This window comes from Cardiobacterium sp. Marseille-Q4385 (assembly GCF_916618745.1).
In the GTDB taxonomy this organism is placed as follows: Bacteria; Pseudomonadota; Gammaproteobacteria; order Cardiobacteriales; family Cardiobacteriaceae; genus Cardiobacterium.
Window position 1 is genome coordinate 512,790 of sequence record NZ_OU745373.1, and the last position, 362,211, is coordinate 875,000.

Consider the following 362,211-nt stretch of genomic DNA (forward strand, 5'->3'; position numbering starts at 1 on the left):
AGGGCTTTGGCGGTGTCGCGCCAGGTCACGTTCACTTCTTCGAGTAGCGCTGCTTCGGGGAAGTCGCTGATGGGGGCACCGCTGGCAAGGTAGGCGTTGGCGAGGCGGATGCCGGCCGGGGTGAGGTAGTGTTCGGGCAGGTAGGGCGCGCGTTCGCTGTTGCCTTCGCGGTATTGTTGCAGGTCGCGGCGGTATTCTTTGAGCAGGCTGTTGTGGTCGTATTCGGGGTGGCCCTGGAAGTAGATTTGCCGGAAGCCGTCCGGCGAGCTGGCCATCGCCACGCCGCTTTCTTCGCCGGCGACGAGGACGGGCAGGCCGCAGGCGGCAAAGGATTCGGCGCCGACGTCGTTCCAGCGGGAATGCGGCATGTCGAAGCGGGTGTTGATGTTGGTGAGCATGGGGTGGCTGCGGTCCAGGACGCGGTGGCTGTACACGCCGAAGAGTTTGTTGGCGCGGCGCAGACGCGGGATGCCGTAGAAGTGGCGCAGGGCGAGGTGCGAGGCGAGGCAGGAGCAGAGGACGGAGGTGACGTTTTTGTCCGCCCAGTCGAAGACGCGCTGGACATGCGGCCAGTAGTCTTCTTGGGCAAGGTCGGCGTGGACGGGGTTGGTGCCGGTGAAGATGATGGCGTCGAGTCCTTCGGCGGCGAGGTCGTCGAAGTTTTCGTAGTGGGTGTCGATGTAGGCCTGGATGTCGGCGCTGCGCGGTACGCCAGGGACGGTGAAGATGTGGACGTAGAACTGGGCGATGCGGTTCGAGTTGCCAATCAGGCGCAGGAATTGGCGCTCGGTGGCTTTGAGCGCGCCGTCGGGCATGATGTTCAGCAGGCCGATGTGCAGTTCGCGGATGTCCTGGCGGTGGGCGCGTTCGACGTCGAGGATTTCTTGTCCTTCGGCGCGCAGGCGATCCAGGGCTGCGAGGGGGCGGTGGGCAACGAGCGGCATGGGTCAGTTCCTTTGTGCGGCGTTGAGCAGGTCGTGGAAGTCGGCGGCGTCGCGCAGTTGCCAGATGTCGCGCGCGTTCAGGATGATGCCGCCGTATTGGGCGATGAGTTCGCGGTAGCGTTCGCGGCGGTGCGCCATCATGCGCGGGGTGACGTAGCGGATGAAGTCGTCGGATTCGAAGCGGTCGGGGGTCAGGCCGCCTTTCATCAGGCCGTATTCGCCGATCATTTGTTGCAGGAAGTGCGGGTGGTAGCAGATGGGTTTGGGGTAGGCAATGGCGCGCGCTTCGAGTTCGGCGTAGTGGGCTTCGTCGGTGTCGATGTAGATGTAGCAGGTGTGCGCGGCCAGCGTCTGGAACATGGCGGGGTCGTCGAGTTCGCAGATGCTGCCGCCAGCGTCGTTGATGAAGGCTTTGTAGCCGTAGAGGCGTTCGGCGCGTTCGATGAAGGCGGGTACGTCCTGCATCGCCGCTTGTTCGGCGGCGCGAAAGAGGTGCTGCCGCTCGATGAAGGTAGTGGCGTCGTAGCCGTCGCGCCCCAGTTTGCCGATGTAGGCGGAGAGGATGTGCAGCCGCTCGATGCTGACTTTGCCCTGCACGCTCACGGCGTCATCGCGCAAGAGGGAAGCGAGGGTCGGCTCGCGACGGGCGAGTTCGGTCAGCCAGTCGCTGATGGGTTCGTTCAGGTAGCGGGTGGCGATGCGGTAGTCGCCGGAGTAGTGAAACCAGCCGGCGGCAGCAAGCATGGTCGCCAGGGTAGTTTTGCCGACGCCTGAGGTGCCCATCAGGGTGATGCGGGATATTGGGGTCATTTCATCATCCGTTTGCACAAAAACGCGCGCTATATTACACCAGCCAGCTAAAATGGATTTTTCCCTACGGTAGCGCCGCTTATGAACGTCATCCGCACCCAGATTTATCCCTCCCCTCTCGGCGATTTGCTGCTCGGCGACTGGCGCGGCGCGCTAGTCCTCTGCGATTGGCTGTTGACCCGCAACGGCTACGCCAGCGACAGCCGCGTGCCGCATCATTTGCGGGCGGTTATGCAGGAAGCGGTCACGGATCTTCTCCGCGAAGCGGCGGTGCAGTTGAACGCGTATTTCGTTGGCCGTCTGCGCACGTTCAACTTGCCGCTGCACGGCGCGGGCACGCCCTTCCAGCAAAGTGTCTGGCTGGCGCTCAGGGAAATTCCATACGGCGTGACGCGCAGTTATCAGGACATCGCCCAAGCCATCGGTAATCCGCGCGGCACACGGGCGGTCGCGGGCGCTATCCGTCACAATCCGCTGTCCGTGATCGTCCCCTGCCACCGCGTCATCGGCAAGAACGGCCAACTCACCGGCTACAACGGCGGCACCGACGCGCTCTATATCAAGGAACGGCTGCTGGCGCTGGAACAACGTGTCGCCGCAAGCGCGGCACCAAAAAACTGACAAAACCGTTATAATCGCCGCCATCCCGCTAACCACCTGAACCCGCATGAATTCCTTTCCTCGCCTGCTTGGCTTCATCCTGCTGCTAAGTGCCATCTTCTTCCCCGCCTGCATGGGAATCTTCCGCTGATGACCCGCGACCACAAAGCCATCGTCAAGCAACAATACCTCGGCATCCGGGGCATGGCGCTGTACCTCGTGCAACTGCCGCTGTGGCTGAGCATCCCGATCAACCTGATCTTTTTCAAGCCGCTGAATATCATGAGTGCAGGCGTTGCCAGTGCCCTGCTCTGCTACGCCGCTTACCTTACCCAGCGCCACTACCGCTCGCGCCGCGACAACTACGTCAAAACCGGGCAAGACCACGCCGACGAAGACAACCGCCTCTACGCCCTCGGCTTCACCGCGCTGGCTGCCGCCGTCCTCGCCTTCACCGCCCGTCCGCAGCCGCTCTTTGGCCTGATAAACGCGCTGATTGCTGCTGGCGGTTACTACCTCAGCTACCTCTATAGCGACACCCCGACTGCCGACGTGCGCCCGCCGCGCGACATCCCCTCCGCCCTGAACGACACCCTGCGCGACATGCTTTCAGGGGGTTACGACGCTGTCGAACAACTCGAACACTACGCGCAACGCCTGCAACTGCTTGCCGAAGAACGCGGCATCGCCGCCCAGCTCGACAAAATCGCCGCCCAGGCGCGAGCCATCATTAAACACATCGGGTCGAATGCCGAACGCATCCGCGCCGCGCGCAGCTTCCTGATCGTCCACCTTGGCGAACTGCGCCGCATCAGCGAACAATACATCGCCGACATCGGCAACCCCGGCCATAGCGCACAACAAACCCGTTTCCTCACCCTGCTGCACGACAGCGAACAATCTTTCACCGCGCAACACCTGCAACTGACGAGCCAGCAGCAAATCCAGCTCGACACGCAAATGCAAGTCCTGCGCGAACAACTCAACCCGAGCAAATCCCATGACCAACACTGAACTCACCACGACGACTACGACGACCACTACCGCCCCGGCCCATCTGGACGACGTGCGCGTCAAACAACTCGCGCAAACCCTTAACATCACCGATACCAACAGCATCCTCAGCTTCGGTGCCGCCGCGCAAAAACAGCTGACCGCCGTCGCCGACACCATGCTCACCGACATCAAAAGCGAAGACGCGGGCAAAGCAGGACAACTGCTTTCCAACATGGTTTCGCTGCTGCGCGGCTTCCAGGGCGCAGAACTAAAAATGCAGGAAAAGCCCTCGCTTCTTACCCGCCTCTTTAACAAAGCCAAGCCGCTGCAAACCTTCCTGCAAAAATTCGACACCATCAGCGAACAAATTGACCAAATCAGCAACGCCCTCGAAAGCCACAAACAAAAACTGCTGGTGGACATCAAATCGCTGGACAAACTCTACGACGCCAACCTCGACTACTACCGCGAACTCGAATACCACATCGCCGCCGCTGAAGACGTGCTGGCCACGACCGACGCCGAAGTTCTGCCCGCGCTCGCCAAAGCCGCTGAAGACGGCGAAATGGAAAGCGCGCAACGCCTGCGCGACCGGCAAATGCAGCGCGACGAACTTGACCGCCGTCTGCACGACCTGCGCCTGACCAAACAAGTCTCGATGCAAGCCCTGCCGAGCATCCGCATGGTGCAGGAAAACAACAAAGGCCTCGTCAACAAAATCAACACCACCCTCGTCAATACCGTGCCGTTGTGGCGGCAACAACTCGCCCAGTCCATCGCCATCTACCGTTCCGGCGAAGCGGCGATTGCCCTCAAACAAAGCAGCGATCTCACCAACGAACTGCTCACCGCCAACGCCGAAAACCTGAAAATCGCCAACCGCGAAAGCCGCACCCAGCTCGAACGCGGCGTTTTCGACATTGCCTCCGTCGAAAAAGCCAACCAAATGCTCATCGAAACCATCGAAGAAAGCATCCAGATTCACGAAACCGGCCGCAAACAACGCCAGGAAGCCGCCGAAAAACTGCTCGCCGCCGAAGAAGCCCTCAAACAAAGCCTGAAATCGGCCGCGCAAATCACCCAGGAAACCCCGCATGAAAGGACTGTTTGACACCCTGCTCAACAAAATCCGGCCCATTGTCAGTGCGCGGCCACGCGTCCTTGCCGCGCACTTCCCGCCGGACGGCCTGCTCTACCATTACAGCCAGTACAACCTGCTCGAAAGCAGCACCCTGCACATCGACGCGGGGCAAGTCGCCTACCTCATCATCAACGAACAATACACTCCCGCCTACCGCGAAGGCGAATACCCGCTTGACCCGGATAACATCCCGCAGACCGAAACCGCCGACATCCTCTTCCTCAACACCGTCGCCATCGCCAACCGCCTCTGGCAAAGCGCCTACCAGCCCTCGCAGCGTCCGCTGGACCAGCCGCTTTCCGGCACATACAGCGTCAGCATCCATGATGCCGATGCCGTCTGCCGCACTGTCATCGAACATCAGGCCATCAACCTGGATGACGACCTCATCGACCAATGGGTGAGCTACACCATCGATCACACCCTCATCAACGAACACATCAGCGCGGACGACATCGAAAACCAGGCCGAAGCCCTGCAAAACTTCCTCAAAGCCCGCCTGCGCACCCAGCTCAACGCCCAGGGACTCACCCTGCACGACCTGCGTATTGGCCGCCGACCACCCGCCGCCAAAGCCGAGCGCGAACGCCGCGCTGCCTACACAGAAACGCCCGTCTTTGCCCCGGCGCGCGAAAACGCCGCCCCCGCTGCAACCATCGCCGCTGCCAACAGTGCCACCGTCAGCGATACCCCGCGCAGCCCGCTGTCCGAAGACAAAATCTACTACCGCGTCCACCACGGCCAGCAAATCGGCCCATTGAGCGCGCTCGACATCCAGAAACTCATCGACGAAGGCCAAATCCTCGCGCGTGACCTACTCTGGCAAAAAGGCATGACCGCCTGGCTGCCCGCCCAGGCATTCAGCCACTTCAACTGGAACTGATCCCACATGGAAAAAACCTATAACAAGGCCGGAAGCCTCGCCCTGTGCATCCTGCTCGCCCTCAACCACCCCACTGCCCACGCTCAGGATGCCACCGCCGGCCTTTACATCTGCACCGGCACCGACGGCATGAACAACATCACCAGCCAGCCAAGCGGCGGAAACTGCCGCCCCTACCAAAAAGGCGCCATCGGCGGCGATAGCGCGCCAGCGCCCGCTGCGCCCGCAATGCCCGTCGCCCAACCGACCCCGCAACCCGCACCCATGCCGCTTGCTGCCCCGCCTGCCAGTGACGACGGCACTTTCACCTGGGACGACGGCGAAGCCCCTGTCGCCGCCCCGCAACCTGCCAAAACCCCAACACGGAAAACCCCCGCTGCCAGACCAGCCCCACAAGCCGCTGCTGCCCCCGTTGCCCCGCAAAGCGAAAACAACGACGCCGGCGGCTTTACCGGGGACGACGGCGACGCTCCGGCCAAACCTGCCACCCCCGCCAAAGCGGACAAAAAAGTAGCTGGCAAAAAAGACAAGCCTGCCGCCAAACCCACAGAAACCGCCGATAAAACACCGCCTGCCGCCCCCCAGCCACCGGCAGCGCCCACACCACCGGCCAACAACAACCCCCTCTTCCCGCCAGCGCCCGGCTACACCAGCAGCCCGCAAGGCAGCGGCAAATACTACCAACACATCGCGCGCGGCACGGGCAAAGCCCCCGCCCAGCCCGCTGCCCCCGCCGCCGAACAAGAAGAAAAAACCATCGCCACCGTCACCCCGCAGGGCACACAAATCTGGATGTGCCCACAACTCGACGGCACCCCGACCATCGTTGAAACCGCCAACCCGCCGCAAGGCAACTGCCAGCCGCTCGGCCGCAAAGGCGGCAGCGGTGACGTATCCGCCCCTGCCCCGCCCGCACCGAACCGGGGCAAACCGCTGGTTGGCGAAAGCACCCCGCAAGAAACCCCGGCACAAGACATCTACAAATGCTTCGACAACGACGGCAAACCCAACTTCGTTCCTGCCGACAAACGCGACAAATACAAAGGCTGCACCTTCTTCTCGCGCTCATACAGCGGCGTCAAACAACAATTCATCCAGCAGGCCAACCAGACCCAGTCGCTGGAAGCCCTTGCCAGCGCCGGCGTCCAGAAAAACAAAGACGGCAAAATCACGGGCGGCCCCGGCCTGCAATGCACCGGAGCCGGTGCCGTTACCTTCAATGGCGAAACCCGCGAATTCAACTGCGCCACCCGCTCCTTCGACTACACCCCGGGTACCAGCGGCGGCGAAGCGCGACTTGGCAACCGCCAGACCAGCGTCGCCGCGCATAACCTCGACTACCTCAACACCCAGGGCAGCTGCGGCGGCACCGTCACCAGCGAGAACGGCCGCGTCTTCCACCTCGAACCGACCAAAGACTGCCCGCAAAGCTACATCATCGAAGCCGAGCGCATCGCCGCGCAAGTACGCAAAGAACTCAACATCAACGTCAGCGGCGCCTTCCGCGAACGCCAACGCAACCTCAGCGCACAAATCAACCAGATTGCGCGCGAAGTTGGCGTCGAGCCGCACTTCGTCCACGCCATCATCTCGGCCGAATCCGCCTACAAACCCAGCGCCAAATCCCACGCTGGCGCGATGGGCCTGATGCAGCTCATGCCAGGTACCGCCCGCCGCTTCGGCGTCACCGAACCCTACAACACCGGACAAAACGTCCGGGGCGGTGCAACCTACCTCAAATGGCTGCTCAACGAATTCGGCGGCGACATGCAACTGGCGGCAGCGGGTTACAACGCGGGCGAAGGCAACGTGCGCAAATACGGCCGGAAAATCCCGCCCTTCATCGAAACCCGCGCCTACGTGCCGAAAGTCATGGAATACTACCGCCGCTACAAAAACAACCCGAGCGAGATCGGCCTATGACGCGGCATGACTACCTGCCTGCGCGGCTCCCAAACCGCGCAGTTGCCCCGCTTGACCACCTAAAAATGCCCCAAATTGCCCTCCCCCGTCTGGCGGGCATCCTCCTCGCTTGCGCCCTCATCCAGAGCGCACAGGCCGCCACCTGTGGCACCGTCGTGTACCAAGGCAAAAAAACCAACATCTCCTGTCGCGTTGCCCTGCCCGGCGGCAAAAAACCGTCAAAACCCGCACAACCCGCCGCCGCGCCTGCCAGCACCACCGGCAACGCGACCGCCCAGCCCGCATTACTCAACAACAGCCCGGCGGCAGCGGCCAAACCCGCCGCTCCCGCCTACGGCACGGGCTACTGCACCCGCACCGGCACCTTCAACGGCAGAAAAATCAAAATCCGCCAACACTGCCCGCTCCTGCCGCTCAGCCCGCTTGCCGCCCCCAACGTGCGCGAACCCAGCGGCGACTTCAAAACCCGCCAGACACAGCACAAACAACTCATCAACCAGCTGGCTGCCAAATACCAAATAGACCCCGCGCTCGTCCACGCCGTCATCAGCGTCGAATCCGGCTACCAAAGTAACGCCCGCTCCCACGCCGGCGCCATCGGCATGATGCAGCTCATGCCCAGCACCGCCGGCGAACTTAACGTCGCTGACCCCTACGACCCCGCGCACAACATCGAAGGCGGCATCAAATACCTCAGCCAACAACTGCAACGCTACCAAAACACCGAACTCGCGCTGGCCGCCTACAATGCCGGCCCGCAAAGCATCCTGCGCTACGGTGGGCAAATCCCGCCGTACAACGAAACCCGCGCCTACGTCAAACGCGTCATGCACTACAAAGAACGCTACCAGAACGACTGGCAACAACACATCAAATAAGGCACACCATGCACAAAGTCCTGCTTACCCTCGTCCTCAGCCTCGGCAGCCTCACCGACAGCAACGCCGAAAACATCCTTGACGCCGAAAACGCCATCAAAAACGGTGCCCCGCTTGCGGCCTACCAGCACCTCGCGCCGCACCCGCTCTACCCCTACCTGCAAGCGCGCGCCTACCGCGACGACCCCGCCACCCCAGTTGAGACCATCGTCGCCTTCCTCAAACAATACCCGGCCGACCCCTTCTCCACCCAGCTTGCCAAACAAAAATTCCCGTTGTGGCTCGCCAGCGGCAACAACGACGCCATCATCGCCGCCTACAGCGCCGACTACGCCGATGCCGGCATCGAATGCGACTACCGCCTGGCCCAACTCAACAAAAACCACACCCGCGCCGCCACCCAAAAACTCGACGAACTCTGGGAACAGGACAAAAACCTCGACGCCGAATGCAACACCCTCTTTGACCGCCTTGCCCACAGCGGCCATATCAGCGAAACCCAGACCGCCGCGCGCTTCCGCCAGGCGATGGAACAAAACAACCGCCTGATCGCCAGCTACCTTGCCGGCGCCCTGCATGGAGCCGCTGCCCAGGCCGCGCAAACCTGGCTCGACATCGACCAGGGCAACCTGCCGCTGGATGCCGCCTACAACCTTGCCCCCGACTGGCGCAGCGCCCTGCTCGCACAACAACTCGGCAAACGCCTGAAAAAAGACCCGGGAGCCATCGCCCAAGCTGCAAACGCCGCTGCCTTCGGCTACCTTTCGAACCCCAAAGACGCGGGCAAACTCTACAACCCGCTCCTGCGCAAACTCGCCGACAACGACGACCCGCACACCCTCACCATCTGGAACGCTATCCCTGCCGGCGAACACGAAGACAACACCATCTACGACCTCATCGCCTACGACCTGCGCCGCAGCGACTGGCGCGGCCTCGCCTCACACCTCGGCAAACTCGGCCCCGAAGCGCAAGACAAAGCCGAAATCCAATACTGGCTCGGCAAAGCCCTCGAAAAAAACGGTGACCGCGCCGGTGCCGACACACACTACCGCCGTGCCGCCGGCAAACGCGACTTCTACGGCTTCCTCGCCGCCGAAAAGCTCGGCGAAACCTTCCGCCTGAACGACCGCCCCGTGCGCCGTGACCAGCACTACACCACCATTGTCGGCCGTCCCGCCGCCTACCGCGCCCGCATCTTCCGTAACCTCGGCGACGACGCCCGCGCCAGCCAAGAATGGCAGGCACTCACCAAAAACCTCAGCCCTGCCGAAAACGCCCAGGCCGCCCTCTACGCCAGCGAAATCGGCTGGAACATCCAGGCCATCACCACCCTCGGCAAAGGCAAAAACTGGGACGCCCTCGAACTGCGCTTCCCCGTCGCCTACGAAAACCAGGTACGCCAACTCGCCAGCCGCCACGGCATCAGCCCGGCACAAATACTGGCCATCATCCGCAAAGAAAGCATCTTCCAGCCGGGCATCGCCTCCAAAGCGGGCGCCATCGGCCTCATGCAAGTCATGCCTGCGACCGCCAGCCACACCGCCCAAAAAAACGGCATCCCGTACAGCGGCAAATGGCAGCTGACCGAACCGGACACCAACCTCGAAATCGGCAGCCAGTACCTCGCCGACCGCCTGAACGAATTTGGCCACCTTGCCTACGCGGCGGCGGCCTACAACGCCGGGCCCGCACGCGTGCGCCAATGGCAGGCACAATTCGCCGGCCTGCCGCTAGACGAATGGATCGCACAAATCCCGTTCAACGAAACCCGCGACTACGTCAAACGCGTCCTCGAATACGAAAAAGTGTACGAATACCGCCTCGGCCTGCCGCACACCTCCTACAACAACGGCGCCGTCCGCCTGTGGTAAAGGAACAGCCATGAACAACAAACAACTCGCCCCCGCCCTCATTCTCTCCCTGCTGCTCACCGCCTGCGGCAGCGGCAACCCAACCCCGCCGCACATCACCCTGGAAAGCGAAACGCCGGACGAGGTGCCCGAATACCGGCACACGCCCCGCCAGCTCGACCTGCCCATCACCAACCAGTGGGACAACTGGCACTGCAACGAAGGCGACCTCACCGTGCGCTACGCCGACAGCAGCAAAACGCGCCTGCAAGTGCGCTACGCAGGCGGCGAACAAACCCTGGAAGCGCGCCCCGGCAATAACCCTGCCACCTTTGAAAACGGCCAGCTCGCCTTCCACTGCGACGGCAAACAGGCCGTCCTCGCCCGCCCGGCCTCCGCCGACATTCTCATGAGCGGTTGCCACCCCTGACACATCGCCAGATAAAAAACCGCTGACCGTGCAGCGGTTTTTTTATGCGACAAGCGGGGTAACCACATCGTTCTTTACCACCGCTTGGCTATAATCCTGCCGTCCCCACCACCATTGCGCACCCATGAGCGAAAAACGCCGCATCGTCGTCATCAGCTTTCTCGGCACCGTCCTCGACAGCGGTCAGGGCGAGGGCCGCTGGCAGAAATGGCGGCCAAACGTCGCCCTCAACCAGCGTCAGGACCTCAGCGTGGACCGCATCGAGCTCTTCTGCGCCGAAAAATTCCACGATCTCGCCGAACACGTCCGCGCCGACATCCGCCATGTCGCGCCGCATACCGCCGTCAACCTCGTGCCGATGGAACTGGAAAACCCCTGGGATTTCAGCGAAGTCTATACCCGCTTGCACGACTGGGCAGCGGATTACCCCTTTGACAGCGAGCAGGAAGAATACTGGGTGCACATCACGACCGGCACCCACGTCGCGCAAATCTGCCTTTTCCTCCTCGTTGAATCGCGGCAAATTCCCGGCATCCTCCTGCAAACCGCGCCGCCGAAGAACCAGAAACGGCAAATGATGCGCGGCGAAGTCGGCAGCGTCGAGCTGATTGACCTGGATCTCGCCCGCTACGATGCCCTGGCCGCCCGTCTTGCCGCCGTGCGCGATGACGCCGTGCGTTACCTGAAAAGCGGCATCGCCACGCGCAACGCCGCCTTCAACCGCATGATTGCCGAAATCGAGCAAGTCGCGCTGAACAGCCCCTCGCCGATTCTCCTCAACGGCCCGACCGGCGCGGGCAAATCCATGCTGGCACGGCGCATCTACGAGCTCAAAAAAGCGCGGCATCAGGTACGCGGTGCCTTCATTGACGTCAACTGCGCCACCCTGCGTGGCGACGGCGCGGCATCCGCCCTTTTCGGCCACAAAAAAGGTGCCTTCACCGGCGCGGTGGAAAAGCGCGACGGCTACCTGAAAAGTGCCGACGGCGGCGTCCTTTTTCTCGACGAAATCGGCGAACTCGGTCTGGACGAACAGGCCATGCTGCTGAAAGCACTGGAAGAAAAACACTACTATCCCGTCGGCAGCGACACGGAAATCACCAGCAACTTCCAGCTCATCAGCGGCACCAACCGCGACTTGCGCGACGACGTGCGCGCGGGCCGCTTCCGCGAAGACCTCTACGCACGCATCAACATCTGGAATTACCCGCTGCCCGCATTGGCCGACAGACGCGAGGACATCGAGCCCAACATCGCCCACCAGCTCGCCCTCGCCTCACAAGAGCTTGGCCGCACCACCCGCTTCAACAAAGAAGCGCGCGCCGCCTACCTCGGTTTTGCCCTCTCGCCGGAGGCACCGTGGCGCGGCAATTTCCGCGATCTCGCCGCCAGCATCATGCGTCTCGCCACTCTCGCGCCACAGGGACGGATCACCACCGAACTGGTGCAGGCGGAAATCGCCCGCCTGCGCTGGCTGTGGCAGGACACGAGCGCCCCTGCCGCGAGCCTCATCCCCGCCAAAGCAAATCCCGACGGCCTTGACCTTTTCGACCGCCTGCAACTGGAAAACGTCATCACCGTCTGCCGTCAGCATAAAACCCTCGCCGCCGCCGGCCGCGCCCTCTACCACATCTCGCGCGAACAGCGCGCCACCGCCAACGACAGCGACCGCCTGCGCAAATACCTGCACAAATTTGGATTGACGTGGGCGGATATCACGGCGTCTTCATAAAATTGCCGCTATTTGCGCCCCCATCGCGCATCGCTGATAATCGCTTGGGGCATTTACTAACAGCCCCGCTCATTCCATCACAAAGGAGACCCACATCATGACCGAAACCGTCAAAGCCTACGCCGCCCAATCTGCTACCAGCCCACTTACCCCTTTCACCTTCGAATACCGCACGCCGCGCGCCGACGACGTCGTTATCGACATCCTCTACACCGGCGTCTGCCACAGCGACCTGCACACCGCCCGTAACGACTGGGGCGGCACGATATACCCCGTAGTGCCGGGTCATGAAATCGTCGGTCGCGTACGCAGCGTCGGCGCGAAGGTCAGCAAGTTCAAGGCCGGCGACCTCGTCGGCGTTGGCTGCCTCGTCGATAGCTGCCGCCACTGCGAACCCTGCAAACACGATCTCGAGCAATACTGCGAAAACGGCTTCGTCGCGACTTACAGCAGCATCGACAAACACGATGGCCAGCCCACCTACGGCGGCTATGCCAAAACCATCACCGTCAGCGACGCCTTCGTGCTGAAAGTGCCGGAAAACCTCAATACCAAAGCCGTGCCGCCCATCCTCTGCGCCGGCATCACCACCTGGTCGCCGCTGCGCCACTGGAACATCGGTAAAGGCAGCAAAGTCGCGGTTATCGGCCTCGGCGGCCTCGGTCATATGGCGATTAAACTCGCTCACGCCCTCGGCGCAGAAGTCACCCTGTTCTCGCGCAGCCCCGGCAAAACGGCTGACGCCAAACGCCTCGGCGCGCACAACGTAGTGATTTCCACCGATGCCGCGCAGATGCAAAGCGTGGCGAACCAGTTTGAGCTCATCATCGACACCGTGCCCTATGCGCACGACGTCAACCCCTACATCCCGACGCTGAAACTCGACGGCACGCTGGTGTACGTCGGCCTGCTGGGCGAAGTCACCCCGCCGCTGAATACCGTGCCGATGATCCTTGGCCGCCGCACGGTCGCTGGTTCCCTTATCGGCGGCATCAAAGAAACGCAAGAGCTGCTGGATTTCTGCGGTGAGCACAACATCACCGCCGACGTGGAAATGATCAACATGGCCGACATCAACGCCGCCTACGAGCGGATGCTGAAAAGCGACGTCAAATACCGCTTCGTGATCGACATCGCCACGCTGTAAAGCGTTTTACCCCTACGAGAAAAGCCCGCGCAAGCGGGCTTTTTAGCAAGCAGAAAGCCACCAAGCGGGATAAACGCTGGGTTTGTGGGTAGCCGCCAAGCGGGGTAAACGCTGGTTTTGTATTCCCCCCTTCCGGCCTGCGGCCACCTTCCCCCGCAAGCGGGGGAAGGGATTTTCCCATGCACGATTCGGGATTGGATGCGTGCCAGGCGGGGCGAACACTGGCCTCGCGAACAGCACCAAGCTGGATAAATCCTGGTTTTGTATTCCCCCTTCCGGCCTGCGGCCACCTTCCCGGGTACCCATGAAAAAAATGCGAGCATTTTTTTTTCATGGGAGCCCCGTCCCCCGCAAGCGGGGGAAGGGATTTTCCCATGCACGATTCGGGATTGGGTGCGCGCTAGGCGGGGCGAACACTAGCCTCGCGAACAGCACCAAGCTGGATAAATGCTAGGTTTGCGGGCGGCTGCTAAGCGGGATAAACGCTGGTTTTGTATTCCCCCCTTCCGGTCTGCGGCCACCTTACCCCGCAAGCGGGGGAAGGGATTTTCCCATGCACGATTCGGGATTGGGTGCGCGCTAGGCGGGGCGAACACTAGCCTCGCGAACAGCACCAAGCTGGATAAATGCTAGGTTTGCGGGCGGCTGCTAAGCGGGATAAACGCTGGTTTTGTATTCCCCCCTTCCGGTCTGCGGCCACCTTACCCCGCAAGCGGGGGAAGGGATTTTCCCATGCACGATTCGGGATTGGGTGCGCGCCAAGCGGGACAAATACTGGGCTTGTGAGTGACCGCCAAGCGGGATAAATACGGGGTTTGTGAGCGGTCGCCAAGCGGGATGAATACTGAGTTTGTGAGTGGCCGCCAAGCGGGATAAATACGGGGTTTGTGGACGCCCGCCAAGTGGGATAAATCCTGGTTTTGTATTCCCCCCTTCCAGCCTGCGGCCACCTTCCCGGGTACCCATGAAAAAAATGCGAGCATTTTTTTCATGGGAGCCCCGTCCCCCGCAAGCGGGGGAAGGAATTTTCCCATGCACGATTCGGGATTGGGTGCACGCTAGGCGGGCGGGGCGAACACTGGCCTCACGCGCGGGATGGACTTTTGCGCACCGAGCAAGTGCCGACTGCTTCCGGCGTTCTTTGCAAGAACACTGCCAAGCGGGCAGGATAGGCACACGCAAGATGGCTATTTTATTTTCTAGATAACGATTTATCTGGATAGTTTCCTTACGATTTCTGGATAAACTTCTTGCTACATGCTATTCAATTTATCTATTTATTATCAGTGTGTTGTGAAAGTTTTTTGCCGCCTTTCGCGATTTGGCACATTTTCGGCAATAGGGTAGGTGCAGATAAATGCTGAAGGAACTACATTGGAGGGGAGAGTCCTCAACGCACTCATCACCTCAGCGTGCTAATAACACGACTGTTTTCTTCATCCCTCGTTATCTGTACGCGCCGAATGCGCGGGGAACTACAGGAAAACAAGGTCGCGGGTTCGAGTCCCGCCCCGTTGGCCCGCCAACGGGTAGTTCAGTTGGATAGAACATGTCGCGTTTCCCGCTACCTCGTCGGCGCGGCGCTATGCCCTTGCGGTGTAGCGCAGGGCAGTCAAATGCCGAAGGAATTACAGCCTCCAACGCTCGTGGTCGTGGGTTCGAATCCCGCCCCTGCCGCCATCAATGCCAATCCCAGAATCAAGCTGGGAAGGCGGCGCGCCGCAGACAGTATCTTTGAATACGGCAAGGCGCGCCAACACCGCCAGATGATTTCTGGGATTGGCATTTGGCAGGGTAGCTCAGAGGTAGAGCACGTAAAAATTTCTTCCCCCCTCGTTGACTGTCCTGCGCTGCGTCGCGCGCTGTAGCGCAGAGCGGACAAATGCCGAAGGAATTACAGCATTCCCGGGTCGTGGCGCGGGTTCGAATCCCGCCCCTGCTGCACGATGGCAGGGTAGTTTAGCGGTAGAACATGACCGTCTGTTTCTTCACTCTTGTTGTCCGCTCTGCGTTGCGCCGCTGTGGCGCGGCGGGTTGCATAACCGTTTTGTTTGCCGGATGTCCGCTGTGGGCATCCGGGCAACCCGCCGCGACACGCTGCCGTGCAGCACGGCGCATCTGGCGAATGCCGGCAGGACTACATCTCGAAAATGACGTCCTGTCACCACTTGTCGCCATCACAAATTCATATAAGAAGGACAAAAATCATGGCTAATTTCAAACTGTTCCCATCGCGCAAACAAAAACAGACTGCCACCGACACCTACAACGAAGCGGGCGGCCGCGCCTACACGCAAACCCCGGCACAACAACTGGCGCAGCTTGCCGCCACCGGTTGCCTGAACAGCACCTACTACGCAAGCGCGGAAATCCAACTGACGCAAGTGCTCAAACTCGCCCGGCAGGTTTCCCCCGAATTTCTCGCCAAGACTGCGATTTACGCCCGCGAACGCGGCTACATGAAAGACATGCCCGCGCTGCTGTTGGCGGTGCTGGCGGTGCGCGACGTAGCGCTGTGCGCGGCGGTGTTTGACCGCGTCATGGATAGCGGCAAGATGCTGCGCAACTTCGTGCAAATCGTGCGCAGCGGCGTGGTTGGGCGCAAGTCCTTCGGTACCCGCCCGAAAAAACTCATTCAGCACTGGCTGAACACCGCGACGGAAACGCAGCTGCTTAATGCCGCCATCGGCAAAAACCCGTCGCTGGCGGACGTGGTGAAAATGGTGCACCCGCAGCCGCGCGAAGCATGGCGCGCCGCCTGGTTTGCCTGGCTCATCGGCAAGCCGTACGAATACGCCGCCCTGCCGCCTTTGACTGCTGCCTTTGAAACCTACAAACGCAAAAAAAACAAACCGCGTGGCGCGCTGCCGCCTGTCCCCTTCCAGATGCTGACCGCGCTCGACCTGGGCGGCGATGCCTGGGCGCAAATCGCAAAGAACGGCTCGTGGCAGCAAGTGCGGCAGAACCTCAACACCTTCGCGCGCCACGGCGTTTTTGATAAAGACAAACACAACAAAGACAGGCACATCCGCAGCGTCGCCGCCAAACTGCGCGACCCGGCTGCCATCGCCCGTGCCCGCGCCATGCCGTACCAACTGCTGACCACCTGGCAGGCCGCCGGTGATGCCATACCGGGCGCCATCCGCGACGCCTTGCAGGATGCGATGGAAATCGCGGTGCAAAACGTGCCGCAGCTACCGGGCAACATCGTCGTCTGTCCGGACGTCTCCGGCTCGATGCAAAGCCCCGTCACCGGCTATCGCGCAGGTGCAACCAGCAAAACCCGCTGTATTGACGTTGCCGCGCTCATCAGCGCCGCCGTGCTGCGCCATAACCCGCAGGCGCGGGTCATCCCGTTCGAAATGGTCACAGTGAACGTGCGCCTCAACCCGCGCGACAGCATCATGACCAACGCCGAAAAACTGGCGGACATCGGCGGGGGCGGCACCGCATGCAGCGCGCCGCTGCGCCTGCTCAATCGCGAAAAAGCGCGCGTTGACATGGTCATCATCGTCTCGGACAACGAATCGTGGGCGGATCGGATGCACGGCCACAAAAGTGCCCTGCTCGCCGAATGGGATACCCTGAAACGGCGCTGCCCGCAGGCCAAACTCGTCTGCATCGACATCCAGCCGTATGTGACGACGCCCGCGAAAAACCGCGCGGACATCCTCAACATCGGCGGTTTCAGCGACCACGTCTTCACCCTGCTCGGCGACTTCGCGACGCACGACAACGGCGACGACCACTGGGTACGCAGCATCGAAGCCATCGAACTGCTGCGCGAAGCGGCGTAACGCCCAATCCCTTCCTCCGCTTGCGGGGGAAGGGAGATGCGAGAACGCATTGCCCAGGCAAGTAGGACAACATAAAGTAGCCGTACATCACCGGAAAAAGGAAAACACCATGCACCAAAGCCACTACACATTCAGCGTCGACGATGCCCTGCAACAAGCCTTTAACCGTGCTGCCCGGCAACACAACCACGACGCGGCGGAATTACTGCGCGGCTTCATGCGCGCCTACATCGCCCAGCCCGACAAGACCGACGACGACACGTTACAAAGCTGGATACAAGCCCTTGGCGGCTACCATCCCGCCGCAGAAATAGAAATCGAATTCGAGCGTGACAAATCATTACCTCGCACTATTGAGTTTGATTAATGTACTTGCTGGACACCAATATCGTTTCCGAATTGCGGAAACTGGAAACAGGAAAAATACATCCACAAGTTTATCGCTGGATAAAAAGCAACGGATTTACCCATACCTATATCAGTGCCGTCACTCTGGCAGAAATACAAACGGGCATACTTTCCCTTGCCCGCAAAGACAAAGCACAGGCGGCATCGCTGGATAACTGGTTCGCCAACCGCCTGTTGCCTGCCTACCGCACAAAAACATTACCTGTTGATACCAAGGTTGCTCTAATTTATGCGCAATTAAACGTACCAAACAAACGACCAATTAATGATGCCTACATTGCAGCAACCGCAATAGCGCATAAACTCAAATTGGTAACCCGTAATATTCAGGATTTCCAAGGTATGCCGATAACTCTGGAAAACCCATTTGAATAAAAAGGAACAACAACCATGAAACTTGCCCAAGCCCTTATCGAACGCGCCGACCTGCAACGCAAACTGGCGCAACTCGGCGCCCGCCTGCAACAAAACGCCCAATACCAGGAAGGTGAAGCGCCTGCCGAAGACCCGCAGGACCTGCTCACCGACTACCGCCGCAGTGCGGCGGCGCTGACCCGTCTTATCGTTGCCATCAACCGCGCCAACCACAACGTGACCCTCGCCGACGGCACCACCATGCTGGCGGCACTGGCCGAGCGCGACCGCTTGAAAGCCGAACACGCCATGCTCGGCAAAGTCGCCGACGCCGCTATGGCCGACCAGTCCCGCTACAGCCGCAGCGAAATCCGCACCCTCGCCGCCGTGGACATCCGTGCCCTGCGGGTTGAGGCGGACAACGTCGCCAAACGCTGCCGCGAACTGGACATCCAAATCCAGCAGGCGAACTGGGAAAACGACATTGCGGAAGAGGAGGCCAGCTAAGGCATAAAATCATGGCGTTAATGGAAAAAACATTCCTCATAACCCTTACGCCATGCAGCAAAAAGGACCATAAAACCCAAGCGGCATAACCGTTTCAGTAGTTACTTCAAGATGTGGATGTCAAACCCTTAAAAGCAATTGCAGCTGGTAGCGGGCTACCGTTAAACCGAACAACGACCGCCCAACATCGCTCATCCAACAGCGCAACAGCAACCCACACAACGAACCCATACAACCAGATATCGGCTTGAAATAACGAGGGAGGGTGGCGCGGGAAACCGTTATGCCGCACAAACATCATCAAGCGGGCTCGCCCCCAGACAAATACAAAGCCCCGCTTGCCGGGGAATCCCGGATGGTCGCCAAAGACCAGAAGGGGAGAAAAAACAGGCACGCTTGATGCCAACCCACAACCGGAAACCCATCATGAGCCATTACAGCGCCATCGGCTTCGACAGCCAAAACGACGACGCCTTCGAACACCTCATCCACCGCTGCATTGACCACATCAGTGCCACATACGAAGGCAAAACCATGGAATACCACCGCTATGACGACGAAAGCGGCGCACAACTGTGGCTCAATACCGACAAACACGGCAACATCCGCGCCGTCGAACCCGCCTACCACGCCACGACCGTGCAACACGTCGCCATTCAGGGCATCTCGCGCGTTGACGACGACGGCACGGCGGAAATCCACCTGTGGCTGAATGGCCGCACCTTCGACGGCGACGAATGCAGCGACGGCGATTACCCGCTCATCGTCTCCGTCCCGAACGGCCAGCTGCTGCCGCGCAAACTGCCCGGCAAAACCACAACCGCGCGCCTCATCGCCATCGCTGACGACGACATCAGCACCTACGCTGATGCCGCCGCCTACGCCGCGACACAAACCGGCGAAGGCAGCATCGCCGCGAACGCCATCATCCCCGCCGGCATGTTCACCAACAGCGGCCTGCCGCGCCCGACCGCCATGATCAACGGCACCGTCCTCGCGACTGCCTGCAAAACCAACGCCCTCACCGGCCAAACCTACTACTGGTGCCGCCTCGCCACCTACGGCATGGAAATCGAAGCCGTCTATCCGGCAAAAGCCTTCACCACGCCGCCACAAGCGGGCAACATCATCAGCGGCCTCTACTGGATGACCGGCAGCATCGACACCCCCGCGCAAACCTAAAACAGTTCAGCCCGCCAAGCGGGATAAACACAGGCTTTGCGCGCAGCGCAGCATCCCTTCCCCGCTGACCCGTCACGCAATGACAGAAAAAAAACGCTGGGCGACTCCGCCAAGCGGGAAAAAACCTGGGCGCTTGACCCCCATCAAACAAAACCCCTATCACCCGACAGCCATGAAAACCCTGCCGCCAACCGGCCTAATCATCGAGGAAAACCCTGCCATTGCCGCCGCTATCCGCGACTACCAACGCTGCGGCGGCGTCCTGGACATCAGAACCTGCACCAGCGCCGACAGCGCGCCAAACTATTGGCAACACCTGCGCGTAGCGACATACACCCTGCACAGCGTCATCGCCGCCCGCAGCGCAGAACGGCAGCAACTCGCCGCCCGTGCCGGGGCGGACACCCTGCCCGACGCCTATCGGCAATATTTCCCGTTGACAGAACAACATGGCAGACGCATCAGTGCCGCCGATTTTTGGGGGCCGACATACGAACCGGCGCGACAACGCCTGCTCATCCGCGCGCAAGAAAACCGCTACTACCGCCATGACGCCGCCATTACCCCGGACAACGCCGTCATCCTGCGGGAAAACACCCCCGCCTTCTGCCACGCCTTCCTGGAGCCGCCCTATCCGGCTACCTTCGGGCGCAGCATCCGCGAGAGCGGCCAATACTTCCTCGACTTCTGCACCCTGCTGTTCGGCACAGCGCACGACATCGAAGCCTACGCCTGGGACACCGCTTGCAGCGACTACTTCGATGCCGGCAAAGAATGGTGGGGCGCCCACTTCTGGACCGTGTACAGCCCGCACAATGGCCGCTACACCGGCATCATCGCCTCGGCGACGGATTAAGCGGCATGACAGGCAAATGCAATATTCCTCCCGCCTGCGGCAATTTCGGCCTGCAATAACCCAAAATCAACAGGACAATTAATGGACACAGGATTCAAAAAGTTTTACGCCAAATCTCTGGAATTTCGCGAAGCATTACACCGAAAAATCAAAGAAGTGCCCTATACCGAAAAAACGGAAAAGCGCATATTGGAAGCACTAACTTTGTTGGATATAGCGACAGAACATGGCGAAAGTATTCATCTATTAGCCGCCAATAACTTCTATATCTCGGCAACCAGCCTGCTACGCCTGCAATATGAAGCCACACTCAAAGCGGCATGGATATACTGGGTAGCAAAAGACCATATTATTGATAAATGGCACCAATCCCTGAATGAAACAAACATCAAGCGCGTCGATAACAGTACACCAACGCTTACCGAAATCCTGCAAGAATTATCCATAGGGGTAGAAAAAGGCATTGTGCCTAATAAAGCATTTACATTGCTCAAAGAATTTAGGCAACAGAATAAGATGTCGAACTCCTATGTTCATAGCAGTATGCTGGCATTTAGCAGGAAGAAAGAAGGCTACCCTACCGGATCCATGATTCAAATTATGCAAAACTCTAATGGATTAGAAGCACTATGTTGCATGCTAGTTGGCGATATGATGCGAGATGGGAAAATCATGCAATATCTCTTAAATATCCAATTACTTTATCTGGATTGTCTACCCATGCAACTACCTGACATCATCAATACTTTCTATAAAAACTGAAAACCAATAAGGAAACCCCATGCAACAATTCATCCTCCTGCGCGGCCACCAAGGATCGGGCAAAACCACCTTCGCCCACGCCCAAATCGCCGCCTTCCAAAAACAATACCCGGACGCGCACATCGTCCACATCGAAAACGACCTGCTCCTGACCGATGAAAACGGCGCATACCGCTTCTCCGGCCCAGCGGTGGACGCCGCACAACGACAAGGCCTCGCCATGATGCAGAAAGCCTGCGAACGCGGCCGCGCCAACCCGCACGAACACATCCTCATCATCAACTCCAACACCAACCAAAAATCCGCCGCCTGCATCCACCTGCTGCGACTCGCGCGCAAACACAAATTCGCCGAAAAAATCTACCGCCTGCACAACTTCTATCCGAACGTGCACGGCGTGCGCGAAGCCGAAGTGCTCGCCGCCTACGTCCGCCTGAACCACAACCGCCTGCGTGACGAAGAAGACGTGCCGCCGACAAAACCGATGGACGCTGCCACCGCCGCCCTCATCGCCGAAATGGAAGCGCACCAAAGCCGCAAACCCGAATACGACACGGCCCGCCACACCTACATCACCGCCGCTTACCTGCGCGGCGGCCACCGCGACTACATCGCGAAAAAATCCGTGCGCTACCCCGCCCTGCGCGTCCTCAAATACGCGCGCAGCGTCTTCTACGAAAACCGCTTCGACGACGCCCTGTTGGAAATGCGCGGCATCATCCTGGATGACGACGACAACATCATCGTCCGCCCCTTCAAAAAAGTCTTCAATTACAGCGAACGCACCGCCAAAAACAGCCGTTACCCGCTGCACCTTGCCGACGACCACCCCGTCGAAGCCGTACAAAAAATCAACGGCTTCCTCGGCTGCTGCACCTACGTTGCGCGCGCGGACGACGCGGCAAACCACAACCACCAAGTGCTCTACTCCACCACCGGCTCGCTGGACAGCCGCTTTGCCGACCTGACGCGCGCGCATTGCCAACCATACGAAGACCTCTTCCGCGCCTACCCCAACCACACCTTCCTCTTTGAAATCACCGACGCCGACGACGTGCACATCATCAAAGAAAGACTGGGCGAAACCCTGATCGGCCTCATCGACGTGGCGACGGGCCGCCAATACAGCGAACGCGAACTGAACGACATCGCCGCCGCCTACAACGCGACGCACGCCAACCCGCTGCACCGCCCGCCGCTCCTGGAAAACCTGACCTTCGGCGAACTCAAAGAAAAACTGAAAAGCGTCGAACACGAAGGCTATATGGTCTTTGATGGCGAAAACAAAAAAATGCTCTTTAAACTCAAATCGCCGTATTACCTCATCTCTAAATTCCTGGGACGCAGCAACGAAAAAAACCTCAACAACAAACTGGATAAAAAACACGTGGACGAAGAATACTACCCGCTCATTGACCACCTCAAAGAAAACCGCGAGGCCTTCAAGGCGATGACCGAACTGGAGAAAATCGCCTATATCCAGGAATACCTGCGCAACAGCATCTGAATAAACCATAGAGCGGACTTCATCTGGAAAACAACAAAGCCCAGTAACGACGCCGCTTGACGGCCACCCAGAGCGTAGGGTGCCGGGCAGTAGCCTGCATTCCTGCACAGATTTCCGTCAAGCGGGCCAATCACGAACCCTGCACAAAGCAAAAACCCAAAGGACAACCCATGGACACCGGATTCAAAAAGTTTTACGCCAAATCGCTGGAGTTCCGCGAAGCACTACACCGCAAAATCCCAGAAGTACCTTATACCGAAGAGACAGAAAAACGCATATTGGCAGCGCTGACTTTACTGGATATAGCGACAGAACATGGCGAAAGCATCCATCTATTAGCCGTTAATTACTGCTATATCTCGGCAACCAGCCTGCTGCGCCTGCAATACGAAGCCACACTAAAAGCAGCATGGATATACTGGATTGCGAAAGACCACATTATTGACAAATGGCATCAATCTCTGAATGAAGAAAATGTCAATCGTGTCAATAACAGTACACCAACCGTTACTGATATTCTGCAAGAACTGTCTATAGGGGTGGAAAAAGGTATCGTACCTAATGCATTACTTGAAAAACTTCGAGAATTCAGACAACTGAATAAAATGTCGAACTCTTATGTTCATAGTGGAATGTTGGCATTTAACAGAAAAAAAGAAGGCTATCCCATAATGGGCATGATTCAAATTATGCAAAACTCTAATGGCTTAGAAGCACTATGTTGCATGATGGCTGGCAATATGGCGCAGAATAGGGAAACTATGCAATACCTCTTGAATATCCAATTACTTTATCTGGAATGCTTACCTATGCAAATACCCGACATCGCCAATACCTTCTATAAAAACTGAAAAACAACAAAGAGCCTCCATGCAAAAATTCATCCTCGCGAAACTCATTTAAATGGCGGACTGAAGCCCGCCCTACGCAGCTCCCCCTTACGACGAAACCTCCGGAAACACCATGCCCACGACCTACTTCACCTCCGACCTGCACTTCGCGCACAAAAACATCATGAAATTCTGCCCGCAGTTCCGTTCCTATGCCTCCATCAAAGAAATGGACGCGGCGCTGATTGCCCAATGGAACGCGACTGTTGCGCCAGAAGACACCGTCTATAACCTCGGCGACATCTCCTTCGTCCGCGACGCCGCCAGCATCGCCCGCGTCCTGCATCAGCTCAACGGCGAACACCACCTCATCCTCGGCAACCACGACGAAGTCATCGCCAAAAACCGCGACTACTTCCTCCACACCACGAAAGCCGACGGCAAGCCTCTGCTCGCCTCCATCAAAAACTACCGCCAGGTGGTATGCGATGGTTGCAGCCAGCCGCTGGTGCTCTTCCACTACCCGATCCAGGAATGGGACGGCTGCGGCAAAGGCCGCTACCACCTCTACGGCCACGTGCACGACCGCCTCGCGCCACTGCCCGGCCGCCTGCTCAACGTCGGCTACGACCTGCATGGCCGCCTGCTCAAAGCGCACGACATCGAAAACTACCTGCGCGACCTGCCGGCCCTCGTCCACCACGACGGGCAAAACACCCTCCGCCCGACAGACACAAACGACGCCCGCATACAAATCGCCGCCGCCCTGCGCCGCCTGAACGAGTGAAAAACGTCGCGAGCCCAGAATTTATCCCGCTTGGCGTTTTTTATTCTGCGGACGCACCCCACCCTGCCCTCCCCCACTAAAAGCCGAGGGGTTTTTATGCTCGTTTCGTGATTATGTACGCAAATCAGGTAGTGCCTTGCCAAGCAGGCTGAAGCTACTGCATAAGAATCCGCCCTTATTCCGCCCGCTAGCCATTCCGCCCATAAAAAATCCCGCCGCAGCGGGATTTTTTATGGGCCATAGCGGTTATACGTCCACCGTCGCCGCTACTGCGTTGTAGTCCTCAATTTCGTTGAAATTGAGATAGCGGTACACCTTGCCGTCCGTCGGGTCGATGGCACTGATGGCAGCGCGGTATTCTGCCACCGTCGGCAGGCGGCCCAGGCGGGCGCTGATGGCCGCCAGTTCTGCCGAAGCGAGGTACACGTTCGCATCTTTGCCGAGGCGGTTCGGGAAGTTGCGGGTCGAGGTGGAGACGACGGTTGTGCCCGCGCGCACTTGTGCCTGGTTGCCCATGCACAGTGAGCAGCCCGGCGGTTCTATACGCGCACCGGCACGGCCAAAGGTGTTGTAGTGCCCTTCTTCACTGAGTTCACGTGCGTCCATTTTTGTCGGCGGCGCCAGCCACAGCCGCACTGGTAGGTCGCTCTGTCCGGCGAGCAGGGTGGCGGCGGCGCGGAAGTGGCCGATGTTAGTCATGCACGAGCCGATGAAGACTTCGTCGATCGGCGTCCCGGCGCGCTCGGAGAGGAGGCAGACGTCATCCGGGTCGTTCGGGCAGGCGATGATGGGTTCCTGGATGTCGTCCATGTTGATGTCGATGACGGCAGCGTATTCGGCGTTGGCATCTGCTTCCAGGAGTTGCGGGTCGGCCAGCCACGCTTCCATTGCCTTGATGCGGCGTTCGAGGGCGCGTTTATCTTCGTAGCCGTCGGCAATCATGTTTTTCATCAGCACGATGTTGGATTGCAGGTATTCGATGACCGGCGCTTGGTTCAGTTTGACGGTGCAACCGGCGGCGGAGCGCTCGGCAGAGGCGTCGGTCAGCTCGAAGGCCTGTTCCATTTTCAAATCGGGCAGGCCTTCGATTTCGAGGATACGACCAGAGAAGATGTTTTTCTTGCCCGCTTTGGCGACGGTGAGCAGACCCTGTTTGATGGCGTAGAGCGGGATGGCATTGACGAGATCACGCAGGGTGATGCCCGCTTGCAAGGTGCCGCTGAAACGCACCAGCACGGATTCCGGCATGTCCAGCGGCATCACTCCGGTCGCGGCGGCAAAGGCGACAAGGCCGGAGCCAGCGGGGAAGGAAACGCCGATGGGGAAGCGGGTGTGCGAGTCGCCGCCGGTGCCGACGGTATCGGGCAGAAGCAGGCGGTTCAGCCAGGAGTGGATGACGCCGTCGCCGGGGCGCAGCGCGACGCCGCCGCGTGTGGCGATAAAGGGCGGCAGTTCTTTGTGCAGTTTGACATCGATCGCTTTCGGATAGGCGCTGGTGTGGCAGAAGGACTGCATCACCATATCGGCGGAGAAACCGAGGCAGGCGAGGTCTTTCAGTTCGTCGCGGGTCATGGTGCCGGTGGTGTCCTGCGAGCCGACGGTAGTCATGCGTGGCTCGCAATATGTGCCGGGGCGTATGCCCTGCCCTTCCGGCAGTCCGCAGGCGCGGCCAACGATTTTTTGCGCGAGGGTAAAGCCCGCGTTACTGGCGGCAGGTGCTTGCGGCAGGCGGAACACGGTGGACGGTGGCAGCTCCAGCGCGGCGCGCGCCTTCGCGGTCAGGCCACGGCCAATAATCAGGTTGATGCGCCCGCCTGCCTGTACTTCGTCCAGCAGTACCGGCGAGCGCAGGGTAAATTCGGCGACCGTTACGCCATCTTTCACAATCTTGCCCGCATAGGGCTGGATTTCGATGACATCGCCGGTGGCGAGCGCCGACACATCCACTTCTATCGGCAGCGCGCCGGAATCTTCCTGGGTATTGAAGAAAATCGGCGCAATCTTGCCGCCGAGGGTAATGCCGCCGCTACGCTTGTTCGGCACGAAAGGCACATCCGCACCGAAATGCCAAATCAGCGAATTGGTGGCGGATTTGCGCGATGAGCCCGTGCCGACCACATCGCCGACGAAAGCGACGGGATGCCCCTGCGCTTTGAGGCGCTCAAACAGGCGGATTGGGCCGACTTCACCGGGTTTATCCGGCACGACATCCACGCGCGCATTCTTGAACATCGCCAGCGCGTGCAGCGGAATATCGGAGCGGCACCAGGCATCGGGAGCGGGTGAGAGGTCGTCCGTCGTAATCTCGCCCGCCACCTTGAACACCGTCGCCGTGATGCTTTCCGGCACTTTCGCCCGCGTGGTGAACCATTCCGCGTCTGCCCAAGATTGCAGCACCGCACGCGCAAAGGCATTGCCCTGCCCGGCTTTTTCCTGCACATCGTGGAAAGCGTCAAACACCAGCAGCGTGTGCTTCAGCCCCTGCGCGGCAATCGGTGCCAGCGTAGCGTCATCAAGCAAATCGATCAGCGGTTTGACGTTATAACCGCCCTGCATCGTGCCCAACAACTCGGCAGCGCGCTCACGCGTGAGCAGCGGACTGTGCACACTGCCCTCGGCGACGGCAGCCAAGAAAGACGCCTTCACCCTGGAGGCATCATCAACGCCGGGCGGCACACGGTTGGTGAGCAAATCGAGCAAAAACGCAGGATCTTCATCCGCCGGCGGACTGATGAGCAACTCGACCAGCGCAGCGGTCTCTTGGGCGGTAAGCGGTAACGGGGGGATGCCGAGGGCGGCACGTGCGGCGGCGGCTTGACGATAAGCGACGAGCATTGGGGGATTCCTCATGTTGATTATGGTGATGACTGCACTGGCAGTGGCGAAATCATAAACAAATAGGTCTATTTTTGCTATGAAGTGCCGCCGCAAAAAAATCCCGCCGGAGCGGGATTTTTTAGGAGGAAATCGCGGTATTCACTCATCCACTTTCGCAGGCGGTGCTTTGGGCAGGAAAATGGACAAAATCAGGGCAGAGAATATCGGGTAGGGGGCAAAGTCACGCCACACCCAGAGAACGTCCCAGAGTTTGATGAATTCCTCCCAGTTAGAGGGGGTGAACAGGAAAAGTGGCAGACCAACAAAATAGATGGCAATAGTGATGACGACAGAGAGGCTGATACCCGCCACGTTACGCCGCAGCCGCAAACGGCTTACGATAAATCCTGCAATGCAGCTTGCCGCAAGGAGAGGCATGCCGAAAAGAAAATAGTGGAAAAGTAACAAAGCCCATCCGTCAAATGTGTGACCAGACGACCATACGTTTTTCCCCGTAACGGAAAACGCGCATGCCAGTACAGACATCAGCCCGCCCAGCAGGTCTTGCATACGGACGTAAGGATTATATTCGGGTGAACGGCGCAGAAAGCTGAGGTTCATGACATTGTCCATGTCGAAGGGGGAAACCCATTGTACGCGCCGCTGCCCACAAAAAAATCCCGCCGAAACGGGATTTTTCAGGCAACCGCAAAGGCATCACACCGCAGCCACCGTGAAATGCTGATGCAGATGCGCCTTGCGCTCAACGTCATCGGCAATCGCCACCGCCAAGTCGGCCAGGCCGATACCCGCCGGGCCGTCATTGGCCAGCAGCAGCGTATCCGTGCCCAGACGATAACGGCCTGTGCGGGCGGGACGGGCGGCGCGGTCTTCGCCAAAACGCAGCGGTGGGGCGAGAAAAGCCCAATTCACTTCACGCTTCCCGCACAAATCGAGCCACAGATTGCGCTCCGCATCAGCGACGGCAAACAGCTGTAGCGGGAAATCGGGCGTATCGACCAGCGCCACACCATCCACCAGCAAACTGCCCGCACCGCCGATAACTAACAAATAAGGCACTTGTGCCGTCTGCACGGCAGCCACAATTGCCGCATAAGCCGCCGTGAACTCGCGGGCAAAATGCGGATTATCCCAGCCGGGGCTGAACGCGCTGACTACGGCATCGAAGCCCGCCAATTGCGCGGCAAAATCTGCATCGTGCACATCGGCCCTGACCGCCTGCACATTCGGCGCGGCGAAGACCTTATCTGTGTGGCGCGCGAAGGCGGCGACTGCATGACCACGCGCGGCGAGTTCGCGCACCACGGCATCGCCGACATAACCGGTGCCACCAATAACTGCGTATTTCATAAACACCTCGTTGCATGATTAAGTGAAGGAGTGCTTATTGTAGGCAGGGCTGATACGCCTGATAATACCGCTTGCGCTTCACCCATTATCAAGCAGGACTAAATAATGCACGAAAGAACCCTCTACCTCGGCTGCGACAGCATCGAACACCGTCCCGGCAATAAATGCGTCCTCGAATCCTGGTTTGAAGAGACGCCTTACGGCATCGTCTTTGAAGATGACGGCAATACCGGCTACTTCTACGCTGCCCATACGGAGCAAGGCATTCTTGACGCTTTGCACATTTACGACGTCGAAGACGTAACCGACCGCGATACTCCCTCAACCATTAGCCTCCTTTGGGACGAAACCTTCGACCTCGCCGCACTGGAAATCAACGGCTACATCCATGCCGTCTTCGACTTCATCGTCCACGCGGGCTACTGCCGCAACGCCTTCCCCGAAGCCTATGGCGACTGGCTGCGCGAGCCAAACCGCCTTCTTGACGATGCCCTGCTCACCCGTCTGCTGACCCTACACTGATGGACGATCTACGCCCCCTGCTTGCCTTCGCCGCCGTCCTCGAACATGGCAGCATGAACGCCGCCGCGCAGGCGCTGGGCATGAGTCCATCCGCCGTCAGCCAGCACATCAGCCGTCTCGAAAAACTGCACGGCGTCAAATTGCTGCACCGCAGCACACGGTACCTCGCCCCGACCGACGCGGGCAGCGCACTGGGTGAACACTGCCGCCGCCTGCTCGCCAGCGTGCAGGACGCCCGCCTGACGCTGACCAATCTGAAAATCGACATCGCTGGCGAGGTGCGCCTTGCCGCGCCGACCGGCATGGCCGACGCTGCCGCCTTCCAGCAGGCCTTGCGACGCATCCGCCGCGAACATCCGGCGATACGCCTTGCCCTCTACTTTGACGAGGCGCTGGCCGACCTGCGCGACGGCAGTATCGACATTGCCCTGCGCGGCGGCGCACATGCGCTGGATGCGCCCGACCTCGTCGCCCGTCACCTTGCCGACTGGCGCTGGCATATCTACGCCGCGCCTGCCTACCTGCACGACGCGCCTGCAATCACCCACCCCGCCGACCTTGCCGCACACACCTGGATTTATCACGAACTGCCGCGCGGCGAACTGCGCCGCGACGGTGAACACCATCTGCTCAACATCGAAAGCGGCCTCTACTGCAACCGTCTCGCCGCTGTGCGCCGCCTGTGTGCGGCGGGCTTGGGGCTGGCGCTGCTGGCCGACGGTGAAGCGGCAGATGCGGTGGCTGATAGTAGCTTGCGCGTCGTCCTGCCTGACTGGACGCTGCCGCCGTTCGCCATCTACGCCGTTACCCCGCACCGCGTGCAAGCGGGCCGCGTCGCGGCAGTGCTGCATATCCTGCGCGAGAGCTTTGCCTCCGATACGGTTCATCATCCCCTGGTAGCCGATAAGGTGACGAAAAAGGCACAAACCTGACGTAAAACGCGTGATACACGATGACAACGCCGTCATTTTCCATTAGGATTGCCGCAACACACGTCCACCCTCACACTCATTCCAAAGAATATGAAAAAAATCATCCTGATCGCCTGTCTGCTGGTCTGGCAAGGCGTGGTGGCGGCACCGGCAAAACCCGCCGCCCATACCGGTAAACCCGCCGCCAGCGCGAGCAAAAAAACGGCAGCTAAACCGGCCACTGCTGCAGAAAAGAGCAAAGAAAAAGTTAAAACAGCCGCTAAAACGGCGGAAAAGAGTAAAGAAAAAGCCAAACCTGCCGCCAAAGCCGCCGCAGAAAAGAAGACTGTAGCCAAAACGGCAAAACCTGCTGCAAAGCCCAAAGCGGAACAGAAGAAGACCGTCGCCAAACACGATAAAGCGACCGACAAGAGCAAAAAAGCACATACATCCCTGGCCAAAGTGGACAAACCCGGCAAAGCCAAAACGGCATCGCTCAGTGGTAACGCCAAGACCCGCCACACCGTCCTGCTGAAAGGCAAGAAATACATCGGCACCCCCTATCTGTGGGGCGGCACGACTCCCAAAGGCTTCGACTGCTCCGGCCTTATCCATTACCTCTATCATCAAGAAGGCGTGAATATTCCGCGTAACAGCCGCGAACAGTTTTCCCGCCTGCAAGCCACCAGCGAGCCGCAACCCGGCGATCTCGTTTTCTTCCGCAAAAAAGGCGTTATCAATCACGTCGGCCTCTACCTCGGCGGCGGACGCATGCTGCACGCCCCGCAAACCGGCATGCGCGTGCGTGTCGAGAATATCAAGCGTGGCAAATGGCCGGGCCGTTACGCCGGGGCGCGCAAAGCGGTGAAAGACAAATCCGCCTTCATCCTCGCCGCTAACGGCAAGAGTAAAAAAGCGGCGGCAAGTGGCAAACTCCTCGCAAAGAACAACAAGACGGCGCGTAAAGCGGCGGATAACAAAGCTAAACTCGCCCGACGCCAAGCCATCGCGGCCAGCAACAAACGGCTTGCCAAAGAAAGCAGAACCATCCACAGCAAAGGCCGCATCGTTAGTGCCCGCTGAATCCTGCGCCCGCTTCACCATCGCCCGCCGTTGCGGGCGATTTTTTATTGCCGTCGCGGACTTCTTAATCTTTACAGACAGCCATAGACAACTATCCATAAAATTGCGACGGCCATATATCGCCATCACTTATTATCGCGTTGGCTTACAAGATAATCGCCTGTTTATTATTGTCTTTTTTCAACAGCAATCCACACTGCCGTGCGACAAACATGCAGCCGTGCTACAATCCAGGCGGCTAGTGCACCGGAGCACGACTATTTGCGTATTTTTTCGGAGTAAACACCAAGATGAAAAAAGACATTGACCCCCAAGAGACCAGGGAATGGCTGGCATCGCTTGCCAGCGTATTGCGCGAAGAGGGCGAAGAGCGCGCCCACTTCATTATTGAGACGTTGCTGGAGCAGGCTTCACGCGATGGCCTGGGCTTCACCAGCGGCTTTACCACCCCTTATTACAATACGATTCCGGCCGAGCGCCAGCCCGCCTATCCGGGCGATCTCGCGCTGGAAAAACGCATCGAGGCTTTCGTGCGCTGGAATGCATTGGCGATGGTCATCCGCGCCGGCAAACACACGAATGTCGGCGGTCATATCGCCAGTTTTTCGTCTTCAGCCGTGATGTATGAGGTCGGGCAAAACCACTTTTGGCATGGCCAAGATGGCGATCAGGGCGGCGATCTGGTTTTCTTCCAGGGTCACTGTGCGCCGGGAATGTACGCCCGTGCTTTCCTTGAAGGCCGCCTGACGGAAGAACAACTCGACAACTACCGGCAGGAAGTCGGCGGTGACGGTCTTTCTTCGTATCCGCACCCGTGGCTGATGCCGCATTTCTGGCAGTTCCCGACGGTTTCCATGGGCTTGGGCCCAATGATGGCGCTGTATCAGGCGCGTTTCATGCGTTATCTGGAAAGCCGCAACCTGATTGAGGCGAAAGGCCGCAAGGTATGGGCTTTCCTCGGCGATGGCGAAATGGACGAGCCGGAATCACGCGGGCAAATTGGTCTCGCTGCACGCGAAAAGCTCAACAATCTGGTTTTCGTCGTCAACTGTAACTTGCAGCGCCTGGACGGCCCGGTACGCGGCAACGGCAAAATCGTGCAAGAGCTGGAAGGTGAATTCCGTGGCGCCGGCTGGGATGTCATCAAGGTGCTGTGGGACAGCAACTGGGACAAAATCCTCGCCCGCGATGTGGACGGCGTATTGCGCAAGCGCATGATGGAAGTTGTCGACGGCGATTATCAGACGTATAAATCCAAAAACGGTGCCTATGTCCGCGAGCATTTCTTCAATTCGCTCGAATTGAAGGCGCTGGTATCCGACATGACTGACGATGAAATCTGGGCGCTGCAACGCGGCGGTCATGATCCGCTCAAAGTCTATGCGGCGTACAAGGCGGCACAGGAAAGCGGCAAACCGACACTGATTCTGATGCACACGGTCAAGGGTTGGGCGATGGGCGGTTCGGCCGAATCGCAAAACGTCGCACACCAATCCAAGAAGATGGATTTGCAACAGCTGCTCGCTTTCCGCGATCGCTTCCACCTGCCGCTGACTGATGAGCAAGTCGAAAAGGTTGAGTATTTGAAATTCGCCGACGGCTCGCCGGAGCAGGAATATCTGCTCGCCCGCCGTCGCGCATTGGAAGGCTTCGTGCCGTCACGCAATGACCGTGCACCGTCCCTGCCCGTGCCGGCGATGGATCTATTCTCTTCCATCACCGCCGCGACCAAGGAAGGACGTGAAATTTCCACCACGATGGCATTTGTCCGTGTGCTGGGCGCACTGATGAAAGACAAGGCCCTGGGCAAGCACATCGTGCCGATCGTGCCGGACGAATTCCGCACCTTCGGTATGGAAGGCATGTTCCGCCAATACGGCATCTGGAACCCGCTCGGCCAGCAATATACGCCGTCCGATGCCGACCAGTTGATGTACTACAAGGAATCCGCCAACGGACAAATCCTGCAAGAAGGGATTAACGAAGGCGGCGCGATGTGTGACTGGATCGCGGCTGGTACCGCATACAGCGTGCACGGTGTGCCGATGATTCCGTTCCTTGTCTATTATTCGATGTTCGGCTTCCAGCGCTTCGGTGACTTCGCCTGGGCAGCGGGTGACCAGCGTGCGCGCGGCTTCCTGCTTGGCGGTACTGCTGGCCGCACCACCCTGAACGGTGAAGGCTTGCAACACGAAGACGGTCACAGCCATATGCATGCGGCGCTGATTCCGAACTGTATCCCTTATGACCCGACTTTCGCCTATGAAGTCGCCGTTATCGTGCGTGACGGCATCCGCCGCATGTACGCCGAGCATGAGGATGTGTACTACTACCTGACCCTGCTCAACGAAAACTACCCGCATCCGGAAATGCCGCAAGGCAGCACGGAAGGCATCCTCAAAGGCCTGCATCCCGTCGCCGCCCACAAAGGCAGCAAGGGACACGTACAGCTGATGGGTTCCGGTTCCATCCTGATAGAAGTGCTGGAAGGCGCCAAATTGCTGGCGGATGAATGGGGTATTGGTTCCGATGTATGGAGTGCTACCTCCTTCACCCTGCTCGCGCGCGAGGCCGCCGATGTTGAACGCTACAACCGCCTGCATCCGGAGAGCAAACCACGCACCGCCTATCTGAACGAAGTGATGCATGGCAAAGAAGGTCCGATTATCGTCTCGACCGACTACATCCGCGCCTATCCGGATCAAATCCGCGCTTACTTGCCGAAAGGCCGCGAAATGCTGGTACTTGGCACCGATGGCTACGGCCGTTCCGATACCCGCGAAGCCCTGCGCCGCCACTTTGAAGTGAACCGCTACCATGTTGTCGTGGCTGCATTGAAATCACTGGCCGATCAAGGCAAGGCGACTGCTGCCGACGTGAAGAAAGCGATCGACAAATACGGCATCGACACCGAAGACAAATACCCCTTGTACCGTTAATTCCAGAATAGAAACAGGATATTAAAATGAGCAATGAAATTCGCATCCCCGACATTGGCGATTTTGACGCCGTTGATGTCATCGAAGTATTGATCAAAGCCGGTGATACCGTCGAAGTCGGCCAATCCGTGCTGGTACTGGAATCCGACAAAGCCTCCATGGAAGTACCAACGGAAATCGCCGGTAAAGTGGACCGCGTTGCCATCAGAGTCGGCGATAAAGTCAAACAGGGCGATCTGGTCGCCACCGTTAGTGGCGGTGCCGCTGCTGCGCCAGCCGCAGCACCTGCGGCAGAAGCACCACAAGCAGCACCTGCTGCCCCGGTAGAAGCGCCCAAATCGGCGCCCGCTCCTGCGCCAGCCCCAGCGGCTGTTGCTGCTCCGGCCGCTGCCAATACCAAAATTGACGAAGCCGCCTTCGCCACCGCTCACGCCAGCCCCTCCATGCGTAAATTCGCCCGCGAAATGAACGTGGATCTCGGCAAAGTCCAAGGTACGGGACCGCGTGGCCGCATCCTCGAAAGCGACATCAAGGCTTACGTCAAAGGTCTTTTGGTTGATGGTGCCCCCGTTGCCGCCGCTGTCAGCGGAGGGAGCGGCATCCCGCCGGTACCTGCCGTGGATTTCTCGCAATTTGGCGAAATCGAAGAACAGGCACTGTCGCGCATCAACGTGCTGACTGGTGCCGCGATGATCCGTTGCTGGCTGAACATCCCGCATGTCACCCAGCACGATTATGCCGACATCACCGAACTGGAAGCCTTCCGCGTCTCGCTCAAAGCTGAAGCGGAAAAGCGCGGTGTGCGTGTCACCATGCTGGCCTTCCTGATGAAAGCCCTGGTCAGCGCACTGAAAGAACTGCCGCGTTTCAACTCCTCGTTGTCACCAGATGGCAAGACACTGATTCTGAAGAAGTATTACAACATCGGCATTGCCGTTGACACGCCGAATGGCTTGGTCGTGCCGGTCATCCGTGATGTGGATAAAAAAGGCATCTTCGAACTGTCCAGCGATCTCGCTGCCATCAGCAAAAAAGCGCGCGATGGCAAGCTGACCCCGAAAGACATGTCCGGCGCATCCATGACCATCTCCAGCCTGGGTGGTATCGGTGGAACGTTCTTTACCCCGATCGTCAATTCACCCGAAGTTGCGATCCTCGGCGTCTCCCGCTCGGCCATGCAGCCGGTGTGGAACGGCAAAGATTTCACCCCGCGCTTGATGCTGCCCATGTCCCTGTCATATGATCATCGTGTAATAGATGGAGCGTTGGGGGCGAGAATGACGACATTACTCGCACAAATCCTCGGCGATATGAAGCGAACCTTGCTATAACAGGATGACATGAAACGGCTTATCCGGATTGCTACCGTCACTGCTTTTGTGGCGGTAGCTTGTTCATTTTGGGCGAGCGGCAGAAACCTGCCGCAGATCCTGCGTGCGGCGGTGACCAAAGACCCACAAATCGTCGAAGCGCAGGCCAATCAGCGCGTGGCGCAAAGCACCCTGGAACAAACGGAAGCCGAACTGTGGCCCAAAGTACGGGCTGGCGTGAACCAGCCTGTACTTAATAGCGGCGGCAAATACAAATTCACCCCCGGCGTTGAAGCCGAATGGCGTCTTTACGATTTCGGTGCTACCCGAGCGGGTATTGAGCGTGATCGCGTCAAAACCCAATACTACAAACACAAAACCAGCGAGACCGCAGAAGAACTCGCCTTTCAAATCGCATCCGATTACCTCGAAGCCTTGCAGGCGCGTGAATCGCTGCGTGTCGCCAAAGAAAACCTGGCGCGGCACGAACATATCGTCAAGCAGCTGCGCATTATTCTTGAATATGACCCCGGTCGCCGCTCCGAATTTACCCAAGCCGAAGCACGGCAAATACAAGTACAAGAAACCATCATCAGTTATGAACGCTCCTTGGGGCTGGCACTACGCCGCCTGGCGCGCTATGTTGACCCGCCCGTGACCGAAGGCGAGCTGGCCGACCCATTTGCCGAAATGCCGATTACCGACATCCTCAATAAATACAAAGTCAGCGAAGAAGATGCGTTGGCGCACCCCAGCTACCGCGCGCAGGCACGTGAACTGGAAAGTATCCAGGCGGCATTGAAAGCGGCGGAACGCTCGCGTTATCCAGCGGTTGGTCTGAAAGGCGAAGCCAATACCAACGATTCCTCCGTGTATCTCACCATGTCGGTAGACGTCTTCAACAAGGCGACAACGCCGACTATCGAATTACAACGCCATCAGGCACAAGCGGCGCAGGCCAAACTGGATCAAATCCACGACAGCTTGGTGCAACGCGCCGAAGTCGCCGCGCTGCAAATGCGTGAAGACCAATCGCGTATCGAAATCAGCGAATCGCAGGCGCGCGCGCTGGAACAAGTCGTGGTGGACTACGAAGACCAATTCAAGATAGCTACCCGCACCCTGCTGGATGTGGTGAACGCATACAGCGAACTGGCCAGCGTCAAACAATTGCGCGTGCAGGCACAATACGATCTGATGAAAGCCAAACTTGACTACCTCTCTGCCACCGGTAATTTGGCGCAATGGGCAAAAATTCCGGACGTCAGCAAAGCGGGAGATCCAGAGGCAGATCAAGAAAATGATAAAGACAAGAAAAAAGGCGGCAAAGATAAAGCTGAACAGCCGCTAAAACTGACTTCGCTGGATGGTGAGGCTGATGATGCCGCCGCCCCTCTTGATCTCGAATCCTATAACGACGACGAAGACGAAGGTGAACCCTATACCGGTCCGGAACAAGTCTTTGTCCACGTCAGCGACTCCGGCGAGCTCATCATGGAAACCGGTAACCTCGACATCCGAACAAAAGCCAAACCGCAGCCGGCAACTAGAGCATCTGGCAAAGCCGTTGCCCAGAATGCCAAACCCGCGCCGAAGAAAAAGAGCAAAAGCACCACACTAGCAGCGGACAATGGCAAAAAAGCCGACAAAAAAAGCAAGACCATGACTAACCCACGGCGACGCCGCTAACCACAAATAACCAAAAGGAAAAGGCATTCCATGCAAGCCCTGCTCGAACATATCAGCCTGCTCACCCGCCTCATGGGAACCCCGTTGGCCAGCGTGACATTGGCGACCCTGACCCCGCGCGACCAAGTCGGCGATTTTGATTTCCGCGAACTGTCCGAAGTGTTGAAATACCAGGGCTTTGACAACTATCTGCAAGAGCGTCCGCTGCGCAAAATCCCCAACCTGGCTCTGCCTGCCGTCATCATGCTACGCGACAACGAAGCCGCCGTGCTGAAAAAAATCGAGGGGGAAGAAGCGCTAGTGGAATTTGCCGGTATGGGCGAACGGCGCATTGCCCTTGCTGACCTGCAAAGCCAATACCTTGGCTACACCTGGTTCATCAAACCCAAAGCCGAAAAAGACGTGCGCTCCGAACTGCCCGAATACGAACTACCGAAAGGCTGGTTTTGGCGCGTCATCTGGCGTTTCCGCCGCTACTACTACCAAGTCATCGTTGCCACCTTCATCATTAACTTCCTGGCACTGGTCAGCTCGCTGTACGTCATGAACGTGTATGACCGCGTCATCCCGAACAAATCCATGGAAACCCTGTGGGTGCTGAGTATCGGCGTGACACTCGCCATCACCTTTGAATTTATCGCCAAACTCATCCGCGGCCACCTGACCGATATTGCCGGCAAAAAAGCCGACCTCATCATCTCTTCCGCGCTGTTCCGCCGCGTCATGCAGCTACGCATGGCGGACAAACCCGCCTCCTCCGGTTCCTACGCCAACAACTTGCGCGATTTCGAATCCGTGCGCGACTTCATGACCAGCGCCAGCCTGCTTGCCTTCGTGGACATGCCGTTCTTCCTGCTCTTCATCTCGGTGATGCACATGGTAGCCGGGCGACTTGCCATCGTACCGCTCACCATCATCCCGGTGGTCATCCTTGCCGGCGTAATCGCGCAAGTGCCACTGTCGCGTTCCATCAACGAATCCATGCGCGAGTCCTCGCAGCGGCAGGGGCTCGCAGTTGAAGCCATAGAAGGCATCGAAACCCTGAAAGCCAACAACGCTTTCAGTTGGGCGCAGCGCCGCTGGGATGCCTACACTGCCAAAACCTCGGCATCAAGCATCAAAACCCGCGACATCAGCAACTTCGTCACCAGCTTCTCTGCCGCTGTGCAGCAACTTAATACCGTCATCCTCGTCGTTTACGGTACCTATCTCATCCATGCCGACAACCCGCACGACCGCATCACCATGGGCGCCCTCATCGCCTGCGTTATCCTTTCCGGCCGTGCTCTCGGCCCCGTTGCCCAAATTGCCGGACTGGCCGTACGCTTCCAGCAGGCGCGTCTCGCCTTACAAGGCGTGAACAACATCACCAACCGCCCGATAGAGCGCCACGCTGACCGCCAATACATCACCCTCGACCACCCGCAAGGCAAAATCACCTTCGAAAACGTCAACTTCGCCTACGGCAAAGAAGGCAAGCGCGTACTCGATAATCTTACCGTCCACATCCGTCCCGGCGAAAAAGTCGCCATCCTCGGCCGCATCGGTAGCGGCAAATCCACCCTGCTCAAACTCGCCTCCGGCCTGTACGAACCACAAAAAGGCCTAGTCGCGCTGGACGACGTGGACGAGCGGCAAATCGATCCCTACTACCTGCGCAACACCATCGCCTTCCTGGCCCAATCGCCGCGCCTCTTCCTTGGCAGCCTGCGCGACAACCTTGACCTCGCCCGCGCCGACAGCTTTTACAGCGACGAAATCCTTTTGAATGCCCTGAAACGCTTCGGCCTCGAACGCCTCATCCAGTCGCATCCGCATGGCCTAGACATGCAGCTCGGCGAAAACGGTGCTGGCCTCTCCGGCGGACAACAACAAATCGTCAACCTTGCCCGCCTCACCTTGCGTAACCCGCGCGTCGTCCTGCTCGACGAACCGACCAGCGGCCTCGACCAGAATACCGAACAACAAGTCCTGCACGCGCTCGCCGACTGGGTACGCGACCGTACCATGATCGTCGTGACCCACCGCCCGCAAATCCTCATGCTGGTGGATCGCATCATCGTCATGGAGCAAGGACAAATCGTGATGGATGGTCCGAAACAAGCCGTACTTGACCGCTTGAGCGGCAAACCGGCCAGCCCGCCGCCACCGGCACAAACAAGCAGCCAAACCATCATTGCCGGCCACGGCAAACAAGAAAACATCTGAGGCGCACATGGCACTTAGAAAAAAACAAAAACTGTCGCAAAAAGACCTGAAACTCGTCAGCGATCTCAGCGCCGCCCTGCAAGAAGAAAAACATCGCGGCCTGTGGTGGAGCATCTTCTTTCTCGCCACCTTTCTCACCGCTTTTGTCGTCTGGGCCTACAACAACGAGCTCGAAGAAGTCACTCGCGGGCAGGGATCCATCATCCCCAGCAGCCGCCTGCAAGTCATCCAGAGCCTCGACCCCGGCATCCTCGCCGAACTGCACGTTAAAGAAGGCGACCAGGTCGAAGCGGGCGACGTCCTCGTCACCATCGACGATACCCGCAGCTCCGCCGTCCTGCGTGAAAGCGAAGCCAAAGTCGTCAATCTCGAAGCCATGCTGGCGCGCTACCGCAGCGAAGCCTACGACAAACCGCTCAAATTCCCCGACATTGTCTCCAAAGAACTGCGCGACCGCGAAACCAGCGCCTACAAAGCTCGACGCAAAGCGCTGGATGAAGCCGTCACCGGCCTGCAACAAAGCAAACGCATCCTTGACGAACAAATCCGCCGCACCGCCGCCATGGTCAAACGTGGCGTCTCCTCTGAAATCGAACTCCTGCGCATGCAGCGCGAATCTGCTGACCTCGCCCTGCAAATCAACGAGCGCCGCAACCAGTACAAAACCGAAGCCAACAACGAACTCGTCCGCACCGAAGCCGAACTCGCCCAGGCACGCGAAAACCTCGCCATGCATGCTGACCCGGTCGAACGCTCAAAAATCCGCTCACCAGTGCGCGGCATCGTCAACAACATCAAAGTCACCACCGTCGGCGGCGTTATCAGTGCTGGGCAGGACATCATGGAAATCGTGCCGATGGACGACAACCTCCTGGTGCAAGCCTACATCCGCCCGCAGGACGTCGCCTTCGTCCGCCCCGGACTACCTGCCGTCGTCAAACTCTCCGCTTACGACTATGCCATCTATGGCGGCTTGGACGGCACCGTTACCCTCATCAGCCCAGATACCCTGAGCGACGAACGCCGCCGTAGCGAACTCAACCTCGATGCCAACCAGTCCTACTACCGTGTCCTCGTCGAAACCAAAAATAGCCACCTCACCGACAAAAACGGCAAAGAACTGCGCGTCATCCCCGGCATGGTCGCAACTGTGGACATCAAAACCGGTAAAAAAACCGTCTTCCAGTACCTCATCAAACCGATTACCCGGATGAAGCAGGCACTGCAAGAACGCTGATACGACAAGAGCCGCCCGCTTGGGCGGCTTTATCATCGCGACACCCGCGCAGAAAACCCCCACCGGGCGGCAGAAAAATCCCATGAAGCGGCGTCTTTCCCTCTCCTTTCTCATCCTTATCTGCACTGCCGCCGCCGCCATCACCATCGAACTCGACATTGGCAGCGGCAAAATCGGCGGCGTGCCGGTGAACAACCTGCACCTGCGCGCCGAAAGCGCAGACGGCAGCGACTGGCGCATCAGCGGCGACCTGCCCGCAACCCGCCTTGCCGGCAGCCCGCTGAAAAACACCCGTCTCGACGCCCGCCTGCGCCGTGCGCACGACACCCTCACCCTTGAAACCCTCCACCTGCGCGGCACACTTGGCCGCACCGCGCTACACCTGCATAGCGACCGCCTCATCCTCGCGAACATCTTGCGCGGTGAACTGCACCTCCCGCCGCATAGCCGCCTCACCCTGGAAGCGGGCAAACACCGCCTGCACACCACACTTGCCTATGCGGATAACACCGCCGCTATTGACGCCGAACTGCCGCTTGCCCTGCTCGAACCCCTGCTCAAAGCGCAGCAACTCGGCGGCGAAATACGCCCCAAGCTCACAATCCGCCGCGACCACACGGGTTACCACGCAAACGGCAACATCACCCTGCACGACGTCCGCTACAACAGTGCCGACAGCCTGCAAGCGGCAGAACACCTGCGCGGCAGCATCCAGCTCGACCTGCATGGCAGCGGCGATCGCTGGCAGGGCGATATCGCCCTCACCCTGAGCGCGGGCGAAATCCTCCTTACCCCCTACTACTACCGGCACGAAGGCGCGCCGCTTACCGTCCGCGCCCACATCGATTACCGCCCCGACCGACTGCAAATCCGCAACCTCAACCTCGATGACGCCCACGCCAGCGCCCGTGCCGACCTTGAGTGGAACCGACGCACAAACCGCCTCACCGCTCTCACCCTGCACCAACTCACGGGCGACGCCGATCACCTCTACCGCCGCTACCTCAAGCCCTACCTCGGCGACGGTCTCTTTGGCGACGCCACGCTCAAAGGCAGCCTCTACCTGCGCGGGACTTACCGCGACGGCCACCTGACCGACCTCGCCGCCGTCTTCCACCACATCCACATCGAAGACCAACAAGACCGTTACCAACTGCGCGACCTCGACGGACAGACTGGCAATAACGGCACGCCCTCGCGCCTCACCCTCGCCGGCGGCCGCTGGCGCAAACTGCCTATTGGCGCCATCCGTGCCGACTACCGCTGGGACGCACGCGGCATCACCCTCGCAAAACCCCTGCACATCCCCATCCTCGATGGCGGCATCACCGTGCACCGCCTCGAACCGCAGCGGGAAGCCTACAAAATCAGCGCCCGCATCGAGCCCATCAGCCTCAGCCAACTCGGTGCAGCGCTTGACACCATCCGCTTCCCCGGCACCCTCGGTGGCACCCTGCCGGATATCCGTCTCAACCGCGACGGCCTGCAACTACAACAGCCGGTTAACCTCCATACCTTCGGCGGCACCATCCATATCGACCACCTGCACATCAGCCGCTTCTTCAGCGACGCCCCCTATGCCGGCTTTGCCCTGCGCCTGCGCGACCTTGACCTGCAACCGCTGACCCAGGCTTTCGGCATCGGTGAAATCGAAGGGCGCATCGAAGGCGAGGCAACAGACGTCATCCTCACCAACTGGAAACCGCAGCACTTCCGCGCCGCGCTGCACACGGCGCATCACAACCCGGGGCGCCGCCGCATCAGCCACGAAGCCGTGGCCTACCTGGCCCGCGCCGGCGGCGGCAACGTCATGCTCAACCAGTTTATCCGCGTTCTGAACCGCTTCCCCTACGACCGCCTCGGCTTCACCGCCCATCTTGAAAACGGCGTGCTGACCCTGGATGGCATCGCCCCTGCAAAAGACGGCAGCGACGGCTACTTCCTTGTGAAAGGACGCGGCATGCCACACCTCGACATCATCGGCCACACCCGCGAAATCGATTGGCAGGAACTGCTCAACCGCCTGAAAAGCGCGGGCGAGAGCGAAGGCGCGCAAGTGGAAAGCAAGCTGGGGCGATGACCTGAATCACCCGCCCACAAATTCAGGTTTTATCCCGCTTGGCAGCGATTCGGAAACTCAGCATTTATCCCGCTTGACGGCAGTTCAGGAGCCCAGCATTTATCCCGCTTGGCGGCAATTCAGAAACCCAGCATTTATCCCGCTTGGCAGCCACCCCAGAACCCAGTGACCATCCCGCTTGGCGGCAGTTCGGGAACCCAGCATTTATAGCTAAGATGTTTATTTTTTCATACAGGAGAATGATTATGGCCTACTCTCCCGACTTTCGTAAAAAAGTCCTGGAAACATTAAGTCGTGGATTATCGGTTCGAACTACTGCTGCACTATTTGGGATCCATTTCACGACCATTCAAAATTGGAAGAAACATCCTGAAAAAGCTAAAACACCACAAAAACGACCACCGAAAAAGATCCGCACAGAAGAACTCCTGGCTGATATTGAGATGTATCCAACAGATTATCTAAGCGAACGTGCCAAACGATTCAAATGCACACCCGCTGCTATCAGAAAGGCTATGCTACGCAATAAATTTAGTAAAAAAAGACGATACTGAAACACCCCAAGGCTTGTCCGATTAAACGGAATTGGTTCCAACGTTTTCAGACCTGCTTCCGTAAGCGCAATCTACCTTTGGTATATATTGACGAGAGTGGCTTCCGCAAAGACTGGATCAGGCGATATGGTTATTCACTTAGAGGACAGCGTTGTTACGCTGAGCATGATTGGCATGGTAAAAATCAAGTTAATGCTATAGGTGCGGTATATGAGAACAAGCTATTTGCTGTTGCTTGTTCGAGCATAGCATTAATACTGATATTTTTAAGGCGTGGGTGGAGCAAACCTTGTTACCTGAACTGCCAAAGAACAGTGTAGTTGTGATGGATAATGCAGCTTTTCATAAAAGCAGCGAGATAGCTGATTTATTAAAGAAGAATGGGCATAGGATATTATGGCTTCCACCTTATAGCCCTAACTTAAACCCAATCGAGCATAAATGGGCATGGATTAAATCTATTCGCAATAAACTTCGATTAAATAATATTGACCTATTATTTAACATCTGTATGAATAATTAAGTACATTAGCCATATCCAGGAACGAACCCAGCAAGCCGCTTTTGCCATCGCAGATAATGCTTTGTATCACAACGCCTCTTTCTTGCAGCGCTGCGACCTCTTGTCGGTAGTGCTCAATCGTCTCATTCTTGACTTCGAGCACCGACAGCGCTCGCTTGCTGATCGCGTCATACAGCACCATGACACCCCATTTTCGACCGAAATAGGTGGTGTCCATGATGAGGTTAACAGGTGCTTGTGGCAGCGTGCATTCGGCCTGTGTAGCGGCTTTGGCGAGGTGGCGACGGATGGTTTTGATGCTGCATCCGTACTGCGCGGCAAGCTGTGCGGCGCTTTGCTTGCCTTCGCTGTAGCACTGCCAAAGGGTGTTGGGATTAAGGCGTGGGCCCCCTATGAATTGGCGCTTACAGGAGCCGCAATGGTATTGCTGTTTCCCGTTATCACGATGCCCGTTTTTCTTGACCTGTTTGGAGCCGCAGAAAAAGCATTTTTTGTGTTCAAAGGTTTTGACCTCGCGTAAAGCCTTGCAGCGTAAGGGCTACAGCGATTTTTAGCATGAAATTTGTCCATTACGCCCTAAAATAACCGCGTCTGAACAACCCGTTACCCCCTATGAGCCTCAACACCTTCGTCAAAACCATCCAAAACATCATGCGCTCTGACGCCGGCATCAACGGCGACGCACAGCGCATCGAGCAGATGACCTGGCTACTCTTCCTCAAAATCTACGGCAACAAAGAAGAAAACTGGGCGCTAGTCGAAGAAAACTACCAATCCATCATCCCGCCCGCCTACCAGTGGCAAAACTGGGCGACCGACCACAAAGACGGCAACACCCTCACCGGCGACGACCTGCTGCACTTCATCGATGCCGAGCTGATGCCCGCCCTAAAAAACCTGCGCATCAACGAACAAACCCCGCTGCGCCAGCGCATCGTGCGCGACGTCTTTGCGGATGCCAAAAACTTCATGAAAGACGGCGTGCAACTGCGCAAAGTCATCAACGAAATCGACGCCATCGATTTTGACAGCAGCAAAGAGCGCCACGCCTTCGGCGAAATCTACGAAACCATCCTCAAAAGCCTGCAAAGCGCGGGCAACGCCGGCGAGTTCTACACCCCGCGCGCCGTTACCGACTTCATGGTGCAAATGATGGCGCCCGTCCTCGGCGAAAGCGTGGCGGATTTCGCCTGCGGCACCGGCGGCTTTCTCGTCTCCGCGCTAAACCACATCGAACCGCAAGTCAAAACCGTACAAGACCGCGCCACCCTGAACCAAAGCCTCTACGGCGTAGAAAAAAAACCGCTGCCGCACCTCTTGGCCATCACCAACCTGATATTGCACGACATCGACAGCCCGCGCATCCGCCACGGCAACGCGCTCGAACAAAACGTGCGCGACTACCGCGACGCCGACCGCCACGACATCATCCTCATGAACCCGCCCTACGGCGGCAGCGAGCAGGACATCATCAAGCACAACTTCCCCGCCGAACTGCGCAGCAGCGAAACCGCCGACCTCTTTATCGCCCTTGCCATGTACCGCCTGAAAACGCACGGCCGCGCCGCCATCATCATCCCGGACGGCTTCCTCTTCGGCAACGACGGTGCCAAAACCGCCCTCAAAACCCGCCTGCTCACAGACTACAACCTGCACACCATCATCCGCCTGCCGAAAAGCGTCTTTGCGCCCTACACCTCAATCACCACCAACATCCTCTACTTCGACAAACCCGCCGCCGGCGAAGCGCCGAGCAAGCAGCTCTGGTACTACCGCGTGGACATCCCCGCCGACCGCAAAGCCTTTTCCAAAACCAAACCGATGCAGCTGGAGCATTTCGCCGACTGCATCGCCTGGTGGCACAACCGCACAGAAATCCGTGATGAACAAGAAGGCAGCTACAAAGCCCGCGCCTACCACAAAGCCGAACTGCTGGCAGGCGGCGCAAACCTCGACCTCTGCGGCTACCCCAACGAAGAAGCCGAAATCCTAAGCCCCTTTGACACCATCCGCGACTACCAGCAAACCCGCGACCGCCTGAACGAACGCATAGACACACAACTGGCGACCATCCGCGCCCTGATAGGCATCGACCTGACAGCGGAGGACGAATAAATGCGCACCCCACAACTGGCGGATAACCTGCGCCGCGCCGTCTTGCAGGCAGCGATAGCAGGCAAACTCAACGACAGGACGAGCGAAGACGCCCGCGACCTGCTCGCTGCCATCCAGACAGAAAAAACCGCACAACAAAAAACCGGCAAACAGAAAAAAAACAAACCGCTTGCCGCCATTAAAGAAGAAGAAATCCCCTTTGCCATCCCGGAAAATTGGGTGTGGGTGAGGTTGGGGGAAGTTTTAGAGCTAATAAATGGTCGCGCCTATAAACAAAATGAGCTACTTGCAGAGGGAAAATACAAAGTTCTTAGGGTTGGTAACTTCTTTTCTAACGGAAGTTGGTATTTTTCAGATTTAGAACTTCCCTCAGAGAAATATTGTGATAAAGGCGATTTGCTTTATGCTTGGTCAGCATCTTTCGGCCCCAAAATATGGGATGGTGAAAGAATTATCTTCCATTACCATATATGGAATGTTAAATATGGGATGCTAAATCGGGATTTTGTCTATTATTTTTTAATGGCGGATACGTTCAATATTCATAATGATTTGAATGGCACGACAATGAAGCATTTGTCTATGGAAAATATGATTCAGAGAATAATCCCCCTTCCACCCCTCACCGAACAACAACAAATCGTCGCAAAACTAAACCAACTCCTAACCGAAATAGACGAACTGAAAGCCCAAGAACAAGCGCTACTTGCGACACAAAACGCCTTCCCGAAAAAACTGCGCGCGGCAATACTACAAGCAGCGATGCAGGGCGAACTCAACGAAAGAACAAACGAAAACGCCCGCGACCTGCTCGCCGCCATTCAGGCAGAAAAAGCCGCCTTACAAAAAACAGGCAAACTGAAAAAAGACAAACCGCTTGCCGCCATTAAAGAAGAAGAAATCCCCTTCGCCATACCAGAAAACTGGGTTTGGGTGAGGTTGGGGGATGTTGCAGAAATTAATCCACGAAATAAAGCTCAAGACGAAACAGAGGCAGGATTTATGCCGATGAATCTATTAAATGGCGGTTTTCAAAACTCGTTTGCTTTTGAAAATCGCAGTTGGGAGAAAATTAAAAAGAGTTTTACCCATTTTTCAGATGGCGATGTAGTTATCGCTAAAATTACGCCTTGTTTTCAAAATAGGAAATCCGCTGTGATAAGTGGTTTGCCAAATAAAATTGGAGCGGGCACAACAGAGTTACATGTTTTGCGTCCTTATGCGGCAAAAGTTTTGCCCGAATATCTCTTATTGATCGCAAAAACCACCGCTTTTATAAACGGAGGTGTGGCGAACTTTACAGGCACAGCAGGACAACAACGAGTAAGTTCCGATTTTATTAAAAATTATCCAATTCCCCTCCCACCCCTCACCGAACAACAACAAATCGTCACCAAACTCGAAGCACTATTGGCAGAAATCGACACATTGGAGAACGCCGCATGAAGCAGCCCATATTCAGCGAAGAAGACATTAAAAATCGCCATATTACCCCCGCCATTGAAGCGGCAGGCTGGGCAAAAGAACAGATTTTTATGGAATATTGCTTTACCGACGGCAGAGTTAGCGTGCGCGGCAAAACCGCCCGCCGAGGCAAAAAGAAACAAGCCGACTATATCCTGACCGCGCCCAACGGGCGCACGCCGCTGGCGATTGTCGAAGCCAAGCGCGGCGATAAGATGTTGGGCGACGGCATGCAGCAGGCGCTGGAATATGCCGAGATTTTGGATATTCCTTTTGCCTACACCAGCAATGGCAAAGGCTTTTTGGAGCATGACCGCTTGACTGGCACAGAGCGCGAATTGGCAATGGATGAATTTCCCGCTTATGCGGCGTTATGGGCACGATTTTCCGGCGAAAGCGCACTTTCTGCCACGCAGCAAACCGCCCTGCTTTCCGATTATTACTTTGACGGCGACCGGCAAATCGCGCCGCGCTATTACCAGCGCATCGCCATTGACCGCACTGTTGCCGCAATCAGCGGCGGGCAGCAGCGCGTTTTATTGGTCATGGCGACCGGCACGGGCAAAACCTACACTGCCTTTCAGATTATCTGGCGGCTGATAAAAAACAAATTGAAAAAGCGCGTTCTCTATCTCGCTGACCGCAATATTTTGATTGACCAGACCATGCAAAACGATTTCCGCCCGTTCAAAAAAATCATCACCAAGGTGGAAAATAAAACGCTGGACAGCTCTTATGAAATTTATATGAGCCTCTATCAGCAATTGGCGGGCGAGGAAGGCAGTGAGCCGTTCCGCCAATTCCAGCCCGGTTTTTTTGATTTAATTGTAGTGGATGAATGTCATCGCGGCAGCGCGCGCGAAGAATCCCAATGGCGGCGGATTTTGGATTACTTTAGCCAGGCCACCCATTTGGGTCTGACCGCCACACCAAAAGAAAGCGATGAGGTGAGCAATATTGGCTATTTCGGCGAACCGGTTTACATCTATTCCCTAAAACAAGGCATCGAAGACGGCTTTCTCGCCCCCTATAAAGTGATTCGCGTCGGTTTGGATAAAGATTTGGAAGGCTGGCGCCCACCCAAAGGTAAAACCGATATAGATGGCAATGAAATCGAAGACCGCCTTTATCTGCGCGAAGAGTTTGAGAAATATATCGTCATTGATGAACGCACGCGAGCGGTTGCCCGCCGCATTACCCGCTGGCTCAATGAAAATGATCCTTTTGCCAAAACCATTGTTTTTTGCGTCGATATTGACCACGCCGAGCGGATGCGCCAAGCGCTCGTTAATGAAAACCGCGAGCAGGTAAAAATCAATCCAAAATATATCATGCGCATTACTGGAGACAATGCCGAGGGCAAAGCGCAGCTCGATAATTTCATCGACCCAAATGAGCAATACCCGGCAATTGTAACCACTTCCAAATTGATGACCACCGGCGTCGATTGCAAAACCTGCAAGCTGATTGTGCTCGATAATGAAATCAAGTCGATGACCGAATTTAAGCAAATTATCGGGCGCGGCACACGCATTAACGACGCCTACGACAAGCGCTTTTTTACCATTATGGATTTCCGCAATGTTACCAATCTCTTTGCCGACCCTGAATTTGACGGCATGCCCGTTTCCATAATCGATGATGACGAAGAATTTGTCATTGATGGCGATAATTGGCTGCCGGATGAAAAGGATGAAAAAACGCCAGACAATGGCGATATTGACGGCAATGGAAACGGCGGGGAATTTGCACCGCCCAGCGAAGGCGAGGTAAGGAAAAAAATCCGCGTGCGCGGCGTGGATGTCTGCGTATTAAGCGAGCGGGTGGAAATTTTGGACGAAAACGGCAAGCTCATCGTGGAAAGCCTCACCGATTACAGCAAACGCAATATCCTGCACGAATACGCCACGCTCGATGTGTTCTTGCAGGCATGGAACGCCGCCGACAGAAAGCGGGCGGTACTTGACGCGCTGGCAGAACAAGGTCTGCCGCTGGACGTGTTGCAGGAAGCCTACGGCGAGGCGGAAGACATCGACCCCTTCGATATGATTCTGCACCTCGCCTACAACCGCCCCGCCATGACCCGCAAAGAGCGCGCCCGCCGCCTGGAAAAAGACGGCTTTTTGCAGGCATACAGCGCAGAGTGCCGCGAAGTATTGAGCGCGTTACTTGACAAATATATGAACGAAGGCATCGCGCTGGACGAGCCCGCAATCTTGAGCAACGCGCCGTTCAAAAGCATCGGCTCGCCGAAGAAAATCATCGGCCTATTCGGCGGCAATGCGCAATATCAAGCCGCCATCCGTGATTTACAGCGGCATTTATATGCGAGCCGCTAGCGTGCTGACAATTGAAACATCCCCCTCCTCCGCAGGGCGAAGCCCGCAGCGGGGGAGGGTCGGGGTGGGGGTGAGCGGTGTTGTTTATGAACAGATGTCTGCATTTTTCGGCGTATAGGACAAAAAAGGAGCCAAGAATCGCTGTAAGCCTTATGCTGCGAGGGTTTAAGCGGGGTCAAAGGCTTTGAACACAAAAAAAGCTTTTTCTGCGGCTCAAAGCAGATCAAAAAAGATGGCTGGCAAAATGGCAAGCAACGATATAAATGCAAGGCTTGCGGCAAACGTTTTGACGGCGGCAAGCGCCTTCAAAACGACGAGCTTTGGACAGCTTATAGCGCAGGCAAACAAACGGCCGCGCAGCTTGCCAAGCAGTATGGATGCAGCAGCAAAACCATCTATCGCCGCCTTCGCAGTGTGCAAATCAGGGAGCGCTACCCGCTGCCCGAAAAAGCCAACATCATCATGGATACCACATACTTCGGGCGCAGTTTCGGCGTGATGGTGCTGATGGACAGCATCAGCCAACAGGCTCTGTCCGTCGATGAAGTCAAATACGAAACCAACGCCCTGTATGCCGCGGCGCTGAACGAGCTTCGGGAAAAAGGCGTTGAGATACAAAGTATTGTCTGCGACGGGCGAAAGGGATTACTACAGATGTTTCCCGAGATTCCCGCGCGGCTATGCCAGTTTCACCAGGTCAAAACCGTCAGCCGTTATCTGACACGTAACCCGAAAACGGCGGCAGGCAAGGCGCTGTGGCGACTGACGCTCACCCTGAAGGACAGCGGCAAGACAGCGTTTCAAGGCGCGCTGCAGGCATGGTTTGGGCAGCATGAGGGCTTCCTCAACGAACGAACGGTCAACGAGGAAACCGGCAGTTCGCACTAAACGCACAAGACGCTGAGAAGCGCGTATTTGAGCCTGAAACGGAACTTGGACTACCTGTTTACCTTTGAAGCGTATCCCGTTTTGGGCATGTGCAACACCACCAATTTGCTGGATGGGCGCTTTGCCGACTTAAAGTGCAAATTGGGGTGTCATCACGGGATGAAAAGAGAGAATAAAGTCAAGTTTATAAAGGATTATTTCGCCATGCCTGACGATAGATAGCTCCTTTTTTGTCCTATAGACACAAGGTCCTCCAAGATAGCTCCTTTTTTGTCCTATACGCCAGCATTGCGATAGATAGGAGCCTATGAACAAGCGGAAGCAAACCAGCATTTGCAAGAAGGGCAGGGCAGGTGCCAAGCGGGATAAATGCTGGGTTTATGAGAAGGGTAGGGGCAAGTGGGAAGCGGCAGTTCAGGAGTCCAGTATTTATCCCGCTTGGCGACAGTTCAGGAGTCCAGTGTTTATCCCGCTTGGCGACAGTTCAGGAGTCCAGTGTTTATCCCGCTTGGCGGCCGTTCGGGAACCCAGCATTTATCCCGCTTGGCGGCGGTTCGGAAGCCCAGTGTTTATCCCGCTTGGCAGCGATTCGGGAGACCAGCATTTATCCCGCTTGGCGGCAATTCAGAAACCCAGCATTTATCCCGCTTGGCAGCCACCCCAGAACCCAGCGACCATCCCGCTTGGCGGCAGTTCAGGAGCCCAGCATTTATCCCGCTTGGCAGCGGTTCGGAAGCCCAGTGTTTATCCCGCTTGGCAGCGATTCGGGAGCCCAGTGTTTATCCCGCTTGGCGGCGATTCGGGAGACCAGCGTTTATCCCGCTTGGCGGCTGCGCGAAGGGTTTATTTGCCGATGCAGAAGGTGGAGAAGATGTGGCCGAGCAGGTCGTCGCTGCTGGTTGCGCCGGTGATGCTGCCGAGGGCGTCGTGGGCGAGGCGCAAGTCTTCCGCCAGTAGTTCGCCGTTGCGGGCGCCATGCAGTTGGGCGAGGGCGTCGCGGTGGTGTTGCGCGGCCTGTTTGAGGGCGCGCAGGTGGCGTTCGCGCGCGATGTAGGGGGTTTCTTCGCGTTCGTCACGACCAACGGCGGCGGCAATGGCGTGGCGCAGGTCGTCGATACCGTCGCCGGTTTTTGCTGATAGCCACAGGCCTTCGCGGTGGTTTGCCTGGATGTCCGCCGGGGTTTGGTCGGCTTTGTTGTAGGCGAGCAGGCGCGGGGTGGTAGCACTTTCCGGCGGCAGGTCGGCGGCGGGGTCGTCGCCGCTCGCGAGGGTGCTGCCGTCCACCAGCAGCAGGATGAGGTCGGCACTGGCAAGCGCCTGTTTGGTGCGGCGGATGCCTTCTTGTTCGATGTGATCGGCGGCGTCGCGCAGACCGGCAGTGTCGAGGATGTTGACCGGGACGCCGGCAATGTTGAGGGTTTCGCGCACGATGTCGCGGGTGGTACCTGCCTGGGCAGTGACGATGGCACGCTCTTCGCCAACGAGGGCGTTGAGCAGGCTGGATTTGCCGGCGTTCGGTTTGCCGGCGATGACAAGGTTGATGCCGTCGTTCATCAGGCGGCCCTGGGTGCTTTGTGCAAGCAGGCGGGCGAGGCGTTCGCCCCAGTGGTGCAGACGCGCTTCGAGATCGCCTTCGCTGAGGTAGTCGTTTTCTTCTTCAGGGAAGTCCAGCGCGGCTTCGATGTAGGCGCGCAGGGCGAGCAGTTCGGCGGCAAGCGCGTTCACTTCCTGGGAGAAGGCGCCTTGTAGTGAACGTGTGGCAGCTTTGACGGCAGCGGCGGTGCGGGCGTTGATGAGGTCAGCGATGGCTTCGGCCTGGGCAAGGTCGATTTTGCCGTTCTGGTAGGCGCGACGGCTGTATTCGCCGGGTTCGGCCAGACGGGCGCCGGCGTTCAGGACGGCGGCGAGGACGGTTTGGCTGACGGCGATGCCGCCGTGGCCGTGGATTTCGAGGGTGTCTTCGCCGGTGTAGGAATGGGGCGCGGGGAAGTAGAGCAGCAGGCCCTGGTCGATGAGGCTGCCGTCCGCGTCGTGTAATGCGGCGAGGGTGGCGCGGCGCGGCGCCGGGGTTTTGCCGCTAAGGCGGGTGCCGATGGCGAGGGCGTCGTGGCCGCTGATACGGATTATGGCAACGCCGCCCGTTCCGGGCGGCGTTGCGAGGGCGGCTATGGTGTCGTGTGCCGTCATTTTTTGTTGGGTGCTTTGTTGTGTTTTTTGCCGTGGGCGTCGTGCGGCGGGTGCTTACGGTCGCCGTAGCGTTTGTTCATGATGTATTGCTGAACGATGCCGAAGGCGTTACTGACGGTCCAGTAAAGGACAAGGCCGGACGGGAACCACATGAACATGAAGCCGAAGACGAGCGGCAGCATCATCATGACTTTGGCCTGGGTCGGGTCGGGCGGCGGCGGGTTGAGTTTTTGTTGCAGGAACATCAGCGCGGCGTTGATGATCGGCAGGATAAAGTAGGGATCCATCGCCGAGAGGTCGTGTATCCAGCCGAGCCACGGCGCATGGCGCAGTTCGACGGATTCGATGAGGACCCAGTAGAAGGCGATGAAGAAGGGAATTTGCAGCAGCATCGGCAGGCAGCCGCTGGCCGGGTTCACTTTTTCGTCTTTGTAGAGTTTCATCATCGCCATGCTCGCGGCCTGACGATCGTCGCCGTATTGTTCTTTGATGCGCTGCATTTCCGGCCCCAAACGGCGCATTTTCGCCATAGATTTGTAGGCCCAGGCGGATGGGGTGAAGAAGAGCACTTTGATGAGCAGGGTCATGAGGATGAGCGCCCAGCCCCAGTTGCCGACGATGCCGTGGATGAAGTGCAGGACGTAGTACATCGGCTGGCCGATCATGAATAGGAAGCCGTAATCGACGGTTTTGTCGAGGTTGGGGGCGACGGCTTTGAGGTCTTTCTGGATTTTCGGGCCAATGTAGATGTTGTTGGTAAAGCTGGCGCTTTGGCCTGCGGCGATTTGTTGTACGCCGCTGCTCACGCCAATGAAGTGATCGCCGCTGGTAGCGTTGGTGTTGGTGTAAAACTCCTGCGTTTGTCCTTGCGGCGGGACGATGGCACCCACGAAGTAGTGCTGGATCATCGCCACCCAGCCTTTTTCGGTTTTGGCGTTGAATTGGGTGCCCAGTTTGATTTTTTCGTAAGGATCGCTGTCGTAGGACACAACACCACCAGTGTAGGTGCCGACTTGTCCCATACCGCCGGATGGTAGCGGTTGGCCGAATACCCATTGTTGGTAGGCGTTGCCCGACCAGGTTTTGTCGCTGTCGTTCTGGACTTTTTGTTCAAGGGTAAAGTCGTAGGCACCGCGTTTGAAGGTGTAGGTTTTGGTGACGGTGATGCCGTTTTCTTGCCAGGTAAGCGGCACGCTCAGGCTGTCCTGACCGTCGGCCAGGGTATATTCGCTGGCGGGCGCAGTGAAGGTGGCGTGGTGGGTCGGTGCTTTGTCGCCATTGCCTGAGGTCAGGCCGCTTTGCAGCAGGAAGCGCGCGGGGTTGTCAGGATGGAGCAAGGCCAGCGGCTGATCGCTGTTCTTGTTCGCGGCGTAACGCAGCAGGTCGGCATGGACGATGGAGCCGCCTTTTGTAGCGATTTGCAGGGTGAATACGTCGGTTTTGACACGGATGGTGGCGCCGGTTTCTGTGTGCGTCGCCGGGATGTCACCACTGGTGGCGGTGGTCGGGATATCGCTGCCAGCTGTTGCCTGAGGCACATCCGCTCCGGTATTACTCGGGGTAACGGCCGCAGGGGTCGCCGCAGTCTGCGTCGGCGCGGGCGGCAGGTTGGCGATTTGCCATTTTTGCCACAGCAAAAACGCCAGGATGGCGGCACTGATGTAGAGAAGTAATTTAGGGTTGTTTTTCATGCTTCACCAAGAATGTGTCAGGTACGGGGTCATAGCCACCTTTGCACCACGGACCGCAGCGCAGGATGCGCCAGAGGGTCAATAATGTGCCGCGCCATGCGCCGTGTTTTGCAATGGCTTCTTCACCGTAGTGTGAGCAGGTCGGCTCGAAGCGGCATTGTTGCCCGATGAAGGGACTAAGGGTGCGGCGATAGAGGCGGATAAGGACGATAAGCAGCCGTTTCATGGAATGATCCGCTGAAAGTGACGGTGTAATGTGCGAAATAAGGCAGCGTTGTCGGTATCCTGCGCCGCCGCCCGCGCGATGACGACGATATCCAGCGCAGCCTCTTCACGTTGCGGTAGTTGGCGGAAGGCCTCCCGCACCAGCCGCTTGACGCGGTTGCGCTCGTGGGCGCGGCGGATTTGCCGTTTGGCGACGACCAAGCCGAGGCGGGTCGGCTCGCCCTGTAAACGAGAACGCCCCAAAACGGTAAAACAGCGGTCGCTGCTTTTTCGTTCGGGGGCTTGAAAAACGTGGTCGTATTCGCGGCGCTGTGTCAGCCTTGCCGTGTGGGGAAAAGATGCGTTCACGGCGCGACGACCCGCGTTATCAGACGGTCAAACGGTGGCGTCCTTTGGCACGACGGCGGCTCAGGATTTTACGACCGTTTTTGGTAGCCATACGGGCACGGAAACCGTGTGTACGCTTGCGGGAAATATTGCTCGGTTGGAACGTTCTTTTTGACATTTCGGTAACTCCATCGGGGAAAATTCAAAGCGCGCAATCATACGGACGCCCCTATATAAAGTCAACGGCAGGGCTACCGTGCACGGTCGGATTACGTTACATTACCACTTTCTCACAAACCACCGCCAAGACCCATGCGCAAACTCTCTTACCTCGTCATGATGCTGCTTGCTATCGCCGCCCGCGCCGAAGAACGCAATCTATGGCAACAACTCTTTACCCCCAAGGAAGGCGTGATTCTGGAAACTCCGGAAGTCACCATCGAAAAGCCGAAAGAACCGCTGGTCGAACGCGTACCGGAACATATCCTGAACGGCAGCGACCGCTTCCTCACCCTCAATATTGAAAACGACAAATTCGGCAGCGGCTACGATCGTGACTACACCAACGGCCTGCGTATCACCTGGTTTAACGTGGGTGCCGAACAGCCCTTCTATGCCGACTGGATCGACCGCCTCGTGCCAACTTTCGACGCCAACAAAACCACCAGCACTTACCTCTCCTTCGGCCATAACCTCTACACCCCCAGCGACATCGATCGCAGCACCCTCGATGTGCGCGACCGTCCCTATGCTGCTTTCCTCTACGGCTCAGCAGGCATCAGCACTATCACCGACCGCCACATGGACGACGTCGAACTCACCCTCGGCTGGATCGGCCCCTCCGCGCAGGGCGAATTTATCCAGGACAAATTCCACCGCCTCATCCACGCCGACTACCAGCCGCACGGCTGGAAGTACCAACTGCGCGACGAACCCGGCGTTATCCTCTCCTGGGAACGCTCCTGGCCGGGCTGGTACACCGCCGATATTGGCAAAAACCTGCACGCCCGCTTCGCCCCGCATGGCGGCGTAACCCTCGGCAACGTCTACACCTACGCCAACGCCGGTTTCACCATCGACTTCACCCCCAGCAACCTGCGCTGGCAGACCCAGCCGGTGCGCGTCCGTCCCGCCATTCCCGGCAGTGGTTACTTTGAATACACCGACGGCCACGGCTGGATGACCTACCTCGGCTACGACGCCCGCCTCATGGCGCACAACATCTTCCTTGACGGTAACACCTGGAAAGACAGCCATCACGTCAAACGCCGCCCCTTCGTGCACGACCTTGCCCTCGGTGCCGCCTACAACCACAAAAACTTCCGCATCAGCTACACCGTCAACTGGCGCAGCCGCGAATTCAAAAGCCCGCTGGCGAAAAGCTCCAGCTTTGGCGCGATCTCCGTCGGCTACCGCTTCTGAACCATGTGTCGCCTGCTTGCCACACTCACGTTAACCGCCGCCTGCATCGCCCATTCTGCCGTCTATCGCGGCAACGATGCGGGGCGCATCCTCGTCCTCGACAGCGACACCCTGACTCATCACTACGAAGACGAGCGCCTGCCGTTCCCGCTGGCACCAGGCGATAACTGCCCGGCAGAGACCCGCTGCTACCGCACCATTGCCGGCAGCTACCTCGAACAACGCAGCGATAACTGGCGCATCCGTGGCGGCACGACGCTCACGCCCTACACCCCGCCTGTCCACGATCCTGCCAACTGCCTCTTCGCCACCGAACTGCCCTACGAAGCGGCGCTGCTGGATGATCTCACCTTCACGCCGAGCCAAACCACTGCTCACAACGACAACGCCATCAAGCTGCAATACTGGCGTGAACCCGCCAGTGGTCTCGAACACTTCCTCATCAGCAGCGGCTACGACGACAACCGCGACACCATCAACCCTTACCTGCGCGCCCAGGCACTCACCACCCTCTACGCACGCCGCCAATGCCTTGCCGCCCTACCGGCGGACAAACGCGCCGCGCTTGACTACCGCGTTAACACGGAACCAACCTACCTCAGCCCGCGCTACATCAGCGCCCATATCCACGAACAAACCCCCTGCGGCTTTGGCGGCCACTATGGCATCACCTATGACATTGAGCAGGCGCGCGGCCTCGAACTCGAAGACCTGCTCTGGATTGGCGATGGCGCACCGTACCTCCTCGCCGATGACATTCCCGCCGACCAAACCCTACGCGAAACCCGCGCCGCCTGGCTGCTGGATGCGCTGCAAGCGGCGGCACCACAAAGCATGCACCGCTATCCCTACCGCGCCCAGGATTACCAATACCCCTACTTCTACCTCACCCCGCGCGGTCTCTACATCGGCCCGCTGTTGCCGCCCAGCAAAGCCGCCCACGCCCATCCCGAAGATACCATCCTGCCCTACGACCTCATCAGAAAGCATCCCGGCATCCTCGGCGTGAATGCCATCCCCTGAACCTGCCGGGTGACACGCCACAATCTCCACCGCATCACCCTGACAGCCGCCTCTTATTGCTCCGCACAACCCCATACCAGCACAACATATAGTGCTCCAACCGTTAATTACACCCCATATTTTGCGTTTAACAAAAATCTCCGCCATTTCAGCCGACTAAGTTGCCCCGCATTTTGTCAAGACTAGGCACCTCCAAAATCCTCCCTAAAATGCCACCTCATAGGCTCTAGTCAGCCACCCTCATTTCACCGGACGGAAACCCTATGAAACCCCGCAACCTCTTCGAAAAACGCCTGGAAATCAAACCCTACGAATACCCGGAACTGCTCGAATTCAAAGACGCCATCCGCCATTCCTACTGGCTGCACACCGAATTCAACTTCACCGGCGACATCCAGGACTACCGCACTGTTATTAACGAGCGCGAGCGCAGCGTCCTCACCCGCGCCATGCTGGCCATCTCGCAAGTCGAAGTCAGCGTCAAACGCTTCTGGGGCGACCTCTACCGCTACTTCCCCAAACCCGAAATCGACGACGTCGGCGGCACCTTTGCCGAAAGCGAAGTGCGCCACAAAGACGCCTACTCCTTCCTCCTCGAAAAACTCGGCATGAACGAAATGTTCACCCAGATCAAGCAGATCCCCGCCCTGATGCGGCGCATCGAATACATGGAAGACTTCATGCGCGACAAAGACATCGGCCGCGAGCGCTTCGTCCTCTCGCTGGTGATGTTCTCGCTCTTCGTTGAGCACATCTCGCTCTTCGGGCAGTTCCTCGTCATCATGTCGTTCAACAAACACCGCAACCTCTTCAAGGGCATCTCCAACGCCGTCGAAGCCACCTCCAAAGAAGAAGAAATCCATGGCCGCTTCGGCATCGCCCTCTACGGCATCATCAAAGAAGAACACCCGCGCCTCTTCACCCCCGACTTCTACGACGAACTGAAAACACTGGCCGATCAGGCGCTTGAAGCCGAACGCGGCATCCTTGACTGGATGTTTGAAGAAGGCGACCTCAGCTTCATCACCCGCGACACCGTGGAAAACTACATCGTCAACCGCTACAACAACTCGCTCAGCATCCTCGGCATCAACGCACCCTACCTCGTGGATGCGCGCAAACTGCGCGAAACCGAGTGGTTCGACATCGAAATCCTCTCCGGCAAAGAAAGCGACTTCTTCTACAAACGCAGCACCGATTACAGCAAGAAGACCAAACAAATCACCGCCGACGACCTTTTCTAACCCCCACACAGCAACACCAACAAGCGGGCGGGAAAGCCCGCCTTGCCATTGCGCCCACACACAAGGAAACACCATGACCGCAACCAACAGCACCGCTGCCTCCCGCCCCGACTTCGCCTGGCTGAACGAAGACAGCCGCCTCTTTCTAGAACGCGGCTACCTGCTCGACGGCACCACGCCCGAAGACCGCATCCGCGCCATCGCCAACCACGCCGGCAAAATCCTCAATGACCCCACCTTTGTCGACCGCTTCCACCACTACATGGCGCGCGGCTACTACTCCCTCTCCTCGCCGGTGTGGTCAAACTTCGGCCTCAGCCGCGGTCTGCCCATCTCCTGCTTCGGCAGCTACATCGGCGACTCCATCTACGACATCATGCGCACCACCGCCGAAGTCGGCATGATGAGCAAAATCGGCGGCGGCACCAGCGCCTACTTCGGCGACATCCGCCCGCGCGGCAGCGCCATCAGCAACAACGGCAAATCCGACGGCTCCTTCAACTTCAGCAAACTCTTCGACACCATCATCGACGTCATCTCGCAAGGCACCTCACGCAAAGGCCAGTTCGCGGGCTACATCGACATCGACCACGGCGACATCGACGAATGGCTGGACATCCACACCGAAGGCAACCCCATCCAGCTCATGTACTACGGCGTCTGCATCAGCAACCAGTGGCTCGAAGACATGAAAGCGGGCGATGCCAACAAACGCCGCATCTGGGCGAAAGTCCTGCAACGCAAAGCCGAAACCGGCATCCCCTACCTCTTCTTCAAAGACAACGCCAATGCCGGCCGCCCCGACGTCTATCAGGCGCTAGACCTGCCCATCTACGCCTCCAACCTCTGCACCGAAATCATGCTGCCGGCCAGCGACGAAGAAAGCTTCGTCTGCTGCCTCTCCTCCATGAACCTGCTGCACTACGAAGAATGGAAAAACACCGACGCCGTCGAAACCCTCACCTGCTTCCTCGACGCCGTGATGAGCGAATTCATCACCAAAAGCGCGGACATCCCCTTCCTTGACCGCGCGCACCGCTTCGCCAAACGCCACCGCGCCCTCGGCCTCGGTGTCCTCGGCTGGCACAGCTACCTGCAATCGCAGCGCATCGCCTTCGACAGCTTTGCCGCCATGCAGAAAAACAACGAAATCTTCCGTCTGCTGCAAGAAAAAACCCTCGCCGCCTCGAAAAAACTTGCCGCCGAATTCGGCGAACCGGAAATCCTCACCGGCTATGGCCGCCGCAACACCACCCTGATGAGCATCGCCCCGACCAAATCGAGCAGCTTCATCCTCGGCAGCGTCTCGCCCTCCGTCGAACCCTTCAAATCCAACTACCACGTCAAAGACCTCGCCAAAATCAAAACCACCTACAAAAACCCCTTCCTCGTCGAACTCCTCGAAGAAAAAGGCCTGAACACCGAAAAAACCTGGGAAAGCATCCTGCTGAACGACGGCTCCGTGCAACACCTCGCGGCACTCACTGACGAAGAAAAAGAAATCTACAAAACCTTCTCCGAAATCAGCCAACTGGCGGTCATCCAGCAAGCGGCACAGCGGCAGAAATACATCGACCAGGGGCAAAGCATCAACGTCATGATCCACCCCGACACCCCGACCCGCGACATCAACCAACTCTACCTCACCGCCGCCGAACTCGGCCTCAAATCCATCTACTACCAGCACAGCATCAGTGCGGCACAACGCTTTAACCGCAATTTGCTGAATTGCAGCAGTTGTGAGGGATGAATTTTTCGAATACAAACTAGCTAACTTATAAAGGAAATGAAGAATGAATTTTAATTTTAACATCAAGACTTTTCGGGATTTACTTGGGACCAATTTTAACCAGCTGGTAATTCCTAGATTTCAACGAGATTATTCTTGGGAAAAAGAACATATATCAGAATTTCTTGATGATTTAGTATTCGGCTTAAATGCTGAAGAAACTTCTAATAAATCTCCATACTTTTTCGGTACCATTTTAGTTGTTGGAGATATAACTGGCTCAAAAGGAAAACTAGAGGTTATAGATGGTCAGCAAAGAATAACAACAGCAACCATTTTGTTATCAGTAATTGGAAAATTGCTGGATATGAATGGAGAGAATAGTTTAGCAATTCGCGTTTGGGAGTATATTGTTAAAACAACGGACAATGATGAAAAAATTACAATCTTGCAGAATGATACTTTAGATGACTTCTTTAAAGATAATGTTCAAGATAGAAAGCAAGAATTATCTGATATTTTGAAGAAAGGAGCTGATATACCAGATGATGAAACAAGAAGAATATTTGAAGCTATAAAATATTTTTTCCAAAAATTAAAAAAGGAACAGATAAAAAAGTTAGTTAAGAAAGAAGATGAAAGCTACATAGAGTCTTTAAAAAGAATTAGAGATGCTCTACTAGAGAGTCAAGTGATTTGTATATCTACGGTAGATAAAGGTAATGCAAATTTAATATTTGAAATATTAAACTCAAAAGGAAAGAAATTAGAAGATATTGATTTAATTAAAAATGAAATATTTAGATACTTAAATAATATAGAACCAAAAGACAATGCAAACAGTAAATGGAAGAAAATAAAGATACAATTAGCAGAACGCGAGAAGATAGAAATTTCTACATTTTATAGACACTTTTGGTCTTCTAGATACAGTATAAATAAAAGATTAGCTCTTTATGAGCAATTTAAGGCTCAAGTGTCGAAAGAAAAATATGAAGATTTCTTAAATGACCTACAAAAGGCGGCAGAAAACTATAAAAAAATAATATCACCATATTTATCTGATTATGATAAGAAAGATAAGTATATGGTAGATTCATTAAATTATTTAGGCGCGTTTAACATAAAACAATGTAGACCATTGCTATTATCTTTGTTAAGAGCAAAAGAAAAAGGTATATTAACACCAAAAAATTGTAAAAAAATATTAACATTTCTTCCCAGATTCCATTTTGCTTATAATGCTCTATGCAAGAAAAATCCTAACGCTATAGAAACTAAGTACACAGATTTTTCAGTACTAGTATCTAAAAGCAATAATTCAAACGACTTAGGAATAATTATTGATGATATCATAAGGACTTTTAAAGACAAATTGCCTACGAAAAATGAGTTTTTAGAGAAATTTATAAAACTATCTTACTCAAGCAATGAAGAATACGATAGTAATATATTATCTAAATTTGCCATTTCTGAGATTGAAAAAAAAATGTCAAATAGAGTCTGTATCCCAGATAATTATACTATTGAGCATATTGTTTCTGAAAAAGATACCAGATATAGACATTATTCTCTAAATATAGGCAATCTTATTTATTTAGAAGATAACCTGAATCAAAAATGCGGAAATAGCACCCTAGAAGTTAAAGTTGAAATTTATAAAAAATCAAACTCAAAATCTACTGAAGATTTCTTGAAAACATTATCTGACAAAAAATTTTTTGAGGAAGAAGAGATTGAAGAAAGATCCAAGTATTTAGCAAATTGTTTTTATGAACTGTTTGAATAATTGGTCGTAGTGTCCCCTTCCTCTAGCTAGGTAGAGAGGAGGGGATTGGTACAGCGCGCGTCAGAGAGTACAGCAGACAATCCCCGCAGAACAAATCCGAAAATACCGCCAAGCGGCTCAACCACGCCGTTGTCCATTCCATCCAACCCCCAAAAACCATGACCTCCCGCGAAACCTTCCTTCACGCCTGCACGCAAATCGCCGCGCAACTGGACGGCTTCCGCCTCCTGCAAAAAGGGCAGGTGTTGAAAAAAGACCTGTCCGACCGCGACACCGTCTGCGAAATCCGCTTTCAGGGCAGCCGCAACAACGGTGCGCATAACATCACCATGCTGGTGCACATCGTGCTCTCCTCCAGGCAATTCAAACAATGGGTGCAGAGCCAATCCCTGCCGAACGGTGACGTCAGCGGTGTTTTCTATGCCAACCAGCTTGGTTACCTGACCCCTAGAAAAGACTGGCGCCACTGGCAACTGGCGGGCGCCAGCCTGCCGCACAGCGTGCGCGGCATCGTCGCTGATTTGCAACAATACGTCCTGCCCCTGTGCGACCTATTTACCGACAAAGCCGTCGCCGTTGCCTACCTGCGCCAGCACGGCAGCGCTTTGAGTCCCTGGCTGGATAATAAAAACCTGCACACCGGCCTCTTTTATTACGCCTTCTGTTGCGGCGGCAGCGAGGCGGCGCACGATTTCCTCAGCCACCATATCCGCGCCTGCGGCTACCGGAGGCGCTATGCCGATCTTTACGCCGCCTTAGCCAGCGGCCAGACAGATGCCAGCATCAACAGCGACTTTATCGGCGCAGACGAACTGCGTTTTGCTTATGCGCAAGGCATCCGCTTCGATTTCTAGCCGACACCAAGTAAGGCTAAAATCCGCACCAAGCGAACACCTACCGGAGAACCCTATGCCCATCAACATCTACCGCTTCAAAATATCGCTCATCGAATACCACGCTGTGCCGGCCAACAAACTGCACCGCATCCTCGACATCGCCGGCAATGCCACCTTTGAAGACCTGCACGACCTTATCTTCACCGCCTTTGACCGCTACGACCCGCACCTCTACCAATTCATCCTCACCCGCGAAGAAGCAAAAAGCGACCACGCCTTATACGATTGCAAAGAGCGGGTTCTTGACCCGTACAGCATGGAAGATGCCGACATGATGATGGATGAAGGCGATATCGCCCACAACGCCGCGACCTTCACCCTCGACGACGCGAAGCTGCAAGAAAAAGATTTCATCTACTACCGTTTCGACTTCGGCGACGACTGGATGCACCGCTTGTGCCTGGAAAAAATCTACCCGCTGGAAGCGGCAGCCATTGGCGACGAACCCTGTGCCGTCATCGTGAAAAAAGTCGGCGAATCCCCCGCGCAATACGAAGACGAAGATGACGAGGAAGACGACACATAAAGCGACATGCCCCGCCACGGCGGGGCTTCTTCTTTTGTCGCCCGCATTCCGTTCGGACGCAAGCGCAGGCATCACACCAAGCAAGACAACCGCATACGTTCCCAACTGCCTGTACAATCTGCCGCCCATTCACTATTCCCCCTCCCCCATGTCGCAACACTCTTCCATGATGCAGCGCATCATTAAATTCTGGCTGCCCCTCGCCGTTGTCTTTCTCGGCATCGCCTGGTTCTCACAGTGGCATTATGACCCTGACAAAGAAGCGAAAGCGGGGCTGGAGCGCCTCAACCACTGGCGGGCACAGGCGGGAATACAGGAATTGCGCCCCAATCCCGCGTTGACCCAAGCGGCGCAGAACCACGCCGCCTATCTCGGCAAGGACGCGCATGGCCACAAGGAAAACAACCGCCGTAACCCGCACTACACCGGCGCCGACCCGCAGGTGCGCGCCACCGCCGCCGGTTATCCCGCCCCGGTGGTGGAAAATCTCACCGCCGGCAACTTCGCACGCAGCGGCATCCGCAGCACCGACGGCCTGATGACCGCCCTTTATCACCGCCTCGCCCTGCTCGACCCCGACCACGATGAAGCGGGTGTCGCCTGGGTCCGCAGCCGCCACGCCGCCTTCGTCATCGTGCAGGGCAGCAGCCGCGAACGCGAGTTTTGCGCGCAGGCGGGCAGTCAAGCGAGCAAACGCTACGTTCTCACCATGGAATGCAACGGCCAGACGGTGAAAATCCCGCTTGATGCCGCACCGCGCCGCTACATCGGCGCAGTCAAATACCCCGCCGGCAGCAATATCGAACCCGCCTACGACGGCAAGGAAATCCCCAACCCCATGCCCAGCACAAAAGCCGTCGGCAATCCGGTCAGCATCGCCTTTTATGGCACGACTGCCCCCGTGGAAATGCGCACTTTCACCCTGCGTTCCGACAAAGGCGAAATCCGCAACCCGATCATCCTCACCGCCGCGAACGACCGCCACCGCCTGATGCAGGCGAACGAATTTGCCCTGTTCGCCCCCGCCCCGCTTGATTACGACACCGAATACACCGCCGAATTTCACTACACCCAGGGCGGCAAGGAACAAACGGAACGCTGGACTTTCCGCACCCGCAAACGCAGAACCCTGGAGTGGTAACAGGGCGTCAAGAATAGACTGTCAATTTATAGCACAACGATCAATAAAACCTGACCGTAGGGTGGGCCTTGGCCCACCATCTAAATCATATAAATAATGGATAAAAACCACCCTACGTTATTATCGTTCTTTACTAATCTAACCGTATTGTCAATTTACAGGAGCACATCGTGAGCGAATGGGAATTTCTTTATGAAATGCGGGATGCCGGGTATAGCGCCGATGAAATTGCAGAAGCCGCTGCCAATGGCTATGCCCCGTGGGAATATTTTGATGAGGACGTATTGAATGATGCCGCTATTCCTTTAGGCAATACCAATCCCTATCCCAACTCCGGAGCCATTTTGCCCAAAAGAGAAATTTTGGCAGATTTACTGCAATCAGCCGAAGCATATTTCGAACTGACCGGGCGATACTTACAAATCTGGGGTGAATTGGGGGAACTCTATGCCGAAACAGAATTCGGACTGATACGACATCAAAATCCCCATCAAGCAGGGTCGGATGGTTTTATCGGAAAGAAATTGACAGAGGTTAAAACCATCTCGCCCGAGAATGACAGCAAACAAGTAAAGGTTAAAATGCAAGGCAATTTCCAGCAATTGCTCATCATTAAAATTGACGGGGATTTTAACTTTTCCGGGAAGTTGATTGACCGCGATAAATTGCAGAAATTATCCGGTGCCTATCTTGGCGGGAAAATATAAATATCGCTGCCATACTCCGCTATTACGGCAATATCGCCATCTCGCTCGCCAGCGCAATGCCCGCCGCATCAAGGGTGACATCCATCTCCCGTCCGCTCGGCTGGCGCACGGTACCAGCCCCGCAAACCGCAGCAGCGGCAATGGAGCCGCTGCCGCAGGATGATTCGTAAAAGAAGCTGTCCACTTCCCGCACCCACACCACCGGATGAATGGCGACACGCCCATGCGCGCGTTCGCACCAGACTACACCGACGGCAGGACGCGCCGCCAAATCCAGCTGCGCACACAGCGCACGATGGCGGGCGCGAAACGCCTCCGCTGCGGCGGGGAACGCCGCTTCCAGCACGACATGGACGATGCCGCCCAAATCCACCAGCGCCGCCGCACTACCGTCATCCAAGCGGACAGCTCGCGCCACCGCCTGCATCCCGGGGAAGCGGCAGTGCACCCAAAAATCCGCCGCACGGCGCACCACCTCCGCCTGCACCCGTCCGGCAAAACCGGACATCGAAAACGACACCGCGCCTCCCTGCGGCGCCAGCAGCAACGCAGCGGCACGGGCGGCATTGCCGCAGAATTCGCCACCTGCCATCTCAAAATGGGCAGCGTTTGCCGTCCGGATTAAAAATCCTGCCTGCTCCACGCCTTGCGCGGAGTAGGCGGCGACCAGCGCCTGTCCACGCGCGGCATAAGCGGCTCGCGTTAGCGGGGCGGCAAGTGTGTCAATGGCGGTGGCATTGCCACCGGCGGCGGTGATGATGGTGGTCATGACGGGCTCCTCTGGTTGAACAAGGCGAGCATAGCCGTTGGACGGATTGCCGTGGATTTTTTCTGCGCCCGTCATTACGTGTATGACGAAACTGCCTTCTGCATACCGGGGATGATTCCCCCCTTTCTCGCTCCGTGAGCCATTCCAGCCCCACGGGTTGAGGAGATTTTCGTGCGAGATTTCCGTTTGCGTATGCGTCAAGCGGGATAGACACCGGTTTTACCGAGATGTGACGAAGCACACTGACTGCGCCTGCTTGCTGGGTCAAGCGCCACCTTACTTTTGCCTGCTCCTGTTCCCGAGCATTTCCTTCACAAGCCCAGATTACCCTGCCTGATCAAAGCCGATACTCGCGCTGATAGGCGATGAGCGCCGCCTTGTATGTGCGCCAGTCGGGTTGAGCGGCGTCCATCAGGGCATAAAAGGCGGCGCTGTGGTTGTGCTCTTGCAGGTGGCAGAGTTCGTGGATGATGACGTGGCGGATTTGTGCCGGCGGGTACTGAATCAGCGCGGTGTTGAAAGTGATGATGCCGTCCCTGCTGCAATTGCCCCAGCTGCGGCGCATATGGCGGTAGCGCAGCGGCGGCATCGCGGCAACCCACGGGCAATGTGGCAGGGCAGCGGCGACGAGGGCGGGGATGTGCGCCAGGCTTTGCACGCGATGGAAGGCGCGGAAGCGGGCGGCAAGGGTGGCATCATCCGCCGGAGTGGTGGTGAGAATATCGCCAGCAAGCCGGATGCGGGCGGTGGCGTCCGCGCGCAGGGCGAGGCGGTAAGTGGCGCCGAGCAGTTGCTGCGGGCTGCCATCAGCGTAGGGGGCGGGTGGCCGCATTTCTTGCGGATGGGCGTGAGCGGCGATCCAGTCAAGATTGCTGCGGATGAAATGTTCGATGTCGGCACGGCGGCTGCGCGGCGGATGCGAGAGGTAGAGGGTGCCGCTGCCATCCACGCTGAGGCGCAGGCGGCGGTTGTTGCGGCGCGGCGGGCGCAGGTGGATGCGGTAGGTGTGGCCGTGGTAGGGGATGTCGAGGGTGTGCATGGAGGTTCAAAGGGTGGCGACGGTCTCGCCGTCATCAAAGACAAGCGTTTTTTCCGGCCAGCGCAAAGCGGCGAGGCGGTAAGCGGAGCGTTGCGGCGCAATGCCTGCCTTGCGGTCGCGCCAGCGCGCGCCGACGGCGTAGTCGCAGCAGAAAACGTTGTGCCGGGCGCCGAACCAGTGCTGTGGCGGGCAGGGAAAGAGCGAATGATCGCCACGCCAGCGGCGCCAGTAGTGGCCGATGACAACGGCAGGCGCATCACGATAATCCTGCCACCACGGCGTGCGTTCGACGAAGCGCCAACGCCCGCCGGCGTAATGCGGCGCGGTGGCAGGGCTTTCGCTGCCGCAAGTCAGGGCGCGGACAGGATTGCCCCGGCTGTAGTAGCTGTCACGCGCGGCGGTCGCGGGGCGGTAGGCGGGCGCATGGCCGGGGTCGTGCAGATCGCCGTCGCGCGCCTCCTCCGCCTGCCAGGCGGGATACCACGGCTGTTGCCCCGCTTCTTCGGCAAGCGCTTTTTCCCAGCGACGGTGGTTAGCGACGAGACCGTCGTCCGGCGCGGCGCGCAGACGGGCGATGGCGGCAGGCAGCCAGGCGGCGTGAACGATGCGCAGGTCGTCCCGCTCCAGCACGAGCGGTTGTGCGGCGAGAAAGCGGTGCAGCGTCGCTTTGCCGGCGGCAGGGTAATGCTGCCACGGGGCGAAATCAGCGGCATCCTTGTCGGCACGCTGCGCGAAATACCAGCCGGAACCCGGCTTGGCATCGCCCAGCAGCAGGTTGATTTCATGATTGCCAAGCACCATTTGCGCATACCCGGCGGCGTGAGCCCGCATGAACCAGTCCAGCACGGCGGGAACATCGTTGCCGCGATCAACGAGGTCGCCGACGAAGACGAGGCGCCGCCCCTGTGGATGACTGCCATCCGGGCGGTAACCGAGGTGGCCGAGCAGTTGTTGCAGGGCGGCGTATTCGCCGTGGATGTCGCCGATGATGTCGAGAGCTCCGGCGGGCAGCGTATCAATATGGGGCATGGGGTGAATAAGGTCGTGTTGCAAATAGGGCTGGGACAAGGCGGCGAGCCAAAGATGGTGCAGATAGTACAACGAGACTGGGGCGAGCCAACACCGCATCCGACTTCCCCTTGCCCTACCCCATCGGAAACCGGGAGAGCATTTTATGCGGGCTTTCGGTTTGAACACGCGCCAAGCGGCGTAAATGCTGGCTCCGTCAAGCGGCGTAATTACTGGGCCCGCCAAGCGCTGTAAATACTGACCCCGCTAAGCGGCATCAATGCTGGCCCCGCCAAGCGGCATCAATACTGGCCCCGCCAAGCGGCGTAAATGCTGGCCCCGCCAAGCGGCATCAATGCTGGCCCCGCCAAGCGGCTTCAATGCTGGCCCCGCCAAGCGGCGTCAATGCTGCCCCCGCCAAGCGGCGTAAATACTGACCCCGCGAAGCGGCGTCAATGCTGGGCCCATCAAGCAGCGTAAATACTGGGCCCCGCCAAGCGGCGTCAATACTGGGCCCGCCAAGCGGCGTAAATACTGGTCCCGCCAAGCGACGTAAATGCTGACCCCACCAAGCGGCGTAAATACTGGCCCCACCAAGCGGCGTAATTACTGGGCCCGTCAGCCGTTCGTGATGAGGACGTATTGTTTGCGGAATTCGCTGCCTGTGCCCGGCCAGGTTGCGGCGTAGGCTCGCAGGGCGTCTATGCCCGGCGTGTAGTCTTCGCCGTTGACGCGGCAATCGGCATCGGTGCTGCCGTCATCGTTGCGCGCGGCGAAGAAGCGCAGGGCGTAGTTGTCCTGCGCTTCCAGGAGCGGTTGGTAGGCGTCCATGCTGTTGGTGAAGAGGCAGCAGGGGCAGAAGGGATGATGGGCGTCATCGTCTTCACTGTCTGCCGGGACGGGCGCCGGGTTTTCCTGCCAGTATTGCGGTGCGCCGAAGTGGACGCGGCGCGAGCCACCGTCGGAGAAGGTCATGGTCATGCCGGTGTGGTCTTTGTCATCGTGGGTGGCGACGGCGTGCAGCAGTTGCCAATCGCTGGATAGCCACAGTTCGAAGCCGTAGCGGATGGCCTCTTCCGCGCTTTCGCCAAAGCTGTGCTGGTATTCGAAAATGCCCTGCGGGAAGAGGTCGGGGTGGTGGATTTGGATGGTGGTGGTGCTTCGCACGCGTTCGCCGAGGTCCAGCGCGGCGATTTGCACCAGCAGCGCGTAGCCACTGGCCGCGTGATGGAGCCAGTCGCCGTGGCGCGTGGTGGGGTAGCCTTCGGCATCGAGTACGTCGGCGAGCAGGGCGGGCAGGTCCCAGTTATCGGCGCTGCCGTCGTCGTAATTGACGCTGAACTGGGCGCTGATGCCGGGGTTGGCGTCAAGTGGGGTGTAGTTGGGGATCATGGGGTTCTCCGTGTTTCAAAGCAGGCCGTTGCTCACCAGCAAGGCTTCTTTGCCGTAATGGCACAGGGCTTGTTGTATTTCTTTGGCTGATTTTCTGCCCACAGGTACTGAGAGGATAAGGTTTATGGTGATGAAGGCTATAACCGCATAGACTTTACTGACAAACATTATGAATATAATAAAGGCAGGAATGATAAGGATCAGGTTGACATCAATATGATCACCATTTATTTCAGCAATGTTAATGTCAATAATTTTGCTGTTTTTCTTGATGATCCGCATGGTGCCAATATCTTTTCCTATTGTCCCTCTATGCGAGAGATACTTACGGGTAAGCGTTATTTTTAATATTTCATCCCATGCTATTTTTTCTTGCTGCGTAGCGCGGCAATAGATAATGCCATGGTGATTGATTTCTATAAATTCTGGCTGTCGAAAGGATGCTATCCAGCTTCGCAATCCAATGTGATAGGCACCGTAAGCAATAGCAAGCATCAGCGTAATGAAGAGAATCCCAAACAATAAATTGCCCCATGAGTATTGGTTATGGATGACATAGACCATGTAACGATAACCTCCTGTTACGCCAAATATGATAAAGACGAGCATCATGCTCAGGTAGCTGAAGAGGTATTTTTGCCGGAATTGCCAGCGATAGTGTCTTTTGGTTTGCATGGGCGTTCTTGTTTTGCATTGGGGTGATTATAGGACGCGTCGGCTCCCTGTGTTTTTCCCGCTTGTTTATCTTTCGGGAATCCAGTATTTGCCCCGCTTGGCGGTGTTTGGCGCAACCGGCTTTGTTGTTGGGCTCTGTGCTCAGGCGGTCGCTTTCGCGCAGAGTTCGGCAACGTAGTCCCAGTTCACGATTTGCCACCAGGCGTCGAGGTAGTCGGGGCGTTTATTCTGGTAGTGAAGGTAGTAGACGTGTTCCCACACATCGCAGCCGAGGATGGGCGTACCCTGGACGGTGGCGGTGCCCATCAGCGGTTTGTCCTGGTCCGGGGTGCTGGTGATGGCGAGTTTGCCGTCTTTGCAGGCGTCCACGCTGCCGTCGTCGTAGTTGACGCTGAACTGGGCGCTGAGGCCGGGGTTGGCGTCAAGTGGGGTGTAGTTGGGGTGCATGGGGTTCCTTGGCTTGGGTTAATCCGCGTGGTTGTCCCGCTTGGCGGCAGCTCGGCGGTGTTTTTCATGCGCTTGTTCGACGGCTGCTTTCCAGGTAATTCCTGCCCGCGAGAGCGGCACGATGTAGAGATGCAGCAGGGCGTAGCTGATCCAGGCGAACAGGCCAAGGAGGATCACCGCTGCCGGCTCACGCAACCAACCCGTACCGATGGCGAGCACAATCAGTGCCACAGGCAGCATCGCCGCTACAGCGGGCAGTGGCGAGACTGTGATTTTCAGGCCACAGTATTGGCAGGGCACGGCACGACCCCAGCCGAGGACAAGTTTGCGCCAAACGGTGATGCCTCGCTGGCCGCAGTGGGGGCAGGTAAAAGCTGTCATGGTTTCCTTTTATGGTTGATGTAGTGGCAGATTATATGGCTGCGCCCGCCAGCTGGGAAAAAGGCGTTAGTGGCGGAGGATGTCCCAGACTTTAATAGCTTGGTTTTTAATGGGTTTTGTGTGCCCGACACATGGCTTTATGCCAAAAAGCTATTATCAGTATCGCAGCAACGATAATAATGCCGTAAGGAATTGCCCCATTGTTATTTTCGTAAGCGGAACGCCCACCTGGAAATCCTGTTCGTGCGGTATTGGCAACGGTATGACACATAATCAGTACAAATACTGAACCACCGCTCCCGTTGTATAACCAGACATATATTATGCGTACTGCTATTGTCCCAGCCAGTCCCCAAGCAATGAGTTCGGCATTCTGTCCTATCGCTATCATTGACGGCAAATGCCACAATGCCCAAGGCACTCCAATGATCAGTGCTGTAGCAAGTGGCGTAAAATATCGTTGTAAACTTTCTGTCGCGTAGGCGGCATAACCTAATTCTTCGGCAATGGCGGCAATAAAGAACATGATAAAGGCTCCCAACAGAGAGATCTGTAATGGAATATGTGCCGGTATACTTTGCCCTGTTTGACGTATTGCCAGATAAGTGAATAAATAGAGCGTGGGAAATAAGAGTATTGCAGTCCATAAGTAAGCCACTCGTTTTATCCGCCGATAATCCAATATTCGCAAGAATAATTGACGCACTGCTGTCATTCCCCCTTCTCGATAACGCAGCAAGGCGGCGGCGATTGTAGGGGTAAGTGCCGCGCCAATATCCGTAAGCGGAAGGTTATCAGGCAAAGCGCTATGCTGAATGAATAAAGACAGTAACCAAAACGGAGCACTTAAGAGATATACCAACAGAAAATACTGCCATGGATGGGAATAATGTATTCCCAAATGGTTTGGATTCTGGTCTTTCATGTATTACCCCTTTATTCATTAGGCATCTCTGTTTGCCAGTTCCCGCCCGCAAGCCATGTTTGCCGCAAAAGGATGACTGGCTTTTTCTCCCGTCTGGCAATTCACCAAACGGCGTCATGGTATCAATGGTTTCTTTCCAGGAGCAGCGGAAAAGATGACGAATGCGCAAAGGCAGGTTGTTCTATTCCTCGCACGCTCCTGCTGACGCGGGCTGTTCTGGTTTCAATAGCAGTCGCGCAAACCCAGTGTTTATCCCGCTTGGCGCCTCTTGGCATGAAAAAAGCCGGACTTAGTCCGGCTTTGTTGTGAGCGGTGTGCTCAGGCGGTCGCTTTTGCGTAGAGTTCGGCGACGTAGTCCCAGTTCACGATTTGCCACCAGGCGTCGAGGTAGTCGGGGCGTTTGTTCTGGTAGTGGAGATAGTAGGCGTGTTCCCACACGTCGCAGCCGAGGATAGGCGTGCCCTGGACGGCGGCGGTGTCCATCAGCGGGTTGTCCTGGTTCGGGGTGCTGGTGATGGCGAGTTTGCCGTCTTTACCGACGATCAGCCAAGCCCAGCCGGAGCCGAATTGTTTGATGCCGGCGTCTTTGAAGGCGGCTTTGCAGGCGTCCACGCTGCCGAAGGTGCTGTTGATGGCATCCAGCAGGGCGCCGCTTGGCGCGTTGCTGCCGTTCGGGCGCATGACGTTCCAGTAGTGGTTGTGGTTGTAGTAACCGCCAGCGTTGTTGCGCAGTGCCGCGCTTTCTTTGCTGATGTGGGCGAAGATGGTTTCCAGCGGCTGGCCGTTCAGCGGGTTGTCTTTGATGGCGGCAAGGAAGTTGTCGTAATAGGCTTTGTGGTGGCGGCCATGGTGGATTTGCATGGTGGTCGCATCGATGACGGGTTCGAGGGCGTCGTAGGCGTAAGGCAAATCGGCAAAGGTGTAGGTTGTCATGGTTGTTCCTGTGTTTTTAGGGTGGGTGGCTATTATGCCGCTGCTTGTTGGCGGGTTTTTCTTATTGTTTTCCGTTTTTGGTTTGGTTTTGTTTATCGTCGCGCGGTTTGAAGATGTGCGCGCGGTAGTGGCGCAGTTCGGCGATGGATTCGCGGATGTCGGCAAGGGCTTCGTGGCTGCCTTTTTTCGGGTAGGTGTGAGCGGGATACCAGCGGCGCACGAGTTCTTTCAGGGTGGAGACGTCGAGGTTGCGGTAATGGAAGTAGTGTTCGAGGGTCGGCATGAGGCGCGCCATGAAGCGGCGGTCCTGGCAGATGCTGTTGCCGCAGAGCGGTGATGTTTGCGGCGGGACGTATTCCCGGATGAAGGCGAGTGTTTGCGCTTCGGCGGCGGCGGTGTCGATGGTGCTCGCGCGGCAGCGGTCAAGTAGGCCGCTGGCGCCGTGGTGTGTGCGGTTCCAGTCGTCAAGGTGGTCGAGGATGCTGTCCGGCTGGTGGATGGCGATGACGGGGCCTTCGGCGAGGGTGTTCAGTTCGGCGTCGGTGATGAGGGTGGCGATTTCGAGGATGTGGTCGTGCTGGCTGTCGAGCCCGGTCATTTCGAGGTCGATCCAGATGAGGTTGTCGGGGTGTTGCATGAGCGTTCCTGTGCGTTTTTGGCTGCGCGGCATTGTACGCGCTGCCGCCCGCTTCTGCGGTATAGTCGTTTCAAATAGGGCTGAGACAAGGCGGCGAGCCGAAGGCAGTACAGAATAGTACGACAAGGCGAGCCAACACCGTATCGGTCCTATTTGGGGCGACTATATTGTTGGTATGATATTCGCCCGGCTTTAAGCCGGTTCTTTGTTTTTTGTTTTAGTGAGGATGAGTTGATGAATATTGGTATTCCGAAGGAATCTCTCGCCGGTGAAACCCGCGTCGCTTGTACGCCCGCGACGGTTACGCAGTTGCAGAAACTGGGTTTTGCCGTGGTGGTCGAGCGTGGCGCGGGCGCCGGGGCATCTTTGGCCGATGAGGCGTATGCCGCTGCCGGGGCGTCGCTGGCTGATGCTGCCGAGGTATGGCAGTGCCCGCTGATTTATAAGGTCAACGCGCCCTCGGATGCGGAAGTTTCCCGCTTGTCCGCCGGGCAGACACTGGTGAGTTTCCTTTGGCCGGCGCAAAATCCTGATTTGGTGAAGAAGCTGGCTGACAAGAAGGTCAATGTGCTGGCCATGGATATGGTGCCGCGTATTTCCCGCGCGCAGGCGCTGGACGCGCTTTCTTCAATGGCCAATATCAGCGGTTATCGCGCCGTGATTGAGGCGGCGAATGCGTTTGGCCGTTTCTTCACCGGGCAAATTACCGCCGCCGGTAAGGTCCCGCCCGCACAGGTGTTGATTATCGGTGCAGGTGTCGCCGGTCTCGCCGCGATTGGCACGGCCAATTCGCTGGGCGCAATCGTCAAGGCGTTTGATACGCGTCTGGAAGTCGCCGAGCAGATTGAATCCATGGGCGGCAAGTTCCTGAAACTCGATTTCCCGCAGGAATCCGGCGGCAGCGGCGATGGCTACGCCAAGGTGATGAGCGACGAGTTCATCGCCGCCGAGATGAAGCTCTTTACCGAGCAGGCGAAGGAAGTGGACATCATCATCACCACTGCCGCCATTCCGGGCAAACCCGCGCCGAAATTGATTACGAAAGAGATGGTCGCCAGCATGAAGCCGGGTTCGGTCATCGTTGATTTGGCAGCCGCAACCGGCGGCAACTGCGAGGTCACCAAGCCGGGCGAGCTGTTCATCACCGATAATGGTGTGAAAGTCATCGGCTTCACCGATATGGCAAACCGTCTCGCCGGCCAGTCTTCACAGCTTTACGCCACCAACCTCGTCAACCTCGCCAAATTGCTCTCACCGAACAAGGACGGCGAAATCACCCTCGACTTTGACGACGTCATCATCCGCAACATGACCGTCAGCAAAGACGGCAGCATCACCTTCCCACCGCCGCCGATTCAGGTTTCGGCCGCGCCGCAGCAAGCGAAAGCTGCCGCACCGGTGCAGGAAGAAGCGAAACCGACGCCGTTCTGGAAGAAACTCGCGCCCGCCGTCATCGGTGCCGCGCTGATCCTCTGGGTGGGTGCCGTCGCGCCTGCCGCCTTCCTCAACCACTTCATTGTCTTCGTCCTCGCCTGCGTCATCGGTTACTACGTCGTCTGGAACGTCAGCCACTCGCTGCACACCCCGCTGATGTCGGTCACCAACGCCATCTCCGGCATCATCGTCGTCGGCGCGCTGCTGCAAATTGGCCAGGGCAACGGCTTCGTCTCAACACTCGCGTTCATCGCGGTGCTGATTGCCAGCATCAACATCTTCGGCGGCTTCTACGTCACCCGCCGTATGCTCAACATGTTCCGTAAAGGCTGAAAATAAAGGGAAAATACATGAAAGTCCTGATTATCAATGCACACCCCGACCCGCATTCCGCCACATCTGCGACCAACCGTGTAGTAAAACACCTGCTCGACAAACTGCCCGTAGGCAGCGCAGAAGTCGTCAATTTGGCAGAAACTGACATTCAGCCGCTTAACAAAACCGCTCTTGACGGATTTGCTGCTGCCATGAATCAGCAGCAACCTACGGCTGAGCAAAGCGCGTCATTGGCTCGCTTGAGCGCAACTGTAGCCCAGCTTAAATCTGCGCCACGCTTGGTGCTCGCCTATCCGTTTTACAACTTCAGTATTCCTGCCCGCTTGAAAGACTGGCTGGATAATATCGTCATCCCTGGTGAAACCTTCAAATACGATGAAAACGGCAATCCACACGGTCTGATGGGTACACATAAGGCGCTGATCTTGCAAGGCAGTGGCAGTGTGTACAGCAGCGGACCAATGGCATCTATGGAACATAGTGTCCCTTATCTGAAAACCCTGCTTGGCGGTTTTCTGGGCTTTGCTGACGTGGATGTCGTCCGTGCCGAAGGTACACAGCAACAAATTATCGGGCTGGAAGCAGCAGTACAAAAAGCCTGTGCCGATATTGATGCCAAAATTGATGGCTTCATGAAGGCATAAACGCTGTTTCAGAACGGCTCAACACCCAACATCGAGGTACAACAAATGTCCCACGGACTCGTCACAGCGGCCTACATCGTCGCCGCCATCTTCTTCATCTTCTCGCTCGCGGGTCTGTCCCGTCAGGAAAGCGCGAAAAACGGCAACGTCTTCGGCATCATCGGCATGGCCATCGCGCTCATCGCCACCATCTATGCCGACGGCACCAAAGGCTTCAGCTACATCATCGTCGCCATGCTCATCGGCGCCGCCATCGGCATCCAGAAAGCGCGCAAAGTCGAAATGACGCAAATGCCGGAACTCATCGCGCTGCTGCACAGCTTCGTCGGCCTCGCTGCCGTGCTGGTTGGCATCAGCAGCTTCGCCGCCCCGGGTGAAGTCGCACCGGATATGCACACCATCCACCTCATCGAGGTTTTCGTCGGCATCTTCATCGGCGCCGTCACCTTCACCGGTTCGCTCGTTGCCTTCGGCAAGCTGAACGGCAAAATCAGCAGCAAACCGCTGCAACTGCCGCACAAACACAAGCTGAACCTCGCCGCCCTCGTCGTCTCGCTCATCCTGCTCTTCGTCTTCCTGAGCAGCAGCCACGCGCCTGCGACCGAAACCCTCTACCGCATGGTGGACGGCCAACCTGTCGCCGCGCTGGTGCGCCCGGTCAGCAGCCAGGGGATCATGATCTTCGCCCTCGCCGCCATGACCCTCATCGCCTTTGCCTTCGGCTGGCACCTCGTCGCCTCCATCGGCGGTGCGGACATGCCGGTGGTCGTCTCCATGCTGAACTCCTACTCCGGCTGGGCGGCAGCAGCGGCGGGCTTCATGCTCTCGAACGACCTGCTCATCGTCACCGGCGCGCTGGTCGGCTCCAGCGGTGCCATCCTCTCCTACATCATGTGTAAAGCGATGAACCGCTCCTTCATCTCCGTCATCGCCGGCGGCTTCGGCACTGACGGCTCGGCAGCGGCAGATAGCGGTGAAGTCGGTGAATACCGCGAACTGCAACCGGCAGATGTCGCTGATATGCTGAAAAACGCGCACAGCGTCATCATCACCCCCGGCTACGGCATGGCCGTCGCACAAGCGCAATATCCGGTGGCGGAAATCACCGAACTGCTGCGCAAACAGGGCGTGAACGTGCGCTTCGGCATCCACCCCGTCGCAGGCCGCCTGCCGGGGCACATGAACGTGCTACTCGCCGAAGCGAAAGTGCCTTACGACATCGTGCTGGAAATGGACGAAATCAACGACGACTTCCCAGATACCGACGTCGTCCTCGTCATCGGCGCGAACGACACCGTCAACCCCGCTGCGCAAACCGACCCGCACAGTCCGATCGCCGGTATGCCCGTGCTCGAAGTGTGGAAAGCGGCCAACGTCATCGTCTTCAAACGCTCGATGAATACCGGCTATGCCGGCGTGCAAAACCCGCTGTTCTTCAACGAAAACAGCTATATGTGCTTCGGCGACGCCAAAGCAACCGTGGACGCTATCCTCGCTGCCCTGCGCGGTTGAGCGGCATCCGTCCTGCTTCCCCCTGCCGCCCGGCAGGGGGAATTTCTTTACCTGTCACCGAGAGATGCCGCGCCTGCGTAAACCACTAAATACACCAAGAGAAAACCCATGACCTACCAAGGCACCATCATCCGCTGGAACGACGAGCGCGGTTTTGGCTTCATCCGCGAAGAATCCTCTACCGCAGAAATCTTCGCGCACATTTCCTTTTTTGCACAGCGCGCCCCGCGTCCACAAACAGGCGAGCGCGTCAACTTCACCCTTATCGATAACGCCAAAGGACGTAAAGAAGCAAAAAACATTCGCTATCTTGACCGCCCTGCCCCACCCAGACCATCGCGCCCCCGGCAGCACACACCATCCAGTAATCTAAAGCTCCTCTTCGTCACCGTCTGCTTTATCATCGTCGCTGCCTTCGCCTACCGCTCATACCGAGCTTGGCGGCAAGACAACCATTCGGCTCCGCTAGTTGCCCACGAAACATCCGCTCCGGCAAACTTCACCTGCGACGGCAGAAAATACTGTTCGCAGATGACCTCATGCGCCGAGGCCAAAAACTATCTGAAATACTGCCCCGGCGTCGAAATGGATGGCGACCACGACGGCATCCCCTGCGAATCGCAGTGGTGTCAATAAAGCCCGTGAGCCCTAAAACAGGCAAAATCTGCATAAAAACTCAAAAGGAACCCGCATGAGCGCACTCCTCACTGCCAGCCAACTCAGCAAAACCTTCGGCAACTTCACCGCCGTAAACAAGGTGGACATCCACATCAACGCCGGCGAAATGATCGCCCTCGCCGGACATAACGGGGCCGGCAAATCTACCCTGATGAAAATGCTGCTCGGCCTGCTCACGCCGACAAGCGGCAACATCAGCATCAACGGCCACAGCGCAACCAGCCTCGCCGCGCGGCAGCTTATCGGCTACCTGCCGGAAACCGTCGCCCTTTATCCAAACATGACAGGCTTTGAAACGCTGGTTTTCTTCGCCGACCTCAAACACGTCAGCCACGAGCGCAACCGCGAACTGCTCACCCGCGTCGGCATTATCGAGGCGGCGAAAAAACGCGTCGGCACCTATTCCAAGGGGATGCGGCAGCGCCTCGCCCTCGCGCAAGCCCTGCTCGGTCAGCCGAAAATCCTGCTGCTGGACGAACCGACTACCGGCCTTGACCCCGCCTCACGGGCCGATTTCTACCGCATCCTCGACGAACTGCGCGCACAAGGCACCGCTATCCTCCTTTCCTCGCATGCCCTTGCCGAACTTGCCGACCAGGCCGACCGTATCGTCATCATGAAAAGCGGCGTGAAAACCGCCGATGGCGACCTGCACGCCCTACGCCGCGACGCTGGCCTGCCGACGCGCCTGCGCGCCTGGTTTGCCGATGCCATCAACCTGCCCGCACCGTGGCAACCAGAAGGCGACGGTTGGATCTGCGCCAGCAGCGAAGCGGACAAAGTCGCGCGTCTCGGTGAACTGTGGCAAGCGGGACAGCCGACAAACATCGACATCCTCCCGCCCGCACTGGATGACCTCTACGCCCACTTCCTGCGCCGCGAAGAAAACACACCTGCCGCCGAAACAGACCAAGGAAACCCATGAAAACACTCCTCACCCTCGCCCGCAAAGAAATCAAAGATGGCCTGCGTAACCGTTGGGTGCTGGCTATCGCCCTGCTACTCGCCGCCTTTGCCTTGACGCTTGCCTTCCTCGGCAGCGCCCCGGCGGGCGAAACCAAAGCCAGCCCGCTTGCCATCACCGTGGTCAGCCTCGCCACACTGAACATCTACCTCATCCCGCTCATCGCCCTGCTCCTTTCCTACGACGCCATCATCGGCGAAATCGAGCGCGGCACCATGGCACTCGTCCTCACCTACCCGCTGGCGCGCTGGCATATCGTTATCGGCAAATTCCTCGGCCAAAGCACCATCCTCGCTATCGCTATCGCCATCGGTTACAGCATCGCGGGGCTGGCTGTCGCCCTGCTGCACAAAAAAACTGGCTTCAGCTGGGCGGTGTGGCAACCTTTTATCAAAATGACGGTCACCACCCTGCTGCTCGGCGCTGTCTTCCTTGCTATCGGTTACGTCCTCTCAGCGCTGGCTAAACAGCGCGGCAGCGCCGCAGGCATGGCCATCGGCGTGTGGCTCTTCTTCGTGTTGCTCTATGACTTCGCCCTGCTCGGCGCACTTATTGCCGACAAAGGCCAGCACATCAGCGCCAATATCTTGAACGCGCTTCTGCTCGCTAATCCCACCGACACCTACCGCCTCTACAACCTGAGCGGTAACGTGGCAAGCGGCCTTGGCGCACAAAACGGTATCGCCAGCGGCGTACTGCTTACCACTCTGCTGTTGTGGATCGCCGCCCCGCTGGGCCTGGGTATCATGCTGTTCCGGCGGAAAACGTTGTAATACCAATCTTGGGAAATAATCTGGGAGTGTTGGTGCAGCCAACCGGGCATCCACAAGAAACATGCAGCGATTTTTGTAGAGAAACCTGCGCCGTAACGTGTAATGTCTGCGGTACGCCGCCTTCCCAGCTTAATTTCTGGGGCCGATATAACCATGCGGAAATCAGTAGCCGTGTAGAAAATTTCAGACGAGTATCGACAACGAGACGCAGCCCTCCCCCATGATCTTTATATAGTTAAACATCTAAAAAATCGTAGCGGTGTTGCGCCACCTGACCGGGCCCCATAAAAATCGCTACACGATTTTTATGGGGCCCACCGTACTACCTGTACTGTCTGCGGCGGCGCGCCTTGTTATGCTTTTTTATCTATTCAACTATCTTTCACGGGGAAGGGCTGCGCATATAGTCATTTCAAATAGAACTGATACGGTATTGGCTCGCCTCGCCGTACTATCTGAACGTTCTTCGGCTCGCCACTTTTCCCATGCCTATTTGCAACGACTATAAAATCCGGGCATAAAAAAACTACCGTTACGGTAGCTATCATGAATGCGATGCTTGGCGGAATGGACGGGACTCGAACCCGCGACCCCCTGCGTGACAGGCAGGTATTCTAACCAACTGAACTACCACTCCGCGTGGCTATGGATAAACAAAATTAAAAAAGAAAAAGATGGCGGAATGGACGGGACTCGAACCCGCGACCCCCTGCGTGACAGGCAGGTATTCTAACCAACTGAACTACCACTCCGCGTATTGGTGGGTACTATAGGACTCGAACCTATAACCCTCGCCTTGTAAGGGCGATGCTCTACCAATTGAGCTAAGCACCCGCTATGTGAAGGCGCGCATTATAGTGTTTTTTAAGTTTGGGGCAAGCGTTTTTTCATGATTTTTTGTTCCGGCATTTATTGCGCCGTTGCCGTGCTGTTCTGCCGACTGCCGGGCAGCGGCAGGGTGACGGTTTGCATCCCTTCTTCGTCTTCGTGATCAGGGTAGCGGGTGAAGGTCAGGGTGTTGTTTTCGATGTGATAGCCTGCCGGTGGGGGATCCGTGGGGTGGCGTAGGTAGTCCAGCGCGGTAAGGTAGCGGTTGACGTTGAGCAGGCGCGCTTGGTAGCGGGTGTAGTCCAACCCTTCTATGGCGATGCAGATGCCGTTGTATGGGCTGCAATATTGCGCTTTGGCCTCAATGCTCGCGCTAAGGTCGGGCAACTCGCCACGTGCGACGGCAGCTTTAGCCTCCGCTGTACAGGCACGCGCGACTTTATGCAAGGCGTAGGCGAGGGTTTGTTGCCGAAAACTAGCAGCGATGATGTGGGTTGAGGGATCTATGCCGGATTCTTTGTAGAGTTTTTCGTCGTTTTTCTTCAACTCCTCTTCTTGCAGGGCATTCTGTAACCGTTCAGACATGCCGCGCCATTCGCCGTACATACGCGGACACAGGGACAGGTTTTCCGCAGGCTGCACTTTGACTTCGTCGCAGGCAGCGGGCAGACGGGTGCCTGCCGGGCTTTCCGCCAGCATTTCAGCAAGCAGGGGCACGTCTCGACCGATCATGGATGCTCCGATGATGCCATCCAATATTTGGCTGTGTGCGGTGTTGATAAAGTGCAACCCGAGTGCGGCATCGGTGCAAACGCTTTGCATCGCCGCTTCTTTTTCTCCATCCACAAAGCGGTAAGTAGCACGGAAGCGTTCGCTAATCATGCGCCCGTAAGGCGGTGCATCCAAATTGGCAAGGTAGCGGAAGTGTCCATATTGCAGCAGAGCAGCAATGGCGTTTTCCTGTTTCTGCCAGGCTTTTTGGTGTTGTTTGGCTTCTTTGTGGTAGGTAGCGAGGTTCTGCCTCGCTTTAGCAAGACAATCGGTACTGTCTGTCTGACATTGAAGTACCGGTACCGTAGGAACCTTGGGCAGGGCAAAAAGGGCATCTGCGCCGTTTTTGCCGACGGTAGCAGGGCGTTCTTGTTCGAGTTGCGCGATCAGTGCCGGATCGGGTTCGACTTGCGGAGTGGTTGCGATAGTGCTGAGTGCACTGAGTAGCACATTGGCAATGAACGGAGTCATGTTTTTCCCTTCTGTTTTAGTCAGTTATTGTGCTTTTGGGTTGTTATACCGGCTGCCGGGCAGCGGCAGGGTGACGGTTTGCATCCCTTCTTCGTTTCTGCGTATCGGGTAGCGGGTGAAGGTTAGGGTATTGTTTTCGATGTGATAGCCCGCGGGTGGGGTGTCTGTGGGATGGCGCAGGTAGTCGAGCGCGGTGAGGTAGCGGTTGACGTTGAGCAGCCGCGCTTGGAAGGGAGTGTAATCCTGTGCCCAAGCGATGCAGAGAAAATTATACGGGCTGCAATATTGCGCTCTGGCATTGGGATCGGGATTGAGATCGGGCAGTTCGCCACGCGCGACGGCAGCTTTGTTTTCGGCGCTGCAAAAACGAGTAGATTCATGCACGACATAGGCTTGTGCCTGCTTGAACATACTGGTGAAGGCTTTCCGGGGCGCGGGGGTTGTAACGCCGTTTTGCCGCGCTTCTTCTTCCATATCTTTTAAGCCGTCAAGGATTTCTTGCAAGGATTTGTCCAGTTCTGCGGATTGATACTCCCATTCTGCCGCCAGGTACGCGCACAGGGACAGGTTTTCCGCAGGTTGTACTTTGATTTCATCGCAGATGGCGGGCAGATGGGTGTCGACCGGGCTTTCGGCCAGCATTTCTGCCAGCATGGTCGTGTTTGCTCCAATCAGCCTTGCTGCTATCGCGCTGGTGAACAGGCCATTTTGGTCGTTGTTGAGGAGGTGCAAACCCACTGCCGTCGTGGTGCAGAGGCTTTCGATGGCAGCTGTTTTTTCGCCATCGGCAAAGCGGTAAGCGGCGAGGATGCGCTGCCGGAAAATCCGGTTATAGGGCGGTAGCGGGCCTTCGAGGGTTGTGGTGTAGCGGAAATGGTCGTATTGCCGCAGGGCAGCGATGGCTTTTTCTTGCACCTGCCAAGCTTTTTTGTGCTGTTGGGCGGCTGCGTGGTAGGCGATGAGGTTTTGCCGCGCAGCGTCAAGGCAGTCGGCCTGGTCGACATTGCAAAATAGGGTAAGTTCGCCTGTCGGGGCTTGGGGAATGGCATAAAGGGCATCCGCGCCGTTTTTGCCGACAGCAGCGGGGCGTTCTTGTTCGAGCTGCGCAATCAGTGCCGGATCAGGTTCGACTTGCGGAGTTCCCAGGATAGTGCCGAGAGCGCTGACGTAAACGCTAAAGAGGTATTGGAGGATGGTCATGTTGTTTTCTTGGTTTCAGGGTTTGATAGCTACCCACGCCGGGGCGTGGTCGGAAGGGCGTTCCCAGTAGCGTGGTTCGGTGTCGATGCCGGCATCATGCAGGGCGAGGTTGTCGCTGCACAGGGTCAGGTCGATGCGCATGCCGATGTTGCGGCGCAGGCCGCCCATGCGGTAGTCCCACCAGCTGTATTGCACGGTGTCGGGGTGCAGGTTGCGGTAGGCGTCGCGGTAGCCGAGGGCGAGGATGTCGGCAAGCGCCTGTCTTTCCGATGCCGAGCAGAGGATTTTGTCGCGCCAGGCGTCCGGGTCGTGTACGTCGAGGTCAGCCGGGGTGATGTTGAAGTCGCCGATGATGATGGTTTTGTCGTGTGCGCGTTTGAGGTCGTCGATGTAGGCGGTAACGGCGTCCAGCCAGCGCAGTTTGTAGTGGTATTTTTCGTCGCCGACCGCTTTGCCGTTTGGGACGTAGAGGTTGAGGACGCGCACGTCGCCAACGGTCGCCGCAATCGCCCGCGCCTGTTCGTCGGCAAAACCGGGGATGCCACAGACGACGTCCGTGAGCGGTTCACGCGCGAGCAGGGCGACGCCGTTGTAGGTTTTTTGGCCAAAGATGGCGCTGTGATAGCCCGCCTGGGCGAGGGCTTCGCTGTTCACGGCGTCAGTGGTTTGTTTGAGTTCTTGCAGGCCGAGCACGTCCGGCGCGGCTTCTTTGAGGTATTGCAGGACGTGCGGCAAGCGCACGTTCAGCGAGTTCACGTTCCAACTGGTAATTTTCATGTGGTGTCAATTTTTGTCAGTGGGGGTAAAATGGATAAGTCATTAAATCACGGATATTTTTCATCCTCAACGGAAGCTGTATGCGGGAAATTCGGGTGTTTTCGGCGCTGGTTCTTCATGCCGGAATGGAGATTGAGCTGGACGATAATGCGCATCGTCATGTTGCCCGTGTCCTGCGTTTGGCCGCAGGCGACGCGCTGACGCTCTTCAATGGCGACGGTTTTGATTATGCCGGCGAGATTTGTTTCTGCGACCGCCGCGCGACCCGTGTCCGCATCCTCGGTCAGGAGAATCCGGGCAATGAATCACCGCTGCATCTCACGTTGTTTGCTGCCCTGCTTAAAGGCGAGGCCATGGATCGTGTGATGCAGAAGGCTGTCGAGCTCGGCATCAGCCGCATTGTCCCCGTCGCCGCCGCGCGCAGCGAGGCACTACCAGCGGGCGAGCGGCGCGACAAGAAGCTGGCGCACTGGCAAGGTGTTATTGTCGCCAGCGCCATGCAGTGCGGGCGGGCGGTGCTGCCGGCGCTGGATGAGATCACGCCGCTTGCTGCGGTGCTGAATGCTGCCGATGGTCTGCGCTGGATTTTTTCCCCGCATCATGCCCCAACCGCCGATGCCCCCACCTCTGCCGACCGCCTCAGTCTGCTGATTGGCCCCGAAGGCGGTTTTACGCCAGATGAGGTCGCATCAGCCCAGTCTGCCGGCTGGTTCATCCAACATCTTGGCCCGCGTATCCTGCGCGCCGATACTGCCGCCACCGTCGCCATCGCCCGCGCCCAGTCGCGCTATGGTGATTTATCCCGCTGAACCCGCTTTTCCCCATGCTTGCCCTGAAAAAGAACGAAGACCTGCAAATCCCGCTCCACGACCCCGGCCGCATCATCAAGATTACCGGCGAGGAAAGCATGCACTATCGCGCCGCCATGCTGCGCGTTTTCAATGTTGTGCGCATCGTCACGGCGCTCCTTTTCATGCTTGGCTTTATTTTGAGCGATCAGGCAGCGCGTTCACCGCTGCACGGTATCGGCTTCGGCGGCACCAGCTGGTTTGTGCTGCTTGTTCTCATCTACATCACCGTCCTCGGCGTGCACTGGTTCGTGTCCCTGCATGACCCCGTAAGCGACGGGCTGTTGCTCAGTAACGCCCTGTTTGATCTCCTGCTGATGGCCGCTCTCATCATCCAGCTGGGCGCATTCAGCAATACCAGCCTGCTGATGATGACTATCCTCAGCACCGTCCTCCTCTCCGCCCTCACCCTGACCCTGCGGCAAAGCATCTTCTACGGCATCAGCATCATCCTCCTTTGGACCGGCGTCGGCGGCTGCCTGCTTATCCTGCCGCAAATCCCCTGGCAACAGCTCAGGGCGCTCAATGCCTACGACCGCTTGAACACCATCGCCACCGCCCTCGGCCAAAATACCCACCTCTACCATGAACCGGCGCTGATTGCTTTCGGCACCGCTTTCCTCGCTGTCCTCGTCAGTTACCTCTCCACCCAGGGGCGTGACAACCGCATCAACGCCGAACTCAACCGCAGCTACACCCGGCAACTGCGCAAAATGAACGACTCCATCATTGAGGATATGCAAAACGGCCTTATCGTCGTCAGCGGCGACAGCGCCATCCTCACCCTGAACCGCCAGGCACGTACCATCTTCGGCCTCAGCGAACAGGGCAAAGTGCCGCGCACCCTCGGTGAACTATTGCCAGAAATGGCGCGGCGCTTCGGCCGCTGGCAACACATGCGCTACAACGACAGCCGCACCATCGACATTGGCAAAGGCAGCTACAGCCTCAGCTTCAATGCCCTGCGCAGCGACGAAGACATGCAGCTCACCCTGCTCATGCTGGAAAGTATTGACGAAAGCTACCAGCGCGTGCGCGAAACCCGCCTTGCCTCGCTGGGGCGCTTGACCGCCGGGATTGCCCACGAAATCAGGAACCCGCTCAGTTCCGTGCAAAGTGCCGCCGATCTCCTGGAAGAAATGAGCGACGATCCGAAAATCCACTTCCTCACCGGCAAAATCAGAAACAACACCCAGCGGATGAACACCATCATCAGCGACATCCTGAACCTCTTTTCCGACAAACCGCGCAATACCCAGCTCATCCGCTTAAACCCCTTCCTGCAACGCATCATCCAGGAAGCACAGACCAACAACGAAACCGGCGCGACTACCATCCTCGCCGACATTGCCGCGACGCAGGACTACGCCGTCTTCTTCGACATCGGCCACCTCGAACAAATCCTGCACAACCTCATGCTGAATGCGGCCAAACACGCACGGCGGGACAACGTGGAAATCACCGTGCGCACCCGCTTGGGCGACGTTGGCCGCTTCCTCTACATCGACATCCAGGACAACGGTTGCGGCGTCGCCGCCGAAGACGAAGAACGCATCTTCGAACCCTTCTTCAGCAAACGGCACGGCACCGGCCTTGGCCTCTACCTCGTGCGCGAAATGTGCGTGGCAAACCAGGCACAAATCGTTTACGTGCGTCGGGAAAGCGGCGCCTGCTTCCGCCTGACCATGGAACGCTACCTCGCGAGTGACAACAACGAGGACGACTACACCTGAACACCGCCGAGCGGGACAACCGCGCGGCCGAACCCTAAATTACCCAGACACCCAACCGGAACCCACAACCATGACCAAAGCCCTCATCATCGACGACGAACGCGACATCTGCGAACTCATAGAAATGAGCCTCATGGGACAGGACATCACCTGCACCAGCGCCTACAGCGTCAAGGCCGCCATCAAGGCTCTGAAAGAAGAGCAGTTCAACTTCGTCATCTCCGACATCAAACTCCCCGACGGTGACGGCCTCGACCTCCTTGCCCACATCCAGAAACACTATCCCGGCCTGCCTGTGTGCATGATCACCGCACATGGCAACATGGACACCGCCATCCGCGCCCTCAAACTCGGCGCCTTTGACTTCGTCAACAAACCCTTTGACCTCAAACAACTACGCAGCATCTGCAAAGCCGCCCTCAAAGAAAACCCCGGCACGGACGGCGGCGCGGGTAACACCAAACCGACCGCTACCACCGGTGGCGGCCGCTCCACCAATAAAGTCGAACTTATCGGCGACGCTGACATCATGCAGCGCGTACGCGACATGATCGCCCGCGTCGCCCGTTCCCAGGCCCCCGTCTTCATCCACGGCGAATCCGGCACCGGGAAAGAAGTTGCGGCCCGCTCCATCCACCATCAGAGCAACCGTGGCGAAGGTGCCTTCATCGCCGTCAACTGCGGCGCCATCCCGGAAAACCTCGTCGAAAGCGAATTCTTCGGCTACAAAAAAGGCGCCTTCACCGGTGCCAACCAAGATCAGGACGGCCTTTTCGTCGCTGCCAACGGCGGAACCCTCTTCCTTGACGAAGTCGCCGACCTGCCTCTATCCATGCAAGTCAAACTCCTGCGCGCCATCCAGGAACGCGCCGTGCGCCCCATCGGCGGCGACCGCGAAGAAGCTGTGGACGTGCGCATCATCTCAGCCACCCACCACGACCTCGCCAAGCGCGTCAGCGAAGGCAAATTCCGCGAAGACCTTTACTACCGCTTAAACGTCATCGAACTCACCATGCCGCCCCTGCGCGAACGCGACGGCGACATCGCCATCCTCTCGCGCCATTTGCTTGCCAAACTCGCGCGCGACTCCGGCTACCCCCAAGCCCAGCTTACCCCCAAAGCCCTGCGCAAACTGGAGAACTACGACTTCCCCGGCAACGTGCGCGAACTCGAAAACATCCTCGAACGCGCGCTCACCTTCGTCGAAGGCAACATGATCGAAGCTGAAGACATCCACGTGAACGAAAACCGCCTGCCCGCGCACAACGAACCCGCCACCGCGCCGCAACCCGTCCACGCCTACCAACCGCCGCCGCAGCCCTACCCCTATCCGCCGCAACAGCCTGCCTACACGCCGCCACCCCACTACCCCCATCAACACAGCCGCGACGAAGACAGCGCACCCTACCCGCAAGAAGCGGCCACTTACCCCCCGCCGACACGCAGCGCCGCCCAACTGCCGGACGACCTCGAAGACTACATGCAGACCATGGAAAAAAACCTGCTGCTCAAAGCCCTCGAAGACTGCAACTACAACAAGACCAAAGCCGCCGAAAAACTCGGCATCAGCTTCCGCGCCATGCGCTACAAACTCAAAAAACTCGGCATCGACTGACCACGATGGTGGGCTTTGCCCCACCATCGCTTGCATCCACTACCGTCCATGCACCCCGCCAAAGTCCGCCGCGACCACCTGCACCAACTCACCGACCTGCCCAACATCGGCCCGGCCAGTGCCGCAGACCTACGCCGCCTAGGCATCCACCATCCCAAAGACCTCATCGGCAAAAACGCCGATACCCTCTACCACACCCTCTGCGCCCTCGATGGTATCCACCACGACCCCTGCGTCCACGACATCCTGCAATCCGTCGTCGATTACATGCACGGCAGCGAAGCCTTAGCGTGGTGGACATACAGCGCCAAGCGCAAACAAAAAGAACCCGGAAACACCTCATGACCCTCGCCCACGAACCCCGTCTGCAACCCGAACTCTACTTCCTCGAAGGCTACTACACCGCGCCACCGCCTATTGACCCCGCCGCCTGGCAAACCCGCCTTGCCGCCTACCTCGGCCACGTCGAAGCCATCGGCGATGGCGACACCCCAATGTTCGCCCTGCACGACTACCGCTGCGACTACGCCGACCGACCGGGAGCGCCAACCATGATCACCCTGCTTGCCGCTCCGGCTGAAGCACCTGATGCCGACGCCCTGCAACAAAGCTGGGGTTGGATGGAGGCCGCCGACATCGTCCCGCAATGCCCATACCGCCTCATCATCAACGAATTCCTCGGCCGCCTGCTTGACCCCAACCAGCGCCTGCACATCATCCGCAGCATCAGCCGTGTCCTCATCGAACTCACCGCGCCGCAAGCCGTGCGCCCGCTAGCCACCAACCGTTACTACCACCCGCAAAGCTGGCTGGACGCAGGTGATGAACAGCCTTACTACGGCCTCATCAACGTCCGTTACTACACCATCAGCAACCATCCCGGTGACAGCATCATGGACACACGCGGCCTCAGCGTCTTTGGCGTCCCCGATCTGCAATGCCACTACCGCGACCTCGAACCCGATGCCGTCGCCCAACAGCTCTACAACACCGCCATCTACCTCCTCGAACACGGTGACATCATTGCCGACGGCCACACCCTCACCGGCAGCAACGGTGAACCCTGGCGCTGCCGCCACGAAGACAGCCTGCTCGAACCCAGCCGCCTCGTCCTCGACATCTGCCCCAATGCCCCATACGCCGCTGGAAACCGCGACGACTAACCCGTTTCAGACCATGCAAACCGAATACCACGCCGACCTTGCCCCGCGCCACACCCTCGCCTGCCTCGCCACCGCGCGCGAACTCATCCACATCGACCACCCCGACGAATGGCGCATTACCGCACCCGGCGACCGCATCCTCGGCGGCGGCAGCAACATCATCTTCCGCACGGAAGTACGCGAACGCCTGCTCTGCCCGCGTTACACCGGGCGGCAAATCACCGGCGAAGACCCAGAACATCTCTACCTGCGCGTAGCCGCCGGCGAACGCTGGGACGACCTCGTCGCTTGGACAGCAGCGCAAAACTGGTACGGCATCGAAAACCTTGCCGCCATTCCCGGCAGCGTCGGTGCCGCGCCCGTGCAGAACATCGGCGCCTATGGCCGCGAAATCGCCGATGCCGTCCACATCATCCACGCCTACAACCGCGACACCGGGCAAAGCGAAGACATCCCCGCCGCTGCCTGCGGCTTCGCCTACCGGCAAAGCCACTACAAACAACACTGGCGCAGACGCTACATCATCAGCGCCATCACCCTGCGCCTTGCCAAACGCGGTCAGCCGGACACCGCCTACCCCGGCCTTCGCGAACAGGCAGCAACCATCCACAACGCTCAGGACGCCTACACCGCCATCTGCCGCCTGCGTGCCACCCGCCTGCCCGACCCCAAAACCGAGCCCAACGCGGGCAGCTTCTTCCACAACCCCATTACCGACCGTGCCACTTTCAGCAATCTGCAACAGCGCTACCCTGACATCCCGCACTACCCAACGGCGGATGGCCGCGTGAAAATCCCCGCTGCCTGGTGCATCGAACAAAGCGGCTACAAAGGCCTGCGCGACGGCAAAGTCGGTATCAGCGACAAACACGCCCTGGTCCTCACCAACCACGGCGGTACCGCAGCGGAAATTCTTGCCTTCGCCGCCCGCATCCAGGCGGACGTTCACGCCCGCTACGGTCTGAGCCTCGCCATTGAGCCGGATATCATCGGCGAAGACTGAACTGAATGCCACCGATAAAAAACCCCGCCGTAGCGGGGTTTTTTATCGGTGCTTAATGGGCGTCGCGGCGCAAATCCACCTCGGTGAGCGGGATCTTGCGCGTTTTGTAGCGCAGCTTGTGATAGAAGTAGAAGGTGAAGAAAACAGGCAGCCCCATGTAGGTAATCAGCAGACGCTGCCAGTCCAGATGAGCGTTCAGCACCAGCTCGGTGTCCTGACCGATGATGACGAGGATACACAGGCCGAGCGCGAGCAGCGGACCGAAGGGGAACCATTTGGCGCGGTAGGTGAGGGCTTCGAGCGGTTTGCCTTGCGCGATGTAGGCGCGGCGGAAGCGGTAGTGGCTGATGGCGATGCCGAGCCAGGCGATGAAGCCGGTCAGCCCCGAAGCGGCGAGGATGTATTCGTACATATGCTTGCCGACGCGGTCATCCAGTTGCAGCAGGAAGATGGCGAGGATGACGAGGGCGGTGGCGAAGACCGCGTTGTGCGGCACGCCGCTGCGGCGGCCAGTGCGGGCGAAAAGCGGCCAGGCAAGGCCGTCTTTGCCCATGGCGTAGAGCATCCGTGTTGAGGCATACATGCCGGAGTTGCCCGCCGAGAGGATAGAGCTGAGGATGACGGCGTTCATGAGCGCGGCAGCAAAGGCCAGTCCTGCCCGTTCGAAGACGAGGGTGAAGGGCGATTTGGCGATTTCGTCCACGTCCGCGCCGAGTAGTTGCGGGCTGGTGTAGGGGATGAGCAGGCCGATGACGAGGATGGCGAGGATGTAGAAGATGAGGATGCGCCAGAAGATTTGCTTGACCGCGCGCGGGATGCTTTGTTCCGGATTTTCCGACTCGCCGGCGGTAATGCCGATGAGCTCCGTGCCCTGGAAGGAGAAGCCGGCGATGAGGAAGACGCCGAGAATGGCGAGGAATTTGTTGCCGATGCCATCGCCGAGGAAGGGGGCGTCGCCGACGGTAAAGTTGGTGAAGCCGACGTATGCGCCGCCAAGGATGCCGAAGATGGTCAGGGTACCGATGGCAAGGAAAACGATGACGGTGAGGACTTTGATGAGGGCGAACCAGTATTCCGTCTCACCGTAGGCTTTCACCGAGAAGAGGTTGAGCGCGGTGATGAGAGTGAAGAAGACGATGCTCCAGCCCCAAGCGGGCAGGAAGCGTAGCGGCTCCCAGTAGGTGACGACGATGGCGGCGATGGCAATGTCCACCGCCACGGTGATGACCCAGTTGAACCAGTAGTTCCAGCCGAGGGCGAAACCGAGCGAGGGATCAACGAAGCGGGAAGCGTAGGTCGCGAACGAGCCGGAGGTGGGCAGGTAGGTCGCCATTTCGCCGAGCGAGGTCATGAGGAAATAGACCATCAGGCCGATGGCGGCGTAGGCGAGCAGTGCGCCGCCGGGGCCGGCATCATGAATGGCGCTGCCGCTGGCCATGAAAAGGCCGGTGCCGATGCAGCCGCCAATAGCAATCATCGAGATATGGCGGGTTTTGAGGTGGCGTTTCACCTCGGTGTTGGGGGCATTTTCTGTCATGGGTTTACAAGTTAGTCATGTTGAAGGCGTGCATGATAGCGGATTTATCTGCCGCCGACGCTTGCAAGTAGCGAAGTTGCCGCCTACGTTGCCGTTTTTATTCGCGCGGTGGTTCTTCCTGTTTGAGATAGCCGCGCAGCAGGTAGATTTGCGCGGCCATGAACAGGAATGTCCCGCCCAGTGAACCCCATAGCTTGAAGCCGACCCAGAAACTTTCGGAAAAGTTATAGGCCACAATCAGGTTAAGTATCGCCATAAAGACAAAAAACAGCGCCCAGGCGGTGTTGAGACGGCGCCACAGGCCATCCGGCATATCAAAAGCGCTGCCAAGCATTTCCCGGATAGGGTTGATTTTGCCGAGCCATTGCGCGCCCAGCAGGCCGCAGGCAAAGACGAGGTAGGTAATGCTGACTTTCCATTTAATGATCATGGGGTTCTTGACGACCAGCGTAATGCTGCCGAAGACCAGGATGAGCAGCGCCGTCAGCCAGTGTTTTTTCTCAATTTTATGGCGGCGCAAACGCATCCAGGTGAGTTGCAGGATCACGCCGATCATGGCGGCTGCGGTCGCCCAGTAGATGGCCTGAGCGCCATAGCCGCTCCTGCCGGCAATAAAGTAGGCCGCGACAAAAGCGAAAGCGGGGAAAAATTCTTGCATGGTGTTCCGTGTAATCTGGGTGTTAAGAAGTACCGCGATGAGCGGCGGCGATGGCGAGGGCGACGACATCCTGCACGCCTGCTGTTCGCAGGGCTCGCGCTGCTTCATGCAGGGTGGCGCCGGAGGTCACGACGTCATCCACAAGCAGGAGACGCGCGGGTAAGGTATCGCGCACGGCAAATGCGCCACGAATGTTGCGCCGCCGCGCGGCATGGGTGGGCAGCAGCGACTGCGGTGCGCGTCCTTCTTTATAGAAGACGCCTTCGGCAACAAGCGGCACGCCGAGCAGGCGCGCTGCCGCACGGGCGGGAAAGAGAGTCTGGTTAAAGCCGCGCTGGTGCAGGCGACGGTTGGCAATCGGCATGGCAAGTACGGCATCAACCTGCACAGGATGGGCATGCAGCAGGCGGCGGGTTTCGTCTTCCAGCACACGCAACGCGCAGCGGTCGGCATAAAACTTGCCACGCAGGATGGTACTGCGCACCACATCACGAAACTGCCAGCGCACCAGCAAGCGGCTGTAAGCGGGCGGGCGGCGCAGGCAGGTACCGCAGGCAAAACGGGCATCGGCGACACCATTGGCACAGGTGGGGCAATGGATGCCAAGATGCGGCAGGCGTACCGCGCAATCGTCACACAGGCCGACCACTGCCGCTCTGCCGCAGCCGATACAGCGCGGTTGCAGGAAGCGGGTCAGCCAGCGGGCAATCATGCGGCGGCAGCAAGACGTGTCAGCAGGATTTTGTGCAGGTAGATATTGCCGGCGACGATTTCACCGCGTTCGAGCATATCCTGCCCCCCACTGAAATCGCTGGCTATAGCGCCCGCCTCCTGGGCAATCAGCATCCCGGCGCAGATGTCCCACGGCTTGATGCCCATCTCGAAATAGCCATCGAGACGGTTCGCAGCGACGAAGCACAAATCCAGCGCCGCCGAACCGAGGCGGCGCACATCGGCGATTTCCTGCAACACCGATGCCAGCAGCGCATACTGACGCGTTAACAAATCGGGATCGCGGAAGGGGAAACCGGTCGCGGCGATAGCGCGGCCACCGTCACGCAGACCGCTGACCCGCAGGCGACGACCATTCAGTTGTGCGCCTTCGCCACGGGCAGCGGTGAACCATTCCTCGCTGACCGGGTTGTACACCACGCCGAGTTCCGGTTTGCCACGCTTGAGCAGACCGATAGAAACGGCGAACTGTGGCAGGCCATGCAGATAATTCGTTGTGCCGTCGAGTGGGTCAATCACCCAGCAATATTCACTTTCTTCGGCTGATGCGCGCGTTTCGCCCGATTCTTCGCCAAGAAAATCATGCTGCGGATACTTGTCCAGCAACACGTTTTTAATCACTTCCTCAGCGCGGCGATCAACCACACTGACCAAATCACCGCGCCCTTTTTCCTCAATCTGGATCTGATCAAGCTGACGCTGCCCCAGTTGCAGTATCTTTCCCGCCTCCTCGGCGGCACGACGGGCAATCGTAAGCATCGGATTCATCGCCATAACACTAAACCTCACTAGAAAAAAACGGCGTGCATTGTAACAGCACGCCCTTGTCACACGGCAAAACCCCAATTATCGGCAGGGCAAAAAAAACCCCGCAACAAAGCGGGGCAATAATCATCATGAGGCAATGTGACAGTTAGCATGAGCTGTTCCGTCGGAGATAATAATAAATGTTCCTATTACCCCAATCAAGACACATTCAGTACTTTTTCCAAAAAATATACAAGCTACTGAAAATTCAGATTATAAAAACAATCACCGCTGACGAACCTCCGTACAATAACGCACTTTTTCATCCTGGAACCATCTGTGAGCTCCTATCCCGCCAGCGATCATTACAACCCGCATACCCGCCGCTTCCACGCTGCTGAACCACCGCGCCCGCTGCAACACGGCCTTGCCGCCTTATCGAAAATGATCATTCACAGCCGCCACACCTACCCACCCGCGCCGCTGCCGAGTCTGCGCCCTGACTGGGCCACGTTCCTCGCCCCTGCTGCCAAAAGTCGCTTCATCTGGTTTGGCCATTCCACCCTGCTGATGCGTATCGGTGGACAAACCCTTATCACCGACCCTGTTTTTGGTGGTAACGTCTCGCCCGTGCCCTTTACCATGCGACGCTTCCAGCCGCCTGCCGCGACCGTCACCGAATTACCGCCGCTGGATGTCGTCCTCATCTCACACAATCATTACGACCACCTCGAACGTGCTACGCACAAGCGCCTGGCACACGGCCACGCACATTACCTCGTCCCGCTTGGTGTCGGCGTGCAATTGCAACGCTGGGGTATTCCCGCCGCGCGTATCAGCGAGATGGACTGGTGGCAAAGTATTGAGCGCAACGGCATCCGCTACACCGCCCTGCCCGCGCGTCATTACAGCGGACGCGGAATGTTCGATCACAACCGCAGCCTATGGGCGGGTTATCTCATCGAATACGATAACGAACGCTACTACTTTCACGGCGATTCCGCCTGGGGACAACACTTTGACGCCATTGCCGCCCGCATCGGCCGCATTGACATTGCCTTCATCGAAAACGGTCAATACAGCGAACACTGGCCGGACAACCATCTTTTTCCTGAAGAAACTGCCGCTGTTGCCGCCAAACTTGCCCCCTCGCGCTTTATGCCCATCCATTGGGGTGCCTATCCGATGGCGCTGCATCGCTGGAATGATCCCGTATTGCGCAGCATCCCCGCTGCCCGTGCCTACGGCGTCAATCCGCTCACCCCGTTGCTCGGCCAGATTTTTGACATGGACACGGCATGCGATGATTGGTATCACCATGTGCCATAAGAACGTGTCCATAGTCTCTGCTGTAACCTATCGGTATGAACAGAAAAGCCTACCCAATCGATATATGGCTAATATACTTAATTATTCATACAGATATTAAATAATAGGTCAATATTATTTAATCGAAGTTTATTGCGAATAGATTTAATCCATACCTATTTATGCTCGATTGGGTTTAAGTCAGGGCTATAAGGTGGAAGCCATAATATCCTATGCCCATTCTTCTTTAATAAATCAGCTATCTCGCTGCTTTTATGAAAAGCTGCATTATCCATCACAACTACACTGTTTTTTGGCAGTTCAGGTAACAAGGTTTGCTCCACCCACGCCTTAAAAATATCAGTATTAATGCTATGCTCGAACAAGCCAACAGCAAATAGCTTGTTCTCATATACCGCACCTATAGCATTAACTTGATTTTTACCATGCCAATCATGCTCAGCGTAACAACGCTGTCCTCTAAGTGAATAACCATATCGCCTGATCCAGTCTTTGCCGAAGCCACTCTCGTCAATATATACCAAAGGTAGTTTGCGCTTACGGAAGCAGGTCTGAAAACGTTGGAACCAATTCCGTTTAATCGGACAAGCCTTGGGGTGTTTCAGTATCGTCTTTTTTTACTAAATTTATTGCGTAGCATAGTCTTTCTGATAGCAGCGGGTGTGCATTTGAATCGTTTGGCACGTTCGCTTAGATAATCTGTTGGATACATCTCAATATCAGCCAGGAGTTCTTCTGTGCGGATCTTTTTCGGTGGTCGTTTTTGTGGTGTTTTGGCTTTTTCAGGATGTTTCTTCCAATTTTGAATGGTCGTGAAATGGATCCCAAATAGTGCAGCAGTAGTTCGAACTGATAATCCACGACTTAATGTTTCCAGGACTTTTTTACGAAAGTCGGGAGAGTAGGCCATAATCATTCTCCTGTATGAAAAAATAAGAATTTTAGCTATAGTTAAACAGCTAAAAACCGGACCTTGCCAAGCGGCGTAAATACTGGAATCGTCAAGCGACGTAAACACAGGGTTTATGGGTGTTCACCGGGCAAAAAAACTCCCCCAGCGGGGGAGTTTTTTGTGGTAGCGAGCCGAAGCCCGTTTTTCGCCGCTTGGCGCTGTTTACAGGATGCTCACCGCCGCCAGCACTTCTTCCTGCGTCAGCGCGTGACCGTCGTGCGCGTTCACCGTGATGCTGTTGTGGTAGCTGCGGTTTTCGCTGTCGTGCAGGGTGTAGCTGAGGAGGCGGCTGTCGGCGTCGTATTGCAGGTCGCTGATGGTTTCGCCTTTGCCTGCGACGAGGCGGATGCGGTCTTCCCCGCTGTTGAGGTCGAGGATTTGATTCAGCGCCGGGCTGTCCCCGTCTTTTGGCTGGGTGATGAAGATGAACTGGTCCGTACCTTCGCCGCCTTTGAGGGTGTTCGCGCCGCCGACCGCGACAAGGTTGTCGTTGCCGTCCGTGCCGGTGAGGGTGTGCGGGGTTTCGCTGGCGTCGAAGGTGAAGGCGTCACTGCCGCGTTCGCCGAGGCGGTCAAGGATTTCTGCGCTGCTCTTGTCTGCCAGTTCGGCGTGATCCGCGGCGTTGAGGGGCGCGCTGAGGTGGATGGGGGCATCGCTATCGCCCAGGGTCTGCGCGGCGTTGTTTGCGGCGCCGTCGTGCTGCGCGTGGTCAGTGGCGGTATGGGTATCGCCGCTTTCCGCGTGGTTTGCCGCTGCGCCGTGGCCGTCGCTGTTTTGACCGCTGTGGTTAGGGCTGTCTGCGCTGTCGGCGTCGTGTTTGTGCAGGGCATCAGCCGCCTCGGTGGCGCTGTGGATATCCACAGGTTCAGGCGGCACGTTGTTGCCGCTGGGCGGGTAGTTCGGATCGTCTTCGACGTGCAGGGTGAAGGTTTTGCGCATGGTCATGCCGCCGCTGTTGCTGACGGTCACGCTGACGGCGACGGTTTGTTCCTGGTCGTAGTTGATTTTCTGCCCGGTTTTGAGTTTGAGGGTGCCGTCCACGATTTCGAAACGCGGGTCGCTGACGTGGTAGGTGTAGTCTTTGCCGACGCTGCGGTCGCGCAGGGTGAGTTTGCCGACGCTGGCGCCATCCTGGCCTTCCATCAGTTTGTTGGCGGACAGGGTGAGGTCGTAGTAGTCGAAGCCGGGCATCCCTTTCGGCGCGCGGATGTAGGCGGTGAAGGTTTTGCTGACACTCGCCCCCATCTGGTCAGTCGCGGTGACGGTGAGGGTGACGCTGTTCACTTTGTCGTAGTCGAGGCTTTGTCCTTTTTTCAGGCGCAGCATGTCGCCGTTGATTTCGAAACGCTCGTCATTGACGGTGTAGGTGAAGCGGTCACCCTTGTCCGCGTCAATGGCTTTGAGGGTGCCAACTTCGGCCTGGTCTTCGTTGCCGTAGATGACGAGTGGATCGAGGGTGATGTCGGTCGGCGCGTGGTTTTCGTAGCCGACTTTCATGTCGGTCGAAGCGGTCGCGATTTCTTCCTGCCCGGCGGTGTCGGTATAGGCGATTTTGACGGTGATTTTCTTGCCTTTTTCTGCCTCGGTCAGGGTGTAGGTGGATTCGTGTGCCCCTTCGATTTCCACGCCATCGGCATACCAGCGGTAGCTGGTCACGGATTTGGCTGGCACTTTAATGCTGATGTGGCGGTACAGTTCGCCGTAATCACCGTCATAGACTTCGGCAGTGAGGGTTTGTCCCGGCTGGGCAATCCCCTTGATGTACACGGCGCTCTTGAAGTGGTTGGTGCCGATGGTGTTGCCGCTGGTCTGGCGGTCGATAACGTTGCCGCCGTAGAGGTCGTTATCGCTGACGGTAACGCCGGTGGTCGGATGCACGGCCCCGTTGCGCAGTTCTATGCCGTACTGGTGGTGATAGGGGTATTTCTCGGGCATATCGTGTTTTTGACGCACGGTGTTGTGGCGGATGGTGCCACCTTCGACGCCGACGTAAAGGATGCCAACGTGGTTATCCTCGACGATGTTGTCTTCGAAGGTAATATTTTTCACCGCCGTGCTACCGCCGTGCATGTGGTTCGAGGCAACGATACCGTAGCGGTTGCCAGAGAAGGTGTTGCCGCGCAATTCCACGTCGCTGACTTGCTCGTTTTTGTTCGGTTCGATGTCGATGCCGGCGCGCGGGTCGGTGCCGTCGGTGTCCTTGAAAATGGAATTGAGGACTTTGATCCCCTTGCCGTGGGTAATGGAGATGCCCTGGCGGCGGTTGTGATCGGCGTTCACCTGATAGAAGGTGATGTTTTGGGTCTCGATGTCGCTGCCGCCGCGCTTGCCGACGTAGAAGCCGTCACCCCAGTTTTCTTTTGAGGTGACTTTCTCGATGACGACGTTGGTGGAATTGGTGATGCGCACACCGTGACCCCATTCGCCGTATTCGCCAGTGTGGATGCTGCGGTCGCCTACTACCGTGCCGCCGTACATATGGGCGTTGTCGGCGTCTTTGATGGTGATGACGGAGGCGAACTGGGAGTCGTTCGGCAACGATTTGAGCACGGTGCCATCGGCCATGCGCAGGATGACGTTACTCTTCAGGACGAGGCCGCTGGTTTCGTAGGACGAGGTTTCCTGGCGCATGGCGTCAATCAGATAGGTGCCGTTCGGAATATCGACGATACCGCCGCCTTTTTCCGCGACCGCATCAATGGCTTTCTGGATGGCAGCCGTGTCATCCGTTTGTCCGTCGCCCTTGGCGCCGTATGCGGCATCTTTGACGTTGGCAATAAAGTCGGTGGTCGGCTTCGGTACATATTCGCCGACTTTGCCAGACGGCGGCGGCATGGGAATGTCCGTCCCGTCACTGGTCGGGTTTTCATCATGTCCGGCATTGTCCTGATAGGTGGCGCGCACCGTGATTTTATGCCCGGCGTCGTCTTGGGTCAGGGTGTAGGTGCTGCTGTTGGCACTATCAATAGGATTGCCGTCGCGCAGCCATTGGTATTGCACTTTATCAGCGGCGAAATCGTCGCCGTCGCTGACAGTAGCGGTGAGGGTGCTACCCACTTTGGCATCGCCGCTGATGGCAATGCTACCCGGCTGATTCGGCGGCGGTGCAGGGATGTCGGTCACATCACTCGTCGGGTTTTCATCATGCCCTGCGTTGTCCTTGTAGGTGGCACGCACGGTGATTTTGTGTCCGGCGTCGTCTTGGGTCAGGGTGTAAGTCTTGCCGTTCGCCTGATCAATAGGCTGACCGTCGCGTAGCCATTGGTAGGTCACGCCCGTATCCGGCACACCGTCTGCGTCGCTGATGTTGGCGGTGAGTTCGCTGCCGACTTTGCCTTCGCCCGTGATGCTTACCGTGCCTTCGTTGTTGGGCTGCGGCTGCGGCGGGGTTGGGTTGTTTTCCACATCCAGCGCGGCACTGGTCGGTTTTTCTGCCGTGCCTTTGTTGTCGGTGTACTCGACGTGCACGCTGATTTTGTGTCCGGCATCGTCCGGGGTCAGGGTATAGGTTTTGCCGTTTGCTTGGGTGATCGGTTGTCCGTCACGCTGCCATTGGTAGGTCACGCCCGTATCCGGTACGCCGTCGGCATCGCTGATGTTGGCGGTGAGTTCGCTGCCGACTTTGCCCTCGCCCGTGATCTTCACCGTGCCTTCGTGATTCGGCGGGGTTGGGGTGCTTTCCACCTCCAGCGCGGCACTGGTCGGTTTTTCTGTTGTGCCCTTGTTATCGGTGTATTCGACATGCACGCTGATTTTGTGTCCGGCATCGTCCGGGGTCAGGGTGTAGGTCTTGCCGTTCGCCTGGGCGATCGGTTGCCCGTCGCGCTGCCATTGGTAGGTGACGCCCGTATCCGGCACGCCATCGGCATCGCTGATGTTGGCGGTGAGTTCGCTGCCGACTTTGCCCTCGCCCGTGATGCTCACCGTGCCTTCGTGGTTCGGCGGGGTTGGGTTGTTTTCCACCTCCAGCGCGGCGCTGGTCGGTTTTTCTGCCGTGCCCTTGTTGTCGGTGTATTCGACATGCACACTGATTTTGTGCCCGGCGTCGTCTGGGGTCAGGGTATAGGTCTTGCCGTTCGCCTGGGCGATCGGTTGCCCATCACGCTGCCATTGGTAGGTCACGCCTGTATCCGGCACACCGTCTGCATCGCTGATGTTGGCGGTGAGTTCGCTGCCGACTTTGCCCTCGCCCGTGATGCTCACCGTGCCTTCGTTATTCGGCTGGGGCGGGGTGTTTTCCACCTCCAGCGCGGCGCTGGTCGGTTTTTCTACCGTGCCCTTGTTGTCGGTGTATTCGACGTGCACGCTGATTTTGTGTCCGGCGTCGTCTTGGGTCAGGGTGTAGGTCTTGCCGTTCGCTTGGGCGATCGGTTGTCCGTCACGCTGCCATTGGTAGGTCACGCCGCTATCCGGTACGCCATCGGCATCGCTGATGTTAGCGCTGAGTTCGCTGCCGACTTTGCCTTCACCTGTGATGCTCACCGTGCCTTCGTTGTTGGGCTGCGGCTGTGGCGGGGTTGGGACGTTCTCTACATCCAGCGCGGCGCTGGTCGGTTTTTCTGTCGTGCCCTTGTTGTCGGTGTATTCGACATGCACGCTGATTTTGTGTCCAGCGTCGTCGCGGGTGAGGGTGTAGGTCTTGCCGTTCGCTTGGGCGATCGGTTGGCCATCGCGCTGCCATTGGTAGGTCACGCCTGTATCCGGCACACCGTCTGCATCGCTGATGTTGGCGGTGAGTTCGCTGCCGACTTTGCCCTCGCCCGTGATGCTCACCGTGCCTTCGTTATTCGGCTGGGGCGGGGTGTTTTCCACCTCCAGCGCGGCGCTGGTCGGTTTTTCTACCGTGCCCTTGTTGTCGGTGTATTCGACATGCACGCTGATTTTGTGTCCGGCGTCGTTCGGGGTCAGGGTGTAGGTCTTGCCGTTCGCCTGGGCGATCGGTTGTCCATCGCGCTGCCATTGGTAGGTCACGCCGCTATCCGGCACACCGTCTGCGTCGCTGATGCTGGCGGTGAGTTCGCTGCCGACTTTGCCCTCGCCCGTGATGCTCACCGTGCCTTCGTTGTTGGGCTGCGGCTGCGGCGGGGGTGGGTTGTTTTCCACCTCCAGCGCGGCGCTGGTCGGGTTTTCTGCCGTGCCCTTGTTGTCGGTGTATTCGACATGCACGCTGATTTTGTGTCCAGCGTCGTCCGGGGTCAGGGTGTAGGGCTTGCCGTTTGCTTGGGGGATCGGTTGGCCATCGCGCTGCCCTTGGTAGGTCACGCCCGTATCCGGCACGCCGTCGGCATCGCTGATGTTGGCGGTGCGTTCGCTGCCGACTCTGCCCTCGCCCGTGATGTTCACCGTGCCTTCGTGGTTCGGCTGCGGTGGGGCGCTTTCCACATCCAGCGCTGCGCTGGTCGGTTTTTCTGCCGTGCCCTTGTTGTCGGTGTATTCGACCTGCACGCTGTTTTTGTGCCCGGCGTCGTCTGGGGTCAGGGGGTGGGCCTTGCCGTTCGCCTGGGCGATCGGTTGCCCAGCACGCTGCCATTGGTAGGTCGCGCCGCTATCCGGCACGCCGTCGGCATCGCTGCTGTTGGCGGTCCGTTCGCTGCCCACTTTGCTCTCGCCCGTGATGCTCACCGTGCCTTCGTTGTTGGGCTGCGGCTGTGGCGGGGTTGGGCTGTTTTCTACATCCAGCGCTGCGCTGGTCGGTTTTTCTGCCGTGCCCTTGTTGTCGGTGTATTCGACGTGCACGCTGATTTTGTGTCCGGCGTCGTCTTGGGTCAGGGTGTAGGTCTTGCCGTTCGCTTGGGCGATCGGTTGTCCGTCACGCTGCCATTGGTAGGTCACGCCGCTATCCGGTACGCCATCGGCATCGCTGATGTTAGCGCTGAGTTCGCTGCCGACTTTGCCTTCACCTGTGATGCTCACCGTGCCTTCGTTGTTGGGCTGCGGCTGTGGCGGGGTTGGGCTGTTTTCTACATCCAGCGCTGCGCTGGTCGGTTTTTCTGCCGTGCCCTTGTTGTCGGTGTATTCGACATGCACGCTGATTTTGTGTCCAGCGTCGTCGCTGGTGAGGGTGTAGGTCTTGCCGTTCGCTTGGGCGATCGGTTGGCCATCGCGCTGCCATTGGTAGGTCACACCGCTATCCGGCACGCCATCGGTATCGCTGATGTTGGCCGTCAGTTCGCTGCCGACTTTGCCCTCGCCCGTGATGCTCACCGTGCCTTCGTTATTCGGCTGGGGCGGGGTGTTTTCCACCTCCAGCGCGGCGCTGGTCGGTTTTTCTGCCGTGCCCTTGTTGTCGGTGTATTCGACGTGCACGCTGGTTTTGGGTCCGGCGTCGTCGGGGGTCTGGGTGTAGGTCTTGCCGTTCGCCTGGGCGATCGGTTGTCCATCGCGCTGCCATTGGTAGGTCACGCCGCTATCCGGCACACCGTCTGCGTCGCTGATGCTGGCGGTGAGTTCGCTGCCGACTTTGCCCTCGCCCGTGATGCTTACCGTGCCTTCGTTGTTGGGCTGCGGCTGCGGCGGGGGTGGGTTGTTTTCCACCTCCAGCGCGGCGCTGGTCGGGTTTTCTGCCGTGCCCTTGTTGTCGGTGTATTCGACATGCACGCTGATTTTGTGTCCAGCGTCGTCCGGGGTCAGGGTGTAGGTCTTGCCGTTCGCTTGGGCGATCGGTTGGCCATCGCGCTGCCATTGGTAGGTCACGCCCGTATCCGGCACGCCGTCGGCATCGCTGATGTTGGCGGTGAGTTCGCTGCCGACTTTGCCCTCGCCCGTGATCTTCACCGTGCCTTCGTGGTTCGGTTGCGGTGGGGCGCTTTCCACATCCAGCGCTGCGCTGGTCGGTTTTTCTGCCGTGCCCTTGTTGTCGGTGTATTCGACGTGCACGCTGATTTTGTGTCCGGCGTCGTCTGGGGTCAGGGTATAGGTCTTGCCGTTCGCCTGGGCGATCGGTTGCCCATCACGCTGCCATTGGTAGGTCACGCCCGTATCCGGCACACCGTCGGCATCGCTGATGGTGGCGGTGAGTTCGCTGCCAACTTTGCCCTCGCCCGTGATGTTCACCGTGCCTTCGTGGTTCGGCTGTGGCGGGGTTGGGTTGTTTTCCACCTCCAGCGCGGCGCTGGTCGGTTTTTCTGCCGTGCCCTTGTTATCGGTGTATTCGACATGCACGGTGATTTTGTGTCCGGCGTCGTCTTGGGTCAGGGTGTAGGTCTTGCCGTTCGCCTGGGCGATCGGTTGGCCATCGCGCTGCCATTGGTAGGTCACGCCGCTATCCGGCACGCCATCGGCATCGCTGATGTTGGCGGTGAGTTCGCTGCCGACTTTGCCCTCGCCCGTGATCTTCACCGTGCCTTCGTGGTTCGGTTGCGGTGGGGCGCTTTCCACATCCAGCGCTGCGCTGGTCGGTTTTTCTGCCGTGCCCTTGTTGTCGGTGTATTCGACATGCACACTGATTTTGTGCCCGGCGTCGTCTGGGGTCAGGGTATAGGTCTTGCCGTTCGCCTGGGCGATCGGTTGCCCATCACGCTGCCATTGGTAGGTCACGCCCGTATCCGGCACACCGTCGGCATCGCTGATGGTGGCGGTGAGTTCGCTGCCAACTTTGCCCTCGCCCGTGATGTTCACCGTGCCTTCGTGGTTCGGCTGTGGCGGGGTTGGGTTGTTTTCCACCTCCAGCGCTGCGCTGGTCGGTTTTTCTGCCGTGCCCTTGTTGTCGGTGTATTCGACGTGCACGCTGATTTTGTGTCCGGCGTCGTCTTGGGTCAGGGTGTAGGTCTTGCCGTTCGCTTGGGCGATCGGTTGTCCGTCACGCTGCCATTGGTAGGTCACGCCGCTATCCGGTACGCCATCGGCATCGCTGATGTTAGCGCTGAGTTCGCTGCCGACTTTGCCTTCACCTGTGATGCTCACCGTGCCTTCGTTGTTGGGCTGCGGCTGTGGCGGGGTTGGGGCGTTCTCTACATCCAGCGCGGCACTGGTCGGTTTTTCTGTCGTGCCCTTGTTGTCGGTGTATTCGACATGCACGCTGATTTTGTGTCCAGCGTCGTCGCTGGTGAGGGTGTAGGTCTTGCCGTTCGCTTGGGCGATCGGTTGGCCATCGCGCTGCCATTGGTAGGTCACACCGCTATCCGGCACGCCATCGGTATCACTGATGTTGGCCGTCAGTTCGCTGCCGACTTTGCCCTCGCCCGTGATGCTCACCGTGCCTTCGTGGTTCGGCGGGGTTGGGGTGCTTTCTACATCCAGCGCGGCACTGGTCGGTTTTTCTGTCGTGCCCTTGTTGTCGGTGTATTCGACGTGGACGCTGATTTTGTGTCCGGCGTCGTCGCTTGTGAGGGTGTAGGTTTTGCCGTTAGCTTGGGCGATCGGTTGGCCGTCGCGCTGCCATTGGTAGGTCACACCGCTATCCGGCACGCCATCGGCATCACTGATGTTGGCGGTAAGTTCGGTACCGACTTTGCCCTCGCCCGTGATGTTCACCGTACCTTCGTTGTTCGGCTGCGGCGGCGGATTCGGCGCCGGGGTATCGGCGACGGTAGCGGTAGCCTCGCTTAGTGGATTTTCGTTGTGTCCGGCGTTGTCTTTGTAGGTAGCACGCACGCTGATTTTGTGTCCCGCGTCGTCGCGGGTGAGCGTGTAGCTGCTGCCCGTCTGTCCGCTGATGGGCTGACCGTCACGCAGCCATTGGTATTGCACGTTGTTGGGTACGCCGTCGTCATCGCTAACGGCAGCGGTCAGTGTTTGTCCGACTTTCGCTTCACCGCTGATGCTGATTTTGCCTTCGTGATTCGGTTGCGGCGGCGGATTCGGCGCAGGGGTATCAGCGACGGTAGCGGTAGCCTCGCTTAGTGGATTTTCGTCGTGTCCGGCGTTGTCTTTGTAGGTCGCGCGCACGGTGATTTTGTGCCCTGCGTCGTCGCGGGTGAGGGTGTAGGTGCTGCCTGTTTGTCCGCTGATCGGCTGGCCGTCACGCAGCCACTGGTATTGCACGTTAGCGGGCGCGCCGTCGTCGTCGCTAACGGCAGCGGTCAGCGTCTGCCCAACTTTGGCCTCGCCGATGATGCTGATTTTGCCTTCGTGATTCGGTTGTGGCGGCGGATTCGGCGCAGGGGTATCGGCGACGGTAGCGGTAGCCTCGCTTAGCGGGTTTTCGTTGTGTCCGGCGTTGTCTTTGTAGACCGCACGCACGGTGATTTTGTGTCCCGCGTCGTCGCGGGTGAGCGTGTAGCTGCTGCCCGTCTGTCCGCTGATGGGCTGACCGTCACGCAGCCATTGGTATTGCACGTTATTGGGGACGCCGTCGTCATCGTTAACGGTAGCGGTCAGCGTTTGTCCAACTTTGGCCTCACCGCTGATGCTGATTTTTCCTGCGTGATTGGGCTGCGGCGGCGGATTCGGCGCAGGGGTATCGGCGACGGTAGCGGTAGCCTCGCTTAGCGGGTTTTCGTTGTGTCCGGCGTTGTCTTTGTAGACCGCACGCACGGTGATTTTGTGTCCCGCATCGTCTTTGGTGAGCGTGTAGCTGCTGCCCGTTTGTCCGCTAATCGGCTGGCCGTCACGTAGCCACTGGTATTGCACGTTAGCGGGTACGCCGTCGTCATCGTTAACGGCAGCGGTCAGCGTTTGCCCGACTTTGGCCTCGCCGCTGATGCTGATTTTGCCTACATGGTTAGGTTGCGGCTGCGGCTGCGGATTTGGATTGGGTTGTGGGTTTGGGTTAGGTTGTGGTTCGGGTTGCGGCTGTGGTGCCACGTTATCATCGTGATGATGTTTGTCGTGGTTGTGTGCAGCAATGGCAATGCCGCCCGCCGTCAGCGCTACACCGCCGATGATGCCGGCGATCGCTGCCGGTGGCAGGCTGCTGCCTGTTGCCGTCCCTGCACCGATTTCGCTTGCCAGGATGTGTTCCGGGGCGTTATCCACCACCGGGTAGATGTACGGCGTGCCATCGGCCTGCATGCCGACTAGCGCCCCCTGGCCGTTGGTAAAGTAATCTTTGATGATCAGGCGGTTATTGTTGTCAATGCTCACCACGAGGTCATCACCGCTGCGCGTACCGCTGAGTGCCGCCGGGCCGCGTCCGCCAGCTTCGGCAAATTCGTAATAGACGTTGTTCACCGCTTCGATTTGTAGCGGCGCACCGCTGCTATCAAGCGTGTAGGTGGCAAGGATGTCGCCGGCGGGATTTTTCAGGGTCAGGGTGATACGGGCCATGACGGGTCTCCTGGTTAAGCGGTTGTTTTCCCGGCCCTTTCATACCTTGTAAATAGACCGGTAATGTGACGGTAATATTTTGCCACGAAACGGTAGGTTGCGGGGCTCTGGTAGGTGTCATTCTTCTTTAATCTGATAGCAGCAACCATGCCATCACTGCGGTTTTTAGCGGACGGTTATGAAAGGGCGAAGTCCAGGTCGAGATAACGGGCGATGTATTGCCAATGAGCATCAGGGGTGGCGTGCAGGTTAAGCGCTTCGCCACTCCACGGATGGGGAAATTGCAGGCGGGTGGCATGTAGCATCAGGCGCAGGCCGGGACCCATCATTACCGTGGTATAGCGCGGATCGCCGAGGTGGCTGCCGAGAACGCGATTTTGGCGGTTGTCGCCATGGCTGGTATCACCGAGGATGGGATGGAAGATGTGTTTCAGGTGGCGGCGCAGTTGGTGTTTGCGACCGTGCAGCGGATTGAGCGCGACCAGGCTGTAGCGCGAGGTGGGATGGCGGCCATCGCTCGCCAGCGGGATTTCGCTGCGATGCAGGCAGCGGTAGTGGGTCAGCGCTGCTTGTGGTGCTTTGTCACGGCTGCGGTCACGATCGGCGATTTTGTCCGGCAGGTAGCTGAGTGGGTAGTCAATGTCGCCCGCATCCGCCAGCCAGCCGCGCACGATGGCGTGATAGGTTTTCTGCAGACGGTTCGCTGCGATGTGGGCGCCGCACAGGCGCGCGGTTTCGGGATCGAGCGCGAAGAGCAGGACACCGCTGGTCGGGCGGTCAAGACGGTGGACGGGATAGGGTTTGCAGCTTATTTGTTGTTGCAGTTGTTCAACGACGCTGCTCGTGGCATGTCGGTCGAGCGGGCTGGGATGGACGAGGAGGCCGGCCGGTTTGTTGACGGCCAGCAGACGGTCATCGCGGTAAAGGATGGCAAGTGGCGGGAGCATAGCGGTTTGTCATGCGAACGAAAAAGCCCGCCGGAGCGGGCTTTGTGCGGTGTGTATTACCAGCTGTTACCGCCGAAGTTACCGCCGCCAAAGCGGTCGCGGCGCGGACGTTCTTCGCGCGGGCGTGCTTCGTTGATTTTGAGCGGTCTGCCGCCGACTTCTTTGCCATTCAGGGCTTCGATGGCACGCAGGCCTTCGCTGTTGTCGTGCATTTCGACGAAGCCGAAGCCTTTGCTGCGACCGCTGCCGCGCTCGGTAATGATGCTGGCGTTGCTGACGCTGCCGTAAGGCGCGAAGAGGTCGCGCAGTTCTTGTTCGGTGGCCCGGTAGGAGAGGTTGCCGACGTAGATGTTGATCATAGAGATGGGTTCCTTTTTTTCATGCGTTATCAATGTGCAACTCCCGGAATCTAACGCATGATTTCGACAGTGTTTTGCCGGATTGGCAAGATTTGGGTTTGTGGTCCGTTATGACGCGGCGGCAACGGCTTTTTCGATGCGTGTCAATGCTTCTTCAAGCATGTCGCGCGGGCAGCCGAAGTTAAGGCGGACGAAACCGGGGGCGCCGAAGTCCGCACCGTCGTTCATACCGACGCCGTGTTCTTCGAAATAGCGCTGCGGGTTGTCCACGCTGAGGCCGCGCGCATCGATCCAGGCGAGGAAGGTTGCCTCGACCGGTGTCATGTGCAGTTTGCCGGTGGCGTTGATGCGTTTTTCGGCAAGTTGGGCATTTTCGCGCAGGTAGGTAATCATTTTCCGCCGCCATTTTTCGCCGTGTTCAAGGGCAGCGATGCTTGCGGTCATGCCGAGGATGTTCACATCGCCGGTCATGCCCGCGCTGACGCGGCGGTATTCCTGACGCAAGGTGGCGTTCGGAATGATGGCAAAGGCACAGGAGAGCCCGGCGATGTTGTAGGTTTTGCTCATCGCCATCAGGGTGATGGTGCGGTCGCGCGCATCGTCATCCAGGCTGGCAAAGGGGCGGTGGCGGGTGCCGTTGAGGACGATGTCGCAGTGGATTTCATCCGAGCAGACGAGCAGGTCGTATTTTTTGGCGATGTCGTGGTAACGGGCGAGTTCGGTATCGGTATAGGTGCGGCCAATGGGGTTATGCGGGTTGCAAAGGAGCAGCAGGCCGGTCTCGTCGTTGATGTTGGCTTCAAGCGCATCAAAGTCGGGCACCCAGCGGCCGTTTTCGAGTATGCAGGGTGAACCGGCATTCTCGTAGCCGGGCAGGATAGCCGAGGTTTTACGCAGGTGCGGATAGACGGGTTCTACGGTTACAGCGCGTTTTTTACCGCGCAGGTAGGCGATGGCGCGGCTGAAGTTGAGGCCGGGGACGCAACCGGTGAGCGGGATAATCCAGTCGGCATCCACATGCCAGTCGTATTGGCTGCGGCAGTGATGGATGATGCCGTTGATGAAGCGCGGCTGGGTGTAACCATAGCCGAAGACGCCATGCTCAATGCGCGATTGCAGGGCGTCGTTGATAGCGGGCGCGGCGAGGAATTCGGTGTCGGCAATCCACATCGGCAGGATGTTGGTGCCGCTGTATTTGTGCCATTTGTCTGAGTCGCTGTGGGCGCGGCTGTCACTGCTTTGTAACATGATGGGTTCCTTGTTTGGGGTATTCAGTTAACGCTGGTTTTTTTCAGCCATTGCCACAGGCCGGTCGCGGCCATGAGGCTGAGGACGGTATGCTGGGCGGCGCCCTGCGGCTGGGCGGTGAGCCACAGGGTAACGGCGGCAATCAGCAGCAAGGTGCCGGCGATAAGGCGAGGGTTGCCGCTTGCGCCTCTGGTGCGCGGGCTGGGCGGCTGGTCGAGTTGTTGTTGCAGGACACGGCTTGCGAGCAGCGGCAGTTGCGGCAGGGCTTTGGCGTATTCGTGGGCGTGGTAGCGCATTTGTTTGATGACGGCGCGCGGGCCGATCTGGGTTTTCATCCAGGCTTCGAGGACCGGTTTGGCGGTCGTCCACAGATCAAGTTCGGGGTAGAGGCGGCGGCCCAGGCCTTCGACGTTGAAGAAGGTTTTTTGCAGGAGGACGAGCTGCGGCTGGATGTGCATGTTGAAGCGGCGCGCGGTCTGGAAGAGGCTGATGAGGAAGGTGCCGAAGGAGATTTCTTTGATGGGTTTGCCGAAGATGGGTTCGCTGACTTTGCGGATGGCGGCTTCGAAGTCGGTCACGCGGGTATCGCCTGGCACCCAGCCGGACTCGACGTGCAGTTCCGCGACGCGGCGGTAGTCGCGGTTGAAGAAGGCGAGGAAGTTTTCGGCGAGGTAGTGCTGGTCTTCGGGGGTGAGCGAACCCATGATGCCGAAGTCGATGGCGCAGTAGCGCGGCGTTTCGGGGTTAGTGGTGTCCACGAAGATGTTGCCGGGGTGCATGTCGGCGTGGAAGAAGCTGTCGCGGAAGACTTGGGTAAAGAAGATTTCCACGCCGCGCTCGGCGAGGACTTTCATGTTGGTGTGGGCGGCGTGGATGGCTTCCTGGTCGGCAATATTGGTGGCGTAGATGCGTTCCATCGTCAGGATGTTTTTGCGGCAGTAGCGCCAGTGGATTTCCGGGACGTAGAGCAGCGGTGAGTCGGTGAAGTTGGCGCGCAGCTGGCTGGCGTTGGCCGCTTCAAACATGAGGTCAAGCTCGTTCGCCATGGTGTTTTCGAATTCGCGCACGACTTCGACCGGACGCAGGCGGCGGCCTTCGCCGGTGCAGCTGGCAAGCCGCGCCAGTTGGTACATCAGCGCAATATCGGCAGCGACGGCTTTTTCCACGCCGGGGCGCAGCACTTTGATGATGACGTTTTCGCCACTGTGCAGGGTGGCGGTGTGGACTTGCGCGACGGAAGCGGAGGCGAGCGCGGTTTCGTCGAAGTCGGCGAAGTGGTTTTCCAGCGGCTCACCCAGGGCGGTTTCGATGATGCGGCGCGCTTCATCGCCAGGGAAGGGCGGAACCTGGTCTTGCAGTTTGCTCAGTTCTTCGAGCAGGTCGGGACTGAGCAGGTCGGGGCGGGTGGAGAGGGTCTGGCCGAGTTTGACGAAGATGGGGCCGAGGTCTTGCAGGGCGAGACGCAGGCGTTTGCCGAGGGTGGCGTGTTCGGCGGCATCGCGGTAATAAGCAGGATGCAGACGGGCAGCAAGACGCAGCCAGCGGAAGATGCCTTCGTCCGGCAGGTATTCGTGCAGGCGGTAGCGGATGAGGACACGGGCGATGTGGTAGCTGCGGCGGGCGGATGCGAGCATCAGCGGGTTTCCTTGGCGAGACGGGTTTCGAGGCGGTCGATACGGCTGATGAGCGCGGCGAGGCGGTCAGCGAAAGCGGCGGCATCGGTGCGTGTGGCGCAGCCGTGATTTTCGAGGTAGTCACGCAATTTTGCTTCGCAGGCGGCTTTGGCGCTTGTCCCCATGCTTTGCAGGCGGCGCAGGGCGTCGGCAAGCAGGCTGCCGAAGTCGTCGCCGAAGCGGGCGCGCAGTACGGCGGCGTAGTCGGGGGCAAGTTCGCCCATGACGCGCTGGAACTGTTGCGCGGTGTGAAGGTCGCCTTCGATATGCAGTTTGCCGCGCGGGGTGTCGCTGGGCGTGTGTTTGAAGAGTTGCAGATAGCCGGCGAGGTCGCCGCTGAGGCGCACGTCGCAGAGGGTGGCGTGGTCGTCGGAAAGGCGGACGGCACCGTCTTCGATTTCGGCAATCCACGGGGTATCTCGGCCGTTCAGGTCGATGCTGATGCGGCGACCATTCAGCGCCGCCAGTTTGTCGCGCGCCGCCGGATCAAGGCGCAGCGCGCCGTTGATGAGTTGTTCGACCAAAAGGCGCGCGTCGAGGTAGTTTTCAAGCATGGGGTTTTTTGCCTTTGTGGATGGCGACGATGCCGTTGCTGAGATTCTGGTATTCGCAGTTTTCGAGGCCTGCTGCCGCAAACATTGCTTTCAGTTCTTCTTGCGGCGGGTGCATGCGGATGGATTCGGCGAGGTACTGGTAGCTGTCGCGGTCACGGGCGATGAGTTCGCCCATTTTTGGCAGGAAGGTGAAGCTGTACCAGTCGTAGAAGCGGCTGACGACGGGGTTCTTTGGCCGCGAGAATTCGAGGACGAGGACGCGACCGCCCGGTTTGAGCACGCGCGCGATTTCCGATAAGGCTTTGTCCTGATGGGTGACGTTGCGCAGGCCGAAGGACATGGTGATGAGGTCGAAGCTGTTATCCGGGAAGGGCAGCGCTTCGACGTTGGCGATGACAAATTCGAGGTTTTTCAGCCAGCCCTTGTTGGTCAGGCGTTCTTCGCCGATTTTCAGCATGGAGGCGTTGATGTCGGATGACACCAGCCGTCCTTCGATGTCGCCGTCTTTACCGCGCATCCGTTTCGCGAGACGCAGGGTGATGTCGCCGGTACCGGCAGCGAGGTCGAGGACGTGTTCGCCCGGCTTGACTTCGGTCTGCCAGATGTACCAGTTCTTCCACATACGGTGGACGCCGGCGCTCATCACGTCGTTCATCAAATCGTATTTGGTGGCGACGGAATCGAACACGTCGGCGACGCGGCCTTCCTTTTCCTCGCTGTTGATGGTTTCGTAGCCGAAGTGGGTTTGCTCTTTCTCTGTCATCGTGTATCTCGTGTTTTGCCTTGAGCGGCAAGCGCCTGTTCATAGCGCTGCCAGTAATCATCTGCGTTGACCGCAAGGTCGTGTAACGTGTCCCAGGTGTAAATGCCGCTGAAATGGCCGTCGCTGAAATACAGGCGCACGGCATAACTGCCAACCGGTTCGACGCGGCGGATCAGCACATTGCGCCGCCCGGCAACCAGCGTCCACGCACCACCGTGCCCGCGCACCTCGGCAGACGGCGAGCAGACGCGCAAAAATTCGGCGGAAAGCGGGTAAGCGGTGCCGGCAAAGGAGACGGTCAACGTCGCGCCGCCTTTGGCCAGTCGCAATTCATCGGGAACCATATTCATCAAACAAACGCAGGACTTCATCGTGGTGGCGGATGGTGCGCCAGGCGCGCGCCGCCAAATCGGGGCTTATCATACCGTAACCCGGCAGAATCAGGGTAAGACAGCCTGCCGTGGTCGCGGCTTCCACGCCCGGCGGCGAGTCCTCGACCACCAGCAGATTGGCGGGATCAACGCCTAACGCTTCCGCCGCACGCACATACGGCTCCGGGTCAGGTTTCGGGTTCACCACATCCTCATAAGTAATGACGTGAGTAAAACAGGCGAACAACTCAGGACGACTGCTGCGGGCAAAATCGCGCTCGACATTGCGGCGGAAATCGCCTGTGACCAACGCCAGCGGCACACCGCGCGCGTGCAGAGCAGCAATCAGCGTATCCACGCCCGGCATGAACGGCGCGCCCTCGTCGGCAAAAATCTCATCGCGCAGCGCGAACCAGTGTGCGATGAAATCATCGAGCGACATCGCCTGCCCCAGCGCCTCGTTCAGCACCTGCAAATACACCTGCGGCGGCTTGCCGACCAATTCCTCAAACAGTTCCGGCCGGATCGGCAGGCGCTCGCGCACAATCAGCTCACGGAAAGCACGATAAATCAGGCGTTCCGTGTCGAAAATGACGCCATCCTTATCCAGCGCGATCGCCTTAATCACCGGCTTCATGACAAAAACTCCCACACCTCATCGTGATGACGGATCACGCGCAACACCGCCTGCGCCGTCGCAGCAGGCGGGGCAGCATCAGCGGCGAACAGCAGCGTCGGGCACCCCGCTGCCAGCGCCGCCTGCACACCCACCGCCGAATCCTCTACCGCCAACATCCGCGCCGTATCCACGCCCAAATAAGCAGCGGCGCGCAAATACGGCTCGGCATCCGGCTTGGTCTTCGCGACATTACCAGCGGTGATGACCACCGAAAAACACTGCAACAATTCCGGCTTGGCACTGCGCTGAAAATCGGCCAGCACATTCTCCTCATCATCCGCCGACACCAGCGCCAGCGGATAACCCTCGGCATAAAGCCGCTCAATTAATGCATCCGCACCAGGCATAAAGGGCACACCGTGCGCCTCAATGATGGCGTCACGTCGCGCAAACCAATCGGCAAAAAACACCTTCATATCCACCGTATCGCCCAGCGCCGCCTGCAAAATTGCGGCCGTCGCGGTGCTGCTCTCGCCGCTGCACCGTGCCGCCAGCGCTTCCGGTTCGGGATACGGCTTGGACAGGGCACGCAACGTCGAGAGTAACGCGTCGGCATAAATGCGCTCAGAATCGAAAGTAACGCCGTCCTTGTCGAGGGCAACGGCAGCGATAGGCAAAGCAGACATTGAAGGCTCCGGGTGGTGGATGAAGACAGGCATTGTAGCGCGCGACGGGGCTGATTTTCTGCCGCTTGGCAGCGAACCGCATCGCGTCAAATACAAGCACATTCAATAACGCATGTCACAAAAAAGCCCCGTAAGGGGGCTTTTCTTATGTATGGCAACTTTTAATCTGTTACGGCTCTATTGCTTTTTCAGTTCTTTCAAACTGCCATCCAAATTAAACAGAGCACGGTATTGAGCGCGCGGACTGTCTATATCTGGAGTAATCCATTGCAATTCCTGATTATCGACCAACAGTTTGAAGAGGATAAAATCAGGTTCGGTTTTTTTCGCCTCCACTTCTTTGGCTTTATCGTGCCAATTTTGGGCAACAATAGCCACGGTGGCGAATTTGATTTTATCCAGCGGGAAAACATTGTCTTTCATATTGCCACCGCCCGTAATTTGCACCGGCTGCGGCTCGCCCCATTGACCATTTTGATAAATATAGTGGTCTATATTGTCGGGCTTTTCGGGGTCTTGTATATCGACTTCAATTTTTGGGTGTCCGCCACCGTGAAATTCTATGCTTTGAAAAATATTGAGTGGTTTTCCGCCAAATTGGGGCAGGGATTTGAGAGTATCTTCCGCAGCTTGCAAAGCTTGGGTATCGCTTAAAAAGTTGTTTTGACTTTCAGTCTGCTGCTTGCTGTCGGTTGCCGCGATGGCGTTCTGATTTTGCGCCTGCTCTTCTTTTTTCGGCGCAGGTGCTTTGCTACCACCATCGCAGGCACTCAACCCGAACGCTGCCGACAGACACAGCAACCACAATACGGAATGTTTTGAATTCATATCGAACTCCTTGGTTGGAAAAACATAAAGATGAGGACAGGAATGGTAAATGATTTTTTAAAAACGGTAAATAAAGTAAACGAAATGTCGCCTGAACAACATGGGGGGAATATTTAAAGCGGACTTTCAGCCCGTCGCAAACCCAAAAACCATCCTGCTTGGCGACGTGTCCTGTGGTTTCGCCGCTTGGCGACGTGTCCTGTGGTTTCGCCGCTTGGCGACGTGTCCTGTGGTTTCGCCGCTTGGCGACGTGTCCTGTGGTTTCGCCGCTTGGCGACGTGTCCTGTGGTTTCGCCGCTTGGCGACGTGTCCTGTGGTTTCGCCGCTTGGCGACGTGTCCTGTGGTTTCGCCGCTTGGCGACGTGTCCTGTGGTTTCGCCGCTTGGCGACGTGTCCTGTGGTTTCGCCGCTTGGCGACGTGTCCTGTGGTTTCGCCGCTTGGCGACGTGTCCTGTGGTTTCGCCGCTTGGCGACGTGTCCTGTGGTTTCGCCGCTTGGCGACGTGTCCTGTGGTTTCGCCGCTTGGCGACGTGTCCTGTGGTTTCGCCGCTTGGCGACGTGTCCTGTGGTTTCGCCGCTTGGCGACGTGTCCTGTGGTTTCGCCGCTTGGCGACGTGTCCTGTGGTTTCGCCGCTTGGCGACGTGTCCTGTGGTTTCGCCGCTTGGCGACGTGTCCTGTGGTTTCGCCGCGTGGCGACGTGTCCTGTGGTTTCGCCGCTTGGCGGCGTGTCCTGTGGTTTCGCCGCTTGGCGACGTGTCCTGTGGTTCCGCCGCTTGGCGACGTGTCCTGTGGTTTCGCCGCTTGGCGACGTGTCCTGTGGTTTCGCCGCTTGGCGACGTGTCCTGTGGTTTCGCCGCTTGGCGACGTGTCCTGTGGTTTCGCCGCTTGGCGACGTGTCCTGTGGTTTCGCCGCTTGGCGACGTGTCCTGTGGTTTCGCCGCTTGGCGACGTGTCCTGTGGTTTCGCCGCTTGGCGACGTGTCCTGTGGTTTCGCCGCTTGGCGACGTGTCCTGTGGTTTCGCCGCTTGGCGACGTGTCCTGTGGTTTCGCCGCTTGGCGACGTGTCCTGTGGTTTCGCCGCTTGGCGACGTGTCCTGTGGTTTCGCCGCTTGGCGACGTGTCCTGTGGTTTCGCCGCTTGGCGACGTGTCCTGTGGTTTCGCCGCTTGGCGACGTGTCCTGTGGTTTCGCCAAAAAATCCGGCGCTCACGCGCCGGATTTTTTGTATCTGCCATCAAACGGCAGATACCACCTTGCAATGGCGGTCCTTTTTTCGGGGTTCGGTATCAGATGGGTAAATCGCGGCGTTCTGTGCGGCGCGGTTGTGCTGCGCGGGCAGCGAGGTAGGCGGCAAGGTATTCGTCCATGTTCTGGCTGGTTTCTACGGCAGCGCGGAAGGTCAGGCGGGCGGCAACGGCGTTCAGGTCGAAGTACCAGTACAGCGGCATCAGCGGGTTGATGAATTGTTCGCTGCCACGGGTGCGTGCGCTGCTGTGGTGGTCACCGAAGGCGCCACGCATGGCGCTGGCGATGGCGTTGTTGATGATGCTTTTGTGGCTCGGCAGGCGTTCGTTGAGGGTGTGGATGAGGTCAAGGTAGGCGGCGCCTTCGGGCATTTCCGCGCTCAGGCTGTGGCTGCCGAGGTAAGCGCCAAGCGCGGTGAGGTCGGCAATGTTGTGCAGCAGTGGGTAGTGATCCAGGCCTTGTTCGATGCCGAAGGCGTTGACGCTGAGGTAAGCAGCCGGGTAGTCCGCGCCTGCGGCGGCAATGACGGACAGGGAGTCTTCGACAAGGGTACCGACACCGGTTTCGTCGCCGCGCATGAGGCTGTCCGTGCCGCCGTCCACGAGGATGAGGGTATCCAGCCGGTGTTCTTCGCGCAGGTAGCGGTAGGCGGCACGCAGCGGCTGTACGCCGAGGCGGTTGCTGTAGGCGTAAATCTGCGGTGCAGTTTCGCCTTGTTGTTTAAGCCAGTCGTAGAGGTGTTTTTCGGGAAAGTACGGCATCGGCGCGGGGGTGTCGTCGATGCGGTAGCAGCCTGGGCTGGGTTGGGCGCAGTCGGTAAAGTCAAGTTGGGTGAAGGACAGGTTGGCAAAGACGACGGCCTTTCCTTGCGCGCGCAGGTAGTGCCAGAGCGGAATGGCACTGGCGACGTCGTATCCGCCACCGCAGCCGGCAAGCAGGACACTGCGGCTGTGAGCAAGGCGGCTGAAGATGGGAAGTTGCATTTGTATTCAGGGCGGGGTGTTGCCCCGCCCTGCCCTCGTCTGTGGTGTTATCGCTTCGCTTTTTTCCGATCGTTTTCGGTGAGCAGTTTTTTGCGGATGCGCACGGATTTGGGCGTAACTTCGACGAGTTCGTCGTCGTCGATAAATTCCAGCGCCTGTTCGAGGGTGTTGCGGATCGGCGGGGTGAGGATGAGGTTTTCGTCCGAGCCCGCCGCGCGGATGTTGGTCAGTTGTTTGGCTTTGAGCGGGTTGACGGTGAGGTCGTTGTCGCGGCTGTGGATGCCGATCACCATGCCTTCGTACACTTCGTCGCCGTGGCCGATGAAGAGGCGGCCACGGTCTTGCAGGTTAAAGAGCGCGTAGGCCAGCGCTTTGCCGGTCGCCATCGAGATGAGTACGCCGTTGTGCCGTGTTTTGCCCAGGCCTTCTTTTTTTGGCGCGTAGTGGTCGAAGGTCTGGAATTTGAGGCCGCTGCCGGAGGTGAGGGTCATGAATTCGGTCTGGAAGCCGATGAGGCCACGCGTCGGGATGAGGTATTCGAGGCGGATGCGGCCTTTGCCGTCCGGCACCATGTTGCGCAGTTCACCTTTGCGCTCGCCCATGCGCTCCATCACCGCGCCCTGGTGTTGTTCGTCAAGGTCAAGGACGACGAATTCGTAGGGTTCGTGGGTTTCGCCGTCGATTTCTTTGTAGATGACTTCGGGACGCGAGACGCCGAGTTCGTAGCCTTCGCGGCGCATGGTTTCGATGAGCACGGAGAGGTGCAGCTCGCCCCGGCCGCTGACTTTGAATTTGTCGGGGTCGTCCATTTCTTCGACGCGCAGGGCGACGTTGTGGATGAGTTCGCGCTCCAGGCGTTCTTTGATTTGCCGGCTGGTGACGAATTTGCCTTCGCGTCCGGCGAAGGGGGAGTTGTTGACCTGGAAGGTCATGCTCATGGTCGGTTCGTCCACGGAGAGGTGCGGCAGGGCTTCAACGTGGTTCGGGTCGCAGAGGGTGTCGGAGATGTAGAGCGGGTCAATGCCGGTAAAGGAGATGATGTCGCCGGCGGCGGCGCTGTCGACTTCGACTTTTTCCAGGCCGAGGAATTTGTAGATTTGCAGGACGCGGCCGTTACGCACGTCGCCATCGCGACCGATGATTTTGACCTGGGTGTTGCCGCTGATGCTGCCGCGCTCGATGCGGCCGATGCCGATGACGCCGGTGTAGCTGGAGTAGTCGAGTGAGGAGACTTGCATGCGGAAGGGTTTGTCGCGTTCGACTTGCGGCGGTTTGACGTGGTTGACGATGGCTTCGAAGAGCGGCGTCATGTCGCCGCTGCGGATGTCAGGGTTGTCGCCGGCGTAGCCGTTCAGGCCGGAGGCGTAGATGATAGGGAAGTCGAGTTGTTCGTCGGTGGCGCCGAGGCGGTCGAAGAGGTCGAAGGTTTCGTTCAGCACCCAGTCGGCCCGCGCGCCGGGGCGGTCGATTTTGTTGATGACGACGATGGGGTTCAGCCCCATGTCGAAGGCTTTTTGGGTGACGAAACGGGTTTGCGGCATAGGGCCGTCCATGGCGTCCACCAGGAGGAGGACGCTGTCCACCATGGAGAGGACGCGTTCGACTTCGCCGCCGAAGTCGGCGTGTCCGGGGGTATCTACGATGTTGATTTGGTAGTCTTTCCAGCGGATAGCGGTGTTTTTCGCCATGATGGTGATGCCACGTTCGCGTTCGAGGTCCATGGAGTCCATCATGCGTTCGTAGACTTCGGCGCGCTCGGCAAGGGTGTCGGATTGGCGGAAGAGTTGGTCAACGAGGGTGGTTTTGCCGTGGTCAACGTGGGCGACGATGGCGATGTTGCGGATTTTGTTTACGTCTTGGATATCAGTCACGGGGTTCTCGGTTGGTTTGTGTTTTTGTTGCATAAAGAACGCCGCTGGTGCGGCGTCTTCTTGGGTTGGCAATTATAGCGCTTCATGGTAAGCATGGGTTGTCCCGCTTGCCGTCAGGCTTTGAGTTTTTCTTGCAGCAGGGCGTTGACGGTTTTCGGATTCGCCTGTCCCTGCGAGCGTTTCAGCACTTGTCCGGTGAGGAAGCCGAGCATTTTGCCCTGTCCAGCGCGGTAGGCAGCGACTTGTTCAGGGTGCGCGGCGATGACTTCGTCCACCCAGGCAGCGATTTGTCCGTCGTCATTCACTTGGCGCAGGCCTTGCGCGTCAATCAGTTCGTCCGCCGTGGCATCACCCGCCCACAGTTGCGGCAGCAGTTTTTTCGCAGCAGAGGCGGAGATGGTGTTGTCCTGTACGCGTTGCAACAGGCCGGCGAAGCGTTCAACGGTAAGCGGGATATCTTTGATGCTGCCCGCGAGTTCGTTGTACAGCCGCGCGAACTCGCCCTGCATCCAGTTCGCCGCCAGCTTGCCGTCACCACAGGCAGCGCTCAGCGTATCGTAATAATCGGCCATGTCGCGCGTTTGCAGGATGAACTGGATGGCGTCCGCATCCAGGCCGTAATCCTTCTGGTAGCGCGCCGCCCGCGCCTGCGGCAGCTCCGGCAGCATGGCGCGCGTTTCTTCAATCCACTCCGGTGTAAGGTCCAGCGGCAGCAGGTCGGGATCGGGGAAGTAGCGGTAGTCATTGGCTTCCTCTTTGCTGCGCATGGTGCGGGTTTCCATGCGATCGGGATCGAACAGGCGGGTTTCCTGCTCGACGGTTTTGCCGCTGTCCATAAGATCGCTCTGCCGCTCGATTTCCAGGTTAATCGCCTGCTCAACGAAGCGGAAGGAGTTGATGTTTTTCAGCTCAACGCGCGGATTGAGGTCATTGCTGCCCGCGACGCGGATGGATACGTTGGCATCACAACGGAAAGATCCTTCCTGCATGTTGCCGTCGCTGATGCCGAGATAACGCACGAGGTGGTGTAGCTGGCGCATATAAGCCACTGCTTCCGCCGCCGAACGCAAATCCGGCTCGGAAACCAGCTCAATCAACGGCACGCCGGCGCGGTTAAGGTCGATACCGGTGCGGTCGGAAAAGGCATCGTGTACAGACTTACCCGCGTCTTCTTCCAGCTGGCCGCGATTGATGCGCACTTTGCGTACGCCGTCTGCTGTTTCCACCGTCACCACACCGCCACGAATGATGGCGTCATCTAACTGGCTGATTTGATAGCCTTTCGGCAGGTCAGGGTAAAAATAATTCTTGCGCATGAAGAAGGCGTGCGGATTGATTTCCGCGCCAATTGCCAACCCGAACAGTGTCGCAAAACGCACCGCCTGCGCGTTCAAGACCGGCAGCACGCCCGGATAACCCAGATCGATTTCATTGACGTGAGCATTGGGCTCCGCACCGAATGCGGCGGAAGAAGGAGAAAAGAGCTTGCTGGCAGTCGCCAATTGAATATGCAATTCCAGACCAATCACGGGTTCATAGCGCATGGATATATCCTCAAAAGAAAGCCCCACCTAGGTGGGGCGAAGTGGTATGGAAAGTGTAAATGCCGCTTATCTATTTGGCAAGTTGGAGAACTTGTCGTTATCCACCAAGCGCTTATCAACAATACGCGGGGTAACGAAGATCAGCATTTCGCTCTTGTTGAAGGTGCGTGAGTTTTTCTTGAAGGCATTACCAATGACTGGGATATCACCCAAAAGCGGAACTTTATCGGTAGAAGCTTTTTGCGTTTGTTTATAAACACCGCCCAAGACTATCGTCTCACCGTTATCCACCAAGACATTGGTTTTCACGCCACTTATATTCTTGGAAAATTGAGTTTGTCCCGCAACGGAAACGTTATTACCCAGCTCATCATTGTTGATGTTCAATTCCATATCGACCATGTTATTCGGCGCGATACGTGGGGTAACATTCAGACGTAGAGAAGCTGATACAGTTTCCAAGTTATTAGTACCATCTTCATCTTTAGTGATGATCGGCACTTCAGTACCAGACCATACTTCGGCAACAGCACCATCTTGGGTGACAACGCGCGGGCTGGAGAGGATTTCTACACGCCCTTCAGTTTGCAGCGCAGAGAGTTCCAAATCCACCAAGAAATCGCCACTTAGAATGGAAAGACCATAGCTAGCAGGGTTTCCTGAACCTGCGGTCACCGGCATATTGACACCCAAGCGGTTAGACAAATCCGGTATAGTTCTCGGTGTAGTTCCATTTATCGTATCAACAGCAAATTGTGTCGTCGCCTCGTTTTTACCACTACCCACAACCAAACTGTTGCTATTAGGGTTAACGAAGGACACACCGAAGCGAGCGCCCAAATCACGGGCATAGTTATCTTCAGTAAGCACAATCCGGGAATCAATCAACACCTGTTTAACCGGTTTATCCAATTCAGCAACGAGCTCACGTACGGCTTGGATTTTTTCCGGAATATCATTAACAATAAGGGTATTAGTCCTTTCATCCACTGATACTGAACCACGATCAGAGAGAATAGAATCTACCGTATTATTATATGAGGTTCCACTCGTAGAAGAACCTGTATTTTTCTTAGCTTCTTCTATGAGTTTCTTAAGATCTACAGCACGCGCGAATTGCACTTGGATGCGATCAATACGCGTAGGCGTCAAATCCCTTTTCTCTTTGAGCGTTGAGAGAACTTTCAGCTCAGAATCTCTTAATTCGTCCAAGGTAGCAACATAGATGACACCACCACTTTCGCGTTTATCCAGTCCTTTGGTTTTCAGAATAATATCCAGCGCTTGATCCCAAGGTACATTATCCAAACGCAAAGTGATATTGCCAGTCACACCGTCACTCACCACAATATTGTTTTTGGTGAATTCCGAGATAATTTGTAAGACAGCACGCACTTCAATGTCCTGGAAGTTCAGGGATAACGGCTCGCCTCGATATTGCTTACCACTGCCAAAGCCCAGTAGTTCCTGCACTTTACGATCTTGGGCACTTTGCGCCGGTTTTCTGATTTCAATCGTATAAGCCGTGCCGCTTTGGTAGTTTACGAATTCATAGGCGTTACCGCCCATATCCAAGGTGATCTTGGCGCCACGACCGGCTCTTTGAATCGTTGCCGTATTGACAGGCGTGCTGTAATCGCGAACATCCAGTTGCTTTTGTTCATTATTAGCTATGCTGATACCCGGAATCTCAGCAACAACACGATTGCCATCTTTACGAAGATTAACAACTGTATCGGGAGAAGGAAGATTGAATGTAAACTGGGCACCGTTACCATTCCCCAACTTATTGAATTTAGGAGCAAGTGCAGTAACCGTATTAACCCCTCGGCCAACAGTCGCCGTGCCAGCACCAACCTGTCTATTAACAGCTCCTCGGAATCCACCGGTAGCATTATTATTGGCAGGTTTTGCTACCCGCCCGGTATTGGCAGCCACACTGACGACAACATCCTGCCCTTGCAGGCTAACGTTATACGTTGTCGGTGCGGACAGATTAATAACGGCACGCGTACGTCCTTGTCCCGGTATAACTTCAACGTTATAAATACCATTTTGCGCAACATCGACACCACGAGTTCTCATACTAGAAGTCGTATTAGGAAAATCCAGCACAATAGAGGAATCTGTATTAAAGGCTTGTGGTTTAACGCCGGCATTTTTGAATATTACCTGATATCCACCAGCACCGCTACCATGTTCTACGCCGCTAATGCTAGCTGCATACAGACTTGAGGAAAGCAACAATAAGCTACCGGTAAAAATGTGTTTCATATCCATAACCTCTAAAAATCAATAAGTAAATAATTCTAAAATGGCAATTCTATTCTGCCAACCACGCGGAATTCTATGTTTCTCACGTACTACAACTTGATCGGGCTTGATCGAGATAATCAGGCCATTATTTTTGCCCATGTATTCGCCTTGCACGACATTAACCACACCGGCATCCGGCGTTTGGATCAAAGCTGCACGCCGTTGATTCTTCTTAAGGACAGTACCCACCATCCATAATTGATTTAACTCGTAATTTTCAAGAAAATATTTTTCATGGGGCGTGGGGGCACCGTCACCACAGTCATCATCGGCACAAGCATTAGTACTGCCATCTGCCGGCACACTTGCATCAACTACAAACGACTTTAGTGCAAATGGATCAGCATCTTCCGCGCTATAGACATAAGGATGATACTCCTGGTTCACCGGCAATGGGCCCAAATCCAAATTAGCACTTGGTTTGACGGTATTCTGAGTATCTTGAATAAATTGAGTCGCCTCAGTCTCTGGATTACTTCCGATGAAACCTGTAGCAAAACAGATAGCGAATGGCAATACCGCAAGCTGATACAATATTGACTTATTGGCCATTTGCATTTTCCCCTCCACTATTCTTGAGCTGATTTATATCCTGTTTGAGGAATTCATCCAAATTTTGATTATAGACATAAGTCTGCAACTGACTTTTAATAGCCAATTTATTTGGATCTTTTTCATCAATCTTAATTGACATATCAGAGACATTCAAGATGCGCTGCAAGGCAGATATTCTACTAGTAAATTGAGAAAAGTTCGCATATTTAGTATCTGCATCCAAATCAATAGGCTTAACATCATAGAAGCTCAACTTCACATCAGCTTTTGGCTGGAACTGATTAAAGATAATGTTATTATCAATTCCTGATTCATATACATTATCAATCAAATCAGGCATTTCATCCTGTGAAGGCAGAAATTCCAGTAACGATTTTAGAATAGCAACCAGTTCCGCTGAACGCTCCTGATACTTTGGTAAATCCTGTGTATATTGATATAGCTGCTTATATTTTGCCTTTAAGGAATCAATTTCAACTTGGTTTGCACTCTGTTGCTCCATCAAAGGTTCTCGAACAAATTTATTGTAAACAAAGGCACCAAAACCAATAAGGGCTACCCATAATATGATCTTATAATATATTGGCCAAGTCCCAGGGTTACTGGTATCTAACTGGCCCGGCGATACAAATTTCATCCTTGACCTCCTTCTGTCTTAGTAGGTTCACGCTTTACTTTCACATGAATGACGAATTCTTTTACTTCGCTATTTGGGGGTACGGTAAAACTCTTTTCATCACCAACGGTACCCGTAATTCTTTCCACATCAGCCGGTGGCGAGAAATAGGAAAATTTTTCCATATTACGGATAAATTGTGCTACCGCACTGTCGTTCATTGCAATACCCTTAATTGCAACGCTTCCATCCTTACCAATTTCACCAGCTTGGTAATCTACGGATCGTAAAAAGATAGTTTCTGGTGTGTTTTTTGCAATATAATCAAGCATTTCAGTAACCAAGCCGCGCTGTGCCTGTAATCCTTGAATAACCTCAATCTGCAAATTGACTTGTCTGTTCAATTCCGTCAATCGCTCAACTTCACTTTTAGCTTTAGACAGTTTTGCGGTTTCGCTCTTTATCTGCTCCTTAGCCACTTCCTGTTGTTCTATATAGTTGGTTTCGTACCAATAATTAGCAGCTAATGCAAGCGCACAGGCAATAACTATTGCTATCGTTGCATAGGTGAAGGTTTTTCTTTGCTCTTCGCGGCGTTGTGCCCGCCACGGTTGCAGGTTAAATTTTCTAGCCATTAGTTTGTGCCTTCCATCGCTAAGCCTATTGCCAAGGCATGATTGATACCAGACTGCAAGGTTTCATCTGATCGTTGTGAACCAGACAGTTTGACGTACGGTGCCAGATTCAACAATCTGATGTTATGGGAAACATTTGCAGCCCCCAGTGCTTCTACAAAGCCACTCAGTCGTGAACCACCGCCGGTTAGATAGATAGCCCGGATTGGATCAGCACTCTCGCTGACATTATTGGCTTCGTAGAAATCCATCGCCAAATGCAGCTGTTCTGTGAAGGTCTGCACATAAGGGGTCAGGACTAAATCTCTGTATTCATCGCCAAAGCTGCGGCCAATTTTGCGGTTCTCCGCTGATTCGGCATCAATATCGAAAACGTCCATGATGATTTCATTCACGGTATTACCGCCAATTTGCTGTTCGCGACTGAACAACAGTTCGCCACCTTTGCAAACATAGAAACGGCTGCGGTTAAAACCGATATCAATCAGCATCACGCGCCCTCCCTTACCAACAGCGCTATCGTTTCTGGCGACATAATTCAGAACGCGATTGAAGGCGAAAGCATCAACATCCACATGGGGCGCAGTAAAGGTCTTTGGCAGATTGTTGAGCAGTGCAGTTTTTTCGTCGGCAACGTCACGACGCACAGCAACTACGAGACGGGTACCTCTTTTATTAGGGACTTCGTCGAAGTCAAAATAGACTTGGTCCATGCCGAAAGGGATAGCGTCGTTCAATTCAAGCTCAATAGCACCTTCCAGTTCGTTACCGCGTAGACCCGCATCCACGGTGACTTCCCGCATAATGGCATCACCGGTATTGATATGCAGCACTGGCAATCCTTTGGAAAGCTTTTGTTTTTTCAGGGCACCTGCAACGATTCTGCCCAAGGTAACGCGATCCCGCTGCTGGCGTACATCCGGCGGTATCACTTCGTAAGCGAGGTGATTCGCGGTAAAACTTTTACCGGACTGTTTGACCCGGGCAATTTTGATGCTGTATTGCCCGATATCTACCCCGATAATCTCAGGTTTTCCCAACATATGTCATAACTCCTTTTAAGTCTGCCGCAAGGATGAAACGATTTGAAGGACAATGCGAGGCGTCGTTCTGCCAAGTTCGTTCCCGTTACCGGGTTTCATCGTTACAACAGTCTTGAAACGTTCTTATCAAATCCCAAGCTCAATTTAGCCACTTTCTGAACAAAAATCAATATTCGGTTAGTCTTTTATTAAGCATTTTGCAATGTTTCAGTTCATGCTTATGAAAGGTAAGGGAAATTTTTTCGTGTCCGGAAAACAACAAATTTTGCATGGGCGTATTGTAACATAAATTTCATGTTTGTCTGCACGCCCTTCTCTTGCAATCTTGCGTAGAACCTGCAAGGCGCATAACAACAAATACCCCAAGTTAACGGGGTGTCATATTGTAGAAAGTGTTTGGGATGCGGCGGTTTTCCGACCTCCGCCAAGCGGGATGTTTACTGGCCTCGCCAAGCGGGATGTTTACTGACCTCGCCAAGCGGGATGTTTACTGGCCTCGCCAAGCGGGATGTTTACTGGCCTCGCTAAACGGGATATGTACTGACCCCGCCAAGCGGGATGTTTACTGGCCTCGCTAAACGGGATATGTACTGACCCCGCCAAGCGGGATGTTTACTGGCCTCGCCAAGCGGGATATTTACTAGCCCCGCCAAGCGGGATATTTACTAGCCCCGCCAAGCGGGATATTTACTAGCCCCGCTAAACGGGATATGTACTGACCCCGCCAAGCGGGATGTTTACTGGCCTCGCCAAGCGGGATATTTACTGGCCCCGCCAAGCGGGATATTTACTAGCCCCGCCAAGCGGGATATTTACTAGCCCCGCCAAGCGGGATATTTATTAGCCCCGCCAAGCGGGATATTTACTGGCCCCGCCAAGCGGAATGTTTACTGGCCTCACCAAGCGGGATGTTTATCGGATCAGGTATTTCCACAGGTCTTTAAGGACGACAAAAGCCATCAGCGCATACACCAGTGAGCCGCCGAAGCGCAGTGCCCATTTCATGGTACGTGCGGACAGCGGTTTGCCGCGTATGGTTTCCAGGGCGTAAAAGAGCATATGGCCGCCGTCCAGCAGCGGTACCGGTAGCAAGTTAATGGCCGCCAGCGACAGACTGACCACGCCAAGGAAGTTCAGGAAGATGTCCCAGCCGTAGGTCAGCGTCCGTCCAGCGGCGTCACCGATGGTGATGGGGCCGCCAATGTTATCCAGCGAGACTTTGCCCGCGAACATTCTGCCGAACATGTTATAGGTCAGGCGGGTGTAATAGACGACTTTGCCCCAGCCGTGTTGCAGGGCTTGCCACAGGCCGTAACGTTCGACGGCAACGTAGGCGGATACGTCCGCGCGTTGCCATCGGGTGCCGAGGTAGCCCCGCTGTTTTTCTTTGTCATCGGGACGCACACCGAGGGTGCCATGCAGGATGTGTTCACTGCCATCGCGGATAACGGTTACGCGCACGGCATCGCCCGGTTTGCCGGCGGCGATACTGCGACCAATGCGGATCAGGTCGATGGCTTTGTCGTTAAGCGCGATGATGCGGTCGCCTTTTTTGATACCCATTGCGGCAGCCGGGCTGTCCGGCATGACTTCCGCCACGGTCGCGGGCAACCATTCATCTACGAGGTACAGACCCGTCGCTTCGTCCATTTTCAGCTCGTCACCTTTTTGCAGCCCGCTCAGGTCAAGGCGCAGGACTTCTTCTTGTCCGCCCCGTTCGATGACGATGGTTACGTCATCGCGGCGGGGTGCGCCAACCAGGGCGACGTGAGTTTCGCCGCCGAGTTTGACGTTCTTGCCTTCCACGGCACGAATCAGGTCGCCTACTTGTAATCCGGCGCGGGCAGCGAGGCTGTCCGGCGCGACGTAGGCGACTTCCGGACGCAGTCCCTGTACGCCAAAGAGGTAGAGGGCGGCAAAAACAAGCACGGCGAAAAGCAGGTTGACCGCCGGTCCGGCGAAAGCGATCAGGAAGCGTTGCCAGGCTTTTTTCGCAGCGAAGGTACGGCATTTTTCTGCATCATTGACCGCTTCGCCGTCGCTTTCACCGAGCATTTGCACGTAACCGCCAAGCGGTATCCAGGCGAGGGTGTAGAGGGTGCCGTCTTTTTTGCCGCGCCATTTCAGCAGCGGACGGCCAAAGCCAAGCGAGAAGCGGAGGATTTTGACGTCGAAGCAACGCGCCATCTGGAAGTGGCCCCATTCGTGGATGGTGACGAGGATACCGATGGTGATGGCGAAACCGATGATGCCCCAGAGGATGGGTAAGAGGGAGGTCATAAGGGTACAGGATGTTTGTCAGTAAAGACCGGCGTAAAGAAAACCCGCTGCCCACAGCACCATCGCCGATAGCCAGCTGTCGATGCGGTCAAGGATGCCGCCGTGACCAGGCAGGATGTTGCTGCTGTCCTTGATACCGGCGCGACGTTTCAGCACGCTTTCCCACAGGTCGCCGATGACGGCGTAGATAACGACCAGCACGGTCAGCGACAGGAAGTGGGGCAGCGATAGCGGTAATGACACACACAGCGCCAGCACCACGGCAGCCAGCATCGCCGCAACAAAGCCGCCAATGAAGCCTTCCACGGTTTTTTTCGGACTGATATGTTCTGCCAGTTTGCGTTTACCGTAGTAACGACCGGCGAAGTAGGCACCGATGTCGCTGCACCAGACGATGATGAACAGTCCCAGCAGGCCACCGCCATGAATCTGCTGCCGGATGGCAACGGTTGCCCAGACGAAGGCAAGCAGCATCACGGAACCGATGACGCTGAGGATGCTATCCGAGAGATTGAGGCGCTGATCGCGGCTGTAGCGATAGAGCGCATAGGGCACGATAAACAGCCACAGCAGGCTGGCGATAATCAGGAACCAGAACAACAGGGTCGTGTGTTGCACCTTGCATCCGGCTTCCACCACCAGCAGGCCGAGGAAGGCAAAGGCGGCATTCAACAGGGCAAATTTCCACTGCCGCACCCTGTCCCAGCGCAGCAGATTGCCCCATTCGCGGGCGGCGAGTGCCACCAGCGCCAGCCAGAAGGCATTGAACCAGAAGGTATTGGCGTAGAGGTTGACCCAAAAGAATAGCGGGGCGATGACCAGCACGGTCAGAATTCGATAGAGCAGCATAATAAATAGTCTCAGGAATGCGACAGGGCGCCAAAGCGGCGGTCGCGGTGATGATAGGCGGCGAATGCCGCGTCGAGTTGTGCCTCGCCGAAATCCGGCCAGAGCACATCGGTGAACCATAATTCGGCGTAAGCGAGTTCCCACAAGTGGAAATTGCTCAGGCGCATCTCGCCGCTACTGCGAATCAGCAGATCAACGGGCGGCAAATCAGGCATGGGGCGGTAAGTGGCAAAAGTTTGTTCATCCAGCATGGCGGGGGCGATTTCCCCGGCGGCAGCGGCTTGCGCCAAGCGGCGCGCAGTTTCGATCAACGCCCACTGGCCGCTGTAATTGATGGCCAGCACCACATCCATACACGAACACGCGGCGGTAAGGGTTTCCGCCGCGTCAATCGCGTCACGCAATGAACCGGATAACGGCAGGCGGTCGCCCAGCACGCGCAAGCGGATGTCGTTGCGCTGCATCTTCGCTGCTTCCTCGCGCAGTGCCGCTTCAATCAATTCCATCAGCACCTTCACTTCATGCGGCGGCCGCCGCCAGTTTTCCGTGCTAAATGCGTACAAACTGAGCGTTTTCACCCCGCGCTGCGCGCAAGCGGTGACGACACGATCCACCGCCAGTCGCCCGGCCTTGTGCCCAAACGCCCGCGGACGCAGATGTTGCTGCGCCCAGCGGCCATTGCCATCCATGATGATGGCAACATGGGCAGGCGGGGGAGGCGTGGCGGCCATCAGACCTCCATCAGTTCCTTTTCCTTTTCCGACAACACCTTATCCACCTGCTCGACATATTTATCTGTCAGCTTCTGGATTTCCGTTTCCGCGCGGCGTTCATCGTCCTCGGACGCCTGCTTGTCATTCACCAACTGTTTGACGCTTTGAATGGCATCACGGCGCACATTGCGGATAGCGACCTTGGCCTGCTCGCCCTCGCCACGCACGATCTTCACCAGGTCTTTACGGCGTTCCTCGGTGAGCGGCGGCAGATTAATATGAATCGTCTGCCCGGCGGTGTTCGGGGTCAGGCCTAAATCCGAATTGATGATGGCTTTCTCAATGACGGCAATCATATTGCGCTCCCAGACCTGAATGCTCAGACTGCGGTGATCGGTGACGGAAACATTCGCCGCCTGCGATAACGGCACCATTGAGCCATAATACTCAACCTGCACATGGTCCAGCAGACTCGTATTGGCACGGCCGGTGCGGATTTTGCTCAATTCATGTTCCAGCGACTTGACGGATTTCTCCATGCGGGCGCCGGCGTCCTTAAAAATATCTTGCAACATAAAAACTCCATTAAGCGTGGATAACAGTGCCGACGCCGTCATCAAACACGGCGCGGACAATCTCATCGGGTTTGGTCATATTAAATACCACCAGCGGCATGTCATTGTCGCGGCACATCACCACGGAAGTCGCGTCCATCACATTCAAATTGTCAGCAAGTACCTGACGATAGCTGAGGTCATCGTATTTTACCGCATCATCAAAACGTTTAGGGTCCTTGGAATAGACGCCATCGACCTTCGTCGCCTTGAACATCGCGTCCACTTCCAGCTCGACCGCGCGCAAACTGGCGGCGCTGTCAGTGGTGAAAAACGGATTGCCGGTGCCAGCGGCGCAAATCACCACCCTGCCCTTTTCCAAGTGACGAATGGCTCGGCGACGGATGAACGGCTCGCAGACCTGGTCGATAATCAGCGCCGACATCACCCGCACCGGTACCTCAATCTGCTCCAGGGCATCCTGAATGGCGAGCGCATTCATCAGGGTAGCGAGCATCCCCATGTGGTCGCCCGTCACCCGTTCCATGCCAAGCGCGGCAAGCTGCGCGCCCCGGAACAAATTGCCACCGCCGACGACAATGGCAACCTCTACGCCTGCCTCGGCGAGTTGGCGGATTTCTCCGGCGATACGGCGCACCACATTGGCATCCAGCCCGAAGGCCTGCTCGCCCATCAGCGCCTCGCCGCTCATTTTCAGCAAAATTCTTTTATATTTAGGGGACTTATTGATAGACATGTGAGTTCTCCGACGTTAAAAATCGCCGTGCATTATAGACGCGGCAGTAATACGGGCGACAAAAACCACTTGCCACCCTGCCTTTTACCTCGTTTACCGCACAAAAAAACCGCCGATGGGCGGCGGTTTTGCAGACAAGCGCTGGGCAGATTTATACGCCTTTGGCCTGTGCCATGACTTCGGCGACGAAGTCGGATTCTTCTTTTTCGATGCCTTCGCCCAGTTCGTAGCGGGTGAAACGCACGACTTCCGCGCCTTTTTCTTTCAACAGTTGCTCAACGGTGATGTCGCCGTTCTTGACGAAGCTCTGCCCTTTCAGGGTGACTTCGCTGAACAGTTTTTTCATGGCGCCTTCAACCATTTTTTCGATGATGTTGGCCGGTTTGCCGCTTTGTTCGGCTTTGGCCTGGGCAATTTCGCGCTCTTTGGCGATGAATTCCGGCGACAACGAGGCAGCATCAAGAGCAAGCGGGTTGCTGGCGGCGACGTGCATGGCGATGTCTTTGGCGAGTTCGATGTCGCTGGTGCTGATTTCCACCAGTACACCGATTTTTTTGCCGTGCAGGTAGGAACCAACCACACCGTTACCAGCGTTGTAGGTTTCAAAGCGGCGGATATTCATGTTTTCGCCAATTTTGGCGACGAGTTCGCGGCGGCGTTCGTCAGCAGTGACGCCCGGGGCAAATTCGGCAGCGTTCAACGCATCTACATCGGCGAGATTTTGGCTGCGGGCGATATCAGCGAGGCGCTCGGCAAAGCTGCGGAATTCGTCGCCCATGGCAACAAAGTCGGTTTCGCAGTTAGCTTCGAGGATGGTGACGTGTTTATTGTCGTCACTGGTGGATACGACCAGTACGCCTTCAGCGGCAACGCGGCCCGCTTTCTTGTCGGCTTTGGCGAGGCCGGTTTTGCGCATGTGCTCAATGGCTGCTTCGATGTCGCCCTTCATTTCGACGAGGGCTTTTTTGCATTCCATCATGCCTGCGCCGGTGCGTTCGCGCAGTTCTTTGACCAGTTTGGCGGATATTTCTGACATGGGTACTCCTGAAATAGGGACGGCTGCGGTTGTTATACCGCAGCCTTTTATTCACAGATGGGGATTGAAGAAATGGCGCGCTTTATTCGGCAGCCGGCGTTTCTTCGACAATGACGACTTCTTCTTCGGCCACGACGACAGCTTCTTCCAGCGCTTTTTCAGCGTTTTCACCACCGCCGGTGGTAACAGATGCTTTTGCTTCCTGGATGGTGTCGGCAACAGCGTTCACGTAGAGGTTGATGGCGCGGACGGAGTCGTCGTTACCCGGAATGATGTAATCGACGCCTTCGAGCTGGTTGTTGGTATCAACGATACCGACGACCGGGATGCCGAGTTTTTTCGCTTCCTGGATAGCGATGTGTTCATGGCCCACGTCAATGACGAACAGAACGTCAGGCAGGCGGCGCATGTGGCGGATACCGGTGAGAGAGCGGGCGAGTTTGTCGCGTTCGCGGCCGAGTACGATGACTTCTTTTTTCACCAGTTTCTGGAAGGTGCCGTCTTCGCCCATGCGTTCAATGGCTTCAAGACGGTTGACGGACTGGCGGATAGTTTTGAAGTTGGTCATCATCCCGCCGAGCCAGCGGAAGTTGACGTACGGCATACCGCAACGGGCAGCAGCGGTGCCAACAGCTTCGGAGGCGCTGCGTTTGGTGCCGACGAACATGACGGTGCCGCCACTGGCGACGACGGTGCTGACGAAATTCAGCGCGTCGTTGAGCATCGGCACAGTTTTTTCGAGGTTGATGATGTGAATGTCGCCCCGTTTGCCGTAGATATACGGCGCCATTTTCGGGTTCCAGAAACGGGTGCGGTGTCCAAAGTGCGCGCCTGCTTCGAACAGCTCGCGCATACTGACTTTACTCATTTGATTCTCCATTAAAGGGTTAAGCCTCCAAACGCGTGATCACCCCAACCGTTAAGGCACCCGGGGCGTCAATTACCGCGTTTGTGTGTTTTAGTTGCCAGAAAGGCGCGCGCTTTATACCATAGCCGCCCTTGATTACCAAACAGAAAATTCCATGACCATCACCCTGAAAAGCGACGCAGATTTGGCAAAAATGCGCGTCGCGGGACGCCTTGCCGCCGATGTCCTCGACATGATCGAGCCTTACGTCGTCCCCGGCGTCACCACCGCTGAACTTAACCGCCGCTGCCACGATTACATGGTCAACGAGCAACACACCATCCCCGCCTGCCTCAACTACGGCAGCCCGCCGTTTCCCGCGTCCACCTGCATCTCGGTCAACCACGTCATCTGCCACGGCATCCCGTCCGACAAGACCCTGAAAAACGGTGACATCGTCAATATTGACGTCACTGTCATCAAAGACGGCTGGCACGGCGACACCAACCGCACCTTCCTCGTCGGCGAGACCGGCGTCCTCGCCCAGCGCCTGGTGGACATCACCTACGAAGCCATGTGGCGCGGTATCCGCTGCGTCCGCCCCGGCGCGACCCTCGGCGACATCGGCCACGCCATCCAGCAATTTGCCGAAAACGAACGCTTCAGCATCGTGCGCGAATTCTGCGGTCACGGCATCGGACGCGGCTTCCACGAAGACCCGCAAGTCCTGCACTTTGGTCAGCCGGGTAAAGGCACCGTCCTCGAAGCGGGCATGACCTTCACCATCGAGCCGATGATCAACGCCGGCAAGCGCGACCTGAAAATCCTCAATGACGGCTGGACCGTCGTCACCCGCGACCGCTCACTGTCCGCACAATGGGAACACACCCTGGCGGTGACTGCTGACGGCTACGAAATCTTCACCCTGAGCGCCGCTGAACGCGCACGCGGCATCAGCCCCACCGGCACCGTCCCACCCGCCGACTGACCATGCAGACCTACGACGACTACACCGCCTACCTCAACGCGCGCCTCGCCCGCTACACCCGCCAGCAAAGCGCCACCTTTGCCCGTCGCGTCGCCCGCGCGCTTGCTGCCGACCTGCCCGACCCGACCTTTGCCACCGTATACCCCTACCTGCGCCCGCACCTGTGTGCCCTCTACGAAGAAATCAGCGAAGGCAGCTGGCGCCTTACCCACATCGGTGACGCCCTGAACGCGCTGGCGGAAGAAGGCGGCGTGCCAGATGGCAACATCCTCGCCTTCCACAACGCCCTCGAATACTGGTACAACATCCACGACCCAGCCAGCGACCACCGCGCCGAAGCCGCCGCCTGTGCCGACCAATACATGGCCCAGGCCGACCTCAACATCAGCGGCGACCCGCCCGACGACGCCCACTGGCTCACCCACCCCGCCATCAACGCCGCCTTCCGCCGCCTGCAACAATGGCTCCCCCCCGACAAACCCTGACCCTGCTGCCTGACTGGCAACCGGCAGAACCGCCCGCCCCGCCTGACACCGAAGCCCGCCGCGCGCGCGACTACCTGCGCGGCCTGCGCCCCGCCCTCGCCGCGCACATCAAAGGCCGCGACTACGACGTGCACCGCCTCGTCGCCCACTACACCGCACAAATCGACCACATCCTCACCGCCCTCTACCGACAAACCATCACCAACCCCGCCATCCGCCTCTACGCCATCGGCGGCTACGGACGGGGCGAACACTTCCCCGCCTCCGACACCGACATCCTCATCCTCGCGCCGGATAACAGCACCGTCGCCGACCACGCACAAATCGAAACCTACATCGCCCACCTCTGGCAACTCGGCCTCAACATCTCCCAACACGTCCACCACGACCGCGACCTCAACGCCGCTGCCAGCGCCGATACCGACCTGCTCACCGCCTTGCTCGAAAACCGCCAGCTTGCCGGCGCACCGCGCCCCATCGACCCCGCCCGCCCGCCGCTCATCGCCCGCACCGCCTACATCCGTGCCAAACAACAAGAACAACGCGCGCGCGACCACAAAGAAGAAGAAGAACACGGCCAACTCGAACCCGACCTCAAAAACGGCTGCGGCGGCCTGCGCGACCTGCACATGATCCGCTGGCTCAGTGCCTACTGCTACCATGACCACAGCTACACCACCCTCATCGCCAAAAACCTGCTCACCGCCAACGAAGCCGCCGCGCTGGACGAAAGCCGCGACACCCTCTGGCGCATCCGCTTCGCCCTGCACAGCGGCAGCGCGCACCGCAAAAACACCCTCGACTTCGGCCAACAACAACACCTCGCGGCGACCTTCGCCTACCACGACCAGCGCAACTACCCGGCCATCGAACAACTCATGCAGCACTACTACCGCCACACCATGCGCATCCGCCGCATCAACCAGCGCGTCGTCAGCCTCATCGAAGCCGACCACCAGCCGCCGCAGCCCGCCATCCCGCTAAACAGCGACTACGCCGCCAAAAACAACAAACTCATCCTGCGCCACCCCGAAAACCTCAACAACAAACCGCACCAACTGTGGGACATCTTCCACTACCTACAACAAAACCCCACCATCAACGACCTGCACCCCGACCTCGTCCGGCAAATCCGCCGCTCACGCGACCGCCTCACCGACATCGCCACCCGCCGTGACGCCGACGACCGCCGCTGCTTCCTCGCCCTGCTTGCCCAGCCCGGCAACGTCTACCCCCAACTCAAACGCATCCACCAATACGGCCTGCTCTACCGCTACATCCCCGCCTTCGCCTACATCACCGGCCGCATGCAATACGACCTCTTCCACCAGCACACCGTGGACCAGCACACCCTCAACCTCATCAACACCCTCGACCAACTCGTCCGCCCCGACCCCGCCTACCCAGAAGCCGCCGACACCCTGCGCCGCCTCAAACACCCTGCCATCCTCTACCTCGCCGCCCTCTTCCACGACATCGGCAAAGGCTACGACGGCGACCACAGCGACATCGGTGCTCAAATCGCTGACCTCTACGCCCGCGAAAACGACGCCATCAGCCCGGCCGAACGCGACCTCCTCGTCTACCTCGTCAAACACCACCTCGACCACAGCCACACCGCGCAAAAAAAAGACCTCGCCGACCCGGCCACCATCGCCGAATACGCCGCCCGCTTCCCGCAGCGCGACTACCTCGACTACCTCTACCTGCTCACCATCGCCGACATCCGCGCCACCAACCGCAACCTCTGGAACAACTGGCGCGCCAGCCTCATCCACAACCTCTACCGCCAGACCCGCCACCTGCTCGAACACCAAGAACACAGCCTGCATACCCGTCACCAGGCCGAACGCGAACGCGCCAAAACCCTCATCAAAAACGCCCAACCCGCCGCCATCGACGCGCTATGGGCCAACCTGCCGGACGCCTACTACCTCGGCGAAAGCGCCGAACACATCGCCGCCAAAACCGAACACCTGCTCGCGCGCGGCGACGCCCACGCCGTCAGCCTGAGTGCTGACTACCCGCCGCGCCTCATCATCAGCAGCCCGCATCCGGCGGACATCCTCTTCGCCCGCGTGACCCACTACCTCGAAAAACACAACCACAACATCCACGAAGCGCGCCTGTACAGCACCCACGACCACCGCCTCACCATCCAGCAATACACCCTGGACGACACCCCGCCGCCCGCACCTGACCTTGCCGCCGACCTCGAACACCACATCGCGGACGACCGCCCGCCGCCGCCACTTGGCGCACGCCTGCCCAAACCCGCCTACCGCCACATGACCGTGCCCGCCCACGTCAATATCACCCACGACCCCGACCACGAGCGCACCACCCTCGAACTCGCCTGCAAAGACCGGCACGGCCTGCTCTCACACATCAGCCGCATCCTGCTTGCGCATCACATCCACATCAGCCACGCCAAAATCGGCACCTACGGCGAAAAAGTCGAAGACACCTTCCACCTCACCGACAGCGAACACCGCCCGCTGACCGACCCCGCCACCATCGCCGCCCTGCAACAAGACCTCATGCAGGCACTGCAATAGCGCCAACCCCGCAACTCCCCGCTTGGCGACTGCCCAGAATCCAGGGTTTATCCCGCTTGGCGCCCTACCCTTCCCACGAACCCAGGTTTTATCCCGCTTGGCGCGCGCAAAATCCCGAACCTTGTACGGAAAGAATCCCTTCCCCCGCTTGCGGGGGACGGGGCTCCCATGAAAAAAATGCTCGCATTTTTTTTCATGGGTACCCGGGAAGGTGGCCGCAGGCCGGAAGGGGGGAATACAAAACCAGCATTTATCCCGCTTGGCGGTTTCCACTAGCACGATGACGCTACGCAGAAAGGAAAACGTAGAGACGTTGCCTGCAACGTCTCAAAAAACAAGAAGCCCGTGGTTATCCCGCTTGGCGGCCACTCACAAACCCAGGTTTTATTCCGCTTGGCAGCCGCCCGCAAACCCAGCGTTTATCCCGCTTGGCGACCAGCTCAGTCTTTTTCGAATTCGTAGAGGAAGTCGATGGCGTTACCGCCGCTTTTGCCGCCCGCGCCGGCGCTCGCTTCCACGCTGAAGCGTTTGTTGATTTGGTAGCGGGCGATGAATTCGGTCACGCCGGTGAAGAAGTTGCTTTTCATACCGACGTAGATGTCCGAGGTGAGGTATTTGCCCGCTTTGAGGCCGCTGACGCCGAGGTCGAATACGTCCAGTCCGGTTTGTTTGCCGATGTCGCCGCCGGGCAGGACGCCGCCCAGCGACAGGCTGGCAGCGGTTTGCAGCAGTGCTTCGTTGTCCATGGTGCCGTCCGGTGATTTGCCGAAGAGGAGGTAGGAAAGGATGGCGGAGTCCGGCATTTTCGGGGTGGAGGTGAGTTTGAGGCGCAGGCGGTCTGCGGGGCCGGTCACGGAGGCACCGACTTTGATGTCTTTGTTGTCGATGTTGCGCAGGGCGAGGACGTCGATGGTGGGGTTGGCGATGCTGCCGCCGCTGTAAGTGGCGCGGCCATGTTTGATGTCGAGTTCCTGGCCGTAGAGTTGGTAGATACCGCTCGCGACTTCGATGGTGCCTTTGGCGGTGAGCGGGCGTTTCGGGCGCTCAATGATGGTGATGCCGCCTTTGAGGCGGATGTTCACGTCTTTGTTTTTGAAGTAAACCTTGTCCCCCAGGGTAACGGCGATGTCAGCTTTGAAGGGCACGGGGGGCGGTGCCGCCAGGCGCTTTTTTGCGGCTTCTTCTTTGCTTTCGCCTTCGCCAAGGACGACCACGTCTTTGGAGATGTCCACGCCGCCGCTGGTGTCGGGGATGGAGATGTTAGCTTTGGGGACGTGGATTTTGCCTTGTACGTCGATGCCGTCTGTGGGGTCGATGCGGATTTTGAAGTCCGGGCTGATGGTGATTTGCATTTTTTTGCTGTTCGCAATCAGCATGTTGCGCCCGTTCAGGCGCAGGTCGAGGCGGGTGGGGGCGAGGTTGAGGGTGCCTGTGGTGTCGAGGTTGCCATCCGGGGTGCCGATGTTGCCGTTGATGTCGATTTGTCCGCTGCGCGCGGCGCTGAGTTTGAGGCGGATGTTGTTGAGTTCGGTGGCGTATTCGGGGATTTTCAGGCTGCCGCCTTCGAGTTGCAGGCTGCCGCTCGCGACCGGGGCTCTGATGGTGCCGCCGAGGTTGAGGGTGCCGTTGATGCGGCCTTTGAGTTCGCTCGCTTTGGGGATGAAGTTGCGGTATTTGCCGATGTCGGGCAGGTTGAGGCTGATGTCGCCGCTCAGGTTTTGCCGGTGGTAGTCGCTGATGCGGGCGTGGCCGTTGATGTGGCCGTTGTCGCCCATGTCGATGGTGAGGGTGCTCTCGGCCTGTTTGTCGGTGAAGCGGGTGGCAAGGCGCGCGGTTTTGAGCGTCAGGTTGAGCGGCGGCTGGCCTTTGGCGCGGATGGTGATGTTGCCGGGTTTGAGTTGCAGGTCGGCATCGCCCCGGATTTGGCCACTGGCGCTGCGGGTGAGGTTGCCGTTGCCGGTGAGGGCGGTGTTGAGCGAGACGCTGGCCGGCAGGTGTTTGCCGAGGCTTTTCGGGTTGATTTCGCGGATGCGATAGGCGAGTTCGGTTTGTTTGTCGTGTTTGAGGTCGAGGCAGAGGCTGCTGTATTGGTCGGCGAGGCAGAGGTCGCGCACGGCGAGGTTTTTCGCGCCGAGTTGCAGGGCGGCGCGGTGTTGCAGGCGCAGGGTGTTGTCGTAGGCGGCGAGTTCGAGGGTGTTGAGGTCGCCGCGCCATTGGTCGGCGGCGCTGAAGCCGCCCTGCATGGCGAGTTTGAGGTTGGCTTCGCCGCCGGTGGTCGTGAGGTTGAGGCGGTGGTTTTGGTAGGTGCCGTCGGTGGTGAGCTGGATGTTCTGCCAGCGCTGGCCGCCCGTTTGTACGCCGCCGAGCTGGATGCGGTTGTGGTAGGCGCCGTTTTTTTGGTGCGCGGTGTTGATATCGGCTTGCAGGCTGGCGATTTTGTGCGCGCCCCAGGCGAGGTTTTGTCCGCTGAGTTGGCTTTGGATAGCGGGGTTCGTGAGTTTGCCGCTGAGTTTGCCTTTGCCGCGCAGGTTGCCGCCAAGGCCGGGGTAGAGGGCGGCGAGTTGTTTGCCGTCGGCGGTGTAGTTGAGATCGAGGTCGCTGCCGTGCAGTTTGCCGCTGGCGGTGAGGTGGTTGTCGCCGAGGCGCAGGTCGAGGGTGTCCAGGTCGAGGTTTGCCCCATCCAGTTTGATGGCGGCGTTGCCACTGAGCGGCTGTTTGCGCCAGTTGCCGCGCAGTTTGTTGATGCTGGCGGTGAGGGTGGTTTTGTCGTCACGGTAGCCGCCTTTGCTCGCAAGTTCGGCGCTCAGGCTGCTGTTTTGCAGTGTTTTGAGCAGTGGCCAGTCGCCGGGGTGCAGGTTTTCGGCGGTGGCGCGGGCGTCCCAGGCGACGTGCGGCAGGTAGTCGCTGCTGCCGGTGAGGTGGATTTTTCCTTGCAGGCTGCGGATGTCGAAGTCGATGTTTTCGACGCGGTGCAGCGGGTCGAGGGTGGCGGTGCCTTTGAGGGTGAGTGGCGGGTAGTGTCTGCCGCGTGCGTCGCCGTTCACGGTTACAGCGAGGCGGTTAAACGGGCCTTCGGCGTGGGCGCTGCCTTGTTTTGAGTAGGTGATGGGGTTTTGTTTGTCGCCAACGGTGAGGTTGCGCCAGTTGAGGTCGCCGTTGATGGTCGGGGCGAGCAGGTTGCCGCCGAGGTGGACGCGCGCCTGGATGTCGCCAGCCACGATGGGGACGAGTCGTTCGAGGGCAGGCACGGTGAGGTTGAGGTCGAGGTCGGCGCGCTCCGGTGCGGCGCTGCCGTTGGCACGGACGCTGTTGCCGGCGAGGGCGAGTTGCAGGTCGCGCGCGGTGAGGGTGTTGCCGTCGTAGGCTAGACTGCCGCTGCCGCTGACGGGGTGGTTCTGCCAGCGGCCTTTGAGGCTTTCGATGGTGAGGGCGGCGTGGCCGTCGCCGCCGTGGGTGCGGATGTCGCCGTCGAGTTGCAGGTCGAGGGCGGTGTTGTATTTTTTGCTGTCGATGTCGCGGATGGTGAGGGTGCCGTTCCAGGCGGGGCTGCCGCTGAAGTCGGCGTCGCCGCTGTATTCGACGCGGCCACCGAGGGCGGCGAGGTTGAGGCGGGTGTTTTTCAGGGCAGCGCCGTGGATGTCGGTGTTGAGGGTGAGGTGGGCTGGTGGGCTGTCGGGGTGGCTGTAGTCGGCGTCGAGGGTGGCGCTGAGGGTATCAAAGGCGCCGTTGAGGTCGAGGCTGCCGTGGCTACGGTGTTCTTCGTAAGCGAGGTTGTGCCAGGCGAGGGTGCCTTGTAGTTGGCGCCCGGCGAGGTCTATGTTGGCGTCGAGGTCGATGCCGCCGCTCGCCATGCCGCCAAGGGCGAAGCTGAGGCGGGGCTTGAGCAGGCTTTGTTGCCAGTCGAGGGTGAGGGTTTGCGGCGGGGTGGTGAGCGGGGTGTCACCGCTGAGTTTGAGGGTGAGCGGGTAGTCGTCGCGGGTGGTGAGGCTGGCGTCAAGGTTGAAGCTGCCTTTGTCGGTATGGGCGTTGCCGCGTGTGGTGAGGGTGCTGTCGTGGTAGGCAGCGGCGAGGTCAGCGTTTTCGATGTGCAGGATGGGTTTTTGTTGTTGCTTCAGGGTGATGTTGGCGAGGCGAAGTTGGCCGATATTGAGGTCAACGGGCAGGTCTATGGCAGGCAGTTGCGTGGGGATGGTCGCGGGTTCGCCGGTGCTGGCGGGTTTGGGGGCGTCGCTGCCAGACGGCAGGGTGATGGTGGCGTCGCTCAGGGCGACTTCTGCCAGGTGAATGTCGCCGTGCAGCAGTTCGCCCGCGCGCAGGTCGAGGTGCAGGTCGGCGGCGTGGATGTCGAGGCCGCCGCCGCTGAGGTGCAGGTTCTGCCAGTGCTGGCTGCCGAGCAGGGCGCCGTCAAGCTGGTCGTAGGTGAGGGTGTAGGGGGTGAGACGATTGATGAGTTTGGGCAGTTGGCGGTAACCGCTGGCGGTACCCAGCAGCCAGTAGGCGAGCGCAAGTATAAGCAGGAGGAGGGTGATGAGGGTCAGTAGGATGCGCTTGACAAGGCGGCGCCAACGGCGGGGGCGGCGCGGGGCGGGGACGGGGGCTTGGTCGGCAGTGGTCGGGGTGGTCATGGGAGGCTGGGTTCGTGTGGGTTATGTATGGGCTGGAGATGGGGAATAGTCTATCAGGCTTCGTGCAGGTCAATACCGGCAGGCGGGGCATACCAATATAATCAGATTTTTTCGGGGTAATGGAATTCGGGGTAATGGAGAAAGGCTGCGGGGATTCCGGGAGTTAAAAACCGAAGCTGTGCGACGCCTACTGCTGGCTAAAACGACATATGCCGTGGCTATTTATCTTTGAAGGTTTCTCCTCATTAATTTTGTCCATTACCTCTTGGTCGCCAAAATGGAGGTATGCAGCCAGGCAGTGTCGTCGATCAGCCAGCTTTACCGCCGAGTTTGGCAGCAGCACACGCGTTTGGCACGAATATCGGCAGGGGGCATGGAGAAACGAAGTCGTCGCCGGGTGGTTTAGGGTTCGTCAAGCCGCATGAATTTTTGTTCTTCGGGATAGCTTTGTCGTGGTGCTCTGTGTCTAACCGTTGTTCACTGCGCGTAAAGCCAGAGTTGATTCCGCTTGGCAGAGCTTCTGCCGCCACACGCACGGCAATAAAAATCCCCGCTGGAGCGGGGATTCGGGTTAGTCGTTAAGGAAGCTTTTCAGCAGTTCCGAGCGGTTCGGGTGGCGCAGTTTGCGCAGTGCTTTGGCTTCGATCTGTCGGATGCGTTCGCGGGTAACATCAAACTGGCGACCGACTTCTTCCAGAGTGTGATCGGTGTTCATATCAATGCCGAAGCGCATACGCAGTACGCGTTCTTCGCGCGGGGTAAGCGAAGCCAGCACTTCGTTGGTCGCCTCACTCAGACCGCGCGTGGTTGCGGCTTCGAGCGGCGACATGACGTTCGAGTCTTCGATGAAGTCGCCAAGATGCGAGTCTTCGTCGTCGCCAATCGGGGTTTCCATCGAGATCGGCTCTTTGGCGATTTTCAGCACTTTGCGGATTTTTTCTTCCGGCATGTCCATCGCTTCGGCCAGTTCTTCCGGGGTGGGGTCGCGGCCGTTTTTTTGCACCAAGGTACGCGAAATGCGGTTCAGTTTGTTGATAGTTTCTATCATGTGTACCGGAATACGGATGGTGCGTGCTTGGTCAGCAATGGAACGGGTGATGGCCTGACGGATCCACCAGGTGGCATAAGTCGAGAATTTGAAGCCGCGCCGGTATTCGAATTTGTCCACCGCTTTCATCAGGCCGATGTTGCCTTCCTGGATGAGGTCGAGGAATTGCAGGCCGCGATTGGTGTATTTTTTCGCAATGGAGATGACGAGGCGCAGGTTCGCTTCAACCATTTCTTCTTTGGCGCGCTTGGCTTGCGCTTTGCCGATGGAGAGACGCTTGTGGATGTCTTTGAGCTGGACGATGCTCATGCGGTAGCGCTTTTCGATGTCGAGGTATTTTTCTTGTTCGACCTGGATTTCGGTGATAAGCGGTTTGAGTTTTTCCGCGTATTTACGCCGTTGTTTGCTTTGCGCGACGATCCAGTCGGGATTGGTTTCGTTGCCCGGGAATTCTTGCACGAAGGTTTTACGTGGCATGCCAGCGCGTTCGATGATGAGGCGCATCAAGCGGCGTTCGACGGCACGGATTTCTTCGTTCGGGATGTTGAGCTGCGCTTCCATCAGGTCGATGGTTTTTTGCGGGAAGGAGAAGGCCGCGATGTGTTCTTTGATTTCGCCGTGCAGTTTCTGGTTTTTTTTGTCGTCCAGGGATTTGCCCTTGCTGAGCGCAGTCATGAGTTTTTTGTGCATGGCGGTGAGTTCGACGAGTTTTTCCCGCGCTTCGTTGAGGGTGTCCTGGTTGCCAGCAGCCTCTTCCGGCGGGTTACCGTCGTCATCCACGTCTTCGTCGTCATCGCTGCCGCCGCTGATGCTATCGTCTTCGCTGTCTTCGTCGCCGCTACCAGCGGCGAGGATTTCTTCGGTTTTGTCGGCATAGGGGTCGCCGTAGCCGTTGACGAGGTCGCTCAGGCGGCTTTCACCCGCTTCGGTTTTGGCAAATTCTTCGAGCAGGGCTGTGATCGCCAGCGGGAATTCGGCCAGGGTTTGCTGCACGGTGTTGAGCCCCGCCTCGATACGCTTGGCAATAGCGATTTCGCCTTCGCGGGTGAGCAGGTCAACGGCCCCCATTTCGCGCATGTACATACGCACCGGGTCGGTGGTGCGGCCAATTTCGGCTTCGTTGAGCGAGGCGGCGCTGGGAACTTCTTCTTCGTCGTTACTGGCGATAACGTTGTCGTCTTCCTGGGCGCTTTCGACGACGTCAATGCCCATTTCAACGATGAGCGCGATCATTTCGTCGTATTTATCGCCTTCGAGCGCGTGTTCCGGCAGGGCTTCGTGGATTTCTTCGTAGGTCAGGAAGCCTTGTTCGCGTCCACGGGCAAGCAGTTCTTTGACTTCGTCCTGGACGTCATATTCTTCGTGTTCTTGTTCTTGCTCAAATTCGCTCATGGTTTATCCCGTTGTTGTGGAAGTAGAAATCAGCCCTGTTTTATGTGGGCGGCAGTGAATTTTTCAAGGCGCGTCTGCTGACGGGCGTGGTTGTCGCGAATGCTCGCCAGCATGGCGGCAAATTCGTCACGCTGCTGTTCGCCGCTGAGACGACCAAGCAGTTGCGCGGCGGAGGTGACGCTGTCATAGACACCGTGTGTGCGCAGGAAGGTAGCGACCCGCGCCTCGCTTGCGCCATCGCTTTGCAGGGCGTAGCACAGCAACCAGAAGAGTTGCAGTTCGCCGTCTTGCGGCGGGTATTCCCAGCGGCGCAGCGGCAGGGCGTTTTGTGGTTGCAGCAGCAGATGAGCCATCAGGCGGATGCCTTTGTCTTTGGGTTTGGTGATGACGGTTTCGCGGGTAGGGTGGTAGGCAGATGCACCGCGCTGTGCGCTGTAAGCGGGGTGGTTGACTGCGCTACCAAGGGTAAGTACCGGCAGGTCAAAGCGTTTCTTCACCTGGTCGCGCAGAATTTCGCGGTAGTCGCCAGCAGGTAACAGGTTGAGCCAGCGTTGCGCTTCGCCTGCCAGTTCGGCCTGCGCTTCGGCGCTGCGTTGTACACCTGCGCCGTCGTCCAGCACTTGCATCAGGTAGGTGGAAGCGGGCAGGCTGGCGTCCATCAGCTGGCGGAAGGCCTGCACACCCGATCTTTCTACCAGCGAATCGGGGTCCTCGCCCGCCGGCATGAACATGAAGCGCCATTCGTGCTGTTTGTCGTGCTGGGCGAAGACGGCTTCCAGCGCTTTACGCGCGGCCTTTTGTCCAGCGGTGTCCCCGTCGAAGGAAAAGTAGGTTTTGTCAGCGCGTTTTTTCAGCTGGCTGATGTGAGTGTCACCAATAGCAGTGCCAAGGGCAGCGACGGCATTAGTGACACCGTGCTGCCACAGTTTGATGACGTCCATATAGCCTTCGGTGACGAGCAAGGTGCGTTCACGTGCCTGCATCGCCTGATACAGACCATAGAGTTCAAAACGTTTGTTAAACCAGGTAGTTTCCGGTGAGTTAAGGTATTTCGGCTGGGCGTCACCCATTGCACGGGCACCGAAAGCGATGATTTTTCCTTTGCTGTTGTGGATGGGGAAGATGACACGCTCACGGAACCAGTCGTAATAGTGGTCATCTTTTTTGCCGATCAGGCCGACATCCTGCAACAGCTGCTGCGGGTATTTGCTGCCAAGGTAGGTCAAGAGGGCATTGTTGGCCGGAGCATAGCCGAGCATGAAGGCATCAACCGTCTGTTTTTTCAGATGTCGCTGGCGCAGGTAATCACGCGCAGCCTTGCCGACATCGCTGTAAAAGGCTTCGTGAAAGAACGCCGCCGCATCGGCGAGGCATTCCAGGCCGAGGTCGTAGTGGTCTTTTTCCTGCGCATCATAGTGGCGTCCATCATCTTCGTAGGGCACATCCAGCCCGTTAAAGGCAGCAAGTTGTTCGACTGCTTCGGGGAAGGGCAGGTTGTCGTAATCCATCAGAAAACGGATAGCATCGCCACTGACGCCACAGCCAAAGCAGTGATAGAAACCTTTTTGGGTGTTGACGCTGAACGAGGGTGTCTTTTCTTGATGAAACGGGCAGCAAGCCCAATGGTTGCTGCCCGATTTGCGGGTAAAGTTAATCCGCGTAGATAGCAGCGCAAGTAAATCGGTACGCGCTGCCAGTTCGTCAATAAAGGGTTTGGGGATGCGTTTTGCCATCGGCAGCCGCCGGGCGGCCTCCGGCTCAGGATTGTAATAATGTGCGCAGGTATTGGCTGACAAAAGCCATATCTGCACGACCTTCCAGTTTGGGTTTAAGCTCCGCCATCAGCGGTTTCATGGACGCCATTGTGCGTGGCAATCCGGACGCGGTTAGCACGGCGTCCACTTCGGCACGCACTTCGTCTTCGCTGAGTGCTTGCGGCAAGAATTGCTGGATGATGACGATTTCCGCCTCTTCATGCTCAGCAAGATCAAGGCGGGCAGCATCACGGTATTGTTTCGCTGCATCCTGGCGCTGTTTGACCTGACGCACCAACTCGCGCAGGGCGATGTCATCAGTAATCTCAACGCGCTGATCAACTTCAATTTGCTTAAACGCCGCGCTTATCAGGCGCAGCGTTTGCAGGGTAACTTTGTCCTTGTTGACCATCGCCGTCTTGATAGCGGCATTGACGTTTTCCCGGATGCTCATCGTGCTAGGGTACGCTTAGTAGAGGCGTTCGAAGCGACCGCGTTCTTTTCTCAGGCGACGGGCGTTGCGTTTGACGGCGGCGGCGAGCTTGCGTTTACGTTCTTGGGTCGGTTTTTCGTAGAACTCACGGCTGCGGACTTCGGCAAGCACTCCGGCTTTTTCTACGGAACGTTTGAAACGGCGCAGGGCGATGTCGAACGGTTCATTGTCGCGTACTTTTACACTTGGCATTAGTTTCCTCGATTAGATGAAAAAATTTACATAAGAAAGGCGCGCATTATAGTGTCACCATCTTAAAAATCAACGCACTTTTCCCGCCCGGCGCGCGGCTTTACGCGCCTTGCGGCGGCTGCCGTCGTAGTTGTGCATAATCGTGCCGATTTGCAAAGAAATCGCGCAAAAGCAAATAGCCGCGCCCCACCACGGCTGTCCCCACAGCCAAATCACCCCGCCAAAAAAGAGATGCAGCGGCGCAAAAAGGGCGAGGACCGCGAACGCTTTGCCCTGCCGCCGCCAGACGAACGGCAGCCAGTACACGAGCGGCAGTAACGTCAGCAACACGCCGAGGAACATCTGCAATACGTTTGTGGTACGGAAAAGCAGCAGTGCCGCCGCATAAATCCCGATCAGCGTCACAAGCGACGCCAGCGTCAAGTAAAACCCTTTTTTCTGCCGCGACATCGCTGTTTCCTCCGCCAACACAAGGCGGCGCATTATGGCACAAGCGACTATAATCCGCGTCTCGACCGCCTTGTCCTCCTTATGCTTACCGCTCACGCCCCTGCCGGTTACATCGCTGCCCGTCTGCTTATCCGCCTCAAACCGCCGCATCTGCCCGCCTGGCAATGGTCGCTTATCGGCATCATCGGCGGTCTGCTACCCGACGTAGATATGCTCTGGTTCTATTTCATCGACCACGGCCACGTGCACCACCACCGCTACCCGACACACTGGCCCGTACTCTGGCTAACCTTGCTCCTTATTACCATCTGTTACCACCATTATCGCCGTAATACCGCTGCCGCTATCCTGCTGCTTACCGCCGTGAACGGCTGCGTCCATATCTGCCTGGATAGCATCGTCGGCGACATCTACTGGCTGCTGCCGTGGCACGACAGCGCTTACTCACTTTTCACCGTCACCGCACGCTTCCAGCCGTGGTGGCTGAACTTCATCCTGCACTGGACCTTCCTGCTCGAACTCGGCCTGTGGCTGTGGGCAGGCATCCTTTACAACCGTACCCGCCGTTTATGACCGATAACATCATCCGCGTCCGCATTCTCGCCGCTGACGCCTCCACCGTACAAATCGTCCCCGTGAATGACATCCGCGAATGCAAACGCTGCGCCGAAGGCAATGGCTGCGGCGGACTTCCGTGGTTTCGCGGCTTTGCCCGGGGCCAAGCTATCACCCTGGCAAACACTGCCGCCTGGCGCAGCGGCGACACCGCCGAACTGCACCTCAGCTCCGCCGGTCTCAACCTCAGCGCCGCGCTCACCTACGGCTTGCCATTGCTTGTCTTTCTCGTGACACTTGCCTGCACACAGACCTGGCACGAAAGCCAGCAGCTGCTCGCAGCCATTACCGCCGTCCTCGTCACCCCCATCCTTACCCGCCCACTGCGCCACCGCATTATCGCCCGTTGCCTGCGCCTCGAACGCACCAGTGGCAGCGCCCGCCCCTGCCGTTACGACGCCGCACACGAAAGCCCCACCCTGCGCGGGCGGCAGCGATAAAATAGCGCCCCCTCGTGGCAACTCCGCCAAGCGGGATAACTACGCGCCCACGCGCCGCGTCTCCAAACACACAACCGGAACCCCCATGCTCGACAAAATCTTCCAGCTCAAAGCACACGACACTACCGCCCGCACCGAAACCATCGCCGGCATTACCACCTTTCTGACGATGGCCTACATCATCTTCGTCAACCCCAACGTCCTCGCCAAAGCCGGCATGGATCACGGCGCTGTCTTCGTCGCCACCTGTCTCGCTGCCGCTATCGGCTGCTTCATCATGGGCTTTCTCGCCAACCTGCCGGTTGCTCTCGCGCCGGGCATGGGGCTCAACGCCTTCTTCACCTACACCGTCGTCCTGCAACTTGGCCATAGCTGGCAGACGGCGCTGGCCTGCGTTTTCCTCTCCGGCGTCCTCTTCATCCTCATCAGCCTGTTCCGCATCCGCGAATGGCTCATCAACGCCATCCCCAATGCATTGAAAAAAGCCATTGCAGCGGGCATCGGCGGGTTCCTCGCCTTCATCGCCCTGCAAAGTGCGGGCATCATCGTGGATGCTGACGGCGTCCTCGTCAAAATGGGCAGCATCATCAGCTTCGCACCGCTCATGACCGCGCTCTGCCTCCTGCTGATTATCGCCTTCATCCATTACCGCGTACCGGGCAGCGTCATGCTCGCCATCCTGATTGTCTCCGCCCTCGGTGTCCTCTTTCACAACCAGCCCCTGCCGCCAAGCCTTATTGCCACCCCGCCTTCGCTGGCGCCGACCTTCATGCAGATGGACTTCCGTAGCGCGCTGGATCCCGCCATGTACAGCATCATCTTTGCCTTCTTCTTCGTGGACCTCTTCGATACCGCTGGCACCCTCATTGGCGTGACAGAACGCGGCGGCCTTGTCCGTGACGGCAAAATCCCGAACCTGAAAAAAGCGCTGCTGGCCGATAGCAGCGCGACCGTCATCGGCGCTGTCCTCGGCACCTCCAACACCACCAGCTTCATCGAAAGCGCTTCCGGCGTCGCCGTCGGTGGCCGTACCGGATTAATGGCGGTCGTCGTCGGTATCCTCTTCCTCCTTGCCACCTTCCTCTCGCCGCTCGCACAAATGGTACCGGGCTACGCCACCGCCGGCGCCATCCTCTACGTCTCCGTACTGATGATGTACACCGTGGGCGAAATTGACTGGCACGACCTCACCGAAGCTGCGCCCGTCGCCATCACCTTCCTCACCATCCCGCTGACCTACTCCATCGCCGACGGCATCACCCTCGGCTTCATTAGCTACGCCATCATCAAACTCGTCTGCGGCCGTTACCGCGAACTCAACATCGGTGTCCTCACTCTCGCCGCTATCCTGCTCTTCCGCCTCATCTGGGTACACGGCTGAACCTGAGCAAAAATGGCGGGCACAGCCCGCCATTTTTTTCGTCCGGCGGCACTATCATCCCGCCTGCCAAGAGCCATTTATAAGGAAGACACATGGAACAGGAACTCGTCACCCTCACCCAACCTACCGCTTACGACATCCCGCTCTTGGCAGGCGGTCACCTGAGAATCGCCCACACCACCAATACCGCGCACGATATCCACTACAGCGTGCGCACCATCCGCAACTCAAATGACGACCTGCAAGACATCATCCCCAACATCCTGCACCACTCGCTGACACCGGTGCATAGCACCTTGCCGCAGCCATTCATCGCGGCCAAGTCACGCTACCGCGATGCCCCGCGCCACATATGGCAAACCATCCGCCTCAACACCACAGAATGCAGCGATACCCAACTCCCGGAACCGGATAACCGCTTCCCGGCGGAAGAAAATGCCGCTGACATCATCGCCACACTACGGCGCACACAAAACATCACTCGCGCAGACGACACCCGCCGTAGCCCTATCAACATCCGCTATCTCTGCCGCGTCGAAAATGCCAAAGAAAACCGCACCTGCGACCTGCCCCACGACCATTTTGCGACGAAGCTTGGCATCGTCAGCACGCATTACCCCATCGAGGCATGGGCAGATACAGACGATGACATCTTTGCCAATGAAGAAAACACCGTGCATGACACGGCAGCTACCCCCACATTTCTGCCTGGCGGAGAACGTACGGGCGACAAATCCCCAGATACCCTGCCGGAAAGCAGCAGCCGGGACAAACGCATCAGCAGCAGGGACGATGCCCTTCTTTACGGAAACGAAAATACCACTGACCTCGCCATTGATATTCTCCCAAGCAGTCTCGACGATAGGCGAGAAAAGTACCATTTCACCGCCCGTGGCAAATTCAGGAAATACCAACATGAATAATGCGCCCAATATCTGGCAAAAAATTGCAGAACATATTGACTACTACTATTGGAACCCGCCGCCCGGTTATCCACCGCGCTGGTTGAACGTTCTGATATTCACCATCTCGCTCTTCTTGTGGCTAGTTGCCTGGACGCCCATTAATGTAAAAACTGCTGAAGTCATGCCACTATCGCCGGATAATGGTGATGAAGTCTATATCATAGAACGCACCGGATTTGGCGCGACTTCGCATGGTATGCAATACTCGGAATGGGTCAGATTTAAAATTAATGATAAAAAATACTGGTGTATATGTGATTCGAACTTTTGTCCTCTTACGAGGAGAGGACTATTTGCTCGTGATCAAAGAGAGATAATAAACCGGGGCAATATCTCCGAGGTTATTATAATTAATAATAAGCATTGTCTAGTTACAAAGCGAATTCAAAAACATCCACTTACTGGCAAGATAGAAGGTGTTTTTTCATTATCGCCGAAAGCTATAAAGATTAGTCTTAAATTTTTTGTCTTTTATTGGCAGATAGTCTGGCAAATGTCATTATGGTTTACCTTTATGTTTTTCTATATACGTCATGTTTATAGCAGAAAAACAGAAGAGATCCAATAATCTGTATTTTCAAATCAAGGGTTATTTATGAGTGTTTTCCCTATTCTGGCACGCAATCCCGGTGCAACAGTAACGGATATCAATTACCCCGTTCTTTTTATAAAACATGCGCAGGATGAATACAACTTATTGCCCACGCAGATAAAAAGATATAAGAATTGAGAATTTGCAATGAATAGCACCACCTCAAATATCTTCCGGAAAATAGCAGATCATATTGACTACTACTATTGGAGTCCTCAACCAGGACATTCTCCTCGCTGGGTTAATATTCTTATTTTTATAATTTCAATATTTCTTTGGTTTGGCATTTGGGCTCCTATCAAAGTAAAAACTATCGAAGAACGTCCATTATCAGTAGAAAATGGTGATGATGCCTATGTAGCTAGACGAACAGGTTTCTCATTTGAAACCTTTAAACATAAAAGCATAATATTATACTCGACTTGGATGCAAATTAATATCAATAATAAATTATATTGGTGTATTTGCGAACTTGAATCATGCCCTAGAATTAGGAGTGCATCAAAACTAGCGCAAAAAGAAGACCGTTTTCAAAGAAATAAAATTGATAATATATTGATCATAAATAAAAGATATTGCATAGTAAAATCCATGTTTGATTATCAAAATAAGAGAGAATCTTTATCTTCTGACAGGATTAATTATCTAATTAAACATTTTGGACCAATGGAGAAATATTTATGGTTTAAGATATTCTTGTTATTTTTTTGATGATTTATCTACAATCTCAAGTGTATAAAAAGGTTGCTTGATTTTAGATTTTTATGGAGATTAAATATGGTTATATTAACCCTTTTCCTTATATCCGATAACAGACAATACTCTTTTTCCTATGGTTCAATAATAGCCTAGCAACTTTGTAAAGCCTAAGTAGTATAATGTAGGTAATTTATTGCTCGCACAGACAAGAAAAATCATACAAATTTGAGGACTATAATGAACAATGCCTCTTCAAGCATTTTCCAGAAAATAGCAAGCCATATTGACTACTATTATTGGAATCCTCAACCAGGACATTCTCCTCGCTGGGTTAATATTCTTATTTTTATAATTTCAATATTTCTTTGGTTTGGTGTTTGGATCCCCATCAAAGTAAAAACTATCGAAGAGCGTCCATTATCAGTAGAAAATGGTGATGATGTCTATGTGGCTAGGCGTACAGGATTCTCTTTTAAGAGTTTTAAAGAAAAAAGCATGACTTACTACTCAACCTGGATGCAAATAAATATAAATAATAAATTGTATTGGTGTATCTGTGAAATTAAACCATGTCCTAGACTTAGAAGCGCATCACTAAATGAAAAGAAAGATTATTCTAGAAGAAATAGAATTAATAATATTTTGATTATAAGTAATAATTATTGCATAGTTAAATCTATGCTTAACTATCGCAATGAAGAAGCAATTCTATCTCCTGATAGAATTACTTATCTAATTAAACATTTTGGGCCAATGGAGAGATATTTATGGTTTAAGATATTCTTGTTATTTTTTTTAGTGATTTATCTACAATCTCAAGTGTATAACAAGGTTACTTGATTTTAGATTTTATGGAGATTAAGACATGGCTACTACATTCACCTTTTTCCTCAGACCCGATACCAAACAGGGAGCTTTTCTATCCGGTGTTAATAATGGTCTGGCAGCTGGACAAAGCTTCGGGCTTATTAATGAAGGTACTGAAGATAAAGTACTGGGAACCGTGCAAACGGTACAGTCTGTGACTGATTTTGCTAAACCAAGCAAACTAGGAACTGATGTAAGCAATGTTCTTATATCTGGTGTTTCGATGGAAAAATTAGATACAGAAGCCTTAAATAAATATGCTGGATGGTTAGCAGTTACGGTGGTAGTAAGGAATCAAGTTACTGGTGGAGACTTGACTAATGTTACGGCTGCTAATGTAACAACTGTTATGGGAACAGTCTTGGGCGCAGTAGGTGCGGCTTTTGCGTCACCTGCGCTCTTGATATGGCTAATGTACTTAATTATTCACACATATATTAAATAATAGGTCAATATTATTTAATCGAAGTTTATTGCGAATAGATTTAATCCATGCCCATTTATGCTCGATTGGGTTTAAGTTAGGGCTATAAGGTGGAAGCCATAATATCCTATGCCCATTCTTCTTTAATAAATCAGCTATCTCGCTGCTTTTATGAAAAGCTGCATTATCCATCACAACTACACTGTTTTTTGGCAGTTCAGGTAACAAGGTTTGCTCCACCCACGCCTTAAAAATATCAGTATTAATGCTATGCTCGAACAAGCCAACAGCAAATAGCTTGTTCTCATATACCGCACCTATAGCATTAACTTGATTTTTACCATGCCAATCATGCTCAGCGTAACAACGCTGTCCTCTAAGTGAATAACCATATCGCCTGATCCAGTCTTTGCGGAAGCCACTCTCGTCAATATATACCAAAGGTAGTTTGCGCTTACGGAAGCAGGTCTGAAAACGTTGGAACCAATTCCGTTTAATCGGACAAGCCTTGGGGTGTTTCAGTATCGTCTTTTTTTACTAAATTTATTGCGTAGCATAGCCTTTCTGATAGCAGCGGGTGTGCATTTGAATCGTTTGGCACGTTCGCTTAGATAATCTGTTGGATACATCTCAATATCAGCCAGGAGTTCTTCTGTGCGGATCTTTTTCGGTGGTCGTTTTTGTGGTGTTTTGGCTTTTTCAGGATGTTTCTTCCAATTTTGAATGGTCGTGAAATGGATCCCAAATAGTGCAGCAGTAGTTCGAACCGATAATCCACGACTTAATGTTTCCAGGACTTTTTTACGAAAGTCGGGAGAGTAGGCCATAATCATTCTCTTGTATGAAAAAATAAGCATCTTAGCTATAGTAGCAGGAGTTTCAACTGTTGCCGACATATTTATGGGGCTGTACTAGGGTCTGTTGGCATTACCGCAAGGCAATAATGTCAACAGACCCTAGTACAGCCCCGAATTTTTTATACGTTTTGGGCTGGATACATGTTACTACGGAGGATGGGCTTTCCCGCTTGACGACCGCCCTGCTCTACCCTGCAAACCCGGCATTTACGCCGCTTGGTCGCATTCACAGGATGCTCACTACCCCCAGCACTTCTTCTTGGGTCAGGGCGTGGCCGTCGTGGGCGCGCAGGGTGATGCTGTTGTGGTAGGTGTGGTTCGCACTGTCGTCGAGGTCGTAGTCGAGGGTGTGTTTGTCCGCGTTGTAGTGCAGGTTTTTGATGGTCTCGCCTTTGCCGGCGACGAGGCGGATGCGGTCTTCTCCGGTGTTGAGATCGAGGATTTGGTTCAGCGCCGGGCTGTCCGCGCTTTTCAGCGGGTTGGTGATGAAGACGAATTGGTCCGCGCCTTTTCTGCCCACGAGGCGGTCTGCGCCGCTTGCTGCTATCAGCACGTCATCGCCCAGGGTGCCGATGAGGTTGTGCTGGGTCTCGGCGGTGTCGAAGGTGAAGGCGTCGCCGCCGCGTTCGCCGAGGGTGTCGAGGATGTCCGCACTGCTTTTGCCTATCAGTTGGGCGTAGTCGGCGTCTTTGATGTTCGGGGTGATGATGGTCGCGCGCGCGCCGCTGCCGACGGGGATGAGGCTGTCGTTGAGTTCGGCGCCGTTGTGGGTGTTGTTGTGGGCGTGGATGGCGGCATCTGCGCCGTTTTTTTGTCCGCTTTCGATCCAGTTAGCGGGGATGTTTTGTCCGTCGTCGGTGGTGATGTGGTTTCCTGCAACGGCGAGGCTGGGTTTGGCCGTGTCGCCGTAGCCGTAGATGCCGATGATGGGTTTGTCGATGTTGCCGTGGATGTTGAAGGTGTTGTCGCGCACGTCGTAGTGTTCGGCATTGCCCAGCACTTGCAGGATTTCGGCGACGCCGTCGCTGCTATCGCGGATGGTGATGCGGTTGTCGGCGATGGTGACGCCGCCGCGCAGTTTGCCGTCGCTGTTGCTCTCCTGGATGTAGATGGGCATGGTGCCGGGGGCGATACGGCCGATGTCGGCGGTGTTACCGCTGATGTTGATGGTGCCGCTGCCCGCGCCCTTGCCACTTTGTCGTCCGGTATCGTTGATGATGCCGATGAGGTATTTGCTGCTGTCGCCGCTGATGTGGTTGTTGGTGATGTTCAGGGTGTAATCCATGTCGCGTTCGTGGTTTCTGTATTCGATGGCGTAGGTGTGGATGTTGTCCTGATAGACGGCGAGGTTTTTGATGGTGTTGCCGCTGATGGTGTATTGGCCGTTTTGGCTGCCGAGGTTGCGGAACTGGGTGTTGGTCTGGATTTGGATGCCGGTGTAGCCGTGGTAGGTGACTTTGCCGCTGTAATCGCCGTCGTCTTCGGCCAGGCGGAAGTTGGGGTCGGCGCTGACGGTGTTGTTGCGGATGGTGACGTCGGTCATGCTGAAGCGGCGGTTATAGACGGCGATGCCGTTCAAGCGGTCGCCGTCGCTCCGGTTGTTTTCGATGTGGATGTGTTCGCCGTCGTGGATGTCGAGGCCTTTGCGGTAGTTGTGGTCAGTGTGGTTGTTCCGGTAGGTAACGCCGATGTTGTAACTGCCCGCCATGCTGGCCGCGCCGTAGCCGGTGCCGCCGTCGGCTTCGTGCCCGTTGTAGGCGAGTTCGTTCCCTGCGACGGTGAAGTTTTTTTGATAGGCAAAGAGGACGCCGGCGACGCGGTTGTGGTGCAGGTGGCTGTTGATGACCTGGTTGTCGCTGCCGCCCGGTGCGCTGTGTTCGTCAAGTTCGCCGCGCGCGAAGCGGTCGTGCGCGTTTTCGGCGACGGCTTTGGTTGAGGTGAAGTGGATGCCGGCGCGGTTGGCGCCACTGACTTCGACGCTGTCGATTTTGGTGCGGCTGGCGTCGTTGACGAGGATGCCGTTCACTTTGCCGAAGTAGCTGTCGGCGGGGCGGTAGAAGTCGCGCCCGCTTTGGTGTTCGTAGCGCAGGCTGAAATGGGCCAGCGTTTTGCCGCTCTGGCCGTCCACGAGAATGCCCGCCTCGCTGCGCACGTCGTCGAGGTTGGTATTCCAGTTGAAGTCTTTGCCTTTTTGTTGCCAGTTGTAGGTGACGGTGGTTTTGCCCATGCCGTCGCCGAAGATACCGGTGACTTTGTCGTGCGCGGCGTCAATGGCGAGTTGTTCGCTGATTTTCAGGGTGCCTTTGCCAAGATAGAGCGCTGCCCCTTCTTTTTGCGCGGCGCTCAGCGCGGCTTTGAGCGCGGCGGTGCTGTCGGTCGCGCCTGTCGGGTCAACGCCGAATTCGCCCGCATCAATGTATTTGCCGTAGGTCGCGTGCTGGTGGATGCCGTATTGCACGGTGTCGCTGTGGTTTTCCGGCGCTTCCGCATGGCCGCCGTGGTCGGTGTAGCTGGCTTTGACGGTGATGGTGTGACCGAGATCGGCGGCGGTGAGGGTATAGGTTTTGCCGCTGGCGTCTTTGATGGCGACGCCGTCCCGCTGCCATTGGTACTGTACGTTATCAGCGGTGAAACCGTCGCTGTCCTCAATGGTCGCCGTCAGAGTGTTGCCGACGCGCGCCTCGCCCGTGATGCTGACTTTGCCCGGATGGTTCGGCTGCGGGTTATCGGTGATCGAAGCTGTCGGCGTGCTGGTCGGGGCTTCATCGTGTCCGGCGTTGTCTTTGTAGCTGGCTTTGACGCTGATGTTGTGTCCCACGTCGTCGCGGGTGAGCTGGTAGGTTGCGCCTGTTTGTCCGCTGATCGGCTGGCCGTCACGCAGCCACTGGTATTGCACGTTGTTGGGGATGCCGTCGTCATCGTTAACGGCAGCGGTCAGTGTTTGTCCGACTTTCGCCTCACCGCTGATGCTGATTTTGCCTGCGTGGTTGGGTTGCGGCGGCGGATTTGGTGCAGGGGTATCGGTAACAGTAGCGGTGACCTCGCTCAACGGGTTTTCATCGTGTCCGGCGTTGTCTTTGTAGCTGGCTTTGACGCTGATGTTGTGTCCCGCGTCGGCGCGGGTGAGCTGGTAGGTTGCCCCTGTTTGTCCGCTAATCGGCTGGCCGTCACGCAGCCATTGGTATTGCACGTTAGCGGGGACGCCGTCGTCGTCGCTAACGGCAGCGGTCAGCGTTTGCCCGACTTTCGCCTCACCGCTGATGCTGATTTTGCCATCGTGGTTGGGTTGTGGTGGTGGATTCGGTGCAGGGGTATCAGCGACGGTAGCGGTGGCCTCGCTTAGCGGGTTTTCGTTGTGTCCGGCGTTGTCTTTGTAGCTGGCTCTGACGCTGATTTTGTGCCCGGCATCGTCCGGGGTCAGGGTGTAGGTCTTGCCGTTGGCCTGGGCGATCGGCTGACCGTCGCGCTGCCATTGGTAGGTGACGCCCGTATCCGGCACGCCATCGGCGTCGGTAATGGTCGCCGTCAGTTCGCTGCCGACTTTGCCCTCGCCCGTGATGTTCACCGTGCCTTCGTGGTTCGGCTGGGGCGGCGGATTTGGTGCCGGGGTATCGGTAACGGTAGCGGTGGCCTCGCTCAGCGGGGTTTCATTGTGTCCGGCGTTGTCTTTATAGACCGCACGCACGGTGATTTTGTGTCCGGCGTCGTCCGGGGTCAGGGTGTAGGTCTTGCCGTTGACTTGGGCGATCGGTTGGCCATCGCGCAGCCATTGGTATTGCACGTTATTGGGCACGCCGTCGTCATCGCTAACGGCAGCGGTCAGTGTTTGTCCGACTTTGGCCTCGCCACTGATGCTGATTTTGCCTTCGTGGTTCGGCTGCGGCGGCGGATTTGGAGTAGGAGTATCAGCGACGGTAGCGGTGGCCTCACTCAGCGGGTTTTCGTCATGTCCGTCGTTGTCTTTGTAGGTGGCGCGCACGCTGATTTTGTGTCCCGCGTCGTCGCGGGTGAGGGTGTAGGTGCTGCCTGTTTGTCCGCTGATGGGCTGGCCGTCGCGTAGCCATTGGTATTGCACGTTAGCGGGGACGCCGTCCTCATCGCTAACGGCAGCGGTCAGGGTTTGTCCGACTTTTGCTTCACCACTGATGCTGATTTTGCCTTCGTGGTTGGGTTGTGGTGGTGGATTTGGTGCCAGGGTATCGGCGACGGTAGCGGTGGCCTCGCTCAGCGGGTTTTCGTTGTGTCCGGCGTTGTCTTTGTAGGTGGCGCGCACGGTGATTTTGTGTCCGGCATCGTCTTTGGTGAGCGTGTAGCTGCTGCCTGTTTGTCCGCTGATCGGCTGGCCGTCACGCAGCCATTGGTATTGCACGTTATTGGGAACGCCGTCGTCATCGTTAACGGCTGCGGTCAGCGTTTGTCCGACTTTCGCTTCGCCGCTGATGCTGATTTTTCCTTCGTGATTCGGTTGCGGCTGTGGATTCGGGTTCGGTTGTGGGTTCGGGTTCGGTTGTGGATCCGGAATCGGCTGCGGGTTTGGCTGTGGATCCGGAATCGGCTGCGGGTTCGGCTGTGGATCCGGAATCGGCTGCGGGTTTGGCTGTGGATCCGGAATCGGCTGCGGGTTCGGCTGTGGATCCGGAATCGGCTGCGGGTTCGGCTGCGGATTCGGGTTGGGTTGTGGTTCGGGTTGCGGCTGCGGTGCTACGTTGTTGTCGTGATGGTGTTTGTCGTGGTTATGCGCAGCAATGGCAATGCCGCCGCCCACCAGGGCGAGTCCACCGAGGGCAGCCAGTCCGGCCTTATCCACCGTGTTCGGCGCAAACGCTTGTGCTGTCGCAACTTCTGCTGCGAGTTCGTGTTCGCTAAGGACGGCGACGGGGTAATTGTGCAGCCCGCCGTTTGCCTGGGTGCCAACCAGCGCGCCCTGTCCCTGGCTGAAGTAGTGGTCAATGATCAGGTCGGTGCCGTCATCAAAGGCGATGTAGAGGTCATCCCCCTTGCGCTCGGTGATCAGCTGCTCTGGCCCGTTCCCGCTCGCGGCGTCCGTAAACTGGTAGTAAGCGCCGTGCATGGCCTCAATATGCTGCGGCGCTCCGCTGGTATCCAGCGCGTGGGTAGCAAGGGTGTCGCCGGCGGGGTTTTTTAGGGTCAGGGTGATGCGGGCCATGTCAGGTTTCCTGGTGATTTTTCTGTATGGTTAGAGCATTTTTAATGCCAATGGGCAAATGGTAATGTGATTGTAATATTGTGCCACAACGTCATGTTTTTAGGTGAAAAATGTGCTTTTCCGTTTGGTACCAAGCGGCGTAAATACTGACCTCGCCAAGCGGGATAAACATAGGATTTTTGGAGATCGTCAGGCAAAAAAACTCCCCCAGCGGGGGAGTTTTTTTGCGACGGCAGGCCGAAGCCCGCCTTGCGCTACTTGGCGGTATTTACAGGATGCTTACTACCCCCAGCACTTCTTCCTGCGTCAGCTTGTGACCATCGTGCGCATGCACGGTGATGCTGTTGTGGTAGCGGTGATTGGCGCTATCGTGCAGGGTGTAGCTGAGAAGGTGGCTGTCGGCGTCGTATTGCAGGTCGCTGATGGTTTCATCTTTGCCTGCAACGAGGCGGATGCTGTCTTCTCCGGTCTCTAGATCGAGGATTTGGTTCAGCGCCGGATTGCTCCCGTCTTTTAGCGGGTTGGTGATGAAGACGAACTGGTCTGCGCCGTTACCGCCTGTGAGGATGTCCGCACCGCTGGCGGCGACGAGGATGTCGTTGCCCTCTGTACCGGTGAGGGTGTGCAGGGTCTCACCCGCGTCAAAGGTGAAGGCGTCACCGCCGTGTTCGCCGAGGTATTCAAGGATGTCGGCGCTGCTCTTGTCCGCCAGTTCGGCTTGCGCGGCGTCTTTGAGGTTCGCGCTGATGTGGATGGGGGCTTCTTCATCACCCAGGGTGAGCGGAGCGTCGTTTGTGTCCACCTGGTTGTGAGCGCTGTCCACGGTTTCGCTGGATGCAGCGCTGTTCGTATCGGCTATGTTGGCGTTAATGTGTTGTCCGGCGTCATCGGCGGTGAGCTGATAGCTGTCGCTTTCCGCGCTGTCTATGTCGTGACCGTCGCGTTGCCCTTGGTATTGCCCGCTGTCGTGGGCGCGTTCGTCATTCTCCACGGTCTTCGCCTTCTGGATGCCGTCCTCTTTGTCCTCGCTACGCATGATGACGGGCTCAGGCGGGACGTACTTGGCCCTATGCACCTTCGCCGGGTAGTTTGGATCGTCCTGAACGTGCAGGGTGAAGGTTTTGCGCATGGTCATACCACCGCTATTGCTGGCAGTAATGGCGATAGCGATGGTTTTTTCCAGGGCATAATCGATTTTATGCCCGGCTTTGAGTTTGAGGACGCCGTTCACAATTTCGAAGCGTTTGTCGCTCACAGAGTAGGTGTGTGTCTTGCCGATGCTGCGATCGCGCAGGTTGATTCTGCCGACGGTTGCGCCTGCTTTGTTTTCCATCAGTTTGTTGGCGGAGAGGGTAAGGTCGTAGTAGTCGAAGCCGGGCATACTCCTCGGTGCACGCACGTAAACAGTGAAGGTTTTTTTATAGCTCGCTCCCATTTGGTCAGTCGCGGTGACGGTGAGGTTAAAAGAGTTCACTTTGTTATAGTCAATGCGTTGGCCCTTTTTCAGACGCAGCATGTCGCCGTTGATTTCAAAGCGGTTATCACTCACGGTGTAGGTGAAGCGGTCTTTATGATCAGGATCAATGGCTTTGAGGACGCCAACTTCAGCCTGATCTTCGTTGCCGTAGATGACGCGGGGCGAGAGGGTGATATTGGTCGGCGCGTGATTTTTGTAGCCGACCTTCATGGTGGCGGCGCTGGTGGCGCTTTCACTGTGCCCGGCAGCATCGGTGAAGGTGACTTTGACGGTGATGGCTTTGCCTCTTTCCGCCTCCGTCAGTTTGTAGGTGGATTCGTGCGCGCCCTTGATTTCCACACCGTCGGCGTACCAGCGGTAGCTGCTGATGAATCTGGACGGCACTTTGACGCTTACGTGGCGGTACAGTTCGCCGTAGTCGCCGTCATAGACTTCGGCAGTGAGGATTTTGCCCGGCTGGGCGGTGCCGTGGAGGTACACGGCGGATTTGAAGTGGTTGTTGGTGATGGTGTTGCCTTTGGTGTGGCGGTCGATGATGTTGCCACCGTAAAGGTCGTTGTCCTTCACCGTGATGCCGGACACTGAATGGACAGCGCCATTGCGCAGTTCGATGCCGTACTGGTGGTGGTAGGGGTACTTGCCGGGCATATCGTGCTTCTGATGGACGGTGTTGTGGCGGATGGTGCCGCCTTCGACGCCGACGTAGAGGATGCCGACGTGGTTGTCCGCAACGGTGTTGTTTTCAAAGATGATGTTTTTCACCGAGGTGCTGCCGCCATGCATATGGTTCGAGGCGACGAGGCCGTAGCGGTTGCCGGTGAAGGTGTTGCCGCGCAATTCCACGTCGCTGACTTGTTCGTTTTTGTTCGGCTCAATGTCGATACCGGCACGCGGATCAGTGCCATCGGAGTCTTTGAAGACGGAGTTGAGGACTTTGATACGCTTGCCGTGGGTGATGGACATCCCCTGACGGCGGTTATGCTCGGCGCGTACCTGCTCAAAGATGATGTTTTCGTTGTTGATGTTGCTGCTGGCGCGTTTGCCGACGTAGAAGCCGTCACCCCAGCATTCTTTGGCGGTCACGTTTTTCACCGTCACATTGGTGGAATTGAGGATGCTCACACCGTGAGCCCATTCTCCGTATTCTCCGGTATGGGTGCTGCGGTCGCCTTCGATGGTGCCGCCGATGAGGTGGACGTTGTTGGCGTCCTTGATGGTGATGATGGCGGCGAATTGGGAGTCGTTGGGCATCGCTTTGAGCAGGGTTGTGCTCGTCATGCGCAGGGTGACATTGCTCTTCATGACGAGGCCGCTGGTTTCGAAGGATGAGGTTTCATGCCGCATGGCATCAAGCAGATAGGTCCCGCTTGGGATATCGACGATACCGCCACCTTTGGCGGCGACGGCGTCAATGGCTTTCTGGATGGCGGCGGTGTCATCCGTTTTGCCGTCACCTTTGGCGCCGAAAGCGGGATTCTTGACGTTAACCACAGTGTTGGCCGCTGCTTTCACCGCATATTCGCTATACGGGCCGGATGACGGTGATGCGGGAATGTCCCGTATATCGCTGGTCTGATCTTCATCATGTCCGGCCTTGTCTTTGTACGCTGCCTGCACGCTGATTTGATGGTCAGCGTCGTCAGGCGTGAGGATGTAAGTCTTGCCGTTGGCCTGGTCGATGGCCTGTCCGTCACGTAGCCATTGGTAGGTGACACCGGTATCCGGCACACCGTCGGCGTCGCTGATATTAGCGGTGAGTGTGCTGCCGACTTTGTCTCCGCCGGTGATGCTGACCGTGCCTTCGTGATTGGCCACCGGGGTTTGGGTGATGTTTTCCACATCCAGCGCCGTGCTTGTCGGTTTTTCTGCCGTGCCCTTGGCGTCGGTGTATTCGGCGTGCACGCTGATTTTGTGCCCGGCATCGTCGCTGGAGAGACGGTAGGTCGCGCCGGTTTCCCCGCTGATGGGCTCGCCGTCGCGCAGCCATTGGTATTGCACGTTATCCGGTGTGCCGTCACCGTCGCTGACTTGTGCGGCGAGGGTTTGCCCGACTTTCATCTCGCCGCTGATGGCGATTTTGCCCGCGTGATTGGCCTGCGGATTTGAGCCTGGCTGTGGTTCGGGTTGCGGCTGTGGTGCAACGTTATCATCGTGATGATCTTTATCGTGGTCACGTGCGGCAATGGCAATACCACCACCAACCAGGGCAAGCCCGCCGAGGACAGCCAGTCCGGCCTTGCCCGCCGTATCAGGCGCGGAAGCGGCTGGCGCTGCTGCGACTTCCGCCGCCAGTTCGTGTTCACCAAGGGCGGCAACGGGATAGTTGCGCAGCCCGCCGTTCGCCTGCTGTCCGACCAGCGCACCCTGCCCCTGGCTGAAGTAGTGGTCAATGATCAGGTCGGTGCCGTCATCGAAAGTAATGTAAAGGTCATCACCCTGACGCTTGGTGATCAATCCTTCCGGTGCCAAGCCGCTTACGGCATCCGTGAACTGGTAGTACGCCCCATTCATTGCCGCTATGTGCTGCGGCGCGCCGGTGGTATCCAGCGCGTGGGTGGCAAGGGTGTCGCCGGTGGGGGTCTTCAAAGCAAGGGTAATGTGAGCCATGTTGGGTTTCCTGATTCAATGATTGTTCTCCCGGTTTTTTCTGCGACAGAATCAACCGGTCGTGTGGCGGCGGCATTGTGCCATGAAGTGGGTGAAGAATTGGCGGAAAAGCGTGTTTATTTGTCCGGCGCCAAGCGGGGTAAACACTGGGTTTGCGGACGACCGCCAAGCGGGATAAATGCTGGGTTCTTGGGCTGCCGCCAAGCGGGATAAAACCTGGGTTCCTGGGCAGCCGCCAAGCGGGATAAACACTGGGCTCGTGGCATCAGGTCTGCGCAAACTAAAAAGTCCGGCTTTCGCCGGACTTTGGGTGCGCAAGCGCGTCATCACATGATGGTCACGGCTTTCATGATTTCTTCTACGCCGAAGAGGTGGCCGTCGTGTGACTGGATGTGGATGGCGTTTATGTAGGCCTCTGAGCCTTTGTAAACTTTGTATTGCAGGCGCTGGACGTGTGCGTCTGCCACAAAATCGACTTTGTCGAATTGTAGTGTCCAGCCGTCGCCGCGCGTCAGCACGATGCGGTCGCCTTCTGCCGGGTTGAAGTCCAGGATTTGGTCGTTGTTCTGGTACGGGAAGCTGTTTTTCCCGTCCATGATGTACACGAAGGTGTCCGCTCCTTTGCCGCCGGCGAGGTGGTCCACGCCGTAGCCGCTGACCAGGATGTCGTCGCCATCGCCGCCGCGCAGTACCGGCGACGGGGTCGGGTTCTGCACGTTTTGCAGGATGTTGTGGCCGTGCTGGTCGATGTAGTCGATCAGTTCCTGTCCGTCGAGGCTCACCAGTTTCGCCAGTTCGTCGGGGTTGACGTTCGGGCTGATCAGGACGCCGTTGCCGTGGGTGCTGTCGGCTATCGGGTTTGGCGCATCGTTGACTTGTCCTGTGCCTGCACTGCTGTCCAGCAGGTTGCCGTTCGCGTCATGCAGCGCGGCGTTCAGGGTGACGCTGTCGGTCTGCTCGAAGTTGTTGTGGGTCAGGGTCGGTACGTTGATGTGTACTTCGGTTGCGCCTGCCGGCAGGGTGATTTCGCCGCCCGTGATGGGGACTTCCTGGCCGTTGATGCTGGCGGTGGGCTGGGTGTTGCTGTACACGCCCGCGTCTTGTCCTTTGTCGTTCCAGCCGACGGGCGCCCATTCGACGAGTTCCCACGGGAAGTCGTTGATGTTCATGTTGCCGCCGACTTTTTGCGCGATTTCCCCGCCTTCGCGCCACGGGTCTTCTTTGCCGCGCGCGAGGTAGTTGTGCGCGCTTTCGGCGTTGAAGGCGAAGTTGTTGAGGTTTTTGTCCGCGCCGTAGCCGCCGTAGGTCTGGACGGCTTTGGCAATCATTTTGGTCAGTTCGCCGAGCGGTTTGCCGCCCCGGGTGTAGGTGTCGAGGTCAACGCCCGGTTTGATGCGGAACCATTGGCCTTCGGCCGGGGCGTTCGGGTTTTCATCGGTGCCGTCGCTGTCCTGGGCGGGGAAGGAGATGACGCCTTTTTTGGCATTCGGCAGGGTGACGGAGACGGCGTGGTTGATGCGCCCGGCCAGGATTTCCGAGATGCCTATCTGGCTGAGAGGGTTGAGCATGCGGACGACGGCGGAGCCTCCGTGTTCGTGCTGCATCCAGTAGTTTTTCACGCCGAGGTCATCCAGCCCCGCCTGCCCCTGGAAGTATCCGGCAGCGCTGACTTTCCAGCTGCCGTCCGGCTGTTTTACGGCGTAGAAGTATTCGCGCATCAGCCCGGTCGCTTTGTCGTACACGGCGAAGGATCTGTCGCCGCCGCCGGCAGGGGTAGCGTATTCCGGCAGCGGGATTTTGCCGGTGGTGTGGGCTTTGATGTCCGCCGAGGCGTTCACCCGCGCGTCATCAGAGGTGATGGTGGCGTAGTGTTGTTTCGGGTCGGATGAATCCACGATGTAGATGGGGATGTTGTAGCTCTTGTGGTTCAGTCCGGTGACGACGCCGTAGTTGTTTTTGGCCATGCTCGGCGCGTATTGGGTGATTGCCGCGCTGTTATCCGCCAGCGGCATGTTGGCGACGCTGCGGGTGAAGACGGTGCCGTTGCCGAGGTATTCGCCCGGCTGGAAGGGGTCGGCCGTCTGTGCCAGTTTGTCTGCTTCCACGGCGCTGTTATGGTGGCTCGCGCTGATTTTCAGGGTTTGGCCTGCCTGCGCCGGAGCATCGAGCTTGATGGTGTAGTGCAGGCTGTTGCCTTCGCTGACGGCAGCGGCGTTGCTGACCTGGATTTTGTTCGTCGCCGCTGGTTCTGTGGTGATGCTGTCCTGCGGGTTTTCGTCGTGCCCGGCGTTGTCTTTGTACGTCGCTTGCACGGTGATTTTGTGCCCGGCGTCGTCTTTGCTGAGCGTGTAGGTGCTGCCGTTGGCTTTGTCGATGGGCTGGCCGTCGCGTAGCCATTGGTATTGGACTTTGTCGGCGGTGAAGCCGTCGCCGTCGCTTACGGTCGCGGTCAGGGTGCTGCCCACTTTGGCGTCCCCCGTGATGCTGATGCTGCCCGGTTGATTCGGCGGCGGCGCGGGGATATCCGTTACCTCGCTCGTCAGGTTTTCGTCGTGCCCGGCGTTGTCTTTGTACGTCGCCTGCACGGTGATCTTGTGCCCGGCATCGTCTTTACTGAGCGTATAGGTGCTGCCGTTGGCCTTGTCGATGGGTTGCCCGTCGCGCAGCCATTGGTATTGCACGTTAGCGGCGTCGAATTTATCGGCATCGGTCACGGTAGCAGTCAGTTCACTACCCATTTTCGCCTCACCGCTGATGGTAACGGAACCCGGCTGATTGGCGGACTGTGCTGCGACATCAAGACTGTCGCTGTCGTGGGCTTCATCATGCAGACCGTTATCACGGTATTCGACATGGACGCTGACTTTTTTGCCTGCGTCTTCAGGGCGCAGGGTGTAGGTTTTTTGTGTCGCCCCCTGCACAGCTACGCCGTCAATCAGCCACTGGTAGCGGATGCTGCTGTCGGACACGGTATCGGGGTCGCTCACGTTCGCGGTAAGGGTACTGCCCACTTTGGCATCGCCGCTGATGGTGACGCTGCCTTCACGATTGGGATAATGCGGGTCGTCATCCACGCGCAGAGTGAAGGTTTTTTCGACGCTAAGGCCGCCTTGATCAGTCGCGGTGATAGTGAGGTTGATGCTTTGTTCCGTAGCGTAATCGATATGCACGCCGTCTTTGAGTTTCAACACGCCTTTGTCGGTGATTTCGAAACGGTTGTCACTGATGGTGAAGGTATGTTTATCCAGCAGATCAGGGTCCTTTACCTGTACATCATCTACGATGGCGCCGTCTTTCCCTTCGTTGATAGCAGGGAATTGAATGATGATGTCGGTCGGCGCCCGGTTTTCCGTCGCGGGATAGTCCGGGTTGTCCTTGACTGCCAGCGTGAAGGTTTTATCCACACTGAGTCCGCCCTTATCGGTCGCGGTCACGGTCACGGTCACGCTTTGTTCGTTGGCATAATCAATATGCTGTCCGTCTTTCAGTTTCAGATGGTGTTCAAAACCATAGTACGAAACAACTTCAAAGCGCTCATCGCTGACGGTAAAGGCGAAGCTGTCATCACGGTCGGGATCACTCACGTCCAGCGAACCGATATAGTCCCCATCCTTGCCTTCATCGATAGAGGCGCTGCCCCTGAGGAAAATATCGGTCGGCGCGTGGTTGACCGCATCAATATCGGTAACAGAAGTGGTGACACTGAGGAACGGATTTCCATGCTCTTGTTGCAGCCACATATCAACGAAAGTGTTGCCGACATCATTGGCCGTTTGCGTGTAATCGGCACCCGGGACGACTTCCCGCTGGGTCAGGAAACCTGCCTGGGTGTAATGCTCCTGTCCCTGCTGCGAGGCCGTCAGGGCATGACTGTCCTCACCACCGGCAATCCATTTCATCCGGAAATGCTCTTTCAAACTGTCGGATGGCATTTTGCTGAAAGCGGGAATGTTACCTGAACCGCCACCACCTATCAGCAACGCACCGCCGCCGCTGAACAGATCATTATGTGCAGGCAGCAGGTAGTTGCTGATGAGATCGGCGCCACCGCCATTGCCTACTAACAGAACGTTGCCCTTGTCGATATTGTATTTGCTATAAATCTCTTCTAGCAGGGCGCGTAGGTAGCGGGCGTTTTGCTCGCCATTCGGTCCCCACGAACCGCTGGCCGCATCCGGTGTCTTCACAATCAGTGCGGAAACCCCCGTATTTGACACAAATTCAGAAAAAGCAGACCGTTGTCCGCTGTATTCATAACGGCCTTCTCCGGGCAGGAATACCACCAGCGGTGTGGGGCCGCCGCTGGCAGAAAGCATATAGTAATCCCCCTGTAAACCTGCGGCACTGAAGGTGCTTTGCCCCCAAGCTGGATCGCCACCGTTGCCATGAGTCGGATCGGCGGGTGCAGCGGAGGTAGTAATGCTTGCCCCATCCGCACTCTTCACGTGAACGGAGAAACTGCTGCCGCCGTCTTCCTTACCGTTGTGCGTGGTTTCCACCGTAAACGGCAGCGCTGTCTCGCCTTTGGCGATCGTCAACGTTCGGATTTCGCTTTGTACGCCGTGCGTCGTCGTGTTGCTCTGAATTTCCACCTTAACGGTAACATCCTGCTCGGCTGCCCGGCTGAGCAAGAGTTTGTACTGCGCGGTGCCACCTTCCTGAATCCCCGTTTCCCCCTGCAGACTGAGGACGGGTGTCCTCTGCGGCTGGGCGGGATAGTTGGGATCATCTTGCACGGAGACGGTGAAGGTTTTGCTGAACGTGCCACCGTGACCGTCGTTCGTGGTCACGCTCAGGTTGACGCTTGGCTCCTGGGCAAAGTCGAGATGCTGCCCCGCTTTCAGTTTCAGGGTGCCGTCGGCTGTCACTTCAAAGCGATCGTCGTTCACGGTATAGGTGTGAACATCGTTGGCGTCTTCGTCCGTCGTCGTCAGCTTGCCGATTTCTGCACCGTCTTTGCCTTCCATCACCTGGTTCTGGCTCAGGGTAATGTCGGTCGGCGCGTGATTTTGCGGCTGGGCGGGATAGTTGGGATCATCTTGTACTTGCAGGGTGAATGCTTTGCTGTAGGTGCCGCCGTGCCCGTCATCTGTCGTCACGCTCAGGTTGACGCTTGGCTCCTGGGCAAAGTCGAGATGCTGCCCCGCTTTCAGTTTCAGGGTGCCGTCAGCGGTCACTTCAAAGCGCTCGTCGGTCACGGTATAGGTGTGAACATCGTTGGCATCTTCGTCTATCGTCGTCAGCTTGCCGATTTCTGCACCGTCTTTGCCTTCGATCACCTGATTCTGGCTCAGGGTAATGTCGGTCGGGGCGTGATTTTGCGGCTGGGCGGGATAGCTAGGATCATCCTGGACTTGCAGGGTGAATGCTTTGCTGTAGGTACCGCCGTGCCCGTCATCTGTCGTCACGCTCAGGGTTACGCTCGGTTCTTTGGCAAAGTCCAGGTGTTCGCCCGCTTTGAGTTTGAGGGTGCCGTCAGCGCTAACTTCAAAGCGGCTATCACTCACACGGTAGGTGTGGGTGTCCGTCGTGTCTTCGTCTGTTGTCGTCAGCTTGCCGATTTCTGCACCGTCTTTGCCTTCTATCACCTGGTTCTGGCTCAGGGTGATGTCGGTCGGCGCGTGGTTGGTGCTGTCCGCTCCCGCTATTTCCGCCGTCGGCATGCTGCTGATGTTTTCGTCGTGTCCGGCGTTGTCTTTGTAGGTCGCCTGTACGCTGATTTTGTGACCTATGTCTTCTTGGGTCAGGGTGTAGGTCTTGCCGTTCGCCTGGGCGATAGGTTGACCATCGCGTAGCCATTGGTAGGTGACGCCCGTATCCGGCACGCCGTCGGCGTCACTGATTTTGGCCGTCAGGGTTTCGCCTGCTTTGGCGTTGCCGTCGATGGTGATCACGCCTTGCTGGTTCACCGGTGGGGGCGGGGTGTCTTTGCCGATATCCAGTTCTGCACTGGTCGGTTTTTCTGTCGTGCCCTTGTTGTCGGTGTATTCGACATGCACGCTGATTTTGTGTCCGGCATCGTCCGGGGTCAGGGTATAGGTCTTGCCATTGGCCTGGGCGATCGGTTGCCCATCACGCTGCCATTGGTAGGTCACGCCTGTATCCGGCACACCGTCTGCATCGCTGATGTTGGCGGTAAGTTCGCTACCGACTTTGCCCTCGCCCGTGATGCTCACCGTGCCTTCGTGGTTCGGCGGGGTTGGGCTGTTTTCCACCTCCAGCGCGACACTGGTCGGTTTTTCTGTCGTGCCCTTGTTGTCGGTGTATTCGACATGCACGCTGATTTTGTGTCCCGCGTCGCCACGAGTGAGCTGATAGGTTGCGCCCGTTTGTCCGCTGATCGGCTGGCCGTCGCGCAGCCATTGGTATTGCACGTTAGCGGGGACGCCGTCGTCATCGCTGATTTGTGCAGCGAGAGTCTCTCCCACTTTGGCCTCACCGCTGATGCTGATTTTGCCCGTGTGATTGGGCTGCGGCGGCGGATTTGGTGCTGGGGTATCGGTAACGGTAGCAGTGGCCTCGCTTAGCGGGTTTTCGTCGTGTCCGGCGTTGTCTTTGTAGGTCGCACGCACGGTGATTTTGTGTCCCGCGTCGTCGCGGGTGAGCGTGTAGCTGCTGCCTGTTTGTCCGCTGATCGGCTGGCCGTCGCGTAGCCACTGGTATTGCACGTTATTGGGGACGCCGTCGTCATCGCTGACGGCAGCGGTCAGCGTCTGTCCGATTTTCGCCTCGCCGCTGATGCTGATTTTTCCCGTGTGGTTGGGTTGCGGCGGCGGATTTGGTGCAGGGGTATCGGTAACGGTAGCGGTGGCCTCGCTCAGCGGGGTTTCGTCGTGTCCGGCGTTGTCTTTGTAGGTGGCGCGCACGGTGATTTTGTGTCCGGCGTCGTCGCGGGTGAGCTGGTAGGTTGCCCCCGTTTGTCCGCTGATCGGCTGGCCGTCGCGTAGCCATTGGTATTGCACGTTATTGGGGATGCCGTCGTCATCGGCAACGGCTGCGGTCAGTGTTTGTCCAACTTTGGCCTCACCGCTGATGCTGATTTTGCCTTCGTGATTCGGTTGCGGCGGCGGCGGTTTTGGTGCAGGGGTATCGGTAACGGTAGCAGTGGCCTCGCTCAGCGGGTTTTCGTCATGTCCGGCGTTGTCTTTGTAGGTAGCGCGTACGGTGATTTTGTGTCCCGCATCGGTGCGGGTGAGGGTGTAGGTGCTGCCTGTTTGTCCACTGATCGGCTGACCGTCTCGCAGCCACTGATATTGCACGTTAGCGGGGACGCCGTCGTCGTCGCTAACGGCAGCGGTCAGCGTCTGTCCGACTTTCGCTTCGCCGCTGAGGGTGATTTTGCCTGTGTGATTCGGTTGTGGGTTCGGCGCGGGGGTGTCAGCAACCGCCGCTGTTGCCTCGCTTAGCGGGCTTTCATCATGTCCGGCGTTGTCTTTGTAGGTGGCGCGCACGGTGATTTTGTGTCCCGCGTCGTCACGGGTGAGGGTATAGGTGTTGCCTGTTTGGTTGGCAATCGGCTGGCCGTCACGTAGCCATTGGTATTGCACGTTATTGGGTACGCCGTCGTCATCGCTAACGGCAGCGGTCAGCGTCTGTCCAACTTTCGCCTCGCCGCTGATGCTGATTTTGCCTTCGTGGTTCGGTTGCGGCGGCGGATTTGGCGCAGGGGTATCGGTAACGGTAGCGGTAGCTTCGCTCAGCGGGTTTTCGTTGTGTCCAGCGTTGTCTTTGTAGGTGGCGCGTACGGTAATTTTGTGTCCCGCGTCGTCGCGGGTGAGCTGATAGGTTGCACCCGTTTGTCCGCTGATGGGCCGACCATCGCGTAGCCACTGGTATTGCATGTTAGCGGGTACGCCGTCGTCATCGCTAACGGCTGCGGTCAGCGTTTGTCCGACTTTGGCCTCGCCACTGATGCTGATTTTGCCCGTGTGGTTCGGTTGCGGCGGCGGATTTGGTGCAGGGGTATCGGTAACGGTAGCGGTAGCCTCGCTCAGCGGGGTTTCGTCATATCCGGCGTTGTCTTTGTAGGTAGCACGCACGGTGATTTTGTGTCCCGCGTCGGCGCGGGTGAGGGTATAGATGCTGCCTGTTTGGTTGGCAATCGGCTGGCCGTCGCGTAGCCATTGGTATTGCACGTTAGCGGGTACGCCGTCGTTATCGCTAACGGCAGCGGCCAGTGTTTGTCCGACTTTCGCCTCGCCGCTGATGCTGATTTTGCCTTCGTGATTCGGCTGAGGTTGCGGCTGGGGATTCGGATTAGGTTGCGGGTTCGGGTTGGGTTGCGGATTCGGGTTAGGTTGTGGATCCGGGATCGGTTGCGGATTCGGGTCAGGTTGCGGATCCGGAATCGGCTGTGGGTTTGGGTTGGGTTGCGGATTCGGATTTGGTTGTGGTTCTGGAATCGGTTGCGGATTCGGATTTGGTTGTGGTTCTGGAATCGGTTGCGGATTTGGATTGGGTTGCGGGTTCGGGTTGGGTTGTGGTTCGGGTTGCGGCTGCGGTGTCACGTTATCATCGTGATGGTGTTTGTCGTGGTTGTGCGCGGCAATGGCAATGCCGCCGCCAACCAGGGCGAGGCCGCCAAGGGCGGCCAGTCCGGCTTTGTCCACCGTGTTTGGCGCAAAGGCTTGTGCTGTCGCAACTTCTGCTGCGAGTTCGTGTTCGCTAAGGGCGGCGACGGGGTAGTTGTACAGCCCGCCGTTTGCCTGGGTACCAACCAGCGCGCCCTGTCCCTGGCTGAAGTAGTGGTCGATAATCAGGTCAGTGCCGTCATCAAAGGCGATATAGAGGTCATCACCCTTACGCTCGGTGATCAGCTGCTCCGGCCCTATTCCGCTTGCGGCGTCCGTGAACTGGTAGTAGGCGCCATGCATGGCCTCAATATGCTGCGGCGCACCGTTAGTATCTAGCGCGTGGGTGGCAAGGGTGTCGCCGGCGGGGTTTTTCAGAGTCAGGGTGATATGGGCCATAACAGGTCTCCTGGTGATTTTTTTGCCGGGTTAGAGCATTTTTAATGCCAATGGGCAAATGGTAATGTTTCCGCAACATTCTGCCACAAAGTCATGTTTTTAGGGCAAAAAAATGTGCTTTTCCGTCTGGTACCACGCGGCGTAAAGACTGACTTCGCCAAGCAGGGGAAACACGGGTTTGTGGATATTCGTCAAGTAAAAGCCCTCCCCAGCAGGGGGAGGGCTTTGGGTGGTGGCGAGCCGAAGCCTGTTTTACGCCGCTTGGCGCTGTTTACAGGATGCTCACCACCGCCAGAACTTCTTCCTGCGTCAGCGCGTGACCGTCGTGCGCATTCACCACAATGCTGTTGTGGTAGCTGCGGTTTTCGCTGTCGTGCAGGGTGTAGCTGAGGAGGCGGCTGTCGGCGTCGTATTGCAGGTCGCTGACGGTTTTGCCTTTGCCTGTAACGAGGCGGATGCGGTCTTCCCCGCTGTTGAGGTCGAGGATCTGGTTCAGCGCCGGGCTGGCCCCGTCTTTTGGCGGGTTGGTGATGAAGATGAACTGGTCCGCACCTTCGCCGCCTTTGAGGGTGTTCGAGCCGCTCGCGGCGACGAGGTTGTCGTTGCCGTCTGTGCCGGTGAGGGTGTGCGGGGTTTCGCTCGCATCGAAGGTGAAGACGTCGCTGCCGCGTTCGCCGAGGTGATCGAGGATTTCTGCGCTGCTCTTGTCCGCCAGTTCGGCCTGCGCGGTGGCTTTGAGGTTCGCGCTGAGGTGGACGGGCGCGTCGCTATCTCCCAGGGTGGGCGGGGCGTCGTGTTGGCTCAGTCCCGCGCTTTCTCCGCTCAGGAGGGGGGCTCGGTTGTCGGCTTCGTCCCGCTGGGGTGTGGTTTGGGTGTGGGTCTGGTCGGGGTTGGCGATGCCCAGCGGGTTTTCCCAATACCAGTAGTTATCCCGGAAGCCGGGGGTTTCGGTGTTTTCCGGCGTGGCCGGGTCGTCCGACAGGGTGCGCACGGAGAGGATTTTGCCGAGGTCTCCGGCCTGGATGGTGTAATCCGCGCTGTGTGCACCGTCAATGGCCACGCCATCGGCATACCATTGGTAGTGGATGTTGGCGGGGATGCCGTCGGGATCGTGGACCACGGCAGTCAGGGTTTCGCCTTCTGCAATTTTGCCGCTCACGGTGATGGTGGCTTTGTGGTTGCTGATGTTTTGTACGGCGGGTGTCGCTGCGCTATGCGGTGTTTCGTCGTGGTTGCCGGCGTCGGTGTAGTGCGCTGCGACGCTGATGGTTTTGCCCGCCTGGTTCTCGCGTGGCATAAAGGTGCTTTGGGTCGCCCCCGGTATGGCTTCGCCATCGGCATACCATTGGTAGCGGATGATGGGGTCGCCGTAGCGGTTGATCGGCTCTCCACGGTCGTTCACGTAGTTGCCGTTGTCATCCATTCCGGCGTTGAAGATGTTCACTTCTTCGCCCGATGCGGTGAGGTATTTACCGTTTTCTTCGTGGATGCCGTCGGGATTGGATGGCGGCAGTCCGTCCGGATCGTCGATGACGGTCGTCAGTTTCTGCCATTGTTTGAGGTGCCCGCTGTCATCGGTTTCGCCGTTGATGCGGATGGTGGCCGCACGGTTGGACGCTGGGTTGCCGTCAATGATGCCCTCCGCCTCGGCGCTGATTTTTTCGACGTTGGCGTGGTGGTCGTAGTATGTGACGGATACGCTGATTTTTTTGCCAAGTTGCGCCGTGTTTGGCGTGAATGTTTTGCGCACGGCATCGGTGATGGCGACGCCATCGGCATACCACTGGTAGTAGAAAACGGTGTTATCGCTGAAGCCGTTGCCGTCTTGTACTTCGGCGGTCAGTGTCTGCCCGATGGCTGTGCGGCCATTGATGGATACGCTGCCCGGCTGGTTGGCTTCGTAGCCTGCAAAGTCACGGGCATCGCCGGTCAAGCGGTTGTCACCGAGGCTGATGATGCGTCCGTCGTTTTGTGTCAGTTTGTTGTTGCTCACTGTGTTGCCGCTTGAGGCGGGCAAGAGTTGCACGGCATAGCGGCTGTTGTGCTCTATGGTGTTGTCGGCAATGGTGCTGTCGCTCAGGCCGTCCGCATATAAGCCGCCGCCTTGGTTATCGCCGGTAATGGTGTTGTGGTGGAAGTTCACCTGGGTGATGCTTTCGCTTCTGCCCGCTTCGCTGAGGAACAGCACGGCGGCATTGGCGTTGCCGCTGAATTTGGTATACGCGACTTCCAGGTCATGCACGGATTCGCCATCTTCCGGCTCGACATCCAGCCCTGCGCCGGGCAGTGTGCCGCCCGTATTTTTAAACTCGGAATGCAGGACTTTGATTTTTTCGCCATCCAGTATGGAGAGTCCCTGACGCCGGTTGCCGTCGGCAACGACGTTGTTCAGGACGATGTCTTGTGTGCGGGTTTTCGGTTGCAGGTTGCTGTCGGTAATGCTGAAGCCGTCGCCCCAGAAGTCTTTCGCCACCACGTTTTCCACCACGATGTGTTGCGAGGAGACGATATCCACCCCATGGCCCCATTCGCCGGGATTCGCTTCGTCGCTGACCGGACTGTCTTCGACTATGGTGCGGACGGTGCCGTCGGGATCCTGGATCGTCCTGCTCACCGTCACATCGCCGGGATGGACGATATGGGTATGGCGGTCGCCGATCAGTGTCCCGCCGCTCAATTTGGCGTTTTTCACCTGGTTAAACGTGAAAATGCTGTATCCCTTGTAATCGTTGGTCATCGCCTGCAACACCGTGTCCGGCTGCATCTGCACGGTCACGTTGTCACGCATCAGCAAACCGGACGAACCGCTGCCCCATGATGTTTTGTGCGCCACCGCATTTATCAGATAGGTGCCGGACGGAATGACGACTGTGCCGCCGCCGGCATTGCCTGCCGTATCAATCGCTTTTTGAATGGCGGCGGTGTCATCTGTCTGATCGTTGGCCGTCGCGCCAAACGCGGCATCCGTCACATCAAGAACGATGCGGTCTTTCACGGTAACGGTTGCCTCCGACTGGACTTGTTCGCTGTGGTCAGCGTTGTCGGTATAACTCGCCTGCACCGTAATGGTCTTGCCCTTTTCGGCGGCCGTCAGGGTGTAACGGCTGCCGGTCGCACCGTGGATGGCCTGGCCATTGGCAAACCATTGGTACTGCACGCCGCTGCCCGGCACCCCATCCTGATCGTGGATATGGGCGGTCAGTTCGCTACCGACTTTTGCCTCACCGCTGATGGTAATCGTGCCGTCCTGATTCGCAGGCGGCGTGGGAATGTCGGTCGCCTCGCTCGTCGGGTTTTCGTCGTGCCCGGCGTTGTCTTTGTACGTCGCGCGCACGGTGATTTTGTGCCCGGCATCGTCTTTACTGAGCGTATAGGTGCTGCCGTTGGCTTGGTCGATGGGCTGGCCGTCGCGCAACCATTGGTATTGCACGTTGTCAGCGGTGAAGCCGTCGCCGTCGGTTACGGTGGCAGTCAGGGTGCTGCCCACTTTGGCGTCTCCCGTGATGCTGACCGTGCCTTCGTGGTTTTGTTGTGGCTGTGACGGAGCTCTGTCGTCTTTGCGGTAATGCGCCGCCCAGTCGATCTGGATGTTTGAGGCGGCAGGGGTGTGCGCGCCGGGGATGGCGTTATCGATGCTTTCGCTCTGTGCCGCGCTGCCGTTGGGGTCTTGCGAGCCGGTCTGCATGCCCAGCCACATCATTTCGCTGGTGGCGGGGACGTTTTTCAGGGTGTACCACGGTTTGCCGTCGAAGGTGTAGGTGATGGTGCCCGCATCGGGGTCGATGATGGCGCCGTAGGTGTGCCAGTCGGTCAGGTCGGCGTTGCGGAGGTACTGGTTGTCCTGCTGGTGATCGGCTGCCGTGCCCCAGTGGTAGGTGCCCATGATGTTCGGGTCGCGTACGCGGCCTTCGGCAAAGTCCACTTCCGGCGGCCAGTTTTCGCTTTTCGGCCAGAGCAGGAAGGCGTAACCGATGCCTTTGGCGTCGGAGAATTTGGCGCGGATTTCCCAGCGTCCGCCACTCGCGGCGAAGGTGTCGCCGCTGCTGATGCCAGCGCTGGTCCAGGCGCCGTTGTGGTATTGGTTCTGGATGTTGAGGACGCCGTCGGCGGTGTAGGCGTTGCTTTGCTGGTAGCGCCCCATGCCGCCGTGTTCAGGGGTTTGCCAGCCCCAGCCGTAGCGTGTCCAGCCGCTTTCTTCGACGGATTTGTCGAAGGTGTCGTGCCAGTCGAGTTTCCAGCCGTCGTATTCGGCGACGGCGCTGTTGCGTCCGCCTGCGCCGCTGTTTTGGCTGTCGTTGTTGTGCGCGTGTACGCGGCCGCCGGCAGCGAGGATGCTGGATGGCAGGGTAACGCTGCCGCTATCCGGGTCGATGCTGGGCGCGGTCGTGCGTTTGTCCGGGTTGACTTCGCTGAGGTGCCAACGGTTGTTGTCATCACGCCAGGCGTTCAGGGTGACGTTGCCGAACTGGTTGTCCTGGTAGGTGATGTGGATGTGCTGCGCGCCTGCTGCCGGGGTGATGGTGGTGCCATCGGCGCCTTCGTGCACGTTCGGCGCGGCGATGGTGCCGTCGTTATCGCGGATTTCGCCGGTGAGCGAGGCTTTCCAGTCCGGCACGGTCGCACCGCCATCGGCGCTCGTGATGCTGACTTTGTAGGTTTCGATGCGCTCGGCACTTGTGTCGTCGCGGGTGTCGATGCGGAAGGTGGCGTGGCTTTCGCCGGCGCGGATGGTGACGGTCTGGGTGCTGGCATCAAGGTCGCCGGCGTCGGTGTCTTTGTGGCTGACGCGGACGTTGAAGGTCAGGTCGCGTTCGGCGGGGCGGTTCAGGCGGATCAGGTAGTGTGCGCTGTCGCCTTCGTTGACTGGGGCGTCGCTCGCGGCAAAGAGGTAGGCTTCGAGCGGGGGGTTATCGGCATTGCTGCGCAGGGTGGTTTCTGCGCTTTGTGCGCCATTTTGTCCGCCGCTGGCGAGGACGGTGCTGTTGTCGAGGATGCGCTCTGGCGGCAGGGTGATGGTGCCGCTTGCCGGGTCGATGCTGGCGCTGGTTCCGGCAGCGGTGATGCGCCACTCGCCGTTTTCTTTGGCGGCGCTGAGGGTTCTGGCGATGCCGTTGTTGTCGGTGTAGGCCATACTCAGGCTGTCGTTGTCAGCGGCGGGGGTGAGGGTGATGCCGCCGCTGTGGGCGGGGTCATGCGCGAGGGTTGGCACGCCGATACGGCCACTGTCGCTGTCGGCAGTCAGGGTGGCGACGCGGTCGGCATGGATGCCGCGCGCGGCGTTGCCCGCCATGATGGTGCTGCCGTCTTGTACTTGTCCGGGCGCGAGGGTGATGACGCCGCTTTGCGGGTCAACGTTCAGGCTGCTGTCGGACGCCTGCCAGCGGCCATTGTGTTTGACGAGGTCGATGTCGTGCGTCCGCCCGCTTTCGTCGCGGTAGCGCAGATGCAGGCTATCTGCACCGTTGGCGGGGGTGATGGTGATGCCGCCGCGCTGCGCGTCGTCGCGGGCAATGTTCGGCGCATCGGGCACGGTGATGCCCGCTTGCGGGTCATGCGCGGGGGCGGCGGGCAACGGGCTGGCCGCGCCTTTGTTGCCTTCGTCTTTGACTTGCACGGCGATGTCCCGGCTGTACGCCGCGCCGTGGTTATCGGTCGCCGTCACAGTGAGCTGGATGCGTTTTTCTTCGCCGTAGTGCACGCTCTGCCCGTCTTTGAGTTTGAGGGTGCCGTCGGCGGTGATTTCAAAGCGACTGTCGCTGACGGTGTAAGTGTGGGTATCGCCGCTATCGGGATCGCTGACACCCAGTTTGCCCACAGTTGCCCCGCCGCTCCCGGCTTTGACCCAGTACGAGGCGCTGTCGCCCGCGTTCAGGGTGATGGCGGTCGGGCTGTGGTTCGGCGTGCCGCTGTCGATATCCAGCGGGCTACTGAGCGGTTTTTCGTCGTATCCGGCGTTGTCTTTATAGGTGGCGCGCACGGTGATTTTGTGCCCGGCGTCGTCGCTGGTGAGCGTGTAGGTGCTGCCGTTGGCCTTGTCGATAGGCTGGCCATCGCGTAGCCATTGGTACTGCACTTTGTCAGCGGCAAAACCGTCGCTGTCGCTGACAGTCGCGGTGAGTTCACCGCCGACTTTTGCCTCGCCGCTGATGGTGATTTTGCCTTCGTGATTTGTGGGCGGGGTTGGGACGTTCTCGACATTCAGCGCTGCGCTGGTCGGTTTTTCTGCCGTGCCCTTGTTGTCGGTGTATTCGACGTGCACGCTGATTTTGTGTCCGGCATCGTCTGGGGTCAGGGTATAGGTCTTGCCGTTGGCATTGGCGATGGGATTGCCGTCGCGCAGCCACTGGTACTGCACGTTGTCAGCGGCAAAACCGTCGCTGTCGCTGACGGTCGCGGTGAGTTCACCGCCGACTTTTGCCTCGCCGCTGAGGGTGATTTTGCCTTCGTGGTTTGTGGGCGGGGTTGTTTCGTCGTGGATGGTGGTCGCGACGCTGTCTTTGCCTGCGGTGATCGTCGCCCCTTGCGGGTTGCGGATTTTGACGGTGTAGGTTTCGTCGCCCTCGGCCTTGCCGTCGGCGGTCACGTCCACGGTGAAGGTGGCACTGCTTTCGCCTTTACGGATGGTGACACGGTGGGTGCTGAGGGTGAGGTCGCCGTCGTCGGTCGTGCCGTGTTCGACGGTTACATCGACGCTGATATCGCGGTCGGCGACGCGGGTGAGCAGTAGTTGTTGGGCAAAAGCCTTGAAGTTTTCCGCCAGTTCTTCGCCCGCTTTCGGGACGTAGATGTCGTTATCGCCCCAGTTCGCCCAGGTCATCATGTAGGCGATTTTGCGCGCATCCGGATCGGCGAGGATGCCTTTGAGCAGGTCGGTGTAAAACTCAGGGTCAACGTTGCCATGTGGCTTGATCATCTTGTCGCCGCCGCGCCCGAATTCGGCCAGCGCCGCAACCTTGCCACGCGCTTCGGCCATGCGGGCGAGCATCGCCATGTCTTCCACAACTTCTTTGACCCAGCCGTCTTTGGCGAGTTTGGCGGCATTCATGTCGTAGCCGTCATAGCCGAGGATGTCCACCACGTCATCGCCCGGATAAAGCAGGCGGTAGCGGCTTTCATCGCCGTTGAAGTTGCCGTTCGGTGCAAAGGCGGTGAGGATTTGCCCGTCTGCGCCGTGTTCCTTGACGTAGTTGACGACGTAACGGAAGAGTTCCTTGTAAGTTTCCGCGCCGCCGCGTTCGTAGTACCACCACGCCCATTCGCCGTTGCCTTCGTGCAGCGGGCGGAAGATGAAGGGGATTTTGCTGCCATCGGCGCGCACCGCGTGCTGCGCCATCGCGACGATGGTATCCAGCCATTCATTCAGCGTGCCGTTCAGGTCACCGCCCGGCAGCAGGCGTTTGAGGTTGACCTGGGAAAAATCATTCGCGCCGTTCGGGCCCGGCATCGGGTTGTCCCAATGCGCAGATACGGCGGCGATACCGCCCAACGCATCGACTTTGGCGATTGCCGCCCCCATCGCCTTGCCGTTTTCAGCGACGCTTTTGCTGCGATCCATCGGCGGTTCCATCATCGCCAGACCGACGATGGAAGGGTAACGGCCAGTCAGCGCGTGAATATCAGAGACATTTCCCTGCTCGTCGGCAGCGGTGCGTCCGGCGCTCAATCCCTGGTGCTGACCGAAAAGAATGCCGTGCCCGGCGTTTTGCCGCAGGGTGTCGAGCAGCTCGGCAGCATTATGTGCCCTGGGTAGCGGCGCAAGATCGAGATCAACGGTGTACGTCGCCTTGCCGCCCTCGCTGATTTCGCCCGGACCACGCAGAGTGACGCCCGGCACATCGGCAGGCGGCGGATTGGCGGCGATATCCAGCGGGCTGCTGGTTGGTTTTTCTGCCGTGCCCTTGTTGTCGGTGTATGCGACGTGGACGCTGATTTTGTGCCCGGCGTCGTTTCCGGTGAGCGTGTAGGTACTGCCGTTAGCCTTGTCGATAGGCTGGCCATCGCGTAGCCATTGGTACTGCACTTTGTCAGCGGCAAAACCATCACCGTCGCTGACGGTAGCGGTGAGTTCGCCGCCGACTTTCGCCTCGCCGCTGATGGTGACGCTGCCTTGCTGATTGGGTTGCGGGCTCGGTGCGGGATAGTCCGGATCGTCCTGCACGAAGACGTAGATACGTTTCTGCACACTAAGACCGCCGCTGTCGGTAGCGGTGACGGTGAGGTCAACAACTTTTTCGGTGGCGTAGTCGATGTGATAGCCCGCTTTCAGTTTCAAGGTGCCGTCACTGGTTACTTCAAAGCGGCCATCGCTGACTTTATAGGTGTGCGTGTCGCCGGCATCGGGGTCGCTAGTCGTGAGTTTGCCGACTTCCGCTCCGTCTTTACCTTCGGCAATTTTATCGGCACTGAGGCTGATGTCGGTCGGGGCATGGTTGGTAGGAGCGGGATTCGCGCCATCATCGAGGATATCCACGGTGAGGGTGTTGTGCGTGGTACTTCCCGCTTGTCCGGTTGCACTGCGGATGACGCCGACGGCAGGTTTCTCTTTGCCATCGTGTGTCCACAGGCCGAAGTAGTGCTCCGGATTGGCTTTATCGAGGGCATCGGGAATGCCGTTACCGTCGGCATCAAGGTTGGCATCGGCTTTGCCATCGCCGTCGGTGTCGATATTTACATCCAGTTTGCCGTCGCCATCAGCATCGCGGCTGACGATGCCTGGCACATAGGGGGCACGGTCATTCTGCGCCTGGTAGAGGATCATCGGTCCCTCACCAGTTTTGGCGTGCTGTTCGAGCAGGGTTTTAATGACGGTGGCCTGTTGTGTTTCGTCCAGGCCCTGATACATGGCCTCGCGGCCAACTTCGGTTGCCCAGATTTTTTTGTCGCCGTCGCCATGTTCCTGCATGATTTGTTTCAGGTTTTTTTCGCCAGGGGGCGGGGCAACAACGTCGCCGTTCATCAGTGCCCAGCCATTTGATTTGAATTCGCGCGAGGTGATGCCGTAAGGGTGGTGCGAGAGGGTATCGAAATGGCCTTTGGCGCCCGCCGCATACATCTGTTCGAGAAAGTCACGCGGGTCAATGTAGCCATCCGAGCTACGCGTCTCACCCACAGTCATGCCGCCCGCCAGCACATTGACATCAGGCGCGGCATCATGCGCGGCTTTGTAGGCGAGCTTGAGCAGGTTGGTGTAGTGCGCGGCGTTAGGTTTGAGGTTGCCTGGGCTGTCGTGCCAGAAGCCGGGGTTGCCCGGTTCGTTCCAGACTTCGTAATCCTGGATGCCCTGCGGCGCATAACGTTTGACCACAGCGGCCATGAATTTGGCGTAGTCAGCATCGTGTTCGGGTTTGGGCGCAAAGTTGCTGACCCAGAATCCCCGCTTGTCCAGCGCCTCTTTTTCAGCGGCACTGAGCTGGTCGGCACCACTCGCCCATTCCGGTGTGCCGCTGACCTGCATCAGCACTTTCATGCCGTATTTCTGCGCGAGTTTGACAGCAGCGTCGAGGTCTTCCCAGTTGTAATCGCCGTTTTCTGCCGCTTGCGCACGGTGCCACGAAGCAACAATGCGCACCCATTTGACGCCCAGTTTTGCCGCGCGCGCGTAGCTTTCTTCGGCGGCGGCAAGATTTGCGCCCCAAGCGGGGTTGAGCGGCTGTACGCCGATGCCGTTTGTGCCGCGGAAGCCTTCCCGTCCGGTCGCGATATCGATGGTCTCGCGCACATTGTCGAAACCTGGCTGCTCTTTTGGGTCGTAGGTGTAATGCAGGGTGCCGCTCGCGCGGTCGTAACCCGTAAGCGTCAGTGTGCCCTTGTCGTTATCCAGCACGGTCTGCGGCTGCTGCGCAAGGTTGCCCAATCTGGTGAGATTGAGGGTGCTGTGGCCGATGGTCACGGCTTCACCGTCGGCGAGATTGCCGATGTGCATGGTGCCCGCGACAGGGCCGTCGGTTTCCTTGATGGTGAGGTGACTGGCATCCTGCGGGGCGATGGTCTGCGCCTCGCTCGTCGGGTCTTCATCGTGTCCGGCGTTGTCTTTGTAGATCGCTTGCACGCTGATTTTGTGCCCGGCGTCGTTTTCGGTGAGCGTGTAGGTGCTGCCCTTGGCATTGTCGATAGGCTGACCATCGCGCAGCCATTGGTATTGCACTTTATCGGCGGCGAAACCGTCGCCATCCGCGACCATCGCGGTCAGTTCACTACCTACCTTGGCCTCGCCGCTGATCCTGATGCTACCTGGCTGGTTGCTGCTGTCGGCATCAATGATGGTGGTTTCCACACCGGCAGTGTCGATATGGGCTCCATTGAGCACCGGCAAAGTGCCGCTACGGTTCGGGTCAGCAGGTGTCGCGCCCAAGTCGTTGATGTGATCCACCAGTTTGGTGAAATCCTGCGGCAGATCGTTGTAGGGGCGGCCATCCGGGTGAATGCTGTCGGTGGTGAGATAAACCCAGCCGGCATTGCGGCTGCGCGTCAGCTCGATAATCTTGTCGTAATCGCTCGCGCTCGCGTCATAGATGGTGTGCATGATGCGGTGGGCGTTCGCTGGATCGTTTTCAAACGCCGAGGTCGGGTTCTTGTAGTGGTTGATGTAGTCGTCCGCTGTGCTTTCATTGAGCATGAAGAGGTCGGCATAGGGCGCGATGGCATCCGTGATGTGCGAACCCGGATTCGCCACCACCAGTTTATTGCCGTAATGGCTCTTGATGTGGTTGTAGAGTTCGGCGAGGTAGGCGACGGCAGCGTTGTTGTGCGGGTTGATTTCGTCCAGGTAGATGCCGTGGATGTTGTCCTTGCCGTAGAGCTCGAAGTATTTTTCGATTTCGGCTTTGACCTCGGCCAGATCGCGGGTCTGCTGGATAGTGCGCACATAGACGACGTTCTTGAAGCCCATTTCGATGTTTTTCGCGATGACTTTCACATAGCCCGGATCGAGGATAGCGTTGGGCCTGGCATCTGGCGTGACAAGGACATAGGGGATTTTCTTGATGCCCGCGTTATGCACCGCCTGCCAGTAGTCGGAATAGATATCGGTGTTGGGCTGCGCCAGCGGGTATTTGTACGACAGCATGAAGACGGACTGAGCGCTAACTTTGTCTTCGATCGGCTTGACGTTCGGCGCATAGACGGTGCCATACACGGCATTGCTGATGCTGAGTTTGTAAGTTTCATTGCCTTCGACCACGCCGTCTTTGGCGGTATCGACCCAGATGCGTGTGCTGGTTTCGCCCGCCTTGATGGTGGCGCGCTGCATACCCCAGCGCACGCCAACATCGTCCACCGTGGTGCTGCCATGCTGGATTTTGATGTCCACGCTGACGTCTTTATCGACGGGTTTGTCGATAGAGACGGTATAGATGATGGTGTCGCCTTCCTTGACGGTGTCCGCACCGCTGATGGAGACACGCGGCGCATCGGCTGCCGGCGGGTTGATGCCGGCGCCCGTGCCGCCGCCGTGATCGGGCAGAATGGTGCCGCTGAAGCGGCTGATAATGTCCTCGTGATGGCCGGCTTTGTCGGTGTAACTTGCTTTCACCTGCAACTGCATCCCTACCTGTTCTTCTGTCAGGGTGATGGTTTTGCCGCTGCCGAGGTGCTTGCCGTAGAACTCGTACCATTCATAAGTCACGCCGCTGTCCGGCACACCGTCCGGATCATCAATTACGGCGGTAAAGGTATAGCCGACGCGGTTGGTACCCTCGACCTTGATCGTGCCGGGGTGGTTCGTCGTCGCGCCGTTATCGGCAACGGTATCCGTCGGCGGACTGAGCGGGGTTTCGTCATGCCCAGCGTTGTCCTGATAGGTGGCGCGCACGCTGATTTTGTGCCCGGCATCGTCTTTGCTGAGCGTATAAGTGCTGCCGTGAGCCTTGTCGATAGCCTGGCCGTCGCGTAGCCATTGGTATTGCACGTTATTGGGGATGCCGTCGTCATCGGCAACGGCTGCGGTCAGTGTTTGTCCAACTTTGGCCTCACCGCTGATGCTGATTTTGCCTTCGTGATTCGGTTGCGGCGGCGGCGGATTTGGTGCAGGGGTATCGGTAACGGTAGCAGTGGCCTCGCTCAGCGGGTTTTCGTCATGTCCGGCGTTGTCTTTGTAAGTAGCACGCACGGTGATTTTGTGTCCCGCGTCGTCGCGGGTGAGGGTATAGGTGTTGCCTGTTTGGTTGGCAATCGGCTGGCCATCGCGCAGCCATTGGTATTGCACGTTAGCGGGTACGCCGTCGTCATCGCTGATTTGTGCAGCGAGAGTCTCACCCACTTTGGTCTCACCGTTGATGCTGATTTTTCCTTCGTGGTTGGGTTGCGGCGGCGGATTTGGTGCAGGAGTATCGGCGACGGTAGCGGTAGCCTCGCTTAGCGGGTTTTCGTCATGTCCGGCGTTGTCTTTGTAGGTGGCACGCACGGTGATTTTGTGTCCCGCGTCGTTGGCTGTGAGGCGGTAGGTTGCGCCCGTTTGTCCGCTAATCGGCTGGCCGTCGCGTAGCCATTGGTATTGCACGTTATTGGGGACGCCGTCGTCATCACTAACGGCAGCGGTCAGTGTTTGTCCGACTTTCGCCTCGCCGCTGATGCTGATTTTCCCTTCGTGGTTCGGTTGCGGCGGCGGATTCGGCGCCGGGGTATCGGCGACGGTAGCGGTAGCCTCACTTAGCGGGTTTTCGTCGTGTCCGGCGTTGTCTTTATAGACCGCACGCACGGTGATTTTGTGTCCCGCATCGGCGCGGGTGAGCTGGTAGGTTGCGCCCGTTTGTCCGCTAATCGGCTGACCGTCACGTAGCCACTGGTATTGCACGTTGTCAGCGGTGAAGCCGTCGCCGTCGCTTACGGTGGCGGTCAGGGTGCTGCCCACTTTGGCTTCGCCGCTGATGGCGATGCTGCCTGGTTGATTCGGAGGCGGCGGATTTGGTACCGGAATATCGGTAACAGTAGCGGTAGCCTCGCTCAGCGGGTTTTCGTTGTGTCCGGCATTGTCTTTGTAGCTGGCTTTGACGCTGATGTTGTGTCCCGCATCGTCGCGGGTGAGGGTATAGGTGTTGCCTGTTTGGTTGGCAATCGGCTGGCCGTCGCGTAGCCACTGGTATTGCACGTTATTGGGCACGCCGTCGCTATCGCTGATTTGTGCAGCAAGGGTTTGCCCAACTTTCGCTTCACCGCTGATGCTGATTTTGCCTTCGTGGTTAGGTTGCGGCTGAGGATTTGGATTGGGTTGCGGATTCGGGTTAGGTTGCGGATCCGGGATCGGTTGTGGATCCGGGATCGGCTGCGGGTTTGGGTTAGGTTGTGGATCCGGAATCGGCTGCTGGTTTGGGTTAGGTTGCGGATTGGGTTGGGGGTTAGGCTGCGGCTGTGGCGCCACGTTATCATCGTGATGGTGTTTATCGTGGTTATGTGCAGCGATGGCAATGCCGCCCGCCGTCAGTGCTACGCCGCCGATGATGCCGGCAACCGCCACTGGTGGCAGACTGCTGCCTGCTGCCGTCCCGGTGCCGATCTCGCTCGCCAGGATGTGTTCCGGGGCATTATCCACTACTGGGTAGATGTATGGCGTACCGTCAGCCTGCATACCAACTAGCGCCCCCTGGCCGTTGGTGAAGTAATCTTTGATGATCAGTCGGTTATTGTTGTCAATGCTCACTATAAGGTCATCGCCGCTGCGCGTGCCGCTGAGCGCCGCCGGGCCGCGTCCGCCGGCTTCGGCAAATTCGTAATAGACGTTGTTCACCGCTTGGATTTGTAGCGGCGCACCGCTGCTATCAAGCATGTAGGTGGCAAGGATGTCGCCGGCGGGATTTTTCAGGGTCAGGGTGATACGGGCCATGACAGGGTCTCCTGGTTATGCGGTTTTTCTGCTTCCAAATCAATCGGTAATGTAATAGTAACATTCTGCCACGAAGTGAGCGAAAGTTTGGCGGAAAAGTGTGTTTATTTTGCTCAGTGTCAAGCAAGATAAATATCAGAGTTGGAGAGGCGGGAAAAACTCTGGGCATCATCGTTTCCTCAACCGTTTGTTCCATACCTACGTTTTCTCTATCGGGTTGAAATCCGGCTATAGGGCGGAAGCCACAGCACCGTATACCCCTTAATAAAAAAGACGTTGCCCAGCAACGTCTTTTTTATAGCGTTCTTTCACCAAGCCGCGTTACGCCGTGCCGTTATTCCGCTGTTGCAGCAGCTCAATGGTGCGGCGGATTTGCGTCGCTTTTTCGTGTTCCGGATAGCGTTTAAGCAGTTGTTGCAGCAGTTGCTGCGCTTTCAGGACTTCCCCTTTTTTGCTGAGTGCCCGCGCTGCCAGGAAATAGTTATCCACAATATCCGGCGATTCGGGATAGTGTTTGGCGAAGTTGCGGGTCAGCGTCAGCACGGTGTCGTGATGCTGTTTGCCTGCCGCCGCCTGCGCCAGGGGCAATATCCATTCGGCAGGCAGCGTGCCGTCAGGAAGCGCGTCCAGGGTGGCGTGGATGATGGGATAGCTGTGCGTATTGCCGCTTGCGCTGGCCTCGATTAGGCGATATTCCATTTGCTCGAGTTCTTGCTGGCGCTTTTGCCGGCGATAGAGATGGTGCAGACGTTTGCAGGCGGGCAGGTACTGATGAATGTCGCGCGTGCCGTCGGCATAGGATTCGAGCACGGCTTCGGCCTCGTCTTCTTTGCCTTGCAGCAACAGACGGTCAGCCTTCATCAGGTCGCTGGCGAACTGGCGCTGCTCTTCGACGCTCATATGTTCGGTATTGGCTTCCCGTAGCAGGGTGAGGTCCACCGGCGGTTGGCGCCGCTGTAATTGCGCGACTTTTTCTTCTTCGGCTTTGAGGCGCGTCAGCTGTTGCAGGAGTTCGTCGCCCATGTCAATGTTTTGCGCCAGTTCGTGATCATCAATGTCGATTGCATTCGGGTCAAGGGTTTCTTCCGGCGGTGGGTAGTACCAGGCAAAGTAAAACCACGGCAGGCTGAGGCAGAGGGTGCGCACCAGACCGCGCAGGATGGCATTCAGGTAGTAACCGGGTGTGCCGACGGTATCCACAGCCGGGATAACCAGGGCGATAGCGCTATAGAGGGCAGAAATGACCAGGGCAATACCGAAAGGCAGGAGGATGGCGATGAGGTAGCGGCCACTACCGATGTCGTTGATAGCCCGCTTCCAGGCGCTGGGGTTGAAGACAGCGCCCAGGCCTTCGCCATTAAAAAGGCTGAGGATGACAGCCGGGGTGATGATATAGATGAGGAAAATGCCGCTGTACAGGATAAGCGGGCGGTTTTCTTCATCGGGGGTGATGAGATAGCAGAAGTAGATAAGCGCGCCATAGACAGTCATGCCGCCGAGGTATTGCGCGACGATACTGCGCGGCAGAACAGAGACGGTCTCCATCGGCACAGGCTCGCTTTCCAGGCCGAGGGTGATACGCTTCATGCTGTCGAGCATTTTGCAGGCATAGAGCACCAGCAGGACGTACATGATGCTTTGCAGGAGGAGGCTGATACCCTGGAGGGCGGGATCGCGCAACAACTGTGCCGTGATCAGTACGGCAGCCAGTGCCCCGCAATAGATGAGATTGCCTTTTTGCAGGAGGTAGTCGATGGTGCGTTTGAGGTAACCGGTGGCGGTATCACTGTGCATGGTGGGGTTTCCTGGTTAAATTCCTTTTAGGTTTCAAAGTCAGCGCATGATACGCCGCGTCGTCAATAGGATGAAGGGATGGGTCATGTTTTGCCGCCGAGCTGTTCAAGGGCGTAACGGATATGGGCGGCTTTGGGGTGTCCGGGGTAGCGGGTGAGCAGTTGGGAGAGCAGTGCCGTGGCTTTATCTGTCGCGCCGAGTTTCGCCAGGGCGCGGGCAGCGTGGTAGTAGTTTTCCACGAGATGCGGATGTTCGGGATGGGCTTTGCCGAAGTTGCGGGTGAGGTTGATGACGCTGCGGTGTTCTTGCGCTTTGGCGGCGAGCTGCACCAGCGGCAGGATGTGGTTGACAGGGATGTCTGCCGGGTCGAGGGAGGCGAGTTCGGCGGCAATCAGGCGGTAGCTCTTGCTGTTGCCACGGGCGGCAGCTTCCAGGAGACGACTGCGCAGGGCAGGCTGCGGGTCAAGCGGGTAGAGACGGGCATAAGCAGGGAAGTAGGCGGCGATGTCGTGTCGCGTAGTGGTCCAGGCCGCGAGGATGGGGATGGCTTTGTCAGGCGCGCCGCTGCGGATGTGGGCATCAGCCTCCGCCAATGCGCGGGCAAAGGCCTGCTGGGTGTCCATGTCCATGCTGCTGGTATCGGCATCTTGAAGGAGGCTGAGATCAGCTGGTGGTGTCTGATGGCTGGAAGCCGCAGGTAATGGTTTGCCGCCCATCATGCCGAGGTCAGTGAGGTGAAGGATACTGTCGGCGTCAATGATGCCGTCATCGTCATCTTCTGGCACAGGCGGATAAAGGAAGGCGAAGAAATGGCCGTTGATGGCGGCAATCACGGTAAGGAGAAGGGCGGAGCCGATGAAAAACGGGTAAGAAGGATTGCCATGATAATAGCCGTGCGTTGCTGAAACGCCGGAGCTTTCGTCGATATTAAGGGCAATAAACAGGAAGGCAGCGCTGGTGAGGAGCAAGCCGATGATAGTCATGGCAATGTAACGGCCGGTGCCGATATCGGCGATGGTTTCCCGCAGACGCGAGGACTCGAAGGCGCCGTAATGGACAAGGTTGCAGATCAGGGCGGGCAGCACGAAATGCGCAATGAGAGGAATGCCGAAAAAAAAGATGGCAAAAATGGGAAGGGGGATGCGCACAAAGATGGGGAGCAGGTAGAAGAGCAGCAATATAAAAAACAGTTTTTTGGCGAGGCTTTTTGAATCAACCGTGGCAAATGAACTGAGCGGTACGGGATCTTGCTTCATGCCCCGGCAGATACGCGCGCTGTTGTCAGTGATTTTGCTGAGAAGGAGGGGGATTGCCGCGACAATCAGGAGTTGCGGGCGGAGGAATACACCAAAATACAGGGATCTGTTTAGCCCACAAACGACGGATAGACCGATGGTCGTGCCTATCAGGGTGATGTAGGCAATATTGCCCGGTTTGCAGGTGTAGATGATGCTACTGAGGAAAGCACCAAGCAGGCTGGGGCGTTCATTCATAAAGCGTTCTCCGTTGGTAATTGTTTTTATTGACATGGCCAATCAGCTTGTTTATGCAAATTTCATGCCTATCGGTTTGGTGTTGTCCGGAGACGGAGACAACCGTATCACCGGTATTCGCAGCCTGATCTCTCCGAATGTCCCCGCTCGCTTTTTCGGCATCACCGCTGCCGCAGGGTTTCGTTGATTTTGATTTGCAGCGAGCCGGGCAGGCAGTCAAAAACGCGGCATTAGCCGGTTTTGATTTCGGTGGAGATGTTTATAGAGGTGGCAGCCTGAAAAGTATGCCGGACCTGAGCAGAGTCATGGTTTATGCAGTGAAGACACCATTCTTTGAAAGACCATGGTTTTCCCGGTATTGCTATTACTGCGCTTTGAGATCCAGCAAACTGAGGCGAGCGTTTTCGTTGCCTTGCGCAGCCGCTTTTTCCAGCCATTCCCGTGCTTTTTTCAAGTCTTTTTTCACGCCGTCGCCGCGTGCGTACAGGCCGCCGAGGTTATTCTGCGCATCGGCGTCGCCCTGGGCGGCGGCTTTTTCGTAGTATGCGCGCGCTTTGCCGTAATCCTGCGCCACGCCTTCGCCGGTTTCATAAGCAAGACCGAGGTTGTATTGGGCGTTGACGTTGCCCGCTTCGGCTGCTTTTTGGTACCACGCCAGCGCTTTGTCGCTGTCTTGCGCGACACCTTCGCCTTTTTCGTAAAGTACGGCGAGGTTGTATTGCGCTTTGGCATCGCCTGCTTCGGCGAGTGCGGCGAATTGTTGCGCAGCAGTTTCGAGTTCGCCTTTCTGATAGGCGGCGACCGCATCTTCCAGGGTTTGTGCCTGGGCGCCGGTGGCAAGGGCGAGCACAAGCAGGATAGGTAGTTTTTTCATGGGTACTCCTTGTGTAGGTAAAAGGGTCAGTCGTCTTCTCCGCTTTCTTCCGGCTGGCAGGTGATTTCGGCACTGCCGACGATACCGTCGGCGAAGTCCAGCACGCGCACGCGGCAGCCGGGGAAGTCGAGTTCGGTTCCCGCTTCGGGGAAGTTGCCGAGGGTTTCGATGATAAGTCCGCTCAGGGTGTTCGGCCCGTCCAGCGGCAGTTTTAGGCCGAGTTCGCGGTTTATTTGGCGCAGCGGGATGCCGCCTTCGACGGTGTAGAGGTTTTTTTGTTGTTCGACGATTTCCGGCGGTTCATCCGGGGTGTTTTCGTTGCCGATGTCGCCGACGATGTGGGTGAGGATGTCTTGCAGGGTGATGAGACCCTGGATATCGCCGTATTCGTCCACCACGAGGCCGCTACGCGCTTTGGCGCGGCGGAATTGCAGCAGTTGTTTGCGCAGCGGCGTGCTTTCCGGCACGAAGATGCAGGGACGCAGTGCTTGTCGCAGGGCGGTGCGGTCGAAGGTGTTGTCACGCATGAGCAGGACGATGTCGCGGATGTGCAGCATGCCTTCGACCTGGTCGAGGTGGTCACGATAAGCGACGAGGCGACCATGCCGACTGGTGGTGATTTGCTGCATGATGTCGTCCCAGTCGTCGTTGAGATCAACACCTTCGAGTTCGTTGCGCGGCACCATCGCTTCGCTGACGGAGACGTCTTCGAGTTCGAGAACACCGAGCAGCATGTCCTGCTGTTCGCTGTTTTCGGCGTCGTCCCCGCCGGACTGGACGATGCTTTTCAGTTCTTCGTTGCTCAGTGCTTCTTCGACGGCGTTGTCGGTTTTGATGCCGAGCGGGCGCAGGATGAGGCGGACGATGAGGTTAATCAGGGCGACGATCGGCGAAAAGAGGCGCACCAAGCCAGCAAGGATGCCGGCGACCGGCAGGGCGATGCGCGGCGCGTGCAGCGCGGCATAGGTTTTCGGCGCGACTTCGGAAAAGATGAGGACGGCAATGGTGAGGGTGATGGTGGCGTAGAGAACGCCGAGGTCGCCATAGAGACGGATGCCGATGAAGGTGCCGAGCGAGGTAGCGGCGATATTGACGAAGTTGTTGCCGAGCAGGATGGTGCCGATGAGGCGATCGGGGCGTTTCAGCAGATGATGGGCGCGTTTGGCGCTTTTGTTGCCTTCGTCCGCCTGGTGTTTGAGTTTGTAGCGGTTGAGCGACATCATCGCGGTTTCCGAAGCGGAGAAGAAGGCTGAGAGGGCAAGGCAGAGGATTAGCAGGAGGATTAACAGTCCTAGCGGAATGCTGTCCACGGTGGCTCCTTGGTGTGGTTAGTGTTGAATGATGAATTGCAGGACGATGTTGCTGAGGACGTAGCCCATTAGCAGGAGAACGAACACCGCGCACAGCTCGACGACCAGCGTCATGCCGCGCTGCTCGCGGATGTAGTAGGAAAAGAGCATCCAGCCGAGGGCAATCCAGGCGAGGATGGTCAGCACGGTTTTATGCACAAGGTGCTGCGCGAAGAGGTCATCGACGAACATCCAGCCGGTAACGAGGGCGCAGGCGAGGAGGATGAAGCCCGTTACCGCTTGCAGCATCATCACCCGTTCCAAGCTGACCAGTGAGGTAACGCTGATGTCTTTCAGCTGTTTGCGTTTCAAGCGGCGGAACAGCCAGCCGTAAAGCAGGGCGTGCAGGAAGGCGAGCGAGATGAAGGTCCAGGCGGCGATGGAGGTGAGAATATGCCACCACATGCCGGGCGTGAGATTCGAGGAAAACGGCTTTTCGCTGACGAAGAGAAAAGGCAGGGCGACCACGACGGCGTTAACGAGGCAAATGATGACACCGCCCAGCGCCATCGACGCCCGCCACAGCCAGAACACGGAAATACAGGCGACAAACCAGGCGTTCACCGACACCATATTAAAGATGGAAAGATTGAGCGAATCACGGCCCTGCATCGACACAAGCAACGACAAGGCATGGCCCTGACAGGCGCAAACCAGAATGCCCAACACCCAAAGCGGGTTAACGCGGCGCGGCGGATGACGATAAACGCGGACAAACCCGGCGGCAGCGGCAAAATAGGCGGCAATAGAAAACAAAGGCAGCCAAAGCTGCATAAAAAATCCTGCAAAAAAGGTAAGTCGTTATAATACACGAACAAAATTTAACCTTCACCAATCAAGGAACTACCCACCATGTTTGACAATCTCAGCGAACGCTTGCAGGGCACATTCAAAAAACTGCGCGGCCAGGCCCGCATCACCGAAGACAACATCAGCCAGGCACTGCGTGACGTGCGCATGGCGCTGATTGAAGCCGACGTTGCCCTGCCGGTGGTCAAGGAAGTCATCGAGACCATTAAAAATGCCGCCATCGGTCAGGAAGTCAGCCTGAAACTCTCGCCCGACCAGGCCTTCATCAAAACCGTACAAAGCGAGCTAGTGCGCATCATGGGCGAAGAAAACAGCGCCCTCAACCTCGCCACCCAGCCGCCCGCCGTTATCCTTATGGCAGGCCTGCAAGGCTCCGGCAAAACCACCTCCAGCGCCAAACTCGCGAAAAAACTTATTAACGACAAGAAAAAAGTCGGCCTTGTTTCCGCCGACGTGTACCGCCCGGCGGCGATAGAGCAGCTGAAAACCCTAGCCGAACAAGTCGGCGCCGTCTTCATCCCCTCGGAAGCCAGCGAAAAACCGGCCGACATCGCCGCGCGCGCGCTGGATACCGCCAAGCGGCAACAAATGGACGTCCTCATCGTCGATACCGCCGGCCGCCTGCACATTGACGACGCGCTGATGGACGAAATCCGCGACCTGCACAACCTGCTGCGCCCGATCGAAACCCTCTTCGTGGTGGACAGCATGACCGGTCAGGATGCCGCCAACACCGCCAAAGCCTTTAACGACATACTGCCGCTGACCGGCGTCATCCTCTCGAAGATTGACGGCGACGCACGCGGTGGTGCGGCACTTTCCATCCGCCACATCACCGGCAAACCGATCAAATTCCTCGGCGTTGGCGAAAAAACCGACGCGCTCGAACCCTTCCACCCCGACCGCATCGCCTCGCGCATCCTCGGCATGGGCGACGTCCTCGGCCTCATCGAAGACCTCGAACACCAAGTGGACGAAGCAAAAGCGCGCAAACTCGCCACCAAAATGGCGAAAGGCAAAACCTTCGACCTCGACGACTTCCGCGAACAGCTGCACCAGATGCAGCTCATCGACATGGACAAAATCCTCGAAAAAATCCCCGGCATGGGCAACATCCCGCAAGCGGTGAAAGACCAGCACCTCTCGCCGAAAAAAATCCGCCGTCAGGAAGCCATCATCCAGTCGATGACCATGCAAGAACGCCGCAACCCGGACATCATCAAAGGCTCGCGCAAACGCCGCATCGCCGCCGGCGCCGGTGTGGACGTGCCGGAAGTGAACCGCCTGCTCAAACAATTCAAAGAAATGCAGAACCAGATGAAAAAATTCCGCAGCAGCAAAATGTTGCGAATGCTCGGCGCCGCTAAAGGGGCGATGCCAATGGGCAAACTGCCGTTCAAATAAGCGGCTGCCCGTTCATAACAGAAAACCCCGCGGCGGCGGGGTTTTCTGTCTCTAAGCGGAACTGTTCACCCCGCCCCGCCGCCATCCGCAGCGCAGGTTGACGTGAAATACACGCCCCAGGCAATCAGGGCAAAATCTTCATCCAGCAGGCGCACATTCAATTCGCAAGCATTTTTCCCCGCTTTCAGGTGCAGATAATGCAGTTTGCTGCCAGTGGTATCGTTGCTCAGCTGGCAGGCCGGATCGCCCAGCGCGTAGAGCATGCCCTGCGCCGCATCGCCTTCCACCCGCTTGAGCGGGCGGGCGGCATCACCGCAAATCGACCATTGCAGGCTGTCTGCCGTCAACGAGAACTTGCCCGCACTTTCCAGCGCCTTGCTGAACGGTTCCCAGGTTTGCTGCCACGCGGCCGGGACGACTTCTCCATCGTCCGCGGCATTCTTCGTGCCGGCAGACATTGCGGCGGGTGCGGCTGCGCCCAATGCCGTCTTGACGGAATCTGCCACCTGCGCGGTGGCCGCATTATTGCCGACAGCAGCATCCGCCGCTTCGCCGGCGGCTTGTGCCACAAGCGGCAGAGATAGCGCCAATACGGCGGCAAAAACGGATTTATTTGTCATGAACATAGGCCTCTCCAAGTTAAACGATAGCGTTATTGTAAGCTTGCACGGCAGCCGTCACGCTAACCGGATTTTCACCCTCCGCTCATCTCTTCAATGCAGCCGACTGTAATTTTTGATGTCGGCACAGACGGTGGCAAGGTAGTCAAGGTATTTCGGGTCTTCATCCGCCCATAAATCCGGATCGCCCATAGCGTAGGCACGGATCAGTTCGTCGGCGGCACGTTCGCGGTTACCCAGTTCGTACTGCGCTTCGCCGAGACGCATATGCAGAAAGGGATTGCCGAGGCTGTCCGGGCAATACACAACGGCATCTTGCAGGGCGTCGCGGGCGGCAGCATAGTTGCCGCGCAGGAATTCGGCATCGCCGATGGCTCCCAGTATCCAGGTGGCAGCATCCCAATCGTGCGCGGGCGGCGGCAACAGCGCCCAGGCTTTCCAGTAACAAGCCAGTGCCTCTTCGTAATATTCCCCATCCGCCAGGGCATCACCCCCAGCGCAGAGCTCGCGGATTTGTTCATAAATGGCGTCGTCCAGTACTTTCATGGTTTACCTCTCGGTATTGCGGAAATGGGCGGGAATGCGGACGGTGTCGCGGCCAACATGGTGGCACTTTCTGCTGCGTTTTCATATAGCTGTCGGGCGGCCGCCGCCGTCATGGGCACAGCGGCAATAAAAATCTCTTTCACTTCACCTATATCAAGCGATTTCTCCCGCATATCCCGTAACTTTTCGCAGGTGATAATTAATGAAGACTATTGATTGTCCATACTTGTTTCCTCTTTCCAGCTTATTGAATTTACAGGAGAATCCATGCCCCGCGATCTCAGCAAAATGACTTGCATTGAAGACCTGCGCCGCGTCGCCGAACGCAAGGTGCCGCGTATGTTTTTCGATTACGTCCGTTCCGGTTCCTGGACGGAAAGCACCCTGCACCACAACAGCCGCGATTTTGATCCGATCAAGTTCCGCCAGCGCGTGCTGGTCGATATGACCGGCCGCACCCTGGAAACGACGATGATTGGCGAGAAGGTGCATATGCCCGTCGTTATCGCCCCGACCGGTTTTACCGGCATGATGCATGCCGATGGTGAGATCCTCGCGGCGAAAGCCGCCGAGAAATTCGGCATCCCCTTCACGCTTTCCACCATGTCCATCTGCTCGATTGAAGATGTGGCGGCGAACACGAGCAAGCCGTTCTGGTTCCAGCTTTATGTGATGCGCGACCGCGAATTCATGGAAGACCTCATCAAGCGGGCAAAAGCGGCAAACTGTTCCGCGCTGATGCTCACTGCCGACCTGCAAGTGCTCGGCCAGCGCCACCGCGACATTAAAAACGGCCTTTCTGCGCCGCCGAAGCCGACCCTGGCAAACATGATCAACCTCGCCACCAAGCCGCAGTGGTGCTGGGGCATGCTGCACACCAAGCGCCGCACCTTCGGCAACATTGTCGGCCACGCCAAGAACGTATCCGACCTGTCCTCGCTTTCTTCCTGGACCAGCGAACAGTTCGACCCGCGCCTTAGCTGGGACGATGTCGCCCGCATCAAGGACCTCTGGGGCGGCAAACTCATCATCAAGGGCATCATGACCGCTGAAGACGCGGAAAAGGCTGCCGCTTCCGGTGCCGATGCCTTGGTAATTTCCAACCACGGCGGCCGCCAGCTTGACGGTGCACTGTCCAGCATCAAAGTGCTGCCGGAAATCGTCGCTGCCGTCGGCAGCAAAATCGAAGTGTGGCTGGATAGCGGCATCACGAGCGGACAGGACGTCTTGAAGTGCATGGCGCTTGGCGCCAAAGGCACGATGATCGGCAAGGCCTTCCTCTACGGCCTCGGTGCCTACGGCGAAGACGGCGTGCGCCGCTGCCTGGAAATCCTCTACAACGAAATGGATACGACGATGGCATTCTGCGGTCACACCGACATCAAAAACGTCGGTACGGACATTCTGGTGCCGGGAACGTACTAAGCCCGTAAGGCAGCCGGCGACGGCTGCCTTTATGAATAAAACGCCCGTCAAGCGGGATAAACACTGGGTTCCCGCCAAGCGGGATAAAACCTGCGTTCCCGCCAAGCGGGATAAAACCCGCGTTCCCGCCAAGCGGGATAAAACCTGGCTTCTCGCCAAGCGGGATAAAACCTGGCTTCCCGCCAAGCGGGATAAACACTGGGCTCCCGCCAAGCGAAACAACCAAGCGCCTTTTGCCCCTAACCTATCCACTGGAACAGTCTATGGAAACCACTGCTACCACTGCCGGCTACCTGCCACTCATCCTCAGCATCGCGCCCATCATCCTGCTCATCTGGCTGATGGTGAAAAAAAATGCCGTGCCGTCTTATATCGCCCTGCCCGGCACAGCGCTCATCATCTACCTCCTGCAACTCTTCTACTTCAAAAACGACTTCATGCTGCTCAATGCCAACGCGGCAGCGGGCATCGTCGCCACCCTCACCCCCATCACCGTCATCTTCGGCGCGATCTTCTTCAACCGCATGATGGAAGCGACCGGCTGCCTTGCCGTCATCCGCCAGTGGCTGGGCAACATCAACCCCAACCCCATCGCGCAGTTGATGATCATCGGCTGGGCCTTCGCCTTCATGATCGAAGGTGCGAGCGGCTTCGGCACACCTGCCGCCATCGCCGCGCCCATCCTCGTCGGCCTCGGCTTCAAACCGATGCAGGTCGCCGTCTTCGCCCTCGTCATGAACTCCGTGCCCGTATCCTTCGGCGCGGTCGGCACGCCGACCTGGTTCGGTTTCGGCGAACTGAAAAACACGGGGATACTGAGCGACGCCGACATCCTGCAAATCGGCAAACAGACCGGCATCATCCACTTCATCGCCGGCCTCGTCATCCCGGTCATCGCCCTGCGCTTCATCACCAGCTGGGCGGAAATCCGCAAAAACCTCGGCTACATCTATCTCAGCATCCTCGCCTGCACCGTGCCGTATGCCCTGCTCGCGCAGGTGAACTACGAATTCCCGTCGCTGGTCGGCGGCGGTATCGGCCTGCTGCTCTCCGTCGTCCTCGCCAACAAGGGCATTGGCCTCGCCAAAATGACAGACAGCGGCGAACGCGCCACGCTCACCACCGGCCAGGTGCTGAAAGCATTGATGCCGCTTGGCATGCTTATGGTCATCCTCATCGTCACCCGCGTGCAGGAACTCGGCCTGAAAGGACTGCTCAATGACGCTACCCCGCTCTTCACCTTGCACCTCGGCGTTTGCGATTTTGAAGTCAGCCGTGCCCTCATACTCAGCTTCAAAAACATCTTCGGCGAAGCGGTAAACGAGAGTTACAAAACCCTCTACGTCCCCGCCTTCATCCCGTTCGTTATTACCGTCTGGCTGTCGCTGGCCATCTACCGCGTCAGCTTCCGCGACAGCTTCGTCGTCTGGCACACCACCCTCGCGCAAACCATCAAACCGCTGCTCGCCCTCTTCGGCGCGCTGGTCATGGTCAAATTCATGATGGTCGGCGCGGACGGCTCAATGGTAAAAATCATCGGCAACAGCTTTGCGCAGATTGCCGGCGACAACTGGGTGTACTTCGCCTCCTACCTCGGCGCGATAGGAGCCTTCTTCTCCGGCTCGAATACCGTGTCGAACCTCACCTTCGGCAGCATCCAGCACAGCATCGCGCAGAGCGTCGGCCTGCCGGGCAACAGCGTGCTCGCCCTGCAATCGGTGGGCGGGGCAATGGGCAACATGGTGTGCATCAATAACATCATTGCCGTCTGCTCGGTACTCGACGTGCAAAACCAGGAAGGCGCGATTATCAAGAAAACCGTCATCCCGATGGCCATCTACGGCGTCATCGCCGCCCTCATGGCCGTGCTGTTCATCTACGTGTTCTGACCCCTCACCGACACCATGCAAACGCCCCGTAAGGGGCGTTTTTTCGTGCCAAACGATAAAATACTGACAAACTGTAATAAAATTAAATCTACTACCAACAGCTACTCCTTACTAATTTATAGATAAAACAAGGGTGAACAAAAATAACTGGTATTTAATCTGAGAGTTTTGTAATATTCACAGCAATGGAGCGGGGTATCCCGTGAACTACGGTTCAGGAGAACAACCATGGCAATCAAACTCACCGTCAAAGAAGGCAGCAGCGAACGCAGCTGGGATGTTGTGAATGGACAGCAAATCGATATCCGCATGGCGCAAGATGCGCACTATGACCTTATCGATACCCAAACCGGACGGGCACCTGATGGATTGCGCATCACCCGGCATTACGGTCAGATAGAAATCTACGGCAGCGACAGCTATCCGTGGGTGACCATGCACCATGGCGACACGGCAGCACCGCCGCAGCCGGCCGAAGCCAGCGAACCCGCCGCTCCGCCACCTGCACAGGATATCCTCGCCACATCGCCGGCAGAGGCCACTCTGCCGCAGGAAGCCTTGCCGGTAGAGCATCTGCGTGCCGACGAAGTTGCAGAAAGCCCGCCTGCCACCTACAGCGGCGGAGAAGCTGAGACTCCATCCATGGGCTCCATGCTGCTGGCCGGCGGCGGTGCCCTGGTCGTCGGCGGTATGGCAGCGCTGGTCAGCGGCGGCAGCAATGGGGGTGACGGCATTGCCCAAAAACCCGTAGATACGCCGCGCGACAACGTACAGGGCTATACCCTGCAACTGAACAACGAAATGCTGGACATGACGCGCATCGCACGGGACGGCAAACTGGATCTGGACAACGGGCGCAACGACCTGCTCAAACTGAGCGCCCAAGACCTGCTGGGCGATCCCGCCCAGCTGACGATTGACGGCAACCACGGCGATAACGTGCAACTTGCCGGTCATCACTGGACACAACTGGCAGACGAAGGGAAATATCACGTCTATCAGCACAACAACCTGATCGCGCGCATTGAGGACGATATCAGCGTCACGATCATATAAGTACCGTTTGCTCCTTGGGGGAGGGCGTCGCAAGGCGTCTTCCCCTTCTTCTTTTCTGCGGCGGGTCAGTTGATGTCCCAAGAGCATAGAAAGTTCTTCGTAGATACCTATAGCCAAGCGGCGTAAATGCCGGAGGCTTTGTAGAGACGTTGCCTGCGACGTCTCAAAAGCAAAAAGCGCGTAGTTTTCCCGCTTGGCGGTCACGTCTACCTGAAATGCAAAAAGCAGGTTGCGCCTGCTTGGTGGGCCTTGCATTTATGCCCTTTAGCGGCTGTTCAGACAGCACAACAGCGCTACGGTAGAAAGAAAAACGTAGAGACGTTGCCTGCAACGTCTCAAAAGCAAAAAGCGCGTAGTTTTCCCGCTTGGCGGTCACGTCTACCCGAAATGCAAAAAGCAGGCTGCGCCGGCTTGATGGGCTAAAGCCCATCCTACGCCCGTCAAGCGGTGTAGATACTGACCTCGCCAAGCGGGTTGTTGCAAGGGTTTTTGTCGTGTACGAAGGGGATCGGTATCAATCCGCCAGCGCCGCTTCCTCAATCCCGCGCAGGGCGGGGTGGGCGCTTTTTTCGCGACACCAGGCGGGATCGCGTGCGGCATAGGGTTCGCTCAGGTGGATGTCGGCGAAGCATTGCGTCGGTTTGCCGCGCAGGCAGTAGATATGCCGGGCAAGGCGCACAGCTTCCTGGGCGTCGTGGGTGACAAGGCAGACGGCGGTGCCTGCATCAATGAGACGGATGACGCGTTGTTGCAGTTCGTCACGCAGGCGGGCGTCCAGCGCGCTGAACGGTTCATCCATCAGCAGCAGGTCGGGCTCGGTAATCAGCGCCCGCGCCAGCGCCACGCGCTGTTGCATGCCGCCGGAGAGTTCGTGCGGGTATTTGCGCAGGTCTTTGTCATCCAGCCATAGTTCGCGGAAGAGCGTCTGGATGCGCGCTGTATCCGCTTCGGGGGCGACGAGGCGGACGTTTTCGTCGGCACGCAGCCACGGCAGGAGGCGCGGTTCTTGAAAGAGATAGGCGAGGCGGCGGGCGTGGCAACGGATGCTGCCATCTTCCAGCTCAACCAGTCCGGCGATGGCGCGCAGGATGGTGGTTTTGCCGCAGCCGGAGGCACCGGAGAGGGCGAGGCATTCGCCGGCAGCGAGGTGCAGGCTGAAGTTTTCGACGATGGTCTGTCCGCCGAGGTCGATTTGGATGTTGTCTAGCGTCAGCATGTTCAGGAGCGGCGTTCGGTGATGAAGAGGCGGCGCAGCGGTTCGAGTGCGCCGTATTCGATGGCCATGATGATGGCGACGATGAGGATGATGTAGGCCATCACGTCCACGGTGTCGAGCATGGCGCGGGCACTGGCGATGGCGCTGCCCATGCCGTTGTTACTGCCGAGCAGCTCGGCCATGACGGTGATTTTCAGCCCGCTGCCGACGGCAACGATGAGGGCGGGCAGCAGTTGGCGCAGGATATGCGGCAGGTAGAGGGCGCGCAGGCGGCGCAGCCACGGCACGCGATAGGTTTCGAGCATTTCGGCGAGCGGCGCGGGGATGCTGACGATGCTCATCTGCGCGGCGGCAAAGACCAGCGGCAGCACGGTGATCCACACGGTGAAGACGACGCTGGTCGAGCCCATGTTGAACCAGAAGATGGCGAGCACGACCCAGATAATGGGCGGTGTGCCGAGCAGGACGGTGTTGACCGGGCGCAGCAACAGGGCGAGGGTGCGGCTCAATCCGGCGATGAAGCCCGCGCTGATACCGCAGGCAAGGGCGAGCGCGATGCCGATGCCGCCACGCGCAAGGGTGAGCAGCACGTCGCCACGGGCGGCGGTCATGAGGATGTCGCCGGCGCGGGCGAGAACGGTAAGCGGCGCGGGAATGAGCATGGTGCCGAGGCGGTCGTGCCCGAACTGCCATAACGCGGTGATAGCAAAAAGCGAAGCGAGGGCGGGGAAGATGCCCCAGCAGTAATCGCCGATACGCCAGGCGAGCGGACGGTCGATGGGCTTGCCGTCTTCGAGAATCATGATGTCTCCTGAGCTGCGGCGACGGCGGCGCGCGCCAGCGCGTCGGTAGAATCGATTACGGGGCGGCTGTCCTGCCACCACGGCAGGAATAGCGGCAGCTCGGTGCAGGCGAGGATGAGACTGTCGGCGGCAATCGTGGCGACCGTATCCGCCAAGAGCGGGACGTAGGCGGCGGTGTTGCCCGCTTTGGCGCCGTCATAGATGCAGCGCATCAGGGCAGCAGTCTGCACCTCGTCGGGTTCGACGGGGTGATAACCCGCCTGTTGCAGGGCATCACGATAGATGCCGGAATGCCGCGTGCCTCGTGTCGAGAGGACGGCAACGCGGCTACCCGGCGGGCAGCGCGTGCTCAGGGCGGCAATGGCGCAATCGGCGATGTGCAGGAAGGGTAGGATGGTGCGTTCGCGCAGGGCGCGGATGTAGTGGTGCGCGGCATTGCAGGGCATGAGCAGCAGTTCGGCTCCGGCAGCTTCAAGACGGCGCGCGCTGCGGACGAGGTAAGGCAGCGGATCATCGCCGCTGCCACAGATGTGCGCCGTGCGGTCAGGGATTTGCGGATAGCTGTCGATGAGGATGTGCAGATGATCCTGATCGCGGGTGGCGGCGGTGTGGTCGGTGATTTTCTGATAGAGGTCAATGGTCGCTTGCGGCCCCATGCCGCCGATGATGCCAAGGGTTTTCATGCGCTGACTCCGTTACGGGTTCACGGCGATTGTAGCGCAGACGGGCGGGCTCGGTTTCGGAGAGTAGTTTGCTAGAATGGCGCTGTTTTATCTGAAATTAAGGAATACGGCGATGTTTTACCTATTAGTTGCAGTCAAGCTGATGCTCGGCTTCATGGCGCTGCTGCTGGTCATCAACCTGACCGGCAAGGGCAATCTCGCGCCTGCCTCAGCTAGCGATCAGGTGCAGAACTACGTGCTGGGCGGGATTGTCGGCGGGGTGATTTACAACCCCGACATTACCATTCTTGAATTTCTGTTAATCCTGATGATCTGGTTCGCGCTGGTGCTGTCGCTGCGCTGGCTGAAAAAGCACAACGGCCTGGTCAAGCGGATAGTGGACGGGCATCCGGTGCTGCTGATTTCGCGTGGCCAGCTGGATGTGGAAGCTGTGCGGCGGGTAGGCATATCCGCGCATGAACTCGCCTTCAAACTGCGTGCAAAAGGCGTGTATACGGTGAAAGACGTCAAACAGGCTATCCTTGAGCAGGACGGGCAGCTCATCATCACGCAGATGGACGAAGAGAAGCCGAAATACCCGCTGATTACCGACGGTGTCATCCAGCACGCCACGCTGGAAATGATCGACAAGGACGAAGCCTGGCTACTGGCGGCATTGCAGGCGCAGGGCTATGCGGAAGCGGTCGCGGTATTCCTCGCGGAATACGACAGCGGAGAGATAACGGTGACGGGGTATTGAGGCATCGGGAAACCAGGTTTTATCCCGCTTGGCGAGCCCGGTATTTATCCTGCTTGGTGGGCCCAGTATTTATCCCGCTTGGCGGGTCCAGTATTTATCCCGCAAGGATTTTGGACATCCGGCCAAAAGCACCAACGTCACCTTGTTTCCCTAGCCGCCTCGTGCGAAAAAGAAGCCCACCGTGAGCGGTGGGCTTTTCCGTTTACAGGCGGGGCGTCAAATGATGTGGATGTAGTTGGCGTTCAGTTCGAGGTCGCGGCCGATATTGGCGATCAGCGTTGCCGCAGCGGCGCCGCTGCCGTCCGGATCGTAAGCAAGTTCGCCTGTCGCCGGGTTGTAGATGATGCGGTCATCTTCATCCTGCGCCGCGCTGCCTCTGACAAATTGTCCGGCATTCAGGGTGCCGCTCTCTTGCAGGGCGGTGTAGATGCGGTGGTCAAGTTCGAGCAGATCGCCTTCGCGCAGGTTGAAGTCGGTGATGGTGTCGTGCGTGCCGTCAAGCGGGCTGGCGAAGCGGAAGGTGTCTGCTCCGCGTCCGCCGGTAAGGGTATCGGCGCCGCGCCCGCCTTCGATCTGATCGTTACCCGCGCCGCCGTCAATGCTGTCGTTGCCGTCGTAACCGAAGAGGTAGTTGGCGGCGCTGTTGCCCTTGATGGTGTCGTGACCTGTACCGCCTTTCGCGCTTTCGATCTGCGTGCCGTAGCCGATGAAGAGCTGGCCGCTGTTCGGCTGGCCGTAGTCGTTGAGCGCGAGTTGTGCCGTCTTGCTGCCCGCGTAGTTCCAGCTGCCCGGGGTGAGATCGAGGAAGAGGTTTTGTGTCTGGTCGGAAGCATCAAGCATATCCTGCCCGCCACCGTCGAAGATATAGATGCCGTTGCCGAGGACGGCGGGATCAAAGCGGCTGAAATGGTAGGTGTCGTTGCCGCTCTTGTAGTCGGGGTTGACTCCGTAGCGGTAATGCAGGGCGATGAGGTCATAGATACCCGGCTGGGTCGGCGAGAGCGGTACATCGTTAATGTAGTACCGCTCGCCGTTCAGGGTGAAGCTGATCTGCCCGGCATGATGCGCCGCCGTGTAGGACATCAGGGTGAGGTCGTCACGGTTTTCGCTGCGCGACAGGCTAATGCTGTTCTGATCGCCGAAAGGGTGGGTCAGGCCAATGCTGTGCCCGATTTCGTGGAAAAGGGTCGCCCAGCCGGCAGGGAAGAAGTTGCCTTCACCGTTGATGATGTATTGTTTGCCGTGGCGGAAGGCATCGTCAGCGGCGAAGCCCCGGACGTTCAGGTGGACGTCGCCGCCGTAGCGCGCGTAACCGGTGACGATGGTGTCTTCGGCGTGCCCTTCCTGTGCTATGGTCAAATCATCAAGATAGTAATGCAGGGTGGCCTCGCTCGCTCCCGCTTCGATGAAACGGACATTGGTGTAGCGGCTGATATTCGCCATCGCCGCACGGATATCGGCTTTCTGTGTCTCGCTGAATGCCCGAAAGCCGCCCAGGTAGAAGCCGCCGATGCGATCGTAGGCGTCGGTCGCGAAGTGGTAACGCACGGTCAGCGGTTGTCCCATGACGTGTCCGGCGAGGTGGCCTTCGCTGTTGTCCGTGTTGTTCAGTGCCTGGATGAAATAGTAGTTATTGGTCGAGCGGTCGCCGGCGAAGCGACTGTCGCTGACGCTGCCATTGTGGCGGGCGGGATCATCACCGCTTGCGGCAGGCGAAGCCGGATGATTGGGCTGGGCGTCACCATTGTTGCCATCCTTTTTGCTGCCGCCTCCGCCCGCCGCCAGTGCCGCCACCCCACCGGCTACGGCAATGCCGCCGATAACAAAAGGCAGCGCCCCCGGACTGCCGCCACCGCTGGGCGTGGTAGTGGTCGCGGTACTATGCGGCAGGGTCGTCGCGTTATCCGTCAGCGGTGGCGGGGTGTAGTAATCCGCCGTGTTGTAAGCGACGGCGGGAGCACTGCTGTGGTAGGCGTAGTAGTCCTGCACCACGGCGCGCAGTTCACCGTCCTGATAGATCCAGAGATCCTGCCCCTGCTGCACGGTTTCCGCCGCCCCTGCCGCCTGAATGTCATAGTCTTCATCCGGCTGGGCAAGGATGGTCTGCACACCGCTGCGGTTAATATCAATCACGCGGACGCGGTTGGGGGTATCTTCCATAATAAAATCGTACATAGTGCTTCGCTTAGGGTGGTGGAACGGGGTTTTATGATAATACGATTACATTATTTTCATCTACTGCCACTTGCGCTGTGACTTTTTGTTATAAAACGCTTGCACAATTGGTGCTTTTCTTTTTGAGGTAACACATCATGTTGAAATTGCATTATTTTCCCGGTAGTTGTGCCTTTGTGCCGCATGTTGCGCTGGAATGGTCTGGCCTGCCCTACCAGGCGCAGGCGGAAACGCGCGAAAGCATCAAGGAACCTGCGTATCTCAAGCTCAATCCGCTCGGACAAGTGCCGCTTTTGGAAGATGACGGCTGGACGCTAACGCAGAACGTTGCCATCGTCGGCTACATCCATGATCTCGCCCCCAAAGCAGGCATTTTCGGTCACGGCGATACGCGCACCACGGCGAAAGCGCGACAATGGCTATCCTTTGCCAACAGCGATCTGCACCGCCAGTTCAGCCTGGTCTTCGGCCCGGCACGTTTCGTCGCGGATGAGGCAGCGCAACAGGCGCTGACTGCCGGCGGACGCGCCGCCATCCTCCGTCTCTACGGCATCGTCAACGACGCCCTGCACGCGCAGAATTATCTTGCCGGCGAACTGAGCATTGCCGACATTTATGTGTACACCACCCTGCGCTGGGCACGCACCCTGCAAATCGACCTCGGCAGCCTCGATCGCCTCGATGATTACTACGCGCGTATTGATGCGAATCCGGGGGTGCAAAGCGTCAAAAAACAACAGCAAACCCATTAAATTCTCGAACAAAGTCGTGCGGGCGGCGGGGCAAAGCCCCCGCCGCTTTGGTATCATGTGCGACTTTCACACCTCACCGTTCGAGCCTCTTAATGTCGTTCCTGCAAAGCTTTTTTTTCGAATATGGCTATTACGCCGTGTTCAGCGTCCTCGTTCTCTGCGGCATGGGATTGCCCTTGCCGGAAGACATCACCCTCGTGACCGCCGGCATCATCTCTGCCCTCGGTGAAAAAAACGTGCACATCATGCTGGTGGTAGCTTACTTCGGTGTGCTTTGCGGCGACTGGATGATGTACATCATCGGCTGGAAATTCGGCCCGCACCTGCGCAAATCGCGCTGGTTCTCCAAACTGCTCACGCCGAAGCGGATGTTGCAAACCGAGACCCTCTTTCTGCGCTACGGTAACCGCCTCGTCTTCATCGCCCGCTTCCTGCCCGGCCTGCGCGCGCCTATCTACGTCATGACTGGCATCACCCGCCGCATCAGCTTCTGGCAATTCACCCTCATGGACGGCCTCGCGGCATTGCTCTCCATTCCCATTTTTGTCTATATCGGCTTCTATGGCGCGGAAAACAGCGAATGGATGATGAAGAAAATGCACGAATTCAAGTATCTGACCATTGCACTCTTCATCGCGCTTGCTGCTTTCATCATCTACTACCTGTGGCGGCGCAAACGACGCATCGCCTTTTTTCGCGCCACCCGCGCCCGCCTGCGTGCGCAGCGCAAGGAAAACAAACCGGCGTAAGCGAGATTCAGACAGCAACAAGGCGGCCAATGGCCGCCTTTTTTATAGCCGTTTCACTTTGCCCCAAACAAAAAAAGCCCCTCCCCGCTGGGGAAGGGCTTTTGCGCCGGAGCGCTGTCTTTTTCGCTTGCTACCGGGGCGGGCATCAGAAGGATTTGCTGAATTCGAGATACACGTCCTGGTCGTGATTGTCGTAATAGAAGTGGTTGCTGGCGGTACGATCCCAGCTGAATGTCAGGCGTGGGGTGATGCCCCAGAAGTAGAGGTTGCGATTCCATAGGCTGAGGGTAACGCCGTATTCGTTGTCCTTGCGCTTGATGCCGAAGAAATCGAGGCCGTCGTAGTTGCGCCTTGCGTAGGTGCCAACCAGACGGCTGGACATACCAAGACCCCATTCTTGTCCCCAACCAAGGTTCAGTCCATAGCGTTTGAAGGCGTCCGACTGATCCTGTGCCTGGCTGCGCATGGCGTTGATACCACCAAACCAGTATTGGCGCGCATTCGGCGCGTAGAGGGCACTCAGACTACCATAATACTGGTTGCCATCCAGCCAGTCGCGACGGTCATGCTGTTTGCGCATCGCCTGGGCAAAGCCGCTCAGACGCCATTTCGGGGTAATCCAGTAGGAGGCTGAAAGGTCAGCCCCCATGTTGGTTGAGTAGCCCTGGTTGCCATAGATGCGGCGTTGTACGAAGGGGATAAGGTTGATGTCCCAGCGGGCATTCTGCCAGCCGCCGCCCATACCGAGGCGGAAACGGAAGTCGTCGTAGTTGTGCGCGTTCCAGTACCAGTCGCTATTCATGCTGCCTTCAACTTGCGCATACCAACCGTTTGCAGCGGGCAGGCGACGTTCGGCAGAGAGGTCAAGGTGGATGCCATGCGCTTTTTTCGGCTCAGGGAAGGTCCAGGTGCCGCGGCCACCCTGGCGCTCACGTTCGCGTGGCGCACCGTTGATGTTATTGTCGTAACGGTAGTAGGTGGCAGCGTTGAAGGTCCAGCTACGCCGTTCGCGCAGGGCGGCAAGAGCATCGTCCACAACTTTGCGGATATCGTCCGGCAGTTTGTCGGAGCGCAGTTTTTCCAGCTGACCACGCGCCGCTTCATCCTGGTGATCGGCCATAAGCGCCATCGCCAAGTGCAGACGCACCGGTTGCAGGCTAGGATCTTCGGCAATCATTTCACGGAAACGGGCGATGGCCAGCGAAAGATTACCAGTGCTGCGTGCCTGCATCGCTTCGCCGAAGCGCAGCAGCATTTTGTCCTGTTTGTCGGCGGGCAGTTTGCGGTAGATGGGCAGCAGTATGGCGACGGCATCGGCATCACCGTTAATGATGGCGCTATCCAGCGCATTGGCGAGCAGGGCGGGGTCAGCCAGTAGTTGCTCTTCAGTCACTTCTATGACGTTTTCTTTTACCTGCTGGTTTTTTTGTTTATCGGCTGCCGCTCTTTCTGCCGAGGCAGGCAGTTTTTCGTCCGGTGTATGCAAATCGGGCGTGGTTACCGGATTGGGGGCTGCGTAGAGGGTGGTGGCAAGCAGAGCGGGGAAAAGTGTGGGAAGGAGGCGCATGTTTGTATTGGCTCTCGTTGTAAAAAATGACGCGCAAGTATAGCGCCTGACAGGTGTTTCTTCTCAATTACGACGCAGTGTGTTTTGCCGTTTTTTACCGTGCTTTTGTCGTTGTTTTATGTGATTTGTTTGCGGATAATGTGGGTTAGTTGTTCAACTGTGAGGTGCTTATGATTGTCCTGTGGTTGGTTCTGGTCATCGTCTTCATTGTGCTGGCGACGGCCAAGTTGAAATGGCATCCCTTCCTCGTGCTCCTGCTCGCCTGCTTTGTGACGGCCTTCTGCTATCAGCTGCCGTTGACTGGCAAAACCGGCATCGCCGCCGTTATCGGCACGGGGTTTGGCAATATTCTCGGCTCAATCGGTCTGGTCATCACCCTGGGAACGATTATCGGCCTGGTGCTGGAAAAGACCGGGGCGGCGCTGGTCATGGCGGAATCGGTGGTGAAGGTCATCGGCCCGCGTTTCCCAACACTTGCCATGTCAATCGTCGGCGCAATCGTTTCTGTGCCGGTGTTTTGTGATTCAGGCTTCGTCATCCTGCATTCGTTGAAGGAATCGCTGGCGAAGCGGATGAAGGTGTCATCGGTGGCGATGAGCGTCGCTCTTGCTACTGGTCTTTATGCCACGCATACGTTTGTACCGCCGACGCCGGGACCGATTGCCGCCGCCGGCAAGCTCGGGCTGGAAAATCAGCTGGGGCTGGTCATCGGTATGGGTCTGCTTGTCGCCGTCGTGCCGATTTTGAGCGGCTGGTGGTGGGCGAACCGCTTTTTGCATGAAGCGCCGGACGGTGCCGCTACTGCTGCGGATACCGCCGCTGTCGACAAGGCACAGGCGATTCGCGACGGCTACGGCACACTGCCCTCGCCTGCCGCTGCTTTCATGCCGATTGTGGTGCCGATTGTGCTGATTTGCCTCGGCTCAATCGCCGCTTTCCCGACGCATCCGTTTGGTGACGGCACGGCGCTCGAGACATTTACTTTCCTCGGCACGCCGCTCAATGCGCTGCTGATTGGTTTGTTCCTCTCCTTCCTGCTGCTGCGCGGTGACAAGTTGGCGCATATTGGCACGATTATCAGCGACGGCATCGCCACTTGCGCGCCGATCTTGCTGATTACCGGCGCAGGTGGCGCCTTCGGCGAGGTGTTGAAGGCAACGCCGGTCGCCGCTTATGTCGGCGAGACACTGAGCCGCAGCGGAGTCGGGCTGTTCATGCCGTTTATCGTCGCCGCCGCGCTGAAATCGGCGCAGGGTTCGACCACGGTCGCACTGATTACTACCGCTGCCATCGTTGAACCGCTGCTGGCGCAAATGGGGCTGGACAGCGAAATGGGCCGCGTGATGTGCGTGATGGCCATCGGCGCCGGAGCGATGACGGTATCGCACGCCAACGACAGCTTCTTCTGGGTCGTCACCCAGTTCAGCCGCATGAGCGTCGGCCAGGGCTACCGCACGCAGACGACCGCCACCGCTATTCAGGGTATAAGCGGTATCGTTTGGGTATGGCTACTTAGCAAGATGTTCCTATGAAAATCGTGATTGCGCTGGATTCTTTTAAAGAATCGCTGACAGCGGCAGCGGCCTGCGATGCGGTCGCGCGCGGCTTCCGTGCCGTGTTGCCACAGGCGGCATACCACTGCGTGCCAATGGCCGACGGCGGCGAAGGCACGACGGCAGCGCTGGTCGCGGCGCGCGGCGGCGAGTGGCGGGAAGTCCTTGTGCAAGGTCCGCTTGCTCGTCCCGTCACCGCCCGTTATGGCCGCCTGCCCGATGGCAGCGCGGTGATGGAAATGGCGGAAGCAGCCGGCTTGCACCTGCTTGCCCCCGCCGAACGCGATCCGCGTCTGACCTCCACCTTCGGCGTCGGCGAAATGCTGCGTCACGCGCTGGCCGGCGGCGCGCGCCACATCATCCTCGGTATTGGCGGCAGCGCAACCAACGACGGCGGTGCGGGGATGCTGCAAGCGCTCGGCGTGCGCCTGCTGGATGAGAAAGGCAGCGAGCTGCCACGCGGCGGGGCAGCATTATCCCGCTTGGCGCGCGCCGATTTCAGCGATCTGCTGCCCGATTTGCGCGACTGCACCCTGCAAGTCGCCTGCGACGTGAATAATCCGCTCTGCGGCGAACGCGGCGCCAGCGCTATTTTCGGCCCGCAAAAAGGCGCGGATGCGGCGACTGTCGCCGAGCTGGACGCCGCCCTGGCTCACTATGCCGCCGTGCTCACCGCTGCCGGCCTGCCCGATAAACGGGAAACGTCCGGTACCGGTGCCGCCGGCGGTCTGGGCTACGCGCTGGCACTGCTCGGTGCCGAACTTACCTCCGGCATCAGTCTGGTGATGCAGGCAGCGGGACTGGCAGAGGCCTTGCGCAATGCCGATCTGGTCATCACCGGCGAAGGACGGATTGACGGGCAAACCCGCCTCGGCAAAGTGCCGTTTGGCGTGCTGCAACTCGCCCGCGCGCAGGGCGTGCCGGTGATTGCCCTTGCCGGCGTCCTCGGCGCAGGCGCAGAAACCCTGACCGACGACGGCTTCACCGCCATTTTCCCCTCTATCGCCACCCTCGCCCCACTCGCCGATATCCTGGCGCAGGGCGCGGCAAATCTTGAACGCACCGCGCGGCAAATCGCCGCTGTGTGGCAACTGGGACGGCGCGGCTGAGCCGCGCCCTTTGCCCGTCTTCCCGTGCTGTGGCACAATTTCGCCCGCCATTTCTTTAACATTGCAGATAAGACAAATATGACGAGCGAAATCACGATAAATCCCAACGATGTACAAATCGAAAACGGCTGGAAGACCGCCCTTTACGACGAATTCGGCAAACCCTACTTTGTCCGCATCAAGCAAATCCTGATGGATGCCAAGGAAGCGCACATCCCCGTTTACCCGCCGGGCGGCCTCATCTTTAACGCCTTCAACCGTACCCCGTACGACAAAGTACGCGTGGTCATCCTCGGTCAGGACCCTTACCACCAGCCCGGACAGGCGATGGGGCTCTCCTTTTCCGTGCCGCATGGCGTGCGTGTACCGCCCTCGCTGCAAAACATCTACAAAGAACTCGAACGCAGCATTCCCGGCTTTGTTCCTCCCGATCACGGCGACCTGAGCGCCTGGGCGGATCAGGGCGTGCTGCTGCTCAACGCCAGCCTCACCGTTGAGCGCGGCAAAGCGGGCAGCCACAGCCGCATCGGTTGGCAGACCTTCACCGATGCCGTCATCGAAACCCTGTCCAAAGAACGCAGCGACATCATCTTCATGCTGTGGGGCAACTACGCCAAGGACAAAATCCGCCTGATCGATGCCGACAAGCACTACATCCTCACCGCCGTGCACCCCTCGCCACTGGCGGGCAACGGCTTCATCGGCTGCTCACACTTCGCCAGCGCCAACCAGATCCTCGAATCGCGCGGCGAAACACCGATTAACTGGCAGGTGTAAGCGCTGCCGCCATCCACAAAAAACCCGCTATCCAGCGGGGTTTTTTCTTCATGTACGAGGGCCGGGCAAAGCGCAGCGACGGCAAAACCCAATATTCGTCCCGCTTGATGGGTTCTGTATTGACACCGCTTGACAGGTTTTGATCGTGTACGAAGTATCTGGCTATAAAAAACGGCGTCCCGCAGGCCGCCGTTTGCGTGGGCATGTTCTGAAATCAGAATTCGTGCCGTAGCAGGATTTTTGTCAGATAACTGTGTTCATCCCCCTGGGTGCGGTATGCACCTTTTACTTCGGCAAAGGTACGTTTGCTGAAATAATAGCGGTGTCCCAAATGGAATTGCTGCCAGTTTCTTTGTTTATCGTAATCCAGCATTTCCCAACCGGCGCGCAATTTCTGTGAGCCGAATGAATAATCGGCAGACGTGGCAAAGAAATCGCCAAAACTTGCATGGTGCTGATAGTCAAAAGCGAGTTCCAGCGATTGTTTTTTGTCTTTATTCTCGAAAGGCGTGTAGGCGATAGATGCCCCTATAATTTCATTTGTCTTGCCGCCTAATTCCGTTTCAATAGCATCCACGCTCGTCCGCTGATAACCCAGTGATGTATCCAGCCCATGCCCTTTATAGCCAATTGCCGCGTCATAAGCATTAAAGGCGCGCGTCTTGCCACCTTTAATCACTTCATGCCTGCCATCGAGAATGCCATCAACGGCAAACTTGAATCCGCTGCCGCCAATCTTGTCGAGATCGTAGCGAATCACTTTACCGGGGCGCGCAAGACCAATTGCGGCATCATCGAATACCGATTTGCCCATATAGCTTTTCCATACGGTTGCCTGCCTTCCCAAAGTCAATTTGCCGAAATTGCCTTTCAAGCCGATATAGCCTTCGCGCAAACCATTCAACCCGCTGCTTTCTTTCTTTTCTTTATGGGTCATATAGATATTGAAAAATGCCTGCAACCCATTGCCCAAAGCCTCTTCGCCTTTAATCCCGACACGGACATGGTCGCTAAGATAATCCGCACGTGTTTTTTCTTCTTTGTTGCGGTCAGTTACGACCACCCCTTGTGATATTGAACCATATAAAGTCGCACTGCTACCGCTATCCTTGTCGGCGGCAAAAGTTGTGCCGCCGACAACAGTGGGTAAGACAAACATCAGCAAAGTCAGATGATTACGTATAAATAACAAGTCCTCTCATTTAGATTACGGATGCGCAAGCATAGCGATAACTTTAAGAAACCACAACAGGAATCCGGCTGACGGCAAGAGACGGTGCGGCATTGCTGCGTTTTTTGCCTTATGCCCCTCTATCGTTGCAGGGGCAGACGGGGATGATGGCGGTGTAGTGGCTGGGTGTGGTCACGATTTCCGCCTCGATTTCATAGACTTTACGCAGGCTGGCTGCCGAGACGATTTCGGCGAACGCGCCCTGTCCGGCGACGTGGCCTTTGTGCAGCAGCAGGATGGTCTGGGTATGGCGTGCGGCGAGGTTGAGGTCGTGGATGGCGATGACCACCAGCGCACCGGTGCGCGCGACGTAGGCATTCAGGCGGTCGAACACCTGCATCTGGTGGCGGATGTCGAGCGCGCTTGTCGCTTCGTCGAGCAGCAGCAGCTTGGGTTCGCGCAGGAGACGCTGGGCGAGGAGGACAAGTTGCTGCTGGCCGCCGGAGAGTTGCGTCATGCAGCGGTCATGCAGGTGGCCGATGCGGAAATCTTCCAGGATGGCGGCAGCGGCGTCGATATGCGCACTGCCCACGCGCAGGCCGAGGTGGTCGTGTTTGCCGAGCAGCACGGTTTCCAGCACGCTCAGTTCGGCTTCCACGCGGCTGTTCTGCGGCATAAAGCCGATGTCGCGCAGGTTGACCGGCGCGTTTTGCCAGCTGATGGTGCCGCTGTACGTCTGCACGGTGGCAATCGCCTTGATGAGGGTGGATTTGCCGGTGCCGTTCGGGCCGATGAGGCCGACGATTTGCCCGGGTTCGAGGTGGGCGTTGATGTCGGCGAGGATGTTGGTGTGTCCGTAATTGACGCGGACGTGTTCGAGGATAAGGCTCATGCTGCGCTCCTTCTGCCGTTGCGGATGATGATGGCAAAAAGCATCGGCACGCCGGCGACGGCGGTGATGATGCCGACGGGGATGCTGCCGGACGGCGAGATGATTTTGCCGAAGACGGCGGCACCGATGAGGATGACGGCTCCGGTAACGGCGGCAAGCGGCAGGGCGAAGCGGTGGTCTTCGCCGACGAGCGAGCGCGCCATATGCGGCGCAATCAGGCCGACGAAGCCGATGGTGCCGACGAAGGACACGGCGGCGGCGGTCAGCAGGGCGACGGTAATGAAGGTGCGGCGGCGCAGGCGGTCCACACGAATGCCGAGGCTCAGTGCATTGGCATCGCCGAGGCGCAGGGTAGTGAGCGCCCAGGTGTCGCGGATGATAAACGGCGCGCAGAGGGCGATAACGGCAGTGATGACGGTCACCGAGGTCCAGCTCCCTTTGAGCAGGCTGCCGAAGAGCCAGTACACAATTTGCTGCAAGGCTTCCGGGCTGGCGATGAATTGCAGCAACAACTGGATGGACTGGAAGAAGAAGAGCACGGCGATGCCGCCCAGCACGAGGATTTCCGGTGCGGCGCTGCGCAGGATGGCGATGAGGTAGATGAGGCCGCAGGCGGCAAGCGTCATCAGGAAGGCGCTGGTGGGGACGATAAGGAACTGGTAGTAGCCGTGGTGGGCGAGGCCGGGCACGAGCCCGCCGAACATGATGGCCAGTGCCGCGCCGAAGCCTGCCGCTGCCGAGAAACCAAGGGTGAAGGGGCTGGCGAGCGGGTTGGCGAGGATGGTCTGCATCTGCAAGCCGGCGAGGCCGAGGCTGATGCCGACGAGGATGCCGGTCAGCGTCTGCGGCATGCGCAGCCCCCAGAGGATGGTCACGAGTTTGCGCAGGCGCACTTCTTCAGCGAGAGCGTCGCGCAGCCCCTGCCACAGGGCATCGGGCAGGAATGATGCCGACGGCAACGCGTTCAGCAGCGTTTCGGCGCGCACACTGCGGCTTTTGTCGTAAAACGGCCCGGCGTGCAGCGCCTTGAAAATGTCGGCAAGCGGCATTCCGGAAGGGCCACTGGCGAGATCGGCGAGGGTAAGGAGGAGCAGGATGACGGCAGCGGCAACGAGGATGAAGAGACGCTTGTCTGTACCGTGGCGGTAATGCGCGTGCAGGGAAGGTGGGGGCATAGAGGTTCCTATGGGTGAATGGGATTAGGCAGCCGCCAAGCGGGATAAATCCTGGGCTCGCGGGCTGCCGCCAAGCGGGATAAAACCTGGGCTCGCGGGCAGCCGCCAAGCAGGATAAACACTGGGCTCGCGGGCTGCTGCCAAGCGGGATAAACACAGGGCTCGCGGGCTGCTGCCAAGCGGGGTAAACACTGGGCTCGCGGGCTGCTGCCAAGCGGGATAAACACTGGGCTCGCGGACTGCCGCCAAGTGGGATAAACATGGGGTTCGCAGCCTCTCAGGAAAGCAGGCGCAGGTGTACGCTCTGCCCGTTGGCGACGGCTTGTTGCAGCACGGGTTCGAGCAGGTTGATGTCGTCCAGCACATCTTCCAGCCCGCAGGCTTCCAGGTCTTCATCGAAGCTGTCGGGGTGGGCGGTGTAATGCTCGCGCAAGGCGCAGATACTGCGCAAAAGGCCTTGCGGGTCATGCCATTCGGCTTCGACGCCGTCGTGCTCTGCGCGCATCTCTTCGGCCAGCGCCTGCATCTCTTCGGCATGGCCGTTTTCTTCGATGAAGTCGGCCAGCACGGCATCAAATTCATCGCTGTGCAGGAAATCACCCATATCGTCAACCAACTCAGCACTATCGACAAATTCGCTGATGCGGGTGACACCGAGGACATCGCATTGATCATCCAGGGTTTCTTCGGCAAAGAAGAAGCCGGGCAGGTCTTCTTCCACGGCGGTCTCGTTGCCGTCACGGTCACGCAGAATTAGCCAGAGGGTCATCATGATGGGCTCCTGGGTCATGAATGGACGGAAGCCCGCGCGTTGCCGCGCGGGCGATGGTTTTATTTGTGATACTGCGTCATGAACACGCCATCAGCGGGGATGGGCAGCCATTTCTGGTAGTAATCACGCAGGTTTTGCACGGGATCCACATCCTTGAAGGCTTCCGGATAGAGCTGCTTGGCGATGAATTGCGCATAGACGTAATCCGCCAAAGTGCGCGCGCCGCCGTGGTAAAGGGCGAAGACTTCCCCTTTCTGCACAGCCGGCAAATCCGCCCAGCCGGGGCGTTTGAGGTAAGCGGCGATGCGTTCGTTCACGATTTTTTCATCCGCACCGAAGCCGACGGTCACCGCCTGCGGCTTGTTCAGCCATTCGGAACCGGCGAGGAAGATGAGGTCGGGCGCTTCACTGATGATGTATTCAGGACTGAGCGGGCCGGAGCTGCCGATCTGGTCTTTGGCGATGTTCTGCCCGCCGAGCTGGGTGATAAGCGCGCCCCACATAGCATTGCCATAGCTGTTGCCGAAGGTGTCCACGCCGTCGCGCGCCAGTTCGACGTACACTTTTTTCGATGACGGTTTCAGCGAGGCGATGCGTTTTTCAATATCGGCGAAGGCGTTTTTGTAGTTATCTGCCAGTTCTTTGGCGCGTTCTTCCTGACCCAGCAGGGTGCCGAGGGCAAGGGTGGAGGTGACGTGCTTGTCCACGGTTTGCGCGTTGTAATCAAGGACGACGTAAGGAATGCCTGCGGTGTCAAACTGTTTGACCGATTCGCCGAGGGCATCGTAGTTCCAGGCCGCAAGAATGACGAGATCAGGGTTGGCGGCGATGACCTTTTCGATGGAAAAAGTGCCATCTTCGGTGTTGCCGATATCGGGGATGTCTTTCAGCTTGGGCAGGGCTTTTTCATAAAGCGCGTATTGCTGTGGCCGCCAGTCTTTCCAGGTGGAAAGCGCAAGGGCGACGACTTTGTCCATGGCGTCTTTGCCGCCGATGGCGAGATAGTCTTCGTAGTAGAAGCCGAGAACGACACGTTCAGGCACTTTGGGGACGGTCACGGTACGGCCTTTCACGTCAGTCGCGGTCAAGTCGGCGTGGGCGGTGAGCGCGCTCAGGGTCAGCGCGGCGGCAAGGAGCAGTTTTTTCATGCGGAACCTTTTGTTTGTAAGGGGAAATGTGAGCACGGCTGTGCGGTCGCGATTATAGGTTAAGGATTTTGCGGATGCGATCGTTTCTTATCCTGTTGACCGTGTGCCACTGCAGCGAAGCGGCTATAATTTCCTCACATCTCACCAAAACCAAGGAGCACATCATGCCTATCGATCTTTCTTCCCAGTTCAGCGGCGGCACCGTCTTCATCATCGTCCTGATTATCCTCGCATTTTGGTTTGGCCGTCGTGCCATCCAGATTGTGGATCAGGGCACGGAACGCACCGTGCTCCGTCTTGGCCGCTACAACCGCACCCTCGAACCCGGTTTCCACTTCATCGTACCGCTGTGGGAGCGCGCTGACCGCAAGGTCAACATGAAAGAAACCGTGCTGGATGTGCCGCGTCAGGAAGTCATCACCAAAGACAACGCCCAGGTAACGGTGGACGGCGTCGTCTTCTTCCAGATTACGAACGCCGCCCGCGCCTGCTACTCGGTGGACGATCTCGAACTCGCTATTCTCAACCTCGCCACCACCAACCTGCGTACCGTGGCCGGCTCAATGACGCTTGACGACCTGCAATCACAACGCGATGCCATCAACGTCCGCCTACTCGGCATTATCGACGACGCCACCGATCCCTGGGGCGTGAAAGTCACCCGCGTCGAAATCAAGGACATCACCCCGCCCGCCGATCTTGTTGACGCCATGGCGCGGCAGAAAAAAGCCGAACAAATCAAGCGGGCGCAAATCCTCGAAGCCGAAGGGCAGCGGCAGGCGGAAATCCTGCGCGCCGAAGGCCTGAAACAATCGCAAGTGCTTGAAGCCGAAGGCCGCAAAGAAGCTGCCTTCCTTGAAGCCGAGGCGCGCGAGCGGCAGGCGCAGGCCGAAGCACGGGCAACAGACATGGTCTCCAAAGCCATCGCCGAAGGCGGCACCAACGCCATCAACTACTTTGTTGCCCAGGAATACGTGCGCGCGCTGGCCAAATTCGCCGAAAGCGAGCAGCAAAAAACCGTCTTTATGCCGATGGAATCCAGCGGCATCATCGGCGCCCTCGGTGGCATCGCAGAAATGTTCAAACACGGCAAAGACGACTCGCAGCTGGGTAAACGGGCATGAAACGGCTGGCGCTGAGTCTGGGGCTCGCCCTCAGTCTGACGGCGACGGCAGAAACCCCGCTGGAAACGGCAAAAGCCGCTTTCGAGCGGGGCGATGCGGCAGAAGCCGTGCGTATCTACAGCGCCCTGGCCGCAGACGGCAATGCCAAAGCGCAATACAACCTGGCGTATTGCTATCAGGAAGGCCTCGGCATCGCTGCTGATCGCACTAAAGCCCGCACGCTGCTGCAACAAGCCGCTGCGCAGCACCTGCCCGAAGCCGAATACCGCTTCGGTCTCCTGCTCCTCTACGGCACGGACGGTGTCATCACCTACGAAGCCCCGGCCATGCAGTCATACAACACCCCGTCACCGCCAGTGCGCAGCTACGCCATGGCCCTCATCAACCGTGCCGCCGCACAAGCGTACCTGCCCGCCATCGAAGAACTGGCCGCCATCTATGACCGGGGCATCGGCATCCCCGCCGACAGCCGCCGCGCCGTCTACTGGTACCACCGCGCTGCCGCAAAAGGCAGCACCGCCGCCCAAAATACCCTGGCCTATCACTACCTGCGTGCGGATGGTGTCGTGCGCAACTGCCCCGTCGCCCGGCAACTGCTCGAACAGGCCGCCGCCGGAGGCGACTGGGCGGCAAGCGGTGAACTGTCTGCCCTGTACCGCAACGGCGAATGCGTCGAAAAAAGCGCGGTGCAAGCCGAAATCTGGCAGAAAAAAGCCCGCGACACCTATCTGCGCGCCACCCACGGACAAGGAAAATGACTCCCCTCCCGCCCGAACTCCCGACAGACCGTAACCGCTGGTACTACAGCCGCTTGCTGGGCGGGGCGGCGCTTGTCCTCATCAGCACCACCACCTTCGCCCTCTATCTCTACAACCCCGACCTTTTCCGCCGGGAAAAAGTGCAGACCATCAACATCCCCATCGCTGACCTGCCCGCGCAGGCGGTGGAAACCCCGCACGACGCACCCGATGACGACCCCATCCGCCACTGGCAGGAACAGGCCGTGCAGGGCGACGCCGAAGCCCAATACCGTCTCGGCCTCGAATACCTGAATGCGCCCTACCCCGTGCAGCGTCGTGCCGGGCTGACCTGGCTGCGCGAAGCCGCCGCCCAGCACTATCTGCCCGCCGAAGAAACCCTGATGAACTACCTCTGGGACAAAAACCGCGCCGAGGCCGAACGCTGGCTGCAACAGGCGGCGGAAGAAGGCTCGCATGATGCGCAGACTGCCCTGGCGGAAAGTCTCACTCCGCCCGACCCCGCCGATAAAACGACGGACAAACAGCCATGAAGCGCCGCCCGCCCTGGCTCGACTGGGCCACCGAACTGCAAAGCCTCGCCCAGGCGGGGCTGGCCTACAGCAAAGACCCCTTCGATATCGAACGCTTCGCCCGCATCCGCGCCATCGCTGCTGAGATTCTGCACCACCACACAGACCTGCCCGCTGAAAAAATCCGCGACCTCTTTTGCAACGAAAGCGGCTACCAAACCCCGAAAGTGGATGCCCGCGCAGCCATCATTGATGACGATGCCCGCATCCTGCTCGTGCAGGAAAACAACGGCCTGTGGGCGCTACCTGGCGGCTGGGCCGACATCAACCACAGCATCGGCGAAAACGTCGCCAAAGAAGCCCAAGAAGAAGCGGGGTTGGACGTCATCCCCGAACGCCTTATCGCCGTGCAGGACCACGCCCGCCACAACCACCCTGCCAACGCCTACACCATCTACAAAATCCACATCCTCTGCCGCGCGGTAGGCGGCACCTTTCGCGCCAACAGCGAAACCATCGCCAGCGCCTGGTTCACCGAACACGACCTGCCACCGCTCGCCGAAAACAAAACCACCGCCGCACAAATCGCCCTCTGCTATGCCGCCTGGCGCGATCCCCACTGGCAACCGCCCTTTGATTAACCCAACCACAAGGAAAACCCATGTTTGAACCCGCATACTGGAACTGGCTCATCCTCACCGGCGTCTTCATGCTGATTGAAGTGCTGACCGTCTCCTTCTTCTTCCTCTTTTGGGGCCTTGCGGCGCTGGTGCTCGTCATCATCACCTTTGCCGCCCCCGGGCTCGACTGGCACTGGCAGGGCGCCATTTTTGCCGCGCTCTCGCTCATCGCCATCCTGCTGTGGCGGCAACTGGCGCGCCGCTGGCAAAGCCGCAAAGACGACGCCGCCTCGTTGCTCAACAAACGCGGCGCCCAATACATCGGGCGCGAATACACGCTCGACACCCCGGTAGAAAACGGCTACGGCAAGCTGAAAATCGGCGACAGCCTGTGGACCATCAACGGCGAAAACCTGCCCGCCGGCACCACCATCATCATCACCGCCGCCGAAGACAACCACCTGCACTACCGCAAAAAATAACGCTCATGTGTGCGCCTGAACCGCACAAACACCGTAGGGTGGGCCTTGACCCACTGGGTTGAAGCCGCCCTACCCCATCACCGTTTGCGCGCTTTACCGCCCTGCCCTCCCATGAAACACTACCTCCTCCTTATCCTCACCTTTTTCTTTATTGGTACCAGCCACGCCGCCATGCCCGAACTCCAGCCGCTGGCGGCGGGCGGTGCCTACGCCAACTTCACCTTCCATAACGTCCGCTACGGCGTCTATCGCGCCGATCCGGCGAAACTCACCCTGCACTGGAAAAACGCAAAAGGCACGCCCTACGCCGGCCTCGGCACCCTGCGCCGCAGCCTCGAAGCGGAGGGCAAACGCGTCATTTTTCTGACCAACGCCGGCATTTACAGCGCGAACGATGCCCCGGCGGGTCTGTGGGTCGAAAACGGGCAAACCCTCGTCCCGCTCAACACCAGAAACGGCAAGGGTAACTTCCACGTCCAGCCGAACGGCGTCTTCTATATCGAAAACGGCCGCGCCCACATCAAAACCACCGCCACCTACCAGCTAGTCCCACACCACCCGCAATGGGCGTTCCAGTCCGGCCCCATCCTCATCCTTGACGGCCAGATAAACCGCCGCTTCAACCAGACCCACAGCAGCCCGCACAAACGTAACGCCGTCTGCACCACCGACGACGGCGGCCTCTACTTCATCCTCAGCGAAAACTACGGCTTCGACGGCGAATGGCCCAGCCTTTACCGCTTCGCCGCCGCGCTGCAACACATCGGCTGCACCCAGGCGCTCTACCTCGACGGCACCCTCTCCACCTGGTACATCCCAACCGTCAGCAGCACCTTCCACTGGACCCACCTCGTGGGCATCATTGCCATCACCGACACCCCACCATGAGCGAAAACACCTACGCCGCACTCGACCTCGGCTCCAACAGCTTCCACCTCCTCATTGCCCGCGCCGACAGCGACGGCATCCGCGTTGTCGATAAAATCAAGCACATGGTGCGCCTCGGCGAAGGATTGGACGACGACAACCGCATCGACGAAGCCGCCTGGGCGCGCGGCATCGCCGCATTAACCCAAATGGGGCAGCGCCTCGCCGAGATACCCGAAGACCACTGCCGCGCCGTCGGCACCAACACCCTGCGCGTTGCGGCAAACGGCGACGCCTTCCTTGCCGCCGGCGAAGCCGCGCTCGGCAAACCCATCGAAATCATCAGCGGCAGCGAAGAAGCGGCGCTCATCTACCTCGGCATCAGCGCCCACAACCACTTCACCGAACGCAGCCTCGTCATCGACATCGGCGGCGGCTCCACCGAAATCATCCTCGGCGAAGGCAATACCCCGCAAACCCTGCGCTCGCTCACCATTGGCTGCGCCAACATGGCCAAGCGCCACTTCCCCAAAGGCAAAATCACGAAAGCCGCCATCAAAAAAGCCTGCGACTACGCCGGTACCATCATCGAGCCACACATCCGCACCTATCTTGACGGCGAACCGTGGCAGCGCGTCGTCCTCAGCAGCGGCACCGCCAAAGCCATCGCCCGCGTCCTCAAAAGCGACCTCATCAGCCGCGCCGACCTTGAAACCCTGCTCGACAAACTCGCCGACATCGGCAGCGCCGACAAACTGCCGAAAAAACTCGGCGTGGATGACGCGCGCGCCTTCGGCTTCACCGGCGGCGTCTGCATCCTCGCCGCCCTCTACCAGCACCTCTGCATCGCAGACGCCATCGTCAGCCAGGAAGCCCTGCGCGAAGGCGTGCTGCTCGACCTCATGGGACGCGGCGACAGCAGCTACGACGAACGCGATGCCACCACCCGCGCCCTGCAACAACGCTTCGGCGTCGATACCGCACAAGCCGAACGCGTCGCCACCCTCGCCACCCACCTCAACCGCCAGCTGCCGGAAAAAACCCCGTCGCGCTTCGTCCCGCTCCTGCACTACGCCGCCGCCCTGCACGAAATCGGCTGGGCCATTGCCCGGCACGACCTCGACAAACACGGCGCCTACATCCTGAAAAACGCCGACATGCCGGGCTACTCGCGCCTGATGCAGGACATCACCGCCATCCTCGTCAAAGCACAGAAACGCAAAATCCCGGACAAAGACATCGCCGCGCTACCAGAAGCGCACCACGCCTGGGTATGGCAAAACACACTGGCACTGCGCCTCGCTGTGCTCATCCAGCGCAGCCGCAACCCGATCGCCGCCATCGACTACCCGGACATCCGCCGCTTCGACGACACCTACCGCCTGCGTTTCCCGGACGGCTACCTCGCCGCCCACCCGCTGACCCGCGCCGACTTGCAGGAAGACCAAGCGCTGTGGCAGGCGGAAAGCCCCTACAAACTCGACTTCGAATAACCGCCAGCCCAGTATTGACGCCGCTTGGCGCGTGCCCAACTCAAATCTTGCACGAAAAAAAGCCCTTATCCCCGTGGGGGAAGGGTTGGGATGGGGGTTAGACAAATCCGCGAAGCGACAAAACCCAGCAACAACGCCGCTTGACGGGCTCAGCAATTACACCGCTTGGCGCGTGCCTAACTCAAAACTTGCACGAAAAAAGCCCTTCTCCCCGTGAGGGAAGGGTTGGGATGGGGGGTTAGACAAATCCACGAAGCGACAGAACCTAGTAACGACGCTGCTTGGCGAGCCCAGTATTTTCGCCGCTTGGCGCGCCCAGTATTGATGCCGCTTAGCGGGCCCAGCAATTACACCGCTCGGCGTCTCCAGATGTCGCCAAGCGGCGTTTCCCCGTTACGGCACTCAGCGCGCGAAATCCTCCGGCAGCAGAATCTTGCCGCAGTCATCCGTCTCGCCCACGCGGATTTTGCGCAGATAGCAGGTGCGGATAGCTGCCGTCGCTTGCAGGGCAGCGAGATTTTCTTTGAGCTTGCGCGCGGCGTAATCGGGTTTGTAGGCAACGGATAGCACCACGGTCTTGCCGTCACCCGTCTTTACCTGTCCGAGATAAATATATTGGCCGAGAACAAAATCGGCGGAAGCGACATAGGCCAGTTCATCATCAAGATTCAAGATAGTGCTCATAAAAAAACTCCGGATACGAAAGGGAGCGCCATCATCCGCCTCCGCGCAGCCATCGTCCATGACCTGCGGCAAACCCCGCCGCCCGGCGGCAGACACCTTATAATGCGCGCCGTTACCACCCTACCCTTCAGGACTACTTTCATGACCCTTTTGCACGACACGTTCCGCCATCTCGATACCACCCGCCTGCCGACCCCCTGTTTCGTCGTCGATGCCGCCCTGCTCGAACGCAACCTGCAACTCCTGCACCACGTGCAACAGGAAAGCGGCGCAAAAGTCCTGCTGGCGCTGAAAGGCTTTGCCATGTACCACTACGCGCCGCTGATTGCCCGCTACCTGTCCGGCGTGTGCGCGAGCGGCCTGCACGAAGCGAAACTTGGGCGCGACTATTTCGGCGGCAAAGTGCACACTTTCTCCGCCGCTTACCCGGCTGCGGATATGGCGGAAGTGCTGGCGCTCTCCGATCACGTCATCTTCAACTCGTTCAGCCAGTGGCAGCGCTACCGCGAGCAGGCGCTCGCTGCCGCCAAACATAAGCCGCTGCACTTCGGCCTGCGCATCAATCCGCAGCAATCGGAAGGCGCGGTGGAAATCTACGACCCCAGCGCCCCCGGCTCACGCCTCGGCATCGTGCGTGATGCCTTCCGTCCGGAGCTGCTTGACGGCATCAGCGGTCTGCATTTCCACAACCTCTGCGAGCAGGACGTGCCGCCGCTGCAACGCACCCTCGCCGCCGTTGAGCGGCAATTCGGCGAGTTCCTGCCGCAAATGCAGTGGGTTAACTTTGGCGGCGGGCACCACATCACCCGCGAAGACTATCAGGTGGACGAACTCATCACCCTCATCCGCGCCTTCCGCCAGCGCTGGGGGGTGGAGGTTATCCTGGAACCGGGTGAAGCAATCGCCATCAATACCGGCGTGTATGTCACCGAAGTGCTGGATGTGACCAAGAACGGTATCGACATCGCCATTATCGACGGCTCATGCAGCGCGCACCTGCCGGACGTGCTGGAAATGCCCTACCGCCCGGACGTGCTCGGTGGTGCTGCGCCGCACGACAAGGCGCACACCTACCGCATCGGCGGCCTGACCTGCCTCGCCGGCGACGTCATCGGCGATTACAGCTTCGACCACCCGCTTACCGTTGGCGAACGTCTCATGTTCATGGACATGAGCCACTACACCATGGTCAAAACCAACACCTTCAACGGCGTCAAACTGCCCGCCATCGTCGCTTGGGACAGCCGTGACGACAGCCTGACCACCGTGCGCAGCTTCGGCTACGACGACTTCAAAACCCGCCTGTCCTGACCCCCACCACCAGAGAGCACACATGAATATCGGCATCCACAGCGACCTGCACACCGAATGCAGCCTCTGCACCATCAGCAATCTTTCCGAACTCGACGTCCTCATCCTCGCCGGCGACATCGGCGATCCGGCCACCGTCCGCCTTTTCTTCGACTACCTGCGCCGCAAGACGACAAAACTGCCGGTGCTCTACGTCCTCGGCAACCACGAATACTACGGCTTTGCCATCAGCGAGGCGAAAGACATCTACCGCAGCATCAGCCAGGAATACGGCATCACCCTGCTCGATGACGAAAGCATCACCCTCAACGGCATCCAGTTCAGCGGCACAACCCTATGGAGCGACTTCACCCTGGCGGATAAACCGGCAGACGCCATGCGCTGGGCAGACGAAGTCCTGCCGGATTTCCGCGAAATCTATGATGACAACGGCGAACCGCTAACCCCGCAAAAAATGGTCGCCCTGCACAAACAAAGCTGCGCCTTCCTCAAAGAAGCCCTGCAACAGCCAGCGGAAAAACACGTCGTCATCAGCCATTTCCTGCCGCGCAGTAACCTCATCGCCAAGCGGCACTATCACAAAAAAGAAGGACTAACCCGCTCGGCCTATTGGGCGAACGAACTGCCGGAATTGACTGCCCGCGCCGATCTCTGGGTTTACGGGCACAGCCACGACAACATCAACACCTACATCGACGGCACCCGCTTCGCCAGCAACCAGCGCGGCTACAGCAAAGCCTACGACGGCAGCGAGCTGCGCGACTACAACCGCGAATACTACATCCTCCTCTGACGCTGAAGCCGCTTCCCGCTCAGGCGCCGCCTGCCCAGAAATACTGCACGCAGTGGAAGAACACCGGAGCGGCGAAGCACAGCGAATCCATGCGATCGAGCATACCGCCGTGCCCTTCGATCAAATGCCCCCAGTCTTTCACGCCGCGATCGCGTTTGATGGCCGACATCACCAGTCCGCCGAGGAAGCCCATCACGCAGGTCAAAAAGGCGATAGCGATGGCTTCCGCCGGGCGGAACGGCGTAATCGCATAAAGCGCGCCGCCGAGCAGCGCCGCGCTGCACACCCCGCCGACCGTGCCGATGACGGTTTTTGACGGCGACAACATCGGCAAAATCTTGCGTTTGCCAAACAGCTTGCCCCACACATATTGCAACACGTCGCTTGCTTGCACGACCGCTACCAAAAACAGCAGCAGCAGAATATTGTGCGAATAACCGGGGATGCGCAGATTCAGCAGCGCCGGAATGTGCGAGATGCAATACACCGCAATCATCACCGCCCACTGCGCCGTCGCCGCGCGGCTCAGGAAATAGCGACTGTCGCCGGACAACGATGCCGCAATCGGCATGAACAAAAACGCATAGACCGGAATAAAAGTGAGGAACAGGCTCAAACTGCCCCAGAACACCAGCAGGTATTGCAGCGGCAGCACGAAGTAATAACACAGCACCAGCACGCGATAATCGCTGCGACGACTATACAACAGCGACAGAAACTCGCGCAACGCAAAAAACGACACCAGCCAGAACAACACAATCGTGCCACCACGCCCCAAGGCGAACGCCGCTGCCAGTACCGCCGACATCACCCACCACGCATGCACGCGTGAGCGCAGGTTGAGCAGGGTTGAGGTCGCCCCATAGCGGGCAAACAAAAGACGCGTCGTCACGCTCGCCGTACACAAAATCGCCAGCATCGTAACAAACAGCCACAGCACCGTATGCTCATTCATAATCCACGCTCCTCTTGGCGCAGCACCGGCTGCAAGGCAAGTAACGACGCCTGCGCGAAGGCAAGAAAATCTTCCTTCTCCGGAAAATCACCGCCCCGGAAGGCCTGGCCGAAACGCACACTGCACAACATCGGCACCGGCAGCAGCTTGCCCTTCGGCAGCACGCGCTGGATATTGTGAATCCACACCGGCACCAGCTGACAATCCGGCCGCGCTTCCGTCAAATGAAAAATCCCGCTTTTGAACGGCTGCAACAGCACATTGTCGTTACCGTTGCGCGTACCTTCGGGGAAAACCAGCAAATCCGCGCCGCTATCCAGTGCCGCCACCATCTGATTGACTGCTGCCTGCGGTTCGCCGCTCTTGCGCGTAATCAGCACCATGTTGAACACCTGATGGGCGATGAAACGGCGCAGCGGCGAGGACTGCCAATAATCGGCAGCGGCAACGGGGCGCACCTGCCGCCGCAGGATGAGCGGCAGCGATACCCAAATCAGCATGAAATCACCGTGGCTGTTGTGATTGGCGTAATACACCCGCCCGCCCGGTGAACGCTCGCGCAAATGCGGCAAAGGCTGTGAACGCGCCCCCGTCAATAAAATCACCAGCCAGGACAATAATTTGTCCACCAACAGGGCGAGCCAGCCACCCTCACGACGCGATCGCAAACGCATGGAATTTCCCCATGAAGAAACGGTAAAAATAGTAAAAACGGCGGAGATTATAGCGGCTTTGCCACATACTCATGGCACAAGGCATGCGGTGGCAGCCGCTGCTCTCTCTGGCGGCGGTTGCTAGCAATCTTACCGCTGCTCAGGTTCAAGCGCACGCTGCATCGCCACAAAATAGGCTTGCAGCGCTTCTTCACCAAAGCCCGCACCATAGGCGAGGAAAGGGGGATTGATGGTAGAACGGGCACCATAACTGCCCGGAAGGTTACCGTAATAGCGCAGACCGCCGCCTGCTTCGCGCAGCAGGATGTCGCCTGCGGCGGTATCCCATTGACTGGTGGTGGGAGAAAGTTTGGGGTAGATGTCGGCATGACCTTCGGCGATGGCGCAGAACTTGAGGGCGCTGCCGCAACAGATGTGGTGATAATGACCAAAATTGGCGTCGAGATAGTCGCGCATGATGCGGCTGAGACGTGCGCGCGCGGTAATGATAGTCGGCAGCGACGGCGCATGACGGCAGTGCAGGCGGGCATGTTCCGTGCCATCGTACTTGTAGGCCCCTTTATCATGCAGGGCATACCAGTAAGCACCACCAATTGGCGCATAAATGAAACCAAGAGATGGTTTGCCGTGCTGTATCCGGGCAATAGCAATGCAGAATTGGCCGCTGCGTTCAATGAATTCGCGCGTGCCATCAATGGGGTCTATCAACCAGTAATCGTCAGGCGGATGCTGATGCACACGGGCATCAGATTCTTCGCTAAGACAAGGCAGATCCATCAAGTGCGGCAATCCGCGCACGAGCATATCATGCGCAGCGAGATCCGCCTCGGTCAGCGGGGTATGATTGTCCTTGACCCGGACATGGTAGCTATCCGGATGATCGTAATATGACAAAATCGCCGCCCCCGTCTGTGCGGCGAGGGCGGCGATTTCGGCAATGAGGCGCTGTTCGTCAGCGTTCAGCATGTGCCATCAAGCGTTATTTTTTGGTATCGAGTTTTTCAGCGATACGTGCAGCTTTACCTTCAAGACCACGCAGGTAGTAAAGTTTGGCGCGACGGACATCACCACGACGCTTGACGGTAATGGAAGCAACCAGCGGGCTGTGCGTTTGGAAAACGCGCTCTACGCCTTCACCGTGTGAGATTTTGCGTACCGTGAAGGATGAACCCAGACCACGATTACGTTTGGCGATGCAGACGCCTTCAAAGGCCTGCAGACGTTCGCGGTTGCCTTCGATAACTTTAACTTGCACGACCAAAGTATCGCCCGGGTTGAATTGTGGCAGGTCCTGCTTGAATTGTGCTTGTTCCAAGATGTCAATGATGTTGCTCATGACGGCTCTCCAAATTGCTGTTCGGTTAAAAATTCGTTGAGTAATTTTTGCTGCGCGTCGCTGAGATCAAGTTGACAAAAGATGTCGGGACGGTGCAAAAAAGTTCTGCCCAACGCCTGTTTCAGGCGCCACCGTTCGATAAGCGCATGATTGCCGCTGAGCAGAATTTCAGGGGCGCGAATTGTAGCAGTATTTTCCGGGCGCGTATAGTGCGGATGGTCAAGCAGTTTTTGCTGAAAAGAGTCTTCCAGCGCGGATTGTTCGTCGCCCAAAACACCGGGGACAAGACGCAGAACGGCATCAATGACGATAGCGGCTGCAATTTCCCCGCCGGAGAGGACAAAGTCACCGATAGAGATCTCCGCATCTATGTATTCATCAATGAAGCGCTGATCAATGCCTTCGTAACGTCCGCACCACAGGGCGAGGTGCGGCTTGCGCGCAAGTTCTGCGGCAAGCGTATGGTTGAAGGTGCTGCCCTGCGGGCTGAGATAGATATGCAGCGGTTTATCACCACCCGCATTGATAGCTTGAGCGATACGCGCCAGCGGTTCGTATTGCATGACCATGCCGGGACCACCACCGAAAGGACGGTCATCAACGCGCTGATGGCGATCATCACTGTATTCACGCGGGTTCCAGTAATGCAGGGTTGCCGGAGGATCCTCTTTTTTCTGCAAGGCACGACCGACAACACCTTGGTTGAACCAGTGGCGAACAAGCTCAGGAAAGATACTGACGATATCAATATGCACGGTTTTAACGGTCGTCTTCGGTCACTTGCGACCATTGTGGTTCCCAATCCACTTGCATCACGCCGCTTGCCAGATCGATATTCTCGATATAGTGCGGACGGATGAAGGGAATCAGAATTTCCTCGTTTGTATCATCAGCACGAACAGCCACTACGTCATTCGAGCCGGTTTCGAAGAGCTCAGCGACCCGACCAAGGGTGATACCCTGGCGGTTTTCCACCCGCAGTCCAATAAGGTCTGCCCAGTAGTATTCACCGTTACGTGTGGGCGGAAGTTGCTCGCGTCGGATGCTCAAGGTATAGCCGCTAAGTGTCATGGCCTGATCGCGGTCATTGATACCGTGGAAGGCAGCGATCAATCCTTTCCCTGTCGCCTGCCCGCGCAATAGTTGCAGTTGCAGTTCGGGTCGGCCTTCACTACGGGCAATGAATTGACAGTACTGAAAAAGCGATTCGCGGGGGCGACAGTCCGAATAGACTTTCACCTGCCCGCGAATACCATGCACACCGACTATCCGCCCGACGATGATGTCTGCGGTGTCGTGCGACACAAATCAGGCCTGTTGCTTGAATTGCTTGACCAAAGATTTCACCCGGTCGCTGGCTTGACCACCAACACCAACCCAGTGCTCGTAACGTTCCATATTGATATTGAGCGGCACTTCCTGACCTTTGGCGATCGGGTTGAAGAAACCGAGGCGTTCGATGAAGCGCCCGTCACGTGCGTTACGGCTGTTAGTGGCAACGATGTGATAGAAGGGACGTTTTTTTGAACCGCCACGGGCGAGTCGAATTGCTAACATGTTTTTCCTCTTGTTAAGGGGGTTATAAAAAGAGGGCATATTTTACGGATTTACCTGCAAAAAGGAAGTGAAAAAACCCCGCTGAGAAAGTCACAGGCAAGAAAAAGGCACCTTACGGTGCCTTTTTCTATAAGAACTATACGTTCAGCAGCTGCTTACTTGTATTGTTTGCCACGGAAAGTGCGGTTGATTTTTTCGCTGTTTTCTTGGGCTTGTTGACGTGCAATCATCGCATTTTCGTTAGCTTGCATAGCGATAGATTTAACTTCGGCGATATCGGCACGCAGAGCAGCGATTTCAGATGCATGAGCATCTTCTTTCGGTTGGCTGGCGCAACCAGCAGCGATCATGACAATGGCGGCCATAGAAGCGATTTTCAAAGATTTCATATATGAACTCCTAAAAGTTGTTAACGTCAAAAATGACGGCGTTAATATACACAATCTTTAACAATCCTTACAAACCTTAACCGTTAAAAATTTTTTAACATCCGGGTGCACCAATTCGCCAACATCACCGCCAAGGCGCGCCGTTTCACGAATCAAGCTGGAGGACACAAAACTATAACGGTCGGCGGTAATCAAAAAAACCGTCTCGACGCCAGGCAAGAGATGGCGATTCATACCCGACAATTGGTGCTCGTATTCATAATCGGCGACGCTGCGAATACCGCGAATAATGAGAGAAGCCCTGTATTGCCGGCAGGCATTCACCAGCAATCCATCAAATGCGACCGGTATTACCTCACCATTCCCATGCAAATCGGCGCAGACAGTGCGCATCAAATCCAGCCGCTCCTCCAGCGAAAACAGCGACTGCTTGTGGTGTCCACGAGCGACAGCGACATAGAGCCGGTCACACAACGTCCCCGCACGGCGGATGATGTCTTCATGTCCACGCGTCACAGGATCGAATGTCCCTGGATAAATTCCGATCCGCATCATTCTGCCGCCTCACGCTGTAGCAGGCCGAAATAGACACGTCCTGCCCTGCCCTGTTTGTGCCAGCCCCAACCGGCAGGCAACGGCAGATCCCCATGCTTAAACGGTATTTCCACATACACCTTGCCATGCGGCTTCAGCCAACCGTCATGCAAAAAATGGGAGAGCGCCTGTTCGTGCACGCCGTCGGCAAACGGCGGATCAAGGAAAATCACGTCATAACGCGTACTCGGGGCAAGACGCAGTGCATCACCCTGCTGTACGCGGGCATGCGGCTCCTGCCATTCGGTCAGCAACGCACGCAGGCGGGCTACCACATCCGCCTCACGTTCGACGAATAACACGCTCGCCGCACCACGCGATAACGCTTCTAGTCCCAACGCTCCGCTGCCGGCGAAGGCATCAAGTACATAGGCACCGCCGATTTCCCACTGTAACCAGTTAAAGACCGTCTCACGCACGCGATCCGGCGTCGGTCGCAGTCCCTCACGCTCCGGCACGGCAATCCGCCGCCCGCGATGTTTGCCGCCGATAATGCGGATCTTGCTTTCCACCACCTTCATGGCTCCTCCTGTATAGAAAAACGATCGCCCAAAACCATCAAAACGCGCTCATCATACGCTTTACGCGGCTATGGCGGTTTGAGCGATTGGTCGTGTCCGTTCTCTCCTGATGAGAGCAAGCGATATTTACCAGACGCCACTCCGCTCCGCATACCAAGGCCGCTACATCATAGCGATCGCTTGGAACTGCGACTGACGCAGCTACACAGTGCCTTTATCATCGCCTGAGCGTCTGAACGGACACAAAAAACCCGGCACAAGGCCGGGTTTTTATTGCCGTAGTCAGTTGGTTTATGACTGGCTGGCGGTGCTGGCTGCGGCAGCAGGCGTTTCGGCTTTACCAGCCGGGCTGTCGCCACCTTCGCGGTGCAGCAGGCCTTTGACGATTTGTACGCCGAAGGCTACTGCGCCGAGGATGAAGACCACGTCGCCGACGGTGCGGAACCAACGCAGCGTGTGGATGATTGGGTTCTGTTCGACGAATTCCGCACTGCGCGCCCACCACAGACCTTCGTTGATGGTGGCGTTCGCCTGGATGATGCCGATCGGCAGCAGGCTGGTGAAGAGCATCAGCACGAGGCCGAGGTTCATGGCCCAGAAGGCGGTGAACATCAGTTTTTCGTTCCACTTCATGGTCGGGCGAATGTAGCGCAGTACCATCAGGGTGAAGCCGAGAGCAAGGAAACCATAGACACCGAAGAGAGCGGCGTGACCGTGGTTCGGCGTAGTATTCAGCCCTTGCAGGTAGTAGAGCGAGATCGGCGGGTTAATGAGGAAGCCGAAAACGCCCGCGCCGAGCATGTTCCAGAAGGAGACAGCGATGAAGAAGGTCAGCGGCCAACGCATCGGTTTCATCCAGTCGGCTTTGTGCTGCGCCGTCCAGTTATCAAAGGCTTCGTAGCCCAAGAGGACAAGCGGTACGACTTCCAGCGCCGAGAAGAGCGCGCCCACCGCCATGATCGGCGTGGTGGTGCCGGCGAAGTAGATATGGTGGAAGGTACCGGGGATACCGCCGATGAGGAACATCATCGCGGCAAGCAGCGCGGCAGCGGTGGCGGCACGTTTGCTGACCATGCCGAGGTTGTAGAAGATGAAGCCGACGGCACTGGTTGCAAAGACTTCAAAGAAGCCTTCTACCCAGAGGTGCACCACCCACCAGCGCCAGTATTCCATGACGGAGATGTGGGTGTGTTCGCCGTAGAACAGCGCCGGAGCATAGAAAAGGCCGATAGCAGCGGCGGCGAGAGTAAAGAGGATGAGCAAGCTCTTGTCGCCAGGCATTTTGAGCGCCGCCCAAATGCCGCGCAGCATGAGGACGAGCCAGAAGACAAGTCCGGCAAAGAGGGCGATCTGCCAAACGCGGCCGATTTCCACGAATTCGTAGCCCTGATGACCGAACCAGAAGTTCAGTTTTTCGTTCATCCAGCCTTTCAGCGCCACGAACTGGCCGAGGAAGGAGCCGGCGACGACGACGATGAGCGCCCAGAAAAGGAGATCAACGCCGAGTTTCTGGAATTTCGGATCTTTGCCACCGTTGATGATGGGCACGAGGAAGAGGCCGCCTGCGAGGAAACCGGTCGCGATCCAGAAGATAGCGGCCTGGATATGCCAGGTGCGGGTCAGGCTGTATGGCAACCAGTCAGCGACCGGGATGCCGTAGAAGTCTTGTCCTTCGACGGTATAGTGCGCAGTGAAACCGCCGAGCATGACTTGCACGAAGAAAAGGGCGGCAACGATGAGCAGGTATTTGCCCAGCGCTTTTTGCGATGGGGTGAGGTTGACGAGGGTCAGCGGATCGCGACTGGGGATAGCCACTTCTTCGTGTTCGTGGTGGGTGAAGAAGGCCCAGATCCAGATGACGCAGCCGATACCGAAGATGAGGGTGACAACGGAGATAATGGACCAGATGACGTTCTCGGCGGTTGGCTGGTTACCGATCAGCGGTTCATGCGGCCAGTTGTTGGTGTAGGTCACATTCTGGTCGGGGCGGTTGGTGGAAGCAGCCCAGGCTGACCAGAAGAAGAAGGCGTTGAGCTTGGCGCGACTTTCCGCTTTCGGCAGAGTATTTTCTTTCATCGCGTAGGCTTCACGCAGTTTGTGCAGGGACGGATCGTCGCTGAACAGCTTGTCGTAGTAGGCGGAGACCGCTTCGACGGAACGCACACGGTCGGCAGAAAGGGTGACTTTGCCGGTTGTTTTGTCGTAGGTATTTTTGCGGAAGGCCTGCTGTGCGTCATAGTGCAGGGTGGCCTGATCGCGTTCAGAGAGTTCGGCGTATGGCTTGCCGTATTCACGCTGCGCCTGCTGGTCGAGCCAACCGAGCACTTCGCGGTGAATCCAGTCGGCTGTCCAGTCCGGAGCTTGATAGGCGCCGTGTCCCCAGACAGTACCGACGGACATACCGCCGATGGATTGCCAGGCAGATTGACCGGCCATGATGTCGGCTTCGGTAAACAGCACTTTGCCGTTTTCATCAACAAACTCCGCCGGGATGGGCGGGCGCTCGTTATAAACTTCTTTGCCGAAGTAACCGAGCAGGATGAACGAGCCGATCGTAATCAGACCGAGCACAATCCACATTCGTTTGAATTCTTTCATATTTTTACCTCTTGTTGAATGGTGCATACGGCGGATGCCGTAATGAAGGCATTTTCACAAAGGGGTAATGCGGCGTCCCTTGATAAAGGTCAGGGTTAATAGGAAATTTTTAGGATTTTTCTATTTTTAAATGATAATTCCAATCATTGATGAGTGATGTGCGTCTGCCCTTTCCGCTTGCGGTAAGAGGTATAGTCGTTTTACATACGAATGAGACAAGACGGCGAGGCGATGCTTCCTTAATTAAGGAGCCTTGTAGAAACCAAAAAGGCAGACTCACGGTCTGCCTTTTTGGTGATTGTCGCGACTGCGACGTTATTGGCGGATGAGGTAGTCAAATGCCGAGAGCGCTGCTTTTGCTCCTTCGCCCATTGCCACTATGATTTGCTTGTACGGCACGGTGGTCACGTCGCCTGCCGCAAAGATACCCGGCACGTTGGTTTCGCCTTTGGCGTTGATGACGATTTCGCCGAAGCGGGTGCGGTCAACGGCGTCACCGAGGAAGTCGCTGTTCGGCACCAGGCCGATTTGCACGAAGACGCCTTGCAGCGGCAGGTCGTGCACAGCGCCGTCGGTGCGGTCGGTGTAGCGGATGCGGTCTACTTTGCCGCCTTCGGTCGTGATTTCCTGCGCAGCGGCGTTGGTGATGACGCGGATGTTGTCGCGTTTGCCGAGTTGTTCGACCAGCACTTTGTCCGCTTTGAGTTCGGGCATGAATTCCATCAGGGTCACGCTTTTGACGATGCCGGCCAGGTCCAGCGCGGCCTCAACGCCGGAATTGCCGCCACCGATAACGGCGATGTCTTTGTTTTTGAAGAAGGGGCCGTCGCAGTGCGGGCAGAAGGCGACGCCGTTGCCGATGTTTTCTTTTTCACCGGGGATGCCGAGTTCGCGCCATTTCGCGCCGCTTGCCACGATAAGGGTGCGGGTTTCGATGGTCTCGCCGGTGTTGAGGGTGACTTTATGGGTTTTGTCTCCCGTCGCGACGCTTTTCACGCTGAGGTTTTCACGGATGGTGATGGGGTAGGCAGCGAGATGGCTCTGCAGTTTGCCCGCGAGTTCGGGGCCCGTGGTTTTCGGCACCGAGATGAGGTTTTCGATGTCCATGGTGTCTTTGACCTGACCACCGATGCGGTCGGCAACGACGGTGACGCTGAGGCCTTTGCGCGCGGCGTAGATGGCGGCGGATGAGCCTGCCGGACCACCACCGATGACGACCACGTCTTGCAACGGCAGGGCTTGCGCGGGCGCGGCGTTTTGCGCGAGCCCGGGGTGTTGTTCGAGCAGTTTTTCGACAAGGCGGGCCGTGTCGATTTTGCCGTTGGCAAAGCTTTCGCCGTTCAGGTACACGGCGGGCACACCCTGGATGTTGCGCGCTTCGATTTGTTCCTGGAAGAGGCCGCCGTCAATCATTTCACTGCGAATTTGCGGGTTGAGCAGGGCGAACTGGTTGAGGGTCTGCACGACGTCCGGGCAGTTGTGGCAGGAAAGGGAGATGTAGGTGGTGAAGTGCAGCGGCTGCTGGATGCTACGGATGAGCGCCTGGATGCTGTCGTCGAGTTTGAGCGCGCTGCCGCCCGCTTGCAGGATGGCAAGGATGAGCGAGGTAAATTCATGGCCACCGGGGATGCCGGTAAAGATGATGCCGGTATCCGTACCATCGGCGCGCAGGGTGAAGCTGATGGGGGTGGTGAGTGCGGGATCAGCCGCTTCTTCAAGGTGCAGGCGTGGTGAGGTAGAGGCGATTTGCGTGAGGAAGGCTTTGAGTTCGTCGCGTTTTTCGTGTGCGCCGGGCGCGAGGACAAGAGTGATGTCGCGGCTGAGGATGTTCATGTGCTGGCGGACAGCGTCCAGCATGGCTTGGTCAAGTTGCATGGGGTTCCTTTTGTTTGTGGTTTGGGGAAAACCGCGTGGTTATCTCGCTTGGCGGCGCCCCAGATATGGAAACAGCGCCCGCAGGCGCTGTCGTGATCGGGCGGTAGCCGTTAAATTTTGCCGACTAAATCGAGGCTGGGTTTCAGGGTTTCTTGTCCTGCTTCCCAAGCGGCCGGGCAAACTTCGCCGTCGTGCTGGGCAACGTATTGGGCGGCTTTAACTTTGCGCACCATGTCTTTGGCGCTGCGACCAATGCCGTTGTCGTGGATTTCGGCGACTTTGATTTTGCCTTCCGGGTTAACGAGGAAAGTGCCACGGTAGGCGAGGCCTTCTTCTTCAATCATCACGTCGAAGCCGCGCGCGAGGACGCCGGTCGGGTCACCCAGCATCGGGTATTTGATGCCGCTGATGGCCGGGCTGTGATCGTGCCAGGCTTTGTGGGTGAAGTGGGTGTCGCAGGACACGGCATAGACTTCGACGCCGAGCGCTTGCAGTTCGTCGTAGTGTTTGGCCATGTCTTCGAGCTCGGTCGGGCAGACGAAGGTGAAATCCGCCGGGTAGAAGAGGAAGATGGACCACTTGCCTTTGACGCTGTCACTGGTCACGGTTTTGAATTCACCGTTGTGGAAAGCCTGTACGGAAAAATCGGGGATGCTGCGGTTGATAATGGGCATGGAAAACCTCGTATTGTGGAATGATTGAAACCGTCAATTACGGCAACGCGCGCTATTATAAAATCTGCCAAGCATTTGAAAAGACGTGCAGACTGTAATCTTTAACTTTTATTTTCTTTATGTATAATCGCTGAACAATTTGTTTAGGTAAACATCAAATGATAACTCTCCGCCAAATCCAGTTCGCCCTCGCCGTCGCCCGGCACAAACATTTCAAACGTGCCGCCGAAGAATGCAACATCTCCCAATCGGCTCTCTCGCTCGGCATTGCCGAAATGGAAAAGAACCTTGGCGTTATCGTCTTTGAGCGCAATAACAAACAGGTTGTTATCACCCCCATCGGCGAAGAACTGCTGCGCCGCGCCCAAAAAATCTATCTGGACGCGCAACAGCTGGTCGAACAAGCGCACGCCAGCCACGAAACCCTCTACTTCCCGATGGCCATCGGTTTCATCCCGACCATCGCCCCCTTCCTTCTGCCACAGGCCTTGCCCGTCATCCATAAAGCCTATCCCAAATTCGAGCTAAACATCCGCGAAGACGTAAGCGAACGCCTGGTCAGCGCCGTGCACAACGGCATGCTGGATGCCGCCCTCATCGCCCTGCCCTACGACACCCCCGGCCTTAATACCTTTGAAATCGGTAGCGAGCGCTTCTACGTCGTCCTGCACCGCAACCACCCACTCAGCGAACAGGCAAAAATCACCGCCAAACAACTGCGCAACGACAATACCCTGCTCCTTCTCGGCGACGGCCACTGTCTCAAAGACCACATCGTGGAAATCTGCAAATTCCGCAACGAAATCAGCCCGCACAGCTTCCGTGAAGCCAGCCTGAACACCCTTGTGCAAATGGTAGTGAACGACATGGGGCTAACCCTCGTCCCGGAAATGGCGCTACCTTCACTGCGCCCCTTGCCGGACATCCGCACCATCCCGCTGGACGTACCCGCGCCGCACCGCCGCCTTGCCCTCGTCACCCGCCCGAACTACCCGCGCACTGTCGAACTCGAAGCCCTGATGGGCCTCTTCCGCGACGCGCTAAACAATATCCGCGCCTCCATCCCCACCGCATGAAGGCACTGCACTGCCTGGCGGAAGCCTTCACCTGGCTCTTCCGCCCGGGCATCCGCCGCTACATCCTGCTGCCGCTTGTGGTTAACATCATCCTCTTCACCGCCGGCAGCTACGCCGTCTGGCATTACAGCACCACCCTCATCGACCGACTCCTGCCCGACTGGCTGGCGTGGCTGGACTGGCTGCTCTACCCGCTTATCGGCCTCACCCTGCTCATCCTCACCTACGCGACCTTTGCGCTGATGGCAAACCTCATTGCTGCCCCATTCAACAGCCTGCTCGCTGCCGCCGTCGAAAAAACCGAGCGCGGCGAACCGGAACCGCCGGCACAACCGCTGTGGCGCGACATCCTCGCGAGCCTCATACAAGAAATCCACAAAGCGCTGTACTTCCTCGCCCTCGCCGTCCCCACCCTCATCCTCGCCCTCATCCTGCCCCCACTGGCACCCGTGCTCTGGTTTGCCTACGCCGCCTGGTGCGCCGCACTGCAATACCTTGACTACCCGATGGCGAACAACGGTATCTCCTTCCGCGAACAGCGTCGCCGCCTGCGACAACAACGCGGCAACAGCCTTGCCTACGGCAGCGGAGTCAGCCTCATGACCACCGTTCCCCTACTCAACCTCATCGCCATGTCCGTCGGCGTCATCGCCGCTACCCTCTACTGGATGCGCTACCTGCGGCAGGAAAACTGAAACTCACCAAAATACTCCGCATGAACTACCTGCTCATCACTGTCCTTACCCTCAGCTTCATCACCATCCAGGTGCTTATCTGCCACTGCCTTTACATCCTGCCGTTTCGCAGTCCGCGCGAACGCCGTCACTACGCCCTCGCCGCCTTTCCCCTGCTAAACGCCTTCTGGCTGCTTGCCGCCCTCACCAACATCAGCAGACCCCTGATACTCATCCTCTGGATAGCCACACTCTACGGCCTACACTACTGGGCGAAGAAAAAACTCATCCGTTAAGGAGACAACTGAAAGCGGGAAGACGCACCTTGCAAAATCCGCCCCCGCCACCATAACCACAGCGACCCCACTTAACCCAAAGAGACAACCATGACCATCCCCTCCCTGACACGCATCAACGAACTCGCCGCCATCGCCAAAAGCCGCCCCCTGACTGCCGACGAACTTGCCGAACGCGACGTGCTACGGCGCGAATACCTCGCTGCCATTCGCGGCCAGATAGATAACAACCTGCTCGTCACCCGCATCGTTGATAGCGAAGGCAACGACGTCACCCCGCAGAAACTGCGCGCCGCCCAAGCCGCCAAACAAAATCCGCAATGATCCGCCCCGCCCGAGCGGATGAGGCTGCCGCCCTCGCCCCACTCATCCTGCACGTGCTGGAAGCGATGGAGTTGCCCTTCCTCGCCGCCCACGGTATCGAAACCACGCGCAGCCTGCTCACTACCGCTATCCAGGCGGCGGAATACCGCTACGGCTACGCGCGCGCCATTGTCAAAACCATTGATGGCTGCATCGCAGGTGCCGCTTTCGGCTACCCCAGCGAAGTAGAACCACTGGTTGACCTACCTTTCACCACTGCCCTGCGACAGAGCCACCTTGACTCTACGCAGCGCCTCTTCACCGACCCCGAAAGCTACCCCGACGAATGGTATCTGGACACCATCGCCGTCGCCCCCACCTACCGAGGGCGTGGCATTGGTGCCGCACTTCTGGATGCCCTGCCCGCCCAAGCACTCGCCGCCAGCAAACAGCGCATCGGCCTGAACGTGGACGAAGCCAACCCTGCCGCACGCCGCCTCTACCTGCGCCACGGCTACCGACCGGTCGGCAGCCGTATCCTGAGCGGGCACCGCTACGAACACCTACAAAAGCCGCTCCTGCCACAACGTACCCGACAAAAACACTGACCGCCCACTCAAATCCTACATCGCTAAAACTATAGATAGCGTCCCTATCCTCAAACTCGTCAGTTCATCGACTGGGGAGTCATAGAAGAGCAGTTGCATCAGAACAAAAACGAAATCGCTCACACGATGAATGCCCCGCTACCCGCTACTCGCCATGTTCAAGGCCGTGCTTCTTACCCAATAATCTAGTCCTAAGAGCGTGTTCATAGTCTTCGTAGCAGGACTCCCAAGAAAGCCAAAGCTACCATTTGCAGACTGGTACTCAACTTACGCTCGCAGTTTTTCCAAAGCCGTCTGTTCTTTTCCAACCAGGAAAAACTGCGCTCGACTACCCATCGCTTTGGCAATACCGCAAAGCGGTGTAATTCGTTTCGTTTGGCAATCTCTACCTCCGCACCAATCAACTCCTGTACTGACGAAGCAAATGCCTTACCCGTGTAACCACCGTCAGCAAGGATTTTTTGTACCGCCCCAAGATTATCCCGCCCACGTTCCAATGCTAGCAGGCAGCCTTTTCTATCCGTAACATCCGCCGTCGTTACCGCAAGCGCATGCGGCAAACCCTGCGTGTCAACCGCTATATGCCGCTTGATACCGCTAACCTTCTTGCCCGCATCGTAGCCTTTTTCCATGGCGGTATCCGTGTTCTTCACACTCTGCGCATCAATAATCAGGAAAGTGGTTGCTTCATGATGCCCCTGCTTGCGGCGCTCCGCAACTACCTGATTTTTTTAATGCTTCCTCAAGGATGCTGATGCCACTCTCGCGTGGCTCAGTCCATCTCTGGAAGTAGGAATGCACGGTGCGCCATTTGGGGAAATCGCCCGGCAAAGCGCGCCAGGAGCAGCCAGTGCGTTGCAGATAGAGAATGGCACAAAAGACATCGTACAAGTCCACCTGACGTGGCGCTGTGCGTTTACGGGCACTTTCCAGCAGGGGGAGGAGAGGCGCAAATTGCTCGCGACTGATATCGCTTGGGTAGGTTTTTCTGTTCATGCCGATAGTTTACAGCAGAGGCTGAGACAATGAACACGTTCTAAGAATCGCTGTAGCCCTTACGCTGCAAGACTTTACGCGAGGTTAAAACCTTTGAACACAAAAAATGCTTTTTCTGCGGTTCCAAACAGGTCAAGAAAAACGGGCATCGTGACAACGGGAAACAGCAATACCATTGCGGCTCCTGTAAGCGCCAATTCATAGGGGGCCAACGCCTTAATCCCAACACCCTTTGGCAGCGATACAGCGAAGGCAAGCAAAGCGCCGCACAGCTTGCCGCGCAGTACGGATGCAGCATCAAAACGATCCATCGCCACCTCAGCAAAGCCGCTACACAGGGCGAATGCGCGCTGCCACAGGCACCCGTGAACCTCATCATGGACACCACCTATTTCGGCCGAAAATGGGGCGTCATGGTGCTGTATGACGCGATCAGCAAGCGAGCGCTGTCGGTGCTCGAAGTCAAGAACGAGACGATTGAGCGCTACCGACAAGAGGTCGCAGCGCTGCAAGAAAGAGACGTTGTGATACAAAGCATTATCTGCGATGGCAAAAGCGGCTTACTGGGTTCGTTCCTGGATATATAGTCAAAACCCAGAAAAAGGATATCAGTAACCAGGACTTATCTTTGCACTATAAAAAACGCTAAGCGGTAAAAATACTGGGCTGGTTTAGGCTAGGCTTTAGCCTACTGTTTTTTCTCGTTGTTACTATTCCCAAGCGATTCAACTATACCCGTGCAGATGTGCCAATTTCACCAAATAAAAATCATCGTGCGCCACCTGACCAGAAAGCCTAAAAGCCCGGCGGCACAGGCGCTGCGGGCCCTGTCATTGACCCTGACGGAGACTACTCAGGCGGCGTTTGAAGCGGCGCTCAAGCGCTGGTACGAGCAGTACGCCGCCTTCCTGAACGAACGCAGTGTGAACGAGAAAACAGGCCACTCACACTACACGCATAAGCGTCTGCGCGCCGCGTACAACAGCCTGAAACGGCATCTGCCATGGTTGTTTACCTGCGAGCATTTTCCCGACCTAGGTATCCCGAATGCGACCAATTTGCTGGAAGGGAAATTCAGCGAAATGAAGCAGCTTTTGCGGTGTCATCGGGGCTTGAAAAAGGAGAGGAAGTTACGGTTTATAAAAGATTATTTCAGCAAAAAATAGAGGGGAGAGCATGAAATTTGTCCATTAGGGCGCAACGTCTCAAAAAAAGCATGAAATTTGTCCATTACGCCTAGATTGTTATAAATGGCTTTTCCAAAATAAGATTCTTTCTAAACGACGATTTTGTGAAAAACCAGTGTTAATGCACGAATCTGAAAAGCCCCTCTTCCTGTGGGAGAGGATTGGTGTGATACAAAAATTAGCATTACCATCAAATCACGCCATGCTGGTTATTGCCCAGTTGCCGCAACAAATCATCCACCGCACGATGATCCAAATTCGCATCAGCGAAACGGAAATGCTCCATGCGACCGCTACCCGCATGATTTTCAATCACAATCGAACCGTCGCCATTGTGAAATTCCAGCAGCAAATCTTTGCCGCGCAGCAGAAAGCGGGTATCACTCTGACGGATACCGTCAAGAATCAGAGTGTCCTTGCCTTGACTATCATGGATCGTGTCATGGCCATCACCTGCACGATAGCGGTATTCGTCATTGCCCCAATCGCCTTCCATACGGTCATTGCCTTTACCGCCATCCAGCACATCATTACCGAATTTTGCCTTCAAATAATCGTTGCCATCTTCGCCATACAAACGGTCATTGAAGTTACTGCCAACAAGATGATCATCACCATCCTTGCCATGTATCGTACCGCCACGCCATGAGGTTTTCACCGTTTGCGGCGGCTCGGTTAAAGCCAGCGAAAAATTAGCGTGAGCCTGATTACCGAGTGGGTCTGTGGCAATCAGCGACAGCGACAAATCCGGCGTCTCCACCGGAGCATTACCAGAAACCGTACCGCTCTCCGCATCAAAATGTAGCCAATCGGGTAATGCCTCGCCATTGCTCTGCAGCAACTGTAAATTGAGCGGATCACTTTCCGGGTCAACAAACGTATCAGACGGCAATTGGAAACTGAAATCCTGCCCTTCCACGGCGCGATGAGGTTCAAGCGAATGCGCCACTTTCGGTGCGGCATTGACCTGCAAGGAGAAATCCGTAAAGGCGCTTGCCCCGGCGTGATCCGTTCCGGTCAGACGCAAATGCAGCAGGCTGCTGTCCGCTGGAGCATGACCACTAATCGCGCCGGTCTGCGCATCGAATTGCAGCCACTCCGGCAGCGCAATGCCATCTGACATCGTCAATTGATACGTCAGCGGCTCGCGATCCGGGTCACTGATAGCATCGAGCGCAATCTGCCCGCCAATATCGCTATCCGCCTTGACTGCGAGATTATCCAAAGGCCGCACTACTTCAGGCGGGTGGTTGACAAGGTGATGTGGTGGATGCCAACTGCCATCATCGGCAAAACGGATGGCGTTAATAAAATGCCAAGGCTCGGATTCCGAAAAATGCTTGAATACTGTCACCTGGTGCGCACCATCCAGTGTACGGATAACCAAATTATCATTCTCGCGCAAAATTTCTACTTCATCGCGCCGTGTTTCTAGAAAATGAATATAATCAAAGCGACCCTTGAGACGATCATTATTGTCGATAACGTCATGACCAAAATCGCGTTTGAAATAATAAACGTCATTACCCAAACCGCCATTCAGATAATCATCGCCGGTGCCGCTGCGCAGAATATCATTCCCTTCGTCACCAAAGAGCCGGTTGGTACCGCTGACACCATACAATGCATCATTCCCTTCACCACCCAAAAGCGTGTCATTCCCCGCATTGGCATAGAGCAAATCATTGCCCTCATCACCATGCAGCTCGTCATCGCCATAACCGCCATCCATCTGGTCATCGCCACGGCCACCAAAAAGATGATCCGCGCCACCGGCATTGGGGTCAGCATCCAGGGAAGCTACCGGCCAATCACCCCGCACAATATCATTGCCATCGTCTCCATAAACATAATCATCACCCGCGCCCCCGGCAACATCATCATTGCCATCGCCGCCAAAAATATGATCATCGCCGAAATAGCCCAATACAATATCGTCGCCTTCGTCGCCATAAACCCAATCGTCGCCATTACCGCCATCAAGGTAATCATTGCCGGCACCACCATAAATATGATCGACGCCGGTAATGACATAAGGATTTCCCCATGAAGACTGGCCTTCATCACCATAGATACGATCATCGCCTTCTTCACCATATAACCAGTCATCGCCGGCAAAACCGGTAATTAGGTCGTTATCTTCACCGCCATAAATATAATCAGTATTACCAGCTCCAATTAGGAGATCTTCCCCTTTCTCACCAAATAAATGGTTAACCCCATCATCACCTTTGTCATAACTTAATTTACCATAAAGTTTATCATTGCCATCTCCGCCGTGTAATTCATCACCATCACCACCACAGCCAGACATGGCATCATTGCCACTGCCCCCTTCCATATAATCCATATCTTCCAGCTCTGGTGGACAATAATCACCATCACCATACATATCATCATTTCCATCATCTCCGTAAAGATAATCCACGCCTGCGCCTCCACGCAAAATGTCATTATGCGCACCGCCATATATTGTATCTATGCCATATCCACCATTAATTTCATCTTCGCCTTCATCCCCCCAAATCTTATCGTTACCAAAAGCGCGACTGGTAGCTTCAGGCGTGCCGTAGTCTCCCCAGATTCGATCATTTCCGGCTCCGCCGTGTAATCTGTCCCCATTTCCTCCTCCCATGATTGTATCGTTGCCGGAGTCGCCATAAATACTATCCACGCCCTGAAACTCATTAGATAAATAATCCACTTCTGATGCGGAAAAAATACCTATTCCTTGATCTCCATATAACCTATCATCACCAGCTCCACCATAAATAGTGTCATCATTGCCACCACCAATAATATCGTCGTTTCCATAGCCACCCGCTAGTGTATCCTGACCATGATTTTTTGGGTTTACATACTTTATATCATCAATCTGAGTATAACCATCACCATAAATAGTATCATCGCCACCGTTCCCTTCAATAATATCGTCTCCGCCCAAGCCGGCAATGTCATCATTACCATGTTGTTCTATTTGGGGTAAAGTCATATCGTGATTACGGTCACCATAAATATAATCGCCCAAATTGCTACCATATATCCGGTCGTTGCCACTGCCGCCAAAAAGACTGTCTCCTTCATCGCCGGTATCATCCGTTTGCTGGTAAATACCGGAAATACGCCCTTTTCCGGCGGATATTTTATAAACGCCCCATGTTCGTCCGGCAAATATCTCCTCTATACCATTATCTGGCATCTTCCAGCGTTCATTCGGGAGAATACGCTCTGACGCATACAAACGACTATTGGAATAAATAAAATCATCTCCAGCGCCACCATCCAGTAAATCTTTACCACCAGCACCCGCGATCAGGTCACGGCCTTCTCCGCCATAAATATAATCGTTACCTTCGCTACCGCCCAAGGCATCATCTCCACTAAAACCATAAATTTTCAGCTTGTTTACTTTGGTTCTCATACCGTTAATGACATCATCAAAATCCTTCTCGTAAACGCCATGTGGCGTATCAATGGCACCATCCGGATTACGTTTATACCAGTGGTTCCAGTCATATTGACCGTAGTATTTCCGCTCCACATTGTCCGGGATATATTCCTCACCCATAATTCGGGTACGCCAATCACCCAATAAAGTCATATTTACGGAAGGATCAATCGTGGAATTATATTCCCGCAGAATAATTTCCAGTCCCCTATCGCCCATCGCTTTCCAACCAGGAATGGTAATTCGATGATTACCCTGCAATGTGTGCAGAATGAGATCGCCGTTGTCAGTCAATACCGCCTGCCAGTCATAATCTCCAATCTTCGCTGTCCAGACATTTGCCGCGCCCTCCTTGGGGTCAAAGAAATGACCCAACAAAGATTCTCCATCAATAATGAGCTGGCCTTTACCGTCGCTGTCAATAATGGTGTCGTCAAAATCGCCGTCGGCCGTGTTGAAATAATAGAAATCGCGACCATCATCCCCCTGTAATAAATTTCGTCCACCACCGCCATTAAGGTGATCATCTCCTTTTTTTCCAAGTAGGATGTCATCCCCACTTCCGCCATTAAGTTGATCATCGCCTTTGCCGCCAAATAATTTGTCATTTCCACCTTCACCATTTAGGATACTCCCCTTGTTACTGGCAACAAGTATATCTGAGGCATTATCTCCTGATATACTGTCATCGGCAGAATCGGCAGCAAACACTAACTTGTGAATATTTCCCGGCTTGCCCATAAGTTGCTTGAAAGATTGATCAGAAACATGGTCTTCTATATATAGCAGATCATCAATACCCAACCCAAATTGGCTGCGCATGACGAGCACCTTTTCGATGAGTTCCTTGTAGAATTTCTTGGATTGATGATTGACAATGTTATCAGCCACTTTATAGAACTCATTACCTGCAACTTCTCCCAGCTCTAGAAAAGCTGCATAAGGCAAATTGAATATTTTAAGTTTTTTGAGGCTTAAACCCAGTTTCTCATTCTTGTCTTCATGGTAATCTATTGCACGATTAAGCATATATTCCCATACCATCCAGGTTCTCAGCTTGATCCAATCCTCACCGGCGTCATCAATAGTTTTCGCAACAATCGGCTTTTTGGGATTAATCACAACAACCGGATTTATCTGCTCCAATGCATGAATGTAAGCAGATACTTTATCAGCCTCACCATTTGCCTCCCATATTTTTAACTGCTCAAGCAATGCATCAGGAAATCTATCAATAAATTTAATCTGATAATCTCTTAAAATTACGTCTCCCGTTGGAGTACGAAGTCCTGCATTACCCGCGTAAGTTTTTTCTCCATAGATATAGTCTAGTGCCATGTCTTTGTAGTTATTGGAGTGTATTCCTGTAATAAATCTATGCTCAGGGCTTACAGGCTTAAAATCCTCAATCGCTGAAATGACCCAACGCAGGATTTGTGCACCGCCCAAACCGATATTCATGGATTCATACGTATTAAGATCTACTGTATCCCACAAATCGTTGGTAAAGCCGAACATCGCAGTTTTTTCATAACGATAATAAATTTTTTCCCCAGTAATTTTTTCATGGTTTACATCTGAATTATACAGATATAGTGCGCCACCCAATGGAGCGAGAATAAGACCAGCCGTTTCTATTACGGCACTATCAATAAATAGTCCGGCAAGAGTTACACCACCAGATATAAAGGTATTTAAATCCGCTAAATCTAATCCGTTTCCTAATGTAGTTAGCTCTTTATTGTCCCACACTATATCTTTTATTTTTATAAAAACATATACTTCTGATGCTAATCCACTAATTAAATTAGCACCTTTATATATATCACTCCCCGTTTTTGTAGTAGCGGCGGCTAATTCAGATATTGTTTGTACTGCTGCGACAGTTCCAAGAGAATTATTTCCACCAGAGTAATCAGTGTAACTGACAGAAGCCCCCACAATAGAATTGACATCGTGAGGTAGCTTGTCTCTTTTAAAAATAATATATATAGATGCTTAGTTAGCCATTTACTACTCCTCTTTAGTTTTCTTAATACTGATTAAGTTAGAAATAAAAGATAATAATAAAGATATTATGAAAACTGTATAGGCAATAACTCTATACTCTACATATTGCATTGGCTCAACATCTCTTAAATACTCATCTTGCAGAAACATTTTGCCATGACCGTTATATGCCGTATTTAAATCATAATCCTCTCCCAAATAGCGCATTTTGCTGACTACACAATACCGATGCCGGTTGGTTTGCAAAACCTCTATGCTTTCTATCAAGGCCGTACGGCGGTTCCTTGCAGGATCATCAGGAATCCTGCTGTTCGGCGGGTTACTAAAATAATCCCGGCTGTAGCAGTGATTAAAATAGCACTGGCAATACCAGTTTTTGCCATTGATTACAATCGTCATAGACGGAAAGACGGGATATTGCTTCTTGGCTTCTGCCGAGTCCGTCCGCGATGCCCTACTGGGTATTCTTGAGCTGCTTTTGACATAAATGACGTCTCCTTTTTGCTGGTCAAAGCTCAAATACCGCTTGAATTCCATGCCTCTTTTGGGGAACAGAACAAAAACGACCAAGACCAGCCCGGCGATCAGCCCCAAATAAACCCGGTTATAGTATTGCTGCGACCGGGGCGGCCTCACTTCAACATATTCGTTCAGTTTCATGGAATTCCTCCTGCCGTAATCCAGCAAATATCATATTTGCACCTTCACCAAGAATACCTTTATTGGCGTGCCTGTCGCCATTCTGCGTGACAGCTAGAAATCCGTCTGTCCATATTTCCGTTCGTCATCATTATCCATGTCTTCCCAAAAATATATCATCATTCCAGGAATTATTCCCACTATAATAATTCTCATGAACTACTGCCGCCGCTCCTCGCCTGCATCGTCATCCTGCGCACCTGCCGCGCCCTCTTCCCGGTAGTCGATGAAGCCAACGACGAGCCGGCCTCGCGCACGACCTCGACCTGCGCCCGATTGAAACCATCTTCATCGGCGGCGGCACGCCCAGCCTGTTGCGCGGTGCCGCCTTTGACGCGCTGCTCGACGGCATCAACCGCTAAGCCCCTTGCCGGACAGCTGCGAAATCACCTTGGAAGCCAACCCCGGCACCTTTGAACAGGCGAAATTCGCCGACTACCCCGGCATCGGCGCCGGCGCGCACGGCAAACAGACGCGCGACGGCAGCATCAGCCGCAGCAGCAAATACCGCGCGCCGGGGGCGTAGCAAAAAGCGGCGGGCGCGGGCGACAGCCCCTACCGCGACCAGCGCTTCACCGTGCCGCGCGACGAACAGGTATTTGAATTCATGATGAACGCCCTGCGCCTGAAAGACGGCGTGCCAACCGCCTATCTGCACGAGCGCAGCGCGCTGACCCTGGACGAACTGCGGGCAACGCTGACGCAGTTCATCGCGCAAGGGCTGATAGAAGCCGACATCGAACAGCACCTGAAAACCAGCGAACGCGGCTTTGCCCTGCTCAACAACGTGCTGGATGCCTTTCTCTAAGAACCTGTTCAAAATCTCAAAAAAGCAAATTTTTTAGTGCACTGAAGCGCGGTAAACCGCGGCGTAATGGACAAATTTCATGCTAAAAATCGCTGTAGCCCTTACGCTGCAAGGCTTTACGCGAGGTCAAAACCTTTGAACACAAAAAATGCTTTTTCTGCGGCTCCAAACAGGTCAAGAAAAACGGGCATCGTGACAACGGGAAACAGCAATACCATTGCGGCTCCTGTAAGCGCCAATTCATAGGGGGCCAACGCCTTAATCCCAACACCCTTTGGCAGCGCTACAGCGAAGGCAAGCAAAGCGCCGCACAGCTTGCCGCGCAGTACGGATGCAGCATCAAAACGATCCATCGCCACCTCAGCAAAGCCGCTACACAGGGCGAATGCGCGCTGCCACAGGCACCCGTGAACCTCATCATGGACACCACCTATTTCGGCCGAAAATGGGGCGTCATGGTGCTGTATGACGCGATCAGCAAGCGGGCGCTGTCGGTGCTCGAAGTCAAGAACGAGACGATTGAGCGCTACCGACAAGAGGTCGCAGCGCTGCAAGAAAGAGACGTTGTGATACAAAGCATTATCTGCGATGGCAAAAGCGGCTTGCTGGGTTCGTTCCTGGATATACTCGTGCAGATGTGCCAATTTCACCAAATAAAAATCATCGTGCGCCACCTGACCAGGAAGCCTAAAAGCCCAGCAGCACAGGCGCTACGGGCCCTGTTGACCCTGACGGAGAGCACTCAGGCGGCGTTTGAAGCGGCACTCAAGTGCTGGTACGAGCAGTATGCCGCCTTCCTGAACGAACGCAGTGTGAACGAGAAAACAGGCCACTCACACTACACGCGTAAGCGTCTGCGCGCCGCGTACAACAGCCTGAAACGGCATCTGCCATGGTTGTTTACCTGCGAGCATTTTCCCGACCCGGGTATCCCGAATACGACCAATTTGCTGGAAGGGAAATTCAGCGAAATGAAGCAGCTTTTGCGGTGTCATCGGGGCTTGAAAAAGGAGAGGAAGTTACGGTTTATAAAAGATTATTTCAGCAAAAAAATAGAGGGGAGAGCATGAAATTTGTCCATTAGGGCGCAACGTCTCAAAAAAAGCATGAAATTTGTCCATTGCGCCCTTTTTTCTTTAATTTGCAGTGTGTTATCTTCATTTTTGGAGGGTAACATATCTGCTATCTAGTACAGCCCCTTTCATAAAAGCAGCGAGATAGCTGATTTATTAAAGAAGAATGGGCATAGGATATTATAGCTTCCACCTTATAGTCCTGACTTAAACCCAATCGAGCATAAATGGGCATGGATTAAATCTATTCGCAATAAACTTCGATTAAATAATATTGACCTATTATTTAATATCTGTATGAATAATTAAGTATATTAGCCATAGAACGATACTGGTAACAGAATAGAAAGGAAAGGCAGAAATTTACACCAATGTCAGAATCTAGGAAATTTAGAGAATTGAAGAAAAATTAAGAGAAATGGATGATGGAGTAAGAAAGCTGTTTTGCAAAGGTCTCATCCTGAGCATATTTAAGAAACTAGCACTTTTAAAGTGCTTTTGATGCATCAATATATACAAAAAAGAGTTGGTATAATAAAACACCAACTCTTTTTCATAAAAAAACAAAAAATTAGCGCTTGGAAAATTGGGTTGCTCGACGTGCTTTGTGCAAGCCTACTTTTTTCCTTTCAACCTTACGAGCATCACGAGTTAAGAATCCAGCTTGACGTAATGGCGCTCGTAGTTCTTCATTATATGAACGCAATGCTCGCGCAATGCCATGCCGAATGGCACCTGCTTGCCCGCTAACTCCGCCTCCATTCACTGTGATATAAAAATCAAATTTATTTTTTACATCGACCATCTCTAATGGTTGACAAACAACCATACGAGCGGTTTCCCGGCTAAAATATTCATGCAATGGCTTATTATTAATAATAATATTACCGTTCCCGCGTCGAAGAAAAACACGTGCAGCAGAGGTTTTGCGGCGACCGGTAGCATAATATTGTTCTAACATATTACTTAATCCTCTTAAATTTCCAAATTAATTGGTTGCTGAGCTTCATGTTTATGCGATTCACCCGCATAAATTTTTAATTTATTTAACACAGATCTCCCAAGTGGTCCTCGAGGCAGCATACCTTTAACAGCAATTTCCAACACCTTACCTGGTCTTTTTATTTGCATATCATGAAAATTAGCGTGTTTTAAATTACCTATATAGCCGGTATGGCGATAGTAAACTTTATCTTTATTTTTCTTCCCGCTTACATTTATCTTGTCTGCATTAATAACTACAATATAATCACCCACATCCATATTTGGTGTAAATTCAGGTTTATGCTTACCTCGTAAACGTAAAGCTATTTCACTAGCAAGTCTGCCTAAAGTTTTTCCTGTTGCATCAATCAAATACCATTCACGCGTCAGTGAATCAGGTTTCGCAGTATAAGTTTTGAACATTGAAAGTACTCTCCGTACGATAAATCAAAGAAGGCTATTATACCCAAGCTTCTGTTATCAAGCAATCTTGGGGTGAATACAACATAAAACCATCCCTCCTATTAAGGCGGTGGTTTTCTTTATCATAAGTAATAATTATCACATCATTCATCGCCATATTTTATATGGACACTCTCTTACGTTGCTCCATCCTCATGTCTCTTTTGCACCCTTTGATTTTTCTTGTAAAACAATTATTTTTCCAAACCCAATATCTAGGCGCATATGTGTATGCAACATATTCCAAATATCGACTCTACACTCTACACATGGAAACACGTGCTATAAAGTTCTGCATCACTTACATTCAAGAGCTGAGTAAGTAGCTTTATTTCTTGATACAGTTGTGAACGTATCAAATCCATAATTATCATTCCAAACAAAGCTCCTATTCATAGGAGCTTTGAACAGATTGATTTCTTTATTCACTCTCTAATAGAGAGCATTTTATTTTTAGCGCTGACGTGCTTTTAAGCGCTTATCAGTCTTACAAATAACAAACAGCTTTCCACGTCGTCTAACCACTTGACAATCACGACTACGATTTTTAGCCGATTTTAATGAAGATACAATTTTCATAAAAACTCCTTAATTTCTTTACAATGCAATTCAAATATTATTGCTATTTAACACAATAAAATTGTCAAACCCAAGTGAAAAAACCTTTTATCACAAAGAATAATATTGTGCCTTATGGTTTTTTATGTTCTGACCGTTTCTTCTCTTCACTTTTCTTCTTATGTTCTATGGCATCTTTGGATGTTTCTTCTGCATTAACATCAGACTGGACTTGTTTATCATCAGAGGATTTATCCTTTACTTCAGCCTTACCCTTAGTTTTAGCTTCTGCCTCATTTTTAACAACAAGCTCCTGACGTAATTTTTCCAAGGTGGCTTTACCGATACCCTTAACATTTGTTAGCTCATCAACATTTTTAAACTCACCATGAGCTTCCCTATAAGCAACAATCTCGGCTGCTTTCTTAGCTCCAATACCTTTTAATTGCTGCAATTCTTCGACATTGGCAGTATTAATATTGACCGCTGCAAATACACATGTTGACAAACTAGCAATTAACCCTAACAGTATTTTACAAATTTTATTCATATCCTTGACCTCGGACAAGATTGAAACAAACGAGACTTCCTCTCTTTTTTATGAAGAGGCAAACCCTAAGTAAAAATTCGAAGAGACGTTTTTTAATTTTACGTATTTTTTACCATCCATGCAAGGACATCGTGTTCCACTGAAAAGCAGACCGCCATTCCTTAGTTGTAAGGCAAGTTCTCTCTTACCACGCTTTTACGCATAACCGCACCGGCTCAACCGCCAATCTGGTCTGTACGAAAAACAAGTTTAGCATCTTACCCTCCATGTTCTTCGTTACGCAAGCACGGGCGTAGAGCTCTTTTTGAGGTTCTTGCCAATCCTAAGGCTACGAGCGCACCGCTTACAGTATTTGTCCCGCAGCAACCAGTGTAGCGCGCAGCATGGCGCTGACAGTATCCTGGCTATACGCGATCCCAGTGCGCAGTTCGTCGTCAATCATGAGTTGGACGTAAGCGACTGCCTGGGCGTCGGTGCTTTTGCTCATTGCGTGTTCGGCGTAGTTAGCAACGCTGATGGTTTTACCGCTGTGTTGTTGCAGGGCGTCAATGAAGGCGCTCATTGCCCCACCGCCATGGCCTTTGAGGCTGATGCCGCGGCCATCAGTGCGGGTGAGGCTTGCTTCGAGACTGTGTTCTTGCCGCTCGATGCGGCGGATGGCGTAGTCATCGAGATGTAGCGGGCTATCGTACAGGTAACTGTTTTCAAAGAGAGTGATGATGTCTTGGCTACTCAGTTCTTTTTGGGTGCGCTCGCTTTCTGTCTGCACTTTTTGCGCGAAGTCAATTTGCAGCCAGCGGGGCACGTTCAGACCGTAGTCGCGCGCAAGGATGTAGGCAACACCGCCTTTGCCCGACTGGCTGTTGATGCGCACAACATCCTGATAGCTGCGGCCGATATCGAGCGGATCGATGGGCAGATAGGCGATATCCCAGATGCCGTTTTGCGGTTTTTCCAGCGATTTTTTGATGGCATCTTGATGCGAGCCGGAAAAGGCGGTGAAGACGAGTTCGCCAATGTAGGGATGACGCGGGTGTACGGGCAGGTTGTTGCATTCGCTGACGATACGCACGATGTCGTTCATACGGCTGAAATCCAGGCCAGGATCGATGCCCTGTGAGTAGAGGTTCATCGCCATGATCATGATGTCCATGTTGCCGGTGCGTTCGCCGTTGCCAAGCAGGGTACCTTCGACACGATCTGCCCCTGCCATTACTGCGAGTTCGGAGGCAGCGACGGCACAGCCCCGGTCGTTGTGAGTGTGCACGCTGATGGTGACGTGTTCGCGACAGCTGAGGTGACGGCAGAAGTATTCGATTTGGTCGGCGTAGAGATTCGGAGTGCAGGCTTCAACGGTGTGCGGCAGGTTGAGGATGACTTTGCGCCCCGCCCACGGTTGCCACACTTGGCAGACAGCTTCGCAGACGGCGACGGCAAAATCGGGCTCAGTCTGCGAGAAGCTTTCCGGCGAATATTCGAAGATCCACTCGCTTTCCGGGTAATACGTGGCGCGCTCTTGCAGCAGGGTCGCGCCTGCGACGGCTATGGCAGTGATATCTGCCAGATTTTTTTCATAGACTTTTTCCCGCTGCACACGCGAAGTAGAGTTATAAACGTGGACGATGGCGCGTCTGACGCCGCGCAGGGATTCAAAGGTGCGGTCGATGAGGTGTTCGCGCGCCTGTACCAGCACTTGAATGGTCACGTCGTCAGGGATGTGGCCACCTTCGATGAGCAGGCGGGTGAAGTCGTATTCAATTTGTGAGGCGGCGGGGAAGCCAATTTCGATTTCTTTGAAACCGCAATCCACGAGGAGCTGAAAGTAGCGCAGTTTTTGTTCGATGGTCATCGGGTCGATGAGTGCCTGGTTGCCATCGCGCAAATCGACACTAACCCAGATGGGGGCTTTGTTGATGATTTTATCCGGCCAGGTTCGGTCGGGGAGTGCAGGGGCAAAGGCAAAGGGGCGGTATTTTTTATAGTCGAAGCGGCTCATGGATAATGTCCTTTGAGAATGGTGCGCGCATTATAGTAGCTACCAGTCGTTGTTTTTCACTTTTTATCGCGCACTTTGTCAGTATAATGAGCTAATTTCACTACCATAGGGATTTTTATGAGCGAAAATCACTTTGCCCTAGATGACACGGATCGCAAGATCCTGCGTATTCTCGCGGTCAATGGCCGTATTAACAATCTTGCGTTGGCTGAGGCGGTGAATTTGTCGCCAACGCCGTGCGCACGGCGAGTCCGTCGTTTAGAAGAGGCGGGTATTATCGAAGGCTATCGCGCTGTTCTCAACCGCAATGCACTTGGTTTTGGTTTGAGCGTGTTCATCGCCGTCACCTTGGACAGTCACACACCGGAACGCTTTGCCGCCTTTGAAGAAGCGGTTAAATCTTTCCCCGAGGTGGTGCGGATGAGCATCGTCACTGGTCGCGCTGAGGATTATTTGTTGCAGGTACTGGTCAGCGGCATGGAGTCGTTCGAATCATTCTTGCTTGGCAAGTTAAGCCGCATTCCGGGCGTGATGCATGTGCATTCAAGTTTTGAGATGCGCAATGTCATTGATCGCCAAGCGCCGGCTTAATGTCTTCACAATAGAGAGTGCCTAGATTTTCCAAGGGTGAGCATCAGCGGTAAAACCGCATGGTTATCCCGCTTGCCGCGCGCTGCGCCTAGCTTCAATGTCGTAGCCCGCGTATCATTAACGCCGTCGTGGCACAGCCATAATTCAAGAATTTAAAAGGTCGCCTATGCCGAAAAAAAGAATTGCCAATCTAGTCAAGGAAACGGCCGGATTTTCTTACGAATTTATCCGACATCCGAAAGGAATGGGCAGCATCATTCCCTCTTCCCGTTCTCTCGCCCGTGCCATGCGCCGCACCGCTCAGGATTATGGGCATCCGGAAAGCATCATTATCGAAGCGGGGGCCGGTACTGGCGCGATTACTCGTGAACTGGTCGCGCATTTTCCCCGCGAGCGCCTGATTATCAATGAACTCAATCCCCGCCTGGCCCGCCGTCTGCGCGATCGTTTCAAGGGTAACACCATCCGTCGTGGTGGCGTTGAGCAACTCGACGTTTGGGCGCATGCGCAGCCGAAAACTATTGTTTCCTCGCTACCCTTCCGCTCGCTACCGCAGGAAATTGCGCACAGCATCGAAACCCTATTTTTCACCGCCCTACGCGAAAACCCCGCCAACGTGCTGGTACAGTTCACTTACGGTCAGCGTTCGCCGCTGCATCTACCGCCGGAAGCGGATATTCAGGCAGAAAAAGTTAACTATGCCTGGCTGAACTTTCCGCCTGCGCATGTTTGGTTGTACCGCTGCAAGCGGCAAGAATCCTAGCCTCCCCAACCCCGCCGTTCCCGTTCCGCCACCGAATCCCACGCTCCCCGTATGAACAGCAAGCAGAAAAACACCCTCCTCCATCAGGTCGAACAATACTGCGTCAAACGCGGCGCCCGCCTTACCCCTATCCGCAAACAAATCCTCTCCCTTATCCTCACCTACCCCAACGTGGTCAAAGCTTATGAAATTCTTGCTGACCTACGGAAAATCAAAAGTAACACCTCTCCGCCGACCGTCTATCGCGCTCTAGATTTCCTGGTGCATATCGGCGTATTGCATCGCACTGACTCGTTGAATGGCTATGTACTGTGCAGTCACTTTGGCGAAGAACACACCAGCGTCATTCTGAACTGCACCCACTGCGGTGCCACGGAAGAACTGGCGGCGGAAGAACCGGTGGATATTTTGCTTGCCTTCTGCCGTGAGCGGGGCTTTACCGTGCAAGACGGCCCATTGGTGCTATCCGGTGAATGCGCGCGCTGCCATGCCGGACATGCACTGGCGAAAGGCGCATAACCTCCAATCCATAGAAACCCCATGCAATACATCAGCGTTATCCTCGCCCATCCCTACACCCACAGCCTGAACGCCGCCATCGCCGCGACCGTGGTCTCAACACTGGAAAAAAACGGCTACGGTGTGTACTTTCACGACCTCTACCAGGAAGGCTTCAACCCGCTCATCAACGGGCAGGAGCTGGTTGCAGACGACAGCAGCGACCCCCTCCTGCGCCAGCACCAAGAAGAAATCTGCCGCGCACACGGCATCATCATTGTCCACCCCAACTGGTGGGGGCAGCCGCCCGCCATCCTTAAGGGCTGGGTGGACCGCGTCCTGCGGGAAAACACCGCCTACACTTTCCCCACCGGCGACAACGGCGGCGGCCTGCCCACCGGCCTGTTGCCGGCCAAAGCCGCCTTGATCTTCAATACCTCGAACACCCCCGCCCAGCGCGAACAGGACGTCTTCGGCGACCCGCTCGAGCGCATCTGGAAAGACTGCATCTTCGCCTTCTGCGGCGTCCACACCTTCGAACGCCTTACGTTTGGAGTGGTCGCCGACAGCGACGAAGCGACACGACAGCACTGGCTGCAACAAGCGGCAGAAATGGTCAACAAACACTTCCCTGCCACCGCATAAAACCCCGCCGCATCCCTTATAATGCGGCGTTTTTTACAGTACAGGCAGACCACACTATGGAACTCAACCTCACTTACGAACGCATCAAAGACCTGCAAGCGCGCGAGGCGGCGCTCAGGGGGTATCTTTGACTACGCCGTAAAAGCCGAACGCCTCGAAGAAGTCGAACGCGAACTCGAACGCCCCAGCATCTGGGATAACCCCGAAGAAGCCACCAAACTCGGTCAAGAACGCGCCGCCCTCATCAGCGTCGTCCAGGGACTGGATGCCATCAAACAAGGGCTGCAAGACGCGTTCGACCTCATTGAACTCGCCGAAGCCGAAGACGACGAAGCCACTGTCAACGCTGCCATTGCCGACATCGATACCCACGAAAAACACATCGAAGACCTCGAATTCCGCCGCATGTTCGCTGGCGAACTCGACGCCAATAACGCTTTCCTCGACATCCAAGCCGGCTCGGGCGGGACCGAAGCACAAGACTGGGCCTCCATGCTGCTGCGCATGTACCTGCGCTGGGGCGAAGCGCGCGGCTACAAAACCGAACTCATCGAAGAATCCCCCGGCGACGTTGCCGGCATCAAATCCGCCACCATCCAGTTCAGCGGCGAATACGCCTATGGCTGGCTGCGCACCGAAATCGGCGTACACCGCCTTGTGCGCAAATCCCCCTTTGATTCCGGCAACCGCCGCCACACCTCATTTGCCGCCGTCTTCGTGTCGCCGGAAATCGACGATAACATCGAAGTGGATATCAACCCCGCCGACCTGCGTACCGACGTGTACCGCGCTTCCGGTGCCGGTGGTCAGCACGTCAACCGTACCGAATCCGCCGTGCGTATCACCCACATCCCAAGCGGCATCGTCGTGCAGTCACAACAAGACCGCAGCCAGCACGTCAACCGCGACATCTGCATGAAGCAACTGCGCGCCAAACTCTACGATCTCGAACTGCAAAAACGCAGAGCCAGTGCGCAAGCCATCGAAGACAACAAATCCGACATCGGCTGGGGCAACCAGATCCGGTCCTACGTCCTCGACCAGTCGCGCATCAAAGACCTGCGCACCGGATATGAAACCAGCAACACCCAAGCCGTCCTCGACGGCGCCCTTGACCCATTCCTGCAAGCCAGCCTGAAACAGGGAGTAGAAGCATGACCACCCCGAACACAGTCCCCGCCGACGAAAACAAACTCATCGCCGAGCGCCGGCAAAAGCTCGCCGCCATCCGTGCACGCGGCATCGCCTTCCCGAACGATGCCCGCCCGACCCACAACGCCGCCGCCCTGCACACCGCCTATGACGGCGTCGAAGATGCCGAAGCCCTGCATAACGCGGGCGAAATCGTGGTTGCCGGACGCATGATGAGCAAACGCATCATGGGCAAAGCCAGCTTCTGCGCCATCCAGGACGGCAGCGGCGCGCGCATCCAGCTTTACCTCAGCCGCGACGAACTGCCAGAAGGCTGCTACGCCGACTTCAAAACCTGGGACGTAGGCGACACCGTTACCGCCAGCGGCCACCTTTTCCGCACCAAAACCGGCGAACTGAGCATCCACCTCAAAAATATCCGCCTCCTGACCAAATCGCTGCGCCCGCTGCCGGAAAAATACCACGGCCTCACCGACCAGGAGACCCGCTACCGTCAGCGCTACGTTGACCTCATCATGAACGAGGACAGCCGCGCTGTCTTCCTCACCCGCAACAAAATCGTGCGCTACATCCGCCGCTTCTTCGAAGAACACGACTTCCTCGAAGTTGAAACCCCGATGATGCACCCCATCCCCGGCGGCGCCACCGCCCGCCCCTTCATCACGCACCACAACGCGCTCGACATGCCGCTCTACCTGCGCATCGCGCCTGAACTCTACCTCAAACGCCTCGTCGTCGGCGGCTTTGAGCGCGTCTTCGAAATCAACCGCAGCTTCCGTAACGAAGGCCTGTCCACGCGGCACAACCCCGAATTCACCATGCTCGAATTCTACTGGGCCTACGCTGACTACCGTGACCTGATGAACCTCACCGAAACCCTCTTCCGGGGCATCAAGCGCGACGTGCTGAATAACCAGAACATCACCGCTGGCGGAGAAACCATCGACCTTGATCAGCCCTACGAACGCCTGACCATGCTTGATGCCATCCGCCGCCACGCCCCGGCATACAGCGACAAACTGCACGACGCCGCTGCTCTTGCTGCCATCCTGCGTGACGAATACAAACAAAAAGTGGACGAAAACACCCCGCTCGGCCACCTGCACACCCTGCTCTTTGAAGAAACTGCCGAGACCAAACTCATCCAGCCGACCTTCATCACCGAATACCCGGCGGTGGATTCCCCGCTATCGCGACGCAACGATGAAAACCCCGACATCTGCGACCGCTTCGAGCTCTACATCGGCGGTCGCGAAATCGCCAACGGCTTTTCCGAGCTCAATGATGCCGAAGACCAGGCCGAACGCTTCCGGGCGCAGGCCGCTGCCAAAGATGCCGGCGACGACGAAGCGATGCACTACGACGCTGACTACGTCCGCGCCCTCGAATACGGCATGCCGCCGACCGCCGGTGAAGGCATCGGTATCGACCGCCTCGTCATGCTGCTGACCGGCGCGCCTTCGATCCGCGACGTCATCCTCTTCCCGCATATGCGTCCGGAATGAGCCGCTGATACGCACTATAAAAAACCGCCCGAAAGGGCGGTTTTTTATGCGATAGAAGGATAGACACCTTACTTATAAAGGTTTTCAGCACGTTGGCTACCAATCGGGACTAGCAAGGTGGCAGTATTGCTGTATTCGAGGCAGGTTTTTTGATCCTCAAACGGTGCTTTGTGGGCAACTTTGATTTTCCACAGGCCCTCCAGCTGCGGGATGACGTTGACCTTGCCATCTTTATCGGTCTTGCCGGAGAAGGCTTGCGGTGGACGTTCATCGCGGGTGGCATCCAGATCTTTTGCCATGAAAGTATCGGAGGTGGCAATGACGGTCGCACCTGCCAACGGTTTGCCCTGATAGTAGATTTGCACTGGGAAGCGCTCATCAACTTTAACTTGCGTCGGGTCGGCCAGCGGCACGATTTCCAGATTCTGCCCGATTGGCTTGCTGATGGCAGCAACGTCCACCGCGCCATCGCCCACAACCAGCAGTTTCTTGCCGAACATCTGCGCCTGCTGGCAAGCTGTGGCATCCGTCATTTCCGTCAGGTTTTGCTGTTTCCAGCCGTCCTTGTTCTTCGACCAAAAGGTCGGCTGATACACGGCACTCAACCAGTAGCTACCTGCGGCCAGTTTATCCTTGGCTTCGTACTGGTAATTTTCGCCTTTCTGATTCATGTCTTGCGCCTTACCATCCGTACCGTGAATAGCGAGCGGCTTGAAAATTTGCACACGGTCACCGGCGATAGCTTCCAGGGTAGGGAAGTAGTCGCTGTAACCGAGATCGGCTTTGAGTACGTCGTCAGCAGCGATTTTATCGGGCGCGCTGACCCAAAGTTCGTGTGCGGATGCGAGGGAAGAAACGGCAACAAGCGCTGCCAGCAGGGTTTTTTGCATGGATGACTCCGGTTTATTGAGGAATGTGGTATGAAACCGGTGCGGATTGTACTCATGTTGTCAGGAAAGAAGCAAATGCGAAATTGTCGTATTCGTGATTTTTTCTGCAACGGCTATCTTGTCCATTTTCCCATTTAATGGCACTATACAACTCCCACATCAATTGGAGCCCGTCATGCGTGCCTTCCTGCTTATCGACCTTCAGAACGACTTTATGCCCGGCGGCGCCCTGCCGGTCACGGACGGCGATGCCGTCATTACGCCCATCAATGCCCGCATGGGCGATTATCCGCTCATTGTCGCCACCCAGGACTGGCACCCCGAGGGGCACGAAAGTTTTGCCAGCGCCCATCCAGGACAAGCGCCCTTTGCCACGATCGACCTGCATGGCCTACCGCAGACGCTCTGGCCGGATCACTGCATCGCCGGTAGCACTGGCGCCGCCCTGCATTCTGCGCTGGATACCCGCCGTGTGGCCGCTATTTTTCGCAAGGGGATGGATAAGCGTATTGACAGTTACAGCGCGTTTTTTGATAACGGCCACCGCCATGACACCGGCCTTGCCGCTTATCTGCGTGCTTGCGGGGTGACAGATATTGATGTCGCCGGACTCGCCGCCGATTTTTGTGTGTATTTCAGTATTCTAGATGCGCTCGCCGCCGGTTTTCGTGTGCGCCTGCTGGCAGAAGCCACCCGCGCCATTGATCCGCAAGGCTACGCGCAGAAGCAAGCGGAATTGTTGCAACATGCGGCGTTCTCGCTGGGGTAATCGGCAAATCCGTATCCATCGCTGCCCATAAAAAAACCGGCGGGTTTCATAAGCCCGCCGGTTTTTTTATGTACTTCGTCTCAAAGCGCCATCACGGCTTCGAGTTCGATCTGCGCATCCCAGGGCAGTGCGTGCACGGCAATGGCGATGCGCGCTGGGTAGGGTTCGTGGAAGTAGGTTTTCATGATTTTATTAACTTCGGCGAAGTGCTCCATGTCGAGCAGGTAGATGTTTAGCTTGATGATGTTATTGAGGCCGCCGCCCGCCGCTTCGCAGACAGCTTGCAGGTTGGTAAAGACGCGGTGCACCTGATCGGTGAAGGCGTGTTCAAGCTCCATGGTGGCCGGATTGATCGGGATTTGCCCGGCGAGGTAAACAAGGTTGCCGGTACGCACGGCTTGCGAATAAGGGCCGATGGCGGCAGGGGCTTTGTCGGTGTGGATAATTTGTTTACTCATGGTGTGGGTTCCTTGTGGGTGATACGGCGGATGCCGATGGTCTCTTCGAGTTGGCGCAGGCGGTGCATGACTTGCGTCAGATGTTCGAGGTCGCGGACTTCAAGCCAGACGGTGAGGCAACGCCGCTGTTCGTCGCTATTCGCGTGGTTAATCTGAAAATCGGTGATGTTGGCCTCGCTGTCAGCAATTGCGCCGCTAACCCGTGCGAGCAAGCGTGGATGGGCGTAGGCCTTGATGGCGAGTTCGCTGGGGAAGAGGCCTTTGCGTTCGTCTGCCCAGTCAGCGGCAATAGTGTGCGTGGCCGTTTCGAGTAGCGGGCAGTCACGGCTATGAATGAGGATGCCGCTACCGGCTACGCTGTGACCAGTAATGGCTTCAAGCGGTAACGGGTGACAGCAGGGGGCAAGGGTAATGCCGCTTTCAAAGGCGCTGTGCACGAGGATTTTCTGTTCGCTGTCAGTGACTTGTTTGCTCGATGTGGCAAGGCCGGCATTTTTCCGCGCGAGGCGGTTCAGGTAGCGGTTGATGCCGATGTGGGCTTTACCGCCGGGAATGGTGAATTGCAGCCAGCTGTTGTGCGGATGTGCGTCCGGATCGGTGAGGATTTCCACGGTTTGCGCCATTTTCAGCGGTTTGTAGATGGGGTAAGGCTGGCCGTTCACTTTGGCGCCGACGATGTGGTTACCGATTTCGGTATGGATGGTGTAAGCCAGATCCACCGGTGTTGCCCCGTGCGGCAGGGCAATGATGTCGCCTTTCGGGGTGTAGATTTGCATTTCCCCGGTGACGAGTTCTTTTTTGATGGCGTTGTAGAATTGCAGCGGGTCATCGGTGATGTTCTGCACTTCTTTGAGGCGCGATAGCCATTCGCGCATGGTTTTTTCGGCTTCAATGCTATGCGCTTCGATTTTCACCGCGCGCTGTTTGGCGTATTGGTGCCAGACGGAAATGATGCCCGCTTCAGCCAGGGTGTGCATGTCGCGGGTGCGGATTTGTACGTTCAGCGCGGTACCATCGCCCATGATGACGCTGCTGTGCAGTGAGCGGTAACCGTTACTTTTCGGGGCGGCAATGTAGTCCTCAAATTTGCCGTGCACCGGGCGATAGAGGCTGTGCAGGGCGCCGAGGATACGGTAGCAGTTGTCTTCGCTGTCGGTGATGATGCGGATGGGGACGGTGCGGATGGCTTCCTTGAAGCTCTCTTTGCGCTTCATCCGCTGATACACGCCCCAGAGGTGGCGCTGGCGCGGGTTGATGGAGGCTTTGATACCAAGTATTTGCAGACGCGCTTGCAACTCGCTCCTCACGGTACGCAGGGTTTGTTCGTGAGTGCTGTCTTCGTTGTAGTGTTTGCGCAAGACAGCATGGCGCCACGGGTAGAGATACGAGAAGGCGAGGTCTTCGAGCTGGATGCGGAAATAAAAGAGACCGAGACGACCAGCAATAGCGGCATAGACATCCAGCGTTTCGTGAGCGATGCGTTGCTGTTTGTCGCGACGCAGGGCGCCGAGGGTCTGCATATTGTGCAGACGGTCGGCGAGTTTGATGATGAGGACGCGCGGGTCGTCAGCAGTCGCCAGGAACATTTTGCGGAAACTGTCGGCGACAGCGGCCTGCGGCGCGGTTTTTTTCAGACGATCGAGTTTGCTGACACCATCGACAAGACGGGTGACGTCTTCGCCAAATTCGGTCGCCATGTCCTTTTTATTAAGGATGGTGTCTTCGAGGACGTCATGCAGGAGCCCCGCTTGCAGTACCGGCAGGTCGAAACGCTGGCGGGCGAGAATACGGCAGACGGCGATGGGATGGACGAAGTAGGGTTCGCCGGACTGGCGACGTTGCCCTTCGTGAGCGGCGGCGCCGTAGATGGCGCAGCGCAGGACTTTATCGATGTCTTCGGGATCGAGGTATTTTTTCAGCTCAACCGCGAGATCGTCGTAAGCCGCTTGCAGGGTTGCCGCGCCGGTAAAGACACCGAAGGGCTGGTATTCGAGGGCAAGCGGCGCGTTCATGATCAGTCGCCCCGGCTTGCACCGTTGCCTGCGATGCTGTCTTCGTCACCATCGTTTTCGTCATCAGCAGCGATGATGATTCTTTCGGCGACAACGGGGGGAGGCGCCGGAGTGACGGGTTTGTTGTCACTGAGCAAGCCATCAATGGTGGTTTTCCCTTCCTGAATTTCGCGCAGGGCAATGACGGTTACTTTGTCGTGATCCGGTTGAACCAGCGGCAGATGGCCGTTGGCGATTTGCCGCGCGCGCCGGGAAGCGGCGAGTACGAGGCGGAAGCGGTTGTTTTGGTCTTTCAGGCAGTCTTCTACGGTTACACGTGCCATGGGTTCCTCTGAATTAAATACGGATTAAGGGTTGGACATTCTAGCAAGTTACGCTGTATTCGGGGCAAGGGATGCGGCGGCGCTATTGCCTGCTTGGCGGTAATACAAAGATGTTTAAGGCGGGTTTGCGCCCGCCTCATCGTGAGTTAGCGATTGCCGTTCGGCTCGTCGCCGCCGGAATTATGGTGCGGATTGCGACGGCGGCGATGGTTTTCCGGTTTGCCGCGTGGCTGGCGGTCGCTCCTGCGGTTGCCATTACGGGCGAGACGTTCCGCTTTTTGTTCGTTCAGCGCCTGCAAGGCTTCTTCGCTGGGGGGTACAACGTCGGCCAAGAGGTCTTCGTCCAGCGGCAGGGTCGGGATTTTGCCGTGGATGTAGTGCTCAATTTCCGGCAAGGAGTACACGTATTCTTCGCAGGCAAAGCTGATGGCAGTGCCGGAAGCACCGGCGCGTGCGGTACGACCGATGCGGTGCACGTAGTCTTCGGCGACTTGCGGCAGGTCGTAGTTAAAGACGTGCGTAATATCCGGGATGTGCAGGCCGCGCGCGGCGACGTCGGTGGCGACGACGATGTTGATGGCACCGCTTTGAAAGTCTTTGATGATTTTTTCGCGTTTTTTCTGCGGGATGTCACCGGAGAGGGCGGCATTCGGATAGCCGTTTGCTTCCAGCACGATGGAGAGGCGTTCGAGGTCGCGCTTGGTGTTGAGGAAGATCATGCTGCGCGCCGGTTTTTCTTTATTGAGCAGGCCAATAAGCAGCGGCGTTTTTTCGTGCTTGGCAGTGTGATAGAGGCTTTGCGTGATGTTATCGGCGGTGCCGTGCTCGCTTTCTATGCTGACGGTTTCCGGCGCATTGAAGTATTCGTAGGCGAGTTCGCGCACTTTTTCCGCCATTGTCGCCGAGAAAAGCAGATTGAGGCGTTCGTGTGCAGGCGGCATTTGCCGCAGCAGGTAGCGCACGTCGTCAATAAAGCCGAGGTCGAACATGCGGTCAGCTTCGTCTAACACACAGACTTCGATGTTTTTCAGGCGGATGCTTTTTTGTTTGTAGAGGTCAATGATGCGCCCCGGTGTGCCGATGATGATGTCGATGGGGGCGTTATCGAGCAGGTTTTTCTGGTGTTCTATGTTGACCCCGCCGTAGATGGCGAGGCTGTTCAGACCGGTGTAGGCACCGATTTGATCGGCGTCTTTTTTGATTTGCACGGCGAGTTCGCGCGTCGGTGCCAGTACGATCGCCCACGGCCCTTTGGCTTTGGGGTGAACGGGGTTGGTGAGCAGGTAGTGGTACAGCGAGATCAGGAAGGCAGCCGTCTTGCCGGTACCGGTTTGCGCCAGGCCCATCACGTCATGCCCGCTGAGGGTCAGCGGCAGGGTTTTTTCCTGTATTGGCGTGGTGTGGGTCAGGCGGTGGTCTTCCAGCGCTTCCTGGATGGCCTCATGGATGGGCAGGCTGCTGAAAGTGGTATCGGTTGTATGGTTTTCTGCCATGTCGTGTCCTTGTTTTTGGAAGGATTTTTATCGCGCAAATTATACTGTTTTTTCATGTACCGGTCATTCGCCCCGCCCTGTCTGGCTTTTTGCGCGCGGGGTTTTATGCCTCTGCTATACTGCGCCTTTCTTCCTTTTTCTTTATTTCAGCCGGGACTGCATTCATGAAAAAGCTGGTATTTTTCGTTGTGTTGCCTCTGCTTGTGCAGGCGTGCGCCTTGCGTAGCGAGCAGGGGATGTATGAGGTCAAGATGATGGCGGGCGATGTGCTGTATGCCAAGAATTCGCCCAAGCTGGACGGTAAGGGTTTTTATCGTTTCCGCGATGTGAACGGGCGCGATTATAAGGTGAAGAGTAATCTTGTCCTGTATATCAAGCCGGCCCGTTTCAAACGTTAATTGTAAGGAGTTTTTTGTGTCGGTTACCAGGGTTCCCCTCAGTTGTGAGTTTTTCCCGACGGCGACGCCGGAAGGGGCAGAGAAGCTGGCAGCGGTGCGCCGCGATTTGGCGGTGTTTCAGTTTGAGTATTTTTCGGTAACGTATGGGGCGGGCGGCAGTACGCGCGATCGCACCATGAATCTGGTGGCCAGAATGTGTGCCGAAAATGGTCCGCCGGTGATGCCGCATTTGACCTGCGTCGCTTCAACTGAAGCAGAAATCCGCACCCTGCTCGATGATTATCAGGCACTGGGCATTAACCGCCTGATGGCGTTGCGTGGCGATATGCCTTCCGGTGCATTTGAAAATGCCGGTTTTACAACGGCCACCCAGCTGGTGTCCTATGTCCGCCAACTGTGGGGCGAGAACGCGCGCATTTGCGTTGCCGCCTACCCTGAGGTGCATCCGCGTGCGCGTACGCCCGCCGAGGATTTGCACGCTTTCCGCGAAAAGGTGATGGCAGGCGCGACCGATGCCGTCACCCAGTATTTTTACAACGCCGACGCCTATCTGCGTTTCCGTGACGATGCGCAGGCGCTGGGCGTCGAAATCCCGCTGGTGCCGGGCATCATGCCGATCAGCAATTATGTGCAACTAAGCCGCTTCTCCGACGCCTGCGGAGCGGAAATCCCGCGCTGGCTGCGCAAACGTCTGGAAGCCTTGCAGGATGACATTCCTGCCCTGTGTGATTTTGGCGCAGACATAGTCGCGCAGATGTGTGAACGGCTGATTGGTGAGGGTGTGCCGGCGCTGCATTTTTACAGCATGAACCGCGCCGACCTCATCCGCGAAATCTGCTCTCGCCTGGGCTGGCACTGATGGCCGCGTCGCTCGGCAGATCGTCCGCCGTCTTCGCCGTGATGACGCTCGCCTCGCGCGTCCTCGGCCTACTGCGCGATATGCTGGTGGCGCGTTACTTCGACGCCGTGGTCACGGATGCCTTCTACGCCGCGCTGCGCATCCCCAACACCCTGCGCCGCTTCTTCGCCGAAGGCAGCTTTGCCAACGCCTTTGTCCCCGTCTTCTCGGCGACGCGCACCGAGCACCCTGAAGAACTGAAAGACCTGTTGCGCCACACCAGCGGCACCCTGCTTGGCATCCTGCTGGCGGTAACGGCACTCGGCGTTATCTTCTCCTCGACCGTCATCGCCCTGGTCGCCAGCGGCCTGAGCGAACGGCCCGACCAATACCTGCTGGCGAGTGACATGCTGCGCCTGATGTTCCCCTACATCCTGCTCATCTCGCTTACTGCAATGGCGGGCGGCGTCCTCAACACCTTCGGCCAGTTTGGCATCCCTGCGCTAACCCCCGTCCTCCTGAACATCACCCTCATCGCCGCCTGCCTGTGGCGGCATTACCACGGTACCCCGGCGCACGGCCTCTACGGCATGGAACTCGCTTGGGCAGTGCTTATCGGCGGCATCGCCCAGCTTGCCCTGCAACTGCCCTTCCTGTGGAAATGCGGCATGCTGCTGCGCCCACGCTGGGGCTGGCGGCACAGCGGTGTGCGCCGCATCCTCAAACTGATGCTGCCGACCCTCTTCGGCTCATCCGTCGGCCAGCTCACCGTGCTGATCAACACCTACCTCGCCTCCTGGCTCGTCACCGGCAGCATCTCCTGGCTGTACTACTCTGACCGCCTCGTCGAACTGCCCGTCGGCCTCATCGGCGTCGCCCTCGGCACCGTCATCCTGCCACGCCTCAGCACCCTGCGCGCCGCCTCCAACGACACCCAATTCGCCCTCACCCTTGACTGGGCCCTGCGCTGGGGTTTCCTCGTCGGCAGTGCCGCTGCCGTTGGTCTCATCACCCTTGCCCCCGCCATCATCTCCAGCCTGCTCTACGGCGGCCGTTTTGATGCCCACTACGTCGAAATGACCACCCTCAGCCTGCGCGCCTATGGCATTGGCGCCCTCTTTCACATCATGGTGAAAGTCCTCGCCCCCGCCTTCTACGCCCGCCACGACACCAAAACCCCGGTCAAAGCGGGCATCAGCGCCATGGTGTTGAACATCGCCTGCGCCCTCATCCTCAGCGGCCCCTACAAACACGTCGGCCTGGCGGCAGCAAGCAGCATCGCCGCACTGGCCAACATGGCCCTGCTCGCCTGGTACCTCTACCGTGCGGGCGTCAGCCTGAAAAGCGGCGCCTGGGGCTTCGCCCTGCGTATCCTCATGGCCAACGCCGCGCTTGCCTCCATCCTCTACACCCTGCAAGGCGACCCTGCCGCCTGGCTGGATAAAACCGTCCTGCTGCGCCTGCGCGACCTCATCCTGCTCATCGCCATCGGCCTTGCCAGCTACACCGCCGCCCTGCTCGCCCTGGGCCTGCGCTGGCGACAACTCAAACTGGGCTGACCCAACCCAAGGAACGACACCATGCAATACAAACTGCTTACCGCCTTCCTCACTGCCCTGCTCGCCCTGCCCCTGCACGCCAAACCGGCCACACCCGCCGTCAAACCGAAAACGGCAAACGCTGCCGCACCTGCGCAACTCAATGCTGCCAACCTCATGGGCAAAACCATCCTCGATATCGACATACGCGGCATCGACAACATCCAGCAACACGACAACGCCAAAACCTATCTGACCCTGGAAAAATCCGTCGGCGAAAAAATCGAACAACCCGACTACATCCAGTACCTCATCGAAAATGGCCGCGAAGAAATTCGCCGCTCCCAACAACCCTTCGGCTACTACAACAGCGAAGTGGATGCGCACGTTCAGGACGAAGGCGACGGCCTGCGCATCACCTACACCGTGCACCAGAACCAGGTCACCCAACTGAACAAAGTCAACGTACAAATCACCGGCGAAGCGGCGCAGGACGAGGCCTTCCAGGAAGTACTCGCCGACAACCCCTTGAAACAGGGCGGCGTCCTCAACCACGAAACCTACGAAACCTACAAAGCGCGCCTCGCTGCGCTTGCCAGCGCGCGCGGCTACTTCGACGCCGAATTCCGTGAACACAACGTCCAGGTCAACCCGGCGGACAACACCGCCGAAGTCAACCTCGTGCTGGACAGCGGTATGCGCTACACCTTCGAAGCGGTTGACTTCAACGAAACCCCGCTCGACCCCGACCTGCTGCAACGCTTCGTCCAGTTCAAACCCGGCCAGCCCTACCTGTCTTCCGACGTCGCCACCCTGCAACAAGACCTGCAAGGCAGCGGCTACTTCGCCGAAGCGCTCGTGGGCGACGAACCCAACCGCACCACCAAAACCGTGCCCGTCAACGCCCAACTCACCATGGACGAAAACAAACACTACGTCCTCGGCGTCGGCTACTCCACCGACGGCGGCGTACGCGGCAAAGTCGAATTCGACCGCCGCTGGATCAACAGCCGGGGTCACCAATTCAGCAGCAAACTCTACGCCTCGAAGAAAAACAGTAGCCTCGACACCCTCTACCGCATCCCGGCGCAAAACCCCACCAGCGACTACTACTACTTCCGCCTCGGTGGCCACATCAAAACCGACAACTACGACAGCCGCAAACTCTTCGGCGAAGGCGGCTACAACTTCCGCCTCGGCAACTGGGAACACCGCTACGGCCTCGTCGCCGCCTGGGAAAAATACGAAATCGGCCTGATAGACGACAAAACCCTGCTCGTCTATCCCCAGGGACAGTGGACCTACACCTCGACCAAAAACCGCCTGAACCCCAAAGACGGCTACCAATTCCGCTTCGGTCTCCTGGCCGCCGGCAAAGCCCTGCTCTCGGACGCCAACCTCGTGCAAGGCAACATCGACGCGCGCTACCTGCAAAGCATCGGCGAAAAACAGCGTCTCATCGCCCGCGCCAGCCTTGGCGCCAGCTGGACAGACAACTTTGACCGCATCCCGCCCAGCCTGCGCTACTTCGCAGGCGGCGACCGCAGCATCCGTGGCTACGCCTTCGAAAACATCGGCGCCCGCGACAGCGAAGGCAACAACATCGGCGGACGCTACCTCGGCGTGGGCAGCCTTGAATACGAATACTACTTCAAGCCCGACTGGGCAGTGGCGGCCTTCGTGGACGGCGGTGACGCCTTCATAGACGACTTCAAACTGCGTGTTGGCGCGGGCGCGGGCGTGCACTGGCAATCCCCCGTTGGCCCCATCAAAGTCGACGTCGGCCACGGCTTCGACAAACAATACGGCGACAACATCCGCCTGCACATCAGCATCGGCGCCGAACTCGACCTCTGATAGCCGCAACGGCACAGTGTGAATAACCGCCAAGCGAGATAAGCACGCGGATTTCCCAACCACCCCCTACCCCCTCATGCTGAAAGCCCTCGCCCTCTTCGCCCTTACCTACGCCCTCCTCAGCGGCCTCTTGCTGCTGCCTACCCCGCTGGCCCTCCATGCCCCGTGGTGCTATCCGCCGTTTGCCTTTGCCGCTGCCATGCTTGCCGCACCGCAGCGCCTGTTACCGTTTACCCTCATCGCCCTGCCGCTGGTTTACCTGCTCAATTTTGCCCGCTTCATCGGCGAGACCGTGTGGTATATCGGCCTGGATACCCTCCGCCAAATGCATGACGTCATGCTGCCGATGATGCTCGCCCAGCTGCGCGATAATCTCGATGCACGCGAGATTGCCGTCATCGTCCTCAATATCGCCCTCGTCCTGGCCGCCATCGCCCTCGGCGGCAAACTCACCCCTGCCCGGAGCCACTGATATGAACGGTTGTGCCGCTGCCTTTGTCTATTTCACCTTCATCCTGCCGGCGAGCATTGCCCTGGATTTCGCCTTCGGTACTGAAGGGATGCTGACCGTTATCGGCCTGATTTTCGGCTTCTGCTGGCTTGTCGCGCGCGGCAATAAGGCGCAGCAGGACGACAGTGCCGGCGCACCCGACCAGCCCCGCTCGTACTACGGCTATGGCGACAACGATGATGCCCAACACCGTGCCCGTAAACCCGACCAGACCCGTTCGTATTACGGTTATAGCGACAACCATGACACCCGGCACAACGCTGACGAAACCGCCCTGCGTAGCGAACTCACCGTGCTGCAACAGCAAATCGCCACCCTGCAAAGCGACGTGCGCGCGATAGAAATGCGCCTCGCCCGTCTCGCCGCGCAACCGGGCACAGCACGCGCCATGCCGCTGGACGACATCCGCCGCTACATCCACACACCACTGCCTACGGCGGAACCCGCCCCACCACCGCCCACGCCCGACAAAGAAACAGACCGCGTCTGGGCATACGACCTGCCTGACGTGGCCACCACTCCGGCCACGACGCCACCCAAAGCGCAGCCTGCCGAAGCGGACAAACCCGCTGCCGCACACAATGCGACCCCAGAAACTGCCGCTCACTACCGCCCCGCACAACCCGCCATCAACTACAGCGAACCGGCTCCCCGTCCTGCTGCCCCTGCTGACAACAACGACATCGCCAACGAACCCAACCCCCTCACCGCCTGGCTCAGTGAAAACCTGCTGCTGAAAACCGGCATCGCCATCCTCTTCCTCGGCCTCGCCTTCCTCCTGCGCTACGCCTCGGCGCGCATCCACATCTCCATCCCGCTGCGCTACTGCGCCGTCGCCGCGACCGCCATCGTCCTCGGCTTTGTCGGCTGGCGCCTGCGCAACAAACGCCGCTACTACGCCCTCGCCGTACAAGGCGCATCGCTCGCCATCCTCTACCTCACCACCCTCGCCGCCCTCAAACTGCACGGCCTCATCCCGCCGACCTTCGCCTTCATCCTCATGGTGGCGATCACCGGCCTGCTCGTCGCCCTCGCCGTGGTGCAAGACGCCCTCATCCTCGCGCAAATCGCCCTGATCGGCGGCCTCGCCGCGCCCATCCTCACCTCCAGCGGCAGCAACAACTACATCGGCCTTTTCAGCTACCTTGCCCTGCTCAACAGCGGCGTCGCCCTCATCGCCCGCTACAAAGCCTGGCGCTCGCTCAACCTCATCGGCTTCATCGGCACCACCTTCATCGCCGGTGCCTGGGGCAGCCGTTACTACCAACACAGCGACTACCTCGCGGTGCAACCCTTCCTCATCTACCACCTCGTCCTCTACACCCTCATCGTCTGGCTCTACGCCCGCCACCGCATCGACGATGCCGACCCGCCGACCCTCGACAACAACGCCAGCCTGCACACCATGTTCAGCTACTACCTGAGCGGCATGCAGCGCATCGGCGTCCTTGACAGCGCCCTGCTCATCGCCTCGGCGCTCGGCTTCTACACCCTGCAATACCACCTCGTGACCTGGGCACAATACGGCGCCGCCATCTCGGCGCTGGCCTTCGCCGCGTGGTACACCGTCTGCGCCCTCTACGTGCGCGGCAGCGACGCCCGCCTGCACACCCTCGCCAGCGCCCTCGCCATCCTCGCCGCCCTCTTCGCAACCACGGCTATCCCGCTCGCGCTCGATCCGCGCTGGACCGTCAGCAGCTGGGCCATCCAGGCCGCGCTGGTGTACACCCTCGCACACGGCACCCGCAGCCCCATCACCCGTTTGGGCGCGCTCCTCCTCTACCTCCTCGCCGTCATCACCCTTTGCGGCCAGTACCGCCTGAGCGGTGGCGACCCGGAACTTACCGGCCCGCTACACCCAACCATCCTCGCCCTGCTCGGCGGCATCACCATCCAGCTCGCCTGGTGGCGCAACCGCAGCGAAGACAGCGCCTACTGGGAAAAAAGCCTCACCGCCACTTGTGCCATCCTCACCCTCGGTACCGCGATGGCCTTGCCGCACCTGCTGTTGCCTGCCGCCTGGGCCAATACCGTGTGGCTCATCGAAGGAACCCTCCTCTACAACCTCGCCCTCTACTGCGGGCACAATACCCTCCGCCACAGCGCCAGCATCCCCTACCTTGGCGGCGTCATCGGCCTGCTCTTTGGCGGTGCCTACCACTTCACGCCAAGCGGCGCGACCCTGCTCACCGGCTCCATCCCCATCACCCTGACTATTGCCCTCTGCGGCAGCCTGAACATCCTCGGTTGGTGGCACCACGCCCGCAGCCGCGACGGGGGTGAACCGCCCGAACTCCTCATCCACATTATCACCGTTGCCGTCGCCATCCTTGCCCTGCCGCTCCTCCTCCTGCCGACAAGCTGGGCGCTGGCCGTGTGGCTCATCAAAGCCGCCATTGCCTACCACATCGGCATGCGCAGCGGCATCCGCGCTCTCAGCCACACCGCATTCACCATCCACATCGGTGCCATCGCCCTCATCCTGCTGCTGGGCGAATACCGCATCACCCCTTACGCCGAAACCCTCATCAGCGGCCCCATCCACACCACCCTAATCATCATCGCGAGCGGTGCCGCCAACATCCTCAGCTGGTGGAACTATCCCGGTGATGCCAACAACCCGGCTGACACTGCCGCCCAGCGCCTCTTCGCCATTCTCACCTACGCCGCCGCCCTCGTCCTGCCACTCAGCATCCTGCCGCCAGCCTGGGCCGCTACCCTCATTGCCACGACTGCCGCCCTGCTCGCCCTCATCCAGCAGCTCTACTGCGAAGAAGAACGCGGCGACAGCCACCCGGCGGGACGCGTCTATGGCAGACTCGTTACGCTCATGGTGACGTGCAGCGCCCTTCTCGCCCTGACACTTGCTGCCGGAGAAAACGTGCCGCTCACCGTCACTGCGCTCATCACCCTCGCCACCGCCTGGCTGCAACAACGCCGCGACACCGCCGACACCCTGCGCGACCAAAGCGGCTGGCTGCTGCTCATCGCCAGCAGCGGTGCCCTCATCTGGGTAGCCTACACCGCACCATGGTTTGCTGCCCTTGCGCCTGCCCGTGCTACCTGGGCAGTCAATCTCACCATTGCCATCCTCACCATCGCCGGATACCTGCGCTGGCGCCAGGCGGCACAAAGCACACTGGCTTACCTGCTGCTGCTCTTCCTCGCCCTGCTGCTCGACCAATATCCGATGACACTGACAGACCCCGGCAGCTGGTTTATCGCTATCGCCGCCGCAGCCGTGCTGCACCTCATCCTGCTCGCGCGCTACGAAGCGAGCAGCGATCCTGTCATCCAGCGCCACCGCGCTGCGGCCCACTTCGGCGGCGTCAACCTCTTCACCCTGGCCGGTCTCCGCCTCGGCCACCTTTTCGGCGTTACCAACCTCGCGCCGGACAGCATCTGGCAACTGCCGCTGCTGCTCGCCACGCCGCTTGCCATCCTCTGGCTCACCACCCTGCCCGCCGTGCAAGAAAAAACGCGCCGCTATCCTGCCGCCTACCACCATCCGGCGAACCTCGCCTGCGGCCTCACCCTGCTCATCCTCGCCTGGTACAACCTCAGCCACGACGGTAACGCCGCGCCCTTCCCCTACCTGCCCGTGCTCAACCCGCTCGAACTCGCGAGCCTCGTCGCGCTCTACATCCTCTGGCGCTGGTGGCAGACCTGCATACCGCTGGGAGAAACCGCGCAGAGCGCCGCCGTGGCGTCAGGCTGGGAAAAACAAAAAAACCTGCTCCTCGGCTTTACCCTGTGGCTCATCATCAGCCTCGACATCCTGCGCATTTGGCACCACTACCTCGGCGTGCCGTGGGAAGCGCGTGCCCTGCTCGCCTCCTTCGGCGTGCAGGCGACCCTGTCGCTGGTATGGAGCATATGCGCCATCGCCCTGATGCTGCGCGGCCACAATCAGCGCCGCCGCAGCCTGTGGCTCGCGGGCGCGACCCTCATCGGCATCGTCGTCGTCAAACTCTTCCTCGTCGAGCTGGCGGACACCGGCGGCATCGCCCGCATCGTCAGCTTCATCGGCGTCGGCATCCTGCTGCTCATCGTCAGCTACATCGCCCCAGCACCCGGCAAAGATGCAGAAAAAGACACCTGATGATAGGCCGCCCATCCCGCCTGGTAGCAGGCGGGATGGCCCGTTTAACCTGCCATTTTTCCACCGGATTTTCAGATGACTCCTAGCCCACGCGACGCCGCCCTCAGCAAATTCCTCAGCTTCATCCTGCGCCATCACCCCGAAACCATCGGCCTCCACCTGGATGCGCAAGGCTGGGCGGACGTCGAAACCCTCCTGCGCCTCATGAACGCACACGACAGAACGATTGACCGCGCCCTGCTGGAACATATCGTCGCCACCAACAACAAAAAACGCTTTGCTTTCAATGCCGACGGCACGAAGATCCGCGCCAGTCAGGGGCATTCCATCGCCATTGATCTCGCCTACACACCGCAGGAACCGCCGGAAATGCTGTATCACGGCACCGCCGCCGCCACGGTTGCCGCCATTTTTGCCAGCGGCGGACTGGAAAAGCGCGCACGGCAGCACGTGCACCTCAGCGCCGACCCCGACACCGCTGTCAAGGTTGGACAGCGACACGGCAAGCCCGTCGTGCTGCGCGTCCTTGCCGGACAGATGCAGCGCGACGGCTTTATCTTCTACCGCTCGGACAACGGCGTCTGGCTTACCGAGCATGTGCCTGCTGCCTATCTGCAACAGCCGTGAACCGCTCGTCCCGCCAAGCGGGATAAACACTGGCCTCGCCAAGCGGCGTAATTACTGGGCCGACGGCTACCTACAAAAAAACCACCGCAAGCGGTGGTTTTTTTGTGCGCGTGTGCGACTCAGTCATCGTCGCTCATTTGCACGGAGGAGAAGATGTTGTAACCGCCGTCCACATAGGTGATTTCGCCGGTGATGCCGGAGGCGAGGTCGGAGCAGAGGAAGGCGGCGGTGTTGCCGACTTCTTCGATGGTGACGCAGCGTTTCAGCGGTGCGGTTTTTTCAAAGCCTTTCAGCATCTTGCGGAAATCTTTGATACCGGAAGCGGCAAGCGTGCGGACGGGGCCGGCGCTGATGCCGTTGACGCGGATGCCGTCTTGTCCCAAATCGGCGGCGAGGTAGCGGATGGCCGCTTCCAGCGAGGCTTTGGCAAGTCCCATGGTGTTGTAGTTGGGGATGGCTTTGACGGCGCCGAGGTAGGTGAGCGCGAGGGCGGCGGCGTTGCGTCCTTTCATCAGCGGGGCGGCACCGCGCATCAGGGCAGCGAAGCTGTAGGCGCTGATGTCATGCGCGAGAGCGAAGTTTTCGCGGGTGCAGCCGTCCAGGAAGCGGCCTTCGATGGCGTCTCTGGGCGCGAAGGCGATGGCATGGATAAGGCCGTCCAGTCCGCCCCAGGTTTCAGCGAGGGTGGTGAAAACGGCGTCGATTTCCGCATCGCTCGCCACGTCGCAGGGCAGAAAGATGCTGCTGCCAAATTCGGCGCCCATTTTTTCGACGCGCGGTTTTAATTTGTCGTTCTGGTAGGTGAAGGCGAGTTCGGCGCCTTCGCGGTGCATGGCCTGGGCGATGCCGTAGGCGATGGAGAGGTTGCTGGCGAGTCCCGTGATCAGGATTTTTTTGCCATTCATGAAGCCCATAGTGTGTTCCTTGGGTTAGAGGTTATCGAAGAATTTTTTGACTTTGTCGAGGAAGGATTTTTCCTGCGGCGCGTGCGTGTTGCCGCCCTCGTTCAGGGTGCTGCCGAATTCGGCGAGCAGGTCTTTCTGTTTTTTGGAGAGGTTGACCGGGGTTTCGAGGTTGACGGTGCAGTAGAGGTCGCCCGCCGCGCGGCTGCGCACGGATTTGACGCCTTTGCCTTTCAGGCGGAAGCGTTTGCCGGTCTGAGTTTCAGGCGGCACGTTGAGGACGACCCGGCCGCCGAGGGTCGGCACTTCAAGGTCGCCACCAAGGGCGGCGGTGACGAAGCTGATCGGCATTTCGCAGTGCAGGTCGTCGCCGGTGCGGGTGAAGATGGGGTGTTTGCGCACGCGGATGTCAACGTAGAGGTCGCCCGCCGCCGCGCCGCGTTCGCCCGCTTCGCCTTCGCCGGCGAGGCGGATGCGGTCGCCAGTATCAACGCCGGCCGGGATGTTGACGTTGAGGGTTTTTTGTTGCTTGACGCGACCGTCGCCGTGGCAGTCCGTGCAGGGGTTTTCGATGATCTGCCCTTTGCCGCCGCATTGCGGGCAGGGCTGGGCGATGGAGAAGAAGCCTTGCTGGATGCGGATTTGGCCGGATCCGTTGCAGCTGGGGCAGGTACGTTTGACGGATTTGGCAGTAGCACCACTGCCGTCGCAGCTTTTGCAGCGGATGTAGGTGGGGATGCGGATGCGTTTTTCGATGCCGTTGACGGCTTCTTCGAGGGAGAGGTCGAGTTCGTAGGCCAGATCGTGGCCGCGTGTTTCGGGACGTGCCTGTCGCTGGCGGCCACCGCCGAAGATGTCGCCAAAGATGTCGCCGAAGACATCGGCATTAAAGCCGCCGAAGCCGCCCCCGCCGAAACCACCGCCTGCGCCATTGCCGCTTGCGGCTTCAAAACCGTAGCGGTCGTAGGTGGCGCGTTTTTGTTCGTCCGAGAGGATGCCGTAGGCTGCTTTCATTTCTTTGAATTTGCGCTCGGCTTCTTCGCGGTTGTCGGGGTTGCGGTCAGGGTGCAACTCCATGGTGAGCTTGCGGTAGGCGCGTTTGAGTTCTTCTTGGGTTGCGTTTTTATTGACGCCGAGGATTTTGTAGAGGTCTTTGTCTGCCATGAAGGTTGCTTTGTGATGTGGATAGGGCGGGTTCCTGATGCCGCCTGCGCGGTGGTATCAGGAACCCGTCCTGGTGGACGGGTTAGGTTGGGGCTTATTTGTCGTCGTCTTTGACTTCCTGGAAGTCGGCGTCAACGACGTTGTCGTCTTTCGGTGCGCTGTTGCTGCTGCCCGCGCTGCTGCTGCCTGCGGCCTGGTCGCCGCTCATTTTGTTGTAGGCTTTTTGCAGGACGGGTTCGGCCGCTTTGGTCAGCGCTTCGGTCTTGCTGTTGATGTCATCGACGCTGCCTTTGTCCATCACTTCTTTCAGCGCCTTGATGGCATCTTCCACCGCGCTCTTTTCGGATGCGGAGACTTCGTCGCCAAGATCGCTCATGCTCTTTTCGATGGTGTGGATCATCGATTCGGCGTTGTTCTTCGCGCTCACTTTTTCCTGGAAGGCTTTGTCTTCTTCGGCGTGCGCTTCGGCATCTTTGATCATCCGCTCGACTTCGTCATCGGAAAGGCCGGAGTTGCCCTTGATGATGATGGACTGTTCTTTGCCGGTCTTCTTGTCTTTGGCGGTCACGTTGAGGATGCCGTTGGCGTCGATGTCGAAGCTGACTTCGATTTGCGGCATACCGCGCGGTGCGGGTTCGATACCGGAGAGGTCGAAGCGACCCAGCGATTTGTTGCCGCTGGCCTGCTGACGTTCGCCTTGCAGGACGTGGATGGTCACGGCGGACTGGTTGTCTTCGGCGGTCGAGAACACTTGCGATTCTTTGGTCGGGATGGTGGTGTTTTTCTCGATCAGCTTGGTCATCACGCCGCCCATCGTTTCGATACCGAGCGACAGCGGGGTAACATCAAGCAGCAGTACATCTTTGACGTCGCCGCCGATAACCCCACCCTGGATGGCGGCACCGAGGGCGACCGCTTCATCCGGGTTCACGTCTTTGCGCGGTTCTTTGCCGAAGAAGTTCTTCACGGTTTCCTGCACTTTCGGCATCCGGGTCTGGCCGCCGACGAGGATAACGTCGTGAATGTCTTTGGCAGAAAGTCCGGCATCTTTCAGCGCCTGACGGCAGGGTTCCAGCGTTTTCTCAATCAACTCGCCGACCAGCGATTCCAGTTTGGCGCGGGTCATCTTGATGTTGAGGTGTTTCGGGCCGGAGGCGTCAGCGGTGATGTAGGGCAGGTTGATTTCGGTCTGCTCGCTGGATGACAGCTCGATTTTCGCTTTTTCCGCTGCTTCTTTCAGACGTTGCAGGGCAAGCGAGTCTTTCGAGAGGTCGATGCCGCTGTCTTTTTTGAATTCGGCGACGAGGTAGTCGATGATGCGGGCGTCGAAGTCTTCACCGCCGAGGAAGGTGTCCCCGTTGGTGGACAGCACTTCAAACTGCTGCTCGCCGTCAAGATCCACCGTTTCGATGATGGAAATATCGAAAGTACCGCCACCCAGGTCATAAACCGCGATTTTCGCGTCGCGCGCACCACGGTCCATGCCGTAAGCGAGCGCTGCGGCGGTCGGTTCGTTGATGATGCGCTGCACATTCAAGCCCGCGATACGGCCGGCGTCTTTGGTCGCCTTGCGCTGGTCGTCGTTGAAATAAGCGGGCACGGTGATGACGGCGTCGGTGATTTTCTCGCCGAGGAAATCTTCCACCGTTTTCTTCATCTTCATCAGCACGCGCGCGGAGACTTCTGGCGGCGCCATTTTCTTGTTCACCGCTTCCACCCAGGCGTCGCCGTTGTCGGCCTTGACGATTTTATAGGGGACGAGGTTGATGTCTTTCTGCACCTCTTTTTCGTCGAAACGGCGGCCAATGAGACGCTTGATGGCGTACAGGGTGTTTTTCGGGTTGGTCACCGCCTGACGTTTCGCCGGCTGGCCGACCAGCACTTCGCCATCGTCGGTGAAGGCAACGATAGACGGCGTGGTGCGCGCGCCTTCAGCATTTTCAATCACACGCGGCTTGTCGCCGTCCATGATGGAGACACAGGAGTTGGTGGTGCCAAGGTCAATACCGATAATTTTGCTCATAAGATTCTCTCTATCAAAAAATAAAACAAAAACAGGTTAACCGCCTAAGTGGGGCGGGCTGCCGCAAAATCAAGCCTGCGGCGGATTTTTCTGCGCAGCGTCGGCGACGATGACCTGCGCGGCGCGGATAACGCGACCGTTGAGCAGATAACCCTTCTGCGCGACGTGCAGGATGGTGTTTGGTTCCGCATCGGGGCTGGGAATGACCGACAGCGCCTGATGCAATTCGGGGTCAAGCTTTTCGCCGACCGGATCCAGCTCGCTCACGCCGTTCTTCTGCAACACATCCAGCAGCAGCTTCAGCGTCATTGACGAGCCCTCAATAAAATGATCCAGCGCCTGCCGGCCTTCCGCCTCATGCGCCTTCGCCGCTTCGAGCCCCAGAGTGAGCGAATCGATGACCGGCAAAAGTTCCTTAATCAGCTTCTCGCTGCCGAACTTCAAGGCGGATTCCTTCTCGCGCTCGAAACGCTTGCGCAGATTGTCGCTGTCGGCGCGCTCGCGCAGCACCGCGTTCTTCAATTCCGCGATCTGCGCCTGCAAGGCTTCAATCTCCGCGCCGCGCGCATCAAGAAACGCCTCCTCGGCGACAAACTCGGGGGACGACTCGGCGCCCTCTTCCTGCGGCGGCATATTCGTGGTCATCTCTTCATCCTGCATAAAGCACCTCTCAAAAAAACAAAAAAAGCAGTCCCTCCTAACTGGGAGCAGGGGGTAAAAAATTCAAGGGCTGGCATTCAGAAATAAAAACGCATGACCGCCAGGCAGGGTCGCCAGTGGTGCCATACCGCCGAACTATTGCGGGCAGGGGCTGTTTCAGTACACTAAGCCGCGTCGCCTGACGGCGCAGCACCTGCAACATCCACAACGAGGAACATCCCATGTCCACACCCCGCCGCACCGCCCTCCTTGCCACCCTGCTCGCCGGCCTGCTTGCCGCCTGCGGCAGCGCACCACTTGAGGTTGCCCGTCCCGAAACGACCGCCGCCCACAACGCCGTGCAAACCGCCAAAGCCGGCGAGCGCCTCGGCACCGAATGGGGCAACGAAATCGACTCGCGCGTACAAGAAGCCTACGGCCTGCACCGCACCACCACGACGCCCGTCGCCGAAAAACAGATTCACTACGCCGCCAAAAACTACCGGGGACGCAGCATCCTCAGCATCGCGCTCGCCGCCGGCAAAATCGCCCTCAGCATCGAAGACGAACGCGGTGCCAAACTGCCGCTCTACCGTGAACGCGACAACCACTACCTGCAAGGCAAAAACGGGCAGACCTACCGCCTGCACTACAAGAACAACAGCAACACCACTTATGAAATCGTCGCCAGCGTGGACGGCCTGAACGTGCTGAATGGCCGCGCTGCCAGCCGTCAGGATGCGGGCTATGTCCTGCGTCCGCGCGGCGAACTCACCATCGAAGGCTTCCGCAAAGACGACAACACCGTCGCTGCCTTCACCTTCGGCGCCCCGCAAGACGCCTACGCCGCGCACAGCACTCACGGCAGCGTGCAGAACACCGGCATCATCGGCACCGTGGTGTACGAACTGCAAGGCGACACCCCGCGCACGCCCAATGCCTTCCCCGCCGATGGCCGCTACGCACCGCCGCCCTCACGTTAAAAGCTGAACCCGCTTGCCGGCCTGATCGGATAGCACGACGCTGCGACGGCAGGATGGAAGAGATAGCGAATTTGTCGATAACGTCCCCCCAAATCAACGCCTATCTCGCATAGTGGTTTCTCATCCTGCGGACGAATCTTGCAAGCGAGACGAATAGGTACGAGACGAATAGGTATTTTTGCCCTCCTCCGTCGCTTCGCGACATCTCCCGCAAGCGGGAGGAGGATATCTTGGTGAGCCCAGTATTGATGCCGCTTGGTGGGAAGTCAGGTCTTAGAACGTGTTCATAGTCTCGCTGTAACCCATTGGTATGAACAGAAAAGCCTACCCAAGCAATATGAATCTCCCCCCTCCCCTCTTTTGGGAAGTGCGCTGTAAGCGCACCACATCACGCAAAGTGGACTTGTACGATGTCTCGTACCATTCTCTATTTTCTGCGCAACAGCTGTGTCTGGCGTGCCTTACCGGGCAATTTTCCCAAATAGCGCACCGTTCATTCCTACTTCCAGAGATGAAGCGAGCTCCGCGAAAGTGCATCAGCCTCCTTACGGAAGCGTTAAAAAATCAGGTGGCAGCAGCACGTCACCAGCAGGGGGCTATGAAGAAACCACTTTCCTGATTATTGATGCGCAGACCGTGAAGAACGCGGATACGGCCATGGAAAAAGGCTACGATGCCGGCAAGAAAGTTAGCGGTATCAAGCGGCATATAGCGGTTGACACGCAGGGTTTACCGCATCCTTTGCGGTAACGACAGCGGATATCATGGATAAAAAAGCTGCCCGCTAGCATTGGCGCATGGCAGGAATAATTATCTTGGTACGGTACAAAAATTCCTTGCGCTGACGGTGGTTACACGGGTAAGGCTTTTGCTTCGTCGGTCCTGGAATGGATTGACGCAAAGGTAGAGATTACCAAAAGAAACGAATTGCATCGTTTTGCGGTATTGCCGAAGCGGTGGGTAATAGAGTACAGTTTTTCCTGGTTGGAAAAGAATAGACAGTTTTGGATAAACTACGAGCGTAAGTTGAGTACCAGCCTACAAATGGTAGTTTTGGCTTTCTTGGGGGTCATGCTACGAAGACTATAAACACGTTATTAGATTATTGAGTACACAGAGGAATCGCTAGAGGTTCATAACACTGAAAAAGATAAAGGAAGCAGCACAGCGGATGTTAGGAAGAATATAGGTGTATACCTATACCTTTTCAAATACAATCTAGCCGTTAACCATTAGCATAGTCTTACAATAAATGCTGTAGGTCTAATAAATTTTGGTGCCCAGAAGAGGACTCGAACCTCCAAAGGATTGCTCCCACTAGGACCTGAACCTAGCGCGTCTACCAATTCCGCCATCTGGGCTATTAAAGTTTCTTGTAATGGAGCCGGAGACAGGAATTGAACCCGCGACATCCTCATTACAAGTGAGGCGCTCTACCAGCTGAGCTACTCCGGCTACTACACTTGTGTAGCAGTGCAGATGTGAATTTTATAATATTCTTTGACCATGAATCAAGTTTTTTTCCTGCACCGATCGTACATAAAAACTTGATAGCCTTTCAAAGATGGGCCGATCACATTTTTATACGCGACAACTTTTCCGACATCTTAGAACATGTTTATAGTCTTACATGGCAGGACTTCCCAAGAAAGTCAAAACTACCATTTGCAGGCTGGTACTCAACTTACGCTCGCAGTTTTTCCAAAGTCGTCTGTTCTTTTCCAACCAGGAAAAACTGCGCTCGACTACCCATCGCTTCGACAATACCGTAAAACGGTACAACTCGATTCGCAATTTTTACCTCCGCTCCCATCAATTATATGCCGCTTGATACCGCTAACTTTCTTGCCAGCATTGTAACCTTTTCCATGCCGTATCCGCGTTCTTCACACTCTGCCAGAAAGATGGTTTTTTCATGGCATCCCTGCTGGCGACGTGCTGTTGCCACCTGATTTTTTAACGCTTCCTCAAGGAGGCTGATGCCATTTTCGCGGGGCTCGCTCTATCTCTAGGAGTAGGAATGAACAGTGCGCCATTTGGGGATATCGCCTGGTAAGAACGTGTTCATAGTCTTCGTAGCAGGACTCCCAAGAAAGCCAAAGCTACCATTTGCAGACTGGTACTCAACTTACACTCACAGTTTTTCCAAAGCCGCCTATTCTTTTCCAACCAGGAAAAACTGCGCTCTACTACCCATCGCTTCGGCAATACTGCAAAACGATGCAATTCGTTTCGCTTGGCAACCTCTACCTCCGCACCAATCAACGCTTGTACCGACGAAGCAAATGCCTGACCCGTGTAACCACCGTCAGCAAGGACTTTTTGTACCGCACCAAGGCTATCCCGCCCACGTTCCAAGGCTAGCAGGCAGCCTTTTCTATCCGTAACATCCGCTGTCGTTACCGCAAGCGCATGCGGCAAACCAAACCCTGCGTGTCAACCGCTATATGCCGCTTGATACCGCTAACCTTCTTGCCCGCATCGTAGCCTTTTTCCATGGCCGTATCCGTGTTCTTCACACTCTGCGCATCAATAATCAGGAAAGTGGTTGCTTCATGATGCCCCTGCTTGCGGCGCTCCGCAACTACCTGATTTTTTTAATGCTTCCTCAAGGATGCTGATGCCTCTCTCGCGTGGCTCAGTCCATCTCTGGAAGTAGGAATGCACGGTGCGCCATTTGGGGAAATCGCCCGGCAAAGCGCACCAGGAGCAGCCGGTGCGTTGCAGATAGAGAATGGCACAAAAGACATCGTACAAGTCCACCTGGCGTGGCGCTGTGCGTTTACGGGCACTTTCCAGCAGGGGAAGGAGAGGAGCAAATTGCTCGCGACTGATATCGCTTGGGTAGGTTTTTCTGTTCATGCTAATAGTTTACAGCAGAGGCTGAGACAATGAACACGTTCTAAGGCATGCCAGGCACAGCCGTTGCAGAGGGAAGAGAATGGCACGAAACATCGTACAAGCCGACTTTGTGCGGTGCTGTACGTTTACGGGCACTTTCCAAGAGAGGAATAAGGGGGGGGCAAATTATGTGCGACTTATATCGCTTGGGTAGGCTTTTCTGTTCATGCCGATAGGTTACTGCAGAGGTTATGAACACGTTCTTATACCGCTTGCCATCCCGCTTTTGGCGCTTTTAACAAAAACAGTCCGTCAAGCGGGAGGAATCCTGAATCTTTGTCGAACAGGTCAGGCATCCGGCGGGGTCAGGATGGTGAAGCCGGGCGGGAAGCGGGATTGTTCGGCAGCATCGGGCAGGCGTTCGCTGATGAGCAGGTCGATGTCGCGGAAGGTAGCAAAGCAGTACAGGCCTTCAGCGCCGAATTTGCTACTGTCGGCGAGGAGGATGCGTTTGTCCGCCTGTGCCAGCGCGCATTCTTTCACGGCGAGTTCGGGGTAGGCACGAATGGCCGGGCCCTGGGTATGAAAACCGTCACAGCCGAAAAAGGCGATGTCGAAGCGCACCTGACGCACCGCACGTTCCGCCCACTGGCCGATGTAGCCGTAGCTTTTGTGGCGCAGTTCGCCGCCGGTCACCATCACCTGGTTGTCGCTGCCGGCGAGTGCCTGCGCACTGCTCATCGAGTTGGTGATGATGGTGAGGTCGTGTTGCCCCGCCAGCAGGCCGGCGAGACAGGCGACGGTGCTGCTGGCGTCAAGATAGACCACCGCCTCACTGGGAATGAGGCTGACGGCGAAGGCGGCGATGCGGTGTTTGGCTTCCTGGTGCCGCTCGGCTTTGCGTGCATAGACGTTTTCCAGGTAGGCGCTGGCGGGCAGGACGATGCCGTGCCCTTTGTGCAGGATGTTGCGGTTGTGCAGTTCGTTCAGGTCTTTGCGGATGGTTTCGCCCGATACCTGGAACATTTCCGCCAGTTCGCCCACCCGCGCTTTGCCGTGGCGTATGACGTATTGCACGATTTTGTCACGGCGTTCGCCGTCAACGGGTTTGGCCATGGTTCAGTCCTTGTGCTGCAAGGCACTGGCGAGCGCCTGCTGGTGGCGCGGTTTGTCGGGGAAGATGGCGGCGGGGTCAATATCGCGGTAGTCCATGCCGTGCAACTGCGTGAGTTTTTGCGGCGCGGCAAAGATGGTCAGCCCCTGCATGAGGATGCTGTCGCTGACGCGCTTGTCGCCGTCAAGGGCGAGGATGATGAGGATTTTGGGGGTGAAACGGCCATTGGAGCGGCCGACGCCGAGGTAGGTGCTGTGGCGGGCGAGTTCGGCGTAGGCGTTGTTGAAGCGGCTGATTTGCCAGTAGCCGAGGATGATTTGCGCCGTCCAGGCGACGGCAGCGGCGGTAAGCAGGGCAGTGGTGAGGGTCATGGGTATTCCTGTGTGTGGGCGGTGGCGTGTTGTACGCGTTCTCTGCACGGGGCGCAATGGTTTTTGTGGCGAAGCCCCGGCGGGGCGGGGCTGTTGATGGTGGCTGTTGTGTGTACTGATGTTGCGTCAGGCGGCGTGTTTGCGGGATTAGTCGCTGACGCGTGCTTTGCTAAACCTCCCACCCCAAATCCCTCCCCAGTGAGAGAGGGGCTTTGGGGGCGGGGCCTGTCGCCGGATTTATTTCAGCCGTCCCGGCCGCTCTTTGTAGCCATAGTAGGCGTCTTCAAGGATTTCTTTGAGATCGCTGACCACCGCCAGTCGCGGGTTCGCCGGGGTGCATTGGTCTTCGTAGGCGAGGTAGGCGATTTCTTCTGTTTTCTGCATGTAATCCTGTTCTTTGATGCCCTGGTCGCGGAAGTTCATCTTGATGCCAACGCGCTCGCCGAGGTCGTACACCGCCTGGGCTAGGCTCTGCACGCCTTCTTCCGGGGTGGCGGCGGGCAAGCCGAGCAGGCGGGCAATGTCCTGGTATTTTTCGTCAGCGCGGTAGTAGTTGTATTTCGGCCAGGTCGCAGTTTTCGCCGGACGGGTGCCGTTGTAGCGGATGACGTAGGGCAGGAGGATGGCGTTGGTGCGGCCATGCACGGTATGGAAGAAGCCGCCCAGTTTGTGCGACAACGAGTGCGAGATGCCGAGGAAGGCGTTAGCGAAGGCCATGCCCGCCATGGTGGAGGCGTTGTGCATTTTTTCGCGCGACTCAAAATCAACGTTTTTCACCGATCTTTCGAGGTGGGCAAAGACGAGTCTGATGGCTTGCAGGGCAAGGCCGTCGGTGTAGTCGTTCGCCAGTGTCGAGACGTAGGCTTCGATGGCGTGGGTCAGCACGTCCATGCCGGTGTCGGCGGCGACGAAGGCCGGTACGGTCATCACCAACGCCGGATCGATGATGGCAATGCTCGGGGTGAGCGAGTAGTCGGCCAGCGGGTATTTGCGGTTGTGCTTTTTATCGGAGATGACGGCAAACGGGGTGACTTCCGAGCCAGTGCCGGAGGTGGTCGGGATACCGACGTATTTGGCTTTTTCGCCAAGTTCGGGGAATTTGAAGGCGCGTTTGCGGATGTCCATGAATTTTTGCACGAGGTCGCGGAAGTCGATATGCGGCTGTTCGTAGAAGAGCCACATGACTTTCGCTGCGTCCATGACCGAGCCGCCGCCGAGGGCAATGATGGTGTCCGGCGCAAAGGTTTTCATGATTTCCGCGCCACGGGTGACGGTGGTGATGTCCGGATCAGGCTCGACGTCGGAGAAGACGGTATAGGTAACGTGGTTACTGCGCAGTTGCAGTTGTTCGATGATGCGTTGCAGGAAGCCGTGTTCGACCATGGTTTCGTCGGTGACGATCATGGCTTTGGACACGTCTTTCATCGTTTGCAGGTATTGCACTGCATCGCGCTCGAAGTAGATTTTGGGGGGGACTTTGAACCATTGCATATTGTTTCTCCGGCGGCCGACTTTTTTGATGTTCAGCAGGTTGACGGCGCTGACGTTGTCGCCGACCGAGTTGCGCCCGTAGGAACCGCAGCCGAGGGTGAGCGACGGCAGGAAGGCGTTGTACATGTCGCCGATGCCGCCGAAGGTGGAGGGTGAGTTCCAGATGATGCGGATGGCGCGGATTTGCCGCCCGAATTCTTTGGCAAGCGCCGCGTCTTTGGTGTGGATGGCGGCGGAGTGGCCGAGGCCGTGGAATTCGACCATTTGCCGCGCCTTGTCAATGCCGTCCTGCGTGCTGTCGGCTTTGGCAACGGCGATGATGGGCGAGAGCTTTTCGCGGGTCAGCGGTTCTTTTTCGCCGATTTCACTGACTTCGGCGGCAAGGATATTGGTGCCGGGCGGCACGCTGAAGCCGGCCTGTTCGGCAATCCACGCTGCCGGGCGGCCAACGATATCGGCGTTGAGTTTGCCCTGCGCGCAGTCTTTGCTGTGCGCTTTCACGCCGAAGCAGTGTTCTTCCAGGAGCGCTTTTTCTTTTTTGTTGATGAAATGGACGTGGTAGCTTTTCAGCTCTTTCACGAAGTCGTCGTAGATTTCCTTGTCGATGATCACCGCCTGTTCGGAGGCGCAGACCATGCCGTTGTCGAAGGATTTGCTCATCACGATGTCGTGTGCGGCCTGGCGCAGGTCAGCCGTTTTTTCGACGTAGGCGGGAACGTTGCCCGCGCCAACGCCGAGCGCCGGTTTGCCGCAGGAATAGGCGGCGCGCACCATGGCGTTACCGCCGGTGGCAAGGATGGTGGCAATGCCGTCGTGCTTCATCAGGGCATTGGTTGCTTCTATCGAAGGCAGGGTAATCCACTGGATGCAGTGTTCGGGCGCACCGGCGGCGACGGCGGCGTCATAGACGACTTGCGCGGCGTGCGCCGAGCTTTCCTGGGCGGAGGGGTGGAAGGCGAAGACGATAGGGTTGCGCGTTTTCAGGGCAATCAGCGATTTGAAGATGGCGGTGGAGGTCGGGTTGGTGGTGGGGGTGATACCGCAGATGACGCCAACCGGTTCGGCAATCAGGGTCAAACCGGTTACCTCGTCTTCGCTGATGACGCCAACGGTTTTGGTGTGGCGCATGTTGTTGACGACGTGTTCGCAGGCAAAGAGATTTTTCGTCGCCTTGTCTTCAAAGACGCCGCGCTTCGTTTCATCCAGTGCGTGTTTGGCGAGCACGCCGTGCTGGTCCAGCGCCGCCACCGACGCCTTGGCGACGATGTAATCGACTTGTTCCTGGTTGAGTTGCCGGAATTCATCCAGCGCTTTCAGGCCACGACGCACCAGTGTGTCAACGTGGGCTTCGGCTTCGGCCTGTTTGTCGGTTTTGGGGTCGGCCATGGGTATCTCCTGTGTTCTCTTGATGGTTTTCGGGCGGGACACATCGCCCCGCCCGGTAGGTTTTGGCTCAGAACATCACTTGTCCGCCGGTGATGTTGATCGACTGCCCCGTGCAGTAAGAGGCTTTGTCGCTGGCGTAGAAGAGCAGCACGTTCAGCACGTCCTGATAGTCGCAGCCGCGTTTCAGCGGGACTTTGTCGATGTAGGTCTGCTCGACCTGATCTTCCGGAATGCCGAGTTTTTTCGCGTATTCAGGGATCAGCGACTGGAACATCGGCGATTTCAGCAGGTTGCCCAGCATCAGCGCGTTCACGGTGATGCCTTTATCGGCAAGGTCAAGGGCGAGCGACTGGGTGAGGCCGACCGCGCCGAATTTGGCGGCGCTGTAGCCGGAGTTGTATTTGCTGCCGACTTTGCCCGATTTGGAGTTGATTTCGATGATGCGGCCATGGATGCCGTCGCGGATCATCAGGCGGGCGAAAGCGCGGGCGCAGAGGAAATAGCCGGTGAGGTTGACATCCAGCGAGCGCTGGAAGTCTTTGAGCGGGAAGTCCCAGATAGGCGAGGCTTTGGCGACGCCGGCGCTGTACAGCAAAAGATCGCTACGGCCAAAGGTGCGGTCCACAGCAGCAGCCAGTTCGTCCACTGCCGCTTCGTTGGTGGCATCCGCCGCAAATCCGGCGGCAGTGCCTGCGCCGTGGGCAGCGTTGATTTCGGCGGCGACGCGTTCGGCGTTATCGCCGTTCAGGTCGGCGACGGCGACGCGGTAGCCGGCATCTGCCAGGCCTTTGCTCAGGAAGGCGCCGAGGGTTTGTCCGCCGCCGATGACGATGGCTGTGGGTTTGTTATTCATAGTTGTTCTCCTCTTAGCAGGTTTCGATGATGAAGTCGCTGTCTTCTGTCAGCGTGTCGGCGGGCAGGTGGCCGAGCAGGTGCACGGTGCCGGGCAACTTGGCTTCTTCTGCGCCGTCGAAGTAGATGGTGATATGGCCGAGTGAGCGGAAGTTGTCGAGGGCGTTCTCGCCGACAGCGGTCAGCGGGAAGCGTTTGCCGCCGAGGATAAAGAGGTCGCCGGGGGCGAAGTCCTGTTTCAGCTCGCCGTGGCTGTGCAGGAAGCAGTATTCCGCCATGTCCGCCGTCGCTTCCGTTTCCGCGAAGGTGATAAACATGCCGTCCGGGAAACCCTCCCGCGCGGCACTGCCGGCGCGGGTGAATTGAGCCTGATAGATGACGCGCATGATTTAGCCCTGATAGATGAAGCCGGAGACGAACCAGGCGAGCAGCACGGTCGGCGCACCGGTGAGGAAGCGGCCAAGCAGTACCGAGGGCACACCGACCCGCACCGTATCCTGCTTCGCTTCCGCGAGCGAGAGACCGACCGGGATGAAGTCGCAGGCGGCTTGCGCGTTGATGGCGAAAAGGGCAGGCAGCGCCAGATGCGGCGGGACAACGCCCTGTCCAATCATGGTGCCGACCAGCACGCCGATGACTTGCGCGATAACAGCGCCTGGGCCAAGGAAGGGCGAGAGGAAGGGGAAGGAACAGATCAGCGACAACGCAATCAGGCCGATGGGGCTTTTCGCCAGCGGTTCGAGACCGTGCGCAATCCAGTCACCGAGACCGGAAGCGATGATGATACCGATCAGCGCCGAAACAAAGGCCATAAAGGGCAGGATGGTTTTCAGCACCGTATCGATGGTGTCGCGTCCCGCCTGGAAGAAAACGGCGATGACCGAACCCATGCCGATACCGATGCGCGCCAGAAGGCCGTCCGACTGCTCAGTGATCTTCTTGCTGGCGTCATAATCGCGCGGCGCGTTGGCCGCTTGCGCAGCGGGCGCAGGCGTCGCGGCAGGCGCTTCACCATCGGCGAGATGGATGTCATGCGGACGCACGGCGGAAACATAAATATCTTCGACGATGAACTCCGCCAGCGGGCCGGATTTACCGGTAGCGTGAATATTGATGGTCGGGATGCGCCGCTTCGGATAAAGGCCGCAGCGTAGCGTGCCGCCACAGTCGATAATCGCGACGCCGATTTCCTCCGCCGGCGGTTCGCCTTCCTTGAAACCGTCCACCGCTTCCCAACCGGTCAGCTCAACCAGACGGTCAACAATATCCGGACGGGTACCGGCGGTCATATAAAGAATCTTCTTGCCTTCCTCGACATTCAGCAGCAACGGGCCGCCCCAGCCGCCATTACCTTTGACAATGCGGATAACCTTGCTCATGACGTGCTCCTTTAATTACTGCTGCTGAGATTGACGGTGCGGTCAAGACGGATGCCCATGCGCTTCTCGAACAGCGCCGTTGTCCAGTCATTCACCCAGCCCCGGAAGAAATTGGTCACCATGCCGACCAGCAAATAGCAGACGGCAAGCGGTGCCAAATCCAGCCCCAGCGTTTTCAGGCCGTTGGCGATACCGAGATAAACGAACAGCTCGCCCGGATTGATGTGCGGGAACATGCCGTTCATCGAGTGACAGCTATACGACGCTGCCGCGTAATAACTGGGCTTGTAGCACTCCGGCATGAAGCGGCCCAGGCTGAGCGTCATCGGATTACAGAACACAAACGTGCCGATGACCGGCAATACCAGATAACGGGACACCGGATTGCCCGCACACTTCTGCGCCAACCGCTCGATGCGCTGCTGACCGACAAAGGCAATCACCGCATTCATCACCACCAGCAAGGCAATCAGCAACGGCAGAATCCCCGTCACCATGCCGACGAACACCTCGCCGCCCTTTTGAAACAGGCCGATAAACCACTCGGCCCCATGCGTTACCGCATTCATAGCGTTCATAAACACCTCTTGAAGAAGGAAGAAAACCCCGCCGTACCGCCGCTTATACCCATCCCAAACCTGAGTGTGTGGGTGCACCTTGCCGTACTAATGTGTACGGCTTGCGGTGTACCGCCTGCTCAGCTTGATGCCTGGGATGAACACTGTGCAGCCTGCGCGACGTCAGTTTGAATTGTAGCGATAAGAATAGATGAATAGCAAGTTTTAGCTTGCGATTCATAGCAATTACCCTTGATTTGTCTTGGAATTTTGTTGAGGAATACCGTGACGACTTCCGTGAAATTCACGTTAATATCACATAACACCATGAAATAGATGAATTAAAATCGCATATCCTGCATGTAATGAAACCAAGCAATCACCCTTAAACACTTGGGAAAATGCTTGCATTTATCGCGCAGGTGCTGCTTACGGCTTGTGCAGTGACGGAACATGCGCTGTTACCTATATACAAAAGGCAGCCATCCCGCGAAAATCCTGCTTCTCGACGGCGGCAAAGTCTTCCGCTTCATTGAAGTGTTGCCCGTTCCGCGACAAAAAACCGCCCCGAGGGGCGGTTTTTTTGTCGCAGGATAGGAAGCGAAGGTTACGGAGCAATTGTTTATCCCGCTTCCCGCTGCCGTTTGTGTCAAAACATAGGCAATGCCGCCGTGTCGAAGGCGTCGAGGTTTTCGGCGTGGTCGCCGTTGGTTTCTATCCACTGGCGGCGGTCGGCAGCGCGTTTGTCCGCGAGCAGCATGTCGAGCAGGGCTTCGGCGCTTGCCGCGTCGTGGTAGGTGAGGCGGACGAGGCGGCGCGTGTCCGGATTCATCGTGGTTTCGCGCAGTTGCGGCGGGTTCATTTCGCCGAGACCTTTGAAGCGGGTAACGTTGATTTTGCCGTGGTAGCCGTCGCGGCGGATAGCGGTGATGGTCGCGTCACGTTCGGCTTCGTCCAGCGCGTATTCGATGCGTTTGCCGGCGTCAATGCGGTAGAGCGGCGGCATGGCGACATAGAGGTGTCCCGCTTGGACCAGTGCTGAGAAGTGCCGCACCATCAGGGCGCAGATGAGGGTGGCGATGTGCAGGCCGTCCGAGTCGGCGTCAGCGAGGATGCAGATTTTGCCGTAACGCAGGCCGCTCAGGTCGTCGCTGGCCGGGTCGATGCCGACGGCGACGGCGATGTCGTGGATTTCCTGCGAGCTCATGACGACGGCGGAGTCGTCTTCCCAGGTGTTTTTGATTTTGCCGCGCAGGGGCATGATGGCTTGGTATTGGCGGTCGCGCGCCTGTTTGGCCGAGCCGCCCGCCGAGTCGCCTTCGACAAGGAAGAGTTCGGTCAGGCGGTTGTCCTGGCTGATGCAGTCGGCGAGTTTGCCGGGCAGTGCCGGGCCGCCGGCAGTGCGTTTGCGGGTGATTTGTTTGTTGCTGTTGAGGCGTTTTTGCGCGTGGCCGATGGCGAGCGCGGCGAGGGCTTCGCCGATGTCGGCGTGTTTGTTGAGGTAGAGGCCGAAGTGGTCTTTGACGGTGTTGCCAACCCAGGCGGCACATTGGCGCGAGGTGAGGCGTTCTTTGGTCTGGCTGGAGAATTGGGGTTCGGGGATTTTCACGGAAAGGACGTATTGGCAACCTTCCCAGATGTCTTCCGGCGCGAGTTTGACGCCGCGCGGCAGCAGTTGGCGAAATTCGCAGAATTCGCGCAGGGCATCAACGAGGCCGCTGCGCAGGCCGTTGACGTGGGTGCCGCCGCCGATGGTGGGGATGAGGTTGGCATAGCTTTCAAAGGTGCCGTTTACGCCGCTGCCTTCTTGCCAGGTGAGGGCGAGGTCGATTTGGCCGTCGCTGTCGCTATGGTTCAGGGTGTAGGGTTCGGCGGGCAGGGTGTCGTCGCCGGTCTGTTCGCTAAGGTAGGCGATGAGGCCGTCCTGGTAGCACCATTCGTCGTGTTCGTCGCCCGCTTCGTTGGTAAAGCGGATGTTGAGGCCGGCGCAGAGGACGGCTTTGGCTTTGAGGGTTTGTTTGAGGCGGGAGATGGCGTAGTTGGGGCTGTCGAAGTAGGCGGGATCGGCCCAGAAGCGGACGGTGGTGCCGTGGCGGCGTTTACCGATATCTTCGACGACGGTCAGTGGTTCAACCACATCGCCGTGCGCACAGGCAAGGCGGTAGCGCCGCCCGTCGCGTTCGATGTCCACTTCAAGGCGGGTGGAGAGCGCGTTGACGACGGAGACGCCGACGCCGTGCAGGCCGCCGGAGTAGTTGTAGTTTTTGCGGCTGAATTTGCCGCCCGCATGCAGGCGGGTGAGGATGAGTTCGACGCCGCTCACGCCTTCTTCGGGGTGGATATCCACCGGCATGCCGCGCCCGTCGTCCTGCACGCTGAGGGAGCCGTCGCGATGCAGGGTGACGTGGATGTTTTTGGCGTAGCCGGCCAGGGCTTCGTCCACGCTGTTGTCGATGACTTCTTGCGCAAGGTGGTTCGGGCGGGTGGTGTCGGTGTACATACCCGGACGACGACGGACGGGGTCAAGTCCTTTGAGGACGTCGATGTCGGCGGCGCGGTAGTGATCTGTCATAGTTTTTGGCCTGTGTGGTGAGTGGTGAATTTGGTATTTATCCCGCTTGGGGCAGTTTTTGTCTTGGTTATGCTTCAATGGGACGTGTGCCGTGGCAGCGCGGATATTTGCTGCATCCGTAGAAGGCTTTGCCTGCATGGGGACCATTTTGGGCAATGCGCTTTTCCATTTTTCCACCGCAACGTGGACAACGTGGTTCGCTGCGGATTTGTTCGATGTAAGCGATGTGGCGGATGCGGTTTTCGGCGGTGTTTTCGAGGCGCAGTTTTTGGATAGCGGCGATAAGGCGCGGCAGTTCTGGCAACGGGATACGGGCTTCGCGCGGTTCTTTGATGTAGTTCAGGTAGGCAGCGCCGCCGTTGCAGACATTTGCAGGTAGTGGGGTTTTAAATTCGCTGTCTCCGATAAAGACGATCACGGAGTGAACCAGGCTATTATCAATGTTCAGCGCGCTGGCGATAACCTGGCAATGTTTGTAATTTTGACGCAGCGGGTTTTGGAAGGTGTTTTTCTGTTTGTACAGGACTTGTGTCCATTGGCTGTCATATTCGTTGCCGTATATCCAGCCATCCATGTTTTTGGTTTCGATGATGTATAGACCGTAAGGCGAGACCACAATGTGATCTATTTGGGTCGTGCCGCCATCCGGTAGGGGGATAAGGATGTTGTCCAGACCGATGTAGTTTTCATCCAATCCGCTTTCATTCAGGATGCTGATGCGGCTTTCACCGATATCGCCCTTGTTTCTACGGCGGCGGGCAGGTTTGGTTTTGCCCGTCCCGGCAAGCAGGCCGAAGGCGGCACTGATGGCAAGTATCAGGGCGATGGCGATGATAGTCAGGGTATTCATGTGGGATAGATGGATGGTGTGGTTGCGATGCTGTTCTTCCCCCGCTTGGCGGGGCGAGGATTATAAACGGCGAAGGCAGGCGTTGCCGCCTGCCTTGTCCGTGTTCGCGATGTGGTTTGTGGCTTAGAGTTTGCCTTCACGTTTGAGACGCTCGCGTTCTTCGCGGTCTTTGCGCATGAGTTCGCGAGAGAGCGCATCGTCGCTCTTGACCGAGAAGATTTCGCCGCGTGATTGCATTTCCGGCGGCAGGCGACGGTTCGATTGGGCGCGCAGGCGGATACGGAAGTTGTTTTCGGATTCGACGTAGTTGATGGCATCCTGGAAGGAGATAACGCCGGATTCGTACAGTTCGAAGATACTGTGATCGAAGGTGAAAACACCTTCTGCCGGGTTGCCGCGTTCCATCGCTTCAGGGATGGAGCCGAGGTCACCTTCGGAGATAAGGTGACTGATGTACGGAGTGTTCATCATCATTTCCATCGCCACGATTCGTCCCGGACGGTCGGAGCGGGGCAGGAGGCGCTGCGAGATAAGGCAGTGCAGGTTTTCCGCAAGCTCTGGCTGAATTTGGTGCCGCTGTTCGCGCGGGAAGAAGTTATAGATACGTTCCAAGCCTTGCACAGAGTTGGTAGCGTGCAGGGTGGCGAGGCACAAGTGACCGGTTTCGGCGAAGTGCATCGCATATTGCATGGTGTCAATATCGCGGATTTCCCCGATGAGGATGACGTCTGGCGCCTGACGCAACGAGTTTTTCAGAGCCATGCCGTAGGAAGCGGTATCAATGCCGACTTCGCGCTGGATAACCACAGATTTTTTCGGCTTGTGCACGAATTCGATCGGGTCTTCGACAGTGATGATGTGGTTCTGCGAGTTTTCGTTACGGTGGTCAATCATCGAGGCGAGGGTGGTGGATTTACCATTACCGGTTGCCCCGATAACGATAACGAGACCGCGCTTGACCATCGAGATTTTTTTCAGGATATCTGGCACCGGCAGTTCGAGATCATCCAGTTTCGGGATGTTCGCCGGGATCAGACGCAGCACCAAGCCGGGCACGTTTTTTTGCAGATAGACGTTAACCCGCAGGTAGGTGACATTCGGCACTTCCACCATCATGTTGAGTTCGTGCGTACGCAGGAATTCGTTATAGGCTTCAGGGCGGGCGATGACTTCAATGAGGTTGTAGACGTCGCCTTCTTCCATGTATTTTTTGGTGTAGTTCAGCTGACCGTCAGTCTTGATACTGATGTAGTTCTCGCTATTGATGAAGATATCCGAGGCGTTCTTTTCAGCAGCGTGCGCCACCAGTTTGTCGAACATCGGCCGTAGGTCTTCGCGCGGCATGCTGGTTTTTTTCTGCGCGATATCGGTCCGGCTGATGGGCGTGAGGATAGTAGGGGAATCGAGGGATACGGCTTCCATGGGGCAACTCCGTCGGTTTATCCGTGGGTAAAGAGGGTTTTGTCGTGCGCTTTGGCGGCAGCAGTCTGTCTGTCGATAAGACCTTGGGCAACGAGGCGTTGCAGGGACTGGTCAAGGGTCTGCATGCCGTACTGCGCACCGGTCTGGATAGCGGAATAAATCTGGGCGATTTTGTCTTCGCGAATGAGGTTTTTTACCGCTGAAGTAGCAACGAGGATCTCGTGTGCTGCGACCCGGCCACCGGCAATTTTTTTCAGAAGCGTCTGGGCGATAACCGCTCGCAATGATTCAGATAGCATCGAGCGCACCAGTTGTTTTTCTTCGCCGGGGAAGACGTCGATAATCCGGTCAATGGTTTTTGCAGCGGAGGAGGTGTGCAGGGTGCCGAACACCAAGTGCCCGGTTTCTGATGCGGTCAGCGCGAGGCGGATGGTTTCCAAGTCACGCAACTCACCGACAAGGATGATGTCCGGGTCTTCCCGCAGGGCCGCGCGCAGGGCATTGTTGAAGCTCTTGGTATCACGGTGCACTTCCCGCTGGTTAACCAGGCATTTCTTCGATTCGTGCACGAATTCGATCGGGTCTTCGATGGTAAGAATGTGTTCGTGGCGGTGGTTATTGATGTGATCCAGCATCGCAGCAAGCGTGGTGGATTTACCGGAACCGGTCGGCCCCGTCACCAGCACCAAGCCGCGCGGCACATCAATAATGTCCACAAATTTTTCCGGCGCTTTCAGGTCTTCCAGTGACAGCACACGGCTGGGGATAACCCGGAACACCACAGCAAGGCCACGGTTCTGGTTGAAGACGTTCACCCGGAAACGGGCAATCCCTTTGACTTCCGTGGAAAAGTCCGCTTCCCAGTGTTCTTCAAAGTCCTTGACCTGGGTATCGGTCATGATCGAATAAATCATATCGCGCAACTGCTGGCGGTCAAGCGGTGGCAGATTGAGTCGCTTGATATCGCCGTCCACCCGAATCATCGGCGGCAGTTCGGAGCTGAGGTGCAAGTCAGACGCTTTCTGTTTGTCGGTAAAACGCAACAGGTCATCCAGCTTAGCTTCATTCTTTTCTTTTTCAATATTCATGACAACATCCTTTTCCAATTCTTAAAAAATATCAAGGTGCATATATTACCGCAAAACGCCGTAAAACAAAGCCAAACTTCCGCTCACACAGGGTAAACATGGTAAGATTCGCGCCGTTACGCCTCTCCCGACCAGAACAAACATTACAGGATATACACATGGCCACAACCATCGGATTCCTCGGTGCCGGCCACCTCGGCTCCGCCATTATTAGTGGCATGCTTGCCGACGGTGCTAACGGCTTCTCGGCCAAACACATTCATGCCACCTGCAAAAGTGCCGCCAGCGCTGCTTACCTCAAACAAGCGCACGGCATCAACGCTCATACCGACAACCGCAAGCTCGTCGCCGATAGTGACTACATCATCCTTGGCGTCAAACCCGTGCAGATGAAAGCGGTGCTGGACGAACTTGCTGACTGCAATCTTGACGACAAAATCATCATCACCCTCGCCGCCGGCATCCGCATTGAACACTACCGCCGCATCCTCGGTGACGACGCCATCATCATTCGCGCCATGCCGAACGTCGCTGCCTCACGTCAGGCCTCGCTTACCGGTATATATAGTGATGACGACCTTGACCCCAGCGAAGAAGACCTCATTAACGCCGTCTTCACCGCCATTGGCGAAACCGCCTGGCTGGACGACGAAACCCAAATTGACGGCATTACGGCGCTTTCCGGCAGCGGCATCGCCTACTTCTTCCGCCTGATGCAGGCGATGCTGGACGCAGGCGAACGCTACGGCTTCGAGCGTGACGAACTCTACGACATCATCACCTGGACAGCCGTCGGCGCGGGTACCCTCGCCCTGGATAACGACCATACCCCGCCCGAATTTGACGACTACTGCCAAAAAATTGCCGTCCCGGGCGGCACCACCGAAGCGGCGCTTGCCGTTTTCGACCGTGCCAAACTCGATACCATTGTGGACGATGCCATGACTGCCGTCGCTGCCCGCAGCCGCGCCATTGCCGACGAACTCACCAAAGACTGGTAAACCCATGCAAAACATCCTTCTCTTCATCAGCAAACTCCTCATCGCCCTCTTCCTTATCCGCTTCCACGCCAACCTCTACCGTCTCGGCTTCAATCCGCTGGCGCAGCAGTTAAACCGTCACACCGACCCGCTGGTGCTGCCCTTCCGCAAACTTTTGCCACCCTCGCGTTACGACTTTGGCGCACTTGCCGTTGCCGGCATCATCGCCCTGGCCATCTCCCTCGTCTTCACCGCTGCGATACACGCCTCCTTCGGCGTCTTCATCGCCCTGTTCCTCACCCTCATCATCAACACCTGGCTGAACACCATCTTCTACGCCATCCTCATCATCGTCATCGGTTCCTGGCTGCAAACCGACCCACGCCAGCCGGTGATGCAAATCGCCCTCGCCTGCGCTGACTGGCTCATGGCACCACTGCGCCGCATCATCCCACCCATTGGCATGATTGACTTCACCCCGATGGCGGCGCTTTTCGTCCTCTATCTCGCGCAAAGCGGCATCAACCGGCTCCTCCTCGGCGGACTTATCGACTGATGGCTGCCGCACACTGGCAGGCGGATACCCTCGTCCTTGCCGTGAAAATCACCGCTCGCGCCAGCCGCGAACAATACCAGGGTATCCATGACGACCGCCACAAAATCGCCATCACTACCGCCCCCGAAGACGGTAAAGCCAACGCCTACCTTTGTCGCTGGCTGGCCGAACAATTCGGCGTAAGCAAACGCGCCGTGAACGTGCAAAGCGGTGAACGCAGCCCGTTAAAAATCCTTGCCATCACCGCGCCGCAAAAACTTCCTGCCGACTGGCAACTACCCGCCCAACCCTGACATATGCAATCCCCCTACACCTACCAAGTCCTCGTTATCGGCGGCGGACACGCCGGCGTCGAAGCCGCCTGCGCCGCCGCACGCATGGGCGTCCGAACCCTGCTCCTCACCCACAACATCGAAACCATCGGGCAAATGAGCTGCAACCCTGCCATTGGCGGCATCGGCAAAGGCCACCTCGTCAAAGAAATAGACGCCCTCGGCGGCATCATGGCACGCGCTGCCGATCGTGCCGGCATCCAGTGGCGCATCCTGAACCGCCGCAAAGGCCCCGCCGTGCGCGCCACCCGCGCCCAGGCTGACCGCAACCTCTACAAAAGCGCCGTGCGTGAAATGGTAGAGAACCAGCCTAACCTCGACATCTTCCAGGCGGCTGTTACCGACCTCATCATCGAGAACGGGCGCATATGCGGCGTGCGCACCCAACAACAAATTGACTACCGCGCCGAAGCAACCATTCTCACCACCGGCACCTTTCTCGGCGGCAAAATCCATATCGGCCTGAACAACTTCCCCGGTGGCCGTGCCGGCGATCCACCTGCGAACGAACTCGCCGCCCGCCTGCATGACCTGCCGTTCAACCTCGCGCGCATGAAAACCGGCACCCCGCCGCGCCTTGATGCGCGCACCGTCGATTACAGCCGCATGGAAGTCCAGCCCGGCGATACCCCAGTACCCGTCTTTTCCTACCTTGGCAGTGCCAGCGAACACCCGCGCCAAGTCAACTGCCACATCACCCGCACCAACGAACGCACCCACGACATCATCCGCGCCTACATCGACCAGGCGCCCATGTACGCCGGCGTCATCAAAGACGCCTACGGCCCGCGCTACTGCCCGTCCATCGAAGACAAAATCATGCGCTTCGCCGATAAAACCAGCCACCAAATCTTCATCGAACCCGAAAGCCTGACCACCGGCGAACTCTACCCGAACGGCGTCTCCACCAGCCTGCCGTTTGAGGCGCAAATTGCCTATATCAACAGCATCGCCGGCCTCGAACACGCGCGCATCACCCGCCCCGGCTACGCCATCGAATACGACTTCTTCGACCCGCAAGACCTCGAACACACCCTGGAAAGCCGCCACATCCAGAACCTCTACCTCGCCGGACAAATCAACGGCACCACCGGCTACGAAGAAGCGGGGGCCCAGGGCCTGCTTGCCGGTATCAACGCTGCCCTGCGCGTGCAGAACCGCGAACCCTGGTACCCCGAACGCGAAGAAGCCTACCTCGGCGTCCTCATCGACGACCTCATCACCCAGGGCACACGCGAACCCTACCGCATGTTCACCAGCCGCGCCGAGCACCGCCTACTCCTGCGCGAAGACAACGCCGACGCCCGCCTCACCCCTACTGGCTACGAGCTCGGCTGCGTGGACGAACACCGCTACAGCCACTACCGCCGCAAAGAAGAAGCCGTTGCCCGCGAACAAGAGCGCCTGCGCCACACCCACATCAGCCCGGCGCACCTTGCGGGCATCAGCCAGAAAACCAGCGCCGCCGAACTGCTGAAACGTCCCGAACACGACTACGCTCAACTCGCCGCCCTGCCTGGCTTTGATGCCCCACCGCTGGACGATGCCGTCATTGAACAAATTGACATCGCCGCCAAATACGCAGGCTACATCGAACGCCAACAACACGAAGTCGAAAAACTCAAAAACAACCGTGCGCACAAACTGCCACGCCCCTGCGACTACCGCGCCATCCACGGCCTTTCGGCGGAAGTCGCGGAAAAACTGGATAAAATCCAGCCGGAAAACCTCGAACAGGCAGCGCGCATCCCCGGCGTTACCCCGGCAGCGCTATCCATCCTCCTCATCCACCTCAAAAAACACCCGCAACCCAAATAAGGAACCCTCATGGCTATCAACGCAATCAAAGACCTCATCTTCGGCAACAGCTCGCCTGTACTCAACTGGCAAAAACTGAAAAGCCGCAACAACAAACATACCCCGGAACTCTATCGCACCCCTGTCCCCGGCGGCTGGCTGGTGAGCCAAAGCGAGACCGGCGGCCTGGTGTACATCCCCGACCCCGATCACGAATGGGATGGTCACTCGCTGAAAACCAACAGCTACCTAGACGAAGAAGAAGACAGCACCGATAACTAAATTCACCGACAACCACGCATAAAAAAGCCACCGATCGCGGTGGCTTTTGCATCAAAGAAGCCTATGACAAGCATCATATAGTTAACCATCTAAAAAACTGTAACAGTGGTGCGTCGCCTTGCCGTACTACCCATACTGTCTGCGACGGCACGCCTTGTTACACTTTTTATCTATTCAACCTTCGTACACGACAAAAAAATCCCTCATCCCACATCCTCCTTGACCGCCAGTAAATCCGTCACCTCAACGCCCAATACCCCCAACAGACTGACATCAACCTGTCTATCTTCGCCGGTGCGGTCATATGTGTGTCTTCCAGATTGAACCCTTTGCTTTTCAGGCAGCCAAACGGCGTCTCTATCTGCCAACGTTCGCCGTATGCTTCAATCACCTTGCCCTCTTTGTCACTGCAAACCACCAGCAGTTGCCCGTCGGTCAGACGGGTAGCCTTAAGATAGTGCTGTTGCCCATACAGCATCACCGGCCCCAATCTTTTCCCTTCACCTGTTTTCAGCGCCCGAAAGTGGCTCTTCAACGCCCGCCTTGTGCCACCTTTTCCCGCTATCTGCGCGTTTTCCTTGCAGCGGATGCAGTAAGAAATCCCTGCTTGACGCAGATACGCCAGCCATTCATTGCCAATGAACTCCCGGTCAGCATAGAGGGTTTCGATATGGACTTCGGGAAAGGTCTCACGGAAAAGTTCCAGCAAACCCATTCGTTCGCCTGTGTTGGAGTTTCCCTTTTTATCCAACGTTTCCCACAGTACCGGGATAGCGACACCACGCCAGACGACGGCGAGCACCAGGATGTTGATACAGGATTTGCCGTATTCCCATGTCGTGCGGTCGAGGGTGAGGCGGACGTTTTGCCAGCCGAAAACCGAGAAGACGAAGCGGGCAACATCGGTTCTGCCGATAAGAGCCCCGGCAAAGAAACGCTGCATACGGCGATAGATAGATTCCGGCTTGGCCTTTGAGGAAAAGGCGTTTTTGAGCGCGGATAGATTGACGGTTTGGCGGACAAACAGTGCGGTGATGATGCTGGCGAGGCAGTTGATTCTTGCTTTGTGCCAGGAAAGGTGTTGCTTTAAGATGTCGGAAAACCCGCTGGAATTTGGCATGGTGTGCGTCGTCGTAAAACTTACACTTTGCTATGTTTTTCAGCGGGTTTTGTTTTTTTGTCGTGTACGAAGCTATTCAACATAACCAAATCGCTAGAACGTGTTCATAGTCTTCGTAGCATGACTCCCATGAAAGTCAAAACTACCATTTGTAGGTTGGTACTCAACTTACGCTCGCAGTTTTTCCAAAGCCGCCTATTCTTTTCCAACCAGGAAAAACTGCGCTCTACTACCCATCGCTTCGGCAATACCGCAAGACGGTGCAATTCGTTTCGTTTGACAATCTCTACCTCCGCACCCATCAACTCCTGTACCGACGAAGCAAATGCCTGACCCGTGTAACCGCCGTCAGCAAGGATTTTTTGTATCGCACCAAGATTATCCCGCCCACGTTCCAATGCTAGCAGGCAGCCTTTTCTATCCGCAACATCCGCCGTCGTTACCGCAAAGGCATGCGGCAAACCCTGCGTGTCAACCGCTATATGCCGCTCGATACCGCTCACTTTCTTATCGGCATCGTCGCCTTTTTCCATGACGGTATCCGTGATCTTCACGCTCTGCACATCAATAATCAGGAAAGTGGTTGCTTCATGGCATCCCTACTTGCGACGTGCTGCGGTCACCTGATTTTTTTAACGCTTCCTCAAGGAGGCTGATGCCACTTTCGCGGAGCTCGCTTCATCTCTGGAAGTAGGAATGAACGGTACGCTATTTGGGAAAATTGCCTGGTAAGGCACGCCAGACACAGCTGTTGCGCAGAAAATAGAGAATGGTACGAGACATCGTACAAGTCCACTTTGCGTGGTGCTGTGCGTCTGCGGGCACTTTCCAAAAGAGGAAGAAGAGAAGCAAATTGTTTGCGACTTATATCGCTTATGTAGGCTTTTCTGTTCATGCCGATAGGTTACAGCAGAAGCGGAGACTATAAACACGTTCTTAGAACGTGTTTATGGAAAATAGCTAATATTAAAGTTCTCTCCTGCATGCAAGAGAGAACTCTAAGTTAACGGAAGTCAATAGTCATAAATAAAATATAACGACTCACTGCGTCATATCCATCTTCATTAATAATGAACTAGAAACTAGTTTGACCAACATTGTAATGAGGTCTCATCGCGACTACCACTTGGAGGTGTCGCCGCAGTTTTTGATGCCATCTTTGCACCACTTTGGTTATAGAAAAAATAGGCACAATCCTTGTCTCTCTGCGCCTGTTTACCAATAGCTTGTGCCTGCAAGGTGTATCCAGTCGGAGTAACACTATTTGGCACAAAACTAATCTCATAACGCTTATTAGTATTACTCGGAATATTCGCAAATCCCCAACTGCTTATAGTTGCATTACTAAGCGTATTTCCATTTGTCAATTTACTATAATCACGAGTTACTCGATAATTCTGATCAATTTGCTGAGCGATAGCTTGCAAAGCATTACGTGCTTCTACGCGCTGAGCTCGAACGACATATCGCGTATAATTAGGTATCGCAATAGCTACAATTATTGCTATTATTGCAATAACAATCAGCAATTCTAGCAAAGTAAACCCTTTATTTGTTTTCATTACATTAAGCTCCTCTTAAACGTCCACCTGATGAAACATTCACTTTTAATTCATGGTTATTAAGTTTTACCGTAACAGAACCACCTGCATTGATATCTAGGCGACCATTCCCTAAAAATCTTAGTTGACCAGCAGTCGCGATCGAACCATCCATAATAATCTCAACTTTTTTATCAGTTCGAGGACTATCTTGTAAGATTTCTGGATCCTGCCCTGCAACTTCATGTAAAACAAGCCAGCCATTACTAAAATCACTACTGCCACTACATCCTGTTCCATTTGCATTAGATGCACAAAAAACCACACCGTCTTTTAGTCGTAAAGCTTCGCTTTGAGCAAAATAAAAAGAACTTTTCCAATCATTAAGCACGGAGCGTACTTTATGTCGCTCCATCATGTTTCTATAGTTCGGTGCAGCCAAACCCACCAAAATTCCTAGAATTGCTATTGTTATTAATAGCTCAAGCATGGTAAAACCCCGCGAAGTTTGGCATTTACCTCTATTTTTTTTTAGCATAGTCATCTCCTTAGCCATTTAACAAATAAATTGCCTGCATAACCGCATTTGTTGTTTTGACTGCACTACCACCATTGCCATTACCAAAGCCCACTGCAGTGATACGAAATACAACGACATCACCGCTCTTGAGTTCTGTCCCAGCAGCAAGATCAGGAAACTCCATGGCATTGATTTCCTTGGCGAGGAAACGCTCGATGATATAACGTGGTTTTAGTCCTGATGTTGTCGAACATTCCTTACACTCTATAGAAGGAAGTATCGCATTAGCAGTGGAATTCATTTGCTTTCCCGCTACTTTTACTTGGTTAGAGTTTATCGACCAATCTACACATATCCAAAACGGACGACACGTTTTATCATATTTTTGGGAAAGGACATATTGCTGTGTATAAACTCCATTATTCAAAATCTCTTTTTTTCCCACCTTATCAAAGGCATCTTCAAGCGCTTTCTTTTCCTTACTCCAGAAGGTATTCGCCCACTCTGCTTGATTCTGTTCATCACAATATTTCTCTTTTGTCTTTCCTGGAGTAAGTGTAATAGAACCATCTTCTAGACAAAGTTTACGTCCTTGCTCAAGAATAAATCGTTCCGCCGCTCGTAATGCAGTATCAGCAGATTGCCGCGCTGTCAGCATCTCAAAATCCGCCCCAGCCTTTCGTTCCTCTAAACGAGAACTGGTCATGGCAAACCGAATTATTCCTAATAAAATTAACAAGAAGACAAGACAACTGAGTAGCACGACACCCTGCTCCCGCTTACTCACAAAAATATTTCTTTTCATTTCAACCATCCTCAATATTCCCATTACGGGATGTATAAACTATTAGGCATGCTAATTACTTGTACATACCGTTTATAAAGACGAGAATCTCCTCCCGCTCTTGCTTTATCTGCAGAAAATGGAGCTTCTGCAGTGATTGCATTAACGCCTGCCTGACGTGCACAAGTAGGTACGCTAGGCTGTACCTTAGCAAAGGATGCTTCCTTAGTACCATCCATGGGTTCAACTGCAACAATTAAACACACTTCTACACCTACCACACTTGCCCACTTTAAGTCTTCTTCTTCTACTTTTGATGCTGAAAGATATTTTAAAACTTCTCGTCCACTGGTAGATTCACTTATATTTACAGTTTCACCAGCTGGCGTATTGTTGGCGGGAGTTATCAGATAGCGGAAAGTCATTTCCTCAACGCCTTCAATAATACCCTGCCAAGGACCTCCTGCTTCAGAACCTGTACTCGCACTGCTACTACAACCAAAGCTACCTATGCCATTATCTATGCGCACACTGTAACGGTTAACAACCAATCCATTAGGGTCTCCTACTTTCCTGCCGATACAATCTCTACCGGCGCCACTAAGACTGTCAAATTCCTGTCCTTTAGAAGCTAAGGAAGGAGAGGGTGCTGTTTTATTTTTATTCTTAATTTCCTGATTCTTGAGATTATCAGGAGCAACGGTTTGATAACCTATTTGTATGGATTGCCGTACTTGAGGAGTGGTGTTAATACAAGTCGCCAATTCTGTAAGAGACGGTCGTGATGAACCACTAAATTCACCATTACAGCCTAGCAGTGGCACCACTTTACCATTAGTAAATTTTCCTAATGTTGTCGCCTCTTTAAGATTGCCTGTCAAGTTATCTTTTTGCCTCGCATAAATAGCAAGTACATGTGGATCCTCTAGATCAAAAGCACTTTTTGCTGCAGATGCACTGGAAAATGGATCAAGATATCCTGCTTCGTGTAAATCATAGTTTAGCCTTTCCATTACCTGACGAGCTACTTCATCCAGATTTTCCGAGGTAGAACGTCGCTTTGAAGATTCATTGGCAGTAATAAAAAGGGTTGTTAATGCCATTAATAACAGCACACCCAATACCATTGCTACCATGAGCTCTATCAGTGATAGGCCTTTTTGTTTTTTTAATGACTTCATTTTTATAGCATCTCCGTTCATAACGTAAACCATACCCGTGTTCCCTGTACTGGCACATTTTCATCATGACCAGTTTCGGAAACGTGGCTCCACATCACGACGACTTCATATTGGTTGTTCCTTTGTCTGATAATCCCTCTGCCGCCCGGTAATGAACGAATTTCATCTATCCACGCCTTCATATCCTGCTTGGCGTTATTTTCCGCTTCTGTACATCCACTACTGTTCTTGCATCTAAGATTTCCAGTAATGTCTGGCGAACCATAAATTGCATTCAGATTATTATATAATTGATTATAGTCAACATCACCTTGCGGTGCGGTATTTTGCCAATCCAGTAAATAGGTCTCTCGTGCGATACTATTGGCACGCATGGCATCAATAATCTGCTGACTCTTCTGCTGGGCAAACGCTGTAAATTCTGCGGTATCGCCAAAGCGGTTAGCCGTTTGAATCATGGATACACTCATTGCTAAACCTAAGGCAACGATCAACATGGAAATGACAATCTCCAGTAAAGTCATTCCTTTTTGGTGGGTACATGACATACCCACCAATCCTCTTTTTTTAATTTCCATAAACCCCCCTGTTATAACAGGATTTCACGTTTAAGGCCGCGAATAAAGGAAGGATCACCACAACGTTTACCACCCAATGGTTGCACTCGTACAGTACCCGCTCCAGTAGCAGGAGCTCCACCAGTTCCAGGATCTTCCTGGATAGCCTTCAGGTCTCCCCACTTGGACGTTTTAGCGAGACAATCGTTTCTGCCTAGATTTTCACCTGCAGCCTCAAGATCCTCTGCCGCACCCTGCCCTCCTAAGTTGCCATTAACACCTAGCTGCCTTACATTCGGCTCAACTTTTGCGGCATCAATGATATTTACGGCTGAAGTAATAAACCCTTCATCTTTCCCAGAGTAATCTTGGGGTTGACCATTCTCATCAGTAAAGTAACCACCTCTTTTAAGATCCGGACCAGCGCCGGTAAAGGCATTGATTGCCATGGTCCAGCTTGTACCTTTGGTATCTGCACTCGATTCCGATTCATAACAGGTCATTGTTGGATTAGCTTGCGATGGCAGCTTTGTTTCAACTTCTTTCACGCGATAAATCCGGGTAGAAATAAAGGCTGTACTGAGTAGCATACCCGGCTGGGATACGGCTTTCTCAGCTCCTACTAGATAGTCGCCATCTGTAGAGGACGCCTTTAGCAAGATTTTCCAACCTTTATTAACATTTTTATCAAACCCCGCATCTACAATGTAACGTTTATCACCAGATTCGGTAAATGTTTGCGTAAAGAGAGAGCTATTAGTCAATACAGCAGGCGTAGCTACGGTCAGATCATCATAGATACCAGCTATCATCTGTTGATTAGTGTCTTTAAGATCGTGTTTGAAAACATCAGAGCCTGTACCAAAGACAACGACATAATCTTTCTCACTATTACGATAAACAGCCGGAGCAGCAGTAATAGGTTGTCTTTTATCGCCCCTGTAAATCATAACTGCTTTCCAAGCACTGGGCTCACCGCGCAGATCAAAGCGATACAGATTACCGAACTGATCACCAGCATAAGCCACATCAACAACACCGTTAATATCAGTATCTACCAGAAGTGGTGTAGACAATGCTCCCGGACCAACATCGGGACCAGGCGGTACAGAAATTTTCTTCACTAAAGCTCCTGGTTTTGCTCCTTCCGTCAACGATCCAGCTCTAGCATTTAGGCCAAATTCCTGTCCCATCATCTCATAGACATAAAGAGTTGGCGTTTTGTCATAAGCGCTCACGCTGAGATTGGGCGTAAAGTTGCCCGTATTATCATAAGTCCCCGGTCGATAGCCATTAGCAAGGAAGGCATAGACGCGAACGCCTGTTTCCAACTTGGGTTTTTTGATACCTGTATCCCATTGAGTAGCAACTTGCGCAATAGTTGGTGAGCTGACGGTATAGCCCAAGCCATTACTTGCACCTTTTTCGGTTTCCCACATTGGAACGGACGTTTTCCATTGAGCCTGTCCACCTGCTTCCAAGCCTGTACTTCCAGCACCATCACGTTTTTCTCCGGCAATAGACAGCGCATAAGCACCGCGACCGCCCTGTCCCATATTGCCCATCATGACATATTGCTGTTTAAAGCCACGTGTTTTGGCTGTCAACAACCAGCTGATACCGCCATTATTCAGATACAGGTGTGGTTGCTGGACATTTTCTTTGCCATAGCCATCTTCGGCGATGAGTGGTAGCGTTTTGCCTACGGTCAGGCTGTCATCGCTACTTTCACGCTGCATTCCTGCTGGCAAATAATTTAACTTGAGTGCGTACGGTGCCGTTACCCCTGTGCCTGCGGTAGATTCAAAAATATAAGTCATGCCATCATTAGCAGCGGTAATGACATATTTTTGCTTACCCGCAACGTCTTTGCCTAATGCAATAGTCGGCGTCCCCAAGACATCACCCATTTGTCGTTGCATATCAGTCGCTGCATCTGTACGGACACGGTATGTCGTGATTCGACGTGGTGTAATATTTTTGGCCGCATTCTGAATTTGCTTATCCGTTTTACTTGGATCTCGCAGTATCCATGGCACAAAAGCATCGCGGAATTCCTGTTCGGATGTCAGCGCAAAATCGACTCTGCGAGCAGTATCAGTGGCAGTCAGCCAATAGATACCACTGCCATCAGTTTTGCCATTATTCACCAATACGACACGATCATCATATTTAGCCGGCTCAGCTTTTTTAGTTGTATCAATCGCCGTACCATTAGCGTTGAAGAAGTTAAACAGCAGGACACTCGACCATTTATCGGTATCAATTGATAAGCTTGCAGCGATAGCGGCAATACTGCTACCTGATACCGATGGGGTGGACGTCGAACGGGTATTTACCGGTACCGTTGTAATTTCGCTAGTAATCTCTTGCAAAATTTCGTCAAAGATAGATTTTAGTCTACTACCATCGTTCGTTTCATAGTAACAATTAGGACAACTTGCTGCACCACGCAAGTAGGTTTTCCCTTCCGACGATAAATCATCGCCAAAGCCGACCGCAAAAGTCTTGATTGTTTGATTCGGATATTTGGGGTCATTCCAATCCCCCCCCTCGGCATCTTTCCGGTCATTAGGCATATCGTCTCTACCGTTTGCCCCAATAATATCCTTAGTTGCCAGCATACGACTGAATAAGCCTATGCCATTCCATTCATAACCTCCGTAGTTGGTCCAACCACGATAAGGATGGTACCAGGAATAATATCCGCCTGAGTTGGGTGGATAATAGTAATACCAAGGGCCACCATCCCTATCACCCCATTTGCTAAATGTCCCATAGTAATCTTTTTCCCATTGCAAAAAACCTGTGGCATTTTTATATTCCCGTTCATATGTATACCCCGGAATTTCATCCGTGTTGGCATCGCCATCAGACAGGACAACTATATAATTCTTCTGACAACGATACTTAATATTTTTCCTAATTTCTCGAATCGCACGAACATAACGATCCGTCGTCGGTGTATCCAGATAAGGAGAAAGTGAGCTAACTAAATCCCGTACATCCACTGCGTTATGCCTGAATCCAGTGAATGTAGGGATTTCCGTAGTCTTCCATCGGTCATCAGCCGAATCCATCCATCTACCCCAATCCGGGAATCCATTCATTACAAAACGTCTTTCCGTACCCCATAATGAATAAATGCCCCAATTTACCTTGCCCACATACTTCGGATTATCCAGTATGGCATGCATTCCATCAATGGCAACCTGCATCCGGGTTTCTTGCCTGAAGGTATAAAAATTTCTAGCCCCATTCTCAGTCTTACCCGTTAGATAGTTAGAGTTCATAGGATAATAAAACACAGCAAAGCATTTCTTTTTATTCCTTCTATTGTATTCCACGCTCCATGTACATCTATCTTGTCGCGCCCAATGTTTATAATACTGGCCAGGATACCAAGCAGCAATTGTTTGCTGCATACTGCCCGAATCATCAATAAAAAATATGATATTAGCAGGTATACCTTGTGCACCATTCTTAACCGAGTACGTATTAAATTGTGGCGGGCGCGGCAGGAAGGGAGAGGTTCGCGCATCAGCAGTGACGGCGGGAGTAGGTGTTGGTGTTGTTTGCGCCATGGCATATTGCTGGCAGGCTACGCCCACGACCGTGGTCAGTAATAGCGGACGAAGAGGAATTCCCATTTTTCTCTGTGTTTTCATCATGTGCTCCATGTTTTTGGTGCCGCATAGGTTGTCACGCGGCAAGGTGTGTATTCAAAGTATCAAGCAAGAATGGTGCCAAGGATTTTCTTGTTTAATTTCAAATAATTAGACAATTGTTTTGCTAGCTGTAGCGAATGTTCGCTATCGCTAGGTTTTATCAAGAAATATGTATATCAAATTGATTTTCAAAAGAAAGATTACGTTTAAAAATCTTATATCAAGGTGGCGTTGATATGGTTCCTGTTCCATAAGACGCAATAGCGATTCCATGTAATCTATTGAAAATATTATTTTTATCCCAAGAAAGTTCGCTTGCATCTCACAACATCAACCGTCTCCCCTTCTACTTACGCGGCGTTTTACATCCCCACGAGCGGGCAGATAATTGCAAAATGTGGCCATAATTTTACGCACCAGTGCTAGATCCCGTTATGACATCCAGGTCTTTTTGAACAACGTTTTATCTGTTCCAAAATCCTCACCTTCCTGCCCCGCAAGGAGGTTATACCAATCCCGGAAAATCATCTAAGTGTGTTGGCACAGCGCACCGTGCTATTCGTACTGCCTTCTCACCTTAATTTTTGGGATTGGTATGACAACTAAATGTTGTTATTGACTTTGCAAGAATGCTCGCAGCCAGCGGTTACTGCGCTCCACGCTAGCGATATTGACTTTTTCGTTCGGCGAGTGTGGCGAGACAATGGTCGGGCCGAAGGAGGCCATTTGCCAGTGCGGGTATTTGGTGAAAAGAATGCCGCATTCAAGACCGGCGTGTACGGCTTTGACCGGCATATTGTCGCCGTAGATGGTCGCGCCAATTTTTTTCAGTTTTTCGACGAGGTCGGAGTGCGGCAAGGGTTGCCAGCCAGAGTACGCGCCGCTGTATTCACTGCTGCCACCCGCAAGGCTGACGAGTTGTGCAATACGCGCGGCAAGATCATCGCGGGCACTATCCACCGAAGAGCGCAACATGCAGCTGATATGCAAGGCATCGTCCCCGGTTTTGGCAACGGCGAGGTTGTTAGAGGTTTCAACCAGACCAGGGATGTCAATGCTCATGCGATCCACGCCGTTGTGCAGGTTACGCAGGACGCTGATGACTTGAGCCGTGCTTTTTTCGCTGAGGGCGCGGCTGATGGTTTCGGCTGGTTCGAGGCTGATGTGCAGGGTTTGGTCTTCTGGGGGCAATTCGTTGCGGATGTGTGCGGTCAGTTCTTGCAGGTTTTGTTGCGCAGTGGCGAGGTTGCTGCCGTTCAGGGTGATGAGGGCATCCGCTTCGCGCGGAATGGCATTGCGCAGGTCGCCGCCTTCCAGATTGACGATGCGCAGGGCGTTGGCCGCGTCATCCTGCAAGGCTTGCAGGGCGCGGGCGAGGATTTTGATAGCGTTGCCGCGTTGCAGGTGGATTTCTACACCGGAGTGACCGCCTTTGAGGCCACGCACATGCAGGTGGTAGCCTTGCCCAGCGAGGGATTCGTATTGCAGCGGCAGGGTGTAGTTGCCGTTGACGGCACCGGCACAGCCGATGCAGAGTTCGCCTTCGTCTTCGTAGTCGAGATTAAGCAGGATGCTGCCTTTCAGCCAGCCCGCCCGTACTTCCTGCGCGCCTTCGAGGCCGATTTCTTCACTGGCGGTGAAAAGGGCTTCCAGCGGCGGGTGGCTGAGGCTTTTATCCGCCAGCACGGCCAGAATCATCGCCGCGCCAATGCCGTCATCAGCGCCAAGGGTGGTGCCATCGGCATGAACCCAATCGCCGTCCACAATGGTGCGGATAGGATCTTTGCTGAAATCGTGGCTGGAATCTTTGTTTTTCTGCGGCACCATGTCGAGGTGCGCTTGCAGGATGACGCCCGGCTCGTTCTCGCGCCCCGCGCTCGCCGCTTTACGCACCAGGATGTTGCCGCGCTCATCGCGTTCAGCTTCGAGGCCGAGGCGTCCCGCTTCGTCGAGGATGTATTGTTCGACGGCTTCTTCCTGGTGTGTGGGGCGGGGAATTTGTGTCAGCTGGTGAAAGTATTGCCAAACCGCACGGGGCTCGAGTTCGGTTATGTTCATGACAGTTCCTTTTTGTGTGTGGGAAGGGAGTGTCAGCGGAGGCGCGCTTTCAGCGGGCGGGCGCTGATGTTGCCGAGAAAGCGCTGTTTGAGTCTGTCGTACCAGCGCTGTTTGCTTTTTTCTTCGAGTTGCAGCAGCTGGTGGCTGTGCAGGTGGGCGAGGATGTAATCATCGCTGGTACCGACGGTATCAATCAGGCGGTTTTCCACGGCTTGTGCACCATACCACGTTTCCCCGGTCGCCAGCGCGTCGATATCCAGCTGCGGGCGGTAGGTGTGAATGTGCTGTTTGAAGAGGTCATGGGTGACGGCGAGTTCGTGGCGGAATTGTTCGCGGTCGGCTTCGCTATTTTCACCAAAGACCGTCAGGCTGCGTTTGTGTTCACCGGCAGTGTGTTCTTCGTAGCGGATGCGGTGCTGTTTGAGCAGTTCGTTGAAGTTGGGTAATGCGCCAACGACGCCGATGGAACCCAGGATGGCAAAGGGTGCAGCGATGATTTCGTTTCCGATGCAGGCCATCATGTAACCACCGCTGGCGGCAACTTTATCTACGGCGACGGTGAGCGGGATTTGCCGCGCGCGCAGCCGGGCCAGTTGTGAAGCGGCAAGTCCGTAGGCGTGTACCAGTCCGCCGCCACTTTCCAAGCGCAAGAGGACGCGATCTTCGGTGCTGGCGACCTGGATAACGGCGCTGATTTGTTCGCGCAGTTGGGCGACGGCGGAGGCTTCAATGTCGCCATCGAAATCCAGGACGAAGATGCGCGGTTTTTGTGTCTCTGCTTCGTCCTTTTCAGCCTGTTTCTGTGCTTTTTGTCGGGCTTTCAGGGCTTTTTTGTCGAGCAGGGCTTCGTAGAGGAGCTCTTGCTGTTCTTCGTAGTATTCGTTCAGCGAGCGAACTTCGAATTTGTCTTCGTCATCATCGTTATCCCGCTTGGCGGCGGCAATGCCAAGGACGGCTAACAGCAGGCAAATCAGGATAGTCAGTGCCTTAGCCAGGAACAGGCTGTATTCAAGAAGAAAGGTCATCATCGGGTATCTCGTGTCCAAAGGAGGGGCATCAGGGTGATAAAGAGCAGGCTGTGTATGGCGATGTATATCAGCGTCTGCACGGTGACAATGCCGCGATAAAGCAGGCCGAGGTGCTCAAAGGGCGAGAGCCAGCGCAGGATTTGCACCAGCCACGGCGGGTTGGTCGTCAGTACGGGCAAGAGCCACAGCAGCAGCCAGATGAGTGCCAGCAGTAATGAAGCGGGCAGCGGCTGTTTCTGCGAGGCGGATATGGTGAGCGAGAGCAGGGCCGCATAAAGGGCAATGAAGATTTGCGCCAGGAGCAGCGCCAGGAGCAGCTTGCCATCCCACAGGTTGCTGCGTGCGATCCAGGCAACGGTCAGCCAGAACGGCAGGGTAAGCAGGGTAAGCGCACTCAACAGCACGACGGTTTTGCTGACGAGCAGACGAGGCAAGCCGCCACGCACACCACGCAGTAATACGTCGGTATGCCAGAGTTTTTCGCCTGCAAGACTGCGGGCGCCGAAGTAAATTGTCCACAGAATCATCAGCCATTGCATCAATTGCGCCGCACTACCAAGCAGGGTTTCCGTCGCTCCGCGCCGGTTTTCCAAGCCTGCCAGTTTAGGAGCGATCGCTTGGTATTCCACTAGGCCACTAGCGAGATACAGGCCGAGCGCCAGCCATGATGCGGTAAGGGCGGCAAAGAAGGCCGGTGTCGCCAGCAGGCGGTATTCTTTATGTAACAGGCTGCGCCACAGCATTGAGTTTTTCCTGAAAAGCTTCGCGTGGATATGCGGGATAGTATGCACAGATACCGGGATATGCAGCGAGGCGCTGCCACAGTGATTGACGAGCGGCATCACTACCATCATGGGCAAAAGCGGCAAAGCGTCCATCCAATAGTGTTGGCTGAGGTAATGCCTGTGCCTGTGCGGTGTCGTCGCAAGCGACCCATAAATGGGGACCATCCACACGCGGGATAGGTATTTCCTGCAAGATTCCGTTATGCAAGTAATAAACGCGGTGTGCGGTTGCCAGCACTTCGTCCCAGTCATGACTGGTCATCAGTACGCAGCAGCTGTCTGCCAGACCAGCTAAAAGTGGGCGCAGCAGCAGACGCTGATCACTGTCCAAACCATTGGTGGGTTCATCTAAAACGATTAGCGATGGCTTATGAATTAGCGCTTGTGCCAGACCAACCCGTTGCCGGTAGCCGTGCGATAACTCACAGCAGCGTTTATGCGCCACCGCTTGCAGACCGCAGCGTTGCACGACATCAGTCAACGCAGCTTTACTGTCACGCACACCATGTATCTGCGCACACATCTGTAAAAATTCGCGTACCCGCCATTGCGGATAAAGAGGTGCCTTATCCGGCAAATAACCCAGCCAAAAAGCGGGCAAGCCTGCTTGATAGTGAACACTGCCAGCATCCGGCGTCAGTGCACCCGTCAAGATTTCCAGTAACGTAGTTTTACCTGCACCGTTACCACCAATCAGTGCAACCACTTCACGAGGGTGCAATTCCAATGACGCATCGCGCAGGATTATTTGTCTGCCACGTCGTAAAGCGAGGTGTTGAGCAGAAAGAAGCATACGGGGTAAATATAGGCTATAAAAAAACCCGCCAGCGCGGGTTTCTTGAATAGGTGCCGCGATTACTTAATCTTGGCTTCCTTATACATAACGTGTTTGCGTGCTACCGGATCAAATTTCTTAATTTCCATTTTTTCCGGCATGTTGCGTTTATTCTTGGTCGTGGTATAGAAGTGTCCGGTGCCTTCAGAAGAAACGAGGCGGATTTTTTCACGAGCGGTTTTCTTGGCCATGTTTTACCCCTTACACCTTTTCGCCACGTGCACGAATTTCTTGCAGAACCGCATCAATACCTTTTTTATCAATGATGCGCATACCGTGGGTAGAAACTTTCAATTTAACAAAGCGGTTTTCACTTTCAACCCAAAAGCGGTGTTCTTGAATATTGGGGAGAAAACGACGTTTATTTTTATTATTTGCGTGGGAAACGGTGTTGCCGACCATCGGCTTTTTACCGGTCACCTGGCAGATGCGGGACATAGCCGGACCTCATTCAATCTTTGAAAATACGGAAAATGGTGGTGGCCAAGGGCGGAATCGAACCACCGACACGCGGATTTTCAATCCGCTGCTCTACCAACTGAGCTACTTGGCCGTGGAAAGGACGCGCATTAAACAGGAAATCACGGAAACGGTCAAGCACTATTTACGCCATTTGTCTCAATCCGGACATTTGCACCGCCATGTTAAAATCACGTTATTTATTTCGGAGCAGACATGAGCGCAGTCATCATCGGCATTGCAGGCCCTCAGCTACAACCCCAAGATACCGCACAACTGAAGCAACCTGCCTGCGCGGGCGTGATTCTGTTTAGCCGTAATTACGAATCGCCGCCACAATTGCAGGCACTCTGCACCGCCATCCGTGATACACGCCCAGACTTGTTATTGTGTGTTGATCACGAAGGCGGGCGTGTACAACGCTTCCGGGCAGGATTTACCGCCATTCCCGCTGCGGCTGCCTTTGGCCACTGTTTCGACCACCGGCCGTTGCTTGCCTGCCAACTGGCTGAGGCAGCGGGAACCGTTATCGCCTATGAGCTGCGTCAGTACGACATCGACTTCAGCCTTACCCCCATTCTGGATCTTGCCGACCCTGTCTCGACGGTTATTGGCGACCGTGCCTTTCACGCCAATCCTGCCGTCGTCGCTATCCTTGCCGATGCCCTGCGACGCGGTCTGCACAAACTTGGCATGGCGGCTGTCGGCAAACACTACCCCGGTCACGGCCGGGTGAGCGGAGATTCGCACCACACCCTGCCGCACGACCTGCGCGATCTTGCCGAACGCGAAGTCGATCTTTACCCCTTCCTACATCAAATCGAAAGCGGTATCGAAGCACTGATGCCTGCGCACATCGTCTATCCGCACATTGACGAACGCCCGGCTGGATACTCGCCACAGCACATTGCCGCGTTACGTCACTACGGCTTCGACGGTGCCATTATCAGCGACGACCTTGACATGGCTGGCGCACAGGGTATTGCCGATCCTGGCGAACGCATCCAGGCCGCTCTTACTGCCGGTGCCGATGTGACACTGATGTGCAACGACCTTGCCGCAATCCGTCAGGCACTGAGCCGCGACTACCACCTGCCCGACGCTGCCAACAGCGCACGCCGTCTCGCCGCCCTGCGCGCCCACCCCATCGACACCGCATCCGCCGCCGCACACTACCGCGCCGCGCAGGAACTGCTGCAAGCTCACGCCGCCGACCTCGTATAATGCGCGCCTGACCCGGAGTCCCTAATGGCAGAAAAACTCGTCATCATCATCCTCAATAGCAACCCGCAAAACGGCGCCGAAATCCTCGAACCCGTCTATCACGCGACTATCGCCGCTTCCATGGATTATCACACCGAAATCATCCTTGCCGGTCGCGCGGGCGAACTCGCCATCCGGGGCGTTGCCGACAAAATCGAATCACCGCGCAAAGCCGGCGAGACCCTTTATGACCTTATCAAAGAAGCCTACCAGAGCGGCGTCGTCATCAAAGCGAGCAAATTTGTCGTGCAAAAATGGGGCGATAACCTCATCGCCGAAGTGAGCGAAGTCGTCAGCGGTGGTTACATCGTTGGCGAAATCATGAACAGCAACACCACAACCCTAAGCTACTGACCATGCAACACCTCAGCAACCAAGAACTTGAAAACGTCCTGCGTAACAGCGAATGCCTGATTGACAGCGGTCGCATCAACGCCGCCTACGACCACCTCGCTGCGCAACTCAACCTGCACTACGCTGGCCTCAACCCGCTTATCCTCATTGTCATGAACGGCGGTCTCATTCCGGCGGGTCAGCTACTCACCCGCCTCTCCTTCTTCCACCGCATGGACTACCTGCACGCCACCCGCTACCGCGACAACGTCGGCAGTGGCGACCTCATCTGGAAAATGCGCCCGTCTGCGCCGATTGCAGGCGAACACATCCTGCTCATCGACGATATTTTTGATGAAGGCATCACCATTAAAGCCATCATTGACGAACTCAAGGCGCAGAACCCGCAAAGCCTGCGCAGCGCCGTACTGCTCAACAAAAAACACGAGCGCAAAGTCGCCGACTACAAACCCGACTTCGTCGGCTGCGAAGTCGAAGACCGCTATATCTACGGCTGCGGTATGGACTATCACGGCTACCTGCGCCACCTGCCGGGCATCTACGCCCTCAAACAGGCATGACGACGCGTATCCTGCTCGCTGCCCTGCTTGCCCTCGGTGGCTGCACCCAAAGCGACTACTACGGCAACTACTACGACAGCAGCACCGTCACCTACGGCATGGCGGGCAACACCATGCGCAGCGAAAACAGCGGCTATTGGCATGAAAGCGGCATGACCACGCCGCAAGCCGACGTCGCCATCTGGAACGACAACGTCCGCATCAATATCGACAGCAACCCGCCGCGCATCGGTCGCCACCGCCGCGCCAACCCCTGCTACATCGAGCGCACCGTTTACCAGCGTGGCCGCCCGATGACCATCTTGCAGCCCTGCGACCAGTCACCTTACTACTGACCATCACGACAGTCGCACACAAAAAAGACGGCGCGAAGCCGTCTTTTTTATGCGGTGAATCCTCACAGCCCATGCACACGCAGGCGCGGCGCGATGTCTTCGTATTTTTTCTCACCTGCCGGGGCGGCAATGCCGCCGAAGACAAGTTCGGCGCGCAGTTGCCAGTCGCCGGGGATGTCCCAGGTTTTCGCTACTTCGGCATCAATCAGCGGGTTGTAGTGTTGCAGGTTGGCGCCGATACCGGCAGCGGCAAGCGTCGTCCAGATGGCGTACTGGTGCATGGCGTTGGCGTGTTCCGCCCAGACAGGGAAGTTGTCGGCATAAGCGGGGAATTGCGCTTGCAGGCCTTCGACGACGCTTTTGTCTTCATAGAAGAGCACGGTACCAGCAGCGGCGCGGAAGCCTGCCAGTTTTTGCGCGGTCGGCGCGAAGTTTTCCGCCGGGACGATGGCGCGCAGGGCGTTTTCGGCGATGTCCCACAGCTTCTCGTGCTCCGCGCCAAAGAGGACGAGCAGACGGGTGGATTGGCTGTTAAACGAGGAAGGCGTATGGCGCAGGGCGTGTTCGATGATGGCGGCCACATCAGCGGCGGGCAACGGCAGGTTGCGGTTCAGCGCGTACACCGAGCGACGCGTTTCGGCGGCTTGTTGCAGGGTTTGGTAGTCGGCTTTTTTGTTGAAGAACATGGTGGTTTCTCCCGGTTGATGAATGACTTAGCGGCGTGATTGTAATGCGTTATCCAGCGACAGACTACCGCCGCCCGCTGCGGCGAAATAGAGGAAGATGAAACTGAACAGCACCGCCGATTCGCCGCCGTTCAGCAGCGGGAAGAGGGCATTCGCCTTGGCATGGAACATGAAATAGGCGACCGCCATTTGTCCGGAAAGGAGGAAGGCAACGGGGCGGGTGAAAAAGCCGAGCAGGAGCAGCGCACCGCCGAGGAGTTCCAGCGCGGCGGCAACGCCGAAGATGCTATTCCAGCTGAAGTGCGCGCCCATGCTGGCATCGGGGAAGGCAAAAACCTTTGATGTGCCGTGCAGGATGAAGAGGTAAGCGCTGACGATGCGTACCAGGGAAAGGATGAGATTTTGATAAGGGGCGAGGAATCGCATGGGATACTCCTGTTGGTTGATGAAAGGCGGCGCAGTATAGGGATTGCTCTTTTCCTCACCTATACTCGCGCCGTTGAAGCAACTTTTCCCGACAGGAAACCATGGATACCCTGACCAGCCTGCACGTCTTCTGCCAAATCGTCGTGAGTGGCAGTTTTACCCGCGCCGCCGACACCCTCGGCATTTCCACCGCAATGGCCAGCAAACACCTGCGCCATCTGGAACAACGCCTCGGCGTCCGCCTGATGCAGCGCAACAGCCGCAGCCTGCACCTCACCGCCGAAGGCGAGGCCTACTACCAGCGCGTGAGCGAGGCGCTGACGCTGCTTGATACTGCCGCCAGCGAGGCGGGCAGCAACCATCCGCAGGGACATTTGCGCCTCACCGCGCCCATCTGGTGCGCGAACCCCGTTTTTGCCCGCTGGATGGGCGAATACCGCGAGCGCTATCCGGCGGTCAGCCTCGACATCATCCTTGATAACGGCATGCGCGACCTCGTCAGCGAAGGTATCGACCTCGCCCTGCGCGTCAGCAAAACGCCTGCGCCAACGTTGGTGGTACGCCCACTCTTTACCGTGCAATTTGTACTGGTGGCGAGCCCCGCCTACCTGCGTCGCCACGGTGTGCCGCAAACCCCGCAGGATGCCGCAGCACATCAGGCCGTGTTGCCGTCATACGCTGATATCAGCGAAATGCCGTACAGCACGGACGACGGCAGCGACACCCTGCAACTCGCCAGCCCGTTGCAAAGCAACAGCACCCTGATGCTGCACCAGCTGCTGCTGGCAGGCGGTGGCATCGGCTATCTGCCGCTGTGGCTGATTGAAGGCGACCTTGCTGCCGGACGGCTGGTGCGCCTCCTGCCCGCCTGCCGTTTCAGCAGCGTCACCCTGCACGCCGCCTACCCGGAACGCCGTCACCTCAGCGCAAAAGTGCGCAGCATGATTGATTTCATCGTGGAAAAAGCGGCAGCGATGTAGCCGCCCAGGTTAATCTGCTGCGGCAGGCGCGCAGAAACGGGCAATATCGGCGGCATCAAAGGGATAAATCAGCTCACGGTCGCGAGCGGGATCGTAGAGGACGGGCACCAGCGTGTCATATTGCGCCCGCAAGGCGGGATCGCGATCGATATTGACGCGCTGGGCGGGCACATTCGCCGCCGCCAGCAGCGCCGCCGCATCAGCACAGAGATGGCAACCCAGGCGGACATAAAGCAGATAAGACATGAACATCACCAGAAAAAACAGACCGTCATTGTACTGGCGCTTCCTGCCGCGTGATGCTACAACAGCACCATGAACACCATCCCCTATATCGGCCGCTTCGCGCCTACCCCTAGCGGGCCGCTACACCTCGGCTCACTCGTCGCCGCCATCGGCAGTTTCCTGGATGCCCGCGCGCACGGCGGGCGCTGGCTGCTGCGCGTGGAAGACGTGGACAGCAGCCGCAGCCGTGCCGACTACATCGCCGCGCAAATGCACTCGCTGCACTGCCACGGCCTGCATCACGACGGCACGGTGCGGGTGCAATCGGCGCATCTTGCCGACTACCTAGCCGCGCTCGACCGCTTGCGCCCGCAGCTCTACCCCTGCGAGTGCAGCCGCAAACACTGGCACGAGGGCGCCCGCATGGGGGCATTAGGCTCAATCTACCCCGGCACCTGCCGCGAAAAAGCCCTCACCAGCCTCACCCCGATGGACGCCGCCATCCGCCTGCGCCTGCCGGATACGACCGTGACCTTCCACGACCGCCTGCTGGGGGATTGCCGCTTCTCGCTGGCGGACGACATCGGCGATCCCGTCCTGCGTCGCCGCGACGGCGATATCGCCTACGCGCTGGCAGTGGTGGTTGACGACGCCTTGCAAGGAGTGACGGACATCGTGCGCGGACAAGACCTGGTAGCAGCGACGGCCATCCACCTCACCCTGCAAAGCCTGCTCGGCCTGCCACAGCCGCGCTACCTGCACCTGCCGCTGCTGCTCAATCCGGACGGCAGCAAACTGAGCAAGCAGAACCACGCCCCCGCCCTGAACGACGCAACCCCGGCAGCCAACCTGCTCGCCGCCCTGCACCACCTCGGCGAAGACTGCACGGACTACACCAGCACGATGCCGGTGCCAATGCTGCTGGAAGAAGCGGTGCGGCGCTGGTCGCGACGAGCGGCTTAAATACCGGCTTCCCGCCAAGCGACGTAAATACTGGCCTCACCAAACGAGCCAATCACGGGGTTTTTAGAGATGGCTCAAGGATGAGCGCTGTCTATAATTTTTCTTTTATCTGGAGCACTGTCATGTCTGTTTCTTCGCCTGCTGCACCGTCGCGCAAGTTTCCGGTTCCGCTCAGTTACTTCAGTATGCCGCTTGGTTTGTCCGCGCTGGGGTTGTCGTGGCGTTATGGGGCGACCAAGGGGTTTGCACCATCCTGGTCGGCTGAAGCGCTGTTGGCGGTCGCCGCGCTGTTGTGGCTGCTGTTAATCGCCGCTTATGCCGTTAAAGTCTGGCGTTTCCGCGCGGATTTTCTCGCCGATTTGCAGGATTTGGTGCAGTGCTGTTTTTTGAGCATGATCCCTATCACGCTGTTGTTGCTGGCGATGGCGCTGTTGCCGTATGCCCGTCTGCCGGCGATGCTGGCCGTGATGCTGGGGGTTGGCGCGCAGCTGGCGTTTGCCATGTATCGTGCGGCGGGTTTGTGGCGCGGTTCGCACACGCTCGCGGCGACGACGCCGGTGGTGTATTTGCCAACGGTTGCCGCTGCGTTTGTCAGCACCTCGGCATTCGCCGCGCTGGGATTCACGGACTACGCCTGGCTGTTTTTCGGAATGGGGGTATTTTCGTGGCTGAGTCTGGAAGGGGCGATTTTGTTGCGGCTGCGGGTTGAACAGGCGCTGGCGCCAGCGGTGCGCGGAATTGTCGGGATTCAGTTGGCACCGCCGTTTGTCGCCTGCGGCGCGTATTTCGCCGTGCATGGTGGGGCAGTGGATGGTTTTGCCCTGATGCTGATCGGGTATGGCTGCTTGCAGGGGCTGTTTTTGTTGCGGCTGCTGCCGTGGCTGTTAAGCGATGGCTTTTTTATGAGCTTCTGGGGGTTTTCGTTCGGCCTTGCGTCAATGTGCGGCTGCGGCCTGCATTTGCTGGCACAAGGCATGATGCCGTTCCTGGCATGGGTGATGGTGGTGACTGGCAGCGGCGGGATTGCGCTGCTGGTGCTGGCGACGTTTGCGGCGATGCGGCGTGGGCGGTTTTGGCTGCGCTAGTTGGCAGCTGACGTTCGCTTACCTTGTTTTTTTCTGCCCTGCCCCAAATGTTTTTCCTGCGGGTGTGCGGTGCGCCCGTCTCGTTACCTCATATAAAGGATTTTTATGACTTCCCTTCTCTCTTCTGCATTTGTCTATTTGGGGGCAGCGGTGCTGGTCGTGCCGGTGTCAAAACGGCTTGGTCTCGGTTCGGTGCTGGGTTATCTGCTGGCGGGCATCCTCATCGGCCCGGTATTTCATTTCGTCGGCGCAGAAATGCACGATGTGCAGCACATTGCCGAATTTGGCGTGGTCATCATGCTATTCCTTATCGGGCTCGAACTGGAACCGGCGATGCTGTGGAAACTGCGCGCCAAACTGTTTGGTCTTGGCGGTTTGCAGGTGCTGTTGACGATAGCGGTGATTGCCGGCTGCGCCATGCTGCTGGGTCAATCGTGGCGGGTGGCGATCGCTGCCGGCTGTGTGCTGGCGCTGTCATCCACCGCGATCGTGTTGCAGACTCTCGGCGAGAAGGGATTACTCGGCAGTCCGGGCGGACAATCGGCGTTTTCCGTGCTGCTCTTTCAGGATATCGCCGTCATTCCAATGCTGGCGCTATTGCCAATGCTTGCCCTGCCGGGGCTGACTGGACACGCAGAGAGTCATGAAGCGGCGACCCTGCTCGACGGCATGTCCGCCTGGCAGAAAGCGGCGCTGATTGTCGCGGTCATCGGCGGAATCGTCGGCGGCGCCCACTTCCTCACCCGCCCGTTTTTCCGCTACATCACCCGCTCGCACCTGCGCGAGATGTACACGGCGACGGCGCTGGCGCTGATAATCGGTATTGCCGCGCTGATGAGCCTGATCGGCCTCTCGCCTGCGCTTGGCGCCTTCGTCGCCGGGGTGGTACTGGCCGATAGCGAATACCGGCACGAACTGGAAAGCACACTGGAACCCTTCAAGGGTCTCCTGCTCGGCCTCTTCTTCATCACCGTCGGCGCGGGTATCGATTTCGACCTGCTCTTTAACGAATTTGGCACCATCCTCTGCCTGACGCTGGCAGTGATGCTGGTGAAAGCGGCGGTGCTGCACGTCCTTGGCAAACTCTTCCGCCAGCGCGGCCTGAACAACCGCCTCTTCGCCCTCAGCCTTGCCCAGGCGGGGGAATTCGGCTTCGTTCTGCTGTCCTTTGTGGTGCAAAACGCCGTGATGCCGCAGGCCGTGGCAGACCGCCTGTTACTCGTGGTGGCGCTCTCCATGCTGTTCACGCCGCTGCTCTTCATCGCATACGAAAAATTCTTCATCCCGCGCGCGGCCGCTGTCGGACAAGACCCGCGCCAGGCCGATACCATCGCCGAAGAAAACCCCATCATCATCCTCGGCCACGGCCGCTTCGGGCAGATAATCGACGGCCTCCTCGAATCCTGTGGCTACCACACCACCGTCATCGACTACGACGTGGAAACCGTGGAAGGCCTTGCCAAATACGGCATCAAAACCTACTTCGGCGACGCCTCCCGCCCGGAACTGCTGGAAGCAGCGGGCATTGCCAAGGCACAACTGCTGGTGGTCGCCATCGACAACGCCGAACAGGCCACCGCCATCGTCGAAGAAGCTCGCAAACGCTACCCACAGCTGCCCATCCTTGCCCGCGCCTACGACCGCCTGCACGTTTACGCACTCTACCGCGCAGGCGCACAGGAAATCGTCCGCGAAACTTTCGACGCGGCGATGCGCAGCGGGCGGATTGCCCTGGAAATGCTCGGCATGGACATCGCGCTGGCGCAGAAAATCAGCGACTTCTACTATCACCGCGACCGCCACAGCGTGCGCCTGATGGCGGATGCCTACGACCCCGACCTGCCCCGCTTCGGCAACGAACGCATGGCGATGATTGCCAAAGCCGACGACGCCGAAACAGAGGCGATGATTGCGGCGCTACTGCGTGGCGAAGAAGTGGACTGGAAGCCGGAAGCGGATTTGACCGCGCCGTCGCCATAACCACTTGCCGGATCAAGAAAACACCCGCCACGGCGGGTGTTTTTACAGGGATTGCCGCGATACACGCTGTGCTACCATCTCAAGCGGCAAAACATTCACAACCCACGGAGAAACCCATGAAAAAAACCTGCCTTGCCCTGCTTGCCGCTGTCACCTTACCCGCCTTCGCCGCCCTTGATATCGCTTCGGTGGATATTGAAGGAATTAAATTGGGAATGAAGGGGAAGAAGCGGCAGCCTTAGTAAAAGCATATTGTGAGAAGACAAAAAATGGAAAATATGAAGAGCAACCTATAACTATGGGCAATATCAATTTAAGCTCTCTCGCTTGTGGCAAAGAAGAATTTGGCGTTCTTTTGCTAGACTCCAAGACAGTTGCCATCTTTGCAGCACAAAAAATCGACCTAAACGATACGAGTGACAAGGACTTTATCAATAACTGGCAACTTGCTGTACGGGAAAAAGCTGTACAGAAATACGGTGAACCCTCTTTGGAAACCAACAGTGCGGTTATTGCGCTCTATGGTGAAGAAATTGCCCCATCCCAGCGCCTATTATGTTGGGGTGAATGTGATAAGACACAGGCTTCAGAGCCCACTAAAAACTTATTCAACGTTAAAAACGTATTAAAAGTCAAAGGCCAGGGTCTCTTCATTGGTCTTAATATTAATGGAAGTAAAGCTGTTATTATCCGAACATTTGTGGACGAAGCCGCCACTGCAACACAAAAAAATACCTCCCAAACCGAGGCAGAAAAAGCCGCAGCCAAAGTCAATTTATAACTCCTTCCCAATCCTCACGGCGGACAACCGTCCGCCGTTTTTTATGGAACATCTGCGCATGACAAAATTGCGCCGCTTGCCACAAAGATGCATAGGTATCTGCCATCTCAACAATTGCAAAAATAGCTGAAAAACAAAGAGAATCCCCTCGCCCGCTTGCGGGACTGGAACAGCTCGCGTAGCGAGAAAGGGGTAGGGGTGAGGGCGTTCGTCCGCAGGACGAATCTCGTCAAGCGGGACAGATAAGCGTTTTTTGCCCCTCCTCCGTCGCTTCGCGACACCTCCCAGGTACCCATGAAAAAAATGCAGGCATTTTTTTCATGGGAGCCCCTCCTCCTGCAAGCGGGAGGAGGGATTATCCGCTGTTTTTAAAAAGATTTTCTCTCACTGCAAAATGTATAGATAGCTATGCACAAAGATGTGCACCAATGCCCCGCCAAGCAGGATATCGGCCACTTTCCCCCGCAAGTGGGGGAAAGGGTTTCGTGCCAAGCGGCATGGTTACTGGGCCCGCCAAGCGGCGTCATGACTGGCCTCGTCCGATATCCTCGAACGCAAAAGCAGGCTTGCGCCTGCTCTTCATAAAGACCTCCCCACCGGGGGGATTTTTTATCGCGCACGAAGGCGCTCCGCTACACCTGCAACCAGAACGTCACCGGGCCATCGTTGACCAGCGCCACCTGCATATGCGCACCGAAGACGCCGCTTTGCACGCGCGGGTATTCCCGCTGCACGTCGGCGCAGAAGCGGGCGAACATCGCTTCCGCCGCATCCGGCGGCATCGCCGGGTCGAAGCCGGGGCGGTTGCCTTTTGTGGTGTTGGCGGCGAGGGGGAATTGCGAGACGAGCAGCAGTTCGCCCGCCGCATCGATCACATTCAGGTTCATTTTGCCGTCGGCACAACTAACTGATTAATATAAACTTACATATGATGGCACAATTATTGCTTGGGCAAAAAGTAAATAATCTTATTATCTCAACTCGGTTTGGAACCTATTTAGCTGGAACAGTTATGACGTAGTGTCACTTATATATCATGAACGCGTTCTAAAACTGTCTTGCGAGATGGATTTTTAGGTATATTTTTATTTTAGGGAGAATTCCATGTACATTCGAGATTGGCAAAGAAAAATGACTGATATTTATGGAAAAAACAACAAAGCATTAAGCATTGATTATAAAATGCTTCATTTTTCAACAAAAACAGGACAAATTGCCAAAGGCTTTAACCATAATCATCTTGATGTTAATGTACAAGAAAAAGTAAATACCTATATTGCAAAATCATTTGCATGGCTATTCGCTATTTGCGAGCATTTTAATCTTGATTTAGAAGATGCCCTACAAAAAGGATTCCCTGGAGTTTGTAGATACTGTTTAACTATACCATGTAGTTGTTCAATTACGAAAAAGAAATCCTTTCATCCGAATACAGGTCAAGAATTGAGTCAGGACGAATATAAGAACGAGCTCTTTATGAAAGAGAGTGCTATTCGGAACTCAAATGCTCGTTTATCATTAACATCTTTTGCAGAAAGAATAAATAAGATTTACCCATCAAATAAAATCTTGACTACATATGGCTATTTTTCTTTCCCACTAGGGAAATTAGAAGAGGAAAAGGGTGAATTACATGCTGCATATAGCAAATATCTATTAACCTATAGTTTAGAACCCCAAAATAAAAACGAGAAATTATTACATGAACTTAAAGATGACATTATATATGAGGTATCAGATGTAAGCGCGTGGTTAATTTCATTATATGGTGAAAGACATCAACCTATTGATTTTCTTATGTCATCTTTATATATTAATGGCTGTCCATCATGCAACAATGCTGAGTGCACTTGCCCTCACTACTCGTTATCAACAGATGCTGATGAAATAATTATTGAACTTAGAAAAACACTAAATGAATTACGTGAAAAAATGAAAAATATAAATACCAAACAAGCTAAAAGTATTATTAAATCAATAGACAAACTAAATAATAGCACTAATATAAGAAAGCAAGATGGAAGCATAGAAGAAATATTAAACAAAGCCTCTAGATTCGAAGGCTTAACTAATATATTGGAGAAATTATCTAATATTCTTCTTAATTTTAAAAATATTATTACCTAAAAACCATTATTACCCTCTTACTTATAAGTTTAGGATTGTGTATAGCTATCTCTATCCCACTTGCTGGGATCTGTCGCGCTACACCTGCAGCCAGAACGTCACCGGGCCGTCGTTAACCAACGCCACCTGCATATGCGCGCCGAAGACGCCGCTTTGCACGCGCGGATATTCCCGTTGCACGTCGGCGCAGAAGCGGGCGAACATCACTTCTGCTGCATCCGGTGGCATCGCCGGGTCGAAGCCGGGGCGGTTGCCTTTTGTGGTATTGGCGGCGAGGGTGAATTGCGAGACGAGCAGCAGTTCGCCCGCCGCGTCAATCACATTCAGGTTCATTTTGCCGTCGGCGTCGGCAAATACGCGGTAGTTCAGTAGTTTCTGCTGCAAGCGGGCGGCCTGCGCGGCGGTATCGGTTTTTTCGATGCCGATAAGCGCCAAGAGTCCGTGCCCGATGGCAGCGACCGTCGCGCCATCCACCGTCACCGAGGCTTCATTAACCCGCTGAATCAGGGCAATCATCAATTTTCTCCGACTGTTTACGACAGGTCTATAATGCGGCAAATTCACACGGAGCCAAAACCATGTCACTAGCCGGTCGTCATATCCTTTCCATCGACCAATTCACCCGCCCCGATCTCGAAGCCCTGCTCGCTGTCGCGCAGACGCTCGAACCGGTCGCCCGCCGCCAGTACCGCTGCAATGTCCTCGACGGCGCGGTCATGGCCAACCTCTTCTTTGAAGCCAGCACCCGCACCCGCATCAGTTTCCACACCGCCTTCTCCCGCCTGGGCGGCCGCGTCTGCGACACCACCGGTTTCACCTTCTCTTCCATTTCCAAAGGCGAATCGCTGGAAGACACCGCGCGCGTTATCGCCGGCTATGCCGACGCTATCGTCATGCGCCACCCGGAAACCGGTTCGGTCGCCCAATTCGCCAAGGGCCTGCGCGTACCGGTCATTAACGCGGGCGACGGCACCGGCGAACACCCCAGTCAGGCACTGTTGGACTACTACACCATCAGCAGTGAGTTCGACCGCCTCGGCAAGACCATCGATGGCATGACCATTGCCATGGTCGGCGACCTGAAACATGGCCGCACCATCCATTCGCTCTGCCGCCTGCTGCGCCTCTTCCGCAACATCACCTTCCACTTCGTCGCCCCGTCTGCCCTTGCCGCGCCGCAGGAACTGCTCGACAGCCTGAAAGCCGCCGGCCACCATGTGCGCGAATTTGACAGCATCGCCAACGGTCTGCCCGGCGCGGATGTGGTATACGCCACCCGCATCCAGCGCGAGCGCATCGAAGGCGGCGAAGAAATGGAAGGCTACAGCGAGGATTACCGCATCAACCACACCGCCATCACGGAATACGCACCGAAAGACATCATCATCATGCACCCGCTGCCACGCGACAGCCGTCCCGGTGCCTTCGACCTTGCGACCGACCTCGACACCCTGCCGAACCTCGCCATCTTCCGCCAGGCGGATAACGGCGTGACCATGCGCATGGCGATGTTCGCAATGGCGCTGGATGTGCACAAGGACATCGACCGCCACTTCCATAAGTGGGAAGGTTACCGTCCGCGCCGTTACAGCGACAGCGACGCCGATTTCTACCAATTCGACTGAGTGAGGCACGCCGATGAAGATGATCACCGCCATCATCAAGCCGTTCAAACTCGATGACGTGCGTGAAGCCCTGTCCGACATCGGCGTGCAGGGCATCACCGTCACCGAAGTAAAAGGCTTCGGACGGCAGAAAGGGCACACCGAACTCTATCGCGGCGCGGAATACGTCATCGATTTCCTGCCGAAACTGAAACTGGAAATCGCGGTCAGCGACGATCTTGCCGAGCGGGTGGTGGAAACCATCCGCGATACTGCCAACTCCGGCAAAATCGGCGACGGCAAAATCTTCGTCACCTCGCTGGAACGGGTGGTGCGCATCCGCACCGGCGAACTGGACGACGAAGCACTATGAACAACCATCCCACCAACAGAGGAGCACCTATGCAAAACAACATCCGCCTATCCCTGAGCCTGAGCACCGCCCTACTACTGACCGCCTGCGGTGGCGGTGGTGGTGGCGACAACAATCCGCCGCTTGATCCCGGCACGCCGCCCGCCAATATCCCCGGTAACAATGCCGGTAACAGCGTCAGCGGTATCTATCGCGGCACGGCGGTCGTCGTCCCCAGTGGTAGCACCATCAACAGCAGCCACCGCACCCTCAACATCGGCAGCGACAATCTCAATACCCTGAACGTCAACGGCAAGCAGTTCAACCTGCGCCCTGTTAACGAAAACGGCAGCATCACGACGACCAACATCCGCAGCCGGGACGGCAAAAGCTATGAAATCTTCGTCGTCAGCAACTTCGATTACCAGAACAGCCGCTACGGCTACATCAAATCCGGCAACGAAGACTACATCTTCAGCCAGGGCACGCCGACCGCCCGCATGCCGGGCAGCGGCACCGCCCAATACGTCGGACAGGCGGCCTTTGTACGCAACGGCGAGGCCGGCACCGGCGATACCCGTTTCACCGCCGACTTCGCTGCCAAAACCCTAAACGGCACCATCACCTCGAAAGACCACAGCGTGACCTTCACGCCGGTGACCATCAACGCCACCATCAACGGTAACAGCTTCGCTACCGCCAACGGCGCTGCCGTCAGCAGCGGCGGCCACTTCTACGGCGACAATGCCCGCGAACTCGGCGGCCTGTTCAGCGACACCGTGCAACGCCTCTCCGGCAGCTTCGGTGCTATTCGCCAATAACCAGCACTCCTGCAAACAAACCGCGCTCCGGCGCGGTTTTTTGTGCGCGCGGCTTTTACGCTGGAGCCGTCAAGCGGCATCAATACTGACTCCCATCAGGCGGAATGGTGAGGTATGACCATTATCATGACCACACCTCCTGTCGCAGAAAACCCAACAAAACCCCTTTTTCCCTACAATAGCCGCAGATCCCTACCAGGAAGCACCATGTCCGACATCCTCGCCCTATTACAGCCGCACCTTCCCGCCGATGTTCTCGCGCAAGCCCGCGCCACGGCGCGTCCCTCCATCCCTTATCGCCTGAGCGTAGCCGCCGATTTGCCGCTTACCGCTTTGCGTGTCGGCGGTATCGGCTACTGGCCGCAGGCGCAGCATTATCTTGTCCCCCGAAGGGCTGCCGCTGCGCTCTTGGCGCTGAGGACCATCTGCCTCACACCCGTGGGCGTGAAAACCTCACACCTCCTGTCGCAGAAAACCCAACAAAACCCCTTTTTCCCTACAATAGCCGCAGATCCCTACCAGGAAGCACCATGTCCGACATCCTCGCCCTGTTACAGCCGCACCTTCCCGCCGATGTTCTCGCGCAAGCCCGCGCCACGGCGCGTCCTTCCATCCCTTACCGCCTGAGCGTGGCCGCCAATTTGCCGCTCACCGCTTCGCGTGTCGGCGGTATCGGCTACTGGCCGCAGGCGCAGCCTTACCCCGTCAACCCCGAAGGGCTGCCGCTGGCGCTGTTGGCGCAGGTCAATCTTGAAGAACTGCCCGCAGGGGCGGCGCAGGCGCTCGGCCTGCCAGCGCACGGCATCCTCGCTTTCTACATCGACGCTTATGACGATGTGCTGGGGCAGGATTTCGACGACTTGCGCGGCAACAGCCGCTACCGCTGCGTTTATTTCGCCGACACAGCCGCCCCGTCGCTTGCGCGCGCAGCGCAGCAGGCGCTGTTTGACCGGGTACAGGGGGAAGAGTGGTATCACCCCGCCGCCGGCGAATATGCCATGCACTTCGCGCCGCCCGCACCGCACTATCTCCTCACCGAAACCGCCGATTTTGCCGCGCTCTACGGCATGGAATACGGGCAATGGCTGAACTGCTACGACAACGATGTGATCAATGCCGCCTTCACGCAGCAAGGCACAAACCATCTCGGCGGTCACGCCTTCTTCACCCAGACCGACCCGCGCTTTTATGACAGCAACCTCGCCGCTTCCACTCTCCTCTTCCAGCTCGATTCCTACGTCGGTGAAGGGGTGGACATCTGCTGGGGCGACATCGGCGTCGGGGCTTTCTTTATTGAGCCGGCCGATCTCGCCGCCCGCCGCTTCGAGCGTGCCTGGTACAACTGGGACTGCGGCTGAGGAAGCCATGTTTACCCTGAGCGTTCTTATTCCCCTGCTGACGGCTGGCGCACTGGCCGGATTTCTCGCCGGACTGTTCGGCATCGGCGGCGGCCTGCTTATCGTGCCCATCGTCCTCTGGTTGCTGGAAACACGGCATCTCGGCGGTATGCACATCCAGCACCTCGCCATCGGTACCTCGTTCGCCGTCATGGCCTGCACCACATTCAGCGGCGCACTGGCGCACGCCCGCCGACGCAGTGTGCGTTGGGATATCGTCTGCCGCATGGCCCCGGCCATGGTCGGCGGTGCCCTGCTCGGCACCTTTATCGCCGCCCGCATTCCCGCCCACTACCTGCAACTCTTCTTCGTCGCCTTCGTCTGCGCCATCGCCCTGCAAATGCTCTGCCGCTACCGCCCGCAGACGGGGCGACACCTGCCCGGCACTGCCGGCATCTGCCTGAGCGGCGGCGTGATTGGCCTGCTCTCAAGCTGGGTAGGCATCGGCGGCGGCACCCTGTCGGTGCCGTTCATGCTGCGTGGCAACGTGCCCGTGCATCAGGCAATCGGCACCTCGGGTGCACTGGCCTGGCCGATGGCGCTGTCCGGCGCCGTTGGTTACCTGCTCGCCGGCTGGCACGTCACCGGCCTGCCGTCAGGTTCACTCGGCTACTGCTACCTGCCCGCCGCTGCCGTGCTAGCGCTGAGTACCCTCTGTCTCGCACCCGTGGGCGTGAAAATCGCGCACCGTCTGCCCGACAGCACCCTGCAACGCGCCTTTGGCCTGTATCTCCTGATCATCGCCGCCCATATGCTGTGGAAAGTACATCCCCACTTCTAATATAGTCGTTGCCAATAACGACTAACCCAACCCAAGGAGTCCACCATGACCACATCCCCCTCTGGCGAAACCATCCGCTACGACAACGGCCAGTGGCACGTTCCCGCCCAGCCGCGTATCGGCTGCATCAGCGGCGACGGCATCGGCCCGGAAATCATGCAGGCCGCGCGCCGCGTCTGGGACGTTGCCATCGCCCGCAGCTACGGCGATGCCCGCCACATCCACTGGGTCGAACTGCCGCTGGGCGAAAACGCCTTCGCCCAATACGGCACCTACTACCCGGACAGCACCCGCGACGCCCTGCGCGAGCTGCGCATCGCCATCAAAGGGCCATTCACCACGCCCGTTGGCGGCGGCTTCCGCTCGCTCAACGTCAGCCTGCGCCAGACACTAGACCTCTACGCCTGCGTCCGCCCGGTGCGCTACTACCCCGGCGTCCCCTCGCCGATGCTGCGCCCGGAAGAAGTGGACGTGGTCATCTACCGCGAAAACACCGAAGACGTCTATGCCGGTATCGAATACGACGCCGGTAGCGAAGAAAACCGCAAACTCGCCGACTTCCTGCGCCGCGAACTCGGCGCGCACTTCTTCGAAGGGGCGGGACTCGGTATCAAGCCCATCTCCGAATACGGCAGCAAGCGCCTGGTGCGCATGGCTATCGAACACGCCATCACCCATAAACGCAAAAGCGTAACCCTGGTGCACAAAGGCAACATCATGAAATACACCGAAGGTGCCTTCCGCACCTGGGGCTACGAAGTGGCGCGCGACGAATATCCGGCAGAGACCATCAGCGAAAAAGAAGTGGATGAAAAACACGGCGGCGTGGTGCCTGACGGCAAAATCGTCATCAAAGACCGAATCGCCGACGCCATGTTCCAGCAAATGCTGCTGCGCCCGGCGGAATACGACGTCATCGCCACCCCGAACCTGAACGGCGACTACCTCTCGGACGCTCTCGCCGCACAAGTGGGCGGCATCGGCATCGCGCCGGGGGCAAACATCGGCGAAGGGCTGGCCATCTTTGAAGCGACACACGGCAGCGCGCCGAAACACGCGGGACAAAACCGCGTCAACCCCAGCTCGATACTGCTCTCCGGAGTGATGATGCTCGAATACATCGGCTGGCAGGAAGCGGCAGACATCATCAACCGCGCCTTTACGGCGGTGATTGCTGACAAAACCGTCACCTACGACTTCGCCCGCCTGATGACCGGCGCGACCGAAGTCACCACCAGCGCCTTCGCCGACGCGCTGATTGCGAAGATTAACGGCTGAGATACCCCGCTTGGTGAACCTAGAACCGTAGGGTGGGCCTTGGCCCACCACACCATTTTTCATCGGCTTCATGGTGGGCTAAAGCCCACCCTACATGCGAAGCCCGCATTTATCCCGCTTGGCGCACCCCCGATCCTGAAACTCGCACAAATACGCCGCTTGGTATTTTGCCCCCCCTCCGGCCTGCGACCACCTCCCCCCGCAAGCGGGAGGAGAATTGATCGTGTACGCCGTTTGGCGGATTCAGAACCGTAGGGTGGGCCTTGGCGGCCCACCACACAATTTCTTCATCGGCTTCATGGTGGGCTAAAGCCCACCCTACGCGCTTGGTCGCTACACCATCGAGCAGGTTGGTGGCAGCATTTAGGCGAGGTGCGCCGTATCGTTCACGCGCTCAACCTGGAAATGGCCGCTGTCGTCATCGTTTTCCGCCCGGTAGCGGACGATGTTGATCGCGGTGTTGTGCAGGGTTTCGCTGCGCCCCGCCTCGCGATGGTTTTGCCAGGTCGCGCCCTGCATCAGTGCCAAGAGCAGGCGCAGGGTGTGGCCGTGCGAGACGATGAGCAGGTTGCCGCTTTCATGCACGCGCACGATGTCATCGATAGCCGCCTGGGCGCGCGTGGCAAGTTGTGCCCAAGTTTCGCCGCCGTTCGTCTCGGCACGGTACGCTGCCGGAGCGTTGACGAGTTGCTGAAACTCCGCCGTGGCGCGGATGTCTTCCACTTTCCGCCCTTCCCAGTTGCCGAAGTGTTGTTCGTTCAGCCCGGTGTGCTGAAAGAGCGGTACATGAGCGGCGCGTTCGTGCAGGATATGGCGGGCGGTGGCGATGGTACGCGGCAGGCAGCTGCTGTAAGCGGCGGCAAAAGGTATGTCGCAGAGGGCGCGCCCGGTCAGGCGGGCAGCGTGGATGCCTTGCGCGGTGAGCGGCGAATCGCCCCAGCCCTGCATCAATCCCTGCACGTTCCATTCGGTCTGGCCGTGGCGGATGAGGTAGAGGGTGAGGGTTTTCATCGCTCAGTTTCCTTTGCCGATGAAGAGCGAAAGGATGCCGGCGGCGATGAGCGGGCCGACCGGCACGCCTTTGAGGAAGGCAACGCCGATGACGGTGCCGACGATAAGCCCCGGCACGACGCCGGGTTGGTTCAGCATCAGGGTTACGCCGCGCCCGCCCAGCCAGGCGACGGCGACGCCGACGCCCATCGCGGTCAGCACTTTCCAGTTGCCGAAATCTGCCATGCCGAGGGTGACTTTGCCGCTTGCCAGCGGACTGAGTACGCCGATGGTGAGCAGGATGATGCCGAGGCTGACGCCGTTTTTTTCCATCCATGGCAGGTAGCGGGTGAGCGGGGTTTGCTGAACGAGCAGCAGCAGGGTCGAGGCGATAATAACGGGGGCGTTGTGGCTGATGACGCCGAGGGCGGCGAAGACGAGCAGGATGAGGGCGGTGGGGTCGATGTTGAGCGGCATGGCGGTTATTCGGTGGGGTGTAGGGTCATGAGCAGCGCATCAGTGCGGCTGCCGTCGGGATTGGGGTAGTAGGCTTTGCGCCGCCCGCTGACGCGGTAGCCGAGGCGCTGATAGAGCGTCTGCGCGCCGTGGTTGTCCGCGCGCACTTCGAGGTAGGCGGTGGCGGGAGCAAGGGCGGCAAGGGCGGCGTGATGCAGGGCGGTGGCGATACCTTGTCGCTGCGCGGCGGGGGCAACGGCAAGCGCGAGCAGTTCCATTTCGTCCAGCACGCTGCGGCAGGCGATGAAGCCCAGCGGCGTGCCGTCTGCTGCCGCCAGCCAGACGCTGTCGCCGCTGTCGGGGCGGCAGACGTGCGCAGCGTCGGCGAGTGCGTGCAGGGCGGGCAGGTCGGCGCTGCCGGCGCGACGGATGGCGGGCACGGCGCTCAGTCCTGGTATTCGTTGTGGAAGACGAAGTGTTCGGGGATGTGCGAATGGACGAAGTAGAAGCTATGATCGTAGCGCTTGCGCCGGTTGAGCCAGATTTCCCCGCTTTTGATGCGCGGCGCCATGGCTTCTTCGAAGGCATCGATGTTGATTTTGCTGCCGAGGTAGCGGTCGTCGGTGCCCTGATCTATCCACAGCGGCAGCGGCGCGGCATCCGGATGGGCGAGATACCATTGCAGCGGGTCGAATTCGGCGGGTAGCCCGTAACGGGCAAGGTGCTCTTCATACCACGGGGTGCCGTAGAAACCGAGCCACGGGGCCAGCGCCGAGAGGCTGCGGTAATGGTCAGGCTTTTTGCGGGCTAGGTGGAAGGCGAGCGTGCCGCCGAAGCCGTAGCCCATGATGCCGCGCCCGCCGGTGGTGGCGAGGTGGGCGCGCAGCACAGCGGGCAGTTCTTCGAGGAGGTAGTCGTCCAGCGCGTCGCGCTCGTGGACGTATTGGCCGATGCGCGCGTCGTCGTCGCCCTGGTAGATGTTGAAGAGGTCGGGGATGACGAGGATGGAGTCGTAGCGATTGGCGTAGCGCTGGTAGTCGCTCTGGCTGGCGACAAGGCGGGCGCTGGTCTGGATGCCCGGCAGGTAGTAGGTGGTGTGGCAGGGCCGCTCTTTGAGCAGCATGGCGACGGGGACGTACACCGCGATTTCCAGCGGGCGGCGCAGGGCTTCTGCGTAGTGGCGGTAGATGCGTTGTTCGCCTTTGAAGCTGGTGTGGGCTTCCAGTTGTTCAAGCGGGTTCATGGCGGGTTCTCCAAAAAATGCGGACATTTTTGTCATGGGAGCCCCGCCCTGCCGCAAGCGGGAGGAGGGGCTTTTCAGGGTTTTTTAGCGCATGTCTCATGGCGACGGGATGTTCGAACTTCTATGGGCAATAGCTCAGCTGATTTTCATCCCGGCTTTGACGCCGTCGCCGGGATTCAGCAGATGCAGTTCACCACCGCTCGTGGCGGAGAGGATCATGCCGGTGGAGACGCCGAAACGCATTTTACGCGGCGCGAGGTTGGCCACATACACAACCATGCGGCCGATGAGCTCTTCCGGCTGGTAATACGCTTTGATGCCGGAGAAGACTTCGCGTTCACCGAGTTCGCCGACGTCGAGTTTGAAGCGCAGCAGTTTGTCCGAGCCGTCGATGTGGCCGCATTCGAGGACGCGGGCGATGCGCAGGTCGGGTTTGGCGAAGTCTTCAATGCTGATCCAGTTTTCGCTTTCCACGGGTTTGGCTCCTTTGTTGATGCTGGTTTCTTCTTTGAGGTCTTCTTTGCTGTCGTTGATGACGGCGGTGATGGTTTTTTCGTCGATGCGCTGCATGAGCGGCTGGTAGGGCTTGATGGTATGGCCGAGCAGCGGGTGCTGGGCGTCATCCCAGGTGAGCGGGGCGATGTTGAGGAAGGCTTCGCTCGCTTCCGCCAGTTGCGGCAGCACAGGTTTGAGGTAGGTGATGAGCTGGCGGTAGGCGTTCAGGCCGACGGTGGCGATGGTTTGCACGGCGGCGCGGCTTGCCTCGTCTTTGGCTTTGACCCAGGGCTTTTCTGCATCGATGTATTCGTTGGCGGCATCGGCCAGTTTCATGATGTCGCGCATTGCCTGGCTGTATTCGCGCCGCTCGTAGGCGTCTGCGATGTCATTCGCTTTGGCGGTAATGCTGTCGAGGAGGGCAGTGTCGGGCAGCGCGTCCGCCAGTTGGTTGGCGAAGTGTTTTTCGAGGAAGGGCGCGCAGCGGCTGGCGAGGTTGACGAGTTTGCCGACGAGGTCGCTGTTGTTTTTCTGGCGGAAGTCGTCGAGGTTGAGGTCAAGGTCTTCGACGCGCGCGCTCAGTTTGGCGGCGTAGTAGTAGCGCAGGTTTTCCGGTGGCAGGTGTTTGAGGTAGGTCTCGGCTTTGATGAAGGTGCCGCGCGATTTGCTCATTTTTTCGCCGTTCACGGTGAGGAAGCCGTGGCAGTACACGCCGCTCGGTTTGCGGTAGCCCGCACCTTCGAGCATGGCCGGCCAGAAGAGCATGTGGAAGTAGGCGATGTCTTTGCCGATGAAGTGGTAGAGCTCGGTGTCGCTACCGGCGCGCCAGTAGGCGTCGTAGTCGATGCCGTTACTGTTGCACAGGGCGCGGAAGGCGCCCATGTAGCCGATGGGCGCATCCAGCCAGACGTAGAAGTATTTGCCCGGCGCGTTCGGGATTTCAAAGCCCCAGTAAGGCGCGTCGCGTGAGATGTCCCAGGGTTGCAGGCCGGCCTCGAACCATTCGGCGAGTTTGTTGCGCATGGCGTCTTGCAGGTCGGCGGTTTGCAGCCAGTCGCGCAGGAAGGCATCGAAGGCAGGCAGATCGAAGAAGTAGTGCTCGGAATCGCGCAACACGGGCGCCGCGCCGGATAGAACGGAATAAGGCTGGATGAGGTCGGTCGGCGCGTAAGTGGTGCCGCAGTTTTCGCAGTTGTCGCCGTACTGGTCTTTGGCGTGGCATTTCGGGCATTCGCCTTTGACGAAGCGATCAGGCAAAAAGAGGTTTTTTTCGGGATCGTAAAGTTGCGAGATGGTGCGGCGCAGAATGTGGCCGTTGTTATCAAGCTTGTTGTAGATGTCGGTGGTGATGGCGCGGTTTTCTTCGCTGTGGGTGCTGTGATAGCAGTGGTGGTCAATGAGGAAACCGGCAAAGTCGCGGCAGTGTTCGGCGCGACTTTTGTCGATAAGCGCCTGCGGGCTGATGCCTTCTTTCTCGGCGCGCAGCATGATGGGGGTGCCGTGGGCGTCGTCGGCGCAGACGTAGTGGCATTCGTGGCCGCGCAAACGCTGGAAGCGCACCCAGATGTCGGTCTGGATGTGTTCGACCATGTGGCCTAGGTGGATGGCGCCGTTGGCATACGGCAGGGCGCTGGTTACGAGAATGCGGCGTTTGGGCTGCGTCATGTGTGCCTCTTTTAATAAATTGGAAAGGGCGGCATTTTAGCAAATCCGCCGCTCCCTCCCGTTGTGGCGGGCCAACACACTCAGCTTATTTCCGGGCTGGGTATAACCGCATTCCCGCTGCCTGCCCTGCTCGCCGCTTGCGACAAACCGCGAGCGGATAAAACGGCAATGGCATTCGCTATAATCCGCCGCGTTTTTTTCGGAGCCTTGATTTATATGATGCTGGATTCTTCTTTATTTTGGCTGCTGCTGCGTTATGCGGAAGCGGTACACGCGCATGATCCGTTTGCCGCCCCACCTCCGCCGCGAACGCCGCCCGCCTATATGCAGGACTGCCTGCGCAAGAGCGGCAATCCCGAGGGGGCGCTGGAAAGTTGCGCTTTTCTGGCGATGACGCAGCTTGACGGCGATATTGAGCAGCGGCACCTGCGCCACAGCAATGATGCGGACTGGCAGGACAGTTTGCAGCGTTTCAAAGACTTCCGCGCGGCGCGCTGCCGCCTGGAGCGGGAAGCGCCGGATGAGCTGCTGTGCCGGGTGCGTTTGTCGCAACAATATCTGGAAGGTTTGCCGCGTGTGCCGTGAGGATTTCGCGCTGTTTTCTGTGCTCTTGAGACGTTCGCACATTGACGGATGAATTTTTCGTTAAGTATAGTGCGCCGTCTTTTGCCGCCCGGGGCGGCGGGATACTTCTTTTTTAATCACCTAACCCTATGAAGAAAGAAACTTTTTTGGGCATACTGGCGCTCGCACTCGGAGGTTGCAGCAGTATGTCGCGTGAGACCGTGGCGCTCAATCACGGCATTGAACTGGAAAGTCTGAAAAGCGATACGCCTGCCGCTCCGCCGAAACGGATGCTCCCCACCGATTCCACCCGTCACCGCCTGATTGCCGGCGGCAAGAAATTGATCGGCACGCCGTACCGCTACGGCGGTAACAGCCCGAAAGGCTTTGATTGCTCCGGCCTGGTGCAGCACGTCTTCGCCGAACAGGGCTTCCGCCTGCCGCGCAACAGCAGCGCACAATTTAACGCGCTCCTGCCGGTACGCGACCCGAAACCCGGCGACCTGGTCTTTTTCCACCGTGGCAACGGCAACATCAACCACGTCGGCATTTATCTCGGCGACCAGAAGATGCTGCATGCCCCGTCACCCGGGAAGCGGGTGGAAATCGCCCGCATCGATCAGGGTTACTGGAAGAAGCGCTACGTCGGCGCCCGCACAGTCATCCACGAACGCGCCACGGTTTCCCGCTGAAGCGTCTATATCAAGAAGCCCCGCTATCGCGGGGCTTCTTTGTTTTCCCACTCCCACAATTCACGGCGCTTGGGCGGATCCAGTCATGACGCCGCTTGGCGGGATTAGGCGCGCGGCAGGGTAACGCCGGTCTGCCCCTGATACTTGCCGCCCCGATCGCGGTAGGACACGGCGCAGGGTTCGTCCGCCTGCAAAAAGAGCATTTGCGCCACGCCTTCGTGTGCATAGATTTTCGCCGGCAGCGGCGTGGTGTTGGAAAATTCGAGGGTCACATGCCCTTCCCATTCGGGCTCAAGCGGGGTGACGTTAACGATAATGCCGCAGCGGGCATAAGTGGATTTGCCGAGGCAGATAGTGAGGATATCGCGCGGGATGCGGAAGTATTCGACGGTGCGCGCGAGGGCAAAGCTGTTCGGCGGGATGATGCAGACGTCGCTTTGAATATCCACGAAGCTCTGCGGATCAAAGTGTTTGGGATCGACAATGGCGCTGTTGATGTTGGTGAAGATTTTGAATTCGTCCGCACAGCGCACGTCGTAGCCGTAGCTGGAGGTGCCGTAGGAGATAAGACGCTCACCGCCCGCATTGCGGCTGATGAGGGTAGGTTCGAAGGGTTCGATCATGCCGTGTGCGGCGGCCATGTGCTGTATCCAGCGGTCGTTTTTGATGCTCATGGTTTCTTGTGAATGGAGTGTAGGCGGCGATTATACGGTGGTGGCGCATCAACCGGCGGGGCTCTTCGCCGCTCGGTCATAACGGCAAAAGGTCAGGGCGTAGGGATTGCGGGCATCGGCGGGGGGCTCCTCGCGCGCGGTTTCCCGCCACGCAGCGGGATCAATCGGCGGAAAGAAGCGGTCGGCATCGGCGATTGTCGTATGGACGTGCGTAACCAGCAGGACATCGGCCAGCGGCATGGCGCGGTGATAAAGCTCGCTGCCGCCGATGATGTAAAGCGCCTCGCCCTGCGCAGCGGCAAGGGCGGCAGACAAGTCGGGGCAGACAGTCGCATCGGGCAGAGTCAGCGCCGGATTGCGGCTGACGACGAGGTTTTGCCGCCCCGGCAAGGCGCGGCCAATGCTGTCATAAGTTTTGCGCCCCATGATGACCGCATGGCCGAGGGTATGCCGCTTGAAATGTTGCAGATCACGTGGCAGGTGCCACGGCATCTGATTGTCGCGGCCAATGGCGCGGTTGTCGCTCTGCGCCACGATAAGGATGATTTCAGGCATGGAGAAAGAGAAGGCGGATAAAAGGGCGCTTCTTATATCAAGCCATGCGCAGCGTGACAAGGCACGCAGGACGATCTGGGCGGCAGCCACGCCGCTTGCATCTGCCTTGCCGGAGGGCTACTGTCCGCCCCACACCCATACATCCCCGCAAGGAGGAAACATGAAGCAGCAACGACAGCAGCGACCATTCGAGATGCCTTGGCAACAAAGCCGCATCACGCACAGCAGCGCTGTGGGCGATGCTGCTTTTTTTGCATCCGCGCAGTGAAGGAGGGGCACGATGTTCACCCTGTCCGACCTTGCCATGCTGCTCTTCATCGCCGCATGGGGCATCATCATTCTGACCATCGTCATATTGATCTGGCTCTTTCGCAAAATGCGCGGCCTGCCCCTGTGGGTCAGGCTGATTCCCACCGCACTTGTCTTGAGCTTCTTCGTCCTGCCTGCCATTTGGGAACACTACACAGAACGACTGGCCGAAGAAAAAGACTGGGCGGAATACCGCGAATACCGTGCCGTATTCGACGAACGCTGCAAAAATGCCGGCGAAACCATCTATCAAACCGTGCAAGACGTGGAAGGCATTACCCTGCTTAAAGTATGGGGCGATTCGCCCAATAACAATGCGCATACTAAAATGACCAAACAATGGGAATTTGCGGGATTGCCACGAGAAAGCAGTGGCACGAGCTATATTAGTAATTTTCTATACTGGTGGCGAATAGTACCAGACCTATATAGTGAAAGACTTTATATATATGAATATAATCCCATATCGCAACAAAAAAACATTCAGAAACTTAAGAAGAAATATCAAGTACATCCTGGTTATAAATTTGTTGATGTTAAACAACAAGATGGTAATTTTTTGCGCTACCAATTTATAACAGAAGATTGGAAAGAAAGTGAAAAGATAACTTTACAATCTGCTCGCTATGCGGTAACTTTTGATAACCCCATTATTCAAGAAGACCGTAATCGCTGGATTGCGACAACAATCGTCACTATCCTGGATACGGAAACGAATACTATCCTGGCGAAAAAACAGTGGTATGCGTTTGAAGAAACCAGAGGGCAACGCTATCAGGAACCCACCCAGTGGCTTGGTGCTATAGTTTGCCCTTATCCTGGAGAAAGTTCTGCAATCTATCAATTTGTAGAAAATGTCCTAATTCCCAAACAAGAAGAAATATAATGAACAGGGCACAAATATTATCCCAAGATAGTACAGTTTATACGGCATAGGCATCTGCCAAGAGGCATAAATATCTAATTCATTAAGCGGATAAATGCTGAACCCGCAAGCAGCGTAATTACTGGGGTTTTATTCCCCCCCTTCCGACCTTCAGTCACCTTCCCCCGCAAGCGGAGGAAGGTTTTTTGCGTCAAAGCGGTGTAAACACTGGCCCCGCCAAGCGGCGTCAATACTGGGGTTGTCTGCAACGTCTCAAAATCAAAAAACGCGTAGTTTCCCCGCCTGGCGGTCGCTTTTACCGAGAATGCAAAAAGCAGGTTGCACCTGCTCGATGCCTGAAGCCTATCCTACGCCCGGCAAGCGGCGTAAAACCTGAGGTTGGCAAGCAGCTCAATACACATCCCGCTGGTAGCGGCGTTCTGCGCGCAGGTTGTCTAGGTACTCTTCCGCGTCTTCCGCACTCATGCCGCCAGCGCGGGCGATAGCATCCATCAAGGCGTGTTCGACATCGCGCGCCATACGCGCCGCATCGCCGCAAACATAAATGTGTGCGCCGCGTTGCAGCCATGCCCATAGCTCGTCCGCATTCGCTGCGATTTTGTGCTGCACGTATTCTTTTTCTGCGCCCTGGCGGCTCCAGGCGAGATCGGCACGAGTCAGCAGCCCGTCTTTGCGGTATTGCAGCCATTCGGCCTGATAGAGGAAGTCATCGGTGAATTTGCGGTTGCCGAAGATGAGCCAGTTATCACCCGTCGCACTATTGGCAGCGCGCGCCTGCATGAAGGCGCGGAAGGGCGCAACACCGGTGCCAGCACCGATCATGATGATGGGAGTCACGCCGTCTGTGGGCAGGCGGAAGTTGGCGTTGGGCTCAATGAAGACGCGCACGCTGTCGCCTTCGGTGAGGCGCACACCCAGATAGCCGGATGCGGCGCCGGTGTAGTGCTGGCCGTGGTGGTCGTATTCGACGACGCCGACGGTGAGGTGCACTTCCTCGCCGACTTCGTCCTGGCTGGACGCGATGGAATAGAGGCGCGGCGTTTGCGCGCGGAAGAGCGCGGCGAGGTCGGCGGCGGCGACAGGCGCAGGGTGCTCGGCGAGGATACCGACGGGCGGGGTGGCGGCAAGGTAAGCGGCAAGCGCATCGCGATCGGCAGCAAGGGTTTGCAGGGCTTCATTGCCTGTCAGCGCTGCGTATTGCTGCACGAATTGTGGCGTGCTTTGCGTGATGTCGCGCGCGCTTGTGAGCAGCTCGCGCAGCGGTGTGCCATCTATTAGCGCGTCACCATCCGCGCCGCTCAGTTGCAGGATTTCCGCCACCAGCGCCGGATCGTTTTCCGGCCAGACACCGAGCGCGTCGCCAGGCTGATAGCGGATGCCGCTGTTGCTGAGGTCGATTTCGATGTGGGCGACGTTTTTATCCGCCTGCCGTGCGGTGATTTTCTGCCGCGCGCTAAGGCTGGCGGTGAAGGGGCGTTCTTTGTTGTAGGTAACGCCGCTTGTAGTAGCTGTGACCGCCGTGGCGCTGCCGGAGGGAACCACTGTGGCAGAAAGCGCCGCGATGCTGGCGGTAGCCGCTTCTATCCAGGCGGTAGCAGTCGCCTGGTAGTCAAGGTCACAGATACCGGGTTCGGCGAGCCGGGTCGCGCCGCATTGTGCAAGTAAGCGGTCGAAGTCGCGCCCTGCTTGGCAGAAATCGGGGTAGCTGGAATCGCCGAGGCCGAGTACGGCAAAGCTGAGGTCGTCGAGTTTCGGCGCTTTCTTGCCGCTTAGCAGCTTGAAAAGCGGCACGGCTTCTTCCGGCGGCTCACCTTCGCCCTGGGTTGAGGTGACGATGAGGATGATGTCTTCATCGGGCAATTGTTTGGGTTTGTAATCGGCAGCATGGATGTGCTGCACGGCAAGCCCGGCAGCGCTGAGCTTGTCGGCGAGTTGTCCGGCAACTTTGCGCGCGTTACCAGTCTGCGAGGCGGAAATGATAGTGATGCGCCGCGCGACCGGGGTGGCGGCGGGGATGATGTCAGGAGTCGGGATCGTGGCAGGGATGGCAGCACCCTCGCTCTTCGCCCAGGCGTATCCAGCGAGGAAGGCAAGTTGCGGCGCGGAGAGGTGTTGCAGTTGCGCGAGCAGTTCGGGAGTCAGGGGGATGTTCATAGTAGGCGCTCATGATGGTTTTCCCCACTGTACCGGCGTTGCACCGCGAAGGGAAAGACGCAATGGTTGGGTGGTGATGCGCTTTGGTTATATGGCATGTAACGGATTGCCGGGAGGAGCAGCGCCGCCAAGCGACGCTGCTTTGCAGCTGCTCCAGTAAGAACTTGCGGTAACGACGGCGGATGTTACCGATAGAAAAGGTGCCTGCTAGCCTTGGAACGTGGGCGGGATAATCTTGGCGCGGTACAAAAAATCCTTGCTGACGGTGGTTACACGGACAAGGTATTTGCTTCGTCAATACAGGAATGGATGGGTGCGGAGATAGAGATTGCCAAACGAAACGAATCGCACCGTTTTGTGGTATTGCCGAAGCGATGGGTAGTAGAGCGCTGTTTCTCTTGGCTGGAAAAGAACAGAGAACTTTGGAAAAACTGCGAGCGTAAGCTGAGTACCAGTCTGCAAATGGGAGTTTTGGCTTTCTTGGGAGCCCTGCTATGAAGGCTATGAATATGTCCTGATACCAATAAATTATTTGCATTTGGGGGATACTTCCTGGCAGTCCAAGAGAGCAGCGGTTTTTACAGGCAAAAAGAAAGCCCCTGATAGGGGCTGATAAGTAGGTGTGGAGCGGGTGAAGGGAATCGAACCCTCGTCGTAAGCTTGGGAAGCTTCTGCTCTACCATTGAGCTACACCCGCCCGTGATGGGCGCGGATTATATAGTGGCCATTTTATGAAATCCATACGGGAAGTCCGCTTGCGCCGCATCTTTCCAGCAGTATGGGTCTTCGTCTGGTATTTGCGGATGACAATTCTGTGGCGGCATGATTCACCGGGCCCGGCGAAGTAAAGCGATACGGCTCTGGGTTGTCAGTACGTTTACTCAATTTTTTCGCCCGTCAATTATTGCCAACAGTGCCTGTAGATGGGGGGCGGCATCGGGTAGTCGTGCTGCCGCCGCGCGTGTCTGTGCGCTGTATGTCGTAAAAGCGGCGCGGGCGGCATCAAGGCCGAGCAGGGCGGGATAGGTATTTTTCCCTTGGACGGCATCTTTACCAGCTGTTTTGCCGAGAGTAACGCTGTCGGCGGTTGCGTCCAGGATGTCATCGGCAATTTGGTAGGCAATCCCGAGGGCAGTACCCAGCGCGTCAAGGGCGGTACGGTGTTCGTCGTAGCTGGTGGCCGGGATGGCACCGCAGTGCAGCGCGGCACGAATTAAGGCTCCGGTTTTGCCAGCGTGCACCGCTTGCAGTTCGTCCAGGGTCAAGCGGCTACCGGTTGCGATGATGTCGCGCATTTGCCCGCCAACCATGCCACGCCAGCCGGCCGCGTCCGCCAAGATGCGAATTTGGGCTATTTGGGCGGCTGGCGGCAGCGGACTGGTTGCCAGGAGTTGAAACGCAAGGGTATTCAGGGCATCGCCGGCAAGGATAGCGGTCGCTTCGTCGAAGGCTTTATGCGTGCTGGGGCGACCACGTCGCAGGTCGTCGTCATCCATCGCGGGCAAGTCGTCATGGATGAGTGAGTAGGCGTGTAGCGCTTCCAGAGCGCAGGCGGCGGCATCCACTGCGTCCAGCGGCACGGCAAAGTCGTCCGCCGTCGCGTACACCAGCGCGGCACGCAGCCGCTTGCCGCCGCCAAGGGTGGCATAACGCATCGCGTCGGCAAGGCGTTCTCCGGCAGGTGGCAGGCAGGCGGCAAGGGCAGTTTCGAGGCGGTTTTGGTAGGCGGCAAGCAGGTCGGACATGGTAGTCATGCGGTTGGGGAAAGCGCTGGATTGTACTGGAAATGCGTCACCGCCCCTACCGTTGCTCACTTTTTTACGTTATCTTGCCAAACCCGAGTTTTTTTATGGAATGCACCATGCAACCTTTAGATGATTTACGCATTGCCAGCATTGATGAATTAATACCGCCCGTTACCCTGCTGGAACGCCACCCTCTGACGACATCCGCCGCCGCCACGATCAATACTGCACGTGAAGGTATTCATGCCATTTTGCACGGCACAGACGATCGCCTGCTGGTTGTGGTTGGGCCCTGTTCGATTCATGACGTGGATGCTGCTCGCGAATATGCGACCCGCCTGCGCCCGCTGACTGAACGCTACCGTAAGCAGCTGCTGATTGTGATGCGCGTCTATTTTGAGAAGCCGCGCACCACGGTTGGCTGGAAAGGCTTGCTCAACGATCCGTTCCTGGACGGTTCGTTTGCCATCAATGAAGGGCTCAGCATCGGGCGCAAACTGCTGCTGGATTTGGCGGAATTGGGTATTCCAACCGCCGTTGAATATCTTGATGTCATCAGCCCGCAATATATCGCTGATCTGGTCAGTTGGGGGGCAATCGGCGCCCGCACTACGGAAAGCCAGATTCACCGTCAGCTTGCCTCAGGGCTTTCCTGCCCGATCGGCTTCAAGAACGCGACCAATGGTGATGTGCAGATTGCGGTTGATGCCATTGTTTCGGCGCGCTGTGCGCACAGTTTTCTCGGCGCCACCAAAAGCGGGCATGCCGCAATTGTCAGCACACGCGGCAATGAGGACTGCCATCTCATCCTGCGTGGTGGTAGCAATGGGCCGAATTACGATGCTGCACACGTCAAGGCCGCCGTTGCCACGCTGGCAGCGGCCCATGTACCGCAGAATGTCATGATCGATTGCAGCCACGCCAACAGCAACAAGCAGTACCTGCAGCAAATGACGGTTGCCACCAGCGTTGCTGCACAGATCGCCGCCGGTGATCGCCATATCATCGGTCTGATGGCGGAAAGCAACCTGGTCGAGGGCGCGCAAAAACTTGAGGCGGGCAAACCGCTCACTTATGGACAAAGTATCACCGACCCTTGTATCGGCTGGGAAGATACGGAAAAAATGCTGGCATTGCTCGCTGATGCTGTGATGGAGCGGCAGAAAAAAATCCCGCTGTAACCGCATGAATATGCAATAAGAAAGGCGCTGTTAGACAGCGCCTTTTTAGTGCTGGTTGATGTCAGCAGTAAATGCGCTTCCCCCGCAAGCGGTGGAAGGCTTGATACACGGTGAATAGATGTCTCAGTGCTCGTCGTTGCCTTCGGTATTTTCACCATCTTGTGTCGCTTCGGACGCTTTCGGGGGCAGGGTTTCTACCGCCTGATCCGTTTCAACGGCAGGCATGGCACTCTCGTCATCCGCAGCGGCTTCGTCATTGACTGAGGGGGCAACTTCTGTCGCTTCGGTTGTCGCTGGCGTGGCAACATCGTCAACTGCTGGTTCAACCGGAGTATTTACCTCTGGCATTTCTTCAGTCTCTGGTGCAGCTGCGGTATGTTCTTCTACCGCTTCTTCGACGCTATCACCCTCATGCATCGCTGTTTCCGCAGCAGGTGCAGCGCTTTGTTCAGCCGCCTGGCGCAGGGTTTTGATTTTGCCTGCGAGGGTGGCAAGCAGTTCGCTGAAGGCTTTTTCAAAGCCTGCCAGGCCTTCTGCTTCGAGTTCGACGTAGAGCTGTGCCCAGTCAATGCCCGCATCGCTGATTTGTTGCAGCAGTTGCGGGGCCTGATCAATGTTGCGCAGCAGGGTTTCTTCAGCTCGACCATGGTCTTTGTAAGCGGCATAGGTCGCAGGCGGAATGGTATTGACGGTGTCGCGGCCAATCAGCAGTTCGACGTAGCGCACATCCGAGTAGGCGGGGTTTTTGGTACCGGTACTCGCCCACAGCAGGCGCTGCACAGCGGCACCTTTTTTGGCGAGATCAAGCCAGTCGTCGTGGCTGATGCGCTCAAGGTAGTAACTGTATGCCGCCTGGGCATTGGCAATGGCCGCCCGACCACGCAGGTCGGCGTGTTCGTCGGCAAGCAGGGCATCGATTTTGCTGTCCACGCGGCTGACAAAGAAGCTGGCGACGGAACGCAGCAGGTCGATGGATTGGCCACTGGCAACGCGTTCTTTCAGGCCGTCGATATAGGCTTCGAGGGTCTGGCGGTAGCGTTCCGGCGAGAAGAGCAGGGTGGCGTTGACGTTGACGCCTTCGGCGGTCAGGCGGCGGATGGCGTCAATGCCGGCCAGTGTCGCCGGCACTTTGATCATCAGGTTTTCCCGCGCGACACGGCGGTAGAGGTCTAGTGCTTCGGCCACGGTTTTGTTGCTGTCGTGGGCGATGTCGGGCGAGACTTCCAGCGAGACCATGCCGTCGGTGCCGTTGGTTTTTTCGTATACGGGCTGCATCAGGTCGCAGGCGCGGCGGATGTCTTCGATGGCAAGGGCATAGAAGGTGTCGCGTACGCCACCGGTGTTGTTTTGCAGCCAGTGCTGCAGGGCGCTGTCATAGGCATCGCCAGCGAAGGCTTTTTGGAAGATGGCGGGGTTTGAGGTGATGCCGCGCAGGTCGTCTTCGGCAATGAGGCGTGCCAGTTCGCCGCTGTCGAGCAGGGTGCGGTCAATGTTGTCGTACCAGACGCTTTGTCCCAGTGCCATCAGTTGGTGCAGCGGGTTTTGTGCGGTGTTTTTGGCGGCGGGGACGTGCAGCGGATAGTGCGCGTCTTCGCGCAGTTTGTCGCTGGGCAGCAGGGCGGGCGCTTTGGTCGGGGCATCATCCAGCAGGGCGACAAGTCCCGGTGCTTCGGCATCCGACGGCGGCAATGGCTTGATTTTGGCAAATGACGGCGCTTTTTTGACGGGCGGTGTTGTTTCGGCCTCGCTTTGTGGGGCGAGGTCTTCTATCAAGCCAGGGGCATCGATTTCGACGTCGTTTTCCGGCTGCGCCTGCGGGATGTAATCCGCTTTGCCCTGACCGCGTACGGCGTGGATGTCGCGCGGACGGCCTTTGCGCACGGTACGGCCATTGATTTCTTCCGGCGGGTTGAGCAGGCTTTCCAGTGTCGGGTTGATGTCGTCTTTCGGTACGGCACTGCGCGCGGTTTTTTCGCGTTCACGACGCGGTGCTGCAGTTTCTTCGCGCGGGACGTTTTGTTGCAAGGCTTCTTCGTAGCGGCGTGCGGCTTCTTCCTGGCGGCTGTTGTCGCGTGAGCGGCGCGGTTCTTGTGCCACGGGTTCAGCAGGCTTGGTTTCAGCCTGTTTGTTCGGTGCAGCAGTGCGCGGTGTTTGTTCTTGCCGTTCGCGACGGTTACGCGCAGGTGCGGTGCGTTCGCGGCGTTTATCGGCAGCAGCCTGGGATTCTTGCGGCTGGGACGCGTGGCTGTTGTCCTTGAACAGGGCAACGACTTTGGAAAAGAGGGCTGCCAGTCCGCGTTTGTGTTCGCTGCTGTTGCTGACTTGCGGCGCAGGCGCGCGCGGTACGACACCTTGCACGGCGGCTTGCTCGGTCGCCATGTCCTCGGGGTGAACGACGGTGTCGTTTTCTTCGTGGCTTTCGTGGCGGGTACGCAGGCGGTAGCTTGGCGTCGGTGCGGCGTCATCGTCGATTTCGTCATCGCGTTGGCGCGAGATGTAGTAGTCCGGCGTATGCAGATCGGCATTCGGCACGAGGACGACTTCGACTTTGTTGCGCTGTTCGATTTGCCGGATAGCCGCACGTTTTTCGTTAAGCAGGTAGGTGGCGATGCTTACTGGCAGTTCGCCGGTGATGCGCTGGGTGCGGTCTTTCATCGCTTCTTCTTCGATGAGGCGCAGCAGCGAGAGTGCCATGGACTGGATACCACGGATTGAGCCCTGCCCTTTGCAACGCGGGCAGACGCGGTGGCTGGATTCGTCCATGGACGGGCGCAGGCGCTGCCGCGACAGTTCGAGTAGGCCAAAACGTGAGATGCGCCCGATTTGTACGCGGGCGCGGTCAATTTTGGTTGCGTCGTAGAGGCGGGTTTCCACGTCTTTACGGTTGCGGCTGATGCTCATGTCGATGAAATCAATAACGATGAGGCCGCCAAGGTCGCGTAGGCGCATTTGGCGCGCAATTTCATCTGCCGCTTCAAGGTTGGTCTGGTAGGCAGTTTCTTCGATGTCGCCACCTTTGGTCGCTTTCGACGAGTTGATATCGATGGAAACGAGCGCTTCGGTGTAGTCAATGACGAGTTCGCCGCCAGATGGCAGCTGTACGTTGCGCTGGTAAGCGGTTTCTATCTGCCCTTCGATTTGGTAGCGGGTAAAGAGCGGGATGTTGTCCTGGTAGAGTTTGAGTTTGTTGAGGTTGTTCGGCATGACCAGGGTCATGAAGTCACTGGCCTGCTGATAGACGCGTTCGTCGTCGATGAGGATTTGCCCGATATCCGGACGCAGATAGTCGCGCAGGGCGCGGACAATGATATTACTTTCCTGGTAGATAAGGCGTTGCAGCGGGGCTTTACGGTATTCTTCAGAGATGGCTTCCCACAGTTGCAGCAAGAAGTCGAGATCCCATTGCAGTTCTTCCTGGGCGCGCCCCACCCCGGCAGTACGCACGATGATGCCCATGTTGTCCGGCACGTCGAGCAGATCAAGGGTTTCGCGTAGTTCTTTGCGGTCATCCCCCTGAATGCGACGTGAGACGCCGCCAGCGCGCGGGTTGTTCGGCATCAGGACGAGGAAACGTCCGGCAAGGCTGATATAGGTAGTCAGTGCTGCGCCCTTGTTGCCGCGCTCTTCTTTGTCAATTTGTACCAGCACTTCCTGCCCGACTTCTATCATATCCTTGAAGCTGGGGTGGTCGTCGTGAGTGGTGGTGGATCCGGTCAGATATTCTTTGGCGATTTCCTTGAAGGGCAGGAATCCGTGCCGCTGGGCACCGTAATCTACGAAAGCCGCTTCCAGCGAGGGCTCAATACGGGTGATTTTACCTTTGTAAATATTGGCTTTTTTCTGTGCGGAATAAAGGGTTTCAATATCAAGGTCGTAGAGTTGCTGGCCGTCAACCAGCGCGACACGCAGTTCTTCCTGCTGGGTCGCGTTTATAAGCATTCTTTTCATTATCCGGGCTCCGCAACCGCATGCCGAGACACACGGCTGTCATTAAGTAAAAAACAATGCCCGATCAAGCATCGTGCTTTTGTCGGACTTTATAATAAGCGTATGAAATCTAAGGTGTCGGACGGCTTCCGTAGCCGTGAATCCGGCGCGAAACTATACCAAATCAGCCCTCTTACACGCAACGCGACGGGCGGGGCTTGCGCCTTGCGGCGCGCTTGTGCCACGATATGCGCCCTCTTCGCACCGATAGCGCTCCACATCATGCCGATCAGTCCAGAAACCCAATGCCAATTAAGCACTTACGAACAGCCGCTCAATGAACGCATCCGTCTGTTCATGCGTCTGGAATCCATGTTTTTCCAAATGAAAAACTTCCACCGTGCCGACGAATACTATTCCATCCAGCTCTTCCTTGATGCCCTCTTTGACGTATTGGATTTTTTGCACCGTTACGAAATTCGCTCGGAAATCATCAAAGAATTACAAGGATACAAAACGGGTATTGACCGCGAACATTTTGCCCTGTCATGGACACTGGACGAGCGGGTAGCGACACTGGAAAGCATTGATATGTCGCTGCAAGAAGCCTATGCGCTAAACTTTAATCCCATCAGTGCCTTACGAGAAAACGAACTCTTCACCAGCCTGCGCCAGCGCAACTTCAATCAAAGCGGCAACTGCCTCTTTGAAGTCCCCGCTTACCAATACTGGTTGCTGCAAAACGAAAATCACGAAAACCCCTTCCTGCGACAATGCTATGAAATGTTCCTGCCCATCGCGCGTGCTGTTGCGCTAGTACTACGCCTGGTGCGTGCCGGAGCGGAACTGACCAACGAATACACCGATGACGGCATCTTCCTGAAAACCCTCGACAGCAACCGTCGCAACCAGATGATCCGCATCCATCTCGACGACGAGCACCACGTCTTCCCGCGCATCAGTGGCGACAAACACCGCTTCTCGGTACGTTTCATGACCCAGGAAAACCCGGAAGAACGCGCCAAACAAGTCGAAACCCCGGTACGCTTCGCCCTGCAAACTTGCGTCCTCTGACCATGAACGCCAAAAACCCCAAAGGCTTCCGCCCGCATACCTTCGCCAGCCTTGTCAAAAAACCCGTCCACTTCTTTGCTTTCGGTCTTGGTAGCGGCCTGATACACCCCGCTCCCGGTACTTGGGGTACCCTCGCCGCCACCATCCTCTACTACCCGCTCTCATTCCTGCTGACAGGCCCCATCACCACCGCTATCTTCCTGCTCGCCACCTTTGCCATTGGCTGCTGGCTCTGCGACAAAACCTCGCACGACCTCGGCGTGCATGACTTCGGCGAAATCGTCTGGGACGAATTCGTTGGCGTGTGGATCGTGCTCGCCTACCTGCCGCCTGTCCTATGGCAACGCTGGGGAATACTGCCCTGCTACCTTGCCGCCTTCCTGCTCTTCCGCGTCTTTGACATCGCCAAACCTCCGCCCATCCGGCAAATCGACCGCCGTACCCCGGGCGGTTTCGGCATCATGCTGGATGACGTCCTTGCCGCCATCTACGCCCTTATCCCCTTATGGCTCATCGCCGCCATCATCTAACCCAACCCAAGGATTTCCCATGCCTATCCAAAAAAACAGCGTCGTCGAACTCGCCTACGAACTCTATGACGACCAGGGACAACAAATCGTCCACGACGGTGCCCCGCTTACCTACCTGCACGGCGGCTACCACGGCACCTTCCCCAAAGTCGAAGCAGCACTGGAAGGCAAGAACATCGGCGACGAAATCGACCTCACCCTCGCCCCTGCCGACCACTTCGGCGACTTGCAACAAGAACACATCCGCCGAGAACCGCGCGACATCCTGCCGCCGGAAATCAAAGTGGACGACATCCTGGAAGGCGAAGACGGCCACGGCCACATCCGCTACTTCCGCGTGACCGACATGGACGATACCCACGCCACCCTGAACGGCAATCACCCGCTGGCTGGCCTCACCCTGCGCTTCAAGGCAAAAGTGCAGAGCCTACGCGAAGCGACCGCCGACGAAATCGCGCATGGCCACGTGCACGGCCCGCACGGACACCATCACCACCATTAAAGCCAACACAAACACAGGCAGCGCAAGCTGCCTTTTTTGCCATGAATGCCTACGCCGATGACACACTCTACGAATACAGCGCTCTACACGGACTGGAATGCTGGCTGCGTCGCTTCATCCGCGCCTACCAAATCACCGCCGTCTTCCTCGGGCTCGCTTTCATCACCACCGTCTGCCTCGCCCTCGCTTGGCTGTTCTGCGCCAACGAAAAGCTCACCTTCTGTTGGTGGACGACCTTTCTCGCCGTTGGCATCTGCGGCATTATTGCCGACAACATAAACGCCGTCAGCCTTGCCGACATCGCTATCACCGCCCTCATCCAAATCACCCTGTACCTGCTGGCGATTACCTCGGCGCACACCCTCGCTACCATCACCCGCCCCCAGCAAACCTACTTCGCCGCGCGTCCATTCACCGCAAAAAAGGGAGCACAGCCATGAGCCGAAAAACCTACCACTACCAGAATCCCGCCACCTACACCCGCTTGCTGCGATACTTTACTTGGACCTGTATCGCATATACAGGCAGCATGATTCTCTGCTTTCTGTTCCTTATATTTATCTTATATACCAAAGACTACATATCTTACGAAACCATTGGAAGATTGATAATACAAAATCAAACTGCTATGGCGGCTATTGGATATTGGATAACTATCATTTTTACCATATGCCATATGATAGTCATCATCTTTGTTTCATTGTGGACATATCGCGCAACTGCCAATACACACGCCCTTATTCCCAAGCCAAAACAGCCACACTATGCCTCGCCGGGATTGGCAGTCGCTTACTATTTCATCCCGATTATCAACATTTTTTGCCCGCGTCTGACGATGCTGGATCTTTGGGAAAAAAATTTAGCGCTCAATAACGACAAGCGGGAAGAGGATAGCGGTGTCGTCCAACTATGGTGGGTTGGTTTTGTCGTCTTTGTCATATTGGCCAGCTACGGAAAATACTATGGCGAACATAACATAATCAACGAATCCACCCTCAAAACAAGATTCATCATAGGAATAGCCTTCCTCACCAGCTACCTCATATCCGCCCTATCGCTCATCCGTATTACCCGCACCATCAGCCAGGCACAACAAACCTACGCCACCATGCGGCCCGCACCAAGCGAAACCAGGGAAACCCCATGAATGCCTACGCCGATGACACCCTTTACGAATACAGTGCTTTGCACGGACTGGAATGCTGGCTGCGTCGCTTCATCCGCGCCTACCAATATACGACCATAGCGGCCATCCTCACCCTGCTAACCATCGGCTACCTCGCTTGGCGCGGCAACCAGGCTGCCGCTGATTACTTCCGCTACCTGCCCTATTTGCGTCATGCCGACACTCTCTACCAAATCCTCACCGTCTTTACGGCTATCTTCTTCATCATCAGCGGCCTCATGACCTTCGCTTGGCTCTTTTGCGCCAACGAAAACCTGCATGCTCTCAGCCCCAAGCACGCCAAAATCCGTTACACCCCGGGACGGACTATCCTCTGGTGGTTCATCCCGATCCTGAACCTCTGCTATCCATACAGCATCATGGCGGAACTATGGCGCGGCAGCCTTGCCCTTGCACACGATCCTGAATACGACAACGAAAACCTCATCTTCCGCTGGTGGATAACCTTCCTGGCTATAGGCGGCAGCAGCATGATTGCTGGCCATACCGCCAACGCCGTTATTACGGGTATTTTCTTCCTGCTGACCATGCACACCGTTGCCCTGATTTCAGCGCAGACCCTAAATATCCTCATCCACCGTATCAACCAGGCACAAGCCGCCGTTTACCAACAGCAGCAAAACATCGCCCGCTAGGATCAGTCCCCCAAGCCATAGAGGAATCCCCATGAAGGACTATAAATACAACAAATTACAATCGCTCACCCGCTATCTGCATTACATCCTGTATCTACTCACGCTTTGCAGCTGCTTTAGAATATTGTTCCTTGCTTTTACCTATTTTCTAACTACAAATAATAACGCATTCAATAAAAACCACTTTCCAAAAGAATTTCTAGAAAATTTAGGCCATATTTACTTGATAATATGCTGCATTGAAATAATCAGCTTCATAATTTGCGCAATATTGTCATTAAAATGGATTTACCGCAGTGTTGCCAATCTTCATTCGTTCAACATACCGAATGTACATTACCAACCATATCAAGCCGCATGGTGCTGCATTCTCCCCATTATCAGCCTTATTGCCCCTTACCAAATCGTCTCTGAATTATGGTTCAAGAGCTTTGCCGTTTTAGATGATAAAACCTGCTATAAACGAAATATCATTTCTGTTTGGTGGATATGCTTCCTGTTCAATGCTCCAACTTATAGGATGTCTTACGCATGGATACAAAAAGATCCGTTTAGTCCATCAGGCTATATAACAGGAATTATCAATTGCTTATTGGTTACTATAGCAGCCCTGTTATTTATCAAAATCACCCGCGCCATCAGCCAGGCACAACAAACCTGCGCCACCATGCGACCCGCACCAGGCGAAACCACGGAAACCCCATGACCCCCAACCTCAGCCCCGCCAGTTGCGACCTGTTTGACCTGCCCTGCTACCAGTTCGCGCAACTGAAAAAATACGCCCCCGAAGCCATCCCGCAAATCAAGGCCGACTACAAAGCCGCTTGGGAAAACTGGCGCGCCGTTATCAACCGCGTGAGCGAACACCTCGGCGAACCCTTTGCCGCGCCGCATATCGAGCGCTGGTGCAACGGCTGGCAAGTGCGCGCCCACTTCTTCGCCTACTACAAATACCGCGACTGGCAGGATACCGCCGCCATTCTCTCCGTCCTGCTCAACCAGCGCCGCCTCACCGTCAGCCTTGACTGGCACTGCTACAAAGCCGGCATCTCCACCACTACTCTGGCTCACTACAACCACTGGCTGGACGCGCTTGACCGCGAACACTACGCCGCTTACGACCTCTGGCACGGCGACGAAGACGAGTACGCCGACTACCCGACCGTTGCCCAAACGGCGGACATTCGCCTGCGCAACGTCGACGACTACTACAATATCGGCAAACACATCGAGCGCGACCAGCTCGGACGCGAAGATAGCGCGACCTGGATAGCGGCAACCATCCGCGACCTGCAACCGCTTTACGAAGCCTGCCATCCCTAGCGGCTCGAAGCGCCGCCAAGCGAGACAACCACGCGCTTTTCACCCAAAACCAACCCAAAAACCAAGGATTCCCCATGCTTGACCCCCTCTACGCCCTCTCCCCGCTTGACGGTCGCTACGCCAATGCCGTCGCCGCTCTGCGCCCCATCCACTCCGAATACGGCCTGATGAAAGCGCGCGTCACCGTCGAACTCGAATGGCTGAAAAGCCTTGCCGCCGCGCCGGACATCGGCGAAGTCCCGCCATTTAGCGCCAAAACCCTTGCTGTCATCGAGCACACCATCACGGCCTTCAGCCATGAAGACGCCGCTGCCATCAAGCAAATAGAGACAACCACCAACCACGACGTCAAAGCCGTCGAATACTGGCTCAAACAACACTTCGCGGATAACGCCGAAATCGCTGCTGCCAGCGAATACATCCACTTCGCCTGCACCAGCGAAGACATCAACAACCTCGCTCACGCCCTGATGCTGCGCGACGCGCGCGACAACGTCCTCCTGCCCGCCCTTGACCGCATCACCGCCAAACTGCGCGACATGGCGCACACTCACGCCGCCGTGCCCATGATGAGCCGCACCCACGGCCAACCGGCCACCCCGACCACCCTCGGCAAAGAAATCGCCAACATCCACCAGCGTCTCGCAAGACAAACCGCCCAACTGCGCGCCCAGGCGCTGCTCGGCAAAATCAACGGCGCCGTTGGCAACTACAACGCGCACCTTGTCGCCTATCCCGACAAAGACTGGGAAAGCCACTGCCGCAACTTTGTCGAAACCGCGCTCGGCCTCAGCTACAACCCCTACACCATCCAGATCGAGCCGCACGACTACATGGCCGAATACTTCCACACCCTCGCGCGCATCAACACCATCCTTATTGATGCCAACCGCGACATCTGGGGCTACATCTCGCTGGGATACTACCGCCAGAAAATCAAAGCGGGCGAAGTCGGTTCCTCCACCATGCCGCACAAAGTGAACCCCATCGACTTCGAAAACTCCGAAGGCAACCTCGGCATGGCAAACGCCATCCTGAACCATCTCGCGGAAAAACTGCCCGTCTCGCGCTGGCAACGTGACCTCACTGACAGCACCGTGCTGCGCAACATGGGTGTGGCCTGCGGCTACACCCTGCTCGGCTGGACGGCACACCTGCGCGGCCTTGACAAACTCGAAGCCAACCCGGCAGCGCTTGCTGCCGACCTGGACGCCACCTGGGCACTGCTCGCCGAACCCATCCAGACCGTGATGCGCCGCTACGGCATCGAACAGCCCTACGAAAAACTCAAAGCGCTGACACGCGGCAAAGAACACATCAGCCGCGAAGAAATCCACGCCTTCATCGCGAGCCTCGACCTGCCGGCTGAGGCCAAAACCCGCCTGCTTGCCCTGACGCCTGCCGACTACACCGGCAAAGCAGAGGCACTCGCGCAACGCATCTGAAGCACACCGCCCCACCCGTTGGGGCGTTTTCTTGCAAGCACACCGAGCGGAACCCCAGCATTTAATCCGCTTGGCGGGCCCAGTAACGACGCCGCTTGACGAACCCAGTCACTATGCCACTCGGCGGCGTTTTCCCTCCTGCGAACAAGCGCCTCCACCCCTTGTATGCTTTCCCCGCAGGGCGCATGAAGCGGCTTGCACAACAATCCCCGGCCGTAGCTTGTTACCTCTCTGACCAAAATCGCGGGAGAACCCAAAGCATGGTCGGGCCCATCACTCCAAATCGAACAGTGCTTGGCTAAAACCTCATGCACAATGACGATTCCCTGCTAAAAAGAGGTTTACATGAGTGAAAACACCTACTGCGGCATCGATGTCGCTAAAGAACATCTGGTCGTTGCCCTGATCAATCAGGACGACACCATGACTTTCAACAACGATCACAAGCAATGATCTACCATATCAGGCAATTTCCGGTACATGTCGCCCTACTTGAGGCCACCGGCGGTCTGGAGCAGGAGGTCGCCCTCGTCCTGCATAAAGCCGGCTGGCGGGTCAACATGGCCAACCCGCGCAAGGCAGCACACTTCATCCGCTCGCAGGAGAACGCCAAGACGAACAACAGCGACGCCAAAATGCTAGCGCGCTATGCCCGTAATCTGATTGAGAACAGCGCCAGACCTGTCAACTACTTCATGCTCCCTGATCCCAAGCGGGTTGAGCTGGAAGTCCTGATCAAGCGACGCAATGAGCTGATTGGGATGCAAGTGGCCGAGCAGAGCCGCCTGAGCGGCGCACACAAGCGGATACAAGGTGAGATTCAGCGCAACATTACCTCGCTCAACAAACGCATCACTAAACTGGAACTGATCATAGAGAAAGCTAGCAACCACTTCCGTGAGATTTTTGACAAAATCTGTATCATCAGGGACATAGGCAAGAGTACGCTAGCGGTGCTGATAAGCATGATGCAGGAGCTTGGTAAGACGAACGGCAAGCGGATTGCGTCACTGGCGGGGCTTGCCCCACACGCGTGCGACAGCGGTAAGTTGAAAGGGCAACGTTTTTGCTGGGGTGGACGCACTGAGGTGCAACTGGCGCTGTATATGGCGATACCGACGGCGGTGCGATACGAACCTGCGTTCTGGGAGTTTTATCAGCAGCTGCTTTCACGCGGCAAGGCGAAGAAAGTGGCTTTGGTAGCCTGCATGCGCAAACTGCTGATGTGCATAAATACGCTACTACAAGAGAAGTTGGACTGGGATCCACGACGTTATTTGAGTGTAAAAGAGTGCCAATCAGCGGCTTAGGCCAAACTATTCCGAGCTTGACTTGGAACACAGTTGCTCGCCCTCTTTTGGGAAGTGCCTGTAAACGCACAGCACCGCGCAAAGTGGGCTTGTACGATGTCTTTTGTGCCATTCTCCTTCGTACACGACAAAAAAATCGGCGTAATGGACAAATTTCATGCTAAAAATCGCTATATAGCTAATGCTCTTAATTCTTCATACAAATCTTACCTGAATGCTGCGTAAATGCTGCAAGTCTGGCATTAATGTTGTATGAAAAAATAAGCTAATTAGCTATAGCCCTTACGCTGCAAGGCTTTACGCGAGGTCAAAACCTTTGAACACAAAAAAATGCTTTTTTGCGGCTCAAAACAGGTCAAGAAGAACGGTACCCGTGATGGCAAACAACGCTACAAATGTACCGCTTGCAACAAGCGTTTCAGCGGCAGCGGCAGACTTGAGTCTGACACCCTCTGGCAGCTTTACAGCGACGGCAAGCAGACCGCCGCACAGCTTGCCGCGCAGTACGGATGCAGCATCAAAAGCATCCGCCGCCACCTCGCCAAAGCCGCTACACAGGCCGATTGCACGCTGCCACAGACACCCCATGGATACCACCTATTTCGGCCGCCAGTGGGGTATCATGGTTCTCTACGACGCTCGCAGCAAGCGAGCCTTGACTGTGATGGCAATCAAGCGGGAAACCAACGCGATCTACACGCAGGAGGTCGCTGCATTGCGAGAGAAAGGTGTTGTGATACAAAGCATTATCTGTGACGGCAAAAGCGGTTTGCTGGGCGTTTTCCCGGATGTACCCATACAGATGTGCCAGTTTCACCAAATCAAAATCATCGTGCGCCACCTGACCAGAAAGCCCAAAAGTCCGGCAGCACAGGCGCTGCGGGCCCTGTCATTGACCCTGACGGAGAGCACTCAGGCGGCGTTTGAAGCGGCGCTCAAGCGCTGGTACGAGCAGTACGCCGCCTTCCTGAACGAACGCAGCGTGAACGAGAAAACAGGCCACTCACACTACACATAAGCGCCTGCGCGCTGCGTATAACAGCCTGAAACGGCATCTGCCATGGTCGTTTACCTGCGAGTGTTTCCCCGAGCTGGGCATCCCGAATCCGACCAATTTGCTGGAAAGAAAATTCAGCAACATGAAGCAGCGTTTGCGGTGTCATCGAGGCTTAAAAAAGAGAGTAAATTACGGTTTTAAAAGGTTATTTCGTAAAGAATCCGTCCTAAAAACACCTATTTTGTCCATTACACCTTAATTTAGGTACGGATGACCATACGCTCGGCGGGTTGTAGCTGTTTCTTCCAGGTGGCGAGGGTGTTGGGATTGATACGGTGTCTGGCTGCCACTTCGCGATAGGTGCTATCTTCGAGCTCTGCAAGGATTTTTTTATGGATATGGGCTGGATAGGTAATGATTTTGATGGTTACTGTTTTTTTGCTATTTAACTATAGCGCGCAGTCATCTCGTTCTTGACCTCACGCTCCGACAATACCTGCTTTACAACAATCACAGAACCGTTATTCACAAATGAAGAAAGCCTCCGCATTAGATGCGGAGGCTTGATAATAAACCCTGACAGTGTCCTACTCTCACATGGGGAAACCCCACACTACCATCGGCGATACTGCGTTTCACTTCTGAGTTCGGCATGGATTCAGGTGGTACCACAGCTCTATGACCGTCAGGAAAACCGGTTACATTCAATTAATAAATGTTCTCTATCTATTTAAAAGAGAATCATCGTCTAAAACTTTTGAGCGCTAAAAATAACTTGAGCGTTGTATGATCAAGCCTCACGATCAATTAGTACTCCTTAGCTGCATATATTACTATACTTCCACATGGAGCCTATCAACGTCGTAGTCTACAACGGATCTTTAGGAGACTTATAGTCTCAGGGAGATCTTATCTTGGGAGGGGCTTCCCGCTTAGATGCTTTCAGCGGTTATCCCTTCCGAACATAGCTACCCGGCTGTGCCACTGGCGTGACAACCGGTACACCAGAGGTTCGTCCATTCCGGTCCTCTCGTACTAAGAACAGCTTCCCTCAAATCTCCAACGCCCACGGCAGATAGGGACCGAACTGTCTCACGACGTTCTGAACCCAGCTCGCGTACCACTTTAAATGGCGAACAGCCATACCCTTGGGACCTGCTACAGCCCCAGGATGTGATGAGCCGACATCGAGGTGCCAAACTCCTCCGTCGATATGGACTCTTGGGAGGAATCAGCCTGTTATCCCCGGAGTACCTTTTATCCGTTGAGCGATGGCCCTTCCATTCAGAACCACCGGATCACTAAGACCTACTTTCGTATCTGCTCGACTTGTCTGTCTCGCAGTTAAGCGGGCTTCTGCCTTTGCACTCTTGGTGCGATTTCCGACCGCACCGAGCCCACCTTCGCACTCCTCCGTTACTCTTTGGGAGGAGACCGCCCCAGTCAAACTACCCACCAGACACTGTCTGCAACCCGGATCACGGGTCTACGTTAGAACATCAAAACAAGCAGGGTGGTATTTCAAGGATGGCTCCACAGAAACCAGAGTCTCTGCTTCTTAGCCTCCCACCTATCCTATGCAACTTGTTTCAATGTTCAGTGTCAAGCTATAGTGAAGGTTCACGGGGTCTTTCCGTCTTGCCGCGGGTACACTGCATCTTCACAGCGATTTCAACTTCACTGAGTCTCGGGTAGAGACAGCGCCGCCATCGTTACGCCATTCGTGCAGGTCGGAACTTACCCGACAAGGAATTTCGCTACCTTAGGACCGTTATAGTTACGGCCGCCGTTTACCGGGGCTTCGATCAAGAGCTTGCACCCCATCAATTAACCTTCCGGCACCGGGCAGGCGTCACACCCTATACGTCCACTTACGTGTTTGCAGAGTGCTGTGTTTTTGTTAAACAGTCGCAGCGGCCTATTCTCTGCGGCCTCCAACAGCTATTCACCATCAGAGGCATACCTTCTCCCGAAGTTACGGTATCATTTTGCCGAGTTCCTTTACCCGAGTTCTCTCAAGCACCTTGGAATTCTCTTCCTACCCACCTGTGTCGGTTTGGGGTACGGTTAATCATAATCTGAAGCTTAGAGGCTTTTCCTGGAAGCAGAGCATCAACCACTTCATTTCCGTAGAAATTCGTCATCACGTTTCAGTTTTAAAGACCCGGATTTGCCTAAGTCTTCAACCTACGCGCTTAAACACACATCCAACAGTGTGCTGGCCTAGCTTTCTCCGTCCCCCCATCGCAATTATGATCAGTACAGGAATATTAACCTGTTTCCCATCAGCTACGCGTTTCCGCCTCACCTTAGGGGCCGACTCACCCTGCGCCGATTAGCGTTGCGCAGGAAACCTTGGGTTTTCGGTGTGCGGGTTTTTCACCCGCATTATCGTTACTCATGTCAGCATTCGCACTTGTGATACCTCCAGCATGCTTCTCAACACACCTTCATCAGCTTACACAACGCTCCCCTACCACTTGCATTTGCATGCAAATCCGCAGCTTCGGTAGACAGTTTAGCCCCGGTAAATCTTCCGCGCAGGACGACTCGACTAGTGAGCTATTACGCTTTCTTTAAAGGATGGCTGCTTCTAAGCCAACCTCCTAGCTGTCTAAGCCTTCCCACTTCGTTTCCCACTTAACTGTCATTTAGGGACCTTAGCTGGCGGTCTGGGTTGTTTCCCTTTTCACGACGGACGTTAGCACCCGCCGTGTGTCTCCTGTAGTAATACTTCACGGTATTCGGAGTTTGCATCGGGTTGGTAAGTCGGTATGACCCCCTAGCCGAAACAGTGCTCTACCCCCGTGAGTCAATCTACAAGGCACTACCTCAATAGTTTTCGGGGAGAACCAGCTATCTCCGAGCTTGTTTAGCCTTTCACTCCTATCCACAGGTCATCCCCGCATTTTTCAACATGCGTGGGTTCGGTCCTCCAGTTGATGTTACTCAACCTTCAACCTGCCCATGGATAGATCGCCCGGTTTCGGGTCTACATCCAGCGACTATTCGCCCTATTAAGACTCGCTTTCGCTACGGCTCCCCTATCCGGTTAACCTCGCCACTAAATGTAACTCGCTGACCCATTATACAAAAGGTACGCCATCACCGGTCTTCTCCGGCTCTGACTGCTTGTATGCACACGGTTTCAGGTTCTATTTCACTCCCTTCACCAGGGTTCTTTTCGCCTTTCCCTCACGGTACTGGTTCACTATCGGTCGACAACGAGTATTTAGCCTTGGAGGATGGTCCCCCCATATTCAGACAGGATTTCACGTGTCCCGCCCTACTCGATTCATTACGCATGGCTTTCGCATACCGGGCTATCACCTTCTATGGCCACCCTTT

General features: G+C 56.9%; 308 protein-coding genes, 7 tRNA genes, 2 rRNA genes and 8 pseudogenes (2 of these 325 running past the window's edge). 154 read left to right on the plus strand and 171 right to left on the minus strand.

The features are described 5' to 3' along the window. On the minus strand, window positions 1-944 hold the 5' portion of the coding sequence (locus tag LG374_RS02535; RefSeq protein ID WP_225756240.1) for a homoserine O-succinyltransferase. 109 nt of this gene lie to the left of the window's left edge; 944 of the gene's 1,053 nt are visible here — the first part of the coding sequence; its start codon is at window positions 942-944; its stop codon lies off the left edge, out of view. 3 nt (window positions 945-947) lie between these two features. After that, window positions 948-1,754, minus strand: coding sequence for an AAA family ATPase (locus LG374_RS02540; protein ID WP_225756241.1), 807 nt, complete (start codon window positions 1,752-1,754; stop codon window positions 948-950). Between the two features lie 81 nt (window positions 1,755-1,835). Here LG374_RS02540 and LG374_RS02545 point away from each other — a divergent pair, with 81 nt between their 5' ends. The 20 genes from LG374_RS02545 to LG374_RS02640 all read left to right on the plus strand — a co-directional run bounded on the left by LG374_RS02545 (window position 1,836) and on the right by LG374_RS02640 (window position 24,327). Beyond that, window positions 1,836-2,375 carry a methylated-DNA--[protein]-cysteine S-methyltransferase gene (locus LG374_RS02545; protein ID WP_225756242.1) on the plus strand — a complete coding sequence of 180 codons (540 nt, stop codon included), beginning with the start codon at window positions 1,836-1,838 and terminating at the stop codon, window positions 2,373-2,375. A 129-nt stretch (window positions 2,376-2,504) separates the two neighbouring features. Next, a complete protein-coding gene (locus LG374_RS02550) occupies window positions 2,505-3,368 on the plus strand; it encodes a 5-bromo-4-chloroindolyl phosphate hydrolysis family protein (RefSeq protein WP_225756243.1) in 864 nt (287 codons plus the stop codon). Further along, window positions 3,355-4,461 carry a toxic anion resistance protein gene (locus LG374_RS02555; RefSeq protein WP_225756244.1) on the plus strand — a complete coding sequence of 369 codons (1,107 nt, stop codon included), beginning with the start codon at window positions 3,355-3,357 and terminating at the stop codon, window positions 4,459-4,461. Before LG374_RS02550 ends, LG374_RS02555 begins: the two co-directional genes overlap by 14 nt. Next, window positions 4,445-5,374 carry an SPFH domain-containing protein gene (locus tag LG374_RS02560; protein ID WP_225756245.1) on the plus strand — a complete coding sequence of 310 codons (930 nt, stop codon included), beginning with the start codon at window positions 4,445-4,447 and terminating at the stop codon, window positions 5,372-5,374. Before LG374_RS02555 ends, LG374_RS02560 begins: the two co-directional genes overlap by 17 nt. 6 nt (window positions 5,375-5,380) lie before the next feature. Then, window positions 5,381-7,297, plus strand: coding sequence for a lytic transglycosylase domain-containing protein (locus tag LG374_RS02565; RefSeq protein ID WP_225756246.1), 1,917 nt, complete (start codon window positions 5,381-5,383; stop codon window positions 7,295-7,297). Window positions 7,298-7,362: 65 nt separating this feature from the next. Beyond that, on the plus strand, window positions 7,363-8,175 hold the full coding sequence (locus LG374_RS02570) for a lytic transglycosylase domain-containing protein (protein ID WP_225756247.1): 813 nt from the start codon (window positions 7,363-7,365) through the stop codon (window positions 8,173-8,175). Window positions 8,176-8,183: 8 nt separating this feature from the next. Continuing rightward, window positions 8,184-10,049, plus strand: coding sequence for a transglycosylase SLT domain-containing protein (locus LG374_RS02575; protein ID WP_225756248.1), 1,866 nt, complete (start codon window positions 8,184-8,186; stop codon window positions 10,047-10,049). A 10-nt stretch (window positions 10,050-10,059) separates the two neighbouring features. After that, on the plus strand, window positions 10,060-10,458 hold the full coding sequence (locus LG374_RS02580) for a hypothetical protein (protein ID WP_225756249.1): 399 nt from the start codon (window positions 10,060-10,062) through the stop codon (window positions 10,456-10,458). Between the two features lie 124 nt (window positions 10,459-10,582). Next, complete coding sequence (rtcR, locus tag LG374_RS02585) at window positions 10,583-12,190, plus strand: RNA repair transcriptional activator RtcR (RefSeq protein ID WP_225756250.1); 1,608 nt, start codon at window positions 10,583-10,585, stop codon at window positions 12,188-12,190. 97 nt (window positions 12,191-12,287) lie between these two features. Then, complete coding sequence (locus LG374_RS02590) at window positions 12,288-13,337, plus strand: NAD(P)-dependent alcohol dehydrogenase (RefSeq protein WP_225756251.1); 1,050 nt, start codon at window positions 12,288-12,290, stop codon at window positions 13,335-13,337. A 2,207-nt stretch (window positions 13,338-15,544) separates the two neighbouring features. Further along, entirely contained in the window at window positions 15,545-17,134 is a 1,590-nt protein-coding gene (locus LG374_RS02595; RefSeq protein WP_225756252.1) for an RNA-binding protein, read from the plus strand. 109 nt (window positions 17,135-17,243) lie between these two features. Next, on the plus strand, window positions 17,244-17,501 hold the full coding sequence (locus LG374_RS02600) for a toxin-antitoxin system antitoxin subunit (protein ID WP_225756253.1): 258 nt from the start codon (window positions 17,244-17,246) through the stop codon (window positions 17,499-17,501). Next, complete coding sequence (locus LG374_RS02605; protein ID WP_225756254.1) at window positions 17,501-17,917, plus strand: type II toxin-antitoxin system VapC family toxin; 417 nt, start codon at window positions 17,501-17,503, stop codon at window positions 17,915-17,917. The genes LG374_RS02600 and LG374_RS02605 overlap by 1 nt, the downstream gene beginning before the upstream one ends. Before the next feature lie 15 nt (window positions 17,918-17,932). After that, the gene (locus LG374_RS02610; RefSeq protein ID WP_225756255.1) at window positions 17,933-18,403 is read left to right on the plus strand and encodes a DIP1984 family protein; all 471 of its coding nucleotides are present in this window, start codon (window positions 17,933-17,935) and stop codon (window positions 18,401-18,403) included. A 426-nt stretch (window positions 18,404-18,829) separates the two neighbouring features. Beyond that, the gene (locus LG374_RS02615; protein WP_225756256.1) at window positions 18,830-19,585 is read left to right on the plus strand and encodes a hypothetical protein; all 756 of its coding nucleotides are present in this window, start codon (window positions 18,830-18,832) and stop codon (window positions 19,583-19,585) included. Window positions 19,586-19,718: 133 nt separating this feature from the next. Further along, entirely contained in the window at window positions 19,719-20,441 is a 723-nt protein-coding gene (locus LG374_RS02620; RefSeq protein ID WP_225756257.1) for a hypothetical protein, read from the plus strand. 81 nt (window positions 20,442-20,522) lie between these two features. Next, complete coding sequence (locus LG374_RS02625) at window positions 20,523-21,203, plus strand: hypothetical protein (RefSeq protein ID WP_225756258.1); 681 nt, start codon at window positions 20,523-20,525, stop codon at window positions 21,201-21,203. 19 nt (window positions 21,204-21,222) lie between these two features. Further along, window positions 21,223-22,710, plus strand: coding sequence for an RNA ligase (locus LG374_RS02630; protein ID WP_225756259.1), 1,488 nt, complete (start codon window positions 21,223-21,225; stop codon window positions 22,708-22,710). Between the two features lie 170 nt (window positions 22,711-22,880). Then, window positions 22,881-23,561, plus strand: coding sequence for a hypothetical protein (locus tag LG374_RS02635; RefSeq protein ID WP_225756260.1), 681 nt, complete (start codon window positions 22,881-22,883; stop codon window positions 23,559-23,561). 112 nt (window positions 23,562-23,673) lie between these two features. Further along, entirely contained in the window at window positions 23,674-24,327 is a 654-nt protein-coding gene (locus LG374_RS02640) for a phosphoesterase (RefSeq protein ID WP_225756261.1), read from the plus strand. 246 nt (window positions 24,328-24,573) lie between these two features. On the opposite strand, the gene acnB is transcribed toward LG374_RS02640, so the two are convergent. From acnB to LG374_RS02655, 3 genes are all read right to left on the minus strand, one after another. Next, window positions 24,574-27,162, minus strand: coding sequence for a bifunctional aconitate hydratase 2/2-methylisocitrate dehydratase (gene acnB / locus LG374_RS02645; RefSeq protein ID WP_370639322.1), 2,589 nt, complete (start codon window positions 27,160-27,162; stop codon window positions 24,574-24,576). Window positions 27,163-27,303: 141 nt separating this feature from the next. Then, a complete protein-coding gene (locus tag LG374_RS02650; protein WP_225756263.1) occupies window positions 27,304-27,765 on the minus strand; it encodes a hypothetical protein in 462 nt (153 codons plus the stop codon). Between the two features lie 96 nt (window positions 27,766-27,861). Continuing rightward, entirely contained in the window at window positions 27,862-28,515 is a 654-nt protein-coding gene (locus LG374_RS02655) for an NAD(P)-dependent oxidoreductase (protein ID WP_225756264.1), read from the minus strand. Between the two features lie 105 nt (window positions 28,516-28,620). On the opposite strand from LG374_RS02655, the gene LG374_RS02660 reads away from it, so the two are divergent. The 15 genes and pseudogenes from LG374_RS02660 (at window position 28,621) to hsdR (ending at window position 49,489) form a co-directional block, all read left to right on the plus strand. After that, entirely contained in the window at window positions 28,621-29,037 is a 417-nt protein-coding gene (locus tag LG374_RS02660; RefSeq protein ID WP_225756265.1) for a DUF2251 domain-containing protein, read from the plus strand. Continuing rightward, the gene (locus LG374_RS02665; protein ID WP_225756266.1) at window positions 29,037-29,969 is read left to right on the plus strand and encodes a LysR family transcriptional regulator; all 933 of its coding nucleotides are present in this window, start codon (window positions 29,037-29,039) and stop codon (window positions 29,967-29,969) included. Before LG374_RS02660 ends, LG374_RS02665 begins: the two co-directional genes overlap by 1 nt. Before the next feature lie 90 nt (window positions 29,970-30,059). Then, window positions 30,060-31,031: a C40 family peptidase gene (locus LG374_RS02670; RefSeq protein ID WP_225756267.1), complete on the plus strand. Its 972-nt coding sequence runs from the start codon at window positions 30,060-30,062 to the stop codon at window positions 31,029-31,031. Window positions 31,032-31,321: 290 nt separating this feature from the next. Beyond that, the gene (gene aceE / locus LG374_RS02675) at window positions 31,322-33,970 is read left to right on the plus strand and encodes a pyruvate dehydrogenase (acetyl-transferring), homodimeric type (RefSeq protein WP_225756268.1); all 2,649 of its coding nucleotides are present in this window, start codon (window positions 31,322-31,324) and stop codon (window positions 33,968-33,970) included. A 26-nt stretch (window positions 33,971-33,996) separates the two neighbouring features. Beyond that, complete coding sequence (gene aceF / locus LG374_RS02680) at window positions 33,997-35,301, plus strand: dihydrolipoyllysine-residue acetyltransferase (RefSeq protein WP_225756269.1); 1,305 nt, start codon at window positions 33,997-33,999, stop codon at window positions 35,299-35,301. 9 nt (window positions 35,302-35,310) lie between these two features. Continuing rightward, the gene (locus LG374_RS02685; RefSeq protein ID WP_225756270.1) at window positions 35,311-36,969 is read left to right on the plus strand and encodes a TolC family protein; all 1,659 of its coding nucleotides are present in this window, start codon (window positions 35,311-35,313) and stop codon (window positions 36,967-36,969) included. Window positions 36,970-36,999: 30 nt separating this feature from the next. Then, on the plus strand, window positions 37,000-39,177 hold the full coding sequence (locus tag LG374_RS02690; RefSeq protein WP_225756271.1) for a type I secretion system permease/ATPase: 2,178 nt from the start codon (window positions 37,000-37,002) through the stop codon (window positions 39,175-39,177). Window positions 39,178-39,184: 7 nt separating this feature from the next. Continuing rightward, entirely contained in the window at window positions 39,185-40,414 is a 1,230-nt protein-coding gene (locus tag LG374_RS02695; protein ID WP_225756272.1) for an HlyD family type I secretion periplasmic adaptor subunit, read from the plus strand. Window positions 40,415-40,496: 82 nt separating this feature from the next. Then, window positions 40,497-42,494, plus strand: coding sequence for a hypothetical protein (locus LG374_RS02700; RefSeq protein ID WP_225756273.1), 1,998 nt, complete (start codon window positions 40,497-40,499; stop codon window positions 42,492-42,494). A gap of 245 nt (window positions 42,495-42,739) precedes the next feature. Next, window positions 42,740-43,048 (plus strand): IS630 transposase-related protein, encoded by a 309-nt coding sequence (locus LG374_RS02705; RefSeq protein WP_225756274.1) that lies wholly within the window; start codon window positions 42,740-42,742, stop codon window positions 43,046-43,048. Between the two features lie 77 nt (window positions 43,049-43,125). Beyond that, window positions 43,126-43,571 (plus strand): annotated as a pseudogene (locus tag LG374_RS02710) (IS630 family transposase). A gap of 61 nt (window positions 43,572-43,632) precedes the next feature. Beyond that, window positions 43,633-44,091, plus strand: a complete 459-nt coding sequence (locus tag LG374_RS02715; RefSeq protein ID WP_225756275.1) for a hypothetical protein — start codon at window positions 43,633-43,635, stop codon at window positions 44,089-44,091. A 92-nt stretch (window positions 44,092-44,183) separates the two neighbouring features. Further along, window positions 44,184-45,686, plus strand: coding sequence for a class I SAM-dependent DNA methyltransferase (locus tag LG374_RS02720; protein ID WP_225756276.1), 1,503 nt, complete (start codon window positions 44,184-44,186; stop codon window positions 45,684-45,686). Next, window positions 45,687-47,132: a restriction endonuclease subunit S gene (locus LG374_RS02725; RefSeq protein ID WP_225756277.1), complete on the plus strand. Its 1,446-nt coding sequence runs from the start codon at window positions 45,687-45,689 to the stop codon at window positions 47,130-47,132. It abuts the gene before it with no gap. Next, entirely contained in the window at window positions 47,129-49,489 is a 2,361-nt protein-coding gene (gene hsdR, locus LG374_RS02730; RefSeq protein WP_225756278.1) for an EcoAI/FtnUII family type I restriction enzme subunit R, read from the plus strand. Before LG374_RS02725 ends, hsdR begins: the two co-directional genes overlap by 4 nt. A gap of 213 nt (window positions 49,490-49,702) precedes the next feature. Here the strand turns inward: hsdR and LG374_RS02735 are convergent, their stop codons facing one another. Beyond that, complete coding sequence (locus LG374_RS02735; RefSeq protein WP_225756279.1) at window positions 49,703-50,014, minus strand: hypothetical protein; 312 nt, start codon at window positions 50,012-50,014, stop codon at window positions 49,703-49,705. Between LG374_RS02735 and LG374_RS02740 the strand changes: the two genes are divergently transcribed. Next, window positions 49,997-50,377, plus strand: coding sequence for a hypothetical protein (locus LG374_RS02740; protein WP_225756280.1), 381 nt, complete (start codon window positions 49,997-49,999; stop codon window positions 50,375-50,377). The genes LG374_RS02735 and LG374_RS02740 overlap by 18 nt on opposite strands. Before the next feature lie 843 nt (window positions 50,378-51,220). Here LG374_RS02740 and mnmE read toward each other — a convergent pair. The 5 genes from mnmE to rpmH are packed head-to-tail and all read right to left on the minus strand — an operon-like array spanning window position 51,221 to window position 54,985. Next, window positions 51,221-52,564, minus strand: a complete 1,344-nt coding sequence (mnmE, locus tag LG374_RS02745; protein ID WP_225756281.1) for a tRNA uridine-5-carboxymethylaminomethyl(34) synthesis GTPase MnmE — start codon at window positions 52,562-52,564, stop codon at window positions 51,221-51,223. After that, window positions 52,561-54,255, minus strand: a complete 1,695-nt coding sequence (yidC, locus tag LG374_RS02750) for a membrane protein insertase YidC (RefSeq protein WP_225756282.1) — start codon at window positions 54,253-54,255, stop codon at window positions 52,561-52,563. Before yidC ends, mnmE begins: the two co-directional genes overlap by 4 nt. Further along, window positions 54,239-54,481, minus strand: a complete 243-nt coding sequence (gene yidD, locus LG374_RS02755; RefSeq protein WP_225756283.1) for a membrane protein insertion efficiency factor YidD — start codon at window positions 54,479-54,481, stop codon at window positions 54,239-54,241. Before yidD ends, yidC begins: the two co-directional genes overlap by 17 nt. Further along, window positions 54,478-54,828, minus strand: coding sequence for a ribonuclease P protein component (gene rnpA / locus LG374_RS02760; protein WP_225756284.1), 351 nt, complete (start codon window positions 54,826-54,828; stop codon window positions 54,478-54,480). Before rnpA ends, yidD begins: the two co-directional genes overlap by 4 nt. A 19-nt stretch (window positions 54,829-54,847) precedes the next feature. Beyond that, window positions 54,848-54,985, minus strand: a complete 138-nt coding sequence (gene rpmH / locus LG374_RS02765) for a 50S ribosomal protein L34 (protein WP_115611980.1) — start codon at window positions 54,983-54,985, stop codon at window positions 54,848-54,850. A gap of 134 nt (window positions 54,986-55,119) precedes the next feature. Between rpmH and LG374_RS02770 the strand changes: the two genes are divergently transcribed. The 9 genes from LG374_RS02770 to LG374_RS02810 all read left to right on the plus strand — a co-directional run bounded on the left by LG374_RS02770 (window position 55,120) and on the right by LG374_RS02810 (window position 65,284). Next, window positions 55,120-56,229, plus strand: a complete 1,110-nt coding sequence (locus LG374_RS02770) for a lipid A deacylase LpxR family protein (RefSeq protein WP_225756285.1) — start codon at window positions 55,120-55,122, stop codon at window positions 56,227-56,229. A 3-nt stretch (window positions 56,230-56,232) separates the two neighbouring features. Continuing rightward, window positions 56,233-57,252 (plus strand): hypothetical protein, encoded by a 1,020-nt coding sequence (locus tag LG374_RS02775; protein ID WP_225756286.1) that lies wholly within the window; start codon window positions 56,233-56,235, stop codon window positions 57,250-57,252. Between the two features lie 263 nt (window positions 57,253-57,515). Next, entirely contained in the window at window positions 57,516-58,496 is a 981-nt protein-coding gene (locus tag LG374_RS02780) for a ribonucleotide-diphosphate reductase subunit beta (RefSeq protein WP_006986422.1), read from the plus strand. 73 nt (window positions 58,497-58,569) lie between these two features. Further along, the gene (locus tag LG374_RS02785) at window positions 58,570-60,246 is read left to right on the plus strand and encodes a ribonucleoside-diphosphate reductase subunit alpha (protein ID WP_225756287.1); all 1,677 of its coding nucleotides are present in this window, start codon (window positions 58,570-58,572) and stop codon (window positions 60,244-60,246) included. A gap of 43 nt (window positions 60,247-60,289) precedes the next feature. Then, window positions 60,290-62,014 (plus strand): DUF262 domain-containing protein, encoded by a 1,725-nt coding sequence (locus LG374_RS02790; protein ID WP_225756288.1) that lies wholly within the window; start codon window positions 60,290-60,292, stop codon window positions 62,012-62,014. 158 nt (window positions 62,015-62,172) lie between these two features. Continuing rightward, window positions 62,173-62,868, plus strand: coding sequence for a hypothetical protein (locus tag LG374_RS02795; RefSeq protein ID WP_225756289.1), 696 nt, complete (start codon window positions 62,173-62,175; stop codon window positions 62,866-62,868). Between the two features lie 55 nt (window positions 62,869-62,923). After that, complete coding sequence (locus LG374_RS02800) at window positions 62,924-63,436, plus strand: plasmid pRiA4b ORF-3 family protein (protein ID WP_225756290.1); 513 nt, start codon at window positions 62,924-62,926, stop codon at window positions 63,434-63,436. A 166-nt stretch (window positions 63,437-63,602) separates the two neighbouring features. Further along, the gene (locus LG374_RS02805; RefSeq protein ID WP_225756291.1) at window positions 63,603-64,577 is read left to right on the plus strand and encodes a CAP domain-containing protein; all 975 of its coding nucleotides are present in this window, start codon (window positions 63,603-63,605) and stop codon (window positions 64,575-64,577) included. A gap of 170 nt (window positions 64,578-64,747) precedes the next feature. After that, a complete protein-coding gene (locus LG374_RS02810; protein ID WP_225756292.1) occupies window positions 64,748-65,284 on the plus strand; it encodes a hypothetical protein in 537 nt (178 codons plus the stop codon). A 22-nt stretch (window positions 65,285-65,306) separates the two neighbouring features. Here the strand turns inward: LG374_RS02810 and LG374_RS02815 are convergent, their stop codons facing one another. The 10 genes and pseudogenes from LG374_RS02815 to orn all read right to left on the minus strand — a co-directional run bounded on the left by LG374_RS02815 (window position 65,307) and on the right by orn (window position 73,490). Further along, entirely contained in the window at window positions 65,307-66,053 is a 747-nt protein-coding gene (locus LG374_RS02815) for a hypothetical protein (RefSeq protein ID WP_225756293.1), read from the minus strand. A 337-nt stretch (window positions 66,054-66,390) separates the two neighbouring features. Then, window positions 66,391-67,092: a M48 family metallopeptidase gene (locus tag LG374_RS02820; RefSeq protein WP_225756294.1), complete on the minus strand. Its 702-nt coding sequence runs from the start codon at window positions 67,090-67,092 to the stop codon at window positions 66,391-66,393. A gap of 6 nt (window positions 67,093-67,098) precedes the next feature. Further along, the gene (locus tag LG374_RS02825; protein ID WP_370639323.1) at window positions 67,099-68,121 is read right to left on the minus strand and encodes a metallophosphoesterase; all 1,023 of its coding nucleotides are present in this window, start codon (window positions 68,119-68,121) and stop codon (window positions 67,099-67,101) included. 597 nt (window positions 68,122-68,718) lie between these two features. After that, entirely contained in the window at window positions 68,719-69,492 is a 774-nt protein-coding gene (locus tag LG374_RS02830) for a DUF6348 family protein (RefSeq protein WP_225756296.1), read from the minus strand. A gap of 15 nt (window positions 69,493-69,507) precedes the next feature. Next, entirely contained in the window at window positions 69,508-70,167 is a 660-nt protein-coding gene (locus tag LG374_RS02835; RefSeq protein ID WP_225756297.1) for a hypothetical protein, read from the minus strand. 141 nt (window positions 70,168-70,308) lie between these two features. Next, window positions 70,309-70,524: pseudogene (locus LG374_RS02840) on the minus strand (superoxide dismutase); the annotation flags it as partial. A 108-nt stretch (window positions 70,525-70,632) separates the two neighbouring features. After that, window positions 70,633-70,995 carry a hypothetical protein gene (locus LG374_RS02845; RefSeq protein WP_225756298.1) on the minus strand — a complete coding sequence of 121 codons (363 nt, stop codon included), beginning with the start codon at window positions 70,993-70,995 and terminating at the stop codon, window positions 70,633-70,635. A gap of 106 nt (window positions 70,996-71,101) precedes the next feature. After that, entirely contained in the window at window positions 71,102-71,920 is an 819-nt protein-coding gene (locus LG374_RS02850; RefSeq protein ID WP_225756299.1) for a CPBP family intramembrane glutamic endopeptidase, read from the minus strand. 318 nt (window positions 71,921-72,238) lie between these two features. Beyond that, complete coding sequence (locus LG374_RS02855; protein ID WP_225756300.1) at window positions 72,239-72,853, minus strand: superoxide dismutase; 615 nt, start codon at window positions 72,851-72,853, stop codon at window positions 72,239-72,241. A gap of 61 nt (window positions 72,854-72,914) precedes the next feature. Then, complete coding sequence (orn, locus tag LG374_RS02860; RefSeq protein ID WP_225756301.1) at window positions 72,915-73,490, minus strand: oligoribonuclease; 576 nt, start codon at window positions 73,488-73,490, stop codon at window positions 72,915-72,917. Window positions 73,491-73,724: 234 nt separating this feature from the next. On the opposite strand from orn, the gene LG374_RS02865 reads away from it, so the two are divergent. The 6 genes from LG374_RS02865 to LG374_RS02890 all read left to right on the plus strand — a co-directional run bounded on the left by LG374_RS02865 (window position 73,725) and on the right by LG374_RS02890 (window position 79,831). Next, window positions 73,725-75,257 carry a Re/Si-specific NAD(P)(+) transhydrogenase subunit alpha gene (locus LG374_RS02865; RefSeq protein ID WP_225756302.1) on the plus strand — a complete coding sequence of 511 codons (1,533 nt, stop codon included), beginning with the start codon at window positions 73,725-73,727 and terminating at the stop codon, window positions 75,255-75,257. 17 nt (window positions 75,258-75,274) lie between these two features. Further along, on the plus strand, window positions 75,275-75,904 hold the full coding sequence (locus LG374_RS02870; protein ID WP_225756303.1) for an FMN-dependent NADH-azoreductase: 630 nt from the start codon (window positions 75,275-75,277) through the stop codon (window positions 75,902-75,904). 45 nt (window positions 75,905-75,949) lie between these two features. Further along, entirely contained in the window at window positions 75,950-77,416 is a 1,467-nt protein-coding gene (locus LG374_RS02875; RefSeq protein ID WP_225756304.1) for an NAD(P)(+) transhydrogenase (Re/Si-specific) subunit beta, read from the plus strand. Between the two features lie 108 nt (window positions 77,417-77,524). Continuing rightward, window positions 77,525-78,052 carry a cold shock domain-containing protein gene (locus LG374_RS02880; protein ID WP_225756305.1) on the plus strand — a complete coding sequence of 176 codons (528 nt, stop codon included), beginning with the start codon at window positions 77,525-77,527 and terminating at the stop codon, window positions 78,050-78,052. 55 nt (window positions 78,053-78,107) lie between these two features. Continuing rightward, window positions 78,108-79,019: an ABC transporter ATP-binding protein gene (locus LG374_RS02885; protein WP_225756306.1), complete on the plus strand. Its 912-nt coding sequence runs from the start codon at window positions 78,108-78,110 to the stop codon at window positions 79,017-79,019. Then, on the plus strand, window positions 79,016-79,831 hold the full coding sequence (locus tag LG374_RS02890; RefSeq protein ID WP_225756307.1) for an ABC transporter permease subunit: 816 nt from the start codon (window positions 79,016-79,018) through the stop codon (window positions 79,829-79,831). Before LG374_RS02885 ends, LG374_RS02890 begins: the two co-directional genes overlap by 4 nt. Before the next feature lie 560 nt (window positions 79,832-80,391). On the opposite strand, the gene LG374_RS02895 is transcribed toward LG374_RS02890, so the two are convergent. From LG374_RS02895 to xth, 6 genes are all read right to left on the minus strand, one after another. Further along, window positions 80,392-80,468: transfer RNA gene (locus LG374_RS02895), tRNA-Asp, on the minus strand. Between the two features lie 38 nt (window positions 80,469-80,506). Continuing rightward, window positions 80,507-80,583: transfer RNA gene (locus LG374_RS02900), tRNA-Asp, on the minus strand. 6 nt (window positions 80,584-80,589) lie between these two features. Further along, window positions 80,590-80,665 (minus strand) — tRNA-Val (locus LG374_RS02905). A 75-nt stretch (window positions 80,666-80,740) separates the two neighbouring features. Next, window positions 80,741-81,901 (minus strand): hypothetical protein, encoded by a 1,161-nt coding sequence (locus tag LG374_RS02910; protein WP_225756308.1) that lies wholly within the window; start codon window positions 81,899-81,901, stop codon window positions 80,741-80,743. A gap of 24 nt (window positions 81,902-81,925) precedes the next feature. Continuing rightward, entirely contained in the window at window positions 81,926-83,101 is a 1,176-nt protein-coding gene (locus LG374_RS02915; protein ID WP_225756309.1) for a hypothetical protein, read from the minus strand. A gap of 15 nt (window positions 83,102-83,116) precedes the next feature. After that, on the minus strand, window positions 83,117-83,878 hold the full coding sequence (gene xth / locus LG374_RS02920; protein WP_225756310.1) for an exodeoxyribonuclease III: 762 nt from the start codon (window positions 83,876-83,878) through the stop codon (window positions 83,117-83,119). Window positions 83,879-83,958: 80 nt separating this feature from the next. Here xth and LG374_RS02925 point away from each other — a divergent pair, with 80 nt between their 5' ends. From LG374_RS02925 to murB, 6 genes are all read left to right on the plus strand, one after another. Then, on the plus strand, window positions 83,959-84,687 hold the full coding sequence (locus LG374_RS02925) for a 16S rRNA (uracil(1498)-N(3))-methyltransferase (protein ID WP_225756311.1): 729 nt from the start codon (window positions 83,959-83,961) through the stop codon (window positions 84,685-84,687). Between the two features lie 14 nt (window positions 84,688-84,701). Beyond that, window positions 84,702-86,459, plus strand: coding sequence for a PAS domain-containing sensor histidine kinase (locus tag LG374_RS02930; protein ID WP_225756312.1), 1,758 nt, complete (start codon window positions 84,702-84,704; stop codon window positions 86,457-86,459). 70 nt (window positions 86,460-86,529) lie between these two features. Further along, window positions 86,530-88,074 carry a sigma-54 dependent transcriptional regulator gene (locus LG374_RS02935; RefSeq protein WP_225756313.1) on the plus strand — a complete coding sequence of 515 codons (1,545 nt, stop codon included), beginning with the start codon at window positions 86,530-86,532 and terminating at the stop codon, window positions 88,072-88,074. Window positions 88,075-88,122: 48 nt separating this feature from the next. Beyond that, window positions 88,123-88,419 (plus strand): helix-hairpin-helix domain-containing protein, encoded by a 297-nt coding sequence (locus LG374_RS02940; RefSeq protein ID WP_225756314.1) that lies wholly within the window; start codon window positions 88,123-88,125, stop codon window positions 88,417-88,419. Further along, a complete protein-coding gene (locus LG374_RS02945) occupies window positions 88,416-89,237 on the plus strand; it encodes a DUF4261 domain-containing protein (protein WP_225756315.1) in 822 nt (273 codons plus the stop codon). Before LG374_RS02940 ends, LG374_RS02945 begins: the two co-directional genes overlap by 4 nt. Continuing rightward, entirely contained in the window at window positions 89,203-90,240 is a 1,038-nt protein-coding gene (gene murB, locus LG374_RS02950) for a UDP-N-acetylmuramate dehydrogenase (protein WP_225756316.1), read from the plus strand. The genes LG374_RS02945 and murB overlap by 35 nt, the downstream gene beginning before the upstream one ends. Before the next feature lie 52 nt (window positions 90,241-90,292). Here the strand turns inward: murB and LG374_RS02955 are convergent, their stop codons facing one another. From LG374_RS02955 to LG374_RS02970, 4 genes are all read right to left on the minus strand, one after another. Further along, entirely contained in the window at window positions 90,293-91,777 is a 1,485-nt protein-coding gene (locus LG374_RS02955; RefSeq protein WP_225756317.1) for an amino acid permease, read from the minus strand. A 97-nt stretch (window positions 91,778-91,874) separates the two neighbouring features. After that, the gene (locus LG374_RS02960; RefSeq protein ID WP_225756318.1) at window positions 91,875-92,435 is read right to left on the minus strand and encodes an inner membrane-spanning protein YciB; all 561 of its coding nucleotides are present in this window, start codon (window positions 92,433-92,435) and stop codon (window positions 91,875-91,877) included. 22 nt (window positions 92,436-92,457) lie between these two features. Then, window positions 92,458-93,147 carry a ComF family protein gene (locus LG374_RS02965; protein ID WP_225756319.1) on the minus strand — a complete coding sequence of 230 codons (690 nt, stop codon included), beginning with the start codon at window positions 93,145-93,147 and terminating at the stop codon, window positions 92,458-92,460. Then, complete coding sequence (locus tag LG374_RS02970) at window positions 93,144-93,941, minus strand: inositol monophosphatase family protein (protein ID WP_225756320.1); 798 nt, start codon at window positions 93,939-93,941, stop codon at window positions 93,144-93,146. The genes LG374_RS02965 and LG374_RS02970 overlap by 4 nt, the downstream gene beginning before the upstream one ends. A 312-nt stretch (window positions 93,942-94,253) precedes the next feature. Here LG374_RS02970 and LG374_RS02975 point away from each other — a divergent pair, with 312 nt between their 5' ends. Further along, on the plus strand, window positions 94,254-95,243 hold the full coding sequence (locus tag LG374_RS02975; protein ID WP_225756321.1) for an MBL fold metallo-hydrolase: 990 nt from the start codon (window positions 94,254-94,256) through the stop codon (window positions 95,241-95,243). Between the two features lie 155 nt (window positions 95,244-95,398). On the opposite strand, the gene LG374_RS02980 is transcribed toward LG374_RS02975, so the two are convergent. The 28 genes from LG374_RS02980 to rpsB all read right to left on the minus strand — a co-directional run bounded on the left by LG374_RS02980 (window position 95,399) and on the right by rpsB (window position 132,314). Then, on the minus strand, window positions 95,399-95,851 hold the full coding sequence (locus tag LG374_RS02980) for an IS630 family transposase (protein WP_370639324.1): 453 nt from the start codon (window positions 95,849-95,851) through the stop codon (window positions 95,399-95,401). Continuing rightward, entirely contained in the window at window positions 95,845-96,153 is a 309-nt protein-coding gene (locus LG374_RS02985) for an IS630 transposase-related protein (RefSeq protein WP_225756322.1), read from the minus strand. Before LG374_RS02985 ends, LG374_RS02980 begins: the two co-directional genes overlap by 7 nt. Window positions 96,154-96,357: 204 nt before the next feature. After that, complete coding sequence (locus tag LG374_RS02990) at window positions 96,358-106,401, minus strand: glycosyl hydrolase family 28-related protein (RefSeq protein ID WP_225756323.1); 10,044 nt, start codon at window positions 106,399-106,401, stop codon at window positions 96,358-96,360. Between the two features lie 176 nt (window positions 106,402-106,577). Continuing rightward, the gene (locus LG374_RS02995; RefSeq protein WP_225756324.1) at window positions 106,578-107,348 is read right to left on the minus strand and encodes a pseudouridine synthase; all 771 of its coding nucleotides are present in this window, start codon (window positions 107,346-107,348) and stop codon (window positions 106,578-106,580) included. Between the two features lie 56 nt (window positions 107,349-107,404). Further along, entirely contained in the window at window positions 107,405-107,707 is a 303-nt protein-coding gene (locus tag LG374_RS03000) for an RNA-binding protein (RefSeq protein ID WP_225756325.1), read from the minus strand. Window positions 107,708-107,815: 108 nt separating this feature from the next. Beyond that, window positions 107,816-108,955: a MalY/PatB family protein gene (locus LG374_RS03005; RefSeq protein WP_225756326.1), complete on the minus strand. Its 1,140-nt coding sequence runs from the start codon at window positions 108,953-108,955 to the stop codon at window positions 107,816-107,818. 23 nt (window positions 108,956-108,978) lie between these two features. Next, window positions 108,979-110,589, minus strand: a complete 1,611-nt coding sequence (gene ubiB, locus LG374_RS03010) for a ubiquinone biosynthesis regulatory protein kinase UbiB (RefSeq protein WP_225756327.1) — start codon at window positions 110,587-110,589, stop codon at window positions 108,979-108,981. After that, complete coding sequence (locus LG374_RS03015; protein WP_225756328.1) at window positions 110,589-111,182, minus strand: SCP2 domain-containing protein; 594 nt, start codon at window positions 111,180-111,182, stop codon at window positions 110,589-110,591. Before LG374_RS03015 ends, ubiB begins: the two co-directional genes overlap by 1 nt. Then, on the minus strand, window positions 111,175-111,945 hold the full coding sequence (gene ubiE, locus LG374_RS03020; protein WP_225756329.1) for a bifunctional demethylmenaquinone methyltransferase/2-methoxy-6-polyprenyl-1,4-benzoquinol methylase UbiE: 771 nt from the start codon (window positions 111,943-111,945) through the stop codon (window positions 111,175-111,177). The genes LG374_RS03015 and ubiE overlap by 8 nt, the downstream gene beginning before the upstream one ends. Further along, the gene (locus tag LG374_RS03025) at window positions 111,942-112,295 is read right to left on the minus strand and encodes a gamma-butyrobetaine hydroxylase-like domain-containing protein (protein ID WP_040389240.1); all 354 of its coding nucleotides are present in this window, start codon (window positions 112,293-112,295) and stop codon (window positions 111,942-111,944) included. Before LG374_RS03025 ends, ubiE begins: the two co-directional genes overlap by 4 nt. After that, window positions 112,276-112,953, minus strand: a complete 678-nt coding sequence (locus tag LG374_RS03030; protein ID WP_225756330.1) for an HAD family phosphatase — start codon at window positions 112,951-112,953, stop codon at window positions 112,276-112,278. The genes LG374_RS03025 and LG374_RS03030 overlap by 20 nt, the downstream gene beginning before the upstream one ends. Further along, the gene (locus LG374_RS03035) at window positions 112,950-113,621 is read right to left on the minus strand and encodes an HAD family phosphatase (RefSeq protein ID WP_225756331.1); all 672 of its coding nucleotides are present in this window, start codon (window positions 113,619-113,621) and stop codon (window positions 112,950-112,952) included. Before LG374_RS03035 ends, LG374_RS03030 begins: the two co-directional genes overlap by 4 nt. Before the next feature lie 177 nt (window positions 113,622-113,798). Continuing rightward, window positions 113,799-114,449 carry a hypothetical protein gene (locus LG374_RS03040; RefSeq protein WP_225756332.1) on the minus strand — a complete coding sequence of 217 codons (651 nt, stop codon included), beginning with the start codon at window positions 114,447-114,449 and terminating at the stop codon, window positions 113,799-113,801. 1,286 nt (window positions 114,450-115,735) lie between these two features. Beyond that, entirely contained in the window at window positions 115,736-116,677 is a 942-nt protein-coding gene (locus tag LG374_RS03045; protein WP_225756333.1) for a DUF1152 domain-containing protein, read from the minus strand. A 47-nt stretch (window positions 116,678-116,724) separates the two neighbouring features. Then, entirely contained in the window at window positions 116,725-118,548 is a 1,824-nt protein-coding gene (typA, locus tag LG374_RS03050) for a translational GTPase TypA (RefSeq protein WP_298046186.1), read from the minus strand. Between the two features lie 113 nt (window positions 118,549-118,661). Beyond that, window positions 118,662-120,092, minus strand: coding sequence for an Asp-tRNA(Asn)/Glu-tRNA(Gln) amidotransferase subunit GatB (gene gatB / locus LG374_RS03055; protein WP_225756334.1), 1,431 nt, complete (start codon window positions 120,090-120,092; stop codon window positions 118,662-118,664). A 66-nt stretch (window positions 120,093-120,158) separates the two neighbouring features. Next, a complete protein-coding gene (pilQ, locus tag LG374_RS03060) occupies window positions 120,159-122,366 on the minus strand; it encodes a type IV pilus secretin PilQ (RefSeq protein WP_225756335.1) in 2,208 nt (735 codons plus the stop codon). 18 nt (window positions 122,367-122,384) lie between these two features. Continuing rightward, window positions 122,385-122,966 (minus strand): pilus assembly protein PilP, encoded by a 582-nt coding sequence (locus LG374_RS03065; protein ID WP_225756336.1) that lies wholly within the window; start codon window positions 122,964-122,966, stop codon window positions 122,385-122,387. After that, the gene (locus LG374_RS03070) at window positions 122,950-123,600 is read right to left on the minus strand and encodes a type 4a pilus biogenesis protein PilO (protein WP_225756337.1); all 651 of its coding nucleotides are present in this window, start codon (window positions 123,598-123,600) and stop codon (window positions 122,950-122,952) included. The genes LG374_RS03065 and LG374_RS03070 overlap by 17 nt, the downstream gene beginning before the upstream one ends. Next, window positions 123,597-124,214 (minus strand): PilN domain-containing protein, encoded by a 618-nt coding sequence (locus LG374_RS03075; RefSeq protein ID WP_225756338.1) that lies wholly within the window; start codon window positions 124,212-124,214, stop codon window positions 123,597-123,599. Before LG374_RS03075 ends, LG374_RS03070 begins: the two co-directional genes overlap by 4 nt. Next, window positions 124,214-125,257 carry a type IV pilus assembly protein PilM gene (gene pilM, locus LG374_RS03080; RefSeq protein WP_225756339.1) on the minus strand — a complete coding sequence of 348 codons (1,044 nt, stop codon included), beginning with the start codon at window positions 125,255-125,257 and terminating at the stop codon, window positions 124,214-124,216. The genes LG374_RS03075 and pilM overlap by 1 nt, the downstream gene beginning before the upstream one ends. Before the next feature lie 912 nt (window positions 125,258-126,169). After that, window positions 126,170-127,537, minus strand: a complete 1,368-nt coding sequence (gene rseP / locus LG374_RS03085) for an RIP metalloprotease RseP (RefSeq protein ID WP_225756340.1) — start codon at window positions 127,535-127,537, stop codon at window positions 126,170-126,172. An 18-nt stretch (window positions 127,538-127,555) separates the two neighbouring features. Beyond that, on the minus strand, window positions 127,556-128,386 hold the full coding sequence (locus LG374_RS03090) for a CDP-archaeol synthase (protein ID WP_225756341.1): 831 nt from the start codon (window positions 128,384-128,386) through the stop codon (window positions 127,556-127,558). Between the two features lie 11 nt (window positions 128,387-128,397). Further along, window positions 128,398-129,117, minus strand: a complete 720-nt coding sequence (gene uppS, locus LG374_RS03095) for a polyprenyl diphosphate synthase (protein WP_225756342.1) — start codon at window positions 129,115-129,117, stop codon at window positions 128,398-128,400. Continuing rightward, window positions 129,117-129,674: a ribosome recycling factor gene (gene frr, locus LG374_RS03100; protein ID WP_225756343.1), complete on the minus strand. Its 558-nt coding sequence runs from the start codon at window positions 129,672-129,674 to the stop codon at window positions 129,117-129,119. Before frr ends, uppS begins: the two co-directional genes overlap by 1 nt. A gap of 10 nt (window positions 129,675-129,684) precedes the next feature. Next, on the minus strand, window positions 129,685-130,410 hold the full coding sequence (gene pyrH, locus LG374_RS03105) for a UMP kinase (RefSeq protein ID WP_006985902.1): 726 nt from the start codon (window positions 130,408-130,410) through the stop codon (window positions 129,685-129,687). 151 nt (window positions 130,411-130,561) lie between these two features. Beyond that, window positions 130,562-131,446, minus strand: coding sequence for a translation elongation factor Ts (tsf, locus tag LG374_RS03110; RefSeq protein ID WP_225756344.1), 885 nt, complete (start codon window positions 131,444-131,446; stop codon window positions 130,562-130,564). An 82-nt stretch (window positions 131,447-131,528) separates the two neighbouring features. Next, complete coding sequence (rpsB, locus tag LG374_RS03115; protein WP_225756345.1) at window positions 131,529-132,314, minus strand: 30S ribosomal protein S2; 786 nt, start codon at window positions 132,312-132,314, stop codon at window positions 131,529-131,531. Between the two features lie 154 nt (window positions 132,315-132,468). On the opposite strand from rpsB, the gene map reads away from it, so the two are divergent. From map to glnD, 3 genes are read left to right on the plus strand one after another with little or no spacing between them, the layout of a single operon-like run. Beyond that, window positions 132,469-133,281 (plus strand): type I methionyl aminopeptidase, encoded by an 813-nt coding sequence (gene map, locus LG374_RS03120; RefSeq protein WP_225756346.1) that lies wholly within the window; start codon window positions 132,469-132,471, stop codon window positions 133,279-133,281. 2 nt (window positions 133,282-133,283) lie between these two features. Further along, the gene (locus LG374_RS03125; RefSeq protein WP_225756347.1) at window positions 133,284-133,766 is read left to right on the plus strand and encodes a hypothetical protein; all 483 of its coding nucleotides are present in this window, start codon (window positions 133,284-133,286) and stop codon (window positions 133,764-133,766) included. Next, window positions 133,742-136,324 (plus strand): [protein-PII] uridylyltransferase, encoded by a 2,583-nt coding sequence (glnD, locus tag LG374_RS03130; RefSeq protein WP_225756348.1) that lies wholly within the window; start codon window positions 133,742-133,744, stop codon window positions 136,322-136,324. Before LG374_RS03125 ends, glnD begins: the two co-directional genes overlap by 25 nt. 440 nt (window positions 136,325-136,764) lie before the next feature. Here glnD and LG374_RS03135 read toward each other — a convergent pair whose 3' ends face one another. The 6 genes from LG374_RS03135 to LG374_RS03160 form a co-directional block, all read right to left on the minus strand. Continuing rightward, a complete protein-coding gene (locus tag LG374_RS03135; RefSeq protein WP_225756349.1) occupies window positions 136,765-140,949 on the minus strand; it encodes a translocation/assembly module TamB domain-containing protein in 4,185 nt (1,394 codons plus the stop codon). 571 nt (window positions 140,950-141,520) lie between these two features. After that, complete coding sequence (gene rpoD, locus LG374_RS03140) at window positions 141,521-143,389, minus strand: RNA polymerase sigma factor RpoD (protein ID WP_225756350.1); 1,869 nt, start codon at window positions 143,387-143,389, stop codon at window positions 141,521-141,523. Between the two features lie 29 nt (window positions 143,390-143,418). Continuing rightward, window positions 143,419-145,122 (minus strand): DNA primase, encoded by a 1,704-nt coding sequence (gene dnaG, locus LG374_RS03145; RefSeq protein ID WP_225756351.1) that lies wholly within the window; start codon window positions 145,120-145,122, stop codon window positions 143,419-143,421. A 25-nt stretch (window positions 145,123-145,147) separates the two neighbouring features. Beyond that, window positions 145,148-145,597, minus strand: a complete 450-nt coding sequence (locus LG374_RS03150) for a GatB/YqeY domain-containing protein (protein ID WP_225756352.1) — start codon at window positions 145,595-145,597, stop codon at window positions 145,148-145,150. Between the two features lie 15 nt (window positions 145,598-145,612). Next, window positions 145,613-145,828, minus strand: coding sequence for a 30S ribosomal protein S21 (rpsU, locus tag LG374_RS03155; protein ID WP_006985443.1), 216 nt, complete (start codon window positions 145,826-145,828; stop codon window positions 145,613-145,615). A gap of 69 nt (window positions 145,829-145,897) precedes the next feature. Continuing rightward, the gene (locus LG374_RS03160) at window positions 145,898-146,278 is read right to left on the minus strand and encodes an ABC transporter (RefSeq protein ID WP_225756353.1); all 381 of its coding nucleotides are present in this window, start codon (window positions 146,276-146,278) and stop codon (window positions 145,898-145,900) included. An 81-nt stretch (window positions 146,279-146,359) separates the two neighbouring features. On the opposite strand from LG374_RS03160, the gene LG374_RS03165 reads away from it, so the two are divergent. The 8 genes from LG374_RS03165 (at window position 146,360) to LG374_RS03200 (ending at window position 152,282) form a co-directional block, all read left to right on the plus strand. After that, window positions 146,360-146,851, plus strand: coding sequence for a metal-dependent hydrolase (locus LG374_RS03165; protein ID WP_225756354.1), 492 nt, complete (start codon window positions 146,360-146,362; stop codon window positions 146,849-146,851). Further along, window positions 146,848-147,333: a SoxR reducing system RseC family protein gene (locus tag LG374_RS03170; protein WP_225756355.1), complete on the plus strand. Its 486-nt coding sequence runs from the start codon at window positions 146,848-146,850 to the stop codon at window positions 147,331-147,333. The genes LG374_RS03165 and LG374_RS03170 overlap by 4 nt, the downstream gene beginning before the upstream one ends. Before the next feature lie 85 nt (window positions 147,334-147,418). Then, a complete protein-coding gene (locus tag LG374_RS03175; protein ID WP_225756356.1) occupies window positions 147,419-148,714 on the plus strand; it encodes an NCS2 family permease in 1,296 nt (431 codons plus the stop codon). Between the two features lie 92 nt (window positions 148,715-148,806). Further along, window positions 148,807-149,637, plus strand: a complete 831-nt coding sequence (locus LG374_RS03180; RefSeq protein ID WP_225756357.1) for a hypothetical protein — start codon at window positions 148,807-148,809, stop codon at window positions 149,635-149,637. Next, window positions 149,630-150,247 carry a hypothetical protein gene (locus tag LG374_RS03185; protein WP_225756358.1) on the plus strand — a complete coding sequence of 206 codons (618 nt, stop codon included), beginning with the start codon at window positions 149,630-149,632 and terminating at the stop codon, window positions 150,245-150,247. Before LG374_RS03180 ends, LG374_RS03185 begins: the two co-directional genes overlap by 8 nt. Before the next feature lie 171 nt (window positions 150,248-150,418). After that, window positions 150,419-150,982 (plus strand): hypothetical protein, encoded by a 564-nt coding sequence (locus LG374_RS03190; RefSeq protein WP_225756359.1) that lies wholly within the window; start codon window positions 150,419-150,421, stop codon window positions 150,980-150,982. 225 nt (window positions 150,983-151,207) lie between these two features. Then, on the plus strand, window positions 151,208-151,810 hold the full coding sequence (locus tag LG374_RS03195) for a hypothetical protein (RefSeq protein WP_225756360.1): 603 nt from the start codon (window positions 151,208-151,210) through the stop codon (window positions 151,808-151,810). A 25-nt stretch (window positions 151,811-151,835) separates the two neighbouring features. Continuing rightward, entirely contained in the window at window positions 151,836-152,282 is a 447-nt protein-coding gene (locus tag LG374_RS03200; protein WP_225756361.1) for a hypothetical protein, read from the plus strand. Here the strand turns inward: LG374_RS03200 and LG374_RS03205 are convergent. The 11 genes from LG374_RS03205 to LG374_RS03255 all read right to left on the minus strand — a co-directional run bounded on the left by LG374_RS03205 (window position 152,256) and on the right by LG374_RS03255 (window position 191,438). Further along, window positions 152,256-152,786: an IS630 family transposase gene (locus LG374_RS03205; protein WP_370639325.1), complete on the minus strand. Its 531-nt coding sequence runs from the start codon at window positions 152,784-152,786 to the stop codon at window positions 152,256-152,258. The genes LG374_RS03200 and LG374_RS03205 overlap by 27 nt on opposite strands. Further along, entirely contained in the window at window positions 152,780-153,088 is a 309-nt protein-coding gene (locus LG374_RS03210; RefSeq protein ID WP_225756274.1) for an IS630 transposase-related protein, read from the minus strand. The genes LG374_RS03205 and LG374_RS03210 overlap by 7 nt, the downstream gene beginning before the upstream one ends. Window positions 153,089-153,344: 256 nt before the next feature. Then, window positions 153,345-158,285, minus strand: coding sequence for a right-handed parallel beta-helix repeat-containing protein (locus LG374_RS03215; protein ID WP_225756362.1), 4,941 nt, complete (start codon window positions 158,283-158,285; stop codon window positions 153,345-153,347). A gap of 268 nt (window positions 158,286-158,553) precedes the next feature. Further along, on the minus strand, window positions 158,554-162,369 hold the full coding sequence (locus LG374_RS03220; RefSeq protein WP_225756363.1) for a right-handed parallel beta-helix repeat-containing protein: 3,816 nt from the start codon (window positions 162,367-162,369) through the stop codon (window positions 158,554-158,556). A 326-nt stretch (window positions 162,370-162,695) separates the two neighbouring features. Then, window positions 162,696-171,338: a hypothetical protein gene (locus LG374_RS03225; protein WP_225756364.1), complete on the minus strand. Its 8,643-nt coding sequence runs from the start codon at window positions 171,336-171,338 to the stop codon at window positions 162,696-162,698. Between the two features lie 271 nt (window positions 171,339-171,609). Continuing rightward, window positions 171,610-185,154 carry a glycosyl hydrolase gene (locus LG374_RS03230; protein WP_225756365.1) on the minus strand — a complete coding sequence of 4,515 codons (13,545 nt, stop codon included), beginning with the start codon at window positions 185,152-185,154 and terminating at the stop codon, window positions 171,610-171,612. Between the two features lie 321 nt (window positions 185,155-185,475). Beyond that, entirely contained in the window at window positions 185,476-186,948 is a 1,473-nt protein-coding gene (locus LG374_RS03235; RefSeq protein ID WP_225756366.1) for a hypothetical protein, read from the minus strand. Between the two features lie 83 nt (window positions 186,949-187,031). Next, window positions 187,032-188,441 (minus strand): hypothetical protein, encoded by a 1,410-nt coding sequence (locus LG374_RS03240; protein ID WP_225756367.1) that lies wholly within the window; start codon window positions 188,439-188,441, stop codon window positions 187,032-187,034. Between the two features lie 364 nt (window positions 188,442-188,805). Further along, window positions 188,806-189,315 carry a tetratricopeptide repeat protein gene (locus tag LG374_RS03245; protein WP_225756368.1) on the minus strand — a complete coding sequence of 170 codons (510 nt, stop codon included), beginning with the start codon at window positions 189,313-189,315 and terminating at the stop codon, window positions 188,806-188,808. A gap of 26 nt (window positions 189,316-189,341) precedes the next feature. Next, a complete protein-coding gene (locus LG374_RS03250) occupies window positions 189,342-190,625 on the minus strand; it encodes an HlyC/CorC family transporter (RefSeq protein WP_225756369.1) in 1,284 nt (427 codons plus the stop codon). Between the two features lie 18 nt (window positions 190,626-190,643). Then, window positions 190,644-191,438 (minus strand): inner membrane protein YpjD, encoded by a 795-nt coding sequence (locus LG374_RS03255; RefSeq protein WP_225756370.1) that lies wholly within the window; start codon window positions 191,436-191,438, stop codon window positions 190,644-190,646. A gap of 78 nt (window positions 191,439-191,516) precedes the next feature. Here LG374_RS03255 and ffh point away from each other — a divergent pair, with 78 nt between their 5' ends. After that, complete coding sequence (gene ffh, locus LG374_RS03260; RefSeq protein ID WP_225756371.1) at window positions 191,517-192,878, plus strand: signal recognition particle protein; 1,362 nt, start codon at window positions 191,517-191,519, stop codon at window positions 192,876-192,878. A 65-nt stretch (window positions 192,879-192,943) separates the two neighbouring features. Here ffh and LG374_RS03265 read toward each other — a convergent pair whose 3' ends face one another. Both LG374_RS03265 and LG374_RS03270 read right to left on the minus strand, forming a co-directional pair. Beyond that, the gene (locus LG374_RS03265; RefSeq protein ID WP_225756372.1) at window positions 192,944-193,504 is read right to left on the minus strand and encodes a hypothetical protein; all 561 of its coding nucleotides are present in this window, start codon (window positions 193,502-193,504) and stop codon (window positions 192,944-192,946) included. 87 nt (window positions 193,505-193,591) lie between these two features. Then, window positions 193,592-194,044, minus strand: a complete 453-nt coding sequence (locus tag LG374_RS03270) for a tetratricopeptide repeat protein (RefSeq protein ID WP_225756373.1) — start codon at window positions 194,042-194,044, stop codon at window positions 193,592-193,594. 267 nt (window positions 194,045-194,311) lie between these two features. On the opposite strand from LG374_RS03270, the gene LG374_RS03275 reads away from it, so the two are divergent. The 3 genes from LG374_RS03275 (at window position 194,312) to LG374_RS03285 (ending at window position 198,414) form a co-directional block, all read left to right on the plus strand. Continuing rightward, window positions 194,312-195,469: an alpha-hydroxy acid oxidase gene (locus LG374_RS03275; RefSeq protein ID WP_225756374.1), complete on the plus strand. Its 1,158-nt coding sequence runs from the start codon at window positions 194,312-194,314 to the stop codon at window positions 195,467-195,469. Between the two features lie 293 nt (window positions 195,470-195,762). After that, window positions 195,763-197,358, plus strand: coding sequence for an L-lactate permease (locus tag LG374_RS03280; protein ID WP_370639326.1), 1,596 nt, complete (start codon window positions 195,763-195,765; stop codon window positions 197,356-197,358). 228 nt (window positions 197,359-197,586) lie between these two features. Next, window positions 197,587-198,414, plus strand: coding sequence for a hypothetical protein (locus LG374_RS03285; protein WP_225756376.1), 828 nt, complete (start codon window positions 197,587-197,589; stop codon window positions 198,412-198,414). Window positions 198,415-198,928: 514 nt separating this feature from the next. Here LG374_RS03285 and LG374_RS03290 read toward each other — a convergent pair. From LG374_RS03290 to LG374_RS03300, 3 genes are read right to left on the minus strand one after another with little or no spacing between them, the layout of a single operon-like run. Next, window positions 198,929-199,630, minus strand: coding sequence for an ABC transporter ATP-binding protein (locus LG374_RS03290; RefSeq protein ID WP_225756377.1), 702 nt, complete (start codon window positions 199,628-199,630; stop codon window positions 198,929-198,931). Window positions 199,631-199,632: 2 nt separating this feature from the next. Continuing rightward, on the minus strand, window positions 199,633-200,433 hold the full coding sequence (locus LG374_RS03295; protein WP_225756378.1) for an ABC transporter permease: 801 nt from the start codon (window positions 200,431-200,433) through the stop codon (window positions 199,633-199,635). Further along, window positions 200,430-201,116 (minus strand): aspartate/glutamate racemase family protein, encoded by a 687-nt coding sequence (locus LG374_RS03300; protein WP_225756379.1) that lies wholly within the window; start codon window positions 201,114-201,116, stop codon window positions 200,430-200,432. Before LG374_RS03300 ends, LG374_RS03295 begins: the two co-directional genes overlap by 4 nt. Before the next feature lie 112 nt (window positions 201,117-201,228). On the opposite strand from LG374_RS03300, the gene LG374_RS03305 reads away from it, so the two are divergent. Further along, a complete protein-coding gene (locus LG374_RS03305; RefSeq protein WP_225756380.1) occupies window positions 201,229-201,855 on the plus strand; it encodes a DUF421 domain-containing protein in 627 nt (208 codons plus the stop codon). A gap of 216 nt (window positions 201,856-202,071) precedes the next feature. On the opposite strand, the gene LG374_RS03310 is transcribed toward LG374_RS03305, so the two are convergent. Continuing rightward, window positions 202,072-204,015 (minus strand): hypothetical protein, encoded by a 1,944-nt coding sequence (locus LG374_RS03310; protein ID WP_225756381.1) that lies wholly within the window; start codon window positions 204,013-204,015, stop codon window positions 202,072-202,074. A gap of 152 nt (window positions 204,016-204,167) precedes the next feature. On the opposite strand from LG374_RS03310, the gene LG374_RS03315 reads away from it, so the two are divergent. Together LG374_RS03315 and LG374_RS03320 are read left to right on the plus strand one after the other, a co-directional pair. Further along, a complete protein-coding gene (locus LG374_RS03315) occupies window positions 204,168-204,782 on the plus strand; it encodes a glutathione S-transferase family protein (protein WP_225756382.1) in 615 nt (204 codons plus the stop codon). A 92-nt stretch (window positions 204,783-204,874) separates the two neighbouring features. Further along, window positions 204,875-205,531 (plus strand): DedA family protein, encoded by a 657-nt coding sequence (locus tag LG374_RS03320; RefSeq protein ID WP_225756383.1) that lies wholly within the window; start codon window positions 204,875-204,877, stop codon window positions 205,529-205,531. 145 nt (window positions 205,532-205,676) lie between these two features. Here LG374_RS03320 and LG374_RS03325 read toward each other — a convergent pair whose 3' ends face one another. Next, window positions 205,677-207,098 carry a surface lipoprotein assembly modifier gene (locus LG374_RS03325; protein WP_225756384.1) on the minus strand — a complete coding sequence of 474 codons (1,422 nt, stop codon included), beginning with the start codon at window positions 207,096-207,098 and terminating at the stop codon, window positions 205,677-205,679. A gap of 170 nt (window positions 207,099-207,268) precedes the next feature. On the opposite strand from LG374_RS03325, the gene LG374_RS03330 reads away from it, so the two are divergent. The 3 genes from LG374_RS03330 to ung all read left to right on the plus strand — a co-directional run bounded on the left by LG374_RS03330 (window position 207,269) and on the right by ung (window position 210,537). Next, on the plus strand, window positions 207,269-208,630 hold the full coding sequence (locus LG374_RS03330; protein ID WP_225756385.1) for a GntP family permease: 1,362 nt from the start codon (window positions 207,269-207,271) through the stop codon (window positions 208,628-208,630). After that, the gene (locus LG374_RS03335) at window positions 208,627-209,760 is read left to right on the plus strand and encodes a glycerate kinase (protein ID WP_225756386.1); all 1,134 of its coding nucleotides are present in this window, start codon (window positions 208,627-208,629) and stop codon (window positions 209,758-209,760) included. Before LG374_RS03330 ends, LG374_RS03335 begins: the two co-directional genes overlap by 4 nt. A 78-nt stretch (window positions 209,761-209,838) precedes the next feature. Then, window positions 209,839-210,537 carry a uracil-DNA glycosylase gene (gene ung, locus LG374_RS03340; protein WP_225756387.1) on the plus strand — a complete coding sequence of 233 codons (699 nt, stop codon included), beginning with the start codon at window positions 209,839-209,841 and terminating at the stop codon, window positions 210,535-210,537. 214 nt (window positions 210,538-210,751) lie between these two features. On the opposite strand, the gene LG374_RS03345 is transcribed toward ung, so the two are convergent. From LG374_RS03345 to LG374_RS03365, 5 genes are all read right to left on the minus strand, one after another. Further along, complete coding sequence (locus LG374_RS03345; protein ID WP_225756388.1) at window positions 210,752-211,729, minus strand: porin; 978 nt, start codon at window positions 211,727-211,729, stop codon at window positions 210,752-210,754. 109 nt (window positions 211,730-211,838) lie between these two features. Continuing rightward, complete coding sequence (locus LG374_RS03350) at window positions 211,839-212,600, minus strand: ABC transporter ATP-binding protein (protein ID WP_225756389.1); 762 nt, start codon at window positions 212,598-212,600, stop codon at window positions 211,839-211,841. Then, complete coding sequence (locus tag LG374_RS03355) at window positions 212,597-213,775, minus strand: iron ABC transporter permease (protein WP_225756390.1); 1,179 nt, start codon at window positions 213,773-213,775, stop codon at window positions 212,597-212,599. Before LG374_RS03355 ends, LG374_RS03350 begins: the two co-directional genes overlap by 4 nt. Window positions 213,776-214,052: 277 nt before the next feature. Beyond that, entirely contained in the window at window positions 214,053-214,547 is a 495-nt protein-coding gene (locus LG374_RS03360) for a hypothetical protein (RefSeq protein WP_225756391.1), read from the minus strand. Between the two features lie 59 nt (window positions 214,548-214,606). Then, a complete protein-coding gene (locus LG374_RS03365) occupies window positions 214,607-215,695 on the minus strand; it encodes an ABC transporter substrate-binding protein (protein WP_225756392.1) in 1,089 nt (362 codons plus the stop codon). Window positions 215,696-215,859: 164 nt separating this feature from the next. Between LG374_RS03365 and LG374_RS03370 the strand changes: the two genes are divergently transcribed. The 7 genes from LG374_RS03370 (at window position 215,860) to LG374_RS03400 (ending at window position 221,551) form a co-directional block, all read left to right on the plus strand. Continuing rightward, the gene (locus tag LG374_RS03370; RefSeq protein WP_225756393.1) at window positions 215,860-216,819 is read left to right on the plus strand and encodes an SPFH domain-containing protein; all 960 of its coding nucleotides are present in this window, start codon (window positions 215,860-215,862) and stop codon (window positions 216,817-216,819) included. Further along, window positions 216,816-217,577 (plus strand): tetratricopeptide repeat protein, encoded by a 762-nt coding sequence (locus LG374_RS03375; RefSeq protein ID WP_225756394.1) that lies wholly within the window; start codon window positions 216,816-216,818, stop codon window positions 217,575-217,577. Before LG374_RS03370 ends, LG374_RS03375 begins: the two co-directional genes overlap by 4 nt. Next, entirely contained in the window at window positions 217,574-218,110 is a 537-nt protein-coding gene (locus LG374_RS03380; RefSeq protein ID WP_225756395.1) for a tetratricopeptide repeat protein, read from the plus strand. The genes LG374_RS03375 and LG374_RS03380 overlap by 4 nt, the downstream gene beginning before the upstream one ends. Then, window positions 218,107-218,730, plus strand: coding sequence for an NUDIX hydrolase (locus LG374_RS03385; protein WP_225756396.1), 624 nt, complete (start codon window positions 218,107-218,109; stop codon window positions 218,728-218,730). Before LG374_RS03380 ends, LG374_RS03385 begins: the two co-directional genes overlap by 4 nt. 20 nt (window positions 218,731-218,750) lie before the next feature. Beyond that, a complete protein-coding gene (locus LG374_RS03390) occupies window positions 218,751-219,191 on the plus strand; it encodes an NfeD family protein (RefSeq protein ID WP_006986353.1) in 441 nt (146 codons plus the stop codon). A gap of 111 nt (window positions 219,192-219,302) precedes the next feature. Next, a complete protein-coding gene (locus tag LG374_RS03395) occupies window positions 219,303-220,079 on the plus strand; it encodes a phosphodiester glycosidase family protein (protein ID WP_225756397.1) in 777 nt (258 codons plus the stop codon). Then, a complete protein-coding gene (locus tag LG374_RS03400) occupies window positions 220,076-221,551 on the plus strand; it encodes a Ppx/GppA phosphatase family protein (protein ID WP_225756398.1) in 1,476 nt (491 codons plus the stop codon). Before LG374_RS03395 ends, LG374_RS03400 begins: the two co-directional genes overlap by 4 nt. Before the next feature lie 402 nt (window positions 221,552-221,953). Here the strand turns inward: LG374_RS03400 and LG374_RS03405 are convergent, their stop codons facing one another. Then, a complete protein-coding gene (locus LG374_RS03405; protein ID WP_225756399.1) occupies window positions 221,954-222,235 on the minus strand; it encodes a hypothetical protein in 282 nt (93 codons plus the stop codon). Between the two features lie 141 nt (window positions 222,236-222,376). Here LG374_RS03405 and nspC point away from each other — a divergent pair, with 141 nt between their 5' ends. Both nspC and LG374_RS03415 read left to right on the plus strand, forming a co-directional pair. After that, complete coding sequence (gene nspC / locus LG374_RS03410; protein WP_225756400.1) at window positions 222,377-223,546, plus strand: carboxynorspermidine decarboxylase; 1,170 nt, start codon at window positions 222,377-222,379, stop codon at window positions 223,544-223,546. Window positions 223,547-223,568: 22 nt separating this feature from the next. Next, complete coding sequence (locus LG374_RS03415) at window positions 223,569-224,339, plus strand: metallophosphoesterase (protein ID WP_225756401.1); 771 nt, start codon at window positions 223,569-223,571, stop codon at window positions 224,337-224,339. Between the two features lie 19 nt (window positions 224,340-224,358). Here LG374_RS03415 and LG374_RS03420 read toward each other — a convergent pair whose 3' ends face one another. The 13 genes from LG374_RS03420 to ahpC all read right to left on the minus strand — a co-directional run bounded on the left by LG374_RS03420 (window position 224,359) and on the right by ahpC (window position 235,512). Continuing rightward, the gene (locus LG374_RS03420; protein ID WP_225756402.1) at window positions 224,359-225,294 is read right to left on the minus strand and encodes a phosphatidate cytidylyltransferase; all 936 of its coding nucleotides are present in this window, start codon (window positions 225,292-225,294) and stop codon (window positions 224,359-224,361) included. After that, window positions 225,291-225,968 carry a lysophospholipid acyltransferase family protein gene (locus LG374_RS03425; protein ID WP_225756403.1) on the minus strand — a complete coding sequence of 226 codons (678 nt, stop codon included), beginning with the start codon at window positions 225,966-225,968 and terminating at the stop codon, window positions 225,291-225,293. The genes LG374_RS03420 and LG374_RS03425 overlap by 4 nt, the downstream gene beginning before the upstream one ends. Window positions 225,969-226,097: 129 nt before the next feature. Next, the gene (locus LG374_RS03430; RefSeq protein WP_225756404.1) at window positions 226,098-226,934 is read right to left on the minus strand and encodes a 3'(2'),5'-bisphosphate nucleotidase CysQ; all 837 of its coding nucleotides are present in this window, start codon (window positions 226,932-226,934) and stop codon (window positions 226,098-226,100) included. A gap of 13 nt (window positions 226,935-226,947) precedes the next feature. Beyond that, complete coding sequence (rplS, locus tag LG374_RS03435; RefSeq protein ID WP_225756405.1) at window positions 226,948-227,304, minus strand: 50S ribosomal protein L19; 357 nt, start codon at window positions 227,302-227,304, stop codon at window positions 226,948-226,950. Beyond that, a complete protein-coding gene (trmD, locus tag LG374_RS03440; RefSeq protein WP_225756406.1) occupies window positions 227,301-228,059 on the minus strand; it encodes a tRNA (guanosine(37)-N1)-methyltransferase TrmD in 759 nt (252 codons plus the stop codon). Before trmD ends, rplS begins: the two co-directional genes overlap by 4 nt. A 4-nt stretch (window positions 228,060-228,063) precedes the next feature. Next, window positions 228,064-228,609, minus strand: coding sequence for a ribosome maturation factor RimM (gene rimM / locus LG374_RS03445; protein WP_225756407.1), 546 nt, complete (start codon window positions 228,607-228,609; stop codon window positions 228,064-228,066). 3 nt (window positions 228,610-228,612) lie between these two features. Continuing rightward, window positions 228,613-228,861 carry a 30S ribosomal protein S16 gene (gene rpsP / locus LG374_RS03450; protein ID WP_225756408.1) on the minus strand — a complete coding sequence of 83 codons (249 nt, stop codon included), beginning with the start codon at window positions 228,859-228,861 and terminating at the stop codon, window positions 228,613-228,615. Between the two features lie 155 nt (window positions 228,862-229,016). Continuing rightward, on the minus strand, window positions 229,017-229,250 hold the full coding sequence (locus tag LG374_RS03455; protein WP_115610706.1) for a hypothetical protein: 234 nt from the start codon (window positions 229,248-229,250) through the stop codon (window positions 229,017-229,019). A gap of 57 nt (window positions 229,251-229,307) precedes the next feature. Beyond that, complete coding sequence (gene coaD / locus LG374_RS03460) at window positions 229,308-229,802, minus strand: pantetheine-phosphate adenylyltransferase (RefSeq protein WP_370639327.1); 495 nt, start codon at window positions 229,800-229,802, stop codon at window positions 229,308-229,310. Next, the gene (gene rsmD / locus LG374_RS03465; RefSeq protein WP_225756410.1) at window positions 229,802-230,365 is read right to left on the minus strand and encodes a 16S rRNA (guanine(966)-N(2))-methyltransferase RsmD; all 564 of its coding nucleotides are present in this window, start codon (window positions 230,363-230,365) and stop codon (window positions 229,802-229,804) included. Before rsmD ends, coaD begins: the two co-directional genes overlap by 1 nt. A 291-nt stretch (window positions 230,366-230,656) precedes the next feature. Next, entirely contained in the window at window positions 230,657-232,963 is a 2,307-nt protein-coding gene (locus LG374_RS03470; RefSeq protein ID WP_225756411.1) for a nitric-oxide reductase large subunit, read from the minus strand. A gap of 315 nt (window positions 232,964-233,278) precedes the next feature. Continuing rightward, window positions 233,279-234,838, minus strand: coding sequence for an alkyl hydroperoxide reductase subunit F (gene ahpF / locus LG374_RS03475; protein WP_225756412.1), 1,560 nt, complete (start codon window positions 234,836-234,838; stop codon window positions 233,279-233,281). A gap of 110 nt (window positions 234,839-234,948) precedes the next feature. Next, on the minus strand, window positions 234,949-235,512 hold the full coding sequence (gene ahpC / locus LG374_RS03480) for an alkyl hydroperoxide reductase subunit C (RefSeq protein WP_225756413.1): 564 nt from the start codon (window positions 235,510-235,512) through the stop codon (window positions 234,949-234,951). A 158-nt stretch (window positions 235,513-235,670) separates the two neighbouring features. Here ahpC and LG374_RS03485 point away from each other — a divergent pair, with 158 nt between their 5' ends. From LG374_RS03485 to LG374_RS03505, 5 genes are all read left to right on the plus strand, one after another. Further along, a complete protein-coding gene (locus LG374_RS03485) occupies window positions 235,671-236,588 on the plus strand; it encodes a hydrogen peroxide-inducible genes activator (protein ID WP_225756414.1) in 918 nt (305 codons plus the stop codon). Then, the gene (gene cysZ, locus LG374_RS03490; RefSeq protein WP_225756415.1) at window positions 236,585-237,283 is read left to right on the plus strand and encodes a sulfate transporter CysZ; all 699 of its coding nucleotides are present in this window, start codon (window positions 236,585-236,587) and stop codon (window positions 237,281-237,283) included. The genes LG374_RS03485 and cysZ overlap by 4 nt, the downstream gene beginning before the upstream one ends. 20 nt (window positions 237,284-237,303) lie before the next feature. Beyond that, window positions 237,304-237,558, plus strand: coding sequence for a hypothetical protein (locus LG374_RS03495; protein WP_225756416.1), 255 nt, complete (start codon window positions 237,304-237,306; stop codon window positions 237,556-237,558). Between the two features lie 90 nt (window positions 237,559-237,648). Further along, window positions 237,649-237,882 (plus strand): DUF896 domain-containing protein, encoded by a 234-nt coding sequence (locus LG374_RS03500; protein ID WP_225756417.1) that lies wholly within the window; start codon window positions 237,649-237,651, stop codon window positions 237,880-237,882. Further along, window positions 237,879-238,469 carry a GNAT family N-acetyltransferase gene (locus LG374_RS03505; protein WP_225756418.1) on the plus strand — a complete coding sequence of 197 codons (591 nt, stop codon included), beginning with the start codon at window positions 237,879-237,881 and terminating at the stop codon, window positions 238,467-238,469. Before LG374_RS03500 ends, LG374_RS03505 begins: the two co-directional genes overlap by 4 nt. Window positions 238,470-238,672: 203 nt before the next feature. Here LG374_RS03505 and LG374_RS03510 read toward each other — a convergent pair. Together LG374_RS03510 and LG374_RS03515 are read right to left on the minus strand one after the other, a co-directional pair. Then, window positions 238,673-239,465, minus strand: a protein-coding gene (locus LG374_RS03510; RefSeq protein WP_225756001.1) for an IS5 family transposase whose coding sequence is annotated in 2 segments (ribosomal slippage) — window positions 238,673-239,200 and window positions 239,202-239,465 — 792 coding nt in all. Because the reading frame shifts where the segments join, the coding sequence is not laid out codon by codon here. Between the two features lie 74 nt (window positions 239,466-239,539). Further along, window positions 239,540-239,776: a hypothetical protein gene (locus LG374_RS03515; RefSeq protein WP_225756419.1), complete on the minus strand. Its 237-nt coding sequence runs from the start codon at window positions 239,774-239,776 to the stop codon at window positions 239,540-239,542. 66 nt (window positions 239,777-239,842) lie between these two features. Here LG374_RS03515 and LG374_RS03520 point away from each other — a divergent pair, with 66 nt between their 5' ends. Both LG374_RS03520 and LG374_RS03525 read left to right on the plus strand, forming a co-directional pair. Further along, the gene (locus LG374_RS03520; RefSeq protein WP_225756420.1) at window positions 239,843-240,052 is read left to right on the plus strand and encodes a hypothetical protein; all 210 of its coding nucleotides are present in this window, start codon (window positions 239,843-239,845) and stop codon (window positions 240,050-240,052) included. Between the two features lie 186 nt (window positions 240,053-240,238). Further along, entirely contained in the window at window positions 240,239-240,631 is a 393-nt protein-coding gene (locus LG374_RS03525) for a hypothetical protein (RefSeq protein WP_225756421.1), read from the plus strand. A 211-nt stretch (window positions 240,632-240,842) separates the two neighbouring features. Here the strand turns inward: LG374_RS03525 and LG374_RS03530 are convergent, their stop codons facing one another. Together LG374_RS03530 and LG374_RS03535 are read right to left on the minus strand one after the other, a co-directional pair. Next, window positions 240,843-246,041, minus strand: a complete 5,199-nt coding sequence (locus LG374_RS03530; protein ID WP_225756422.1) for a putative Ig domain-containing protein — start codon at window positions 246,039-246,041, stop codon at window positions 240,843-240,845. Between the two features lie 72 nt (window positions 246,042-246,113). After that, on the minus strand, window positions 246,114-246,770 hold the full coding sequence (locus LG374_RS03535) for a hypothetical protein (protein ID WP_225756423.1): 657 nt from the start codon (window positions 246,768-246,770) through the stop codon (window positions 246,114-246,116). A gap of 406 nt (window positions 246,771-247,176) precedes the next feature. Between LG374_RS03535 and LG374_RS03540 the strand changes: the two genes are divergently transcribed. Together LG374_RS03540 and LG374_RS03545 are read left to right on the plus strand one after the other, a co-directional pair. Continuing rightward, complete coding sequence (locus LG374_RS03540; protein WP_225756424.1) at window positions 247,177-247,335, plus strand: hypothetical protein; 159 nt, start codon at window positions 247,177-247,179, stop codon at window positions 247,333-247,335. Between the two features lie 51 nt (window positions 247,336-247,386). Next, window positions 247,387-247,617: a hypothetical protein gene (locus LG374_RS03545; protein ID WP_225756425.1), complete on the plus strand. Its 231-nt coding sequence runs from the start codon at window positions 247,387-247,389 to the stop codon at window positions 247,615-247,617. 116 nt (window positions 247,618-247,733) lie between these two features. Here LG374_RS03545 and LG374_RS03550 read toward each other — a convergent pair whose 3' ends face one another. Beyond that, window positions 247,734-247,970 (minus strand): hypothetical protein, encoded by a 237-nt coding sequence (locus LG374_RS03550; RefSeq protein WP_225756426.1) that lies wholly within the window; start codon window positions 247,968-247,970, stop codon window positions 247,734-247,736. 66 nt (window positions 247,971-248,036) lie between these two features. Between LG374_RS03550 and LG374_RS03555 the strand changes: the two genes are divergently transcribed. Together LG374_RS03555 and LG374_RS12485 are read left to right on the plus strand one after the other, a co-directional pair. Further along, entirely contained in the window at window positions 248,037-248,687 is a 651-nt protein-coding gene (locus LG374_RS03555) for a hypothetical protein (RefSeq protein ID WP_225756427.1), read from the plus strand. A 201-nt stretch (window positions 248,688-248,888) separates the two neighbouring features. After that, a pseudogene (locus LG374_RS12485) lies at window positions 248,889-248,999 on the plus strand (hypothetical protein); the annotation flags it as partial. Window positions 249,000-249,261: 262 nt separating this feature from the next. Here the strand turns inward: LG374_RS12485 and rpsI are convergent. The 5 genes from rpsI to leuA all read right to left on the minus strand — a co-directional run bounded on the left by rpsI (window position 249,262) and on the right by leuA (window position 253,240). After that, a complete protein-coding gene (gene rpsI, locus LG374_RS03560; protein WP_225756428.1) occupies window positions 249,262-249,651 on the minus strand; it encodes a 30S ribosomal protein S9 in 390 nt (129 codons plus the stop codon). Between the two features lie 14 nt (window positions 249,652-249,665). Next, window positions 249,666-250,097: a 50S ribosomal protein L13 gene (gene rplM, locus LG374_RS03565; RefSeq protein ID WP_225756429.1), complete on the minus strand. Its 432-nt coding sequence runs from the start codon at window positions 250,095-250,097 to the stop codon at window positions 249,666-249,668. 492 nt (window positions 250,098-250,589) lie between these two features. Beyond that, window positions 250,590-250,715, minus strand: coding sequence for a type B 50S ribosomal protein L36 (ykgO, locus tag LG374_RS03570; RefSeq protein WP_083826208.1), 126 nt, complete (start codon window positions 250,713-250,715; stop codon window positions 250,590-250,592). A 112-nt stretch (window positions 250,716-250,827) separates the two neighbouring features. Then, complete coding sequence (locus LG374_RS12395; RefSeq protein WP_370639304.1) at window positions 250,828-251,244, minus strand: ComEA family DNA-binding protein; 417 nt, start codon at window positions 251,242-251,244, stop codon at window positions 250,828-250,830. Between the two features lie 343 nt (window positions 251,245-251,587). Further along, window positions 251,588-253,240, minus strand: a complete 1,653-nt coding sequence (gene leuA / locus LG374_RS03580) for a 2-isopropylmalate synthase (RefSeq protein ID WP_225756430.1) — start codon at window positions 253,238-253,240, stop codon at window positions 251,588-251,590. Between the two features lie 117 nt (window positions 253,241-253,357). Between leuA and LG374_RS03585 the strand changes: the two genes are divergently transcribed. The 6 genes from LG374_RS03585 (at window position 253,358) to lysS (ending at window position 258,394) form a co-directional block, all read left to right on the plus strand. Next, window positions 253,358-253,831, plus strand: a complete 474-nt coding sequence (locus tag LG374_RS03585) for an Lrp/AsnC family transcriptional regulator (RefSeq protein ID WP_225756431.1) — start codon at window positions 253,358-253,360, stop codon at window positions 253,829-253,831. Window positions 253,832-254,075: 244 nt separating this feature from the next. Next, on the plus strand, window positions 254,076-254,594 hold the full coding sequence (locus tag LG374_RS03590; RefSeq protein ID WP_225756432.1) for a class I SAM-dependent methyltransferase: 519 nt from the start codon (window positions 254,076-254,078) through the stop codon (window positions 254,592-254,594). A gap of 51 nt (window positions 254,595-254,645) precedes the next feature. Then, the gene (locus LG374_RS03595; protein WP_225756433.1) at window positions 254,646-255,113 is read left to right on the plus strand and encodes a transcriptional repressor; all 468 of its coding nucleotides are present in this window, start codon (window positions 254,646-254,648) and stop codon (window positions 255,111-255,113) included. A 21-nt stretch (window positions 255,114-255,134) separates the two neighbouring features. Next, window positions 255,135-255,737, plus strand: a complete 603-nt coding sequence (locus LG374_RS03600; RefSeq protein ID WP_225756434.1) for an NAD(P)H-dependent oxidoreductase — start codon at window positions 255,135-255,137, stop codon at window positions 255,735-255,737. Window positions 255,738-255,793: 56 nt separating this feature from the next. Further along, window positions 255,794-256,895, plus strand: a protein-coding gene (prfB, locus tag LG374_RS03605) for a peptide chain release factor 2 (RefSeq protein WP_115612340.1) whose coding sequence is annotated in 2 segments (ribosomal slippage) — window positions 255,794-255,865 and window positions 255,867-256,895 — 1,101 coding nt in all. Because the reading frame shifts where the segments join, the coding sequence is not laid out codon by codon here. Further along, the gene (lysS, locus tag LG374_RS03610) at window positions 256,892-258,394 is read left to right on the plus strand and encodes a lysine--tRNA ligase (protein WP_225756435.1); all 1,503 of its coding nucleotides are present in this window, start codon (window positions 256,892-256,894) and stop codon (window positions 258,392-258,394) included. Before prfB ends, lysS begins: the two co-directional genes overlap by 4 nt. A gap of 68 nt (window positions 258,395-258,462) precedes the next feature. On the opposite strand, the gene LG374_RS03615 is transcribed toward lysS, so the two are convergent. After that, window positions 258,463-259,284, minus strand: a complete 822-nt coding sequence (locus LG374_RS03615) for a DUF4198 domain-containing protein (protein ID WP_225756436.1) — start codon at window positions 259,282-259,284, stop codon at window positions 258,463-258,465. 175 nt (window positions 259,285-259,459) lie between these two features. On the opposite strand from LG374_RS03615, the gene pncA reads away from it, so the two are divergent. Then, window positions 259,460-260,053, plus strand: a complete 594-nt coding sequence (gene pncA / locus LG374_RS03620; protein WP_225756437.1) for a bifunctional nicotinamidase/pyrazinamidase — start codon at window positions 259,460-259,462, stop codon at window positions 260,051-260,053. An 80-nt stretch (window positions 260,054-260,133) separates the two neighbouring features. On the opposite strand, the gene LG374_RS03625 is transcribed toward pncA, so the two are convergent. The 4 genes from LG374_RS03625 to LG374_RS03640 form a co-directional block, all read right to left on the minus strand. Next, window positions 260,134-260,511, minus strand: a complete 378-nt coding sequence (locus LG374_RS03625) for a RidA family protein (protein ID WP_225756438.1) — start codon at window positions 260,509-260,511, stop codon at window positions 260,134-260,136. After that, complete coding sequence (locus tag LG374_RS03630; RefSeq protein WP_225756439.1) at window positions 260,508-262,523, minus strand: bifunctional (p)ppGpp synthetase/guanosine-3',5'-bis(diphosphate) 3'-pyrophosphohydrolase; 2,016 nt, start codon at window positions 262,521-262,523, stop codon at window positions 260,508-260,510. The genes LG374_RS03625 and LG374_RS03630 overlap by 4 nt, the downstream gene beginning before the upstream one ends. 2 nt (window positions 262,524-262,525) lie before the next feature. Then, a complete protein-coding gene (gene rpoZ / locus LG374_RS03635) occupies window positions 262,526-262,846 on the minus strand; it encodes a DNA-directed RNA polymerase subunit omega (RefSeq protein WP_225756440.1) in 321 nt (106 codons plus the stop codon). Window positions 262,847-262,992: 146 nt separating this feature from the next. Then, a complete protein-coding gene (locus tag LG374_RS03640) occupies window positions 262,993-264,339 on the minus strand; it encodes a DEAD/DEAH box helicase (protein ID WP_225756441.1) in 1,347 nt (448 codons plus the stop codon). Between the two features lie 164 nt (window positions 264,340-264,503). Between LG374_RS03640 and LG374_RS03645 the strand changes: the two genes are divergently transcribed. The 7 genes from LG374_RS03645 to LG374_RS03675 all read left to right on the plus strand — a co-directional run bounded on the left by LG374_RS03645 (window position 264,504) and on the right by LG374_RS03675 (window position 274,210). Beyond that, complete coding sequence (locus LG374_RS03645; protein ID WP_225756442.1) at window positions 264,504-264,737, plus strand: hypothetical protein; 234 nt, start codon at window positions 264,504-264,506, stop codon at window positions 264,735-264,737. A 16-nt stretch (window positions 264,738-264,753) separates the two neighbouring features. Beyond that, the gene (metF, locus tag LG374_RS03650) at window positions 264,754-265,596 is read left to right on the plus strand and encodes a methylenetetrahydrofolate reductase [NAD(P)H] (protein WP_225756443.1); all 843 of its coding nucleotides are present in this window, start codon (window positions 264,754-264,756) and stop codon (window positions 265,594-265,596) included. Then, the gene (gene murJ / locus LG374_RS03655; RefSeq protein WP_225756444.1) at window positions 265,596-267,134 is read left to right on the plus strand and encodes a murein biosynthesis integral membrane protein MurJ; all 1,539 of its coding nucleotides are present in this window, start codon (window positions 265,596-265,598) and stop codon (window positions 267,132-267,134) included. The genes metF and murJ overlap by 1 nt, the downstream gene beginning before the upstream one ends. Window positions 267,135-267,155: 21 nt before the next feature. After that, the gene (locus tag LG374_RS03660; RefSeq protein ID WP_225756445.1) at window positions 267,156-268,970 is read left to right on the plus strand and encodes an autotransporter assembly complex family protein; all 1,815 of its coding nucleotides are present in this window, start codon (window positions 267,156-267,158) and stop codon (window positions 268,968-268,970) included. Between the two features lie 76 nt (window positions 268,971-269,046). Then, a complete protein-coding gene (locus LG374_RS03665; protein WP_225756446.1) occupies window positions 269,047-269,442 on the plus strand; it encodes a hypothetical protein in 396 nt (131 codons plus the stop codon). 1 nt (window position 269,443) lies between these two features. Continuing rightward, complete coding sequence (locus LG374_RS03670; protein ID WP_225756447.1) at window positions 269,444-273,583, plus strand: DUF2339 domain-containing protein; 4,140 nt, start codon at window positions 269,444-269,446, stop codon at window positions 273,581-273,583. Window positions 273,584-273,658: 75 nt separating this feature from the next. Beyond that, window positions 273,659-274,210, plus strand: coding sequence for an RNA 2'-phosphotransferase (locus LG374_RS03675; protein WP_225756448.1), 552 nt, complete (start codon window positions 273,659-273,661; stop codon window positions 274,208-274,210). A 119-nt stretch (window positions 274,211-274,329) separates the two neighbouring features. Here LG374_RS03675 and LG374_RS03680 read toward each other — a convergent pair whose 3' ends face one another. From LG374_RS03680 to LG374_RS03695, 4 genes are all read right to left on the minus strand, one after another. Then, a complete protein-coding gene (locus LG374_RS03680) occupies window positions 274,330-275,124 on the minus strand; it encodes an enoyl-ACP reductase (protein WP_225756449.1) in 795 nt (264 codons plus the stop codon). Window positions 275,125-275,139: 15 nt separating this feature from the next. Beyond that, the gene (gene dnaJ / locus LG374_RS03685) at window positions 275,140-276,276 is read right to left on the minus strand and encodes a molecular chaperone DnaJ (RefSeq protein WP_225756450.1); all 1,137 of its coding nucleotides are present in this window, start codon (window positions 276,274-276,276) and stop codon (window positions 275,140-275,142) included. 94 nt (window positions 276,277-276,370) lie between these two features. Then, window positions 276,371-278,299 carry a molecular chaperone DnaK gene (gene dnaK, locus LG374_RS03690; RefSeq protein WP_225756451.1) on the minus strand — a complete coding sequence of 643 codons (1,929 nt, stop codon included), beginning with the start codon at window positions 278,297-278,299 and terminating at the stop codon, window positions 276,371-276,373. 69 nt (window positions 278,300-278,368) lie between these two features. Further along, entirely contained in the window at window positions 278,369-278,944 is a 576-nt protein-coding gene (locus LG374_RS03695; protein ID WP_225756452.1) for a nucleotide exchange factor GrpE, read from the minus strand. A gap of 236 nt (window positions 278,945-279,180) precedes the next feature. On the opposite strand from LG374_RS03695, the gene LG374_RS03700 reads away from it, so the two are divergent. Together LG374_RS03700 and LG374_RS12490 are read left to right on the plus strand one after the other, a co-directional pair. After that, window positions 279,181-279,921 (plus strand): hypothetical protein, encoded by a 741-nt coding sequence (locus LG374_RS03700; protein WP_225756453.1) that lies wholly within the window; start codon window positions 279,181-279,183, stop codon window positions 279,919-279,921. Between the two features lie 657 nt (window positions 279,922-280,578). After that, window positions 280,579-281,010, plus strand: a pseudogene (locus tag LG374_RS12490) (transposase). Window positions 281,011-281,195: 185 nt separating this feature from the next. Here LG374_RS12490 and LG374_RS03710 read toward each other — a convergent pair. From LG374_RS03710 to LG374_RS03780, 15 genes and pseudogenes are all read right to left on the minus strand, one after another. Beyond that, window positions 281,196-281,282 (minus strand) — tRNA-Leu (locus LG374_RS03710). Window positions 281,283-281,300: 18 nt separating this feature from the next. Beyond that, window positions 281,301-281,376, minus strand: a tRNA-Thr gene (locus LG374_RS03715). A gap of 171 nt (window positions 281,377-281,547) precedes the next feature. Continuing rightward, window positions 281,548-281,977 (minus strand): annotated as a pseudogene (locus LG374_RS03720) (IS5/IS1182 family transposase); the annotation flags it as partial. A gap of 8 nt (window positions 281,978-281,985) precedes the next feature. Continuing rightward, window positions 281,986-282,783 (minus strand): annotated as a pseudogene (locus LG374_RS03725) (IS5 family transposase). A gap of 327 nt (window positions 282,784-283,110) precedes the next feature. Further along, window positions 283,111-283,878, minus strand: coding sequence for a DeoR/GlpR family DNA-binding transcription regulator (locus tag LG374_RS03730; protein ID WP_225756454.1), 768 nt, complete (start codon window positions 283,876-283,878; stop codon window positions 283,111-283,113). A gap of 3 nt (window positions 283,879-283,881) precedes the next feature. After that, window positions 283,882-284,247, minus strand: a complete 366-nt coding sequence (locus LG374_RS03735) for a transcriptional regulator GutM (RefSeq protein WP_006985689.1) — start codon at window positions 284,245-284,247, stop codon at window positions 283,882-283,884. Between the two features lie 237 nt (window positions 284,248-284,484). Then, the gene (gene adhE, locus LG374_RS03740) at window positions 284,485-287,124 is read right to left on the minus strand and encodes a bifunctional acetaldehyde-CoA/alcohol dehydrogenase (RefSeq protein WP_225756455.1); all 2,640 of its coding nucleotides are present in this window, start codon (window positions 287,122-287,124) and stop codon (window positions 284,485-284,487) included. Between the two features lie 67 nt (window positions 287,125-287,191). Next, window positions 287,192-287,977, minus strand: coding sequence for a sorbitol-6-phosphate dehydrogenase (gene srlD, locus LG374_RS03745; protein WP_225756456.1), 786 nt, complete (start codon window positions 287,975-287,977; stop codon window positions 287,192-287,194). A 13-nt stretch (window positions 287,978-287,990) separates the two neighbouring features. Then, the gene (locus LG374_RS03750; protein WP_225756457.1) at window positions 287,991-288,362 is read right to left on the minus strand and encodes a PTS glucitol/sorbitol transporter subunit IIA; all 372 of its coding nucleotides are present in this window, start codon (window positions 288,360-288,362) and stop codon (window positions 287,991-287,993) included. Between the two features lie 3 nt (window positions 288,363-288,365). Further along, window positions 288,366-289,355: a PTS glucitol/sorbitol transporter subunit IIB gene (locus tag LG374_RS03755; protein ID WP_225756458.1), complete on the minus strand. Its 990-nt coding sequence runs from the start codon at window positions 289,353-289,355 to the stop codon at window positions 288,366-288,368. 11 nt (window positions 289,356-289,366) lie between these two features. After that, on the minus strand, window positions 289,367-289,924 hold the full coding sequence (gene srlA / locus LG374_RS03760) for a glucitol/sorbitol-specific PTS transporter subunit IIC (protein WP_225757996.1): 558 nt from the start codon (window positions 289,922-289,924) through the stop codon (window positions 289,367-289,369). 637 nt (window positions 289,925-290,561) lie between these two features. Next, on the minus strand, window positions 290,562-292,484 hold the full coding sequence (gene parE, locus LG374_RS03765; RefSeq protein WP_225756459.1) for a DNA topoisomerase IV subunit B: 1,923 nt from the start codon (window positions 292,482-292,484) through the stop codon (window positions 290,562-290,564). 67 nt (window positions 292,485-292,551) lie between these two features. Next, window positions 292,552-293,334 carry a nuclease-related domain-containing protein gene (locus tag LG374_RS03770; RefSeq protein WP_225756460.1) on the minus strand — a complete coding sequence of 261 codons (783 nt, stop codon included), beginning with the start codon at window positions 293,332-293,334 and terminating at the stop codon, window positions 292,552-292,554. 123 nt (window positions 293,335-293,457) lie between these two features. Next, window positions 293,458-294,756, minus strand: a complete 1,299-nt coding sequence (locus tag LG374_RS03775; RefSeq protein ID WP_225756461.1) for a PilT/PilU family type 4a pilus ATPase — start codon at window positions 294,754-294,756, stop codon at window positions 293,458-293,460. A 17-nt stretch (window positions 294,757-294,773) separates the two neighbouring features. Next, entirely contained in the window at window positions 294,774-295,844 is a 1,071-nt protein-coding gene (locus LG374_RS03780) for a type IV pilus twitching motility protein PilT (RefSeq protein WP_040389175.1), read from the minus strand. 158 nt (window positions 295,845-296,002) lie between these two features. On the opposite strand from LG374_RS03780, the gene proC reads away from it, so the two are divergent. Genes proC through LG374_RS03805 form a run of 5 tightly spaced genes read left to right on the plus strand, consistent with a single transcriptional unit; the run spans window position 296,003 to window position 299,791 of the window. Next, window positions 296,003-296,845: a pyrroline-5-carboxylate reductase gene (gene proC / locus LG374_RS03785; RefSeq protein ID WP_225756462.1), complete on the plus strand. Its 843-nt coding sequence runs from the start codon at window positions 296,003-296,005 to the stop codon at window positions 296,843-296,845. Window positions 296,846-296,849: 4 nt separating this feature from the next. Beyond that, entirely contained in the window at window positions 296,850-297,380 is a 531-nt protein-coding gene (locus LG374_RS03790) for a YggT family protein (RefSeq protein WP_225756463.1), read from the plus strand. Next, a complete protein-coding gene (locus tag LG374_RS03795) occupies window positions 297,380-297,673 on the plus strand; it encodes a DUF167 family protein (protein WP_225756464.1) in 294 nt (97 codons plus the stop codon). Before LG374_RS03790 ends, LG374_RS03795 begins: the two co-directional genes overlap by 1 nt. A 3-nt stretch (window positions 297,674-297,676) precedes the next feature. After that, complete coding sequence (gene mnmG, locus LG374_RS03800) at window positions 297,677-299,530, plus strand: tRNA uridine-5-carboxymethylaminomethyl(34) synthesis enzyme MnmG (RefSeq protein WP_225756465.1); 1,854 nt, start codon at window positions 297,677-297,679, stop codon at window positions 299,528-299,530. A gap of 9 nt (window positions 299,531-299,539) precedes the next feature. Beyond that, window positions 299,540-299,791 carry a hypothetical protein gene (locus LG374_RS03805; protein WP_225756466.1) on the plus strand — a complete coding sequence of 84 codons (252 nt, stop codon included), beginning with the start codon at window positions 299,540-299,542 and terminating at the stop codon, window positions 299,789-299,791. A gap of 238 nt (window positions 299,792-300,029) precedes the next feature. Here the strand turns inward: LG374_RS03805 and LG374_RS03810 are convergent, their stop codons facing one another. The 15 genes and pseudogenes from LG374_RS03810 to LG374_RS03880 all read right to left on the minus strand — a co-directional run bounded on the left by LG374_RS03810 (window position 300,030) and on the right by LG374_RS03880 (window position 314,421). Then, window positions 300,030-300,911 (minus strand): IS4 family transposase, encoded by an 882-nt coding sequence (locus tag LG374_RS03810; RefSeq protein ID WP_225756467.1) that lies wholly within the window; start codon window positions 300,909-300,911, stop codon window positions 300,030-300,032. A 104-nt stretch (window positions 300,912-301,015) separates the two neighbouring features. Beyond that, window positions 301,016-301,806: pseudogene (locus LG374_RS03815) on the minus strand (IS5 family transposase). A 187-nt stretch (window positions 301,807-301,993) separates the two neighbouring features. Then, entirely contained in the window at window positions 301,994-302,473 is a 480-nt protein-coding gene (locus tag LG374_RS03820; RefSeq protein ID WP_225756468.1) for a type IV pilin protein, read from the minus strand. A 4-nt stretch (window positions 302,474-302,477) separates the two neighbouring features. After that, a complete protein-coding gene (locus LG374_RS03825; RefSeq protein ID WP_225756469.1) occupies window positions 302,478-302,990 on the minus strand; it encodes a GspH/FimT family pseudopilin in 513 nt (170 codons plus the stop codon). Between the two features lie 10 nt (window positions 302,991-303,000). Continuing rightward, window positions 303,001-303,777: a hypothetical protein gene (locus LG374_RS03830; RefSeq protein WP_225756470.1), complete on the minus strand. Its 777-nt coding sequence runs from the start codon at window positions 303,775-303,777 to the stop codon at window positions 303,001-303,003. Window positions 303,778-303,800: 23 nt separating this feature from the next. Next, on the minus strand, window positions 303,801-304,937 hold the full coding sequence (locus tag LG374_RS03835) for a PilW family protein (protein ID WP_225756471.1): 1,137 nt from the start codon (window positions 304,935-304,937) through the stop codon (window positions 303,801-303,803). A gap of 17 nt (window positions 304,938-304,954) precedes the next feature. Continuing rightward, window positions 304,955-305,515: a type IV pilus modification protein PilV gene (gene pilV, locus LG374_RS03840; protein WP_225756472.1), complete on the minus strand. Its 561-nt coding sequence runs from the start codon at window positions 305,513-305,515 to the stop codon at window positions 304,955-304,957. Window positions 305,516-305,526: 11 nt separating this feature from the next. Then, a complete protein-coding gene (locus LG374_RS03845; RefSeq protein ID WP_304518571.1) occupies window positions 305,527-309,078 on the minus strand; it encodes a PilC/PilY family type IV pilus protein in 3,552 nt (1,183 codons plus the stop codon). A 696-nt stretch (window positions 309,079-309,774) separates the two neighbouring features. After that, window positions 309,775-311,220 carry an aminoacyl-histidine dipeptidase gene (locus tag LG374_RS03850; protein WP_225756473.1) on the minus strand — a complete coding sequence of 482 codons (1,446 nt, stop codon included), beginning with the start codon at window positions 311,218-311,220 and terminating at the stop codon, window positions 309,775-309,777. Window positions 311,221-311,252: 32 nt separating this feature from the next. Continuing rightward, complete coding sequence (gene sohB / locus LG374_RS03855; RefSeq protein ID WP_225756474.1) at window positions 311,253-312,248, minus strand: protease SohB; 996 nt, start codon at window positions 312,246-312,248, stop codon at window positions 311,253-311,255. Then, the gene (locus LG374_RS03860) at window positions 312,245-312,991 is read right to left on the minus strand and encodes a hypothetical protein (protein ID WP_225756475.1); all 747 of its coding nucleotides are present in this window, start codon (window positions 312,989-312,991) and stop codon (window positions 312,245-312,247) included. Before LG374_RS03860 ends, sohB begins: the two co-directional genes overlap by 4 nt. Beyond that, window positions 312,966-313,826, minus strand: a complete 861-nt coding sequence (locus LG374_RS03865) for an ABC transporter ATP-binding protein (RefSeq protein ID WP_225756476.1) — start codon at window positions 313,824-313,826, stop codon at window positions 312,966-312,968. The genes LG374_RS03860 and LG374_RS03865 overlap by 26 nt, the downstream gene beginning before the upstream one ends. 62 nt (window positions 313,827-313,888) lie before the next feature. Continuing rightward, a complete protein-coding gene (gene rpmG / locus LG374_RS03870) occupies window positions 313,889-314,059 on the minus strand; it encodes a 50S ribosomal protein L33 (protein WP_006986457.1) in 171 nt (56 codons plus the stop codon). Window positions 314,060-314,069: 10 nt separating this feature from the next. Beyond that, window positions 314,070-314,306 carry a 50S ribosomal protein L28 gene (rpmB, locus tag LG374_RS03875; RefSeq protein WP_115610679.1) on the minus strand — a complete coding sequence of 79 codons (237 nt, stop codon included), beginning with the start codon at window positions 314,304-314,306 and terminating at the stop codon, window positions 314,070-314,072. Between the two features lie 39 nt (window positions 314,307-314,345). Continuing rightward, a tRNA-Phe gene (locus LG374_RS03880) sits at window positions 314,346-314,421 on the minus strand. 122 nt (window positions 314,422-314,543) lie between these two features. On the opposite strand from LG374_RS03880, the gene nagZ reads away from it, so the two are divergent. From nagZ to LG374_RS03900, 4 genes are read left to right on the plus strand one after another with little or no spacing between them, the layout of a single operon-like run. Beyond that, entirely contained in the window at window positions 314,544-315,551 is a 1,008-nt protein-coding gene (nagZ, locus tag LG374_RS03885) for a beta-N-acetylhexosaminidase (protein WP_225756477.1), read from the plus strand. Window positions 315,552-315,575: 24 nt separating this feature from the next. After that, window positions 315,576-315,944 carry a peroxiredoxin gene (locus LG374_RS03890; RefSeq protein WP_225756478.1) on the plus strand — a complete coding sequence of 123 codons (369 nt, stop codon included), beginning with the start codon at window positions 315,576-315,578 and terminating at the stop codon, window positions 315,942-315,944. Between the two features lie 2 nt (window positions 315,945-315,946). Next, a complete protein-coding gene (locus tag LG374_RS03895) occupies window positions 315,947-316,504 on the plus strand; it encodes a hypoxanthine-guanine phosphoribosyltransferase (protein ID WP_225756479.1) in 558 nt (185 codons plus the stop codon). Beyond that, the gene (locus tag LG374_RS03900; protein WP_225756480.1) at window positions 316,501-316,839 is read left to right on the plus strand and encodes a hypothetical protein; all 339 of its coding nucleotides are present in this window, start codon (window positions 316,501-316,503) and stop codon (window positions 316,837-316,839) included. The genes LG374_RS03895 and LG374_RS03900 overlap by 4 nt, the downstream gene beginning before the upstream one ends. 62 nt (window positions 316,840-316,901) lie before the next feature. On the opposite strand, the gene LG374_RS03905 is transcribed toward LG374_RS03900, so the two are convergent. Together LG374_RS03905 and LG374_RS03910 are read right to left on the minus strand one after the other, a co-directional pair. Beyond that, window positions 316,902-317,525 carry a nitroreductase family protein gene (locus LG374_RS03905; protein ID WP_225756481.1) on the minus strand — a complete coding sequence of 208 codons (624 nt, stop codon included), beginning with the start codon at window positions 317,523-317,525 and terminating at the stop codon, window positions 316,902-316,904. A 27-nt stretch (window positions 317,526-317,552) separates the two neighbouring features. Next, on the minus strand, window positions 317,553-317,951 hold the full coding sequence (locus LG374_RS03910; RefSeq protein ID WP_225756482.1) for a DoxX family protein: 399 nt from the start codon (window positions 317,949-317,951) through the stop codon (window positions 317,553-317,555). Window positions 317,952-318,052: 101 nt separating this feature from the next. On the opposite strand from LG374_RS03910, the gene LG374_RS03915 reads away from it, so the two are divergent. Next, window positions 318,053-318,931 (plus strand): LysR family transcriptional regulator, encoded by an 879-nt coding sequence (locus tag LG374_RS03915; protein ID WP_225756483.1) that lies wholly within the window; start codon window positions 318,053-318,055, stop codon window positions 318,929-318,931. Window positions 318,932-318,940: 9 nt separating this feature from the next. Here LG374_RS03915 and LG374_RS03920 read toward each other — a convergent pair whose 3' ends face one another. Beyond that, window positions 318,941-319,177 (minus strand): glutaredoxin family protein, encoded by a 237-nt coding sequence (locus LG374_RS03920; protein WP_225756484.1) that lies wholly within the window; start codon window positions 319,175-319,177, stop codon window positions 318,941-318,943. Window positions 319,178-319,246: 69 nt separating this feature from the next. Here LG374_RS03920 and gluQRS point away from each other — a divergent pair, with 69 nt between their 5' ends. From gluQRS to LG374_RS03940, 5 genes are all read left to right on the plus strand, one after another. Next, window positions 319,247-320,119, plus strand: coding sequence for a tRNA glutamyl-Q(34) synthetase GluQRS (gene gluQRS / locus LG374_RS03925; RefSeq protein ID WP_225756485.1), 873 nt, complete (start codon window positions 319,247-319,249; stop codon window positions 320,117-320,119). Window positions 320,120-320,241: 122 nt separating this feature from the next. After that, entirely contained in the window at window positions 320,242-321,204 is a 963-nt protein-coding gene (gene tehA, locus LG374_RS03930) for a dicarboxylate transporter/tellurite-resistance protein TehA (RefSeq protein WP_225756486.1), read from the plus strand. A 105-nt stretch (window positions 321,205-321,309) separates the two neighbouring features. After that, the gene (locus LG374_RS03935) at window positions 321,310-323,184 is read left to right on the plus strand and encodes a monovalent cation:proton antiporter-2 (CPA2) family protein (protein ID WP_225756487.1); all 1,875 of its coding nucleotides are present in this window, start codon (window positions 321,310-321,312) and stop codon (window positions 323,182-323,184) included. A 116-nt stretch (window positions 323,185-323,300) separates the two neighbouring features. After that, window positions 323,301-323,426 carry a hypothetical protein gene (locus tag LG374_RS12400; RefSeq protein WP_255594402.1) on the plus strand — a complete coding sequence of 42 codons (126 nt, stop codon included), beginning with the start codon at window positions 323,301-323,303 and terminating at the stop codon, window positions 323,424-323,426. Between the two features lie 56 nt (window positions 323,427-323,482). Further along, window positions 323,483-323,965: a hypothetical protein gene (locus tag LG374_RS03940; protein ID WP_225756488.1), complete on the plus strand. Its 483-nt coding sequence runs from the start codon at window positions 323,483-323,485 to the stop codon at window positions 323,963-323,965. 632 nt (window positions 323,966-324,597) lie between these two features. On the opposite strand, the gene LG374_RS03945 is transcribed toward LG374_RS03940, so the two are convergent. Beyond that, a complete protein-coding gene (locus tag LG374_RS03945; RefSeq protein ID WP_225756489.1) occupies window positions 324,598-324,852 on the minus strand; it encodes a D-aminoacyl-tRNA deacylase in 255 nt (84 codons plus the stop codon). A gap of 217 nt (window positions 324,853-325,069) precedes the next feature. Here LG374_RS03945 and LG374_RS03950 point away from each other — a divergent pair, with 217 nt between their 5' ends. Next, window positions 325,070-326,092 carry a hypothetical protein gene (locus tag LG374_RS03950; protein WP_225756490.1) on the plus strand — a complete coding sequence of 341 codons (1,023 nt, stop codon included), beginning with the start codon at window positions 325,070-325,072 and terminating at the stop codon, window positions 326,090-326,092. A gap of 78 nt (window positions 326,093-326,170) precedes the next feature. Here LG374_RS03950 and dtd read toward each other — a convergent pair whose 3' ends face one another. After that, a complete protein-coding gene (gene dtd, locus LG374_RS03955) occupies window positions 326,171-326,608 on the minus strand; it encodes a D-aminoacyl-tRNA deacylase (protein ID WP_225756491.1) in 438 nt (145 codons plus the stop codon). Window positions 326,609-326,670: 62 nt separating this feature from the next. Between dtd and pyrB the strand changes: the two genes are divergently transcribed. The 7 genes from pyrB (at window position 326,671) to icd (ending at window position 332,325) form a co-directional block, all read left to right on the plus strand. Then, a complete protein-coding gene (gene pyrB, locus LG374_RS03960; protein WP_225756492.1) occupies window positions 326,671-327,717 on the plus strand; it encodes an aspartate carbamoyltransferase in 1,047 nt (348 codons plus the stop codon). 13 nt (window positions 327,718-327,730) lie between these two features. Further along, a complete protein-coding gene (gene glnK, locus LG374_RS03965; protein ID WP_079541692.1) occupies window positions 327,731-328,069 on the plus strand; it encodes a P-II family nitrogen regulator in 339 nt (112 codons plus the stop codon). A gap of 29 nt (window positions 328,070-328,098) precedes the next feature. After that, window positions 328,099-328,869 carry a transferrin-binding protein-like solute binding protein gene (locus LG374_RS03970; RefSeq protein ID WP_225756493.1) on the plus strand — a complete coding sequence of 257 codons (771 nt, stop codon included), beginning with the start codon at window positions 328,099-328,101 and terminating at the stop codon, window positions 328,867-328,869. A 207-nt stretch (window positions 328,870-329,076) separates the two neighbouring features. After that, a complete protein-coding gene (locus LG374_RS03975) occupies window positions 329,077-329,496 on the plus strand; it encodes a hypothetical protein (RefSeq protein ID WP_225756494.1) in 420 nt (139 codons plus the stop codon). Further along, window positions 329,400-330,227 carry a YwqG family protein gene (locus LG374_RS03980; protein ID WP_225756495.1) on the plus strand — a complete coding sequence of 276 codons (828 nt, stop codon included), beginning with the start codon at window positions 329,400-329,402 and terminating at the stop codon, window positions 330,225-330,227. The genes LG374_RS03975 and LG374_RS03980 overlap by 97 nt, the downstream gene beginning before the upstream one ends. Before the next feature lie 7 nt (window positions 330,228-330,234). Next, window positions 330,235-331,047 (plus strand): sulfite exporter TauE/SafE family protein, encoded by an 813-nt coding sequence (locus LG374_RS03985; protein ID WP_225756496.1) that lies wholly within the window; start codon window positions 330,235-330,237, stop codon window positions 331,045-331,047. Window positions 331,048-331,092: 45 nt separating this feature from the next. Beyond that, window positions 331,093-332,325, plus strand: coding sequence for an isocitrate dehydrogenase (NADP(+)) (gene icd, locus LG374_RS03990; RefSeq protein WP_225756497.1), 1,233 nt, complete (start codon window positions 331,093-331,095; stop codon window positions 332,323-332,325). A 363-nt stretch (window positions 332,326-332,688) separates the two neighbouring features. On the opposite strand, the gene LG374_RS03995 is transcribed toward icd, so the two are convergent. From LG374_RS03995 to metG, 5 genes are all read right to left on the minus strand, one after another. Continuing rightward, complete coding sequence (locus LG374_RS03995; protein ID WP_225756498.1) at window positions 332,689-333,336, minus strand: histidine phosphatase family protein; 648 nt, start codon at window positions 333,334-333,336, stop codon at window positions 332,689-332,691. 3 nt (window positions 333,337-333,339) lie between these two features. Continuing rightward, window positions 333,340-333,792 (minus strand): DUF441 domain-containing protein, encoded by a 453-nt coding sequence (locus LG374_RS04000; protein ID WP_225756499.1) that lies wholly within the window; start codon window positions 333,790-333,792, stop codon window positions 333,340-333,342. A 5-nt stretch (window positions 333,793-333,797) separates the two neighbouring features. Next, window positions 333,798-334,211: a GNAT family N-acetyltransferase gene (locus LG374_RS04005; RefSeq protein ID WP_225756500.1), complete on the minus strand. Its 414-nt coding sequence runs from the start codon at window positions 334,209-334,211 to the stop codon at window positions 333,798-333,800. 5 nt (window positions 334,212-334,216) lie between these two features. After that, window positions 334,217-335,014, minus strand: a complete 798-nt coding sequence (locus tag LG374_RS04010; protein ID WP_225756501.1) for an alpha/beta hydrolase family protein — start codon at window positions 335,012-335,014, stop codon at window positions 334,217-334,219. 135 nt (window positions 335,015-335,149) lie between these two features. After that, on the minus strand, window positions 335,150-337,174 hold the full coding sequence (gene metG, locus LG374_RS04015; protein WP_225756502.1) for a methionine--tRNA ligase: 2,025 nt from the start codon (window positions 337,172-337,174) through the stop codon (window positions 335,150-335,152). 216 nt (window positions 337,175-337,390) lie between these two features. On the opposite strand from metG, the gene LG374_RS04020 reads away from it, so the two are divergent. Continuing rightward, window positions 337,391-337,759, plus strand: coding sequence for a glucarate dehydratase (locus LG374_RS04020; RefSeq protein WP_225756503.1), 369 nt, complete (start codon window positions 337,391-337,393; stop codon window positions 337,757-337,759). A gap of 185 nt (window positions 337,760-337,944) precedes the next feature. After that, the gene (locus LG374_RS04025) at window positions 337,945-338,430 is read left to right on the plus strand and encodes a C40 family peptidase (RefSeq protein ID WP_225756504.1); all 486 of its coding nucleotides are present in this window, start codon (window positions 337,945-337,947) and stop codon (window positions 338,428-338,430) included. A 104-nt stretch (window positions 338,431-338,534) separates the two neighbouring features. Here the strand turns inward: LG374_RS04025 and dcd are convergent, their stop codons facing one another. Both dcd and LG374_RS04035 read right to left on the minus strand, forming a co-directional pair. Next, complete coding sequence (gene dcd, locus LG374_RS04030; protein ID WP_006986043.1) at window positions 338,535-339,104, minus strand: dCTP deaminase; 570 nt, start codon at window positions 339,102-339,104, stop codon at window positions 338,535-338,537. A gap of 48 nt (window positions 339,105-339,152) precedes the next feature. Beyond that, a complete protein-coding gene (locus LG374_RS04035; protein ID WP_225756505.1) occupies window positions 339,153-339,659 on the minus strand; it encodes a dihydrofolate reductase in 507 nt (168 codons plus the stop codon). 280 nt (window positions 339,660-339,939) lie between these two features. Between LG374_RS04035 and LG374_RS04040 the strand changes: the two genes are divergently transcribed. Next, complete coding sequence (locus LG374_RS04040; RefSeq protein WP_225756506.1) at window positions 339,940-340,854, plus strand: hypothetical protein; 915 nt, start codon at window positions 339,940-339,942, stop codon at window positions 340,852-340,854. Window positions 340,855-341,244: 390 nt separating this feature from the next. Here the strand turns inward: LG374_RS04040 and LG374_RS04045 are convergent, their stop codons facing one another. Next, window positions 341,245-343,008, minus strand: a complete 1,764-nt coding sequence (locus tag LG374_RS04045) for an assimilatory sulfite reductase (NADPH) flavoprotein subunit (protein WP_225756507.1) — start codon at window positions 343,006-343,008, stop codon at window positions 341,245-341,247. Window positions 343,009-343,171: 163 nt separating this feature from the next. Here LG374_RS04045 and LG374_RS04050 point away from each other — a divergent pair. Then, window positions 343,172-343,506, plus strand: a pseudogene (locus tag LG374_RS04050) (transposase); the annotation flags it as partial. Between the two features lie 125 nt (window positions 343,507-343,631). Here the strand turns inward: LG374_RS04050 and LG374_RS04055 are convergent. Both LG374_RS04055 and LG374_RS04060 read right to left on the minus strand, forming a co-directional pair. After that, a tRNA-Gly gene (locus tag LG374_RS04055) sits at window positions 343,632-343,705 on the minus strand. A gap of 184 nt (window positions 343,706-343,889) precedes the next feature. Then, the gene (locus LG374_RS04060) at window positions 343,890-344,753 is read right to left on the minus strand and encodes a polyprenyl synthetase family protein (protein ID WP_370639328.1); all 864 of its coding nucleotides are present in this window, start codon (window positions 344,751-344,753) and stop codon (window positions 343,890-343,892) included. Between the two features lie 116 nt (window positions 344,754-344,869). Here LG374_RS04060 and LG374_RS04065 point away from each other — a divergent pair, with 116 nt between their 5' ends. Continuing rightward, a complete protein-coding gene (locus LG374_RS04065) occupies window positions 344,870-345,934 on the plus strand; it encodes a 3-deoxy-7-phosphoheptulonate synthase (RefSeq protein ID WP_225756509.1) in 1,065 nt (354 codons plus the stop codon). Between the two features lie 123 nt (window positions 345,935-346,057). Here the strand turns inward: LG374_RS04065 and tal are convergent, their stop codons facing one another. Then, window positions 346,058-349,882 (minus strand): transaldolase, encoded by a 3,825-nt coding sequence (tal, locus tag LG374_RS04070; protein WP_225756510.1) that lies wholly within the window; start codon window positions 349,880-349,882, stop codon window positions 346,058-346,060. A gap of 261 nt (window positions 349,883-350,143) precedes the next feature. Here tal and LG374_RS04075 point away from each other — a divergent pair, with 261 nt between their 5' ends. The 10 genes from LG374_RS04075 (at window position 350,144) to LG374_RS04120 (ending at window position 357,866) form a co-directional block, all read left to right on the plus strand. Beyond that, window positions 350,144-350,935, plus strand: a complete 792-nt coding sequence (locus LG374_RS04075) for a cell division protein ZapD (RefSeq protein WP_225756511.1) — start codon at window positions 350,144-350,146, stop codon at window positions 350,933-350,935. 2 nt (window positions 350,936-350,937) lie between these two features. After that, entirely contained in the window at window positions 350,938-351,465 is a 528-nt protein-coding gene (locus LG374_RS04080; RefSeq protein WP_225756512.1) for a phosphatidylglycerophosphatase A, read from the plus strand. A gap of 19 nt (window positions 351,466-351,484) precedes the next feature. Beyond that, the gene (locus LG374_RS04085; RefSeq protein ID WP_225756513.1) at window positions 351,485-351,967 is read left to right on the plus strand and encodes a peptidylprolyl isomerase; all 483 of its coding nucleotides are present in this window, start codon (window positions 351,485-351,487) and stop codon (window positions 351,965-351,967) included. Window positions 351,968-352,008: 41 nt separating this feature from the next. After that, window positions 352,009-352,407: a hypothetical protein gene (locus tag LG374_RS04090; protein ID WP_225756514.1), complete on the plus strand. Its 399-nt coding sequence runs from the start codon at window positions 352,009-352,011 to the stop codon at window positions 352,405-352,407. Then, a complete protein-coding gene (locus LG374_RS04095; RefSeq protein WP_225756515.1) occupies window positions 352,404-353,114 on the plus strand; it encodes a DUF4328 domain-containing protein in 711 nt (236 codons plus the stop codon). The genes LG374_RS04090 and LG374_RS04095 overlap by 4 nt, the downstream gene beginning before the upstream one ends. Next, window positions 353,111-353,788 (plus strand): DUF4328 domain-containing protein, encoded by a 678-nt coding sequence (locus LG374_RS04100; protein WP_225756516.1) that lies wholly within the window; start codon window positions 353,111-353,113, stop codon window positions 353,786-353,788. The genes LG374_RS04095 and LG374_RS04100 overlap by 4 nt, the downstream gene beginning before the upstream one ends. Window positions 353,789-353,819: 31 nt before the next feature. Beyond that, entirely contained in the window at window positions 353,820-354,494 is a 675-nt protein-coding gene (locus LG374_RS04105) for a DUF4328 domain-containing protein (RefSeq protein WP_225756517.1), read from the plus strand. Then, window positions 354,491-355,111 (plus strand): glucose-6-phosphate 1-dehydrogenase family protein, encoded by a 621-nt coding sequence (locus LG374_RS04110; protein WP_225756518.1) that lies wholly within the window; start codon window positions 354,491-354,493, stop codon window positions 355,109-355,111. Before LG374_RS04105 ends, LG374_RS04110 begins: the two co-directional genes overlap by 4 nt. A gap of 74 nt (window positions 355,112-355,185) precedes the next feature. Further along, window positions 355,186-356,556, plus strand: a complete 1,371-nt coding sequence (gene purB / locus LG374_RS04115; RefSeq protein ID WP_225756519.1) for an adenylosuccinate lyase — start codon at window positions 355,186-355,188, stop codon at window positions 356,554-356,556. Between the two features lie 449 nt (window positions 356,557-357,005). Continuing rightward, the gene (locus LG374_RS04120) at window positions 357,006-357,866 is read left to right on the plus strand and encodes a transposase (protein ID WP_225756520.1); all 861 of its coding nucleotides are present in this window, start codon (window positions 357,006-357,008) and stop codon (window positions 357,864-357,866) included. 345 nt (window positions 357,867-358,211) lie between these two features. Here LG374_RS04120 and LG374_RS04125 read toward each other — a convergent pair whose 3' ends face one another. Further along, entirely contained in the window at window positions 358,212-358,454 is a 243-nt protein-coding gene (locus LG374_RS04125; protein WP_225756521.1) for a hypothetical protein, read from the minus strand. On the opposite strand from LG374_RS04125, the gene LG374_RS04130 reads away from it, so the two are divergent. Continuing rightward, window positions 358,453-358,884 (plus strand): transposase, encoded by a 432-nt coding sequence (locus LG374_RS04130; RefSeq protein ID WP_225756522.1) that lies wholly within the window; start codon window positions 358,453-358,455, stop codon window positions 358,882-358,884. The two genes, LG374_RS04125 and LG374_RS04130, sit on opposite strands and share 2 nt — an antisense overlap. A 239-nt stretch (window positions 358,885-359,123) precedes the next feature. Here LG374_RS04130 and LG374_RS12495 read toward each other — a convergent pair whose 3' ends face one another. The 3 genes from LG374_RS12495 to LG374_RS04145 all read right to left on the minus strand — a co-directional run. Beyond that, window positions 359,124-359,288, minus strand: coding sequence for a transposase (locus LG374_RS12495; RefSeq protein ID WP_370639329.1), 165 nt, complete (start codon window positions 359,286-359,288; stop codon window positions 359,124-359,126). 149 nt (window positions 359,289-359,437) lie between these two features. After that, window positions 359,438-359,553, minus strand: a 5S ribosomal RNA gene (rrf, locus tag LG374_RS04140). A 96-nt stretch (window positions 359,554-359,649) separates the two neighbouring features. Next, window positions 359,650-362,211: ribosomal RNA gene (locus tag LG374_RS04145) — 23S ribosomal RNA — on the minus strand; it runs 297 nt beyond the window's last position.

Bases quoted from the DNA above. Each gene is read 5' to 3' on its own strand.
- rseP (WP_225756340.1), bottom strand. From the start codon at position 127,537: ATGACCTCCCTCTTACCCATCCTCTGGGGCATCATCGGTTTCGCCATC.
- LG374_RS03025 (WP_040389240.1), bottom strand. From the start codon at position 112,295: ATGAATATGGTTCCCGATGAATTGCGACTGGCCAAAGGCGGCGCGACG.
- LG374_RS02650 (WP_225756263.1), bottom strand. From the start codon at position 27,765: ATGAACCTCAGCTTTCTGCGCCGTTCACCCGAATATAATCCTTACGTC.
- LG374_RS02790 (WP_225756288.1), top strand. From the start codon at position 60,290: ATGAATTTTAATTTTAACATCAAGACTTTTCGGGATTTACTTGGGACC.
- LG374_RS03285 (WP_225756376.1), top strand. From the start codon at position 197,587: ATGGCAATCAAACTCACCGTCAAAGAAGGCAGCAGCGAACGCAGCTGG.
- LG374_RS03630 (WP_225756439.1), bottom strand. From the start codon at position 262,523: ATGAACGCGCCGCTTGCCCTCGAATACCAGCCCTTCGGTGTCTTTACC.
- srlA (WP_225757996.1), bottom strand. From the start codon at position 289,924: ATGAATGCGGTAACGCATGGGGCCGAGTGGTTTATCGGCCTGTTTCAA.
- LG374_RS03485 (WP_225756414.1), top strand. From the start codon at position 235,671: ATGATAACTCTCCGCCAAATCCAGTTCGCCCTCGCCGTCGCCCGGCAC.
- LG374_RS03985 (WP_225756496.1), top strand. From the start codon at position 330,235: ATGTTTACCCTGAGCGTTCTTATTCCCCTGCTGACGGCTGGCGCACTG.
- LG374_RS03330 (WP_225756385.1), top strand. From the start codon at position 207,269: ATGATTGTCCTGTGGTTGGTTCTGGTCATCGTCTTCATTGTGCTGGCG.
- ung (WP_225756387.1), top strand. From the start codon at position 209,839: ATGACGAGCGAAATCACGATAAATCCCAACGATGTACAAATCGAAAAC.
- LG374_RS03420 (WP_225756402.1), bottom strand. From the start codon at position 225,294: ATGAATGAGCATACGGTGCTGTGGCTGTTTGTTACGATGCTGGCGATT.
- LG374_RS03215 (WP_225756362.1), bottom strand. From the start codon at position 158,285: ATGGCCCGCATCACCCTGACCCTAAAAAACCCCGCCGGCGACACCCTT.
- LG374_RS04010 (WP_225756501.1), bottom strand. From the start codon at position 335,014: ATGAACCCGCTTGAACAACTGGAAGCCCACACCAGCTTCAAAGGCGAA.
- tal (WP_225756510.1), bottom strand. From the start codon at position 349,882: ATGAAAAGAATGCTTATAAACGCGACCCAGCAGGAAGAACTGCGTGTC.
- LG374_RS02930 (WP_225756312.1), top strand. From the start codon at position 84,702: ATGCTTGCCCTGAAAAAGAACGAAGACCTGCAAATCCCGCTCCACGAC.
- LG374_RS02545 (WP_225756242.1), top strand. From the start codon at position 1,836: ATGAACGTCATCCGCACCCAGATTTATCCCTCCCCTCTCGGCGATTTG.
- rpsU (WP_006985443.1), bottom strand. From the start codon at position 145,828: ATGCCAAGTGTAAAAGTACGCGACAATGAACCGTTCGACATCGCCCTG.
- LG374_RS03405 (WP_225756399.1), bottom strand. From the start codon at position 222,235: ATGAGCACTATCTTGAATCTTGATGATGAACTGGCCTATGTCGCTTCC.
- glnD (WP_225756348.1), top strand. From the start codon at position 133,742: ATGGCTCCCCCCCGACAAACCCTGACCCTGCTGCCTGACTGGCAACCG.
- rplM (WP_225756429.1), bottom strand. From the start codon at position 250,097: ATGTTCAAAACTTATACTGCGAAACCTGATTCACTGACGCGTGAATGG.
- LG374_RS03390 (WP_006986353.1), top strand. From the start codon at position 218,751: ATGTTTGAACCCGCATACTGGAACTGGCTCATCCTCACCGGCGTCTTC.
- LG374_RS02925 (WP_225756311.1), top strand. From the start codon at position 83,959: ATGCGGGAAATTCGGGTGTTTTCGGCGCTGGTTCTTCATGCCGGAATG.
- icd (WP_225756497.1), top strand. From the start codon at position 331,093: ATGACCACATCCCCCTCTGGCGAAACCATCCGCTACGACAACGGCCAG.
- LG374_RS03160 (WP_225756353.1), bottom strand. From the start codon at position 146,278: ATGTCGCGGCAGAAAAAAGGGTTTTACTTGACGCTGGCGTCGCTTGTG.
- LG374_RS04110 (WP_225756518.1), top strand. From the start codon at position 354,491: ATGACCCCCAACCTCAGCCCCGCCAGTTGCGACCTGTTTGACCTGCCC.
- dnaK (WP_225756451.1), bottom strand. From the start codon at position 278,299: ATGAGCAAAATTATCGGTATTGACCTTGGCACCACCAACTCCTGTGTC.
- LG374_RS03230 (WP_225756365.1), bottom strand. From the start codon at position 185,154: ATGGCCCGTATCACCCTGACCCTGAAAAATCCCGCCGGCGACATCCTT.
- LG374_RS03305 (WP_225756380.1), top strand. From the start codon at position 201,229: ATGTTTTACCTATTAGTTGCAGTCAAGCTGATGCTCGGCTTCATGGCG.
- LG374_RS03185 (WP_225756358.1), top strand. From the start codon at position 149,630: ATGAATAATGCGCCCAATATCTGGCAAAAAATTGCAGAACATATTGAC.
- LG374_RS02665 (WP_225756266.1), top strand. From the start codon at position 29,037: ATGGACGATCTACGCCCCCTGCTTGCCTTCGCCGCCGTCCTCGAACAT.
- LG374_RS03585 (WP_225756431.1), top strand. From the start codon at position 253,358: ATGAGCGAAAATCACTTTGCCCTAGATGACACGGATCGCAAGATCCTG.
- LG374_RS03040 (WP_225756332.1), bottom strand. From the start codon at position 114,449: ATGAATTCAAAACATTCCGTATTGTGGTTGCTGTGTCTGTCGGCAGCG.
- LG374_RS03680 (WP_225756449.1), bottom strand. From the start codon at position 275,124: ATGGGCTTCATGAATGGCAAAAAAATCCTGATCACGGGACTCGCCAGC.
- LG374_RS02970 (WP_225756320.1), bottom strand. From the start codon at position 93,941: ATGGCGATGAATCCGATGCTTACGATTGCCCGTCGTGCCGCCGAGGAG.
- LG374_RS03730 (WP_225756454.1), bottom strand. From the start codon at position 283,878: ATGGCCAAACCCGTTGACGGCGAACGCCGTGACAAAATCGTGCAATAC.
- dnaG (WP_225756351.1), bottom strand. From the start codon at position 145,122: ATGGCAAAACGCATCCCCAAACCCTTTATTGACGAACTGGCAGCGCGT.
- LG374_RS03170 (WP_225756355.1), top strand. From the start codon at position 146,848: ATGACCGATAACATCATCCGCGTCCGCATTCTCGCCGCTGACGCCTCC.
- LG374_RS03505 (WP_225756418.1), top strand. From the start codon at position 237,879: ATGATCCGCCCCGCCCGAGCGGATGAGGCTGCCGCCCTCGCCCCACTC.
- mnmG (WP_225756465.1), top strand. From the start codon at position 297,677: ATGCAATCCCCCTACACCTACCAAGTCCTCGTTATCGGCGGCGGACAC.
- LG374_RS03235 (WP_225756366.1), bottom strand. From the start codon at position 186,948: ATGCACAGTGATACCGCCACCGGTTACCTCAAACGCACCATCGACTAC.
- LG374_RS02550 (WP_225756243.1), top strand. From the start codon at position 2,505: ATGACCCGCGACCACAAAGCCATCGTCAAGCAACAATACCTCGGCATC.
- LG374_RS03270 (WP_225756373.1), bottom strand. From the start codon at position 194,044: ATGAAAGTACTGGACGACGCCATTTATGAACAAATCCGCGAGCTCTGC.
- LG374_RS02915 (WP_225756309.1), bottom strand. From the start codon at position 83,101: ATGACCATCCTCCAATACCTCTTTAGCGTTTACGTCAGCGCTCTCGGC.
- proC (WP_225756462.1), top strand. From the start codon at position 296,003: ATGGCCACAACCATCGGATTCCTCGGTGCCGGCCACCTCGGCTCCGCC.
- LG374_RS04130 (WP_225756522.1), top strand. From the start codon at position 358,453: ATGGATACCACCTATTTCGGCCGCCAGTGGGGTATCATGGTTCTCTAC.
- LG374_RS02805 (WP_225756291.1), top strand. From the start codon at position 63,603: ATGATGCAGCGCATCATTAAATTCTGGCTGCCCCTCGCCGTTGTCTTT.
- LG374_RS03935 (WP_225756487.1), top strand. From the start codon at position 321,310: ATGACTTCCCTTCTCTCTTCTGCATTTGTCTATTTGGGGGCAGCGGTG.
- LG374_RS02610 (WP_225756255.1), top strand. From the start codon at position 17,933: ATGAAACTTGCCCAAGCCCTTATCGAACGCGCCGACCTGCAACGCAAA.
- sohB (WP_225756474.1), bottom strand. From the start codon at position 312,248: ATGATGACCTTTCTTCTTGAATACAGCCTGTTCCTGGCTAAGGCACTG.
- LG374_RS03660 (WP_225756445.1), top strand. From the start codon at position 267,156: ATGCAATACAAACTGCTTACCGCCTTCCTCACTGCCCTGCTCGCCCTG.
- LG374_RS03355 (WP_225756390.1), bottom strand. From the start codon at position 213,775: ATGCCCCCACCTTCCCTGCACGCGCATTACCGCCACGGTACAGACAAG.
- LG374_RS03195 (WP_225756360.1), top strand. From the start codon at position 151,208: ATGAACAATGCCTCTTCAAGCATTTTCCAGAAAATAGCAAGCCATATT.
- LG374_RS03015 (WP_225756328.1), bottom strand. From the start codon at position 111,182: ATGCTTGAAAACTACCTCGACGCGCGCCTTTTGGTCGAACAACTCATC.
- LG374_RS04045 (WP_225756507.1), bottom strand. From the start codon at position 343,008: ATGAACATCCCCCTGACTCCCGAACTGCTCGCGCAACTGCAACACCTC.
- LG374_RS03325 (WP_225756384.1), bottom strand. From the start codon at position 207,098: ATGCGCCTCCTTCCCACACTTTTCCCCGCTCTGCTTGCCACCACCCTC.
- LG374_RS02985 (WP_225756322.1), bottom strand. From the start codon at position 96,153: ATGGCCTACTCTCCCGACTTTCGTAAAAAAGTCCTGGAAACATTAAGT.
- coaD (WP_370639327.1), bottom strand. From the start codon at position 229,802: ATGCGGATCGGAATTTATCCAGGGACATTCGATCCTGTGACGCGTGGA.
- LG374_RS03275 (WP_225756374.1), top strand. From the start codon at position 194,312: ATGCCCCGCGATCTCAGCAAAATGACTTGCATTGAAGACCTGCGCCGC.
- LG374_RS03805 (WP_225756466.1), top strand. From the start codon at position 299,540: ATGGCTATCAACGCAATCAAAGACCTCATCTTCGGCAACAGCTCGCCT.
- LG374_RS03755 (WP_225756458.1), bottom strand. From the start codon at position 289,355: ATGAGCAAGGTTATCCGCATTGTCAAAGGTAATGGCGGCTGGGGCGGC.
- frr (WP_225756343.1), bottom strand. From the start codon at position 129,674: ATGTTGCAAGATATTTTTAAGGACGCCGGCGCCCGCATGGAGAAATCC.
- LG374_RS03455 (WP_115610706.1), bottom strand. From the start codon at position 229,250: ATGAAATCTTTGAAAATCGCTTCTATGGCCGCCATTGTCATGATCGCT.
- acnB (WP_370639322.1), bottom strand. From the start codon at position 27,162: ATGCTCGTCGCTTATCGTCAAGCCGCCGCCGCACGTGCCGCCCTCGGC.
- rpsB (WP_225756345.1), bottom strand. From the start codon at position 132,314: ATGAGTAAAGTCAGTATGCGCGAGCTGTTCGAAGCAGGCGCGCACTTT.
- LG374_RS03945 (WP_225756489.1), bottom strand. From the start codon at position 324,852: ATGAACCTGAATGTGATCGATGCGGCGGGCGAACTGCTGCTCGTCTCG.
- aceF (WP_225756269.1), top strand. From the start codon at position 33,997: ATGAGCAATGAAATTCGCATCCCCGACATTGGCGATTTTGACGCCGTT.
- LG374_RS03860 (WP_225756475.1), bottom strand. From the start codon at position 312,991: ATGCTGTGGCGCAGCCTGTTACATAAAGAATACCGCCTGCTGGCGACA.
- LG374_RS03675 (WP_225756448.1), top strand. From the start codon at position 273,659: ATGACTCCTAGCCCACGCGACGCCGCCCTCAGCAAATTCCTCAGCTTC.
- LG374_RS03500 (WP_225756417.1), top strand. From the start codon at position 237,649: ATGACCATCCCCTCCCTGACACGCATCAACGAACTCGCCGCCATCGCC.
- LG374_RS02825 (WP_370639323.1), bottom strand. From the start codon at position 68,121: ATGCCCCATATTGATACGCTGCCCGCCGGAGCTCTCGACATCATCGGC.
- LG374_RS03300 (WP_225756379.1), bottom strand. From the start codon at position 201,116: ATGAAAACCCTTGGCATCATCGGCGGCATGGGGCCGCAAGCGACCATT.
- LG374_RS03225 (WP_225756364.1), bottom strand. From the start codon at position 171,338: ATGGCCCATATCACCCTGACTCTGAAAAACCCCGCCGGCGACACCCTT.
- LG374_RS04065 (WP_225756509.1), top strand. From the start codon at position 344,870: ATGCAACCTTTAGATGATTTACGCATTGCCAGCATTGATGAATTAATA.
- LG374_RS02865 (WP_225756302.1), top strand. From the start codon at position 73,725: ATGAATATTGGTATTCCGAAGGAATCTCTCGCCGGTGAAACCCGCGTC.
- LG374_RS03825 (WP_225756469.1), bottom strand. From the start codon at position 302,990: ATGCTAAAAAAAAATAGAGGTAAATGCCAAACTTCGCGGGGTTTTACC.
- LG374_RS03350 (WP_225756389.1), bottom strand. From the start codon at position 212,600: ATGAGCCTTATCCTCGAACACGTCCGCGTCAATTACGGACACACCAAC.
- LG374_RS03135 (WP_225756349.1), bottom strand. From the start codon at position 140,949: ATGACCACCCCGACCACTGCCGACCAAGCCCCCGTCCCCGCCCCGCGC.
- LG374_RS02740 (WP_225756280.1), top strand. From the start codon at position 49,997: ATGGACAGCATCAGCCAACAGGCTCTGTCCGTCGATGAAGTCAAATAC.
- LG374_RS02875 (WP_225756304.1), top strand. From the start codon at position 75,950: ATGTCCCACGGACTCGTCACAGCGGCCTACATCGTCGCCGCCATCTTC.
- LG374_RS02560 (WP_225756245.1), top strand. From the start codon at position 4,445: ATGAAAGGACTGTTTGACACCCTGCTCAACAAAATCCGGCCCATTGTC.
- LG374_RS03910 (WP_225756482.1), bottom strand. From the start codon at position 317,951: ATGCGATTCCTCGCCCCTTATCAAAATCTCATCCTTTCCCTGGTACGC.
- pilM (WP_225756339.1), bottom strand. From the start codon at position 125,257: ATGTTGGGAAAACCTGAGATTATCGGGGTAGATATCGGGCAATACAGC.
- LG374_RS04085 (WP_225756513.1), top strand. From the start codon at position 351,485: ATGCCTATCCAAAAAAACAGCGTCGTCGAACTCGCCTACGAACTCTAT.
- LG374_RS04040 (WP_225756506.1), top strand. From the start codon at position 339,940: ATGTTCACCCTGTCCGACCTTGCCATGCTGCTCTTCATCGCCGCATGG.
- LG374_RS02845 (WP_225756298.1), bottom strand. From the start codon at position 70,995: ATGACAGCTTTTACCTGCCCCCACTGCGGCCAGCGAGGCATCACCGTT.
- LG374_RS03640 (WP_225756441.1), bottom strand. From the start codon at position 264,339: ATGGCAGAAAACCATACAACCGATACCACTTTCAGCAGCCTGCCCATC.
- ahpC (WP_225756413.1), bottom strand. From the start codon at position 235,512: ATGCCCATTATCAACCGCAGCATCCCCGATTTTTCCGTACAGGCTTTC.
- LG374_RS04035 (WP_225756505.1), bottom strand. From the start codon at position 339,659: ATGCCTGAAATCATCCTTATCGTGGCGCAGAGCGACAACCGCGCCATT.
- LG374_RS02720 (WP_225756276.1), top strand. From the start codon at position 44,184: ATGAGCCTCAACACCTTCGTCAAAACCATCCAAAACATCATGCGCTCT.
- LG374_RS03550 (WP_225756426.1), bottom strand. From the start codon at position 247,970: ATGGATCGTTTTGATGCTGCATCCGTACTGCGCGGCAAGCTGTGCGGC.
- glnK (WP_079541692.1), top strand. From the start codon at position 327,731: ATGAAGATGATCACCGCCATCATCAAGCCGTTCAAACTCGATGACGTG.
- rpmB (WP_115610679.1), bottom strand. From the start codon at position 314,306: ATGTCCCGCATCTGCCAGGTGACCGGTAAAAAGCCGATGGTCGGCAAC.
- LG374_RS03200 (WP_225756361.1), top strand. From the start codon at position 151,836: ATGGCTACTACATTCACCTTTTTCCTCAGACCCGATACCAAACAGGGA.
- LG374_RS02705 (WP_225756274.1), top strand. From the start codon at position 42,740: ATGGCCTACTCTCCCGACTTTCGTAAAAAAGTCCTGGAAACATTAAGT.
- LG374_RS03255 (WP_225756370.1), bottom strand. From the start codon at position 191,438: ATGCAGCTTTGGCTGCCTTTGTTTTCTATTGCCGCCTATTTTGCCGCT.
- LG374_RS03290 (WP_225756377.1), bottom strand. From the start codon at position 199,630: ATGCTGACGCTAGACAACATCCAAATCGACCTCGGCGGACAGACCATC.
- LG374_RS03375 (WP_225756394.1), top strand. From the start codon at position 216,816: ATGAAACGGCTGGCGCTGAGTCTGGGGCTCGCCCTCAGTCTGACGGCG.
- lysS (WP_225756435.1), top strand. From the start codon at position 256,892: ATGACCACCCCGAACACAGTCCCCGCCGACGAAAACAAACTCATCGCC.
- LG374_RS03165 (WP_225756354.1), top strand. From the start codon at position 146,360: ATGCTTACCGCTCACGCCCCTGCCGGTTACATCGCTGCCCGTCTGCTT.
- LG374_RS02565 (WP_225756246.1), top strand. From the start codon at position 5,381: ATGGAAAAAACCTATAACAAGGCCGGAAGCCTCGCCCTGTGCATCCTG.
- LG374_RS03830 (WP_225756470.1), bottom strand. From the start codon at position 303,777: ATGAAAAGAAATATTTTTGTGAGTAAGCGGGAGCAGGGTGTCGTGCTA.
- LG374_RS03555 (WP_225756427.1), top strand. From the start codon at position 248,037: ATGGACACCACCTATTTCGGCCGAAAATGGGGCGTCATGGTGCTGTAT.
- LG374_RS03335 (WP_225756386.1), top strand. From the start codon at position 208,627: ATGAAAATCGTGATTGCGCTGGATTCTTTTAAAGAATCGCTGACAGCG.
- LG374_RS03265 (WP_225756372.1), bottom strand. From the start codon at position 193,504: ATGTTCATGACAAATAAATCCGTTTTTGCCGCCGTATTGGCGCTATCT.
- LG374_RS04120 (WP_225756520.1), top strand. From the start codon at position 357,006: ATGATCTACCATATCAGGCAATTTCCGGTACATGTCGCCCTACTTGAG.
- LG374_RS03190 (WP_225756359.1), top strand. From the start codon at position 150,419: ATGAATAGCACCACCTCAAATATCTTCCGGAAAATAGCAGATCATATT.
- ffh (WP_225756371.1), top strand. From the start codon at position 191,517: ATGTTTGACAATCTCAGCGAACGCTTGCAGGGCACATTCAAAAAACTG.
- tsf (WP_225756344.1), bottom strand. From the start codon at position 131,446: ATGTCAGAAATATCCGCCAAACTGGTCAAAGAACTGCGCGAACGCACC.
- pyrH (WP_006985902.1), bottom strand. From the start codon at position 130,410: ATGTCTATCAATAAGTCCCCTAAATATAAAAGAATTTTGCTGAAAATG.
- LG374_RS03980 (WP_225756495.1), top strand. From the start codon at position 329,400: ATGTCCGACATCCTCGCCCTGTTACAGCCGCACCTTCCCGCCGATGTT.
- LG374_RS04125 (WP_225756521.1), bottom strand. From the start codon at position 358,454: ATGGGGTGTCTGTGGCAGCGTGCAATCGGCCTGTGTAGCGGCTTTGGC.
- LG374_RS03090 (WP_225756341.1), bottom strand. From the start codon at position 128,386: ATGCTGCTCTATCGAATTCTGACCGTGCTGGTCATCGCCCCGCTATTC.
- LG374_RS03915 (WP_225756483.1), top strand. From the start codon at position 318,053: ATGGATACCCTGACCAGCCTGCACGTCTTCTGCCAAATCGTCGTGAGT.
- LG374_RS03125 (WP_225756347.1), top strand. From the start codon at position 133,284: ATGCAGACCTACGACGACTACACCGCCTACCTCAACGCGCGCCTCGCC.
- LG374_RS03790 (WP_225756463.1), top strand. From the start codon at position 296,850: ATGCAAAACATCCTTCTCTTCATCAGCAAACTCCTCATCGCCCTCTTC.
- LG374_RS03320 (WP_225756383.1), top strand. From the start codon at position 204,875: ATGTCGTTCCTGCAAAGCTTTTTTTTCGAATATGGCTATTACGCCGTG.
- gluQRS (WP_225756485.1), top strand. From the start codon at position 319,247: ATGAACACCATCCCCTATATCGGCCGCTTCGCGCCTACCCCTAGCGGG.
- LG374_RS03385 (WP_225756396.1), top strand. From the start codon at position 218,107: ATGAAGCGCCGCCCGCCCTGGCTCGACTGGGCCACCGAACTGCAAAGC.
- LG374_RS04000 (WP_225756499.1), bottom strand. From the start codon at position 333,792: ATGCCGCTCAACATCGACCCCACCGCCCTCATCCTGCTCGTCTTCGCC.
- rplS (WP_225756405.1), bottom strand. From the start codon at position 227,304: ATGAGCAACATCATTGACATCTTGGAACAAGCACAATTCAAGCAGGAC.
- LG374_RS03415 (WP_225756401.1), top strand. From the start codon at position 223,569: ATGAATATCGGCATCCACAGCGACCTGCACACCGAATGCAGCCTCTGC.
- LG374_RS03425 (WP_225756403.1), bottom strand. From the start codon at position 225,968: ATGCGTTTGCGATCGCGTCGTGAGGGTGGCTGGCTCGCCCTGTTGGTG.
- LG374_RS03470 (WP_225756411.1), bottom strand. From the start codon at position 232,963: ATGAAAGAATTCAAACGAATGTGGATTGTGCTCGGTCTGATTACGATC.
- LG374_RS02670 (WP_225756267.1), top strand. From the start codon at position 30,060: ATGAAAAAAATCATCCTGATCGCCTGTCTGCTGGTCTGGCAAGGCGTG.
- LG374_RS02630 (WP_225756259.1), top strand. From the start codon at position 21,223: ATGCAACAATTCATCCTCCTGCGCGGCCACCAAGGATCGGGCAAAACC.
- LG374_RS02635 (WP_225756260.1), top strand. From the start codon at position 22,881: ATGGACACCGGATTCAAAAAGTTTTACGCCAAATCGCTGGAGTTCCGC.
- LG374_RS03370 (WP_225756393.1), top strand. From the start codon at position 215,860: ATGCCTATCGATCTTTCTTCCCAGTTCAGCGGCGGCACCGTCTTCATC.
- LG374_RS02685 (WP_225756270.1), top strand. From the start codon at position 35,311: ATGAAACGGCTTATCCGGATTGCTACCGTCACTGCTTTTGTGGCGGTA.
- LG374_RS02600 (WP_225756253.1), top strand. From the start codon at position 17,244: ATGCACCAAAGCCACTACACATTCAGCGTCGACGATGCCCTGCAACAA.
- aceE (WP_225756268.1), top strand. From the start codon at position 31,322: ATGAAAAAAGACATTGACCCCCAAGAGACCAGGGAATGGCTGGCATCG.
- LG374_RS03395 (WP_225756397.1), top strand. From the start codon at position 219,303: ATGAAACACTACCTCCTCCTTATCCTCACCTTTTTCTTTATTGGTACC.
- LG374_RS03890 (WP_225756478.1), top strand. From the start codon at position 315,576: ATGGCAGAAAAACTCGTCATCATCATCCTCAATAGCAACCCGCAAAAC.
- LG374_RS02960 (WP_225756318.1), bottom strand. From the start codon at position 92,435: ATGCAAGAATTTTTCCCCGCTTTCGCTTTTGTCGCGGCCTACTTTATT.
- LG374_RS02695 (WP_225756272.1), top strand. From the start codon at position 39,185: ATGGCACTTAGAAAAAAACAAAAACTGTCGCAAAAAGACCTGAAACTC.
- LG374_RS04095 (WP_225756515.1), top strand. From the start codon at position 352,404: ATGAGCCGAAAAACCTACCACTACCAGAATCCCGCCACCTACACCCGC.
- LG374_RS03065 (WP_225756336.1), bottom strand. From the start codon at position 122,966: ATGCAAATGGCCAATAAGTCAATATTGTATCAGCTTGCGGTATTGCCA.
- yidD (WP_225756283.1), bottom strand. From the start codon at position 54,481: ATGAAACGGCTGCTTATCGTCCTTATCCGCCTCTATCGCCGCACCCTT.
- LG374_RS03865 (WP_225756476.1), bottom strand. From the start codon at position 313,826: ATGCTTCTTTCTGCTCAACACCTCGCTTTACGACGTGGCAGACAAATA.
- LG374_RS03735 (WP_006985689.1), bottom strand. From the start codon at position 284,247: ATGACCCTCACCACTGCCCTGCTTACCGCCGCTGCCGTCGCCTGGACG.
- uppS (WP_225756342.1), bottom strand. From the start codon at position 129,117: ATGGCCGCCACGCCTCCCCCGCCTGCCCATGTTGCCATCATCATGGAT.
- LG374_RS02965 (WP_225756319.1), bottom strand. From the start codon at position 93,147: ATGATTGCCCGCTGGCTGACCCGCTTCCTGCAACCGCGCTGTATCGGC.
- LG374_RS02995 (WP_225756324.1), bottom strand. From the start codon at position 107,348: ATGCTCCCGCCACTTGCCATCCTTTACCGCGATGACCGTCTGCTGGCC.
- LG374_RS02725 (WP_225756277.1), top strand. From the start codon at position 45,687: ATGCGCACCCCACAACTGGCGGATAACCTGCGCCGCGCCGTCTTGCAG.
- LG374_RS03810 (WP_225756467.1), bottom strand. From the start codon at position 300,911: ATGCCAAATTCCAGCGGGTTTTCCGACATCTTAAAGCAACACCTTTCC.
- LG374_RS02885 (WP_225756306.1), top strand. From the start codon at position 78,108: ATGAGCGCACTCCTCACTGCCAGCCAACTCAGCAAAACCTTCGGCAAC.
- mnmE (WP_225756281.1), bottom strand. From the start codon at position 52,564: ATGACGGCACACGACACCATAGCCGCCCTCGCAACGCCGCCCGGAACG.
- LG374_RS02660 (WP_225756265.1), top strand. From the start codon at position 28,621: ATGCACGAAAGAACCCTCTACCTCGGCTGCGACAGCATCGAACACCGT.
- LG374_RS03150 (WP_225756352.1), bottom strand. From the start codon at position 145,597: ATGAGCATCCGGGAAAACGTCAATGCCGCTATCAAGACGGCGATGGTC.
- LG374_RS02935 (WP_225756313.1), top strand. From the start codon at position 86,530: ATGACCAAAGCCCTCATCATCGACGACGAACGCGACATCTGCGAACTC.
- LG374_RS03940 (WP_225756488.1), top strand. From the start codon at position 323,483: ATGGGCAATATCAATTTAAGCTCTCTCGCTTGTGGCAAAGAAGAATTT.
- LG374_RS03400 (WP_225756398.1), top strand. From the start codon at position 220,076: ATGAGCGAAAACACCTACGCCGCACTCGACCTCGGCTCCAACAGCTTC.
- LG374_RS04105 (WP_225756517.1), top strand. From the start codon at position 353,820: ATGAAGGACTATAAATACAACAAATTACAATCGCTCACCCGCTATCTG.
- LG374_RS02700 (WP_225756273.1), top strand. From the start codon at position 40,497: ATGAAGCGGCGTCTTTCCCTCTCCTTTCTCATCCTTATCTGCACTGCC.
- LG374_RS03430 (WP_225756404.1), bottom strand. From the start codon at position 226,934: ATGCTGAACGCTGACGAACAGCGCCTCATTGCCGAAATCGCCGCCCTC.
- purB (WP_225756519.1), top strand. From the start codon at position 355,186: ATGCTTGACCCCCTCTACGCCCTCTCCCCGCTTGACGGTCGCTACGCC.
- LG374_RS03515 (WP_225756419.1), bottom strand. From the start codon at position 239,776: ATGGATCGTTTTGATGCTGCATCCGTACTGCGCGGCAAGCTGTGCGGC.
- orn (WP_225756301.1), bottom strand. From the start codon at position 73,490: ATGCAACACCCCGACAACCTCATCTGGATCGACCTCGAAATGACCGGG.
- LG374_RS03295 (WP_225756378.1), bottom strand. From the start codon at position 200,433: ATGATTCTCGAAGACGGCAAGCCCATCGACCGTCCGCTCGCCTGGCGT.
- yidC (WP_225756282.1), bottom strand. From the start codon at position 54,255: ATGAAAAACAACCCTAAATTACTTCTCTACATCAGTGCCGCCATCCTG.
- LG374_RS03975 (WP_225756494.1), top strand. From the start codon at position 329,077: ATGTCCGACATCCTCGCCCTATTACAGCCGCACCTTCCCGCCGATGTT.
- LG374_RS03240 (WP_225756367.1), bottom strand. From the start codon at position 188,441: ATGAATGAACGCCCCAGCCTGCTTGGTGCTTTCCTCAGTAGCATCATC.
- LG374_RS03590 (WP_225756432.1), top strand. From the start codon at position 254,076: ATGGGCAGCATCATTCCCTCTTCCCGTTCTCTCGCCCGTGCCATGCGC.
- LG374_RS03900 (WP_225756480.1), top strand. From the start codon at position 316,501: ATGACGACGCGTATCCTGCTCGCTGCCCTGCTTGCCCTCGGTGGCTGC.
- nspC (WP_225756400.1), top strand. From the start codon at position 222,377: ATGACCCTTTTGCACGACACGTTCCGCCATCTCGATACCACCCGCCTG.
- metG (WP_225756502.1), bottom strand. From the start codon at position 337,174: ATGACGCAGCCCAAACGCCGCATTCTCGTAACCAGCGCCCTGCCGTAT.
- LG374_RS03770 (WP_225756460.1), bottom strand. From the start codon at position 293,334: ATGAATACCCTGACTATCATCGCCATCGCCCTGATACTTGCCATCAGT.
- LG374_RS03315 (WP_225756382.1), top strand. From the start codon at position 204,168: ATGTTGAAATTGCATTATTTTCCCGGTAGTTGTGCCTTTGTGCCGCAT.
- LG374_RS03615 (WP_225756436.1), bottom strand. From the start codon at position 259,284: ATGCAAAAAACCCTGCTGGCAGCGCTTGTTGCCGTTTCTTCCCTCGCA.
- LG374_RS02940 (WP_225756314.1), top strand. From the start codon at position 88,123: ATGCACCCCGCCAAAGTCCGCCGCGACCACCTGCACCAACTCACCGAC.
- LG374_RS03780 (WP_040389175.1), bottom strand. From the start codon at position 295,844: ATGAATATTGAAAAAGAAAAGAATGAAGCTAAGCTGGATGACCTGTTG.
- cysZ (WP_225756415.1), top strand. From the start codon at position 236,585: ATGAAGGCACTGCACTGCCTGGCGGAAGCCTTCACCTGGCTCTTCCGC.
- LG374_RS03700 (WP_225756453.1), top strand. From the start codon at position 279,181: ATGTCCACACCCCGCCGCACCGCCCTCCTTGCCACCCTGCTCGCCGGC.
- LG374_RS03175 (WP_225756356.1), top strand. From the start codon at position 147,419: ATGCTCGACAAAATCTTCCAGCTCAAAGCACACGACACTACCGCCCGC.
- rpmG (WP_006986457.1), bottom strand. From the start codon at position 314,059: ATGGCCAAGAAAACCGCTCGTGAAAAAATCCGCCTCGTTTCTTCTGAA.
- dtd (WP_225756491.1), bottom strand. From the start codon at position 326,608: ATGATTGCCCTGATTCAGCGGGTTAATGAAGCCTCGGTGACGGTGGAT.
- LG374_RS03905 (WP_225756481.1), bottom strand. From the start codon at position 317,525: ATGTTCTTCAACAAAAAAGCCGACTACCAAACCCTGCAACAAGCCGCC.
- LG374_RS02590 (WP_225756251.1), top strand. From the start codon at position 12,288: ATGACCGAAACCGTCAAAGCCTACGCCGCCCAATCTGCTACCAGCCCA.
- srlD (WP_225756456.1), bottom strand. From the start codon at position 287,977: ATGAATAACAAACCCACAGCCATCGTCATCGGCGGCGGACAAACCCTC.
- leuA (WP_225756430.1), bottom strand. From the start codon at position 253,240: ATGAGCCGCTTCGACTATAAAAAATACCGCCCCTTTGCCTTTGCCCCT.
- LG374_RS03665 (WP_225756446.1), top strand. From the start codon at position 269,047: ATGCTGAAAGCCCTCGCCCTCTTCGCCCTTACCTACGCCCTCCTCAGC.
- tehA (WP_225756486.1), top strand. From the start codon at position 320,242: ATGTCTGTTTCTTCGCCTGCTGCACCGTCGCGCAAGTTTCCGGTTCCG.
- LG374_RS02655 (WP_225756264.1), bottom strand. From the start codon at position 28,515: ATGAAATACGCAGTTATTGGTGGCACCGGTTATGTCGGCGATGCCGTG.
- LG374_RS03210 (WP_225756274.1), bottom strand. From the start codon at position 153,088: ATGGCCTACTCTCCCGACTTTCGTAAAAAAGTCCTGGAAACATTAAGT.
- LG374_RS03970 (WP_225756493.1), top strand. From the start codon at position 328,099: ATGCAAAACAACATCCGCCTATCCCTGAGCCTGAGCACCGCCCTACTA.
- LG374_RS03845 (WP_304518571.1), bottom strand. From the start codon at position 309,078: ATGGCGCAAACAACACCAACACCTACTCCCGCCGTCACTGCTGATGCG.
- LG374_RS02640 (WP_225756261.1), top strand. From the start codon at position 23,674: ATGCCCACGACCTACTTCACCTCCGACCTGCACTTCGCGCACAAAAAC.
- LG374_RS03750 (WP_225756457.1), bottom strand. From the start codon at position 288,362: ATGCGCGTCATCTATCAGGCTCAATTCACCCGCGCCGGCAGTGCCGCG.
- LG374_RS02555 (WP_225756244.1), top strand. From the start codon at position 3,355: ATGACCAACACTGAACTCACCACGACGACTACGACGACCACTACCGCC.
- rpoD (WP_225756350.1), bottom strand. From the start codon at position 143,389: ATGAGCGAATTTGAGCAAGAACAAGAACACGAAGAATATGACGTCCAG.
- LG374_RS02830 (WP_225756296.1), bottom strand. From the start codon at position 69,492: ATGATCCCCAACTACACCCCACTTGACGCCAACCCCGGCATCAGCGCC.
- ubiE (WP_225756329.1), bottom strand. From the start codon at position 111,945: ATGACAGAGAAAGAGCAAACCCACTTCGGCTACGAAACCATCAACAGC.
- rpsP (WP_225756408.1), bottom strand. From the start codon at position 228,861: ATGTTAGCAATTCGACTCGCCCGTGGCGGTTCAAAAAAACGTCCCTTC.
- LG374_RS03795 (WP_225756464.1), top strand. From the start codon at position 297,380: ATGGCTGCCGCACACTGGCAGGCGGATACCCTCGTCCTTGCCGTGAAA.
- LG374_RS03950 (WP_225756490.1), top strand. From the start codon at position 325,070: ATGTACATTCGAGATTGGCAAAGAAAAATGACTGATATTTATGGAAAA.
- LG374_RS04100 (WP_225756516.1), top strand. From the start codon at position 353,111: ATGAATGCCTACGCCGATGACACCCTTTACGAATACAGTGCTTTGCAC.
- LG374_RS02615 (WP_225756256.1), top strand. From the start codon at position 18,830: ATGAGCCATTACAGCGCCATCGGCTTCGACAGCCAAAACGACGACGCC.
- LG374_RS02780 (WP_006986422.1), top strand. From the start codon at position 57,516: ATGAAACCCCGCAACCTCTTCGAAAAACGCCTGGAAATCAAACCCTAC.
- LG374_RS02855 (WP_225756300.1), bottom strand. From the start codon at position 72,853: ATGACAACCTACACCTTTGCCGATTTGCCTTACGCCTACGACGCCCTC.
- LG374_RS04090 (WP_225756514.1), top strand. From the start codon at position 352,009: ATGAATGCCTACGCCGATGACACACTCTACGAATACAGCGCTCTACAC.
- LG374_RS02625 (WP_225756258.1), top strand. From the start codon at position 20,523: ATGGACACAGGATTCAAAAAGTTTTACGCCAAATCTCTGGAATTTCGC.
- LG374_RS02890 (WP_225756307.1), top strand. From the start codon at position 79,016: ATGAAAACACTCCTCACCCTCGCCCGCAAAGAAATCAAAGATGGCCTG.
- LG374_RS04075 (WP_225756511.1), top strand. From the start codon at position 350,144: ATGCCGATCAGTCCAGAAACCCAATGCCAATTAAGCACTTACGAACAG.
- LG374_RS03045 (WP_225756333.1), bottom strand. From the start codon at position 116,677: ATGCAACTTCCCATCTTCAGCCGCCTTGCTCACAGCCGCAGTGTCCTG.
- LG374_RS02690 (WP_225756271.1), top strand. From the start codon at position 37,000: ATGCAAGCCCTGCTCGAACATATCAGCCTGCTCACCCGCCTCATGGGA.
- LG374_RS02835 (WP_225756297.1), bottom strand. From the start codon at position 70,167: ATGCAAACCAAAAGACACTATCGCTGGCAATTCCGGCAAAAATACCTC.
- LG374_RS02880 (WP_225756305.1), top strand. From the start codon at position 77,525: ATGACCTACCAAGGCACCATCATCCGCTGGAACGACGAGCGCGGTTTT.
- murJ (WP_225756444.1), top strand. From the start codon at position 265,596: ATGGCCGCGTCGCTCGGCAGATCGTCCGCCGTCTTCGCCGTGATGACG.
- LG374_RS03595 (WP_225756433.1), top strand. From the start codon at position 254,646: ATGAACAGCAAGCAGAAAAACACCCTCCTCCATCAGGTCGAACAATAC.
- adhE (WP_225756455.1), bottom strand. From the start codon at position 287,124: ATGGCCGACCCCAAAACCGACAAACAGGCCGAAGCCGAAGCCCACGTT.
- LG374_RS12400 (WP_255594402.1), top strand. From the start codon at position 323,301: ATGAAAAAAACCTGCCTTGCCCTGCTTGCCGCTGTCACCTTACCCGCC.
- LG374_RS02945 (WP_225756315.1), top strand. From the start codon at position 88,416: ATGACCCTCGCCCACGAACCCCGTCTGCAACCCGAACTCTACTTCCTC.
- dcd (WP_006986043.1), bottom strand. From the start codon at position 339,104: ATGAGCATCAAAAACGACCGCTGGATACAGCACATGGCCGCCGCACAC.
- LG374_RS02870 (WP_225756303.1), top strand. From the start codon at position 75,275: ATGAAAGTCCTGATTATCAATGCACACCCCGACCCGCATTCCGCCACA.
- LG374_RS02795 (WP_225756289.1), top strand. From the start codon at position 62,173: ATGACCTCCCGCGAAACCTTCCTTCACGCCTGCACGCAAATCGCCGCG.
- ubiB (WP_225756327.1), bottom strand. From the start codon at position 110,589: ATGCTCGCATCCGCCCGCCGCAGCTACCACATCGCCCGTGTCCTCATC.
- LG374_RS03625 (WP_225756438.1), bottom strand. From the start codon at position 260,511: ATGAGTAAACAAATTATCCACACCGACAAAGCCCCTGCCGCCATCGGC.
- LG374_RS02785 (WP_225756287.1), top strand. From the start codon at position 58,570: ATGACCGCAACCAACAGCACCGCTGCCTCCCGCCCCGACTTCGCCTGG.
- LG374_RS03030 (WP_225756330.1), bottom strand. From the start codon at position 112,953: ATGAAGCCGGTGATTAAGGCGATCGCGCTGGATAAGGATGGCGTCATT.
- parE (WP_225756459.1), bottom strand. From the start codon at position 292,484: ATGACAGATCACTACCGCGCCGCCGACATCGACGTCCTCAAAGGACTT.
- LG374_RS02605 (WP_225756254.1), top strand. From the start codon at position 17,501: ATGTACTTGCTGGACACCAATATCGTTTCCGAATTGCGGAAACTGGAA.
- pyrB (WP_225756492.1), top strand. From the start codon at position 326,671: ATGTCACTAGCCGGTCGTCATATCCTTTCCATCGACCAATTCACCCGC.
- LG374_RS03380 (WP_225756395.1), top strand. From the start codon at position 217,574: ATGACTCCCCTCCCGCCCGAACTCCCGACAGACCGTAACCGCTGGTAC.
- LG374_RS02570 (WP_225756247.1), top strand. From the start codon at position 7,363: ATGCCCCAAATTGCCCTCCCCCGTCTGGCGGGCATCCTCCTCGCTTGC.
- LG374_RS02575 (WP_225756248.1), top strand. From the start codon at position 8,184: ATGCACAAAGTCCTGCTTACCCTCGTCCTCAGCCTCGGCAGCCTCACC.
- gatB (WP_225756334.1), bottom strand. From the start codon at position 120,092: ATGCGCTATGAACCCGTGATTGGTCTGGAATTGCATATTCAATTGGCG.
- LG374_RS02800 (WP_225756290.1), top strand. From the start codon at position 62,924: ATGCCCATCAACATCTACCGCTTCAAAATATCGCTCATCGAATACCAC.
- LG374_RS03835 (WP_225756471.1), bottom strand. From the start codon at position 304,937: ATGAAGTCATTAAAAAAACAAAAAGGCCTATCACTGATAGAGCTCATG.
- LG374_RS04020 (WP_225756503.1), top strand. From the start codon at position 337,391: ATGATGCTGGATTCTTCTTTATTTTGGCTGCTGCTGCGTTATGCGGAA.
- LG374_RS02595 (WP_225756252.1), top strand. From the start codon at position 15,545: ATGGCTAATTTCAAACTGTTCCCATCGCGCAAACAAAAACAGACTGCC.
- LG374_RS03820 (WP_225756468.1), bottom strand. From the start codon at position 302,473: ATGAAAACAAATAAAGGGTTTACTTTGCTAGAATTGCTGATTGTTATT.
- LG374_RS03645 (WP_225756442.1), top strand. From the start codon at position 264,504: ATGAAAAAGCTGGTATTTTTCGTTGTGTTGCCTCTGCTTGTGCAGGCG.
- LG374_RS02580 (WP_225756249.1), top strand. From the start codon at position 10,060: ATGAACAACAAACAACTCGCCCCCGCCCTCATTCTCTCCCTGCTGCTC.
- LG374_RS03310 (WP_225756381.1), bottom strand. From the start codon at position 204,015: ATGGAAGATACCCCCAACCGCGTCCGCGTGATTGATATTAACCGCAGC.
- LG374_RS03920 (WP_225756484.1), bottom strand. From the start codon at position 319,177: ATGTCTTATCTGCTTTATGTCCGCCTGGGTTGCCATCTCTGTGCTGAT.
- LG374_RS03180 (WP_225756357.1), top strand. From the start codon at position 148,807: ATGGAACAGGAACTCGTCACCCTCACCCAACCTACCGCTTACGACATC.
- LG374_RS03670 (WP_225756447.1), top strand. From the start codon at position 269,444: ATGAACGGTTGTGCCGCTGCCTTTGTCTATTTCACCTTCATCCTGCCG.
- dnaJ (WP_225756450.1), bottom strand. From the start codon at position 276,276: ATGGCAGACAAAGACCTCTACAAAATCCTCGGCGTCAATAAAAACGCA.
- LG374_RS03220 (WP_225756363.1), bottom strand. From the start codon at position 162,369: ATGGCTCACATTACCCTTGCTTTGAAGACCCCCACCGGCGACACCCTT.
- murB (WP_225756316.1), top strand. From the start codon at position 89,203: ATGCCCCATACGCCGCTGGAAACCGCGACGACTAACCCGTTTCAGACC.
- LG374_RS04080 (WP_225756512.1), top strand. From the start codon at position 350,938: ATGAACGCCAAAAACCCCAAAGGCTTCCGCCCGCATACCTTCGCCAGC.
- rpmH (WP_115611980.1), bottom strand. From the start codon at position 54,985: ATGTCAAAAAGAACGTTCCAACCGAGCAATATTTCCCGCAAGCGTACA.
- LG374_RS02770 (WP_225756285.1), top strand. From the start codon at position 55,120: ATGCGCAAACTCTCTTACCTCGTCATGATGCTGCTTGCTATCGCCGCC.
- LG374_RS04060 (WP_370639328.1), bottom strand. From the start codon at position 344,753: ATGTCCGACCTGCTTGCCGCCTACCAAAACCGCCTCGAAACTGCCCTT.
- ykgO (WP_083826208.1), bottom strand. From the start codon at position 250,715: ATGAAAATTGTATCTTCATTAAAATCGGCTAAAAATCGTAGTCGTGAT.
- LG374_RS03520 (WP_225756420.1), top strand. From the start codon at position 239,843: ATGGACACCACCTATTTCGGCCGAAAATGGGGCGTCATGGTGCTGTAT.
- LG374_RS03360 (WP_225756391.1), bottom strand. From the start codon at position 214,547: ATGATGACCCTCTGGCTAATTCTGCGTGACCGTGACGGCAACGAGACC.
- LG374_RS03600 (WP_225756434.1), top strand. From the start codon at position 255,135: ATGCAATACATCAGCGTTATCCTCGCCCATCCCTACACCCACAGCCTG.
- nagZ (WP_225756477.1), top strand. From the start codon at position 314,544: ATGAGCGCAGTCATCATCGGCATTGCAGGCCCTCAGCTACAACCCCAA.
- LG374_RS03035 (WP_225756331.1), bottom strand. From the start codon at position 113,621: ATGTCTGCTTTGCCTATCGCTGCCGTTGCCCTCGACAAGGACGGCGTT.
- LG374_RS03000 (WP_225756325.1), bottom strand. From the start codon at position 107,707: ATGATCAACATCTACGTCGGCAACCTCTCCTACCGGGCCACCGAACAA.
- LG374_RS03535 (WP_225756423.1), bottom strand. From the start codon at position 246,770: ATGAAACTGAACGAATATGTTGAAGTGAGGCCGCCCCGGTCGCAGCAA.
- LG374_RS02540 (WP_225756241.1), bottom strand. From the start codon at position 1,754: ATGACCCCAATATCCCGCATCACCCTGATGGGCACCTCAGGCGTCGGC.
- rpsI (WP_225756428.1), bottom strand. From the start codon at position 249,651: ATGTTAGAACAATATTATGCTACCGGTCGCCGCAAAACCTCTGCTGCA.
- rsmD (WP_225756410.1), bottom strand. From the start codon at position 230,365: ATGAAGGTGGTGGAAAGCAAGATCCGCATTATCGGCGGCAAACATCGC.
- LG374_RS03775 (WP_225756461.1), bottom strand. From the start codon at position 294,756: ATGGAAGCCGTATCCCTCGATTCCCCTACTATCCTCACGCCCATCAGC.
- hsdR (WP_225756278.1), top strand. From the start codon at position 47,129: ATGAAGCAGCCCATATTCAGCGAAGAAGACATTAAAAATCGCCATATT.
- ahpF (WP_225756412.1), bottom strand. From the start codon at position 234,838: ATGCAACTTGACCAAGCCATGCTGGACGCTGTCCGCCAGCACATGAAC.
- pilV (WP_225756472.1), bottom strand. From the start codon at position 305,515: ATGGAAATTAAAAAAAGAGGATTGGTGGGTATGTCATGTACCCACCAA.
- LG374_RS02815 (WP_225756293.1), bottom strand. From the start codon at position 66,053: ATGACCACCATCATCACCGCCGCCGGTGGCAATGCCACCGCCATTGAC.
- LG374_RS03005 (WP_225756326.1), bottom strand. From the start codon at position 108,955: ATGTTACAAAGCAGTGACAGCCGCGCCCACAGCGACTCAGACAAATGG.
- LG374_RS02775 (WP_225756286.1), top strand. From the start codon at position 56,233: ATGTGTCGCCTGCTTGCCACACTCACGTTAACCGCCGCCTGCATCGCC.
- LG374_RS03075 (WP_225756338.1), bottom strand. From the start codon at position 124,214: ATGGCTAGAAAATTTAACCTGCAACCGTGGCGGGCACAACGCCGCGAA.
- LG374_RS03695 (WP_225756452.1), bottom strand. From the start codon at position 278,944: ATGACCACGAATATGCCGCCGCAGGAAGAGGGCGCCGAGTCGTCCCCC.
- LG374_RS03245 (WP_225756368.1), bottom strand. From the start codon at position 189,315: ATGAAAAAACTACCTATCCTGCTTGTGCTCGCCCTTGCCACCGGCGCC.
- LG374_RS02990 (WP_225756323.1), bottom strand. From the start codon at position 106,401: ATGGCCCGTATCACCCTGACCCTGAAAAATCCCGCCGGCGACATCCTT.
- LG374_RS03070 (WP_225756337.1), bottom strand. From the start codon at position 123,600: ATGAAATTTGTATCGCCGGGCCAGTTAGATACCAGTAACCCTGGGACT.
- LG374_RS03995 (WP_225756498.1), bottom strand. From the start codon at position 333,336: ATGAAAACCCTCACCCTCTACCTCATCCGCCACGGCCAGACCGAATGG.
- LG374_RS03850 (WP_225756473.1), bottom strand. From the start codon at position 311,220: ATGAACATAACCGAACTCGAGCCCCGTGCGGTTTGGCAATACTTTCAC.
- pncA (WP_225756437.1), top strand. From the start codon at position 259,460: ATGCGTGCCTTCCTGCTTATCGACCTTCAGAACGACTTTATGCCCGGC.
- rtcR (WP_225756250.1), top strand. From the start codon at position 10,583: ATGAGCGAAAAACGCCGCATCGTCGTCATCAGCTTTCTCGGCACCGTC.
- LG374_RS02955 (WP_225756317.1), bottom strand. From the start codon at position 91,777: ATGACAGAAAATGCCCCCAACACCGAGGTGAAACGCCACCTCAAAACC.
- LG374_RS03365 (WP_225756392.1), bottom strand. From the start codon at position 215,695: ATGAAAAAACTGCTCCTTGCCGCCGCGCTGACCCTGAGCGCGCTCACC.
- pilQ (WP_225756335.1), bottom strand. From the start codon at position 122,366: ATGAAACACATTTTTACCGGTAGCTTATTGTTGCTTTCCTCAAGTCTG.
- xth (WP_225756310.1), bottom strand. From the start codon at position 83,878: ATGAAAATTACCAGTTGGAACGTGAACTCGCTGAACGTGCGCTTGCCG.
- LG374_RS02850 (WP_225756299.1), bottom strand. From the start codon at position 71,920: ATGAAAGACCAGAATCCAAACCATTTGGGAATACATTATTCCCATCCA.
- LG374_RS03895 (WP_225756479.1), top strand. From the start codon at position 315,947: ATGCAACACCTCAGCAACCAAGAACTTGAAAACGTCCTGCGTAACAGC.
- LG374_RS12395 (WP_370639304.1), bottom strand. From the start codon at position 251,244: ATGAATAAAATTTGTAAAATACTGTTAGGGTTAATTGCTAGTTTGTCA.
- map (WP_225756346.1), top strand. From the start codon at position 132,469: ATGACCATCACCCTGAAAAGCGACGCAGATTTGGCAAAAATGCGCGTC.
- LG374_RS03495 (WP_225756416.1), top strand. From the start codon at position 237,304: ATGAACTACCTGCTCATCACTGTCCTTACCCTCAGCTTCATCACCATC.
- LG374_RS02820 (WP_225756294.1), bottom strand. From the start codon at position 67,092: ATGCACACCCTCGACATCCCCTACCACGGCCACACCTACCGCATCCAC.
- LG374_RS02910 (WP_225756308.1), bottom strand. From the start codon at position 81,901: ATGACTCCGTTCATTGCCAATGTGCTACTCAGTGCACTCAGCACTATC.
- rpoZ (WP_225756440.1), bottom strand. From the start codon at position 262,846: ATGGCACGTGTAACCGTAGAAGACTGCCTGAAAGACCAAAACAACCGC.
- LG374_RS04025 (WP_225756504.1), top strand. From the start codon at position 337,945: ATGTCGCGTGAGACCGTGGCGCTCAATCACGGCATTGAACTGGAAAGT.